Source organism: Bradyrhizobium sp. USDA 3311 (assembly GCF_054062495.1).
This window is the reverse complement of record NZ_JBSSFI010000001.1, coordinates 1873960-2335332: the sequence shown is the minus strand read 5'-3', so window position 1 is coordinate 2335332 and position 461373 is coordinate 1873960. Positions and strand designations below refer to the sequence as shown.

The window sequence follows — 461373 nt, the reverse complement described above, 5'->3', positions numbered from 1 at the left end:
TATCGCGAAGCCACCCTCTCCCACAAGGGGAGAGGGTACAGCGTGCGTGTGGCGCGAACTACTGCATCGACACCAGCGAGAAGTCGATGAACCAGCTCTTCGGCTGCACGACGCCTGTGACCTTCGGGCTGATGGCGCGGGGGCCGACGTCGTGGGCGACGTAGAGGAAGGCCGCGTCGTCGACGGAGGCCGCGTGCAGCTCGGCGAGCGCGGCGTCACGCGCGGCGGGATCGAAGGTCTGGCGCGCCTTCTTCACCAGCTCGTCGAACTTGGGATTGTTGATGAAGCCCCAATTGTTCGAGACCGGCGGCGCCATGCCCGATTGCAGGAAGCGCACCAGTGCGAAGAACGGGTCCATCGCTGCATAAGTGACGTTGGTCGCGTTGGAGCCGTTGGCCGAGGGATCCTTGGCGCCGCGGCGCCAGTTGGTGAACAGCGTGTTCCACTCGATGACGTCGAGCTTCACGTCGAAATAGCATTCGGCGAGCGCCTGCTGGAGATATTCGTTCATCGGCAGCGGCTGCATCTGGCCCGAGCCGGAGGCCGAGGTCTGGATCTTCACCTCGAGCTTCTTGTTCGGGCCGAAGCCGGCCTCCTGCATCAGCTTCTGCGCGGCCGCCTTGTCATACTTGATCTCGAAAGCCGGCTTGCCGCGCCAGGGATGGCCGGGCTCGAAGGTGCCGGTCGCAGGCACCATCAGGCCCGCGAGCAGGCCGTCCTTGAGGCCTTCGCGATCGACGCAGAGGTTCGCGGCCTTGCGCACGCGGATGTCGTTCCAGGGCGAGCCTTCGACGCGCGAGAACTGCCAGGGCCAGACATGCGGCTGCTCGTTCGCATAGAGCTTGAAGCCGCGCTGCTTGAGCTCAGGCAGCGCATCCGGCGCCGGCGCCTCGACCCAATCGACCTGTCCGGAGAGCAGCGCCGCGGTGCGGGCGTTCGCCTCCGGCATCGGCAACAGCACCATCTTGTCGACCTTGGGCACGCGCGCCTTGTCCCAATAGCTCGCGTTCTTGACCAGCTCGAGCCGCTCGCGCGGGGTGAAGCTCGCCATCTTCCAGGGGCCGGTGCCCGCGGCATCCTTCGCAAAGGCAGTCCACGCAGCCTGCGACTTGGCCTTGGCGTCGGCGCCTTCCGCCTTGTCATAGAAATGCTGCCACTTCGCCGGGCTCGCCATGAAGAGGTTGGTGAGATTGATCGGCAGGAAGCTGTCGGGCTCCTTGGTGGTGAGTTCGACCGTCATGTCGTCGATCTTCTTCGCGGAAGCCAGCGTCGGCATGCGGGAGGCGGTGACGCCGACCTGGCTGGCGTCGAACTGCGGCGCATCCTGCTTCAGCACCTTCTCGACGTTCCACACCACGGCGTCCGCATTGAACGGCGAGCCATCATGGAAGGTGACGCCGGGGCGCAGCTTGAAGGTCCATTTGGTCTTGTCGGCATCGTCGACCTTCCACTCGGTGGCAAGGCCGGGGATCACCACGCTCGGCTTATCGGCGGAGGACAGGTCCCAGCCGGTCAGCGCGTCATACATGGTGAGGCCGGTGAAGCGGTTGCCTTCAAAGCCCTGATCGGGCTGGCCCAGCGTGCGCGGAATATCGGCAGCGGTCATGCCGATGCGCAGCACCGTTTCCGCGCTGGCCACACGCGGCCATGCGGCGGCACTGCCGAGCGCCAGCAACGCGATCAGCGCCGCGCGGGTCTTGTTGTTCTTGATCAGCATCGTCTCAGTCCTCTTCCGGCTTTCAATGACTAATTTTGATGCAATCGTATGCAATGGCTGTGCCAATGGGGAAACTTTTTCTGCAAATTGCCCCTGCGACGACAAGTCTTTGTGATCGCACGTCTGCGGAGGCACGTCGCTGCCTATTCTGGCATCAAGATTGCAAGTTTGGTCCCGAAATCTCCTGGGAGCTTTGGGCCATGCGTATCCGACTGACGACCTGTTTCGCCGTGCTTGCGCTGGCGATTTCCGCGATCTCGGCGCGCGCCGAAACGGTGGTGCGCTACGGCATCTCGATGGCGGACATTCCGCTGACGACCGGCCAGCCCGATCGCGGCGCCGGCGCCTATCAGTTCACGGCCTACACGATCTACGATCCGCTCGTCGCCTGGGAGATGGACGTCGCCGATCGTCCCGGCAAGCTGGTGCCGGGCCTCGCGACCGAATGGAAGGTGGACGATGCCGACAAGACCAAATGGCGCTTCACGCTTCGCAAGGGTGTGAAGTTTCACGACGGCAGCGAGTTCAACGCCGATGCCGTGATCTGGAATCTCGACAAGGTGCTCAACGACAAGGCGCCGCAATTCGACAAGCGGCAGAGCGCGCAGGTGAAGACCCGCCTGCCGTCCGTCGCGAGCTACGCCAAGATCGACGATTCCACGGTGGAGATCACCACCAAGACGGTTGATTCCTTCTTTCCCTATCAGATGCTGTGGTTCCTGGTCTCGAGCCCGGCGCAGTACGAGAAGCTCGGCAAGGACTGGGACAAGTTCGCCAGCGAGCCCTCCGGCACCGGCCCGTTCAAGCTGACCAAGCTGGTGCCGCGCGAGCTTGCGGAGCTGACCAAGAATCCGGACTACTGGAACAAGAAGCGCATCCCCAAGGTCGACAAGCTGGTGCTGGTGCCGATGCCCGAAGCGCTGACGCGCACCAACGCGCTGCTCGCCGGGCAAGTCGACCTGATCGAGACGCCGGCGCCGGACGCCGTGCCGCAGTTGAAGGCGGCCGGCATGAAGCTCGTCGACAACGTCACGCCGCATGTCTGGAATTATCATCTGAGCGTGCTGCCGGGCTCGCCCTGGACCGATATCCGCCTGCGCAAGGCGCTGAACCTTGCGATCGATCGTGAGGCGGTCGTGGGCCTGATGAACGGCCTGGCAAAACCCGCCAAGGGCCAGGTCGATCCGTCGAGCCCGTGGTTCGGCAAGCCGACCTTCGAGCTGAAATACGACCTTGCGGCAGCGAAGAAGCTGGTCGAGGAAGCCGGCTACTCCAAGGCCAAGCCGCTGAAGACCACCTTCATCATCGCGCAGGGCGGCACCGGCCAGATGCTGTCGCTGCCGATGAACGAGTTCCTGCAGCAGAGCTTCAAGGAGATCGGCATCGACATCGACTTCAAGGTCGTCGAGCTCGAGACGCTCTACACGCATTGGCGCAAGGGCGCGGCCGACGAGATGAACGCCGGCATCACCGCCAACAACATCGCCTATGTCACCTCCGACCCGCTCTACGCCATCGTCCGCTTCTTCCATTCCGGCCAGATCGCGCCGGTCGGCGTCAACTGGGGCGGCTACAAGAACCCGAAGGTCGACGCGCTGATCGACGAGGCCAAGCAGACCTTCGACAGCGCCAAGCAGGATGAGTTGCTCGCCCAGGCGCATGCGCTGATCGTCGATGACGCCGCGCTGGTCTGGGTCGTCCACGACACCAACCCGCATGCGCTGTCGCCTAAGATCAAGCAGTTCGTGCAGGCGCAGCACTGGTTCCAGGACCTGACGACGATCGGGGTGGAGTGAGGGCAATCTACCGCGTCAAACACCCCTGTCGTCCCGGGCAAGCGTCAGCGCAGACCCGGGACCCATAGCCACAGGGAGATGTTTGGCGAAGACTCGCGGTTGCCGATCTCGCGCCGCAACTCCTCCCTGGGATTATGGGTCCCGGATCGGCGCGCGCTTGAGGCGCGCTTGTCCGGGACGACAGCGAATGTGTGCCCCCTACTTCGTCAGCAGCGCGTATGCCCCGTTCCAGCCTTCCGCCGGCGGATTGAGCTGGAATTCCTTGATGCGGATTTCATAAAGCTTGAACAGCTTTTCCAGCGTGTCGGCGTCCTCGCTGCGACGGCCGCGCTCGATGGCGTCCAGCGCGCCCTGCCAGTCGCGGTTGCGGTAGCAGCCGAGCATCTCGATGGTGACGTTGCGCAGGCGCTGGAAGGAGCCTGAATGCATCACGTCCTCGCGGCCGGCGACGGCGTAGATCACCTCCGGCTCGGTCTTGCCCTTGACCATGATGAAGTCGAGCTCGAGGATCGCGAACTTGTCCTTGGCGGCGAGCGCGGTCCTGGAGCCGACGATGATCGGGAAACCGTATTCCTTCGACTGTCCCTCCAGGCGCGAGGCCAGGTTCACGCTGTCGCCGAGCACCGAATAATTCTTCTTCAGGTCGGAGCCCATGTTGCCGACCACGCCGATGCCGGTGTTGAGGCCGATGCCGACATTGAGCGGGATGTAGACGTGGCCGCCGTCGGCGGCCTCCTCCTCGCGCTCCTTGTTGACCGCGTCGATCCGCTCCAGCATCTGGATCGCAGCCTCGCAGGCGTTGACCTCGTGCTCGGCATCGTCGAGCGGCGCGTTCCAGAACGCCATGATGGCGTCGCCCATGTACTTGTCGATATAGCCCTTCTGATCGATGATCACGTCGGTCAGCGGCGTCAGGAAGCGGTTCATCAGCGTGATGAGACCTTGCGGATCGTGCTTGTAGCTCTCCGAGATCGTGGTGAAGCCGCGCACGTCGGAGAACATGATCGTCATCTCGCGCTCCTCGCCGCCGAGCACGAGCTTTTCCGGCGACTGCGCCAGCTGTTCGACCAGAACCGGCGACATGTACTGCGCGAACATGCCCCGGATCTGCACGCGCTGGCGCTGCTCGCGCACGAAGCTGGCGAAGATCAGCGTCAGGTAGATCGCGGTGGTCGACAGCAGCGGGTAGGTGAAGTCGATGAGGTAGCGGTACTGCGCGTAGAAGAACCAGGACACGCCGACCAGGATGGCGGCGAACATCGCGCCCGCAAGCACGAGGCGTACCGGGCCGAGGTTCGGCGTGAAGATGATGACGAGCAGGCCGATGACAAGCGCGGCGATCAATTCGACGCCGAGCGCGTAGTTCGGCTGGGAGATCACCGCGCCGCTCAGCACGCTCTCCAGCACCTGGGCATGAATCTCGACGCCCGGCATGGTCGAGGACACCGGCGTGGTCTTGATGTCGTTGAGCCCGACCGCGGAGGTGCCGACCAGCACCAGCTTGCCGGCGATCTTGGCGGGCGGCACGGTGTTGTCGAGCACGTCGGCCGCCGAGACGTAGATCGAGGGATCCTGGCGAGCGTAATGCACCCAGAGCTGGCCGTTTCTGTCGGTCGGGATCTCGACGCCCTTGAGGCGCACGCCCCGCACGCCGGTCTTGTCGGTCCGGACCAGCAGCGTCGGCGTTCCCGTGATGACGCGCAGGATCTCGAGGCTGAGCGAGGGCATGACCATGCCCTGCGCGCGCATGATCATCGGCACGCGGCGGATCAATCCGTCGCGCTCGGTCTTGATCGAAAACAGGCCACGGCCCGCCGCAACCTTCTCGATGACGGGCACGTTGCGCAGCAGGCCCGGGAATTCGAACAGAAAGCGTTCGGCACCGTCCTCGCCGACCGTCGCGACGCCGGTGAAGGGGAGCTCCTTGTCGATCTCCGACGAGATCGCCCGCTGCCCGGTCTCGCCCAGCACCACGCGCGAGCGCTTGATCGCATCGGCAAGGATCTGGTCATTGGTCGGCAGCTCGCGCAGCTTGGCGCGGGTGGCATCGTCCAGATAGCGCATCTGGCTCGCGACCAGATCCGGGTTGAGCCGGTCGGCTTCCGAGAACACCACGTCGAAACCGATCGCGACCGCGCCGTTGCTGGTGAGGTTCTGGATCAAATCGGCGATCCGCGTCCGCGGCCACGGCCACTGCCCGAGCCTGGCGAGGCTCTTGTCGTCGATGTCGACGATGGTGACCGGCCGCGCCGTCTTGTGGCGCGGATCGATCAGCTGGAACATGTCGAAGGTGCGCAGCCGCAATTCCTGGATCGGCGGCGGATCCCAGAGCCGGGCGCCGGCGAAGACGACCAGCAGCGCCAGGCACATCAGCCGCGCAAGGCCAAGCTTCCGCGCAAACCACCGCCGGAGGATCTTGAGACGTTTCATATCGCCTGAATTTCCCGCAGCTCTTCTTCGTCCGATGTTCGGGCGACAATACGCAATCAGCTACGTCTTTGATACCGGAATCCGCCGCGAACGAGGCGCCGTAGCCGAACCGGGGGAATGACCGTCAGGCATGGTTCGCGACGATGAAATCGCCGGCGTGCAGGCTGCTCGCCACGAGATTCTTCAGGCGGATCGACTGGTGATCGTCGAGCGTGACCAGCGTGTCGGCTCCCTGTTGCGTGATGCCGAGATCGCTGAAGGAGTGGATGCTCGCAAACTTCTGCAGGTCGATCTTGTCCTGGCCCAGCTCGAAATCGACGATCGTGCTCTGAACCGGAAGCGTCGAATTCGTAAAGGAGAACTGGTCCTGCCCGTCGGTTCCGACCAGGGTGGGTCCCGTGGGCGGATCGACGACCAGCGTGCCGCCGTTGCCGTCGTTTGCGAAATGGAAGCTGTCGATGCTGTAGCTCCCGGCAAACCTGATGGTCGCGGTGTCGGTCCCGTCGGACAGCGTCAGCACGCCGCCCAGATGGTCGGCGTTTTCGGTGTAGGTCACCCCGGTCAGGCTCGCGAAGCCGATGTCCTTGAGGTCGAGGAGATCCGAATTGGCGGTGGTGCCGTCACCCGCAAAGCCGTTGATGACGCCGGTGAAATCGGCGGCGTGTTCGATCGCGAAGGTGCCGGTGGTACCGGTCCCGTTGGCAAAGGTCACGCTCTGTGCGGAAGCCTCGCTGAGGTTCAGCACCGCGCCGGTCTCGATCGTCATGGGCGTGTCGGCGGGCGGATCATAAACGGTGGTGCCGCCATGACCGTCGCTCTGAAGGGTCCAATTCAGGTCCCTGCCGAGAAACTGCAGGGTGACGGTGGTCGCGCCGTTGTAGAAGTCGACGGTCGTGACGTTCGTGTCCGAATTGTACTGGGCCTGCGCCGACATCGAGGATGTCCAGGCGAGATCCTTCATGTCGATCAGATTGCCGGACGAGAGCGGAGCTCCGGCCGGAGAGCCCGAGATGAGCCCGTGGAAATCCTTGGCATGGTCCAGGACAAGGGTGCCCAGGCCGTTGTCGTAGTAGACGACGATCCCCGACACGGAGCCCTCGATCTCCACGACGGCCTTGTTGGAAATCTCGATCGCTCCGGTGCCGCTGACATTGCCCTTGATGTCGATCGTCGAAATGTCATTCCCGGAGAACGGGCCGGCCTCGATCAGGCCATTGTCGACGACGTCGCCCTTCACCGTGAACACGGTGCCGGGCTCGGTCAGCAGCGTCACGCCGGAGGCGACGGTGAGGTCGTGGATCGTGACGTTGGCCGCGCTGTCGACGGTGCAGGGTTCGCCTCCGGCGAGCAGCTTCACGTCGTAGCTGGCCGCCGGCACGCCCAGGCTCCAGTTCGACGCCGTGTTCCAGTCGCCGCCGGCAGGATTGGTCCATTCATCGACCGGGGCGATCTCGACGATGGTGCCGCCGTTGCCGTCGCTGCTCGTGATGAAATGCGTGTCGCTGTAGCTGCCGATGAGCTTGAGCGTGATGCTGTGGTTATGCGTATCGCTCACGACGAGATTGCCGGTGAGGGCGTCATAGGTCGCCGTGGTCCCGCCGTCCCAGGTGATGGTCGACAGGTCGATCTTCTCGTTGGCGGCGAAGCCGGCGATCGAACCGCCGAAGGTCGCCGTGTCGATCTCGAGCTCGCCGCCGGCGCCGGCGAAGGTGACGGTCTGCGACACCAGGTTCTTGATCTCGAGCGTCGCATTGGCGTCGATCGTGACCGAGCCTGCGCCGGTCAGCGAGCCGAACAGCGTCAGCGTTCCGGTGTGGACCTCGATGAGATGGCTGTTGACGATGGTGCCCGTGATCGACGCCGCGCCCCAGCTGTCGATGTCGCCGGAATTGCTGATGCCCGTTCCGTTCACCGAAATCGAGGCGCCATTGAGCAGATCGATTTCGCCGGCGTTGACGATCGAGGACACGTTGCCGAAGACGCTGCTGCCGCCGACGGTCCAGATGCCGCCTGCATTGTTGTTGAAGGTCGCGCTCGCGACCGAGATGTTGCCGTTGATGTGGCCGGTGTTGTTGATGATGACGGCGCCGCCGGTCTCGACGATCGCATAAGTTGCGGAGGTCACGGTGGAGGCGACGGCCGGCCCGATCGTGCCGGAATTGTCGATCGTCGCGAGGCCGTTCGCGTTCTCCTGGATGAAGATCGCCGCATGGCCGGTCGCGCCCACGACCGAGCCGGTGTTGGTGATGTGCGTCGAGCCGGTCGCGGCCGGATCGCCCGGAGCGACGGCGTTCTGATTGACACTGATGCCGACGCTGCTGGTGCCGGCGATATGGCCGTTATTGACAATGGTGACAGCGCCTGCGCCCGCGGCAAAAGCGGACAGGCCGACCGCGCCGGTGGCGAAGCCGTTGTTGGTGACGCTGACGTCACCGCCCCCGTGATCAAAGGCACCGATCGCGGTGCCCGCCGCGGTGATCGAGGAGCCCGCGCCGGTCGTGACCGTGACCTTGCCGACGCCCCAGGTGAACGCCTCGATGCCGTAGCCGGCATCCGCGGTGATGGTCGCATCGCTGGTGACGGTGACGTCGCCGCTGACGGCGTTCGAGAAGACGCCGCTGCCACCCGGCTTGTAGCCCGCGATGATCGCGCCCGGCGTGGTGGTATCGCCATTCAGCGCCGAGCCGGAATGGATGGTGCCGTGCGCCACGACGGAGATCGTGCTGTGTACGCCGCTTGCGATCGCCGCAGCGTAGTTGACCGCCACGATGCCGGAGCTGCCCGAGATGACGCTATCGCCGCTCGCCAGGGTAACGCTGATGTCGCCCTGGTCGATGCTATAGGCGAGAATGCCGTAGCTGGTCGTGCCCTTCACCGAGGCATTGGCAGCGAGCGTGACGGTGACGTTGCCGCTACCGCCGTTCAGCGCCTGGGCGCGGATACCTATCTCGGCACCGATGACGGTGGTGCCGGCGCCGTCGTTCACCGTGACGTCGCCATTGCCGTAATTGTAGGCGTGGATGCCGTAGCCGCCCGCGGCGGCGACATTGCCGTAGTTGTTGACGACGACGTTGCCATAGACGTTGGCATTGGCGCCAAAGCCAGTCGTCGCGCCGAGGTAGCCGGCCTCGAGGCCAGCCGGCGCGTTGCCGCTCAGATTGAGGCTCGCACCGGAGTTGACGGTGCCGTAGTTGGTGACGGTGATCGAGCTGTGATCCGAGGCCAGGAGCGTGCTCGCGCGATTGACTGCGACGACGCCGGAGCTTCCCGACGTGACGCCGCTGCCGGCCTCCGTCCTGACGGTCGTGCTGCCTGAGCCATAGCTGCGCGAGCGGATGCCGTAGATCGAGTTCCCCGTGATGGTGCCGCCGGCGTCGATGGTAATGTCGCCGCCACCCTCGGTGTGCGCATCGATGCCGTAAGCGCCGCCCGCGGCGCCGCCAAGCTGGGTGATCGAAATGTCGCCGCCGTTGGCGGTGTTCAGGTTCTCGACCAGCAAACCGACCGAATTCGCGCCGGAGCCGGTCGCCTTGCCGGTGAGATTGTTGACCGTGATGGCACCGGAGCCCGTTTGGCTGTCGCGCAACGTGATGCCGTTACCGGCACTGCCGGTAATGTTGCCGGTCGCCGTCAGCGAGATGTCGCCTGTGCCATTCTGCGTGACGACGACGCCATTGGCCGCACCGGTCAGTGCACCGGTGGGCGTGAGAATGATGTCACCATGGCTACCGGCCGACCCACCCGAGGCGGTGAAGTCGACCGCATCACCACTTAATGCCTCAATGTCGGCATCACCGGTGATGGTGAAGGTGCCTCCCGTTGACGCCTGACCGCTGATGGTACCGCTGAAATCGTGGCTTGTATCGTCGAGCTTGAGCGTGTTGGAGCCGCCCGCGAAGAGGACCGTCTGCGCGTCCGCACCGCCGAGCTCGAGCATCGCGCCGTTGTCGATGATCACCGCGCCGACGCCGCTGAGGCCACCGGAGAGGTTCAACGTTCCGGCCTGGACCTCGATGGTGCCGGTGTTGGTGACCGCCGCCGAGATCGTGTTGAGACCGGTGACCCCGTAGAGATTGCCAGAATTGCTCAGGCTGCCGCCATTGATCGAAACGTCGGACAGATGGAGTTTTGACGCGGCGTCGATCGAGATCGTTCCGCCGGCGCTGGCCACGGTGGCGGTTATCAGCTTCAGCGTGCCGCCGTTCACCACCTCGATCAGATCGTGATTGGTGATCGCGTGAAGGACGCCGGGATCGATCGTCAGCGTGCCGCCGGTGACGGCGATCGTGCCGGTATTGGTGATATCGGCGTTGTGGATCGCGCTCGTGCCGGTCGATTCCAGCGTCCCCGCGATCGTCAACGTGCCGCCATCGATCACTGCACCGACGAGATCGAGCGTCGAGCCTGATGTGACCGAAACCGCGCCGGTGCCGTTGATCACCGTCATCGCGATCAGCTTCAGCGTGCCGCCATTGATCGCGGCCAGCGTGCCGGTGTTGGTGACGGCCTCGTGGTCGATGTCGAGCTCGGCGCCATTGGCCTGAAGCGTGCCGGCGTTGGCGATGGTGGCCGAGGTCATCGTGGCAAGCGTCAGCAGGCCGCCAACCGCCTCGATCAGGCCGTTGCTGGTGATGGCAGCATCGGTGATCGTGGTCGCCCCGGACGAATCCAGCGTGCCCGAAACGGAGAGTGCGCCGCCGGTCAGGCTCGCACCCGCCAGAGTCAGCTTCTTGCCGGGATCGACCTTGACGGTGCCGCCATTGCCGATCGTGGCTCCCGCAATGGTGGCATCGTCGAGCGTCAGCGTGACGCCGTTTTCGACCGTGACCGTGCCCTTGTTCAGGGTTGCGTTGCCGTCGATCTTGCTGTTGCCGGTGACGTCGATCGCGCCGCCCTGCGCACCGCTATAATTGTCGATGGTGCCGCCGGTGATCTCGGTACCGGACAGCGTCAGCGTCTGGCCATCGTCGATCTTGATGACATGGCTGGTGTTGGTCAGGATATCGTTGAGCAGCGTCGCGGCGCCGGCGATCTCGAGCGTGCCGGTGTTGGCGACCGCTCCGCCCTGGATCCTGGCGCCGTCCTTGAGCTTGACGGTGTTGTCGAGCTCGATGCTGGAATTGTCGGTGATATCAGTCCCGGACACGGTGACGCCATCCAGCGTCAGCGCGGCAGCCGCGGTGACCGCAGTGACGCTGAGTATGGCACCGCCGTCGATCTTGCTGGCACCGGTGACGTCGATGGTGCCGCCGCCCTTGATGGCGCCGCCGCTGAGCGTGGCGTGGTCCAGGGTCAACGCGGCATTGGCATCGACGATAACGTTGCCGCTCGAATTATTGACGGTCGAGCCCTGGTCGATGGCCAGGGCGCCGTTCGTCAGCACCTCGATCGTGCCGGCATTGGTGACGCCCTCATTGCTCAGCGCATTGCCGCTGCCGCTGACGTTGAGGACAGCATTGTTGTTCAGGATGCCGTCGCTCAGGACGGCGTTGCCGGTCAGGTCGATTTCACCGTTGCCGGTGATCACGCCTGTGCCGCGGATGCCGGCGTTGAGGACGGGCCCCCCCTCATCGTCACCGCCGCCGATAACCGGCCCCGCTCCGCTGATCGTCGCGCCGTTGACGGTCAGCTTGCCGCTGGCATCGACGGTAACCGCACCGTTGTTGGTGACGCTGGAGCCCTGGTCGACGGTCAGCCAGCCATTCGCCAGCACCTTGATCGTCCCGGTGGAGGTGTTGGAGACGCTCTCGTGGGCGAACTCGGCCGTACCCTTGACGTTGACCGTGCCGGAATTGTTCAGCGCGCCGTGCTCGATCAGGCTGGTGCCGTCGAGCTCCAGCGTGCCCAGAATGGCGACGGTGCCGCCGTCGACCGTCGCGGCATCGACGATCAGCATCGTGCCGGCATCGGCCTTCAGCGTGCCGCCGGCATTGTGGATCGTGGCCAGTATGTTCAACGTGCCGCCCGACAGCTCGATCGTGCCCGAATTGCTGATCGTGGCGCCGCTGGCGAAATCACCGCCGCCCTGGAGCGTCAGATAGCCGGCATTGGTAAGCACGCTCGTGTCGAGGATCTTGGCCTTGCCGCCGACCGACATCGTGCCGGTCACGGTGTTGGTGAGGATCGAGTCCGCGCCCATGTTGAGCGCGCCCGATATCGTCAGCGAGCTCTGGTTGATCAGTTTCGGCGGCGGGCCGCCGAAATCGTTCATCGTCACCGACCTGGCATAGGCGGCGACGTCGATCGTCACCGGATAGGACGGCGTCAGGCCGTGCAGCTGATCGGTGATGACGATGACGTCGTCATTGATGGTCGGGACGGTGCCGGTTTCCCAGTTCGCCGCGTCCTTCCAGAAACCGCCGGAAGGCGCGCCCGCGTGGTCGGTCGCGATCCACACCACCGCGGGCGCATCGGTGCCCTTGATCGTGACGGTGATGGTCTGCTGCGAGGTGGCGCCCTGCGAATCCTTGAGCGTCACGGTGTAGGTCAGCGTCAGCACCTCGCCCTTCGGAATGAAGTCGGCGAGGTAGACGGGAAGGTCGGCCAGCGACCAGTTGATGGTGCCGGTGCCGTCCCCGGTGCTGTCGGCACCCGCCGCGATCGCGACCGACATCGCGCTCTGGAACGCGGCGAGCGGACCCGGCGGAACGGTGCTGCCATCAGGCAGGGTCGCGCTGGTCAGCGCCACCGACACCGTATGCTTGTCGGTGAGATCGACGTCGTCGAAGCTCAGCGTACCCGACGTCGGCACCTCGCTGGTGAGCGGACCGCCCGGCTTGCTGGTGCCGCCTTCGAAGGTGATGGTCGGAACGCTGGTGGTGATCACCGGCTTGTCGTTGGTGCCGGTGATCGTGATGGTGATGTCGATGAACGAGGCTTCGGGGTTGACCGAGAAATTGTTGTCGACGCGGACCCTGTAGGTGAGCGTCAGCGTTTCGCCGGCCGCGAGGAAGTCGAAGACGTGGTCGGGAATCGTATAGGTCCAGACCGCCGAGCCGTTATTGTTGTTGCCGGCGGCGGCGGCGACCTGGATATCGATCTGCGTCGCCGCGATGTCCTGCTTCTGGAGTGCAGAGAGCGTGCCGGTGACATCCTGCTGGCCGGCGGTCTTGTAGACGTAGTTCGGCGCGTCACCGAGGCTTATGCTCACCGTCGGCTGATCGCCCAGGTTCTGGTCGACGAAGGTGATCCGGCCGGAGATCGTATCGGGCGTCGTATCGCCGGTCGCGTTCGCGTGCTCGGTCAGCGCGAACGCCGTCTTCACATTGCCGTCGAGATCGAGGCTTTGACGCAGGGGCGGCCCGGGGATGCGGGTGCTGCTCGCCGGATTATGGCCCGCCCCCTCCGAACCCGGCTGATTGGGATTCGTGAAGGTCGCGGTCGCGGTGGCACCGGTGTCCGTCTTGATCACGACAATGTTGCCGGTCTGCGTGATCGTGTCGGTGAAGTTCGTGGTCAGCTTGGTGTTGGTGTTGTTGTCGGTGAACTTCAGCGTGAACACGTCCGTGATCAGCTTCTGGATGTCCGGCGACATCAGCGCGTTGGTGATCGAGACGTTGCCGCCGCTGATCTGGATCATCTGGCCGGCCTGATTGACCGTCGCGATCGGCAGCAGCGTGACCTTGTCGAACAGGATGTAGGAGCCCGTCGTGCCGTTCGGCTCGACCAGCACCTGGAAGCTCGCCTGCGGCTGCGGATCGCCGCCGCCGGCGGGAACGACGAAGTTGATCTGGGTCAGCACCGCCGTGCCGCGGATGCCCATGGTGGCGACCGGCGTGTCGATCTTCATGTCGCCGTGCTTGGCGGTCTCGCCGGCGACGAAGGTGATGGTGCCGGCGACCAGGCTGAGCAGCGAGGAGTTGTTCGACCCGTTGGGGTCGTAGACCATCTCGTTCAGCACCATCCGCGCATTGGAGGACAGGCCGAACACGGTGCCGTCGATGAAGGTGATACCGAGCGTCGAATCCGCGCCGGTCGAGACCACGTCGCCCTTCTCGACATTGTCGCCGTTGTTCAGGATGACCGAAACGCCGTTGCGGACCGCGGTCGCGCTGCCGGAGAGTTTGGTAACGTGGCCGATGACCTGGGCTGCGGCAGTACCGGGCGCGGCCTGCGCATATTGCACATGGCCCGTGAGCGCGTTGACGACGTCGCCGGTGAGGTGGGCGCCATCGGGCGAGGCGATCGCGGCGCGCTTGTCGCCCCTGAAATAATCGTGAACGACGAACTCGTGTCCCTCATGGGACAGCACGAGGTCGAGACCGGCGCGCTTGAACTCGCCGTTGAAGATCAGGTTCGGTTCGGGAACCACGAACGCGCCATCAGGCACGTGACCGTGCGCCTTCGCGATGAAGGGCTTGGCGGTAAAGGAATCGACATGGAGATCGGCGGGCGAGTGGGAACCCTGGCCGTCCAAGAAGATCGCGGCGTCAAATTTGCCAGCGTAATTCAACCGGGCACCGTAAAAAGGGTTAAAATTTAAGTAAGTATCAACCGCCTAAGCTTGCATAGCATTACTAAATCCTTAGCGAAACCATCTATTGGAAACCATCTATTGCTTGTGTGATTTCGCGTCACTTGACGATCGGAGCCCTCGAAGAGCAGTGCCCTCATGGTGAGGATAAAGTATTCCTTGCAGTATTCTGAAGTTGAAGTCGGCCTGTTTTCGCACATTCTCAGTCATCCAAAGTAAACTGCCGTATAGATCAAGCGGCAGATACTCATGTCATCTTTTCTTCGTGGAACCCCGGGGCATCCTGCGGGAAATACGGAACTAAATCTGTGACCCAACTAACAGAACCCGTGAAATAGCGGGTCGTTAGCCATAGGCGCCAGAATCAGCCTACCTGCAACTTCTGCCTGCAATTGTTTCCATTTCGCGGCGACCGGACACCTCCTAGTCCCCGATTCGTAAAATTTTACGCAATTTGGGCAGAGCCGTTTCAGCCTGTCCCACGGTTTTGGGGCCCCTGCCGGGCGCATTAAGCAGAACAAAACGGCCCGTCTCGCACTATCTCCGCGAAAGCAACAAAGCCCGGCACGTACAGGTCGAGGGGGACCTGGCGAAGCCGGAAGGGGATGTCAGATGGAGACCGCTGCTCGCTCGCGCGCCTGGCGCGCAATCCTTGTCCTGTGCGGATTGGTCCTGCTCGGATCGGCCGCAGAGCTCCGCGCCGGCACGCTGCTGTCGCCGGGCGCCGGCGTCCTCGTGCGCAAATCCGCCGAACCGTTCGGCGTGTTCGCCTTTGCCATCTCGTCCGGCAGCCTCCAGCAGAAATGGTCCGCGCTGAAATCCAGGCTCGACGACGACATGGTGCAGCTCGCGCTGTGCGACGGCGACCGCGACAATTGCGCATCGCCTGCGGCGCTCAAGCTGCTCGCCATCGTCGACCAGGCCCGCGCCCGCGACGGCCGCGCCCGGCTGGGCGAGACCAATCGCGCCATCAACCTCGCCATCCGCGCTGCCAATGACGGCGCCGACGACGTCTGGAGCTCGCCGCTTGCGACCTTCCAGCGCGGCGCCGGCGACTGCGAAGACTATGCCATCGCCAAGCTGGCCGCGCTGCGGCTCGCCGGCGTTGCCAATGAGGACCTCAGCGTCGTCGTGGTGCGCGACATCCGCGCCGGCGAGGAGCATGCGGTTGCCGCGGCAAAGCTCGACGGACACTGGCTGATGCTGGACAACCGCCGCATGGCGATGGTCGAGGACGACGACTCGCGGGGCTACCAGCCGCTGTTCGTGCTGTACCAGTCGGCCGTGCTGAAATATGTCGACGAGCCGGTGCGGTTCTCGATGGCCACGGCCGAGGCGCACTGAGCTAGCTTGTAGCCGGATAGAGCCAACGGGTCGGCGCAAAGCGCCGCCCCACAAATTCATTCCACCGCGCGATCCGGGGCGCTAGCATGCCTCCGGCAAGGCGGGGGCGACTGGAATGCGGTTCATCGGGTTGATTGTGCTTGCGCTGCTGGCGCCCGCGGCACCCCTGTTCGCGCAATCCGGCCCATCCGACCGCTCCATCGCCGACAAGCTGCCGCTGTTCGCCAGGAACAACTGCCAGCAGATTCGCGACCCCGGCAATCAATTGATCTGCGGTGACGCCGAGCTTGCCGCCGCCGCCGAGAAGCTGGGCACGGCGATCGAAGCGCGGCTCGCCCGCCTGCCCGACCGCCTGCCGGCCATCGAGGAGAACGCCATCTGGGGCCGCCAGCGCAATCTCGGCTGCGGCATCGTCGGCCAGACCCGGATCCGCGCCGACGATTTCGACCGGGTGAAGGCGTGTCTCCTCAAGGTGACCGAGGAGCGCGCCACGATCCTGCGTGATCCCGATTTCGACTGTCTCGCCGCCAATACGGCCGCGGGCGCACTGATCTGCGCGGAGCCCTCGCTGGCGCTCGCCGAAACGGAGCTCAATGGCCAGGTGCTCGGGCTGATCGGCAAGCTGGACCCGACTGCGGCCCGCTTTGCCTTCGCTGAATACGGCCGGTGGACGCGAGAGCGTGACCGCAGATGCAATCTGGTCGGCAAGGAGAACGTGCCGCTGCAAGAGCTCGAATCGGCGGAGAGCTGCCTCGCCGATTACCTCGCACACAAGATCGACGAGATCCGCGCCGCCAAGGGCGATCCCAAAAAGGTGTTCGGCCGGCAGGTCGCGGCCCGCTCGCCCGACACCGACGCCGTCGACTTCTGCGCCGCGCGGATTCACGCGGCCAATTCCTGCGGAAATTTCCTGCGCATCAACCGCGTCTACGCCGTCGACAGCCAGGTGAGCGACCAGGAGGCGCAGGTCACGGGCGAGATCGAAATGGTCGTGCTGGCGCCCTTCGCCACATGCAGCAAGGTCGCCTCCACCTGCACCGGCACCTGCTGGGACGCCAGGACGGGTCGTCCGCAGCCGGGAGCCGCCGGCAACAAGGAGCGCTCCGCGGACGCCTTCAACGTCACGCGCCGCCTCAGGATCCAGCGCACCTTCGCCTTCGTCAAAGCCGGCGACGGCTGGCGCTGCCGTGAAGACGAGCTGGCACCGGTGAATTCGGGGACCGCGGGCGGCGGATCGTAGGTGTTTCTTCTCCCTCTCCCCGCTCTTCGCGGGGCCGCGGCGAGCTCCGCTCGCGCTGAGAGGGTTGGGGTGAGGGGCAGCTTCCGCAAAGACGGTGAAAGATGGACTCGCGGAGACTCCCCCTCACCCGGAATTTGCTCCCGCAAATTCCGGCCTCTCCCCGCACGCGGGGAGAGGCGAAGACGCATCAAAACATCAGATTGTCCTTCACCAGCACCCAGCGGCCGCCCTTGACCTGCTGCACCTGGGTGATGGTGTTGGCGAGGTGGTCGGTCTTGGAGAACTTCGTCGGGGGCGAGTTGAAGATGTCGAGGAACTTCTCGCCCGACTCGAGCGAGTCCAGCATCTTCTGTCCCGTGAGGTCCTTGCCCGCCTTCTGCGCATAGAAGGCGAAGGTCATCACCGCGTTGTAGCCGATGATCGCCTGCGTGTTGGCGTCGGTGTTGAACATCTTCTTGTAGTTGACGAGCCAGTCGTGGACCTTGCCCTTGGCGGTGTCCTCATACGGGATCTCGAAGCCCGACGCGGCATAGAGGCCTTCCACTGCTTCCTTGCCGAGCATGGGCACTTCCATCACGTTGACGGGCGTCGCACCGAGGAAGGTGACGTCCCAGCCGAGCTTCCTGGCCTCGGTCATGGCGCCGATGGGCTCGCGCAGGACCGCGCCGAGCACGACGAGGTCGCAGCCGTCGGACTTCATCTTCGCGACCTGGGCGCTGAAGTCGGAGGCGCCGCGCTTGTAGCTCGTGATCGAGGCCGGCTGCACCTTCATCACAGCCAGTTGCTGGTTGAATCCGTCAAGCACGTTCTTTCCGTACTCGTCGTCCTGGTGCATGATGCAGGGCTTCTGGAAGCTCTTCCACTCCATCATGTATTTGAGCGCGGCGCGCGTGCTCTCCACATAGGGCAGGAGGTTGTTGAACTTCAGCCGCTCCTGCGGCTTGGCCGGATCGAACTTGAAGGTGAACTCCGCCGCCGTCAGCGGGAAGAGCTGAAGCACCCCGGCGTCGAGCAGGATGTCCTGCGCCGCGAGCACGGTCGGCGATCCCATTGGTCCCACCATCGCGAAGATCTTGTCGCGCTCGATCAATTTTTGCGACGCCAGCACGGCCTTCTTCGGATCGTAGCCGCTGTCCTCGACCACCAGCCGGATCTTGCGGCCGTTGACGCCGCCGGCGGCGTTGACCTCCTCGACCGCCATCTTCATGCCGTTGGAGACCGGCACGCCCCAGCCCTTGATCGGCCCCGACAGATCCTGATGGGTGCCGATCACGATCTCGGTCGCCGAGATGCCTTCATTGGTGACCTTGGTCTGTGCTGCGGCCGGCAGATGCGTGAGCACCACCGCGCTCACCGCAAGGCCGAACGCCCTGAACGATTTCGACATTGACGTCTCCTCTCCCTGGCCCTTGTTGCGCGAAGGGTTGGCCATCGCTCCTTCGCTGATTTCAGCGTCTCCTTGCGCACGGCCTTCCGGCCGCGCGCCTCACGCCACCGCACGTTCGCGATACATGGCGTCGATCTCGGCGGCGTAGCGCTTGTTCACGAAGCTGCGCTTCAGCTTCATGGTCGGCGTCAGCTCCTCGTCCTCCGGGGTGAGCTGGCGTTCGATCAGGAAAAACCTCTTGATGGTCTCGACGCGGGCGAAATTGACGTTGACCTGCTCGATCTCGCGCCAGATCAGGTCCTGGATCTCCGTCGCCCGGCACAGGCTCGCATAATTGGTGAAGGGGATGTCGTGGTCCTGGGCGAACTTCTCGACGTTCTCCTGATCGATCATGACGAGGCAGGTGAGGTACGGCCGCTTGTCGCCGATCACCACCGCATCCGAGATGTAGGGCGAGAATTTGAGCTGGTTCTCGATCTCGGACGGCGTGACGTTCTTGCCGCCGGAGGTGATGATGATGTCCTTCATCCGGTCGGTGATGCGAACGAAGCCCTCGTTGTCGATGGTGCCGACGTCGCCGGTGTGCAGCCAGCCGCGCGGATCGATGGCCTCCGCCGTCTTCTCCGGCTGGTTCAGATAACCCATGAACAGGAAGTCGCCCTTGATCAGGATCTCGCCGTCGGGCGACAGCGCGACCTCGCCCCAGGACACGGCGGTGCCGACCGAGCCGAGCTTGATCCGCGTCGCCGGCATCATGGTGGCGACGCCGCAATTCTCGGTCTGGCCGTAGACCTCGTGCATGTCGATGCCGAGCGCGAGATACCAGCGAATCAGCTCCGGCGCGATCGGCGCCGCGCCGGTGAAGGCGATGCGGCAGCGATCGAGCCCGATCATGCGGCGGATGTTGCGGAAGGCGAGCCGGTAAGCGAGCTGGTTAGCGAGGCGCAGCGACAGCGGCGGCGCCCTGCCCTCGATCCGGCAATCGACCATGCGGTAGCCGATCCCGATGGCGCGGCGGTAGACCCATTGCTGGAGCGGCGTCGCATCCTTCAGCGCGATGGTAATGGCGGAATAGAATTTTTCCCAGATGCGCGGCACCGCGAGGAAGATGGTCGGCTGCACCTCGCGCAGATTGTCCGGCACCGTCTCCGTGCTTTCGGCAAAATTCATCACCGAGCCGAGCGCGACCGAGATGTAGTAGCCGCCGATGCGCTCGGCGACATGGCAGAGCGGCAGGAAGATCAGCCGGTCTTCGTTCTCCCGCGCCGGGATGAAGTCGTTGGCATGCCGCATCTGGTGCGTGACGCTGCGGTTGGCGTGCATCGCGCCCTTGGGCGGGCCGGTCGTGCCGGAGGTATAGACGAGCACCGCGAGATCTTCAGGGCCGCGGCTGTCGATCATCTCCTGCCACAGTGCTTCGCGCCCGACCATATGGTTGCGCCCGAGCGCACGAAACTCGTCGAGCGACATCACCATGTCGTCGGAGAAGCCGCTGAGGCCCTCCATGTCGAACACGACGATCCTTTGCAGGGACGGGCAGCGTGTGCGGCAGGTGAGGATCTTGTCGAGCTGCTCCTCGTCCTCGGCGAAGATCACCTTCGTGCCGGAATCGTTGACGAGATACTGGACCTGGGACGAGGCATCGGTCGGATAGATTCCGGACGAGACGCCGCCGGCGCACAGGATGCCCATGTCGGCATGGACCCATTCCGGCACGGCATTGGCGATGATGGAGGCGACGTCGCCGGGCATGAAGCCGATCGCGCGAAGCGCGTAGGCGATCTCCTTCGATATCTCCAGCCACTCGCGCCAGCTCGTCGGCTGCCAGATGCCGAACTTCTTCTCGCGGATCGCCGGCCTGTCGCCCCGCGTTTCCGCGGCGCGCAAGAAGCTTTTCGCGATCGTATCAGCGACCGTCAGCACCGCCGGTCGGGCCATGCGCGTCTCCTCCTTGTCGCTTCCCCTCCGCTGCCTGCCTTGCCGGCGGTCTATGTCTTGCGGACGGGCACCCCATCTAACGCCAAGTCTTGCCTTAACGCCACGTCTTCTTCTTTTTCCAGCGCCGTTCGCCCCGAGCGCCCGCTTCCTTGGCGCCAAGGTAGAATTCCTGGATGTCCTGGGAATGCATCAAGCGGTCGCAGGTGTCGTTCATCACGATACGGCCGATCTCCAGCACATAGCCGTAATGTGCCGTTTCCAGCGCCACCTTGGCGTTCTGCTCGACCAGCAGGATCGACATGCCCTGCTCCTCGTTGACGCGGCGGATGATGGTGAAGATCTCCTTCACCAGCAGCGGCGACAGGCCGAGCGAGGGCTCGTCGAGCAGCAGCAGGGTCGGCCGGTTCATCAGCGCGCGGCCGATCGCGAGCATCTGCTGCTCGCCGCCGGAGAGCTGGCCGGCCGGCTGGTCGATGCGCTCCTTCAGCCGCGGGAAATAGCCGTAGACGCGCTCCAGATCCTCCGCGACGCCGCCACGGTCCTTGCGCGGATAGGCGCCCATCATCAGGTTCTCGCGCACGGACAGGAACGGGAACACCTCCCGCCCCTCCGGCACGTGGCTGAGGCCCAGCCGCACGATCCGGTCGGCCTCCATGCGCTGGATCGGCTTGCCCATGAACTCGATCGCGCCCTTCTGCGGATCGAGAATGCCGGAGATGGTCTTCAGCACCGTGGTCTTGCCGGCGCCGTTGGCCCCGAGCAGCGTGACGATGCGGCCGCGCGGCACCTCCAGCGAGATGCCGCGGATCGCCATGATCGGCCCGTAATAGCTCTCGATGTTGGAAAGCTTCAGGATGATGTCCGGTGTCGCCGCGGCATCCATCGCGTCAGGCTCCCAGATACGCGGCGACGACATCAGGGTGCTGCTGCACCTCGGCGGGCGAGCCCATCGCCAGCACGCGGCCATAGTTCAGCGCGATGACGCGGTCGGAGACGCGGTTGACCAGCGACATGTCGTGCTCGACCATCAGCACGGTGACGCCGAGCTCGTTCTTCATGTCGCGGATCCAGAACGACATGTCGTCGGTCTCCTCGACATTGAGGCCGGAGGACGGCTCGTCGAGCAGGATCAGCTTCGGCTCAGAGCACAGCGCCCGCGCCAGCTCGATCACCTTGCGCACGCCGTAGGGCAGGCCCGAGATCAGCTTGTCGCGATAGGGCTCGAGATCGAGGAACTCGATCACCTGCTCGACCCGGCGGCGATGCAGCTTCTCGTTGGCGCGCACGCTCGGCAGGAACAGCAGCTCCTGCCAGAGCTGCGTGGTGGAATGGCGGTGGCGCCCGACCAGGAGGTTGGACAGCACCGTCGCGTTCTCGAACAGTTCGATGTTCTGGAAGGTGCGGGCGATGCCTAGTCTTGCGATATCGTAAGGCGGCTGCTCGGTGATGTCCTGGTCCTCGAAGAAGATGCGGCCCGAGGTCGGCCGGTAGATGCGCGAGATCAGGTTGAAGATCGAGCTCTTGCCGGCGCCGTTGGGCCCGATGATCGAGAGGATCTCGCCCTTCTCCACCGCGAACGACACCGCATCGACGGCCTTGAGGCCTCCGAAATGCAGCGACAGGTTCTCGGCGCGAAAATAGCTCATCGGTTGCGCTCCGACTTCACGTAGATCTTCTGCCGCTTGAAGGTGGCGCGCTTGTAGAGCGGGAAGAGCTGGAAGAAGAGCTTGATCTTGAGCCAGCGGCCGTAGAGCCCGAGCGGCTCGAACAGCACGAACAGCACGATGATGATGCCGTAGATCGCGCCCTTCAGACCGTTGAGCGAGGCGAAGGCCGCGACCTTGGACTGGACGTTGGCCGCTCCTTGGGTGCCGGCGCCGAAAGCGGCGGCAATGCCGGCGATGATGCCGGGCATGTCGTCCTTCAAATAGGTCAGGAACGGGTCGATCATCACGATGAAGATCGCGCCCAGCACGGCACCGTGCAGGCTGAAGCTGCCGCCGATCAGGATCACGATGATGAACTCGATCGAGAGCTGGAGCGTGAACATCTCCGGCGAGATGAACGAGAGCTTGTGCGCGAACAGCACGCCGGCAAAGCCGGTGATCGCCGCCGAGATCGCAAAGGACTTCACCTTGTAGAGCGCGACGTTGACGCCCATGCTGCGCGCCGCGGTCTCGCTGTCGCGGATCGCGACGAAGGCGCGGCCCGTCGGCGAGCGCAGCAGATTGAGCGTGCCGACGATGGTCAGCACCAGAACGGCGAGACACAGGAAATAGAAGGTCGGGCTGTCGCGCGGCACCGCGACGCCGAGCAGCGACAGCGTCTTGACCCGCATACCCTCGTTGCCGTTGGTGACGCTCTCCCAGCGCGCCAGGATCTCCTCGACGATCAGGGCAAAGGAGATGGTGGCGATGACGAGATAGATGCCCTGGAGCCGCAGCGCGGGAAAGCCGACCATCGCGCCGATGATGCCGGTCAGAAGGCCTGCGGCGAGGAAGTAGACCGGGAACGGCACGTTGTATTTCTGCAAATAGGCCGCCGTGTAGGCGCCGATCGCGAGGAACGCGGCATGCCCGAGCGAGGCCTGCCCCGTAAAGCCGGTCAGGATCAGCAGCGCCACGCCGACGGTTGCATAGATGCAGACGAAGACGAGCTGGCTCATCAGATAGCTGGAGAGCACGTAAGGCGCGACCAGCAGCAGCGCGAGCAGGATGCCGTAGGAGACGAAATAGCCCGAATGCGGGAACAGCTTGATGTCGTCTTCGTAGTCGGTCTTGAACAGGAAGCGCATGGCGTTCAGACCTTCTTGCGGACGTGAAGGCCGAACAGGCCTTCGGGCTTGAGCAGCAGCACGGCGAGCAGCACGACGTACGGCGCGACGTCCTTCCAGCCCTCGGCCAGATAGAAGCCGGCCATGCTCTCGATCACGCCGATCAGGACGCCGCCGACCACCGCGCCGGGGATCGAGCCGAAGCCGCCGAGGACTGCGGCGGGGAATGCCTTGAGGCCGAGCACGAGGCCGACATTGGAGTGAATGAAGGTGATCGGCGCCAGCAGCACGCCGGCGCAGGTCGCGACCGCCGCGCTGATCGCCCAGACGATCGACACCACGCGCTTGACCGGGATGCCCATGTAATAGGCCGCCAGCATGTTCTCGGAACTGGCGCGCATCGCGGTGCCGAGCGTGGTCCTGTTGAAGAAGAGCCAGAGCAGCGTGCACAGGATCATCGTCGCCGCGATCACCGAGAGCTTGTCATAGGCGAGCACCAGCGAGCCGATGCGCAGCACGCCCTGGCTGAACGGCGTCTCGATCTTCAGATCATCGGTGCCCCAGATCATGCCGGCGATAGAGCGCAGGAAGTAGCCGAGCCCGATGGTCGCCATGATGATGGAGAATTGCGGATAGCCGAGGATCGGCCGCACCACCACGCGTTCGGCCAGCATGCCGAACAGCGCCATCGCGGCCACCGCACCGGCAAAGCCGATCCAGTAGTTCAGGCCCATCATGCCGATGAAGGTGAAGGCGAAGAAGCCGCCCAGCATCATCAGGTCGCCCTGGGCGAAGTTGACGACCTCGGTCGCCTTGTAGACCAGCACGAAGCCGAGCGCGATCAGGCCGTAGACGCAGCCGAGCGCAACACCGCTGACCAGCTGCTGAACGAAATCCAGCATCGCCGCGCTTCCTCCTGACGCAACCGGCGGTTCTTCGATCGCCTCGTCGCATCTTGTGTCCAGTCGCTACGCAGTCGTTTCGCTGCGTCAGCGCCATTTGTCCCGGTGCCAATTCAGCCTGAACCGCCAAGCGCTGTCAACAAACGGTGACTTGCCTTTAGTCCAAGACGGATGACGGAATTTGCGGCAGTGCGATTCACCGCGCCGAAACATCTTCGGGTCATGGTCGCGGGCGATGCAAAACCGGATGGTGTGGCCGTCATGAAGCCGGACAGCTCGGCGCTCGAAGTCCGAGGGTTAACGAAGCGTTTTGACCGTCCGGCGGTCGACGGCCTCGACCTCACAGTTCACGCCGGTGAATTCTACGCCCTGGTCGGCCCCAACGGCGCTGGCAAGACCACCACTTTGCGCATGGTTGCGGGCCTCCTGCGGCCCGACGCCGGCGCGGTCTCGATCTTCGGCATCGATGCGCTCCAAAATCCGGTCGCCGCCAAGCAGGTGATGGCGTGGGTCTCCGACGAGCCCATGATCTACGACAAGCTGACGCCGCTGGAGTACCTCGAATTCGTCGCCGGGCTCTGGGGCATCGCGCCTTCCGCCTCGGAACCGGTCGCCGAGGGGCTGCTCAGCTCGCTCGGGCTCGAGCCGCACCGGCACGAGCGCTGCGAGGGCTTTTCCAAGGGCATGCGCCAGAAGGTGGCGCTGGCCGGCGCGCTGGTGCACGATCCCCGCCTCATCATCCTCGACGAGCCGCTGACGGGGCTGGACGCCGTCTCCGCCCGCCATGTGAAGGGGCTGTTGAGCGAGCGCGTCCGCGCCGGCTGCACCGTGATCATGACCACGCACATCCTCGAGGTCGCCGAGCGCATGGCCGACCGCATCGGCGTGATCGCCTCGGGCCGCCTGGTCGCCGAAGGCACGCTCACTGAGCTGCGCCAGCAGAACGGCCATGCCGACACCAGCCTGGAAGATCTCTTCATCGCGCTGGTGACGCTCCAGGAAGCCGCATGAGCTCGGCGACCGCGCTGACCTGGTTTGCCCGCCACGAGCTCCGGCTCGCCTGGCGCGAATGGCTCGCCATGATGACCGGCGGCCGGCGCAAGCGGACGCGCGTCGCCGTCATCGGCCTGCTTCTGTTCGCAGCGCTCCTGCACGTGCCGGCCTGGGCCGTGATCGGCCGCGTCGCCGACCTGCAACTGCCGCTCGACAAATCCTCGCTGATCGTGATCACCGCGACGATCTTTCTGGCCTGGACCTTGATGCTGTCGCAGGCGATCGAATCGGTGACGCGAGTGTTCTACGCCCGCGCCGATCTCGATCTGATCATGTCCTCGCCGGCGACGCTGGCCAACCTGTTCTCGGTGCGCATTGCCGCGATCGCGCTCGCCGTCACGGTGCTGGCGCTGTTGTTCTCGACACCCTTCATCGACGTACTGGTGATCGGCGGCGGACCGCGCTGGCTTGCGGCGTTCGGCGTCGTGGTCGCGATGGGCCTGTCGGCCGCGGCGATCGCGATTGCCGTCACCATCCTGCTGTTCCGCCTGATCGGTCCGGCACGGACGCGCTTCGTGGCCCAGGTCCTCGCCGCCATCATCGGCGCCGGCTTCGTGATCGCGCTCCAGGTCGCCGCGATCATGTCCTACGGCACGCTGTCGCGCATCACCATCCTGACCTCCGGCACCTTTGCCGAACACGCCCCCGACGTCGACAGCATCTGGTGGTGGCCGGCGCGGGCCGCCCTGGGCGACAGAGAGCCGCTGTTGCTGCTTCTCGCGCTCGGGCTGGTGCTGCTCGGCAGCGTCATGGCGATCTTCTCGGGCCGCTTTGCCGACACCGCGATCGACGCCGCGGCGTACGGCACATCCGGCCGCCGAGGCGCGAAGCAGCGGCCGTTCCGCGGCGGATCGCGGCAGCAGGCGCTGCGGCGCAAGGAATTCTCGCTGCTCTGGCGCGATCCCTGGCTGATCTCGCAGACCCTGATGCAGCTGCTCTATCTGGTGCCCCCGGCGCTGCTGCTCTGGCGCAGCTTCGCCGACAGTTCCGCCGCACTGACGCTGATCACACCCGTGATCGTGATGGCGGCGGGACAGCTTGCCGGCGGACTGGCCTGGCTGACGATCTCGGGCGAGGACGCTCCCGACCTCGTCGCGACCGCGCCGCTGACGCCGTCCAGCGTCATCCGCGCCAAGATCGAGGTGGTGCTGATCGCGATCGCGGTCATCTTCTGCCCGCTGGTCGCGGCGCTGGCGTTTGCCTCGCCGATCCAGGCCGCGGTCAGTGCCGGTGCGATCATCATCAGTGCGGCCTCCGCGACCGCAATCCAGCTCTGGTTCCGGGTGCAGGCCCGGCGCAGCCAATTCCGCCGCCGCCAGACCTCTTCCCGGCTTGCGACCTTTGCCGAGGCCTTCTCCTCGATCGGCTGGGCCGCCACCGCCGCGCTGCTGCTCGCTCTCCCCCTCGCCGGCCTCGTCAGCGGCCTGATCACCGCGAGCCTCGTCGCCATTACCTGGAAATTCAGCCCGAGACGCGAATAAGCGGCGCGGATGACAGCTGCGACACTGACGTGCTGTTGATCGAAGCCCATTGGCCCCGCGCTGCATTGCACGCTAGACTTTCCCCTGAAGTCATCGGGGACGGATATGTGGCGACTTGTTTCGGCCGCTCTGGCGCTGTTCGGCGCGCTCCTCTCGCCTGCCCTCGCTCAGCAGCAGCCCCAGCGCAGCGAATGCCTGGCGATGGCCAACACCGCGCCCCGCGCCGTCCCGGTCGCCTTCCGGCAGGCGACAGCCGCGGCCGAGGTCGAGATCACCTATGTCGGCCACTCCACCTATTTCATCGACACGCCCGGCGGCTTGCGCATCGCCACCGACTATAGCGGCGCCTATCAGGTCGGACGGTTGCCCGACGTCGTCACCATGAACCGGGCGCACAGCACGCATTACTCTTTATTCCCCGACAAACGCATTCCCCATGTGCTGCACGGCTGGGGCGAGGACGGCAAGCCGGCCATCGTGTCGGAGCGCATCGGCGACACCTTCATCCGCAACGTCACGACCGACATCCGCCGCTACTTCGGCGACGATGCCGGCACCGACATGATCCGCGACGGCAACTCGATCTTCATCTTCGAGGTCGCCGGCCTCTGCATCGGCCATCTCGGCCACCTTCACCACAAGCTCGACGACAGCCATTTCGCCCAGATCGGGCGGCTCGACATCGTGATGGTGCCGATCGACGGCACCTACACCATGTCGCTGGACGGCATCTCCGAGATCACCAGGCGGCTGCGGGCCTCCGTGGTGCTGCCGATGCACCGCTTCGCCACCCCGCTCGACGATTTCATGCGCCGGATCGGCCAGCAGTTCGAGATCGACCGGCGCATCGAGCGCTCCCTCCGCATGTCGCGCGATGCGCTGCCCTCGAAGCCGACGGTGATCATCCTCGACGGCGTCTGAGGCGCAATTTTCTCCAAGCCGGCTGGCGCCCATTGGTGCTGATCTCTCCGCAACAGGAGATCGACATGACAGACTTTGCGAGACTGCTGCACGCGGATGGACCAAACCCCGAGCACGCGGCAGCGCTCCGGCTTTACGGCCGCTTCGTCGGCGACTGGGATGCCGAGATCACCGCCCGCGGCCCCGATGAAACGAAACACACCGCGCCCGGCGAAATCCATTTCGGCTGGGTGCTGGAAGGCCGCGCCGTCCAGGACGTCTGGATCATTCCCCGTTCCACCGGCAGCCCCGCCTTTCCGGTCGCCGGCAACTGGTACGGCACGACGCTGCGGGTCTACGATCCGACCATCGATGCGTGGCGGATCTCCTGGTTCGATCCCGGCCGCAGCGTGTTCCGGCAGCAGATCGGCCGTCCGCGCGGCGATGACATCGTGCAGGAAGGCACGACCGACGCGGGCGAACTGACCCGCTGGAGCTTTACGGAGATTAGCGACGGCTCCTTCCATTGGCTCGGCGAGGACAAGCCGGCTCCCGCAGCCGATTGGCGACTTGTGGTCGATGTGAGGGCGAGGCGACGCAAGGGTTAAGTCGAATGGATTTTGACTGAATCGATTGGGCCACGGGTTCGCGGCAACCTCTCCCGCTTGCGGGGGAGGTCGCGCCGAAGGCGCGGGTGGGGGCTCTCTCCACACTGGGAATCTCTCTGTGGAGACACCCCCACCCCAACCCTCCCCCGCAAGCGGGAGAGGGAGCGCACCTCCTCCGCCGTTGCTATGGTGCTCTGAGCAACGCGCGCTGCCGGGCGCAAGGACGAGATGCTAGGCTCCCGCCACAAAAAACATAGAGGGAGCGAACGCCGATGGCTGCAAGCGGTCTACCCGCCAACACGAGCGGGCTATTCGTCGAGCCGCGCGAGGACTGGCTCGCGCTGCATCAGGAGGAGATCATCGATCCCTCGCGGCCGATCGTCGATCCCCATCATCACCTGTGGAATCGCGGGCACCGCTACCTGATCGAGGAGATGGCGGCGGATATCGGCTCCGGCCACAACATCGTCGCCACCGTCTATGTCGACTGCCGCTCGATGTATCGCGCGCACGGGCCCGAGGCGTTCCGGCCGGTCGGCGAAGTCGAGTTCGCCAACGGCGTCGCCGCGATGAGCGCAAGCGGTGCTTACGGAACGGCTGCGATCTGCGCCGGCATCGTCAGCCATGTGAACCTGCTGCTGGGCGACGCCGCCAAGCCGGTGCTGGAAGCCGAGATCGCGGCGGGCAACGGCCGTTTCCGCGGCATCCGGCATTCCTCGGCCTGGGACCAAGATCCTGTCGTCGCGGGCATGTACGCCAACCGGCCGAAGGGACTGTTGCAGGATCCGACCTTCCGCAAAGGCTTTGCCTGCCTGGCGCCGCTGAACCTCAGCTTCGATGCCTGGCTGTTCCATCCGCAGATCGGCGAGCTGACCGAGCTCGCGCGCGCCTTCCCCGACACCAGGATCGTGCTCGACCATTGCGGCGGTCCGGCCGGCGTCGGCCGCTTTGCCGGGCGGCGCGAGGAGGTGTTTCCGCAATGGCGCGCCTCGATCCGCGAGATCGCCAAATGCGAGAACGTGGTGGTGAAGCTCGGCGGCCTCGCGATGTGCCTGCTGGGCTACGATTTCCATCTGCGCGAGAGCCCACCGTCCTCCGAGGAGCTTGCCGCGGCCTGGCGGCCCTATATCGAGACCTGCATCGAGGCGTTCGGCGCAAGGCGCGCGATGTTCGAGAGCAATTTCCCGCCGAACAAGGGCCAGTGCAGCTATCAGGTGATCTTCAACGCCTTCAAGCGTATCGCGGCGCCACTGGGCGAGGCCGAGAAGACGGCACTGTTCTCGCAGACCGCGACCGATATCTACCGGCTCCACTTGCCGTCATGACGAGAGAGGGGCCGGGATGTTGGTCCCGACCCCTCTTCCGTCGTAGCCGCTGGGAAGCGTCCTCGAAAAGTCTTGGTCCGGGCGTGCGCTAGCCGGCGCCCATCAGCGAGGCGGGACGGCGCTCGCCGGTGGAGACGAACATCCGCTTGAGCTTGTTGACGACGCGGATCAGGAAACCGATCATCACCGGATTGGTCTTGCGGCAGAAAGCGATCTTCTTGACGTGGCCTTCGACATGCCATTTGGCATGCGCGCCGTCGCGGAAGAAGATGACGTCGCCGGGACCGTAGCGCTTCGGCGGCATGCCGTCGCTTTCGAGCACGATCGATCCTTCCATGATCATGATCGTCTCGTCGATGTCGTAGTACCAGTTGAAGCGCCCTTCGGTGCAGGACCAGATGATGGTCGAGGCGGTACCGTCCGCACTGGTGGACAGGATGTGCGAGCGCGACACCGGATTGCCCTCGATGATCCAGGACGGCTCGATCGGCCGCAGCTCGAGATCCACATTGCAACTACTAATTTCAATCAATGCGCGCGACATCTGTTTCCCCAGGGGATAGAATAGGCTTTTGGCCGGGTCGGGGCCCGGATTGTTTCCAATGATGTACGCAACGCTAGTGATCGGCTTTTAATTCTTTCTTACGCAGGCCTCGACAATCAGCCGCAAGTTGCATGTGCGAAGCAGCTAACGCCGCGATTTCCCTGCAAATTCGCGCACATGAACCCATCTTTTCCGGGGTGCGACAAAATGCGCGAAGTGACCTGAAAGGAGCCGTGCTGATGCCCCTCACGCCCGAGGTTCTGACAGCCAACAGCCAGGTCGTCGCCCGGCTCGGGAGCCTTGATATCTCCTTCACGCCGGATGATGAGTCCTGGTTTACCATCGACGGCATCGAAAGCCCCCGGCAGGTCGGCAGCGACGGCTCCGGCGGCGCGTTCGTGCTGCTGCCGTCGCAGAATGTGCTCTACGTCTCATCGGAGGGCCGCGCAGGAATTATCGCTGGTACGTTCGAGGCCTTTATCCAGCTCGTCGTCGTCCGGCCCTACTGGCTCGACATTCTCAAATTCTCCGCGGGCGGCGACCTCGCGGAAATGCGGCGCGCGGCGGATGCACTGGAGGCGACCCTCGACGAAGAGGATGAGATCAACGAGGCCCGCGAGCAAATCCGCAAGGGCCTCGACCTGCCCGAGCCGGACGATCCGGTCGGTGCGCTCTACGAGGCGGTGGCTGCTTCCGACGCCATCGTGCGGGCCACCGACGGCAGCCCGTTCACGACGCTGTTCAACCGCTTCAGCATCGACAACAACCCGATGCTGCGCAACGCGGCGGCATGAGGGCAGGAGAGACTGTTGCGAGGACGTTCACCTCTCCCCAGCGGGAAGAGGTGAAGCAAACTACTTCGCCCACTCGCCCTTGCGGAACACCGGCACCTTGCTGCCGTCGGCGAGGATGCCGTCGATGTCGGTCTCGGCCGAGCCGATCATCCAGTCGATATGGATCAGGCTCTGGTTGCCGCCTTGCGCGGCGATCTGCTGCGGCGTGAGCTGGGCGCCGTTAACGAAGCATTTCGAATAGCACTGGCCGAGCGCGATGTGCGAGGCCGCGTTCTCGTCGAACAGCGTGTTGTAGAACAACAGCCCGCTCTGCGAGATCGGCGAGGAATGTGGCACCAGCGCCACCTCGCCGAGACGGCGCGCGCCCTCGTCGGTGTCGAGCACCTTGTTCAGCACCTCGGCGCCGCGCGAGGCCTTCGCGTCGACGATCCTGCCGTCCTCGAAGCGCACCGCGATGTTGTCGATCAGCGTGCCCTGGTAGGACAGCGGCTTCGAGCTCACGACATGACCATAGACGCGGCGGCAATGCGGCGTGGTGAAGACCTCTTCGGTCGGGATGTTGGCGTTGCAGCTGATACCGTTCTTGGACAGGGAGGCGCCGCCTTCCCATTCATGGCCGTCGGCAAGGCCGATGGTGAGATCGGTGCCCGGGCCTGAGTACTGCAACGCGCGGAAACGCTGGCCGTTGAGCCAGTTGGTGCGCTCGCGCAGCACCGCATTGTGGCTCGCCCAATTGGCCATCGCGTCCTCGCGATCGACGCGGGAGGCCGCGAAGATCGCATCCGCGAGCTTGCCGATCGCGACGTCCTCGGGATCGTTGGGGAACACCTGCTTGGCCCATGATGGGCTCGGATAGGCGATGATGTTCCAGTTGGTGTCGAAATTGACGATCTTTTCCAGTGCCGGCTGATAGGCCATCGAGTTGGCCTTGCTGGCGCGCGCCACCTTGGAGGGATCCTCGCCCGACAGCAGCATCGGATTGTCGCCGACGATGGCGAGCCGCGCGGTGTTGTCGGAGAATGCCTTGGCCATGCCCTCATAGAGCCAGCCGGCGGCGCGATCGAAACTGTTGTCGTGACCGTGGCGGTAACGCGCCAGCGTCATCTCCTCGTCCGACAGGATCGGCGTCACGATACCGGCGCCGGCCTTGTAGGCATGAACGGCGATCCGGCGCACCAGCGGCAGCGCGATCGCCGGCGCCGTCAGGAGCAGATCCTGTCCCGGCCGCAAGCCCAGGCCCACCTTCACCGCCACCTCGGCCAGCCGGTCGAGTTTCGCAGGATCGATAGGAGTGGAGGTGATGCGTTGATCGGTCATGCCGGGTCCTCTGCCGAAAGTCTCTCGCTCAATCTAAGTCTAGCATCGCGAGACACAAGTATACGAGCGTATTGGGGGCGACGAAAGATACGCAGTTTCACGCATCTTGGTTTTCAACGCGTTGCCGATTTCAGCACCCGGTCGACCATGGCGGGAGCAAGGCCGAGGTAATTTTTCGGTGAAGTGAGCGCATCGATCGTGGCGCGGTCGATCCTGGCAGAGACGCGCGAGTCGGACGCGAGCGCGTCCGCCAGCGTCAAACCTTTCTCGTTGGCGAGCCGGCAGGCGTCATAGACGACGTCATGCGCCTCCTGCCGCCCGATCTGGGGCGCGAGCCCCATCATGACCGCTTCGGCCACAATCAGGCCCCGGCTGATGGCGAGATTGTCGTTCATCTTCGCCTCGTCGACGATGAGGCCCGCGAGCGCGAACTTCGCCTGGTGCAGCGCCCCGGCGGTCAGCACGAAGCTTTCGGGGATCGCCATCCATTCGGCGTGCCAGGGGCCGGTGGCGCGCTCGAAATCCTGCACCATCGCATCCAGCATCAGGCCCGCGTGCTGGCGCACCGCCTTGGACGCCGCCAGCATCAGTTCCGAGGAGATCGGGTTGCGCTTCTGCGGCATGGTCGAGGAGGCGCCGCGGCCTTTGACGAAGGGCTCGTAGACCTCGGCGAACTCGGTCGAGGCCATGATCATGATGTCGAGCGCGATCTTGCCGAGCGAGCCGGTGACGAGCGCGAGGAAGTTCACGGCCTCGGCAAAGCCGTCGCGCGCGACGTGCCAGGTCGAGGCGGGAACGCCGAGCTTCAGCTCGTCGCACAGCGCCTCCTGCACTTCAAAGCCCTTGTCGCCGAGCGAGGCCAGCGTGCCGGCAGCGCCGGCGAACTGGCCCACCAGGACCCGCGGCTTCAATTGCGCCAGACGCTCGGCGTGGCGATCGAACATCGCTAGCCAGATCGCGGTCTTGTAGCCGAAGGTCACCGGCAGCGCCTGCTGGAGATGAGTGCGCCCCGCCATCGGCGTATCGCGATGGCGCCTGGAGAGGTCGGCGAGAATCTTTCGCAGCTCCGCAATGTCGCGCTCGACGATCTCGAGCGCGGCACGCAATTGCAGCACTACGGCGGTATCCATGATGTCCTGCGTGGTCGCGCCCCAATGCACGTAACGGCCGGCATCGCCGCATTGCTTCACCATCTGGTGCACCAAGGGCAGGATCGGATAGCCGACGATGTCGGTCTCCTGCCTGAGCAGGTCGAAATCGAGCGCGGCAACGTCGGTCCGCGCCGCGATCTGGTCGGCGGCATCCTGCGGGATCACGCCGCATTTGGCCTCCGCCTTCGCCAGCGCCACCTCGACCTCGGCATAGCGCGCAACCAGCGCGACATCGGAAAACACCTCGCGCATCTCAGGCGTGCCGAAGGCGTCGCGGAACAGCATGGAGTCGAGCACGGTGGTCGAGGCGTGGAGAGCGGGCATGGGCGTTTCTTTATGGTTGGTGTTTTGTGTGGAAGCAGCTTACGCAGGCCGCGCCGTTCGGCAATGGACAATGCCGGTTCATCACACATTCGAAGTCGTGCATTGGTCTCGCCGCTGCGCGTCAAACCATCGGCTCCGTCATCCCCGCGCAACCGCGAAGCGGTTGTCGCTGGAGGTGCGAACCATGCGACGCGACGCGTCGCGTGGAGAGCCTCGAAGGATGGCAGGCCGGGATGCGGGCCGTCGCCCTTCGAGGGCCGCTGAAGAAGCGGCCACCTCAGGGTGACGGGATGCGCGGTCGGCGATATCAGATTGAGTACGTGGCCTGCGACAGCCGACCCCAGCCGCCACATTCCAGTCGAGGCCGCATTCCTCCCCGCAAATGGCATGGCAGCCATCTTGCGATCGCGATGAACCAAGCGGCCTCCCGGTGGACTCACAGACTTAGGCCGGAATCCGTTTTGCTTTGTCATTGCCCCGATGTCGTCGTGAGGTCTGAGTTTTCGACGTGCAGTTTCTGTTCCGGGATCACCTTCTGGACACCGACCGACGCGAGCTGAGCCGCGAGCAGGTTCCCGTTTCCGTGGAACCGCAGGTTTTCGACCTCGTCGTCCATCTCATGGAAAATCGCGACCGGGTGGTCAGCAAGGACGAGCTGATCGACAAGATCTGGCACGGGCGCAGCGTCTCCGAATCCACCCTGACCAGCCGGATCAATGCGGCACGCAAGGCGGTCGGCGACAACGGCGCGAGCCAGGCGCTGATCCGAACCATCGCGCGCAAGGGTTTTCGTTTCGTCGGCGACGTCGAGACCAAGCTCGCCGCGGCCGCGCCGGAACCCGGCCGGTGGATACAGGCGCCGCAGACGGCACTCGCGCTGCCCGACCGGCCCGCCATCGCCGTGCTGCCCTTCACCAATATGAGCGGTGACCGCGAGCAGGACTATTTCTCCGACGGCATCAGCGAGGACATCATCACCGCGCTGTCGAAGCTGCGCTGGTTCTTCGTCGTCGCGCGCAACTCCTCCTTCGTCTACAAGGGCCGCGCCGTGCACATGCACGAGGTCGCGCGCGAGCTCGGCGTGCGCTACGTGGTCGAAGGCAGCGTGCGGCGAAGCGGCGAGCGCGTGCGCATCTCGGCCCAGCTCAACGACGTCTCGACCGGCAGCCATCTCTGGGCCGAACGCTACGACCGCGAGCTTGCCGACATCTTCGCCGTGCAGGACGACATCACCGAGGCGATCGTCGCCGCGATCGAGCCGCAGCTCTATACGGCCGAGAGCTTTCGCGCCGGGCAGAAGCCGCCGGGCAGCCTGGATGCCTGGGACCTCGTCATGCGCGCATTGTCGCATTACTGGCGCATCACCCGCGAGGACAATGCGGCCGCGCAAGGGCTGCTCGAGAAGGCCGTCGCGATCGATCCCGCCTATGGCAAGGCGCTGGGCCTGCTCGCGACCAGCCATATCTTCGGCGCGCATATGGGCTGGGCCGACATGGCCGCGACCGTGCCGGTCGCCGAACGCGCGGCGCTTGCGGCGGTGGAGGCCGATCGCGAGGACGCCTGGGCCCATCACGGCCTCGCCTACACCTACCTGTTCCGCCGCCGCTTCGACGACGCGCTGGCGGAGTTCGAGCTGACCTTGAGGCTCAATCCGAATTTCGCGATGGCGCACGCCTTCTACGGCGTGACGCTGTGCTACGCGGGACGATGGCAGGACGGCGATGCCGCCGCGCGCCGCGCGCTGCGGCTGAGCCCGCGCGATCCGCTCGCGGCGATCTATTGCGGGGTCGCCGCCTATGCCCAGTTCATCGGCCGCAATTACGAGGCAAGCTTGCAGATGGCGCGGGAATCGATGCGGCAGCGCGCCGATTTCGTCGGCGCACATCGCGTGCTGACGGCGGCCGCCGGCATGCTGGGTGATCCGGCCCTTGCCGCGTCCGCGCTGGAAGGCTTGCGCCGCGCCCAGCCGGGCATCTCGCTCGCCTGGATCACAAGCGAGCTGCCGATGCTGCTGGAGCAGGACCGCGAGCATTATCTGGAAGGATTGCGGCGCGCGGGGATGGAGTAGACTTCTCGCGCAGCATCGAGAGTGCGCCCTCCCCCCACAAGGGGCGAAGGGAGGCGAACAACCTAAGCCACCGCGCGCCGGCCGATGATCGCGAAACGGAGCTTGCCCGAGATGAAATCGATCGCGGCGACCGCGACCAAGATCATCAGGATCAGGAACGACACCTTCTGCCATTCCAGCACACGGATCTGCTCGGCGAGCTGGAGGCCGATGCCGCCGGCGCCGACGATGCCGATGATGGTGGCCGAGCGGGTGTTGGACTCGATGAAATAGAGCACCTGGCCGGCAATCACGGGCAGAACCTGCGGCAACAGACCGAAGCGGATCTCGTGCAGTGCGCTGCCGCCGGAGGCGCGGATGCCCTCGACCTGCTTCTGGTCGGCGCCCTCGATCGCCTCCGAGAACAACTTGCCGAAGGCGCCGAAATCGGACACCGCGATGGCGAGCACGCCGGCGAAGGGGCCCAGGCCGACGACATTGATCCAAACAAGCGCCCAGATCAGCGTATCGACGCCGCGGATCGAATCCAGGAAACGGCGGATCGGGAAGCGCAGGATGTTTGACGGCACCACGTTGCGGGCGGCGAGCAGGCTGACCGGCAGCGCGAACAATGCGGCGAGCGTCGTGCCGAGCAGAGCGATCGACAGCGTCTCGCCGAGCGCCTTCAGATAGATCGGCAGCGAGGAGCCGGGATCGGGGGGGATCATCATCAGGCTGATCCAGCCGAGCTGGCTGAGGCCTGCGACGAAGCGCGACGGCGAGAAGTCGAGATCGACGAGGCCGTACACCAGGACCGCGAACGCCGCGACGATCATCGCCGGCATCGCAAGCCGCGCCGAGGCGGGCCGGTCGAACACGTCAGGATAGCGCGCGCGAAGCTCTCGCGTGTCAACCTCTTGCGGCCGCGTCACGTCCGCGCCTCCTTGCCGAACAGGCGGCCGCGCAGCCAGCCGGTGGTGATGTCTATGATGAAGACCGTAATGATGATGGTGAGCAGGATCGCGCTGACGTCCGAATAATAGAATTTGCGGATGGCGACGACGAGCTCCTGGCCGATGCCGCCGGCACCGACAAAGCCCATCACCGAGGCTTCGCGGACGTTGATCTCGAAGCGCAGCAGCGCGTAGCTGGCATAGCCCGCGGTTACCTGCGGCACGACGGCAAAGCGCATGCAGGAGAGCCAGCTCGCGCCGGTCGAGCGGATGCCCTCGACCGGCTTCATGTCGGCGTTCTCGACGATCTCCGAGAACAATTTTCCGAGCGCGCCGGTGGAATGGATCGCGATCGCAAGCACGCCAGCCATCGGCCCGAGCCCGAAGGCGATCACGAAGATCAGCGCGAAGACGATGCCCGGGACGGTGCGTGCAAATTCGAGCAGACGCCGCACCGTAAAGCGCAGCCAGGGCGCGGGCGAGGTGTTTTCCGCCGCGAAGAAGTTCAGGACAAAGGCGAGGGTCGCGCCGGTCAGCGTGCCGACATAGCTGATCAGCAGCGTCTCACCCAGCATCTTCAACCATTTGCGCCAGCCCCAAAGCCACTCGCCGACATCGGTCCAGACCCGCTGGCCGTTGTCGAGCGTGAGGATGCGATCGAAATAGCTGACGAAGTTGCCGAAATAGGTGAAGAAGGTGCGCAGGTTCACTTCGGCGCCGATCGCGGCGAGAAGCAGCGCGGCGGCGAACACCACAACCCCGAGCAAGAGACGGAGCCGCCTGCGCGCGACCGCCTGATTGTAAGCGGTGTTCAGCGCAGCCAGCTGCTGCTCGGGCAGGATCGAAACCGCGAGGGTCATCTGTTCAGGAAAAGTGGCCGATCAAAGAGAAAGAGCCGGGTCCATCGACCCGGCTCGAGTAGCTCGTCCCGAAACTCAGGACGCCTTCTTCTTACGCAGTGCATCGACGAACTTGATCAGCTCGATCGTGCCATCCCAATCCTTGGTGGTGGCGGGATGAAAACCCTTCTTCTGGCCGTCCTGGAGGCGATCGAAGGCCGCCTTGTCCTTGGCCGGAGCGTCGAAGAACGCCTTCGCGATCGCCGCCTTCGCCTCTTCCGGCAGGTCGGAGTTGTAGGCATAGGGGCCGTTGATGATCGGCGCCGACTTGTGGATGATGCGGAAATCGTCCTTCTTCATCGGCGAGCCGTCGGCATTCTTCAGCATGCCCTTGGTCAGCATCTGCGCCAGAGTCGAATCGTCGTCGCTGGTCCACTGGTTGGCCGCGACATCGACCGTGCCCTGCGCCAGCGCCAGGATCGCGTTCTCATGGCTGCCGGTGAAGACGACCTTGCTGAAATAGGTGTCGGCGTCCGCGATGCCCATCTTGTCGAGCTCGAAGCGCGGCACGTTGTTGCCGGACGTCGAGTTCGGGTCGACGAGGCCGAGGTTCTTGCCCTTGAGCTGGTCGATGCTCTTGTAGGGGCTGCTCGCCTTGACGAAGAACACCGAATAGTAGCCGGTCGAGCCGTCGGCGTTGATATCGTTGGCAAAGGCGTCGGTCTTGACGCCGGTCAGGCGGGCGCGGGCGAACGAGGCCGAGCCGTAGCTGGCGATATGGATATTGCCGGCGCGCTGGCCTTCGATGACGGCGGCGTAGTCATTGGCGATGCGCAGCGTGACCTTCACGCCCAATTCCTTGGAGAGATAGCTCATGAACGGCGCCCAGCGCTCGGTCACGCCCGAGGCGTTTTCCGCCGGAATGACCGCGAAGGTCAGCTCGGGATATTTGGCTTTCCAGTCGTCGGCGGAGGCCGAGGTCGTGAATGCGAGCGCGGCGGCGCCGGCAAGAACTAATCTGCGAGTGATCATGATACCCTCTTCATCGGTTGGGGTCGGTTGACGCAAAAATTGGCAACGACAGAAGCGATGCGGCTCAGGCGGCGGCCGCCGTTCCAAGCGCCGGAATGCCTTCGGGCGCCGGCACGGGCGAGCCGCCCATGACGTCGGTGGCTTCGAGATCGTAGAGCTCGCGCGCGACGTGATCGGTCAGCGCAGACGGTGCGCCGTCGAACACGACACGGCCCTGCGCCATCCCGATCAGGCGGCCGCAATAGCTGCGCGCCAGGTCGAGCGAATGCAAATTGCAGAGCACGGTGATGCCGAAATGCTTGTTGATGCGCAGCAGCGCATCCATCACGATCTTGGTGTTGCGCGGGTCGAGCGAAGCGATCGGCTCGTCGGCGAGAATGATGTCGGGCTGCTGCACCAGCGCGCGGGCGATCGCGACGCGCTGCTGCTGGCCGCCGGAGAGCTGGTCGGCGCGCTGCGCGGCGAGCGCGGCGATATCGAACTGTTCGAGCGCGGACATCGCCAGCGCCTTGTCGTGTTCGGGCCAGGTCTGCGACAGCGAGCGCCAGGCCGGCATCGTCGCGAGGCGCCCCATCAGGATGTTGGTGAGAACATCGAGCCGGCCGACGAGGTTGAACTGCTGGAAGATCATCGCCGAGCGCGCCCGCCACTGCCGCAGCTCCTTGCCGCGCAGCGCTGTGACGTCGGTGCCGTCGAACAGGATGCGGCCCTGCGTCGGCGTCACCAGGCGGTTGATGGTCCGCAGCAGGGTGGACTTGCCGGCGCCGGATCGTCCGATCACGCCGACGAATCCGCCGGGGGAAATTTGAAACGAAGCGTCGTCCACCGCGGCTTTTGCGCCAAAGCGGCACGTCAGACCTTCAACCACCAGCATGCAGGGCTCCAGAGTAGCTGGGATCCACCGCTAACGCCGACGCTTGACACTTGTGTGACATGCACGTTGCGGTGCGGCGATCCAACACACCTCATCCCCTGTCATCGCTGCGTCATGACATTGTCATCGAGCCGCTCGAAGAGGAACGCCCGCCCTCACGCTTCGGATACGACATGGCCGGCAAAGCCCTTTCAGTCCAACCGACCATCGATCCCTCGGCCAAGCTGCACGAGACCCGGCTCGGCGCCTATACCGAGGTCGGCGCGCGCACGATCCTGCATGAAGTGACGATGGGCGATTACTCCTATGTCGTGAACGATTCGCAGATCACCTACACCACGATCGGGAAATTCTGCTCAATTGCGGCGATGACGCGTATCAACCCCGGCAATCATCCGATGCATCGCGCGACGCAGGCGCACTTCACCTATCGTTCCAGCGCCTACTTCCCCGGCGAGAGCGACGACACGGAGTTCTTCGACTGGCGGCGCCAGCATCACGTCCATATCGGCCACGACGTCTGGATCGGCCATGGCGCGATCGTGCTGCCCGGCCGCAACATCGGCACCGGCGCGGTGATCGCGGCCGGCGCCATCGTCACCAAGGACGTGCCCGCCTACACCATCGTCGCCGGCAATCCCGCGCGGATCGTAAGGCGGCGCTTCTCGGAAGAGATCGCCGGACGGCTTGCGCGGCTCGCCTGGTGGGACTGGGATCACGACAAATTGCGTGAAGCCCTGCCCGATTTTCGCAGGCTCGGGGTTGAGGATTTTCTCTCCACGTATGAAGCACGGGCACACTCCCCTGCCAGCAAACGAAGCGCGGTCGCGTGACAGACATTTTCCTTGAGGGCGGCCGGGCCCTGATCGGCACCGAGTTGGTCGAGACGTCACTCAGCGTGGCCGGAACGGACATCGCACGGGTCGATGCCGCCCGTGGCCGGGCTCGGCTCGCGATCGATGCGCGCAATCTGCTGGTGTTGCCGGGAATCGTCGATCTGCATGGCGATGCCTTCGAGCGGCAGATGATGCCGCGCGCCGGCGTGGACTTCCCGATCGACGTCGCGCTCGCGGACAGCGACCGCCAGGCGATCAGCAACGGCATCACCACGGTGTTTCACGCCACGACCTGCTCGTGGGAACCGGGCCTGCGCAGCGCCGACAATGCGCGCGGCCTGATGGAGGCGATCGAGCGGCAGCGTCCGCAATTCGCTGCCGACACCCGCTTCCATCTGCGGCACGAGACCTACAATCTCGATGCCGAGGCCGAGATCAGCCAGTGGCTTGCCGAGGGCCGCGTCGACCTGTTTGCCTTCAACGACCACATGGACGGCACCGTCGCCGACATGGCCAAGCCGCGCAAGCGCAACCGCATGGTGGAGCGCACTGGCTTGTCCAGCGAGGATTTTGACGGGCTGGTCGACCGCGTGATCTCGCGCGCCGCCGACGTGCCGGCCTCCGTGTCGCGGCTCGCTGCTTCTGCCCGCGCGGCAGACGTGCGGATGCTCTCGCATGACGATGCGACACCCGCGATGCGCCGGGAGTTTCGCGAGCTCGGCGCTGACATCGCCGAGTTTCCGATCAACGAGGAGACGGCGCGGGCGGCAGCGAGCCACGGCGATGCCATCGTCTACGGCGCGCCGAACGTCGTGCGCGGCGGCAGCCACACCGGCTGGACCCGGGCATCCGACATGATCGCAAAGGGGCTCTGCTCGGTGCTGGCGTCGGACTATTACTATCCCGCGCAACTGCTCGCCGCGTTCCGCCTCGCCGCCGATGACGTGTTGCCGCTGACGGAGGCCTGGAGCCTGGTCTCCGCGGAGCCTGCGCGCGCGACGGGCCTTGCCGACCGCGGCATCCTCGCCGAAGGACGCCGCGCCGACATCCTGCTCGTCGACGACACCGTGCCGCTGCGGCCGCGGCTCGTCGCGGTGATATCAGGCGGAAAGCTCGTGCATCTCACCGATGCGACGCGACTGCTCAGCGCGGCGGCGGCGCCGCGCGAGGCTGTCGTCGCGGCATAAATTGGCTACGCTGAGGCGATGACAGGTTTTCCCCGCTACGCGATCTATTTTGCCGCCGGCGCCGACAGCGCGCTGACTCGCTTCGGCGCCGCGCTGCTCGGCTACGATGCCTACACCGGCGACGAGGTGCCGTTTCCGCCCGAGGCGCTGCGCGTTGCACCGGACTGGCGTGACGTCTCCGCCGATCCCCGCAAATACGGCTTTCATGCCACGCTGAAGGCGCCGATGGCGCTGACGCCCGGCAGCACCGAGGCGGAGCTTATGGCAGCCTGCGCGACATTCGCCGAAACGGCGCGGCCGATCCCGGCCATCCGCCCGATCGTAGACACCATCAGCGGCTTCATCGCCGTCATCCCGGCCGAGCCGGTCGATGCGCTCCAGCAGCTCGCCGCCGATTGCGCACGCGAGTTCGATTCCTTCCGCGCCGCTCTCTCCGCGGAAGACCGCGCACGCCGGAAGCCCGACAAACTCACCGAGCGGCAGCGCGATTATCTCGACCGCTGGGGTTACCCCTACGTCATGGAAGAATTTCGCTTCCACATGACCCTGACTGGGCGGCTGGATGCAGAGCGCCGCGGACCGATCCTGGAGATGTTGCGGACGCGGTTCGCGTCGCTTCGTCTCGACACGCTGGCGATCGACCGCCTCGCCCTGTTCAGGCAGGACGAGACCAGGGCGCGCTTCCGCATCATCGGCGAGTGGGCTTTGGCGCGATAGACCTCAGCGCCAGCTCGCAAGATTGAAGGCGAGCGCCACCGCGCCGACCAGAACGAGGCTGGTCGCCCAGACTGCATCCAGATTGAACCAGCTGCGCGAGACGAACCTCAATCCCAGATAGCGGTAGACCAGCCACGCCAGAGATCCGCCGGCGCTGACCATGGCGGCAACGTGCACCAGGGACACCAGCACCGCCATCCCGAGACTTGCCTTCATCAGCGCGCCCGCCGCCTCATGGCCGGCATCGAGCTCGAGGGCCTGGCAGAGCCCGAGATAGATCGGCACGAGCATCAAGGCCGCGCCGTGGGCAATGGCAACGGCGAATGACCAGAGCGCCAATTGCGTTGGCGGAATTCGTGCCAGCGCGCGGGGATGGCGCCGCTCGATCAGCCGATAGACACCGAAGCCGATGACGAGAAGGCTCGCACTGATCTGGATCGAACGCTGCCACTCGGCCAGCACGAGCAGGAACGCGAATGGCAGCAGCACGAGAAATGTTGCCAGGAGATGTCCGGCCGCCAGGGCCCACAACGCACGGAACAGCGCGCGTGGGTTCTTGTCCATGAGCCCGGCCGAAACAGCGAGCGGCCATCCCATTCCCGGGTTGACCCCGTGGTAGAGGCCGCTCGCAACAAGAGCGAGCCAAAGCCAGCCAAGCGCCGGGCTCGCGTGCGCCCCATCTAGACCGACGGGTAGCAAAAGGAATCCGTCGAACAATCGCCGCCCTCGAGCCTGATCTGGTGCGCACGATATCCGTCGGGGAAGCTCACGAAATAGTCCTTGTCGAGCTCGAGGCCGCCGTTGCCACCGACATTGGCCATGACTTCCACGCCCGGAACCCCCGTCGGGATAGAACTGATCGTCCCAGGTGGAATAGAGCGAATTGGTCCAGTACACGCGCCTGCCGTCGCGGCTGATCTCGACCATCTGCGGACCGGCCGCAAATGCCTTGCCGTTCGGATGGGGGGTGCGGCGCGCGATGCCGCCGATGTGGACCGAGCCCGCAAGCTTCGGCTTTCGCGGATCACTCACATCGTACTGGCGCATTTCACCCGTGCCCCAGCACGAGACATAGAGGAACCGGTCATCCATCGACAGGTCGATGTCGGTCACCAGCGGCGGCACGGCGCCAAATCCCTGCAGCAGCGGCGGGAGCTTCTCCTTTGGCGCGGGTTCGGGAGGGATCGTCGCCGTCTTCTCGGCATGGAATTTTCCACCTTCGCGCCACCAGGTCCAGATCGATGCTTCGAGGTTGGTGGTGTCGACCACGACGCCAACGAAGCCGTATTCGCGAACCGGATCGTGCGCGGGCCGCACCTCCAGTGCCATCTGATGATTGGCGCCGAGGTCGATGGTTTGCACATTGCGCCGGGCGCGAAGGTCCCAGAAGTGGAGACGATGGCCATATTTGTTCGACAGCAGATCTTCCGGGACGATCCCGTTCTCGAACTGCGGCGGCAACGCCCATTCGCTCGTCACCATGTAATCGCGCGGCAGATTCCACCAGAAGTCATAATGCAGCGTCTGCGGGCCACGGTCGATCTCCCATCGTCCAAGGACCTCGAACGTCTCGCAATCCATGATGAAGACGCCTGGAGGTCCGTTGGTGCCGTCCTTGCCGCCGCCGCCCAGCGTGCTGACATAGATGCCGTCCGGCCCGCAATGGATGGTATGCGGCCGCGAGTAGCCGGTCTTCTTGAAGACTTCCTCCGGTTCGATGATCTTGTGGATCTTGGCTTTGGTCGGATCGGGCTTGGTATCGATGATGTAGATCCGCGACGAGCGCAGCCCGGGGATGATGAGATAGCGCCGCTCGATGAAGGCGTGTCCGGCGAGCGGCGACAAGGCGGAAGAGCAGGCATTCCAGCCGAAGTGATGAAACTCGTCGCCTTTGTTGGGCATCGTCACGGTGTGGACGATCTGGCCATAGGTCGGCGATCCCGGCTTGACGTCGATGACCGCAAGAGCATCCGGCTTTGAGAAATCCGGACTGAGCAGCAACGTATAGGCAAAGTTCTCCGCAGGTGCTTCCATCGCAAGCTTGGGCGATGCGTGAAAGGTGGGATCCGGCCTCATCGTCATGGCACTGCCTCCCTGTTCTGTCGGTTCGCGCCAACCTGGCTCGGGACAGCGGCATAATGAAGAACTGGTGCGCGATGTCTTGAGCTGCTCCGCGGGCTTCGTTGGCGAGCCTACAATATGTCATCGCCGGGCTGCGGGAAACGGCCCGAGCCGCGCCAATTCGACGCCTTCCGCCAAATGGAAGCCGGCGGGATCAGGCCAGGGCCCCTCACACTCGGTGTCGTCCCGGCGAAGGCCGGGACCCATACCCCCAGGGAGGGGTTTGGCGAAGGCTAGTAGTAAAAGTCTTCCCGCGGTACCAACACCTGCGTTCACCGATAGATCACGCGGTATGGGTCCCGGCCTTCGCCGGGACGACGACTGGGGAATTGGCCGCTACTTCCCCCACCGCAGCGCCAGGGCATCCCGCTCCTTCGCCAGCTCCAGCAGCCCCGCGCGCGTCGCGGGATGCAGCGGCTGGAGCGGATGGCGCACGGCGTCCGATTTGATCACGCCGCCGGCCTGCATCATGGCCTTGCAGGCGATCAGGCCGCATTGGCGGTTCTCGTAGTTGATCAGCGGCAGCCAGCGCTCATAGGCGGCTTTCGCTTCCTCGCGCTTGCCGGCGAAATAGGGATCGATGATCTGGCGGATGCCGTCGGGATAGCCGCCGCCGGTCATGGCGCCGGTGGCGCCGGCGTCAAGATCGGCGAGCAGCGTGATCGCCTCCTCGCCGTCCCACGGGCCCTCGATATCCTTGCCGCCCGCCTCGATCAGGCTGCGGAGCTTTGCCGCGGCGCCCGGCACCTCGATCTTGAAATAGCGGATGTTGGAGAAGTCGCGCGACAGCCGGGCGAGCAGCTCGACCGACAGCGGCGTGCCGGCCACAGGCGCGTCCTGGATCATGATGGGAATATTGATCGCGCCGGAGAGCACCTTGAAGAATTCGACGATGCCCTTCTCCGGCACGCGAAACGTCGCGCCGTGATAGGGCGGCATGACCATCACCATGGCGGCACCGGCCGCTTCGGCCTGCTTGCTGCGCGCCGCACAGACGGCCGAGCTGAAATGGGTCGTGGTGACGATGACGGGAACCCGGCCCGCGACATGCTCCAGCACCGCATGCATCACGGTTTCGCGCTCGGCGTCGGTGAGCACGAACTGCTCGGAGAAATTGGCGAGGATGCAGAGGCCATTCGAGCCTGCATCGATCATGAAATCGATGCAGCGGCGCTGGCCCTCGAGGTCGAGCTCGCCGCGCTCGTCGAAGATGGTGGGCGCGACCGGGAACACGCCGCGATAGGGGCGCTGGGCCTTGTGGTGGGGCGTAACCGGCATCGAACTCTCCATCCCTGATATTCCTGCACATCTAGCGCCGCACTCGCGCGGCACGACAGATGTACTCGGGGCGCGGATCGGCGGCAATGCCGATCCGCGTTCCGTTGGAACAGGGATGTGAAAGTTACGCGGTCTTCACCGCGCCGAGGAAACCTTCGACCGCGACGCGGAGGCGATCGGCGTCTGCCGACATCTTCTTCACGGATTCCGACAGCACCGTGCCGGCGTTGCCGGTTTCCTGATTGAGCTTGGCGACGCTGCCGATGGTGTCGGTCACCTCACGGGTGCCTTGCGCGGCCTGCTGGAAGTTGCGCGAGATCTCGGTGGTGGCCGCCCGCTGCTGTTCGACGGCGGCCGCAATCGCGGTCATCTTCTCGTCGATGCCGCTGATGGCGCCGCCGATGGAACGGATGGCGGTTACCGCCTGACCGGTCGCGCCCTGGATCTCCTCGACCTGGCGGGAGATCTCTTCGGTGGCCGTCGCGGTCTGCGCGGCGAGACTCTTGACCTCGCCGGCGACCACGGCAAAGCCGCGGCCGGCCTCGCCCGCGCGTGCGGCCTCGATGGTGGCGTTCAGCGCCAGCAGATTGGTCTGGCCGGCAATGGCGTTGATCATCTTCACGACCTCGCCGATGCGGCTTGCGGTCTGGTCGAGGATCTCGACCGTGGCGTTGGTCCGCTCGGCCTGCGACACGGCTTCGCGGGCCTCGCGCGCGCTCGACTGCACCTGCGCCGAAATCTCGCCGACGGAGGCCGAGAGCTCCTCGGTCGCGGCGGCGATGGTCTCGAGATTGTTGGTGGCCTGCTCGGCAGAGGAGGCGACCGCCGCGGTCTGGCTGCTGGATTCCGAGACCAGCGTACGCACATCGGTCGCCGTCGCATCGAGCTCCCGCGCCGACGCGGCAACGCCGTGAATGACGGCCTGCACGGTGTCGTCGAAGCTGCGGCAGGCGGCATCGACGGTGCCGGAGCGGGCAAGCTGGAGCGCCTGCTGCGATTCGCGTTCCTGACCGAGACGCTCCGCGGTCGCGGCGCTCTCGCGCAGGCTCTCGAGCGCAGCCGCCATGGTGCCGAACTCGTCGGGATACCGGAATTGCGGAACCGGTGTCGCATAATCTCGCGCGCCGATGCGGGCGATGGCATCCAGAATGGCGCGCACCGGACGCATGAGGCGCGTGCGCACCACATAGACGCCGGCCAAGGTCACCGCGAGCGCCACAAGGAAGGCGAGCGACTGCACGACGAGATTGGTGAGGGCCTTGGCCTGAACGGCCTCGGCGCGCGCGATCGACTGGTCCAGCGCCTTGTTCGCGACCGCGACGATCGACGCGAACGGCGACTGGCACAGCGCATTCCATTCCGAGGCGGGCATCGCGGGCTTGCCGCTGCCGTCAAAATTCCTGGTGAGCTCTCCGATCTGCTTCAGGACGCCGTCGGTCTTGGCCTTCGCGTCCGACGCTGCCGTAACCAGCTCCGCCGTCACCTCGGGCGCAGCCAGCAACTCGGCCATCCCCGCCCAGCCAGAGGCGATCGTGCCATCCCATTGCGCCACCGACCGCTTCTGAACGTCGTCGAGCGGCTTGCTGCTGTTGACGTTCGAGCGCAGCGACGAACAATGGACCCCATAACGGTCGCGCACCTGCCAGGCAAAGCGGCGAACCTGAATCATGCGGGCGATGTAGGGATCGTTCATCCAGGCGCGGTTTGACACCGCAGTGGAGGCGAGATTCGCGGTGTCGATGACCTTGGTGACGGCATCGTACCAGACATTGGTACGCTCCATCTTGCGCTCGGCCCGCGGACGCTTGGCTTCGTCGTAGAACAACTCGAACTGCGGCGCGGCTTCGTTCCAGCGCTGCTTCAGCGTATTCGCGAGCTCGTCGCGCCGGTCGAATTCGATCGTGGAGAGCGCCGAAGCGATGGATTCATAGCCGGCCTGCTCGGCCTTCTCCGCGGCTCCCAACTTGGCGCGCGGCTCGTCCTCGCCGAGCAGCGCGCTCTGGGCATCGCCGCGATTGTTGCGCAGCGACAGCACGCCGTGGAAGATGGTCTTGTCGGCGGCGGCAAGCCGCGCGGTTTCGAGACTGTCGCTGTAACGGCCGAAGGCCCCGACCATCTGGATCGCCGTGCTGGCCAGCGCGCCGGCCGCAAGCAGGGCCATCAAGGTCAGAAGAAGCGAGCTTACCGATTTCTTAAACATTGCCATGAGGTCAAGGGGCCTACTCTTCAACGAGTGGCCACCTTGCATCGCAACCTGCCAATGTTTCGTTAAGGTTTTAGTCGATTTGAGCCGGCTCCGCCTGCACCCATTCGGGCGGCCCGCCGCTCCTTACGCGACTTTCGTAAAATCGGGCGCCCGGCGCTCGGCAAACGCCGTGAACGCTTCACGCGCCTCCGCGGTGCGCAGGCGCTGCGCGAACTGCTCGCCCTCCGCCTGCATCTGCGCGACCAGCGCCTCGCCGTTACGCATCAGCTTCTTGGTGGCGGTGAGCGCGCCGGCCGGCTGGAGGGCGAGACGCTGCGCCAGCGCGAGGGTCTCGGCGTCGAGCTTGTCGAGCGGGACAACGCGGTTGGCGAGCCCCCATTCCAGCGCAGCCTTCGCCGGCACCGTCTCACCCAGCGCAAACATCTCGTAGGCGCGGGCATAGCCGATGCGCGCCGGCATCAGCAGGCTGGAGGCGGCTTCCGGCACCAGCGCGAGGCTGACGAAGGGCGTGGACAATTGCGCGTTGTCGGCGAGCACGACGAGATCGCAATGCAGCAGCATCGTGGTGCCGACGCCGACGGCGCGGCCCTGCACGGCCGCAACCAGCGGCCGCGTGCAGCGCGCCAGCGACTGGATGAAGCGTATGACGTTGCGGCTGCCTTCCGACTTTCCGCTCGCAACGGCCGCGAACTCGCCGACGTCGTTGCCGGCGGTGAACATGTCGCCCTCGCCGCGGATCAGGATCACGCGGGCGGACGGATCGAATTCGGCGGATTCGATTGCATCCGCGAGCTTGCCGTACATCGCATCGGTCAGCGCGTTCTTCTTGTCGGGGCGCGCCAGGGTCAGCGTGAGAATTCCACCGTTGTTCTCGATCCGGACGTGCTCGGTCATTGGGCTCTCCTCTTATTCCTCTGGATCTCTTGCAGGGTCTCTTGGAAACTTGTCCTGAATGCTCGACAGCCAGCGCGCGACGATGTCGATCTCGGCGCTGGTAAATCCGTCCGTCAGCGCCGCGTTGATCTCCGCCGCCGAGGTTTTCGCCTGCGCCAGCACGGTACGCCCCTTCGGCGTCAGCCACACGCGCCAGGCGCGTCCGTCCTCGCGATCGGCCCGCCGCTCGATCAGCCTTGCGGCTGCGGTGCGGTCGACGAGGCCGGAAATCCCGGCCGGCCCCATATCCAGCGCCGCGCCTGCCTCTCCCATCAGGACGCCGTCCTGCCTGCCGAGGATGAACAACAGCCCCGCCTGCGCCGGCGTCACCTCGCTCTCGGGCTGCGCGGCCATCCAGCGCTGCAACCGGCGTTGTGCGACGTTGAGCAGGTAGATCAGCCGGTGATGCCTCGCTGCGGCGTCTTTATTTCGCATGCGAAATAGATAGCCGAGGCCGACCGGATTGTCAAAGGGGCGGCTGCCGGGACTAGGCAGCGCGACAGCCGTCCAGAAACAGCGCCGCGCAGATCTTGACGCGCCGCTCGATGTCCTTGCGTGACGGCAGCGCCAACCCGCCATAGATCGCCGCACGCTGCGGCGCCGACGCGACCATGCCGATCAGCATCCCGGCGGCCTCCTCGACGTCATCGAGCGCGATGCGCTTCTTCTTCACCTGGGCACGCAGCCAGCCGGCAAGCGCCGTGACGGTGCGGGAGATGCCGTTCTTGTAGAAATGGGCTGCAAGCTCCGGGAATGCGGCCGATTCCTGCAGCACCATGCGCTGCAACGCCACGACTTCCGGATCGAGCACAAGATCCGCGCAGGCCAGCAGCGCGGCGCGCAGGCCCTTTTCGATGTCGACCTCGTCGGTGGCCTGGAGATCGACCGCGGAGAGCAGCCGCTCGAGCCTGTCGGCGCACATCGCCTCGAACAGCGCGGCCTTGCCGGGAAACAGACGATAGAGCGTCTTGGTCGAGATTCCGGCGCGGCGCGCCAGCTCCTCGGTGCTGGTCGTCGCATAGCCGTCACCGGCAAAGGCCTGCCGTGCGGCGTCGAGGACGATTCCCTTCGTCTCCTCGTCGCTGCGCAGTTGCGGCCGCCCGCGGGGGCGGCATTCGCCTGACGATTTTGCCTGAGCCATGTTTTTAAATGATGCCTGTCATTCCATTGACAATTCCAAAGCTAGTCTCATTTTGGAAATTATCAAGTTTCCTAATTCAGGGGAGCCGGCCATGACCGTCCACACCACCCCGACTGCTGCCGCCCAGACCGCCCTTCCAGCGACCGCCCTGGAGGGCGTCCTGCCCGCCGCGCCGGTCCAGGTAAGCCGGAAAAAGCTCAATTTTCGCAAGCTGTTGCTGATGGGAGCCGCAGCCGTCGCGCTGGCCGGCGCCAGCTGGTACGGCTACGACTACTGGACCGTCGGCCAGTACCTCGTCTCCACCGATGACGCCTATGTGAAGGCCGACAACACCACGATCGCGCCGAAGGTCAGCGGCTATCTCAACCGGGTTCTGGTCGCCGATAACGAGCATGTGAAGGCCGGTCAGGTGCTGGCCCGGATCGACGACCGCGACTTCCGCGTCGCGCTTGACCAGGCCAGGGCCGATGTGCAGGCGGCGAACGCGACGATCACCAGCAAGGAAGCGCAGCTCGAGGTTCAGCAGGCGGTGATCAAGGCCGCGCGCGCCACGCTCGACGTTGACCAGGCCGCCCTCACCTTCGCCGCTCAGGACAACAAGCGCTACACCGATCTCGCCGCGACCGGCTCCGGCAGCGTGCAAAATGCGCAGCAGGCGCAATCGCGCATCGCCTCGGCGCAGGCGACGCTCGAACGCGACACCGCCAACCTCGCCTCCGCTCTCAAGCAGGTCGACCTGCTCAAGGCCGAGATCGTGCAGGCCAAGGCGGCGGCCGCGCGCGCGGAAGCCGTGCAGCACCAGGCCGAGCTGAACCTCGGCTATACCACCGTGATCTCGCCGATCGACGGCGTCGTCGGCAACCGCTCCTTGCGCGTCGGCCAGTTCGTGCAGGCGGGAACGCAGCTGATGTCGATCGTGCCGACTGATGGCGCCTATGTCGTCGCCAATTTCAAGGAGACGCAGCTCACCCACGTGCGGGCGGGACAGGCCGTCGACATCGAGGTCGACATGTTCCCGGGCCAGATCGTGCACGGCCGCGTCGATTCCATCGCACCCGCCAGCGGCCAGGAATTCGCGCTGCTGCCGCCCGACAACGCCACCGGCAATTTCACCAAGGTGGTGCAGCGCATCCCGGTCAAGATCGCGCTCGACGCCGCGCATGGCCCCGCGATTGCGCTCCGGCCCGGCATGTCCGTGATCCCGACCATTGCAACACGTTCGACCGCGCCGGCCGCGAATGCGGCCGCCGCGCCCAAAGCGAAGCTCGTCTCCGGAGGGTCGTGCCATGTCAAACAGCCTTTCAATTTCGACGCAAGCAGCACCGGCCGCGACGCCTGATCGCGCCGTCGCCGATCCCAACCGCGCGAGCGCCGCGACCTGGATCGCCGTGCTCGCCGCCATGATCGGCTCGTTCATGGCAATCCTGAACATCCAGATCACCAACGCCTCGCTGCTCAACATCGAGGGCGGCATCGGCACCGGCGCGGACAACGGCTCCTGGATCTCGACGTCGTATCTGATCGGCGAGATCATCGTGATCCCGCTGACCGACTATTTGAGCCGCGTGTTCTCGTTCCGCCGCTACATGCTGGCGAGCGCGTCGCTGTTCGCCGCCTTCTCGGTCGCCTGCGCCTTCACGCACGACCTGCCGTCGATGATCGCGATGCGCGGACTGCAAGGCTTTGCCGGCGGCGTGCTGATCCCGATGGCGTTCACGCTGGTGCTGACCAAGCTGCCGAAGCCGCAGCAGCCGGTGGGGCTCGCGATCTTTGCGCTGTCCGTGACCTTCGCCCCGGCGATCGGCCCGACCATCGGCGGCTATCTCACCGAAACCTACGGCTGGCGCACCATCTTCTTCGTCAACGTGATCCCGACCGCGGTGATGGTGGCGGCGCTCTATCTGACGCTGGAGAAGCAGAAGATGCAGCTCGGCCTCCTGAAGGAGGGCGACTGGGCCGGCATCTTCACCATGGCGATCGGACTGTCGGCGCTGCAAGCGGTGCTGGAGGAAGGCAACAAGGACGACTGGTTCTCCTCGCCCTTCATCGTCAAGCTCGCGGTGATCGCTACCGTCAGCCTGACGCTGTTCGTCACGATCGAGCTCACGATCGAAAAGCCGCTGATCCGGCTGCGCCTCCTCGCTCAGCGCAATTTCGGCTTCGGCACCGTCGCGATGACCATGGTCGGCTTCGCGCTGTTCGGCTCGGTCTACATCCTGCCGGCCTATCTCGGCCAGGCGCAGGGCTATAACGCCGAGCAGATCGGCAACGTGCTGGCCTGGACCGGCCTGCCGCAGCTCGTGCTGATCCCGCTGATCCCGAAACTGATGCAGCGCTTCGACACGCGCTACATCGCGATCACCGGCCTTCTGATCTTCGCCTATAGCTGCTTCATGAACACGGCGATGTCGCCGGACTATGCCGGCGACCAGCTCTGGATCCCGAACATCGTGCGCGCCGTGGGGCAGGCGATGGTACTGACGCCGCTGACCTCGGTGCTGACGGGCGGCATCGCACCGCAGGATGCGGCCGCAGCCTCCGGCATCAGCAACATGTTCCGCAACCTTGGCGGCGCTATCGGCACGGCGACGCTTGCCACCATCATCACCAAGCGCGAGCAATTCCACTCCAACATCATCGGCCAGTCGGTCACGCTCGGCCGCGAGGAGGTCCGCAGCCGCATCGCGCAGATGACGGACTACTTCATCGCGCACGGCGTGCCCGACCCCCATGCCGCGCGCGAGCAGGCCATCATCGCGCTCGGCAAGACCGTGAAGCGCCAGGCGCTGGTGATGGGCTATTCCGACACCTTTGCGGTGATCGGCGTCGTGCTGGTGCTCGCCGCGATCGCGGTCCTGCTGACGCGGCGGGTGAAGGCGGCGGGTGGGCCGGCGCATTGAGCCGTTCCGTTGACGTCCTCAGTGCTCTGCCGTCAGATGCTGCGCGATCTCGTCGATCGGATGCCTGGTGAGATCCTTGTGGACCTCGGCGATGATGCGCGCCTTGACGTCGGCATGAAGGGCTTCGCGCAGATCGGCCAGCGTTCGCGGGGGGGCCACGACAACAAGCGCCTTCACGTCGCGCTCGCGAACGAGCTGTTCCATTGCGCCTGCCACGCGCCGCGCGAAGCGATGCTGCTCGAGATGGTGCCAGTCGGCGGCCTCGACCGCGGTTCTCTGTCCCATTGGGCTATTCAAGCGGCCCGGACGATCGGTGCCCTGCTCACGCGTGGGCGGATTCTCATCCTCGTGCACTTGCTCCATCTTCAGGCTTGGATGCAACGGATTGCCGTCGTTGCGCAGGAACAGGGCCTTGCGGCCGTCGCCAACAAACACGAGCGCGTTGTGAGGGATGTTCAGCAGCCTCATATCGATGCTCCGGCGTTGCCAGCCGAACATTCAAACTCTCGTTTGCCGACGAGGTTAACTCAAATCAATGCGAGTCAGTCGCCGGAAAACGGTCCGCAATACTTACCGATGTCTGCATGCCCGAGCTCGCATCCTGGCCACTGCGGCCGCGCTTCCGAATTTGAGACAAATCAAGGACAGGCTGTAAGCACCGATGGAGGTTTGGCGCATTGAACGAGCTCTATCTCTGAAGGAGAGAGATCATGGCAAACGAAACCAAGCTCCCCGTCACCAAGAAAACCAACGAACCCGCATTTGGCGGCGAAACGTGGCGACCGTTCGAGGCGCTCCGCAAGGAAGTCGATCGGCTGTTCGAGGATTTCGGCACTGACGATTTCTGGCGCCGCCCGTTCCATTCGCTCGCCGGCTTCGAGCGCAATTTGGCACAGAAGCTCGTGAGCACACCGGCCGTCGATGTCACCGAAAGCGACAAGGCCTATGAGATCACGGCCGAATTGCCCGGAATGGACGAGAAGGACATCGAGGTGAACGTCGCCAATGACGGGCTCATCATCAAGGGCGAGAAGAAATTCGAGAGGGAGGAGAAGCAGAAGGACTATTACGTCTCCGAGCGACGCTATGGTTCCTTTGAACGCCACTTCGGCCTCCCCAAGGATGTCGAAGCCGACAAGATCGAAGCGTCGTTCAGAAACGGCGTGCTTAAAGTGACGCTGCCGAAGACGGCGGAAGCGCAGAAGCCCGCCAAGAAGATCGAGGTCAAGGCGGCCTGACCCCCAGGCATCGGCGCGAGGCCGCCAAGGCGCAGCGGCCTCGCGGGATTTGCGCTGATCTCACTGCGCGCAGAAATAGCTCGACGCCTCCGTCACCGCACCCGCCTTGTAATGCGGCCAGGCCGGCCAGCGGCACAGCGGCAGCGCCCGCGTCACCGCGAACAACGGCCCTTCGACCTTTTGCTCGGTGACCTCCAGGTCGCCGGGCGCCTTGCCGTTCTCGACCCAGTCGACCAGCACGCTCAGCATGTCGACATTGGCCGGCGCGCCGGAACCGACATGGTCGACGCCGGGCGCCGTGTAGAGCCTTGCGAACAACTCCGTCGTCGCCGAGCCCATCAGGCGCTCGACGCTTTCGAAATAGCGGATGCCGGCATAGGGATTCTGCGCATAATCGGCCATGTGCTCGAGCACGATCAGCCGGCCGCCGCGGGCGCGGAAGCGGCTGAGATCGGGGTCGGTCGAGTCCATCAGGCTGGAGACCTCGAGCAGCCGCGCCTTGTGCGCCTCCGGCTTGTAGGTCGTGACGTCGAGATTGGGATCTCGCGCGAACACATACCGGATGCCGCCGGCGCCGTAGATCCAGGCGATGCCGTTGTTGGGCGCGGGCGGCTGCGCCGGCGGCGCCGTGCCGAGCCACCACGCGACCCAGCCGCCGGTCGGACCGGCAGCCGGCGTGTCCTCACCCGACACGCCCCAGCCCGGATAGTCGTCGAGGCCGTTGGCGAGCGCGAACGGGAATTTGTAGGTCGCATGCAGCGTGTTGACCGCCTTGATCTGCGCCTCGGTCAAACACTGATCCCCGCTCTTGCCGGCCTCACAACGCAGCGTCTCGACCTTGAATGCCGCCTTGCAAGATACGGGATCCTGCACCAGCGCATCGACGGAACCGTCGGCCTTGTCGCACGCCGCGCGCACGGCATCGCCGACGAGCTTGACTTGCGCCGGGTTGATCCAGCCCTCGCCCATGGTCACGAGGCCCGAACGCGTGCCGGCATGCTGCAGGCCGACCCAGTTGATGACAGGCACGCGGGCAAAGATCCCGTCGAAATCATCGGGGTAGCGCTGCGCCATGGTGAGGCCTTCGCGACCGCCCTCGGACGAGCCCATGAAGTACATCTTCTCGGGCGTCCTGCCGTAGGCGCGCTGCATCAGCGCGACGGCAACGTCGCGAACCTTTTTGTAGGCACGATGGGCGAAGTTCTCGAAGGCTTCGTCGTTGAGCGCGAACACCTGCGGCGGCTCGCCCGGCCTGGACTCATGGCCGGAATCGGTACCGTAGGTGACGAAGCCGCGCGCGAGCGGCGAGGGCTTGTCGAACGGATAGGCCGGCGGCAGCGAAAGGCCGGTGATCAGCACGCCGTTGAAGCCGCCGCCGCCATATTGCACCGAGCGGCCGTTCCATTCGACCGGCAGGTTGACCTGAAACTTGATCGGCGGCGCCTTGGGATCGACGGGATCGATATGGCCGAGCACCTTGCAGAAGCCGGGATTGGCCGGCGTGATGCGCCCCGATGGTGTCGGGCCGCGCTCCGCAACAGCGAGTTGCGACGGCGCCTGCAACGTCGCAGAATCGATCTTCACGGCATCGACGCCGCCGACGAGCCCCTTGCAGACCGTGTCGGCATCCTCCACCAGCGTCACCGCCGACGCGCTGCTCGCGCCCATCGCCGCCGCCGCGCCCACGAGCCATGCGCACAGCTTCACTCTCTTTCGCGTCATCGTTTCCACCCGGCGTTCGCTGTTTGTTGGATTTGGCCAGTTGGCCGCATTGAATGCAACCTTCAACGTTCCGTCAATCGCTCACGTTCGCATTTTGATCAGAACGATCCGAACGCGCTGCCCAGCGCGATCACGGCGACCAGCGCCAGCAGCGACGTCACGATGCCGACCATGACGATGTCGAAATAGCTGTCACGGTGCGTCAGGCCGCAGATCGCGAGCAGGCTGACCACCGCGCCATTGTGCGGCAGGATGTCCAGCGTCCCCGAGCCGATCACCGCGACTCGATGCATCAGCGAGAGCTCGATCCCGGTGCGTGCGGCGAGTTCGACATAGGTCGGGCCGAGCGCTTCGAGCGCGATGGTCAGCCCGCCCGATGCCGACCCGGTCAGCGCGGCCAGGATGTTGGTCGCGACGGCGAGCGAGACCAGCGGTCCGCCCTCGATCGCCAACACCCAGTCGCGCACGATCGTGAACGCCGGCAGCGAGGCGACGACCGCACCGAATCCGACGAGGCTGGCGACGCTGAACGCAGGCAGCACCGACGCATTGGCCCCGGCGTCCATGGTCCGGCGAAGCGCCGGCAGGCGGGCCCAGTTGAGTGCGATGGTGGTGACGATGGCCGTCGCCAGCGCCACCGCGACCGACCACACGCCCGCGACGGCCGCGAGCGACGTTTCGCCAAAACGCTGCTCGGCGAGATAGCTGACATCGAGCCGCGGCAGCACCACCAGCGACATCACCAGATTCACGGTGACGACGACGACCAGCGGCGCGATGGCGTTCAGCACAGGCGAAGGCCGGTCGCTGCGATGACCGTGTTGTAGTTCAGCCGGATCGAACTCGCGCGCGGTCGTTGCGCGCTCGCGCACGAGTTCGTCGGCGGCGGCCTGCTCGATCAAGCCGTCGGCATCGTCGCCATAGCCTTCTCCGGCGCGGCGGGCTGCTGCCTCGGCGCGATGCAGCCACCACAACCCCGCGCCAAGCATGATGAGGGAGGCGGTGATGCCGAGGCCCGGTGCGGCGAACGGCGTCGTCCCGAAGAACGGCATCGGGATCGCATTCTGGATCGACGGCGTGCCTGGCAGGGCCGACATCGTGAAGGTCGACGTTCCCAGCACGATCGCGGCCGGGATCAGGCGGCGCGGGATCGAAGCCGCGCGAAACAGCGAACGGGCCATGGGAACGATGACGAAGAACGCGACGAACAGGCTGACGCCGCCATAGGTGACCAGCGCGCCGGCGAGAACGACCGCCAGGATCACGCGCCGCTCGCCAAGGCGCTCCGCCATGAAGCCGGCGACCGACGTCACCGCGCCGCTGTCATCCATCAACTTGCCGAAGACGGCACCAAGCAGAAAGATCGGGAAGAACTGCGCCAGAAATCCCGCAGCATTCACCATGAAGACTTGCGTCAGGTTCGCAAGCAACGGTTCGCCGCCGAACAGGGCAGCAACGAGTGCCGCGAACGGCGCGAGCAGAAGCACGCTCCAGCCGCGAAAGGCAAACAGGACAAGCAGGCCGAGCCCGACGAGGAGGCCGAGGAGACCCATGTCTCAGCACTCCGTCAGGAGGACGTCGAGATCGGCGGTCGATTGCCGGCCGATGTCGGCCCCATGCTCGGCGAGAAACGCGTCCGCGGCCATGCGCCCTTCGGCGCGCAGCATCGAGACGAATTCCCATTCCGCGTTGAGTTTCGACGACGCGCCGAACTTCGTCAGCATGTCGCTCTTGATCCGGTGCGTCCGCATCTTCGCCCAGCGCGCGCCTTCGCCGCTGCCGGGGTCGGCCGCCTGGCGCAGCAGCGCGATCATCCGCAGTTCCTTCATCAGCGGCGAGTTGAACGAGATTTCGTTCAGCCTGTTGAGGATTTCCGCCGCTGTCCGCGGTTCCTCCGGCCGCTCGGTCGGATTGATCTGGACGAGGATGGTGTCGTGCGCGTCGCTCTCGCGAACCAGCGGCGTGATTGTCGGATTGCCGGCGAAGCCGCCGTCCCAATACGGCTCGCCGTCGATCTCGATGGCACGGAACATGGTCGGCAGGCAGGCCGATGCCAGCAGCACATCCGCCGTGATCTCCGCGTTGCGGAAGATGCGGCCGCGTCCGGTGCGCACCCGCGTCGCGGTGATGAACAGCTGGATCGGCGAACGCACGAGGCGTTCGAAATCGATGCTCTCGGCCAGCACCGCGCGCAGCGGATTGTAGCCGGTTGGATTGAGGTCGTAGGGCGACAGCACGCGCGACATCAGATCGGTGAGGATGTAGAAGGGCGACGTATCGAGGGTCCAGCGTCCCATCAGCCGGTCGAGCGGCGAGCGTTGCAGCGGACTGAAGGCAGCGGCCCTGGAGACGCGGCGCCAGTATTGTTCGAGCGCCTCGCGCGCGCCCTCGGCGCCGCCGGCCGTCCAGCCATCCGCCAGCACCGCCGCATTCATCGCGCCTGCGGAGGTTCCGGAGATCGCGGCGATCGTGAGCCATCTCTCTTCCAGCAGGCGGTCGAGCACGCCCCAAGCGAAGGCGCCGTGCGAACCGCCGCCCTGAAGCGCGAGATCAATCAGTACGGCGTCCCGTTCCATGGCGGACACTCACGCAACTGAAGCTCAAATTCGACGCGATTCTTGACCACGTCGAATTCGAGCGCAGTGTGAGAGCAGTTGCCAAAAGATGCAACCGGAACGTGGGGCCGTTTAGTGCTCGAATACCAGCCTTGCGCCGACCGTGCCGTCGAGAGCGCGGATCTGCTGGAGCAATTCGCCCGAATCCTGGCCGCCGAGATCGGCATCGAGCACGACGTAGCCGAGGTCGCCGGCGGTCTCCAGATATTGCGCCGCGATGTTGATGTCGCGCTGGAGGAAGACCTCGTTGAGCCGCCGCAGCATGCCCGGCACGTTGCGATGGACATGGCTGAAGCGCGCGCCGGAGGGACGCAGATGCAACTGCACCTCCGGGAAGTTCACCGCACCCATGGTCGAGCCGGTGATGAAATAGTCGACCAGCTTGCGCGCGACCTCGCCGCCGATGCGCTCCTGCGCCTCCTCGGTCGAGCCGCCGATATGCGGGGTAAGGATGACGTTGCCGAGGCCCTGCACCGGGCTCTTGAAACGATCGGAATTCGACGACGGCTCGACCGGAAACACGTCGATGGCGGCACCGGCGATGTGACCGTCGCGCAAGGCGCGCGCCAGCGCATCGAGATCGACCACGGTGCCGCGGCTGTTGTTGATCAGGAAGGAGCCCGGCTTCATCGCCCGCAGCTCCTTCTCGCCGATCATGCCTGATGTCTCCGGCGTCTCCGGCACGTGCAGGCTGACGACGTCGCTCTGCGCCAGCAGCTCCTCGAGCTTCTCGACCGGCTCGGTGTTGCCGTGGCGGAGCTTGTCGGTGCGGTCGTAATAGATCACCCGCATGCCCATGGCCTCGGCCAGGGTCGAGAGCTGCGAGCCGATATTGCCGTAGCCGATGATGCCGAGGGTGCGGCCGCGGACCTCGCGGCTGCCGGTCGCGGACTTGTCCCAGCCGCCGTCATGGGCCGAGACCGAGCGCGGGAAAATCTGCCGCAGCAGCATCACGATCTCGCCGATCACGAGTTCGGCGACGCTGCGCGTGTTGGAGAACGGGGCGTTGAAGACGGGAATACCGCGCTTGCGCGCCGCCAGCAGATCGACCTGGTTGGTGCCGACGCTGAAGCAGCCGACCGCAAGGAGCTGATCGGCGGCCGCCAGCACGTCGTCGGTAATCTGGGTGCGCGAGCGGATGCCGAGCAACGACACGCCCTTGAGCGCCTGGCGCAGCGCCTCGCCGTCCAGCGCCTTGGTCAGCCGCTCGACATTGGCAAAGCCCGCGCTCCGGAACAGGTCCACGGCACTGTCATTGACGCCTTCGAGCAGCAGCGCCTTCGCGCTCCGCTCAGGGCTTTGGCCTGGGGCTGGCATAGAATCTCCTAAAATCGCGGCTTTGCCGCAGCTCATAAACCGCGGACGGTGCACAGCACAATAGGGGTTGGATACGGGGAGAAGATGGCGGGAGCGGGAGAGGCAATTTCGCTACCAGCCCCATCATCCTGAGGTGCGAGGCCTGTGGTGCGGATGCACCGCAGGGCGAGCCTCGAAGGATGAACGGCCCGGATGCAGCCCGGCCGTCGCCCTTCAAGGGCCGCTAAGAAGCGGCCACCTCAGGGTGACGGTGAGAGAGGATCACTCGCGTCGAGAAGCACTTGCGGCCGCTGCGCCTCAAATCACATAAAACCCGTGCGTTCCATCGCGGCGGAGTTGTTCGACGAGGCCATACTCCCAGTCGAGATAGGCCTGCATCGCACCTTCCGCGACATCGGTCCCCTCATAGGGACGGCGATAGCGGTGCGCCGGATCCGGCTTCGGCAGCACGAGCGACGGGCCGACCTCCAGCGCGCCGTCATAGCCGCCTTCGAGCACGTACACCTCCCAGCCCATCTGCGCGAGCCAGGATGCCGTCATGTCAGCGCGGACGCCCTTGTCGTCGGTCAGGAGGATGCGTGCGCCACGCACCGGTGCGGCCATGTCGGTCTCCTGGACAAGCTGGCCGCCGGGATAATGGCGGAAGCCCGGAAGGTGGCCGGCCGCGTATTCCTCCGCATCGCGCACGTCGAAGCGGTAGAGCGTGCGATCGGTCTGCGCCGCGAGCGTCGCCGCCTCGCCTGCGCCGATGTGGCGGACGCCGGCGCGATAGGCGACGTCGCGGGCATTGGCCGGGCCGCCCTCGAACGGCCCGATCGCGCCGCGCCGGTCGGCGCCGTGGTTGAGCGCATGCCGCGCCAGCGTCCAGCCGATGGTGCCGTTGCGCAACGCCCGCACCTTGTTGGGCACGCCCGCATTGATCAGCGACTGGGTGCCGATGATCGAACGGGTGCGGCCGGCACAATTGACGATGATGGTGGTGTCGGGATCGGGCGCGGCCTGGCCTGCCCGCAGCACAAGTTCCGCGCCGGGCACGCTGACCGAGCCCGGAATGTTCATGGTCGCATATTCGTCGAAGCGGCGGACGTCGAGGATCGCGATGTTGGCCTTGTCCGCGATCAGTTTTGCCACTTCGTCGGCACTGAACGACGGCGTGTGACGTCGCGCCTCGACCAGCTCGCCGAACGCTTTCGAATAGGAATTGACGTCCTCGAACACCTGATAGCCCGCATCGCGCCAGGCCCTCAGCCCGCCATCGAGCGCACGGACATTGCTGTAGCCGAGCGCCGCAAGGCGCTCTGCGCCCGCCGCGACCAAACCCTCACCGTCATCATAGAGCACAACCGCAACGTCCTTGCGCGGCAGTCTCACCTCGGCCTCAATCGCGATCCGGTCCGCGGCCATGTTGGCCGCGAACAGCGGATGGCCGGTGGCGAAGGCGGCCTCGTATCTGAGATCGAGCAGCGCGATCTCCTCGCGCAGCAGCAGCGCGCGGCGGATATCGGCGGGAGTGACGGTCGAAAGCTTCATGGCGTGAACCTTGAGAGGACAGGCCATGGGCTTTTGAACGATCGCAGGCGAGTTGGCTAGTCTTTCCGGCGCAGCTCACTCGCCGGGAACGAGGCGCCCGAGCGGCGGCTGTGCAGGACGCCGCAACCTGCGGCGCGACAGGTAGAGCAGGAGACCGGTGATCGCGAACAGCGGCATCAAGGCCGCGGCAATCATGAACGCGAGCTTGCCCGGCCACCCCAGGATCGCACCACGATGGATGTCGTACACGGCCGCGATGATCTTCTCGCCGAAGGTCTTGTCGGCGTAGCGATCCGCGGCGACCAATTGACCGGTAGCGGCCTCAACGCGGAATTCGTCGCGCGTGGCCTCGAGCGTCGAATCCTTGCCCCACGACCGGATCCGTATCGCCGTGCCGGGGCCGGCGGGCAGCGTCAGCAGGGCCCTGGAGAAGCGGTCGCCCTCCTCGCGCTGGAACGTAGTCCATGCCTGGTCGAATCCGATCGGCCGGGCCGGCTCGGAAACGGCCGCCACGCGCGGCGCCTTTGCAGGCATCTTGGGCTGCATCTTCGCGGCTGCCACATGCGGGCGCGACAGCAGCCAGGCGACGCCGTCCTTGTACCAATCGAACGAGTACCAGAGCCCGGTGAGCGTCATCACCAGATAGATCGGAAGAACCCAGGTGCCGATCACCGCATGCAGCGTTCGGTGCAGACCGCGTCCGCTGAGTCCGAGATTGGGCTTCAGCCACATCTTCACGCTGCCGGCACGGCGCGGCCAGCGCAGCACGAGACCCGAAACCAGCATGACGATCAGGCCGAGCGCGGCCACGCCGGTGACCTGGCGCCCCCAGCCCTTGGCATCGCCGGGGATGAGCAGCCAGCGATGCAGCCTGCGCACCGTCGCGAAAAATTCCTCGCCCCGCGGCGAGCCCAGCACGCGCGCGTCATAGGGATCGACATAGAGCGAAGCCGGCCGCCCACCCTGCTCATCGCGGCCGAAGCGGACATGCACCGCCGCGGCCGGATCGCTCGACAGAGTGACGGCCGAGACCTTGCCGAAATCCTGGGCCGCCTTCAGCCGCGCGACCAGTTCGTCCGGCATCAGCGCCGGCGTGGACCGCGGCAAGACCTGCATGATGCCGGCGTTCAGATGGTCGACGATCTCGTCCTCAAAACTCATGATCGCGCCGGTCAGCGCGATCAGGGACAGCAGCAGCGCGAGAGCCAGGCCCGCAATGGAGTGGACCTGGCGCAGGACGGCCTTAATGTTGTGCCCCAACCGCGCTGCCATCGCTAGAACTTCAACGTCGCGGACAGAGAGACACGGCGAGCATCGCCGATGGCGACGTTCAGATTGTTGACGGCGGAAGGATAGTAGACGGTGTCGAACAGGTTCTTGACGTTGAACTGATAGACGACCGGGAACTGCTCGTACTTGGTCTCGTAAGTCGCGAAAATGTCCGCGACGACATAGGACGGCAGGAAGAAGGTGTTGGTCGAATCGCCGGGACGGTCGCCGACATAGCGCGCGCCGCCACCGAGCCGGAGCTGACCCGGCAAGGCTGTGCCAAAATCATAGACCAGATAGAGCGAGGCCGTGTTCAGCGCGACGTTCTGCAGCTTCTTGCCGTAGAGCGTCGGATCTTCGGACGCCGTCACCCGCGCATCGGTGTAGCCATAGCTGCCGATCAAGGCCCAGCTGTCGGTGAGCCTGCCGGTGACGTCCAACTCGATGCCGCGCGAGTGGGCACGGCCGACGGTGTGGAGCTCCACCACGCCCGCGCTGTTCGTCTTCGTCGTCTGCACGTTCTTCTTGTCGAGATCGTAGAGCGCAAGTGTACCGGAGATGCGCTTGTTCAGATCGAACTTCACGCCAGTCTCGTATGACACGCCTTCTTCTGGCGCGACGTTGGAGTCGATCGTGACGCCGATCGGGGCAATGGTCGAGTTCGGCTTCAGTGACTCGGTATAGCTCGCATAAAGCGAGACCTGGTCGGTCAGCTTGAAAATGGCGCCGCCGAGCGGAAGCACCTTGTCCTGGGACACGTTGGTGTTGGTGACGAACGGCTTTCCGCGGCCGGCGATCTGGTCGTAGTCCATGTAGCGCACGCCGCCGACCAGTGCGAACCGTTCGGTCAGATGCAGCGTGTCCTGGAAGAATAACGACCATTGGCCGAGCTTGTCAGTCTGGGCGCTGTCGCTGTTCGAGGCCGTCGTCCCCGGCCCGATCAGCCCGTAGACGGGATTGTAGACATTGAAGGCGGGAGTTGCCTGCCGGATCAGAACGTCGCGGTAGATAGTGCGATACTGGCCGTCGCCGCCGAACACCACGTCATTGCGCATGTTGCCGAGCCAGAAGCCACCGGAGATGTAGGACGTTCCGTAGCTGACATTGCTGAGCGAGCTCCCTGTGCCGTCATTGCTGCGCGTCTCGGCACCCGTCGCGAAGTTGATGCCGGTGATGCGGAGCTGGTTGGCGCTGAAGGTTTCGGTGTTGTAGCTATAGCCTGCGTAGAGCTTCCAATCCTGGTTGAAGCGGTGCTCGACCGACGCCTGCATCAGGTCGGAGGTGCCCCATGTGTTGTTGAAGGGCTCGTCGAGCCGGCGGTCGGCTGGAACTGCCAGCGGCGCTTTCGTCACCGGATTGAATGCGGTGCCGCGATCGAACGGATAGATGAATTCGCGATGCTCGTAGTTGAGCTGGACCGTGGTGTCCTGACCGTACCAGGCCAGCGACGGCGCGACCAGCATCTCGCGGTGACGGCCGAAATTGCGCCAGTAATCCTCGCTGACGCCGTAGCCAATGAAGCGATAGGCAAGGCCCTGGTCGCCGATCGGACCGGTGACGTCGAGCAGGCCGTCGGCGCCGGTCTTGGAGGCACTGAAGGCCGAGCCGAGCAGCGTCACCGAGCCGTGCTGGTAGAGCTCCGGACGCTTGCTGATGGTGTTGACGATGCCGCCGGGATCCATGATGCCGTAGAGCAGCGAAGCCGGTCCTTTCAGCACCTCGACGCTTTCGACCGCGGCGTTCAGGCTGCGGCCCTGCACCAGCGGCATGCCGTTGCGCATGATCGAGCCGTCGCGATTATCGCCGAAGCCGCGGCGGATCACCGCGTCCTGGCTGCCGGCGAGCGTGTTAGTCTGGGTGATGCCGCTGATATTGATCAGCGCGTCGTCGATGTTGCGCGGGAGCTGGTCCTTCAACACCTGCTCGGGAACGATGTTGACGGCCTGCGAGGTATCGAGCGGCGAGGCGCCGCTGCGCAGCGTGGTCGCACTCGGCATCGCACGGTAGCCGAGCTTGGCGGCTTGCTGCGCGGCGGCCTCCGCGGCCGCGCGCTCGGATATTGTCGGCGCTGCCGGCGCGGCATTGCGATTGCGTTGGCGCGCGGCGGTCTGGGTGCGGCGTGAAGTCTCCTCCGATGCACGCGCCGGCTTCGGCCGCTGTGCCGGCGCCTCCACCGTCACCGGCGGCAGGGCCGATTGCGCCTGCGCGCTCGTCGTGTTGGAGGGATATTCGGCGAGCAGCACGGCTGCTCCGATGAGAAGACCTGCACGGCTCTTGCCGGCACGAATTCGATGACCGCTGACGCGGCCACCCAGATGAGCACGCACTCTCGATTCACTTCCAAGTCAGACACAGCATTGAAGCTGGCGCGTCTAACAGCCGTTGCGAATGAAGAGAACCGTAGGCGGGCTTGAATCCCTCTAGTGTTGAATGGTTCTAAGCGCGGATGGACGCGGAACAGCAATCAAGGATTGCTCTCGCGCCGATCGCGACACGCTGCGCGCGAAATCCGCGGCGGCTTGTCGCAACGTTGCGGGATTTCACACGACGGCAGGAGCCATCAGTTCGTCGAGCTTCCGCTTGGACGCAGTGCCGTCCGACAAGGCCCGGAGCGGCGGGCGCACGCGCAGCCACGCTGCATCGCCCGTCTGCGCCGCAAGGATCGCCTTCAGCGTTGCGAGGAAGGATGGCGTCTTCACCACGACGTCGATCGCGGCCTGCATGCGTGCTTCGACATCCTTGCCGTCGATCATCGCCTTGACCAGCTCCGGCGCAACATTCGCCATGCCGCAGATGGTGCCGGCGCCGCCGGCGGCGATGGCGCGGGCGATGTCGGCTTCATTGCCGACGGTGATGGCGAGCTCCGGGCTAGCTGCGCGGAACGCCTGGAACTGCTTGAAGTCGCCGCTAGAGTCTTTCAGGCCTGCAACCAGCTTGCCGTAGCGCTTGCGCAAGCTTGCGGCGACCGTGGTCGGAATCGCAACGCCGGAGATCTGCGGGATGTGATAGAGCGAGGCACGCAGGCGATCGTCGGCAACGCCATCGATGATCGCAGCGAAGGCATCCTCGATACCCTCGGGCGTGACGCTGCGGTCGAAGTAAGGCGGCAACAGCAGCACGTGGCGCAGGCCGAGGCCGAGCACGGCACGCGTCAGCGCGATACTGTCGCTGACGGCGGGGAAGCCGCCGCCGATTCCGATGCGCGCCGGCGCGACGCCGGCCTTGAGCATGGCTTCGATGGTCGCCACGCGTTCGGCGACGTTGAAGGAGGTACCCTCGCCGGTGGTGCCGAACAGCACGACACCGTCGACGCCTTTGCTGAAGAGCTGCTTGGCGTGGGCGGCGAGCCGGGCGTGATCCACGCCACCGTCGGTCGCCAGCGGCGTCGCCGACGCCACCCAGAACCCGCGAATCGCCTCCGTCATCACACCACCCTTTGCTGCGGTCTCGGACTAAGCCTCTGATCCCTAACGATCTTCCGGGCTCAGCGGAGACTTGTTTTTGCTTTACTTTTCACCTTGTACCTTACATACAAGACAGACGCAAATCCCCGTCGCGCAGCAGGCGCGCGACAGACGCGGCCAGATTTTGAGGAGGTCTTGCATGGACATGGTGACCCCTGTGGAGCGTCCCGACCAATTGCTCGCGGCCTTGCGCGACAAGCTCGGCGCGGCCGCCGTGCTGACCGGCACCGATGTGCCTGCGCGCAATTGCAACGACTGGAGCGCGAGCCTGCCGCAAACGCCGCGGGCGGTGATCCGTCCGCTCGATGCCCAAGGCGTTGCCGATGCGATTCTGGCCTGCCGGCAGGCACGTCTGCCCTTCGTGCCGCAGGGCGGATTGACCGGGCTGTGCCGCGGTGCCTCGCCTGAAGCGGGCTGGGTCGCGATTTCGCTGGAGCGCATGACCGGCATCGAGGAGATCGATCGCGCGTCGATGACGATGACGGTGAAGGCGGGCACGCCGCTGGAGACGATCCAGAAGGCCGCGGACGAGGCCGGCTTCTTCTTTCCGCTCGACCTCGGCTCGCGCGGCTCGTGCGCGATCGGCGGCAACCTCTCCACCAATGCCGGCGGCAACCGCGTGATCCGCTACGGCATGACGCGCGAGCTGGTGCTCGGCCTGGAGGTGGTGCTGCCTGATGGCACCATCATCACCAATCTCAACAAGCTGATGAAGAACAATGCGGGCTACGACCTGAAGCATCTGTTCATCGGCTCGGAAGGCACGCTCGGCATCATCACCCGCGTGGTGCTGAAACTGTTCCCGAAGCCGCGCTCGACCATGGCGGCGCTCTGCGCGCTGAAGGATTATGCGGCGGTGATCGCACTGCTGGACGCCGCGCGTTCGGGACTTGGCCCGTTGCTGTCGGCGTTCGAGGTGATGTGGCCGGATTATTGGGACGTGATCACGACGCGCGCCGGCGTGAAGCCGCCGGTCGCCGCGGGTCACGGCCTCTACGTGCTGGTGGAAGCGCAGGGCACCGACGAAAGCCTGGATGCGCCGCGCTTCCAGAGCTGGCTCGAGGAATTGATGGAGCGCGGGCTCTTGGCCGATGCCGCCGTCGCGCAATCGCTGGCGCAGACGCAAGCCTTCTGGCGGGTGCGCGACATCTGCGCCGAGTTCGGCCAGGTGCTGGGCCCGCACATCTCCTACGACATCGGCCTTGCGGTTAAGCGGATGGACGAGTTCGTCACGCGCTGCAAGGCCGCACTCGCCGACGGCATCAAGGGCTGCGAGAGCGTCTATTACGGCCATATCGGCGACGGCAATCTGCACCTCGTGTCCTGGGTCACCGGGCTTTCCGTCGAGCAGCAGCCGAAGGAAGAGATGGACGCCATCATCTATGGTCTCGTGCGCGAGATGGGCGGCAGCGTCTCCGCCGAGCACGGCATCGGCACGCTGAAGAAGAAGTGGCTGGGCCATGCCAGGAGCGAGGCGGAGATCGCGCTGATGCGGACGCTGAAGGCCGCGCTCGATCCCGATCATCTGCTCAATCCCGGCAAGGTGATCTGACCGGCTGCACAGTGATGGGAGCGCCGATGAGATCATTGAAGCTCGATACGCCAAAATCGCTGTCGCAGCGGGTGATGCAGCGGCTGCGGCAGGCGATCATCGACGGCGAGTTCGCGCTCGGCGCTGCGATCTCCGAGGAGATGGTGGCGAATTCCTTCGGCGTCAGCCGGACGCCGGTGCGCGAGGCGATGGGCCAGTTGCAAGCGCAGGGGCTCGTGGTGATCCGCCCGCAGGTCGGCAGTTTTGTCTTCACCCCGAGCGCGGACGACATCGCCGCGCTCTGCACTTTCAGGATCGCGCTGGAGCCCAAGGCCGCAGAACTCGCCTTCCGCCACGATCGCGACGGTGCGGTCGCGACGATGAGCGAGGCGATCGCGGCCATGGAGCCGGCGGTCGCGGCCCGCGACAACATCGCCTATGGCCGCGCCGATGCCGCGTTCCACGAGGCGCTGTTCACCCATTGCGGCAACCGCTACCTCGTCGAATCCTACCAGCTCGTCTCGGGCCGCGTCGCGGCGCTGCGCACCAATCTGACCTCGCCGATCGACGTGCGCACCCCGCACGTCCTTCGACGAGCACCGCAAGCTGCTGGACCTGTTCGCGCGCGGCGCGTTTGCGGCTTTCGAGGCGCTGATGACCACGCACATCACCAATTCGGGCGTGGTCTACGCCAAGGCCCTGAAGGTGGAGGCGCTGAAAGTGGATTGAGCGGTTCTACCGCCCGTCCTTCGGACCAGGCCTGTCCAGGAAATCCAGCGCGGTGTTGATCTGCTCGAGCTGATGCTCGATCCTGTCGCGGTCCTCGATGGTTTGCGCCGTCTCGAGCTCCTCTACGAGCTTCTGCTTCCGCGCCAGCAAGTTCTCTATGACCGTACTCACAAGTCCCCCATCGCCCCGAAGCGAGCATCAAGGCAAAAATCCGGTTGCGGGCACTGGCGCCGGGATCGTCGCGGCGCGCGCGAGCGGAGCTCGCGCCGGTGCCTTCATCAGAATGTTCGCGGGGGCGGTTGGTTCCTGCAAATGAACCGCAACGCGGGGCCGACGGAACTGTCGGCGCAAGCTGACCGCCGTCAGAAGCTTCCTTGCCCATCATATGAGCGATCCGTCGTCCGGGTTCTCACCGCGGCCGGCATCGGATCTGCGATTGCTCCATCACAGTCCGCTGACGCTGCCCGCGCGACTGGCGTTGCCGAATTGCGCGCCACGCGGGAACCGGAATCGTCGAAGACAGCCCAGCGATCGGTTGTATTCGCGCCTCCGGAGTCCTATGCGTATGCGCCATGGACACCCAGATCATCGCCGCCGAAAAGCCTCTGATGGCCCAGGCCCGCCCGCGCAAGCCGGCGCCGTTTCTCCCGATGAGCCGCGCCGAGATGGACGCGCTCGGCTGGGATGCCTGCGACATCGTGCTGGTGACGGGCGATGCCTATGTCGACCATCCGAGTTTCGGCATGGCGATCATCGGCCGGCTGCTGGAGGCGCAAGGCTTCCGGGTCGGCATCATCGCGCAGCCGGACTGGCATTCGGCCGAGCCGTTTAGGGCGTTAGGCAAGCCAAAAGTCTTTTTCGGCGTGACCGGCGGCAACATGGACTCCATGGTGAACCGCTACACCGCGGACCGCCGCCTGCGCCATGACGACGCCTACACGGCGGGCGGCGAAGGCGGCAAGCGGCCGGACCGCTGCACCATCGTCTATGCCCAGCGCTGCCGCGAGGCGTTCAAGGACGTGCCGGTCGTGCTCGGCGGCATCGAGGCCTCGCTGCGCCGGATCGCCCATTACGACTACTGGTCCGACAAGGTGCGCCGCTCGGTGCTGGCCGACGCCAAGGCAGATCTGCTGCTCTACGGCAATGCCGAGCGCGCGGTCGTCGAAGTGGCGAACCGTCTTGCCGCGGGCGAAGCGCCGCGCGAGCTCGACGACATCAGGGGCGTCGCGCTGTTCCGCCGCGTGCCCGAGGATTACAGCGAACTGCACGCCGACGATCTCGACTCCGCCGACGAGGGCGCATCGCGGACGAAAGGCCCGACCGTGATCCGGCTGCCGGCGCTGGAGCAGGTCGAGCAGGACAAGGAAGCCTATGCCCGCGCGTCACGCGTGTTGCACCGGGAGAGCAATCCCGGCAATGCGCGGCCGCTGGTGCAGCGTCATGGCGACCGCGATCTCTGGCTCAACCCGCCGCCGATCCCGCTGACCAGCGACGAGATGGACGCGGTCTACGACCTTCCTTACGCGCGCGCCCCGCATCCGTCCTACGGCGATGCCAAGATCCCGGCGTGGGACATGATCAAGTTCTCCGTGACGATCATGCGCGGCTGTTTCGGTGGCTGCACCTTCTGCTCGATCACCGAGCATGAGGGGCGCATCATCCAGAATCGCTCCGAAGGCTCCATCCTGCGCGAGATCGAGAAGATCCGTGACAAGACGCCGGGCTTCACCGGCGTGATCTCCGACATCGGCGGCCCCACCGCCAACATGTACCGGATGGCGTGCAAGGACCCGAAGGTCGAGGCGGCGTGCCGGCGACCGTCCTGCGTCTTCCCGGAGATCTGCCCGAACCTCAACACGTCGCATGACGATTTGATCCAGCTCTATCGCAAGGTGCGCGAGACCAAGGGCATCAAGAAGGTGATGGTCGCCTCCGGCGTGCGCTACGACCTCGCGGTGGAGAGCCCGGAATACATCAAGGAGCTCGTCACCCATCACGTCGGCGGTTATCTGAAGATCGCGCCGGAGCACACCGAGCGCGGCCCACTCGACAAGATGATGAAGCCGGGCATCGGCGCCTACAACCAGTTCAAGCGGATGTTCGATGCCGCGGCCGAGCGGGCCGGCAAGAAATATTACCTGATCCCGTATTTCATCGCGGCGCATCCGGGCACGACCGACGAGGACATGATGAACCTCGCGCTCTGGCTCAAGAAGAACCGCTATCGCGCCGACCAGGTGCAGACCTTCCTGCCCTCACCGATGGCGACCGCGACCGCGATGTATCACACCGGCGTCAATCCGCTGCGCGGCGTGCGTCACGGCGGCAGCGACAAGGTCGAGGCGATCAAGGGCCTGCGGCAGCGCCGCCTGCACAAGGCGTTCCTGCGCTACCACGACCCCGACAACTGGCCCGTGCTGCGCGAGGCGCTGAAAGCGATGGGCCGCGCCGACCTGATCGGCTCCCGCCCCGACCAGCTCGTCCCCGCGCACCAGCCGCCCGGCACCGGCAAGGCCGCCGGCACACGGCGGCCCGTGCGTCCCGGCGGCAAGACACAGCGGTTCACGACCAAGGGTCTGCGGGTGATGAAGTAGGCAAGAGCCGGATGAGGTCCAGTCCGGCCTGCCTTCAAAATAGAAAATTTGAAAACAACCCCATGCACAGTAGCCTGCATGAGCGGGATCGATGGCTTACGCTCTTTGCGCCGACGTTGACCCGTCGGGCAAGACAGGAGCAGGATGGCATCGTCGGGCGCCTGGGATGAGCAAGCCTCCGGCGCCACTCCGTATCGATATCGTCAAGCTTCACACAGCGTCCCGCGCGCGAGCTTTTTCGCGCCTGTTCGACGCGCTGTGAGGATCATGCTCCAAACGATAGTCGAACCAGTCCATCGATTGGAATCCAATCTACACGCCGGGCGATGAGCGCTCGCTCCGTACCGCACACACCGAGACCCCTTGACCTCGGCGCCATCATGTAACATATGAAGTTACATGAAACGAGACAGCCGTCTATCCGGCGTGCTCCATGTCCTTCTCCACATGGCGCAGCAGCCTGGCCCCTTCACGTCCGAGACCCTGGCGAAGGCGATGGACACCAACCCGGTGGTGATCCGGCGCATCATGGCGGGCCTGCGGGACCTCGGCTACGTCCGCTCCGAGAAGGGGCATGGCGGCGGCTGGACGCTCGCTTGCAATCTTTCAAAGGTGACGCTGCGCGACGTCTACACCGCGCTCGGCAGTCCCTCGCTTCTGGCCATGGGCAACCGGACGGAGGCGCCGGGCTGTCTCGTCGAGCAGGCCGTCAATGCCGCCCTCGATCAGGCCTTTCAAGATGCCGAGGCGCTGCTGCTGTCGCGCCTCGGTGCAGTGACGCTGGCGATGCTGGGCGATGATCTGCGCAAGCGGCTCGGGTCCCGCAAGGTCCGCGACATCAGCGCACATCACGCGTGATCGGCTCCATTCAGCAAGGCAACCTCATGACCGACATTCAAGCCATGTTCTCCGATCCGGAAGCGGTGGCGAAATACACGGAAGGGCCGCCGCGGTTCGTTCCCGGCTACAATTCCATGCTGTCCATGGCGGCGATCCTGCTGGCCGAGCGCGCGCGTGAAGACGCGCGAATCCTCGCCCTCGGCGCTGGTGGCGGCCTGGAGTTGAGAGCCTTTGCGCAGGCGCAGCCGCGCTGGACCTTCGACGGTGTGGACCCCTCGGCGGCGATGCTCGATCTCGCGCGGCAAACGTTGGGCCCGCTCGCTTCGCGCGCGCATCTCCACCGGGGCTATGTCGACGCTACCCCGGAGGGGCCGTTCGACGGCGCCACGTGCCTGTTGACCCTGCACTTCGTCGATGCCGCGGAACGGCGTCGCATTGCCTCCGAAATCCGCCGCCGCCTCAAGCCGGGCGCGCCCTTCGTGATCGCTCATTTCAGCATCCCTGATCGCGACGATGAGCGGCCGCTGTGGCTATCGCGATATTCGGCGTTCCTGGCCGCATCCGGCGTCGAGCCGGACAAGGCGGCTGCCGCGCGCGACGCCGTCACCAACCATCTGGAGATCCTCACGCCCGCGCAGGATGAGGCAATTCTGCGGAACGCTGGCTTCTCCGAGCCGACCCTGTTCTACGCCGGATTCACCTTCCGCGGCTGGGTGGCATACGCCTGAGACGTCACGCTTCGTCGACACGGCGCGCATTCATGCAAAGCCGGGACGTGCAGACATGATCCCTTAGCCCGCAAATGAGGCGGTGTCCGTTCTGCCTTCAAAACCAGACATGGCCAGTACGCTCCTGCGAGTCGGCAAAGGGCCAACAACGGAAGAAGCTCTGCAAGAGGTGATCATCGGACATTGATTGCAACATCAATCCGCATCTACGCGCTAGTCGCGCGCGGGCACCGGCTTCCGCGTGCTGGTCGCCGCCGGAAGCGGCGTGAAATCCGGGTTCTGGTCGTTACCGACCCGTATGCCGGAATAAGCGACGAGCCCGTCAGCGGTGGCGACCGCGTCGCCCGAGCGTAACGAGCCGTCCATCGCGAGATCGACTGATGCAAGACCGGCGGGGCTTTGGCCGTTGCAAGTGCAATCGGCGCGCAGCGCCTTCCGATAGGCAAAGGCGTTTTCGCTATCGGCGTAGCGTTCGCCGGTTGCGGCATAGGCTCTGTCAATGCTGGAGCCGAAGAAAACTTTGGTCGGGCTTGCCGGACAGAAGGCCTTACACATCTGCGCCGGCGAGGCCGCGCCGCGCATCAGCGGAAAATATTTGCCGTCGCAACTGCGCACGCAGAAGGCAGGTCCCGCGCTTACGACGACCGGCCGCGGCGGTGGTGATTGCGGATCAAAAGACGAGGTCTGCTGCTGTTGCTTCTGGCCGCCACCGAAAAAGAAATCAAGCAAGCCTTCGGCCGCACTCATTTCGGGCGTCAGCGCCACGGGGCCAACGATGGCGACAGCAACAAGCATGCGGCGCAGCTTGCGCTGAAAGCACGATTCGGTACGCATCGCTTGCTCCACCGGACGCAACGAACTCTCTTCAGCACAAAGAGCGCTTGCGGCAATCGTGGATACGAAACGCGCTCTAAGCTGGGCGGAGAAGGGGAAAGAAATAGACGAGTGGGCACGGCAAGCGCCACATTTCGGCCGTTATGGGACGCCGTGGGAGCCGTGATCCCCCGGAGTTCGCGCCGCGTTGAAACCGACCGAAGTCCGGTTCGGGTCAAAAGCAGCGGTCGTCCAATCTGTCAGGCGGTGTCCGGCCTCCCTCAAACCGCAGACATGACGATCGCTCATGTGGCGCTCGGCTCGGGGCCACTGACAGACCATTTTCGCGTGACCAAGTACGGTCTGCTCGCGGAAGCCGACGTGAGCGGCGGCATTACCGGCACATGCGGGAGCATCACCGACGTTAACCCTGTCGGCAAATGATTTGTCGCGAGTCGGCAGCCGTCGACAAGTTGCCTCATTGGCGCGGAGAATTTTCAGCGGCACGAATCTGGGTCAGAGGCGCATTATGCTGAGAATGGCGTTGTTGGGCCTCCTCATCCTGTTGAGTGTAGGAATGCTGTCGGCAATGGAGCTGAGAGCGCCACCGCGTCGCGCGGCCGCGATCGTGCAGCCGCTTGCCGAGCAGGACGCGGGCACTTCTGCTTCACACGACGCCCTGGCGAAGGCTGACCGCCTCGACGTTGCCGCTGTGAGCAGCGCGATGCCGACACAGACTGCTTCGGTGGAAGACCGCGTTGCTCCGCCAGAAGACGCCCATATTGGCTCGTCCGAGCCGGAGCCGATCGTCCGTCATCGGCACAATCCGAAAAAGATCGCGACCGCTGAACGTCCCAAGCCGAAGGCAACCGCTGTCAAGCGAACTGCCAACTTCCAGCGCTCAAAGGCCGCAAGCAATGCGGAGCCCTGTCGGCTCAAGGCGTTTGGTGGCTTGCGCAAGGCATTGAATTTGACCGGTTGCGACATCTGAGGACGCTTCTCGGGTGGCCGATTGAAGTTGAGCGATCCGAGTTCGTGGCCCGCTATCGGGCAGCAGTCCAGACCGCGCCTAATCAGTTTCCCCAAAGGGGGCTTACGGGTGCACACCCCGTATTGCCATCTTTCCTCCGATCGACGTCTCGCAAACTCTTCCGATCATCCATATGTTGCCCCCATGAAAAAGATCGGATTTCTGTCCTTCGGACACTGGACGCCCTCGCCGCAGTCGCAGACGCGCTCGGCGGCGGACACGCTGCTGCAATCGATCGAGCTTGCGGTTGCGGCCGAGCAGCTCGGCGCGGACGGCGCCTATTTCCGTGTGCATCACTTCGCGCGCCAGCTGGCCTCGCCCTTTCCGCTGCTTGCCGCGGTCGGCGCCAGGACCAGCACAATCGAGATCGGCACCGCCGTGATCGACATGCGCTACGAGAACCCGCTCTACATGGTGGAGGACGCGGGCTCCGCCGATCTCATCGCCGGCGGCCGGCTGCAGCTCGGCATCAGCCGCGGCTCGCCCGAGCAGGTGATCGACGGCTGGCGCTATTTCGGATACCGGCCGGCCGACGGCCAGAGCGATGCCGACATGGGCCGCCGCCATGCCGAGGTCTTTCTCGACCTGCTCCGCGGCGAAGGCTTTGCCGAGCCCAATCCGCAGCCGATGTTTCCGAACCCGCCGGGGCTGCTGCGCCTCGAGCCGCATACCGCCGGCCTGCGCGAACGGATCTGGTGGGGCGCCGGCTCCAACGCGACCGCCGTGTGGGCGGCGAAGCTCGGCATGAATTTGCAAAGCTCGACGCTGAAGAACGACGAGACCGGCGAGGCCTTCCATGTGCAGCAGGCCACGCAAATCCGCGCCTATCGTGCCGCGTGGAAGGAAGCCGGCCACGCCCGCGAGCCGCGCGTGTCCGTCAGCCGCAGCATCTTCGCGCTGATGAACGATCGCGACCGCGCCTATTTCGGCGGGGAGCGCGGAGGCGAAGACCAGATCGGCTTCATCGACCCGCAGACGCGGGCGATCTTCGGCCGCTCCTATGCGGCGGAGCCGGATGTGCTGATCGAGCAGCTGCGGCAGGATGAGGCGATCGCGGAGGCTGACACCTTGCTGCTGACGATCCCGAACCAGCTGGGCGTGGCCTACTGCGCGCATGCGATTGAGGCGATCCTGACACACGTTGCGCCTGCGCTCGGCTGGCGCTGAGAGATCTGGCGAAAGCCGTGCACCACATGTCGGCCAATTCGCCACCGTTGATCTGTTGACCCAATGCGTCAGGGGCGTGTTGGCTCATTATTAATGGGCAACCGCCACCCGGGCGTTGGAACTTCGTCGCATCGCTCGCAGACCGACGACCGGCGAACGGACGCCATGACACGCGACCTGCCAGGACGCTGCTCCGCCGTCTTCTCGCCCCCATTGTCGTTCAGGGAGCTAGGCGGGGCGGCGCTATGGTGGGCATAGTTCCCAAAGGTTCCGCGTGATCGTCCGACATCTTCTACAACGCGACTCTCATCATTCCCTTTCGCGCCGCGCGCTCCTGCGCGGGCTTGTCTCGGCAGGCAGCACTCTCGCGCTGGGCGGATGCGCAGGCTTGGGCGCGACCGGCGCGCGCTACGACGCGTCGTCCCTTTCCGTTGATCCCACACTGCTCGTCGCCACCACACGAAAGCCCGTGAAGGGCGGCCGCACGAAACCCTGGTTCGGGCCGGAGCGGGCGACCGCAATGACGGTCGCTCGGGCAAGGCTGGTGGCGCCGGACGAGAGCCGACTTTCTCTCGCCTCGGTCGGACTGGGCGATTGGCGCCTAGATCAGGTCGAACCGGTGCAAGCCGAAATTGGCGATCTCCTTGCGCAGGGCGGCGCGGGAGGAGATGTGCTGATCTATGTGCACGGCTTCAAGCAGACATTCGAGACGGCCGCGCTCGACGCCGCCCATCTCTCCGATGGGATCAAGTTCCGCGGCCGGACCATGGTGTTCTCCTGGCCCTCCAAGGCAGGATTGTTCGACTATGCCTATGACCGGGACAGTGCGATGTGGTCCCGCGACGATTTCGAACGCGTGCTCTCTTCCCTCGTGTCGACGTCAGGCGGCGGCCGCGTGCACATCGTTGCGCACAGCATGGGGACCATGCTGACGCTCGAGAGCCTGCGTCAGCTCTATGCGCGATACGGCGACACCGTCACGAGCAGGATCGGGACGGTCGTGTTTGCCGCACCCGACATCGACATGGACGTGTTCACGTCGGCGATCCACCGCATCGGTCCGCTTGCCGGCAAGATCACCGTGATCGCCGCGACGAACGATCGCGCTCTGGCTCTGTCGGGACAAATCGCGGGTGGAATGACCAGGGTCGGCGCCGCCGAGAAGGCTGTCATCCAGCGGCTCGGCGTGCGCGTGGTCGATGCTTCCCAGGAAGGCTGGAGCATCATCAATCACGATCTGTTTCTATCGAGCACGGAAGTGCAGCGGGAGATCCGCCGTTCGATCGACAGTACGGCCGCGTAAGAGCGTGCACTTGCGGCGCATCGTGGACTTCCCGATGGACGCGCCGACTTCTTCGCCGGCTTCACGCGCTCGGCGCAGGGAGACTATCTGCAGGCCTTCATGATCGCGGGCGCAACGCGGATCGTCGCGGCCGTGCTGTCGCCGATGATCGGCCGGCGGCCGGTGCAACCCGCGCTCGCCACGGCCTTGTCAACGCCATCCGCGCCTCGCCACCAGATGACCGGGTAGGACCAGTCGTTGGTGTGATCGGCATCGGCCGCGGCGTTCAGCTGATGTTTAGCAAGATCCGCCCTGACGTGCCGCTGCGCATCAAATCCAGCGCGTCGTTGATGTCATCGAGCGCGAACTCGTGGGTCACGATCCCGCGGTAACTGACCTTGCCGGCTTCGTCGAGCCGGACGAGACGCGGGATGTCGCGCGCCGGCTGGCACTGCCCGCCTTCCGAACCCTTCAGCACCTTCTCGAAGTGCAGCGGCAGCGTGTAGATCTCGACCTTGTCGCGGGGAACACCGACAAGGATACAGCGGCCCTTCTTCGCGGTGACCTCGTAGGCGAGCTCGATCAAGCGGCTGACGCCGGTGGTCTCGACGACCTTGTCGGGCCCGTCAGGCCCCGTGATGGACCGGACCTCGGCGGCCAGATCCTTTACCGCGTCGGAGTTGATGGTGTGGGTGGCGCCGAACTGCCTCGCCATCTCCAGCTTGTTGTCGAGGCGGTCGATCGCAACGACCGGATGGGCGCCGACCATCGCGGCGAATTGCACGATGTTCAGCCCGACGCCGCCGACGCCGAACACGACGACGGCTTCGCCGATGGCGACCTGCGCGTCGTTGTTGACGACGCCGAGCGCGGTCGTCACCGCGCAGCCGAGCAGCGGCGCGCTCGTGCGATCGATCGAGGGGGGAACGGGCGTGACGCGATTTTCCGACACCACGGCATATTCGTTGAAGGTGGTGACCCAGCCCGCGTTGAGGCGCTTGCCGTGCCAGGAATAGACCGGCGTATTGGACTGGATGCCCTTGCCCGGCCGCCAATGCATGACGACGGTGTCGCCCTGCTTGCACGAGACGACGCCGGGTCCGGTTTCGATGATGGTCGCCAGCGCTTCGTGCCCCAAAAGGTGCGGCAGGAACTTGTCGACGCCCTTGACGGCGTCGATCTCGTTGATCTGTGCGCCGCAGATGCTCGAGGTGTGCACGTGCGCGAGCACCTGGCCGTGTTCGAGCGTATCGGGCAAGGTGAACTCGTCGACGATCAGCGGCTTGCCGGACTCGGCGAGAATCGCTGCCTTGGCAGTCTTGATGTCCATGAGCTGAGCCCGGTCACTCGAAATAGATGAATTCGTAATCGCCGGTGTAACCGAGCTTCCCGTAGAGCCAGATCCATTCGGAGGTGTGCAGGATGGACTCCGCCGTCAGCGCCCAGCATTCGAGGTTGTGCAACTCGGCAACGGTCCGGTAGCCCTCGACCATGACGTATTTGTTCTTGCCGACCCGCTCGATCTCCTTGAGCGCCGCATCGAGCTCGTAGAGCCTGAGATTGTGCAGAGTGCCGAGCGAGATGACGAGGTCGAAACTGTCGTCGCCATAGGGATAGACGTCCTGGGCGCGATAGTTGAACAAATACGGCCTCACCTGCTCATGCGAATTTGCAAGACCGTGCTTGGAGATATCGAAGCCGACGACCTTCAAGCCCGGCAGGATCTTTTGCATCTCGTACAGCAGGAAGCCCTTGCCGCAGCCGACGTCGAGCACGCTGGACCCATCCTTCAGGCCATAGGTCTCGATCAGCGCCTTGGCGACCGGAGCCCAGCGCCCGTCGATGAAGCGGTAGCCGCCATAGCCGAAACGGCGGTCGCCATCCCAATAATCGGCCTCGTATTCCCGCGCCTTCAGCGAGCAGCCGATCTTGTCGTCGTTCATGCGCCCCATGTAGTCGCGCTTGGTCGCAGTATGCAGTGGCGTCACGATATTCAGTAGTCGTCCCATCAAGTCCTCGGATTCCATCACGCGCTGAGATTGTCTTGACCGGCCTGGGGAGCCTTGCGACGTGACCTGCGAATCACCCTAGCATCTGTGCTGCAGGTGATCGTTGTTTCAGATCAATGATGGTGCGGCAGCCCCATCCACAACGTGCAGATGCGCACGGCCGGCGTCAGCCGGTCAAGGATCGAGGGATTCCTCCGCTTCACTGAGAGCTTCATCGATCGGACAAGTTCGGACCCGCCTGCTTCTGCAGGCATTCGCGGGTAGCGCGGACCCGATGTCAGGCGGACGCTTCGGCCGGCTCCGACATCGTCACCCGGTTCTTGACGCTGGGGCGCTCCTGCATCCGGGCGTACCAGGCGCGAAGTGCCTCGCACTCCGCAGGCACCGGCAGCTTCAGGAGCTCCGCAAAGATCAAGCCGCCGATGACCGTGATGTCGGCCATCGAGAAGGCCTCGCCGGCGACGAATGGCTGCTGCTTCAGAATGCCGTTGAAGTAATGCATGCCTCTGACGGCCTTGTCGCGCTGACGCAGGCCCCACTCGGCGTTCTGATAGATCTCGACCTCGGGCCCAAGCCCCGGCGTTGCGTGATGAAAGTACACGCTGATCGCGTCGAGCAGCTCCAGCTCGCCGCGCTTGCTCATCATGTGGATCACGCCCTTTTCGCGCGGCGTCCTGCCGGTGAGCACGGGAGCGCCGTCGAGCGCGTCGAGATATTCGGTGATGGCGGTGCATTCGCCGATGAAGGTGCCGTCGTCGAGCTCGAGCACCGGCAGCGTGCCCGAGTAGTTCTTGGCGAGGAACTCGGGTTTCTTGTGCTCGCCCTTCCACAGGTTGACCGACACGAACGTGACGCGCGGCCGCAGATTCTTCTCGGCGATGGCGATGCGAACGCGGGCCGGGTAAGGGCCGGTGGCCCAATCATGAATCTTCATCGATAAACCTCTTTGCTTCTCTCTACCTGCCACTTGGTAGACATTTATAGCCTTCAAAACCCGGCGGTCAAAGCCTATCTGTCACTTGGTAGATAACGAAGCGGTGAGGCGGCGACATGAGTACCAGCGCACGGGAAGCCATCCTGGCGGCCGCCAGACGCACCGCACAGGCGCACGGCTATGGCGGCCTGAACTTCCGCGATCTCGCCGCTGAGGTCGGCATCAAGGCCGCGAGCATCCACTATCATTTCCCGAGCAAGGCCGATCTCGGCGCAGCGGTCGCCAGGCGCTACTGGGAGGACACCGCGGCGGCGCTCGAAGCCATGCTGGCCGAGACCCCGGATCCCCTGCGCTGCCTGCACCGCTATCCCGACGTCTTTCGCAAGGCACTCGAGAACGGCAACCGCATGTGCCTGTGCAGCTTCATGGCTGCCGAGCATGACGACCTGCCGGACGCGGTGAAGCGGGAGGTGCAGGCCTTTGCCGATGTGAATGTCGCCTGGCTGAGCAAGGTCCTGGCCGCTGCGGCTCCGAGCAGTTCCGGGGAGAGCGAACGGCGCGCCCGGGCGATCTTCGCCGCGATCGGCGGCGCCCAGCTCCTGGCGCGGAGCCGCTCGGATCTGTCGCTCTACGACACCTTGATCGACAGCTACCGCGCGGCCGGTCTGCTGCCGGCCTGACGGATGGTTCCCGCGAGCCGGGGCGATGACACCATGAGAGTGGCGGCACCGCAGGATTGCGTGCACCATGGCGGCCGATTCGAACGTCGTGGACGCCTGCGGCGCCCATCTTGGTGCCGCTGTCGATTTCGGTGTCGGGGAGGACCTCATGCGTAAGCCCGAACGCAACTTCGGCTAGCGTTGGCCGAAATGCACCATCATGCGGCTTCTCACGATCCCGTTCTGGTCGCGCTATCGATTCTGATCGCGGCCCTCGCCTCCTATACGGCGCTGGACCTGGCGACCCGAATGCGAGCTGCTTCGGGAAGGGCCCGCCGATCCTGGCTGGTCGCCGCGGCGATCGCCATGGGCGGCGGCATCTGGTCGATGCATTTCGTCGGCATGCTGGCCTTCAGCCTGCCTGGAATCGAAATCTCCTACGATCCATTCCTGACTCTGCTCTCGCTCGTCATTCCGATCGTCGTCGCCGCTGCCGCCTTTGCCGTTGTCGGACGACGCCCGCAGGCGCTGCTCGCATCCGGCTTCGCGATGGGACTTGGCATCTCCGGCATGCACTATACCGGCATGGCCGCGATGCGGATGGCGGCCCTCATCCAATACGATCCCCGATGGGTCGTGCTCTCGATCCTGATCGCGATCAGCGCCTCGATCGTGGCGCTCTGGCTCGCCTTTCGCAACACCAACGCGGTGCAGCGGCTGTTCGCGGGCCTGGTGATGGGCCTTGCGATCTCCGGCATGCACTATGCCGCGATGGAAGGCGCCACGTTCCTGCCGACCAGCGCCATGGCCCGGCCGGCAGGCCATCTCGGCGTCGGTCAGGCGCCGCTCGCGTTCCTGCTCGCCGGCATCACCATCATGATCCTGAGCATCGGCATCGCGGCGGCCGTCTATGACAGGGCATCGGCGGAGCGCGCCCAACGCGAGGCCGCCGCACTGAGGCGCAGCGAAGAACGCTTTCGGCTGCTTGTCGAAGGCATCGCGGACCACGCGATCTTCATGCTCGATCCGGACGGGCGCGTGGGCAACTGGAATCTCGGCGCGCGCCGGCTGATGGGCTATGGCGACGACATCGTCGGGACGAGCTACACCATTTTTCACACCGAGGAAGATTGCGCGGCCGGGGCGCCCGCGCGCGCGCTCGTTGAAGCCGAGCGGGAGGGGAAGTCCGCCATCGAAGGCTGGCGGGTGCGCAAGGACCGCAGCCGCTTCTGGGCGGAGGCAACGATCGTCGCGGTCCGGAACGACAGCGGCGCAATCGCCGGCTTTGCGAAGATCGTGCGCGACGTCAGCGAACGGAGACGGGCGCAGGAAGCGCTGGACCGCGCGCGCGAAGCATTGATGATGTCGCAGAAGATGGAGACGATCGGCCAGCTCACCGGCGGCGTGGCCCACGACTTCAACAACCTGCTCGCGGCCGTTCTCGGCAGCCTCGAACTGCTGAAGAAGCGCCTGCCGACGGACGATCCGAAGATCCTGCGCCTGGTGGAGAACGCGATGCAGGGCGCGGTGCGCGGCGCCTCCCTGACCCAGCGCATGCTCGCTTTCGCGCGCAAGCAGGATCTCAGGCCGGCGGTCGTCGACGTCCGCGAGTTGGTGCGCGGCATGGCGTCATTGCTGAAATTCGAGGCCGGAATTGATGTCGAGACGCGGTTCCCGATGCATCTGCCGAAGGTGAAGGTCGACGCGAACCAGCTCGAACTGGCGATCCTCAACCTGGCGGTCAACGCGCGCGATGCGATGCCGGACGGCGGCCAGATCACCATCGCCGCACGCGAGGAGCAGGGCGAAGGCGGCCTTTCGAGCAGCGGCTATGTCGCGCTCTCGGTCAGCGACACGGGCTGCGGCATGAGCGACGAGATCCTCAAGCACGCCCAGGAGCCGTTCTTCACGACCAAGGGCGTCGGCAAGGGCACCGGGCTCGGCCTGTCGATGGTCCACGGACTTGCCGAGCAGTCCGGCGGCAGGCTCGTCTTGAAGAGCCGTCCCGGAGAGGGCACGACGGCCGACATCTGGCTGCCGATCGCCGAGGGGACCGCGGTGCCGGACCTGCGCATAGCGGCTCCGGCAGCCGTAGCCCGGCCCAGCCGGCAGCTTTCCGTGCTCGTCGTCGACGACGACCTCCTGGTGCTCGAGAACACGGCGGCGATGCTGGAGGATCTCGGGCACGTCGTGGTCGAGGCGCGCTCGGGCGATGAGGCGCTGGCCTTGCTCCGCCGCACCCGCACCGTCGACCTGGTCGTGACCGACTATGCCATGCCCGGCATGACCGGCCTTGCAGCTTGCCAACGCCATCGCTGCGGAGCGCCCGGAGACGGTCATCCTCCTCAGCACGGGATACGCGGACCTCCCGAGCGACACGCGATCCAGCCTGCCGCGCCTGGCAAAGCCGTTCGACCAGGCCGCACTTGCGAAGGCGATCGAGGCGGCGATGGGCGAGGAAGAGCCGGCCGGATCCGTCGTCGCGTTTCGGCCGAAGAGCGCATGATTGCCTGATGATGAACGGCGCGCCATCCAGAATAAAACTGCGAACTCGTATGTTATTGAAGTGACCATACAACTTATGGCGCACCCAAACACGACCCACTGCAGATGGCGCCGGCCTTCTGCAGCACGGAGACTGCTCGGCTGCGGCCACACGAGGTATCAAGGCACGAGCTCAGGGCACCTCCCGCTGTCCGATTCTTCCGCCACTCACAATCCGATCGCTCGGATGCACTACGACCCGATCGCCGACAGCCAGTCCAGAGATCACCTCAGCCACGTGTTTATTGCGGTGACCGATCTGGACCGGCTCGAGCCGGGCATGCCCATTCTCGTCGGCAAAAACGGCCCACTGGTCACCTTTTCGGAACAAGGCACTCACCGGGATGGTCAATGCATCGGTGGCGCTCCAGGTGGTCACATGGACGACCACCCGGTAGTCGTGGCCAAGCTGGGACCACACTTCGGGCGGATCCACGAAATCGATCGTCACCCGTACCCGCTGCTCCTCAATGCCTAGCGCCGACACCTTCAGGAAGCCCGCGGGGTCCACGCGCACGACCTTGCCCTTGATCGGGGCCCCGCCCCAGCCGTCGATCCGGACGGGCGCGCCAACCTTGATCTGCACGGCGTCGGTCGAGAGCAGGTCGGCCACGACCTCCAGATCGAGCGGGTTGCCGATATCGACCAGCGGCGTCCCTGGCAGGACCGTCGCCTCGCTGTCCTGGACGATCTTCAGCACCCGTCCGCTCGCCGGCGCGAGTACCCGGACGCAACAGGTCGGCTCCGCCGACGGGGCAGCGTTGGCTGGATCCATCAACCGGGCAGCCAGGCTGGTGCGTACCGCACGCCGCATGTCGACCTGAGCCTTGGCGCTCGCCAAGGCGGCCTCGTTCGTGGCCACGTCGAACTTCGCCTTATCGAAGGCCTGGGCCGAGGTGGACTGCGTCCGCAACAGCGTCTGCGCCCGCTGGAACTCGGTCCTGGAAAAGTCCAGCGCCGCTCCGATCCGCTGTACCTCGGCTTCCTGTTGCTGGATGGCTGCGTCCGCGGCCGCAACTTCCGCCTGAAGCTGGTCGCGGGAGCGCACGTCGATGAAGCCCGGCAGTGTCGGCTGCATCAAGGCGATGACGGTCTGGTTGGCGACGACCTCGTCGCCGACGTGAAGCGACGGCCCCTGCTCGCCGAACGGATGCGAAATCCTCAGGACCTTGCCTGCGATGGGCGCCGAGACGGTGTAGACGTGGCGGACGCGCGTCTTGCCGTCGTCGTCCGCCGTGACTTCGATCGGGCCTTTCGCGACGGTTGCGAGATCGACCAGAACCGGCCGGAGCCATGCGAACCACGCCAGTCCGCCCGCGATCCCGGCCAGGGCCGCAGCACCGATGATACGTTTGGTCCAGTTTGCCGACATGGCTAGTCTCGCGTCTTGAGGACCGCCACGAGGTCCAGTTTATCGATGCGTTCGCGGATGACCACCGCGGAGGCGACAGCGGCCAGCACCACCACGGACGTGGCGAAGACGTAGGTCGAATGCTCGACGACAAGGCGGACGCGCATCAGTTCTCCGGCCAGGTTCGTCTTCATGACCCACGCGAGCCCGTAACCCATCGCCCATCCGGGCGGTTGTGCGATCAGCGTCAGGATGGCGAGCTCAAGCAGGAGGATGCGCAGAACCTCGCCGCGCGTGAAGCCGAGGACGCGCAGGCTCGCCAATTCCCGCGCCCGCTCCGACAGCGAGATCCGGGCGTTGTTGTAGACGACGCCGAACGCGATCACGGCGGCGAGCCCGGTGTAGATGCTCGCCATCGTGGTGATGAGTAGCGCGACGGTCTTGCGGAAGTTCGCGAGCGAGACGCGCTGCAGCGCCACACCGGCGACCGTCGGCATGGACTTCACGGCCGCGTAGAAGTCCTCCTTCCGGTTCTCGTCGAGGCTGAGGTTGACGCTGGTGACGACGGGGGCCTCGCGCATGACCTGCCGAAGTGCGTCGATATCCATCATGCCCCTGATGCCGAAATAGTCCTCGACGGTCGCCACGACCGGCATCGTGACGGTACGTCGGGCGCCTTCGAGCAGATCGAGCTCGACGGTATCGCCGGCCGCGACCCCAAGGATGTGGCCGAGCATGCCGGAGATCGCGAGGCCGGTCTCCGGAAGCGCGACCGGCCGGAGGTCGACGTCGATGATGCGCCTCAGGTCGGCACCGGCTGGCCGGCCGCTGATCGTGATCCGGCGCTCGACGTTGCCATGGCGGATCCGGACGGGCACCTCGCGGAACGGCTCGGCGGCGAGAACGCCGGGCAGCCGGTTCACCTGCTCCACGACGTTCTCGATCCGCTTCTCGACGAAGCCGATGGTCGCGTCCTGCCGGTCGGCGAGGAAGTAGGTCACGTCGATCAGTTGCTCCATCGTGTCCCGGGTAAACAGCGAGACGACCAGGATCGCGGTGGCCAGCGCCATCCCAAGCGCCGTGAACGCGGCCCGGACCGGGTGTCGCGCGATGTTGCGGATCATCATCAGCGTCGGCTGCGACACGACTTCGTCGAGCTGAATGCTCGCCGGGAGCAGCCGCCGGTACAGCGGAGGGGCCGGCGGTTGCATGGCGACGGCGGGCGCCAGCCTCACGACTTCGCGCAGCGCCCGCAACGCGCCGATTGCCGCGGCGGCCGCGCTGAGCGCGCCGGCGATCACATACAGATCCGGCGCCTTCGCGAACACCAGGAACGGGAAGTGGAAGAAGTCGCCGAACAGCCCCGTGACGCGCAGTCCCAGTAAGGTCCCGACGATGCTGCCCAGGACGATTCCCGCCGCCACGATCATGGCGACGAACTTGAAATAGTGCAGAACGATGCTGCCGTCCGTGTAGCCCAATGCCTTCAGGAGGCCGATCTGCTCGCGCTCCAGAGCGACCAGCCGGCTGAGGGTGAGATTGACCAGGAACGCGGAGACCAGAAGGAAGATCGGCGGCAGCGTGCGGCTCATGTTGTTTAGCATGTCGAGTTCATGATCGAGCCAGGCGTGCGAGGTCTGGTCCTTCCGCCCGTGGGCCGCCTGGCCGCCGTAGGGATCGAGCAAGGCATCCAGCCGCAAGATCACCTCGCGCTCGGCGGCGCCGGGCTGCAGCTTGACCGAAACTGCCGAAAAGGCGCCGTCGAGATCGTAGACGCCTGCGAGCGCCTTCTCCGACATCCAGACGATGGCGAAGCGGCGGTCGTCCGGCATCAGGTCGCCCGGGCCGACCGTGTAGACGAACTCGGGGGACAGGGCCGTGCCGACGATGACGAGCTCACGCTTCTTGCCGTTCAGAATGGCCGAGAACCGCGCCCCTTCGGAGAACCCATGCGCCCGCGCGAACGGCTCGTTGACGACGACCTCCTCTGTCCGTCCCGGCTCCGGAAGCCGTCCGGAACGGATGTACAGCCGATTGAGGTGCGGCTCGGCGTTGTCAGGTAGGGATACGAACTGCCCGCTGGCTGGTTCGGAAAAGCCTGGGATGTCGAGCAGCGCGAGCTTCGCGATGCGCGCGTCGACGGCGGCGACACCGGGGATTTCCGCGATCCTGTCGGCGAGGGCCTTGGGTGCGCGCTTCGCCTGGGCGAACACGTCGCCGAAGCTGTACCGTTCGTAGTACGCGATCCGCGTCTCTTCGAGAGACCGATGCGAGCCGACGGCGAGCACCAGCGTGGCGACGCCGCCTCCGACGACCAGCGCGATGGCGAGGACCTGCGCCCACATTCGCCTGACGTCCCGGAACAGCTTGATGTCGAGCGCCCTCATGCCGTCACCAGCTGAGTTCGGCCGCTTCGCGACGGGTCTCGTTCCTCTGGATCCTGGAGATGCGGCCGTCGGCGAAGAACAGCACCCTGTCGGCGACCTGCTGGATGCTGGCGTTGTGCGTGATGATAATTGTCGTGGTGCCGAGCTGTCGGTTGACGCCGAGCAGCGCTTCGATCACGCGAATGCCGGTCTTCGAATCCAGCGCCCCGGTCGGCTCGTCGCAGAGCAGCACCGCCGGGCGTTTCGCGATCGCGCGGGCTATGGCCACGCGCTGCTGCTCGCCACCGGATAGCTGCGCCGGAAAGTGATGCATCCGCTCCTCGAGCCCGACCAGAGCGAGGGCGTCGGCCGGCCGCATCGGATTTTTGGCCACCTCGGTGACCAACGCCACGTTTTCGTAGGCGGTGAGGCTCGGCACCAGATTGTAGAACTGGAAGACGAAACCGACGTGGTCGCGGCGATACTTCGTGAGCTCGCGGTCTTCGAGATCGGTCAGGTCGATATCCCGGAAGAACAGCCTGCCGCTGCTCGGCCGGTCGAGACCGCCCATGATGTTGAGCAGGGTCGTCTTGCCGCTGCCGGAGGGGCCGAGCAGCACGACAACTTCTCGCTCAGCGATCTCAAGATCGACATTGTTGAGGGCATGGACCGCCACCTCGCCGGAGACGTAGGTCTTGGTCAGAGCCGTGGCTGTGAAGACGGATTGGGTCATTGCGTCTCAAACAGTGTGAGCAGTCACTCTCCGCCTTTGAGGCTCCCCTGGATTGATTTAGATCAGGCAGCTCGCTGAATTCGCTCGGTTTTCTCAAAACAGACGCTCAGTAGACATGAGTTGCTCCGGCGACGAGCTCGCCGACCAGTTCCGGGATCCTGCCAAGGTGATCCGATACAATCTCCGCACCTCGCTCTCTTAGCTCCTCCGGGGGAACGCCGTCCTTCGTCGCCAGCCTGAGATGAACGAGATCCGGCATGGACACCGGCGCACCGATCCGGCTGACGATGAGGCACTGCGCTGCGGAGACCTCCGGAATGGCGCTGACCAATGTCTCAGCTACTCGCTTTGCCAAGATGTTGTAGATCTTGCCGACGTGGCTAACGGGGTTCTTGCCGGCGGCAGCCTCCAAGCTCATCGGCCGCCAAGGTGTGATCAGGCCATTGACGCGATTGCCCCGACCGACCTGCCCGTCGTCGCCAGCCTCCGCTGAGGTGCCGGTCACGGTCAGATAGATGCTATCGGACGCCGCATCATCAGCAGCGTTGACGGCCACCTCGCAATCCCTAAATCCGTGCTCGCTTGCGCGTTCACGGACGTACTCGGCGAGCGCCGCCTTTTGTTGCAGATAGCTGTCCATGTCGTTAAGAAACCGCCCGATCATGGCGCAGGCGATTGTCAGCTTGACGCCCTCTCCGCTTCGGACAGCCATGATTTTGATGTCTTCACCCCAAGCCGGATGGTCACGCGCGCGATCGCGGCCGTGAATTCCCTGTTCGATTGCGAGCACGAGGCGTTCGAGCGCACTGAGCGGTGCGTGACCAACTCCGAAAGACGTATCGTTGGCAAGCGGAATTTGCCTTGCGCTCCCCCGAGAGAACAGCGATTGCAGGTCCTGCGAGCCCTGATGAACCAGGGCCTCGATACGGACGTGACGATCGGCGTCCAGCGCATGGAGATTGGCCTTCAGCCAGGCCCTTGAGCCCTCGATGGCAATGTCCTCGACTGGAATCGCTTCGTTTCCGACGTTGGTAACGGCCCGTCCTGCCAGGAGGATTCTGATCGGATCGGTCACCTTTCCGCCGTTGAAGGTAGGCATTGCCCTGCCGCCGCACAGTAGCGCTTTGTCGACATTGTAGTGCAGCACATGGCCGAATCTGCGCAGGTACTCGCGACAGAGATTGCGGGACAGCGTCTCGGCAAGGGCATCGCAGATCGTGTCCGGGTGACCGGCTCCCTTGCGCTCGACGACCTCCACGTCATCGCGATTGTCAAGCTGCGAAAGGACAAGATCAAACATCGGTGTAACCAATCGAAACAGAGGCGGTCAGCCCTTTTCCGCACCATAAGGACCGGTCTACCGGCGATGGTCGTACTTGAATTGCAGGGCAGCCGGACTCGCGCCGGTGCGCTCGACAGTGAGCTTCACGGTGTAGAGATCAAATCCGGGAAGGTCGAAGAAGCCGCCATAGGTCGTGGTGCCCGAGATCTGCATTGGCTCAAGCTTCTTCTTGGCGCCGGACAAGCCCAATCCTGATACTTCCGCAGTCACGACGGCATCAGAAATACGCGCGCCGCTTGCTGCATCAAAGACGGCGGCAACGACGTGATATTCATGCGGCCCCTTTGGGGTGCGCCCGTGCATCGGTCGTTCGGTGGTGGAGCCCGACGGGAGGCCCTTCACGATCTCGGCCGGCACGATGCCCAGGTAGACCGTCACTCCTCCTGCCGTTTTTGAGAGGTCGGTGTCCGCAGCGGTCGCTATGCCGATCAAGCAACCGGCCAGCCAGAGGCCTCCGAGCAGAGCGCCGACCGCCCGCCGGCTAACCATGCCGATATCCTCCAGTGGACTCAGTGCCAAAGACCCGGCTCAACTTCGGAATGAATCCCGGCACATCGGCCGCATATCTGACATAGGCGTCTCCGAATTCTGCTCGGGCATCCTGCTCCTCCGTGTGAGCCAGCCTGACGTACATCACGGTCAGCACCGGGAACATCGCGAGCGTCAGGATCGTCGGCCATTGCAGCAGGAAGCCGAACATCACCATGATGAAGCCGACGTATTGGGGGTGGCGAACGTAGCTGTAAGGCCCGCTTGTGGCGAGGCTTCGGGTCTGCTGGGCATCGTACAGCACCCTCCAGGCCGCGGAAATCAGGACGAAGCCCGCGCCGATGAAGATGAAGCTCAGGATGTGGAACGGTCCGGCGTGCGGATTGGTCTTCCAGCCGAACATCATCTCGAGCAAGTGCCCGGCGTCATGGGAGAACCAATCGACGTTCGGGTAGTGCGACTGCAGCCATCCCGAAAGGAAGTAAATGGTGAGCGGGAAGCCGTACATCTCCACGAACAGCGCCACCAAAAATGCGCTGAAGGCGCCGAAGGAGCGCCAGTCGCGGGCGGTCTGCGGCTTGAAGAAGCTGTAGGCGAACAGGATGAAGACCACCGAATTGACGATGACGAGGCTCCAGAGACCGTAGGCGGGCGCGGTGTCGTGCATCACGCGCTCCTTGGATCGTTGGGGCGGCCGCCGCCATGGTGGTGACCGTGTCCGCCATGCATGAAGAGGTGCATCAGCGGACAGGCGAGAAGCGGAAGCCAGATCAACAATCCGAGCACGTGGGCCCTGTGCTCGGTGAACAGGAGTGCGCCCGCGATGACCAGAAATCCCACCAGGACCAGGCCGGCCTTGGCCTTGACCGACAAGCCCTCTCGAGGGCGCTCTCGATACCCGGAATGATCCTGCACCGACATCTGCACGCTCCTATGGCGCTTGATAGCTTAGAGGCGCGGCTGCCATCATTGTTGACGCAGATCAACGGCACGAGTCCCGCAGGGCCTCACTGCATCGGCTTGCCGGGCTGCATTCCCATGCCCATCATGCCTCCGCCCCGCATCGCCGGCATCATGCCCATCTGCGGCGCGAGCAGCTCGTCGGCGGTCTTCTTCTGCTCATCGGAAAAGCTGCCGACGAGATTGGTCAACGCGGATTTCATCGCGCGGGTAGCTTCGAGCCGCGCGGACAGCCATTTCTCCTGCCAGGTCAGCCGGTCTACCAAAGGCTCGGAGCCGGCCTGTGACATCATCGAGGTCCGCAGCTCGCCGAGGGCCTTGGCATTCGCGCGCAGCGCGTCTGCAAACGCGTTCCAGGCCGGCGCCTGGGCGTCCGTGATCTTGAGCTCGGTCCGGAGGAAAGCGATCCGCCCCTCCACGCGATCGATCATCTCCATGCCGTCGCCGGACTGTCGCATCATGCCCATCATCCGCATCATGTCCGACATCGGCATGTTGCCGCCCATCATGTTCATCATGCCGCCGCTGGTCATGCCCTGGGACGGTCCGGTGCCGCGCGGCGGCTCCGGAGCCGCGGGCGCCTTGGTTGCCGGCGCCTCCTTCTGGTCAGGATGATGACCCTGGTGCTCGGCAGGCGATTGCGCGAACGAGCGATTGCTGAGGATCGTGAGCAGCAAAGCTGCCGCAAGCGTGGGGCTTCGCATCGTTAATCCTCCTGAGATCTGGCATTTGGATGGATTGTGACGATCGCCGCCTGATGCGAGTTGATTCACGTCAACCAAAGCCGCGGTCGCGACAGGATTACCAAGTGTTCGTTGCTTGCGATCCCTCAAAGCGGAAAGCCCGGCTGCGCCTCATGATGGCGGGTCCACAATCCGGGAGAACGGACATGATCACGAAGAAGCTCTTGGCTGCGATCGGCATCGTTTCCCTGTTGGCGGTGCCGGCGATGGCGCAGACCACCGACAAGGAAAAGAACGGCCATCATTACAGCGGTGGTCCGAAGACCGAGGTCCCCCACCACATGGGCAAGAAGGAGACGGTCGGCGTTTCGAAGGACGGCGCGTCCGGTGGCCATCACTACACGGGCGGCCCCGCTTCGTCGCCGCACCACATGGGCGACAAAAAGTAATAAGGATCGCGCCCGTTCTCGCGGCGGCAACACCGCCGCGGCGGGCTTCTCGGTTTCGGCAGGTCGGCTCCGCCGGCCTGCCGTCAGCCGACCACCCGATCTCCGACGAATCGACGACACCTCGATCGGGATCACGGGCAGTAGAGATTTGCTCGAAAAGGCGGTGTTGGCCAGCCGAAACAGGGCCGGGTTCGCAGATGAGTACTGGGCGACCGCGCCATCCAGAACCAAGCCACGAACTCCTACACAATTGAAACTCCTTGTGATTTTGCAAGCGCTCGCAGCGCAGCGATGCTCGCCGCCGACTTCGGCCTTGAGCACGCCTCATAACTCTGCGCGCCATGGCGGCTTCGGGATGCTAGTATCGCGAAGGCCGCAAGACCGACGCGATTGAAATACGGTCGAGACGATGGCGCGCGAAGAGACGCACTCCAAAAACAACGCCTGACCGCATTTGCGGTTCGTCGGCCGGGATATGGAGGACGCTATGGCATGGCGCGACGACAAGGCCCGGGCAACTCTGATCCACGACGCGGCGGAAAGCGTGCAGCCGGGCAGGGCCCCCCGGACCTTTGCCGAGCTTCTGTTCGGCTACACCAATAGCGAGGATCTCGCCAACTACGATGCCTCCTCGCTTGCCCTCCTGGCGGAGCAAGCCTGGGAGCACGTGCAGCGGCGCACGGCCGGTCGTGCCGATATCCGCATCGTCAATCCGATGATGCCGGATGGGCGCGAGATTTCCGTGCTCGAAATTCTCAACGACAACATGCCCTTCCTGTTCGATTCCACCATGGCGGAAATCGCCGAGCAGGGCATCGAAGTCACCCTCGTCGCTCATCCCATCATCGCGGTGGAGCGCGATGACCAGGGCAAGCTGCTGCACTTCTACGGTGAAGCCCTCCCGGAGGGAGCAAAGGGCGCGCGAGAGAGCCTGATTCACCTCCACATCACCCGCCTGGACGCCGACGCCGACCGCGACAGGCTGATTGACGGCCTCACCAGGACGTTGAGCGACGTGCGCGCCTGCGTCGTCGACTGGCGCGCCATGCGCGACCGGGTCGAGGACGCGATCAAGACTTTCTCGTCCAATCCGCCGCCGCTGCCGATCGACGAGGTCGCCGAGGCCAACCAGTTCCTGCAATGGCTATGCGCCGACAATTTCACCTTTCTCGGCGTGCGCGAATATCGCTTCTCGCCCGACAGCGATGGGTCGGACGACATCACGACCGCCGAGGGCCTCGGCATCCTGCGCGATCCCGATGCGAAGGTCCTGCGCCGCGGCAACGAAATGGTGGTGATGACATCGGAAATTCGCGAGTTCATGCGCGAGCCGACCCTGCTGATCGTCATCAAGGCCAATGTGAACAGCCGGGTTCATCGCCGCATCCGGATGGATTATGTCGGCATCAAGCTCTATGCGCCCGACGGCCGGCTCGAGGGCGAATTGCGTGTCGTCGGCCTGTTCACCTCGGGCGCGTATACGCGCTCGGCACGACAGATCCCCTATATCCGCCACAAGGTGACACGGGTGCTCCAGCGCGCCGGCTTCGACCCGAACAGCCATTCGGGCAAGGCCTTGATGCATATGCTCGAGGAATATCCGCGCGACGAGCTATTCCAGGTCGATGTCGACACCCTCTTCAATTTCGTCATGGAGATTTTGATCCTCTATGAGCGCCCCCGCGTCCGGGCGCTGGCCCGGGTCGACAAGTTCGATCGCTTCGTCTCCATCCTGGTCTTCATTCCACGCGACAAATACGACACCGACGTGCGCACGCGCGTCGCCAACTTCCTGGCGCAGGCCTACCGGGGGACGCTGTCGGCCTCCTACGTATCCTTCCCCGAAGGAGCATTGGCGCGCGTCCACTACATCATCGGACGTTATGAAGGTAAGACTCCCGCCGTCGAGCGCGCCGCGCTGGAAGCCGGGATCAGCGCCATTGCCGCGACCTGGGCCGACAAGCTGAAGGCCGCGCTGGCTGCGTCGACCGATGGCATGCGGGCGCGCATGCTCGCCAATCGCTATGCCCAGGCCTTTACCGGCGGCTATACCGAGGTGTCCACGGCGGAACAGGCGATCGCCGATATCGCCACCATCGAGAAGCTCACCCCGGCCCGCCCGGTGACGATTTCGGTTCACCGCTTCGAGGAGGACGATCCCAGGCGCTTCGGCCTGAAGGTGTTCTCGGATGCCGCGCCGCTGTCGCTGTCCTATCGCGTGCCGGTGATCGAAAATCACGGCCTGCGCGTGGTCGACGAACGCACCTATCAGATCGTGCCCGGCAACAGGCCCGAGCCGGTATGGCTGCACGACATGACGATCGAGACCAGCGACGGCCAGCCGATCGAGATCAACCGGGAATTCAGCCATCGCCTGGAAGCCTCAATCATGGCGGTGGTCACCGATCGCGCCGAATCCGACGGATACAACGCCCTGATCCTGCGCACGGCCCTGGGCTGGCGGGAAGTCTCGACCATCCGGGCGCTGTCGCGCTATTTGCACCAGATCCGCGCTCCGTTCACCCAGGACTATATGTGGGAGACCTTGCGCAAGAACGCCGCGATCACAGCCAACCTCGTCGCGCTGTTCCAGGCCCGCCGCGATCCGCGCCTCGTCCTGACCGATCGCGAGCGTTCGGCGCGCGAGACAACTCTGCTTGCCGAGATCGAGGAGCAGCTCAAATCCGTCGCCTCGCTCGATGAAGACCGCATCCTGCGCCGCTTCACCAATCTGGTGCAGTCGACCATCCGCACCAATTTATGGCAGGTCGGCCGGGACGGACATCCGCGTCCGGTGATCTCCTTCAAGTTCGACGCGCGCAAGATCGAGGACCTGCCCCCTCCCCGACCACTCTATGAGATTTTTGTCTATTCAACCCGCGTCGAAGGCATTCACCTGCGCTTCGGCAAGGTTGCGCGCGGTGGCTTGCGCTGGTCCGATCGGCCGCAGGATTTCCGCACCGAGATCCTCGGCCTGGTGAAAGCGCAGCAGGTCAAGAACGCCGTGATCGTGCCGGTCGGCGCCAAGGGCGGCTTCGTGCCCAAGCGGCTGCCGCCGCCCTCCGATCGCGAGGCGTGGCTCGCGGAGGGCACCGAAGCCTATCGCATCTTCGTTCGCTCGCTGCTCGAACTCACCGACAATCTCGACGGCGACGTCGTCGTGCCGCCCGACTTGACCGTGCGGCATGACGGCGACGACCCCTACCTCGTCGTCGCCGCCGACAAGGGCACCGCCACCTTCTCCGACATCGCCAATGCGATTTCGGCCGAGAAGAACCATTGGCTCGGCGATGCCTTCGCCTCCGGCGGCAGCCAGGGCTACGACCACAAGAAGATGGGGATCACGGCGCGCGGCGCCTGGGAAGCGGTCAAGCGCCACTTCCGCGAGCTCGGCACCGACATTCAGACCATGCCTTTCACCGTGGTCGGCGTCGGCGACATGTCCGGCGACGTTTTCGGCAATGGCATGCTGCTCTCGCCGGCGACAAAGCTGGTGGCGGCATTCGATCACCGCGACATCTTCATCGATCCCTCGCCTGATCCCGCGATCAGCTTCGCCGAACGCAAGCGCCTGTTCGACCTGCCGCGATCGAGCTGGCAGGACTACAACAAGACGCTGATCTCGCAGGGCGGCGGCGTGTTCTCGCGCACGCTCAAGGCGATCCCACTGGCACCGGAAGTGCGCACCCTGCTCGATCTCGACAAGGAGCAGGCCACACCGTTCGAGGTGATGACGGCGATCCTGAAGGCGCGCGCGGACTTGCTGTGGTTCGGCGGCATCGGCACCTACATCCGGGCGTCGGCGGAGAGCGACGATCAGGCCGGCGACCGCGCCAATGATCCGATCCGCATCACCGGGACCGAGGTTCGCGCCAGGGTGATCGGCGAAGGCGCCAATCTCGGCGTCACCCAGCGCGGCCGCATCGAAGCGGCGCAGACGGGCGTCAAGCTCAACACCGACGCGATCGACAATTCCGCCGGCGTGAATACCTCCGACGTCGAGGTCAACATCAAGATTGCATTGGCGCGCCCCGAGCGCGAGGGACGCCTCAGCCCGGCTGACCGCAACACCCTGCTCGCCGCGATGACCGATGAAGTCGGCACGCTGGTGCTGCGCAACAACTACCTCCAGACGCTGGCGCTCTCGCTTGCCGAACGCAAGGGCGTGGCCGAGACCGGCTTCCTCACCCGCCTGATGCAGTCGCTCGAGCAGCGTCACCTGCTCAGCCGTGCCGTGGAATTCCTGCCCGACGATGCAGCGATCGCCGAGCGCACGAGGCGCGGCCAGGCCCTGACACGGCCGGAGCTCGCCGTATTGCTCGCCTACGCCAAGCTGACACTCTACGAAGACCTGCTCCTCACCGGCGTGCCGGATGATCCTTATCTCGCCCGCAGACTGTCCCTGTATTTTCCGCGCGAGGTTCTCGAGAAATTCCCGACCGCGGTCGAGCACCATCGCCTCCGACGCGAGATCATCGCGACCAGTCTCGTCAATGCCGTGATCAACCGCGGGGGCCCGGCCTGCATCGTGCGCCTGACCGACGAGACCGACGCCGATATCTCGACCATCGTCATGGCGCAGGTGGCGGTGGACGCGATCTACGAGCTCAGGCGACTCAACGACGCGATCGACGCGCTCGACACACGTATCGACGGGCAGTTGCAGCTCAGCCTCTACGCGACGATCCAGGATCTCCTGCTCTCCCGCATGGTCTGGTACGTGCGCAATGTCGATTTCAAGGATGGGCTGAGCGCGATCAACGCCCGGTTTGGCCCTGCCGTCCGCGAGATCGCAGCCTCCCTCGACGACGCCCTGCCGCCGGACCTGCAAGCCGCGCGCGGCAAGCGCCGGCAGGAGCTGACCGATGCCGGCGTCCCGACCGGCCTCGCCGGCGAATTGGCGGACCTCGACGCCCTGGTCTCGGCGCCTGACATCGTGACGGTCGCCGAGCGCACCGGCCGCAGCATCCGCGATGCCACTGCGACGTTCTTTGCCACTGAGGCCAATTTCCGTCTCGACCGCATCATCGCCGCCGCGCGCAGCGTGCCGGTCAGCGATCATTTCGAACGCCTGGCCATCGACCGCGCCGTCGAACTGATCGCGGCGGCCGAAAGACGCCTGACCGCGGATATGCTGGCAACCGGCCAATCCGGTCAGCAGGCTGTGGAGACCTGGCTTGCGGCTCATCCCGAGGCGACGCGCATCCGCCGCGCGGTCGAGGAGATTTCTGCCGGCGGCCTGACGCTCGCCAAGCTGATGGTGGCGGCCAACTTGTTGGGGGACCTGGTCAAAGCCTAGAGGGAGGAATCCAATGATTCACGCCACGTGCCATACCGCCGACAATGTCCGCTGTATCGAGTTCGATGCCACACCGTGGTTCAACGAGGCTGATGCTCCGAGCATCATCGATTTGGCTCGACGAGGATGGACCAGCACGGCGATTGCAGAATCCCTCGAGCACCGACGTGGATACGAAGGCTTGCACGACCTCGTTGAGTATGCGGCGAAGCGACTGCAATCGGAATCCCTGGAGGACCCGACCTGGGAAACCTTCGAGTGCGTCGTCGATGGACCCGAGGCCGTCGCCTGGCTCGAGAAAAACCGGCCCAACGTTGTGGCAAGGATCCCGTAGGCCAAGGCAAGCGCAGCAAAGGCCACAATTGATTGGCGGCATTGCAAACGAAGCGGAAATGGCGCGCCACGGCCGATGAAGATGGGCACTATTGTTTCGCTGTGCCACTGTGCGCAGTCTGACGCTCTATCCAGCCGAGCCACGGGCGCGTGCGCCTGCGCTGTCACGCGGCGCCGTTACAGTTTTCCATAGACTCGCCCGGCGACCGCCTTCAGGTGCTCGACCGAGCCGGACTCAGGATGCGGCTTGACCGGCGCGAACAGGATCGAAGCCTGCCTGCCGTTCTTCCAGACATAGATGTTGACGGCGTTGCCGTTGCCCTTGGTGCAGGAATGCTCGCCGAACGCTTCACTGCCGAGCTCGGGTATCGCCACGTGTTTGCACGGGCCCGTGCGCTTCATCATGCTGATGACGGTGTCGCGCGAGATTGCGATCACCGCGACGGTCATGGTGTTGGCCTCGCGATCGAACATCATGCAGCTGCCCGCGCCGGTCCGCTGGACCGTCAGCGTGCCCTTGTCGAGAAAGCCGTCGGCATCCGCGGCCGTGAGCCACTCGCAATTGCCGAACCGCTCGCTGCTCTTGCTTACATTCCCGATGGCAACGCGCGCGGCTTCGGTGATCGGTCCGAGCAGCGCATCGTCGGCACGCCGGCCGATCGGATAGACGCTGATCTGCAGGATGTAGTCGCCGGACAAGGCGACGACCGAGACCTCCTGGCGCTGCGCACCGGCGGCGCTCGTTCCGCCCTGGCCTTCGTCGCCGATCCCGGCGACTGCGTTAAGCGGCATGCGCTCGCCAAGCGTCTTGACGAAGGTCGCGTACAATTCCCTGGCGCGGTCCTTGTCGGGATTGCGGAACACGGTCAACATCATCGTGTCGCCGCGCCCGGCCTGGTAGATGCAGCCGCGACCGTCCTGATTTGAAATCAGCGACCATTTGAGCGCCGGCATCGCACGGGCGAGCTCCTGGGCGCTGATGAACGGGCAGGTCTCGGCCGCGCGCACGGGAAGGACCGGGACGGCTGCGATTGCAAGGAACAGGGCGAGGCAGGAGAACAGACGATCGATAGGACGCATGGGACAACTTACCACCGCAAATGGCGCGCCATTCAGAACAAAACCGCGAGCTCGTATATAATTGAAATTGTTATACAAATTCAATCTTCTGGGAGGATCGACTCACCGAAGGCTACCTACGTCCCCAACGGTTTCCGCCGAGTTTATGATGGACGTAGTTTAGCGATCCGCCGGCGCCCAAGGCCATGCTCGCCGATCTGTCGCGCTACACCCACCGCGTTGCCATCGCCAACAGCCGCCTGATCGCCTTCGACCAGCAGGGTGTCACCGAGGGGGAGCAAAACTGCCCACCAGCAGAAACCTCGTGATGCTCACGCCTTCTCGAATGTCCAAGGGACGGCCGACCGGGGACGAATTGTCGCGAAACGAGCAATCTCGCCAGACTTGATAACTTGCTTATGATATCGCGGAGATAGCTTGTTCGCAGCTGTCCGCTTTTCTGGGAGAAAGCGGGCGCTGTAGCTCTGCCGGTTTACCGTGGGTAGGCTTTATCAATGGACAATGTCACCGCTCGAACGAACGCCGACGCCTTGACCAAGAGAAGCCTCGCTCAAACAAAGACTGGCGAAAGCCCGCCACGCACGGATGTCGGGACGATAACGCTCCATTGGGCGACCGCGCTCGCGTTCGTCGTAAGCCTCGTTACCGGCATACGCATCGCAGCGGACGCGCTGCGCGCCCCCTTCTCGAAATGGCTCGCTCCGGTCCTGCCGCAGGGCGAGATCTTTTCCTGGCACTTCCTCGCGGGACTCGCCGTCTTCTTCTGCGGGTCGGCCTACGTCGCCTACCTCGCGCGCAGCGGCCTCGTCGAGCGCAACAGCCCCAAGAAGACGCGGATCCTCGCGATGCGCGCTCCGGCTCGCCTCAAATGGGGAGCCGTCAACATCATCCTGCACTGGTTCGTCTATGCGCTCGTGATCTTCCTCACGGGGACGGGCGTGATGATGTATCTCGGCTATGGCGGCTGGTGGGCCTATCTCCACTCGACCGCCGCCTTCGTCGCGCTCGTCTATATCTTCGCGCATGTCGTCGCGCATTTTCTCTATGGCGGCTGGCAGCAGATTTTCCGCGTGTTTCGGCCGGCGCCGCTCGCGATCACGAAGGCCGTGCGGCCGAGGCCTCTTCTCGTCGCCGCTGCGATCGGGGTGGCAGTCGCGTGCGGCGTCGCCGGGCTCGACTGGGCAACGCGCGATACGCTCGTCGTCGCGCGGGTGAGCGACGCGCCCAAGCTGGACGGCGCCATGGGCGATCCCGCCTGGTCGCGCGCGCGCCCCGTCTTCATCCGCACGCAGCAGGGTGCCAATCTCGGCGGATCGGGCGAATCGCTCGTGGAGGTGCGCGCCCTGCACGACGGGCAGAAGATCTATTTCGCCTTCCGCTGGGAGGATCCCACGCGCTCCCTGCGCCGCATTCCGATCATCAAGAAAGAGGACGGCTGGCACGTCCTCGACGAGCGTGCGGGCCTGCAAGACGCCGTCGACTTCTACGAGGATAAACTGGCGGTCATTTTCTCGGATAATCCATCGCTCGGCGGCGCAGGCGCGACGGATCTGGGCGCCAATCCGCTGCCCGGCAAGCCGATGCCGATCAACGGCCGGGGCTTCCACTACACGACGGATGCCAGCTACATAGACATGTGGCAGTGGAAGGCGTCGCGCGGGGGCATGCTCGGGCGTGTCGACAGCCAATATATCGGCCCGCCCTACGCCCCGACCTTGGACGAGCAAAATTACGATGCCCGCTACCAAGGCGGCTATTGGAACAAGCCTGGTCGCGCTCTTTATTCGTATAACTTCAAGTTCATCCACAGGAACGACAAGGGGCCCGTCACGGTTCTGCGGCTTCCCAAGGATTGGAAGGCGCAGGTCGCAGCCCTCAGCAAATTCGATCTTAATCCCGACAGCAGCGACGACGAGAACGGCCGCTGGTACATGTTCGACGGGGAGAGCGAACCCTACACTCCAGAGGCCGACGCGAGGATTCCCGTTGGCACGATCCTGCCCGGCGTGATTATTGCCGGCGACAACGAAGGAGAGCGGGCCAATGTCACCGGGGTTTCAAAATGGAGCAACGGACATTGGACGCTCGAGCTGACGCGCAACATGAAAAGCGATGGCAGATATGACAAAGCCTTCGTGCCAGCCCACGATCTCTACATGTGGGTCGCTGTCTTCGACCATGCACAGACGCGGCATGCGAGCCATAACCGCCCGGTGCGTGTCGTCACGCAGAACTAGGCGTCTCATGGGGAGCGACGTGCTCGACCGGAGGCCACTACGGCGCGGCTGCGCTGAAGCATCGCTTCGCCCTCAACCGCGCATCGCATTCCGGCGCGGCGAGCAGCGGCCTGCTCGCAGAAATTCGCGACGCCCAGAGGCCTCGCGATGAAGACTCATTGTCGGCTCGTCCTCAACGGCAAGCTCGTCGAAGCCCGCGCCGGCGAAAGCCTGATCGACGCGGCGCTCGGCGGCTCGATCCTCATTCCACACGACTGCAGATCGGGACAATGTCAGAGCTGCCGGGTGACGGTCGTTTCGGGCTCGGTCGATGACGGCGGCTCGGGCCATGGCCGCACTGTGCTCGCCTGCCAGGCCGCGGTCGCAGGCGATGCGGAGATCGAATTCGAAGAATTGCCGCTACCGATGAAGCGGGCGTGCGCCGTTACCGAGATCAACGAGCTCTCGCCAGAGATCGCCGAAGTCGTGCTGACGACCTCAGCGCCGCTCGAGTTTCGGCCGGGCCAATATGTGCGCGTCAAGTTTTCCGGCTATCCTGCGCGCGAGTTCAGCCCGACCTTCAGACTCGATGGCTCCTTCAAGCAAGTCGAACTCGTCTTCCACATCCGGCGCCTGCCTGACGGCACGGTGTCGGGGCAGATCGGCAAGGCCATCAGGCCCGGCCATGCGGCACATGTGCAAGGCCCCTTCGGACAGGCCTATCTACGACAGGGCCAGGGGCCGCTGGTGCTGGTCGCCGGCGGAGCAGGCTGGGCCCCGATCTGGGCGCTGGCCCGCTCGGCGCGCTCGACCCAGCGCAACCGCGAGATGGCGGTCGTCGCCGGCAGCCGGGATGCCGATAACCTCTATATGCTTCCCTCGTTGCAGTGGCTGATCGACGACGGTGTCCGCGACGTCATTGCGACGACGGAGGTCGGATCTACCCTACCGATCAGGCCTGGGCGCCCATCGCACTACCTGCCCCTGCTCGGGCTGGAGGATACGGTCTACGTCGCCGGCCCCGTTGGTCTCGTCGATATCGTGAAGAACAAGGCACGCTCGGCCAATGCGCAATGCTACGCCGATCCTTTCCTGCCGAGCTCTCAAACCCCATCGCTGATGGACAAGATCACCCGTCTATGGCGAAGCCGCGAGCAGCCTCATCGCCCCGGTCTGTGAGCCGATGCCGAGCTTAGCAGCGCCGGCGGCTCACGGCTTGACGGGCAGACTACCGAGGCTGGTGATGACGTCGGCCGCCTTCTGGGTATCGGCAAAGCGTAGAAAGGCCAAGGCGTCCGGATCCTGCAACGTGCTTAAATAGATCAGCGCCAGCACCGCGCTCGAGGGATAATCCGCGTCGGTCGGGTAGTGGCCGTCCACGCGAAGCACTGTGAGCCCCTGTTCCAACGGCCGCGAGAAGGGGCCGAAGCCGATCGCGCCTTGAACATCGCGAACCGTCTCGATCGCTTCCTGTGTGGTCGTCGCCGTCTTCGATTTCTCGGTGATCTCGAGATCATGCCAGCCGGGCATGCTGGCCCGTAGCACGGTGAGAGTGCTGTCCTGGTCCTCGCGCCGCACGACGCGGATGCGCATATCGGCGCCGCCAAGCTCCTTCCAATTCGCGAGGCGGCCGGAATAGATCGCAACGAGCTGATCGCTTGTGACGGCACTCACTCCACAGCCGGGATGGACGATGAAAGCCGAGGGCAGGCGGGCGATCTCCTTGTAGACGATGCCGGAAGCCGCTTCGGCGTCGGTCAGGCGGCGTGCGACGCGCCCTAAGATCGCCTTGCCGGACCCCACGGCCGCGATGCCTCCGCCAGAACCGATGCTCGGCGGGACCTCGATCTGTGGCGATCCTTCCTGCTGCATGAAGCTCGCGGCGATGACGCGCAGGACATCGATGCCGTCTCCGGTCCCGACGATGTCGAGCCTGCGTGTTTCGGCGCTAGCGGCATTCACCCCCGCAAGGCAGAGGCCCAAAATTGCCGCCGTTATCCTCGAAAATGCCATGGCAAACCCCTTCGAAGCACGAGGTGCGCAATCTGGCAAAGAAACCTAAACCATCTGTTGTCGCAACGCCGTGCCTTTTGGAATCATCCGTGGCGGACAGAAAGTGAAAAGCACAAAATCTGACGGTTTAAAAAAACCATTTGCTAATTAACCGGCCACAAATAGACGATCAAATTGACGATTTTGGGTATTCCACTCGCCTAAGGTTGGTGCCTGGAAGGGGCCTCAATGAGCGACATTGACCGGCCCCCATAAGTTCAGGGTGCTGGCGGTGGTGGCGACTGACCCGGATATGGCAGAGGCATCGAGGGCGCCGCCCCGCTGGCGTCGTTGGGCCGTTCCGTCCGGGATTCCGAGTTTCCCCTCGTCTATCGCCATGCGCCTTGTTGCCGTCGTGCTCGCGACCGGCGTCCTCGGGCTCGGCCTCATCGGCGGCTTGACGGCGCTACGCCTGCAGCAGCAACTGAGGCATCAGGCTGGGGCACTGGGTGAACTCTCAGAAGACCAGCTCGCTCATCGCCTCGACGGCGAGGCGCAGTTGGCGCGAGCGCGAATCGAGGTCCTGGGCGCAGAAACCGCATCTCGCCTGCGTCAGATCGCTCAGCGCGCCGATGTCGCCAAGGCGGTCGCCTCGAACAACGATGTGACTATCCGCGAGCTGCTCAGCATCGTTGCTTCGACCTCCGGCTTCGAAAGGCTGATCGCCTTCGACGAAACCGGTCGCGTGATCGGCGCCAACACGCCCCTCGACCTCCTCGCGCTCAACCGGGCGCTCGAGAGTACCGCTCTCTCTGTCAATCTCAACGCGATCCTCAAGGACAATAGCCGCTCGCACCCGCGGGGTGAGGAAGGCATCAATGAGTTCAAATTGCGTGAATTGTCAGCGCTCGGCCTGCCGCAGCGCCACACCATAGCGCACACCGCGACCGAGCCCGTGTTCGACGACTTCGGCGACCTCATCGGCGCGCTTGCCGCCATCCGACCGCTCGGCCGCACGGAACGGACTCTCGAGAACTTCACTTCGCTAGCCAATGCCGGCGTGGTCATCATCACGGGTGACAACGAGATCGTGTCTTCCGCGGGGCCTGAAGGGGTGAGATTCAGCGGCGCCAGGACGCGTTTGACCGGGCTGCAGCGCTCGGATGACGGCAACTACGTCGCGCGCTGTGTCGATTACGAGGCGACGCTCAAGGTGTGTACGTTCGCGAGCGCATCGCTGGTGACGACGACACGCGATCAGATGTTCCAGATCGGCGCATCCCATACGCGTTCGCTGATGTGGCAGTTCCTGGCATCCGCGGCGCTGGCGCTCGGTGCCTTGGTCGTCGCGCTATTGGCCGCCGTGAGGCACCTCACGAAAGGACTTTCAGCGCTCGCCAAGACCGCCCAGGAAATCGCGGGTGGCAATCTCGACGTTCAATTCCGCGCAACGGGCATCGGAGAGGTCCGCGGCCTCGGCCTCGCATTCGAGCGAATGCTGACGCATTTGCGGGCCAGCACTCAAAGAATTCGCCAGCTCGCTTTCTACGACACGGTGAGCCGCCTTCCCAATCGGGAGAAGATGCGCGTCGATGCGCCGGCGCTCATCGGCGCGGAAGAGGGCGCAGCGCTGTTCTTCCTCGACCTGGATGGCTTCAAATCCATCAACGACACTTTCGGGCACAAGGCTGGCGACGAGCTGCTCAGGATGGTGGCCGAGCGCTTGAGCAATTTGCTGACGTCCAAGGGCGCTGCCGGCAAATGTCTGCTCGCCCGGGTCGGGGGCGACGAGTTCGTCGCCATCATCGCTGGGGTGCAGACGGTCGAGGCCGCGAGCCTCAGTGCCCGCGAGATGATCGAGACGCTGCAGGTTTCCTTCAAGCTCCAGAGCAACCATGCAACGATCGGCGTCAGCATCGGCATCGCGATCTGTCCCACCCATGGCACAACCTATGACGATCTCCTGATCCGCGCCGACCTTGCGATGTACGTCGCGAAGAGCTCGGGACGCAATACCTACGCGTTCTTCACTCCGGATCTCGCAGAGGTCGCGCGTGCCCGCCATGCGCTCGAAACCGATCTCGCCCTGGCGATCCGCAATGAAGAGCTCGTCGTCCACTACCAGCCCAAGGTGTCCTGCGCGAATGGCCGCATCCTAGGGGTGGAGGCGCTGGCGCGCTGGCATCACCCGAAGGAGGGCGACATTCCTCCTCAGCGCTTCATCAAGATCGCGGAAGAGATCGGCCTCATCATGGAGATCGACCGCTTCGTGCTCAGGCGCGCGCTCGCCGAAATCGGGGGCTTGATCCGGGCCGGCTCGAACCTCGTGCTCGCCGTAAATGTCGCGGCGACGGAAATCGAAGACCCGCTGTTCATCAGGGATATCATCACGACCGTTCGCGAGGCCGACTTCCCGCCGCCAAACCTCGAGATCGAGATCACAGAGTCGGTCGCGATGCGCAATCCTGATGTCGTGCGCGAGAGAATAAGCCTGCTCAGGCAATTGGGCATACGCTTCGCAATGGACGATTTCGGAGCCGGCTATTCGAATCTTTCGACGATGGCGAGGCTCCCCTTCGACGCCGTGAAGCTCGATCGCACGCTCGTGGCGGGTGTCGCGGGAGACCGCGAAAAGCAGACGATTCTTCGCCTGGCGCTCGGACTTGCGGACGAATTGGGGTTCGAAACGGTCGTTGAAGGCGTCGAAACGGCCGAAGACCTTCGGTTCGCGGCCGAAAACGGCGCCACCATGGCGCAAGGTTATATTTTTTCTCCGCCGCTACCGCTCGAAGAGTTCGCCGTCCTGCTCCAGCCAACCCTTTTGGCGGTCGAACTGGTGCCCAGGCGAGACGGAGCGGAGCGGAAGACTATGATCCGCTGAGGCGTCGGCGCCAACCTCAGATGCCGATCGGGTATCAAATAGGCACCGATCCATACGAGAGCTCTGCAAGAGTTCGCGGTTCTGTACTGAATGGTGGGAAAATGGCGCGCCCGGAACGATTCGAACGTCCGACCCTCAGATTCGTAGTCTGATGCTCTATCCAGCTGAGCTACGGGCGCGTTTTTCGCGGACAGTGCGGGCTGGGCCCGCAGGCAGCCTCCGGACAGCGCCGGAGGGGTGCGAAAGAGCGCTCTGACTAACCGCTCTTGTCCCGATTGGCAAGGTCCGGGATGGGGAGATTTTGTAGAGAAATGACGACTTCGCCCGGGTCATTCCGGGCTCGCGAAGCGAGAAGTGCGGAATCTCGACCCCAAACCTCCGGATTCCGGGTTCGGCGCTTTGCGCCGCCCCGGAATGACGCCGTTGCTCGGCCGCTGACCGACTCGACTTACGCCCGCGCCCGCTCGTTGCGGATGGAGAGCAGTTCCACGGGACGGTCGGGGATGACGATCCGGAAGGTGGCGCCGATAGTGCCTTCGACCAGGTGGATGTCGCCGCCATGGGCGCGGACGAGCTCGGCGGCGATGGCCAAACCAAGCCCGCTGCCGCCGGGACGGCCCGATGTCTGGAACGCCTCGAACAGATGGTCCCGGGTCTTCTGGGGGACGCCGGGACCCGTGTCGGAGACCTCCAGGATGGCGACGGCGCCCTCGCGCTTGCCCGTGATCCGGATCTGCTGCGCGCCGCCGTCGCCGGAGGAATGACTTTCCAGCGCCTGGGCGGCGTTGCGGACGAGGTTGAGCAGCACGCGGAACAGCTGGTCGGGGTCGGCATCGACCGCGAGCCCGCGCTCGATCGCGGCGACCCAGGCGATCGAGGCATCGCTGGCAAGGCCGGCGGTCTCGCGCACCTCGAGCACGACAGGCTCGATCAGGATCATGCGGCGGTCGGGCGAGGCCTCCTGGGCGCGGCCGTAGGACAACGTCGACTGGCAGAAGGCGATGGCGCGCTCGAGCGAACGCACGAGCTTGGGCGCAAAGCGCTGCACCCGCGGATCCGGCACGCTGGCAAGCTGGTCCGACAAAAGCTGCGCCGACGCCAGCAGATTGCGCAGATCGTGGTTGATCTTGGAGACGGCGAGGCCGAGGGCGGCAAGCCGGCTCTTCTGATGCAGCATCGACATCAAATCGCGCTGCATGTCCGACAATTCGCGTTCGGCGACCCCGATCTCGTCGCTGCGCTGGCTCGGCACGATGATCCGCGCCGAGCTCTCGGGGTTTTCGTGGAAGCCGACCAGGCTCGCGGTGAGCCGCCGCATCGGCCGCACGAAGAGATAGTGGAGCGCGAGATAGACGAGGCCCGCGGTCAAGACCCCGATGATCAGCGCGACCACGACGACATTGCGGGAGAAGCGGTACATCGACTGCCGCAGCGGCAATTCGTCGGTCACGATCTCGACGAACTGGGCGTTGCCGACGCCGGGGCCGACGATGCGGATGGCCTGGTTGCCGGTCTCCAGCATCATCTGGATCGAGCCGGTGATCGCCTCCCATACGGTCATGTCGCGGAGATCAACGTCGTGCTCGATCGCGGCGGGCAGATTGTCGCTGGCGAGCAGCCGGCGCTGCTGGCCCATCTTGATGGCGACGGCGCGGGCATTGATGCTTTTCAGGATCTCGCGCGACAGCGAATCGGGAACCATGCCGAGCGGGGCGGCGTCGAGCACCAGCGCCGCCGTGTTGGCGGCGGCCACGCGGTCGTTCAGCCGGTTGACCCAGAAGTTGGCGATGGCGGGCACGTAGAGCAGGATGGCCGCGATCATCACCAGGGGGACCGTGAGCAGCAGCAGCTTGCCTGACAGCCCCAAGCCGGCAGGCCCACGCGGCCGCATCGCCGGCGGGTCCCGCTGATCCGTATCCTGGATCGGCTGGAGGTCTGTCGCTGCCACGAAATTCGTCCTCACTGACTTGGCCCGACTGAGTTGGCCGGTGAACGATCTGGCGGAGGAAGGATGCGGCCCGCCCCCGGTCCGGTCAAATTACGGATCGCTAATCTCCCAAGGTGGGATGTAGGCGCTGATAAGGCGAGTCGCCACCTCAACGATTAAAAACCCCGCACAATCAGCGATATTCAGCGCAATCCTGCGCTCTCGCGGCGTTGACGAAAAGGGAGCGCTCGCATATAAGCCGCCCGAATTGTCCGCGATGACCCGGTGTGACGCCGGGAGCGGCTCTCTTGGGGCCGAAAAAGGGCCCGTTTTGGGCCGCATCGTTGGGACTTTACCATCAATTCTACAGGCAAATTGCCCGGTCAGCGGAGAAAAACCCGTGAAGCGGACTTATCAACCCAGCAAACTGGTGCGCAAGCGCCGTCACGGTTTCCGTGCCCGTCTCGCCACTGCCGGCGGCCGCAAGGTTCTCGCCGCCCGCCGCGCCCGCGGCCGCAAGCGTCTGAGCGCCTGAGCCAGACCCCCTTTTTGGGATTTCATCATGGATCGGCTGAGGCAGCGGGCGGATTTCCTCGCCGTTGCCAATGGCGCGCGGGTGAATAGTCCCGCGTTCGTCCTGCAAAGCCGCCCCCGCGACGACAGCGGCCCGATCAGAATCGGCTTCACCGTCACCAAAAAGAACGGCAACGCCCCCGAGCGCAATCGCATCCGGCGCCGGCTTCGCGAACTCGTGAAGCGGCTCGAGCCGGTGTTAATGCAGCCCCATCATGATTATGTGCTGGTCGGCCGAAGGGACGCGTTGTCGCGCCCCTTCGCCACCATGCTCAACGATCTGCGCATAGCGTTCTCGAAGCCCGCGCGGCATACGGCCAAGGAACAGTCAAAGGGACGCGGCCAGAGGCCCGGCACCGCTCCTGCTGCCAGCCGCAAAACGGATTGATGACGAGACATTAGATGATGACCGACAATCGCAATACCATCCTCGCCGTCATTCTATCGGGCCTCGTGCTGATCGCCTGGCAGTATTTCTACAACGTGCCGGCGATGGAGAAGCAGCGCGCCCAGCAGCAGGCGCAGGCCGAGCTCCAGAAGACCACGCCGCAGCCGACGGCCTCCGCGACGCCGGGGGCCACGCCGCAATCCGGCGGTGCCGCGCAGCCGTCAACGCCGGCAGCAGGCCAGCAGGCTCAGCCGGTCGTCGCCCGCGACGCCGCGATTGCGGCCAGCCCGCGCGTGAAGATCGACACGCCGCGGATCGCCGGCAGCATCTCGCTGAAGGGCGGCCGCATCGACGATGTCGCGCTGGTGCAGTATCGCGAAACGGTCGATCCGAAGTCGCCGCCGATCGTCCTGTATTCGCCCTCGGGCACCGCTGAGCCCTATTACGCCGAGTTCGGCTGGGTGCCGGCCACGGGCGTGACGGCGAAACTGCCGGACGCGCAGACCCTCTGGCAGCAGGACGGCAGCGGCAGCCTGACGCCGACGACGCCGGCGGTGCTGAAGTGGGACAATGGCGAGGGCCTCACCTTCCGCCGCACCATCTCGGTCGACGACCACTATCTCTTCACCATCAAGGACGAGGTGAGCAATGTCGGCAACGCGCCGGTCACGCTCTATCCGTTCGCGCTGATCTCGCGTCACGGCACGCCGCAGGTTTCCGGCTACTACATCCTGCACGAAGGCCTGATCGGCTATCTCGATGGCTTGCAGGAATACGCCTACAAGAAGATCGACGAAGCCAAGTCGGTGAACTTCAAGGCCACCAATGGCTGGCTCGGCATGACCGACAAGTACTGGGCCTCGGCGCTGCTGCCGGACACCAGTGCCCAGCTCCAGGCGCGCTTCTCGTCGAACCCGGTCGGCAACGTCCACACCTATCAGACCGACTATCTGCTCGATCCCGTCACCGTCGCGATCGGCGGCAGTGCGACGGCGAATGCGCGGCTGTTTGCCGGCGCCAAGGAAGCCGGCGTGGTCGGCATCAACTTCCCGCTCGCCGGCCACGGCGGCTACAACAAGGAACTCAACCTCAACCATTTCGACCTGTTGATCGACTGGGGCTGGTTCTACTTCATCACCAAGCCGATGTTCCTCGGCCTCGACTTCTTCTACCGCTTCTTCGGCAATTTCGGCATCTCGATCCTGCTCGTGACCGTGATCGTGAAGCTCTTGTTCTTCCCGCTGGCGAACAAGTCCTACGCCTCGATGGCGAAGATGAAGTCGATCCAGCCGCAGCTTCAGGCGCTGAAGGAGCGCTACCCTGACGACAAGGTGAAGCAGCAGCAGGAGATGATGGAGATCTACCGCAAGGAGAAGATCAATCCGGTCGCCGGCTGTCTTCCCGTCGTGATCCAGATCCCGGTGTTCTTCTCGCTCTACAAGGTGCTGTTCGTCACCATCGAGATGCGGCAGGCGCCGTTCTACGGCTGGATCAAGGACCTCTCCGCGCCGGATCCGACCAATCTGTTCAACCTGTTCGGGCTGATCCCGCTCGATCCGACCACGATTCCGGTGTTCGGCCACTACCTCGCGCTCGGCATCTGGCCGATCATCATGGGCATCACGATGTGGTTCCAGATGAAGCTGAACCCGACGCCGCCGGATCCGACCCAGCAGATGATCTTCAACTGGATGCCGCTGATCTTCACCTTCATGCTGGCGGGCTTCCCGGCGGGCCTCGTGATCTACTGGGCCTGGAACAACACGCTCTCGGTGCTCCAGCAGAGCTTCATCATGCGCCGCAACGGCGTGAAGGTGGAGCTGTTCGACAATCTCAAGGCGACGTTCGCGAGGAAGGCGACGTAAGTCACCCACTCCGTCATTCCGGGATGGTGCGAAGCACCAGACCCGGAATCTCGAGATTTCGGATTCGACGCTTCGCATCGCTCCGGAATGACCGCGAAACAAAGAGCTTCGCATGACCGACGACAAAGATGCGAAGCTGATCGAGGCCGGGCGAAAGCTGTTCGCGCGCGACTGGCAGTTCATCTGGGCCTCGCCCTCGATCCAGACGCTGCCGCCGATGGACGGGCTGGAGATCGCCTTTGCCGGCCGCTCCAATGTCGGCAAGTCGAGCCTGATCAACGCGCTCACCGGCCGTAACGCGCTGGCGCGCACCTCGCATACGCCGGGCCGCACCCAGGAGCTGATCTTCTTCGAGGTCCCCGGAAAGAAAGACCTGCGCCTCGTCGACATGCCCGGCTATGGCTACGCCAAGGCACCGAAGAGCCAGGTCGCGTCCTGGACCGAGCTGATTCATAAATTCCTGCTGGGCCGCGCCAGCCTCGCGCGCGTCTATGTGCTGATCGACGCGCGGCACGGCCTGAAGGACGTCGATCTCGATATCCTCGGGACGCTCGACCGCTCCGCCGTGAGCTACCAGATCGTGCTGACCAAGGCCGACCAGGTGAAGCCCTCCGAGCTTGCCTCGCGCATTGCCGAGACCGAGGCCGCGCTGGCCAAGCATCCGGCCGCGTTCCCGAACGTGCTCGCGACCTCGTCGCGGAGCGCGACGGGCATGGCCGAGCTGCGCGCCGCGATGGCGAAGCTGCTGGAAGAGCGGAGTTCGTGATGGCCGCGCATCGCCTGTTGATTGGGCTTGCCGGCTTGATGGGCGCCGCCGGCGTCGCGCTGGCCGCCGCCTCCGCCCATGGCGGCGACGCGAGCCGGCTTGCGTCGGCCAGCGCCATGCTGCTGTTTCATGCAACTGCCATACTTGCGACGGTCGCGTTGCTCGCGCGCGGCCTTCTGCACGGCGGAATTGGCCTCATTGCCGCGTCCGGCTTCGTAGGCGGCGCCGCGCTGTTCGCGGGCGATCTCACCTTGCGGCAATTTGCCGGGCACTCGCTGTTTCCCTACGCGGCGCCGACCGGTGGGACGGTGATGATCTTGAGCTGGCTGGCGGTGACGCTGGCGGCCGTGGTGGCGCAGAAATAGCGCTCGATCTTCCCCTCCCCTGGAGGGTAAGAACCAACACCCACTTTGCGCTGCCCCCGCCAATCGGATAGAACGCGGCCCGACAGTCCCGCCAGCGAGATCCGCCTCATGACCGACATCTCCCCGCTCGACCAGGCCCGCATCCTGTCCGAAGCGCTGCCGCACATGCAGCAGTATGACGAGGAAACCATCGTCATCAAATATGGCGGCCATGCCATGGGCGACGAGGAGACCGCGAAGAACTTTGCCCGCGACATCGTGCTGCTGGAGCAGACCGCGATCAACCCGGTGGTCGTGCATGGCGGCGGGCCGCAGATCGCGACCATGCTCAAGCGCCTCGGCATCCAGTCGGAATTCGCCGCCGGCCTGCGCATCACCGATGCCGCGACCATCGAGATCGTGGAGATGGTGCTGGCCGGCTCCGTCAACAAGCAGATCGTCGGCTATATCAACGAGGCCGGCGGCAAGGCCGTGGGACTATCCGGCAAGGACGCCAACATGGTGAAGGCGTCGAAGACGACGCGCACCATCGTCGATCCGGGCTCGAACATCGAGAAGGCGATCGATCTCGGCTTCGTCGGCGACCCCGAGAAGGTCGACCTCACGCTGCTCAACCAGCTGATCGGCTACGAGCTGATTCCGGTGCTGGCGCCGCTCGCAACCTCCAAGGAAGGCCAGACGCTGAACGTCAACGCCGACACCTTTGCCGGTGCCGTCGCGGGCGCGCTGAAGGCCAAGCGCCTGTTGCTGCTCACCGACGTGCCGGGTGTGCTCGACAAGTCGAAGAAGCTGATCCCGCAATTGTCCGTGAAGGACGCGCGAAAACTGATCGCCGACGGCACCATTTCCGGCGGCATGATCCCCAAGGTCGAGACCTGCATCTACGCGCTCGAACAGGGCGTCGAGGGCGTCGTCATCATCGACGGCAAGATGCAGCACGCGGTGCTGCTGGAGCTGTTCACCAACCAGGGCACGGGAACGCTGATACATAAGTGAGGCGCGAGCGAACAAAGAGCGGCGTCATGGCCGGGCAACAGCGCGAAGCGCGTCTTCGCGAAAATGTCCCGGCCATCCACGATCTTTCGCCCCGCGCCAAGAACGTGGATGCCCGGGACAAGCCCGGGCATGACGAGCCGAGAGAGCGACGGCATCGTCGCTCGGTCGTGACCCGTTTCCTGATGACGCTGCCGGCTGCGGCCGTGTCATTCGTCTTCTCCTCCGCCCCCGCCTTCGCCGACCTCAAGATCTGCAACCGCATGTCCTATGTCGTCGAGGCCGCGATCGGCATCGACGACAAGGCGGCGACCGCGACGCGCGGCTGGTTCAGGATTGATCCCGCCACCTGCCGCGTGGTGGTGCAGGGCACGCTGACCGCCGACCGCATCCTGCTCAATGCCCGCGCGCTCGGCGTCTATGGCGCCTCGCCGATCCCGCAGAACGGCAACGACATGCTGTGCGTCGCCCAGGACAATTTCGTCATTGCGGCCGCGCGGCAATGCCGCAGCGGCCAGACGCAAGTCCCCTTCACGCAGGTGACGCCGACGCAAGGCGACGACGGCAACCTGGTGACGTATCTCGCCGAGGATTCCGAATATGACGACGAGCAGGCGCGCCTCGCCGGCATCCAGCGGCTGCTGGTGATCATCGGTTATGACGTCGGGGCGATCGACGGTGTCGACGGACCGAAGACGCAAGCAGCGCTGGCTGCGTTCCTGAAGAGCCGCGGGCTCCCGTCCGACGCCGTGTCGTCGCCAAATTTCTTCAAGACCATGGTCGACGCGACGCAGACGCCGTCGCCGAGCGGCCTGACCTGGTGCAACGACACCCCGCACAAGGTGATGGCGGCGATCGCCACCGACGACGGCAAGTCGGTGACGAGCCGCGGCTGGTACCGCATCGACCCCGGCAAGTGCCTGCACCCCGACGTGAGCGGCCAGCCGAAGCAGATCTTCAGCTTCGCGGAAGCCGTTGACGCCGACAACCGCGCCGTCAAGCTGAAGGACAAGCCACTGAACTGGGGCGGCGAGAAGCAGCTCTGCACGCGCGAGACCAAGTTCGAGACCGTTGAGCAGACCGATTGCGGCGCGCGCGGGTTTGCGGCGACGGGTTTTGGCGCGGTCGACATGTCGAGCGGCGGCAGGACGCTGCGGTTTGCGATGCCGTGATGTGATGATGGCGCTACACATTGCGCCGTCGTCCTGGCGAAACCCAGGACCCATTGCCCCAGGATCGGGTTTGGCGAAGAACGACGACCAGATTGCCCCAATGATCGGTCACGGAGTATGGGTCCTGGCTTTCGTCAGGACGACGATTGAGGGCGGGGCCGCGGCCTCGGTCAACGGATAGAGAGTTGCAATGAACCCACCCCGCGCCTTCACCCATGTCGACACCTGGGTGTTCGACCTCGACAACACGCTGTATCCGCATCACGTCAATCTGTGGCAGCAGGTCGATACGCGGATCGGCGAGTTCGTGTGCAACTGGCTGAACGTCAGCCCTGAGGAAGCGCGCCATATCCAGAAGGACTACTACCGACGCTTCGGCACCACCATGCGCGGCATGATGACCCTGCACGGCGTGCGTGCCGACGACTATCTCGCCTATGTGCACAAGATCGACCATTCGCCGCTGGAGCCGAATCCGGCGCTCGGCGCGGCCATCGCAAAACTGCCGGGACGCAAGCTGATCCTGACCAACGGCTCGGTCGACCATGTCGGTGCGGTGCTGGCGCGGCTCGGCCTCGCCACCCATTTCGACGGCGTGTTCGACATCATCGCGGCCGAGTTCGAGCCCAAGCCGGCCCCGCAGACCTACCGGAAATTCCTCGGCGACCATGCCGTCGATCCCAGCCGCGCCGCGATGTTCGAGGACCTCGCCCGCAACCTCACCGTCCCGCACGAGCTCGGCATGACCACCGTGCTGGTGGTGCCCGACGGCACCAAGGAAGTGGTGCGCGAGGACTGGGAACTGGAGGGCCGCGACGCCGCCCATGTCGACCACGTCACGGATGATCTGGCGGGGTTTTTGGCGGGGTTGTCGCCTCACTGACCGCCGTCGTCCTGGCGAAAGCCAGGACCCACGACCCCAGGGAGAGGTTGCGGCGCGAGACTGACAACCACGAGTCGTCGTTAAACTCCTCCCTGGGGTCATGGGTCCTGGATCGCCGCTCCGCTTCGCTGCGCTGGTCCAGGACGACGGTGGGGGATGGAGGACGACAGCGGAGTATGCCTTGACTCTCCCCTGCCAAATCCCGAAAAAGCGCCCCAATCCGTCAAAATTCCCGTTCCGAAGAGGAAATCCCGATGTCCCTGTCCGCCCTCGAATCCACCATCAACAGCGCCTTCGACGCGCGTGACGGCATCTCGACCTCGACCAAGGGCGAGGTGCGCGAGGCCGTGGACCAGGTGCTGGAGACTCTGGACAAGGGCGAGGCACGCGTTGCCGAGCGCGGGGCCGACGGCAAATGGAAGGTCAATCAGTGGCTGAAGAAGGCCGTGCTGCTGTCCTTCCGCCTCAACGACATGGGCGTCATTCCCGGCGGTCCGGGCCAGGCGACCTGGTGGGACAAGGTGCCCTCGAAGTTCGAAGGCTGGGGCGAGAACCGTTTTCGCGATGCCGGCTTTCGCGCGGTGCCGGGCGCGGTGGTGCGCCGCTCGGCCTTCATCGCCAAGAACGTCGTGCTGATGCCGTCCTTCGTCAATCTCGGCGCCTACGTCGATGAGAGCACGATGGTCGACACCTGGGCCACCGTCGGCTCCTGCGCGCAGATCGGCAAGCGCGTGCACATCTCCGGCGGCGCCGGCATCGGCGGCGTGCTCGAGCCGCTCCAGGCCGAGCCCGTGATCATCGAGGACGATTGCTTCATCGGCGCGCGCTCCGAGGTCGCCGAAGGCGTGATCGTGCGCAAGGGCGCGGTGCTGGCCATGGGCGTGTTCCTGGGCGCCTCGACCAAGATCGTCGACCGCGACACCGGCGAGGTCTTCATCGGCGAAGTGCCTGAATATTCGGTCGTGGTGCCCGGCGCGCTGCCCGGCAAGCCGATGAAGAACGGCCATATCGGCCCGAGCACCGCCTGCGCCGTGATCGTCAAGCGCGTCGACGAGCGCACGCGGTCGAAGACCAGCATCAACGAGCTGCTGCGGGATTAAGACTCTCTCCTCCCCTCTCCCCGTTCTTACGGGGAGAGGGTTGGGGTGAGGGGCCTCTCTCCACGGATGAGATTGCCGTGAGACCTGTACCCCCTCACCCGGATCGCTCCGGACGATGCTTCGCATCGCCGAGGCGATCCGACCTCTCCCCGCAGGCGGGGAGAGGTGAAGAGCCCCTTGCGGCACCTATCGAACCCTCCCTCCCTCCATCGCGACCAATTCCCGGACGGCCTGCGCCGCCCGGAACCTTCGCCATGGACTGGACCTCGTACCTCTTCCGCTTCGACGGCCGCATCAACCGCGCCCTGCTATGGCAGGCGCTGCTGATCGTTGCGCTGCTGGCGGGCTTGCTGGAGATCGTCGGTCAGGTCATCGGGATCCTCGGAGGGACCAGATCCACCTTGAAGCTCGCCATCGACCTCGATTTCGACTTCGGTCTCGACGACCTGTTCAAGCTGGTCGATCCCCGAGCCTCCCGCTCGCTGGCATCCGCCGATCGCGCGACCTCGATCCTCAAGGCGTCCGGCATGGCGCTGTTCTTCTGGATTTATCTCGCGACTACGATCAAGCGACTGCACGATCGCGACAGGAGCGGCTGGTGGATCGTTCCGTTCTTCTTCGTACCCGGCTTGTTCAGTCAGTTCGCGGACCTGCTGCCCAAGACAAACTGGATGCATCCTTTCAGCCTGGCGGTTTCGATCCTGTGGCTGTGGGGCCTCGTCGAAATGTTCTGCCGGCCCGGCACCTCGGGCCACAACCGGTTCGGCCCCGATCCGCTCGCCGACATCGAGGACGGCTCCGCGTCCGCCGCGTCCCCTGCGCAAGGCTGGGACCAGAGCCGCGAGATCGAAATTGTCCCGCCCAGTGCTAGCCCACCCGGCGGCATGCATGTTAAGCGGGGCGCATGACCGATGCCCTCTCGATTGCCCGCGATCTCATCCGCTGCCCCTCGGTAACCCCGGCCGATGCCGGCGCACTCGGGGTGCTTGAAAACGCCCTCAACGCCGCCGGCTTCACCTGCCAGCGCGTGACGTTCAGCGAGCCCGGCACCGCCGACGTCGACAATCTCTATGCGCGGATCGGCAGCGAAGGGCCGCACATCACCTTCGCCGGCCACACCGACGTGGTGCCCGCTGGCGACGAAAGCGCCTGGAGCGTCGGCGCATTCTCCGGCGAGGTAAAGGACGGTTTTCTGCATGGCCGCGGCGCGGTCGACATGAAGGGCGGCATCGCGTGCTCGGTCGCCGCGGTGCTGGAGCATCTCGCCGCCAACGGCGGCAAGCCGCGCACCGACGGCACGGGCTCGATCTCGTTCCTGATCACCGGCGACGAGGAAGACGTCTCCATCAACGGCACCATCAAGCTCTTGAAGTGGGCCGCCGAGCGCGGCGAAACATTCGATCACTGCGTGCTGGGCGAGCCCTCCAATGTCGAGACGCTCGGCGACACCATCAAGGTCGGCCGACGCGGCTCGCAATCCGGCACGCTGTATGTCGACGGCGTGCAAGGCCATGTCGCCTATCCGCACCGCGCCTCCAATCCGGTGCCGGACATTTCGCGATTGATCGTGGCGATCTCCGACGAGCCGCTCGACCACGGCAGCGCGCAGTTCCAGGCGTCCAACCTCGAATTCACCTCGGTCGACGTCGGCAACAAGGCCAACAACGTCATCCCCGGCGAGGCCCGCGCCAAGTTCAACATCCGCTACAACGACAACCATACGCAAGCGAGCCTGCGCGAACTGGTCGAGACGCGGCTGGCAAAGGCCTGCGGCAACCGCATCAAGGCCCGCATCGTCTGGGAGCCGTCGAACTCCAACGTGTTCGTGACCAAGCCGGGTCCGTTCACCGATCTCGCCGTGTCCGCGATCGAGGAGATCACGGGGCGGAAGCCGGAGCTGTCGACGAGCGGCGGCACCTCGGATGCGCGCTTCATCTCCAGCTACTGCCCGGTGATCGAGTTCGGTCTGGTGGGGCAGACGATGCATCAGGTGGACGAGCGGGTGCCGGTGGGGGATCTGGAAAAGCTGACGCAGGTGTATCGGGGGATACTGACGCGGTATTTTGGGTGAGGCGATAGCGCCTCCTGGAATTCCGCTGTCATCGCCCGCGAAAGCGGGCGATCCAGTATTCCAGAGACAGCCGTGATTGAACCGAGAGGCCGCGGCGTACTGGATTCCCCGCCTTCGCGGGGAATGACAGTGGCGGGTGTCGCGAGAGTTTCCCGCCTCCCGTCTCTCTAATAATCTACCTTCACCAGATACAGCCCGTCCGGCGGCGCGACGATGCCGCAGGCGGCGCGGTTGCGGGCCGCCAGCGCTGCGGAAAGGTCGTCCGCGGTCCAGCGGCCTTCGCCGACCCAGACCAGCGATCCCACCATCGAGCGCACCTGGCTGTGCAGGAACGAGCGCGCCGAGGTGAGAATCGTGATCTCGCGGCCGTCGCGCAGCACGTCGAGCTGGTCGAGCGTCTTCTCCGGCGACTTGGCCTGGCACTCGGTGTCGCGGAAGGTGGTGAAATCATGCTTGCCGAGCAGGCGCTGCGCGGCCGCATGCATCGCATCGCTATCGAGCCGGCGCGGCACGCGCCAGGCGTGGCCGACGTCGAGCGCGAGATTGGCGCGGGTGTTGACGATGCGGTAGCGATAATGGCGCTTCACGGCCGAGAAGCGCGCTTCAAAAGTATCGGGCACGATCTCGGCCTCGAGCACCGCGATCGGATGCGGCCGCAGATGCGCATTGAGCCCGTCGCGAAAGCGGCCCGGCGGAAACTGCTTCTCGATATCGACATGCGCGACCTGGCCGCGCGCATGCACGCCGGCATCGGTGCGACCCGCGCCATGCACCCGCAGATCCGCACCGGTCATCGCCTTCACCGCCGCTTCCAGTGCGCCCTGCACCGACGGCAGCGTATCCTGCACCTGCCAGCCGAAGAACGGCGCGCCGTCATATTCGATGGTGAGCTTGTAGCGGGGCATCGTTTCCAATTCTGCCGTCATCGCCCGGCTTGACCGGGCGATCCAGTACGCCGCGGCCTATCCGTTCGACCGAGAAGCCTCGGCGTACTGGATACCCCGCCTTCGCGGGGTATGACAGTGTCAGGTGAATTTGGCGCCCGCCTTCAGCGGCACACCACGCAAGAAGTCCGTGGCCTGCATCCGCGCCTTGCCTTCGCGCTGCAGCTCGATGATGCGGATCGCGCCCTCGCCGCAGGCGATGGTGAGCCGGTCGTCGAGCACCTCGCCCGGCGCGCCCGAGCCCTTGGCGAGCTCGCAGCGCAGGATTTTGACGCGCGCGTTCTCGCTGACGCCTGCGAGCTCGGCCCAGGCGCCGGGGAACGGCGACAGGCCGTGGATGTGGCGCAGCACCGCCCGTGCGGGCTTGGTCCAGTCGATCCGCGCCTCAGCCTTGTCGATCTTGGCCGCATAGGTGACGCCGTCCTCGCTCTGCTTCTTGAGCTGGAGCCCCCCGCGGTCGAGCGCGGCCATGGCGCGGACCATCAGGTCGGCGCCGAGGCGCGAGAGACGATCGTGCAGGTCGGCCGCGGTCATGGTGTCCGTGATCGCCAGCCGCTCGGCCATGGCGACATCGCCGGTGTCGAGGCCGACATCCATCTTCATCACCATCACGCCGCTTTCGGCATCATCAGCCATAATCGCGCGGTTGATCGGCGCGGCGCCGCGCCAGCGCGGCAGGAGCGAGGCGTGCAGATTGTAGCAGCCGAGCTTTGGCGCATCGAGGATGGCCTGCGGCAGGATCATGCCGTAGGCGACGACGACGGCGGCATCGGCGTCAAAGGCGCGAAATTCTTCCAGCGCCTCCTCTGTCTTCAGCGTCTTCGGGGTCAGCACGGGAACGCCGAGTCTTCGCGCGGCTTCCTCGACCGGGGTCGGCTGCAATTGCAGGCCGCGCCGCCCGCCCGGCTTCGGCGCGCGGGTATAGACGGCGACGATCTCATGGCCATGCGCGACGAGCTCGAGCAGCGTCGGCACGGAGAAATCGGGCGTGCCCATGAAGATCAGGCGAAGGGGCATCGGAAAAACCTGCGAGGAACGTGATCCAATTACTGTCATTCCGGGGCGGCTCGAAGAGCCGAACCCGGAATCTCGAGATTCTCAGGTGCGCAATTGCGCACCATAGTTCGATGCTGTGCATCGCCCCGGAATGACGGAGAACCTCACTCCGCGCGCTTGGCGGCTTTCTCGAACTTCTTCAGCACGCGGTCGCGCTTCAGCTTCGACAGATAGTCGACGAACAGGACGCCGTTGAGGTGGTCGATCTCGTGCTGGATGCAGGTGGCGTAGAGGCCTTCGGCGTCCTCCTCGTGCACCTTGCCGTCGAGATCGGTGAAGCGCACGCGCACCTTCGCAGGCCGCTCGACCTCCTCGTAATATTCGGGGATCGACAGGCAGCCTTCCTCGTAGACCGACAATTCCTCGGACGAGGCGATGACTTCCGGATTGATGAAGACGCGCGGCTCCGGCTTAGTCTCGCCGTTCTCGTCGCGCTTGGCGAGGTCCATGGTGATCAGCCGCAGCGGCTGGGCGATCTGGATCGCCGCCAACCCGATGCCGGGCGCGTCGTACATGGTCTCGAACATGTCGTCGGCAAGCTTGCGGATCTCCGTCGTGACCTTCTCGATCGGCTTGGAGACCAGACGCAGCTGCTTGTCGGGCAGGATGATGATTTCTCTGAGGGCCATGGCGGGCGATTTAAGCCGGGCGCGACAAGCGGTCAATGAGGCCCGGAACGCGTTAACGATCCGCTAACCATAAAACTTCAGCTTTCGTTAACCATAAAAATTAACGGGGCATTTACCATAAATGTTCGCTATTCGTTCGTGCCGGCAGCCGAATCGGCTAGAAGGACAGGCATGAACGAGATCATTTTCGTGGCTGGCGACTGGCCGGTGCGCACGATCGACGCGCTGATCGGCTTCGGCGTCCTGGTCCTCATCCTGCTGGTTGTGATCGCCGTGGTCATTGCACGCTCGGGGCGGCGCGGGGCGGAACTCGCGATGGCGAATGCGATCCGCGCCGACGAGCTCGAGGAGCGCATCAGCCAGATGCTGCACGCCCAGAGCGAGGCTTCGGGCCGGGTCGATGCCATGACCCAGGCGCTGGCCGGCCGCCAGGCCGAGATGGCACGGGCGGTCAACGAGCGGCTGGATTCGGTGACCCATCGCGTCGGCCAGTCCATGGAGCACTCGACCCGCAACACCATGGAGAGCCTGCACGCCCTGCACGAGCGACTCGGCATCATCGACAACGCGCACAAGAACCTCACCGACCTCACCACGCAGGTGACGACCTTGCGCGACGTGCTCGCCAACAAGCAGTCGCGCGGCGCCTTCGGCCAGGCCCGGATGGAGGCGATCGTCCAGGACGGCTTGCCGAAGGGCGCCTACGAGTTCCAGTTCACGCTCTCGACCGGCAAGCGGCCGGACTGCGTCGTGTTCCTGCCCGACCAGCGCCCGCTCTGCATCGACGCGAAGTTTCCGCTCGAGGCGATGACCGCGCTGCACGATGCCCGCACCGACGAGGAGAAGCGCATCGCCACGCAGCGGCTGCGCGGCGACGTGATGAAGCATGTCAGCGACATCGCGGAAAAATATCTCGTCACCGGCGAGACCCAGGAGATGGCACTGATGTTCGTGCCGTCGGAATCGGTCTACGCCGAGATCCATGACGGCTTCGACGACGTGATCCAGAAGGCCTATCGCGCCCGCGTTGTGCTGGTGTCGCCCTCGCTGCTGATGCTGGCGATCCAGGTGATGCAGCAGATCATGAAGGACGCGCGCATGCGCGATGCCGCCGACCAGATCCGCACCGAGGTCATCAAGCTCGGCGACGATCTCGGCCGCTTGCGCGACCGCGTGCTGAAGCTCCAGAAGCATTTTGCCGACGTGAACGAGGACGTCCGCCAGGTGCTGATCTCCGCCGACAAGATCGAGAAGCGCGCCGGACGGATCGAGGAGCTGGATTTCAGCAAGGCCGATACGCCCGCGGAGGGCCCGCACCTGGTGGCGACGGGCGCGGCCGAGTTGTTCCCGAGGAAGCTCCAGGCGGGGGAGTAGATTTTTTAGCACACTGTCATGCCCCGCGAAGGCGGGGCATCCAGTACGCCGTGACAGTCGTTGTTGAGCCGAAACGCCGCGGAGTACTGGATCGTCCGCCTTCGCGGACGATGACGCCGAGGATGTTGGAGGCTCTCCCGCCTCACGGCTACCGCGAGAGTCTTTTCCCCCAGAATCTGCTAACACCTCCCCATGACCGCACCCGACGCGACCACCGGAACCGTCCAAACCAGCGCTGATGCCCCCGCCGCCTCCTGGCGCGACAGCCTTGCCGTGTACCTGCAACCGCGCGTGCTGATCGTGCTGTTCCTCGGCTTCTCGTCCGGCCTGCCGCTGGCGCTGTCGGGCTCGACGCTGCTGGTGTGGATGCGCGAGGCCGGGGTCGATCTCGGGACCATCGGGCTGTTTGCGCTGGTCGGCACGCCCTACACGCTGAAATTTTTGTGGGCGCCGCTGGTGGATGCGCTGCATGTGCCGCTGTTCACGCGCGCGTTCGGACGCCGCCGCGGCTGGCTGCTGTTCTCGCAGCTGCTGCTGATCATCGCCATCCTGCTGCTGGCGCTGACCGATCCCGCGCGCTCGCCGTTCTACGTCGCGCTCGGCGCGTTGCTGGTGGCGACGACGTCCTCGACGCAGGACATCGTGGTCGACGCCTTCCGCGTCGAGAGCCTGCCGGAGAGCGAGCAGGCCGCCGGCATGGCGTCCTATGTCGCTGCCTATCGCATCGGCATGCTGGTCTCGACCGCGGGCGCGCTGTTCATCGTCTCCGGTTTCGAGAGCACCGGCATTTCGCGCACATCGGCCTGGATGTGGGGCTATGTGGTGATGGCGGCGATGGTGCTGATCGGCACGATCACCGCGCTGGCCGCGACCGAGCCCGAGCAGTCGGTGCGGGCGGAAGCCGCAACGCAGGCCGATACGGCGTTCGCGCGCGTGCTGCACGCGGCGATCGGCGCGTTCTCGGAATTCCTGGCGCGCAAGGACGCGCTCGCCGCGCTTGCCTTCGTCGTACTGTTCAAGTTCACCGACGCCTTCTCCGGCACCATGACGGCGCCGTTCGTGATCGACCTCGGCTTCTCCCGCAACGACTATGCGGCGATCGTGAAGGGCGTCGGCCTTGCGGCGACGCTAATCGGCGGCTTTGCCGGCGGCTTCCTTGCCCGACGCTACCCGCTGGCGACGTGCTTGTGGATCGGCGGCGTGGTGCAGGCGCTCGCCAACCTCTCCTTCTCCTGGCTGGCCTTCGTCGGCACCAGCCAATGGGCGCTCGCCTTCGCCATCACAGCTGAGAATTTCACCAGCGCCATCGGCACCGTGATCTTCGTCGCCTACCTCTCCGCGCTGTGCCAGAACCCGCTGCACACGGCGACACAATACGCGCTGCTGACCGCGCTCGCCGCAGTGGGACGCACCTATCTCTCGTCGGTGGCCGGCTATGTCGCCAAGGCGACCGGCTGGCCGCTGTTCTTCGTGATCTGCGTGCTGGTGGCGATCCCGAGCCTGGTCCTGCTGACATGGCTGCAGAAGCGCGGGCATTTCGAAGAGCTGGGGCCGGTAAGGGTGTGACCACCACTGCTGTCATGCCCCGCGAAGGCGGAGCATCCAGTATTCCAGAGACAGTTGTGATTGACCGAGAAGCCGCGGGGTACTGGATCGCCCGCCTTCGCGGGCGATGACACCAGAGTTGTGGAGAAGGCGTCGCGAATCACCCCCTATTGCTTCTTGATGATGCTCCACTTCGTGACCACGGCTTCGCTCATCTGGCCGGGATCGCTGGCGCAGGCGACTTCGTCGACCTTGATCGAGATTTCCTTGCCGACGAAGGTCTTCAGCTGCGCGGCCTGCGCATCGCCGTTCGGAACGAGCTGGAAGGTCTCTGGACCGGTTTCGAGATTGCAGAGCCCGTTCGGCGCCGGCAGGCGGCGCGGCTCGGAGGTGATCTGATACATCGCGATCCGCTTGCCGGCGTTCTTGACGTCGCGCACCTTCATTGCGTTCAATTCGCCGGAGAGCACGTCGCCGGTGTTGATCGGCTTGCCGGGCTTGGGCGCCGGCGGCGCCGCGTCGTCCTGCTGCGCGGAGATGGCCGGCGTCACCAGCAGCATCATCGTCGCGGCCAAAGCCAATCGAGTGGCGAAAAGTTTCGTCATGTCGTCCGTTCCGTAAGGTCTGTAGGATAGCTAGAATAGGGTCCGCTGCCGCATCGCGGCCGATAGCGTACCTTCATCGAGATAATCAAGCTCGCCGCCGACCGGCACACCATGGGCGAGCCGGGTTACTTTTACGTTGGCGTCCTGAAGCAGGTCGGTGATGTAGTGCGCCGTGGTCTGGCCGTCGACCGTGGCGTTCAGCGCCAGGATGACTTCGTGGACCTCGGCAGCATGCGCACGCGCGACCAGCGCGTCGATGGTGAGATCCTGCGGGCCGACGCCGTCGAGCGGCGACAATGTCGCACCCAGCACATGATAGCGCCCTTGAGTCGCATTGGCCCGCTCCAGCGCCCAGAGGTCGGCGACATCGGCGACGACCACGATGATCGCGGGATCGCGCTTCGGATCGGTGCAGACCGTGCAGGGATTTTGCGTGTCGATGTTGCCGCAGGTCTTGCAGACCTGGACCTTGTCGAGCGCGACCTGGAGGGCCGAGGACAGCGGCATCATCAGCGCTTCGCGCTTCTTGATCAGATGCAGCGCGGCGCGCCGCGCGGAGCGCGGACCGAGGCCCGGCAGCCGTGCGAGAAGCTGCACCAGCCGCTCGATTTCGGGACCTGCAACCGCGCCCATGTTACTGGCCGAACAGCCCCGGCGGCAGGCCGAGCCCGCCGGTGAGCGACTGCATCTTCTCCTGCACGGCGGCCTCCGCCTTGCGGCGGGCATCGCCGAGCGCGGTCACGAGCAGGTCCTCGAGCACCTCGCGCTCTTCCGCCTTCATCAGCGAGGGATCGATCTTCACGCCCTTGACGTCCATCTTCGCGGTCATACGCACCACGACGAGGCCGCCGCCGGAGATGCCTTCGACCTCCACACTGCCGAGCGCGTCCTGCATCTCCTGCATCTTGGATTGCAGCTGCGCCGCCTGCTTCATCATTCCGAGAAAGTCAGCCATAGTCCCGTGTCCTTGGAAAGATAGGCTCAGAGATCGTCGTCGGTATCGGAACCGTCGGGCGGATCGTCACTGCCATAGTCGGCGTTAATATTGGATTCCGGCGTCTCGGGGGCAAGCCTGCGGACCTCGACGACCTTCGATCCGGGGAAGCGCGACAGTACCTCCTGCACGCGCGGATCGGCCTCCGCGGTGCGCGCATGCTCCTGCTTGGCGGCCTGGTTCACCGAACGCAGCGTCGGCTGGCCCTGCTCGTTGGAGACGATCACGGTCCAGCGCCGGCCGGTCCAGAGTTCGAACTTGCGCGCGAGCTCGGTGATCATGGTCCTGGAGGCATTGGGCTCGAGCGCGACTTCCAGCCGGCCCTCCTCGAAACGGACGAGGCGCATGTCGGCTTCGAGCGCGGCCTTGGTCATGATGTCGCGCTTCTGGCCGGCAAGCGCGACGAGCTGGGTGAAGCTCGTGATGCGCAGCTGGGGTGCCGCGGCTTGCGGATCCGGCGCGGGCGCCGCCATCTGCGGCCGGGCAGCACCGCCGCCGAACGACGACGGCGATGAGGTCGGCGCGCGCATGGGCGCAGCCGAGACGGCAGGCGCAGCAGACGCAACCGGCGCCGCCGGCGCGCTGCGCGCCGCACTGCCGCCGCTCACGACCGGCGAGCCGCCGCCGTTCTGCTCCAGCATCCGGATCGCCTCGTCCGGCGTCGGCAGGTCGGCGACATAGGCGATGCGCACCAGCACCATCTCGGCGGCGGCGGCGGGGCGCGTCGCGGCCTGCACCTCGGTGATGCCCTTGAGCAGCATCTGCCACATCCGCGACAGCACGCGCATCGAGATTTTTGACGCGAAATCCCGCGCGCGCACCCGCTCGGTCTCGCCATAGGCGACATTCTCGGCGGTCGCCGGCACGATCTTCACGCGGGTGACGAAATTGACAAACTCGGCGAGGTCCGAGAGCACAACGATCGGATCGGCGCCGACGTCGTACTGGTCGCGGAACTCCTTGAAGGCGGCGGCGATATCGCCACGCGCCAGCGAATCGAACAGGTCGATCACACGCGTACGGTCGGCGAGGCCCAGCATCTGCCTGACCGCATCGGCTTTCACCGTGCCTGCCGCATGCGCGATCGCCTGGTCGAGCAGCGACAGCGAATCACGCACGGAGCCTTCCGCGGCACGCGCGATGATGCCGAGCGCCTCGGGCTCGATCTCGACGCTTTCCTTCGCCGCGATGCTGGCGAGGTGCTTCATCAGCACGTCGGCCTCGACCCGGCGCAGGTCGAAACGCTGGCAGCGCGACAGCACGGTGACCGGAACCTTGCGGATCTCCGTCGTCGCGAACACGAACTTGGCGTGCTCCGGCGGTTCCTCCAGCGTTTTCAGGAAGGCGTTGAACGCCGCCGTCGACAGCATGTGGACTTCGTCGATGATGTAGACCTTGTAGCGGGCGCTGGCCGGCGCGTAGCGCACGCTGTCATTGATCTGGCGGACGTCGTCGACGCCGGTATGCGAGGCCGCGTCCATCTCCAGCACGTCCATGTGCCGGCTTTCCATGATCGCCTGGCAATGCACGCCCAAGGTCGGCATGTGGATGGTCGGGCCCTTCACCGAGCCGTCCGGCATCTCGTAGTTGAGCGCACGGGCAAGAATTCGCGCGGTGGTGGTCTTGCCGACGCCGCGGACGCCGGTGAGGATCCAGGCCTGCGGGATGCGCCCGGTCTCGAATGCATTGGAGACGGTGCGGACCACGGCCTCCTGGCCGATCAGGTCGTCGAACGAGGAGGGGCGGTATTTGCGCGCCAGCACCCGGTAAGGCGCGTTGCCACCCTGGCTGGCGCTATCGGAGTTAGGAGGGGCGCCAGCGTCGGTCATCGGTCGATCCGCAATGAAATCTCTCTCGGCCGGCTCTTGCGGAAAGGAGCGCGCTGGCGGCAGGGCCGCCGGCGCAATTCGCTCGGAAAAACAGGTAGGAGACTGACGAGCGACCCGATCCGGACCTCGTTAGGGCTGCTTCCTTCCGGACCTGACCCGGTTGGCGAGTGGCTCGTCCACCGCCAATCTCCCGGTCCCTATTTGGGGCCAAAAGGTCGGGAAAGCAAGCGGGTATCAGCTTGAACCGGTTGAGTTTGCCCAGCATCCGGGCAATTCCCGGTCTGCCCAGCCGACAGGCTGTGCTTTCGCTGATGAGACCACCTTGCTAGAACCTTGCCGGAACCCCATCCAACCAGAAAAGCGATTGATCCCAATGGTTACACGTCGTGATGTTGCATCGATTGTCGGACTTGGCGCCGTTGGCGCGATGGCCGCGGGCGCACTGGCGTCCCCGGCCGTGGCCCAGGCCGCCGATCCGAACGAATCGACCTTCGCCCGCATCCGCCGCACCAAGAAGATGCGGATCGGCGCGGTCGGCGGCGGCGCACCCTATTACATGAAGGACCTCGCCAGCGGCCAGTGGAAGGGCTTTTACGTCGACATCGCCAAGGCGCTCGCCGACGACATGGAAGCCGAGCTCGAGATCACCGAGACCACCTGGGGCAATTCGGTGCTCGACCTGCAGTCCAACAAGATCGACATCTTCTTCGGCCTCAACCCGACCCCGAAGCGCGCGCTGGTGGTCGATTTCTCGGTGCCGGTCTTCAACAACGCCTTCGGCATCCTGTGCAAGAAGGACTTCAAGCCGAAGACCTGGGCCGAGCTGAACTCGCCCGACGTCAAGATCGCGGTCGACCAGGGCTCCTCGCACGACCAGGTCGTCAGCCGCCTGATGCCGAAGGCGCAGATCTCGCGGCTGAAGACCGCCGATGACGCCACCGCCGCGCTGCAGACCGGCCGCGTCGACGCGCAATGCCTGATCACCATGCTGTCGCTGACCGTGCTGAAAAAGAATCCCTCGCTCGGCCAGTTCGTGCTGCCGACGCCGATCTTCGCCACCACGTCGAACGCCGGCTTCCGCCGCGAGACCGACAAGACCTGGCGCGACTACGTCAACACCTGGATCGACTTCAACAAGGGCCTCGGCTTCATCCGCAACGCGATCATCACCAACATGGAGCTGGTGGGCGTGACCGAGGCGGACATTCCGCCGGGCGTTTCGTTGTAAGCTCCCACTGTCATTCCGGGGCGATGCGAAGCATCGAACCCGGAATCTCGCACTGCAATCTCTGGATTCCGGGTTCGCGACTTCGTCGCGCCCCGGAATGACGGTGCAAACGGCACCCGCGACGAGTAAACGCACGCATGTATCACTGGGACTTCGGCATTCTCTGGAGCTATCGCTGGCTCTTTCTCAACGGGCTCGGCGTCACCGTCGGCTTCACCGTGGTCATCGTGGTGCTCGGACTGGTGTTCGGCCTGTTCGGCGCGTTCGGCAGCCTGTCGCGCTTCAAGGCGGTGCGCCTCGTCGCCCTCACCTTCATCGAGGCGTTCCGCTGCACGCCGATCCTGGTGCAGCTGATCTGGTTCTATTACGCGCTGCCGATCCTCGCCGGCGTCGAGATGACGCCGATCACGGCCTCCGCGCTGGCACTCTCGCTCTATGGCGGCTCGTTCTATTCGGAGATCATCCGCGGCGGCATCGTCTCGATCGACAAGGGCCAGTCCGAAGCGGGTGCCGCGCTCGGCATGACCCCTGGCCAGGCGATGCGGCGCATCGTGCTGCCGCAGGCGATCAAGCGCATGATCCCGGCGCTGATGAACCAGTCGATCATCCAGTTCAAGAACACCTCGCTGGTCTCAGTGCTGGCGGTGCCTGACCTCGTCTATCAGAGCCAGGTCGCGGCCCATGACAGCTACCGGCCGCTGGAAACCTACACGGCGGTCGCGGTCGCCTATGCCGCGATCCTGATTCCGCTCACCATCATCGTCCGGCGCGGCGAGAAGCGACTGGCGGTCGGCGAATGAGCGACACTTCGAAGATCGAGATCCGCGCCTTACGCAAGAGCTTCGGCAGCAACGAGGTCCTGAAGAACATCAGCCTCGACGTCGCCAAGGGCGGCGTCGTGGCGCTGATCGGCCCGTCGGGCTCGGGCAAGTCGACGCTGCTCCGCTGCGTCAATCTTCTGGTGACGCCTGATGGCGGCAGCGTTCGCGTCGGCGATACACGCTTCCAGTTCGGCGAGGGCGCAAAGCTGCCCGACGTGAAGACACTTGCAAGATTCCGCGCCACCACCGGCATGGTGTTCCAGCACTTCAACCTTTTCCCGCACATGACCACGCTCCAGAACGTGATGGAGGGACCGGTCACGGTGCGCCGCATGGCCAGGGCCGACGCCGAGAAGCTCGCGCGTGCGCAGCTCGCAAAGGTCGGCCTTGCCGAGAAGGCGGACCAGTATCCGGCGACGCTCTCGGGCGGACAGAAGCAGCGCGTCGCGATCGCGCGGGCGCTGGCGATGGAGCCGGACGTGATGCTGTTCGACGAGGCCACCTCGGCGCTCGACCCTGAACTCGTCGGCGAGGTGCTCGCCGTCATGCAGCGGCTGGCCTCGGAGGGCATGACCATGGTGATCGTGACCCATGAGATCGCCTTTGCCCGCGAGGTCGCCGACCGCCTCATCTTCATGCGCGACGGTGTCGTCGTCGAGGAAGGCCCAGCGCGGCAGGTGATCGACAATCCCCAGGAAGCCGCGACGCGTGCCTTCCTCAGCCATTTCCACCGCACCGGCGCGCTGCCGCCGGCCAACGCAACATCCTGATGTCCGATATCAATCGCGTCTATCTCGTCACCGGTGCCGCCAGCGGCATCGGCCGCGCCACCGCAAGACTGCTCGCGGCGCCCGGCACCGCGCTGCTGCTGCACACGCGCTCCAATGCGGCCGGCCTCGATGCCGCTGCGGCGGAAGCCGAAGCGCAAGGCGCTGTGGTCGCAAAATGCCTCGGCGACCTCGCCGGGGAGGCCGCCGCCACCGACGCCGTCGCCGCTGCGCAAACCGCCTTCGGCCGGCTCGATGGGTTGATCCTCGTGGGCGGCCATGCCCGCCGCGGCAGCGCGATCGGCACGCCGGCGGATGAATTCCGCGCGGCGATGGACGAATCCGCGCTGGCCTTCACGCGCCTGGTCGACGCCGCGCTGCCGCTGCTGCGCGCCGGCCGCGACGCTCGGATCGTCGCGGTGTCGTCCTTCGTGGCCCACGCGATCCGCCCCGAGTTTGCGCCGTTCGCGGCAACGGCCGCCAGCCGCTCCGCTCTGGAGGCGCTGGTGCGGCTCACTGCGGTCGAACTCGCGAAAGACGGCATCACCGTCAACGCCGTCTCACCGGGCCTCATCGTCAAGGACAAGCCGAGCGAGAGCCGGCTGTCGCCCGAGCAGATCGCTGCGACCGAAGCGCTGATTCCGATGCGCCGCCGCGGGCGGCCGGAGGAAGTGGCCGAAATCATCGCCTTCCTGGCGTCCCCCAAAGCATCCTACGTCACCGGCCAGGTCTGGCACGTCAATGGAGGCCTGACATGACCGAAGCAACCGTCGAACGCATCAGGCTGTTCCTGATCGAAAGCCCGATCAAGATGGCGCGCCTGCAGGGCGTCGGCAACGTCAAGGGCACGGTGAAGCGCGTGCTGATCGAGCTCACCTCGAGCGACGGCGTGATCGGCTGGGGCGAGGCGGCACCGTGGGAGGTCTTCACGGGCACGCCGGAAGCCGCGTTCTCCGCGCTCGACATCTATCTGCGCCCGATCGTGCTCGGCAAGCCGGTGCGCCGCATCCGGGCGCTAATGGCCGAGCTCGACCGCGCGCTGGTCGGACATGGCGAAGCCAAGGTCGGAATCGAGATGGCGCTGCTCGACATCGTCGGCAAGTCGTCGGGGCTGTCGGTCGCCGACCTGCTCGGAGGCCGCGTGCGCGACACGATCCCGCTGTCGTTCTCGATTGCCGATCCGGACTTTCCCGCCGATCTCGAACGCATGCGAAAAATGGTTCCGGACGGCAATGTCATCTACAAGGTCAAGACCGGCGTGAAGCCGCACCGCGAGGATCTCGATCATCTTGAGGCAATCCGGAAGGAATTCGGCGACAAGGTCGACCTCCGTGTCGACTACAACCAGGCGCTGGCGCCGTTCGGCGCCATCAAGATTTTGCGCGATGTCGAGGAGTTTGCGCCGACCTTCATCGAGCAGCCGGTGCCGCGCAAATATCTCGACGTGATGGCGCAGCTCACCGCGGCGCTGGAAACGCCCGTGCTCGCCGACGAAAGCTGCTTCGACCGCCGCGACATGATGGAGGTGGTGCGACGCGAGGCGGCCGACGCCGTCTCGATCAAGCTGATGAAGGCCGGCGGCCTGTTCGAGGCGCAGGCGATCATGGCGATCGCCGACATTGCCGGCCTGCCCGGCTATGGCGGCACGCTGTGGGAGGGCGGCATCGGCCTTGCCGCAGGTACGCAGCTGATTGCGGCCACGCCGGGCATCTCGCTCGGCTGCGAATTCTACATGCCGCATCATGTGCTCACCGAGGACGTGCTGGAAGAGCGCGTCGCCAACCGCGCGGGTCACGTGGTGGTGCCCGACGGCCCCGGTCTCGGCATCCGCGTCAGCGAAGCCTCGGTCCGCGCCAATGCGCGGGTGCTCGCGGAGGCGTAGTTTCTGTCATTCCGGGGCGCGCAAAGCGCGAGCCCGGAATCCATAACCACAGGAAGAGGTGGTGGCGGGGGCTGGCAACTGCGTGTCCTCACCAAACTACTCCCTGTGGTTATGGGCCCCGGACCAGCGCTCCGCTTCGCTGCGCTTGTCCGGGGCGACGACCGTGTATGCAGTAGCGGCGGAGCCCCGATCCTTCCCCTATCGGAATCGGTATCGTATGGTCGGGCCCAACAAGCCCGTCCCACCGGGCCATCCGGAAAACCTTCATGTCCGAACCCGCCTGGTCGCTGCACTCCCGCCTGAAAGAGGACACCATCGACATCGGCGACCTGCCGTTGTCGAAGGTGCTGGTCATCAAGGACGCGCATTATCCCTGGCTGCTGCTGGTGCCGCGGCGCGTCGATGCGGTCGAGATCATCGATCTCGACGAGGTGCAGCAGGCGCAGCTGATGACCGAGATCTCCCGCGTCTCGCGCGCGCTGAAGGAGATCACCAAATGCGACAAGCTCAATATCGCGGCGCTCGGCAACCTCGTGCCGCAGCTTCACGTCCACATCATCGCCCGCCGCACCGGTGACGCCGCCTGGCCGCGGCCGGTCTGGGGCGTGATGCAGCCCTTGGCGCATGACGCCACAGAGGTGCAGAATTTCATCAGCGCGCTTCGCCGAAAAATCTGGTTGGGTTGAAAGAACAAGAAATGTCAGCATTCGACGCATTTCCGCTGGGGCAGCCGGCCTTCGTCACCAACATCCTCGACCGCGCGGCGCATCTGCGCCGCGATGACGAAAAGCTGTTCGCGCTGGAGCAGAAGCCGACCTCGCGCGCCTATGTCGTCCACCGCGACTCGCTGCTGGTGAAGCGCGAAGGCGAAAAAGTGCGCGCGCTGCTGGGAATCGACGAAGCGCTGAAATGCGGCGCCAATCCCGGCACGATCTTCTTAGGCTTACGCGACGGCGCCGCTGTGTTCGGCATGGGCCTGTCGCAGGCCGCCGCCGAGAAGCTGGTCGGCCGCGAGGACTACAGCCTCACCGAGCTGCGCGGCATGGCCATGCAGGGCGCGATTCCCCCCGACGAGCTTTCGGCGATCGCGATGGCGAAGTCGATGGTGAGCTGGCACCAGCGCCACGGCTATTGCGCCAATTGCGGCACGCGCAGCGCGATGAAGGAAGGCGGCTGGAAGCGCGATTGCCCTGCCTGCAAGGCCGAGCATTTTCCGCGCACCGATCCGGTCGTGATCATGCTGGTCGCCTCCGGAGAAAAATGCCTGCTCGGCCGCCAGAAGCAGTTTCCGCCGGGCATGTTTTCCTGCCTCGCCGGCTTCGTCGAGGCCGCCGAGACCATCGAGGACGCGGTGCGCCGGGAGATCCTCGAAGAATCCGGGATCCGCTGCACCGACGTGCAGTATTACATGACGCAGCCGTGGCCCTACCCGTCGTCGCTGATGATCGGCTGCAGCGCGCGGGCGCTGAACGAGGACATTGTCGTCGATCATTCCGAGCTGGAGGATGCGCGCTGGTTCACGCGCGAGGAGGCGGCACTGATGCTGACGCGGACGCATCCCGACGGGCTCGCCGGCCCGCATCCTTTCGCCATCGCCCATCATCTGCTCGGCCGCTGGGTGCACGACAAGAGCGGCGCTTGAGCTGAGGCCAGCGATGGCCGGGACCGCGCCGCGCATCCTCTGCATCGGCATTCCCGTGCGCGACCTGACCTTTCGCCTGGAGGCCGTGCCTGCGCGCGGCAGCAAGGCGAATGCCACGCATTTCGCCGAGATCTGCGGCGGCAACGCGCTCAATGCCGCGATCGCGATGGCACGGCTTGGCGGCCGCGTCTCGTTCGCGGGTCCCATGGGCGATGCGCGGGAGACGTCGAGCGGCTTCATTCTCGAACGGATGGCGCAGGAAGGCATCGACATCGGCCATATCGTGCGCATGCCAGGCCTGACGACGCCCGTCTCCGCGATCATGATCGAGCCCTCCGGCGAGCGGACACTCACGATCTATCGCGATCCCGGCCTGTGGAGCGTGGAGCTGCCCGATGCCGACGCCCTGCTCGCCGATTGTCGGGCGGTCCTCGTCGAAAGCCGCTGTGCAGGGTTCGCGACCTCCCTCTGCGCCGAGGCACGCCGGCGCGGCATTCCCGCCGTCGTCGGCGTGGACCGCGCGATGTCTTTGCAGGACGGCCTGCTCACGGCGGCCTCGCATCTTCTGTTCGCCAGTGAACAGGTGCAGGAGACTGCCGGCATCGCCGACGACGGCGAAGCATTGCGGCACCTGGCGAGGTTGACGTCGGCCTTCCTCGCCGCCACACGCGGTCCCCTCGGTACGATCTGGCTGAACGATGCAGGCGAGCTTGAGGAGACACCGGCCTTCCCGGTTCAGGCGGTCGATACGCTCGGCGCCGGCGACGTCTTCCATGGCGCCTTCACGCTTCGCCTGGCCGAGGGTGCGGTGGTACGGGAGGCGCTGCGATTCGCCGCGGCTGCCGCAGCGCTGAAATGTACCCGCCATGGTGGCGGCCTGGCTGCCCCGCAACGCGTTGAAGTTGAAAGGCTTTTAGACGGACCGCCAGCGAGGGCGCCGGGCGGGTCGCCAAGATTATAGGCTTGTCGTGGAAAGATTTTCTCTATATCAGGGAAATCGACCCCTATAATGAAACAAAGTTCTTCAAATGACTGACCTCGCCGTCCAGATCCCCGAGACCAGCCGCCGCCTCGACGCCATCGACCGCAAGATCCTGATGGTACTCCAGGAGGATGCCTCCCTGTCCGTCGCCGAGATCGGCGATCGTGTCGGCCTGTCCTCGACCCCCTGCTGGAAACGCATCCAGCGGCTGGAGGCCGACGGGGTGATCCTGAAACGGGTCGCCCTCGTCGACCAGAACAAGATCGGGCTCGGCATCTCCGTGTTCGTCTCGGTCGAGAGCTCCGATCATTCCGACGCCTGGCTCAAGAAGTTCGCCGAGGCCGTCAGCGCCATGCCCGAGGTGATGGAGTTCTACCGGATGGCCGGCGACGTCGACTACATGCTGCGCGTCGTGGTCGCGGACATGCAGGCCTATGACGTGTTCTACAAGAAGCTGATCAGCGCCGTGCCGCTGAAGAACGTCACCTCGCGCTTCGCGATGGAGAAGATCAAGTCGGTCACCGCGCTGCCGATTCCGGCGGTGGTGGCGGCTTAGAGCTCACCACACGAAAAGTGTCATCGCCCGGCTTGACCGGGCGATCCAGTACTCCGAGACGCCTGCGATTGAACCGGGAGGCCGCGGCGTACTGGATGCCCCGCCTGCGCGGGGCATGACGCAGTGCATGTGGTGATACCGGCCCCTCTCAGATCGTCTGATTGTACGCGCCGACTTCGGGATGCGTGCGCAGCACGCTGTTCACCATCTCGAACATGTCGTGCATGCGCTGCTCGGAGACCGGGCTCTCGACCACGACCACGAGCTCGGGCTTGTTGGAGGAGGCGCGCATCAGGCCCCAGCTGCCGTCTTCCACCGTGACGCGCACGCCGTTGACGGTGACGAGATCGCGGATCGCCTGGCCGCCGATCTTGGCACCCTTGGCCTGCAAGCCTTCGAAATGCTTCACCACGGCGTCGATGACGCCGTATTTGACCTCGTCGGCGCAATGCGGCGACATGGTCGGCGACGACCAGGTTTTTGGCAGCGCGTTCTTCAGGTCGGCCATCGACTTGCCGGGGGCACGGTCGAGCATATCGCAGATCGCAATCGCCGAGACCAGGCCGTCGTCATAGCCGCGTCCATACGGCTTGTTGAAGAAGAAGTGGCCCGACTTCTCGAAGCCGGCGAGCGCACCCGTCTCGTGGGTGCGGCGCTTCATGTAGGAATGGCCGGTCTTCCAATAGGTGGTCTTGGCGCCCTGCTTCTGCAACACCGGATCGGTGATGAAGAGGCCGGTCGATTTCACGTCGACGATGAACTGCGCGTCCTTGTGGATCGCCGACATGTCGCGCGCCAGCATCACGCCGACCTTGTCGGCGAAGATTTCCTCGCCGGTGTTGTCGACGACGCCGCAGCGGTCGCCGTCACCGTCGAAGCCGAGGCCGACATCGGCCTTGTGCTGCAGCACCGCGTCGCGGATCGCGTGCAGCATCTCCATGTCTTCAGGATTCGGATTGTATTTCGGGAACGTGTGGTCGAGCTCGGTGTCGAGCGGGATCACCTCGCAGCCGATCGCCTCCAGCACCTGCGGCGCGAATGCGCCCGCGGTGCCGTTGCCGCAGGCCGCGACGACCTTGAGCTTGCGCGTCAGCTTTGGTCGGCTGGTGAGATCGGCGATGTAGCGCACCGGATAATTCTCGTGGAATTGATAGGAGCCGCCGACCTTGTTCTTGAAATCGGCGTTGAGCACGATCTCTTTGAGCCGCGTCATCTCGTCCGGGCCGAAGGTCAGCGGGCGGTTGGCGCCCATCTTCACGCCGGTCCAGCCATTGTCGTTGTGCGAGGCCGTGACCATCGCGCAGCAGGGCACGTCGAGATCGAACTGCGCGAAATAGGCCATCGGCGTCACCGCGAGCCCGATGTCGTGCACCTTGCACCCCGCCGCCATCAGGCCGGAGATCAGCGCATATTTGATCGAGGCCGAATAGCCGCGGAAGTCATGGCCGGTGACGATCTCCTGCTTGACGCCGAGTTCCGCGATCAGTGCGCCCAGCCCCATGCCGAGCGCCTGGATCCCCATCAGGTTGATTTCCTTCTGGAACAGCCAGCGCGCGTCGTATTCGCGAAAACCCGTAGGTTTCACCATCGGCTCGGATTCGAAGGCGTAGGTGTTGGGCAACAAGACGGATTTCGGCTTGGGAAACATTGAGACGGTCTCGTGAAGAAGGGGGGCAGGATTTGATGCAGCCTTAGCGAATGCCAGGCCGCAGCGGAAGGCGGGAATGGCAGCTTGTGGCTTATAATTGCGGCAGTTTAGCAACGGGGGAAATCTGACCGCGAGAGCGGTCGAAACAACGACGCTTTTTGAAATATACGGTCGCAGGAGCCTTTGGGAGGCTCTTACTGCTCCAGCACCATCTGCCCGTTGGCGTACTCAAAACGCTTCAGCCGGGACAGGAAGGAGAGGCCGAGCAGGTTTTCCGACAGCGCCTCGTCCGGCAACACCATGGCGTCGACGTCGCGCACGACGAGGCCGCCGACCTCCAGCATGGCGATGCGGGTGCGCGCGGCCTTGATGGTGCCGTTGGCGGTGGAGACGGTGGCGTTGTACTCGCCGCGCGAGGGACGCAGGCCGAAGCGGGCGGCCGAGGTCTCGTTCAGCGCAACGACGGAGGCGCCGGTGTCGACCATGAAGCCGATGCGCTGGCCCTCGATCCGGCCCTCGGTCTGGAAATGGCCACGGCCGTCGCGGCCAATGGCGAGGCTGCGGCCACCGGCCGGCGCCGTGGTTGCGACCGCGACCGTCGGGCGCGGCGCTGACGTGGCGGAAGCGGAGCTCATCCTGTCCGCCATCTGCGCCATGAAGGTGCCGAGGCCGATCATGATGGCCGCGAGGATCATTATGTTACGCATCACACCACTTCCGAGCCGGAAAGCTCGATTTCACCACGCGACACGACCGTCCGCGAGCGACGCCGCGGCCGGGCCAGTGCCATTTTGACGAAAAGGATGAGCGGACGGTTAATGCGGGTTCGTGATTTCTCAGGTGCCGCGCGGTTTGACCCGCCGGGTCGGCAATGCATTCGCCGGATCTTCCGGCCAGGGATGGCGCGGGTAGCGGCCGCGCAGGTCGGAGCGTACCGCGGCGTAGCTGCCGCGCCAGAAACCGGGGAGATCGCGCGTCACCTGCACCGGGCGCTGCGCCGGCGACAGCAATTCCAGCACCAGCGGCACCTTGCCGGCCGCGATCGACGGATGGGTGTTGAGGCCGAACAACTCCTGGAGCCGCACTGCGATGGTCGGCCCCTGCTCGGCCTCGTAGTCGATCGCGAGCACGGTCCCGGTCGGCGCCTCGAAATGCGTCGGCGCCTCGCGGTCGAGCCGTGCGCGCATCTCCCACGGCAACAGCGCCATCAGCGCATCGGAGAGATCGCCGGCGGAGATATCCTTGAGCGCTATCTTGTCGTAGAGCGCGGGCACCAGCCAGTCGTCGCGCCGCGCGATCAGCCCGTCGTCGGACAGGTCAGGCCAGCTGTCGCCTTCGGCCTTGCGCAGGAACATCACGCGGTCGCGCCATTGCTTGGCCGCCTTCGACCAGGGCAACCGGTCGAGGCCCGCGGCGATCAGACCATCCGCGAAGATGCGCGCGGTCTCCTCCGACGGCGACACAGCCAGCGTAGCTTCAGAGAGCGTGATCGCATGCAGCGCGCGCTTGCGCCGTGCACGCAGCGCCATCGCGCCCCGATCGAACGAGATCTCGTCAACGGTCTCGATATGCTCGGCGAAATGCCGCTCGATGTCGTCCTCGGTGATTTGCGCGGCGAGCAGGATGCGGCCGCTCGCCGCCGTGCCCGTCATTTCGCCGATCGCGATATAGGGCGCGCGGGCGAGCGACGAGGTCTGCTCGACGGCGGCGCCGCGACCGTTGGCGAGCACGAAACTGCCGTTGCCGCGATTGCGCGCGACGCGGTCCGGGAAGGCGTAGGCGAGCATCAGGCCGGTCGAGAGATCTTCCTGCGGCCCCTCCTGTTCTGACGCCGCGACCTGCGAGGCCCAGCGCCGGGCAAGGTCGCGCGCACTCGATGCGCGCGCCGAGCGGTCGCGGCGGAACTGGTCGCGCCGGTGCTCGAGATCGGCGCTGTCGCCGCCGAGCCCGCGCTCGGTGAGGATCGCCGCAATCTCGGCGGCGTCTCCGCCCGCGCCGGCGCGATGCGAATCCACGATCATGCGCGCCAGCCGCGGCGGCAATGCCAGCGCGCGCAGGCTCTTGCCCTCCGCGGTGATGCGGCCGTCGCCATCCAGCGCATTGAGCTCGCTGAGAAGGCTCTTGGCTTCCTTCCAGGCCGGCTGCGGCGGCGGGTCGAGGAACGACAGCGCGGCGGGGTCAGTGACGCCCCATTGCGCCAGATCGAGCACCAGCGAGGACAGATCGGCGCTGAGGATTTCGGGCTGGGTGTAGGGCGCGAGCGACGCCGTCTGCGGCTCGTCCCAGAGCCGGTAGCAGACGCCCGGCTCGGTGCGGCCGGCGCGGCCGCGGCGCTGGTCAACCGCGGCGCGCGAAGCGCGCACGGTCTCGAGCCGGGTCAGGCCGATATCAGGCTCGTAGCGCGGCACGCGGGCAAGACCGGAATCGACCACGATGCGGACGCCTTCGATGGTGAGCGAGGTCTCCGCGATCGAGGTCGCCAGCACCACCTTGCGCGTGCCCTTCGGCGCGGGCGCAATGGCGCGATCCTGCACGGCGGCATCGAGCGCGCCGAACAGCGGCACGATCTCGATACTGGCGTCCTGGACGCGCTCGCCGAGGAAATTCTGGGTGCGGCGGATTTCAGCGGCGCCGGGCAGGAACGCCAGCACCGAACCGCCATCGGCGCGAAGCGCCGAGGCGATCGCATCCGCCATCTGCCGCTCGATCGGCGCGTCCGCCTTGCGGCCGAGATAGCGCGTCTCGACCGGAAAGGCGCGGCCCTCGCTTTCGACGACGGGCGCCTCACCGAGCAGCTTTGCGACGCGGGCGCCGTCGAGCGTTGCCGACATCACGAGAATGCGCAGATCCTCGCGCAGGCCGGTTTGCGCGTCACGCGCCAGCGCAAGGCCCATGTCGGCGTCGAGCGAGCGCTCGTGGAATTCGTCGAACAGGACGGCGGCAACGCCGGAGAGCTCGGGATCGTCCATGATCTGGCGGGTGAAGATGCCTTCGGTCACGACCTCGATGCGCGTCGCGCGCGATATTTTCGAGCCGAAACGGACGCGGTAGCCGACGGTCTCACCTGCCCGCTCGCCGAGCGATTTGGCCATGCGATCGGCGCTGGCGCGCGCCGCGATGCGCCGCGGCTCCAGCACGATGATCTTCTTGCCCTTGGCCCAGGGCGCATCGAGCAGCGCCAGAGGCACGCGCGTGGTCTTGCCGGCGCCGGGCGGGGCCACCAGCACGGCCGCATTGTGTGCCTCGAGCGTGCGCGACAAATCGTCGAGCACGGCATCGATCGGGAGGGGCGTGTCGAAGCTGCGGGGCAAAGGTCTCGGTCCGTCATCACCCGCGAAGGCGGGTGATCCAGTAAACTCAGGTCCCAATCATCACGAAGATCGGGGTTACTGGATACCCCGCCTTCGCGGGGTATGACAATCGTGTGTCGCTATCAGCCCTGCGCCGACGGACGGCCGACGCTCTCGTAGGTGAAGCCGGCGGCGCGCATGTCTTCGGGGCTGTAGATGTTGCGGAGGTCGACGACGACGGGCTGCGCCATGACGCTCTTCAGCCGGTCGAGATCGAGGCCGCGGAACTGCACCCATTCGGTGACGACAACCAGCGCATCGGCGCCTTGCGCACAGGAATAGGCGTCCTCGCAATAGGTGATGCTGGGCAGCTCACCCTTGGCCTGCTCCATGCCGACGGGATCGAAGGCCTTCACCTTGGCGCCCATGTCGATCAGGCCGGTCACCAGCGGGATCGACGGCGCATCGCGCATATCGTCGGTGTCGGGCTTGAAGGTGAGGCCGAGCACGGCGATGGTCTTGCCGCGCAGCGAGCCGCCGAGCGCCTGGCTGACCTTGCGCGCCATCGCGCGCTTGCGGTTCTCGTTGACGGCGAGCACGGATTCGACGATGCGCAAGGACACGTCGTAGTCCTGCGCGATCTTGATCAGCGCCTTGGTGTCCTTCGGGAAGCACGAGCCGCCGAAGCCGGGACCTGCATGCAGGAACTTGGTGCCGATGCGGTTGTCGAGGCCAATGCCGCGCGCGACCTCCTGCACGTTGGCCCCGACCTTTTCGGAGAGATCGGCGATCTCGTTGATGAAGGTGATCTTGGTCGCGAGGAACGCGTTGGCGGCGTATTTGATCATCTCGGCGGTGCGGCGCGCCGTGAACATCAGCGGCGCCTGGTTCAGCGACAGCGGGCGATAGATGTCGCTCATCACCTTGCGGCCGCGCTCGTCGGAGGTGCCGACCACGACGCGATCGGGGAACTTGAAGTCGCGGATCGCCGCGCCCTCGCGCAGGAATTCGGGGTTGGAGGCGACGACGACGTCGGCGTTGGGATTGGTCTCGCGGATGATGCGCTCGACCTCGTCGCCGGTGCCGACCGGCACGGTCGACTTGGTCACCACGACGGTGAAGCCCGACAGCGACTGCGCGATCTCTTTCGCGGCGGCGTAGACGTAGGACAGATCGGCGTGGCCGTCACCGCGGCGCGACGGCGTGCCGACCGCGATGAAGACGGCATCGGCGTCCGCGACCGGCTTCGACAGGTCGGTGGTGAAGTCGAGCCGCTTGGCCTTGACGTTGGTCGCGACCAGCTCGTCGAGCCCGGGCTCGTAGATCGGAATCTCGCCGCGATGGAGCCCCGCGATCTTCTTCTCGTCCTTGTCGACGCAGGTGACGTCGTGACCGAAATCCGCAAAGCAGGCTCCGGACACCAGTCCCACATAGCCCGTTCCGATCATCGCGATTCGCATGAGAAACCCTGTCTTGGCTTGGTTAACGAAACCCCAATGCGGGGCGGTTTAGCATTTTCCCGATGGAAGGGAACAGTCTGCGAGCAAAAACCGGCACGCGAATTGAACCGGTAAAGAAGTCGTAAGCCGCAAGGCCCCACACTGCATCACGCCCGCACAGAGCCGGGTGGAACACGCCTCGAAACGGGACACCATGGCACCATCAGGCACAATCCCTGGGAACGGGGGCGTTAACGCCCCTTCTGCCGCACGTGTCGACTGGGTCGACTATGCCAAGGGCATCTGCATCGTCATGGTCGTGATGATGCATTCGGTGCTGGGGGTCGAGCTCGCCGCGGGCGAGACCGGTTTCATGCATGTCGCCGTGGCCTTCGCAAAGCCGTTCCGGATGCCGGATTTCTTCCTGATTTCGGGCCTGTTCCTGTCATTGGTGATCGACCGCGACTGGCGAACCTATCTCGACCGCAAGGTGGTGCATTTCGCCTATTTCTATGTCGTCTGGGTGACAATCCAGTTCGGCTTCAAGGCGCCCGCCTTCGCGGCGGAGACGAGCTGGCGCGAGGTCGGCCTCTTGTACCTCGAATCCTTCATCGAGCCGTTCGGCACGCTCTGGTTCATCTACCTGCTGCCGGTCTTCTTCGTCGTCACAAAACTGACACGGCGCGTCCCGCCGTTCGCAATCTGGCTGATCGCCGCGGCGCTGGAGACGGCGCGCATCGCGACCGGCTGGACCGCGATCGACGAGTTCTGCGCGCGCTTCGTCTATTTCTATTCGGGCTATCTGTTCGCGCCTTACGTGTTCGCGCTGTCGGATCGCGCGCGCAGCCAGCCTGGGCCTGCACTCGCAGCGCTCGCGACCTGGGCGCTGATGAATGCCGGCCTTGTCGCGTATGGGGCCAGCGAATGGAAGGTCGTCTCGCTCCTGCTCGGCTTTGCAGGCGCCTGCGCCATCATCACGATGGGCACGCTGCTCGCGCGCGCGCAGTGGCTGAACTTCTTCCGCTTCTGCGGTGAGCACTCGATCGTGATCTATCTCGCCTTCTTCCTGCCGATGGCGGCAACGCGCACGCTGCTGCTGCGCACCGGCGTCATTCCTGATATCGGCACGGTGTCGCTGATCGTCACCATCGCCGGCGTGCTTGGATCGCTCGCGATCTGGCAGGCCGCCCTGCGGCTCGGTGCCGATTTCCTGTTCGAACGGCCGGATGCGTTCTGGATCGCGCCGAAGAAGGCGGGTGTGCGGTTGCAGGCGGCGGAGTAGCTGCACTCTCGGTGTCGTCGCCCGGCTCGAACGGGCGACCCAGTACGCCGAGACGCCAGTGATTGAGCCGAGAAGCCGCGGCGTACTGGATTCCCCGCCTTCGCGGGGAATGACTGTGGGGATGCGGCGAATGACAGCGGGGGATAGTCGCGCCGTCAGCCCAAAAATCCCCCTCCCAAGGCTGTCAAAGCCCGCAAAAATTCATACATTGCGGCCATGCCCAAGACATCCCCGAAGACCACCGCCAAAGCTGACACCAAGGCTGCCGCGCCCAAGACGGCCGCCGACAGCAAATCCGCTGCGACAACTGCTGCCAAACCGGTGGCGGCGAAGGCGGCCGGCAAGGGCGACCATGTCTTCCTGGTCGACGGTTCCTCCTACATTTTCCGCGCCTATCACGCGCTGCCGCCGCTGAACCGCAAATCCGACGGTCTTCAGGTCAATGCCGTGCTCGGCTTCTGCAACATGCTGTGGAAGCTTTTGCGCGACATGCCAGCCGACAACCGGCCGACGCATCTGGCCATCGTGTTCGACAAGTCGGAGGTCACCTTCCGCAACAAGATCTACCCCGAGTACAAGGCGCACCGGCCGCCGGCGCCCGACGATCTGATCCCGCAATTCGCGTTGATCCGCGAGGCCGTGCGCGCCTTCGACCTGCCCTGCCTGGAACAAGGCGGCTTCGAGGCCGACGATCTGATCGCGACCTATGCGCGGGAGGCCAGCGACCGCGGCGCCACCACGACCATCGTGTCCTCCGACAAGGATCTGATGCAGCTCGTGAACGACAGGATCACGATGTACGACACCATGAAGGATCGCCGGATCGGCATTCCCGAGGTGATCGAGAAATTTGGCGTTCCACCGGAGAAGGTGGTCGAGGTGCAGGCGCTCGCCGGCGATTCCACCGACAATGTGCCGGGCGTGCCCGGCATCGGCATCAAGACCGCGGCGCAGCTGATCGTCGAATATGGCGACCTCGAGCAGCTCCTGTTCCGCGCGACCGAAATCAAGCAGCCGAAGCGGCGCGAGGCGCTGATCGAGAATGCCGAAAAGGCGCGGATCTCGCGCAAGCTGGTGCTGCTCGACGACAAGGTCGAGCTGGAGGTGCCGCTCGACGACCTCGCCGTCCACGAGCCCGACGCGCGCAAGCTGATCGCCTTCCTGAAGGCGATGGAGTTCTCCACGCTGACGCGCCGCGTCGCCGACTATTCGCAGATCGATCCCGCCAATGTCGATGCCGATGTGGCCAACAGCAGCGAGGCCCGCGGCGGCGACAGCGCGGCCAGGACGACCTCGTCCGCGACGTCCGGCGATCTCTTCGCCGCTCCTGCGGTTACGGCAACGGGCGGCGACAAAGGCGGCAAGTCGGCCAGCATCAAGGGCGCGCCGATCTCGCTCGCCGCCGCGCGCGAAGAGGCGCTGCGCAAGCTTCCGGTCGACCGCGGCAAGTACCAGGCGATCAAGACGCTCGCCGAATTGAACGCCTTCATCGCGCGCATTCACGATGCCGGCCATGTCGCGATCGAGATCAGGGCGAACTCGATCGATCCGATGCAGGCCGATCTCTGTGGCGTCGCGCTGGCGCTCGCGCCGAACGATGCGTGTTACGTGCCGCTGGCGCACAAGCAGTCCGGCGGCGGCGCCGGCCTGTTCGATGCCGGCCTCGCGCCCGATCAGGTCAAGCATGCCGACGCGATCGACGCGTTGCGGCCGGTGCTGGAATCATCGGGCATCCTCAAGATCGGCTTCGACGTCAAATTCACCGCCGTCATGCTGGCGCAGCACGGCATCACCTTGCGCAACACCGACGACGCCCAGCTGATCTCTTATGTGCTCGACGCCGGCCGCGGCTCGCACGGGCTGGAATCGCTCGCCGAGCGCTGGTTCGGCCACGCCATGCTGAAGGCGGGCGAGCTGCTCGGCAGCGGCAAGGGCAAGATCACGTTCGACCAGGTCCCGATCGACAAGGCCGCGCCGCTGTCAGCGGAAGGCGCCGACATGGCCTTGCGGGTCTGGCGCGTGCTGAAGCCGCGCCTTGTCGCCGAGCACATGACGACGGTCTATGAGACATTGGAGCGGCCGCTGGTCGCGGTGCTCGCGCGCATGGAGCGGCGCGGCATCTCGATCGATCGCCAGGTGCTGTCGCGTCTCTCCGGCGACTTCGCCCAGACCGCGGCCCGCGTCGAAGCTGAGATCCAGGAGATCGCGGGCGAGCCGGTCAATGTCGGCAGCCCCAAGCAGATCGGCGACATCCTGTTCGGCAAGATGAGCCTGCCGGGCGGCACCAAGACCAAGACCGGCGCATGGTCGACCACCGCACAGGTGCTCGACGAGCTCGCCGAGCAGGGCCACGACCTTCCGAAGAAGATTCTGGAGTGGCGCCAGGTCTCGAAACTCAAATCGACCTACACCGACGCGCTGCCTGAATACGTCAATCCGCAGACCCATCGCGTGCACACGACTTACGCGCTGGCCGCGACCACGACGGGCCGGCTGTCGTCGAACGAGCCGAACTTGCAGAACATCCCGGTGCGCACCGAGGACGGCCGCAAGATTCGCCGCGCTTTCATCGCGACGCCCGGGCACAAGCTCGTGTCCGCCGACTATTCGCAGATCGAATTGCGGCTGCTGGCCGAGATCGCCGACATCCCCGTGCTGAAGCAGGCGTTCCGCGACGGTCTCGACATTCACGCCATGACCGCCTCGGAAATGTTCGGCGTGCCGATCAAGGGCATGCCGAGCGAAATCCGCCGCCGGGCCAAAGCGATCAATTTCGGCATCATCTACGGCATCTCGGCGTTCGGCCTCGCCAACCAGCTCGGCATCGCGCGCGAGGAGGCGTCGGCCTACATCAAGAAGTATTTCGAGCGCTTCCCCGGCATCCGCGCCTATATGGACGAGACGCGGGACTTCTGCCGGAGCCACGGCTATGTCACGACGCTGTTCGGCCGCAAGTGCCACTATCCTGATATCAAGGCGTCGAATGCCTCGGTGCGCGCCTTCAACGAGCGCGCCGCGATCAACGCGCGTCTTCAGGGCACCGCCGCCGACATCATCCGCCGTGCCATGACGCGGGTGGAGGACGCACTCGCCGAGAAGAAACTCTCGGCGCAGATGCTGCTCCAGGTGCATGACGAATTGATCTTCGAGGTGCCGGACGCCGAGGTCGAGGCGACGCTGCCGGTCGTGCAGCACGTCATGCAGGACGCGCCGTTCCCGGCCGTGCTGCTGTCCGTGCCGCTGCATGTCGATGCACGCGCGGCGAAGAACTGGGACGAGGCGCATTGACGGCTCTTCACCTCGGCTCACTTGCGCTTCGCTGACGCCACAAACACGGTGTCGTCCCGGCGAAGGCCGGGACCCATAACCACAGGATCGAGTTGGGCGAAGATTGCCCACTACGATCCCGCACCACACTTCTCCCTGGGGGTATGGGTCCCGGCCTTCGCCGGGACGACGCCAGAGAGACACGCACTGAATCGAATTGTCCTCCGAGCAATTGCGCGATGGCCCGGCGGCGCGGCGCATATTAGAACCACCGCATCTCCTGCACCGGTTCTCCCATGCCCCACACTTCCGCGCTGCTCGGCTTCGCTCTCGTCTGCCTCGGCCTCGTGCTCACGCCGGGACCGAACATGATCTACCTGATCTCGCGCTCGATCACGCAGGGGCCGGCGGCGGGCATCGTCTCGCTCGGCGGCGTGGCGCTCGGCTTCGTGTTCTACATGCTGTGCGCGGCGTTCGGCATCACGGCGCTGCTGCTCGCCATTCCGTTTGCCTATGACGCGCTGCGCTTCGCCGGTGCCGGTTATCTGCTGTGGCTGGCATGGCAGGCGGTGAAGCCGGGCGGGCGCTCGCCGTTCCATGTGAAGACGCTTTCGATCGACAGCCCGCGCAAATTGTTCGCGATGGGCTTCGTCACCAACCTGCTCAACCCGAAGATCGCGATGCTGTATCTGGCGCTGCTGCCGCAGTTCATCGATCCCGCAGCCGGCAGAGTGCTGACGCAGTCGGTGGTGCTGGGCGCGATCCAGATCGCGATCAGCGTCAGCGTGAATGCGATGATCGCGCTCGCGGCAGGTTCGATCGCGCTGTTCCTGGCGAACCGGCCGAGCTGGATGCTGGTGCAGCGCTGGCTGATGGGCACGGTGCTGGCCGGGCTTGCGGTCAGGATGGCGGTGGAAGCGCGGAAGGTGTGATTGGCTTTCTTCCTTCTCCCCTTGTGGGAGAAGGTGGCGCGAAGCGCCGGATGAGGGGTTGCTTCCCCGAGCACAGATGCGGATGAGTTCGTGGAGACAGACCCCTCGCCCGTCTCGCCGCTACGCGGCGAGCCACCCTCCCCCACAAGGGGGGAGGGAAAAAGGCCCAATCAATCCAGCTTCGCGTCCATGCCCCGCTTCACCGCAGGCCGCGCCATCAGGGCCTCGTACCAGCGCTTGACGTTGGGGAAGTCGGCCAGCTCAACCTTGTGGCGTGGATGGCGCCAGGCCCAGCCCAGGATGGCAAAATCGGCAACCGAGAGGTCGCCGGCGACGAAGTCGCGGTCCGCCAGCCGGCGGTCGAGCACGCCGTAGAGCCGGCGGGTTTCGGCCATGAAGCGCTTCAGGCCGTAGGCGCGGTCCTGCTCGTTCTCGAGCGCGATGAAATGATGCACCTGGCCGGGCATCGGGCCGAAGCCGCCCATCTGCCACATCAGCCATTCGTAGACCGGGATACGACCCGCGAGCGATTTCGGCAGGAATTTGCCGGTCTTTTCGCCCAGGTAGAGCAGGATCGCACCGGATTCGAAGATGCTGACGGGCTTGCCGTCCGGCCCCTCGGGGTCGACGATCGCAGGGATCTTGTTGTTGGGGGAGAGCTTCAGGAACTCCGGGGCCATCTGCTCGCCCTTGGTGATGTTCACCGGGATCACCTTGTAGGGCAGCCCCATTTCCTCCAGCGCAACCGAGATCTTGCGGCCGTTTCGGCGTGTTCCAGGTGTGCAGCTCGATGGTCATGCGTCGTTTCCTTCCCCAAAAGGCATGAGCCCCCACCTACTCCAGAAGGTTGCGACCCCACAACCGGCGGTCCGGGATGGCCGATCGTCGGCCGATCCCTGTTGACTGGACCTGTCCCCTCTGGAATGTCGCGGCCGTCGCGGATAAATTCCGCCACTTCCAAAAACGCTCCCGAGGGACCGCCGTGTCGAAATCAGCCTCCCGCGCCCGCCTGTTCGAAATCATCCGCCGGCGCTCCTTCGGCCGCGGCGAGGTGACGCTCGCGTCGGGCCGCAAGAGCGATTTCTACTTCAACCTCAAGCCGACCATGCTCGACCCGGAGGGCGCGACACTGCTCGCCGAGCTGACCTATGAGGCGCTGAAGGACGACAATCTCGATTTCATCGGCGGGCTCGAGATGGGCGCGGTGCCGCTCGCCGGCGCGCTGGCGCAAATCTCCTGGATCAAGGGCCACCCGATCGCGGCGTTCTTCGTGCGCAAGAAGCCGAAGGAACACGGCGCCAAGCTCGCGATCGAAGGCCTGCCCAGGGGCGAGACGCTCCAGGGCAAGCGCGTCGTGATCGTCGAGGACGTCACCACGACAGGTGGCTCGGCGATGAAGGCGGTGGAATCCGTGCGTGAGACCGGCGCCGAGGTGGTGCTGGTGCTGACCATGGTCGACCGCGAGGAAGGCGCCACCGACACCTTCGGTGCGGCCGGCCTGCCGTTCCGCTCGCTCTACAAGGCGTCGGAATTCTTGAAGGCGTGACGACTCTTCCTCCTCGCCCCGTTCTTACGGGGCCGCGACGAGCTTCGCTCGCGCTGACGGTTGGGGTGAGGGGCCACCCTCCACGGGTAAGATGGCCGCGAGACCTGTCCCCCCTCACCCGGATCGCAAGAGCGATCCGACCTCTCCCCGCAAGCGGGGAGAGGTGACCTCAACCGCTCATTTACCATCCCGCCTTATGGTGAATCCTGTGCTGAGACCTCGCGGGTCGCGGCCGGTTCAGTAGCGTCGGGTGGAGTAAGCGTTGCGTACAGTCATGTCCCATGCGCGCCGGCGGCGTCGCGCGATGCTTGTGGCCGCCATCCTGGCAGCCCCGCTGCTTGCAGCTCCCGCCCCGGTTTCGGCCGAAGGCCTGTTCGACTTCTTCTTCGGCGGCATGCAGCAGCAGCGGCCGCAGCGCGAGGTGCCGCAGCAGGCGAGCTCCTACGCCGATCCCTTCACCGGCCAGCAGAATCCCGCAACCCCGCAATATGTGCCACCGACACGTTCAGCGGCCGCCGGCGGCTCGGGCCCGGCGTTCTGCGTGCGTAGCTGCGATGGCAAATATTTTCCGCTGATGCGCGGCCTCGCCTCGCCGGCGCAGATGTGTCAGGCGTTCTGTCCTGCCAGCGCGACAAAGATTTATTTCGGCTCCTCGATCGACGGCGCCGCGTCGCAGACCGGCGAGCGCTACGCCGACAGCGAGAACGCGTTCGCCTATCGCAAGGCGCTGCGCGCGGACTGCACCTGCAACGGCCGCGAGCCGGTCGGCCTCGCCCCGGTCGATCTCGCGCTGGATTCTTCGCTGAAGGCCGGCGACGTGATTGCCACCTCCGACGGCCTCGTCGCCTATACCGGCATCCGTGTTGGCAACGACCAGACCGCCGACTTCACCCCGGTCGCCTCCTATCCCGGCCTCACCGCACAGGTCCGCGCGCGCCTCGGCGAGATGAAGGTGGCCCCGGTGCGCGCAGAGACGGTGGCAGCAGATGCGCCGGCGGCGGAGACCGTGCGCGAGACGCTGCCTGATGTGACGGTGCCGAAGACGCAGGCGAAGCCGGCGAAGCGGGCAGGACTGGATTAGGACCCAACTATAACCAAGCCGTCGTTGCGAGGAGCACTTGCGACGAAGCAATCCAGAATCCCTCCGCGGAAGGATTCTGGATTGCTTCGCTACCGCTCGCAATGACGGAGGGTGCGGCGTCACCTCCCGATAATCACCCCGATCACATTCGGCGCCGCCAGATATTTCTCCTCGATCGCCGCCCGCGCGGCGGCGCGGTTTTCCTGGGTCAGCAGGCCGCGCTTCTCGGCCAGGATCATCCAGCAGAAACCCCACCAATCGGTCAGCATGCCCTGATCGCCAACGAGGTCATAGCCCTGCTCGGCCGCGAAGATGCGCGCATGCGCTTCGTCCAGCGTGTCGAGAAACAGGTGGTCCTCGACCGAGAACAGGTCGTCGCTGATGTCGTCGATGGTGTAGCCCCAGATCGACTGGCACACCGCGTTGAACTCGCGGTCGAGCTGGTCGTCATCGATCCTCTGGCGCCGCGCCGCCTGATGCAGCCGCGACAGCGAGCGCGCGAAATCGGCGATCCGGGTGAGGGCAAACTGGTCGAAGGCAATGGTGGACATGTAGTCCTCGCAAAGTCTGGCAGACGCTAGATATTGTGTCGGCAACGCGCCGAATCACAATGATATATCAAAGACTTGCTAAAGTGTTCTTAATTTGTTCTGATGCTGAAGGATTGGTTGTTGAGATCGTCGTCCTGGCGAAAGCCAGGACCCATTACCCCGGTCAGCGTTGCCTTTGCGAGCTTGAGCCATGAGCGCAGGCAGCTACTACGTCTACATCCTCGCAAGCCGCCATCACGGGACGATCTATATCGGCGTGACCAACGACATCCGCACGCGGCTTGAACAACATCGCTCGGGCCGCGGCTCCAAGTTCGTGCAGAAGTACAATATCTTCCGTCTCGTTCACGTCGAAGCGTTCGCGACGCCGCAGGAAGCCATCGCGCGCGAGAAGCAGCTCAAGTTCTGGAAACGGGACTGGAAGATCAAGCTGATCGAACAAGAAAATCCTGATTGGAATGACCTGTCGGGCCTTCTCTGACAGTCGGGGTAATGGGTCCTGGCTTTCGCCAGGACGACGTTGTGGTGAAAGCTGGCGCGAAGGCGACACCGAAATCTTCGCCGGGACGACGATGGGGAAGCAGTTTCCGCTTCCCTCCCCTCCCCCTCAATTCACCGCCGACACCAACCTGTCCCCGCACGCATTCGCATAAAACTTGCCGCCGCATTGGCGCTTGATGGCGGCGCAGCGTTGTGCGGGTGTTGCGTTTTGCGGGAGCGAGAAGCCGCAGCTCAGGCCATCAGCGCTACGGCCCTTGCCGGCGGCGAAGGCGGCGCTCGAGGAGGCGATGCAGATGACAAGGAGCGCTGCAGCAGCGATTTCAATCAGCAGCCTCATGGGGCGTCTCCTCCACACTGATGGCTGAATTAACCGCCACACTAGCACCAAATCCACGTTCTCCGTGCTCGTCCGGGTTCCCAAATCGGCCCGTTCCTTGCATAAATTTGCGCCAGCGCAGTGCACGGCCGCACCGGCGATAGTTCCGGTGCAGAGGCAAGACGCGTAGGGTTAGTGGTGTTTCTGTCGACCAGGAAGTGACGGCCTTGCAAGATCAATCGTTCCAGCCAAACTTTCCCGCCCCCGACCAGCCCATCGACGAGCTCGCGCTGGCTGAGATCAAGGGCGCGATTCTGGCGAAGCTGCGCCTTGCCATCGGCAAGGACGCCGGCATGGCGACCAAGCACGACTGGTACCAGGCCGCGGCGCTCGCGCTGCGCGACCGCATCGTGCATCGCTGGCTCACAGCCGAGAAGCACAGCTACGACGCGGGGCGCAAGCGCGTCTATTATCTCTCGCTCGAATTCCTGATCGGCCGCCTCTTCACCGATGCGCTCAACAATATGGGGCTGCTCAAGATCTTCGAGGTCGCGCTCGGCGACCTCGGCGTATCCCTGCCCGAACTGCGCAAATGCGAGCCGGATGCCGCGCTCGGCAATGGCGGTCTCGGGCGGCTTGCCGCCTGCTTCATGGAGAGCATGGCAACGCTCTCGATCCCGGCGATCGGCTACGGCATCCGCTACGATTACGGCCTGTTCCGCCAGATCATCAACCAGGGCTGGCAGCAGGAATATCCGGACGAGTGGCTCGGCTTCGGCAACCCCTGGGAATTGCAGCGGCCGGAAGTGATCTACAACATTCATTTCGGCGGCGGCGTCGAGCATGTCGACGACAAGGGCCGCGACCGCGCGATCTGGCATCCGGGCGAGACCGTGCAGGCGATCGCCTATGACACGCCGATCGTCGGCTGGCGCGGCCAGCACGTCAATGCGCTGCGGCTGTGGTCGGCACGCTCGCCCGATCCGCTGAAGCTCGACGCCTTCAACAAGGGCGACTACGTCAGCGCCAGCGCCGAGCAGTCGCGCGCCGAAGCGATCTGCAAATTCCTCTATCCGAACGACGAGAGCCCGGCGGGCCGCGAGCTGCGGCTGCGCCAGGAATATTTCTTCGTCTCGGCCTCGCTCCAGGATCTGGTCAAGCGGCATCTGTCGTCCGACGGCCAGCTTCGCAGCCTGTCGTCGAAGGTCGCGGTCCAGCTCAACGACACCCATCCGAGCCTCGCCGTCACCGAGCTGATGCGGATCCTGGTCGACCTGCACAATTTCCGCTGGGACGAGGCGTGGAAGATCACGGTCGCAACGCTGTCCTACACCAACCACACGCTGCTGCCCGAGGCGCTCGAGACCTGGCCGGTCGAGCTGTTCGAACGCCTGTTGCCGCGGCATCTGGAGATCATCTACCGCATCAACGTCCAGCATCTGGCGCTCGCCGAGGCGCGCGCGCCCGGCGACATCGACTTCCGCGCCTCGGTCTCGCTGATCGACGAGAAGAGCGGCCGCCGCGTGCGCATGGGCCAGCTCGCCTTTGTCGGCTCGCACCGCATCAACGGCGTCTCCGCGATGCATTCGGACCTGATGCGCGAGACCGTGTTCCACGATCTCAACCATCTCTATCCCGGCCGCATCACCAACAAGACCAACGGCATCACCTTCCGCCGCTGGCTGATGCTGGCAAACCCGAAGCTGACCGACCTGTTGCGCGAGACCTGCGGCGACGCCGTGCTCGACGATCCGACGCAGCTCTCGCTGATCGAGGCGCGCGCCAGCGACGTCGAATTCCAGAAGAAATTCCGCGCCGTCAAGCATCACAACAAGACGGCCCTGGCGCGGCTGATCGGCGAGCGGCTCGGCATCAAGGTCGATCCGGGCGCGCTGTTCGACGTGCAGATCAAGCGCATCCACGAATACAAGCGCCAGCTGCTCAACGTCATCGAGACGGTCGCGCTGTACCAGTCGATGAAGGACGATCCCAACGGCAACTGGGTGCCGCGGGTGAAGATCTTCGCCGGCAAGGCGGCGGCGAGCTACAAATACGCCAAGCTGATCATCAAGCTGATCAACGACGTCGCCGAGGTCGTCAACAACGACCCCGCGATCGGCGGCAAGCTGAAGGTCGTCTTCCTGCCCGACTACAATGTCAGCCTCGCGGAGGTGATCATTCCCGCGGCCGACCTGTCCGAGCAGATCTCGACCGCCGGCATGGAAGCTTCCGGCACCGGCAACATGAAGCTGGCGCTGAACGGCGCCATCACCATCGGCACGCTCGACGGCGCCAATATCGAGATCCGCGACCATGTCGGCAACGAGAACATCGCGATCTTCGGCATGGAGGCCGGCGACGTCATGATCCGGCGCAAGCAGGGGCTGGATGCCTCCGACGTGATCCGCAGTTCGCCAAAGCTCCAGCGCGCCATCAACGCGGTCGGCGCCGGCGAGTTCTCGCCCGGCGATCCCGGCCGTTTCGAATCCATCGCGCATGCGCTGCGCTATCTCGACCATTACATGGTCAGCGCCGATTTCGATTCCTACTACGAGGCGCAGCGCGCGGTCGATGCGCGCTGGCAGGTGGCGCCGGCCTGGACCCGCGCTTCGATCCTCAATGTCGCGCGCATGGCGTGGTTCTCCTCCGACCGCACCATCCGCGAATATGCCGAGGAGATCTGGAACGTGCCGGTCAATCCGACCACGCCGCTGCTGCCGGACCTGCGCGACGCCGCAGGCTGATTTTCCGCAGTGTGAAATCGGCGTTACCTGCGAGGTTATTGCACAGCCAGGCAATGGCTGTGGTATGACGACCGTCATTCCGGGGCGGCTCGCAGAGCCGAACCCGGAATCTCGAGATTCCGGGTTCGATGCTTCGCATCGCCCCGGAATGACAGACGGAAACACCCATGCACGCCAAGCTCCCGCACCCGTTCGACGACGCCACCCGCATCACCGCCGGTGACTCCAGCTGGCAGGGACACACCAGCGACGATTACTGGGCCTTTGTCGGTCCGTTCGGCGGCGCCACCGCCGCGACCATCTTGCGCGCATTGATCGAGCATCCGCAGCGCGCCGGCGATCCACTCGCCGTCACCGTCAATTACTGCGCCCCGATCGCCAAGGGCCCGTTTGACCTGGATGTGCGGCTGGTAAAGGCCAACCGCTCCAGCCAGCACTGGAGCGTCGAACTGTCGCAGGGCGGCGGCGAGGTCGCGACGCTCGCAACCGCGGTGTTCGCCGAGCGGCGGCCGTCCTGGGAGCACAGGGTGGCGACGGTCCCGGACGCCGCGGCGTTCGAGGCAACGCTGCCGTTCCCGAAAATCTCGGCGTCCTGGGCCAACCAATACGAATTCCGCTTCGTCGAGGGCGAGATGCGGATCGGCCCGCCGCAGGCCGAGCTTGCCAGCACCTATTCGAAAATCTGGATCAGCGACCGTACCCCGCGCAGGCTCGACATGCTGTCGCTGATGTCGATGTCGGACGCCTTCTTCGGCCGCATCTTCCACGCGCGGCGCGAGCTGGTGCCGTTCGGCACGGTGTCGCTGACGACCTATTTTCACACCGACAGCGAGGAGCTCGCAGCCGAGGACATCACGCGCGTGCTGGCGACGGCCGATTCGAAGATCATGCACAAGAGCTACGCCGACCAGAACGCCGAGCTGTGGTCGCCGAACGGAAGGCTGCTCGCGACGACGACGCAGATCGCGTATTTCAAGGCTTGAGCTGCCTCCACGTCATTGCGAGGAGCGTAGCGACGAAGCAATCCAGACTGTCTCCGCGGAGGGATTTCTGGATTGCTTCGCTGCGCTCGCAATGACGGTGGAGATATCTCGCCACAAACAAAAAGGGCGGCCTCGCGGCCGCCCTTTTGCATTCTCAAATGATGCGACCTTACTCCGCCGCGAGCTTCACGTCCGGCGCGGCTGCGCGCACTTCGGCGTCGACCTGGGCTTCGAACTTGGCAAAGTTCTTCTGGAACATGCCGACCAGCGCGCGCGCGGTCTTGTCGAACTCGTCCTTGTCCTTCCAGGTGTTGACCGGGTTGAGGATTTCGCTCGGCACGCCCGGCAGCGCGGTCGGGACCGCGAAGCCGAAATACTTGTCGGTGCGGAATTCGACGTTGCGAAGCGAACCGTCGAGCGCCGCGGTGAGCAGCGCGCGCGTCACCTTGATCGGCATGCGCGAGCCCGTGCCATACTTGCCGCCGGTCCAGCCGGTGTTGACCAGCCAGCAGTCGACATTGTGCTGGGCGATCAGGTCGCGCAGCATGTTGCCGTAGACGGATGGATCGAGCGGCAGGAAGGGCGAGCCGAAGCAGGTCGAGAACTCCGGCTGCGGCTCGTTGCCGAGACCGCGCTCGGTGCCCGCGACCTTGGCGGTGTAGCCGGAGAGGAAGTGATACATCGCCTGCGCCGGCGAGAGCTTTGCGATCGGCGGCAGCACGCCGAAGGCGTCGGCGGCGAGCATCACCACGTTCTTCGGCTGCGGCGCGCGGCCGGTGCGCGAAGCGTTCGGGATGAAGTCGAGCGGATAGGCCGAGCGGGTGTTCTCGGTCTTGGAGCCGTCGTCGAAGTCCACCACGCGGGTGTCCTCGTCGAGCACGCAGTTCTCGAGCACCGCGCCGAAGCGCGTGCTTGCGGCATAAATCTGCGGCTCGGCTTCCTGCGAAAGCTTGATGCATTTGGCGTAGCAGCCACCTTCGAAATTGAAGACGCCGTTCGGGCCCCAGCCGTGCTCGTCGTCACCGATCAGGGTGCGGTTCGGGTCGGCCGACAGCGTGGTCTTGCCGGTGCCGGAGAGGCCGAAGAAGATCGCGGCATCGTCCTTGGCGCCGACATTGGCCGAGCAGTGCATCGGCATCACGCCGCGCTCGGGCAGATAGTAGTTCAGCGTGGTGAAGACCGACTTCTTCATCTCGCCGGCATAGTAGGAGCCGCCGATCAGCACGATCTTGCGGGCGAAGTCGATCGCGACGACGTTCTCCGACTTGCAGCCGTGGCGCTTCGGATCGGCGCGGAAGCTCGGCATGTCGATGATGGTGAGCTCGGGCGTGAAGGTCGACAGCTCGATCGCCTCGGGGCGGATCAGCAGCGTGCGGATGAACAGCGAATGCCAGGCGAGCTCGGTGAACACGCGGGTCTTGATCCGGTAGGCCGGATCGGCGCCGCCGTAGAGGTCCTGCGCGAACAGGCTCTTGCCTTCGGCGTGCTTGAGGAAGTCCTGATAGAGCGTCTCGAACTGCTCCGCGGTGATCGACTGGTTGCCGGCCCACCACATCTTCTTGTCGGTGGTGGCGTCACGCACCGTGAACTTGTCCTTGGGGCTGCGGCCCGTGAACTCGCCGGTGTCGGCGCACAGCGCACCGTCGGCAGACAGCACCGCCTCGCCCGCGGAGAGCGAGTATTGATAGAGTTGCGGCGCGCCGAGGTTCCAGTGAACCTGTTTGAGATTCTTTAAGCCGAATTTGTCGGCGCCGAAGGCACCGTTGCGCACGCCCGTCTCTTGCACGAAAAAATCCTCCTAGAACCCGCGACACATAGCGCGACCAAGCTTTGGCGCCATCGCAGTCACCGTGAATAATAGGCCATCCGGCCTAGGTTGGGCGACCTAATACTGATGAACGCTGGCGTTGCCAAGCCGATCCCGCAGGATTTGGTTTATTCAAGGACCGCGCCAAACGTCGCGCATGTCTGCTCTGAGCAGGTGCATCAAAAAATCACGAATGATCGCGCAACCAAATGCGCGTTTCGACGTTATCGGGGGTTATTGCGACGCACAATTCCCTGGGCGCTCTATCGTACGTCTCCCTCGCCGATCAGTGCGAACGGTCCCCACATCGCGGGATAGGCGTTGCGCGGCGACGAGGCGTCGTCGAGATACGTCAACATGGCGCGGCGCAACGCTTGGGCACGACCGATTCCTGGTTCGTTTTTGAGCAGAGCGAATGTCGACGTGGTCAAGCGGGTGGCAGCTTCCGAATCCACTGCCCAATGCGAGACCAGGAGCGCGCGGGCACCGGCATAGAAGAACGAGCGCGCCAATCCCGACAGGGCCTCTGCGCCGGGCTTGTCGCCCGCGATAGTGTTGCAGGCCGACAGCACCACCCAATCCGCGTTGAGCTTGAGCTGGGCGACTTCGCTCGCGGTGAGAAGACCGTCGTCGAGCTCGGAGGGCTGATCGGGAATGGAGAGCGCGAGCGAAGGCTCGCCCAGTCCCTTGACGTCGCCCGCAACGAGTCCGTGGGTGGCAAAGTAGATGATGCTGTATTGAGCAAGCGCTGCACGCTTGAGCGTCGTTTCGCTGGCGTCGCGGCCGAGATGGATATCGACATCGCCTGCGCCGACATCCCTGGCCACCGCGTTCAGTTCGTCGGCAGTGTCAGGCAGCTGCGGCAGCGCTTGCGCAAGCCGCGCACGATCGACGCCGGCGCCGCGCCAGAAGTCGGTATAGGCAATCGTCGCGATGCTGCGCGCGGCGACCTTGCCGCTTGCGGCGCGACGATCGGCCGGCCCTTCGGCTGCAGGGTTGAACACGGGATCGCCAAAGCCGGTCATTGGCTTGACGCCTTGATCCTTGCGCGCAAAGGCCCGCAGCGATTTCAGGCTGATCACCGACGGCAGCACCGAGACGGCCTGACGCCGCAACAGCCAGGCGGCGTTGCGATAGCCTTCGAGCTTGTCCGGGATCGCAGCTTGCGGCTTCTCGGTGACGAGCAGATGAAACGGCAGTGCGGTCAGTGCGGCCGAGGGCACCACCAGCAGGCTGCGCTTGTCTTTCGTCAGCGCTTCGACCGGGCCGAGCAGCGCGACATAGAGCTCATTGGCGAGCGCGAGGTCGAACAGGCCGGATTTGCCGGACGCATCGCGCGCCTTGCCGACGTCGAGCCCTTTGCGGAACGCCGACACTTTCTGCGCCAGCGCGTCCGCGCCAAGCGGAATTTCCTTCCAGTCGACGCCCTCGCGCGTGATCGCGATGACATAGCCCTGCTTGTCCACGACGGAATAGATCGTCATCGCCTCGTCGGCCGACAGCAACGGCTGGATGTCCTTCACGCCGAGCGGCAGCGGATTGGACAGCGAGGCATAGTCGGGAAACTCGACGGCAAGCGTCTTCTGCAAGCCGGCGCGCTCGCTCGCGATCGCCGCGATCCGCGCGCGGCTGCGCTGCTCGGCCGCGACGTCGCGTTGCGCGGCTTGCTTGGACACCGCCGTGATGATCGCCTTGTCGAGCGCCTCGGCCTCGGCCGCGAGATCCTGCTCCTTGCGCACGAGCTCGGCGAGCCGGTCGCTGCCGGCCGCAAGCCGCACGGCGAGCTTGTTCACGGCGGATGCGGCGGACGATTGCGTGCCGCGCTGGATCGCGGCCAGCGCTTCGTCGAGGGCCTTGTCGTCGGGCAGGAGATGCTGCTGCCGCGCGGAAAACAGGATCGGCAGCACCACACGCAGCTGCGCGCGGCCGCTGCGAAGCGTCCTTTCCGCCAGCGGCAAGGCATCGGCAGTGCGCCCGGAGACATAAAGGAAATAGGCGAGATTGCTGGTCGAGGTCACGACGTCAGGATGATCCGGCCCAAGCGCGCGCTCACGGATCGCAAGGGCGCGCCGGTAGAGCGGCTCGGCATCGGCATAACGCTGCTGGTGCTCGTAGAGCCCGGCGAGATTGTTCAGCGAACGCGCGACGTCGGGATGATCCGGACCCAGCACCTTTTCGCGGATCGCGAGCGAGCGCTTGATCGGCGCCTCGGCATCCGCATCGCGGTTGAGGTCGCGATCGACCTGACCGATGTTGTTCAGAACCGTGGCGACCGCGGGATGCTCGGGCCCGGCGGCCTTCTGATAGATCGCGAGCGCTCGCTGGAACAGCGGCCCGGCGTCGGCAAAATGCTCCTGCTTCACGTAGAGCGTGGCGAGATTGTTGAGGGCCTGGCCGACATCGGGATGCTCGCGCGACAGCGCCTTTTCGCGAATGGCCAGCGCACGCTTGAATAGCGGCTCGGCTTCAGTGAAGCGGCCCTGCCGCTGATACAGCGCGGCGAGATTGTTCAGCTCGGGCGCGATCAAGGCGGTGTCGAGGCCGAGCGACTTTTCCATCAGCGCGATCGCGCGCTTGTAGATCGGCTCGGCGAGGTCGTCGCGGCCCTGGCCGGCATAGACCTGGCCGAGATTGTTGAGCGCGGCGGAGAGTTCGCGGCCGTCGTTGCCCTTCTCCAGGCTCGCCACCATGGCCTGCGCCAGGGGCAGCGCCTCCGCATATTTGCCGGCCTGGTTGAGCGCGTTGATCCGCGCGCCCTGTGCGGCGAGATCGGCCTTCTGGGCAAGACCGGGGGTGGCAAGCGACGTGGTGATCGCGAGCGCCAGACCCGCGGCCAACGCCAAACGACGATGCGTCATGAACCCTCTCGCTGCCAATCCCGAACCGCTCACGGTGTTGGGTCGCAGCGATCGGCAGCGGCGTTCAATTCTGGCGCGACTCCTCCGCCTTCGCGCGCGCCTCGCCGGCAAGGCGGACCAGCATCTTGCGCAGCGCCGTGCCGCTGGTCACCCGCTCCGGGAAGTCCAGCCGCAGCGCGGTCTGGCCGTCCTGCATGTCGAGGCCCTCCGGGTCACAGCCGGTGCAGCGCCAGTCGCCGGCGGCGGCGCCGAGCAGCCTGGTGGCGTAGAGGCCCATGGCGTCGCGGTGGTCGGCATTCATGTGCTCCACGGCCCCCTCTTCCGTTGCCAGCAGGTCCTCGGCGCCGCTGAGGTCGGTCAGGAACTGCTCCGGCTTGAGGTCGACGATCCGTCCGAAGCCGGCCACCAGATGGGTTCCCGTGGGCCGGATCCTGAAGAACGAGAAGTCCTTAAACGAAACAAAGGCTTCCGCCGACGGGTGCGCATTCAGATACCGCCGTTCGAGAAGATCCTTCTCGGCGCCGGCCTGCTCCGCCCGGCCGGACAACATGATCCGGGCGCCCTCTAGCGGATCGCCAGCGGCGCGCTCATCCAGCATCAGGGAGACCCGGCTATCGGCCAGGATGTTCCTGGTGTGCACGGCCAATGCGGAGATCAGCAGGATCGGCGAGCCATCCGGGTGGCTCGCCAGATTGACCAGGGAACAATAGGGATCGCCGCTGCCCACCATCAACGTTGCGAGAGCGCCCTGCCGCGACCGCCTGAGCAGCGACTTGGCGAGCTTTCCGGGGTCGAAATCGGGGGTCGGTTGCATGGGCTTTCTCGGCTCAGGTGGTTGCAAGGGGGGTCTTTTTTCGGCTAAACGGGGGTCTGGTTATGGGTCGGGATGCGGCGAATCTGCCGTGTTTCGTGGAACTTGGTCACACTTCAGCCCAGCTTGCATTGCTCGGTGACAAAGTTCGAACGCCAAGTTCGGGACCCATGTATGCGGCGCATCACTGGATTGCTCGCCGTTTCAAGCCACGACCCAAACGGAAAGCAGAAAGCAGAGGCTCATGCCCACAATCGCTTTGGTCGACGACGACCGCAACATTCTCACATCCGTCTCGATCGCGCTGGAAGCCGAAGGCTACCGCATCATGACCTACACCGACGGCGCTTCCGCGCTTGACGGTTTCCGCACCACCCAACCCGACCTCGCCATCCTCGACATCAAGATGCCGCGCATGGACGGCATGGAGACGCTGCGCCGCCTGCGGCAGAAGTCCGACCTGCCGGTGATCTTCCTGACCTCCAAGGACGAAGAGATCGACGAGCTGTTCGGCCTCAAGATGGGCGCCGACGATTTCATTCGCAAACCGTTCTCGCAGCGGCTGCTGGTCGAGCGCGTCAAGGCGGTGCTGCGCCGCTCGGCGCCGAAGGACCCGACCGTAGCGCCGAAGGAGAACGACGCCAAGGCGCTCGACCGCGGTCTTTTGCGCATGGATCCGGAACGCCATACCTGCACCTGGAAGAACGAGCCGGTGACGTTGACCGTCACCGAATTCCTGATCCTGCAGGCGCTCGCGACCCGGCCCGGCGTGGTGAAGAGCCGCAACGCGCTGATGGACGCCGCCTATGACGACCAGGTCTATGTCGACGACCGCACCATCGACAGCCACATCAAGCGGCTGCGCAAGAAGTTCAAGGTGGTCGACAACGAGTTCGAGATGATCGAGACGCTGTACGGCGTCGGCTATCGTTTCAAGGAAGCCTGAGGCGGCAGGGCACCTTCGCGAATGTCCGGAGCATTGCCGGTTCTGGTTCCATCGGAACCGGGATGACTCTAGAATGCGGGGACCGTCGCACGAGCTGTCCTAACGCGGGCGTAAGCATTGCTGGACCGAACGCAGCCTGACCCGAACCAGAGCGCCGAGGATATCGCATCCGACGGCGTTCCAGTGCACGTCGCCGAGGACAAGCCGGCTGCGCAGGGCTGGCGGCCGCTGAACTGGCTCAAGCGCGCCGGGCAATTCTTCTTCGCGCTGTCCTTCTCGAGCCTGACCCGCCGCATCGTCTCGCTCAACCTCGCCGGCCTCGTCGCGCTGGTGGCGAGCATCCTCTATCTGTCGCAATTCCGCGCCGGCCTGATCGACGCGCGCGCGCAGAGCCTGCTGGTGCAGGCCGAGATCATCGCCGGTGCGATCGCGGCCTCCGCGACGGTGCAGACCAACGCCATCACGATCGACCCCGACCGGCTGCTCGACCTCAAGCCGGGCGAGACCTATGGCGGCTCGGACGACTATTCGCCGCTGGATTTTCCGATCAATCCGGAGCGCGTCGCGCCGGTGCTGCGCACGCTGATCTCGCCGACCAAGACGCGCGCCCGCATCTACGATCCGAACGGCAGCCTGCTGCTCGACAGCCGCAACCTCGAGAACGTGCTGCGCTTCCCCCTGCCGCCGCTGTCCGCCGAGAAGCCCGGCGTGGTCGAGCGCGGCATGGTCGCGGTGCGCACCTGGCTGAACCGCGGCGACCTGCCGCTCTATCGCGAGCTCGGGCCCGAGAACGGCAATGGCTATGCTGAAGTGGGCGACGCGCTCCAGGGCCAGAAGCGCTCGATGGTTCGGGTCAATGCGCGCGGCGAGGTGATCGTCTCGGTCGCGGTCCCCGTGCTGCGCTCGCGCGCCATCCACGGCGCGCTGATGCTGTCCACCCAGGGCGACGACATCGACCAGATGGTCACCGCCGAGCGCCTCGCCATCCTGAAAGTCGGCGGCGTCGCCGCCGCGGTCATGATCATGCTGTCGCTGCTGCTGGCCAGCACGATCGCAGGTCCCGTACGCCGGCTCGCGGACAGCGCCGAGCGCGTCCGCCGCCGCATCAAGACCCGCGTCGAGATTCCCGACTTCACCCGCCGTCGCGACGAGATCGGGCATCTGTCCGGCGCGCTGCGCGACATGACCAACGCGCTCTACAGCCGCATCGAGGCGATCGAGATGTTCGCCGCCGACGTCGCGCACGAATTGAAGAACCCGCTGACCTCGCTGCGCTCCGCGGTCGAGACGCTGCCGCTGGCGCGCAACGAGAACAGCCGCGCCCGCCTGCTCGAGGTGATCGAGCACGACGTCAAGCGGCTCGACCGCCTGATCTCTGATATCTCCGACGCCAGCCGGCTCGATGCCGAATTGCAGCGGCAGGACGCGATTCCGGTCGATCTGCGCCGCCTGCTCGGCACGCTGGTCTCGGTCGCCAACGAAACCAAGCTCGGCCACGACGTCGCGGTCGAGGCGCGCTTCGAGGGGCGCGGGCCGACCGACACGTTCGCCGTGACCGGCCACGATTCACGGCTCGGGCAGGTGGTCTCGAACCTGCTCTCCAACGCGCAATCCTTCTCGGAGGCCGGCAGCAAGGTGCGCCTCACCTGCCGCCGCGTGCGCGGTGAAATCGAGATCGTGGTCGACGACGACGGCCCCGGCATCCGTGATGACGCGCTGGAGCGCATCTTCGAGCGCTTCTACACCGACCGTCCGCATCAGGGCTTTGGCCAGAACTCCGGCCTCGGGCTCTCGATCTCCAAGCAGATCGTCGACGCGCATGGCGGGCGCATCTGGGCGGAGAACCGCCCCGGCCCCGCGGACGAGGACGGCGCGCCGACGGTTGCCGGCGCGCGCTTCGTGGTGAGGCTGCCCGCGCTATGAGCGACGGCGGGCCCAGCGTGCACGCCTCCGCGGTCAAGGTCGGGAATCTGGCAGTGCTGATCCGCGGACCGTCGGGCTCCGGCAAGTCGCGCCTTGCCTTCGATTTGATCATGGCGGGGCGCGCCGGCGTGGTCGAAAGGGCCGTTCTGGTCGGTGATGACCGTGTCCATCTGGCGACAGTCGGCGACGAAATTGAAGTCCGCCCCGCGCCGCCGCTCGCCGGCCTGATCGAGATCCGGGGCCTCGGAATCCGCCGCTGCGACTTCGTGGAGCATGCGACCGTCGGCCTCGTGGTCGATCTGGCCGCCGCGGACGCGGAACGCCTGCCGCCGGCCGAATCCCTGAAAACAAGCATTTTAGGTGTCGAAATACCGCGAATCCCTGTTAGCCGCGATTATTCGCCCCTCCCACTGGTTGTTGCGGCCTTGACCACTACCAAGAGTTCATCTTCCGTTAATCCCTCAGGCGATTGTTTGAAGGGAAATGGTAACCATATGAACCCCACTATCGCGACCGAATAGACCGGCGCAGCTCCCCTCATCCATCCGTCTAAGTTCAGGGAGATACGCAACATCCCCTCTTGCGCAGGGGCTCTGGATGGTCAAAGTGGCGCGTTCGTGCGGTGCACCAAAAGCGCCCGCGAGGAGTTTTCCGATGATTGGTCTAGTACTTGTGACCCACGGGCGCCTTGCCGACGAATTCAAGGCAGCGCTTGAACATGTCATGGGCCCACAAAAGCAAATCGAAGCGATTACGATCGGCGCTGAAGATGATTCCGATCTGTGCCGAAGCGACATCATCGAGGCGGTTAACCGCGTCGATTCCGGCGACGGCGTTGCGATCCTCACCGACATGTTCGGCGGCACGCCATCCAACCTGGCAATATCCTGTATGAGCCGGCCGAAGGTCGAGGTGCTCGCGGGCATCAACCTTCCGATGCTGGTGAAGCTCGCCAAGGTGCGTGAGGAACGCGCGCTGCCGGACGCGATCGCGATGGCCCAGGAAGCGGGTCGCAAATACGTCACCATCGCCAGCCGCGTGCTCGCCGGCAAATGAGCGACGACGCGCCGCAAGCCGGGTCGGGCGTGCCCGCGGGCGCGATCTCCAAGGAGCTCCTCATCATCAACAAGCGCGGCCTGCACGCCCGCGCCTCGGCGAAATTCGTCCAGGCGGTCGAGCGCTTCAACGCGCAGGTGTGGGTGACGCGCGGCGGCGAGACCGTCGGCGGCACCTCGATCATGGGCCTGATGATGCTCGCCGCGGGACCCGGCACGACCATCACGGTCGCTGCGGCCGGTGCGGATGCCGATGCCGCGCTCGCGGCGATCACGGAACTCGTTGAAAGCAAGTTCAACGAGGAAGGGATTTAGCGCCCTCCCGCCACGCGCTCAGCGCCGTAGGGTGGGCAAAGGCGCGACGCGCCGTGCCCACCATCTCTCGACAATCGCGACAGAAGTGGTGGGCACGCTTCGCTTTGCCCACCCTACGGCACCTTCGGTCACTTCGCGGGCGGCGCGATGTAGATGTTCCAGCTCATCGACGGGCCGGCCTTGCCGTGGGTGAAGCGGCGCGTCGTCATCACGATGCGCTCGGCGTTCGGCGCAGTCTCCGACACCCATTTCTCGAACGCCGGTAGACGGCCGTCGGTCGGATCGAACACGCCGATGAAACCGTATCGCTTGACGTCATCGCGCGAGGTCAGGCCGGAATCCCAGGCCTCTAACGGCAGCAATGCGGACGGATGGTCCGGGCTGTAGAACACCAGCGGCTGGATCTGTTCCATCGTGCCGGCAACGACGGCCCAGCGCGAGCCGAAGCGGGTGTGCCAGGCCTGGGTCAATTCGCGCGCGAGCTCCGAGCGCGCGCCATAGATCGCTGCGTTGCCGGCATTGGCCGCCATCTCGCGCGCGGCGATCCAGGGCGAGGCGGCAAGCGTCGCAACGCTGAGCACGAGCCAGATCGCGACGATGTTGAACAGGGTCGCGCTCTGCACCCGCAGCGCGGGGATCGCGACCAGCGCCAAGGGCACCAGGAAGAACAGCGAGATGCCCCAATCGGTCTTCATGTAGATGCTGAAAACCAGTGCGCCGAGCGGCGGGCCGACCGCGACGATGATCTGGATGATCCAGACATTCAGCGCCTGCGAGACATTGACACCCGGATTGGCGCCGCGCGCCCAGGCGCGGGTGACGATGCGCGAGGGCGTACGCAGCAGCAGCTTGCGCCACGGCGGCACCCACGCCATGGCGAGCGCGGCCAGCACCACCGGCAGCGCCAGCAGCGCGACATTATGCAGGGCATAGCCGGCCACGAGCTGATGCACGAGACGGCTGTCCTCGAGGCTGTAGGTGTCGCCGGCATAGGTCAGCGGCACGAAATGCACCTCCGCCAGCCAGACGATGTGCGGGATCATCGCCACCACCATCGTCGCGATCGCCACCCACGGCGCCGGCGACAGCAGGAATTTCAAGCGGTCGGGATGGATCAGCGCGGCAAGGCCGATGGCGCCGATCATGGTCAGCACCCAGTACTTGGTCATCAGCGCCAGCGCGCCGGCGAGCCCGAACCAGATCCCGGACTGCCAGCTCCGCTTCTCGAAGGCGTTGAGATAGGCGAGCACCAGCAGCGGCAGCGTGACGAGCTGGAGCAGGTCCGGGTTGTACTTGAAGCCCTTGAAATTGAAGATCGGGTAGAGCGCGACCATCACCACCACCAGGAATGCACCCCGTGCATCCACGACGCGCAAGCTCAGCAACCAGCAGATCACCATGCCGATGCCGACGATCGCCATTGCCAGCGCATAGGTCGCCCAGTCCGCCGCCGGGAACACCTTGAACCAGAGGCCGGCGACCCAGCCCGACAGCGGCGGGTGCTTGCCGTAGCCCCACAGGAATTTCTGGCCCCAGCCCCAGGCTTCTGCGACGTCCATGTGAACGTCTTGCGCTGCCTTGAGATTGATCAGGATGAAGGTCCAGAGCACCGCATGCAGGATCGCGAGCTGGATCACCAGCCACAGGCGGGCCTCCGGCCGGACCGCGCTGGCAACCAGCCAAGCCCGGAAGCGGTTGAAACTCACCCGGGTCTTCGCGCGGGCTCGGGCAGATGGGATTGAGGTCGTCGACATCAGCCGTTGCGTAGCGCGTTTTGGCCCGTCGTGGAATCAGCTTGGCGTGAAGAAAGGCCCTGAAAATACAGCAATATGGTTGCCGCACGGGGATGTGAGTGGTATCCCGCGCCCATGACGACCGTCCCCATTTCCAACATCCGCAATTTCTCCATCGTCGCCCATATCGACCATGGCAAATCGACGCTGGCCGACCGCCTGATCCAGATGACCGGCGGCCTCACCGACCGCGAAATGGCGGGCAAGGAGCAGGTGCTCGATTCCATGGATATCGAGCGCGAGCGCGGCATCACCATCAAGGCGCAGACGGTTCGGCTCGCCTACCGCGCCAAGGACGGCAAGGACTACATCTTCAACCTGATGGACACGCCCGGCCATGTCGACTTCGCCTACGAAGTCTCGCGGTCGCTGGCGGCCTGCGAGGGTTCCCTGCTGGTGGTCGACGCCAGCCAGGGCGTCGAAGCGCAGACGCTCGCCAACGTCTACCAGGCGCTCGACAACAATCACGAGATCGTTCCGGTCCTGAACAAGGTCGACCTGCCGGCCGCCGAACCCGAGAAGGTCAAGCAGCAGATCGAGGACGTCATCGGCATCGACGCCTCGGACGCGGTGATGATCTCGGCCAAGACCGGCCTCGGCGTGCCCGACGTGCTGGAAGCCATCGTCACCCGCCTGCCGCCGCCGAAGGGCGACCGCGATGCGACCTTGAAGGCGCTGCTGGTCGACAGCTGGTACGACGTCTATCTCGGCGTCGTCGTTCTGATCCGCGTCGTCGACGGCGTCATGAAGAAGGGTAGCCGCGTGCGCATGATGGGCACGGGCGCTGCCTACGACGTCGAGCGCGTCGGCTTCTTCACGCCGAAGATGACGCAGGTCGACGAGCTCGGCCCCGGCGAGATCGGCTTCATCACCGCCGCGATCAAGGAAGTCGCCGACACCCGCGTCGGCGACACCATCACCGACGACAGGAAGCCTGTCACCGAAATGCTGCCGGGCTTCAAGCCGGCGATCCCGGTGGTGTTCTGCGGCCTGTTCCCGGTCGACGCCGACGATTTCGAGACGCTGCGCGCCGCGATGGGCAAGCTGCGCCTCAACGACGCCAGCTTCTCGTTCGAGATGGAGACCTCCGCGGCGCTCGGCTTCGGCTTCCGCTGCGGCTTCCTCGGCCTGCTGCACCTCGAGATCATCCAGGAGCGGCTGTCGCGCGAGTTCGACCTCAACCTGATCGCGACCGCGCCGAGCGTCATCTACAAGATGAAGCTGACCGACGGCACCGAGCTCGAGATCCACAATCCCGTCGACATGCCCGACGTGGTCAAGATCGAGGAGATCCAGGAGCCCTGGATCGAGGCGACGATCCTCACGCCCGACGAATATCTCGGCAGCGTGCTGAAGCTGTGCCAGGACCGCCGCGGCGCGCAGAAGGAGCTGACCTATGTCGGCGCCCGCGCGATGGTGAAATACGATCTGCCGCTCAACGAAGTGGTGTTCGACTTCTACGACCGCCTCAAGTCGGTCTCCAAGGGCTACGCCTCGTTCGACTATCATCTCACCGACTACAAGCCGGCCGACCTCGTCAAGATGCAGATCCTGGTCAATGCCGAGCCGGTCGACGCACTCTCGATGCTGGTCCACCGCACCCGCGCCGAGGGGCGCGGCCGCGCCATGGTCGAGAAGATGAAGGAGTTGATCCCGCCGCACATGTTCCAGATCCCGATCCAGGCGGCGATCGGCGGCAAGGTGATCGCCCGCGAGACCGTCCGCGCGCTGCGCAAGGACGTCACCGCGAAGTGCTACGGCGGCGACATCACGCGTAAGCGCAAGCTTCTGGAGAAGCAGAAGGAAGGCAAGAAGAAGATGCGGCAGTTCGGCAAGGTCGACATCCCGCAGGAAGCCTTCATCGCCGCGCTGAAGGTGGATAGCTGAGGCTGCTGCCCGGACCAGTTTTGACGTAACGAGACTGGTCAGGCCCGGCCATCCGTGGCCAGAAAACAAAAAACGCGAAAACAACCCCATGCACAGTAGCCGGCCCCTTGTCGGCATTGCGCTTTTTCGAATTTTCGATTTTACGAAATCGATTTGACCCGTCGGGCAAAACAGGGGCATGATGGCATCATGGCAGCGGGTGCGACGCGGGCGCCCCTCAGGAGGCACCGGAGGCAACATGCCGAAGGCCTGAGTGACTAACATCACAGATCCAAGACTTGCCTTTCGACAGGCTCTGCATACGCTGCGCACGTGATGTTCGGGGCTGTGATGGGCGCATTTCGCTGGTTTTCATTGCTATTCGTCGTCTGGCTAACCTGCGGTTCGGCGCACGCCGAGCGCCGCGTCGCGCTCGTTATTGGCAATTCGGCCTACAAGAGCGTGCCGAGGCTTGCGAACCCGGTGAATGATGCCGCTCTGGTCGGTGGCATGTTCAAGAAGGCCGGATTCGACAGCGTCGACATCAAGCTCGACCTCACCGTGGTCGATATGCGCAAGGCGCTTCGCGAGTTTGCAGGCAAGGCTCGCGAGGCGGAAGTCGCCGTCATCTATTACGCCGGCCACGGGATCGAGTTGGACGGCAACAACTATCTGATCCCGACCGATGCTGCCTTGGAGACGGACAACGACGTGTTCGACGAGGCGTTTCCGCTCGACCGAGTGTTGTTTGCCATCGAACCGGCCAAACAGCTCCGCCTCGTCATTCTCGACGCCTGCCGCGACAATCCCTTTGCCAAGACAATGAAGCGCACGGTTGCCGCCCGCGCTATCGGACGTGGTCTTGCCAAGGTCGAGCCGACCAGTTCGAACACCATGATCGCCTACGCCGCGAAGGCGGGCTCGACCGCCTCCGATGGCGACTCGAAGAACAGCCCGTTCGCGGCCGCGCTCGTCGAGCGTCTGCCCACACCGGGACTCGACCTGCGCAAGGCCTTCGGCTTCGTGCGCGACGATGTCCTCAAGAACACCGGCTACAAGCAGGAGCCGTATGTCTATGGCTCGCTGGGCGGTGACGACGTCCCCCTGGTCCAGGCCAAGCCGGCAGCCGCATCCGGGCCTCAGGCGAGTCCCGATGACGCCGTCCGTCGGGATTATGAGCTCGCGCTGCAGATCGGCACGAGAGAGGTTTGGACGGCTTTCCTCGCGAAGTATGCCGACGGGTTCTACGCCAGCCTGGCCAAGGGGCAATTGAACCGAATCGCAGCAGAGGAGACGCGCGCCGCCGCCGCCGATAAGGCGCGGCAGGCCGAAGACGAGAAAGCGCGGCTTGCGGCGGAGCGGGCCAGGAAGGCGGAGCAAGATAGGGCGGCGGCAGCCGCCAAGGCCGCCGAAGATGCGCGGATTGCGGCTGAGAAGGCCAAGCAGGTCGAAGAGGCCAAGGCCGCCGCGGCCGAGCAGCGCAGGAAAGAGGCCGAGGCCGCAGCAGCCAAAGCGCTCGCCGACAAAGCCGCTGCCGAGAAGGCTCTTGCGGACAAACAGGCCGCCGACAAAGCCGCTGCCGAGAAAGCCGCCGCAGAGCTGGCGGCGAAAAAGGCTGCCGAGAAGCCGGAAGGCGCGGGTGGCGAACAGAAGGTCGCGGCGCTCGCGCCGCCGTCGGCGCAGCCTGCCATGTCACCCCAGGAGGTCGCGAAATCGGTGCAGTCGGAATTGCGCCGGGTCGGGTGCCTGACTGCGTCGGCTGACGGTGACTGGAATGCGACGTCGCAGCGCTCGCTGACGCTGTTCAACAAGTATGCAGGAACGAAACTCGACGCCAGGCTCGCCAGCTTCGACGCGCTGGACGCCATCAAGGCGAAGCCGGGCCGGGTCTGCCCGCTGGTGTGCGACCATGGCTTCAGGGCCGACGGCGATGCCTGCGTCAAGATCACATGCCGCGCCGGCTCCCGCGTCAACGACGACAACGAATGCGAGAAGATCCCGGAGAGGAAACCCACGGCCGCGCGCGAGAATGCAAAGGGACGAGACGAGCAGCGCAAGCAGGTTGAATCGGCACCGACCAAGCCGCAGAGCACCGGCCAGATGGTTTGCAATGCGGCGGGATGCCGCCCAGTACGTCCGGGATGCAAGCTCGGCTATGCAAGGTCCGGGCAGGGCGTGACGGTCGCTGAAGGGACCCGGGAAGTCTGCAATTGAGGCGACGGGGATAGATTTGCGGCGATGAAAGAGATTTTCCCTGGATAGTGAGCGCTTCGTTCCAACTCTCGATGATCGGGCGTAGGGAAAGCCAGTGCCCGCCTTTCCTAAAGCGGTGACACAGCGCCTCGTCGGCTCTTGGCCATCGCGTCGGCGAGCGGAACGCAGCGGCATGTCCAGGGTTCGGCGCAAGCCGGAGGTCGCCGGCTGAGGAGTAAACCGACGCGGTTGCCCCCAAGCCGGCTATTCCCCGACTGTTCAGTTCCTGTCAGGTGCTCCGCCCGGAAAGCCGACGACGCCCGTCAGGGACCTCCATCTCGTGCCCCCGCGCGGCTTCACGACGTCTTCTGCTTCGCTTCGACGTATCGCGCGAAGTTGTCGAGGATCGCCTGCCAGCCGCCTTGCTGCTGCTCGACCGAGTGGGTCGGCTCGCTATCGAAGACAACGCGGACGACAATGCCATTCGAGCCCGGCACGAACTCGACCTCGGCCTTTCGATCGCCGAACGCGTATTCGATCCGCTTGTGTTCAACGATCTTGGTGTAGGTGCCGGCGAAGTCAAAGCCCATGCTGCCGTCCTTGGCCTCCATGCGAGACGAGAAGACGCCGCCTTCGCGCAGGTCGACCGTCGCCTTGGTCGTATGCCAGTCGTCGGACGCCGCGTTCCACTTCACGATGTCGGCAGGCGTCGTATAGGCACGCCAGACCTGGTCGATGGGGGCTGCCACGGTGGTTTCGACGGTGATCCTCATGAATATTGCTCCTGGTTCGATTTTGACGGGTGACGGCATCACTGACGTGTGCGGGGTCCGATCAAGGACGATCGAGACCGGTCCGTGCCGACATGGTCGTGTCGTGAATGTCCAGAAAAAGCAAACCCGTCACACTGAAGGGCGAGCAAATGCGCGGTCATGAGGTCCAAGGCGCTGTCAGATCATTGCCCGAGCTGTTGAAGCACGGCGGACCACAACGCAAGCGGCTCCCTGAGGGCTCCCGGTTCGGACGGCTTCTGGCGAACGGCGGTGTGCACCATGACGAGCTTCGAGGCCGGATCGACCAGGATGACCTGACCGCGGATGCCGAGCAGGGCAAATCTGCGCTGCTCGCCGGGCAGGAGCCACACCTGATAGCCGTAGCCGAAATAGGGCGTGGCCACGCGCGGAGCGAGATGACCGTCGCCTGGCCTGACGGTCGTGGCATCCAGGAGCCATTGCCGGGGGATCAACTGACGACCTTCCCAGGCACCGTCATGTGCGAGCAGCCGGGCGAGGCGCGCATAGTCGCGCAAGGTTGCGTTGAAGCAGCAAAAGGCAATCTCCTGCCCGCTGCCGTCGATCGCCCATGAGGCATCCGCTTCGGTGCCGATGGCATCCCAGATCCGGTCGTGGAGATAGTCGGCAACCGGCGTGCCCGTCGCGGAGCGCAGGACCAGGCCCAAGATCTCGGTTTCCACACTGGCATAGTGCCATCGGGTCCCCGGCGGTGCGGTTCTTGTATTGAATTGTGCGACGACGGCGGCGGGATCTTTCGGCTCTTCAACGAACAGGGCTCGCCCAAGCCGGGCTATGTCATCGTGCCCGTCATAGACCTCGGAGAATTCGACGCCCGACGACATGTTCAGCAGGGCGCGGATGGAGGTGTTTCCATATTCCGTTCCCGCAAGGCCGGAGACGTAGGTCGAGACGGGGTCGTCGATCGACTTGATCCGTCCCTCCGAGACCGCGATCCCGACCAGCATGCCCACCAGCGTCTTGGCCATGGACTGCGAGAGAAAGCGATCGTGGTCGGTCCGCGCATATTGATAGTGCTCGTACAGGATTGTGTCGTCCCTGGCGATCAGGAGTCCCGTCACCGGGTTGCGTTTGAGGTAATCCGCGATGCTCAGCCGTTCCGTACCGAAACTGTAGGCGATCGCTGGCTCCGGCGCGCGCTTGAACTGCCAGGGCGCCGTCGCCCGACCGATCAGGCGCGAGGGATAGATCTCGCCGAAATGGCTGTAGACCCCGACGAGCTTGTCGATCTGGGTGGTGGTCCCCCGCGTGCCGACCGGATAGCCGGACGCCGCGCCGTAGAGCTCGGCATCGGGGCCGCTCTCCGAAAAGACCGGTCCCGCCTCGCCGGGAAAGCTTCGGACGTCCTGTGCGCAGGCCAGGGGCGCCCAGAGCGCGGAGGCGAGAATGACAGGCAAGAAAAGCCCCCGGCAACCGCGGGGCTTGCTGAGTGCTCCCCAATTCATCGTACTTGTCTCCTCACACATCTTTGTTTGTGTGCGTTTATGAGAACAACCTCGCAGACCGGTGACGGAGGCATGCTATCATTACGGGTAGACGGTGTCAGCATGTGGCCCACCGCCGACGTCGGCCGAATTCTGCGCCACCGAGACATCCATCATCCGATCGCGAAATCAGCCGCTGTCTCGGCGTGGATCGCCGTCGTGTCGAAGGTCTCGACTGTCGAGTCGCCCTGCCCGACCAGCATCGTGATCTCGGTGCAGCCGAGGATGATGCACTCGGCACCACGGGCGACCAGCGCCGCCATCACCTCCCGATAGCGGCAACGCGAGGGGGCGGCGACGTTTCCAAGGCACAGCTCGTCGTAGATGATGCGGTTGACGTCGGCCCGCGCCTCGGCGGGAGGAACGAGGACGTCGAGATCATGCGCGCGCAGCCGGTCGATGTAGAAGTCTTCCTCCATCGTGAACTTCGTGCCGAGCAACCCGACGCGCCGGTATCCTTTGGACCGGATGCGCTGTGCCGTTGAGTCGCCGATATGGATGAAGGGAATGGTCAGCTTCGCCACGATCTCGGGCGCCAGCTTGTGCATCGTGTTGGTGCACAATACGATCGCCCGCGCGCCGGCGCTTTCCAGGCGCAGCGCGACCTCGGCGAGGCTGCTTGCGGCCTCCTGCCAGCGGCCGGCGTACTGCATCTCCTTGATCTCCTGAAAATCGTAGGAATACATCAGCAACGGGGCCGAGTGCAGCTTGCCCATGCGGTCGCGGACACGCTCGTTGATCAGCTTGTAATAGAGCGCGGTGCTCTCCCAGCTCATGCCTCCGATCAGGCCAATGGTTCGCATCCCGGCATCTCCCAAAACTCGCTCGATGGATCGTAGACGAAGACGCGGAAGCTCGCCATGACGCGATTGAACCGGCCGCAAGTCCGGCTACACCAAACAAGGTCGTGCCGCTGCAATAGCCGCCGTTTCTCGCAGATGGATGCGCGATACGGATGAAGCGGGTGCCTGTATGCAGTTTTTCCTGTGTGAGATCGTCGCCCGAATCGTCGCGATCTATCTGTGCGTCGATTGCGGGCGCATGCTGCGCTATGGCTATGCCGACCGGAAAATCAGGGCCTTCAGTCCCGATCTCGTGGTCTGGCTGCTGGACTGGTCGCGGCAGGTTTTCCAGAGGGACACCGCGCCGGTCCAGTACTGGATGGAAATGGGCCATCAGGCCATCTGCCTTTTGGCGTGCCTCGTCGTCGCGATCTTCGGGTGGTGGCTGCCGAACGGCTGAGCAGCAGGCGATGGCGTTCCGGGACCGCAACCGACCTCGCCCTGGGGCGAGCGAGCGCGGGCAATCTTGATCCTCCCTGCCAAATAGACCACCATCGCTTGTCTTACCGCTCACGGCAGAATGGGCGAGGAAACGCAGATGAACGCAACTCGCGGGTTTGGCCTGGTTGAGCGGGCGCGGGCCATCGCACCACTGATCGCGGGCGAGGCCGACGAGATCGAGCGGACGCGGAGGCTGACGCCGGCCGTCGTTTCAGCGCTGGTCGAGAACGGGCTCTATCGCGCGCTGCTGCCGCAGAGCCTTGGCGGCGCCGAGGTTCCGATCGAAGGCTTCATGCAGATGCTGGAGGAGATCGCGAAGGCGGACGCCTCCACGGCCTGGTGTCTCGGCCAGTGCTGCGTCTGCGCGATGATCGCGGCCTCGCTCGATCACGACACCGCGCACGAGATCTTCAACACACAGCCGGGCATCCTCGCCTGGGGTGCGATCGCCCATGAGGCGCGCGCGGTCGAGGGCGGCTATCGCGTCACCGCGCGCTGGGATTTTGCCTCGGGCTCGCGGCAGGCGAACTGGCTGGGGGCGCATGTCCGCATCGCCAGCGCGGACGGCGTGTCGCGCAAGAATGCCGACGGCTCGCCGGAGGTGCGCACCATCCTGTTTCCGGCAGAGAGCGCCGTGCTGCACGACGTGTGGCAGGCGATCGGGCTCGCCGGCACCGGCACGGATTCCTATGAGGTGAGCGACCTCTTCATCCCCGAGCGCTTCACCGCGTTCCGTGACGTGCCGTCGGCGCTGCGCGAGAAGGGACCGCTCTACAGGATCGGCACCGGCTCGACCTTCAGCCTCGGCTTTGCCGCGGTGTCGCTCGGCGTCGCGCGCGCCACGCTGGATGCGGCGATCGCACTGGCGCGCGGCAAGCACCAGTCGCTGGCGGCAAGCGCCATGCGCGACAACCAGTCGGTCCAGGGCCTGATCGGCCGCACCGAGGGCGACCTTCGCGCCGCGCGCGCCTATCTCCATGCGACCGCAAACGCGATGTGGCGCGATCTCAGCGCGACCGGTGAATTCAGCGCGACGCATCGCAGCGCGGTTCGCCTCGCCGCGACCTGGACCATCCACCAGTCGGCCAAGGTGGTGGACGCCGCCTACCACATGGCCGGCGCCACGGCCGTGTTCCGCAGCAATCCGTTCGAACGGCGGTTCCGCGACATGCACGCCATCGCGCAGCAGATCCAGGCGCGCGACACGCATTACGAGGATGTGGGGAAGGCACTTTTGGCGAGCAATTGAGGCGGAGAGATAGCCGCAAGGCCGGTGCGCTCCCTCCCCCGCTTGCGGGGGCGCGACGAGCTTCGCTCGCGCTGAGAGGGTTGGGGAGAGGGTGGCTCCAGAATCGAGAACCCCCAAGAGGAGAGAACCCTCACCCGCGCCTTCGGCGCGACCTCTCCCGCAAGCCGGAGAGGTTAACCGAGAGAGTGGCGCGTCCCTTACATTGGGAATTCACGGTGAGCTGCGAAGAATGGCCGGAGGAGCATGACGATCACGCCACCATCGCGGCGTCTTCCTCGTCGGCGGCATCGATGCCGCGCTGCGCGGCGAGCAGGCTGATGATCTCGATATTGGGGCGGGCCTTGCTGAACAGAAAACCCTGGCCTTCGTCGCAGCCTTCGGCCCTGAGGCAGCTCAGCTCGGCCTCGGTCTCGACGCCTTCGGCGGTGATGGTGACGCCAAGACCTTTGCCGAGGCTGACGATGGAGCGGATGATCGCCTGGGCCTCGCGGTTGGCGCCTAAGTCGCGCACGAACGACTGGTCGATCTTGATCTTGTCGAACGGGAAGCTGCGCAGGTAGCTGAGGCTGGAATAGCCGGTGCCGAAATCGTCCATCGAGATGCGCACCCCGAGCGCGCGCAGCGCATGCAGCGTCGCCAGCACCTGGGCGCTCTTCTCCAGCAGCAGCGTCTCGGTGATCTCGAGCTCGAGCCGCCGCGGCGGCAGGCCGGAATGTTTCAGCGCGTCCGTCACCATCGAGAGCAGGTTGCCGCTGCGGAACTGGAGCGGCGACAGATTGACGGCGACGCGGACGTCGTCGGGCCAGGTCGCGGCATCGAGGCAGGCGCGGCGCAGCATCAAGCCGCCGAGCGGATTGATCAGGCCGGTTTCCTCGGCCACCGGAATGAACTCCGCCGGCGAGACCATGCCGCGCTCGGCATGCGGCCAGCGCACCAACGCCTCGAAGCCGGTGATGCGGCCGCTCGAGAGGTCGATCAGCGGCTGGTAGTATGGCCGCAGCACGTCGTTCTGGATCGCGTCGCGCAGCTCGACCTCGATCTTGCGCCGGCTCTGCGCTTTCGCATGCAGCGCCGCCTCGAAGAAGGCGAAGGTGCCGCGCGCGTCCAGCTTGGCGCGCGACAGCGCCATGTCGGCGCTCTTGAGCAGCTTTTCGGAATCGTCGCCGTCGGCCGGCGCCATCGCGATGCCGATGGAGGCGCCGATCACCACGGAATGGCCGTCGAGCAGATAGGGATCGGCGATGGCCTCCAGCAGGCGCTTGGCCAGCATCACCGCGTCCTCGGGACGGGTCAGCCCGCTCTGCACGATCGCGAACTCGTCCGAATTGAGCCGCGCCAGCGCGTCCGCTTCGCGCAAGGTGGAGCGCAGCCGCTTGGCGACACCGCGCAAGAGCTTGTCGCCGACGGCGTGTCCGAGCGTCTCGTTGACCGCCTTGAAATTGTCCAGCCCCAGCATCAGCACCGCGACCTTCTCGGAACTGCGGCGCGTGTGCAGCAGCATCTCGTCGACCTGCTGGCGCAGCAGGTTGCGGTTCGGCAGGCCGGTGAGCCCGTCATGCTGGGCCATGAAGGCCAGCCGCGCCTCGGCGCGCTTGCGCTCCGTGATGTCCATCAGCGCGAGCAGCACCGCGGGCCGCTCGGCATAGGTCAATTCGCGCGAATAGATCGCAAGGTCGATCAGCGCGCCGTCGGCCTTGACGTGCTTCCAGGTGCGCGCGGCCTGCTCGTCGCTGGAGCGGTCGGTGGTCCAGGGCGGCTCGCTGTCGAAGGCCTGCAAGGACCGGATCTTCAGCTTCTCGAACTCGGTGCGGCTATAGCCGTAATGGGCGACCGCGGCGTCGTTGACACCGAGGATGCGCTCGTCGTCGAGCGCGCAGACGATCATGGGGACGGGATTGCCGTCGAACAGCAGGCGGAACGAGGCCTCGCGCTGCTTCAACTCGGTGATGTCGACGCGCAGGCCGACGACGCCGCCGTCGTCGGTGCGGCGCTCCTCGATCAAGATGACACGGCCGTCCGACAGCGTCTGCTCGTGACGTGCGCCCGGCTGATAGAGCTTCTCCAGCCGCCGGGCTATCCACTCTTCCTCGTGGCCTGCGGCTTCCGGATAGTCGCCGCGGGCGACGCCGACGCGCAGCGTGTCTTCGAGGCGCGCGCCCTCCGCGAACAGATCGGCGGTCTTGCTGTAGATCTCGGAATATTGCTTGTTCCAGAGAACGTAGCGGCCTTCGGGGTCGAGAATCACGATGCCCTGCGGTAGCAGGTCGACGGCCTGGCGCAGCCGTTCGTGCGATTTGCGCGCCTCGATGATGGCCGCTTCGGCTTCCGCGCGGCTCTGCACGAGTTCGTCGTGCCTGGCGGGCCGATGCGAGGCGCGCGCGAAACGCGGCTTGCGCGGCCGCTCGCCGGCCGCAGCACGCACGTTGCGCTTTCGCTTTCCTGGTTTTCGAGACCCCAAACTCAACTTCACATGTCCCAGTCGCGCCCTGCGGCCGCAAGTCTTGAGGCAGTCTTGGGGCAAGTGTCTGAAAAAAAAGTAATCTTCGCCGGCCCCGCGGTTCGCATGCACCCGCAGCCGTGCCTGTTTGCGAGGCGTGAAAGCCTCCGCGGGCGCAGCAAACCCGTTTCGTCGTTACAATCGGACGGCGCGCTGGCGCAAAATTGCGCGCGCGCTTGAATCATTTCCGAAATCGCGCGCGATTGCATGCCGACCGCGGTTATTCCGCACGCCGCGCACGAATTTTGGTCAATGCAGGATACGGTTATCGGGCCGTTAAAATCGGCCGGCCGGCATGCGACTTTGTGATGGTCTAATCGGAAATACGGATCGTGGTGTTACGTGCGCCCTCGCGCTGGACCAGCGCGAACAGGGCGGCCGCATGCGCGGGATGCAAGCGGACACAGCCGTGCGAGGCCGGCCCGCCCAGGCGGTAAATGTCGGTCGTGCCATGAATGGCGAATCCGTAATGGAAGAAGATCGCGTGCGGCATCGGCGAATTGTAGTACTTGCGCGAAAAATAGCGCCGCATCGTCGCCTGCGGATGGAAGGTGTCGCTCGGCGTGCCGTAGCCGCTGCGGCCGGTCGACACCGGCCAGCTGTAGCGCGGCGCGCCGTCGACACGCACCGACATGCGCTGTGACGATTTGTCGATATCCACCCTGAGGTCGGCCCGCGCCGGCGTCACGCAATATCCCGCCAGCACAAGCGCCGCAGTCACGCCCCGCATCGCGAGCCGTGCACATTGCCGGTTCATGACCAAAGCCCCGCAGCTTTTTGTCCGGCCAGCATGGTGTCGGGGCCGGACCGCGGCTGTAAAGACACCGTGAGGCGGCGGCCGGTCGAAAGCCTAGTTCTTAACCCTGACGCAGCGTTGGGCTATAAGGTGATCAGCATGAGTCCCCGCCGCCTCGTCCCTCTCCTGCTTTTCGCGACACTCCTGACCGCCGGCGGCGCGCTGGCCCAGGACAAGGGCAGCGTGAACCCAAAGCCGCTGCCGCCGCTCGCCAACCCCAACGATCCCAGCATCGGCGCCAAGGAGCTGTTCGCGCGAAAGCTGCTGCCCTCGAAGGGGCCGGCGCATGTCATCGGCTCCTACACCAAGGGCTGCATCGGCGGCGCCGAACGGATGCCGCTGAACGGCGACAATTGGCAGGTGATGCGGCTGTCGCGCAATCGCAATTTCGGCCACCCCGAGATGATCGCGTTGATCAAGCGGCTCGCGGCCAGGGCGCACAAGGACGCGGGCTGGCCGGGCATCCTGGTCGGCGACATCGCCCAGCCGCGCGGCGGGCCGGCGCTGTCGGGCCATGCCAGCCATCAGATCGGCCTCGATGCCGACATCTGGCTGACGCCGATGCCCGACCATCGGCTCTCGCGCGAGGAGCGCGAGGAAATGTCCGCGGTGATGATGGTGCGGCAGGACCGGCTCGACATCGACCCGAAGGCGTTCACGCCGTCCCACGTGCTGGTGCTGCGCGACGCCGCGCAGGAGCCGGCGGTGCAGCGCATCTTCGTCAATGCCGCGATCAAGAAGGCGCTGTGCCGCGAGGCCAAGGGCGACCGCTCCTGGCTGTCGAAGATCCGGCCATGGTGGGGCCATGACTATCACTTCCACATCCGCATGCGCTGCCCGCCGGGCGCCGGCGAATGCGAGGGCCAGCCGTCGCAGTCCGAGGACGAAGGCTGCAAGGAGGCCGATCTCGCCTACTGGTTCTCTGATGCCGTGCTGCACCCCAAGCCGCCGCCGGAACCGCCAAAACCGAAACCGCCGATGACGCTGGCGCAGATGCCGGCGGCCTGCAAGGCGGTGCTGCACGCGGCGGATGCGAAACCGTAACGCTCTCCGCCGTCGTCCTGGCGAAAGCCAGGACCCATTACCCCAGGGAGGAGTTGTTGGGCGAAGTGGCAACTGCGAGTCTTCGCCAAACACAATCCTGGGGGTATGGGTCCTGGATCAGCGCTCGCTCTGCTCGCTTGTCCAGGACGACGAGCTGATATTGACGCTGCCGCCTCCTCACCGCCGTCGTCCCGGGGCGCGAAGCGAGCACGGGACTCATAACCACAGGGAGTGGTTGTGGCGCGAGCTGGCAACTCAGAACCCCCGTGACCACACCCGCCTGTGGCTATGGATCCCGGATCTGCGCTCCGCTTGTCCGGGACGACAGTGGTGATTGGGGCCCGCGGCCCGGGCTGACGAATGAGTTGATTGGTTCGCACCAGCCAAATGCGCTAGTATCGGCCTGCCGCCGCGCCGTAAGCCCGCGGCATCTCGGGACGCGCATCCCGTTCTTCAACAAGCCTGACCGCAAGCCCCGCGTCTTTCGCGTGGCCAACGATGAGATTTGACATGCGCATCCTCACCTTCCTCGCCGCGCTCACGCTCGGTGCGACCTCCGCTCTGGCCGCCGAAGAGCCGAGCGGCTGCGACAAGTTCAAATGGCCGATCGAGCGCGAGCGCGCCGCGCTGACGGCGCCGGACCGTGCGAAGCTCGTTTCGGGGAGCGAACAGGCCGCGCTGCCGTCATCGGCCATTACGCTGGGGCTGGTCGCCCCGAGCGAAGCAAAGCTGCCCACGCCGCCGGAGCGGGCGCCAAAGGACGGCACCTTTGCCGGCTTCACCGGCATCAAGACAACGAAAGCCGGGCTCTACACGATCAGCCTGTCGGCCGGCGCCTGGGTCGACGTGGTGCAGGACGGGCATGTCCTCAAGCCCATGGCCTTCAGCGGCGCGACCGATTGCGACGGCATCCGCAAGACCATGAAATACGAGCTGTCGGCGCAGCCCTTGGTGCTCCAGGTCAGCGGCGCCAGGGACAATTTTATCTCGATCGCGATCCTGCCGAGCGAGTAGGCAAGGGTCGGACCAAAGGTCGCCTTTGACCTCAAAGGTCGCCTTTGACCTGTTCCGCCAGCCTGTTATGGTCGCGCCCAGCGATATCCCGAGGGACCGTAAGTCCGTCGGGCTCCCCGGAACAGCGCGTCCGCCGATCGCACCCCTGACTCAACCAACGCCGTCTTGCGTGCGCTATTGGCGCGCGCAGGCGCGCATGGAGCGCTCCCGATGTCCCGCCCTTCCGTACTTTTTTCCGCCTTCATCGTTTTGCTCGCGGCTTTGTCGCCCGCCGCCGCCGAGGACAAGACCATCACCGTGTTCGCCGCCGCCTCGATGAAGAACGCGCTCGACGAGATCGACGCGGCCTACACCGCGAAGACCGGCGTCAAGTTCAGCGTCAGCTATGCCGCAAGCTCGGTGCTCGCCAAGCAGATCGAGCAGGGCGCGCCCGCCGACGTGTTCGTCTCCGCCGACACCGACTGGATGGACTACGCGGTCTCCAGGAAGACCATCAACGAGCCTTCCAGAGTCAACCTGCTCGGCAACAGCATCGTGCTGATCGCGCCGAAGGATTCCAAGATCGACAACGTCACCATCGCGCAGGGCTTCGACCTCGCCAAGCTCGCCGGCGACGGCAGGATCGCGACCGGCGACGTCAAGTCGGTGCCAGCAGGCAAATATGCGAAGGCGGCGCTCGAGAAGCTCGGCGCGTGGCAGGCGGCCGAGCCGAAATTCGCCATGGCCGAGAGCGTGCGCGCCGCGCTGACGCTGGTCGCCCGCGGCGAGGCCGATCTCGGCATCGTCTATTCGACCGACGCCAAGGTCGAGCCGGGCGTGAAGATCGTCGGCACCTTCCCGGCGGATTCGCATCCCGCGATCATCTATCCCGTTGCCGCGACCGTGACCGCGAAGGGCGAGACCGGCGACTATCTCGCCTTCCTGCGCTCGACCGCGGCCAAGACGATCCTGGAAAAATACGGCTTCAAGTTCCTGATCAGCCCCACGACGTGATATCTGCGACTTGATGTCCGAGATCTCACCTGCCGAATGGACTGCGATCCTGCTCTCGCTCAGGGTCGCCGTGATCGCAACGCTGGTGGCGACGCCGTTCGGCATTGCGCTGGCATGGCTGCTCGCGCGACGCGATTTCTGGGGCAAGTCGCTGCTCGATGCGCTGGTGCACCTGCCGCTGGTGCTGCCGCCGGTCGTGACCGGCTATCTGCTGCTTCTCACCTTCGGCCGCCGCGGCCTCGTCGGCGGCTTCCTCGCCGACCATCTCGGCATCGTCTTCGCGTTCCGCTGGACCGGCGCGGCGCTCGCCTGCGGCGTGATGTCGTTTCCGCTGCTGGTACGCCCGATGCGGCTGTCGATCGAGGCGATCGACCGCAAGCTGGAGCAGGCCGCGGAGACGCTTGGCGCGGCACCGTGGAAAGTGTTCTTCACCGTGACGCTGCCGCTGGCGCTGCCCGGCGTGCTCGCCGGCATGGTGCTCGGCTTCGCGAAAGCGATCGGCGAGTTCGGCGCGACCATCACCTTCGTCTCCAACATTCCCGGCGAGACCCAGACGATTTCCTCGGCGATCTATTCGTTGATCCAGACGCCCGATGGCGATGCCGCGGCGGGCCGCCTCGTGATCGTCTCGGTCATCCTGGCGCTGGGTGCGCTGATTGCCGCCGAGTGGTTCGCCCGCCGCGCCACCGCGCGATTGCACGGGAATTGACCATGCTGCGGGTCGATGTCGAAAAGCAGCTCGGCGAGTTCTCGCTTCACGCATCGTTCATCGGCGAAGGGCGCGTCATCGGCCTGTTCGGTGCATCAGGCGCCGGCAAGACCTCGCTGGTCAACATGATCGCCGGGCTCTTGCGGCCCGACCGCGGCACCATCGTGATTGACGGCGAGACCGTGGACGACACCGCGGCCGGCATTCATGTGCCGCCCTGGCGCCGCCGCATCGGCTATGTGTTCCAGGACGCGCGGCTGTTCCCGCATCTCAACGTTGCGCAGAATCTCGACTATGGACGACGGATGAACCGCCTTGCACCCGATCCTGCCCAGCACAGGCGCGTCATCGACCTGCTCGACATCGGTGCCTTGCTTGACCGCCGTCCCGGAAAACTCTCCGGCGGCGAGCGCCAGCGCGTCGCGCTCGGCCGCGCGCTGTTGTCCAAACCGCGCCTGCTGCTGCTCGACGAGCCGCTCGGCGCGCTCGACGAAGGCCGCAAGCTCGAGATCCTGCCCTATCTGGTGCGGCTGCGGGATGAGGCCAACGTCCCGATGGTCTATGTCAGCCACGACGTCGCCGAGTTGCGCCAGCTCGCGACGCAAATCGTGATGCTGAAAGAGGGGCGCGTGACGTCGTTCGGCGGGGTGAAGGTGCTGACGTGAGGGGCTTGTGACGTTGCCGCTCTTTTGCTTGTCGTCCTCAGCTCGCGAATAGCGGCCGCGCGGCGTCGGTCAGCATGCCATGCGCCCGCTTGACGTTGTCGAGAAACTGCCGCACGCTTTCCTGCCAAGTGAAGGTCAGGGCATAGGCCCGGCATTTTTCGCGCGGCACCTGCAGGGCGGCGAGCGCCGCGCGGCGCAGGTCGGCATCGAGACAGCCGCATCCGGACTCTCCGATCACATCGAGCGGCCCCATCACCGGGAAGGCCGCAACCGGCAGGCCGCACGCCAACGCTTCGAGGATCACCAACCCGAACGTATCGGTCAGGCTCGGAAAGACGAAGACATCGGCTGACGCGTAGACATCGGCGAGTGCTCGCCCGGTTCGCGTGCCGAGAAAATGGACCTGCGGAAACCGCGCCTGCAGGCTCGCACGCAACGGCCCGTCGCCGACCACGACCTTCGAGCCCGGCAGGTCCAAGGCAAGGAAAGCCTCGAGGTTCTTCTCGACCGCGATGCGGCCGACATACAGGAACACCGGCGCCGGAAAGGCGAGCGGCTGCACGCTGCGCGGACGAAACAGCACGGCATCGACGCCGCGCGACCAAGGCATCAGGTTGCGGAAGCCATGCGCCTTCAGGGCCTGTTCCAGCGTCGGCGAGCCGACCATGATGCCGTCGCCGCCGTTGTGGAAACGGCGCAGTACCGCATAGCTCCACCTCAGCGGCACCGGCAGCCGCTCCGCCAGATATTCAGGAAAGCGGGTGTGATAGCTCGTCGTGAACGGATAGCCGCGGGTCTGGCAGACATGGCGAGTGATCCACCCGATCGGCCCCTCGGTCGCGATGTGCACGGAATCCGGACCCATGCCTTTGATCGCGCGCTCGATTCGCCCCACCGAGGCCAGCGCGAGGCGGATCTCCCGGTAGCCGGGCAGCGGCACGGTGGGGAAATCGCCCGGCGTGAGGAAGCCGATACTGGCGCCGAACGAAGGCGCTTCGCTGGCGAGATATTCGAGCGAGCGCACCACGCCGTTGATCTGTGGGCGCCAGGCGTCGGTCGCCACCAGCACGCGCATCAGGCGACCGCCCGTGCGAACGGCACCACGCTCGACGGCCCCGGCATCTGCTGGGGCCGCGCCTCGACCCAGCGGATGATCTCGAACCGGCCGTCATGGTGCTCGACGACACCGGTGCAGGATTCCACCCAGTCGCCGGTGTTGATGTAGCGAATGCCGAACTCGTCATGCATCGCCGCGTGATGGATGTGGCCGCAGATCACGCCCTGCGCAGCGTGCCGCCTTGCCTCCGACGACAGGATCTCCTCGAAGCGGCCGATGTGATTGACCGCATTCTTGACCCGCAGCTTCGCCCAGGACGAGAACGACCAATAGGCGAGCCCGAACCGACTCCGGATCCAGTTGAGCCAGACGTTGGAGGCAAGCGCCGTGCGGTAGCCGGCATCGCCGAGCAGCGCCAGCCAGCGGGCGTGGCGTACGACGAGATCGAAGTGATCGCCATGGACGACGAGATAAGCGCGGCCGTCGACGCCCCGGTGGATCGCGTGCTCAACCACCTCGACGCTGCCAAAGGTCGAGCCGACATAGTCGCGCACGAACTCGTCGTGATTGCCGGCTACATAGACGATCCGCTTGCCGCGCCGCGCGATATCGACGAGCGTCTGCACCACTGCATTGTGCGTGCCTGGCCAGTACCAGCTCGACCGCAGGTACCAGCCATCGACGATGTCGCCGACCAGGAACACAGTGTCGGCGTCATGGTGATGGAGAAAGTCGATCAGCCGCTCGGCCTGGCATCCCCTCGTCCCAAGATGGACATCGGAGATGAACAAGCTCCTGACCTTGACGACGTCGGACGGCAAAGCCGCATCCCTGTCCGGACTCTGCGCCGGCCGGTCTCCGCGATTGTCATCGCGCAGGAATGCCATCGCGGCAGCTTCCGCCAATCCCGCGACCGCCTTCGTCACATCGCGGTTGGCGCGGCGCCGGAAGATCGAGCGATGCCAATAGACGCCGACGGCAAGAACCAGGAGCGCGAACTGGGCGCCACGATGCCGCCCGTCGGACGCCGCGACACCAAACTGAAGGCCGGCGAGCAGGATCAGCACCGCGGCGGTGAGATGCTCAAGCGTGTGCGAGCCGGACCGAAACCGGGACAACAGGGGTCTCATGCGATCTCCTCCACAGCCTTGGGGGCGGCGATGGCGCGCGACGACGCAAGGCGCGGCCGCGCGATCGCGTGCATGTAAAGGCGAAGGCCGAGAATGATCGCGACCTCCACAGCGACGAGGATGGCGACCACCCAGAAGCCGATGCTGACGGGATCCTGACCGCTGTCGCGCAGCACATAGCCAAGGCTCAGGAACGGCATGTTCCAGATCACGGTGCCGATTGCGGTGGCGGTGACGAAGGCGCGCGGCTCCAGTTGCAGCACGCCGGCCGGCAACGCCAGATAGATCCGCACGGTCGGCAGCGTCTGGCCGATCAGCGTGACCCAGAAATGGTTGCCGCGATAGGCATCGGTGAGCTGCTGATAGAACGAGGGCCGCAGCAGCACGTATTTGCCGTAAGTCCTCACCAGTCGCTCGATCCGCTGCGAGCCGAGCGCGCGGCCAAGCCCGTACCAGCCGAGCGCGCCGACGACCGATCCAACACTTGTCGCCACGATGGTCATGGCCAGCGACGCGCCGTCGGACACGGTGAGACCGAGCAGCATCAACAGAACGTAGGACGGAAACAGCGGAATGAATTTCTCGGCGATCGCCAGGCAACCAATGCCCAGCAGGCCGAAGTGCAGAAACATTGCGATCGTGCTCGACGTGTCCATGGTGCCTCGATCACGCGCAGGGGGGACGGCGGCTGATCCGGTACACCGAGGCCGGAGGCAGGTTGCGATAGGTCTGCCCGATGCAACTTGCCTGCAGATCGAGATGATCGAGGATCGCATCAGGGACGGGACAGCGCGGGCCGTACGTGATCTGGTAAAACGCGCCGCCCGGACGGAGATAGGCAAACGCGCCGTCGAGAATCGCCAGCACTTTTCCTGGCGGCATCGTGAGCAATCCGAGGCCGCTGACGACGGCGCCGACCGGCGCCCCTTCAAACAGTTTTTCTCTCACCAGCCAGGCCGCATCCATCCACAGCACGCGCGCGCCGGGGAAGCGCTGCTGCAGCAACGGGATGAAATCGGAGCCGTATTCGACCAGCGTCAGATTCTGCTGCCGGACGCCGCGATCGAGCAATGCGCGGGTGAACACGCCGGTGCCGGGGCCGAGTTCGATGACGGGGCCAGTCTCGGCCGTAATCTCCTGCGCCATCAGCGACGACGCGGCGGGTCCCGACGGCGCAACCGCTGCGACACGCAAAGGATCGCGAATCCAGGCGCGGAAGAACGGCAGGATGTCAGCAGACGACATGCGAGATCTCCCTCGCGATGCAGTCGGTCTCGCAGGTGCGGTTCAGTACCAAGGTCATTCAAATGTCTTTCCGCTTGCGCGTGTCCGCATCGAACGCGGAGCGTCGCGCAGGTGAGCCATGTCGGGCCTGGCAGGATGATCAAGCCCGACCCAATAGTGGCTTCAGTCTCACGCCTACATTGCGAGAGTCTGTCGCGAATGCGCATCTTGCAAAAAAACATCCGCGACGTTCGCGCTGGATGGAGCCGCAAGGTTGCCGCAATGAATTGGACAAAAAGCCGGCAGCGAGCGCGAAGGAGAGACTCCTCGATGCGGGCACTGTTGGTGGAACCACACCCTCCGCCGTCGTCCCGGCGAAGGCCGGGACCCATTACCCCACGGAGGAGTCGCTGGGACAGATGGTCACCACGTGTCTTCGCAAAACTGCCGCCGGTGGTAATGGGTCCTGGCTTTCGCCAGGACGACGTTGGGGAGGCATATCGCTTCAACAACTCACACCGCCATGACGACGCCGGGACCGCTAAACCCCCGCCACCGAGGTCCATAGCTCCGCCAGCTTGCGGCGCAGCGCCTGCCAGCGCGTCAATGGCGCGGGCGTTTCCTCGTCTTCCGGCAGGCGCAGGCCCACGACGTTGACGCGGCCGCCGGAGATGCTGCGTGCGACCAGCACGATCTCGTCCAGCGCAAGCTCAGCGCCCTCTTTCGGCGCGCGGTCGAGATGGACGTCGAAATAGTCGGCCAAGGTCAGCTTGCCTTCGTCCTCGCTCACCTTCACGCCATAGATCTCGGCGAGCTCGGCGAGCGTGTGCTCGCCGGAGACCATGAAGTCGCCGAGCAGATGCGGGTCCGGCGCGGTGCTCGGCTGCATGTCGACGAAGAAGCGGTCGAGCGACTCGGCCTTTTCCGGCGGCGCCAGCAGATAGATGTAGTCGCCAGGCGCGATCGGATCGGCCTCCGTCGGCGTCAGAATGTTCTCGTTGCGGATCACCAGCGTCGGCTTCGACCAGGACGGGATCAGGCCGCGGCGGAAGTACAGGCTCTTGGATCGCACCGGATAGCCGACGAGCTGCTGCTCGAGCTGGCCGGGCAGATCCAGTTCGACACGCCTCGGGCCGCGCTCGGCGCGCGGCAGCGCGACGTGCAGCTTGCGTGCGGCCGGCGCCAGGGTCCAGCCTTGCAAGAGCAGCGAGATGATGACGACGACGAAGGCGACGTCGAAATAGAGATAGGCCTTGGACAGGCCGACCAGCATCGGGATCGACGCCAGGAAGATCGCGACGGCACCGCGCAGGCCCGTCCAGGCGATGAAGATCCTTTCGCGCCAGTTGAAGCGGAATGGCGCCAGGCAGACGAACACCGCGAGCGGCCGTGCGACCAGCATCAGCACGAGCGCGACGGCGACAGCCGGCAAAACGCTGGCGCCGAGCCGGCTCGGCGAGACCAGGAGACCGAGCAGCACGAACATCACGATCTGCGCCAGCCAGGTCGCGGCATCGAGGAAGGTCACCACCGAATTATGCGCGCGCGTAGGCCGGTTACCGATGATGATGCCGGCGAGATAGACCGCGAGGAAGCCCGAGGCATGCATGATCTGCGAGCCGCCAAAGATCACGAGCGCGCCTGTGGTCACGAACGGCGCATGCAGGCCCTGCGGCAGCGCCACCTGGTTGAGCGCGATGACGACGAGACGTCCGCCGAAGAAGCCGACGACGGCGCCCAGCACCGCCTCCTGCAGGAACTCCATCAGCACGTGCCCCGCCGAGCTCGATCCCAGCGAGATGTATTCGACCAGCATCAGGGTGAGGAAGATCGCGAAGGGGTCGTTGGTGCCGGACTCGGCCTCCAGCGTCGCACCGACGCGCGGACGCAGGCGCAGGCCCTGGGTATGGACCAGCAGGAACACGGCGGCCGCATCGGTCGAGGCCACCACGGCGCCGACCAGCAGCGACTCCGTCCAGTTGAGGTCGAGCGCGTATTTGGCGAACGGCGCCGTGATCAGCGCGGTCAGCAGCACGCCGACGGTCGCGAGCACCACGGATGGCGCAAGCACGGTGCGGATGCTGGCAAAGCGCGTCTTCAGGCCGCCGTCGAACAGGATCAGGGCCAGCGCCACCGAGCCGACCAGATAGGTGGTGCGGACGTCGTCGAACTGGATCTGCCCGGGACCGGAATCGCCCGCGAGCATGCCGATCACAAGGAAGACGAGCAGCAGGGGCGCGCCGAAGCGCAGCGCAAGCAGGCTCGACAGGATACCCGCCATCACCAGGACGGCGCCGAGCAATATGGCGAGGCTGACAGAGTCGAGAGAGGCCATCCACCTTCCGGGTAAAAATAGCTGGATTTGCATCCTTATCGTCGCTGCACCGGCGCGCCAACCCATTTTCTCCCGCTCGCGGCAATCTGCCCGTATTTTGCGGCCTTAACGCGCTTCACATAGCGGTGTATCGATGGCCGGGCCGCACCCTTTGTGGGATTCTGCGGCGCCCTCGAATCAATTCCTCCCCCGCTTCCCGACGAGACCGATGGACATGGACCTCAAAGACTTCATGGAGTTCGTGCAGACGACCGCACGCAGCGTCGGGGCGGAGATTTCCTCACCCTGGTTCTACCTGCAATTTGGTCTCATTCTCGCGGCAGCCGGCATCGCCTATGCCGCGGAAGCCGGCGTTCGCAACCGCGTCGACATGACATCGCTGGCGATGGGCTGGCCGCTGCCGCTCCGGCACTTCTCCCGCGTCATGGTCTCCAGTGCCTCGACGGCGGTGTTCACCCTGCTCGTGATCATCTCCCGCTTCGTGATGTACCATGCGACCTGGCCGAGCCGCAGCTATCTCTTGATGGTCGCCGCCAAGATGGGGTTGGCCTGGCTGGCGATCCGGCTCGTGACCTCGGTGCTACGCAACGCCTTCATCGTCAAGCTGGTGTCGATCACGGCGTGGTTCGTCGCCGCGCTCTCCATCCTCGGCCAGCTCGACGCGACGATCGATCTGCTCGATTCCTTCGCGATCGTGCTCGGCGGCCTGCGGCTGACCCCGCTGCTGGTGATCAAGGCCGGCGCGCTGCTGCTCATCGCGCTGTGGGCCACCAACATCGCCAGCAATTTCGCCGAGAGCCGGATCAATTCGACCACCGATCTGACGCCGTCGGTGCAGGTGCTGCTGGTCAAGATCATCCGCATCGGACTTCTGGCCATCGCAATCGTCATTGCGCTCGGCGCGGTCGGCATCGACCTCTCGGCGCTCGCGGTATTCTCCGGCGCGGTCGGCGTCGGCATCGGTATCGGCCTGCAGAAGATCGTCGCCAATTTCATCTCGGGGATCATCCTGCTCGCCGACAAGTCGGTGAAGCCCGGCGATCTCGTCACCATCGGCGACAACACCGGGCGCATCAGCGCGATGAAGACGCGTTATATTTCCGTCGCCGCCGGCGACGGCCGCGAGTTCCTGGTGCCGAACGAGGACCTGGTGACGCAGAAGGTCGTCAACTGGACCTATACCGACAAGAACACGCTGGTGAAGATCGCCTTCGGCACCAATTACGACGCCGACCCCAGGCTGGTCTGCAAGCTCGCCATCGAGACGGCCATAGCCCATCCCCGCGCGCAGAAAGCCAAGCCGCCGAACTGCATCCTGACCGAGTTCGCGGAGGCCGGGATGAAGTTCTCGCTGACCCTCTGGCTCGCCGACCCCGACGGCATGGACAATGTCAAAAGCGACGTGATGCTGGCGCTATGGGAGGCCTTCAAGCGCGAGGGCATCCGGGTTCCCTATCCGGTCCGCGAAATCCGCGTCCGCGGCGGCGCCCTGCCGGTGGAAACCACCGTAGAAGTCCCGAATTAGGCCCGCTTTCGGGCGCAAGGCCCACGCTCGGCTTGCATGAAGGCCCGCGATCATTAGATTAGGGCCTGAAATCAAGCCCTTTCCACCGCATCGAGCCCCGCAAAGACCATACAAGCATGAGCTACGTCGAAGCCACCGATACCTCCCTGCGCAAGACCGGACAGATCAAGCTGCATGGACCGAGCGCCTTTGCCGGCATGCGCAAGGCGGGCGCGCTGGTAGCCAAGTGCCTCGACGAGCTCACCGACATTGTCGGGCCGGGCGTGCCGACCGAGCGCATCGACCAGTTCGTCCGCGACTTCGCCTTCAGCCATGGCGCCTATCCGGCGACGCTGATGTATCGCGGCTACCGCTACTCGACCTGCACCTCGCTCAACCACGTGGTCTGCCACGGCATGCCCGGCGACCGTCCGCTGAAAGAGGGTGACATCGTCAACATCGACGTCACCTTCATCGTCGACGGCTGGTACGGCGATTCCAGCCGGATGTATGCGATCGGCCCGATTGCGCGCAAGGCCGAGCGGCTGATCGAGGTGACCTATGAAGCCATGATGCGCGGCATCGCGGCGGTGAAGCCCGGCGCCACCACCGGCGACATCGGCCACGCCATCCAGAGCTTCGTGGAGCCGCAGGGCATGAGCGTGGTGCGCGATTTCTGCGGCCATGGCCTCGGCCGCATGTTCCACGACGAGCCGAACATCATCCATATCGGCCGCCCCGGCGAAGGCGTCCAGCTCAAGCCCGGCATGTTCTTCACCATCGAGCCGATGATCAACCTCGGCAAGCCGCATGTGAAGATCCTCTCCGACGGCTGGACCGCGGTGACCCGCGACCGTTCGCTGTCGGCGCAGTTCGAACACTCGGTGGGCGTGACCGCGACCGGCGTCGAGATCTTCACGCTGTCGGAGCGGCACGGCGAGAAACAGATCGGGTGATCCCGGCGCGCGTCCTATCGCCGGCGGCGGAATGACGACGGCGGCCGCCTGTAGGTCGCGGCAAAAGCATCGTTGAAGCGGCGGACGCTGCCGAAGCCCGCCGCAAACGCAATCTCCGCCAACGTCATCTCAGTCTGGTCGATCAGACGCTTGGCTTCCTGCACCCGGCGGGTCGCCGCGATCTCGCTCGGGCTCGCGCCGGCGTGGCGCATGAACAGGCGCAAGAGATGGCGCGGCCCGACCCCAAGCGCCTCTGCAAGCTCCACCATCGACGCGCGATCCAGAAAACCGTCGTTGATCAGGCGCATGCCGCGCGCAACGGTGGTGGCGGTCCCCATCCAGGCCGGCGACCCCGGCGCCGCTTCCGGCCGGCAACGCAGGCATGGGCGGAAGCCGGCGCGCTCCGCAGCCGCAGCGGTCGGATAGAAGGTCACGTTCTCGGAGCGCGCGGGGCGAACCGGACAGACCGGCCGGCAATAGATCCGCGTCGAGCGGACGCCGGAGAAGAACAGGCCGTCGAACGCGCGCGCACGCGCCAGCCGCGCCCGGTCGCATGTGTCCCAGTCGAGATGCGGTGGCAGCGTTTGCCGATGTGCCGAACCTGTCGCCATCGCGGAAGAATAATGGCCGCGCGGCTCGCCGAGTAGCTGAAATCGGACTCGGTCGGGCGATGAGGTCCGAATTCAGCCAGCCCGCGCCGTCGCTCCGGATCATGGTGCCGACACATCGGGAGCACATCGCATGAGCACGCAGGCGCAACAAACGACGTCAGGACAAACCACGCTCGCGTTCGAAATCGGGCTCCTGCTGCTGCTGGCGCTGATCTGGGGCAGCGCGTTCACGCTGATCAAGGTCGCGATCCCCTCGATTCCGCCCGTCACGATGGTCGCGGCGCGGGTGACCATCGCGGCCATTCTCCTGCTCCTGATCGCTCGCGCGCAGGGACATGCCCTTCCCCGCCGGGGATCGGTGTGGGCTGCGTTCCTCGTGCAGGGCCTGCTGCAAAGTGCGCTGCCGTTCACCCTGATCAGCTGGGGCGAGGCGCATATCGCCAGCGGCCTCGCCGGCGTGCTCAATGCGACTCCGCCGATGTTCGTGCTCGCAATCGCGTTGACGACCGGGCGCGGGCGGCAGACCATCAGCGGCCGGAAGATCATCGGCGTCGCTCTTGGCCTTGCGGGCGTTGCCGTGACCATGGGCGCCGACGCGCTCTCGGGGATCGGCACGACCGCTCCGCTGGCGCAAGCGGCCGTGCTGTGCGCGAGCCTCTGCTACGCGGTCGCGCCGATATGGGGACAGCGCTTCTCGGGCCTTCCCGCGATCGTCACGGCCGCCGGAGCCATGAGCTGCGCAGCGGTTCTGATGCTCCCCGCGGCCGCCGTTCTCGAACAGCCATGGACGCTGGCGCCGACGGCGCAGGCGATCGCAGCGGTGATCGCGCTCGCGGTGATCTGCACGGCGTTCGCGATGGTGATCTATTTCCGGCTGATCCACACGCTTGGCCCGCTCGGCACGACCAGCGGCAGCTATCTGCGCGCGGGCTTCGCCGTGGCGCTCGGCACCGCGTGGCTCGGCGAGCGTTTTAGCTGGTCCAGTCTTGCCGGAATGGCGCTCATTCTCGCAGGCGTGGTGGCGGTCACGGTGCCCGCTCCTGCACGGACCGGCAAGACAGCGACCGGCGCACCGTCCCGCAATTGACGGTTGCAAAAGCGCAGGTCCCCGGCGATGCTGGCGGCCGATGCCCGCCAAAGCCGACCACGACAAGAGCAAGCCGGAGGACGCGCCGCACTATCACGGCCATCGCGAGCGGTTGCGCGAGCGCTTCTACAGCGCCGGGGCGGATGCGCTCAGCGACTACGAGCTGTTGGAGATGGCGCTGTTTCCGGCGCTGCCGCGGCGCGACACCAAGCCGCTCGCGAAGACGCTGATCAAGATTTTCGGCTCGTTCGCCGAGGTCGTGCACGCGCCGGTGGCGCGCTTGCGCGAGATCGACGGCATCGGCGAATCCGCGATCCACCAGCTCAAGCTGATCGCAGCCGCCGCGCATCGCGTCGCCAAGGGCGAGGTCAACAGCCGCAACGCGCTGTCGTCCTGGAACGAGGTGATCGACTATTGCCGCACCAGCATGGCCTTTGCCGACAAGGAGCAATTCCGTCTGCTCTTCCTCGACAAGCGCAACCAGCTCATCGCCGACGAGGTGCAGCAGACCGGCACCGTCGACCACACCCCGGTCTATCCGCGCGAGGTGATCAAGCGCGCGCTGGAGCTGTCGGCAACCGCCTTGATCCTGGTGCACAACCACCCTAGCGGCGATCCCTCGCCCTCGCAGGCCGACATCCAGATGACGAAAGCGATCATCGACATCGCCAGGCCGCTCGGCATCGCCGTGCACGACCACATCATCGTCGGCAAGAACGGGCATTCCAGCTTGAAGGGGATGAAGCTGATCTAACGACGTCGGCTCTCGGGGCTAAAGCGGACCTTACCGCGAACTTCGCAAAACGACGCGACTGACCCAAGGCGACATTCAACGCCTGGAGTGATTTCCAGCTTCTGTCTGATCTTCGGAGGCTAGCCGGGGAAGTCGCGGAACTCCTTGACGAGATTAAACGGAATTTTCCACCCGGCGCCTCCCCCGCGCATCAGCATCTTGATGTCTTCCGCCCTGTTTTCTTTTCCGGTTTTCGGATCGGTCTCCAGCGTGTGGCCTTGGCTGTCCCAAGGTTTGCTCGCGCTCTTCGAGTAGTAGCCGAGAAAATGGCCGGATTCATGGGCAGACGTGTTAGGCCCGCGTTGCGAGCTGATGAAGGCAAGGTCCAGCGATCGAGCAAATGAGCCATTGGCGGGGCCGCCATTGGACCAAACCTTATCGACGCAAAAAATGGTTAGATGGGCGCCCTGAACTTTGTGTTTGACGAAGAAGCCCTTCAGTTTTTCGACGTCGATCACATCGGGAAAGGTCGCTAGGCTCGCATCCTTCATGCCAGTCGCAGTGGCGAGGTCCTGTTTGACGGCAGCCTGCGAGTCGTCGATGACCAGCCAGTCGCTTGGCACCCGCTCGAAGCGGATGTTGGCCTGCGGCCTCCATATATTGTTCATCGTCAGCAATTCATCTTGCTCGTTGCAAGGCTTCTTGGCGTGAAACGCCGGAGCGCCGCCACTCCCCGGAACCATGACGTTACGGAACGCCACCTTGATCTTGATTTCCGGCAGCACGACGACATGGAGCTTGGCTTCGATCTTCCGGCCGGCCGACCGGGCCACCACCTCCAGGCCGGGAAAGCCAATCGGCTTAATCCGGCCATTGATTTCGAAAAACCGTGCATCGCCATTGAAGGTGGTGGGAAGTGACGCCGCCCTGAGCTGCGGATCGATATCGGGTTCGGAGAAGGTGTCTCTGGCTTGCATTACGCGTCTAAGGGTATCGGCGCCATCGATCTCCTTGATCCCGAGGGCATGGGGGTTAGGATCGACTTTGAGCTTTCTTCCGGGATCGATCAGCGCCACGATGTTGGAGCCGCCGAACGGCACCACCATGCCCGGCGGGCTGCGGCGCTCATCGATGCCGGAGCGGCGGAAAACCTCTTGAAAAGCGGCCATGTCTGGTTCTCCTGTCTTAGTTCGGTCCGTCAACGCGAAATTTTGCGCGCGGAATGAGAGCCTCCTTCGGCGGCGGGAACACCATCTGGCCGGCCCCCGCGGCGAGATGCAGAAAATTTCGGCGGCGAAGTTTCATGGCAGTCCCTCCGCAACAATTGGGCACGGACGGCAGTAGGCGTAGCCTACTCCGCTTTGCGGAGAACGCGGAAGGCCAATCAATGTCCGCTTCTGGCCCATCAGAGAAGTGGCGGAACGCCTCATTGAGGTCCGTTCAATCAAGCGCCTCGTCGGCCGCGCTCCACGGCCAGAACGAAAGCCGTTCCGAGCGATCCGGCGAATGCGCGCGGTGTCAGGCCGGGTATGTGAATGACCGAGGCCACGGCCGACGGCCCGGACTTCCGGCACCACGCACTTTTCCTTCATCCGCCTTGAGTGGTCGTAGATCTTGCCGGTGGCGATGGGGCGGGCTTGAAAAACGCTCTCAGCGGCGGCAATCTCGGCCTGATTGAGGCCTCGATCTGGAGAATCTCGGCTTATGCCGATCGATGCGAGGATCGACGATGAAGCAGCGGCTTATAATGTGGCTTGCCGTTGTTGCGGGCGTCGCCCTGGTGCTCGCCGTCGCCTGGGCCGCCATCCTGTGGACTCGCCCGGAGCCTATTCGCATCGCCTTCGCCAATTCGCTCTCTGGACCGTCGGCCCCGGCCGGGACGGAAAGCCTGGTCGCGACGCAGCTTGCAATCGACGAGGTGAACGCCAAGGGTGGCGTCAACGGACGGCTAATTGAACTCGTTCTGTTCGACGACGCAAGCGATCCAGCCGTGGCGCGCGCGAACGCGCAGGCGATCGCCGAAAGCCCATGCGTCGCTGTGCTCGGCCATTATCTCAGCTCCGCTTCGCTCGCGGCAGCGCCGGTATATAAGGATGCGCGGATTCCGGCGCTCACGGGAAGCGCGGCTGCCGACGATCTGACATCCACCAATGATTACTATTTTCGTGCGTTGGCGCCGGTCTCCGCGCAGGCGCGCTCGATCGCGGAACATCTGCGCGCCGTGATGAAGGAGCCAAAAGTCCGTCTTGTTCACACGCGCGATTCTTACGGCAAGAATTTTGAGCATGGGTTTGCCGCGGCCTATCCGGCGGAGCAGTTGCACGTGTTCGGACTGGACGTCGCAGCCGGTCAGATCGGATCGATGGATGGGACGCTAGCCGCTGCCGCGCAGGAGCCCGGACCCGGCGTTATCGTCGTCGGCGCGGCACCCGATTTTAGCCCAGACATCGTCAAGGCGCTGCGCCGCCACGGCATCAAGGGAACGATCATCGCATCCCAAGGCGCGGCCCGCGAAAGCTATTTGCAGAATTTCGCCAACGAGCCCGAGGAAAAATCGCATCCGGGTTTCTTCAGCGAGAATCTGTATGCTGCTTCATCGCTGATGTTCGACAGCGCAGGCGTGGCGGCGCAGGCCTTTGCCGTCGACTACAAGGCGAAAGCGGGAACCTCGCCAAGCTGGGTTGCCGGCGGCGCGTATGACGCCGCGCGCCTGATGATCGATGCGCTGAAACGAGCTGCCGTACATCACCGGTTTATGGGGCAGGGGATTCAGAAACGATCCGACAGCAAGGTTGCGGATCGCGACCGGGTGCGCGCCGCACTGGCCGCGATCGACAGTCCGAAATCGGCGGTCGTCGGGCTGACGGGGCGGCTCTATTTCAACGCGAACCGCGACATTCCGCGCCCGATCCGAATGGGTTTCTTCCATTACGGTCGGTTCGTCACGGCGCCGCAGCAACTCGTGCGCATCGATCAGCCTGATGGAATCGATCTCGCCGCGGAACAGGAGAAGGGCCATGTCATCGCGTTCGAGGATCGGCGCTACTGGATTCAGCGCGTCGTCTATACCGGCATCGACATCATTCGCGTCAGCCGGATCGACGTGAAGCAAAATTCGTTCAACGTCGACTTCTATCTCTGGATGCGATTCGCTGGCGACGATGAGGCGCAGACGCACGTCGAATTCCCGGCATTGCTGGATCGCGGGGCGTTCGATCCAGCTCGACCGATTCAGGCTGGACACGAAGACGGCCTGAGTTACCGGCTCTATCGCATCAACGGCGATTTCAAGGCCCATTTCGATCTCCATGATTATCCATTCGACACGCAGCAATTGCATCTACTTTTTCAGAACACGGAACAGCGGCGGGAACTCGTCACCTATGTCATCGATCGGTTCGGCTTGCGCCTCGCCGACGACGGAAGCTCGCGGGCCGAGGACGGGGCCTATTCCGGACTTCCGCTCTGGCGATTTCTCGGGCTGAACTATTTCGTCGAATCCCTGTCCAGCGGATCGACGCTCGGAAAGGCGCCTTTGTTTGGTGCCGAGGCAAGGACGGAATTCGCAGGCTTCGATGCGGCCATCATGCTGCGCCGCAGCTCCGCCATCTACATGCTGAAGAACCTACTGCCGCTGTTTCTGCTCGTGCTCGTCGTATTCGCCACGCTGTTCTTTCCCGAAACCATGTTTCGTGAACGCGTGACGATCCCAGTGACCTCGATCCTGGCGAGCGCGGTGCTGCTCGTAGCGGTGAACAGTCAGATCGGCGATGTCGGATACACGGTGGTGGTCGAAGAGATGTTCTACATCTTCTTCGTACTATGCCTGATGGCGATGTTGGCGGGCTACAGACATGAAAAACTTCGGGACGCGGGCCGAAAGCGCGTCGCTGTTGTTTCGGATCACGTAGCGCAGATCATTTATGCCGGGACGGTGCTCGCTATCATCGTCGTGCTCTACCGGCGTTATGCCGTGTGAGGCAGGCGTGGATACCTCGCCGGCCCGCCACACATCACTAGGTCGCTCGGCATCGCCGTGCACGACCACATCACCGTCGGCAGAAGTGGCCACGCCAGCTTGCGCGGGATGCGGTTGATCCAGGGCTCCAAATCGTGGCGGCGGATTGAGAGGAAGTCCCGCCTATCTTATCAGTGCCTGCCGCTGAATCGGCCGCATGGCTCTCAGGCCATCTCACCGAACCAGTTGCCACCCTTTCGGCGTCCAGCGCAGCAGCGCGGCGGAAAGCGGCTTCGGCGCGTGCGCCATGACGTTCCTGGCGAGCGTCCGCAGCGCGTCGAGCGCGGCGCCGCTGTCTTCGCTTGCATAGAGCACGAGATCGGCCGACGGCGCCGCCACGATCAGGACGCCACCCTGGGCCTGCGCGAGCGGCGCCCAGCTGTCGATCAGCGCAAGCCGGCTGGTCTGATAGTAGTCTCCCTTCAGCGTACCGAATTGTCCTGATGGGACCGCCTTTGCGGCGGTTGCGAGCGGCTTCATGCTGCTGCGCAGATTGGCGATGGCGATGTCGAAGACCTGGTCCGGCGTCAGGCCGAGCGCAGCACGATCCTTGTCATTGAACACCCGTATCGTCCGCGGCGAATCCAGCACCGGGACGATCACCAGCCCCTCTGCCAGAGGCCGCGTCAGGGCCGGACCGCGCGCATCGACCTCCCGAAGCGCCTGCCGCATGTAATCGGCCGAGCGCACGACCACGCGCAGCGCTGCTCTGGTGGGAGGATCATTCCGATTGCTTGTCGTTGCCACGACGCCGCTGACATAGGTGCCGATCTCCTTGCTGCAGGCGCCCGTGTTGGTCTTGCAGAAGGCGTAGATGCGATCGAGGTTGGCTTGCAGAGGGCCAATCGACAGCGTCAGCGGCCCCTTGATCACGACAGGGGTGTCACGAATCTCGGCGCGGATACGCTCGGCCACGAAAGCCGTAAACGCGGGTTCGTCGGCTGGAACCTGTTGTGCACGGGCGGACCCGGCTCCGACGAGCTCGCCCGCTGCGATGACGGCGATCAGAAGCCGGCACATGCGAGATCGGATAGTCATGCGATCCACCACCCCGGGATGGCGGCCCGCGGCCGATGCTCACCCCTCCCCGCCAAGTCAACCGCCGGCCGCCGTCAACCCTGCGACGCCGGAGGCTGAACGATCAATAGCAATATCGGGGATCGACCGGGACGTAGCGGCCGTCGGGGCGCTGCATGTAGCAGCCGCGCTGATAGGCGTAGTAACCAGAGCGGCGGCGCTCGCCCTCGGAGGCGATCGCGGCACCCGTGCCGGCACCGACGACGGCCCCGATTGCGGCACCGCGGCCTCCACCGATCGCGCCGCCGAGGATCGCCCCGCCGACACCGCCGATGATCGCGCCGCCGACGGCGTCCTGGGCCGCCGCCTCATGCACCGGCATTGCCATCGCAACCGTCAGACACGCAGCGATCCCAAAACTTCCAATGCGAAGACCTCGAAGCATGCTCGACCTCCCCTGTGGTGAGCTGTGTCATAGCGCCGGAAGTGGATTCGGGCCAGAAAAATAGCCAGCGCCGCCACCTGGACGCGCCGTGATGGCGCCGGGGGGCTCTGCGAGGCGGCAGCTCAGACCGTGCCGGGTGCGGTGCACATGCCGGCCATCTCCGTGTCAGGGCTCGATCCAGCGCTGCACGGCCTCGGCGGTGTCGGCGGGCGTGGTGTTGAAGCAGATCGCCGCATTGGGCGCCAGGCGGTGGACGAGGTTGAGCACCTTCTCGAACAGCAGCAGGCGCTGCTTCGGCTCGCGCAGGCCCGGCGCCGATCACGATGCAGTCGAAGCTCTCGTCGCGCAACGCCGCCGTCACCGCCGCTTCCGCAGCCGCGTCGAGATCGATCAGGCAGCTCGTGACCTCGTAACCGAGACCGCGCAGGCGCAGCAGCTGGGTCTCGATATAGTTGCGCACGAGCTCCGGCGTGAGCTGCGGGAATGTGCTGTAGTCCGCAACCCCGGGTTCGATGCCGATCGCGAGGACGCGCTTGGCCATGCAAGCCTCCTGAGCAAGCCTCCTGACCGTGTACGCTGCTAACGGGCGGACGCCGCCGCGGGTTCCGGGATTCGCGGTGACCCGCGTTCGCAAGCCGCATCCGGCTTGCGACCTCCGACCGCAGTGCTGCCGCCGATTTCCCGCTCAGGCTGTAACCCATTTCACACACGCCGGGCCGGCGACCTGTCACATTCTCGCAGATTACGCCGGCGCCACGCCCTGATTACGGCGCCCGGCTTACTTTGACATGCACGGAGAGTAGATCGTTCATCCATTTGCGGGAGCGGGAAATGTTGTCATTCGAGAGCTTGAAAGACGAATACGAGCGCAATTGGGCCAGTCTCGAGATCAGGCCCTCACGCCTCGCCGAAGCCAATGCGGTCGCACGCAAGGCCCTCAACGGCAAGGCGACCTATCAGCAGATCGAGCGGTTGACCGGCGTCCCCTGGTATTTTGCCGCGCTCTGCCACTATCGCGAATCCAACTTCGATTTCGACACCTATCTCGGCAACGGCGAAACGATCCATCGCGCGACGACCATCGTTCCGAAAGGGCGCGGCCCGTTTGCCACCTTCGTGGACGGCGCCGTGGACGCGTTCAGAATCGAGAATTTCGTTGGCGCTCACGACTGGGGTGTCGCGCGGATTCTGTTCCGGCTCGAGGCGTTCAACGGCTTCGGCTACCACGCCAAGGGCTGCAATTCGCCCTATCTCTATGGCGGCTCGACACTGTACGGCCCGCCCGAGGCAAGGGCCGGCAAATTCGTCCGCGACCACGTGTTCGATTCGAACCACGTCGATTCCCAGCTCGGCACCGCGGTGATCCTGCATGCGATGATGTCGCTCGATTCCTCGATCGCCATCGACGGCAGCACGCAATTCGTCGGCCGCGCCGAGCCCGAGGACGACATCGCCTCGACGGTCGTTCTGATGCAGCAGGCGCTCAACAAGCTCGGCGCCAACCCGCCGCTCGCAGAGGACGGCATCAGCGGACCGAAGACCAAGGCTGCGGTCTCGCAGTTTCAGCAGCAGAACGGCCTGAGGGATACCGGCCTTCTCGACGGGGCCACGGTCGCTGCCATCACGCGCGCGACGCAGTCGGGCACCGCCGGGCAGACCGGCGATCTGTCCCAGGCCCTGAAGCGGCTGGAGGACCTCGCGCAGTTGCTGCGACCGTCAGCCGGCGGCGTAACGCCGGGGACGACGACACCGGGCAACACGCTGCCCGCCACCAACGACCCGATCAGCCTGTTCGAACGGCTCTTTTCCCTCATCAACAAGACGACGCCCATGCCAGGACCGGTCACCCCGACCAATCCCGCCCCCGTCGATCAGCTGAAGCAGGTCGTCGACCTGCTCAGCACCTTGCTCAACAAGGACGGCAAGCCCGTGCTCGGCCAGGTCAACGGCGCGCTCGGCGAGACCATCGGCAAGCTGCTCGACGGCAAGAAGACCGCGCTCGGCATCGGCGGCTCGGTGCTCACCGCGCTGCTGTCGTCGGTGACGGCAAGCCCCAATGCGGGCGGCATTGCCGGATTGCTCGGAACGATCGTGTCGGCCGTGCCGGGCCTCGGCCAGTTCGCGATGCCGATCTCGCTGGCGCTCACGGCCTGGGGCGTGCTCGGCAAGCTGGAGAAGTGGGCGCAGGGCACCGCGCCGCCGCCCAAGGCTACGACGTAAAGCCGACGACGTAGAGCCGACGACCTAACCACAACCGCGCAGCCGTTTCAGCGCGCCTCAAGCCATGCCGCCGGCATCGGCAATGTCTGCCGCACGTCGTTCCATCAACCCGCGCTCGCGCGCATTGGTTGCAAGACGGGCGGCGGTCTCGAACGATAGCCGTGCCTCGGCGAAGCGGCCGAGCCTGTGCAGAAGGTCGCCGCGCACGGCCTGAAGATGGTGATAGGTCCTGAGCGCCGGCTCGTCGGCGATCAGCTCGACGAGATCGAGCCCGGCCTGCGGCCCTTCGGCCATGCCGAGCGCGACCGCGCGGTTGAGTTCGATCACGGGCGAGCGCACCAGCGTCGCAAGCTGGCCATAGAGCTCCGCGATGCGTCGCCAGTCGGTGCTTGCGGCCGTCTCCGCGGTGGCGTGACACGCGACGATTGCGGCCTGCAGCGTGTAGAACCGGCCGGCTCCGCCGAGCTCGCGCGCGCGGTTCAGCGCCCGAAGGCCGCGCGTGATCTGGAGCCGATCCCACAGCCCGCGATCCTGGTCCATGAGCAGGATGGGCTCGCCATCGCGGTCGGTGCGGGCATGCATCCGCGCGGCAATTCAGGTCCATCAGCGCCATGAGACCGTGCACCTCGGGCTCGAGCGGCGCGAGCCCGACCAGCACCCGTCCCATGCGTAGGGCCTCGTCACAGAGCTGCGGCCGCAGCCACTCCTCGCCGCGAGAGGCCGAATAGCCCTCGTTGAAGATGAGATAGACGACCTCGAGCACCGAGGCCAGACGCTCGGAAAGCGCCTCGCCGCCAGGCGTTTCGTAGGTGAGGCCCGACCGCGAAAGCGTGCGCTTGGCGCGGACGATGCGTTGGGCGATGGTTGCCTCCGTGACCAGGAAGGCGCGCGCGATCTCGTCGGTGGTCAGGCCGCAGATCATGCGCAACGCCAGCGCCGCGCGGGCCTGCCGCGGCAGCAGCGGGTGGCAGGCCGTGAAGATCAGCCGCAGCCATTCGTCACCGATGTCGTCGTCGAGGGCGGTGTCGAAATCGGGCATCGCGTCCTGTTCCTGCATCAGCTCGTGCGTCAGCAGGTCCTGCTTGCGGGTGAGCATTTTCGCCCGGCGCAGATGATCGAGCGCACGGCGCTTGGCTGTCGCAACCAGCCACGCGCCGGGATTATCCGGCACCCCGCTGAGCGGCCAGGCCTCCAGCGCGGCGACCAGTGCGTCCTGGGTCAATTCCTCCGCGAGCGTCACGTCCCGCAGCATGCGCGACAGCGTCGCGATCAGCCGCGGCTGCACGACGCGCCAAGCTGCGTGAATCGCGGCGCGGATCGCGTGATCGACGTCGGCGGCCGTCATCGCCGCCGACCCGAGCCCTTTCCGTTCCGATGGAATCGGAACGGGGCTCTAGATTCTTGTTTTGACGCGTTTTCTTTACGCGAACCGGTATCCACTTCGCTTGAAAACGCACTAAGACGAGCGGTGGTGGTCATCAGGCGTGGGCGGCGACCCTGGAATGCGCGTCGATCTCGCACCCCACGTCGACGCCCGGCGTCGCGAATGCCCGCAATTCGCAGGTACCGTCCCATCCCGGCACGTGATCGAGATGCAACTGCATGAATTCCTTCGCCATGGCCAGGGCTTCCGCCTTGTCGCGCAGCTCGAAAATGGCGTAGCCGCCGATCACTTCCTTGGCCTCGACGAAGGGGCCGTCGATGACGCTGAGCTCGCCGTCGACGATCTTCACCCGTGCGCCGGTCGCAAGCGGCATCAGGCCGCCGGTGTCGAGCATTCGACCGGCCTTGATCTCCCGCTCTGATATTTTCTGCATCGCCTCCATCAGTGCCGGGGTCGGGCCCGCCATCGGCTGGCTGGAGGTGACGATGTACATGAAGCGCATGAAAAACTCCCTTGGCGCGAGCAGCGACCGCTCCGGCCGCAAACCGGCTCGCTATGGATGTGACGATTGAGCCTCGGCTAAATCGACATCCCCGAGAGAAATTATTGGCCGGGAGAAATTATTGCCGCAGCATGATCAGGGGATCAGCGGTATCGGGAACGCGCCGCCACTGCGCGTTGTCGTCGGCCTCGAACTGCCAGACATCGCCTGATTTCGACATCAGGATGATCTGGCCGCGTTCGAGCCGCCATTGCGTCGGATTGAACTGCGCGATGCCCGCATCGCATTTCGGCTTCAGGAAGACCTGGAAATTGTCCGGCCCCGCCTCGGTATTGGTCAGCGTCAGCCCGCAGACCGGCTGGCCGTTGCCGCGCACCATCGACCAGTCGCCGATCATCTGGTCCATCGACTTGGCCATCGAACGGGCGGCGGCGAGGTCCTGCAGGATGTAGACACCTTCGCCCTGCCGCAGCCCCTCGAAGATGCCGGCCTCGACCTCGGTGAAATCGATCACCGCTTCACCGGTCGCATCCTGCAAGCGAACGATGTCGAGACCCCTGACGCTCCAGGCTACGATGTCCTTGGTGAAGGGCAGCGCGGTCTTGCAGGCCGGCTCCAGCTCCAGCTTGAAGCCCTGGCCCGCGGCGTCGCTCTTCATGGTGACCACGCAGGTCTTGCTGCGCTCGGTGGTCGAGAGCTCCCATTGCCCGGGCATCGTCTTCTTCAGGCTCGTCGCATCCTGCGCCAAGGCAGGGCCGACCGCGGCGACACATGCCGCGATGGCCAATGCAGCGACCCGAAGAATGGTCATCAGCGCCCCTTGAACGGCGTTTCCGCAACCGGGGTCAACGGCGCCTTGCCGGCGAACCAGGCCTTGAGGTTGTCGACGACGAGCTGATCCATCGCGTTGCGCGTCACCACCGAGGCCGAGCCGATATGCGGCAGCAGCACGACGTTCTGCATGCTCTTGAGCTCGTCCGGCACGCTCGGCTCCGCTGCGAACACGTCGAGGCCGGCGGCCAGGATGGTGCCCGACTTCAGCGCCTGCACCAGCGCCGGCTCGTCGACCACCGAGCCGCGCGCGACATTGATCAGCACGCCGCGCGGGCCGAGCGCCTTGAGCACCTCGGCATTGATCATCTTGTTGGTGCTGGCGCCGCCGGGCACGATCACCATCAAGGTATCCACCGCCTTCGCCATCTCGATCAAGTCAGGGTAGTGCTTGTAGGAGACGTCCTTGGACGGGTTGCGGGAGTGGTAGACCACCGGCACCAGCGAGGCATCGAGCCGGCGCGCGATGGCCTGGCCGATCCGGCCCATGCCGACGATGCCGACCTTGCGGTCGCGCAAGGAGCCGACGCTGAGCGGATAGTTCTGCGTCTGCCAGAGGCCGGAACGGACGTAGCGGTCGGCCTTGATGAATTCGCGCACGGTGGAGATCAGCAGGCCCATCGCGACGTCGGCGACCTCCTCGGTCAGCACGTCGGGCGTGTTGGTGACGATGATGTTGTGCTCGGCCGCGTATTTGGCGTCGACGTGGTCGTAGCCGACGCCGAAGCTCGCCACCATCTCGATCTTGGGCAATTGCGACAGCGAGTCCCTGTCGGCACGCACCGTGTGATAGGTCACGGCCACGCCGCGGATCTTTTCGCGGATCGCGGGTGTCAGCCGCTCGAGGTCGCCTCGTGTCTCGGCCTTGTGCACGACGAAATGATCGGAAAACCCGTTCTCGAGGATCGGCCGCACCGGCCCATAGATCAGAAGGTCGATCTTTTCGGACGAAATCGAACCGGCGGTCATCAGTTTTCCTTTCCAAGGGCGCTTTCGTGCCAGCGCCGTAAAACGAGGTGGGAAACTAGCGCCAGCACCCCATAGATGACAATCCCGGCCAGCGACAACAGCAGCAGCGCGGCGAACATGCGGGGTATGTTCAATCGGTAGCCTGACTCGGCGATCCTGTAGGCGAGCCCAGAGCCGGCGCCGGCCGTTCCGGCCGCGATCTCGGCCACGACAGCGCCGATCAGCGACAGCCCTCCGGCGATGCGCAGGCCGCCGAGGATATAGGGCAGCGCCGCCGGCAGCTTCAGGAAGCGCAGGGTTTGTGGTGGCGAGGCGCCATAGAGCTGGAACAGGCCGGCCAGATTGCGGTCGACCGAATTGAGCCCGAGCGTGGTGTTGGAGAGCACCGGGAAGAAGGCGACGATGAAGGCGCAGACGACGACCGCGGTCTGCTGCTCCAGATAGATCAGGAGCAGCGGTGCAATCGCGATAACAGGCGTCACCTGGAGGACGACGGCGTAGGGGAATAGCGAATATTCCACCCATTTCGACTGGTTGAACAGCAGCGCCAGCGCGATACCGCCGACGCTCGCTGCCACAAATCCTTCAAGCGTGGTCAGAAGCGTGGTGGCGAGCGATTGTGACAGCACGGCCCAGTCCTTGATCAGCGTCAGGAAGATCACGGAGGGCGCGGGCAGCACGTAAGGCGGGATCTCCCTGATGCGGACCACGAGTTCCCAGGCGAGAAGCCCGGCCGCAAGCACGATGACGGGAAGCACGAAGCGCACCGCGCGGTGCGCGCCGGACGGACTGGCGGTGACGGAGGGCTGCGCGCTCATAGCACCGGTTGCCCCGAATAGGACGGCGCCAGCGCGGCCGACACCTTCCGGCAATAATCCGAATAGGCGGCCGAGGTGCGAAACTCCTCTCCGCGCGGCTCGACCGTCTCGATGCGGATGTCGGCCTGGATCCGGCCGGGCCGCGCCGTCATGACCACCACGCGCTGCGACAGATAGACGGATTCGAACACCGAATGGGTGACGAAGATGACGGTCTTGCGAAGGCTGCGCCACAGCGCGAGCAGGTCGTTGTTGAGGCGGAAGCGCGTGATCTCGTCGAGCGCCGCGAACGGCTCATCCATCAGGAGGATATCCGGATCGGTGACGAGCGCGCGCGCCAGCGAGACCCGCATCTTCATGCCGCCGGACAGCTCGCGCGGATAGGCGTCGGCGAAATCGGCAAGCCCGACGCTCGCCAGCGCTTCGTCGGCGCGCGCGCGCGCCTCCGCCTTTGCCACGCCAGCAAGCTTCAACGGCAGCCGCACGTTCTCGCGCACGCTGGTCCAGGGCATCAGGGTCGGCTCCTGGAATACGAAGCCGATGCCATGGCCCGGCTGTGCAGGTCCCTCGTGACGCGCCATCCGCACGATGCCGGACGACGGCGCGCTGAGCTGCGCGATCAGCCGCAGCGCGGTCGACTTGCCGCAACCCGACGGTCCCAGCAGCGAGATGAACTCGCCCTTGCGCACGGCGAGATCGAGCGGCCCGAGCGCCATGACGCCGTTGTCATAGACCTTCGTCACGCCGCGCAGGCTGACGGCGAGCGCCGTCAGGCTGGCCTCGACCCCGGACGAGGTTTTGACTGGTGACATGGACCTTGCGTTACGGCTTGCTCGGACGCAGCTCGACGCCGACGCCCTTGTTGACGAAGCGCAGCGTGTAGGACTTGCGGAAGTCGAGATCCGGCTTCACCACGCCCGCCTTCACCATCTTGTTGAAGAAGGAGGTGTAGCGCTCGTCGCTCATGGCGCCGATGCCGTTCTTCAACGACTCGCCGGAATCGACGATGCCGTATTCCTTCATCCTGGCGACGGAATAGGCAAGCAGATCGTCGGTCATCTCAGGGTTGAGCTTCTTGATCATGGCATTGCCGGCGGAATTGTCGCCGTAGATATAGTTGTACCAGCCGATCATGGAGGCATCGACGAAGCGCTGCACCAGATCGGGCTTCTTCTCGGCGATGTCGCGGCGGGTCTCGATCAGGGTCGAATAGGTATTGAAGCCGTAATCGGCGAGCAGCAGCACGTTCGGCTTGAAGCCGGCGGCCTTCTCGACCGCGAAGGGCTCGGAGGTGACGTAGCCCTGCATCGCGCTCTTGGGATTGGCGATGAAGGGCTGCGGATTGAAATTGTAGGGCCGGACGTTCTTCTCGTTGAAGCCGTATTCGGACTTCAGCCACTGGAAGTAGCTGCTCATGCCCTCCTTGGAGACGAACAGGGTCAGCGGCTTGAGGTCCTCGATCTTGGCGACCTTGGCGTCCGGCTGCGTCAGCATCACCTGCGGATCCTTCTGGAACACCGCGGCGATGGTCACGACGGGAACGTTGTTGGCGACCGCATCGAACGACATCAACGTGTTCGCGGCCATGAAGAAATCGATCTTGCCGGCGATCAGCAGCATCCGGTTGTTCTCGTTGGGACCGCCGGGGACGATGGTGACGTCGAGCCCGTATTTCTTATAGGTGCCGTCGGCGACCGCCTGGAAGAAGCCGCCATGCTCGGCCTCGGCGACCCAGTTGGTGCCGAAGGTGACTTTGTCCAGGGTCTCCGCGCGCGCCGGGACGACCGAGACAAGAGCGGCCATCAAGCCCGCCGTTAACGCTCGCCGCAGATGAGAGAGGGTCATAATGGCACTCCGTCGATCGCTTCTGGCCCAATCGCTTCTGGCCCGTGTGAAAGCAACGCGATAAAACCGCATGAAGTTCGGGGACGCGAGCCGGCCAGGCCCGCGTCCCCTCATACGCCAAATTACGTGACAAATTCGGGCAAAGAAACCTTGATGATGCCGTCCCGCGACTGGACCGAGATCCGCTGGGCCGACGCCGTCCCTGCGGAGACATCGCGCTGGATCGCGGTGCTGCCGCTGGCGGCGACCGAGCAGCACGGCCCGCACCTGCCGCTTGCAACCGACGTGCTGATCGCGGACGCCTATCTGGCGCGCGTGCGCGAGCTTTTGCCCGCGACCATTCCGGCCAGTTTCCTTCCCGTTGAACCGGTCGGAATTTCCACCGAGCATATCGACTATCCGGGCACGCAGACGCTGCCGACCGACGTGGCGCTGAAAAGGTGGACCGCGATCGGCGAGGAGGTCGCGCGGCGCGGGGTGAAAAAGCTCGTCATCATCACCAGCCATGGTGGCAACAGCGCGGCCATGATGCTGGTCGCGCAGGATCTGCGCGCGCATCACAAGCTGTTCGTGGTGACGACGTCGTGGTCGCGCCTGTCGGGCGCCGACAAGCTGTTCCCGGCCGAGGAGGTGCGCCACGGCATTCATGGCGGCGCGGTCGAGACCTCGATCATGCTGGCGCGCTATCCCGACCAGGTGCGCGCGGATGCGATCGCGGATTTTCCCGCGAGCAGCGTCGCGATGGAGTCGCAGTATCGCTGGCTGTCGACGCAGCGGCCCGCGCCATTCGCCTGGCAGGCGCAGGATCTGAACGCCAGCGGCGCCATCGGCAATGCGACGCTGGCCGTTCCCGAGAAGGGCGCGCAATTGTTGGATCAGGGTGCGCGCGCCTTCTGCGAGCTGCTCACCGAAGTCGATAACTTCGACGTGAACAGGCTCGCCAAGGGCCCTCTCGGCTAGCCAACATCCTCCTGGAATCATTGAGGAAAGGACCTCACCCGGGGGTCGCATCCGCCGTCTTCGAACCGGACGCGCAGAGCCTCCGTCCAACTGGGCACGCGGGCCACAACGGGCCGCCTCAACCCGGATGGAGTTTCACATGTCGATCAAGACCAAGATTGCCGCCGCAGCTCTCGCTGCCCTCGCCGTCACCGGCAGCATCGTGTCCACCACCTCCTCGGCCGAAGCCAAGCAGCCCGGCTGGGTCTGGGGTGTGGGTGCCGGCATCGCCACCGCCGCTGTGGTCGGCTCCGCGATCGCCGCCAGCAACGACCCCTATTACTACGGCTATCACCGCTGCGGCTGGGTCGCCCAGTACAACGCCTTCGGCCAGTACGTTGGCCGCGTTCGCAGCTGCTACTGATTTGAGTACCTGAGGCCGATCTCACGTGGATCCTGCGTCCGACACGGGCGCCTCATCCACCCCGTGTCGTGCCCCGACCCCGCCCGGCTGTCCCCCCGGGCGGGGTCAACTGTCTTGGGCCTGAGAATTTGTTGCAGTCACGTCACACAGCGGTGCGAACCATCACCTGCGGCAATCCGCTTCAGTTGCTATTGCGAATTAATCGCAATAAGGTTTGCAGCAGACACGGGGACTTGGGAAGAAATCGCGTCGGATCAAGATCATCTCGGCCGATCGTGCGAACAACCGGAACCTGGTGACAGGATCGTCGCGAATCGGCAGGGATGTCGGCTGCGGCGGATAGGACACATTCGCGTATTGGGGGCGTGCGTTTTGACGTTGAGAGGTCACCGTTACAGGTATTTGCGGACGGCCGCGGCAATCGCCTCGGGCGTGATGGTTTTGCCCGCCGCGAGCCGCGCGGCCGATCTGCCGCTGAAGGCACCGGCGCTGAAGACCGTCTATGACTGGACCGGCCTCTACATCGGCGCGCATGTCGGCGTCACCCGCGGCACGTCGTCGGCGACACTGATCGATCCGACGCTCGCGACCGACGACCATGTGTTTACCGGCGCGACCGGCGGCGTGCAGGCGGGCTACAACTGGCGCCTCAATTCGGGGCTCCTGCTCGGCGTCGAGGGCGACATCTCGTTTCCGAACTATCTGCCGTCCAACCACGTCGTGTCGTCGGCAGCGACCGTGCTGTCGAGCGCGGAGGAGCGCTGGGACTATGTCGCGAGCCTGCGCGCACGGCTCGGCTACACCACCGGCAACTGGCTGTTCTACGCGACCGGCGGCGCGGCCTTCACCGGCGAGCGTTTCCTGTCGACGCCGACCGGCGGCACTGAGGAGAAGGTGTTGCACACGCGGTTCGGCTGGACCGCCGGCGGCGGCGTCGAATATGCCTTCGCGCCGCACTGGAGCGCGCGGCTCGAATATCTCTACAGCAAGTTCGACAACGCCAACGTCACCTTCCCCTCCGGCGCGCAATATTCGTCGTCGATGGATTTCCAGAGCCTGCGCATCGGCCTCAATCGCAAGATCGACTGGCCGGGCGTGCCGACCTACAATCCGAAGTCGGATGTCACCGACACCGAGTCCAGCCGCTGGGAGATTCACGGCCAGTCGACCGTGCTGGGGCAGGGCTACCCCGCGTTCCACGCGCCCTATACCGGAACCAACAGCCTGCTCCCGTCGCCGGATTTTCAGCAGACCTGGAGCAATTCGCTCTATCTGAATGCGCGGCTGTGGGACGGCGGCGAGGTCTATTTCAATCCCGAGCTGCTGCAAGGCTTCGGCTTCAACAACACGACGGGCGCTGCGGGCTTTCCCAACGGCGAAGCGCAGAAGTCCGGCTTCCCCTATCCGCACTTCAACGCCTCTCGCCTGTTCGTGCGCCAGACCTTCGGCTTCGGCGGCGAGCAGGAGGAGCTTGCCAGCGGGCAGCTTCAGCTCGCGAGCAAAGTTGACGTCTCGCGCCTGACCTTGCAGGTCGGCAAGTTCTCCGTGGTCGACGTGTTCGACGGCAATTCCTATGCGCACGATCCGCGCAAGGACTTCATGAACTGGTCGATCTGGGCGTCCGGCGCTTTCGACTATGCCGCCGACAAGCTCGGCCTCGGCTACGGCGCGACCGCCGAATTGAACCAGAAGCAGTGGGCGCTGCGCGCCGGCTACTTCCTGATCGATGCCGTCTCCAACTCGAACAATTTCGACATGAACGTCGGCCGTCGCGGCGAATATGTCATGGAGCTCGAGACGCGCTACTCGCTGTTCGGCCTGCCCGGCAAGCTGCGCACGCTCGGCTTCGTCAACAGCGCCTTCTCCGGCAGCTATCGCGAGACACTGGACAATCCCGCGTTCGGCGTCGACATCAGCCAGACCCGCCGCGGCCGCCTCAAATACGGCTACGCGTTCAACGTCGAACAGGCCATCACCGACGATATCGGCGTGTTCGGCCGCTGGAGCTGGAACGACGGCCGCAACGAGATCATGGCCTTCACCGACATCGACCGCAGCCTGTCCGGCGGCGTCTCGGTGAAGGGAACGAAATGGGGCCGGCCCGACGACGTCGTCGCCATCGCCGGCGCCGTCAACGGCCTCTCGCAGGACCATCGCGACTTCATCGCCGCTGGCGGACTCGGTCCGCTGATCGGCGACGGCCAACTCAACTACCGCCGCGAACGCGTGCTGGAGACCTATTACGCCTACGCGCTGAACAAGGCGCTGACCTTCACCGCCGACTATCAGCTCATCGTCAATCCCGCCTACAACGCGGATCGTGGCCCGGTGTCGGTGTTCTCCGGGCGGCTGCACGGCGAGTTCTGAGCGCGCGCGCCTCGTCCTTCGAGACGCCCGCTTCGCGGGCTCCTCAGGATGAGGCTAAGCATTGGTGCCCGTCGAAACTGTGGCCGCGCACTCCGTCCTCATCCTGAGGAGCCCGCCAGAGCGGGCGTCTCGAAGGATGGGCCAAAGGGACGTCGCTCTGCAAATACGATTGCGACCCCAGCAGGGAGACGAGTTCGATTCTCTACGCGGCCCGGATCGCGTCCAGGAACTTTCCGACCTCGACCTTGAGGCGGCTGCTCTCGCCCGACAGCGATCTGGCTGCCGCGAGCACATTCGAGGATGCCGATCCGGTCTGGCTCGCGCCGCGCTGCACATCGACGATGCTGGCGGAGACCTGCTGGGTGCCGCGGGCCGCCTGCTGCACGTTGCGGGAAATCTCCCGCGTCGCCGCGCCCTGCTCCTCGACCGCCGAGGCGATCGCGGACGCGATCTCGGACATGCGGGTGATGGTGTCGCCGATCGACTTGATGGCGCCGACGGAATCCTCCGTCGCCGTCTGGATTCCCGCAATCTGCTGGCTGATCTCGCCGGTGGCCTTGGCGGTCTGCTCGGCCAGCGCCTTGACCTCGGAGGCGACGACGGCAAAGCCGCGGCCGGCCTCGCCGGCGCGGGCCGCCTCGATGGTGGCGTTCAGCGCCAGGAGATTGGTCTGGCCCGCGATCTGGCTGATGAGCTCGACGACGTCCCCGATCCGGCCGGCGGCCTTGGCCAGCTCGCCGACGTGATCGTTGGTCCGCCCGGCCTGCTGCACCGCTTCGCCGGCGACGCGCGCGGAGTCCTGGACCTGCCGGCTGATCTCGTCGACCGACGAGGCCATTTCCTCCGCCGCCGCGGCAACGGTCTGCACGTTGGTGGAAGCCTGCTCGGACGCGGCCGCGACGGTCGCAGTGACCTTTTCCGATTGATCGGCCGTGCTCGTCAGCGTTCCCGCCGAGGCCTCCAGCTCCGAGGATGCCGACGCCACGGTGTTGATGACGTCGCCGATCATCGCTTCGAAGTCGCGCGCGATCTGGTCCATCCGCTGGCTGCGACGGAGCTTCGCCTCGGCTTCGACCGCGGCCGCCTCGTCGGCGGCCTTCTTGGCCGCGAGCGAATCCTTGAAGTGCCGCAGCGAGCCCGCCACCTGGCCGATCTCGTCGTTGCGGCCCGTCGCGGGGATCTCGACCTCATGCTGTCCGGCGGCGAGCGTGCCGATCACGTCCGCGAGCCGGCTAAGCGGCGTTACCACGCGGCTGCGCAGCATCATGGTCACGCCACCGAGCGTCCCGAGCAGCGCCAGCACCGCCACGCCCGCAAGCGCGAGCATCGCCAGCGCGCCATCGCGCGCGGCCGCGGCGCGCTCGGCCGCTTCGGCCAGCGCGGCGTCGCGCACGCCGTAGAACATCTGGATGGCCGGCACGATGACACCGGCCAGCTCTTCGGCGTTGACGCCGTACTTGCCGTCGCTACGGGCCGCCGGCATTTCCTTATCCACGACGAGCGCGGCTTTGCCGAAATAGGAGTCCGTCGCCGCCTTCAGCGCGGTGGCGATGCGGGGCGGGCTTCCGAGCTGGTCGATACCGGCCTCGATGCGCTCGCGGTCGGCCTCGACACGCCCCTGCATGCGATCCATCAGCGAGAACTCGGCCGCGGTGAGCGGCCGGCGTACGCTCAGCGCCGGCGACAGCGTGGCGGCGCGGCTGCCGGCCGAGACGCGCAGATCCTGCGCCGTCCGTGCCAGGCTCAGCAGCGCCGCAAGCGAGGAATCGGCATTGACGACCTTCGCCTCGAGCCGGTTCATGACCGGCTCGATATTGCCGAGCACCTCGGCAACACCGGGCAGGAAACCCTTGATCGCGGCGCTGTCGCGCGCCGCCAGCGGAACACTCATCGCGCGATCTGCCGCAGCGTTGATCTCCTTCAGCCGCCGCGCGGCACGGTCGAGATGCTCCGCAATCGCTCCGCCGTCATCCAGCACCATGATGGCCCGCCTTGCGCTCTCGAAGGCGGTCTCGGCGGCTTTCGCGGCCTTCGCGGCAGCGTCGATCTGGGCCTGCGTCGCAGCGGCCTCCTGGAAGATCGGTCCAATGTAGGGGGCACGAAGACCGGCGACCTGCTGGCTGACCATCAGGGTCGCACCAAAAGCGTCAACCGTCTTGATCGCGTCGGAGCGGTTCGTGAAGATGCGCGCCTGGGGTATCAGCACCTCGGCGCCGAGGATGACTGCAAAAACCGTCACCGTCAGCATCGACAGCGCGAAGAGCTTCCCGATCCGCATCCTTGGGTCCCCGAATACATTGCTACAAATGTCGAAAACGTAGCTGGCGGCCACTAAGGGCCCGTTAAGCAACGGCCCGTAGTTCAGCGGAGTGCCCTGGGCCGCGCGGGTCGCCGGAACGCTGTCATCGCCGGTTCCCCGTGGTGCCAGATGCGACAGAATTGCCGGCATTTTCCTCGCAAAACACCTATATCAATGCTTGCGCCGCCATCCGGCCGCACTCGCATACCTCCGGAACATCAATGCTCTCGGTCGAACTCGTCATCGTCGTCGTCCTGATCGTCATCAACGGCCTGCTCTCCATGTCCGAGCTGGCCGTGGTCTCGTCCCGTCCGGCCCGCCTCTCGCTGCTCGCCGCCAAGGGCGTGCGCGGCGCCGACCGCGCGCTGACGCTGGCGGCCGATCCCGGCAAATTCCTCTCGACGGTGCAGATCGGCATCACGCTGGTCGGCGTGCTCTCGGGTGCATTCTCCGGCGCGACGCTCGGGCAGCGGCTGGCGCAATGGCTGGTCGAGCTCGGCCTGTCCGCCGGCATCGCCGACATCGTCGGCGTCGGCATCGTCGTCACGCTCATCACCTACGCCACACTGATCGTCGGCGAGCTGGTGCCGAAGCAGGTGGCGCTGCGCGACCCCGAGAGCATCGCGGTCAAGGTCGCGCCCGCGATGCATGTTCTGGCGCGGATCTCGCTGCCGCTCGTCTTCCTACTCGATCTCTCCGGCAAGCTGATCCTCACGCTGCTCGGCCGCGGCGGCAAGGCCGAGGAGAAGGTCTCGGAGGACGAGATCCATCATCTCGTCAGCGAAGCCGAAAATGCCGGCGTGCTCGAGCCCGGCGAGAAGGAGATGATCGCCGGCGTGATGCGGCTCGGCGACCGGCCGGTCGGCGCCGTCATGACGCCGCGCACGGAGGTCGACGAGATCGACCTGAACGACGCACCGGAAGCCATTCAGCAGATCATCGCCAAGAGCCCGCATTCGCGCTTTCCGGCCTCGGACGGCGAACGCGACAAGCCGATCGGCGTGCTCCAGGCCAAGGACCTGCTGGTCGCGTTCATGAGCGAACGCACGCCCGATCTGCGGGCACTTGTTCGCGAAGCGCCAAGCATTCCCGCCTCGGCGGATGCCCGCGACGTGCTCGCGATCCTGAGGGCCGCTCCGGTCCATGTCGGTTTCGTCTATGACGAGTACGGCGCCTTCGAAGGCGTGGTCACCGCGGCCGACATTCTGGAATCGATCGTCGGCGCGTTCCATTCCGAGGAAGGCCCGCCGGAGCCGGCCTATGTCAAGCGCGCAGACGATTCGCTGCTGGTCGCCGGCTGGATGCCGGTCGACGAATTCTGCGAGCTGCTCGGCATCGAGCTGCCGCCGCACCACCGCTTCTACACCGTGGCGGGCCTCGTGCTGCAACACTTCAACGTGCTGCCCAATGTCGGCGACGCCTTCGACCTCGGCGGCTGGCACATCGAGGTGATCGATCTCGACGGAAGAAGGATCGACAAGATTCTGGCGAGCCGTCGGGGTGAGCAGGCGGCGGCGTGAGTGCGCGCTTGCGTGAAGTGACGCATGCTGTCGCGCCAATCTCCACTCGTCGTCCCGGACAAGCGCGCCTCAAACGCGCGCCGATCCGGGACCCATACTCCCAGGAAGCCGTTTGGCGAAGACTGGGTGTTCGGTACTACCACCAACCGCAATCGATCGATCACGCGGTATGGGTCCCGGATCTGCGCTGACGCTTGTCCGGGACGACAGCTGAGATTGTGGCTCGCGCTCATGCCAGATGCAGGCGCCTACCCGAACCTCACACCGATCCGCTTTTCCTTGCGCCAGACCACGGTGCACGCCAGATGCTTTCCGTCGGCCTGGATGAGCAGGGTGAAGTGTTCGGGAATGCCGACCGGGCTGGTGACGTCGAGGGCTGCGCCGGTGTCCGAGAAATTGCGGACAGTGCAGTCGATCGCGCCGCCACCGAACTCGATCGTTCCGGCCTTCAGCACGCGATGCCTGGCTTTGTTGCGTCGCTCGTCCATGGGATGAACTATACCCAAAGTTGAATCAGACGTTAAGCCCCCGCTCTGCTCGCGACAATTTCATGGCCTCGCGCGGGCCGCATCATGCCGTGGCCCGGCGCCTCACAGCGCCGGCTGGAACGTCTCCGCCCGCGCCATCCGCCAGGCGTCGCGGAAGCGCGGGTCCTCCGTGCCTTCGAGCAATTCTCCCGGACGCAGCGCCGGATAGAGCTGCGCGAAAGATTGCACCTGGGTCGTCGACCTCCGTTGGCTGAAGTGGATCGGGCGCAGCTGCTGGGGATGTTCGAGGCCGGCCGCGGCGATCAGCTCGGTCAACGAATGCAGCGTGGCATGGTGGTAATTGTGCACGCGGTCGATCTTGAGCGGCACGTAGAGCGCGCGCGCCCGCGTCGGGTCCTGCGTCGCGACACCGGTCGGGCAGCGGTCGGTGTGGCAGCTCAGCGACTGGATGCAGCCGAGCGAGAACATGAAGCCACGCGCCGAATTGCACCAGTCGGCGCCGATCGCCATCGCCCGCGCCATGTCGAACGCGGTGGCGATCTTGCCGGAGGCGCCGAGCTTGATGCGGTCGCGCGCATTGATGCCGATCAGCGCGTTGTGCACGAAATTGACGCCCTCGCGCATCGGCATGCCGAGATGGTCCATGAACTCGAGCGGCGCCGCACCGGTGCCGCCTTCGTTGCCGTCGACGACGATGAAATCGGGATAGATGCCGGTCTCCAGCATCGCCTTGCAGATCGCCAGGAATTCCCAGGGATGACCGATGCACAGCTTGAAGCCGGCCGGCTTGCCACCGGAGAGGCGGCGCATCTCAGCGATGAACTGCATCATGCCAACGGGCGTCGAGAAGGCGCGGTGCGAGGCCGGCGAGATGCAGTCCTCGCCCATGGACACGCCGCGGATCTTGGAAATCTCCTCCGAGACCTTTGCCGCCGGCAGCACGCCGCCATGGCCGGGCTTGGCACCCTGGCTGATCTTGAGCTCGACCATCTTGATCTGGTCCTGGCCGGCGACGCGCGCGAACGCTTCGGGATCGAACGAGCCGTCGAGATGGCGGCAGCCGAAATAGCCGGAGCCAATCTCCCAGATGATGTCGCCGCCCATCTCTGCGTGATAGGGGCTGAAGCCGCCCTCGCCGGTGTCATGGGCAAAGCCGCCCTTCTTCGCGCCGGCATTGAGCGCACGCACCGCGTTCGGGCTGAGCGCGCCAAAGCTCATCGCCGAGATGTTGAACACCGAGGCCGAGTAGGGCTTCTTGCAGTCCGGTCCGCCGACGACGACGCGAAACTTCTCCTCGGCATGCGCCTTCGGCGACACCGAGTGATGCATCCACTCATAGCCCTCGCGGTAGACGTCCTCCTGGGTGCCGAACGGACGCTTGTCGAGCTGCATCTTGGCGCGCTGATAGACCACCGCGCGGGTGTCGCGCGAGAACGGCATGCCGTCCTTCTCGCTCTCGAAGAAATACTGCCGCATCTCGGGGCGTATCTCTTCGAGCAGGAAGCGGATATGCGCCGAGATCGGGTAGTTGCGCAGCACCGCATGGCTCTTCTGGAGCAGGTCGCGGACGCCGAGCAGCGTCAGGGCGCCGAAGATCAGGATCGGGATCAGCAGGATGTCGAAGATCTTGCGGTCGGCGATGCCGAAGCCGATCAGGAGCGCGGTGACGACCGCGCAGATCGTCAGCACTATGAAGCGCGGCGAGAATGGCATCAGCAGGGTTTCCATGGCCCCCTCTTCCAACGGCCCACGCTTCGATTTTGGCGCTTTGCTATTTTCGTCGGCCACGATTCCCATCCTCTCGCCAGCTTGAGGCGGTACGATACGCCCGCGCCTGTCATACGGATATGACGCGGCCCTTGTTTCAGGCTAGCGAATTCCGCCGCCGCAGATCAATCCGCCGAGAGGTTAGGCTTTTGCAGTGCAGCAGAGGGAGTGGGGGTGGGAATAGTGGGGCGGCCGGGTAAGGTGCTTTACCCACCGCCGTCGTCCTGGCGAAAGCCAGGACCCATTACCCCTAAACGGGGTTGCGCGAAGACTGACAACGACCAGCCTTCGCCAAACTTGACTCGGTGGGTATGGGTCCTGGCTTTCGCCAGGACGACACCGAGAGGATAAACGAGCGGTGCTTACCGCTCGACGAACGCCTTCTCGATCACGAAATGGCCGGGCTTGTTGCCGCTTCCCTCGATGAAGTCGCGGCCTTCGAACATCACCTTCAGCTCTTCCAGCATCGCCGGGCTGCCGCACATCATGATGCGGTCGGTTGCGATGTCGAGCGGGCCCTGTCCGATGTCGTTGAAGATCTGCTCGGAGCTGATGAGGTCGGTGATGCGGCCCCGATTGCGGAACGGCTCGCGGGTCACGGTCGGATAATAGACCAGCTTGTCCGCGAGCAGCTCGCCGAACAGCTCGTCCTCGCGCAGATTGGCGACGAGCTTCTCGCCATAAGCGAGCTCGGAGACCTGGCGGCAGCCATGCACCAGCACGATGGTCTCGAACTGCTCGTAGACGTCGGGGTCCTTGATCAGGCTCGCGAACGGCGCGAGGCCCGTACCGGTCGAGAGCAGCATCAGCCGCTTGCCCGGGATGAGGTTGTCGGTGATCAGCGTGCCGGTCGCCTTGCGGCCGACCAGGATGGTGTCGCCCTCCTTGATCTTCTGGAGGCGCGAGGTGAGCGGACCGTCCTGAACCTTGATCGAGAAGAACTCGAGCTCTTCCTCGTGGTTGGCGCTCGCCATGCTGTAGGCGCGCAGCAGCGGACGGCCGTCGACCTCGAGGCCGATCATCGCGAACTGGCCGTTCTGGAAGCGGAAGCCGGTATCGCGCGTGGCGCGGAAGCTGAACAGCGTGTCGGTCCAGTGCTGGACGGAAAGAACCTTCTCTCGGTAAAACGCGCTCATGATTTTCGATATTCCGAATAATTGCGGTTTTAGGGCAAAAGCGCTGCCCGGCCCTGAAAGCGGGGCGGACACCATTGCCATGGCGGAGGATTTCGCGTGTGTGATCTACGCCATTGAGACCAATAATCAACCTCGTTTCGGATGCAATTGATGCCGATCAAACCGGCATTTGCGGTGGAATTGGCCGCATCATTAATGAATCTGCTGCGTGGCGCGCACAGAGGGCAATTTCTTTTCCCTTTCGGGCTCGATGGCAGCACTTAATTTCCGTCGCGCTCGCGAGAATTTCATTAAGAATAGCTCTGATCTTCACCCCGGCTTGGCGCCGATGCCCGCATTTTTGCGGCTTTTGGCGACAGGAATGATTGAGACCCATGGCCAGCAGCGAACGCATCTTCGTCCAGGCGATCAGGCGCTATTGCGCCCGACATGGCATTGCCGTCGACATCCGCGCCGGTGGCTGGCTGATCGCGATGCGCCGGGGCAAGGCGCGCCACTTCGCCTTCGGCTACGACATCGGCCTCAACAGCGCCATCGCGCATCGCCTCGCCAATGACAAATCGGCGACCGCCGAGGCGCTGTCGCTTGAAGCCGTGCCCTGCATTCCTCATCATCTCTTCCTCAACCCGAGCATGGGCGCGTATGTCGCCGGCCCTGGTTGGCGTGAAGCGATGCTGGCGCTGCTTGCGCAGCACCCGCAAGGCGTGGTGGTGAAGCCGAACGAGGGCACGTCCGGACGCGCGGTGTTCAAGGTGACGAGCGCTGCCGAGCTCGATCGCGCCGTCTGCGAGGTTTTTTCGTCGGGCCTCGGCCTCGTGATCGCGCCTTATGTCGAGATCGAGGAGGAGGTCCGCGTGATCCTGCTCGATCGCAAGCCGATGATCGTCTACCGCAAGGACCGGCCGTCGGTCGTCGGCGACGGCGAGCATACGTTGCGCGAGCTCGCGATCGCGGCGGGACACGACGGGCAGCTCCGCGAGCTCGAAGCGCGCGACGTGAATGCGGTCATCCCGAACGGCAAACGGCGCATCCTGAACTGGCGGCACAATCTCGACGCCGGCGCGCGGCCGGTGCTGATGGAGAATGGCGAGGTGCGCGCGGCATGCGTGAAGCTCGCCGTCGACGCCGCCAACGCCATCGACATCGCGTTCGCCTCGATCGACGTGGTGCGCGTGGATGGCGCCTGGCGCGTGCTCGAGATCAATTCCGGCGTGATGATGGAGGCGCTGGCGAAGCTCCATCCGGAGCTGGTGCAGGCGACGTATGACGCGGCGCTGGACCGGGTGTTTGGGAAGACAAGCTGAGCGCCAAGCGCACGCTGCCATTCCTTCTCCCCTTGTGGGAGAAGGTGGCGCGGAGCGCCGGATGAGGGGTTCTCTCCACTTGTATGACTGCTCGTGCGGATAGATACCCCTCACCCGTCTCGCCGCTATGCGGCGAGCCACCCCACAAGGGGAGAGGGTGCATCGAGACCGCGGCACGATCACCGCCACTCAAACCGCCTAATTATTCGCGCTCGCCGAATCGTCCATCGCCTTGAAGGCTTCCTCGAGTTGCAGCGAGATCGGCACGTTGAGCCGTTCGCCGGTCGGAAGCCTGGCGGTGAACCATTTGTTGTAGAGCGGGACGAGGTCGCGGTTGGAGCCGAGCTTGCGGAAGGTGCGCTCGACCACAGCCGACAATTGCGGCTCGCCTTTCCTGAACATGATGCCGTAGGGGTCGTAGGACAAATAGTCGCCGGTGACGCGGTACTTGTCCTGCGCCTTGTGGCGCGCGATCAGGCCGGAGAGCAGGATGTCGTCGGTCGCGAACGCATCCGCCTTGCCGTCTGCGAGCATCTGGAACGATTGCTCGTGATCGGCGCCGACGGCGATGGTCAGCCCCAGCGAGGATTTCTTGTCGGCCGCCTGGATCGCCTGCTCATTGGTGGTGCCCTTCGTCACCACGATGGTCTTGCCCTTCAGGTCGGTCAGCGACTGGACGCTGGACGCCTTCGGCACCATCAGCTTGGTACCGGCGACGAACATCAAGGGCGAGAACGCGACGCGTTTGGCGCGCTCGGCATTGGCCGTGGTCGAGCCGCACTCCAGATCGATCTTGTTCTGGAGCACCGCGTCGATACGGTCGTCCGAGGTGACCTTGACGTAGTCGATCTTGAGATTGGGATCGTCGACCTCGACGCCGATCTCCTCGACGATGGCCTCGCAGAGTTCGAGGCTGTAGCCGATCGGGCGGCCCGACTGGTCGAGGAAGGAGAACGGCGGCGAGCTCTCGCGATAGCCGAGCCGCACGACATGCGCCTTCTTGATGGCCGACAGCGTCGGGCTGAGCCCTTCGCTCCCGGTCTGGGCGAGTGCTGTGGTCGCGAGCAACGATGCCGCGAGCCAGAGGCAGCCGCCGATCACTGACCTTGTCAGTGTCTGGCCCATGGTGTGCTCCTAACCATGGCCGGCCATGGCGGGCACTTCGCCCGGCACCATGTCATCAGGAACGGCGTCGCCCGGTCCCATCGCATGCTCGGGCCCAAGCTCGCCTTCCCACTTCGCGACGACCGAGGTCGCGAGCGTGTTGCCGATCACGTTGGTCGCGCTGCGGCCCATGTCGAGGAAGGTGTCGATGCCCATGATCATGAGCAGGCCGGCCTCGGGGATGTTGAACTGCGCCAGCGTCGAGGCGATCACGACGAGGGAGGCGCGCGGCACGCCGGCCACGCCCTTCGAGGTGATCATCAGCGTCGCCAGCATCGCGAGCTGCGTGCCGAGCGGCATGTCGATGTGGTAGCTCTGCGCGATGAAGATGCTCGCGAAGGTGCAGTACATCATCGTGCCGTCGAGGTTGAAGGAATAACCGAGCGGCAGCACGAAGCTCGAGATCCGCGACGAGGCGCCGAAGCGGTTGAGGCCCTCCAGCGTCTTCGGATAAGCCGCTTCCGAGCTCGCGGTCGAGAACGCGATCATCAGCGGCTCGCGGATCAGCTTCAGCAGGTGGCTGTAGCGCGGCCCGATCACGATGAAGCCCACGATCACCAGGATCGTCCACAGGAGCGCCAGCGAGAGATAGAAGCCGCCCATGAACACGACGAGCTTCCAGAGCACCAGCAGGCCGTTCTTGGCCACCGTCGCCGTGATGGCGGCCCACACCGCGAGCGGCGCGAACAGCATCACATAGCTCGTCACCTTGAGCATGATGTGGCCGATATCGTCGATCAGCGCCAGGATCGGCTTGGAGCGCTCCGGCATCGCGCCCATCGCCACCGAGAAGAACACGGCGAAGATCACGATCTGGAGGATCTCGTTCTGCGCCATCGCGTCCGCGATCGAGGTCGGGATCAGATGGGTCAGGAATTTCTCGATCGAGAAGGCCGAGACCGGCAGGCCGGTCGATTGGCCTGCCGCAGGCAGCGTGCCGGGGAAGTTGGCGCCGGGCTGAAGCAGATTGACCATGATCAGGCCGAGCATCAGCGAGACGAAGGAGGCGCTGATGAACCACCCCATGGTCTTGGCGAAGATGCGGCCGAGCTTGGCGCCCGAGCCCATATGGGCGATGCCGCCGACCAGGGTCGCAAACACCAGCGGCGCGATGATCATCTTGATCAGGCGCAGGAACATCATGGCGATCAGGTTGATGGACGAGGCCCAGTCGGCGCGCGTATCGGGCAGGAAGTTGTAGATCGCCGAGCCCATGATGATGCCCAGCACCATCGCGCCCAAGATGTATTGCGTAAACCTGTTCGACATTGCTTACCCCCACGTACACCGGCGCTTCATGATGTCGCAGATATGACGGCTGCGCAACTCGCTTGGCGGGTGGCCGCGTTGGCCGGATGTTCCCGTTGTGAAACGGCCTCCCGCGATCTAGCCTTCATGCAGCGCACAACGAATGCGCCTGCACGTTTTCTTTGCGGCAGCTGCATCAATAATTGTCAAACAAACGGAGAGGGAAACGCCATGAGCGGCAGCATCAATCGCCAGATTCTTCTGGTCGAAAAACCCAGCGGCAAGCTCGGCCCTGAACATTTCAAGATGGTCGACGGCGCGATGCCGGAGCCGAAGGACGGCGAGGCCTTGCTGCGCGTGCGTTACATCTCGCTCGACGCCGCCAACCGCGCCTGGATGCATGGCGCGACCTATCGTTCAGCCGTCGAAGCGAACAGCGTGATGGCCGGCGGCGGCATCGCCGAGGTCGTCAGCTCGAAGGCGCCGGGGTTGGCTGCCGGCGACATCGTGTTCGGCGACACCGGCTGGCAGGAGTTTGCCGCGGTGCCGGCAAAGCATCTCACCAAGATGCCGAAGCTGGAACCGATGACGCATCTGCTCAGCGTGTTCGGCATCGCCGGCCTCACCGCCTATTTCGGCCTGCTGGAGGTCGGCAAGCCCAAAGAGGGCGAGACCGTCGTGGTCTCCGCGGCGGCCGGCTCGGTCGGCTCGATCGTCGGGCAGATCGCCAAGATCAAGGGATGTCGCGTCATCGGCATCGCCGGCGGCGCCGACAAGTGCAACTGGCTGACCTCCGAGCTCGGCTTCGATGCCGCCGTCGACTACAAGGACGGCGCGGTGTTCAAGGCCCTGCGCGCGTCCGCGCCAAAGGGCATCGACGTCTATTTCGACAATGTCGGCGGCGACATTCTGGAAGCCTGCCTGCCGCAGATGAACAATTACGGCCGCATCGCCTGCTGCGGCGCGATCTCGCAATATGACGGTGCGCCTGCCGCGCACGGTCCGCGCGGCGTACCCGGCCTGATCGTGGTGAAGCGGCTCGTCATGCAGGGCTTCATCGTGATGGACTACATGAAGGACAGCCAGCGCGCGCTCGCCGAGCTCCAGGGCTGGGTCAAATCCGGCAAGCTGAAGGTGCAGGAGGACATCATCGACGGATTGGAGAACACGCCGAAAGCGCTGATCGGATTGCTCGCGGGCGAGAACCGCGGCAAGCGCATGGTCAAGCTCTGACGACGTATTGCTTGAGCATGATCTCCGCGCAAACGCGTTCCGCGTCTGTCGCGAGGGAAAACCACTGCACACTTTGCGCTGACGCGGCCCTTCGGGTCCGGATCATGCTCTAGTTACGTCGCAATTGCGCCGGCATTATCCACTTGCGGTAGCGGCCAAAGCATCCAAAGATACCGCGCGCGAGGCATCACTCGCGACGATTGCGCTTGAATCACATTTGAAAATCGTCGGCGCTACCGACAGGGCGGGAATTCACTCAGATGTTCAACACGTTGAAACATGCATCAACGCGCACGGCGTTGCTCGCGGCCGTGCTCTTCGCAACTGCAACAGGCGCGTTCGCGCAAGCGCCGACCGACGCGCAGAAGAGCGCGATCCGGTCCGCATGCCGCTCGGACTTCATGGCGCACTGCTCGAGCGTCACGCCCGGCGGCGTGGAGGCGTATCAATGTCTGGCGAAGAACATGTCGAGCCTGTCACCTGGATGCCAGACCGCGGTTCGCGCGGTCGAGCCCGCTGCGGCTCCGAAGACCGAAGCCGCGCCGGCCGCACCAAAGACCGAAGCTGCGCCCAAGACCGAGTCCAAGACGGAAACGGCGCCTGCGGCGCCGAAGGCTGAATCGGCGCCCGCCGAAAAGCCCGCCGCCGCACCAGCGCCGAAGGCAGCTGCCGCCAAGCAACCGAGCAGCGCGCAGGTTGCTGCGGTCAAGAGCGCGTGCCGCGCCGACTATCCCAAGGTCTGCGCCAGCGTGCCGCCGGGCGGTGCGCCCGCGCTCGAATGCCTTGAGAAGAACAAGGCAAAGGTTTCGCCCGCCTGCGAGAAGGCCCTGAGCGCCGCGGCCGGCGGCGGCGCAGCGGCAACGGCAGCGCCTGCGGGCGCAGCCCCTGCGGCGGCGGCAGCACCGGCGGCCGCGCCAGCCGTGATCGTTCTGCGCCCGCTGCGGCCGCGCGAAGAGCTGTTCATCGTCCGATCGGCCTGCGGCGCCGACATCCGCACGCTGTGCGCCGGCGTCGCGCCCGGCGGCGGCCGCATCGTGCAATGCATCGCCAGCAATGCCGCGTCGCTGTCGCCCGCGTGCAAGGACGTGCTGGCGCCGTTCGCGGCGCGATAAGGCAGCGCACGGCGACGCGCCGGAGTGCACGACACCGATCGGCGGCATGCGCGAATGAATTCACGCACGCCTGCCGCGATCAACCTTTGCGGATATCGATTTCGATCACGACAAGACCGGGAGGACAACATGCGTTCATTGCTGCTGGTTGCTTCTGCACTCCTCGCCTTCGGGGCGACCATGACGTTCGAGGCCACCGACGCCAACGCGGTGGTGTGCGCCCGCGGCGTCTATCGCGCCGGCTGCGCCGGGCCGAACGCGGCCGTCGTGGTCCGCAAGCCGGTTCCGGTGGTCCGCTGTACCAGGGTGCTGGTGGACGGGGTCTACGTGAAACGTTGCGTCTGATCGCCGGGTGGCCAAGAGGGCGCGCTTTGGCTATGGTTCGCGCCTGACGGTTTCGGACGCGCGCAAGACGCGGGTCCGAAAGCGAGCTTTGGCGCGCCGCGCTTGGCCGATAATTCTGCTGGCGCGGGAGGCCGGAGCACATTAGTCTACCCCTAGATAGTAAGTATACTGTCAATTAGGGAGGCAGACGTTGCGGATCGCCGTGATTGGCGGGGGGCCCGGCGGGCTCTACTTCGCCTATCTCTGGAAGAAGCGTCATCCCGAGGATCAAGTCGACCTGTTCGAACAGAACCCGGCCGACGCGACCTGGGGTTTTGGCGTGGTGTTCTCCGACCAGGCCCTGGAGTTCCTGCGCGCCGACGACCCCGAGACGGTCGATGCGATCGCGCCGCATATGGAGAGCTGGGAGAACATCACGCTCAACCTGCAGGGCGGCAGCGTCGCCATCGACGGGGTCGGCTTCTCCTCGATCGGGCGGCTCGAGCTCTTGCAGTTCCTTCAGCAGCGCGCGCTCGATGTCGGGGTCACGCCGCGCTTCGACACGCAAATTCACGGGATCGACCAGCTCAACGGCCACGACCTGATCGTCGCCGCCGATGGCTTGAACTCGCTGGTGCGCCGCGCTTACGAGGGCGATTTCGGCACCTCGCTGTCCTACTCCTCCAACAAGTTCGTCTGGTACGGCACCTCGAAGCGCTTCGACACGCTGTCACAGACCTTTGTGAAGACCGACCGCGGCGCCTTCAACGCCCATCACTACCGCTATTCGCCGACCATGAGCACCTTCCTGGTCGAGTGCGACCACGCCACCTGGCAGGCCTATGGCTTCGCCTACAAGGACGTCGAACAGTCCAAGGGCGTCTGCGAGGAGGTGTTCGCCGACACGCTCGGCGGCCACTGCCTCGTCTCCAACAAATCGGTGTGGCGCAATTTCCCCTGGGTCTGGAACGAGCACTGGTCGTTCAAGAATATGGTGCTGATCGGCGACGCGCTGCACTCGGCGCATTTCTCGATCGGCTCCGGCACGCGGCTCGCGATCGAGGACGCGATCGCGCTGGTCAAGGCGCTGGAATCCGATGCGCATCTGAACACCGCATTGCTTCGCTACCAGGCCGCGCGCAAACCGGTCGTGCAGAAGCTCGTCGACGCCGCACGAACCAGCGCCTCCTGGTACGAGAACTTTGCCCAGCACATGCAGCTCGACCTGATGGATTTTGCCTACAGCTACATCACCCGCTCCGGCCGCATCGACGATTCCCGGCTGCGGGCGATGTCGCCGGCCTTCATGGCGCGTTACGAGGCCGCCAAGAACGGTGGGGATGCGGCCAGTGAGGCTACCGCATGAGCAACGAGATTTGCGACCAGGTGCCCGCGGACAGCGCGGGCGCACGCGAGATCGGCTTTGCCGTTCCGGAAATCTACAACGCCAGCCGCGTGCTGTTCGACAATCTCGGCAAGGGATATGGCGACAAGCTCGCGCTCATTGGTCCGGCGGGCACGCGCACATATGCCGAGCTCTGCGCGGAGGCTTGCCGCTGGGGCAACGGCTTCATCTCGCTCGGCCTGAAACGCGGCGATCGGGTGCTGCTGTTCCTCGACGATACGCCGGCTTATCCCGCCGCCTTCTTCGGCGCGGTGCGCGCCGGCTTCGTGCCGCTCCTGATCAACACGCTGACCCCGCCGGATCTCCTGCAATTCTATCTCGCCGATTCCGGCGCGACCGTCGCGGTGGCCGAGTCCGAATTCTGCGCGCGCTTCAATGCGGAGGCGTGCAAGGACACGAGCCTGCATACGCTGATCGTCGTCAATGGCGAAATGGGCGAGCATGCTGCGCCTGCGGCGGTCGCGGCGGCAAGCTGGCTTGCGCAATTCCCGGCCGAGCTTGCGGAAGCGAATACCCATCGCAACGAGATGGCGTTCTGGATGTACTCGTCCGGCTCGACCGGCCGGCCCAAGGGCATCGTGCACCTCCAGCACGACATGACCTATAGCGAGGTGGCCTTCGCGCAGAATGTGTTGAAGCTGACGCCCGACGACATCTGCTTCTCGGTGCCGAAGATCTTCTTTGCCTACGGGTTCGGCAACTCCGTCACCTTCCCGTTCTCGGTCGGCGCGGCGACGCTGCTGCTGCCGGGACAGCCGAAGCCGGCAACGATCTTCGCGGTGATCGAGCAATACAGGCCGACGGTCTTCTTCGGCCTGCCGACGCTTTACACCTCGCTGACCAAGGCCGAGGGCGCGCAACAGACGAACTTCTCGTCGCTGCGCATGGCGCTCTCCGCAGCCGAAGTGCTCTCGGCCGAAGTCTTCAACGGCTGGAAGACGCTCACGGGGCTCGAAATCGTCGAAGGCCTCGGCTCGACCGAGGTGCTGCACATCTATCTCTCCAACCGTCCCGAACGGAAGAAGCTCGGCGCCGCGGGTCTGCGCGTGCCCGGCTACGAGGTCGCGCTGCGCGACAAGGACGGAAGTGAGGTCGGCGACGGCGAGGAAGGCATCTTGTGGGTGCGCGGCGATTCCAACACGCCGCTGTACTGGAATCGGCCGGACAAGTCCGCCGAGACCATCCGCGAGGGCGGGTGGATCTACACCGGCGACCGCTTCGTCCGCGATGCCGACGGCTTCCACTTCTTCCGCGGCCGCGCCGACGATCTCATCAAGATCTCCGGCCAGTGGGTCTATCCGCTCGAGGTCGAGCTCTGCCTCGCCGATCACCCCGACATCCGCGAATGCGCGGTGTTCGCCGCCGAGCTGCCCGATCGTCGCATGACGCTGAAGGCGGTGGTGGTGATGAACAGCCGTGCCGTAGACCAAAACGAGGCGACGCGGCGGCTACAGGATTACGTGAAGGGCAAGCTCTTGCCCTACAAATATCCGCGCGAGGTGATCTTCATCGACGAACTGCCGAAGACGGGGACGGGGAAGATCGACCGGCAGGCGTTGCTGCGGATGTGAGGCCGACGGCGCTGCCACACATTCGCTGTCGTCCCGGCAAACCCCGCCTCACCCGCCCTTCCCCAGATGCTCCAGCGCGTCCTCGGCCCGCAGCGGCACCCGCGAGACTTCGTTGTTGAGATCGACGAGCTGCACCAGAAGCCCCATCAGCGCCTTGCGGTCGGCGGGTTTCAGCGGCTCCAGCATGCGCGCCTGGGCGCGTTCGACGGCGGGAATGATCTCGCGCAGGATCGCGGCGCCTGATTTCGTCAGGTACAGCAGCTTGATCCGCTTGTCCTCGGGCGCGGGCTTGCGCTCGATATAGTCCTTGGCCTGAAGCCGTTCGATCACGCTGCCGAGGGTGGAGCGGTCGAACGCGATCACCGCCGACAGCCGCGTCGCATCGATGCCGGGATGGGTGTGGATCGCGATCAGCGCCCCATACTGCACCGGCGTGAGATCGAACGCCTTGCACTCCTCCATGAAGATCGAGACCGCGATCTGCTGCATGCGCCGGAACAGATAGCCCGGCGCGGCATAGACCGCGTCCATCGTGATCGGGGGAGGAGGCTTACTCGGCATCGGGCTGCTTCTCCGGTGCGGCATCGGCGAACGCCGGCAGCGCCTTGGCGGCGGCCTCCGCCTTCAGCAGGCGCGAATAGGCCGAGACGTCGACGCCGAAGCGGCGCGCGTTGGCAAGCTGCGGCACGAGGCAGAGATCGGCGAGCGTCGGCGCATCGCCGAAGCAGAACGGGCCCGGCTCGTCCCTGATCAGCGTTTCGCACGCCGACAGTCCCTCGCGGTTGACCCAGGCGGCCCAGTCCTGGACCTTCTCCTCCGCAAGCCCCAGCTCGCGCAGCCGCGCCAGCACCTTCAGGTTCTGCACCGGATGGGTGTCGCAGGCGATCGCCAGCGCAAACGCCCTCACCTTGGCGCGTCGCAGCGGATCCTTCGGCAGCAGCGGTGGATTGGGGTGCGTCTCGTCGAGCCATTCGATGATCGCGACCGATTGGGTCAGCACCGCACCGCCATCGTTCTCCAGCGCCGGCACCAGCCCTTGCGGATTGATGGCAAGATAGGCGGGCGCGCATTGCTCGCCCTTGCGAAGATGATGCGGCAGATGCTCGGCGCCGAGGCCCTTCAGATTCAGCGCGATCCGCACCCGGTAGGCGGCGCTGGAGCGGAAATAGCCGTGCAGCTTCATCGGAACCCTCCCTTTTGTTTTCTGTCATTCCGGGGCTCGCGAAGCGAGAGCCCGGAATCCATACTCCCGATCGTGGTTATGGATTCCGGGCTCGACTCTGGCGCGTCGCCCCGGAATGACGACAACCTTGTATGCCGTCCGTCACATTGACGCTACCTAGATCGTCAGTATACTGTCAATCAACAAAACGACGGGAGCCGCACCATGGAAGCCGTGACCAAGACGCCGGAACGCGAGGCGTTCTACAAGAAGATCGACGGCGAAAATCTCACCGCGCTGTGGACGGTGATGGGCGATCTGATCACGCCGGAGCCGAAGAGCGCCTGCCGGCCGCACCTCTGGAAATTCGACGTCATCCGCGACTACATGCGTGAAGCCGGCAAGCTGATCACGGCCAAGGAGGCCGAGCGCCGCGTGCTGGTGCTGGAGAACCCGGGCTTGCGCGGGCAATCAAAAATCACGACCTCGCTCTATGCCGGCGTACAGATGGTGGTGCCCGGCGACGTCGCTCCCGCGCATCGGCACAGCCAGTCGGCGCTGCGCTTCGTGCTCGAAGGCAAGGGCGCCCACACCGCCGTCGACGGTGAGCGCACCGCGATGGAGCCCGGCGATTTCATCATCACGCCGTCGATGACCTGGCACGATCATTCCAACGAGACCGACGAGCCGATGTTCTGGCTCGACGGCCTCGATATCCCGCTGGTGCAGTTCTTCGACTGCTCCTTTGCGGAAGGCTCGAAGGAGGACCAGCAGAGGATCACGAAGCCCGCCGGCGACAGCTTTGCGCGCTATGGCCACAATCTGCTGCCGGTCGACGTGAAGCGGAGCTCGAAGACCTCGCCGATCTTCAGCTATCCCTATGCCTACACCCGTGAAGCGCTGGAGAAGGCTCGCGCGAGCCAGGAATGGGACGCCTGCCATGGGCTGAAGCTGAAGTTCAGCAATCCCGAGACCGGCGACTTTGCGATGCCGACCATCGGCACCTTCATCCAGTTGCTGCCGAAGGGGTTCAAGACTGCGCGATATCGCTCCACCGATGCGACGGTGTTCTGCCCGATCGAAGGCCGCGGCCGCAGCCGCATCGGCGATGCCGTTTTCGAATGGGGCCCGCGCGACCTGTTCGTGGTGCCGAGCTGGCACTGGGTGACGCACGAGGCCGACGACGACGCCGTGCTGTTCAGCTTCTCGGATCGGCCCGTGCAGCAGAAGCTCGACCTGTTTCGCGAGGATCGGGGGAATGCGTAAGGCGGGGTGCTATAGCCTCACATTCGGTGTCGTCCCGGCGAAGGCCGGGACCCATACCGCGTGATCTATCGACGGCAGGTGGTGTGAGTACCAGCGAAGAGTAACTACCAGTCTTCGCCAAACTTCTCCCTGGGGTTATGGGTCCCGGCCTTCGCCGGGACGACAATGGAGGTTTTGGCGCGCGTCTCCACCCACATCGTCGCTGCGCTCGCAATGACGGAGTATGTCTCACCGCCAGTGCAGCAACCGCGTCTCCAGCAGATTGATCACCTTCCCCACCGCGAGGCCAAACACCGATAGGATCACGACGCCCGCGAGCAGCTGATCCGTCTGCATCAGATTGCCGGCCTGGAGCACGAAGGCGCCGATGCCGTATTGCGCGCCGATCATCTCGGCGCTGACGACGAGCAGCAGCGCCACCGAGGCAGTGATGCGGAAGCCGGCGAGGATCGCCGGCAGCGCGCCCGGCCAGATCACCTTGCACACAATGGTGGCGAAGGGCACGTTGAAGCTCTGCGCCATGCGGATCAGGTTGCGCGGCACCGCATCGACGCCGCTATAGACCGAGATCGCGGTCGAGAAGAACACACCCAAGGCAATGGTCGCGATCTTCGGCTCTTCGCCGATGCCGAGCCAGAGGATCAACAGCGGCAGCAGTGCGATCTTCGGGATCGGGAACAGCGCCGAGATGAAGGTGATGCCGACGCTGCGCGCGAGCCGCGACAGGCCAATGGCGAAGCCGACGGCGACGCCGGCCGCCGTTCCCAGCAGCCAGCCGACACCGATGCGCAGCAGCGAGGCCGAAAGGTGCTGCCAGAGCGCGCCTGACATCGCGAGCTCGTAGATCGCGCGCACGATCGCCAACGGCGCCGGCAGGAACAGCGGATTGACGAGACCGGCGCTCCCGGCCGCCTGCCAGATCGCGATGACGAGGGCGAGCGCGATCCAGCCGCCGAAGCGGCTGCTAGCCGGCACGAAGCCCGCGCCGCGGAAGCGGACGCGACGGGTCGCCTCGCTCTTGACAGGTGTCTCCGCCACCGGCGCGCGATCAAGCATGCTGGACCTCGCGCTCGGCATCGATCGCCTCGTGGCGGATCAGCGACCAGATCTGGTTCTGAAGCAACAGCAGCTTTTCGCGCGCCGCGGTTTCGCCGCGCTCGGCGCGCGTCATCGGCACGGTGACGACCTCGCGGATCCGCCCGGGCCGGCGCGACAGCACCACGATGCGGTCGGCGAGCCGCGCCGCCTCTTCGAGATTGTGCGTGACATAGACTGCCCCCATGCCGCCATCGGCGAGCAGGCGGACGAAGTCCTCCATCAACAGCTCGCGGGTCTGCGAATCCAGCGCCGAGAGCGGCTCGTCCATCAGCAGGATGGCAGGCCTGACCGCCAGCGCCCGCGAAATCCCGACGCGCTGGCGCATGCCGCCGGAGAGCTGCTTTGGATAGGTCTTGCGAAAATCGGTGAGGCCGGTGCGGCGCAGCGCATCCTCGACCAGCGCGCGGCGCTGCGCCGCCGAGAGCTGGGCGTGCAGCAGCGGAAATTCGACGTTCTCCTCGACCGTCGCCCAGGGCAGCAACGCAAAATCCTGGAACACGAAGGTGAGCGGATTGAGACTGTCCGCCGGCGGCGCCCCGCGCAGCTCTGGCGCGCCGGAGGTCGGCTGCAACAGCCCGCCGAGGATCGACAGCAGCGTGCTCTTGCCGCAGCCGGAAGGACCGACGATCGCGACCACCTCACCGGCGCTGACGGTGAAGGAGACGTCGTCGAGCACGGCGAGGTCGCCGAAGCGGTGGGTGATGTGGTTGGCGATCAAGTCCATGCTGTCTCGTCTATCCGGTTCTCCGTCGTTCCGGGATGATCCGAAGAATCAGACCCGGAACCTCGAGATTCCGGGTTCGATGCTTCGCATCGCCCCGGAATGACGGAAGCATCAATCCGCCTTCACATAGTCCTTCGCGATGATCGTATTGGCGTCAAAGCCCTTGTCGGCAAAGCCCTGCTCCTGGAGCCATTTGATCTGGTTGTCGACGTTCTTGACGTCGAGCTTGCCGTCGGGATCGATGTAAGCGCAATTGCCGACCACCTGCTCGACCGGCAGATTGGTGTACTTCGCGATGATCTCCAGCAGCGGCTTGGTCTGCTCGTTGACGGGCGCCACGCCGTCCTTCATCGCGGCGAGGATCACGTCGTGGTATTCGCGGTCAGCCTTTGCCAAAGCGCCGAGCAGCTTGGTTACCAGCGCCTTGTTGGTCAGCGTCTTCGGCGAGGCGAACACCGCGCCCAGCTGCCAGGGCGTCTCGTCCCCGACCCAGCCCAGGAACTTCGCGCCGCCCTCGTCCATCAGCTTGCGCGCGGTGGAGATCGGCAGCAGCGCGGCATCGACGGTCTCGCCCTTGAGCGCGGCCGCCGCATTCGACAGCGACTGCAGCGGGATGATCTTCACGTCGGCGAGCTTGAAGCCGTATTTGTCGGCGAGCAGGCCGAGCGAATAGTGGAAGGATGATCCGACCTGCGTAACCGCGACGCGCTTGCCCGCGAGGTCCTTCGGCGTCTTCAGCCCGGCCGCGTAAGCGTTGTTGCTGGCGAAATAGCCGATCAGGGGATAGCCGGCTTTTTCGCGGCTCATGCCGCCGATCACCTTGAGCACGCCCTTGCCGGCGAGATTGTAGAGACCGGCGGTGAACGCGGTGACGCCGAAATCGACGTCGCCCGAGGTGGTGGCGACCGCGATCGGCTGCGCCGCGTCGAAGAACTTCAGCTCGACGTCGAGCCCGGCCTCGCGGAAATAGCCCTTGTCCTGCGCGATGAAGACCGGCGCGGAGGAGGACAGGCGGAGCACGCCGATCCTGGCCTTCAGCGCGTCCTCAGCCTGCGCCGCGCCCATCGCCATGATCGCCACCAGGCCCGCAAGCGCGAGCCGCGCAATCCCGATCATCCGGTTTCCTCCGTCGTTGTCTTGGTCGTTCTCTTGCAGCCCGTCAAAGCCCTTCGGGCACGGGCTGGTCCCGTCCGATGAAGGCGCCCTGTTGTTTCAACGTTTCCTGCAATTTTTCAATGGGGATGTCACGCGGGGTCCGATTTCCGGAGAGCGCAAGTGCGGCGGCGGAACCTGCGGCCTCCCCCATCACGAAACAGGCACCCGAGACGCGGGCGGCCGACTGGCCCTCATGGGTCATCGAGGCGCAGCGGCCGGCGACCAGCAGATTGTCGACCCCCTCGGGCACCAGCATCCGGTACGGTAGTTCGTTATAGCCGCGCGATTCCGGGATTGGCGGAAAAGTGAAGATCACATCGCCGGGAACGTGAGCCTCGATCGGCCAGCCGTTGACGCCGATGGAATCCTCGAACGAGGCACAGCCGAGCACGTCCTCGCCGCTGAGCTGGTAGCCGCCCTTGATGCGGCGGGTCTCGCGGATGCCGAGCTGCGGCGGCAGGTCCACGATGTAGGACTTCTCAAAACCCGGCACGGTGCGCAGGAATTCGAACGCGGCGAGCGCCTGCCTGCGGCCCTCGATCTCACCGCGGGTGAGATCGTCGGGCTCGATGCCGTTGATGGCGTGGCCATCCTCGCGCGCGACCTGCGTGAAATTCACCCGCCATTCGATGCCGGATTTCTGCGGCCGCACGATGGCACTTTTCCGCGGGAATTTGTGGGTGCCGGCGGCGAGCGCCTTTTCCATCAATTGCGGGATGGTGCGCCAGGCCTCGCCCGCCTTTTCCGGATCGATATTGTTGAGGCGGAGCATCATCGACGGGTAGAGCGGATGGCCGTGTTCGTCGCCGACTTCGAACGGCGCCCCGGCCCAGACCGCGAGATCGCCGTCACCGGAGCAGTCGATGAAGATCTCCGAGCGCACCGCCTGCCGGCCGGCCTTGGTCTCGACCATCAGCGCGTCGATGCGGCTGTTATCGCCCATCACCACGCCGGCGCCGAGCGCGTGGAAGAGGATATTGACCTTGTGGCTTGCAAGGAGTTCGTCGGCCGCGATCTTGTAGGCCGCGGTGTCGTAGGCCTGGGCAAAGACCTTGCCGAGGATCAGATGCGGGGTGTTGAGGCCGTTGAGCAGGTCGATCCGCGCCAACAGCTCGGACGCCAGGCCCTGCACCAGCCGGTGGGCCTGGCCGTAGACGTTGCCATGCAGGCCGCAGAAATTGGTGACGCCGGCCGCGGTGCCCATACCGCCAAGGAAGCCGTAACGCTCGATCAGCAGCGTCTTCCGCCCCGCCCGCGCTGCCGACGCCGCCGCGATAATGCCGGCCGGACCGCCGCCGAGCACGACCACCTCATATTCGCCGTAGAGCGGCACCTGGCGCGCTGGTTCTTCGATCGTCGTGGCCCGCATGGCGCGTCCTATCCCTGAAAATCCTTGCTTGGGACCGACTATGAATTAACGCGAGGCGGGCTACAATCTACCAAATTACGCGATCAGCTTTTTCGAATCGCGAAAGGTCAGAGATGGACATCCTGGTGAACCTTCAGGCGTTCCTCGCCACCGCGGATGCGGCCGGCTTCTCTGCCGCCGCGCGAAAGCTCAACGTCTCGACCTCCGTGGTGGCCAAGCGCGTCACGCAGCTGGAGACGCGGATCGGCACGCCGCTGTTTCACCGCTCGACCCGGCAATTGCGGCTGACCGACGCCGGCCAGCGCTATGTGCATCGCGCGCGCGGCGTCGTCACCGATGCCACCGACCTGCTCTCGCGCATGGGCGAGAAGGGCCACGATCTCGTCGATCACCTCCGCATCAAGGCGCCGACCTCGCTGACGGTGGCGCGCCTCGCCGACGCCTTCAGCGCCTTCCAGACCCAGAACCCGCGACTGAAGCTCGAGATCGTGCTGATCGACCGCCCGGTCGATCCCGTCACCGAAGGCTTTGATATCGCCATCGGCGCCTTCCCGCACTCCTTCGGCGGCGTGGTCGACGAGCCGCTCTGCGCGCTGAAGCGGCTGCTCTGCGCTTCCCCCGCCTACTTGAAGAAGCACGGCACGCCAAAGCATCCGCGCGACCTCGTCGAGCATCGCTGCCTCAGCTTTCTGCCGACGGGACCGGAATGGATTTTTGACGGGCCGCGCGGCCGCATCAGCATCCAGGTCAGCCCGCTGCTCTCCTCCAACGAGGGACACGTGCTGGCGCGCAGCGCCATCGCCGGCAACGGCATCGCGCTGATCTCGCATTATCTCGTCGCCGATGCCTTGCGCGACGGCACGCTCAAGCCGGTGCTGCGCGACTTTCCGATTCCGGAATTGTGGGTGAAGGCCGCGATCCCCGAACGCCGGCGCAACGCGGCGGCGGTGCAGGCGCTGCTCACCCTGCTGAAAACGTCACTCGCGTCGTCGCTGTAAGCCGCGTCGCGCGGCTGTCACAAGATCGCAGTTGCTCTTGATTGTCGGACCTGAGAGAAGGGCCGCCATGGATTCGATAGTCGTGAAATTCGCCCTGCCAGCCCTGATCGCTCTTGCGATCTCCACCACTCCCGCCGCAACCGTGGAGCAGAACTGCCGCTTCATCCAGGCCAAGGCCGATCGCGAGGCCTGCTACATGCGGCAGGAGGAAGAACTGGCCGCAAAGCGCAAGCCTGCTGCGCCCGTGAATGAGGGCAAGACGCTCGAAACGCTGCGCCAGATGCGGCAGGACGACGACGCCGTCTATCGCAGCATCAACAACATCTGCCGCGGCTGCTGAGCCGAGAACGCTCAGCCTTTCCCGCCACCCCAATTCCCTGCCCGCTTTTCGGCGAACGAGGCCAGCCCCTCCGCCGCCTCCGAGCTCTGGCGCTTGACCGAATGCAGGTGCACGAGCCGCGTGTACGCCGCATCGTCCACCGCCATCCCGCCGAACGAGCTCTCCAGCGCGAGCCGCTTGGTCTCGGCCATCGCCTCGGGTCCGTTGGCGAGCAGTTGCTCGACCACCTTGGCACCGGCGGCCTCCAACTCGGCGAGCGGCACGACCTCGTGGACGAGACCGATGCGGCGGGCGTCTTCGGCGCCGAAACGTTCGCCTGTCAGCGCGTAGCGGCGGACTTGCCGTACACTGATGGCATCGCAAAGCTGCGGGATGATGATCGCCGCCGTCAGGCCCCAGCGCACCTCCGTGATCGAGAACAGGGCATTGTCCGCCGCGATCACGACGTCGCAGGCCGCGATCACGCCGGTACCGCCGCCGAAGCAGCCGCCCTGCACCAATGCGACGGTCGGAATCGGCAGCGTGTTGAGCCGCTGCACGGCCTCGAAGGTCGCCCGCGATGCCGCTTCGTTGGCCTCGGCCGATTGCGGCCGCACGCCGTTGATCCATTTGAGGTCGGCGCCGGCCTGGAAATGCTTGCCGTTGCCCCGGAGGACCACGACGCGCAAATTGGGCTTGTTGCCGAGATCGTCCATAGCCGCGAGCACGCCCGCGATCAGCGCACCGTCATAGGCGTTGTTGACCTCCGGCCGGTTTAACGTGACGGTCGCAACCCCACGCTCATCCAAAGTCCACAAAACGGGGTTGGCAGTCATCGGCGATCCTCCGGTCGTTTGTTTGCCCTGCACTATGGCCGAGGCCACGCGCCCTGATCCATATCTTTCCGGCGTGGGGCGGCCGCGTCCATCGCATGGCGGCTTGTGTCATGCTGGCTCGGGGTGGCAGCAAAGGGATCAGGACGGGACATCACATCATGCGCATTTGCATTTTCGGCGCGGGCGCCGTCGGCAGCCACATTGCGGTCCGGCTGGCGCGCGCCGGCCATGAGGTCTCGTGCGTGATGCGGGGGGCGCATCTGGAGGCGGCGCGTGCGGGCGGCCTGAAGCTGCGTGTCGGCGATTCCGAGGTCACCGCCAAGGTGAACGCCTCCGGGGATCCCGCCCAGCTCGGCCCGCAGGACGTGGTGATCTCTACGCTGAAGGCGACCGCGCTTCAGGGACTGGTCTCCAGCATCAAACCGCTGCTGCAAGACGACACGGCGATCGTGTTCGCGCAGAACGGCATTCCCTGGTGGTACGGGATCGGCCTGCCGCCGCGGCACCCGACGCCGCCGGACATTTCCTTCCTCGACCCGGGCGGGCGCCTGCGCGCCTGCATCCCGAAGGAGCGGATCATCGGCGGCGTGATCTTCTCCTCCAACGAGGTGGTCTCGCCCGGCGTGGTGCAGAACCTCACCCCGGACCGCAACCGCCTGCTGATCGGCGAATGCGACGACCGCAATTGCGAGCGCATCACGAAACTCCGCGGCGTCCTCAACGATGCGCGGCTGGAATCGCCGCCGGTGGCCGAGATCCGCGAAGCGATCTGGTCAAAGCTGCTGACCAACATGTCGCTGTCGGTGCTGTGCCTGCTGACCGGCCAGACCGCACGCGGCGTGCGCGACGACCCCGCCTTTGCCGAGGTCATTCCGCGCATGTTGAACGAGGCCAACGACATCGCGCAGCACTTCATTCCCGAGGTCAAGCGCGTCACGCGCAGCGGCCCCGCCCCCAACCACAAGCCGTCGCTGCTGCAGGATTACGAGATCGGCCGCGCCATGGAGATCGACGTGCTGGTGAAGGCGCCCGCCGCCTTCGCGCGCACCTCGGGCCTGCCGACGCCGACCCTCGACCTGATCGCCGCGCTGGCGATCCAGAAGGCGCGCGACAAGGGGCTTTATTCGGCCTGAGTTCAGGCGAGCCCGTCGATCCAGGTCGTGAGCGCGTCGAGCACCTCGGTGAGCGCCTCTTCGTTGCTGCGGCCGGACTTCTTCAGCACCGCGAAAGAGTGATCGCCGCCCTCGACCTCATGCAGCGTCGCCTTCGGGCCAAGCCCTTCGACGACGGGCTTGAGGATGCCGAGGTCGGCAAGCTTGTCGCGCGTGCCTTGCAGGAACAGCATGGGGATAGCGATGCCGGCGAGGTGCTCGGCGCGCTCCGCCGACGGCTTGCTGTCGGCATGCAGGGGAAAGCCGAGGAAGGCGAGCCCTTTGACACCAGGCAATGGAGCCTTGGACTGCGCCTGCGAGGTCATCCGCCCGCCGAAAGACTTGCCGCCGGCGACGAGCGTCACGCCGGGGCACAGCCGCGCCGCCTCCGCGACCGCCGCGCGGATGGCGGCGTGCGCGACCGCCGGCTGGTCGGGACGTCCTTGCTTCTTTTCCATATAGGGGAAATTGAAGCGGAGCGTCGCGATGCCGCGCTCCGCGAGGCCTTCCGCAACCTTGTCCATGAACGCATGCCGCATGTCGGCACCTGCGCCGTGCGCCAGCACGTAACAGGCGCGCGCATTTTCGGGCTGCGTCAGGATCGCGGAGACCGTGCCGATGCGCTCGATGTCGAGCTTGAGCTCTTGAGTTTTGGTCGCCACAATCAGCCATCCCGACAGACGCTGCTCCGGCCGCCTTGGTAGCGTCACCGGCGCAGCCTGAAAACACAATAATTGTCGCCGCCGACCAGCCTACCAAGCCGGAACGACGCATCAACCGAGGTGACCATGTCCTACCGCTCCTCCTGGATGACCGAAGAGCTCGACGTCTTTCGCGACCAGTTCCGGAAATATCTTGCCAAGGATCTGGCACCGCATGCCGAAAAATGGCGCGAGCAGAAGATGGTGGACCGCTTCGCCTGGCGCTGGCTCGGCGAGATGGGCGCGCTCTTGGCGAGCGTACCGGAGGAATATGGCGGGCTGGGCGCAACCTTCGCCTATGACGCCGCCGTGCTGGATGATCTCGAGAGCACGGTGCCGGAGCTGACGACCGGCGTCTCCGTGCACAGCGCCATCGTCGCGCACTACATCCTCAATTACGGCTCGGAGGAGCAGAAGAAGCGCTGGCTGCCGAAGATGGCGAGCGGCGAGATGGTCGGCGCCATCGCCATGACCGAGCCCGGCACCGGCTCCGACCTCCAGGCAGTGAAGACCACGGCGAAGAAGCAGGGCAATTCCTACGTCATCAACGGCCAGAAGACTTTCATCACCAACGGCCAGGCCGCCGATCTCGTCGTCGTGGTCGCGCGCACGGGCGAAGCCGGTGCGAAAGGCATTTCGCTGATCGTGGTCGAGACCGCAGGCGCGGACGGCTACAAGCGCGGGCGCAACCTCGACAAGATCGGCCTGCACGCTTCCGACACGTCGGAGCTGTTCTTCGACAACGTCACGGTGCCGCCGGAAAACCTGCTCGGCAAGGAGGAAGGCCAGGGTTTTGTCCAGCTGATGCAACAATTGCCGCAGGAGCGCCTCGCGCTCGCGGTCGGCGCCGTCGCCTCGATGGAGCGCGCGGTCAAGCTCACCACCGAGTACACCAAGGAACGCAAGGCCTTCGGCAAGCCGCTGATGGATTTCCAGAACACCGCATTCACGCTCGCCGAGCGCAAGACCGAGGCGATGATCGCGCGCGTCTTCGTCGACTGGTGCATCGAGCGCCTGGTTGCCGGGGATCTCGACACCGTCACGGCGTCGATGGCGAAATACTGGTGCTCGGACAAGCAGGTCCAGACCGCCGACGAATGCCTCCAGCTGTTCGGCGGCTACGGCTACATGCAGGAATACCCGATCTCGCGCATCTTCATCGATTCCCGCATCCAGAAGATCTATGGCGGCACCAACGAGATCATGAAGCTGTTGATCGCAAGGTCGCTGTGATCCGGCTGGTCACCTCATCCGCTTGTCGGCCGCGATGAAGTCGATGAAGGTCCTCACCTTCGCGGAGAGGTATTTGCGGCTCGGATAGACCGCGAACAGGCGCCCTTCGAAGATGATGTCGTCGGGCAGGACGTGCACGAGCCGGCCGGCGGCGATGTCGTCCGCGACCAGCCATTTCGGCAGGAAGGCGAAGCCCATGCCTTCCAGCGCGGCCATGTGGAGCAGCGTCTCGTTGCCGCTGCGCAGGACCGGGTTGAGCTTGATGGTCTCGACCGTGCCGTTCCTGTTCACGGAGAAGCTCTCTCCCGGATAGAGCGCGTAGTGCAACAGCGCCTGGCCGGCGAGATCGGCGAACTTCGTCGGGCGTCCGGCGCGTTTGAGGAACGCAGGGGCTGCAACCAACAAGAAGGGGACCTTGGTGATGGGACGCGCGATCAGCGCCTCGTCCGGCGTGCCGGTCGCGCGCAAGGCGAGATCGAATCCCTCCTCGACCAGATTGACCAGCCGCCCGCTGAGGTCGACGTCGAGGCACACCTCCGGATAGCGAGCCTGGTAATCCGCCAGCACGCCCGCGAAGATCGCATTCGCCATCCACACCGGCGCGGTCAGCCGCAGCGTGCCGCGCGGAACGACGGTCGCCTTGCTGACGGCGGCCTCGACCTCGTCGAGCGAATCCAGCATCTGCCGCGCCTGCTCGAAATAGAGCGCGCCGCTCTCGCTCAGGCTGACGCGCCGGCTGGTGCGGTTGAGCAGCCGCGTGCCCAGCCGCTTCTCGAGCTGCATCACGTGCTTGCTCGCCATGGCGGGCGAAATGCGCAGGCGCTGCGCCGCGGTCGCAAAGCTCTTCAGCTCCGCGACCAGGCAAAACACCCTCATGCTGACCAGGGAGTCCATGAGATCATCAACATCCAGGAAAGGAATCAATCATGGAACGCATAATGATCAAATGAGGAGAAATCATCAAATGGTGGCAACCCACAGACCCTGGAGACTCACCATGTCCGCCACCACCTTCGAAACCGCCACCCCGGGCCGCGCCCTTCGCATCGGCCTCTGGGCCGCACAGGGCCTGATCTTCTCCGTCTTCGCCTCGGCCGGGCTGGTCAAGCTGCTCACGCCTATCCCTCAGCTGGCCGCGATGATGCCCTGGGCCGGGCAGTATTCCGAAACCTTCGTCCGAATCATCGGACTGATCGACCTTGCCGGCGGGATCGGCATCCTGCTTCCGGCCCTGACGCGGATCCTGCCGCGGCTGACGGTGCTGGCCGCGCTCGGCTGCACCGTGTTGCAGGTGTTCGCGCTCGTCTTCCACCTCTTGCGTGGCGAGACTGATGTCACGCCGCTCAATGTCGTCCTGCTCGCGCTCAGCCTGTTCGTGCTGTGGGGACGCGGCCGCAAGGCGCCGATTACGCCGCGTCAGCTCTGACCGGCAGGAACGCCGCCGCCATGATCTCAGCCAATGGATGGTCCCGAAGGGGTCTGCTCGCAGGCACCGCGATCCTCACCGCGGGCGGCGCCGCCGCCAGGGAGGACCGTCTCGCCGACGGCGTCGTGATCCTGATCGACAGCAACGAGCCCTATGTCATGGGACATGCGATCAGCTACTCGGCTAACCTCGCAAAGCACTTTGCCGACAAGGGCGCGCGATTGCTGATCGAGGTCGTCGCCAACGGCAAGGGCATCGACGTCTTCCGGGCGGACAAGACTCCGCTGGTCGAGCCGCTCGCGACGCTGCGGCAGTCGCTGCCCAATCTCACCTACAGCATGTGCGCGTCGTCAAAGGCAATCGCCGAGGCCAAGGAGCAGGTCTCGATTCCGTTGATATCGGGCGCGAGCCTTGTGCCGTTCGGGATCGGCCGCGTCGTCGATCTGCAATTGAAGGGCTGGGCCTATATCCATGCGTGAGAAGCCTCGTGCGCCCGGCACGACACTGTCCAGGCGAGCGCTGCTGATGGCCGCGCCGGTGGCCCTTGTCCCTCCGCGCGCAAGCCGCGCGCAGGGCGGTGATCCCGCCTGGCCGCCGGTGTTGGAGGCCGGCCGCAGCCAGTTTACCGTCGTGCGGCCTCGCGCAACGATGCCGCAGCTCAGGCTTCAGGACCTGCACGGAAAAGACGTTGTGCTGACGGCGCGGCCGGGCCGGATCACGCTCGTCAACTTCTGGGCGACGTGGTGCGCGGCCTGCCGGCTCGACCTGCCTGTGCTCGCAAGCCTCGCGGGATCGCGGCCGGATCGGCTCGACGTTGTCGCGATCTGCACCGATACGAAGGACCTGCGCAAGATCCGCGCGTTCCTCGGCGGTCTCGCCGTGCAAAACCTCGCCTGCTACGTCGATGCGTATGACACGACGGCGGAAGCCTCAGCCTCGGCCTTCAAGCTCGTCGGCATGCCTGTGACCTATCTGATCGGCGCGAGCAACCACGTCGAGGGTTACATCACCGGCGCACCCGACTGGCTCTCGCCGGCGGGCGCGCGGTTGCTGCAATTCTATCGCGAGCAAGCCTGATCCGCTCAATTCGGATGCCACCAGCGGCCACCGATGACCACGCCCTCCGAAACGATCTTGCGATCGCCGATCAGGTGCTCGCCGACGACGTCCTCATAGTCGAACTGGCCCTGCCTGACCGAAATCAGCGTGGCGTCGCCGACGCAGCCCGGCTTGAGGCTGCCGAGCTCGGGGCGGCGCAGCGCCATCGCCGCGTTCACCGTCGAAGCGGCGACCACATCGGACAGCTCCATGCCCATGCACAGGAACTTCGACATGGTCGTGACCTGGTCGAAGGCCGGGCCATCGATGCAGAGCTGATGGATGTCGGAGGAGATCGTGTCCGGATAGAAGCCGTTGGCGAGCATCGCGCGCGCGGTCTTGAAGGCAAACGAGCCCTTGCCGTGGCCGATGTCGAACAGCACGCCGCGCTCGCGCGCATCCAGCACCGCCTTCTTCACCGTGCCCTGCGCCGTCGCCGGCGTGTTGGGGAAGGGGCGGAACGCATGGGTCAGCACGTCGCCGGGCCGCAGGCGCGCCAGCACGTCCTCATAGCTCGGCGGCGGATGGTCGATATGCGCCATCAGAGGCATGCCGACCTCGTTCGCGACCTCGAGTGCGATGTCGAGCGGCACGGCCCCTGACGTGCCCGAGGAGTGCAAGCCCACGCGCACCTTGATGCCGACGATGAGATCGCGGTTGGCATCCGCCACCTTGGCCGCCTCGATCGGATTCATCAGCCGCAACTCCTCGCTCTCACCCACCATGATCCGGTGCGAGAAGCCGAAGATGCCGGCATGCGAGACGTGCAAATAAGCGAGGATGCGGACCTGGCTCGGCTCGATCACATGCTTGCGGAAGCCCGCGAAATTGCCGGGCCCCGCGCTGCCGGTGTCCACCGCCGTGGTGACGCCGGAGAGGCGGCAGAATTCCTCGGCGTCGATGCCGAGCGAGGTGCCGCCCCAATAGACATGGGTGTGGAGATCGATCAGCCCCGGCGTCACGATGTAGCGTGACACATCGCGCACCTCCGTGCCCGGATCCGCCTTGAGCCCGCTGCCCACCGCAGCGACCTTGCCGCCGGCAAAGCCGACATCGGTCACGGCGTCGAGCTTCTGGGACGGGTCGACCACACGGCCGCCGCGCAGGATCAAGTCGAAAGGCATTGTCGTCTCCGGATGGGCAGTGAGGCGTGGCTAGCAGGTCAGCCGGGCCAGCAAGGAAGGAAGCCGTTCGCTTCTAGCAATTTTTGCGCCGATGGACCCGCCAAATAGCGGCCAATGCCCATGACAAAATGGCGATCCCGGGATGACTCGAACATCCGACCTACGGTTTAGGAAACCGCCGCTCTATCCGGCTGAGCTACGGGACCGCGGAACCCGCGGGAGGCGGGTTTCGACCCCTCTTAGCAGAGCAGGATTGGGATCGCCAGTCGCCAGACGGGGTCAGCGATGCGCCGCGCCGATGGTCGTCAAACTGCGTTAGGGGTGTACCATGTGTCCCAGCCCAAAACCGGGTCCAGGAGCCGGCACCATGATCGAGGGCATCAGTGCCATCACACTCGGCACCCATGACATGGCGCGCGCCGTGCACTTCTACCGTTCGCTCGGGTTCGAACTCCTGTATGGCGGCGAAGCCGCTGCATTCACCAGCTTTCGCGCCGGGACCGGCTATCTCAACCTGACCGCACAACCGGACGACAAGCACTGGTCCTGGTGGGGGCGCGTCATCTTCTACGTCGCCGATGTCGACGGGACCTACGAGCGCGCCCGCGCAGCCGGTTGGCAGCCATCGAGCACGCCTCGCGATGCGGAATGGGGTGAGCGCTACTTCCATCTCACCGACCCCGACGGCCACGAGCTCAGTTTCGCGCGTCCGTTGTCCTGACCGAATAAGTCACACCCGCTGACGTTCCCAACGCGCAAGTAGCGCTCTCTCAGCCGCCGTGGCAAGCTCGGCGCGGTTGCCTCAAGCGAGAATTGTATCTGGGTTCTAACGAGGGAGGACGACCATGGTAACCTATGTCGTGCTGGGAAACTTCACGGATCAGGGAGTCCGCAACGTCAAGGACTCGCCGAAGCGGGCCGACGCCTTCAAGGAGATGGCCAAGACGTTCGGAGTGACCGTGAAAGAGATCGTCTGGACGCAGGGACGATATGACGTTGTAACCGTTCTCGAGGCTCCAGATGAGGCTGCCGCGATGTCGCTTAGCCTTAGTCTCAGCGCACTCGGCAATGTCCGCACCGAAACGCTGCGCGCGTTTTCGGCGGCAGATATGACAAAGATCGTCGGCAAGATGCTCTGACGCTCAAGCCCGCGCGAGCGCACTGGACCCGGGATGGCAATCCCGGGAATAGGCCTTTCATGCCCTGATATTGTTCTCGCGCACCACCTTGCCCCAATAGGCGACCTGCTTGTCGAAGAAGGTCTTGAAGGCGGCGCCGTCCTCGAGCAGCAGCGTCATGTGCTGGGTCTCCTTGAGCTGGGCTGCGGTCGCGGGTTCGCTCAGGATCTCCCTGGACGCCGTCGCCATGGCGGCGACGATCTCAGGCGGCGTGCCCGCGGGCGCGAAGATGCCCCACCAGGCCAGCGTCTCGAAGTCCGGAAAGCCCGCCTCGATCGCGGTCTGCGTATCGGGCAGCGCCGGCAGCCGCTCGCGGCCGAGCTGCAGGATCGGACGCAGCATGTTGGAGCCGAGCTGGGCTGCGACCAGCGCCGCCGATCCCGCGATCAGATCGACATGGCCGCCGAGCACGTCGTTCATCGCGGGGCCGCCGCCGCGATAGGGCACGTGCATGATCTCGACCCCGGCCTTGTTGCCGAGCACGGTCATGGCGAGATGGCCGAGCGTGCCGATGCCGACGGAGGCGTATTTCACCGCGCCGGGCGTCGCCTTGCAGGCCGCCACCACGTCGGCAAAGCTCTTGTAGGGACGGCCGGCGCCGGCCGCGATCACGTAAGGCGCGGTACCGACCAGCAGCACCGGCATCAGCTCGCGCTCGACGTCCACCGGCGGCTTGTCGAGGATCGACGGGATCACCGCGTGGGAATCGAAGGTGACCAGGAACGTCGCGCCGTCCGCCGGGCTCTTGGCGACCTGCGCGGCGCCGAGCGCGCCGGCGGCGCCCGACTTGTTCTCGACCACGACGATGCGGCCAAGCTTGGTTTGCAGATTGCTCTGGAGTAGCCGCGCCATCGCGTCGGTCGAGCCGCCCGGCGGAAACGGCACGACCAGGGTGATCTTGCCGGCCTGCGCCGCCGCGGGCGCCATCGCCAGGATTGCGGGCGCTGCCAGCAGCGCCCGTCGTGTGATCGTCATGGTCCCCTCCCTTGTGTTTCCGCGCCCGGCTTTTGCTCTTTGGCGCTTAGGTCGTCCCGAAACCCGACCCGGGTTTTCTGTATTCTGGCCGCGGTGGACTGAAGATGTCCAGCACGCGGGCGCCCTCGGGGCCGGCGCGCATGGTGTGCGGCACATTGCCCGGCGTGCGCCAGAAGTCGCCCTTCTTCACGGGGATCTCCTCATCGCCTTGGACGCGGATGGCGGAGCCGTCGAGCAGCACGCCCCATTGCTCCTCGGGATGGTGGTGCAGCGTGCCTTTCGCATGCGGCGCCAGCGTCACCACCGACAGCATCGCCTGCTCGCCGGAGAAGATGCGCGTGGTGACCCCCGCCGCAAGCTCGCGGAACAGCCCGTCGCTGGCGTCGTCGAGATTGTGGAACTCTTCCTTCTGGCTCACGCCATCCTCCCCTTCGTTCGCGCCGATCAGGACTTGCCGTAGGAGCCCTGATAGCGGCCCTCGCGGATCGCCTTCAGCGTCTCCTCCTCGCGCGCGACCTGGGCGCGCACGGCTTCCAGCAACGCGGCCGCACCAGCCGCGGGAAACGACACCACGCCGTCCTCGTCGCCGACCACGATGTCGCCGGGCGAGATCACGCTGCCGCCGACCGTAACAGGCACATTGATCTCGCCGGGGCCGTTCTTGTAGGGGCCGCGATGGATCACCGCGCGGGCATAGCAGGGGAAGTCATCAGCCGCGAACGCCGCGACATCGCGGATCGCGCCGTCGATGACGTAGCCTTCGGCTTTGCGCCACTGCGCGATGTTCTTCATGATCTCGCCGACCAGCGCGCGGGTCTCGTCGCCGCCGCCATCGACCACGATGACGTCGCCGGGACCGACCAGATCGAGCGCGCGGTGGATGGCGAGATTGTCGCCGGGCCGGGTGCGCACCGTGAAGGCCGTGCCCACCAGCTTGCCGCCGCGATGATAGGGTTTCAGCCCCACCGCGCCCGGCAAGCGGGCGAGGTTGTCTGAAATGACGGAGGTCGGCGCACCTCGAAAGCCCTCGATGATGTCGGCCGGCGGCTTCGGCACGCTGTTGGCTACGATCGTGATGATCATGTCCCAAAATCCTTCCGTAGTTTTCTCACTCGGCGTGCGCCCTCGCCTTCGCCGGCCAGATCCGGAAGGCGCGCCCCTCCTTCATCCACGCCGCGCGCTCGTCGCGCAACAGCGTGCGGCGCACTTTTCCGGAATCATCGCGCGGCGGGGCGCTGACGATCTCGAAACTCTCGGGCTGCTTGTAGCGGCTGAGCCTGTCCTTCAAGAATTCCGCCATGCCGTCGGCGATAACCTGGCCGTCCGCATCCAGCTCCGGCTCGATGATGGCATGCACGCGCTGGCCCAATTCCGGATCAGGCAATCCCACCACCACGCAGGAGCGCACGCCGGGGCAGGCGGAGACGGCGGCCTCGACTTCGGCCGGATAGATGTTGGCGCCGCCGCGCAGCACCATGTCGGCGAGGCGGTCGCCGAGATAGAGATAGCCTTCCGCATCCAGCCTGCCGATATCGCCGAGCGATTCCCAGCCGTCGGCGCGCCGCTTCGGCTCGGCGCCGAGATAGTGATAGGTGGCGTCCTTGCCGTCATTGTTGAGGAAATAGATCTCGCCGGTCTCGCCCGGCGCGACGTCGTTGCCGTCCTCGCCGATGATGCGCAAGCGCGCCATCTCGCCGATCTTGCCGACCGAGCCCTTGTGGGTCAGCCATTCCGTGCCTGATATGATGCAGGAGCCTTGCCGCTCGGTGCCGCCATAGAGCTCCCAGACCCGCTCGGGCCCGAGCCAGGCGATCCAGTTCTCCTTCAGCCAGGGCGGCATCGGAGCCGCCATGTGAAACACGGTCTGAAGGCTCGACACATCGTAGGCGTTGCGCACGTTCTCAGGCAGCGCCCAGATCCGGTGCATCATGGTCGGTACGAAATTGACCCACTGCACGCGCTCGCGTTCGATCAGCCGCAGCGTCTCCTCGGCGTCGAACTTGACGAGGCCGGTGAGCTGGCCGCCGGCGAACAGCGCGGTGTGCGACACGATGAACGGCGCATTGTGGTAGAGCGGGCCGGGATTGAGCAGCGAGACCCCGAAGGGGATGTTGAGCGCCGGCGCGGCGACGGTGTCGGTCACCGCCGGGTGATGATCGAGGATCACTTTCGGGCGGCCGGTCGAGCCGCCTGAGGTCATGGCCTTCCAGTAGCGCGCCACCGGCGGCGTCAGCGGCTCGTCCGAAAATCCTTCCGGCACGAAATCCGCAGGCAGACGGTTCGGCGCGTTCCAATCGGCCTCGCCGCCGACCACCAGCGCAGGCTTGAGGATGTCGAGCACCGCGGCGGCTTCGCCGCGCGGCAACCGCCATGACAGCGAGGTCGGTGTCGCCCCGCACTTCCAAATCGCAAACGAGGTCTCGAAGAATGCATTACCGTTGGGAAGACCGATCGCGACGAAATCGCCGGGCTTGACGCCCTTGGCCACAAATGCCCGCGCGCGCCGGTTGGCGCCGCGCTCGAGCTCGTCCCATGTCAGCGTATCCTGCCCGTGGCGGACGGCGATCGCGCCTTGGGGTTTGCGCTCAGCGTACCAGCGCGGCACGTCGGACAGGGGCAGCAGCATCAGGCGTTTCCACTTCGTTTTCTTGGCGGCGCCTCGGGGTGAGACGCTCGCGGTGCGAAGTGTAACAGCCGGAGCCGGAGCTTCAAGGCAGCGGCGTCAGCGCTCGGCACCGCAGCCCGGAATATCGAACAGGGCCGCGAGCCCGCATTTCGAGGTCAGCATCTTGTCGCCGTCATGACCGACGCCGGAAACGTCCCAGACCCGGTGGTTTGGCGTACCGTGATCGCGCTTGGCCATCGCGTCCACGTAAGCGTGGCCGCGGGCGTAACGATAAGGCCCCTGCGCCTCCGCCATGCAGCTCTTGTCCAGCGCGGAATGCTTCGGGTTGGTGTCGAGCGTGCCAAGCAGATAGATCACCTCGCGCTCGACATAGCGCTGCTCGAGCGCCGCCGGCGTCGCGTCGGCGAGATAGGGCGGCCGGTCGCCCATGCCGTATTTCCAGTTGTTGTAGCCCGGACAGGACGCGGCAATTGCGGGCACCGGCCGGTCGGCGCTGAAATAGGCATAGGACGAGGGGTTGGCGACGACATAGCGGACGTCGATGTGCTGGCGCGACAGCGCCGTCTCGCCCTTGCCGGCGATGGCATAGCGTTGCACGACCTGTCCGCCGCCGGAATGGCCGGCAACCACGACCTGCTTCAGGTTCGGGAAGACGCGCCGGTCGGCGAGTCTTGCGAGGATCGCATCGAGCGCCTCGAACGAGGAGACCGGATTGGGCGCAAGCGCGGCATCGCCGCCCTCCCATCCCTCCAGCGACCAGCGCAGCGTGTCCTCCGTCAGCTTGTGCGCTTCGATATCGATCTCGGCGAGAAACTGCGGCACGATCATCAGTGCGGCCTTGCCGTCGTCGCCCGCCGCGGCCTGCGCGTTGTTGGCCGATATGTAATATTCGTCGGCGTTGCGCAGGCGTCCGTGCAGCACGATGACGGCGCGCGAGATCGCGGGCTGCGGCATCGACCAGTCGCGGGAGAGGTAGAGCCGCAGCGTTCCCCGGCCGCCGACCGAGAGCCGTGCATCCCCGATCGCCTTCACCGGCTTGCGGTTGGGCGCATCTTCGTCCGCTGCAAAGGCATGGCCGCAGATCAGCACCAGGACGAGTGCGGCAAGACAGGCCAGCGCTCTCATGACGAACATTCCCCTTCGCCTCCGAATGGATAGAACTCTAAGCGCATGACGTGCCGTACGGCTGTGACTCCCGCGCCACGTCAAGCAAAAAATGTCAGCATTGCAGTCATGAAATTCCCGAGTTCCATGGGTGACAAGCCGGCGATAAAGAGGCAAAAATTGGCCCGACTCAGTTCGGGTTGAGTTTTGCAAGGAATGCTCTCGTAGAATGTGGTCCGTGTTTGCATCGCGTCGTGCGGCGCTTCTCGTTGCTGCAGCAGGATTTTTTCTGCTGACGCACGCGCATGCCCAGGCGCAATGGTGGAAGCGCGCGCCTGTCGACTTCGAGGAATGCGCTGATGCCGCCGAGAAGGCCACGACCAAGGCCGAGAAAACGTCGGCGCTTGCGGATTGCAACGCCAAGTTCGCCGGACGCCGCAAGCCGGGCGGCGGCTACTCCTATTACGACTTCCTCCAGGACCGCACCTTCGATATCGCAGGTCCCAACCCGACGCCGGAAGAGCAGAAGAAGATCGACGAAGCCTACACCGCCTATCTCGCCAGTCAGCGCCGCAGCAATGAAGCGGCCCAGGCCACCGCGCGTCAGCAGCGCGAGCAGCAGGAACAACAGGTGCAGCAGCTCCAGCAGGTCGCGCTGCGGACCGACGTCGAGCGCGTGCCTGTTCCGGTCGAGCGGCCGAAGGTGCAGCAGGCCGTGGGCCCGAGACCAAAGGGCGCGCCCTGCACCAAGGGCTCGTTCTCCTGCGAATGGCCGCGGCTGTCAGAAAGCCTGAACGATCTGAAGAAGCTGTTCAGCCCGACGCCGAGCAAGCCGGCGAAGAAGGGGTGAGCTTCTCGCACTGACCATAGGGTGGGCCAAGGCGCGCGCTTCGCGCCCCGTGCCCACCATTCCGGCAAGAAGGAAGATGGTGGGCACGCTTCGCTTTGCCCACCCTACATCCTCAGTTCGGCTGCTTCTTCTTGCTGCGCTTCGGTTTGACCACCGGCGCATCCGCCGGCGCTGTCGCCGGTGAACTGCCCAACTGCGACCCGCTCTCCTGCAATCGCCTGTCATAACCGGGAGAGTTCATGACCGTCGGCGGCCGGGCTTCCGCAAACGTGGACGCGCCGCAGAGCACGGCCAGTGCGAATCCGATCATCAAGAAACGCCTCATCGTTACTCCTCCGGTCGCGCGGCATGCACTCAGGCGCTACCCGCGAATCTGCTGCGGCGTCAGCCCGGGAGGGCCGTTGCCGGCGACTTCAGCTTCCTTGATCAGCGCAACAATGCGGCGCATCAGCGGCACATTGACATTGCTCTGCTCGGCAAGCGCGATGACCGCGCCCTGGAGATAGTCGATCTCGGTCTTGCGGCCCTGCTTCAGGTCCTGCCACATCGAAGAGCGCGCCTCGGGATCGATCTTCATGGTCCGCCCCAGGATCGCGTTGAAGATCATGTCGGGCAATCTCAGCAATGTCGGCGTCCAGTTCAGCGGGATCGGCGTCGCGGAGACCGGATTGATGCCGGCGGCCTTCATCGCAGCCAACCCCTCTGCCATCTGTTCGGCGAACAGTTTTCGCCAGTTGCGGCTTGCCAGTTGCGCGGCGAGCGGCATGTCCGACAATGCGCTGAGCGCGTTGTTCAGGTTGATGATCAGCTTGCCCCATTGCACGCCGGTGATGTCGCGGCTCGCGCGCATCGACAGACCGGGCACCGAGAGCGCCGCGGCCGTGTTCTCGGCGTCCTCTCCGACATGGATGTCGCCGGAAGTCGAGCGGTGGAAGCGCCCCTCGCCCATCGCGATCACGTTGAACGGCACCATGCCGGCGAGCACGCGCCGGCCGCCGAGGCGCTCGCGCAGCACCGCGACATTGCCGACGCCGTTCTGAAGCGAGACGATGACAGCGTCCTGCGGCGCGTGCTGCGCGATCTGGTCCGCGACATCGGCGGTGTCGGCGCTCTTCACGGTCACCAGCACGATGCCGGCACTATGGAAGATCGCGGGATCCTCCGACAGCGCGAGCTGGCCGGCCCCGAGCTTCTTCTCGGAGCCGTCGAAATCGGTCAGCCGCAGGCCGAACCGCTCGATCTCGGTCTTCACCCGCGGCCGCACCAGCAGCGCGACGCGACGGCCGGCAGCCGCCAGCATGCCGCCGACGAAACAGCCGATGGCGCCCGCGCCGGCCACCACGATCGGTCGATCCGCAACCACCTGACCTCAACTCCCTGAATGACCGGCCTTCGATAGCAGAGCCGGGGGTCTCGCGGCTACGGCGCATCCGCCTTGTAACGGTCATGAGAGCCCCATATGTTTTCGCCCCGGGGGGCTTGTCAGCGGCGAGCGCTCGCCGAACGGGAACGGCAAACTCGCCGAACGAGAACGCCAAAGGAGAGCACCATGGGTCTACTCGACGTCCTCAACGGCATGCAGAACGGCCCGCACGGATCGCGCACGGGCGAGCAACCATCCTCCGGCGGCATGTCGCCGATGACCATGGCGCTGCTCGGCCTGCTCGCCTGGAAGGCATTCAAGCATCTGACAGCAGGCCAGCCGGGCGACGCGCCCGCCCCGCAGCAGCGCTCACCGCTGCCGGCTCCGACGCCTGTCAATACGGGCAACGCCACGCTTCCCGGAGGGAGCGGCGGCGGTCTCGGCGATCTGCTCAAAGGCGGCCTCGGGGGCCTGCTCGCGGGCGGCGCGGCCGGCACCGTGCTGAGCGGCGGGCTCGGCGATCTCCTCAATCAGCTCCAGCAGGGCGGCCACGGTGAGACCGCGAATTCCTGGGTCGGCAAGGGCCAGAACAAGCCGATCGCGCCCGGCGATCTCGCCAGCGCACTCGGCGCGGACCAGATCGAGAGCCTGTCCGCCCAGAGCGGCCTGTCGCGCGAGGAGCTGCTCTCCGGCCTCAGCCAATATCTGCCGCAGGTGATCGACCACCTGACGCCGGATGGACGGCTGCCGACCGAGAACGAACTCTCGGGCAGAATTTAGTCAAGATTGATCTGCGCGTTCTCGGGAAGGGGAGCATTGTCATGAGCATGGGCGGCCTGTTGTGGATCATCGTCGTCGGCTTCATCGCCGGTCTCATCGCGCGCTGGCTCGCGCCGGGGCCGAACAATCCGAGCGGCTTCATCCTCACCACCATCCTCGGCATCGCCGGTGCGTTTCTGGCGACGTTCGTCGGCCAGGCGATCGGGCATTACGGCGCGGACCAGGGCGCCGGCTTCATCATGGCCACGATCGGCGCGGTGGTGGTGCTGTTCATATGGCACCGGCTGGTGGCGAGCGGCGTGATCAAGGGGTAGCCACCGTCATGCCGGGGCGCGCAACGCGCGAACCCGGAATCTCGAGATTCCGGGTTCGATGCTAACGCATCGCCCCGGAATGACGTTGTGCAGAGTCACGTAATCAAATGCATGCCCGCGTCCATGCGCACGACCTCGCCAGTCATGTTGCTGGAGGCCGGCATCGCCAGAAAGCAGACGAGCTGCGCGATGTCCTCGGCGGTTGACGCGACCTTCAGCGGCACCTTCGCCACCACGCTGTCGCGCACCTGCTTTGCGCCGGCCTCGCCGCGGCCCTTGGTGAACCAGGGCGTGTCGATATAGCCGGGGCATACCGTGTTGACGCGGATCAGCGGCGCCAGCGCGCGCGACAGCGACAGCGTCATCGTGTTCAGCGCGCCCTTGCTCGCGGCATAGGCGATCGACGAGCCGACGCCGCTGATGCCGGCGACCGACGACACATTGACGACCGCCGACGGCCGCCCCGACGCCTTCGCGCCGGCTTCCAGCAGGCTGCGCGCCGCGCGCACCATCTGGAACGGGCCGATGGTGTTGACGCCGTAAAGGCGCTGGAAATCTTCCGCCGACAATCCGTCGAGATCGGCATGGGCGACATGCTTGGTGGTGCCGGCATTGTTGACGAGCACGTCGAGCCGGCCCCAGCCGCTGGCTGCCGCAACGATCTTGCGGCAATCCTCATCCTTGGAAACGTCGCCCTGGGCGACCAGGACTTCCGCAGCGCCCGCGTTGCGGCAGAGCTCTGCCGTGGCCTCGGCTTCCTTCTGGCTCGACGAATAGTTGATGACGAGCCGCGCCCCGCTCCGTGCGAGAATTTCCGCGGTCGCTGCGCCAAGTCCGGATGCGGACCCCGTCACGATTGCGCATAAGCTGTCTTTGGCCATCCGGATTTCCTTCCCCTGTATCTGATGCAAGCCTTGGGTCGCTGGCCCTGTTTAGCGAGTTTGCCGCACCCTGCAAATCGAGCAAACTCCGCTAAGCGGAATTAGTCCAGATCGGTTCTCGCGCCCATGCCGGTGCCGCAGATGGGCTTGCGATCAACGCTTGTCAGGGCCATGGCTTTTTCAGATCATCGGGCGCAAGAAGAGACCGCGCGCCGGCTTGACTTGGCGGGACGCGCCAATGGCAAAGCACGGGGAACGCTGTGGCGGAGAGTGACAATATCGTCGTCGAGACCGCGGAAAAAATCTTCGCCGATCTCGCCGACCCGCAGACCATCAACAACGACAAGAAGGATTCCTGGCAGGCGCCGCTATGGCAGGCGCTGAGCGAGGCCGGACTGCCGCTGTCCTGGGTGCCGGACGATCTCGGCGGCTCCGGCGCAAGCCTTGCCGACGGTTTTGCGCTGCTCAACGCGGCCGGCCGCTTCGCGGTCGCGGTTCCCCTCGCCGAGACCATGTTGGCGGGCTGGCTGCTCGCGCAGGCCAGGATCGCCTCGCCCGAAGGCGAGATGACGGTCGTCCCGGCGAGCCCGAAGGATCGCGTCACGCTCGATGCCGACGGCGCGCTCTCCGGCCGGGCCCGCGGCGTGCCCTTTGCCAAGGCCGCGAAACATTTTGCCGTGCTGGCGCATGGCAAGGACGGCGCCGTGATCGCACTGGTCGATGCCAGCAAGGGCCGGATCGAATCCGGCCTTAATGTCGGCTACGACCACAGCGACACCGTCACGCTCGACAAGGCCCAGCCAATCACCATCAAGCCGGCGCCGAAGGGCTTTGACCAGACCGCCCTGATGCTGATGGGCGGCGTCGCGCGCAGCCTCCAGATCGCGGGCGCGCTGGAAGCGATGCTCGACATCTCCGTGCGCTACTCCAACGAGCGCGTCGCCTTCGAGAAGAAGATCTCGAAATTCCAGGCCGTGCAGCACAATCTCGCGCGGCTTGCCGGCGAATCCGCCGCAGCGCTCGCGGCCGCAACGTCCGCGGCCGATGCCATTGCAAACGCAACGTCGTTCAACGACGAGGTCTACCTGGAGGCCGCCTCGGCAAAGATCCGTTGCGCGGAAGCCGCCGAAAAAGGCGGCGCCATCGCGCACCAGGTCCATGGCGCGATCGGCTTCACCATGGAGCACATCCTGCACCGCTATTCGCTGCGGGCGCTGGCCTGGCGCGACGATTTCGGTTCGGAAAGCCACTGGGCCGTCGAGCTCGGCAAGCTGGTCGCAAGGCGCGGCGCCGACGAACTGTGGCCGCTCGTAGCTTCGCGTTGATCGGGAGACGAAACACATGACCGCTGCCCTCCGTTTCGATCCGATCCGCCTGCCCGAGAAGTGCGAGCAATTGCGCAAGGAAGTGCGCGCGTTCCTCGCCGAGGAGATCGCCGCCGGCACTTTCGATCCGCACAAGCCCAACCGCGAAGACACCGACGCGCCGGAATTTTCCCGCCGGGTCGGCGCCAAGGGCTGGCTGGGCATGACCTGGCCGAAGAAATATGGCGGCCAGGAGCGCTCGTTCCTCGAACGCTACGTGGTGACCGAGGAGATGCGCGTGGCGAATGCGCCGACGCGACGCTTCTTCGTCGCCGACCGCCAGAGCGGGCCGGTGCTGCTGAAATACGCCCCTGAACACATCAAGATGGAGATCTTGCCGCGCATCTGCCGCGGCGAGGTCTGCTTTGCGATCGGCATGAGCGAGCCGAATTCCGGCTCGGACCTGTTCGCGGCGAAGACCCGCGCGACCAAGACCGACGGCGGCTATCTCATCAACGGCACCAAGATCTGGACCTCGTCGGCGCATATCGCCGACTACATGATCGCGATCTTCCGGACGTCGCCGCCGACCAAGGAGAACCGTCGTCACGGCCTGACGCAGTTTTTGGTCAAGATGAAGCAGCCGGGCATCCAGGTGAACCCGATCGGCCAGATCACCGGCCAGTACGAGTTCAACGAGGTCGTCTTCACCGACTTCTTCGTCCCTGACGATCACGTGCTCGGCGAGGTCGACGGCGCCTGGAAGCAGGCGACGAGCGAGCTTGCCTACGAACGTTCGGGCCCCGAGCGCTTCCTGGAAACGTACTATGTGCTCACCGAGCTGGTCCGCGCGGTCGGTCCCGATCCGGACACGCGCAGCGCCGAAGGCATCGGCCGGCTGGTGGCACAGCTTCACACCATGCGGCGCATGTCGGTCTCCGTCGCCGGCATGCTGCAAGCCGGCAAGGAGCCGGTGGTGGAAGCCTCCATCGTCAAGGACATCGGCACGGTCTGGGAGCAGCAGCTTCCGCATCGCGTGCGCGATCTCGCCGCCTTCGTCGAGGAGACCGCGACCAACCGCGAGACGCTGGAGCGGCAGCTCGACTTCGCCATCAAGACCGCACCGAAACTCACCATCCAGGGCGGCACCACCGAGGTGCTCCGCGGTATCATCGCGCGCGGACTTGGCTTGCGCTAATTCAATCGAGGACCATCATGAGCACCTATACAGATATCGGCGTCGAGAAGGTCGGGCACGTCGGCACCATCGAGATCCGCCGTCCGCCGCTGAACTTCTTCGACATCTCGCTGATCAACCAGATCGCGGACGCGCTCGACGAGTTCGACCGCGACATCGAGATCCGCGCCTCGGTGCTCTCGGCGCAGGGCAAGGCGTTCTGCGCCGGCGCCAATTTTGGCGACCCTGCGCGACAAGCCCAGGAAGCGCGCGCGGCCGAGAAGAAGGGCGACCCGGCCGACAACCTTGGCCCGATCAGCCATCTCTACATCCAGGCCGTGCGCATCTTCCGCGCTAAGAAGCCGATCGTCGCCGCCGTGCAGGGCGCGGCGATCGGCGGCGGCCTGGGCCTTGCGGTGTCCGCGGACTTCCGCGTCACCTGCCCCGAAGCGCGCTTCTCCGCGAACTTTACAAAACTCGGCTTCCACCCCGGCTTCGGCCTGACCGTGACGCTGCCGGAGCTGATCGGCAAGAACAACGCCGAGCTGATGTTCTACACCAGCCGCCGCGTCACCGGCGAAGAAGCGGTCAAATGGGGCCTCGCCAACGAGCTGGTGCCGCAGGACCAGGTGAAGTCGGCCGCGCTGAAGCTCGCCGGCGAAATCGCCGAGTGCTCTCCGCTCGGCTTGCTGTCGACGCGCGCGACGATGCGCGCCAGCCTCGCCGACCGCGTCATGGCCGCCACCAACCACGAACTCGCCGAGCAGACCCGCCTGCGCGCGACGGAAGATTTCAAGGAAGGCGTCAAGGCGACGGAAGAACGGCGCGCGGCGAATTTCAGGGGACGGTGAGCGGGCTGCCTTTCGCCGTATCATTCACGCGCCTCCACAACTTCCCCTGTCGTCCCGGCGAAGGCCGGGACCCATAACCCCAGGGAGAAGTTGTGGAGCGAAGCAGGAAACCACGAGTCTTCGCCAAACCACTCCCTGTGGTTATGGGTCCCGGATCTGCGCTTCGCTTGTCCGGGACGACAGCGGTGTTTGCGGTTCGCTACTTCCGCCCCACCACCAGCGCGTCCACGATCGTCACGCCCTGCCCTTCGGCGTGCACCAGCACCGGGTTGAGCTCGATCTCCGCGATGTCCCTCGCATGCCGCGCGGCGAGCACGGAGACGTCCGCGATCAATTGCGATAGCGCCGCAACGTCGGCCTTCGCCGCTCCGCGAAAGCCGTTCAAGAGCGGCGCCGCCTTCAAACCCTTGAGCATCGCCCCCGCCTCCTCCGCACTCACGGGCGCCGGGCGATAGACGACGTCACGGAACAGCTCGGTAGTGATCCCACCGAGACCCACCATCACCATCGGGCCAAAGGTCTCGTCCGTCATCGTGCCGACTATGATCTCGACACCCTGCTTCGCCATCGGACCGACCAGCACGCCCTGGATCACAGCCTCCGGCCGATGCTTGCGCGCATTGCCCAGCAGCGCCTCGAACGCCAGAAACACCTCGCCCTTGGCGGCGATGTTGACGCGCACGCCGCCGATCTCGCTCTTGTGCGCGATGTCGGGCGACTGGATCTTCATCACCAGCGGGAAGCCGACGCGGGCGACCGCTTCATCGAGCCCGGCCTTGTCCTTCACCAGCACTTCGTCCGGCAGCGCGATGCCGGCGGCGCGCAGCAACGCCTTGCTGTCGACCTCCGACAGAACCGGCGAGGTCAGATACGCGGAGAGATCGCGCGACGGCAACCGCGCCTCGTCCGCGGGCTTCGGTAGCTCGAAACGGGCGTAATCCACGAGTTGCCGCATCGCGACGCCGGCATGGGACAGGCCGGAGAGCACGACGACGCCGGATTTGGCAAGCTCGCGCCGTGCGAAGTCGGACGGCACCGTGTAGGAATAGAACAGCACCGGCTTGTGCTGCGCCGCCAACACCGGCGTCAGCTCCTCCTCCCTGAAGGGCTTGCGCATCTCGCTCGACAGCGACAGCACGACCAGGATCGCGTCGACCTCGTCCGAGGCCGTGAGCAGATCGACGCTCTTCTGGAGACCGCCCGACGTGACGCCCTGCGCGGTGACGTCGATCGGATTGCGCGCGGTGCCGTAGGACGGCATCAGCGTCTTGATCTCCGCCTGGACCGGTTCGGACAATTCCGGCACCTGCAAGCCCCGCAGCGCCACCGCATCCGCGCCCCAGATGCCGGCGCCGCCGGAGACCGTGACCACCGCAACGCGATCGCCCTTCGGCAACGGGTTGCTCGCCAGCACGGCGGCAATCGTCAGCGCCTCGTCGAGATCGTTGGAGACGATGAAGCCGTATTTCGCGAACACCGCGTCATACGCCGCCGACCAGCCGGCCATGCTCGCGGTATGCGAGGCCGCGGCGCGCTGGCCTGCGCCGGAGCGGCCGACTTTCGTGACGATGACGGGCTTCTTCACCTCCGCGGCGCGGCGCGCCGCCGCGAGAAACTTGTCAACGTCGCGGATGCCTTCGATGAACAGCAGGATCACGTCGGTCGAGGAATCCTGCACCAGGTAATCGAGGAATTCGCCGGCGCCGAGATCGGATTCGTTGCCGGCGCTGACGACGTAGCTCACGGCGACACCGAGCGCCCGGGCGCGGTGATAATAGGCAAAGCCGATGCCGCCGCTCTGCGCGACGATGCCGATCCGTCTTTGCGTGGCGATGAGCGGCACCACACCCGGCTTGACGTCCACGGCCGGGCTGAACGTCGCCGCCACGCGCTGCATCTGGCTGAAGAAGCCCTCCGCGTTGGGGCCGGAGATCCGCATGCCCGTGCGCTTGGCCAGCGCCGCGATCGCATCCTGCATCGCCGCACTGTCGCCGCCCTCCTCCGCAAAGCCGGAGGAGATGATGACGGCGTTCTTGACGCCGGCGACGGCGCATTGCTCGAGCGCAGGCAGCACGGCACGGGCGGGAATGATGACGACGGCGAGATCGATCGGCGCACCGATCTCCGCGATCGACTTGTAGCAGGCGAGCCCGTCGATCTCGGCGCAGTTCGGGTTCACCGGATAGATCTTTCCGGGATACTCGTTCTTGCGCAGCATCGCGAGCAGCCGCCCGGGAATCTTCTCATGATCGCGCGAGGCGCCGATCAGCGCGATGCTGGCAGGCGAAAAGAAGCTGTCGAGCGGATGCGGCATTGGGAGGCGAGTCCTTTTTCGTGGAGCCGTGCACTCTCTCAAACCGTCATCCCCGCGCAACGGCGAAGCCGTTGTCGCTGGAGGCGCGAGATCAGCGGCGCAAACTGCGCCGCTGGGCGAGCCTCGAAGGATGAGCGGCCCGGCCGGTGGCCGTTCATCCTTCGAGGCTCCCTGCACGGCGCTGCGCACCGTACAGCTCGCACCTCAGGATGACGGTTTGAGAGCTACGAAGGCGAGAGCTCACGCATTGAGCCGGAACGTCACTCCGCCCAGCAAGAACTCGTTGCCAGCCACCGCGTGGCCTTTCGCCCTCGCCGCGTGCAGCACACTCGCGACATCAGCGACCCGGAACTCGAGCGCGCTCATGATCTCGCTACGCCCCTTCACGAAACGAAAAGTTGCGTTGGGCAGCCTCAGCTCGGCATCGCTTGGCGCAACCCCGATGATCCCGCCCCAGTGCTCCGCCAGCCCCGCTGGATCCGGGCTCTGCATCTCCACCGCTGTCAGCGCCTGCGTCACATCCTTGCGGATGAATTTCTGCCAGTCCGGTCCCGCCGGCGGATACGGCCCCAGAATGTCGTCGCTGCCTTTGGTGTGGTTGAACTCGATGAAGGCCGCGCGGCAGTCGCGCGGATGGAGCTGCACGCCGTGATACGGCGCGTGGTCGATCACGTTCGCCGTACGCACGCCGAGCGCGTTGGCGTTGCGGCCGCGCTCGTCCGGATCGTTGCAGCAGAAGATCGCCATGTAGCCGCCGCGGCCGCCGGTCTTCTCGATGAAGCGGCCGGCGGTGGTGCCGTCCTTGAAGGGTGCGACCACCTCCAGCAGGATCGTGTCGACCGGGAGCAGGGCGTTCTCCAGGCCGTATTTTGCGACATTGCCGTCGCGGTAGCAGACGGCGAGGCCCATGATCTCCGCGATGTCGGAGATCACGGGCGCGAGCTGCGGCGCGACCAGGCAGATCTGTCGCAAGCGCACATAGGGCGCCATGGTCATGCGCCCTTGAAGGTCGGCTTGCGCTTCTCGACGAAGGCCTTTGCGGCCTCCTTGTGGTCCTCGGTGTCGCCGCAGCGGGTGTGGTGGATCGCCTCGCCGTCGAAGCAGTCCTCCAGCGCCAGATGCTCGGCATTGTTGATGTTGCGCTTGATGAAGCCGAGCGCGATCGAGGGGCCCTGCGCCAGCGACAGCGCGAGCTCGTGGGCCGCAGTGTCGATCTCGGCGTCGGGCACGACCTTCGTCACCATGCCGATGGCCTGCGCCTCCTTCGCGGTGAGCACCGGCGACATCAGATAGAGCTCGCGCGCCCGCGCGCTGCCCAGCAGCTGGGTCAGGAAATAGGTGCCGCCGTAATCGCCGGAGAAGCCGACCTTGGCGAAGGCGGTGGTGATCTTGCAGGATTCAGAGGCGATGCGCAGATCGCAGGACAGCGCCATCGAGAGGCCGGCACCGGCCGCGGCGCCGTCGAGCTGTGCCACCACGGGTTTCGGCATCTGGTGCAGGATGCGCGAGACTTCCATGCCGCGGCGCAGATTCGCAAGCTTCTGCTCGAACGGCAGCGGCGCGCGACCCTCGGCCATCGACTTGACGTCACCGCCGACACAGAACGAGCCCCCGGCGCCCTTGAACAGCACCGCGCGCACCTCCGGATCGTCAGCCGCGCGCCGCGCCGCCTCGACCAGCCCGCGCACCATGTCCGGGTTGAGCGCGTTCTTCCGTTCGGGGCGATTCATCGTGATGGTGAGAAGCCCGCCTTCGAGCTTTTGCAGGACCATGTCGTTGCTCATGGGACGTCTCCCTCTTGTTGTTTGTTGTTTCGTCATTCCGGGGCGCGCCGACCGTTAGATTGTCGTTCCGGGGCTCGCGAAGCGAGAACCCGGAACCTCGAGATCCCGGGTTCGCTTCGCGCCCCGGGATGACGTCATGACTTACGTCACGCCGTCACTTCTTCACCAGCGGGCAGCGCGACTGCTCCAGCGACTGGAACGCTTCGCTGCCGGGCACGGTGGCGAGCAGCTTGTAGTCGTCCCAGCGGCCCTTGGATTCCGACGGCTTCTTCACCTCGAACAGGTACATGTCGTGGATCATGCGGCCGTCCTCGCGGATCTTGCCACCCTTGGCGAAGAAATCGTTGATCGGCGTCTCCTTCATCACCTTGATCACCGCAGCCGCATCCGTCGTGCCCGCCGCCTTCACGGCTTTCAGGTAATGCGTCACGGAGGAGTAGACGCCGGCCTGCGCCGAGGTCGGCGGCCGCTTCATGCGCTCGGTGAAGCGCTTGGAGAATGCACGCGTGTCGTCGTTGAGGTCCCAGTAGAAGGCTTCCGCCAGCAGCAGGCCTTGCGCGGTCTCCAGTCCGATCGAATCGATATCGGTCACGAAGGCCAATAGCGGCGAGACCTTCTGGCCGCCCTTGGTGATGCCGAACTCGGCCGCCTGCTTGATGGCATTGACGGTGTCGCCGCCGGCGTTGGCGAGGCCGATCACCTTGGCCTTGGAAGCCTGCGCCTGGAGCAGGAAGGATGAGAAGTCCGACGTGTTGAGCGGATGGCGCACGCCGCCGAGCACCTTGCCGCCGGTCTTGGTGACGACGGCGCTGGTGTCCTTCTCCAGATCCTGGCCGAAGGCGTAGTCGGCGGTGAGGAAGAACCAGGTGTCGAGGCCCGACTTCACGGCTGCAAGGCCGGTCACGTTGGCCTGGCCGTAGGTGTCGAACACGTAGTGCACGGTGTAGGGACCGCAGGCCTCGTTGGTGAGACGGATCGAGCCCGGGCCGTTGAACATGATGATCTTGTTGCGCGCCTTCGCGATCTCGCCCGCCGCAAGCGCGGTCGCGGAGGCCGCGACGTCGTAGATCATCTCGACGCCCTGGTTGTCGAGCATGTCGCGGGCGATGTTGGCGGAGAGATCCGCCTTGTTGAGATGGTCGGCCGCCAGCACCTGGATCTTGCGTCCCAGCGCCTCGCCGCCAAAATCCTCAGCGGCCATCTTGGCTGCGGTCTCGCTGCCGGGACCGGTGATGTCGGCATAGAGGCTCGACATATCGAGGATGCCGCCGATCTTCAGGGGCGGCTTGTCCTCGGCCTGCACGGCGCTCGCACTCAGGGCCAACGCGGCGGCAAAAATGCCCGGCAAAATTCTCGTCATCGAAAAAGACCTCCCTTATCGCGCCGTACTCTGATGGCGGCTTGGTTATTGCTCTTGGTTATCGCTATTGCCGCAATCATGCCGCATGCGCGAGGGGGCAGCAAGCGCGAGGGGCGTGCAGGTCGCGCGATCGTCACGCGTTTTCCGCAAAGCGGAATGGTGGAATGACGCACGACGTTTCCGCACCGTCATTGCGAGCGCAGCGACGCATGTGAGGCAATGGCTGAGCGTCACACGGCCACTGGATCGGATCGAAGCACTTCGTCGTTGGCCTCGTCTGAGTTAAGAGTGAAGCGTAACGCAATCTCTCCGGGCAACGTGACGCGACTGCTTCACCTCATCGTCGCACTTCTTCTCGTCGCGGGTCGCACTGCGTTCGCGGCGCCGTGCCAGTTCGAGTCGCAGGGCGATGGCCGCGTCGCCGCGATCGTCGATGCGCGCAGCGTGCGTCTGGACGACGGCCGCGAGATCCGCCTTACCGGAATCGAGCCGACCGCAACGACGAAGCAGGCGCTGGCTTCGCTGCTCGTCGGCCGCGACGTGACGCTGCGGAGCGCCGACGACACGCCCGACCGCTATGGGCGCCAGGGCGGGTTGATCTTCATCGGCGAAAGCGACACCCCGGTGCAGGCGATGCTGCTGGCCCAGGGCGACGCCATCGTCTCCGCCGAGATCGCCGACGGGGACTGCGCGGCCGCCCTGATGTCGTCCGAGGCCGAGGCGCGGCGCCAAAAAAAGGGCAACTGGGCTGACCCGTCGGCCATAAAAAACGCGGAAAGTCCGGACGATATTTTGGCCGGGATCGGGCGTTTTGTGGTGGTCGAGGGCAAAGTCCCGTCGGTCCGGCAAGCTGGGGCAATGACCTACCTCAACTTCGGACGGAACTGGACACGCGGCTTTGCCGTGACTATTTCAAGGCGCGCGTTACCGGCGTTCGAAACCGCCGGGCTAGCCCTTAAGTCCCTGGAAAATCGACGTATTCGAGTCCGGGGCTGGGTTGAGGGGAATACGGGGCCGCGTATCGATGTGCGCCTCGTTGGACAGGTCGAGTTGCTGGGTGCAAACGAGCCGGCAGGGGTAAGGCCTTAAACGGGCCGGGCACGGGTTAAGCGACGTGAATGGGGTGCTAGAACAGCACTGGACGGGTGAAGGCCGCCGCCTTCGGGCTGCGCCGGCCGTGCTATGCCTTTTGCTGGGCACGGCGCTCGCCGGTTGTGGCGACATGAACCGGTTCCAGGCCGCGGCGGCCCCGCCGACGGTCGCGATGCCCAAGCCGAAGCCAGCCGTCGCGCAGACCCCCGCCACCGAAAAGGAGCACGAGCGCATCCTGGCGAGCTATGGCGGCACCTATGACGACCCGAGGCTCGAATCGCTGGTCACCAAGACCGTCGACCGGCTCGTCGCCGCCTCCGACCGCCCCGACCAGGGCTACCGGGTCACCATTCTCAATTCCGGCGCGGTCAACGCCTTCGCGCTGCCGAACGGCCAGCTCTATGTCACGCGCGGTCTTCTTGCGCTCGCGAGCGATACGTCGGAGTTGTCCTCCGTGCTCAGCCACGAGATGGCGCATGTGCTGTCCAAGCACGCCGCGATGCGCGAGGACCAGGCGCGCCAGGCCGCGATCGTCACCCGTGTCGTCACCGACATGAGCAACGATCCCGATCTCACCGCGCTCGCGCTGGCCAAGACCAAGCTCACCATGGCGAGCTTTTCGCGCAACCAGGAGTTCGAGGCGGACGGCATCGGCGTCGGCATCTCCGCCAAGGCGCATTTCGATCCCTACGGTGCCGCGCGCTTCCTTTCCGCGATGGAGCGCAATGCCGAGCTCAAGGCCGGCAAGACCTCGCTCGATCCGCGCGCGCAGGACTTCACCTCGTCGCATCCGGCAACCCCGGAGCGTGTGCAGAACGCGCAGACCATCGCGCGGCAATACGTCGCTCCGGAAGGAGGCGAGCGCGACCGCGAGAGCTATCTCGCCGCGATCGACAACCTCGTCTATGGCGAAGACCCGAGCGAGGGTTTTGTCCGCGGCCGGCGTTTCCTGCATCCGAAGCTCGGCTTCACCTTCCAGGCGCCGGACAATTTCACGCTCGACAACACCGCGCAGGCGGTGATCGGCGTGCGCGACGGCGGCTCGCAGGCGATGCGCTTCGACGTGGTGCGGGTGCCGGCCGAGCAGTCGCTCGGCGATTACCTCAATTCGGGCTGGATGGAAGGCGTCGAGAAGGCGTCCACGGAAGACATCACCATCAACGGCTTCCCGGCCGCGTCCGCCACCGCCAAGGGCGACCAGTGGCAGTTCAAGGTCTATGCGCTGCGTTTCGGCAGCGACGTCTACCGCTTCATCTTCGCGGCACGGCAGAAGTCGACCGAGAGCGAGCGCAATGCGCGCGAGACCGTCAACTCGTTCCGCCGCCTGACCCTCGACGAGATCCAGGCCGCCCGCCCGCTGCGCATCAAGGTCATCACCGTGCAGCCCGGCGACACCGTGGAATCGCTCTCCCACCGCATGGCCGGCGTCGATCACCCCGCCGAGCGCTTCCGCGTGCTCAACGGCCTCGATCGCAACGCGCAGGTGAAGGTGAGGGATCGCGTGAAGGTCGTGGCGGATTGACGCTGCGCGAAGCGCGCGTCATCCCGGGGCGCTTGGCGCGAACCCGGGATCTGGAGCCACGAAGACACTGCCGTAGGGTGGGCAAAGCGTAGCGTGCCCACCATTTCCGATCGCAATCGTTGAGAGAGGTGGGCACGGCGCCATGCGCCTTTGCCCACCCTACGAGCTTCGCGCTTGACTAACCGCCCGCGTCCATGTCGCCCGCCTCGCGCTGGCCGCTGAGCCAGAGCGCGAGCAGCGTCCAGAACGCGCCCGAGAGCAGATACGCACCCGAGGCGATGACGCCGAGATTGGTGGCAAGCAACAGCGCGACCAGCGGCGCGAAGCCGGCGCCGAACAGCCAGGCCATGTCAGAGGTCAGCGCCGAGGCCGTGTAGCGATACGCCTGCTTGAAGTTCGAGGCGATCGCGCCCGAGGACTGGCCGAACGACAGGCCGAGCAGGATGAAGCCGATCACCATGTAGATGGTCTCGCCGAACGCGCCGGCGTCGAGCAGCTGCGGAGCGAAGCCGCTGTAGATCGCGATCGCGATCGCCGATCCCATCAGCAGCGACTTGCGGCCGACGCGGTCGGCGATGATGCCGGAGGCCACGATCGCGGCGACGCCGAACACGGCGGCGACGATCTCGATGATCAGGAAGCGCACCGGGCTTTCGCGGGTGAACAGGAACACCCAGGACAGCGGAAACACCGTGACCATGTGGAACAGCGCAAAGCTCGCCAGCGGCGCGAATGCGCCGAGCATGATGTTCTGGCCTTCGCGCGCGACCGTCTCGGAGATGCGCGCGGGCTGCAATTCACGGGTCTCGAACAGCGTCGCGTATTCTTCCGTCGTCACCATGCGCAGGCGCGCGAACAGCGCCACGACGTTGATGGCGAAGGCGACGAAGAACGGATAGCGCCAGCCCCAGTCGAAGAAATCGTCGGCCGAGAGGTTGCCGGCGAAATAGGCGAACAGCGCGCTCGCCACGATCAGCCCGAGCGGGGCCCCGAGCTGCGGCACCATCGCGTACCAGCCGCGCTTGGAGGGCGGAGCGTTCAGCGCCAGCAGCGAGGCCATGCCGTCCCAGGCGCCGCCCCAGGCCAGACCCTGCGCGATACGCGCCAGCGCCAGCAGCCAGATCGCGGCGCTGCCAATCTCGGAATAGCCGGGCAGGAACGCGAGCGCCACGGTGGCGGTGCCGAGCAGGAACAGCGCCGAGACCAGCTTGGCCGTCTTGCCGTACTCACGGTCGACCGTCATGAAAATGACGGTTCCGATCGGCCGGGCCATGAAGGCCAGCGCGAAAATCATGAAGGAATAGAGCGTGCCGGTCAGTTCGCTGGTGAACGGAAACACCAGGCGCGGGAACACGATCACCGAGGCGATCGCGTAGACGAAGAAGTCGAAGAATTCCGAGGTGCGGCCGATGATGACGCCGATGGCGATCTCGCCGGGACTGGCCTGGTCGTGGCCGTGCTCGCCCGAGTGGAGGTCTGCCATTGCAGGGGTCTGTGCCGTCGCCATTCGTGCGCCCTTAACGTCCTGAAAACCAAAGCCGACCGCCCGGCGGGGCGCCAGGCAATCCGGGCCTGTCTGGCCCAACATTCCGCACTGCAACATTGGACAAATTGTCCAATGTCCGGATTGCTGCGCCGCAGCTACCCGTTGGCCCCGCAAAGGAAACTCATTCTCAAAGGCTCGGCCCGTGTCCCGTCTCAAGATCCTGGCGCTGCTACCCTTGGCAGCCGCGCTCAGTGGCTGCAACTACGTCGTGCTGGCGCCAGCCGGCGACATCGCTGCCCAGCAGCGCGACCTCGTCATCATCTCCACCGTCCTGATGCTCCTGATCGTCGTCCCCGTGATGGCACTGACGGTGCTGTTCGCCTGGCGCTACCGCCAGTCCAACACCTCGGCCCGCTACGAGCCGGATTGGGACCACTCGACCAAGCTCGAGCTGGTGATCTGGTCGGCGCCGCTGCTGATCATCATTTGCCTGGGCGCGCTGACCTGGATGGGCACGCATCTGCTCGACCCCTATCGCACGCTCGGCCGCATCCACGCCGACCGCGCCGTGGACCAGTCCAAGGCCCCGCTCGAGGTCGACGTCGTCGCGCTCGACTGGAAGTGGCTCTTCATCTATCCGGACTACGGCATCGCCACCGTCAACGACCTGGCGGCGCCGGTCGATCGCCCGATCAACTTCCGCATCACCGCCTCCTCGGTGATGAACTCGTTCTACATCCCCGCGCTCGCCGGCCAGATCTACGCGATGCCGGGCATGGAGACCAAGCTCCACGCCGTCGTGAACCACACCGGCACCTACAAGGGCTTCTCGGCGAACTACAGCGGCGCCGGCTTCTCCGGCATGCACTTCGACTTCCAGGGCCTCGACGACAAGGGCTTTGACGCCTGGATCGCCAGCGCCAAGTCCGCCGGCGGCTCGCTCGGCCGCGCCGAATATCTCCAGCTCGAAAAGCCGAGCCAGAACGAGCCGGTGCGGCGCTACGGCACCATCGATACCGATCTCTACCGCCTGATCCTCAACATGTGCGTCGAGACCGGCAAGATGTGCCAGAGCGAGATGATGGCGATCGACGCCAAGGGCGGCCGCGGCCATGAGGGCCTGAACAACACCCTGCCGCTCGCCTACGACAAGTACGCCCGCCGCGGCACCGCGCTCGGGCCCGAGCCGACCTTCGTCGCCGGCACCTGCACGCCGGATGCGCCGCAGGGCCAGACCACCGCGTCGATCAAGGCGCCGGCCGACACCGCGCCGCTGCTCGGCGCCGGCCTGAAGCGGCCGACCTTCACGCCGCTCAAGTCCTCGTCCTTCTTCCTCGGACAGCGTCCGAAGTCAGACTCCTAAAGAGAGCTCGCATGTCTCCTGATCTTCTCAAGCTCATCTTCGGCCGGCTCGGCCTCGAGTCACTGCCACTGCACGAGCCGATCGTCGTCGGCACCTTCGTGGTGGTCGCGCTCGGCGGCGCCACGCTGCTCGGCGGCCTCACCTATTTCCGTCTCTGGGGCTACCTCTGGCGCGAATGGTTCACCACGGTGGACCACAAGCGCATCGGCATCATGTACATGATCCTCGGCATCGTGATGCTGCTGCGCGGCTTCGCCGACGCGCTGATGATGCGCGGCCAGCAGATGCTCGCGTTCGGCGGCTCCGAAGGCTATCTCAACGCCCATCACTACGACCAGGTCTTCACCGCCCACGGCGTGATCATGATCTTCTTCGTGGCGATGCCGCTGGTCACGGGCCTGATGAACTACGTCGTTCCGCTCCAGATCGGCGCGCGCGACGTGTCGTTCCCGTTCCTGAACAATTTCAGCTTCTGGATGACGGTCGGCGGCGCGGTGCTGGTGATGGCCTCGCTGTTCATCGGCGAGTTCGCCCGCACCGGCTGGCTCGCCTATCCGCCGCTGTCGAACATCGGCTACAGCCCTGATGTCGGCGTCGACTATTACATCTGGGCGCTGCAGGTCGCCGGCGTCGGAACGACGTTATCCGGCATCAACCTGATCTGCACCATCGTCAAGCTGCGGTGCCCCGGCATGACCATGATGAAGATGCCGGTGTTCACCTGGACCTCGCTCTGCACCAACATCCTGATCGTCGCCTCCTTCCCGGTTCTGACCGTCGTGCTCGCGCTGCTCTCGCTCGATCGCTACGTCGGCACCAACTTCTTCACGAACGATTTCGGCGGCAGCCCGATGATGTACGTGAACCTGATCTGGATCTGGGGCCATCCCGAGGTCTACATCCTGGTTCTCCCCGCCTTCGGCATCTTCTCGGAAGTCACCTCGACCTTCTCCGGCAAGCGCCTGTTCGGCTACACCTCGATGGTCTACGCCACGGTCGTCATCACCATCCTGTCGTATCTCGTGTGGCTGCACCACTTCTTCACGATGGGCTCGGGCGCCAGCGTGAACTCGTTCTTCGGCATCACCACGATGATCATCTCGATCCCGACGGGCGCGAAGATGTTCAACTGGCTGTTCACGATGTATCGCGGCCGCATCCGCTACGAGCTGCCGATGATGTGGACGATCGCCTTCATGCTGACCTTCGTGCTCGGCGGCATGACCGGCGTTCTGCTGGCGGTGCCGCCGGCCGACTTCGTGCTGCACAACAGCCTGTTCCTGATCGCGCACTTCCACAACGTGATCATCGGCGGCGTGGTGTTCGGCGCGTTCGCCGGAATCAATTATTGGTTCCCGAAGGCGTTCGGCTTCAAGCTCGATGTGTTCTGGGGCAAGCTGTCGTTCTGGTTCTGGGTCGTCGGCTTCTACCTCGCCTTCATGCCGCTCTATGTGCTCGGCCTGATGGGCGTGACCCGCCGCCTGCGCGTGTTCGACGATCCGTCCTTGCAGATCTGGTTCGTCATCGCCGCGATCGGCGCCGGCCTCGTCTTCCTCGGCATTCTCAGCATGCTGATGCAGTTCGCGGTCAGCTTCCTCAAGCGCGAGCAGCTCAAGGACGTCACCGGCGATCCCTGGGACGCGCGCACGCTGGAATGGGCGACCTCCTCGCCCCCGCCGGACTACAACTTCGCCTTCACCCCCGTCGTTCACGACAATGACGCGTGGTGGGACATGAAGAAGCACGGCTACCAGCGTCCGCTCATCGGGTTCAAGCCGATCCACATGCCGAGCAGCACCGGCACCGGAATCATCCTCGCCGGCTTGGCAACCGCGATGGGATTCGGCCTGATCTGGTACATCTGGTGGCTGGCCGCCGCGAGCTTCATCGCGATGCTCGCCGTCGGGATCGGTCACACCTTCAACTATCACCGCGACTTCGACATTCCGGCTGACGACGTCATCCGGACCGAGGACGCGCGCACCAAACTGCTCGCCGGAGCCAAGTAAATGACTGTCGCTGTCAATCCCTCGCAAACCGGCGAGCCGGTCTTCTGTCTCGCCGACGAACACCCGCATCCGGAAGGCTACAGCACCTCGCTCGGCTTCTGGATCTACCTGATGAGCGACTGCCTCATCTTCGCGATGCTGTTCGCCGCCTTCGGCGTGCTCGGCGCCAACTTCGCCGCCGGCCCCGCGCCGAAGGACCTGTTCGACCTCGACCTGGTCGCGGTGAACACCTCGATGCTGCTGCTGTCGTCGATCACCTACGGCTTCGCGATGTTGACGATGCAGCAGAACAAGATCGCGCAGACGCAGATGTGGCTGGCGATCACCGGCCTGTTCGGCCTCGCCTTCATCGGCATCGAGCTGACCGAGTTCGCCCACATGATCCATGAAGGCGCAACGCCCCAGCGCAGCGCCTTCCTGTCCGCCTTCTTCACCCTGGTCGGCACCCACGGCCTGCACGTCAGCTGCGGCCTGATCTGGCTGGTCACGTTGATGGTGCAGGTCTGGAAGTTCGGCCTGATCGAAGCCAACCGCCGCCGCCTGATGTGCCTGTCGATGTTCTGGCACTTCCTCGACGTGGTCTGGATCGGCGTCTTCACCTTCGTCTATCTCCTGGGAGTTCTGCGATGAACACCGATACCCACACCGCTCACGCGGGCGACCATCACCACGACGACGGCCACGCCCACAGCACGTTCTCGGGCTACATGCTCGGCTTCGTGCTCTCGGTCGTGCTCACCGCGATCCCGTTCTGGCTGGTGATGAGCGGCACACTGCCGAGCAAGCAGATCACCGCGCTGGTCATCATGGCCTTCGCGGTCGTGCAGATCGTCGTGCACATGATCTACTTCCTGCACATGAACACGAAATCCGAGAACGGCTGGAGCATGATGGCGCTGATCTTCACCATCGTCATGGTGGTGATCGCGCTGTCCGGTTCGCTGTGGGTGATGAACCACCTCAACAGCAACATGATGCCGATCCACCAGATGAGCGGAATGAAGTGAGCGAATTGGGGACCGTGACGAGCAAGGCAGGACGGGCGCGCCGTAAGGCTGCGCGCCCGTCCTTCTGGCTCACGGTCCTCTCGCTCACGGCCTTTGCCGCTCTGATCGCGCTCGGCATCTGGCAGATCGAACGCCGCGCCTGGAAGCTGGCGTTGATCGACCGCGTCGAGCAGCGCGTCCATGCCCCGGCCCAGCCGATCCCCTCGCCCGCTTCGTGGCCTGCGGTCTCCGCCGCAAGCGACGAATACAGGCATGTCACCGTCGCCGGCCGCTTCCTGCATGACCGCGAGACGCTGGTTCAGGCCGTCACCGAGGAAGGCCCCGGCTATTGGGTGCTGACGCCTCTCAAGCGCGACGACGGCACCCAGGTCCTGATCAATCGCGGCTTCGTGCCGCCCGAGCGGCGCGAGGCATCGACGCGCCGGAACGGCAATCCGGACGGCGAGGTCGAGATCACCGGCCTGCTGCGCATGACGGAGCCAAAAGGCGGCTTCCTCCGCAACAACGTGCCCCAGCACAACCGCTGGTACTCGCGGGATGTCGCCGCGATTGCGGCGGCGCGCGGCCTCCACGATGTCGCACCCTTTTTCGTCGATGCCGATGCCGGATCACAAACCGCCCAAGGCCCCATCGAGGGCCCCATCGGCGGATTGACCGTGATCCGCTTTCCCAATAACCACCTGATCTACGCGCTGACGTGGTTTGCCCTGGCGTTCATGCTGGCCGGTAAACTTTTCGTCACATTCGGCGGCGGGCTGTTCCGCCGCGGGCGCTTCGTCCACGAACCGGCCGGCGGCTCCGATGCTGCCGCCCGCAGGACGGGATCAGATGCTGGAACGATCGTCGAACAGACCTGACGACCGAAGAACGCCTCCCCAGGCGTTTGGCGAGCTCGCCGTCACGCTGCAATCGCAGGCGGACGCGCGCAGCGAGCTGATCGGCGCCGCGCCGACCGACGACGAGACCAACCGCAAGAACATGGCGTTGCTGATCCAGCTGCGCTGGACCGCGGTGGTCGGCCAGATCGTGACCATCGGCGGCGTGCATTTCTGGCTCGGCATCCCCCTGCCGCTGGAGCGGATGAGCGCCGTGATCGGCGCGCTGGTGCTGCTCAACGTCTCGAGCCTGGTCTGGGTGCGCCATCGCGCCGCGGTCTCCAGCAACGAGCTGCTGGTCGCCTTGATGCTCGACGTCGCGGCGTTGACCGCGCAGCTCTATCTCAGCGGCGGCGCCACCAATCCGTTCACCTCGCTATTCCTGCTCCAGGTGACGCTGGGCGCGGTGCTGCTCGATGCGCGCTCGACCTGGTCGCTGGTGGCGCTGACCTGCGCCAGCTTTGTCTGGCTGACATTGGCGTACCGGCCGCTCGACCTGCCGCCGAACCCGATCAGCGAGGCCTACAGCCTCACCGTGGCCGGCATGCTGTTGGGCTTCGTCCTCAACGCCGTGCTGCTGGTCGTGTTCGTCACCCGCATCAACAGGAACCTGCGCGAGCGCGACGCGCATCTGGCGGCGCTGCGCCAGCATGCGGCCGAGCAGGACCACATCGTCCGCATGGGCCTGCTAGCATCGGGTGCAGCGCACGAGCTCGGCACCCCGCTGGCCTCGCTCTCGGTGATCCTCAGCGATTGGCGCCGCATGCCGGACCTCGCCGCCGATCAGGAACTCGCCGAGGATCTCGCGGAGATGGAGACCTCGCTGCAACGCTGCAAGTCGATCGTGACGGGCATTCTGGTGTCCGCCGGCGAAGCGCGTGGTGAAGGTTCCTCGCCGACGACGGTGACGGCCTTCGTCACCGCACTGGTCGATGAGTGGCGCAACGCCCGTTCGGCGCGCACGCTCTATTTCGTCAACACGTTCGGCGAGGACGTCGCGATCGCCTCGGACGTCGCGCTGAAGCAGGTGATCTTCAACGTGCTCGACAACGCCTATGAGGTCTCGCGCGACTGGGTCGAGCTTCTGGCCGAGCGCGAGGGCGACAATCTCGTGCTGTCGATCAGCGACCGCGGCCCGGGCTTTGCGCCGGAGATGCTGGCGCAGCTCGGCAAGCCCTATCACTCCAGCAAGGGCCGCGCCGGCGGCGGGCTCGGCCTGTTCCTGGTGGTCAACGTTGTGCGCAAGCTCGGGGGCAGCGTAACCGCCGAGAACCACAGGAAGCGCGGCGCCACCGTCCGCCTGACCCTGCCGCTCGCAACGCTCGCGATCGGAGGCAGCTTTGACGCCTGACCGTTCGCTCATCGTCGTCGAAGACGATGAAGGCTTTGCGCGCACGCTGAAACGCTCGTTCGAGCGCCGCGGCTACGAGGTCGTGCTCGCCGGCTCGATCGAGGAGGTGCGGAAAGTGCTGGAGGAGCGATCCTTCGGCCACGCCGTGGTCGATCTCAAGCTCGGCGGCGCTTCGGGCTTGGCTTGCGTCGAGCTGCTGCACACGCACGACGAGGAGATGCTGATCGTGGTGCTGACCGGCTTTGCCAGCATCTCGACTGCCGTCGAGGCGATCAAGCTCGGCGCCTGCCACTATCTGGCCAAGCCGTCGAACACCGACGACATCGAGGCCGCCTTCAACAAGGCCGAAGGCAATGCCGAAGTCGCGCTCGATGCGCGGCCGACATCGATCAAGACGCTGGAATGGGAACGCATCCACCAGACCCTGATCGAGACGGATTTCAATATTTCGGAGGCGGCGAGGCGGCTCGGCATGCACCGGCGGACGCTGGCGAGGAAGCTGGAAAAGCGGCCGGTGAAATGAGGCAAGGCCTCCTTCTCCTCGTCGTCCTGGACCAGCGAGCAAAGCGAGCGCCGATCCAGGACCCATCACCACAGGCTGCGGTTTGACGAAGGCTGTAACTCCGAGCCGTCGCAGCAACTCAAACCTGGGGTAATGGGTCCTGGCCTTCGCCAGGACGACGCTTGGTATGACCCTGCCCCCAAACAAAAAGCCCGGCCGCAAGGCCGGGCTTTTGATCTGTTGCGATCGACGCGACGTGGCGCTTACGCCGCCTCGTCGGCGACGGTGGTGTCGTCGCCATCGGTATCGTCGGCATCGCCCTCGGCATCCGCCTCGCCCTCGGTGGCTTCCGCCTTGGCGTTGCGGCGCGGGCTCTTGGCGAGCTGGGCCTCGATCTCCTTGACCGCTTCGGTCTCGGTCGAGTGCTGCACCACCGCGATCTCGCGGGACAGACGATCGAGCGCGGCTTCATAGAGCTGGCGTTCAGAGTAGGACTGCTCGGGCTGCGACTCGGAGCGATAGAGGTCGCGCACGACTTCCGCGATCGCGACGATATCGCCCGAATTGATCTTCGCTTCGTATTCCTGGGCGCGGCGCGACCACATGGTGCGCTTGACGCGGGCGCGGCCCTTGAGCGTTTCCAGCGCCTTCTTCACCAGCGCGGGCTCGGACAGCTTGCGCATGCCGACGTTCGCGACCTTGGCGGTCGGAACGCGCAGCGTCATCTTGTCCTTGATGAAGTTGATGACGAACAGCTCGAGCTTCGCACCGGCGATCTCCTGCTCCTCGATGGCCAGGATCTGGCCGACGCCGTGAGCGGGATAGACGACGAATTCGTTGGCCTTGAAGCCCTGACGCTGGGTGACGACCTTCTTTTCCTCGACCTTCGGCGCAGCAGCCGCCGGCTTCACGGCCGGCTTGGCAGCAACAGGAGCCTTGGCAGGAGCAGCAACAGAGGCCTTCGGCGCAGCGGGCTTGGCAGCGGGAACCTTAGCAGCAGCAGGCTTGGCAACGGTCGCTTTCGCGGCCGGTTTGGCAGTCTTGTTAGGCATTGCGCTTCTTTTGTTCTTCGAGGACTTTGCAGCCGGCGCCTTAGTCGCGGTCCGACCCTTGGATGCGCTACGGCTGGCCGCGGCGACTTTTTTGGCCTCCTTATGGGAAGCCCTCGCTGAAGTACTCTTTTTACGCGTTTTCTGTGACACAGCCTGCGCGCGGAAACTGCCACGCCCCTGTTCGACATTTGGTTTCACGGGAACCCAGAGGGGCCAACGGGGCTGACGGGGTTCGGCTTAATGTGCCCAATATAGCACATTTCCCGCAAAAATCAATGATTTAGGGGTCTTTAGGCCTGGTTTTCGGCGCGAACGAAGGTATTAGGGTTAAGTTTGGGTCCGAATTAGTCTCCGGAGCCGGGATTCGGAGAAAAATATTTCTCGAACTTGCCCTCCATACCGTCGAATTCCTTGGCGTCGGCGGGTGATTCTTTCTTTTGGGTGATGTTCGGCCAGCTCTTGGCGTAGTCGGCGTTGACCGAGAGCCACTTTTCCAGGCCCGGTTCCGTGTCCGGCTTGATGGCGTCGGCGGGGCATTCCGGCTCGCACACACCGCAGTCGATGCATTCGTCAGGATGGATGACGAGCATGTTGTCACCCTCGTAGAAACAGTCGACCGGGCAGACCTCGACGCAGTCGGTGTACTTGCACTTGATGCAGTTTTCAGTGACGACGTAAGTCATCCAACGCTCCGAAAAGCTCTTTTAAAAGTCGCGGCTTGCGTAGCGCGGATGGCCCGGCGCCGCAAGGTCGGGGACGGCCGATCATGACGGCTTTGCGCGATTGATCGACCAAGAAATGAATTCAAAGCGCAATTAATTGCGCTTTCCTTCGGCGAGCTCCTCGTAGAGCACGCGCGCCGAGGCGGCATCGCCGCGGCGCTCGTTGAAGGCTATCACTTTCAACACGCGCACGGTGCGGTCGAGCGCGATGGTGAGCACGTCGCCGACCTTGATCGCATGACCGGGCGAGGTCTCGCGCGTGCCGTTGACGCGGACATGGCCGGACTCGACGAGTTCAGCCGCGGAGGTGCGCGCCTTCACCACCCGCGCGTGCCACAGCCATTTGTCGATGCGCTGCCGCTCGGTCGTAGGCTACTCCTTGCGCCCCGCGAGCTGCTCCTTCAGCGCAGCGAGCTTTGCGAAGGGCGAATTGGGATCGACCGGCCGATCGCGCTCGCGCGGGTTCGCGCTCGAGGCGTAGGGACGCAGCGACGGCCCGCCTTGGCGGTCACGGCCCTTGTCGCGGTCGCGGCCACGATTGTCGCGGCCCTTGTCGCGATCGCCGCCGAACTTGCCCTTGTTGCGATCGCGATCCTTGTCGCGATCCTTGCCCTGGAAGCTGCGGTTCTTGTCGTCGCGTCCCTCGGGACGCGGCGCCCCGTCGGCGCCACCTTCGCGGCCCTTGCGGAAATCTTTCCGATGCCCGCCATGGCGATGACGCTCGCCGCGCTTCTCGCCGTCGGCTGCTTGCGCGGCCTCGCCCTCCACGGGCGCAGCACCCGCCTCGGCGCCCGCCTGCGGACGCGGCTGATGGTGGTGACGCTGATGGCGATGGCGCTCGTGGCGCGGCTTGCGATCCTCGTGACGGCCGCCGGGACGCCAGACCTCGACGAGCTCGGGCTCGGCGGGCGCGGCAGCGGCCTCGACAGGCGCGGCGGCATCGGGCGATGCAGCAGCTTCGACAGCGGCAGCTTCAGCGGGCGCGGCTTCGAGGCCGGCAGCCTCGGTGGGCGCGGCGGCCTCTTCGGCCGGCGGCGCGATGCCGGGAGCATCTTCGGGCGTGACGGGCGCCTCTAGCGATGCTTCGAGCGCCGGCTCTTGGTGCGCGGGCTCGTCGTGCTGCTCCATGCCGGGCGCGTCTTCGACGGTGACGGCTTCGGCAGCGACTTCGATCGGTGTGTCTGCGGCGACAGCGTCCTCGACCGGTATTTCGGTCGCGGGCGTCTCGGCGGAAGCCTCTGCGCTGGACGCTTCCACAACAGGCGCAACAGGCTTCGGCGGCAGCGGCGGGCGCTTCTCCATGCGATAGCCGAGCGCGCGCAGCACCGAGGCGAAATCTTCGCCCGCGGAGCCCGTGAGCGAGGTCATCGCCTGGGTCACGATAAAGCTGCGGCCGTCGAACGCGCCGGCGGGCTTTTCGCCGGGCGAGTTCTCGCGCCAGGCCAGCGCCGGACGGATCAGGTCGGCCAGGCGCTCCAGGATGTCGACGCGCACGGCACGCTCGCCGGCCTGCTTGTAGCCGAGCACGCGATAGGCATCGCGCGGCAGCTGCTTGTCGACCGGGAACGAGGTGCGGCCCGAAGATGCCAGATGCTGCGCGCCCGAGAGCGAGGACAGATCGACATTGTCCTGCTTCAGCGCCCACAGCAGCGCGGCCAGCGCACGCGCGGCGGGCTTGAGCAGGCCGGGGAAATAGAGGTGATAGGCGCCGAAGCGGACGCCGTATTTGCGTAAAGTGGCGCGCGAGGGCTGGTCGAGATCCTTCAGCTCGTTGGCGATCCTGGGACGTTCGAGCACGCCGAGCGCCTCGACGAGCTGATAGGCGATGCCGCGGGCAATGCCGGTGACGTCCTCGGCCTTGGAGAGCTCGAACATCGGCCCGAGCAGCTTTTCGATATGCGTCTTGAGCCAGAGGTCGAGCCGCGCCTGCACCTTCTCGCGCGGGCTGCCGGTCAGGCGCTCGTCCGAGATGATGCGGATGCGCGGATGCAGCGCGTCCTCCGCGGCGGACAGTCGCGCCACGGCGTCGCCGGTCCAGCGGATGGTGCCTTCCGAGGTCAGCACGAACTGCTCGTCCGGCGCGTTGCCCAGCTTTTCGGCGCGCGCGTTGATCTCGCCGGCGAGCACCGCTTGGGCCGCAGCCTGCAAGGCTTTCGCATCGGAGCCGGCTTCCGCCGCATCCGGTGCAAAGGTGAAGCCATCGAGACGGCCGATGACATGGCCTTCGACGATGACTTCGCCGGTCTTGCCGATTTCAGTATTCAAGCTCGTGTTCTCCCGCAGGCGGCGCATCAATACACTGGTCCGGCGATCAACGAAACGCTCAGTCAAGCGTTCATGGAGCGCATCCGATAATTTATTTTCGACCTCCCGCGTAATCCCCTGCCAGTGTTCGGGGTCGGCGAGCCAGTCCGGCCGGTTGGCGACGAAGGTCCAGGTGCGAATCTGCGCGATCCGGCCCGACAGCGTGTCGATATCGCCGTCGATGCGGTCGGCCTGGTCGACCTGGGCCGCGAACCAGGCATCTGGAATGCGGCCCTTCTGCATCAGGAAGCCGTACAGCGTGGTCACGAGCTCGCCATGGGCCGCCGGCGACAGTTTTCGGTAATCGGGGACCTGGCAGGCCTCCCACAGCCGCTCCACGGCCAGCTTGCCATGTGCGGAATCGCGCACATCGGCGTCGCGGGCGACGTGGTCGAGCACGCGCATGTCCTCGGCGATCGGCGCGCGCGTCAGCGCCTCATGGCCGGGGGAGAGGTTCAGCGACACCTGGAGCGCGCCGAGCGAGGAGAAATCCAGCTTCGAATTGCGCCATTGCAGCATCTTCACGCTGTCGAAGGTGTGGTTCTGCAGCGCGTTGACGAGCTCGGGCTCGAACGGCGCGCAGCGGCCGGTGGTACCGAACGTTCCATTTCGCGTGGCGCGGCCGGCACGGCCGGCAATCTGCGCGAACTCAGACGGCGTCAGGCGGCGGAACTGGTAGCCGTCGAACTTGCGGTCGGAGGCGAAGGCGACGTGGTCGACGTCGAGATTGAGGCCCATGCCGACCGCGTCGGTGGCGACGAGATAATCGACGTCGCCGTTCTGGAACATCGACACCTGCGCATTTCTGGTGCGCGGCGACAGCGAGCCGAGCACCACGGCGGCGCCGCCGTGCTGGCGGCGGATCAGCTCGGCGATGGCATAGACCTCGTCGGCCGAGAACGCGACGATGGCGGTGCGGCGCGGCTGGCGCGTGATCTTGCGGTCGCCGGCGAATTCGAGCTGCGACAGCCGCGGCCGCGTGATCATGGACACGCCGGGCAGGAGCCGCTCGATGATCGGGCGCATGGTCGCCGCGCCCAGCAGCAGCGTCTCGTCGCGGCCGCGACGGTTGAGGATGCGGTCGGTGAAGACGTGGCCGCGTTCGAGATCGGAGGCGATCTGGACCTCGTCCACAGCGAGGAAGGAGACGTCGAGATCTCTCGGCATCGCCTCGACGGTGGAGACCCAATAGCGCGGGTTCTTCGGCTTGATCTTCTCCTCGCCGGTGATCAGCGCGACGCTCTCCACGCCCTTGCGATCGGCGATCTTGTTATAGACCTCGCGCGCGAGCAGGCGCAGCGGCAAGCCGATCATGCCGGAGGGATGCGCGAGCATCCGCTCGATGGCGAGATGGGTCTTGCCGGTGTTGGTCGGCCCGAGCACCGCAGTGACACCCGCGCCGGGTGCGCGCTCGGAGGCGAAGGGGGAAGGGGGAAAAGCCATTCTGTACGATTAGGTAGTGCCGATTTCGGCGAATGTCAGTGCTGTTTGGGGCGGCGCGGCGGCCGGGCTCGATTAGGGCCAGGCGCGAAGCGCTTGGAAGTCACCTCGCCCCGCTTGCGGGGAGAGGTCGGATCGCGAAGCGATCCGGGTGAGGGGGACTCTCCACGAACCAGCTATCACCTATTCCGTGGAAGCAGCCCCTCACCCCAACCCTCTCCCCGTAAGAACGGGGCGAGGGAGAAGAAGGAGCCGCCCGAACCTCGCGCAACTGTCTCACTTTGCGACGCTTTTCCCTGTGTCCTTAAGCTTCGGAACGACTCTAGAACGAATCGCGGCCGAATCGCTGACTCCCTGTTGAGTCCTGTTACGTTCACGCAACATGTCGCGGCGCCCTGTGTTTGATTGCACTAGATGGAGTTTTGGGCTGCCGCACAAGCGACGTTTCGGTGGCGGGTTCCTTAAAATTGGGGACGGCGCGGAGTCGAATCAGAATCGGGGAGGAGTCAAATGGATTCACGGATCGAGGGCGCCAAAACAAAAACTGCGAGAACAACCCCATGCACAGTAGAAACGGCGCGCGCGGGATTGGCGGGGTGACGGCGGGTAAGGTGTTGGAACTGCGTGCCGAATCGCTCCGCTCGTCATTCCGGGGCGCGACGCTGGTCGCGAACCCGGAATCTATCAGGGCCGCAAGGTTCGCCTCACCATGGATTCCGGGTTCGCGCCAAGTGGCGCGCCCAGGAATGACGGAGGAATGGTAGCCCGTATGGCGCGGCCTTTACTGCGTCTTCGCGACCCGCGGCGGCTGGGCGGATGTGATGAAGCTGGTGGCTTCGAGCATCGCGGGGCCGAGCGGCGTCGGCACTTTCAGCCAGAACGGAACCAGGATGCGCGTGCCGGCGACCGGGGCGAAGGCGATCTCGATGTTGCGCTGGGCGGCGAGGTATTTGATCACGGGGCGGTCGGGGATGTAGCCGGCGACAGGCACGAAATAGAGCGCGCAGACCACGACCGGGCCGCGATAGCCCTTCTCCGCCTTCACGGTCTCCATGCGCTTGAAATCGAGCTTGAGGTCGTAGCGCATGCGGCCGTCGAACACCGGCGCTGCGTTGTGGCAGGCGTCCGGCGTCACGGGGTCGCCGGTGCCGGGCACGCGCAACAGCGAGGCCGTCATCGGATCCCAGACGCCGCGGCGATGCGCCTCGGTGACGACGATACGATCAGGGTCGACCGGCGGCTCCGGCACGATGCCGAACTCCTTCACATTGCCCTTGTCGAGCGTGATGCGGATCTCTTCGGTCTTCTTCGAGGTGGTGGTGGAGGCCTGGTAGCCGGTCGCAACCAGCGCGCCGTTGACGACCCGCCCTTGGCTGGCGCCGGTGCCGGACCCGCCCGCGAACGACTTCAAAAGCCCGGTGGTGCCGCCGGAGGCCGCCGCGGCAAACACGTCGTCCTGGATGTCGATGTTCCAGGCGCCCCTGCCGACCGGAATGCCGGCCAGCGTCGCCTCATACTGCGCCTCGAGCTTGCCTTGCGCGGCGGCCGGCTTCGCCTCCCAGGCAAAGACCAGCCCGCACAGGGCCGCCATGGCCAGCCGGGCGGCAGACCGCGGGCTGGCGTTGCGCGGCTTGGGCGCAAATCGGGAGGAAATGGGCACGAAACGATCCAATCGGGGCGCGACGGTTGTTACTTAAGCCAAAAACCGCGGCAAACAATGTGTTCGGGCGCAACAAGCGCGGAACTCCACCTGATACTTCGGCGGCGAATACGCCCTTTATGTGATGGTAAGGCACTTCAAACATTGCCGTTTTGGTGATCGGGGGTGGTAAGCTCTTGCCGCTTATTCCCCAGTCATGCCCCGGCTTGACCGGGGCATCCAGTACGCCGCGGCCCCTCGACTCCGGCCGCGCCGTCACGGAATACTGGATCGCCCGGCCAAGCCGGGCGATGACACCGATTGTGGGCATGGCGCCGGGCATGAATCCCGCCCCAAAAACTTGACGTCCCGCCGCTTCCCCCCTATACGTCCGCCGCTCCCTGCAAGGACAGAGAATTTGCCCCCGTGGCGCCCCGAATGGCGGCCGCAAATCGTTGGGGGCTTAGATTGAGGATTTGTGACATGTCTCGCCGCTGCGAACTGACGGCCAAGGGCCCCCTCGTCGGCCACAAGGTCAGCCACTCCAACATCAAGACCAAGCGCCGCTTCCTGCCGAACCTCGTCAACGTGACGTTCATCAGCGAAGCCCTGGAGCGCAACGTGCGCCTGCGCGTCTCGACCAACGCGGTCAAGAGCGTCGACCACAATGGCGGCCTGGACGCCTTCCTGCTCAAGGCCAAGGCCGACCTCCTGTCGCCGCGCGCCCTCGAGCTGAAGCGCGCCATCCAGAAGAAGGTCGGCGACGCGCCGGTCAAGAAGGCCAGCTAAGCGAATCTTTTCGAGTTGGGCGGGGGCTAAGTAGCGTCGCGTGGCGTAGGCTTAGCCAGTAGAGTTTTGTGTAGCGGCCGGATCGGAAGATCCGGCCGTTTTTGTTTTTGGTACCAGATCGCTTGGTTATCCTATCTTTTCCATCGAGCAACGAGGGAATCGAGTATAGGGTCGTCTGCAACTTGCATTTGCAACCAAAGATATTCTCTCGTCTAAATGCCAATTGTGCTCACGAATTTTCTGGATGGGGGCCTCTGTCAGGGATGTTCCTGGACAGTGCAGGACGAGACCGAGCTAGCCAAGCGCATTGCTCGTGTTGCTCTGGGTCAGTCCCGTCACGTCGCCAAGATCCTTGCTGGCCTGAACAATGCGCCTCCACCGAGCACGAAAGCCGCACGAACAGCTGCGATCAAGTTGCTTTCGGTGCCTGAAGGGGCAGAGACATGGCACCGCGATGGTTGGATATTTCAAACGATGTCGTGGCTCGTCGCAACGCAGGCGAGTCCGTCAGCACTCACAAGAGCGCCACACATGATCCTCGCTCACAAGGGATTCGACGGCTTACAGCTCGAACTCGATCAGACTACCGGCCGTGTTTCGGCAGCAGTGATCTTCGAAGACAAAGCAACTAGCAATCCGCGCCAAACAATCACGGGCGAAGTATGGCCCGAATTTAGACTGCTAGAATCTGGTGACCGTGAGAATGTATTAACGGCTGACGTAAGTGCATTACTTTGTACGAGGCCAGATGTTGATCCTGACAAGGCGATCGAGAACATCATCTGGAAGCAAGTTCGCCACTATCGTCTCAGTATAACCGTTGGAAACCCAAACTTCACGTCCGACGAGGGACGGAAGCAGCTGTTCAAAGGGTACGATGATATCGCTGCTGGAGACGTGACGCGACGTCGCGGTGAGATCTTTTACGTAGAGGAATTGCGGCCTTGGATGAAGGCGTTAGCAGGCAAAGCCATTTCGTTCTTGAGCTCGCAGGAATTGCAGAGTGTTTGATCCGGACACAGTAGCGGTAATTGCTCAAGCCCCTCCTTTGGAAGGGCTGAACCTTGAGCGCCTACCCCAGACATTTACCGAGGTATACGCCGAAATCGTCGCTGCTCGCATTCGCATCCGCCAAGCCGGCACAGGGCAGCAACTGCCCGAGAGCGTACGCAGCTCTGTTCTTTACATGAAGCGGCTTGCGTCCGCGGAGGAAGCTTTTGTTGCTGTCTCCCCTTTGCGAGAGGACCGCTCAGCCGCCGCCTTTGTAGCTGGGTCAGCCCATCATGCTTGCATGCTGGCAGAACTCGCAGGCTCTCTCGAAATTCCTCGGCCCAGCTATCTTTCGCTCGATTCCATTTCTCCTGACGTCTCCGCCGCACTGTTGTTTTTGGTTGCTGAAGCAAGCACAGATGCTGCCGAAATTGCCAAGCGCATTCGACCTGCGGAAAATGCAAGTCTCATAGAAGCGCGGCTCCTGAGCTCCATTTCTGATCTAGCCACCGGTCGTCTAGGCTCAATTATCAGCCGAACGATACCATCCGTGGCGGCGGTGGGTTCAACCGACGCCGGCACTGTAGGAACTAATGCTCTTTATCTCATGATCTTGAGAGGTGTGTACGCGCTCGCCGGCGAAATGCTCGGCGAGCCAACAGACCTGCTTGGAGCAAGCGCCTCTCAGATATTCGAGAACGTAGTCTCTCTTTCAAGGGAACGCATCGAAGGAATTGGCCCTCCCGACGGTGAGGCTCCCTACAACATTTTCCCCGGGCCTCACCATCTCGCAAAACTACTGCAAGCTGTGGCGCGAGACTTTCCTGCCTCTGCACTCGTCGCTGTTCCCCCGCCTGATGGGATTCTCTCCTATCGCTGGGAGGACCTATTGAAGCAAATGGCGAAGCAACGACCATATGTTTGGCGCAACCATCGCGAAGCTATAGCCCAAGGCTATCTAGAAACGGGCACATCGGCGGCGGTTAGCTTTCCCACCGGTGGAGGAAAATCAAAGCTGGCCGAGCTAAAGATAGCAGCCTCACTACTGCGCGGCGTAAAAGTAATTTTCTTGGTGCCAACGCTCGCGCTGGTAGACCAGACGGCTAGCGCCCTGAGTAAGACCTTCCCTCAAGCTCAAGTTCAGCGCGAATTGGTGGAAGAGCTAATCTTCTCACCAGGAATTGTCGAACCGCTTCCGAGCATCAGCGTTCTGACTCCTGAACGATGCCTTGCAATGCTCAGCTTCAGCCGGGAAGTTTTCGAAGACGTCGGCCTCATCGTCTTCGATGAATGCCATCTACTTCACCCGCGCAACATCGACACGAGTCGTCGCAGTATTGATGCGATGCTCTGCTTTCTCAATCTAAGTACGATTGCGGATACGGCTGACATTCTGCTTCTGTCCGCGATGATGAAAAATACGCACGAAATCGCGGATTGGCTGAATGAAGTCACAGGCCGCCCGTGTTTAGCGTTAGACATAAAGTGGAAACCCACCCGCCAAGTACGCGGGTGCGTGGTTTACGCGTCAGAGACGCTGAATGACCTTCGTGCAAAGCTCGCTGAAACGAGAAGAAGCGTAAGAAACAAAAGCGTACCGGCCGCACTCAAGCGAGACCTCAAAGCGCAACCATTTGGCTTTTTCTGCCTGCGCCAAACGTGGGTATCTAAGGCGCGCAACGACTATGCCTTGCTTCCGCTTCTGCAAGAAGCAGTGACGCTGTCCACCGGCAATCGCTACGATGGAGCTTGGTACCTTACCCCAAACGGGAATCAAGTCAGCGCGGCTATCGGCGCAGCAACGAGCGAAACAGGGCTTAAGACACTTATTTTTGCACAGACAATCCCTCTTTGTAAGAGCACGTGCAATGCGATCAATGAAGCGGCAGGAGATAAAGCAATCCGCCTCACCGAGACGGAACGATCGCACTATCGAGCTGCGGAAGAAGAAGCGGGAGGTGCGGAACACCTTTACATACGTGTAGCACCCGACGGGACACTTCTCGATGCTAGCGCGTGCCATCACGGACTTCTCATCCTGTCCGAGCGACACTTGCACGAAGAATTATTTCGTCGCGCGGATGGAATTAGCGCGCTGGTCGCGACTTCAACGCTAGCCCAGGGAATGAACCTGCCTAGCGAGGTAGTCATAATTGCTGGCGACAGTCGTTTTGATCCAGATGCCAATCGGCTAGCGCAACTGGATGCACATGAGCTTCTGAACGCTGCAGGTCGAGCGGGTCGAGCGGGGGAAGCCTCTCAGGGACTAGTCCTAATAGTTCCCAGCAAGGTCGTTGACTTTCAAAGCAAGACGAATCAAATTCACAGTCACTGGTCAGATCTGCAAGCGATCTTCTCTCAGAGCGATCAGTGTTTGCAGATCGATGATCCTTTCGCTGCGCTACTGGATCAAGTGCACGCGGCCACCGAGCCGATATCCGCGTCGGCAAAGTACTTCCTTGGCCGCCTACCGAAAGGATCCGGGCCTGATCCCGATGAACCAGCTACTCATCTCATCTCGCGCTCATTTGCGGCATTTCGCGCGCGTCGACGCCATGACGCAGAATGGATCAAAACTCGTACAGAGGCAGCGATTCGCTTGCGCAATGCCGATCCCGACATCACAAACACTTGGATTGATGAGATAGCAGCCGCTTCGGGTATACCGGCTCGACTTTTGACGAGTTTGGTCCATTACCTAATCGCCAGCGCGAGCGCGTTGCCTCAAACGACCGCAGCTTGGAGAACCTGGCTCTTCACGTGGCTGCGCAATAACCCCAGCTCAATTCCGCAGTTGATGCGACCGGAGAGCCTCGAGGGAATGTTTGGAGCCCCCTATAAACGCCTCAAGAACGACGATGACCGGGGCATTTTTGCTCTCTCTGTTTTCGAGCGAATGCTCCCCGCATGGATGAGCGGTGATACTCTCGCAACATTAGAGAAAATCGCAGGAACGCCGAACGCTAAGATCGGAAAGTGCGAGCGGGCCCGTGAATTCGTATTGCGTATTGTGCCCGAGCTTTCTTACCTTCATAGCATACTAGCCCAGCTTTATACGGCCCTGTTCCCAAGCGTGCCCATCGTTCCGATAAATTTAGCCACCCTTGGAACAGCGGTTAGAGAGGGGCTTGATAGCCCCGAAAAAGTAGCTCTCCGACAGATACGCTCACGTCGTCCAAATCGAATCGCGATCCACCGTGAGTACCAGGGGCTCGCCAAACTTATGCCGGCGGCTGGCCTCAACGAGACGCTCTCTGACGTCGTCGTTCGCGTTGAAAGTGCCATTAGTGTGCGCGACGTTCTCGGATGATTGGCTCGTTCTTCCATTTCCCGGTATGCTCGTCTCGCGAGCATTGTCGGGCGTGCCGCCACGCACGCACCCAAGCACATCGTGCTCTGCTATCCCGGGTCGGCAGGATAACGGAGGAGACGACGCGGCACCGGCTCAGGGCCAACGCCAATCTGATGCCAGCGCTCGCCACTGGCTACGGACGCGACAACGAAACGTTCGCAGCTCCGTAACGCCCCCCTACCCCCGAAAATCAATGCTCCGCAGCACGATCCCCGGCGGGGTGCCCTTCGAACTCCGTCGCGCGGTACTTGCTCGCGGCGCGCGCTTCGATGCGGTCGCGCAGGCGGGTGAACTGGGCTTCGCGCTGCCCGGGGCGGGCGCGCACGCCCGGCGTTAGTGTCCCCCGCGCGTTAACCATCCATTAACCAACGCACCCTAGCCTGCGGTAATCGTCCAGCCATCACTAGCTCGAAATGCCTTCCCGGTTCGCTCCAGGAGAAGCGCCGATGTGCGTTGCGTTGTTGACGTATGCCGATCTCAGTGCCCGCCTCGATATCTCGCGCGAGGCCGCGCGGTCGCTGGCGAGACGTCGCCGCCTGCCGCGCTCGCGCTCGGAGGACGGCAAGGCCCTGGTGAGCGTTGATCTCTCCGCGCTCCGGTACACGCCCCGCCCACGAAAGGGCCGCCGGGCAGACCCCGTCGATGCCTCCATGGCAAAGATCGAGGCAATGGAGCCATTTCCGTTCCGACGGAGTCGGAACGGGGCTCCAGATTCTTATTCTGACGCGTTTTCTTCACGCGAACCGGTATCCACTTCGCTCGAAAACGCTCTAGAGATCGGGGCCTTCAAGGCGGAGATCGCGCGGCTCGAAGACGTCGCAGCCGCCTACAGGGCCGTGTTCGAGCGCGAGCGTGAGCGTGCCGATCGCCTCGCCGTCGAGCTGACGCAGGCGGCCGCCGAGACGACGGCCGCCAATGCGTGGGCGGCGCGACTGGAAGACGAAGTGACGGCGCTGCGGAACGATCGCCGCCCTGGCGAGGCGATCGCGGGATACGCCGCGCGTCGATTGGGACATCTGGCCGCCTCCATCGTGCAAGCAGACCGCGCGGCTAGAACGCGATGAGATCAGGATGAATCGTCGCTTCAAGTTGTTGTTTGCGCACTCGAGACTTTCTTTAATCCCCGGCTTGCCGGACCAATCGCGAGGGAAAAATGGCAAGCAATACCGATATCCATGAAATGAAGGCCCGCATCGTCGTCTTCGGCGTCGGCGGCGCCGGCGGCAATGCCGTCAACAACATGATCACGGCCGGGCTGCAAGGAGTCGAGTTCGTGGTCGCCAACACCGACGCGCAGGCGCTGGCGATGTCGAAGGCGACGCGCCTCATCCAGCTCGGCACAACGGTCACCGCAGGCCTCGGCGCCGGCTCGCAGCCGGAATTGGGACGCGCCGCAGCCGAGGAGGTCATCGATACGATCCGCGAGCACCTGACCGGCGCGCACATGGTGTTCGTGACGGCCGGCATGGGCGGCGGCACCGGCACCGGGGCTGCACCGATCATCGCCAGGACCGCGCGCGAGCTCGGCATCCTCACCATCGGCGTGGTCACCAAGCCGTTCTACTTCGAGGGCCAGCGCCGCATGCGCTTTGCCGAAGCCGGCGTCGAGGAGCTGCTGAAGACGGTCGACACCCTCTTGATCATCCCGAACCAGAACCTGTTCCGGGTGGCCAGCGAGAAGACCACGTTCGCCGATGCCTTCGCCCTTGCCGACCAGGTGCTCTATTCGGGCGTGGCCTGCATCAGCGACCTCATCGTCAAGGAAGGTCTGATCAATCTCGATTTTGCCGACGTGCTCTCCGTCATGAAGGAGAAGGGCAAGGCGATGATGGGACGGGGCGAGGCTTCCGGCGAGAAGCGCGTGCTCGCCGCCGCCGTGGCCGCGATCTCCAATCCGCTGATCGAGAATCCCTCGATCAAGCGTGCCAGTGGCCTCATCATCTCCATCACCGGCGGCAGGGATCTCATGCTGTACGAGGTCGACGAAGCCGCGACCCGCATTCGCGACGAGGCCGATCCGGACGCCAACATCATCGTCGGCGCGTCGTTTGACGAAAGCCTCGAAGGCATCGTCCGCGTCTCGGTCGTTGCGACCGGAATCGATAATCTCGATCCGGCGCAGCAGGCGCTACCGGTGGAAACCGCCCTCACGCAGCTCGCCGGCAGGCTGCGCAACGACGGCCGTCGCATCGCCGATCGCATCGAGCGCAGTGCTACCCTGCCGCAAGTGGAAAGCCCGCCGCTCCGCCCGCAGCCGCACCACCCCGTGGGGCCACCGGCAAGGCCGGGTCTGGACTATGCGCCGCAGGCGGCGCTTCAGCCGCTCGATCCTTACGGCCGCGCCCCTGCGCGCAATCTGCCCGACGAGGCCGCTCTCGATATCCCGGCCTTCCTGCGCCGCGCCGCCAACTGAGCGGTGGCGAGCGGGGGAGTTACCTGCTCGGCAACCAGCGAGCCCAACAACAGCTCGTCATCCCGGGGCGCGACGAAGTCGCGAGCTAGGATGCGCAATTGCGCACCTGAGGATCCATTTGGCCGCAGTGCGTGTTGAGGGATGGATTCCAGGTTCGCGCCAAGAGGCGCGCCCCGGAATGACGGCGTAGAGCGTGCGCAGCGTGCCGGGGCTTCAAGCCGCCGTGCTGCGCGGGCTCTCGGCGGTGTCCTTCTTGTCCGTCTCCCTGTCGCGGGACAGCCACGCCGGAAAACGAAGCAGGCGCTCGTTGGTGTCCTTTGGCAGCTCGATGGGCGGCGCTTCAATGGCCGAACTCGGCAGGTCCAGCGCTGCCTGTCCGGTTCGCACCGCATCCGCGCGCTGATCCAGTTCGCGGAGCAGGGGATCGAGCACGCTGTCGATCTCGGTCGCCACCGACACCAGGAAACTATTGAGCTCGCGCGCCTCGGGCACAACCGCCGCAGCCTGCTCGATCGCCCTCGAGAGACCATCGACGACAGGCGCAAACGCGCCGGCGGCTTGCTTGATTCGCGTCTTGATCGCTTCGACCTCGCTCAAGACGCGCTCACGCTCACGCCTTTTCTTTTCCTCCGAAAGACGGGCTTCAATTTCGGCGATCTGGGCCGTCAGGGTCGTGGCTTCGGATGCAAGCGCATCTCGTCTTCCGCGCGCGCGATCGAGATCGCGGCTGAGATTGTCCACTAAGTCGTCCTTTCCGAACATGGCTTTGCTCCGTGGGACAGGCGCTTTGCCCTGTAGGACGGCCTTGGCGCGAACCGCCAGCCTCGCCACCAACCGGATGGCCGGATCGGCCGAAACAGGCATCAACCTCGGTCGCGTCACATGGGCCGACATGGTGATCCCCCATCGTCAACATTAGGCAACCGCATGGTTAACAGACGGTTAATGTCAACAGACGATGCGGCCATGGGGCGTGACGGCACCGGCAACGGATCCCGAAGAACATCTCCAACGTCCCGAAGCTCCATCGCTGCCTGCGCAAGACGGACAAGTCGCAGCCGCGGTAGCCCGCCTCCCCTACCCCCGAAAATCAATGCTCCGCAGCACGATCCCCGGCGGCGTGCCCTCGAACTCCGTCGCGCGGTACTTGCTCGCGGCGCGCGCCTCGATGCGGTCGCGCAGGCGGGTGAACTGAGCTTCGCGCTGCTCGGGCCTCGCCTGCGGGCCGCGCTCGAGATAGTCCATCGCGGAGGTCGAGATCGCGCAGGCGATCTCCTTCGATCCGTCCTGCATCAGGAACTGGACGATGCCGCGGTCCTGTTCGTAGCCGACGAAGCGGCTGCTCGTGAGTGTCATGGCTTACTCCCTTACGCGATTGCTTCTACGCGATGGCCGCTTGTGGCGCGCGAACTCGCCCCCCAACGTCGTCCTGGCCTAGTGCGCAATTGCGCACGGGAGCCAGGACCCATTATCCCGGTCAGCGTTGTGGAGGCACGCTGTGGCCAGCTCATTCACAATAACTCGGTTCGGTGGTTATGGGTCCTGGCTTTCGCCAGGACGACGGCTGTGTTCCACGAGCGCGCGGCCGCTGCCGCGCTGCGGCCGGCCTGCCGCAATCGCCACTGACCCTCAGCTGTCGCCACTGAGCCTGGCGAAATCGTCGAACAGCGCCGTCACCAGCGCGCGGTGGCGCGTGTCCTCGGTGGAGAGGCTGGCGGCATAGAGGTTGAGCAGATAGCGCGCCTTCACCGCGGCCTCGGGCCACGAGGTGGCGGGCACGGTCATCAGGCGGTTCTCGAGATCGGCCTCGCGCTCGCGCAGCTCCCGGACATTGTTCTCGACCTCGGCCAGCGCGCGGCGCAGGTCGGTCGCCTTCTGAGCGGCCATGCCGCGATGCCTGTCGAGATCCACCGGGACGTCAGTCATGGGCGACCCTCTGGGCGACGCTCGCCGGCGCGGCCTGCGCATCCGCGGCCTGCGCGTCCGCGAGGTCCACCGAGCCGATCGACAACATTTCCGTCATGCCGGCGCCCCCGCTTTCGGCCGGCACCGTGATCATGGTGGCGACACGCCGCCAGCACGGGAACGACAGGCCCTCGATCATCTCTTCGTCGGTGACGACGTCATAGCTGCCCGCGGGCAGCAACCGGTCGATGCCGTTGATGCGGAACGGATGCCTGAAGGTGACGGTTTCTCGCCGCGAACGGATGGTCATGGACGCCTGCCTTCCTGCGAGCGAAGCCCCAACCGACGCCGGCTGTGACAAGCATGCGCTCCCTGGGCGGATATAGCCAGCACTATCGTCGCCGCGCCGCGCGCGGCCGGGGCCGCGGGCTGCGCGCGGCGTTTTAGTCCTCGCTATTGGCATGGGGCAGGCGTACGCTCTCTCCTATCACCGCACTTCCTGCAACGGCATCGACCGGTGACTGAGGGTCACGTGCGCTCCCGCCGTAGGACCAGTTATCAGAGCTGATCTTCATGCTCTGGCAGGAGCGTGCGATGTCGCGGTTTCGCGTCCCGGAATGGATCGTTCCACAGGTCGACGTCGCGCTGTTCCTTCTGCTCCTGGTCTGCGCGGCGGCCATCCTCAATGGCTAGGACAATGCGCGTGCCCTATCTCGTCAGCGGCACCAACGAATATGGCTGTTCCAATCTCGGCCGCGGCAGCGCCACCGTCGCGCTGCGGCTGGCGCGCAAGCTGCTGCGCGAGGGCTACATGGACGTGCGCGTCTGCACGCCGCGCGGACGCGTGCTGCAATCCGACGAACTGGACGAACTCAAACCCCCACAGGAGACCGACGCCATGGCCAAGGGACAGCAACGCGGCAACCGCGAGACCAAGAAGCCGAAGAAGGACAAGACCAAGGTGATCGCCGCGGCCCCGAGCCGCAAGGACGCGGCATGGCAGCCGGATTTCGGGCCGGCGAAGAAGAAGTAGGGCTTCTTTCGCCTCTCCCCGCTTGCGGGGAGAGGCCGGGATTTGCGCAGCAAATACCGGGTGAGGGGGACTCTCCGCGAGTCCAGCTCTTCCTTGCGGAGACTCCCCCTCACCCCAACCCTCTCCCCGCAAGCGGGGCGAGGGAGCGCACCTTCGCTGCGGCAACCACCACCGTCTCCTCGCCGTCGCGCTTTTTTGCTATACTCGCCCCGGTAGCATTGCCGGGAGGGGCCGACCTGTGGAGCACGAGCGCAGAACCGAACCGAAGACCGAGCCGAAGCACCTCGTCATCTGCTGCGACGGCACCGGCAACGAGATCAGCGAGAACATCTCCAACGTCCTCAAGCTCTATCGCTGCCTGCGCAAGACCGACAAGACGCAGCCGCGGCAGATGGTGTTCTACGATCCCGGCGTCGGCACGGTGACGGAGCCGACGACGTGGCACCGCCTCAAGGCCAACGTCAATCTGGTGCTGGGGCTCGCCACCGGCTACGGGCTCGATGACAACGTGCTGTCGGCCTATTGCTTCCTGGTCGAGCACTATTCGCCCGGCGACAAGATCTACCTGTTCGGCTTTTCGCGCGGCGCCTATACCGTGCGCGTGCTGGCGGGGCTGATCCACAAGGTCGGCCTGATCTCGCCGGAGCAGGCCAACCTCGCAGGTTCGGGCCTCGTCGCCTACAAGCAATATTCCGGCTCGGGGCGCGGCAACGACATCGCGGACCTCAAGGACGTCGGCTCCGACGACGACGGGCCGCTGCCGCAGGACAAGTTCGACCTCGCCGCGCAGTTCGCGCGCATCACCTCCTCGCGCTGGCCGACCATCCATTTCATCGGGGTGTGGGACACCGTGGCGAGCGTGATCGTGCCGCGTCCCGACCGGCTGTACTGGCCGAGCTTCGAGGAGCTCGCCTTCACGCTGCGCAATCCGAGCGTAAAGATCTTCCGGCAGGCGATCGCGATCGACGAGCGGCGCTGCATGTTCCGCCTCAAGCAATGGCGGGAGCCGCAGGAATATTGGAGCAACCGCTTCGTGCCCGACGACAAGAAGGAGCCGCAGGACATCATGCAGGTGTGGTTCGCCGGCGTGCACAGCGACGTCGGCGGCGGCTATCCGGAGGCCCAGAGCGGCGAATCGAAATATCCGCTGATCTGGATGATCGACGAGGCGGGAAAGGCCGGGCTGAACTTCAACCCGCGCACCGTGAACCAGCTCGCCTGGGGCGTCCATCGCAAGAACTCCCCGTTCCAGTACGTGCCGCCCGCCTACACCGGCAAGACCGGCGAATTGCACAATTCGATGACGGCGGCCTGGCGGCTGCTGGAATATTTGCCGAAGAGCGCGAAGTACCGGGAATGGCCGGAGCGAAAAGTGTTTCTCGGCTTCTACATCCCCGATTGCGAGCCGCGCCTGATCCCCGAAGGCGCGCATGTGCACGAGAGCGTCGTGAAGCGGATGGCGGTGGAGCCGGACTACCGGCCGGTGAATCTGCCGAAGACGTATCAAACGGTGCCGATGCCGGTGCCGCCGCATGTGGGGGCCGCGGCGGAGACGGATGAGATGGTGACGGGGTGAGATGGCGCTGGCGCCGACGGCGGAGCTTGAGGCAACGCCGTCGCACCCCGCTACCGCCGCTTTCGCCATTCGCCGCTACTTTTCATTAAAATTCTCCCGCCCACCTTAGTCGGATCGCATCAACTCCCGTCGATCATTGGGAAGAGACCACCCGCGCTATCCGCGGAATTGGAGGAGATGTGCCAATGCATCCGCGAAAGTTCGCCCGTGTAAAACCCGCAGGGCTGGTGTCCCGCCAGGCCAAGATCATCACCGACCCGCGCGCGCCGGTGATCCCCTGCACGCTGATCGACTATTCGCCCGGCGGGGCCTGCGTCGATCTCGGCGGCCAGGTGAGCATCCCCGACAGGTTCGAGCTGCTGCACGTCAACACCAAGAAACGCTGCCGCATCGCCTGGAAGCGCGGCTCGCGAGTCGGCGTGGTGTTTTGAGGGCGCGAGCCGCCTCTTTGGCTCTCTTCCGTAGCCCCTCGCTCGATCGTCGTCCTGGCGAAAGCCAGGACCCATACCGCGGAATCTATCGGTTGTGGATGGTAGGCGTACCGGACAACGAGTCTCCGCCAAACTTCTCCCTGGGGTAATGGGTCCTGGCTTTCGCCAGGACGACACCGGAATTTGGGGCGACGGCTTTGCCTACTTCCGCATCCTGGCCTTCGCGCCGGCGACGATCTGCATGGCGACGCCGCCGATCCAGCCGAACAGGGAGAGCCAGGTCCAGGCCAGGTGCGGATCGAGCCGCAGCACGATGACGGCGACGGAGGCGAGCGCGGTGAGCGTGGCGCAGAGCGTGCCGGCGGAGCTCAAGAATTCCGCGGCGTCGATGGCGCTGTGCGCCTCGTCGAAGGGCAGCTGCGGCGTGTCGATGCCGAGATAGAAGCCGACCGCGCCCAGCGCCATCATCAGCACCAGGAAACCCTGCGTGGTGAGCACGGGGATTGCCGACCCGACATAGGCGCCGACGAACAGTCCGCACGCCGCGCCTGCCATCGCTAGGCCCACGCGCTCGAAGATGTGAGCAGCTTTGCGGACAGGATAACGCATGGCGGGCCTCCGTGAGGCGTTGAACGTGCGGACGTTAGGCCAGTTTTGCGGGGGGTGGAAGCCGAGGGATGTTACGGATGCGTGAGGGAACGGCTGCGATCGCGCAACTTAAACCTATCGAGTTACTCCCTGTGGTTATGCCGCTGTCCTTGCGCCTCGCATGCGCCCCTACCTCGCCCCGAACGTCGTCTTGCCGAACAGCGCCTTCTGCGTCGACGGCTGCGAGCGCCAGTATTGCGGCGGAGCTTCGACCTCGCCGCCGAGCTCGGCGGCGGCGTGCCAGCCCCAGCGCGGGTCGTAGAGCATGCCGCGGCCGAGCGCGACCATGTCGGCCTTGCCGGAGGCGACGATCTCCTCGGCGTGCTTGGCATCGGAGATCATGCCGACGGCGATGGTGGGCAGTCCCGTCTCGCGGCGGATGGCGTCTGCGAACTGCACCTGATAGCCGGGGCCGAGCGGAATCTTCTGCAGCGGCGAGACGCCGCCGGAGGAGGCATCGATCCAGTCGATGCCGCGCGCCTTCAGCGCGCTGGCGAATTCGATGGTCTGCGCCAGATCCCAGCCGCCCTCAACCCAGTCGGTCGACGACACCCGCATGCCGATCGGCTTGTCGTGCGGGAACACGGCGCGCACCGCGTCGTAGACTTCGAGCGGGAAGCGCATGCGGTTTTGCAGGCTGCCGCCATATTCGTCGGTGCGCCGGTTCGAGATCGGCGACAGGAACTGATGCAGCAGATAGCCGTGCGCGCCGTGCAGCTCGATGGCGTCGATGCCGATGCGCTCGGCGCGTTTCGCAGCCTCGACGAAGGCCTCGCGGATGCGCCTGAGGCCCGCGCTATCCAGCGCGAGCGGCGCGGCCTCGCCCTCCTTGTGCGGCAGCGCGCTTGGCGCCACCGTCTGCCAGCCGCCGTCACTGATCGGGATCAGCTGGCCGCCGTCCCAGGGCCGCGCGCTGGAGGCCTTGCGGCCGGCATGGGCGAGCTGCATCGCGACCGCGGTCGTGGAATGCTTGCGCACGGAGGCGAGAATCTGCTTCAGCGCGGCTTCGGCGGCATCGCTGTAGAGCCCGAGGCAGCCCGGCGTGATGCGGCCGATCGCTTCCACATGGGTCGCCTCGATGCAGAACATCGACGCGCCCGAGAGCGAAAGATTGTTGATGTGGGTGAAGTGCCAGTCGGTCGGAACGCCGTCGTCGGCCGAATACTGGCACATCGGCGACACCACGACGCGGTTCTTCAAGGTCAGGCCGCGCAGCTTGATCGGGGAAAACAGGGCGCTCATGCAGGGAGTTCCGGGGGATGGAGGGCAATCATGGAAGTGTAGTGAGCGGATGCCGGATTGCTAGCCGCGCGGCGGACATGCCCGCCCGTGGCGGCATGCATTGCGCGCGTCATATGATCACGGGATCGCGACATCAACTCAGCCGCCGCCCTACTCCAGCTCCTCGAACTGGCCCGCCCTGGGCTTGCCCATGCGGATGCGGCCATCGGGCAGCAGCTCGCCGTCGGTCTCGGCGGAAAACTGGATGGTGGTGCGGCCATCCTTCATCGCCGTCGCCTTGCCGAGCGGCCCGAGCTTGTCCGCGAGCGCGGTGTCGTCGAGGACGAACACGCGGTAGTCGGTGAGATGGAAACGGCGCGGTGCCTGCCATGTCAGCGCGGGTACCGATGTGCGCATATCGCCGTCGGTCTTGCGATCGATGCTGCGGCCGGTCGCGTCGCGGAACAGGTCCGGCGCATCGACGAGGCGCGCGCGGCGGCCGTCGACGGCGTAGAGGTTCAGCGTGACGATGTGGCGCTCGCTGCGGAAGGTGACGGCGACGTAGCGCGAGTCCGCCGACCAGGCGGCGTGGAACGCATCCGGCGCGGTGTCGAGGATGTTGTCGTCGTTGACGTTGTCGAGCGTCATAAGCCGGCGATGGCCCGGCTCCGCCATCAGATAGGCGTGAAATTTATCATGCGCGCCGTCGCCCTCACCATGGACGGCGATGGCGAGCCGCTTGTTCGGCGCCCACCCGCCCGAGATGATGCCGTACTCGCCCTTCGCATAGGTGTGCTCGGCCGTGGCGTGCGCCTGCGGCAGGCCGGCAAGCACGACGAAGAGCGCAGCAGCGATGGCACAGCGGAATTGCATGATGGTTTGTCGCGGCCAAAAGCCACCGCGTTCAACGATGACTTCACTCCACCAGCGTGAACTGGAGCAGCAGCGTGCGCTGGAGCATTGAAAAATTGTCGTCCGAGACCAGCGTCAGCACGGTGTCGCCCTCGGGCGTGACGTGGGCGTCGATGCCTTCCATGTTGTCGATCTCCTGGCCGAGATCGGCCTTGAACAGCGCAGGGCCGTCGACCACCGCGCCCGGCGCGATCGATTTCAGGGGAATCGAGCGGATGCGGATGTCGACGCCGGTGAACCAGGAGAATTTGCGTTCGAGGATGAGCAGCTCGCCCGACGGCAAGAGCAGCGCGTCGCTGATGTCGAACTTCTCGGTGCGGCGGACGCTGAACTGCCCGGGCGTGGGGCCGCCGATCAGGAACGCGACCAGATTGCCGTCGGCGTCCAGCCCGCGCTCGGAGAAGGCGATCAGGGTGCCGGCGAGCGGCTGGCCCTTCGGGACGAAGACCAGCCCCTCGAGCCCCTTGTTGTGCGGCAGCTTGCGCAACGCGGGCGGCACCTGGATCACCTCGCCGCGGGCGCGCGTGCCGCCTTTCGAAAAATCGTAGCGCAGGATCTGGTTGACGCGCTCGAGCCCGACATAGACGACGTTGCCGTCGCGCGTCAGCGACTCCGAATCCCACCAGAGGCGCTTTTCCGTGATCGGCCGTCCCTCCGCATTGAGCAGCGGCGCGGCCTCGACGTCGTCGAGCCCGGCCATCCTGCTGCCGGAATAGCGGATGGACCCGGTGAACCAGCCGCCCTGGTCGGAGACCGCAAGGAAACGTTCGCCTTTCGCATCCAGCCGGATGCCGGACAGGCCGCCGAAGCCGCGATAGGGCGAGGTCAGCACCAGGCCGCTGCGATACTCCAGCGAACCGAAGCGCGTGCGCGAGCGGTCGCGCGGCTCGAAATTCGGGATCGGCCGCGCATTGACCTCGATGCTGACGGGCTCGGCGACGGCGCGCTCGACCTGGAGCGGGCGCGGCGGCGGCTCGGTCGTGACTTGCGCCTGCGCCAGACGGGACAGTGCGAAAGTGGAAAATCCCGCCGCCGCGTGGCCAAGGAAGCTGCGGCGGGATCGAAGCGTGCTCACGAATGCAGTTTGCGGCGCGGACGGCTTGCCGAGGGCTGCGGTGCGGTCGCCGTCTCGCTGAACAGCTCGGCAAGCTTCTCGGTGATGGCGCCGCCGAGCTCCTCGGCGTCCACGATCGTCACTGCGCGGCGATAGTAGCGCGTGACGTCATGGCCGATGCCGATCGCGATCAACTCGACCGGCGAGCGGGTCTCGATCTCCTCGATGATGTGGCGCAGGTGCCGCTCGAGATAGTTGCCGGCGTTGACCGACAGCGTGGAATCGTCGACCGGCGCGCCGTCCGAGATCATCATCAGGATCTTGCGCTGCTCGGGCCGGCCGAGCAGGCGCTTGTGCGCCCAGTCCAGCGCCTCGCCGTCGATATTCTCCTTGAGGAGTCCCTCGCGCATCATCAGGCCGAGGTTCTTCCGCGCACGGCGCCAGGGCGCGTCGGCGGACTTGTAGATGATGTGGCGGAGATCGTTGAGACGGCCGGGATTGGCCGGCTTGCCGGCCGCAAGCCACGCTTCACGCGACTGCCCGCCCTTCCAGGCGCGCGTGGTGAAGCCGAGAATCTCGACCTTGACGCCGCAACGCTCCAGCGTGCGGGCGAGGATGTCGGCGCAGGTCGCCGCCACCGTGATCGGGCGGCCGCGCATCGAGCCGGAGTTGTCGAGCAGCAGCGTCACCACGGTGTCGCGGAACGTCGCCTCCTTCTCGTGCATGAAGGACAGCGGGTGATAGGGATCGGTCACCACGCGCGACAGCCGCGCGGGGTCGAGGATGCCCTCTTCGAGATCGAACTCCCAGGCGCGATTCTGCTGCGCCATCAGCTTGCGCTGCAGCCGGTTGGCGAGGCGGGCGACGATGCCTTGCAGATGCGCCAGCTGCTTGTCGAGATAGGCGCGCAGGCGCTCCAGCTCGTCATGGTCGCAGAGGTCTTCGGCGGCGATGACTTCGTCGAATTTCGGCGCGAAGGCGTGATATTCCGGCCCGCGCGGCTCGTTCTTCCCGTGCGCGTTCGGACGCGTCGCCTCGCCCGGCGTCTCGTCGTCGCCGAGCTCGCCGTCGTCGAACGTGTCTGACGTCGAGGCCTGCGCGCTTTCCATCGCGCTCTCGCTCATCTCCTCGCTCGACGCCTGCGCCTGGTCGGCGCTCATCTCCTGGGCGGCATCGGAATCGGGCGAGCCCTCGGCGCCGGACTGGTCGTTGTCGCCGTCGCGGTTTTCGTCGTCGTCGTCATTCTCTTCGCTGTCGGCGTTGCGCTCGTCGCCGAGCTCGAGCGCCGACAAGAGGTCATGCACGGCGTCGCCGAACCTGGTCTGGTCCTCGACCACGCCGTCGAGCCGGTCGAGGCGCTTGCCGATCTTGTCTTCGAGAATCGGCCGCCAGAGATCGACCATCTTCTTCGCAGCCGTCGGCGGCGCCATGCCGGTGAGGCGCTCGCGCACCAGCATCGCCAGCGCATCGGCCAGCGGCGCGTCGGCGCGGTCGGTGATCTCGTCGAACTTGCCGCGATGGAAATGGTCGTCGAGCATCGCGGTGAGGTTTTTCGCAACGCCCGCCATGCGGCGCGCGCCGATCGCCTCCACCCTCGCCTGCTCGACCGCTTCGAACACACCGCGTGCCTGCGGATTGCCCGGCATCAGCTTGCGATGCAGCTTCGGATCGTGACAGGCGAGCTTCAGCGCGATGGAATCGGCGTGGCCGCGCACGATGGCGGCATCGCGCTTGGTCATCTTGCGCGCCGGCTCGGGCAGCCGCGCCTTGCCGGGCGCAAGGCCCGGCCGCTCGGCGGCAAAGGAGACCTCGAGCTCGGGCGATTTCGCGATCGCCTTCAGGCAGGAAGCCACCGAGCGCTTGAACGGCTCGGTCGGCGCTTCCTTGCTGTTACGGAATTTGGAATTGGATGATGATGTGCTCATAGCGACTTCGTAAACGAATGGCGCGTCACGCCGCCGGGATAGCCCTTGAGAGTGCCGAATTCCTCGTACCCGCAGGAACGATAGAAGCCCGGCGCCTGGAAACTCATCGTGTCGACATAGGCCTGGATCGCGCCATGCCGTCTCGCCTCATCCTCGATCGCCGCGATCAGCTTCGTCCCAAAACCCTTGCCGCGCTGCTTCTGGTCGATCCAGAAGTACTGGATGAACAGAACCGTGGCCCAGAGATGCCCGACGATGCCGCCGACGATCTTGCGGCGGTCCTTCAGTGAGACCGCGATGCTCCTGACCTTCTGCTTCCCAAAGTGCTCGTCGTTATAGGCGCCGAGCCCGGCGAGCACAGCCTTCTTGGTCGTCCCAATGGTGCGCTCGACGGTGATGGTGGCCATGGGTCAGCTGAGCGCCACGTTGACTGCCGATTCCGGCAGCTCCGCATTGAAGCAGCGCTGGTAGAACTCCGCGACCAGGGGACGCTCGAGCTCGTCGCACTTGTTGAGGAAGGTGACGCGGAAGGCGAAGCCGATATCGCCGAAAATGTCGGCGTTTTCCGCCCAGGTGATCACCGTGCGCGGGCTCATCACCGTCGACAGATCGCCATTGGCGAACGCGTTGCGGGTGAGATCGGCGAGGCGCACCATCTTGTTGACGATGTCGCGACCTTCCTGGGTGCGATAGTGCTTGGCCTTCGCCAGGACGATCTCCACTTCCTCGTCGTGGCTGAGATAGTTCAGCGTAGTGACGATCGACCAGCGGTCCATCTGGCCCTGGTTGATCTGCTGGGTGCCGTGATAGAGGCCCGAGGTGTCGCCAAGGCCGACCGTGTTGGCGGTCGCAAACAGCCGGAAGGACGGATGCGGCTTGATCACCTTGTTCTGATCCAGGAGCGTCAGGCGGCCGGAGACTTCCAGCACGCGCTGGATCACGAACATCACGTCCGGACGGCCGGCGTCGTATTCGTCGAACACCAGCGCGACGTTGTGCTGGAGCGCCCAAGGCAGGATGCCGTCGCGGAATTCGGTGACCTGCTTGCCGTCGCGGACCACGATCGAGTCCTTGCCGACGAGGTCGATACGGCTGATGTGGCTGTCGAGGTTGACGCGCACGCAGGGCCAGTTCAGGCGGGCGGCGACCTGCTCGATATGGGTGGATTTGCCGGTACCGTGATAGCCGGTCACCATCACGCGGCGATTGCGGGCGAAGCCGGCGAGAATGGCGAGCGTGGTGGCGCGGTCGAAGCGGTAGTCGGAATCAACTTCAGGCACATGAGGATCGACTTCGGAATAGGCCGGCACTTCGAGATCGCTGTCGATCCCGAACACCTGGCGCACCGACACCTTCATGTCGGGCAAACCGGAAACTTCCTCAACTTTGGACATGGCGGCGGTCGTCATCAATCCTCCGAGGCCCCGGGCGATCCCGAGACCAGTTATTGCACGGTGGCTGCGGCTGGGTGCGTTTGCGAACCTATCAGAGACAACGTGCGGGCAGAAGCCCGCCCTCCAATCAAAGTTCCGTTGTCTTTTCATTTAGATAGGCAAGGAACGCGATTTTTGGAAGGCTGCCCTGCGAATCACGCTCGAATTTCGGGCGGGCCAGCTGGCCTGCCCACGCGAGTGGCACTTTTACCGCCTCTCCTTACTTATGTAGGGTCTGGACCGACGTAACCCCTCCCACCACGAAAGACGACGTGACGTCATTCCTCGATCCCTTCATCGCTTTCGTCTCGGCCCACGCGTGGCTGGCTTATCTGACCCTGTTCCTGGCAGCGCTTCTGGAAGCCGTTCCGGTGGTGGGATCGGTGGTCCCGGGCTCGACCATCATCCTGGCGCTCAGCGCCCTGATCCCGGGCGGCGAGCTGAAACTCGGCTGGGTGCTGCTGGCGGCCGCGCTCGGGGCCGTGCTGGGTGACGGCTCGGCCTACTGGATCGGGCACCGGCAGCAGCGCGAGATCCTCAACACCTGGCCGCTGACCAATTATCCGCGCGTGGTCGAGGAGAGCGAAAGCTTCTTCCACCGCTTCGGCACCTGGGCCGTGTTCTTTGCCCGCTTCGTGCCGCCGATCCGCGCATTTGTCCCGGTCACGGCCGGCGCGCTCGGGATGCCCCCTGCCCGCTTCTACGCGATCAACATCCCGGCGATCCTGGTCTGGGCCCCCGCGCATGTGCTGCCGGGCGTGCTGGCGGTGTCGGCCCTGCACGAATATGCCGGGCTGCCGCACCATGAGCATGTCGGCAAGCATATCTGGATTGTCGCCGTGATCGGCGGTGCGATCGTGCTGAGCGTGACGGTTTGGATCTATCGTCGGCGGAACGGTGGTGGTGTCGCGGCGGCCAAGCCGCGGGTCTGATTAGCTTTGGCTGCCACGGCGGACGGAGGTGCGCTCCCTCCCCCGCTTGCGGGGGAGGGTTGGGGGGGGAGGGTGCATCCACAATCGAGAACCCCCAAGAGGAGGGAGCCCTCACCCGCGCCTCCGGCGCGACCTCTCCCGCAAGCGGGAGAGGTTAGGACCCGCCCGTCCGCCGCCCCGGCGCGGGTCCAACGTACCGCGCGCGCGGGCGGATCAGCTTGCCGAACTGCAATTGCTCGCTGGCGTGCGCAATCCAGCCGACGCTGCGGGCCATCGCAAACAGCGCGAGCTCGCTGCCTGCAGGCAGGCGCAGGGCATGCACGAGGACGGCGAGCGCATAGTCGATATTGACGAATTCGCCGGTCGCCTCGGCGATCCGCTCCGGCACTTCGCGCGTGAATTTGCGCGGCGCGCCGGCGCGCGACAGCGCATTCAGCAGCGATTGCGCGCGGGGATCGCCGCGCTTGTAGACGCCGTGACCGAAGCCGGCGAAGCGCTCGCCGAGCGCGACGCGTTCGCGCACCACGGGAGCGACATCGCGGTCGACCAGCGTTTTCACCAGCTGTGAAGCCAGCACGCCGGCGCCGCCGTGCTTGGGTCCCTTCAGCGCCGCGAGGCCGGCGATGACGGCATCGTAGAGATTGAGGCCGGTCGAGGCCGCGCAGCGCGCGGTGAAGGTCGAGGCGTTCAGTTCATGATCGGCGAGCAGAACGAGCGCGCGGCGGATCAGATCGGGTGCATGCTTGTTGTCCGCCGCCCAGACGCGCGCGACCTGCTGGTGCAGCGGCTCGGCCGAGGCTTCCGCATTGAGCATGGTCGCAACCAGCAGGCGGACGATGCGCGCGCCGACCATGGCGCGGCCATCGGGAGCGCGGGTGAAGGCGCGGGGATCGGCGCTCGCGGCGAGCGCCAGCACGGCGATGGCGCGGTCGATCGGCGCCGCGCGGCGCGCGGCGCCTGCGATCGTGCGCATCTCCTCGGAGATCTCGGGCTGATTGTCAGGCGCAAACGGATCGACGCCGGAGACGTCCCAGAGCAGCGTCGCCGTGTGCTCCAGCGTGTCGTTCTCGGCGAGGTCGACGCAATTGACGCCCCGATAGATCGCGCCCTCCTCGGTGATGGTCGAGATCTCCGTGTCCATGACCGGCAAGTCGGCATCGAAGCTGCGCAGCCCGCGCGGCTCCGGCGACGGCACCCGGCGCTCCTTCAGGGCGCGGACGTCCTCGGCGCGGTAGCGGTTCTTGCGCGAATCCGGCGTCGGCTCGGAGCGGATCAGGCCGCGGCTGACATAGGCGTAGAGCGTGGCCGGCGAGATCGCGAGTTCGGCGGCCGCCTCCCGGGCGGAGAGGTAGAGCTCATCAGAATTTTTCATATTGATTTATGTAATCAAGATTGATCAATCTGTCGAGAGGCCCGACTTTTGACCTGCGTAGAACAGGAGATTTGGGCCATGAACATCCACCTCACCAAAAGTCAGATCGGGCTGGACGGCGTTCCGGCGGCCGAGACCGTGCTGAGTCATGTCGACGGCGAGCGCGGCGAGCTGATCATCGCCGGCGAGCATGTCGGCCGGCTGGCCGCCAAATCGAGCTTTGAGGGCGTCACCGCCCGGCTCTGGAACGGCGCCAGCAAGACCTCGCTGAGCGAGGCCAATGTGCGGGCGAGCCTGGGCGCCGCACGCGAGCGCGCCTTCGCGCGGCTCGCCGAGCTGCTGCCGGCGACGCACGGCATGGGAATCGTCGACGGGTTTCGCGCGGCCGTCGCGGGCCTTCGCGCCGAGCACGGGCTGGAGCATGAGGCGACCATCGTCGGCGCCTTTCCGGTGATATCAGGCGCGCTGGTCCGGCGCGCCAAGGGGCTCGAGCCGGTCGCGCCCGATCCAAGCGCGAGCCACGCCGCCGACACGCTGCGCATGCTGCATGGGCGCGCGCCGGCAACGCGCGAGGTCACGGCGCTGGATGCCTATCTCGTTACCGTCTGCGACCACGGCATGAACGCCTCGACCTTCACCACGCGCGTGGTGGCCTCGACCCAGGCCGATCTGTTCGCAGCCGTCACCGCCGGCTATTGCGCACTGACCGGTCCCTTGCATGGCGGCGCACCGGAGCCGGTGCTGGAAATGCTCGATGCGATCGGCTCGCGCGAGCGGATCCAGCCCTGGGTGGATGCCGCGCTCGCACGCGGCGAGCGGATGATGGGTTTTGGTCATCGCGTCTATCGCGTGCGCGACCCGCGCGCCGACGTGCTGAAGACCGCGATCGAGGCCCTGGCCTCCAACGGCGCCGACCTGCCGTTTGCCGGCGAGGTCGAGGCCTATATCCGCGCAGCGCTGCGCAAGAAGAACCCGGACCGGCCGCTGGAGACGAATGTGGAGTTCTTCACCGCGATCCTGCTCGATGCGCTCGCGATTCCAAGGCAGGCGTTCACGCCGATCTTCGCGGTGGCGCGCGCCGCCGGCTGGACCGCGCATGCGCGCGAGCAGCAGCGCACCGGGCGGCTGATCAGGCCGAGTTCGTCTTATGTCGGGGCGATGCCGGAGGCCTAGGGCCAGTAGCTTTGAACGGAATGATGACGACGGAGTGGTTCACTCCGTCGTCGTCCCGGCGAAGGCCGGGACCCATACCGCGTGATCTATCGATAGTGGGAGGTGGGAGTACCGCGGGAAGACGTCTTCACTGCGAGTCTTCGCCAAACCACTCCCTGGGGTTATGGGTCCCGGCCTTCGCCGGGACGACATCGAGAGTTTGGCTGCGACCGTCAGACTCTCGGAGGACGACGACCGCAAGAGGCCCTACGCCTCCCGCACCACCGTCTTCAGATAATTATACGCCTTGATGATCTCGATCAGGCGGTCTTCGGTCGAGCGGTCGCCGCCGTTGGCGTCGGGGTGGTGCTGCTTCACCAGCGCCTTGTACTTGCTCTTGACGTCGGCGAGCGTGGCACTGGGGCCGAGGCCCATGACCTGGAGCGCCTTGCGCTCGGCGTTCATCACCTTGCGCGTCTCGGCCTTGGGCTGGGCGTCCGGACCCTTCCGCCAGTTGGCGCGGCCATTGATCTCGCTGAACATGCTGAACGGATCGGACGCCATGTCGATATCGGCTTCCGCACCCTTCTTGCCGCCATTGGCGCCCATCTTCCAGGTCGGGCGGTGGCCGGTCAGCGCATCCTTCTGGTAGCGCGCGACGGCGTCGGCATTCATGCCGGAGAAGAAATTGTAGTTCTGGTTGTACTCGCGCACGTGATTGAGGCAGAAGTGCCAGTACTCGCGCTGGTTCTCACGCCCCTTCGGCGCGCGGTGTGCGCCCTTGTTCTGGCATCCGGCCCATTCGCACGCGACCGCGGTGTCGCGCGGCTTCACCTCGGGCTGCTTGCCCCGCGGCTTGACGCGGATGGAGTCGAAGAACTTTGATGAATCGATCGGCATGGCTGACTTTGACTACGCAATGCAAAAACCTTCAAGTCTTGACATTGCAATTAGCTGCGAACCCGGCAAATAACGGAGTGCGACCTCTGCACCTGAATGGCACACACATGGCTATGAGCGACATTATCAGCAACAAGTTGCAGGAAGCTTTCACGCCGGAAAGCCTGCAGGTTGTCGACGAGTCACATCTGCATGAGGGCCATGCCGGCCATCGGCCCAGCGGCGAGACGCACTTTCGCGTTTATATTGTGTCTCAAGCCTTCAAAGGGAAGAGCCGGGTCGATCGCCACCGCATGATAAATGCGGCGCTGGCCGCGGAACTCTCCGGCAGCGTGCACGCGCTCGCCATCCACGCGCAGGCGCCGGGGGAAGGGTAGCCCAGTCATTCCGGGGCGATGCAAAGCATCGAACCCGGAATCTCGAGATTCCGGGTTCGCCCTTCGGGCGCCCCGGAATGACGATGCAAGTCGGCAACGTAAGCAGAACTAGAACGACGTCCCCGCCCTTCTCGGCTTGGCTTCTTCCATCTCGGCCTCGCGCGGCACCGGTGAAATACGGAGCGCGGTGATGCGGTTGCGTTCGCGGCGCAGGACGCGGAAGCGGAAGCCGTGAAACGTGAAGCTCTGGCCGCGATCGGGGATCGAGCGGGCCTCGTGAATGACGAGGCCGGCGACCGTGGTTGCCTCTCCATCGGGCAGATGCCAGTCCATGGCGCGGTTGAGATCGCGGATCGGCACCGAGCCGTCGACCACGACCGAGCCGTCCGGCTGGGCGCGCACGCCGGCGACCACGACGTCGTGCTCGTCGGAGATGTCGCCGACGATCTCTTCCAGAATGTCCTCCAGCGTCACGAGACCTTCGACTTCGCCGTACTCGTCGACGACGAGCGCGAAATGGGTCTTGCGGCGGCGGAACGCCTTGAGCTGCTCGGACACCGGGCGCATCTCCGGCACGAACCAGGGCGGCAGCGCGATGGTGGAGACGTCGATGCGCGAGGTGTCGCCTTCGGAGGCGCGGATCGCGCGCAAGAGATCCTTGGCGTGGAGCACGCCGATGATGTTTTCCGGCTTCTCGCGCCAGAGCGGAATGCGGGTGTATTCGGTCGCCAGCACCTCGCGCAGCAGCTCCTCCGGCGGCAGGTCGGCGTTGATCATCATCATCTCGGTGCGATGGATCATGACGTCGGAGACCTGGAGCTCGCGCAGGTCGAGCAGGCCGCCGAGCATGTCGCGGTCCTGCTTCTCGAACTTGCCCTCGTGATGCAACAGGTCGACCGCGCCGCGCAGGCGCTCGGTCGGCGACAGGATGGCCTGGTGCTCGCCGGCAAGGCCGAACAGGCGCATCAAGAGGCGCACGATGACTTCGACGATCTTGAGCAGCGGCCCCAGCACATACATGGTCAGCCGCATCGGGCGCGCGACCGCAAGCGCCATGCGGTCGGGCGCGTTGATGGCGATGGTCTTGGGCAGCACCTCGGCGAAGATCACCACCAGCGCGGTCATCACGCCGGTGGCGTAGAGCACGCCGACATCGCCGAACCAGGACGTGAAGATGGCGGTGGCGAGCGCGGAGGCGCCGATATTGGCGATGTTGTTGCCGAGCAGCAGCGCGCCGATCAGGCGCTCGCGCATGTCGAGCAATTGGGAGACGACGTCGGCGTCGTGATTACCCTGCTTGGAGAGCCGCAGCATGCTGGCGCGCGAGGCGCCGGTCAGCGCGGTCTCGCTCGCCGCGAAGAACGCCGAGACCAGGAGGCAGAGGACGACGATGGTGAATCCGAGCCAGTCCATGCACCACTCGAGTTTCTTGTCTTGACGCGTTTTCCTTGCGCGAACCGGTCCCCACTTCGCTCGAAAACGCTTTCACGAAATTCAGCCGCGCATCAGGCCTTCTGCGCGAGCTTCTCTTTCAGGAAGTCGCGCACCGGGGCCGGCTCGACGTCCTTTGCGATCACGGCGCGCCCGACCCCCTCCAGCAGAATGAAGGTGAGCTTGCCGCGCTTGACCTTCTTGTCCTGCGCCATCAGGGCCATCAGCGCGTCGGCATCGGCAAGCCCTTCCTGCGAAAAGCCCGCGATGTCCTGCAAGCGGGTCGGCAGGCCGGCCTCGATGAGATGCCGCTCGACGCGCGCCGCGTCGGCCTCGCCGATCATGCCAAGCTTGGCCGAGAACTGCGCCGCCAGCGTCATGCCGATCGCGACGCCCTCGCCGTGGAACAGACGGTCGGAGAAGCCGGTCGCAGCTTCCAGCGCGTGACCAAAGGTGTGGCCGAGATTGAGCAGCGCGCGTTCGCCGGTTTCGCGCTCGTCGCGCGAGACGATTCCGGCCTTGGCACGGCAGGAGGTGGCGATCGCGTGCTCGCGCGCTGATCCGCCCTTGAAGATGTCGGAATGGCTCTTTTCCAGCCAGGTGAAGAAGGCCTCATCGCCGAGCACGCCGTATTTGGCGACCTCGGCATAGCCGGCGTGGAACTGGCGCGGCGACAGCGTGTCGAGCACGGCGGTGTCGGCGATGACCAGCACCGGCTGGTGGAAGGCGCCGAGCAGATTCTTGCCCTGCGGCGAGTTGATGCCGGTCTTGCCGCCGACGCTGGAATCGACCTGCGCCAGCAGCGAGGTCGGCACCTGCACGAAATCGACGCCGCGGCGCAGGATCGCGGCGGCAAAGCCGGCGAGATCGCCGACCACACCGCCGCCGAGCGCGATGACGAGATCGTTGCGCTCGATCTTCGCGGCGATCAGGGCTTCGCTGACCTTTTCCAGGCCGGCATAGGTCTTGGAGATCTCGCCTTCCTCGACGACGATGCGCGACGTCGGGATGCCGGCGGCCGCGAGCGATGCTTCGGCCGGCTCGAGCCAGTGCTTTGCAACGGTACGGTCGGTGACAACAGCCGTGCGCACGCCTGGGCGCAGCGCTGCGACCCGTTCGCCGAGCGAGGCCAGCACGCCGCGGCCGATGACGATGTCATAGGCGCGGTCGCCGAGCGCGACGTCGACGTTGACGGGATCGGAATGTTTCAACGGCGCAGTCATCGTACGGCACTCGCAACGTCGGCAGGTGGTTGGGCGGCCTGTTCGCCGCAGAGATGGGCGCGCAGCGTCTCGATACACTCCTCGACGATCTTGTCGTGCGGCACGTCGCGCGAGGCGATAGTGAGGTCGGCATGGCTGTAGACCGGCTCGCGCTCGGTGAGCAGGCGCGTCACGGTTCCCTCGGGGTCGGCGGTCTGGAGCAACGGGCGGTCGGCGCGGCGGCGGACGCGGCGCATGATGACGTCGTGGTCGGCCTTGAGCCAGATCGAGACCGCCTTGGCCGCGATGCGCGCACGCGTCTCCTCGCGCATGAAGGCGCCACCGCCGGTCGCCAGCACCACCGGGCCGCCGTCGAGCAAGCGCGCGATCACGCGGGCCTCGCCGTCGCGGAAATGGCCCTCGCCATGGCGCTCGAAAATCTCCGGTATGGTCATGCCGGCCGCCGCCTCGATCTCGGTGTCCGCATCGACGAAGGGCAGCTTGAGCCGGGCCGCCATGCGGCGGCCGATGGTGGATTTGCCCACCCCCATCATGCCGACGAGCACGATCGAGCGCGCCCCGAGCGCCGACAGGATGTCGGCCTCAGGCGATGCTTGTATCGGCAACGCGGCGTCGGACATGGGTCTCGCTCTGGATCTCGCTCGATCTGCCGCCAAAAGCGGCCTGCTTTGGCCACCTATACGACCCCAAAGGGGGCCTCGCCAGAGGACTCTTGCCACGAAACGGCGAACATGTTGGATGATTTCATTGGTTAATTTGCCTGCCAAGTCCCCTACAGAGACCCCAGACCGATGCCCAGCCTGTTCCGCTTCCTGACGGTCGTCGCCGTGATCGCCGGCATCGTCTATGGCGTGATTTTCGCGCTGGCGAACTTCGTCAATCCCAAGCCGCGGGAAATGTCGGTGACGATCCCGCCGGATAAGTTTCTCAAGAAATAGGGGTTAGCCTCCAGGGCATGCGTGCAAAGCCCTCAGACGCCAAGCTCACCGGCCTGTTCCTCGACATGCTCGCGGCGGAACAGGGCGCCGGCCCCAATACGCTCGATGCCTACCGCCGCGACCTCACGGACTTCTCCGAGTTTCTGGGCCGCGTCGGCCACAGTTTTGCGGACGCCGAAACCCAAACGCTGCGCGACTATCTCGCCGATCTCGACACGCGTGGCTTCAAATCCACCAGCGTCGCGCGCCGCCTGTCGGCGATGCGGCATCTCTACCGCTTCCTGCTGAACGAGCGGATTCGCGGCGACGATCCCGCCGCGATCCTGTCCGGCCCGAAACGCGGCCGCGGCCTGCCAAAGGTGCTGTCGATCGCGGATGTCGACCGCATGCTCCGCCGCGCCAGGGAATTGAGCGAGGCGGAGGATGCCTCGCCCTCGAAGCGGCTGCGCGCCTTGCGGCTCTATTGCCTGCTCGAGGTGCTGTACGCCACGGGCCTGCGCGTCTCCGAGCTGGTGGCGCTGCCGCGCACGGCGGCCAAGCGCGACGCCCGCATGATCGTGGTGCGCGGCAAGGGCAACAAGGAGCGACTGGTGCCGCTGAACGAGGCCTCGCGGCAGGCGATGGCGGATTATCTCGCCGCGACCGAAGCTGCGAAATCCGACAAGAAGACCAGCGTTGCCGCCTCGAAATGGCTGTTCCCCTCCTTCGGCGAGAGCGGGCACCTGACCCGGCAGCATTTCGCCCGCGACCTCAAGGAGCTCGCGGTCGCCTCCGGGATTCAGGCCCGGCTAGTCTCCCCGCACGTGCTGCGCCACGCCTTTGCCAGCCACCTCCTGCACAACGGCGCTGACTTACGCATCGTGCAGACCCTGCTCGGCCACACCGACATCTCGACCACCCAGATCTACACCCATGTGGTCGAGGAGCGGCTGAAGAGCCTGGTGCGCGACCTGCACCCGCTGGCGGAGAAGTAGGCCTGCCGCAGCCGAAACCGCCTTGACTTCGGCCACATCTCCGCAGAAAGAGCCGTGGCCTCACGATTGAATTGGCGGGCTGCCCAGAAGCCCACAAGCCAACTCATTGAAGAGGCTACACTTCTTTCCCAGGTCCGAAATCGCTTCGCCGCCTCGCCCCGTCCTCCCTATATTGAGTTGATGCAAGACCAGATGCGCAGCTATCTCGACTTCGAAAAGCCCGTCGCCGAGCTCGACTCCAAGGTCGACGAGCTGCGGACGCTCGCGGCCTCCGGGACCGACATCACCGACGAGATCGGGCGGATCGAGGACAAGGCGGCGCAGGCGCTGGCCGACCTCTATACGAACCTGTCGCCGTGGCAGAAGACGCTGGTCGCGCGCCATCCGCAGCGGCCGCATTTCAACGACTTCATCAAGGGCCTGATCACCGAATTCACCCCGCTCGCCGGCGACCGCAAGTTCGGCGAGGACGAGGCCCTGGTCGCAGGCTTCGGCCGCTTCCGCGGTGAGCCGATCTGCGTGATGGGCCAGGAAAAGGGCGATTCCACCGAGAGCCGCATCCGGCACAATTTCGGCATGGCGCGGCCCGAGGGCTATCGCAAATGCGTGCGGCTGATGGAGATGGCCGAGCGATTCGGCCTGCCGGTGCTGTCGCTCGCCGATTCTGCCGGCGCCTATCCCGGCATCGGCGCCGAAGAGCGCGGCCAGGCCGAGGCGATCGCGCGCTCGACCGATGCGTGCCTGTCGCTGGGCGTGCCGAACGTCGCCATCATCACCGGTGAAGGCATGTCGGGCGGCGCCATCGCGATCACCACCGCCAACCGGGTGCTGATGCTGGAGCACGCGATCTACAGCGTGATCTCGCCGGAGGCCGCCTCCTCCATCCTCTGGCGCGACGGCACCAAGGCGCAGGAAGCCGCCAACAACATGAAGATCACCGCCCAGGACATGCTCCGCTTCGGGGTGATCGACAGCATTTTGAAGGAGCCGGTCGGCGGCGCCCACCGCGACCCCGCCGCCATGATCGCCACCACGGGCGAGGCCATCGCCAAGGCGTTTGACGAGCTCCGCGGCCTCGACGGCGACGCCATCCGCAAGCAGCGTCGGCAGAAATTCCTCGATATCGGCCGGAAACTGGGCTGATTCGGGCGGCCTCGACGTCGTCATTCCGGGGCGATGCGAAGCATCGAACCCGGAATCTCGAGATTCCGGGTCCGCCCTTCGGGCGCCCCGGAATGACGGTTGGAGCCCGGTAACCCCGCATTAACCCTTTTTTTGCCCAAATCGGCGATCTGAGTCCCAATTGGGCCGGAAGGCCCAAGTAAGGCCCAAAGTCGCGTCCATTTAGTCTCTGTTGACCATGCTACTGGGCCAACGGGCTCGTGATCCCCGCTCGGGTTGCGACCACATGACCCAGAGGTTAGAATTTTAATCAATGGCTTCAGGGCAAAAGCGCTGGAGCGTGGTTTGAAAAAGCCCGTCACGACGGGTCCGGATCTCCGGTCGGATCATGCTTCAAAGAATTGGGGTTCGCGCTCTCTGCCCGGCACGGTGTGGGGTCCATCTTGATTTCTCGTTCGCTTGCTCGCGCGCTCTTGGCTTCGGTTGCGCTGCTGACGGCCAGTGTCCTGCTGGCCGGCTGCGACACCGACCAAGTTTCGCTCGCGACCAACGCCAAGGCCAACCAGCCGGTGCCGCCAAAGCTTCTCGCCGCGATGGTCGAGAAGGACATGGATCTGCAGTCCCCGATCCTGGTCCGCCTGTTCAAGCAGGAAGCCGAGCTCGAAGTCTGGAAGCAGACCCGCAACGGCCAGTTCGCGCTGCTCAAGACCTATCCGATCTGCCGCTGGTCGGGCGATCTGGGTCCGAAGGTGCGCGAAGGTGACCGCCAGGCGCCGGAAGGATTCTACTCGATCAATCCGGGCCAGATGAATCCGCAGTCGGCCTATTACCTCTCGTTCAACACGGGCTATCCGAACGCGTTCGACAAGGCTTTGGGCCGTACCGGCTCGCAGCTGATGGTGCATGGCGATTGTTCTTCGCGCGGCTGTTACGCCATGACGGACGAGCAGATCGCGGAGATCTATTCGCTCGGCCGCGAGTCCTTCTTCGGCGGGCAGAAGGCGTTCCAGCTGCAGGCCTATCCGTTCAAGATGACGCCGGTGAACATGGCCAAGCACCGGAACAATCCGAACATGCCGTTCTGGAAGATGATCAAGGAAGGCTATGATCATTTCGAGGTGACGCGGCAGGAGCCGAAGGTCGATTTCTGCGAGAAGAAGTACGTCTTCGACGCGGCGAAGACGCCCGATGCCAAGCGCGATCCGGTGTTCGACGCCTCGGCAAAGTGCCCGGCCTATGTGATCCCCGAGGACATCGCGAGCGCCGTGCGCGAGAAGGACGCGCGCGACCAGGCCGAGTACGCCAAGCTCGTCGCCAAGGGCACGCCGGTGGCGCGCATGAACACCGGCATCGACGGCGGCATGAACAAGATCTTCGCCGCCAAGATTCCGGAAGGCTCGACCGGCCTGTCGGAGGGCGCCGAAGGCACCACGCTGCAGATGCTGGCAATGGCGAAGGCGCCGGGCACGATCCCCGGCCACGTCAATCCGCCGAAGCCGAATTTCGACGCGGCCGCTCCCTCGCCGCAGGAAGAGCCGGTCGTCGCCGTCAGCGCGCCCGCGACCAGCACGCGCGTCGCTGCCGCAGCGCCCGCCGAGAAATCCCAAGAGAAATCGCAGAGCGGCGGCTTCTTCTCCAACCTCGGCCGCAAGATGGGCCTTGGCACCGCCGACACCACGGCGACCGCTTCGGCTCCGCCGCAAGCCACGGCGTCCGTGGCCCCGGCTACGACGTCCACGACGCCGCCGACGGCAGCGTCCAGGCTGAAGGCCGCAGTCACCCGGTTCGTGCCGGGCCATGACAAGTCCAAGGATGCAGCGAAGGACGCGCCGAAGCCGGCTGTGGCCGCCGCCAAGCCGGCCGAGCCGGTGAAGCCCGACACGCGCCTCGCCGCAACGCGTCCTGCGCTGAAGCCGTCGGTGTCGGATGGTGCGGGTGACAGCGGCCAGATGGCAAGGCGCGGCACCTGTGGTGTCGTCGAACTCGTTCGACAGCCGGTTTGGGGCGGTGAAGTAAGCGCGCGGCCTCTCCGCGCGTTCTCTCCGGTCCATTCCAGCCTGACGCCGTCATTCCCCGCGAAGGCGGGGAATCCAGCATTCCAGAGGCACCAATTAGCGATCGAGAAGCCGCGGCGTACTGGATGCCCCGCCTTCGCGGGGCATGACAGGGTGGGACGAGAGTACCGCGCCTCACTCGCAGGTGAGCAGCGCTACCTTACGGCGCCAGATACCGCAGCAGTTCCGGATTGCCGCGCACATCATTCGCCTCGCCCTGCAGCGCGACCCTTCCGCGGTCCAGCACGTAGGCGTAGTCGGCGACGCGCAGCGCGAGGTCGAGGTGCTGCTCGACGATGATGACGGCGATCTCTTTCGCGAGCTCGATCAGGCGCTCGGTGATCTCCTCGATGACGCCGATCCAGACGCCTTCGGTGGGCTCGTCGAGCAGCAGCAGTTTTGGATCCCCTAACATGGCACGGCCGATGGCGAGCATCTTGCGCTCGCCGCCGGAGAGCGTGCCGGCGGGCTGGTCGAGGCGCTGGCCGAGCTTCGGGAAGATGGTCAGCACGTGATCGACTGCGTCGGCCTTGCTGCTCGCGAGCGAGCCGACCGCGAGATTGTCGCGCACCGACAGGCGCGCGAACACCGAATGCTCCTGCGGGACGTAGCCGATGCCGGCGCGCACGCGCTCCTGGGTCGCGCGGCGGCTGATGTCGCGGCCGTCGAAGGCAACCTCGCCCTTCCACGCCGGCAGCTCGCCGACGATGGTCTTCATCAGCGTGGTCTTGCCGGCGCCGTTGCGCCCGAGCACGGCGACGCCGCCGCGCCAGGGGATGCCGAGGTTGACGTCGAACAGGACCTGGCTGCGGCCATAGCCGGCGTCGAGATGCTTGATGTCCAAAAATTCAGGCACGGCGCAGATAGATCTCCTGGACGGATTTGTTGGCCTGGATCTCGGACACCGTGCCTGACGCCAGCACCTTGCCCTGGTCGAGCACGGTCAGGCGATCGCAGATGTCGCGAATGAAATCGAGATCGTGCTCGACGATGACGAGCGAGCAATGTTGCTTGATCGGCTGGAGCAATTCGCCGGTGACGCGGCGCTCCTCGAGGCTCATGCCGCCGGTTGGTTCGTCCAGCAGCAGCAGTTTCGGCTTGCCCGCGAGCGCCATCGCGATCTCCAGCCATTGCTGCTGGCCGTGCGACAGCGCCGCCGCCGCGTCGAAGGCGCGATCGGCGAGACGGAACTGCGTCAGCATGGTCATGACCTGGTCGTGCAGCGCGCCGCGCGTGCGCGAGAACACGAGGTCGAGCAGCGAGGACTGCGCCTGGAGCGCGAGCAGGATGTTGTCGTACAGCGTCAGCGTCGGCAGCACGCTCGTGATCTGGAATTTCAGGCTCATGCCGGCGCGAGCGCGCTCGGTCGGCGTAAACGCGGTGATGTCGGTGTTGATGAAGCTCACCTTGCCCTGCGTCGGCACCTCGGCACCTGCGATGCACTTCATCAGCGTGCTCTTGCCGGAGCCGTTTGGGCCGATCAGGCCGTGAAACTCGTTCTCGCCGACGGTGAGGGCCGCGCCATCGAGCGCGGTGAGCTTGCCGAAGATCTTTTTGATGCCGGCGGCCTCAAGGAGCGGCATTGCGCTTCTCCTTTGGTTTCGCACCGAAGCTGCCGACACGCTCGCGCTCACCGGGCACAAAACTGATCAGGCCGAGCGGCCGGAACAGGATCACGAGCAGCAGCAGCAAGCCCAGGATGATCGGCCAGATGTCGCGATAATTGTCAGACAGCCAGAAGCTGACGCCTTCGACGATGACGGCGCCGATGACCGCGCCGATCAGCGTGCCGGAGCCGCCGAACAGCACGTAGAGCACCACCTGTGTCGAGACGACGACGCCGACCATGTTGGGCCAGACGAAACCTTCGTGGAAGGCATAGAGGCTGCCGGCAAGGCCTGCGACGCCGCCGCCGATGGTGAAGATGATCGCCTTGAGATGCTGCGCCTTGTAGCCGAAGAAGGCGATACGCTGCTCGTTCTCGCGCAGCCCCGCGAGCGCGAGGCCAAACTGCGAGCGCACCAGGAAGCGGCAGAGCAGGTAGACCACGACGAGGATGCCGAGCACGAGATAGTAGAAGGCGGGCCCTTCCGAGAATTCGTAACCCCCGAGCGTCATCGGCGCGATCGAGGGAATACCGTTCTGGCCGCCGAGATAGTACCAGCCGCGCGCGAGGCGGTCGGCGGCGTAGGAGCCGGTGAGCGTGCCCAGCGACACGAAGATCACGCTGGAGGGATGCCGTCCCAGCAGCAGAAAGCCGCCGAGCAGCAGCGCGAAGGTGAGGCCGATGATGGTGCCCGCGGGAAGCACCAGGAAGATGTTGGTGATGTCGAGGTCGCGCGCGAGCAGCGCGACGCCATAGCCCGCCGAGCCGAAGAACAGGGCCTGGCCAAAGCTCATGATGCCGGCATAGCCCCAGACCAGATCGAACGACAGTGCGAACAGCGCGAGGATGATCACGCGCGTCGCGAACACCGTGAGATAGTCCTGCAGCACCAGCGGCGCAAGCAGCGCGGCGACGAGCACCACGCCCTCCACGATCGGCAGGACTTTTCGTCCCGCCGCGACCTGTCCCGCCGCTTCGCGTTCAGCCATCGCATCGTCCGCTTCGTCGCCGGCGATGGCTTCTCTTACCACACTCATCGACTTCGGCATTCCGCCTCAGCATTCCTTGGGATCGACGAGCCCGTCGCTGCGTCCGACGATCTCGTAATTTCCGCCCTTGGCGACCGCGGTGTACATCTTCATCTTGCAGTGCCGCTTGCCCGGCACCATCTCGGCGGGTCCGCCCGGACCTTCGGCGATCTTGGCGTGGTCGAGGGCGGCTGCGACCGACTCGCGGTCGAGCTTGCCCGCTTCCTTGACGGCCGCTTCCCACAGCTTGAGACCGCGATAGGTGCCGGTGGCGGCGCTGCCGGCGGCGAACAGGAAGTTGCCCGGAAAATCCTTCTCGTAGGCCGCCTGGATTTTTGCGTCGAACGGGTTCTCCTTGGTCAGAACCTTGAAATAGTCGAGGCAGCTTGCGAGGCCCTCGATCTCGCTCGCCTGATTGATGTTGAGCGTGTTCTCGTCATAGTAGACGCAGGCGAGACGGCCGCCGTTCTTGAGGAAGCCCGCTTCGTAGAGCTGCTTGAAGAACGGGCCGACGCCGGGCGGAATGACGGTGTTGAAGACGACGTCGACCTTGTTGGAGATGATGCGGTTGACGGTCGAGGAGAAGTCGACCTGATCGAGTGGATAGTACTCCTCGAACACGACCTCACCGCCGTTGGATTCGATCACCTTGCGGGCATAGACGTTGAGCGTATGCGGCCAGACATAATTGGCGCTCGGCAGCGCGAATTTCTTGCCGCCGTTCTTGATCAGCCAAGGTATGAACTCGTCGCATTGCTGCGCCGGCGTCGGGCCGGTGCAGAACAGATAGGGCGTGCACTCCTTGCCTTCGTAGAGCTGCGGATAGATGTAGAGCGTCTTGCCGCGCGCCACGATCGGGTCCTTGATCGCGTTGCGCATCGAGGAGGTGATGCCGCCCAGCACCATGTCGACCTTGTCGCGCTGGATCAGCTTGCGCACGTTGCCGACCGCGACGGATTCGTTCGACGCGGTGTCCTCGATATAGAGCTCGAGCGGACGGCCGAGCATGCCGCCGGCGGCGTTGATCTCCTTGATCACCATTTTTGCGACGTTGGCGTCGGCATTGCCGGCGTACGCAATTGGGCCCGTTAGATCTGTGGCGATGCCGACCTTGATCGGGGCTTCGGCCGCATTGGCCCAGGGGGCCGGGATTACCCAGCTGCCGACGCCGGTCGCGACCGCGCCCGACGCAAAGGCGAAATTGGAGAGGAAGCGGCGGCGTGAGAGCTGCGTACGATCGAACATATGACTAAACCCCTTTGCCAGCGATGAGGCCCTGCGGCCGGAATTTGATGAAGATAATGGCGAGCACAAAGACGAGGACGTCGGCGACGACGGGCGCCATCACCCAGGGCAGCGCGGCACTCAGCGTGCCGATGACGCCGGCACCCGCCACCGGCCCGATGAAGGAGCCGACGCCGCCGACCATGACCGCGACAAAGCCCTGGATCAGGAAGCGCAGGCCGAGATCGGCGAACAGGCTGAAGACAGGCACGATCAGCGCGCCGGCAAGGCCGGCGAGCGCCGCGCCGAAGGCAAAGGTGGCGCCATAGATCAGCGGCGTGGAGATGCCGGAGGCGCGCGCCAGCGAGGGATTCTCCAGCGTGGCGCGGACGCGCAGGCCGAAGCTCGTGCGAGAGAGCAGGAGATAGCAGCCACCCATCACCAGCAGCGTGATGACGATGATGGTGAAGCGCCATGCCGAGATGTGCATCGCGCCGATGTCGATCGAGCCGCCGATCGGCTCGGGCACGGTGAGATAGAAGCCGCCGATCAGGCCGCGCACGGATTCGCGGATGATCAGGCCGAGCGCATAGGTGCCGAGCATCGCCACGATCGGCGCGGCGTAGAAGCGGCGGATGATCAGCGCCTCCAGCACAAAGCCGAGCGCGCCGACCACGAAGGGCGCCGCGACCATGCCGGCCCAGATCGGCAGGCCCCCGGCGTAGGCGAGATAGGTGATGTAGGCCCCGAGCAGGACGAACTCTCCTTGCGCGAAGTTGAAGATGCCCATCATGCTGGCGATGATCCCGAGCCCCAGCACGATCAGGACGATGATCGCGCCAAAGCTCAGGATCTCGAACGCCGCGACGAACGCGTTAGCCATTTGGTGCTGTTCCGTCCGTCTGCATCGACGCCTCGCTCACATCTTCTTCCAGTCGCCGATCTGCTCGAAGGCGTGCGCGGCGCGATAGATGGTCGATTCCTCGAACATGCGGCCGACCAGCATCAGGCCGACGGGCAGGCCGTCGACCATGCCGCAGGGCAGCGACATCGCGGGATGATGGGTGATGTCGAACGGCGCGGTGTTGCCGATCATCTCCAGCGCACGGGCGACGTAGTCCTCGCGGCTGGCATTGGGCTCCGGCAGCTTGGTTGCCTTCATCGGCGTCGTCGGCAGCAAAAGCAGATCGTAATCCCCAAACGCCTTGTCGTAGGCGGCGGTCAGCCTGCGGGAGATATTGAGCGCCTTGCCGTAGAAGCGTGGACCGAAATTGTTGTTGATGTAGGTGCCGAGCATCATGAACAGCTTCGTGGTCTCGGACAGCGAGTCGGCCTGCCGGCGCCAGCCGCGATGAAAATCCATCAGCGAGGTCGAATAGAGATCGCCGCGGCTGAGGCCGTAGCCGTCGCCGAACATCATGGTCTGGGTCAGGCCTTCGGTGCCGATCGGGGTCCAGATCGCGCCGCCCAGGAGATGCATCGGGATTGAGACCGTCTCTACGGTGGCGCCAAGATCCTTGAAGCGCTTTGCCGCCTCGCGCACGCTTTCATTCACCGCGGCTTCTGCGACCGGCTGCTCAAAGCCTTCCTTGAGAATGCCGATCTTCATGCCCTTGACGCCCTGGCCGAGCGCCTTGGTGTATTCCTCGACCTTCGGAGCCTTGATGCGCGGATCGTAACCGTCATCGCCGGCGAGCACTTCAAGCAGCAGCGCGTTGTCAGCGACGGTCGCGGTCATCGGACCGGTATGGTCGACATAGATCTCGATCGGCATGATCCCGGTGTAAGGCACGAGGCCCCAGGTCGGCTTCATGCCGTAAATGCCGCAGAACGAGGACGGCATGCGGATCGAGCCGCCCTGATCGCCGCCGATCGCCATGTCGACCTCGCCGAGCGCGACCACGACGCCCGAGCCTGACGACGAGCCGCCGGCCGAGTACCCCATCTTGTGCGGATTATGCACGGGCCCGTAAGAGCCGGTATGGCTGCCGCCGGACAGGCAGAAGTGCTCGCAATGCACCTTGCCCTTGATCTCGGCACCGGCATCCAGCATGCGCGTGACGATGGTGGCGTCGAAATCGGGCACATAGCCCTCCAGCGTCGACGAGCCGTTGGTCATGGGCACGCCGGCCAGCATGATGTTGTCTTTCAGCGCGACGGTCTTGCCCTTGAGCTTGCCGCCGGCGGCGCCCTTCACCGTCGACTTGCGATACCAGGCGTTGCGCGGGTTCTCCTCGGGCGAGGGCCGATAGCCTGGCGTGCGTGGATATTTCACCTCCGGTACCTCGTCCGGCATCGCGGCAACGAGATTGTAGGCTTCGATCGAGCCCTGCATCAGGCCGCGGAACGAGGCGACGTCGTCGTCGGTGAGCGAAAGGCCGCACTGCTCGGCGACGCTGCGAAGTTGGGCGGGCGTGGGAAGGACAACTGTCACGGCGCTCTCCTTGAGGTTTCTTGATCCCTGGCTTTGGATGGAGGCCGCTCGCTCGCGCCTGCACGGCGCGGGCCAGCCGGCTTCGCCTCGATATTACATATGGAAATATTTTCCTTTTCAAGTATTATTTCGCAAGTCGACTGCGCCGCGTCGGCAGATGCCTCTCAGAGCGTCTTGATGATCCTGAAGTCGAGACCGTCGGCTTCAGCGAGATACATCGGCATCTCGGCGCGGCCGTCGCGAAGCGTCACGGGACCGCGGCCCGCCGTATAGACAGTGTTGCGCGCGGCCTTGAGCAGCGGGCGAAAGGCCAGCGAGCCGACGCGATTGGCGACGGATTCCAGGAAGCGGAGGCCCTCATAGTTCGACTGACCGACGGAGCCGACCGGCGGCGCGTTGGCACCGAACATGGAATAATAGGCGCCGAGGAACTCGTCATTGGCGCGCGAAACCATGCCGTTGAAATAGCCGGAGGCGCAGAACAGGTTCTCGGTGTTGTCGGCGCCGATGCCGAGCAGCACGGTTTCGTCCATCGCGCCCGCGAGCCGCAGCGTCGAGGTGGCAAGGCCGGCTTCTGCGAAGGCGCGGTTGAAGGTGATGCTGTCGGTGCCGATCAGCGAGATCAGCACCACGTCCGGCTTGGCGGCGTGGATGCGCGCCAGATGCGCCTCGTGATTGTCCTCGCCGACGGGAACGAACTCCTCGCCGACGACCTGGCCGCCGGCTTCCTTGATGTAGCGCTTCACCGCGCGATGCGACTGCCAGGGCCAGACATAGTCGCTGCCGATCAGATACCAGCGCGCCGCCTTCTTGACGTCGGCGAGCCAGTGGATCGCGGGGCGGCTCTGCCAGCGCGGCGTCTCGCCGATCGCCATCACGCCCGGCGTGCGCTCGCCGCCCTCATAGACCGGCGTGTAGATGTAGGGGATGCGATTGCCGGTGACCTTGCGCAGCGCGACGCGGACCGCGCTGATATGCGAGCCCATGATAAGGTCGACCTCGTCGAAGGCGATCGCCTGCTCGGCGCGCTGCACCACCTCGTCGATCGGGCCGCCGGAATCGTAGATCGACAGCTCCAGCTCGCGGCCCAGAATGCCGCCGCGCTTGTTGATCTCGGCGACCGCCAGCATCGCGCTGTTGGTGGAGGTCGGGCCCCAGATCCCGGGCGAGCCGGTGAAGGTGAGGAAATTGCCGATGCGCAGCTTGTTGCGTGCGCCACGGCGCTTCATGAAATGCGCGTCAACCGGAGACAGGTCGAAGTCGGCCGCCGACGACGACAGATTCCTGAACAGCAAGGACGGCGGCAACGCCGGGCCGCCGTGAGCCGGGAAGTTTACCGTCGCGCGCACGCCAACTCCTGTCTGGCACCAGACCTGAAAGCACATTGAGCAGGCGGCCGCGGCTTCCGCCCTTTTGTTGGGCAATGATCCTATTTTGAAAATATTGAATATTCAAGAATTGAAGTGCATATAGATGCAGCATTGATTGCAAGACATTCACTCATTTGGGTCAAGACGAAGTCTTAGCCGTGGCAAAACCGTCGAAAGAAAACACTCCGATCACCGAACATCTCGCCTACCTGCTCGCGCAAGCCAACCGGGAGATCAACCGGCAGCTGGAACTGCGCTTGAGCAAGGAAGGTGTTCCCGTCGAGCAATGGCGCATCCTGAAAGTGCTGTCGGATGGCAACGGCCATTCGATGGGCGAGCTTGCGGACGCCGTGCTGCTCAACCATCCGACGCTGACCAAGATGATCGACCGCATGGTCTCCGACACGCTGGTCTATCGCGTGCAGGACCCGAACGACCGCCGCAAGGTGCTGATGTTCATCTCCGACCGCGGCAAGGTGCTGTGCAAGAAGCTCAACTCGCTCGCGGTGGACCAGGAGGAGCACATCCTGGAGAGCTACGGCAACAAGTCGACGAGCGAATTGAAGCGGCTGCTGGAGAGCTTGATCGACAGCTCGAATTGAGCTCGTCGTATCGGACGCGATTTCTCAACCCACGTCGTCCTGGACAAGCGCAGCTCGCGACAACGCGCAGCGTTGTCTCGAGCGGAGCGCTGATCCAGGACCCATTACCCCAGGATTGGGTTTGACGAAGACTGCTAGTTGCGCTTCTTCGCGCGGTGCAACGACTGCATGCTCTCGATAGATTCCGCGGTATGGATCCCGGCCTTCGCCGGGATGACGACGGAATGTGCTGCAGCGGTGTCGCGCTTAACTAGCGCCGCGGCGTACTGGATGCCCCGCTTTCGCGGAGCATCACAGCGAGCTAGCGGTTACGCGTACCGCCCGTGGCAGTGCTTGTACTTCTTGCCTGAGCCGCACGGGCAATCCTCGTTGCGGCCGATCTTGCCCCAGGATGCCGGGTTCTTCGGATCGCGCTGGGCGGCGTCGGAGGCCGGCGCGCCGAGCGTGACGCTGGCGAGCGCCATCTCGTCCTCGCCGGTGTTCGGGTCGAACTTGTGCGCTTCCATCGGCGGCAGCACGGGCGCTTCCTGCTCCGGCGGGACGATCTCGACCCGCATCAGCTGCGCGGTGACGGCCTCGCGCAGGTGCGCGCTCATCTCCTGGAAGAGATTGAAGGCCTCGGTCTTGTACTCCTGCAGCGGATCGCGCTGGCCGTAGCCGCGCAGGCCGATGACCTGGCGCAGATGGTCGAGCATGATCAGGTGCTCGCGCCAGAGATGGTCGAGCGTCTGGAGCAGAATGGTCTTCTCGACGTAACGCATCACGTCGGGGCCCCACTGCCCGACCTTGGCGGCCATGTGCTCGTCGGCGCGGTTCTCGATGCGGTTGAGCAGCTCCTCGTCGGCGATGCCCTCTTCCTTGGCCCAGTCGTCGACCGGCAGGTCGAGATCGAGCACGCGCTTCAGCTCTTCCTTCAGGCCGGCAACGTCCCACTGCTCGGCATAGGCATGCTCGGGCACGTGCTTGGCGACGAGGTCGTCGATGAAGGCATGGCGCATGTCGGTAACGGTCTCGGCGACGCTGTCGTCCTTCATCAGCTCGACGCGCTGGTCGAAGATCACCTTGCGCTGGTCGTTCTGGACGTTGTCGAACTTGAGCAGGTTCTTGCGGATGTCGAAGTTGCGGGCCTCGACCTTCTGCTGCGCCTTCTCCAGGGCCTTGTTGATCCAGGGATGGATGATGGCCTCGCCCTCTTGCAGGCCGAGACGCTGGAGCATGCTGTCGAGGCGGTCCGAGCCGAAGATGCGCATCAGATCGTCTTCCAGCGACAGGAAGAACTTCGAGCGGCCGGGGTCGCCCTGGCGGCCGGATCGGCCGCGCAGCTGGTTGTCGATGCGGCGGGATTCGTGACGCTCGGAGCCGATGATGTAGAGGCCGCCCGGCTTCGTCACGGTCTTGGCGGGCTTGGAGCCCTTCGCCGGCTCGATCTCGACGATCTCCTCGGCCTTCAGCACGATCTCGCGGAAGCGCTCGACGTCGGCCTTGATCTGCTCGATCTTCCTGGCCTTCTCGGCCTCGTCCTCGATGCCCGCGGTTTCCTTCGGGACGCGCATCTCGAGCGAGCCGCCGAGCTTGATGTCGGTGCCGCGGCCGGCCATGTTGGTCGCGATCGTGATCGCGCCGGGCACGCCGGCTTCCGCGACGATATAGGCTTCCTGCTCGTGGAAGCGCGCGTTCAGGACCGCGAACAGCTTCGACGGCTTGCCGGCACGGGCCGCCGCATAGAGCTTGTCGAGCGCGTTCTCCTTGCCGAAATCGATCTGCTTGTAGCCGTTCGACTTGAGGAACTCGGCGAGCACCTCCGACTTCTCGATCGACGCCGTGCCGACCAGCACGGGCTGGAGCCGCGCGTTCGCCCGCTCGATCTCGGCGAGAATGGCGGCGTATTTTTCCTTCTGCGTGCGGTAGACCTCGTCGTCCTCGTCGAGACGCGCGACCGACAGGTTGGTCGGGATCTCCACGACCTCAAGCTTGTAGATGTCGAACAGTTCGTCCGCTTCGGTCGCGGCGGTGCCGGTCATGCCCGCAAGCTTCTCGTACATGCGGAAGTAGTTCTGGAAGGTGATCGAGGCCAGCGTCTGGTTCTCGGGCTGGACCTGGACGTGCTCCTTGGCCTCGAGCGCCTGGTGCAGGCCTTCCGAATAGCGCCGGCCCGGCATCATGCGGCCGGTGAACTCGTCGATGATGACGACCTCGTCGTCGCGGACGATGTAGTCCTTGTCGCGGGTGAACAGCGTGTGCGCGCGCAGGGCCTGGTTGATGTGGTGCACGACCGAGACGTTCTCGACGTCGTAGAGCGACTCGCCCTTGAGCTGGCCGGCGTCGCGCAGCAGGGTCTCGATCTTCTCCATGCCGGCTTCGGTGAGCGTCACCGTGCGCTGCTTCTCGTCGACGTCGTAGTCGGTCTTGTCGAGCTTGGGCAGGAAGCCGTCGATGGTGTTGTAGAAGTCGGAGCGGTCGTCGAGCGGGCCGGAGATGATCAGCGGCGTGCGCGCTTCGTCGATCAGGATGGAGTCGACTTCGTCGACGATGGCGAAGAAGTGCGGCCGCTGGACCATGTCCTCGAGCCGGTACTTCATGTTGTCGCGCAGATAGTCGAAGCCGTATTCGTTGTTGGTGCCGTAGGTGATGTCGCAGGCATAGGCCGTCTTGCGCTCGGCATCGTCGAGACCGTGGACGATCACGCCCGTGGTCATGCCGAGGAAGCCGTAGATCTGGCCCATCCAGCCGGAGTCGCGGCGGGCGAGGTAGTCGTTGACGGTGACGACATGGACGCCCTTGCCGGCGAGCGCGTTGAGATAGACCGCAAGCGTCGCCACCAGCGTCTTGCCTTCGCCGGTCTTCATCTCGGCGATGTCGCCCTCGTGCAGCACCATGCCGCCGATCAGCTGGACGTCGAAATGGCGCTGGCCGAGCGTGCGCTTGGCGGCCTCGCGCACGGTCGCGAAGGCCGGCACCAGCAGGTCATCGAGCGTCTTGCCCTCGGCGAGCTGCTTCTTGAAGTCGGCCGTGCGGGCCTTGAGCTCCTCGTCGGAGAGCTTGATGAGCTCGGGCTCCAGCGCGTTGATCGCGTTGACGCGGGACTGATATCCCTTCACCCGCCGGTCGTTGGCGGAGCCGAAAAACTTGCGGGCGAGCGCGCCGATCATGCCTAGTTCCTGTGTTCGCGATTTAACCGCGTTGCAGCCAAGAAGTTGTCCCCCGCCTGCCTATCAACTCACCGTGACGCTGATGGCGCCAGAGCCCGGACTGCGGGGGGTCATCCGCCATATGGGTGGGAATTGGGCAAGTCTGGGTTCAACGGCCAAAAACGCAGCAAAATAAACGCCATCGCCATGGTCGCGACCGGGCAGAGATATGGCCCGGTCAGGGCCTTGTCAACGGCGGGCGCATTGCGGCTAATTCATCATTTTGACAGACTTTTCGCGTTGCCAAGCCCCCCTGAATTGGGCGAGTGTCCGCCCCGCTCGAGCAGCCCCCTGCTTCAACAAAAGGATTTTCCATGACCACCTCGTTCCCGGTAACCAAAACCGGCCTGCGCTTCGGCCTTGCCACCGCCCTCGTGGGCTGCCTTGCGCTGGCGCTGATCGCGGGTCCCGGCCGGGCTGCCGACGATCCGGTCCTGGCGAAGGTCAATGGCGCTGAAATCAAGAAGAGCGACGTCGCCATGGCCGAGGAGGAACTCGGGCCGAGCCTCGCCCAGATGGACCCGGCGACCAAGGACGAGAACGTCCTGTCCTTCCTGATTGACATGAAGATCGTGTCCAAGGCCGCCGAGGACAAGAAGGTCGCCGACAGCGAGGAGTTCAAGAAGCGCCTGGCGTTCGCCCGCAACCGCCTCCTGATGGACAGCCTGCTCGCCAACGAGGGCAAGGCCGCCACCACCCCCGACGCCATGAAGAAGGTCTACGAGGAGGCCTCCAAGCAGATCACCGGCGAGCAGGAGGTGCGCGCCCGCCACATTCTGGTCGAGACCGAGGACGAGGCCAAGGCGGTGAAGGCCGAGCTGGACAAGGGCGCCGATTTCGCCGAACTCGCCAAGAAGAAGTCCAAGGATCCGGGCTCCGCCGACGGCGGCGACCTCGGCTTCTTCACCAAGGAGCAGATGGTGCCGGAATTCTCGGCGGTGGCCTTCGCGCTGGAGCCGGGCAAGATCTCCGACCCCGTGAAGTCGCAGTTCGGCTGGCACATCATCAAGGTCGAGGAAAAGCGCAACCGCAAGGCGCCGGACTTCGAGCAGGTCAAGGCCCAGATCGAGCAATACGTCACCCGCAAGGCCCAGGCCGACTACGTCGCCAAGCTGCGCACGGAAGCCAAGGTCGAGCGGCTGGACCAGCCCGCCGCGGACGCCAAGCCGGCCGACGCGGCCAAGCCTTCCGATGCGAAGCCCTCCGACAGCAAGATGGCGCCCCCTGCGAAGAAGTAAGAATTCGCTGTCACTTCGCAGACGCCAATAGTATCTAACGTCGCAATGGCCGGGCAAATGCCCGGCCATCTGCATATCCAGACCCCACCAAGGCGCCCCGCGATGTCCTCCTCCGTCTCTCCCCTCGCTCCCAAGACTGTTCCCGACATGCCCGTGATCGCGGGCGTCCGCCTTGCGACGGCCGAGGCCGGCATCCGCTACAAGAACCGCACCGACGTGCTTCTGGCGGTGATGGACAAGGGCACTGCGGTCGCCGGCGTCTTCACCAAGTCGAAATGCCCGTCCGCGCCGGTGGAATGGTGCCGCGCCAAGCTGAAGGGCGGCAAGGCGCGCGCCCTCGTCGTCAATTCCGGCAATGCCAACGCCTTCACCGGCAAGACCGGCCGCAGTTCCACCGCGCTGACCGCCAAGATCGCGGCCAAGGCCGTCGGGTGCAGCGAGAGCGAGATTTTCCTGGCCTCGACCGGCGTGATCGGCGAGCCGCTGGACGCGACCAAGTTCGACGGCGTTTTGGGCCGACTGGCCGAGACCGCCGAGCCCGGCGACTATCTCGCCGCGGCCAAGGCGATCATGACCACCGACACCTTCCCCAAGGTCGCGACCGCGACCGTCAAGCTCGGCAAGGCCAAGGTCACCATCAACGGCATGGCCAAGGGCGCCGGCATGATCGCGCCCGATATGGCGACGATGCTGTCGTTCGTCTTCACCGACGCGCCGATCGCGCCGGCCGCCCTGCAAGCGTTGCTCAAGAGCGGCGTCGAGGACACCTTCAACGCGGTGACGATCGACGGCGACACCTCGACCTCGGACACGCTGCTGGCCTTCGCGACGGGCGCGGCCGCCGAGCACGGCGCGCCCAAAATCAGCCGCGCCAGCGACCCCAGGCTAAAGGCCTTCGTCAAGACCTTCAACCAGGTGCTCGCCAACCTCGCCGAGCAGGTCGCCCGCGACGGCGAAGGCGCGCGCAAGCTGGTCGAGATCACCGTCGAAGGCGCCAAGACCAAGGCGTCGGCGCGCAAGATCGCGATGTCGATTGCCAATTCGCCGCTGGTGAAGACCGCGATCGCCGGCGAGGACGCCAATTGGGGCCGCGTGGTGATGGCCGTCGGCAAGGCCGGCGAGCCGGCCGACCGCGACAAGCTCTCGATCTCCTTCAACGGCATCCGCGTCGCCAGGAGCGGCGCGCGCGATCCCGACTACGACGAGGCGCAGGTGTCGGAGGCGATGAAGGCGCCGGAGATCGCTATCAAGGTCTCGCTCGGCCTCGGCAAGGGCCGCGACCGCGTCATGACCTGCGACCTCACCAAGGAATATGTCGCGATCAACGGGGATTACAGGTCGTAGTCTCCATGACCCCTCTCAAGCTCACACTGGTGGTGGCCTGCGCGCTCGTCGACGCCGACAAGCGCGTCCTGATCGCGCAGCGCCCCGAGGGCAAGGCGCTGGCCGGCCTCTGGGAATTTCCCGGCGGCAAACTCGAGCCCGGCGAGCGGCCGGAGCAGAGCCTGATCCGCGAGCTGCATGAAGAGCTCGGAATTACCGTCGCCGAGCCGTGCCTGGCGCCGCTGACCTTTGCGAGCTACGGCTACGAGACCTTCCACCTGTTGATGCCGCTCTACATCTGCCGGCGCTGGGAGGGGATGGTCGCCGCACGCGAAGGCCAGACCCTCGCCTGGGTCCGTGCCAACAAGCTGCGCGACTACCCGATGCCCGCCCGCGGACATTCCGCTGATCCCGCATTTGATTGATTTGCTGATGTGAAGCCGGACCTCATCCTGAGGAGACCGCGAAGCGGTCGTCTCGAAGGATGGCCACACGGCAAGAGCGGGGCCTGCATGGTTCGAGACGGCGCTTACGCGCCTCCTCACCATGAGGATCACTCTTCCCCCGCCTTCTTCACTGCCTCCGCGAGGCTCGCCTTGGCCGACCCCGGCTTGAGCGGCTGCTGCTGGCTCGCATGCGGGGCCCAGCCTGAGAGCCAGATGATGTCGAATGTCGCGCGGATGCGGCCGTCGGAATCGGCAAAGCGTTCGGCATAGATCTCGGCCATGCGCAGCAGCGTCGCGCGCCGGCTCGGCGTGCGGCGGCGTTCGATCAATACATTGGCCGCGCCCATGCGCCTGATATCCTGCATCAGCGCGAAGGCATTGGCGTAGCGCACCACGACACGGTCGACGTCAGTGACCGGCAGCGCAAAGCCCGCGCGCTGCAACAGCGCGCCGATGTCGCGCAGATCGGCGAACGGCGCGACGCGCGGCGACACGCCGCCTTCGCATTCGGCTTCGGCGGCAGCAAAGGCCTGGCGCAGCTCGGTGAGGCTGTCGCCGCCGATCATCGCGGCCAGCAGCAAGCCATCCGGCTTCAACGCGCGCCGGACCTGCGCCAGCACGCCCGGCAGGTCGTTGACGAATTGCAGCGCCAGTGCCGAGACGACGAGATCGAGGCTCTCGGGCGTGAAGGGCAGCTTCTCCTCGCCGGTTTCGCCAAGTGCAATCCGCTGAAGTGACGGCAGCCGTGCGCGCAGGACCGCGAGGCCTTCACCGGGCGTCCAGAGATCGGCCGGAGCGTGAAACTCCCGCATCACCGCGGCGAGCCGGTCGGACATGTCCTCGGTCACCCGATCGAGCAGGAAGCTCACGGCGCCTTGCGCGTGCGCACGGCGTTGCCGCGCGTGCAGCAAGGCCCGATCGAACAGGGCGGGCGGGGTTTGCACGTTCTGAGCCATGCCGCTGGTTACGCCGATCCAAGTCGTTCTGGCAACCGTGTCCCGGACGCGGTGCGGCACCAAGTGACGCGGCGCGCTGCATCTGGAGCACGAGACCGAGCCGCTTGAGCGGATTGTCGCAGAGCGCTAGCCTCCTCCCATGGAAGCCGACGCCGCCCCTTCCCGTTCCATCGCGGCCCCTCTGCGTGCCGCATGGACGGCCGGCCGTCACGCGCTGGCGCGCGCGGCACGGCTCGCACTCGACATTGCGCTGCCGACCTTGTGCGTGTCCTGCCGCGAGCCGGTGGATGGCGAGGGCGTTTGCGCGGCCTGCTGGGCGCGGCTGTCATTCATCGAACGACCCTATTGCCCGCGGCTCGGCATCCCCTTTGTCTACGATCCCGGCCCTGACATGCTGTCGATGGAGGCGATCGCGAGTCCGCCGGCCTACCAGCGGGCGCGCGCAGCGGTGCGCTATGACGACGTCGCACGCACGCTGGTGCATGCGCTGAAATACCAGGACCGCACCGATCTGGCGCCGGCGATGGGCCGCTGGATGGCGCGCGCGGGCGGCGAGCTGCTCGCCGGCGCCGACATGCTGATCCCCGTTCCCCTGCACTGGCGACGGGCCTGGCGCCGCCGCTACAACCAGTCCGGGGCGCTGGCGCGAAGCGTCGAGCGGCAGAGCGGGGTGAAAGTGCGAGGCGAGGTGCTGCGCCGGGTGCGCGCCACCGAGCAGCAGATCGGCCTGTCGCGGGCCCAGCGCGCCACCAATGTGCAGGGCGCATTCCAGGTATCTCCCGACCGTCAGGCCGAGGTGCAGGGCCGCCGCATCGTCCTGATCGACGACGTCCTGACGTCAGGGGCGACGCTGGATGCCTGCGCCCGTGCCTTGCTGCGCGCCAAAGCGGCCCAGGTGGACGTGCTGGTCTTTGCCCGGGTTGTGGAGGTCAGGTGAAGTCCCATATAATTCAATGAATTCATGACATGAGAGCGCCAGACAAGATGACCGCCGCCGTCGAGATCTACACCAGACCAGGCTGCGGCTATTGCTCCGCGGCCAAATCGCTGCTGACCCGCAAGAAGGCGACCTTCACGGAATTCGACGTCGCCAGGAACCCGTCCTGGCGCGACGAGATGTACGACCGCGCCGGCGAGGGCTCGACCTTCCCGCAGATCTGGATCGGCGGCAGCCATGTCGGCGGCTGCGACGACCTCTACGCGCTCGACCGCGAGGGCAAGCTCGACGGCATGCTCGAAAGCGTGAAGGCCGAATCATGAGCGACAACAGGACCTTCACCGCCGCGATGGTGCAGATGCGCACCGGCCTGATGCCCGAGCCCAGCCTCGCGCAGGCTACCAGGCTGATCCGGCAGGCAGCGGCCAACGGCGCCGACTACGTGCAGACGCCCGAAGTCAGCAACATGATGCAGCTCAACCGCAAGGCGCTGTTCGAGCACCTCCAGAGCGAAGAGAACGACGCCTCGCTGAAGGCTTATCGCGCGCTCGCGGCGGAGCTGAAGATCCACATCCATGTCGGCTCGCTGGCATTGCGGTTCTCGGACGAAAAAGCCGTCAATCGCTCGTTCCTGATCGGGCCCGAGGGCAATGTGCTCGCGAGCTACGACAAGATCCACATGTTCGACATCGAGCTGCCGGACGGCGAGAGCTATCGCGAATCCGCCAATTACCAGCCGGGCGAGACCGCCGTGATCTCCGACCTGCCCTGGGGCCGGGTCGGGCTGACGATCTGCTACGACGTGCGCTTCCCCGCCCTCTACCGCGCGCTGGCCGAGAGCGGCGCATATTTCATCACGGTGCCGTCGGCCTTCACGCGCAAGACCGGCGAAGCGCACTGGCACGTGCTGCTGCGTTCGCGCGCGATCGAGACCGGCTGTTTCGTGTTCGCCGCAGCGCAGGCCGGCCTGCACGAGAACAAGCGCGAGACCTATGGCCACTCGTTGATCATCGACCCCTGGGGCGAGATCCTCGCGGAAGGTGACGTCGAGCCCGGCATTATCATGGCCACGATCGATCCCGCCAAGGTCGAGACCGCGCGCCGGGCGATCCCTTCGCTCCAGCACGGCCGCCGCTTCGGCGTCGCCGACCCCAAGGCCGGGCCGGATCATCTGCATCTGGTGCGGGGATCGGCATGATTCGCTACGCGCTTCACTGCGACCGCAACCACGCATTCGAAAGCTGGTTCCAGAGCTCGTCGGCCTACGATTCGCAGGTGAAGCGCAAGCTCGTGACCTGTCCGATCTGCGGCTCGGCCAAGGTCGAGAAGGCGATCATGGCGCCGCGCATCGTCGGCAAGAAGGGCCGCGGGCCGGCCACGCCTCCGCCGGAGCCCGCTTCAACACCCGTGCCCGAGGCTGCGCCGTCAGGACCGACCTCGCTGCTGATGGCGCAGGAGCGCGAGCTGCGCGCCAAGATCAAGGAGCTGCGCGACCACATCGTGAAGAACGCCGACAATGTCGGCGAGCGCTTTGCGAACGAAGCCCGCGCGATGCACTACGGCGACAAGGAGCATCGGCCGATCTACGGCGAGGCCTCGCCCGACGAGGCCAAGTCGCTGATCGACGAAGGCATCGAAGTCTCGCCGCTGCCGACGCTGCCGGAAGACAGGAATTGACGCGCGAAGCGCGTCATCCCGGAATGGTCCGAAGGATCAGACCTCAGATGCGCAATTGCGCATCGGGGGATCTCGAGATTCTCAGGAGCGCAATTGCGCTCCATAGTTCGCCCTTCGGGCGCCCCGGAATGACAGTCAACTACGCCCCCACCAACACCGCCACGCCGACCACGATCAGCGCGATGCCAAAGATCTCGCGTGGCGCGATCGGCTGCTTGAACGAGTAGTACGCCACGCCTTGTGCGAACAGCACCTCGATGAGGGCGAGCGTGCGGACATTCGCGGCCGCGGTCAGCGCGAACGCCAGGAACCAGAACTGCGAGGAGAAGGCGCCCATGAAGCCGGCGAACAGCGACGGCTTCCACAGGCCAAGGATCGCCTGCAGGATCTTGGGCGCGCGCCAGAGCAGGTAGATCGTCAGAATCAGAGTCTGCACGAACAGGCCCAGCACCAGCGTGAAGGACGCCGCCGTTACGAAAGACACGTTCGGCACCGTGATGATGGCGCCGCGGAAGCCGACCGCGGACAGCGCGAATGCCGCGGCCGCCACAAGCCCCAGAATGGTCGGCTTCAGCTCGGCAAAGCTTTTCTCACCGCCGGGCCGCAGCGCCGTGATGACGACGCCGACGGTCGCAACCACGATCGCCAGTACCTTCAGCAAGGTGAGATGATCGCCGAGGAAGACGAAGCCGAAGATCGCGGTCTGGATCGCCTCGGTCTTGAGGTATGCCGTTGTCACCACGAAGGAGCGGTCGTTCATCGCCAGCAGCATCAACCCGGTGCCGACGATCTGGCTGAGCGCCCCCAGCAGCAGCCAGGGCCAGAACACCGACGGCGGCATGCCGAGATGATCGCCGGTCGCGACCAGCACGACGCCAAGAAACAGCAGCGAGAACGGGAAGCCGAACAGGAAGCGGATATTGGTCGCGCCCCACGTCCCCAGCGGCTTCGTCAGCGACCGCTGCATCGCATTGCGCGCGACCTGCCCGAGCGCGGCAATGACGGTGAAGGGAATCCAGAGGCTGGTGATGGTGAGCATGGGGGTGGGTGGGGATGGTGTGGCGGGAGAGGATTTGCGGCCAACCTGCCGCTAGCAGCAAAGCAGGTCAATCACAGGGATGTCATGGGTGCGATGCTCTCGCTACAAACGCCGATGTCGTCCCGGCGAAGGCCGGGACCCATAGCCACTTGATTTGGTTTGGCGAAGATTCGTGGTGACGAGCTTCGCGCTGCAACTTCTCCTGGGGGTATGGGTCCCGGCCTTCGCCGGGACGACACCGTGGGTGTGGATGCAGCTAGGCCGCCACGAACAGCCCCTCACACCATCCCTTCCGCCACCACCATGTAGTTCACGTCCATGTCGGAGGAGAGGGGTCCACTTGTCGGCGAAGGGTGAGTAGACGACGCCGGTCTGCTCGGTGATGACGAGGCGGTTGTCGAGCAGGTATTTCGTCAGCTCGTCGGGGGTGACGAACTTGTTCCATTCGTGGGTGCCGCGCGGCAGCCAGCGCAGGACGTATTCGGCGCCGACGATGGCGAGCGCAAAGCTCTTCCAGTTCCGGTTCAGCGTCGAGACCACCATCAGCCCGTTGGGCTTGAGCATCGCGGCGCAGCGCTTCAGGAAAACGCCGACATCGACGACATGCTCGACCACCTCCATCGCCAGCACGATGTCGAAGCGCTCGCGCGGGTCGATCTCCTCCACCGTGGTGCAGCGGTAGTCGATCGCAAGATGGCTCTTGTCGGCGTGCAGTTTTGCGGCCGCAATATTGCTCTGCGAGGGATCGACGCCGATGACCTGCGCGCCTAACCGCGACAGCGGCTCGCAAAGCAGGCCGGCGCCGCAACCGATGTCGAGCACGCGCAGGCCGCCGAGGCAGTTGAGGCTGCGCACGTTGCGCTCGAACTTGCGGCAGGCGGCGTCGCGGATATAGCCGAGCCGCAACGGGTTGATCCGGTGCAGCGGCGCCATCTTGCCCTTGGGGTCCCACCACTCCGCGGAGAGTTTCGAGAATTTCGCGATCTCGGCGGCGTCGACGGTCGAGCCCGGCTGGGCAGTTGCGGAAGTATTTTGCTGCATGCTCATGGTTACGCGCGGTCCTACCGCGTGGTGATCGAACTACGGAAGGCGAGCGGCGAGGCGATGGTCCTGATCGTCTCGATCCCCTCGCCGACACCGCGAATGGTCACGTCGCCGTAGTTGAGAATACGTCCAAGAATCGTCTGATCGACGTCGACGCTCTCGACCTTGTCCAGCGCCATCTCGAAGGTGCGGCGCTTGATGAACCCGGTCTTGTGCACAACCCTGAGGTTGGTGACGTCGGTCTCGGTGGTGAAGCGATGGAACCAGCCCTTCACGGTCCAGTACAGGGCGGCCAGCGCCACCAGGCCCGAGCCGAACAGGGACAGGATCATCACGCTGTAGATGTCGCTCTGCCGGGACAGGGCGAACAGGGCCAGGGCCACGATCCAGGCCACAATCGCCGGGAAATAGAAGATCCAGTGCGCATTGGTCGAATACAGCACCCGCTCGCCCGGTTGCAGGATCTCGTCGATGTAACGCGCCATGTTCTCGGTTAACCCATTACCCCCAAACCGGACCTCGAGCCTGCCCCCGCAGGAACCCGCTTGCCCCCGGCCCCGCCGCTATGTATACGCGCGGTCGGTGTCCGCGAGGCCCGTCCAGTGCGGGTCACCATACTGATCCTTATGAGGGAATGCACGCGTCGTCATGAGCCGCCTCGTGATGAAATTCGGCGGCACATCCGTCGCCAACATCGAACGCATCCGCAACGTCGCACGCCATGTGAAGCGTGAGGTCGACGCCGGCCACGAAGTGGCCGTGGTCGTCTCGGCGATGTCGGGCAAAACCAACGAGCTGGTGGCCTGGTGCACCGAGGCCTCGCCGATGCACGATGCGCGCGAATACGACGCCGTCGTCGCCTCCGGCGAACAGGTGACCTCCGGCCTCCTCGCCATCGTGCTCCAGAGCATGGGCATCCAGGCCCGCTCCTGGCAGGGCTGGCAGATCCCGATCAAGACCAGCGACGCCCATGCCTCGGCCCGGATCGAGGACATCGACGGCAGCGAGATCATCAAGCGCTTTAGGGATCGCAAGGAAGTCGCCGTCATCGCCGGCTTCCAGGGCATCAACCCCGAGACCAACCGCATCACAACGCTCGGCCGCGGCGGCTCCGACACCTCGGCCGTGGCGGTCGCCGCCGCCGTCAAGGCCGACCGCTGCGACATCTACACCGACGTCGACGGGGTCTACACCACCGACCCGCGAATCGTGCCGAAGGCCAAGAGGCTCGGCAAGATCGCGTTCGAAGACATGCTGGAACTGGCCTCGCAGGGCGCGAAAGTGCTCCAGGTCCGCTCGGTGGAACTCGGCATGGTCCACAACATGCCGATCTTCGTCCGCTCGAGCTTCGACAAGCCCGAGGATATCGACCCGCATGCCAACCAGCCGCCCGGCACGCTGATCTGCAGCGAGGAGGAGATCATGGAAAGCCACGTCGTCACCGGCATCGCCTTTTCGAAGGACGAGGCCCAGATTTCGGTGCGCCAGATCGAGGACAAGCCGGGCGTCGCCGCGTCGATCTTCGGTCCGCTGGCGGATGCCAACATCAACGTCGACATGATCGTGCAGGGCGTCTCCGAGGACGGCAAGACCACCGACCTCACCTTCACGGTGCCGGCCGCGGACTTCACCCGCGCCAGGGATACGATTACCGCCGCCAAGGGCAAGATCGGCTATGCCCGGCTCGATACCGCCACCGACGTCGCCAAGATATCGGTAATCGGCAGCGGGATGCGCAGCCACGCCGGCGTCGCCGCCCAGGCGTTCTCGGCCCTCGCCGGACGGAATATCAACATCCGGGCCATTACAACCTCCGAGATCAAATTCTCGGTATTGATCGACACCGCCTATACCGAGCTTGCGGTGCGGACCCTGCATACGCTCTACGGCCTCGATCAGGCTTAGGCTAATTTTCTCTTAGCGGTCGCAGCAAACGCGAAGGTGTACACACCTTCGCGTCTGGCAGGCGTTTTGCTTGGCAAAACAAGCCCCAATTCGCTATACGGCGAACAGGGTGGGCTGCCACATACTGTGCCCCAGTTGAGGCGGTGCTGATTCGGCTCAGGCGCCAAATCTGAAGAAGATTTGGACCCGGGCCGGCGCCGGATGAGCAAATTCGTTGTTTTTCTGGATTTTCGGGCGAGCCGCCGGGACCCCCTTTCGGGCCCGGCTGACGGAGGAGACTGAGGGTACATGCGGAGCGCGTCGGGAGGTCCCCGCGTCTTGTTGAGACGGCTCCGCGAAACCATGGCGGAGCAGGTCTCGGCCCAGGAGCGGCTGGACAAGATCGTGGTGCTGATCGCCGCCAACATGGTGGCCGAGGTGTGCTCGGTCTATGTGCTGCGCATCGACAACACGCTCGAGCTCTACGCTACCGAAGGTCTGAACCGCGAGGCGGTGCACCACACCGTGCTCAGCGCCCATGAGGGCCTGGTCGGCCTCGTCGCCAGCGAGGCGACGCCGCTCAATCTGAACGACGCGCAGAGCCATCCGGCCTTCTCGTTCCGCCCGGAGACCGGCGAAGAGATCTACCACTCCTTCCTCGGCGTGCCGATCCTGCGCGCCGGCAACACGCTCGGCGTGCTGGTGGTGCAGAACCGCGCCAAGCGCACCTATGTCGAGGAAGAGCTCGAGGCGCTGCAGACCACCGCGATGGTGCTGGCCGAGCTGATCGCCTCCGGCGAACTGTCGGCGCTGGCCCAGCCCGGCCTCGAGCCGGCCGCGCGCCACTCCATGCAGAGGGTCGGCGCGATCCTGTCGGAAGGCATCGCGCTCGGCCATGTCGTGCTGCACGAGCCGCGCGTCGTCATCAAGGACTACATCGCCGAGGACCTGCCGAAGGAAATCAAGCGGCTGGACACCGCGCTCGCCAAGCTGCGCGCCGATCTCGACCGCATGCTGGAGCGCGGCGACGTCGCCGAGGGCGGCGAGCACCGCGAGGTGCTGGAAGCCTATCGCATGTTCGCCAACGACCAGGGCTGGTCGCACAAGCTGCACGAGGCTGTCGCCACCGGCCTCACCGCGGAAGCCGCCGTCGAGCGCGTGCAGTCCGACACCCGCGCGCGCATGCTGCGCTCGACCGATCCATACCTGCGCGACCGGCTGCATGACCTCGAGGATCTCGGCTACCGCCTGATGCGGCAGCTCGTCGGCCAGGACCACGCGCCGTCACGCGAACAATTGCCCGACAATGCCATCGTCATCGCCCGCGCGATGGGCCCGGCGGCGCTGCTCGACTACGACCGCAAGCGCCTGCGCGGCATCGTGCTGGAGGAAGGCACCGCCAACTCCCACGTCTCGATCGTGGCGCGCGCGCTCGGAATCCCTGCGGTCGGCGAAGTGCCGAACGCGCCCGGTATCGCCGATCCCGGCGACGCCATCATCGTCGACGGCACGTCGGGCTCGATCTATGTGCGCCCCTCGCAGGAGATCGAGGCGGCCTTCGCCGAACGCGTGCGCTTCCGTGCCCGCCGCCAGGCGCAGTACCTCGCGCTGCGCGACCGGCCCTGCGTCACCAAGGACGGCCAGAAGGTCGAGCTGATGATCAACGCAGGTCTCGCCATCGACCTGCCGCATATCGAGGACACCGGCAGCGCCGGCATCGGCCTGTTCCGCACCGAGCTGCAATTCATGGTCGGCCAGAGCCTGCCGCGCACCAGCGACCAGCTCGCGCTCTATCGCACCGTGCTGGATGCGGCGGGCACCAAGCCCGTCACCTTCCGCACCCTCGACATCGGCGGCGACAAGGCGCTGCCCTATATGGAAGCGGTGATCGAGGAAAATCCGGCGCTCGGCTGGCGCGCGATCCGGCTCGGGCTCGACCGTCCCGGCCTTTTGCGCGGCCAGATCCGCGCGCTGCTGCGCGCCGGCGGCGGCCGCGCGCTGCGCATCATGTTCCCGATGATCTCGGAGGTCGCCGAATTCGATGCGGCGAAGGCGCTGGTCGAGCGCGAGCTGACATATCTGCGCCAGCACGGCCACACGCTGCCGGAGCGGATCGACATCGGCACCATGGTCGAGGTGCCGGCGCTGCTGTATCAGCTCGACGAGCTCCTGAAGAAGGTCGATTTCATCTCGGTCGGCTCCAACGATCTGTTCCAGTTCCTGTTCGCGGTCGACCGCGGCAATGCCAAGGTCTCCGAGCGCTTCGACACCATGTCGGCGCCGATCCTGCGCGCGCTGCGCGACATTGCCCGCAAGTCCAATGCGGCGCAGAAGTCGCTGTCGCTCTGCGGCGAGATGGCCTCCAAGCCGATCGGCGCGCTGGCGCTGATCGCGATGGGCTATCGCTCGCTGTCGCTGTCGGCAACCGCGCTCGGCCCGGTCAAGGCGATGGTGATCGATCTCGATGCCAAGAAGGCCGAGGCGATGCTCGGCCCGTTGCTGGATGCGCCAAGCGGCAGCGTCTCGATCCGGCAGAAGCTGACGGAATTTGCCGAGGCCGAAGGCCTGGCCTTGTAGCGGGCCTGTCGCCCGCGTCCCGCCGCCTCGCCGCCTTCCGCCATTTGAGACTTACCCGATGTCGTCACTCCCCGAAGCCAAACTGGACGTCCTGCTCGCGCATCACGCTTCGCTCGAGGCCGAATCGCTGGGACAGCTCGCCTCCGAGCGCTACGTGCAGATCACGCGCGAGCTCGCCGAGATCACGCCGCTGATCGAGGCGGTCAAGACTTACCGGTCCGCGGTTAAAGAACTCGCCGACACCGAGGCGCTGATCGCCGATCCCACGACGGATGCGGAGATGCGCGGCATGGCGGAAGCCGAGCGCGACGAGCTGACGCCAAGGATCGAGGATCTCGTCCAGAAAATCCGCGTCGCGCTGCTGCCCAAGGACGCCATGGACGACCGCAACGTGGTGCTGGAAATCCGCGCCGGCACCGGCGGCGACGAGGCTTCGCTGTTCGCCGGCGACCTGTTCCGGATGTACGAGCGCTTCGCCAGCCTGCAGGGCTGGAAGGTCGAGGTCATCTCGGCGAGCGAAGGCACCGTCGGCGGCTACAAGGAAATCATCGCGGAGGTGCAGGGCCGCGGCGCGTTCTCGAAGCTGAAGTTCGAATCCGGCGTGCACCGCGTGCAGCGCGTGCCCGACACCGAGACGCAGGGGCGCATCCACACCTCGGCCGCGACGGTGGCGGTGCTGCCGGAGGTCGAGGATGTCGACGTCGACATCAAGAACGATGATCTGCGCATCGAGACCATGCGCGCGCAGGGCGCCGGCGGCCAGCACGTCAACAAGACCGAATCGGCGATCCGCATCACCCACATCCCGACCGGCATCGTGGTGATGATGCAGGACAGCCGCTCGCAGCACAAGAACCGCGCCTCGGCGATGAACATCCTGCGCTCGCGCATCTACGACGCCGAGCGGCAACGCGTCGATGCGGCGCGCTCGGCCGAGCGCAAGGAAAAGGTCGGCTCCGGCGATCGCAGCGAGCGCATCCGCACCTATAATTTCCCGCAAGGGCGCGTCACCGACCACCGCATCAATCTGACACTCTACAAGCTGCCGCAGGTGATCGCGGGCGAAGCGCTTGGCGAATTGATCGACGCGCTGACCACCGAGCACCAGGCCGCACAGCTCGCCGCGCAAGGCGCGGCGGCGTGACGCCCCGCGTGAGCGATCCCTTCACCGGACAATCGATCGAGAGCGCACGGCGTGCACTGGCGGCGCGGCTGCGATCGGCGCAGCTCGAGGAAGCCGAGCTCGACGCCCGCATCCTGCTTGGTGCTGCGCTCGGCCTCGATCTCACCGGCCTGATCGCGCAGGCTGCGCGGCTCCTCACGGAAGCGGAGGCCTCGCGGCTCGCGCAGCATGCGCAACGCCGGATCGCGGGCGAGCCGGTGGCGCGCATTCTCGGGACGCGCGAATTCTGGGGCCTGCCGTTCCGCCTGTCGGACGCAACCCTGGTCCCACGCCCCGACACAGAGACGGTCGTCGAGCGCGCGCTCGAGCTTTTCCGCGAGCAGAAGGCAATCCAGCAGCCACGCATCGCCGACATCGGCACCGGATCCGGCGCGATCCTGCTGGCGCTGCTGCACGATATTCCCGGCGCCTTCGGCGTCGGCACCGATCTCAGCCTGAACGCGCTCGAGACCGCCAGGGGCAATGCCGTGACCCTTGGCCTTGCCGACCGCTCCGCCTTCGTCGCCTGTTCCTATTTAGCGGCGCTCCGCGGCCCATTCGACCTCATCGTGTCGAATCCGCCCTATATCCCTTCCGCCGAAATTCCGAAATTGAGCATCGAGGTGCGCGAGCACGATCCGCATCTGGCGCTCGACGGCGGCAACGACGGATATGACGCCTACCGCGCCCTGATCCCGCAGGCGGCCGAGCGTCTCGCGCCCGGCGGAGCGCTGATCGTCGAGGCCGGACAGGGCCAGGCCCGAAATATTGAAACCCTTTTGACGGCTGCGGCGTTGGTGGTGGACAGGCCGCCCAAGGCCGATTTGGCGGGTATCCCACGGGCCGTTTCGGCCCGAAAAATGCCCCCATAAAAGCCGGATTGGCCTGTAAAAACCACTTGGAATATCCCTTGGGAACGACTACCTTCTACTCAACACATCGGTGTCGGCCCCGTACACCTACGGGCGAAAGCCGGGCTCTCGGGCGAGAGCTTCACTGATTTTAGGTTCCAAGCCGCAGGTCCTGTTAAGCGCGATAGCCCATTGAGGTGCGCAGCTTTCCGACCGCAAAGTGAACGAAAGCCTGATATTGCGCGCGAAGACTAACGCAAGAAACCAGGGCTTGTTTTGGCAGGCAAAATGAATGGGTTCGCTGGCAATGAATGCTGGCGGGTGGGGAACGCGTCTTTGTTGAACGCGACGGTCGACGAACATTGGCAGGGTTCAAGCCGCCTCTTGCGCGCGGTGCGCGTGAGCGATGTGAACCGCTGTCATCAGGTCACTCCTAGCAATCAGTAATGCGTGCAACCTTTAGGGCTGGAATTAAAGGCAGGACATGAGAAACGGTCAGAACAAGCAGCGGATGCGCAACCGCAACAACAACAATAACAACAACCGGCGCGGCCAGAACCCGATGACCCGGGTCTACGAGTCCAACGGACCCGATATCAAGATCCGCGGCACGGCTTCGCATATCGCCGAAAAATATCTGCAGCTCGCGCGCGACGCGCGCTCCTCCGGCGACCCCGTTGCTGCCGAGAACTACTACCAGCACGCCGAGCATTATTTCCGCCTGATCGCGGCCGCCCAGGAGCAGTTCCGCCAGAACCAGCAGCCGCGCGGCGACGAGCCCATCAGCAGCAATAGCGACGACGGCGAAGACGACGGCGAGAATTTCTCGAATTTCGGCCAGGAGCCGGGCTTCGTCCCGCAGCCGCAACAGCAGCAGCCCTTCATGCGCGACCGCGACGGCCAGCGCGATCATCATCAGCGTGATCACCAGCAGCGTGACAACCAGCCGTCGTACCAGCGCGACAACCAGCAGCCGCGCGAGCACCGCGAACGCGACCATCGTCCGCAGCCGCAGCAATATCAGCCGCAGCCAATGCCGCCGAACCAGCCGCAGCCCGTCATCGCCGATGCCGGCAGCGTCGATCGCCTGCCCTCCTTCATCACCGGCGCACAGCCGCAAGTGAATGTCGGCGCGAACGGCGGCCAGGCTGGCTTCGAGGGCGGTGGTGGCGGCGAGCGCTTTCCGCGCCGGCGGCGCCGGCCGCATGGCCCGCGCCCCGAGCGCGAAGCCGCTCCGGCCGCGTCCAGCGACGATCTGGCGCCCGGCGAGTAAGCTCCTTCGGATTTTCTGATCTGCATCGTCCCGGCCTCGCGCCGCGGACGATTTGTTTTCAGCTGCGCGTCACCGTCGAGGACGGCACCAGCACCGGCTTCAACGAGGGAATCAGCCGCGCCCGCTCGCGCTTGGCGGGGATCGCGCGATAGACCTGCTTGGTGGCCTCGACGATGTGCACGCCGGCGAAGGGTAGCGACAGCGCCGCGCCGGCACGCTCCCACATCTGCGCCGATTTCAGCACCCAGCCGCCGGCATAGGGCGGCATGAACAGCGCCTCGCCCCAGGCGGTCGGCGTGAACCAGGTCTGGCGCAACAGATCGGTGATCTGCGAGCGCGAATAGGGCCGGCCGTGGCCGAACGGCGTATTGTCGCTGCGCGTCCACACGCCGCGCCGGTTCGGGATCACCGCGATCACGCGGCCGGACGGCGACAGCACGCGCCACACCTCGCGCAGCAGCGCAGCCGGATCGTCCGACATCTCCAGCGCGTGGACCAGCAGGATGCGGTCGACCGCGGAATCGGGAAGCGGCAGCGAGAATTCATCCACCAGCGAGGCCAGCGCCGGCCGCCCCGTAGGCCATTTCAGGACGCCCTGGGCCGCCGGCATGAAGGCGAGGCAGCGCTCGGCGTCCTCCCGGAACAGTCCGAGATAGGGCGTGGGATAGCCGATGCCGAGCACGCGCTGGCCCTCGGCGCGCGGCCAGCGCTCCCTGATGCCGCGATTGATCATTTGCCGCGCCACAATCCCGAGGCGACGGGAATAGAACTCGCGGAGGTCGACGACGTCGATGCTCATGACGGCAATGTAACATGCGCAAGGCCGCGGCTGCGCGCTGAATATTGCATTGCCTGCGCAACGTTAACGCCATATTTGTCTGGCGGGGCTGAGCGCGAAGGAGACGTCATGGCTGCCGAAATTCGTACTTTCAGCTGTTTAAACGACAATTTCGGTTACCTGATCCACGATGTGGAAACCAAGGCGACAGCGTCGATCGACGCGCCGGAGGCCGGCCCCATCCTGAAGGCGCTGGAGCGCGAGGGCTGGCAGCTCACCGACATCCTGATCACCCATCACCATGGCGATCATGTCGGCGGGGTCGCCGAACTCAAGCACAAATACAACTGCCGCGTCGTCGCGCCGCACGACAAGACCACTGCGATCGCCAACGTCGACCTGCGCGTCGCCAATGCCGACGTGGTCAAGGTCGGCAACCTGCTGGCGCGCGTCGTGGAGACGCCCGGCCACACGCTCGACCACATCTCCTACGTGTTCGACACCGAGAAGACCGTGTTCGCCGCCGACACGCTGTTTTCGATCGGCTGCGGCCGCGTCTTCGAGGGCACCTACCCGATGATGTGGGATTCGCTGCTGAAGCTGCGGGCCCTGCCTGACGATTTCAAGCTCTATTGCGGCCACGAATACACCGCCTCCAACGTCAAGTTCGCGCTCACCGTCGATCCCGACAATGCGGCGCTTCAGGCGCGCGCGGCGGAGGTGGCCAAGCTTCGCGCCGAGAACAAGCCCACGATCCCCTCACTGCTTGGTGACGAGAAGCAAGCAAACGTGTTCCTGCGTGCCGATGACCCCTCGGTCGCAGCCAGGCTACACATGAAGGGTGCGGATGCCGCCGCGGTGTTCGGCGAGCTGCGCGAGCGCAAGAACAAATCCTAAAGAACAAATCCTGACGGGGATCGATGCCGACCGCAGCCGAGATCATCGCGCGCCTTGAACTCCGACCGCATCCCGAAGGCGGGCACTATCGCGAGACGTTTCGCGACCAGACCACGGACGCCAACGGCCGTTCGCGCTCGACCCTCATTTACTTCCTGCTCGCGCGCGGCGAGCGTTCGCACTGGCACCGCATCGATGCGGTCGAGATCTGGCATTACTACGCCGGCAGCCCGCTGATGCTGCGCATCGCGCATGAGGGCTGCTCCCAGCACGAGGTCCGCCTCGGCACGGATCTCGTGAGCGGCGAACGACCGCAGGCCATCGTACCGGCCGATGCATGGCAGATGGCCGAGACAACAGGTGAGTGGACACTGGTCGGCTGCACCGTGGCACCCGCATTCGAGTTCGCGAAGTTCGAGCTCGCGCCGAAGGGCTGGGAGCCGTAGCTCCACACCGTCATTCCGGGGCGCCCCGCAAGCGGCGAACTCGGAATCTATCTCGCCACCATTGACGCCGATAAATGGATTCCGGGTTCGCACGTCGTGCGCCCCGGAATGACAATCATCGCTTCCGCAACACCATATCTTTCGCCGCGATCAGGCCGCCGCCGGCGATCAGGACTGCGGCGATGGCGATATTGGCACTGGCTTTTGCGAAGCCGGCGGCGATGAGGAAGCCGGTAGAGAGCAACGGCGTCGCATAGGACGCAGCGCCGAGCACGCGGATGTCGCCGCGCTTCATGCCGATGTCCCAGGCGTAGAACGCAGCCCCGACGGGGCCGATGCCGAGCCCAATCACGGAGATCCATTGCAGCGCCGTCTCCGGCCACACGGTGGTTTCGAGCGCGCCATGCATCAGCGCAGCGAGCAACGCCGTGGCGAGACAGAAGCCCGCGACCGCGTCGGTCGGCACCGCCTTCAATCGGCGCGATAGCACCGAATAGGTCGCCCACACGAAGGCGGCGATGAAGGCCGCGATCAATCCCGGCACCGCCCCCGGCGCGAAGCCGGAGGTATTGCCGGCGAACAGCAGCACGGTGCCGACGAGGCCGAGCACGGCACCGACGATGTGATGCACGGCCAGCCGCTCGCCCGGCAGGAAGGACGAGAACAGCACGATCAGCAGCGGCCAGAGATAGTTGAGCAGACCGGCTTCAGCCGGCGGCGCGAAGCGCAGTGCCAAAAAATACAGCGCGTGATAGCCAAACAAGCCGCCGACGCCGACGGTCCACACAGCCAGTGGCTGGCGCAGGCTTTTCGCCGCCTCGCCGCGGCCGATCCAGGTGAGCAGGCCGACGAGGCCGCCGATCGCAAATGTCATCGCGGCGAGCTGGAATGCCGGGATCTTTCCGGTCGCCACCGTCATCACTGACAGCAGCGACCACATCAGGATCGCGGTCAATCCGATCAGCGTCGCGGTGCGGGGAGTCATTTAAATCGCCTCGTCATTCCGGAGCGGCTCAAAGAGCAGAACCCGGAATCTCGAGATTCCGGGTTCGCCGCTATCGCGGGCCCCCGGAATGACAGTGCATGGACAAATGCCCGGGACAAGCCCGGGCATGACGACGTCGTCGATATCAGCCTGCGTGATGCCTACGCATCACACCATGTACTGGCCGCCGTTGACGGTCAGCGTCGAGCCGGTGATGGCGCCGGCTTCGTCGGCGGCGAGGAACACGACTGCGCGTGCGATTTCCTCGGGCTCCCCTAAGCGGCCGATCGGGATCAGCGGCAGGATCGCCTTCTCCAGCACGTCCTTCGGCACCGCCTGCACCATCTCGGTGTTGATGTAGCCGGGGCAGATCGCGTTCACGGTGACGCCGCCCTTGGCGTTCTCCAGCGCTAAAGCCTTGGTGAAGCCGATCTCGCCGGCCTTCGCCGCAGAATAGTTCACCTGGCCGAATTGGCCCTTCTGGCCGTTGATCGAGGAGATGTTGATGATGCGGCCGAACTTGCGCCCGCGCATGCCTTCGATCACCTGGCGCGACATGTTGAACAGCGAGCCGAGATTGGTGCCGATCACGGCGTTCCATTGCTCGAGGCTCATCTTGTGGAAGGCGCCGTCCTTGGTGATGCCGGCATTGTTGACGAGCACGTCGATCGGGCCGACCTCGGCCTCGACCTTCTTCACGCCTTCGGCGCAGGCGTCGAAATTGCTGACGTCCCATTTGTAGACAGCGATGCCGGTCTCCGCCTTGAACTTCTCCGCCGCGGCATCGTTGCCGGCGTAGCTCGCCGCGACCTTGTAGCCGGCCGCCTTCAGCGCCTTGCCGATCGCAGCTCCGATGCCCCGCGTACCACCCGTCACCAATGCAACACGTGCCATATCGTATTCCTTCCCTTGGACTCTTCGGACGTTTCTGAGTGATCGTTTTTAGCTACGGATTATGCGGGACGTTTGACGGACATCAAGAACAAAACGCCCGGCGTGAGCCGGGCGTTTCTCTTTAGTCGAGGCTGACGCGGTTGCGAAGAATATTTGATTTGCAACCGCTGCCTTTTTAGTCGCGTGCAACGCACTCACTTATGTGTGCAGCGCACGCGCATGGTCCACGTAAGCTGCGCGAGAGCTAGATTCAGTCGCGCGCCAGACACATCGCGATACCCATGCCGCCGCCGATGCACAGCGTGGCAAGGCCCTTCTTGGAATCGCGCTTCTGCATCTCGTGCAGCAGCGTCACCAGCACGCGCGCGCCGGAGGCGCCGACCGGGTGGCCGATCGCGATCGCACCGCCATTGACGTTGACCTTGGAGGTGTCCCAGCCGAGGTCCTTGTTGACGGCGCAAGCCTGCGCCGCGAAGGCCTCGTTGGCCTCGATCAGGTCGAGGTCGCCGACGTTCCAGCCGGCCTTCTTCAGCGCGGCGCGCGAGGCCGGGATCGGGCCCGAGCCCATGATCTTCGGATCGACGCCGGCCTGCGCCCACGACACGATGCGCGCGAGCGGCTTCTTGCCTTCCTTGGCAGCCTGCTTGGCGGTCATCAGCACCACGGCGGCAGCGCCGTCATTGATGCCGGAAGCAGAGCCTGCGGTGACCGTGCCGTCCTTCTCGAAGGCGGGACGGAGCTTGGCCATCGCATCGAGCGTTGCGCCATGGCGCGGGTATTCGTCGGCGCTGACGACCACGTCGCCCTTGCGGGTCTTGATGGTGACGGGGACGATCTCGTCGTTGAACTTGCCGGCCTTCTGCGCGGCCTCGGCCTTCTGCTGCGAGGCGACCGCGAACTCGTCCTGCTGGGCGCGGGTGATCTGCCACTGGCGCGCAACGTTCTCGGCGGTGTTGCCCATGTGGTAGCCGTTAAAGGCATCCCACAGGCCGTCCTTGATCATGGTGTCGATGAATTCGAGCGCGCCCATCTTGACGCCGCCACGCAGATACTGGGCGTGCGGAGCCATGCTCATCGATTCCTGGCCGCCGGCGACCACGATCTCGGAATCGCCGTTGAGCAGCGCCTGGTAACCGAGTGCGACCGTGCGCAGACCCGAGCCACAGAGCTGGTTGACGCCCCAGGCCGGGCTCTCCACCGGAATGCCGGCGGCGATCGAGGCCTGGCGGGCCGGGTTCTGGCCCTGAGCGGCGGTCAGAATCTGGCCCATGATGACTTCGGAGACCCGGCCGGGCTCGATGCCACCACGCTCCAGCGCGGCCTTGATGGCGACGGCGCCGAGATCGTGGGCGGGAAGGGTCGCGAACGCTCCGTTGAAGCTTCCGACCGGGGTGCGGGCGGCGCTGACGATGACGACATCGTCTGACATGGGCATCTCCTGGGGTTGAATGGGGGCAGACGGGGCTGGGGAAACGGCTCGCCAGTCTCGGACGGCATCCTGTTAACGTCATTGCGGCATGTCAATCGGCCGGTGGCCGAATTCATGCCGCAACGCATTCCAAATAGCGTTCTTGGCGCTTTCGCAAGCACGTTTTTGCTGCCCGATTAACCGTGGCGCACAAAACGGTAGCGTGACCCCTTTGAAAATGCTTATTTTGTTGCGTTGCGTACTCTTCCCGCCCTGCGGCATCGGCCGCCGGGTTCCCGTTCTCAGCGTCTTGCAAGTGAGAGCCCATGGCGAAATCAGACCAACCCACCACCATCAAGAAATACGCGAACCGCCGGCTCTATAACACCGGAACGAGCACCTATGTGACGCTGGAAGACCTCGCCGCCATGGTCAAGGATGGCGAAGATTTCCTGGTCTACGACGCCAAAACCGGCGACGACATCACCCGCTCGGTGCTGGCCCAGATCATCTTCGAGCAGGAGAACAAGGCCGGCCAGAACCTGCTACCGACCACCTTCCTGCGCCAGCTCATCCGCTTCTACGGCGACAGCATGCAGATGGTGGTGCCGAAATATCTGGAACAGTCGATCGCGACGCTGACCCAGGAACAGGAGAAGTTCCGCAAGCAGATCGCCAATACGCTGTCCGGCACGCCCTTTGCGCCCCTGGAGGAGCAGGTCCGCCGCAACATGGAGCTGTTCCAGCAGACCTTCTCGATGTTCAAGCCGTTCGCCCCGCCGGCGCGCTCCTCCACCACCCCGGAGCCGGAGCCCGATGCGACCGCCGAGGCGCCGAAGGACAGCAACATCGACGATCTGCGCCAGCAGATGAAGGAAATGCAGGAACGCCTCGAGCGGATGTCGAAGAAGGAAGAGTAGGTCCTCTCGTTCGCCTCAGCGCGGCCGCCTGCCGCGGGCGTTTGCTTGGCGATTGTGCGCCCGTCATTCCACAATGTCGTCCTGGCGAAAGCCAGGACCCATACCGCGTGATCTGTCGGTAGAGATCGATAGCAGTACCGAACGACGAATCATCGCCAAACTGCTTCCTGGGGTAATGGGTCCTGGCTTTCGCCAGGACGACGCTGGAGAAGCCGCCATGTCCGACCCAAGCGCGCATTGGAACAACGTCTACGCCACAAAGGGCGAGACCGAGGTCAGCTGGTTTCAGGAGAGCCCGGCGATCTCGCTCGACATGATCCGCTCCGCCAACGTGGATCGCGGCGCAGGCATCATCGATATCGGCGGCGGCGCTTCGCGGCTGGTGGACGCTCTCTTGCAGGACGGATACCGCAATCTCGCCGTGCTGGACCTGTCCGCCAATGCGCTCGACGCTGCAAAGCGGCGGATCGGCCCGGCGGCCGCGTCCGTCGACTGGATCGTCGCCGACGCCACGACGTGGCGGCCGGCGCGCAGCTACGAGGTCTGGCACGATCGTGCGGCGTTTCACTTCCTGACCGATCCGCGCGACAGGGCCGCCTACGTCGAGCGCCTGCGGTCGGCGGTTGCGGCCGGCGGCCACGTCATCATCGCCACCTTTGCGCTCGATGGTCCGGAGAAATGCAGCGGCCTGCCGGTGCAGCGCCACGACAGCAAGAGTCTTTCGACGGAGTTGGGGCCGGATTTCGAGCTGATCGAAACGCGCAGCGAGACTCATCACACGCCGTGGAAATCGACGCAGGCGTTTCAGTTCAGCCGGTTCCGGAGGCGCGGCTCTTGAGGCGTGGCGCATGCCACACCCTCGGTGTCGTCCTGGCGAAAGCCAGGACGACGTCAGGAAGCCTACGCTGCCAGCTTCATCGCATGCGCAAAGTCCCAATAGAGCTTGCGCGCTTTTGTGTAGAGCGGGCCCGGCTTCAGCTCGCGCTCGTCGATGCGAATCACGGGCGCGACCTTGGCGAAATTGCCGGTTGAAAAAATCTCGTCGGCGGCGAGGAAGTCGGCATAGCGCAACGTCTTCTCGACCACGGTGACGCCGTCGGCGCGAAGCAGGCCGATGACGCGCTGGCGCGTGATGCCGTTGAGGAAGGTGCCGTTCGGCACCGGCGTGAACACCACGCCGTCCCTGGCCATGAACACGTTGGAATTGCCGAACTCGGCGACATTGCCGAGCATGTCGAGCATCAGCGCGTTATGGAAGCCGCGGGAGGCGGCCTCCGCCAGCGCGCGCGAATTGTTGGGATAGAGGCAGGCCGCCTTGGCCTCGACCGGCGCGCATTCGGCAGTCGGCCTGCGGAACGGCGACAGCGTGATGGCGTTGCCGACGGGTTTGGGCATCGGCGCCTCGTAGATGCACAGGCACCAGTTGGTGGTCTCGGGGTCGAACAGCACGCCGCCGCCCGACCCGTTCTCCGCCCAGTACATCGGACGGATATACAGCTCGGCATTCGCCGCGAAGCGCGCGATGCCTTCGTTTGCGAGCGTGAGCCAGGTGCCGGGATCGACCACCGGCTTCAGGCCAAAATTGATTGCGGACTGATTGGCACGGGCGATGTGACGGTCGAGATCGGGTGCGACGCCCTCGAACGCGCGCGCGCCGTCGAACACGACCGAGCCGAGCCAGGCCGCATGCGTGCGCGGGCCCATGATCGGCACATTGCCGTCGTGCCATTTGCCCTCGAAGAAGGTCCAACTCGGCGAATATTCGATGGCTTTCTTGATCTCGGCCATGACCGGCCTCCCCTTGGCGTGATGCCGCAATATGGCACGACTATTGGGGGCAATTTCTAAATGATTCCCTGCGGGGAATGCCCCCCTCCCCTGGAGGGGCCCCTGGACGGAGGGTGAGCATCGCGGTGAAATAACATTGGGGAGCAAACCGGATATAATGCCGTCCACGTTACGGAGTCCTCCATGCCGCTCGATCCGCTCGCAAAGCGTTTGTTGACCATGATGGCTGCGGCCGGGCCGCAGGTGCGAAACCGGCCGAGCGTCGAGGCGCGGCGGCAGTCGCTGGCGAAACTGATGCAGTTCGCGCGCACTGACGCGCCTGACGTGACCGTCTCCGACGGCACGCTGCCCGGCCCCGGCGGAGGGCTTCCCTATCGGCTGTATTCGCCCGCAACCGCCGCTGAGCGCGCGCCGGGCTTCGTGTTCTTTTCATGGCGGCGGGCTCGTCGCCGGCAGCGTCGCCACGCACGACCGCATCGCGGCGGCACTTGCGCATGCCACCGGCTGCCGCCTGGTCTCGGTCGATTACCGCCTCGCGCCGGAGCACAAATTTCCCGCCGCGGTGGAGGATGCGATCGCCGCCACCGAATGGGTCGCGCGCGAAGCGTCGTCCCTCGGCATCGACGCCGGACGCCTCGTGGTTGGCGGCGATTCCGCCGGCGCGACGCTCGCCGCGATCGTGTGCCAGGAAGCGCTGCAGAACGCCGGCCTCTCCATCGTCGCGCAATGCCTGATCTGCCCGGTGCTTGATTTCGAGGAGACCTCGCCTTCGCGCGAGGCGTTCGCCGAGGGCCACCTGATCGATCGCATCACGATCGAAGCCGATCTCGCCGATTATCTGCCCGGCGGCATCGATGCCGCCGATCCCCGCATCTCACCCCTGCGCGCCACACGCTTTGCGGGCCTGCCGACCGCAATCATCCATACCGCCGAGTTCGACCCGATGCGCGACGAAGGCAATGCCTATGCGCGCAAGCTTCTCGCCGCAGGCGTCACCGTCGAGCACGTCTGCCATGACGGCATGGTCCACAATTTCCACGCCATGGGCGCGATCCTGCCGCAGGCACAGCTCGTGCTGTCGCAGATCGGCGAACAGGTGCGGCGGGCGGTGGAGAAGTAAAAGCGCGAATCACACGCGCGCGTCCAGCACGGCTCTGGCTGCCACAACATATTCGGGCCAATGCGCATCCGCATAGCGTTCGGCCTGCCGCGCGCAGGTGACATCGGGCGCATGCGCGGCCGCGATCGTGCGCGCGAAGCGCTCCTCGGCGACCGTCACGTCGCCAGGTTCGGCCGACGGAACGGCGGCGGCCACGGCGGTCGGAGCGACAGCGAGGCCTGCCAGACCAGTGAGCAGGATGCGGCGTGACGTGTTCATGACTGTCGTCCCTCCATTGTCCGGCCTGCACTCTGGCCGGCGAGTATATCAACGCGATCACCGCAGGGTACCCGCGCATATCCGCGCAGTCCATCGCTTGCGGACAGCGCTTGACCACAGGAGCAATCACGTTCCATCTAACAACAGTTCCGTCATCAAGTCGCCACGCGTCGGATCGTCACGTGCCCCGGCACAGCCCATCGCGAAGCCGACCGTTCGGACATCTATCTCGACCTGCGCACGACTTGCGCGACGATTCCCGCGGGCACGCTCGGGCTCGGCTTCGGCAACACCTCCCTGTCGGCCGCGTTCGAAGCCCTGGCGGTACGACAGGGCGCGACGCTGCCGAGCGGACTGCCTGCTGCGAAAAACGACAACCGCCTGTTCGGCATCACCGCGCAGATCGCATGGATGCCGAAACCGTCCTACCAGCTGACGCTGCGGACGCCGCTCTACACCGTGCGCAATTAGAGCATGATCCGGAAAAGTGTGCAGCGGTTTTCCGAAAAGATCATGCTCGAACAGAACAAGGCGCTTCTACTCCGGCACCGGCACGTCGAAGGTGTTGAGCGTGACCGAGACCATGCAATAGACGCCGACGAGATAGGACAGCTCGGCCGCGCCATGCTCGCCGAACTCCTTGACCGCGGCGCGCCAGGTCAGTTCCGGCAGCACGCCACCGCTCACCAGCGCCGATGCGACGTCGTAGGCGACCGCCTCCTGCTTGGTCAGATCCACCGGCCGTTGCCCGGCCACGATGGTCGCGAGCTTCTCGTCGGAGAGGCCGCGCTGCTCGGCCACCAGCACATGAGCATAGAGCTCGTAGCCGGAGCGGAAATGCGAGCCGGTGACGAGGATCGCGACCTCGCGCACCGAGGCCGGCAGCAGCGGGTTCGACGCGATCGCCTTGACCAGCTCCCACACCGGCTTGCCGAAGCGCGGCTCGCGAACCCAGGGATTCCAGGGTCCGAGCAGCGCGCCATCGTCGCGCATGTTCACAAAGCCCTTGAAGTGGTCCTTGATGCCGGCCCGCATGTCGTCATAGAGCGGCTTCTGTTCGTCGGTCAGATCTTTCGGATCGAGAATGGGAAGGCGCACGGCGGGATCTCCTCGTTGAGAAGCGGAGACCGTCGCCCGCATGTGCGCGCATCGCAAGTGAAGTTGCCGTGACGATCGTGCAATTTTGCAAATAACAGGGAGACGCCGGTTACGGCGCCTCCGGGCGCGCCAGCGGCTCGCCCAGCGTATGCATCAGCCGGTTGGCCCAGCCGAAGATCGCGGCCGACAGTACCAGGTCGAGCTGCTCGAGCTCGCTCAGCCCGGCCTCGCCGAGTGCACGCGCGTCATCTGCGGTAGCTTCGATCGGCGTCATCGAGAGCTTTGTAGCGAAATTGAACAGTGCCTGCTGGCGCGCCTCCAGCGTGGCATCGCGCTCGTCGGCAAAGATTTCCTCGACGACGTCGTTGCGCCCGGAGTAGCTGATGAAGCGTGAGGCGTGCACGGCGGCGCAATAGATGCAGCGGTTGACGACCGAGGCACTCAGCGCGCCGAGCTCACGCTCGGCCGGGGACAAGCCGTCCTTGCCGTACATGATGAGGTTGAACAGCGGCGAGCGCACCGCGAGCGATTCCGGGTCATGCGCCAGCGTCAGCACGTAAGGCGAGACGCCCTTGTTGGAGGGCGTGACCTTCATCGCCGCGAGCTGCTCTGACGTCGCCGAGGCGAGCTCGACAGGCGTGACATAGGGCGACCAGGTCGGGATCGTGGCGGTGAAGTTGTGGACGACCTCGCTCATCGGGCTTCGACCTCTTTCAGGAGCCTGAGGCCGGCCAGGACCCGCAGCTGGTAGTTCACGAAGGCGGCAAGCTCGGACAGCCGCACGATATCGGCCTCGCTGACGCCGGCCGTCTTCAGCGCCGCAATGTCCTGTCGCGTCGCCTCGCGCGGCGACAGCGTCAGCAGGTCGGCATGGCGGGCCATGGCGTCGTGCAGGGAATCGCCACACAGGCCGCCGGGCCGTGCCAGAGCGGCCAGGTCGAGATCGCTCGCATGCGCCAGATAGGAGTCGTAATGCGCGGTCAGCGCCTCGTCGCCGACGTGCCGGCACATCCGCGCCGCGAGCGCCGCCCGCAAGCCGTGGCTCAGGCCGCCGGGCTCGTGCGGCAGCAGCACCGCGTCATGGGCGGCTTCGCTGAGGCGCAAAATCTCGGCGCGGGCGTTCAGAGCCTGGCCGAGCCGTGACGCCGCGCGCACGCCGGCAATGGTTTCGATCAGCGTGGTCAAGCAACACTCCGCGGGCTCTGTGGATTGACAACATCCTCGACGGCGAGCGCCAGCGGCTGCGCCGTATCCAGGAACGACGACAGGGCAGTCTCGAACGGCGCTGGATCGAGGCCGCGTGCTTTCAGCCATGCGGGGTCATAGTAGGTCTGCCGATAGCGTTCGCCGGAATCGCAGATCAGCGTGACCAGCGATCCGGCTTGGCCAGCGCTACGCATCTCCGAGGCAATGCGGCACAGCGCCAGGAAGTTGGTGCCGGTGGAACCGCCGACGGATCGGCGCAGCCGGCGCGACAGTACATTCATCGCCGCAATCGTTGCGACGTCCGGGATTTTCATCATGCGGTCGACAACGCCAGGCACGAAGGACGGTTCGCAGCGCGGCCGGCCGACGCCCTCGATCAGCGAGGGCCGTTCGCAAACGTGGGAGCGGTCCTGCGTGCGGAAGCAATCGAAGAAGGCGGAATGCTCAACATCGGCGACGCACAGCCGCGTCGGATATTGGCGGTAGCGCAAGTAGCGTCCGATGGTGGCCGAGGTGCCGCCGGTGCCGGCGCCCATCACGATCCAGTCCGGCAGCGGGCGCGGCTCGCCCTGCAATTGCGTGAAGATCGATTCGGCGATATTGTTGTTACCGCGCCAGTCGGTGGCGCGCTCGGCGAAGGTGAACTGGTCCATGTAGTGGCCGTTCAGGCGGGTGGCGAGCGCGGCGGCCTCGGCATACAGCGCGCGGCCGTCGTCGATCAGATGGCAATTGCCGCCATAATGCTCGATCGCAGCGATCTTCTCCGCCGAGGTCGTGCGCGGCATCACGGCGTAGAAGGGCACGCCGATCATCTGCGCGAAATAGGCTTCCGACACCGCGGTCGATCCCGACGAGGCCTCGACCACGGGCGTGCCTTCGCGGATGTGGCCATTGCAGAGCGCGTAGAGAAACAGCGAGCGCGCCAGCCGATGCTTCAGGCTGCCGGTCGGATGCGTGGACTCGTCCTTCAGATAGATGTCGATGCCTGATAGCGCCGGCACGATCAGCCGGATCAGGTGCGTGTCGGCCGTGCGGCATTGGTCGGCCTCGATCGCAGCTACAGCCTCGTCGACCCAGCCGCGCCGGTAGACCGGCCCGGCCGGATTGTGGTGGCGAAAGGGGGTTGGCTCCATCGGCATAACCTCATGCTCTCATAATACCTCTTGCACATCAAGAAATATTGTTCATTCTATATTCACATAATGCGGACATGGCCATGAACCACGACGTTATCGATATCCGCCTTCTCGAGGCCTTCGCCGCCGTGATGTCGGCCGGCAGCATCACCGGCGCGGCGCGGCTGCTCGGCCGATCGCAGCCGGTCGTGACGCGTCAGATCCAGGATCTCGAAGCTGACGTCGGCTATCTCCTGTTCACCCGGAACGGCCCGCGCATCAGCCCGACGCCAAAGGGCGTGCTGTTTCATGCCGAGGTCGAGCGGCTGCTGATGGGCTTGAAGCACATCCGCCAGCGCGCCAACGCGATCGGCGCGGGGGCGCTTCCCGTGCTCAGCCTGGCGGCAATCCCGGCGCTGGCGGCCGGCTTCGTCCCTGCCGCGCTCGCAGCGCTCGAACGCGAGTTGCTGCCAAGCCAGGTCCACGTGCAGGCGCTCTCGGCCGAGAACGTCGTGCAATCGGTGCTGTCGCAGTCGGTCGATTTCGGCCTTGCGAGCCTGCCGATCCAGCATCCCGGGCTCGACATGCAGTGGGTCTGCGAGGTGCCGTGCGTCGCGTGCCTCGCGATGGATCATCCGCTGGCAAAGAAGAAGGTCATTCGCCTCAAGGATCTTGCTGGCGTCCGGCTGCTGACGATGGCCAACCCCTACCGGCTTCGCCGCCGCGTGGAGGAGGCGCTGGAGCGTGAGGGTGTCGTGCCCGCTGAGGTCATCGACACCAACGCTTCGCTGACGGCGATCGCCATGGCCAAGCAGTCGCTCGGCATCGCCGTGGTCGAGCCGGTGCTGACCTCCAGCCTGCCGGTGGAGGGCGTCGTCACCCGGCCCCTGGACGTGTCCATTCCCTTCCTGTTCGCCGCGATTGCGCCGACCGGGCGCGAGCTGACGCCGACGGTTGCCGCGCTCAACGACGCACTGCGCGCCGCGGTCGCGCTGATGCCCGGCGCAAGACTGCATAGCGGCGCCGCCGCGCTGGCCGAGGCCGGCGACGAAACCAGTGAATTCGAGAAAGCTCCCTCATGACGACGATGACACCTGACGCGGCGGGCCTCGCGGCGCTTGAAGCGCGCCTGAAGCAGGATCTGGCCTGGCTCGAACTGCCGGCCAAATCGTGGGTGCCGCGCCGCGTCGTTGACGGCAAGAGCGTCGTCGACGTCGTCATCGTCGGCGCCGGCATGGCCGGCCTCGTCGCCTCCGCCATGCTCAGGCGTCTCGGCGTCGACAACCAGCTCGTGCTCGACCGTGCCCGCGCCGGCGAGGAAGGCCCCTGGGTCACGTTCGCCCGGATGCGGACGCTACGCTCGCCCAAGGAATTGACCGGACCTGCGATGGGCATGCCGGCGCTGACCTTCCGCGCCTTCTACGAGGCGCAATATGGCAGGCAGGCGTGGCAGGCGCTCGACCGCGCGCCGCGCACGATGTGGATGGATTACCTGATCTGGTACCGCAAGGTGCTGGACCTGCCGGTCCGCAACGGGGTTTCGGTCGAGCGAATCCACGCGCGCACCGATGAGTTGTTTGCGCTCGACATCAGCGAGGGCGGCACGTCGCGACAGATTCTCGCGCGCCATGTCGTGCTGGCGACGGGCCGCGACGGCCTCGGCGGTGCTTACGTGCCGTCGCTCTGCGACGGCATCGACCGACGTTTCTGGGCGCATTCGTCCGCCCCTATCGACTTCGAGAGACTTCGCGGCAGGCGTGTTGCCGTCGTCGGCGCGGGCGCATCCGCGATGGACAACGCAGCGATGGCGCTGGAGGCGGGCGCAGCGCGGCTCGACCTCTTCATTCGGCGCGCGGACATCCCGCGCGTCAACAAGTTCACCGGCATCGGCAGCCAGGGCGTCGTCCACGGCTTTGCCGGCCTGTCGGATGACTGGAAATGGCGTTTCCTCGATCACACGCTGAAGGCGCAGACGCCGCCGCCGCGTCAAAGCGTACTGCGGGTCTCCGCCTATCCGCAGGCGCATTTCCATCTCGCAAGCCCGATCGATGATCTCGCCGTCGCGGGAGACCATCTCACGGTAACGACGCCGAAGGGCCGCTACGCGACCGATTTCATCATCTTCGGCACGGGCTTCAAGGTCGACCTCGCGTTGCGCGACGAGCTTGCCGAGTTCGCGCCGCATATCCGGTTCTGGTGCGACCGCTTCCCGGCACCTGACGGCATGGACAATGCCGAGCTGGAGAACTCGCCAGACCTCGGCGACAGCTTCCAGTTCCTGGAGAAAGAGCCCGGCGCCTGCCCCATGTTGGCGCGGCTGCATTGCTTCAACTATCCGGCGACGCTGAGCCACGGAAAGCTCTCCGGCGATATCCCCGCGATCAGCGAAGGCGCCGACCGGCTCGCGCGCGGCATCGTCCGTCGCCTGTTCGTCGAGGATCGCGAGATTCATTTCGCCAACCTCAAGGCCTTCGCCACGCCGGAACTCGCCGGCGACGAATGGCAGGATGCCGACGTCACCCATCAACCCGCCGAATAGGCGCAACCGGACAGGCAAGCGAGAGATGCAGACGAACAGGAAAGCCATCGCAGCCGCGATCGCCGGCAATGCCCTGGAGTGGTACGACTTCACGGTGTTCGCCCTGATGACACCGGTCATCAAGAACCTGTTCTTCCCGGTCGACCCGAAAATTTCGGGCAGTGAGATCAACGCACTGCTGCTGACCACCGCGCTGTTCGGCACCGGCTTCTTCATGCGGCCGATCGGCGGCCTCGTGCTCGGCTATTTCGGCGATCGCAAGGGGCGGAAGGCGGCGATGACGCTCGGCATGGGCATCATGGCTGTGTCGGTCGCGCTGTTGGCGTTGACGCCGACCTACGCCACGGCCGGCATTGCGGCGCCGCTGATCGTGCTGCTGGCGCGGCTGCTGCAGGGCTTTTCGGTCGGCGGCGAGTTCGGCACCTCGACCGCCTATCTGATCGAAGCGGCGCCTCCGGGCCGCACCGGCTTCTATGGCTCGTGGCAGATCGCCGGCCAGCTCATGGCCAACGTGCTCGGCGCAGTGCTGGGCGCCGCCCTGACGCTGGCGTTCACGCAGGAGCAGCTTGCCGCCGGCGCGTGGCGCATTCCCTTCTTCGTCGGCCTCGTGATCGTTCCGATCCTGCTCTATATGCGCGCCAGCGTCATCGAGCCCGAAGCTTCCCGGCGCAGCATGGCGACGGTGCACAAGGACAACTTCATCGCCGCGCTGAAGAATCCCGGCCGCAATTTCCTGATCGGCATGGGCATGGTGGTGGCGAGCGCCGTGTCGTTCTACGTCACCTTCGGCTACACCGTGACCTACGCCAAGGAGGTGCTGAAGCTGCCGCTGATGCAGAGCTTCCTGGTGCAGATGATCGCGGCAATCGTGATGGTGATCGTCGCGCCGATCGCGGGCGCCGTCTCCGACCGCTATCCGCGCCGGCCGCTGTTGCTGGTCTCGCTGATCGGCTATTTCGTCTCGCTCTACCCGCTCTATGCCTGGGTGATCTCCGAGCCGTCGATCGCAAGGCTCCTGGTCGCCCAAATCGTCATCGGCTTCTTCAGCGCCTTCTTCCTCGGCGTCTACTGCACCACGCTGGTCGAGCTGTTCCCAATCCGCGTCCGCTCGACCGCGCTTGCGATCGTCAACAATGTCGCGGTGCTGGTGTTCGGCGGCTTTGCCCAGTTCTTCGTGACCTGGCTGATCGCGCTCACCGGCTCCCCGCTGGCGCCGATCTTCTATGTCATGATCGGCGTCGGCCTCGGGCTGATCGCGGTGATCGCGATGCGGCCGGAGGACGCCGAGCGGGAGCAGGTCCCGGACGGCGTCGTCGAACAGGCATCGTGAAGCCGCTCAAAACTCCAGCGGCGCGTTGTCGACGACCTCTTTCATCACGAAGAAGGTGCGGGTCTGGCGCACCCCCGGCAGCGCGATGAGCTGTTCGCCATGGATGCGGTTGAAATCCTCCATGTCGCCGACGCGGATCTTGAGGAAATAGTCGAAGTCGCCGGCGACGAGGTGGCAGTCGAGCACGAATTTCAGTTTTGCGATCGCCTGCTCGAAGATGGCAAAGCTTTCCGGCGTCGAGCGGTCCAGCACGACGCCGACCATGACCAGCGTCCCCTTCGCCACCTTCTTCGGCGCGATCATGGCGCGCACAGTGGCGATGAAGCCGTCCTCGAACAGGCGCTGGGTGCGGCGATGGCAGGTGGCGGGGCTGATCGCAACGGTTTCGGCCAGCTCGGCATTGCTGAGCCGACCGTTATTTTGAAGCAATCTCAATATCTTAAGGTCGGTTCGATCGAGCCGAAGTGGCATGGAAGAAGCTTCCGATCCTGGATGATTTTCTGAAAGAAACCTTAGCCAAATCGCAAATCTTCGCAAGATATCATGCAGCATCGGTGCAGCATTCGAGAGCACATTCCATACCACATATGCTAGTCGCTGCGGCCAGCTCAACACCAATCGGGATGACCTGACCATGCTGGAAAAATTCGCGCGCTATCCGCTGACCTTCGGCCCGACGCCCATCGAGAAGCTGGAGCGGCTGTCGAAGCATCTCGGCGGCAATGTCGAGATCTATGCCAAGCGCGAGGACTGCAATTCCGGTCTCGCCTATGGCGGCAACAAGCTGCGCAAGCTCGAATACATCATCCCGGATGCGATCGCCTCGAACGCCGACACGCTGGTCTCGATCGGCGGCGTGCAGTCCAACCACACCCGCATGATCGCCGCCGTCGCCGCCAAGATCGGCATGAAGTGCCGCCTGGTGCAGGAAGCCTGGGTGCCGCACGAGGACGCCGTCTATGACCGCGTCGGCAACATCATGCTCTCGCGCATCATGGGCGCCGACGTGCGCCTGGTCGACGACGGCTTCGACATCGGCATCCGCAAGAGCTGGGAGCAGGCGATCGAGGAAGTGAAGGCCGCGGGCGGCAAGCCTTACGCGATTCCCGCCGGCGCCTCCGTGCACAAATATGGCGGGCTCGGCTATGTCGGCTTCGCCGAGGAAGTGCGTAAGCAGGAAGCCGAGCTCGGCTTCAAATTCGACTACATCGTGGTCTGCACCGTCACCGGCTCGACCCATGCCGGCATGCTGGTCGGCTTCGCCGCCGACGGCCGCGCGCGAAAGGTGATCGGCATCGACGGCTCGTTCACCCCGGCGCAGACCAAGGCACAGGTGCTCTCGATCGCCCAGAACACGGCCAAGCTCGTCGAGCTCGGCAAGGACATCGTCGCAGACGACGTCGTGCTGATCGAGGACTACGCCTATCCCGCCTATGGCGTGCCGTCGGAAGAGACCAAGGAGGCGATCCGCCTCACCGCGCGTCTCGAAGCCATGATCACCGACCCCGTCTACGAGGGCAAGTCGATGCAGGGCCTGATCGACCTCACGCAGAAAGGCTATTTCGAGAAGGGCGCGAAGGTCCTCTACGCGCATCTCGGCGGTGCCCCGGCGCTCAACGGCTACGGCTACGCGTTCCGGAACGGCTAGTGCGTCGGTGCCGTAAGACGGCGCGCGCCTCCTCACTGGTCTCGTCCTGGCGAAAGCCAGGACCCATTACCCCGACTGCCAATTGTTGAAACACACTGAGGCTGTCGGCGTGCCGTTTCCCACGGCCTGTGGTTATGGATCCCGGATCTGCGCGCGCTTTGGGCGCGCTTGTCCGGGATGACGGTGGAGATAGTAGCTCACCCCTACCGCGTCCGCACGATCTGCAGCAGCTCGTCGCCATAATGCTCGAGCTTCTTGTCGCCGATGCCGGGCACGTTGCGGAGCTCGTCCAGCGTGGTCGGCCAGGCCCGCACGATGCCGTCAATGGTGGCGTCGTGCAGTACGACATAGGCCGGCACGCCACGTTCGCGCGCGACATCCGAGCGCCAGGAGCGCAGCCGGGCACGCAATTCAGGATCGACATCGCCTTGCGGGGCGCCTGCGGCAGGCGCGAGATCGCCGCGGCGGGATTTCGCGCGGCTGGAACGGACGCGGGTGCCGGGCGCCTCCTCGCGCAGCCATACCTCGGTCTCGCCGCGTAGCACGCCGCGCGCGGCCTCCGTCAGCTTCAGTGCGCCATAAGCTTCGCTGTCGCTCTGCAAATGGCCCATCGCCACGAGCTGCCGCAGCACCGTGCGCCACTGCTTTTCGTTGAGCTCGCGCCCGATGCCGAATACCGACAGCTTGTCGTGGCCGAACTGCGTGACCTTCTCGGTCAGGCGACCGATCAGCACGTCGATCAGGTGCATCGCGCCGAAACGCTGGCCGGTACGATAGACGCAGGACAAGAGCTTTTGCGCCAGCACCTTGCCGTCGCGCATCTTCGGCGGCGTCAGGCAGTTGTCGCAATTACCGCAGGTTTCACCGTGCACGATCTCGCCGAAATAGGCGAGCAGCCGCCTGCGCCGGCACTGCGCGGTCTCGGCGAGCCCGACCAGCGCGTCGAGCTTGCCGATCGACACGCGCTTGAAATCGTCGGAACCGCTGGACTCGTCGATCATGCGGCGTTGCTGCACGATGTCGGAGAGGCCGTAGGCCATCCATGCCGCGGACGGCTTGCCATCGCGGCCGGCGCGTCCCGTCTCCTGGTAATAGGCCTCGATGCTCTTGGGCAGATCGAGATGCGCGACGAAGCGCACGTCGGGCTTGTCGATGCCCATGCCGAAGGCGATGGTCGCCACGATGACGATGCCGTCCTCGTTGAGGAAGCGGTCCTGGTTGCGCGAGCGCACGCTACTGTCGAGCCCGGCGTGATAGGGCAGCGCGGCGATGCCGGCATCATCGAGCGCGGCGGCGACCTCCTCGACCCGGTTGCGCGACAGGCAGTAGACCACGCCGGCGTCACCCGCATGGCGCTCCCGGATGAACTCCTTGAGCTGCGACACCGCATTGCGCTTGTCGACGATCTCGTAACGGATATTGGGGCGGTCGAAGCTCGAGACGAATTGCGGACTGCCCCCAAGCTTGAGCCGTTCAACGATCTCCTTCCGCGTCAATTCGTCGGCGGTCGCGGTCAGCGCGATGCGCGGCACCTCGGGAAAGCGCTCGGCGATGATGGAGAGGCCGACATATTCGGGGCGGAAGTCGTGGCCCCATTGCGAGACGCAGTGCGCCTCGTCGATCGCGAACAGCGCCACCTTGGCCTGCGCCAGCATCGACAGGCAGCGCGGCGTCACCAGTCGTTCCGGCGCGACATAGAGCAGGTCGAGATCGCCCGCGATCAGGCGGCGCTCGATGTCGGAGGCCTCCTGCGGCGTCAGCGACGAGTTCAGCGCGGCGGCGTTGACCCCGGCCTCGAGCAGGCCGGCAACCTGGTCGCGCATCAGCGCAATCAAGGGCGAGACCACGATGCCGCAGCCTTCGCGCAGCAACGACGGCAGCTGGTAGCACAGCGACTTGCCGCCGCCGGTCGGCATCAACACGAGGCAATTGCCGCCATCGGTGACATGCCGGATGATCTCGCCCTGCGCGCCGCGGAACCCCGGCAGGCCGAACACCGAATGCAGCACCGACAGCGCGTCGCGGCCGTTGGCCGGCGCGGGCAGCGGAGCAGTGGAAGGGACGTTCATGGGTGTGTCGGAGGCCGTGGGATTCGTCACAAGGCCAGTCGCATGGCTGCGCGGGCGTGGCAAGACGATTTGACGCTTGCGCCGCTGCTTCTTCTCCCTCTCCCCGCTCTTACGGGGAGAGAGTTGGGGTGAGGGGCCTCTTTCCACGGATGAGACTGTTGCGGGACCTGTACCCCTCACCCGGATCGCAAGAGCGATCCGACCTCTCCCCGCAAGCGGGGCGAGGTAAGAGAGCTACGCCCCGATTCGTCGCAGCGCCTCCGCGACGGTTACGATCGGCATGTCGCGCTTGCCGGCCGCCTCCAGCGCATGGCGCATCAGGTGCGGCGTGCAGCCATAGGGGCTCGGCGCGTTCACGACGTCATGGCCGTAGAAGATGAGCCATCCGCCGCTTGCGACCGCCTCGTCGAAATAGCGATCGACGCCCGCCCTATCGATCTCGCAATCGACCAACGGCGAGGCGCGCAGGAACTGGAGGTCGATGACATCGCGATTGACGCCGGGCAGAATGCCGCGCGCCGAGCGGAAGGTTCTCGCGAGCTGCGGCTTGCGCCAGACCGAGGCGAGGCCGTACGGATAGGCGAAATTCTCCAGCGCGATCGAGGAATCGATTTCGCGGAGATGGCTGCGGTTTCGTTCGATCTCGCGGGTCATGGCGGCCTCGCCGAGATTGACCGCGCTCTGATGCGAAAAGGTATGGCAGGCGATCTCGTGGCCGGCATGGTGAAGCCGCACGATCGCGTCGTTCGACAGCCCATGCCAATGATCCGACGGCCGGCCAATCAGGCTGCCAGCGATGTAGTAGGTGCCGCGGCCACCATGCGCTTCGAGAAGCGAAGCACCCTCGCCGGCGGCACTATCGGGGGCATCGTCGAAGGTGAAGCTCACCATCGGCGCGTGCGCGGGCAGCCGGTGCGGCGCGGCACGGAAATGCCGGGCCAGCCGATTGCTCACGCGTCCCTGGAGTGCCGACCACACGACCGCATTTCCTGTTTGCCCCGCCCCCTTCAGTGAAGCATTCGTACGCTGCCGGAAGCAAGCTTCACACTTCGTTAGTCCTAACGTGAAGCGTCCCGACCTAGCGCGCAAGGACCGACGCATCGGCGTCCGCGCCGAGATATTGCAGCCAGTTACGGAATAGCGCCGCCGCCGCGCTGCCGGCGGCGATATCGGCGCGCAAATTCAGCGCGGGAAGCTCGTTGCTGAGCGCTGGATGGCGCTGGTGCCTCGCCTGCTTCTCGAAGCGCACAAGCTTCTCTTCCGTCGCTGCGTCAAAATAGCTCACCGGCAGGTGCGGATAATTGTCACGCTCGCGCACGAGGTAGCGGCCGACGTCGCGCAGATATTCGCGCTGGAGCGACAATGCGTCATATTCGGGGTGGCCCTGGAAGAACACGAAGCGGCTGGCATATTGGCGGACGAAGACGTCGACACCAGCCAGTGCCGAGCGGGTCAAGACCTGATAACCGGCCTGCTCGAGGTCGCTCTCGACGATCTCGTTCAGGCGCGAATGCGAAACCTTGAGCGGCGCAGGCAGGGCATGCGTCAGCGGATCACCCGTAACGGCCTCGCAGTCGAAGATGCCGTGACACTTGGCCGGTAGCCGTCGCCGCGCGATGCCGTCGAGGTGCAGCACCGCGGCGTGCGCGGCGAGGCATGACCAGATCGTCGAGCGCGTGTTGGTCCTCGCCCAGTCGACCAGATCGGTGAGGTCGCGCCAGTACGGCTCCTGGTCGAGCTCGGGCGCGACCGGCTCGGCGCCGGTCACGATCAGCCCGTCGAATCGCTGACGCTTGAGATCCGCGAGATCGGAATATTCGCTCTCGACGTGCCATTTCGCTTCGGGCGAGCGCTTGACCGAGGGCAGCGAGAAGCAGTGGAAGTGGATGCGGCGCGGGCCGGCGGCGGCCTGGAGCAGCTTCATGAACTGCCGCTCAGTCGCCTTCAGCGCCGGATCAGGCATGTTGTTGATCAGCCCGATGGTGAGCTCGGCGCCGGCATGATCGCGCGCCAGATCGCCCTCAGCCGGCACCAGCGCCGGGCTCGACATACCGTGATCCCTGTCGATCAGGATCGTCATCGGGGCCGTCGCCTACTCCGCGGCCTGGAGACGCGACGACGGACAGGCTTTTTCCAACGCCTGATCGATGTCCTCGATGATATCGGCAGCATGCTCGATGCCGATGGACAGGCGGATCGTCTCCGGCAGAACGCCGGCGAGGCGCTGCTGCTCCGCCGACATCTGCCGGTGCGTGGTCGAAGCCGGATGGCAGGCCAGCGACTTCGCGTCGCCGATATTGACGAGGCGCGTGATCAGCTTCAGCGCATCGTAGAAGGTCTTGCCGGCTTCCATGCCGCCCTTGATGCCGAAGGTGAACAGCGAGGAGGCATTGCCGTCGAGATATTTCTGGACCAGCGGATAGTAGGGGCTGTCCGGGAAACCCGTGTAATTGACCCAGGCGACGCGCGGGTCAGTACGCAGGAATTCGGCGACCTTGCGCGCGTTCTCGACGTGGCGCTCCATGCGCAGCGCCACGGTCTCGATGCCCTGGAGCAGCAGGAAGGCGTTGAACGGCGAGAGCACCGAGCCCATGGTGCGCTGATAGACGCTGCGCGCGCGCTCGATATAGGCGGTCTTGCCGAAGCGCTCGGCATAGACAAGGCCGTGATAGGACGCGTCCGGCTTGTTGTAGGCGGGGAAGCGGTCGGCGTATTTCGCCCACGGAAAATTTCCGGAATCGACGATGGCGCCGCCCAGCGTGGTGCCGTGGCCACCCAGGAACTTGGTCAGCGAATGCACGGCGATGTCGGCGCCGTAGTCGAACGGCTTGAGCAGGATCGGGGTTGCGACCGTGTTGTCGACGATCAGCGGCACGCCATGGGCATGCGCGATCTTCGCCAATGCCTCGATGTCGCAGACATTGCCGGCAGGATTGCCGATGGTCTCGGCGAACACCGCACGGGTGTTCTCGTCGATCAGCTTCTCGATCGCATCCGGCTTGTCGCTCTCGGCGAAGCGGCCCGTGATGCCCTGGCGCGGCAGAATGTGCGAGAGCAGCGTGTGCGTGGTGCCGTAGAGCTGCGGCACGGACACGATGTTGCCGCCGTGATCGGCGACGTTGACGAAGGCGAAATGCAGCGCCGCCTGGCCGGTCGCGACCGCAAGCGCGCCGACGCCGCCTTCGAGCTGGCTGATACGCTTCTCCAGCACCGCGCTGGTCGGATTGGCGATGCGGCTGTAACGGAAACCCTCGGCCTCGAGATTGAAGAGCGCCGCGCCGTGATCGGCGCTGTCGAAGGCGTAGGCCGCGGTCTGGTAGATCGGCACGGCAACCGCATGCGTGGTGGCTTCGGGCTCATAGCCGGCGTGAATAGCGATCGTCTCGTTGCGCATCGTGCCACCTCCGCGTGGAGCGGGCCGCACTTATTGGCCTGTATGAGGCACGTGCGTTGTCCGCCGTCCTCGTGTTAGAGGCGGGTGGTAAAGCGAGCAATAATTCGCCTAGAGATCGAGGAAGTAACCCTAACGGTTATTGGTGAATTGGCTAAAATTCGAATCAAATTGGATTAACGAATTCGTACGCCTAGGCGCGACTCGCTTCCCATCGCGGATGCAAAGCATCGGCGTTCTCAAGGGACGGCGGCCGAAGGCCGCCAGTGCCACCCTCTCCCACAGGGAGCGAGGGCGGCACTGTCAACGCGGCGGCAACTCGCGAGCGCTCAGTCCATCGTCTCCCATAGGCGATGGGCGAGCACGCCGGCACGCTTCTCGATCGCCGCCGCGGCATCGAGCGCGAGATCCTCGCGGTAGCGCCCGGTGATGAGCTGCACGCCGATCGGCTTGCCCTCGTGCAAGGCCACCGGCACCACCGCGCCGGGCAGGCCCAGCACGTTGATCGCGGAGATGAAGCGTATCCCGCCCCAGAACACCTCCTGCACGCGCTCGGCGCTGATGGTGTCGTCGCGCGGGCCCGGCGTCGGACTGACCGTGGTCGGCGCCAGCACGACCGGATAGTCCTCGAAGAACAGCTGCCAGGCGCGGATGTGGCCGTTGCGCGCGGCCGTCGCCTGCATCCAGGCCTTGAGATCGAGCACATTGGCCTTGGCCTTCATGCCGTTCCACGCCTTGTGGAAATCCTCGGACGTGACCTTCAGCATCGCGGCCTCCTGCATCACCATCGTCTCGTTGGTGATGATGTCGCACCAGGTCTGCCAGACGCCGTTGATGTCGGGCACCTCGACCTCGCTGACGCGATAGCCGGAACGCTCGAGGTGATCGGCGGCCCGGCGCAGCGCCGCGGCGACCGCCGGATCGACGTCCATGTCGTCGGGGATCTTCGCCAGCGCGACCTTGATCGGTCCCTTCGGCTTCGGCCCCACAAGCGGCGCCGGCACCCACCAGGGATCGCGCGGATCGCGCTGGCTCATCACCTCCAGCGCAAGGCGAACGTCGGCGACGTGGCGGGCGAGCGGCCCCTGCGCCGACATCAGATGCGCCAGCATCGGCCGCTCGGCCGTTGCGCTTCCGTTGAAGGCGGGGATGCGGCCCTGCGTCGGCTTGATGGTGGCAACGCCGTTGCAATGCGCCGGCCAGCGCAGCGAGCCGCCGATGTCGTTGCCATGGGCGATCGTGCCGATACCGGCGGCAACCGCCGACCCCGCGCCACCCGAGGAGCCGCCGCAGGTGATATCAGGGTCCCAGGGGTTCAGCGTCAGCCCATGCAGGGGATTGTCGGTGAAGCCGCGGAAGGAGAATTCCGGCGTGTTGGTGAGACCGATGACGATCGCGCCGGCCTTCTTCAGGTTACGGACAACAGGCGCATCCGACGGCGCGATGTAATCCTTGTTGGCGGGCACGCCGTTGAAGTTCGGCCGGCCTTCGTAATCGACGTTTTCCTTGATGGTGATGGGCACGCCGTGCAGGAGGCCGAGCTCCCCGCCTTTGGCGCGCTGCTTGTCGGCCGCATGCGCAGCCTTCAGCGCTTCCTTGCTGAGATCGACAACGACCGCATTCAGCCTGGGATTGACCGCGCGCATCCGATCCAGATGCGCCTCGACAGTCTCGACCGCGGAGATTGCGCCGCTGCGGATCGCGGCCGCGGTATCGACAGCAGACCATTGCCAGACCGGCCCCCTGGGACGGCGCGCCGTGGCCGATTTGCGCGGGGCGGCCTTCTTGACTGATTTCTTCGCATCTTTCGCGACGGCACCCTTGCGGGCGGTGGCTTTCTTGCTCGAGGTCTTCGTTACTTTCCTTGAAACACTTTTCTTCTTGCTCGCCGTCTTCTTCGCCACGCCGCATCTCCTGAAATTGCGCCGCGGAGGTTATGGAGATCACGCGACCGTGTACAGGCGCGTTTCTGCATGGCGCGTTGTCGCGACGCTCTGTCACGGCCCCGGAGCCAGGGACGCCCATGAACCTTTGCGCCCGCTGTCTTGACCCATATATTGGTTGAATGGTTGAACAAGCTACCGCTGAGATTGCGGCATAACGACCAGGTTTTTTGACGCAGCTATTTTGACATCGGCAGATTGGAGCATTTTCCATGCTCACAGAATTCGACGCCGGATACGGCGAGCAACCCTTTCGCGATCTGTGCACCAGCTACCCTGGTCCTGAAGCCTACGATCCCCACGACTTCCGCATCGAATGGGGGCCCATCTTTCACCGCGGCCGGCTGGACGGATCGGCGCGTGTGCTCATCGTCGGCCAGGATCCCGCCCAGCACGAGACCATCGTGCGCCGAATCCTGGTCGGCACCGCGGGCCGCCGGACCCAGGGCTTTCTGGCCAAGCTCGGCATCGTGCAGAGCTATGTGATGGTGAACACCTTCCTGTACAGCGTTTACGGCCAGAGCAGCGGCTCAAAGCACAAGAACGAGCCGGGCATCGTCGACTATCGCAACAAATGGTTCAAGGCCGTGCTGGGCCCCGGCAACATCGAGGCTGTCGTCTCGCTCGGCGGCCTCGCGGACGAGGCCTGGAAAGCCTGGCTCAAGAGCTCCGACGGCGCGGCCTACAAGACCCTCGCGTATCAGCACATCACGCACCCGACCTGGCCGGAAAGCTCCGCGCATGATTCCGCGACGCAGGCGGCGAATACCAAGATCATGCTGGCCAAATGGAATGCCGCCCTCGCGGCGCTGGCGCCTGAGGTCAAGCATCCCGACGTGCCGACGACACTCGTGCCATACGGCGACGCCTTCAAGCCGTCCGAGCTTGTCGATATCATCGCAAAAGATCTTCCGGCGGGACTGCCGGCCTGGATGCGTGGAGATACGCCGTGGGCCGTGCGCCAGGGCGTTGACGCGGCGGCCAAGCGGCGCACCATCATGATCACCATTCCCGATGGGGTGATTCCATGAGCCCGGCCGCAAACCCGAAGCGATGGGCGCTGACCGGCCGGATCGTGACGATGGCCACTGAGGGCGACGTCATCAAGAACGGGACGATCTTCATCGAGGACAATCGGATCGCCGCGATCCTGCCCAAGGGACAGCCGGCCCCGGTGGGCTTCGAGGCCGTCGCCGCGGTGACCACCGGCGGCACCATCTATCCCGGCCTGATCGAGCTGCATAATCACCTCAGCTACAACGTCCTGCCGCTCTGGCGCGTGCCGCAGCTCTTTGGCAATCGCGACCAGTGGCAGAATGCCAAATCGTACAAGACGTCCGTGACCGGTCCGATGAGCGCGATCGCCCTTGCCGACGACGGCTCGCTGCTGCCGGCCCTGGTTCGCTATGTCGAAGCCAAATGCCTGGTCGCGGGAACGACGACGAGCCAGGGGATCACGCTGTCGAACTGGAGCGGCACGATCCACAAATATTACAAGGGCGCGCTGCGCGCCGCCGAGATCGGGAGCCCGCCCGATCTTCCGCGGGCACACTCCAAGATTCCCGACATCGATGCCGAGGATTGGGCGAAGTTCGACAACGAGCTGAAATCGTCGGCGTGTTTCCTGCTCCACTTAAGCGAGGGCATCGATCCCAAGGCGCATAGCCACTTCCTGGCGCTGCGCAATTCCGCGGGAGATTGGGCGATCGAGCCGTCGCTGGCCGGCATTCATTGCACGGCGCTCGATGCGACCGACTTCGGAACGATGGCCCAGCACCAGGCCAAGGTCGTCTGGTCGCCCCTGAGCAACCTGCTGCTCTATGGCAAGACGACCGATGTCGCCGCAGCGCGCGCCGCAGGCCTCACCATCGCGCTGGGCTCGGATTGGTCGCCGTCCGGCAGCAAGAACCTGCTGGGCGAGCTGAAGGCGGCGAAGGTCGTATCCGCGCATTTCAATCTCGGCTTCAGCGATTACGATATCGTCGCGATGGCAACGCGCAATCCGGCCGCGATCCTGAAGTGGGACTCAAAGCTGGGAACCATCGCCAAGGGCAAGTTCGCCGATCTCCTCGTCGTGAAGGGTGTCACCGGCGATCCTTACGCCCACCTGATCAAATCGCGCGAGCAGGATATCGTCCTGGTCACGATCGGCGGGCGAGCGCGCTATGGGACCAAGAAGGCCATGCAGCAGGCAGGCGGAAGCGGCGAGGCCCTCAAAGTCGGCAGGAGTGCGCGGGTGATCGATTTCACCTCGCCCGACCAGGATCCGGGGATCGAGAAGATCACGCTGGCGGAAGCAACGACCCGATTGAGTGCCGCGCTCGGCAATCTCGGCACGTTGCAGCCGCACAGCATCGCAATGTCGGCCGCGATCGCGAGCGGAACGGTGTCACGAACCGGATGGCGTCTCGCGCTGGACGAGCAGTTCGGCAACAATGTCCAATTGCGCCCGCGGCTGGCATATAACGGCATCCGGACCGGTCCGGATTTGGCAGCTGTCGCAGCAGCCGCCGAGCCGCTGCATCCGATCAAGCTGGATGGCCTCACGGTGGCCGACGATCCCGTCTTCATCGACACGCTGAAGAGCGAACCCAACCTTCCGCAGGGGCTAGGCGCAGCGATCGCCGCCTTCTATTAGCTATCCGTCACACCAGCGGTGGATTGAGCCGCGCAAAACCCTCCTGGATGCGATAGGGGTAATAGGGATAGGGCGGCATCACAGCGCTCGCCTCGTCGAGACGCTTGATCTGATCCGCGCCCAGCGACCAGCCGACCGCACCGAGATTGTCGCGCAGCTGCGCCTCGTCACGGGAACCGATGATCACGGAAGAGACGGTGGGGCGCGACAGCAACCAGGCGATCGCGACCTGCGGCACGGTGCGGCCGGTCTCGGCGGCAATCGCATCCAGCACGTCGACGATCGCGTAAAGCCGCTGCTCGTCCACGGGCGGACCGAATTGCGCGGTGGCGTGCAGGCGGCTCTGTTGCGGCAGCGGTTGGCCGCGCCGGATCTTTCCGGTCAGCCGCCCCCAACCGAGCGGGCTCCAGACCAGCGCGCCGACGCCCTGATCGCGCGCGAGCGGCATCAGCTCCCACTCATAGTCGCGGCCGAGCAGCGAGTAATAGACCTGGTGCGCGACATAGCGCGGCCAGCCGTGCCGGTCCGCGATGGCGAGCGACTTCATCAGCTGCCAGCCCGCGAAATTGGAAACGCCGACATAGCGCAGCTTGCCGGCACGCACGAGCGTATCGAGGGTGGACAGCACCTCCTCGATCGGTGTGAACGCGTCGAACGCGTGAAGCTGAAGGAGGTCGATGGTGTCGGTGCCGAGCCGTTGCAGCGCTGCGTCGACCGCAGTCAGCAACCGCTGCCGCGATGAGCCGGCATCGAGCGGGCCATCGCCCATCGGCAGGCTCATCTTGGTCGAGATCAGCACCTTGTCGCGGCGGCCCTTGATCGCAGCGCCGAGAATCTCCTCGGAGGCACCGTTCGAATAGACGTCGGCACTGTCGAACAAATTGACGCCGGCATCGAGGCAGATGTCGACCAGCCTGCGCGCTTCCTCCGTGCCGCTGCGGCCCCAGGCAGAGAATAACGGGCCTTGGCCGCCGAAAGTGCCGGTGCCGAAGCTGAGGACGGGAACCTTCAGTCCGGAAGCGCCGAGATTGCGGTATTCCATGATCGCGCTCCTATTCCGCCGGGCACGCTGCGACGGCGACCGCGGTACGGTCGAGCCGGAGGCTCCACAACGCCAGCACGAGGCCGATCGCGGTGATTCCGGCCGCCACCAGCGGCAACGCGGAGAGGTCGAGCCCGCGATCGATGGTGACACCGCCGGCCCAGGCCCCCAGCGCGTTGCCGAGATTGAACGCAGCGATGTTGAGGCTGGAGGCGAGCGTGCGGCCGCTCGGGCCGGCGGCTTCCAGCACGCGAAGCTGGAGCGGCGCGACGGTTGCGAAGGCGGCGATGCCGAGCAGCAGGATCAACGCGACAGCGGGGATCTTGACCGACAGCACCGCGGCAAGGCCGAGCAGCACGATGGCGAGCGCGGCGAGAGTGCCGATCAGGGCCCGCGCCAGGCCGCGGTCGGCGAGCTTGCCGCCCGCGACGTTGCCGATCGCAAGACCCGCGCCGAACACCAGCAGGATCGGCGACACCGCTTCCTCCGAAAAACCGGTGAAGCGCGTCAGGATAGGCTGGATATAGGTGAAGACGACGAACAGGCCGGCAAAGCCGAACACGGTCATGGCGAGGCCGAGCAGCACCTGCGGACGGCCGAGCACCGCGAGCTCTTCAGCCAGCGAGATCGGCTTGTCGCCATTGCCGACATGGCCGGGCACGAACGCGGCGACCACGGCGAAGGCAATCACGCCGATCACCGTCACCGCCCAGAACGCCGCGCGCCAGCCGAGCATCAGGCCGAACCAGGCGCCGAAGGGCACCCCTAGCAGGGTTGCGACCGTGAGGCCGATGAACATGGTCGCGATCGCCGAGGCGCGCTTGTCCTCGGCGACGAGGCCGGTGGCCACGACCGAGCCCACGCCGAAGAACGTACCGTGGGCCAGCGAGGTCAGCACCCGCGCCGCCATCAGCAATTCGTAGTTCGGCGCCAGCGCGCAGGCGGCATTGCCGAGCGTGAAGATCGCCATCAGCGCCAGCAATACGGTTTTGCGCGGCATCCGCCGCGTCGCCAGCGTCAGAACCGGCGCGCCGACGAACACACCCAGCGCATAGCCGGAGATGAGGAGGCCCGCGATCGGCACGGAGACATGCATGTCGGCGGCGACCTGGAGCAGCAGGCCCATGATGATGAATTCGGTGGTGCCGATGCCGAAGGCACCGGCGGTGAGCGCAAGGACGGCGGGAGGCATGCGGGACTCCAATGGATGGCACGAGCCACGCAGATAGCCGCGCTGCAGCAAAAGCATTAGGATGTCCGCAATCCAATCATTTGTGACGTGAATTCAACATGGCCCGTTTCGACACCAACCGCTCCGCCGAGATGGAGGTTTTCGTCCGCGTCGTCGACCTGGGCGGGTTCACCCAGGCCGCGCGAAAACTGCGCCTGACGCCGTCGGGCGTCAGCAAGCTGATCTCGCGGCTGGAGGTACGGCTCGGCTCGCGGCTGATCAACCGCACCACGCGCAAGCTCACGCTGACGGAGGAAGGCCAGGCCTTCTACCAGCGCGCCGTGCGCATTCTCGCCGAGATGGAGGAGGCCGAGCGCGAGGCAGCTTCAGGCGCGGCACCGCGCGGCCGCCTCACCGTCAACAGCAACATCCCCTTCGGCATGCTGCATGTGATGCCGCTGATCCCGCGCTTCCTGGAACAGCATCCCGACGTCACGCTCGATCTGGTGCTGACCGACACACTGATCGACCTGATGCAGGAGCGCGCTGACGTCGCGATCCGCGTCGGACCGTTGCGGGCCTCACGCCTCGTCGCGCGAAAACTCGGCACCAGCCGCATGGTTGTGGTCGGCGCGCCGAATTATCTCGCGCGCTTCGGTACGCCGAAGATTCCGGCGGATCTTGCCGATCACCGCGGCATCGGCTGGACCTTTCCGCGCTCGATCCGCGGCTGGCCATTCAAGCGCGGCGACCGCACCGAGGAAGCCGTCCCGCCGCCGGCCGCCCGCGCCAGCGACGGCGAAGCCGCCCGCCGCCTCGCGCTCGGCGGCGTGGGCCTCGCCCGCCTCGCCCTCTTCCACATCGGCCCCGACATCGAATCAGGCCGCCTCGTCCCGGTCTTGCAGAACTACAATCCCGGCGACCGCGAAGACATCCACGCTGTCTATGTCGGCCACACCGCGCCGCTCCCGGCGCGCGTCCGCGCGTTCATCGATTTTCTGGCGGAGCACGTGCGGGTGAGCGACCCCGCGCTGAAGCGCGCGGGGGACGGGAAATGGAGGGTGATGGAAATCCAGCGGACGCGCCCTATTCCTTGAGCCAACCAACAAGCCTCAAGTCAGCGTCGCATCGGAGCTCGACCTGGGCCGGCTCATTGCTCCACTGTCCTTTCCGCATTGATGCTAGGGAGTGGCTGGTATGTTCTGCATTCGCGCTCTCGTCGCAAGGATCCCGTGATGATAACTGTCCGGAACCGGCTGCAACGTGAAGCAGGCTCCAGTGTCCGCGGCATGTTTCCGAAACCCGCCGACGCGGCCTTTCGCTAGAACCTTTCGATTGAACCAGACTCCCCGAGGACCTCAGATGCATCCCACCGACTTGCCCGGCCAACCCGGCATCGTTCCTCCCGGAGCGATCGGCCACAATCGCGGCGTTGTCGGTCGCAACTTCGCGTTCATGCCGCCGGAAGGCGTGTTGAAGAGCCGGCTTCCGGCGTGGAAATCCACAACCGTGCGCTTTCTGGCGGCGCCTTCGCTCGGCGCCGGTTTTGCCCAATATATGCTGGAAATCGAGCCCGCGGGCGGTACGGCCCAGCCGATCTGTGTGGACCTGCAGCACTTCTTCTATGTTGTGGCAGGAGGCGTGGACGTGACCATCGGCTCCGACCCGCCAGTGGAGCTTGCTGTCGGCGCCTTTGTCTATGTACCGCCCGGCGTATCCTTCACGATGTCCTGTCATCCCACCACGCCTGCCCGCATCATCGCCGTCAAGAAGCGCTATGAGAAGGCCGAGGGCATCGCCACCCCGACGGCGATCATCGGTCAACAACAATCCATGCCGATGACGAACCATACCGGGCTGCAGGGCCGCGGGTTCAAGCACCTGCTGCCAATGGGCGACCTGCGGTTCGACTTTGAGATGAACCTGATGTTTTTCCAGCCCGGCGTCTGCTTCCCGGCTGTCGAAACGCACATCATGGAGCACGGATTGTTCATGCTGGAGGGGCAAGGCCTGTATTATCTCGGCAATAGCTGGCACGAAATCTGGGTTGATGATTTCATCTGGATGGGATCGTTCTGTCCGCAGCAATTCTATCCCACCGGCCTGAACCACTCGGTTTATCTGCTGTACAAGAACGTCAACCGGGACGTCGTCCTCTGACGATGGCCGATGAGCGCCGGCAAGACGGGGCAAAGCGAACAAGCTTCGGGGATCTTCAGCCTGACGCCTGAGACGTGTCGCGCGCGCCCGCCGGCAGAGCCGCAGTGATGATGATCTCGATCATATCGCCATCGGGCATGACCGACTGCACGAACGAGCGCACCGGCCCATAACCCGCCGGCATCCAGCTCGCCCAGGCCTCGTCGAAGGCTGGCTTGTTGTCGTGGTCGGTCACCACGATCTCAGCCTTGACGATGCGCGTACGGTCCAGACCCGCATCCTTCAGATAAGTATCGATGACGCCCAAGGCGCTCAGCGTCTGTATGCGAATGTCCTGGGTGCGATCAGGTGAAACCGCCACCGCCCACAGCAACCCGCCGCCGCCCGGCATATGATATGTTGTTACCGCTGACTTGCTGGGCAGATTCCTGTTCGCGATGCGCGTGATGTCGTTTGCATTCATTCTGGGCTCTTGGGCTTGGAGGAGATTCTCGCGATGACGCCTGAGGCCTAACAGCTATCGCGCTCGAAATAGTTCGGAATCGTTGCTTGCCGCACAAAATCGTGGGATGGCGGAGGGTGTCAGTCAATCCCAGTTGAAAGGTACAGCATTCTCGACATTCCGAGACTGGCTCCGTCTCCTTCAGCTTTGCGTGGCCGTTTCTTCGATCGACGGCTCCATCAAGGCATAGTGCGCGATGCCGGCGGCAATGAGCCTGCAGAAGTTTATGGTAACGCGACCGTAGAAGGCGCCCGCCCCGGGTTCCGAGGATGCGAACCGATAGGAGGCGCCGAGACCGCGAGCGATCTCCAACAATCCCATGATCTCATGGTGCACCAGCGCCGAATGAATGCCGACCAGCTGCAGCAGCAGGGCCTGAATGCCAGGGTTGCTCATGACGGTCTTGCTCCGACGGGCGGCAGCGGCAGGAATTGCGCGAGATAGGCGCTCCTCCATTGATACGGCGTGTCGCCCGCGAAGCGCTTGAACACCGTCGTGAAATGAGCCTGCGTCTGGAACCCGACGGTCAAGGCGATGTCGACGAGCGAGACGTCAGCTTGTTGCAGCAATTCCTGGGCCCGCTCGATCCGCCGCTTCAGCAAATACTCGTGCGGCCTGATGCCGACGGCCGCCCGGAACTGCGCCGCGAAGTGCATCCGGCTAAGGCCGGCAACGGCGGCCAGATGCTCCAAGGTCACCTTCGCGGCCAGATTGTCGTCGACATACTGCATGACGCGCTTGAGGCGCCATTTCTGCAACGACCGCACCGCCCGGCAAACCCGGCCTTCATGATCACCCTCGGCCGACTCGGGCTGGCCTTGTCCGGCCACCGTCCGCCGGCTTGCCTTGCGGGTCAGAATGGCCAGACGCAGCGCATCGACAAGGATGGCAGAATGGGGATGGTGCATGGCTTTGGTGGCCGCGAGTGCATCCGAGAGGCGCTGCATCACCGGATCCGTGAATCCTTCCGCGCCCGTCTCCCGATCGACCTCCGAGGAGGCGCATGCAAGCCGTTTCGCGGACACCCTGAAGCTCGGCTCGCTATCGGCAGATCCCCGCACGTCCGGCGCAGGCGGCTCGATGGCCAGCGCAACATCCAGATGAACGAGGGAGAGCGTCATGGCCTCCTCGCCGGAGCGCCGTGAACGTCTCGATGACCGCAGCCGCCCACGTTCGATTGACGAGACGTCGATTGCGGCGGCGACATGGTCCTTGGCATTTTGCGGGTGTGACATCTGCAGCGACATCGTCGAACTCCTTGTTCCATTTCGCATCGGCAATGTCTGACGACTTGTCCGAATGCGATGGGAGCAGAGTAGTTCGGCGATCCGCGCGCTCCATTCTACGCGCGGGTGTATGGATAAGGTCTCGGGTTAACTGCGTCATACCTAGGTATGATCGCGGTACAGCCACCGGGCGAGAGTGCGAGCGGAACACCTCGTCCGCAGCTACGGACGCACGAGGCCGGCGGCTCGGCGCGCCTGCGGTAAGTTGACGCGGCCGTGATCGGCGATATCACCGAGAAGCCTCGTTCCGCCGGAGAATCTCCCGGTCGCGCCCGCGCCGGATTCAACTGTCCAGGAGGACTTCCACGAGAGCACGAAAATCGGCCGGCTGGATATTGTGGACGCGATCAAATCGCGGCATCAACGTGGCTGCTATGAGAAGAAGCACAGCCTGCGACGATGACGAACCTTGATCGGCCCACGGGTTCATCCATGAGCCGCGCCGGCTTGCGGTTCTGGTCCGCCGCCCTCGCCTTCGCGGTCTTCATGGTTGACGTGCTGACGCCGCTCGAGGGCGCGGTCGCAGTCCTCTATGTCATCGCGATCCTCCTTGCGGCGAGGACGAACCGGCGCAACGACATCATCGTCGCCGCGACCGGCTGTGTCGTCCTGACCATAACCGCCTATCTGCTGTCGCACGATCTGCATGAAATCGCCTCGCCCGCCCTTCGCGCGCTGGTGAGCCTCGCGGCGATCGGGATCACCACCCTGCTGGTGCTGCAGAATCACGCGGCGACGACGCGCCTCGCGGCGCAAGCGCGGCTGCTCAATCTCTCGCATGACATGATCTTCGTCAGGGATCGCGGCGGCGTGATCACGTTCTGGAACAAAACCGCGGAACAGACTTACGGCTGGTCGGCCGACGAGGCGCTCGGGCAGCTCGCCGACAAGCTTCTGCGGACCAGCTATTCCGACCGGCGGGAAGCCATCGAGGCCAGCCTGCTCGATACCGGGCGATGGGAAGGCAGGGTTGAGCAACGGACGAAGGCCGGCACCGCGCTCACCGTCGACGCCCGATGGGCCCTTCAGCACGACCATCTCGGCAAACCCGTCGGGGTGCTCGAAACGCACACCGACGTTACGGACCGCGTGGCGGCGCACAGCGCGCTGGTGCAGAGCGAGCAACGATACCGCCGGATGTTCGACGCAAGCCGGATCGGCGTCGTCGAGGAGGACTGGAGCGGACTGCGGACCGCGCTGGATTTGCTGCAGACCGGAGGGGCGGACCTGCGCGACTATCTGGCACGCAACCCCGATTTCGTCAGGCATGCCCGCCGCCTCGCCAGAATCACCGACGTCAATCCGGCCCTGCAGAAGATGGCGGGGGCAAGCGGCTCACCGGCCTTCATCGAGAACGCGGACAAGCTGCTGGGCGAGAATGATCGCAGTTTCCTCGACGCCCTGGTCGCATTCGCGAACGGAGAGCGGTTTCACGAAGGGGAGACCCAGCTCGTGAGCTTCGACGGGCGTAAGGTCCCCGTGCTGTTCACGATCACCTTTCCGCCCGAACCCGACGGAGATCAAAACGTGCTCGTCTTCGTCGTCGACATCACCGAGCGCAAGCAGGCTCAGGATGCACTGCTCGCGGCGCAAGCCGAGCTCGCCCATGCTGCGCGCGTTGCCACCCTCGGCGAGCTCAGCGCGTCCATAGCGCACGAGGTGAACCAGCCGCTGGCGGCAATCGTCACCAGCGGCGAAGCCGGCTTGCGATGGCTGCGGCGCGACGTACCCGATCTCAAGGAGGTCGCCACCACGATCGGCCATGTTGTTGCTCAGGGCCGCCGCGCCAGCGAGATCGTGACCAGGATCCGGACCTTCCTGAAGAAGGCTGCACCCCAGCAGGATCTGCTGCAAATCGGCGAGGTCATCGAGGAGGCGACTGCGCTGGTCGCGCGCGAGCTCGCCAAGGACGACGTCGCCCTCATCGTCGAGCCGCAGCACGGCCTGCCGCCGGTTCGCGGCGACCGGATTCAGCTGCAGCAGGTCCTGGTCAATCTTCTGATCAATGCCAGCCAGGCGATGTCAGGCCGGCCCGGTTCCCGCGTCATCACGCTGCGTGCAGGCACCGTGGACAGCGAGACCCTCGCCATCACGGTGCAGGACAGCGGCCCGGGCATCCCGCCTGATGACATGGCACGCCTGTTCGATCCGTTCTTCACGACGAAGGACGGCGGGATGGGCATGGGGCTTGCGATCTGCCGAACGACGGTGGAAGCTCACGGCGGCCGATTGTCGGTGGTGAGCACCCCGGGCTCGGGAGCGACATTCCACCTGACATTGCCATATAGCCAAGAACACGCCTCGCCATGACACGACCAAACCAGGCTCAGCCGCCGACGCAACCCTCAAGCGCGACTGTCATCATCGTCGATGACGATGCGGGCATCCGCGCCTCGCTCGACAGCCTGTTCCGATCCGTCGGCCTCGAGACGCGCCTGTTCGGCTCGCCGGCGGAACTGCTCGGCGGCTCGCTGCCCGGCGGCCCCGGCTGCATCGTGCTGGACGTCCGCCTTCCCGGCGTGAGCGGGCTCGATCTGCAGAGCCAGCTCGTCCGGCAGGGCATCAGCTATCCGATCATCTTCATGACGGGCCATGGGGACATTCCGATGTCGGTGCGTGCCATGAAGGCCGGTGCCGTCGATTTCCTCTCCAAGCCGTTTCGCGACCAGGACATGCTCGATGCGGTGACGGCGGCGCTCGAACGTGATGCGCAGCACCGTGCCGAAGCCGCGACCAAGGAGGACATCCGCGCCCAGTACGAGACCCTGACGGCGCGCGAGCGCGAGGTGATGGGCCATGTCACCGCCGGCCTGATGAACAAGCAGGTCGCGGCCCTGATCGGCCTCAGCGAGATCACGGTCAAGATCCACCGCGGGAACGTCATGCGCAAGATGGGGGTTCGGTCGCTGGCCGACCTCGTCCGCAAGGCCGAGGCGCTGGGGGTATCCCAAACCCGCGGGACTACGGATCACACCTGAGTATAATTCCTGCGGGACTGCCCCGGGTGCATAAGGCGCCATCGGCCGCGCAAAGGGAGATGCCCTCCTTGCGGAACACCGCGGTCAGGATTGTGTGCCAATGGCCAAAACCCCGGTGATTGCGATCGTAGACGACGACGAAGGCGTTCGCACGTCGCTGGCGAGCCTGGTGCGCTCGATCGGCTACGAGGCCCAGGCCTACGAATCCGGCATGGATTTCCTGCGGCAGGCACCGGGAGACGATCCGGCATGCATGATCGCCGACGTCCAGATGCCTGTCATCACCGGCGATGAGCTGCAGGCACAGTTGATCGCGTCCGGCCGACGCTTCCCGATCATCTTCATGACGGCATTTCCAAGCGAATCCGTGCGCCGGCGCGTGATGGCGGCTGGCGCGCATTGCTATCTCGGCAAGCCCTCCAGCGGTGACGAGATCATCCGCTACCTCGAAGAGGCGCTGGCAGGCCACGCGCCGTAGTCCGCAAGACGGCCCCTGCCCCCAACCGGACGTGCATTCCGGCAAGCGGGTTGGTGGACCGGAAATACCGGCAAGCCCCGCAAACCTCATATTCGGCGCTGATTTTGCGAGATCGGCAGGCCCGCACGCTCTGCCGGAAACGGATGGGGCACGATGCCAGTGAACACCACAAGTGCCGCCGCGCCGCGTCCGCTGGTCTTTGCCGGCTTTCCGGCAAGTTCCTGGGCGTTCGCGCTTCGGGTCTGGCTGGCGATGCTGCTCGCGTTGTATGTGGGCTTCTGGCTCGAGCTCGAATCCCCGTCGTCGGCCGCCCTCACCGTGGCCGTCTTGGCGCTGCCGACACGCGGTCAGGGTATGGAAAAAGCCGGCTACCGGCTGCTCGCAACCGTCATCGGCGTCATCGCCTCGATCGCAATCGCCGGCCTATTTTCCCAGACCGGCGGCCTCCTGCTGGTGGTGTTGGGCATCTGGGTCGGGCTTTGCACCTATGTGGCCGGCCTGCTGGATGGCAATCGCGCCTATGCGGCGGCACTCTGCTGCATCACCGTCGCCCTGATCGCCGTCGAGCAGATCGACACGCCGCTACAGGTGTTCCCGACCGGCGTCGCGCGTGGCGCCGCCATCGGCATCGGCGTCCTTGCGGTGGCGCTTGTGAACGAGGTTCTGGCCGCGCCGAGCTATCATCCGGTTCTGGCAAGCCGCATCGAAGCGCTGCACCGCCGGGTCACGGATCTCGCGCGAGATGCCGAGCGCGGCGAGACTCCATCCGCGGCCGTTGGGGCTGGACTGCTGCATGACATCGCGGCGGTGCGTCCGGAGATCGCCAGCCTGACGACGGAATCGAGCATCGGCACGGCAAGGACCGTGGCCGCGCGTTCCGCGCTGGTCGATCTCGTCGGCGCGTTCTCGCTCGGTCGCATGCTCGCAGCGCTCCCTGCCGCGGCCGCGCTGGCGCCAGATGCAGCCGGGCTGGTCGCGATATCCCGATCCTGGCTCCGGGCCGAAATCGGCCGAAACAACGCGCTAGTCCGCGGCAGCCTCGATGCGCTGCGCGAAGGGACAAGCCCGTATCGTGCATGGCGCGCGCCGCTCTATCGCTCGCGCCGCATCGCGGCCGAGACTGGCGCACGGGCTGCGATCTCGTTCACGCTGATTGCAATTGTCTTCGTCCTGACGGGCTGGCCGACCACCGAGCTCTGCCTCTCGCTCGTTGCGGTGATCATCGGCCTCGGCTCGACGTCGCCCTCGCCGCGCAACTTCACGATGGTGGCGGTGATGGCGACGCCGATCGCCTGCGCGCTGGCCGGCATCCTGAAATATTTCGTCTTCAACGGTGTGTCCGAGTTTCAGCTGCTCGCGATCGGTCTTGCGCCTGTTGTCATCGGCCTCGCACTGCTGATCACGTTGCCGAGCCCCATGCTGTCTTCAATCGGCCGCCTCGTGCTGGTGTTCACCCTCGTCGTGCTCGCGCCGACCAATCCGCAGAGCTACGACCCCGAGGTGTTTCTCGTGACGAGCCTCTTCGTCTGCCTGTCGTCGACGCTCGTCTTCGCGGCGCAGCTGCTGCTGCCTCCCTTGTCGGGCGACCGGCGAGTTCGCCTGCTACTGGGAGAGGCCCGGCGCGAACTGAGCCGCGCCGACGGTGGACGAGCCCGCCACCTCGCGCCGGAGGAAGCCGCCTTTCGCGACGCGGCGCGGATCGAGCAGATTTTGACCGCAAACGGCCCCTCCGCGATCGACGATCGGATCGCCGGCACAGCGATGCGCTGTTTCGACCAGGCCGCAGCCCTGCGGCGTTGCCGCGCCGAACTGGACCGGGTCGGACAGGGGCCGCTGGCCGTAGCGGCGCAGGCCGCGCGAGAGGCCCTCACCCGTCGGAACAGCGGCGTGATCCTCGCTGCAGCCGAGGCGCTGCACCAGTCGGCAGCACGAAGCGACCTGTCGGCCAGCGCGGCCATTGCCGCGCTGATTGCGGCAAGCGTGGCCTTCGCGCCGTCACAATCTCCGGCCGACTCCAGCCAAGGGAAACGGTCATGACGAACACCTATCGGGAACTGGTCATCGGCGGCGTGCTCATTGCCCCCATCGTTTCCTATGCGGCAACCGCGCTGCTCGCGTTCCTGTTACTGCGCCCGCTGCTGCGCTTCATCGGATTCGCGAGAGTCTTCAGCAACCCGTCGCTGGCCGAGCTTTGCCTCTACGTGGCGATGTTCGGCATGCTCGCACTGTTCTTCTAGGGAGAAGAGTCATGGAAGCTACCCTGCCCCGCGACGCCGCCCCACTTCGCAGCGACCCACCAGCCGAAGCACCGGGCGATGCCTCAAGTACCGCGGAGGGCTCAGCCGCACCGGAGACCGTGGCACGCGACACCAGCGATCGCACGGCGGACACCGTCAGACCTCCGACACAGGCAACGCCCTCCGCGAGGCCGCTGCACAAGGCTGTCGGCCGATTCATGCTCGGCGCCGGCAAGCATCTCGCGACCCTCGGCATCGCATTGGTCGCCGTCTTGATATCGGTTGCGACCTGGCAGCACTACGTCACTGCTCCCTGGACGCGGAACGGCAGCGTGCGTGTCCAGGTCGCCAATGTCGCGCCGCAGGTTGCAGGCAAGATCGTGGCGCTGCGGGTTGGCGACAACCAGTTCGTCCACAAGGGCGACGTCCTTTACGTCATCGACCCCTTCGACTTCGAAGTGGCCGTCCGAATCGGCAAGGCGCTGGTCGACCAGCGGGCCGCGGATCTGGAGGTGAAGCAGGCCGAGTTCGACCGGCGTCGGCATCTGTCCAACCTCGCGACGACGCCCGAAGAGCAGCAGATCTATGCAGGCAACGCAGCGCAGGCGAAGGCCGCCTACGAGGCGGCGGCACACCAGCTCGCACAGGCGGAGCTGAATTTGAAACGGACCAGCGTGACCAGTCCCGTCGATGGTTACGTCACGAATCTCCTGCTACGCGCAGGCGACTATGCCGTCACCGGCGTCAGCAACATCTCGGTGATCGATTCCAACAGTTTCTGGATCGACGGTTATTTCGAGGAAACCAAGATGGCTCGCGTCTGCGTCGGGGATCGCGCGGAAGCGCAATTGATTGGTTACGCCAAGCCGATCCTGGGGCATGTGAAGACCGTGACGCGAGGCGTCAGCGTGTCGAACGCCGCTGCGGGCACGCAGGGCTTGCCCAATGTCGACCCGATCTACACCTGGGTGCGGCTTGCCCAGCGCGTACCGGTTCGCGTCGCCATCGACACGGTGCCGCCGGATGTGCCACTGGTCTCGGGCATGACGGCGACGGTGACAATCCGACAGCCCTCCGCGGGCGATCACCAGACCCGGTTCGACCGGTTCCGCGCGAGCTTCGTGGATCCCGTCACTGATCTGTTCGGCGCAGGACAACCGCCGCGTGCGAACTGCCTGCAGGCCACATCCCAGCAACGCCCCGAGGTGGAAGCGATCCCGTATTCGCGCGAACCCGCGGTTCCCCCGGCACAGTCGATCGCGCCCGGCCTTACACCCGGCATCGACGCCTCGCCACGTCTGCCCTGAACACGCCTGCTCTGAATTAGACGAACACGCCCGACCGGACGAGACGGCACCGCGTCAAACCTCTGGTCCGGCCGGTGCTGCGCTCTAACATCAGACCTCACTGCACATGTGCTTGATCCCTTTGGTTCAATTGAACTCTTTGCGACATGCGGTCGCACCTCTCGCATTTGCAAAATCTAATACCGCTTAAGCATCCTTAACGAGCCTTTCGACGAGGCCGCACCTATCGTTCGAGCATGGACCAGTTGCATTCGGCAGCCGTCACGACGGCGGCAGAATCCAGGACACGGGGACGAACGATGCTCACCGATATCCAAGCGGCCGGCGCCCGGTCGACGTATCAACCCAGCCGCCACGAACCGGCCTCCCCGCAGGAGACTCGCGCATTTCCCCTCGAACGGAGGTGGCGCCAGCCCGCGGCCACGCCTGACGACATCACGATCTCGCGCTGGACCTGCACGCAAACGGGCATAAGGCACGAAGAGGCGACGACGCCTGCCGACCGATACTTCTTCGCCATCGCCTTGAAGACGTCCCGCGCCAAACTGACCAGAGGCCGTCACACCATCTTCGACGGCATCATGCCGGCAGGCACGCTGTATATCGGCGCACCGTTGCAGCAGCTCAGTGCGCAGTTCTCGGCGCCGTGCGACTTCCTGCACTTCCACGTCTCGGCCAGCACTTATTTTCCGTTCCTAAGGCCTGGAGCAGGAACAGCCTCGGCCGAAGGCCTCAACGACCTCGTGCTGCTCCGCGACCCCTTTGCCGAACAGCTGGCGAAGGCGCTGACCGAACGCGGCCATTCGGCTGACCGGGAATTCGCGCGTTGCATCGGTCAGACGCTGGCAATGCACCTCGCCCGGCGCGAGCTGCCACACTCGAAAGTCAATGCCTTGCCGAAATGGCGACTGCGGCGCGTGGAGGAATACGTCGGGACGCACTTCGACCACTGCATCAGCTTGTCCGAGCTTGCCAAGGTGGCGGGACTGTCCCGGATGCACTTCGCGGCCCAGTTTCGCGCCGCGACGGGATACCGGCCGCGCGAGTACCTGCTGCATCAGCGCATCGAGCGTGCGAAATCGCTGCTGTCGAATTCCGAGACGGCCTTGGCCGAGGTGGCGCTGACCGTCGGCTTCTGCACCCAAGCGCATTTCTCGACCGTCTTCAAACGGATCACGGGTGACACGCCTGCGCGCTGGCGTTGCGCCAGCCGGAACGCATCGGCTTCGTCCAGGCTCTCCGGCGGCGATCCGGCTTCGACATACAAGGCCGTGTCTCACGTGCTGCCCGCGGACTTCTCGTGAATCATGCGAAATGAGAAACACAAGGGGTTCGTGAAATACTTTGGCCGCGGGATCGGCGATGATGTGCGTGTTAGGTGACTGAGACCCCAAGTCACCGCTCGAGCCTCCCTCCTCCCTGGGCATACGAGCGTTTTAGGGCCGTCCTCCCCCAAAGGACGGCCCCTTTTTTTGACCGGGCAGCGCGATCGACGGCATCGTCTCTTCGGAATTTGGCGAGGCTAGTCGTTCAGGTGACGCGCAGCCCAGGCGCGGACGCCCTGAAGACTCCTGAAATCATCCAGCGAGCGAGCCGGAAGTCCGGCCCCGATTTCCGCAACCATGCTGCTGAGCGCATGTCGCGGCCCGAGCTCGAGAAACCCCGTCGCGCCCGCTTCGACACAGGCCTGCAGGCAATCCGCCCATTGCACGGTTTGCGAGATCTGCGCGGCAAGTTTGTCGCGACCGCTCTCGAGCGAGACGACCGGAGCGGCATCGATTCCGCTCAGAATGCGCGCACCGGTCCTCGGGGGAAATACCGCCGGTGCCAGGCGCAAGGTCTCACGAAATGCGGCAGACGCCGCGGCGAGCCGCTTGGTGTGGGAGGCAACCTCGACCGGCAACGCGACGATCCTTGCGCCGTGCATCGCCCGCGCGTCGTCGGCAATCCCGCCCAGCGCCTCGCGGCCGCCGCCGATGACAAAGGCATCGCCCGGATTGACGATGGCGATCGCTGCGCCGTGACGTTCGCAAAGGCGACCGACCTCCTCGCGCGAAAGACCGCGGACGAAGATCAGCCCGTCACCGGCGCGCGTGGCCGCATCCATGGCCTCTGCGCGGCGTGCCACGAGATCGAGCGTGGCGGTCGCATCGAGCACACCGCCGACACCCCAGGCCGCGACCTCGCCGACACTGTAGCCGGCAATGATGACGCCGCGTGGAATGACATCTGCGAGCGCGCGCGCCGCGGCGAGCGGCTGCAAGGTGCAGAGAATCTGGCCCGTACGGTTGCGGTGCAGGGCCTCATCGGGTTCGCCGCGGACGAAATCGCGCGGATCGCTGCCACCGAGCAATGTCGCCGCGTGCGCAAACAGGTCCGCGGCCTCAGGCGCGCCGCCCGTGAGGGCGAACATGTCCCGATGCTGTCCGCCTTGTCCCGAGCAGAGGATCGCAAGCGTCACGGTCGCGACCTAACCGGGAAAGAGCATGGCGATCGCAATCGCCAGGGTCACGACGCTGAATCCGGTGCTGGCGATGACCATGGATCCCGCCGTCGCGGAATCCAGCCGGTAGTTGACGGCAAACAGGATGCCGAAAAAGCCCGAGGGCACCGCGGCAAGCAGAATGGCAGTCTTCGCGGGATCAGGCGCAATCGGAATGAAGTGAATGACCGCAATGGCCAGCAGCGGCCGAACGACATCCGAGGCCGCCGTTGCGGCCACGATCCGCCAATCCAGCCGGAACGATTGTGCCGACAGAATCGCCCCCGTGAGAAACAGGGCGACACCCGCGGCGGCGCTCCCGATCAACGCCAGGCATGCATGGGCGAGTGCATCGAGGCTCACGTCCGACAGCGAAAGCAGGATGCCTGCCGCAGGCGCCAGTACGACCGGCTTGGTGATCGCGCGCCTGACTGCCGTCAGAATCTGCCGCATCGACAATTCGGCGCCCTGCGCCCTGCTCGCACCCATTTCCACCATGATCAGGGTCAGCGGGCTGATCAGAATCGAGCCCGTTGCCAACGCGACCGCAACCGGGACGGTGCCGGCGGGGCCCAACACGGACGACAGGATCGGAAGTCCGACGCCGGCAAGGTTCGGAAAGCCGATCGTCAAGGCCTGCAGCGACGCATCGGACCGGGACGCCTTCGAGAACCTGCGCGCGGCGCAATACCAGGCGACATAGAGCAACAGCATCGTCACGCCGAGCACCATGGAGAGCGGAACCTGTTCGATCATATCGCGGCGCGAGGCCGAAGCGGTCGCGGCGAACAGGGACGCCGGCAGCGCAAAATCCATCACCAGCGCGTTGAGGGCGTCGACGTGAAGATTGTCGACGATATGAAATTTTCCGGCGGCGTATCCCAGCAACAGGACGAAGAAGACCGGCACCAGCGCCATCAGGATCGCGTTGGACATCATGGAATCGGCCTTTCATGGACATCGACGAAGAGCGTCATAGCGAGCAGGTCGGCCGATCCACCCGGGCTGAGACGGCGGGCGACGAAACTTTCGTGGATCGATTGTGCCCGCGCACGCCAGCCGGACGCGCAGACGCCGCCGGCATCGACGAAGCGACGCGCCGCGTCATGCGCAAACCGAAGGCCGTCGAGCCCGCCGCGATGCAGGAGGTTGGTGTCTTCGACGGAAGCGATCAGAGCAAAGCACGCCTCGACCCGGGCGGCTTCCGTATCCTCCACAACGACAGTTGCTCTCCGCAAGGCCGGCAAGCCGATTCCGTAGATGCTGGGAAATCCCCTCGCGGCCTCGATACGCGCACCGCCCGCGCGAAAGCGGCGGCGGGCCACGCTGCCATGGCTGTGCAGCAGCACCGGTCCATCGAGGATGCTGTCGCCCCACAGGCGCGCCACGACGTCGCCAAGCGGAAGCTCGGGATCGACCAACCCGCCGGCTCTCGCGCCGGCGGCCGCGCACAGCAGGCCGAGCCCGAAGATCGCGCCACGGTGCGTGTTGACCCCCGACGTCGCCGCGAACATGGCGCGCTCCGCCTCGAGGCCAATGATCCGCAGCCGCCCCATGCCGCAGCCAAACGCACCCGCATCGGCCAGGCGCTGCAGATAGGGCCTGATGGCCGCGGCGCTGCGACGAAACGTGCCCGCATCCATGTCATCGTGACTGCCATTATCGACATGGCTCACCAGCCCCGGTTTCGGCCAGGTTTCGAGCTCCTTGACGAGGCAATCGGCGGCGACAGCCCCGATGGCAGAGACATCGGGCATCATCCGCGCGCGGCGCAGAAGCGGCCGTTCCATGCCTCTTGCGGCCATGGTGATCATGATCCCGTCGCTCCCGAAATGAATTGATGCCTGTCGAGCAGGACCACGCGCTCAATGCTCTTGACCAGAAGCTCGCTCGCGCCGCCGTGGACTTCACGCCAGTTCACCGCTGCGCCGTCGGCGCTCATCAGCTCGCCATCAAGCCGCATCGGCGCGCTGGTCTCGATCGCGGCGACATCGGCGACGAAGCGATCGATGTCGGTTTCGCTTCGAAACTCGAACAGGACATCGAGATCGGAACGGCCGGTCACGTAGTCGAGCCCGGTCAACGACTGCCAGGCCAGGCTGCCGTAGACGCGCGCGTCCACCGAATGGCGAAGCGCCAGCCCGTCGAGCCGGTCGAGCGTCGGCCACCAGTTGCGCGGCGCGTAAGCCCGCGCCTGTTGCAGCGACGGCGGCCGCGCGACCAAGGCGACGTGGTCGATTTCGACCAGGAGGGCAACCCGTTTCTTGCCGGCAGAAGGCGGCAGGGGCAGGCCCAGCGCGACGCCGGTTGCCTCGTGTGGCAAGGCGCGCCGCCTGATCGTCGGCCACCGCATTTTGGGCCAGCGCGCGAGAAGGGAATCGGCGGCGAGATCGTCGCGCGCGTCCAACATCGCGCGCCACCCCGCGGGGCTGACGAAGACGAGGTCGTGACGACCAGGTGCTCGATCACCGTGCTTGCAGGGCGAGGTCACGAACGCGCTCCGCGATCTCGGCGGCCTTCAGCCGGCCGCCACGCTCCTTGCCGAGCGCATCCCGCCGGTCCTGCGCGGCCGGCATGTCGGCGAGCAACGCCTCCAGCTGGTCGGCGAGCGAAGCGGCATTGCTCCATGTCATGTGGACGGCACCCATTTGCGCGAGATTGGACAGGCCCGGTGCGAACACCGGCGTCGACTTCGCCTTTTCCTGCAGCGCCTCCATCGACAGCTTGGTCACCTTCGCCATCGAAGGCAGGTCCATCACCGCGGGATCGGCTCCGGGCAGCCCGACCAGCACACGCGTTGCAAGGCCCGTCGCAAGCAGCGCGCCCGCAGCCGAGTGGCCGTACAGAACGCCGATGGTCGGGCGGCCATTCATGTCCGCGTGGATCAGCACCTTCGCCAGATGTGCGAGGAACTCGTTCAGCCCGAGCAGCTCGTCGCGCTTACTCATGCGCTGGCTGTCGCTGTCGACGAGCACCAGGGCCGGCCCGGAGTCACGGCCGATCGACTCCAGGAGATGTGCGGAAAGCCTGATGGCCTCGTCGACGCCCAGCGCGGTGCGGTTCGCAACGCCGATCACCAGCATCGTGCCACCGGATCGCAGCGTCGCCGAGCCGTGAAGGACGCCGTTGTCGTTGCTTACCTCATGGCCGTCAGGAAAGAGCGAGGCGATGATGTCATCGAGCGTCACGGCTGGTCCTCCCGATCCTGTTGGCGAGCGCAATGAACTGATCTGCCGGCAGCTCCGGAACCGTCTCAGCGTGCTCGATGCCTTCCGCGGTCCAGATGTCGACGGCATCCGCGCAGGCGCCGAAGCGGCGCAACCGTCCGGCGAGCCGTTCCTGCTCGGCCTTCAGCCTGTCGAGACCGAAAGGTCCGACCAGGCCGATCAGCTCCAGCGCGGCCTCGCGAAAATCCTGCACATTGTCGTCGGCAAAGACATCGGCGGCGCCGAGCAGGCGGCGGTGCTTGCCGCCCATCGTCCGCCAGACCAGGGCACGATCGCGCGAGTCGAACTCCTCGACGCCGCGATTGGTCTCGATGACTTCGGGACCTGACACAGCGATGCGCCCCGGCTCCGAGACGGCGAGCGCGGAGCAACAGCCCGCGATCAAGCCGCCGCCGCCGTAGCATCCGGACCTCCCGCCGATCAGGCCGATGACCTTCACGCCGGCGGCGCGCGCTTCCATCACGGCGCGCATGATCTCGGCGATGGCAAGCTCGCCGGCATTGGCTTCCTGCAACCGGACGCCGCCGGTATCGAACAGGATCAAGACGGGGATCGAGCCGATCTCGCGCGCGGCGCGGAGCAGCCCGGTCAGCTTGGCGCCGTGCACTTCGCCGAAGGCGCCGCCCATGAAGCGGCCCTCCTGCGCGGCAACGAACACCGGCGAGCCGTCGAGGCGACCGTGACCGACGACGATGCCGTCGTCGAACTGCTCGGGAAGATCGAATATCTTCAGATGCGGGCTGACCTCGCGCTGCTCCGGCCCGATGAACTCGACGAAGCTGCCGGCATCGAGCAGCAGTTCCAGCCGCACGCGGGCCGACGCCTCGTAGAAGCTGGTGCTGTGCGCCCGTTCGGCGGGGGTGATGTGCTTGATCGGCGCGGTCATTGGCCGTTCTCCGCGATCGATCGCACCGCCTGCGCCAGCCGGAGCGAGACCGTATCGGGACGCGCGCCGCCGTCATTGATCGAGAACTTCAGCCCGCCGGGCGAATAGCGCTCGACGAAATCGCCGATCACGGCTCTCCAGACCTCGCCGAAGCCGACGGCGGCGGTCTTGATGTCGATGGCACATTCCGCATCCGGCAGCACGCGCTCCACCAGCACTTCGAGATTGCCCGAGGCAACTATGCCGACAATCGCGCTCCGCCTGGCGCCGTCGGCGCGGGCGCGAACCGGATGTCGAAAGCTGAGATCTTCCATGGCGCGTTCCTCACCAGTTCCTGAATTTCGAAGGGGGTGCGTACAAGCCACCCGACCAGCGCACGAGATCCTTGATCGAGCGCGCCGCCAGCAGGCTGCGATCCGCATCGAGCGGATTGATGCCGAGATCTTCCGGCCGGCGGATCACGCCGCGCTCGCGCAGGCGCGCGACCATGCCGTGGTCCCGCCGACGGCCGACATCGGTGTAGCCGGCAACGCCACGGATGGCCTGCTCGCGCTCCTGCGCGGTGCGGCACAGCAAGAGGTTCGCCACGCCCTCCTCGGTGACGATGTGCGTGACGTCGTCGCCATAGATCATGACCGGCGCCAGTTCGAGCTTCAGCTTCTCCGCGAGCTCGATGGCATCGAGCTTCTCGACGAAGAGCGGCACGTTCTTGTCCCCGAACGTCTCGCCGATCTGCACGACCAGCTTGCGGCCGCGGCGCATCAGTGCCGAGCCGTCCGGATCGGCCTCCGCTCCGGCCTTCAGCCAGGGCTCGCTCGGATGACGCCGCCCGCGGGCATCCGCCCCCATGTTCGGGGCGCCGCCAAAGCCTGCGATGCGCGAGGTGGTGACAGTCGACGAATTTCCCTGCAGATCGATCTGCAGCGTGGAGCCAATGAACATGTCGCAGGCATAGAGCCCAGCGGCCTGACAGAAGGCGCGGTTGGAACGCAACGAGCCGTCGGGACCGGTGAAGTAGACGTCGGATCTGGCGCGGATGTAGTCATCCATGCCGACCTCCGATCCGAACGAGTGGATCTGCCGCACCCAGCCGGATTCGATCGCGGGAATGAGTGCGGGATGCGGATTCAGCGCGAAGTGGGTCGCGATCCTGCCCTTCAGCCCCAGCCGCTCGCCGAATGTCGGGAGCAGGAGTTCGATCGCGGCCGTGCTGAAGCCGATGCCGTGATTGAGCCGCTGCACGCCATAGGGTGCATAGACCCCCTTGATCGCCAGCATCGCGGTCAGGATCTGGCCTTCCGTGATCGCGGCCGGATCGCGCGTGAACAATGGCTCGACGAAGAACGGCTTGTCAGCCTTGACGATGAAATGGACACGGTCCGCCGGGATATCGACCCGCGGAACCGTCTCCACGATCTCGTTGACCTGGGCGATCACGACGCCGTCCTTGAACGCCGTCGCCTCGACCACGGTCGGTGTGTCCTCGGTGTTCGGGCCGGTGTAGAGATTTCCCTCACGATCGGCGCTGACGGCGGCGATCAGCGCGACGTGCGGCGTGAGGTCGATGAAGTAGCGGGCGAACAGTTCGAGATAGGTATGAACCGCGCCCAGCTCGATCTTGCCGCCGAACAGCATGCGCGCAATCCGCGCCGATTGCGGCCCGGAATAGGCATAGTCGAGCCGCTTCGCGACGCCGCGGTCGAACAGGTCCAGATGTTCGGGCAGAACGACGCCCGACTGCACCATGTGCAGATCGTTGACCCTGGAGGGATCGACCGCCAGCAGCGCGCGGCTCAAGAGATCCGCCTGCTTCTGGTTGTCGCCCTCCAGGCAAACCCGGTCGCCCGGCCGGATCACGGCCTCCAGCAGGCGCGTGACGTCGTGTGCTTCGACGACCTTGCCGCGGGCAAGGACTGCGCCCGCCGCAATGCGGGCATCACGCGCGACACGGTTGTCCTGCCAGCTCGTCATGACTTCGGCCCCTTTGCGGCGTTGGCCCCGCTCCAGAGCGATCCCGGATTGGCACGGTCGGGATGGAGCTCGAGCATCGCCTCGTAGAGCTCGCGCGGCGATGTCGTCGCCTTGTCGAGGCGGTTGAAATCGAGCAGGTATTGCCGGGTCGCCGCGATGTTGCGCGGATCGTCGTCGTTATCCGGCTTTTTGTGTCCGGCGACGACGAAGCGCGGCTTCAGCGCCGCAAGCCGGTCGAGCGCGGCGATCCATTCCAGCCGGCTCTGCGTGTCGGTTTCGGCCAGATAGGGATGAATGCCGTTGTACACGGTGTCGCCGGCGACGATCAGATCGAGAGACGGGACATGAAGGGCGGTTGAGCGCGCCGTATCGGTTCGTCCCATGTCGATGACGACGAGCTTGTGTCCCTCGAGCGTGAGCTCGCCTTCGAGGGGTGCAGCCGCCACCAGGCGCTCTGCGATCTCGCCCGGAAAGCGCTTGCGCCAGAAACCGTCGAGCGAGGCCGGCGAGAGCTGCGCCTTCATCTCGTCGACGACCTCGGGAACGGCAACGGCTTTTGCCTGCGGAAAACGGTCGAGCAGCGGTGCCAGCCCGAAGAAATGATCCCCGTGCCCGTGTGTGACATAGATCGTCGTCAGATTTCGCTCGCAAGACGCGACCCAGTCCAGCAGCGTTTTCGACTGCCCGGCGGTGAGGAACGTGTCGACGAGGACCGCGTCCCGCTCGCCGTAGATCAACGTCGACGAATTCGCGACCCACATCAGGTCCGGATTGCCGGACGGCAAGTCGCGGCTCAGTCCGGCCCGCTTCACCGTCGTCACCTTCCAGTTCAGGGCGGCGCCGGTCGTCTCGATCACGTTCATGGGAGTTCTCCTGATGGCACAGTCGGGCCGGCGGGAGTGCTGTCGCTCCCGCCGTCCTTCCTTCTGCCGGTCGTGCGTCAGGACCGGCGAAGCGTGATCAGCGCGTAACCGGCTGCTGGATGCTGCGCGCGGCGCGGGTGATGACCGCAGCCACTTCCTTCGGATGCGACTCGTAGACCGAGTGGCTGGCGCCCGGGATCACGGTGGTCTGGCTCTTGGCGCGCTCGTAGTACCAGCGCTCCAGATCCGGATTGATGATCTGGTCATTGCCGGCGACGATGCCCCAGCTCGGCTTGGTCTTCCACGCCGCCGCCGTCAGCGGCGTGCTGAACACCTGGGCCGCGGCCGGGACCTGGGAGCGCGCGACGAACTCGGCGCGCTCGCGCGGCAGATCGGGTGCGAACAGTTTCGGGAATTGCACGGGATCGAGATAGGTGAACTTGTCCGGCGTCACCTTGATGACGCCCTCGGTCTTCCCGAGCACGCTCGGCGTCTTCTTGCCCAACGCCGATTCGTCCTCTCCGACGTCGGGCGCGTGTGCGGCGACGTAGACGAGACCGACGACGCTCGGATGAACGCCGGCCTCGGTGATGATCGAGCCGCCGTAGCTATGGCCGACGAGAAGCGTCGGGCCATCCTGCAGATCGAGAATGCGCTTCGCCGCCGTGACGTCGTCGGCGAACGAGGTCTCGGGCTCCTGCACCATGGTGACGCGGAAACCTTCCTTGGTCAGGATCTCGTAGACCGGTTTCCAGCCGGACCCATCCACCCAGGCGCCGTGCACCAGGACGATGTTCTTCAGGGGCTCCGCGTTCGCAGGGACGACGGTCGAGAGCAAGGAGAGAGCGGCGGCAAAGGCGAGACCAGCGTTGAGGTGTTTCATGTCGGGATCACTCCGGGTTGGAATGACGCGACACTAGTTTCGATGCTTGCCCGCGTATTTCGGCAAGCAACGGCCCTTGCCACTTCGCACGCCGGGACACGCGAGCGGCGACGATCGCTGCTCGAACATCCTCCGGACGCGGCCCGGTTGAGAGACGCACTTCTAACGGAGGGCCCACGTCATGCACACTGACATTCATGACAATGATCTCTCGCAAGCGTGAACGGCCGGCGTTCATACGCGAAAGACGATCGATACGCGCTCTGTCATTCACGACAACGTTCCCGACGTCACTCGAAATCCAAGCATAGGATTGAACAATGACATCCATCGCAAAGTGCAGCGTCGCTCTCTTCGCCCTGCTGTGCGCGACCATGCCGGCTCATGCCGGAAGCTGCGCGGATGACATCGCGCAAACCCAGGCCCAGCTCGATCTGGCCATTGAAAAGGATGCGGGCTCCCACGGCTGGAAGCCGGAGAGCCTCAGCGCGCTGCGCAGCCATCAACCGACGCCCCGCTCGCTCGCGGAAGCAGAAGGTGGCAACGGCGTCGATTTCACCGACGCGCTCGACTCGCTCGATCGCGCGCGCACCGCCAATCGCGCCGGCGACATCGCCGCGTGCAGCCGGGAGATCGCACACGCACGGGCCATCCTGAGATAGCGAAGGCGCCTCAGGGCCTATGGCGAGGCGACGCCTCCTCGCCGTCGTGCAGCCGGGGAGCAGGACGTGCGTTCTGGAAATACCCGCGCGAGCGCATCTTTCTAATGTCCATGCATAGAGCCGGAGCCCTCTTCCATGCGAGATCAGCATTCACCGAACGACGCCGGCGCACGGAGTTCCGAAGCGCGCCGGTTCGCCTTGATGCACCCTGCCGCGATGCTTGCGACCAGCGTCCTGTGGCTGGTCTCGACTGCGGCCATCGCCCAAACAACAATGCCGGGAACGCAGCCGCCTGCCGGCATGCTTGCGACCTCGCCGCTCAACCCGCAATCCACGCGACCCGTGGGCATTCCGTTGGGATCGACCGAGATCGCAACGCCCGGCATCTCCCCGATCAACCCCGCGCAAAACACGACCGCCTGCGCCGAATCCGGCAATGCTTCATCCTCCGGAGCATTGTTCGACGGCGGCGGGCTGTCCGGCACCTCATCGACCAATTGCCCCGGCAGCACGGCAGCAGTCTCGTCCCTGCCCTCGACATCGACGGTCGGCCGCGTCGGGATTCCGCTGGGCTCCACCGAAATCGGCGGCGCCGGAATCAGTCCGTCCGTGCCGGTGCCCGGCCCCACGTCCACGGGCGGCACGACTTCGATCGACGGCTCCGGCAATCCCTGAGATCAGAAGGACCATCACCGTGAAACGCAACCTCACCATTGCATTCGTTGCTCTCGCCGCGATCCTGATCGGCGCGGGTCTCTGGTTCTTCGGCACCGACCGGAAGCCGGCCGTGGCAGCCGCACCCGTGCCCACCGCCGTGCCGGTGGTCGCCGCCAGCGTCACCGGCAAGGACGTTCCGATCTATCTGCGCGGCATCGGCACGGTGATCGCCTACAACACCGACGTCGTGCGCAGCCAGATTCAGGGACAGATCGTCAAGATCGCCTTCACCGAGGGACAGACCGTCAAGGCCGGCGACCTGCTCGCGCAGATCGATCCGCGTCCCTACGAGGCGCAGATCGAACAGCTGACGGCCAATCGCGACAGGGACCAGGCGCAGCTCGCGAATGCCGAGGCCAACCTCTCCCGCTACAATCAGCTCGGCGACAAGGGCTATGCGACCCCGCAACTGATCGAGACGCAGACGGCGCAGGTGGCGCAGCTCAAGGCCGCCGTGAAGGCGGACCAGGCCCAGATCGACGAGGCCAATGTCCAGCTCAGCTATACGCGCCTGTCGTCGGCCGTCCCCGGCATCACCGGCGTTCGCCAGATCGATGTCGGCAACGTCATTCATCCGACCGATCCCAACGGCCTCGTCATCGTCACCCAGATCGAGCCGATCTCGCTGCTGTTCACCCTGCCGCAGGCCGATCTGCCGGTGATCCAGGAGCATGCCGCGAAGGGCGAACTGAAGGTCATCGCCTACAGCCAGGACAACAAGACGAAGCTCGACGAGGGCACGCTGCTGCTGGTCAACAACGAGATCGCGGGAACGACCGGCACGGTCCAACTCAAGGCCGTGTTCCCAAACCATGAGCACAAGCTGTGGCCGGGCCAGCTGGTCAACGCGCGCCTGCTGCTCGAGGTCCAGAAGGGTGCGCTCACTGTCGCCGGCTCGGCCGTGCAGCAGGGACCGAACGGCAGCTATGTCTATGTCGTGACCGACGGCCAGACGGCCACCTTGCGTCCCGTTCACGTCGTGCAGATCAGCGATGGCCAGGCCCTGATCGACCAGGGACTGAAATCAGGCGACGTCGTCGTGATCGACGGCCAGTACCGACTCACGGAAGGCAGCCGCGTTCGCGAGCTGCACGGCAAGGCCGCGCGTGAAGCCGACCTGCAGAGCGCCGTGCAGGATGCGATCCCATGAACCTTTCCGCGCCCTTCATCCTGCGGCCAATTGCAACCGCCCTGCTGATGGCCGGCCTGCTGCTGTGCGGCCTCGCGGCCTATCCGCTGCTGCCGGTCGGTGCGCTGCCGAACGTCAATTACCCGACCATCCAGATCTCGGCGCAACTGCCCGGCGCCGATCCGGGTACCATTGCCTCGTCGCTGGCGACGCCGCTCGAGCAGCAGCTCAGCCAGATCCCCGGCGTCACGCAGCTCACCTCGTCCAGTGCGCTCGGCGTCGCCCAGCTCACGGTGCAATTCGAGCTGTCGCGCACCGTGGACAGCGCGGCGGTGGACGTGCTGGCCGCGATCAATGCCGCAAGCCCTTTCCTGCCGCCGAACATCCCCTACCCGCCGACGATCAGGAAGGTGAATCCGGCGGAGACGCCGATCATGCTGATCGCGCTGACGTCGGACTCGCTGCCGCTGACCACGGTCGACGCCTATGCGGAAAACATCCTGCTGCCGAAGATCTCGCAGGTGCCGGGTGTGGGTCTCGTCGGCATCGGCGGCCAGCAGAAGCCCGCGATCCGTGTTCGCGTCAATCCGCAGGCGCTTGCCGCCCGCGGCATCGGCCTCGAAGACGTCCGCAACGTGATCGCCGGCGCCAACGTCGACCTGCCCAAGGGCACGCTCAACAGCCCGCGCGTCACCTATACGCTGAACACCAACGATCAATTGCTCAAGCCCTCCGCCTATGAAGACCTCATCATCGCCTATCGCAACGGCTCGCCGGTGCGGATACGCGACATCGGCACGGCGATCGAGGGGCCCGAGAACGACCTCCTGGCCGGCTGGTACGGCAAGGAGCCCGCCATCATCCTGGCAGTCCAGCGCGTTCCCGGCGCCAACGTGATCGAGACGGTCGACCGCATCAAGAAGCTGCTGCCGCAATTGCAGGCCTCCGTTCCACCGGCGATCAAGGTGACGATCGCCGCCGACCGGACCGCCACCATTCGCGCCGCGGTCTCCGACGTTCAATTCACGCTGATGCTGACGGTCGCACTGGTGGTAATGGTCATATTCCTGTTCCTGCGGAATTTCTGGGCCACCATCATCCCGGCGATCACGGTTCCCCTGTCGCTGATCGGCACGTTCGCGGTCCTCTACGTGCTCGGCTACAGCCTGGACAACCTCTCGCTGATGGCGCTGTCGATCGCGGTGGGCTTCGTCGTCGACGATGCCGTCGTCGTCATCGAGAACATCGTGCGCCATCTCGAGCAGGGCATGACGCCGATGGAGGCCGCGCTCAAGGGTTCCAGCGAAATCGGCTTCACGATCGTCTCCATCACCCTGTCGCTGATCGCTGTGTTCATCCCGCTTTTCCTGATGGGAGGCTACGTCGGCAAGCTGTTCCAGGAATTCGCCGCCACGATCACGGCTTCGCTGCTGCTGTCGCTGGTCATCTCGCTCACGCTGACGCCGATGATGTGCGCGCGGCTGCTGAAGGACGACTCGCGGAAGAAGCACGGCCGAATCTATCTCGCCTTCGAACGCGGTTTCGACGCCCTGCTTGCGCTTTATGCGAGCGGCCTGCGAATCGTGCTGCGCCATCGCTTCGTGACGCTGCTCGTGATGCTCTCGACGATCGCGCTGACCGGCTATCTCTACGTGATCATTCCGAAGGGTTTCTTCCCGCAACAGGATACCGGGCAGATTGTCGGCATCACCGAAGCCGCACAGGACATTTCCTTCCCCGCCATGTCCGAACGCCAGCAGGCGATCGTCGACATCCTGTCGAAGGATCCGGCAATTCAGTCGGTGGCGAGCTATATCGGTCCGGGAGGTCCCACGGCGACGCTCAACCAGGGACGGATATTCATCGTCCTGAAGCCGAAGCCCGGGCGCAAGGCCAGCGCCGACCAGATCATCGAACGCCTGGGACCCCAACTCGCCCATATCCAGGGCATCAGGCTTTACATGCAGGCCGCGCAGGACATCACCATCGGCGCACGCCTGTCGAAAACGCAATACCAGTACACGCTGACGGACGCCGATTCCAACGAGCTCACCAACTGGTCGGCGATCTTCCTCAAGAAGCTCCGCGAGCTCGACCTCATCACCGACGTCGCGAGCGACCAGGCCAATGCCGGTCCGCGGCTGGAGGTCACCGTCAATCGCGAGGTCGCATCGAGCTTCGGCATCCTGCCTACGACGATCGACAATGCCCTCGACGACGCATTCGGCCAGCGCATCGTCTCCACGATGTTCACCTCGCTGAACCAGTACCATGTCGTGATGGAGGTCGATCCGCGTTTCCAGTACGGGCCGGAAGCGCTCAAGGACATCTACCTGAACTCGGCCACCGGCCAGCAGGTCCCCCTGAGCACGCTGGTTCACAGCGTCATCAAGCCCGCGCCCATCCTGATCAACCACCAGAGCCTGTTTCCGTCGGTCACGATCTCGTTCAACCTGCGGCCCGGCGTCGCGCTCGGCGATGCGGTGACGGCGATCCAGAACATCGAGAAGAGCACGGGCAAGCCCGCCTCGCTGTCGACCTCGTTCCAGGGCAACGCCCAGGCCTTCCAGTCATCCCTGCGAGGCACACCGCTGCTGATCGGGGCGGCGCTGATCGTGATCTACATCATCCTCGGCGTGCTCTATGAGAGCCTGATCCATCCGATCACGATCCTGTCGACGCTGCCGTCGGCCGGCATCGGCGCGCTGTTGCTGCTGCTGGCGGTCCACATGGATCTCAGCGTCATCGCCATCATCGGCATCATCCTGCTGATCGGCATCGTCAAGAAGAACGGCATCATGCTGGTCGATTTCGCTCTCGAGGTGGAGCGCCAACACGGGCTCAGCCCGGAAGAGGCGATCTACCAGGCCTGCACGCTGCGCTTCCGTCCGATCCTGATGACGACGATGGCGGCGCTGCTCGGCGGCGTGCCGCTGATGATCGGTTCCGGTACCGGCGCGGAGCTGCGCCAGCCGCTCGGCTACACGATCGTCGGCGGCCTGATGCTCTCGCAGATCCTGACGCTCTACACCACGCCCGTCGTCTATCTCTATCTCGACCAGCTCAGCAACTGGCTGACCGGGCGCAAGCCGCGGGCGGCCGCGACACCCACTTCATCCACGACCAAGGCAGATGCGGAATTGAGCCATGAATCCGCTTGAGAGGCTGACCGCCGGCATGACGGCAGAGAAGCTGGTGACCGTCACGTCCGAGATGACGGTTGGCCATGTGGTGCCGGGAATGCCAGCCGTCTACGGCACGCCGATGATGATCCTGCACATGGAGATGGCCGCGGGATCGGCCGTTCAACCATTCCTGCCGACGGGCCATGTCAGCGTCGGGATGATGGTCAATATCCGCCATCTGGCGGCAACCCCGGTCGGCCGCAAGGTGCGCGCGATCGCGCGGGTCGTCGCGGTCGACGCCAGGAGTGTGCTGTTCGAGGTCGAGGCCTGGGACGGCGATCGCAAGATCGGCGACGGCAGCCACCGGCGCGGTGTTGTCGATGTCGCCGAATTCGAGCGGCGGTTCGGCGTGACGAAGCCCGCCGCTGAGATGGCCTAGGATCGCTGGCGGCAGGCAGCCCGATCGCGGCTTCGTGCGTTTTGACAAAGCGCCTGCGAAAACACAAAAGACCGCTCTTCGGCGGCGCGGTAGACCTCCCGCATGACGCTCGAACGCCTGGATGGCCCTAACTCCGTACGGCTCCCGCGATGGTGGCGCCGTCTGCTCCAAGACTGGGCCAAACAGGATCGCACTCCATTGTGGGCGTGGAGCAGCGTTGCCCTTTGCCTGCTGTCCTTCGCCTGGTCACTGCTCGGCTTCAATTCCACCACGATCGCTCTCGCCGCCTTTGTCGCGACTTCGCTCGCGGCGATCAGTCTGACCAGGTGGTCAGGCGAGCATGGCCACCTGGCCGCTTATCTCGCCGAGGCACAGAAGCTCAGCCAGACCGGCAGCTTCGGCTGGAACGTCGTGACCGGAGAGCTTTTCTGGTCGGATGAAACGTTCAGGATCTTCGATCTCGCACAGACATCGCGCCCGTCGCTCGCCGTCGTCCTGAAGCGCACACATCCCGATGACGTCAATGCCGTACGCGAGGCCATCGACCGGGCGGTGAACGAGAGGGGCGACTTTTCCCACGAAAACCGGCTGGTGCTGGACGACGGTTCGATCCGGACCATACGCGTGGTCGCCCGCGGAATGACGAACGGCCGGGGCCAGTTCGAGTTTGTCGGCGCGGTCATGGACATCACCGCCCAGAAGAAGGCCCATACCGAGCTGGAGCGGAGCGAACAGCGTTACCGCCATCTGTTCAGCCGCATGCCGATCGCATTCCGGCAGCTCGACGCCAGCAGGCTGGTCGTGCTGTTCCGAAAATTGCGTGCCGAGGGCGTCAAGGACCTTGGCGCCTATTTCGACAGCCATCCCGAGTTTCTGCGGACCTGCATGGACGCGCTCTCGTTTCAGGAGGCCAATGAACGAGCCATCCAGATGTTCGGAGGAGGCGTCGAGGGCTATGTCGGACGCTCCATGGCCGAGAGCTGGAAGGAGCGGCCCGACACGTTCCGGCGGGCGATGGAATCCCGCTATCGCGGCGAGACGAATTTCGAGGAAGAGACCAAGATGGTCACGTGGGACGGCCGCGTCGTCGACGTTCTCTTCACCACGGCGCGGGTCGGCCCCATCAATGATCTCGAAGTCAGCCTGGTCGGCACCATCGACATTTCACAGCGTGTTCGCGCTCAGCAGAAGCTCCAGCAGGTTCAGGCTGAGTTCGCGCATGCCGCGCGCGTCTCGATGCTCGGAGAACTCACCGCATCGATCGCCCACGAGGTCAACCAGCCCCTCGCGGCCATCGCCACCAACGGCGCCGCCGGGCTGCGGTGGCTGAACAGGCCCACTCCCGATATCGTCGAGATCCGCAAGACCATCGAGAACATCATCGTGGATACCCAGCGCGCCGCGAACATCGTGGCGCGCGTTCACGGGATGGCTTCCCGGAAAGTCCCCGAACAGGCATCCTTGTCATTTGACGAGATCGTCCGCGAAGCGCTTCTCTTTCTGCGACACGAGCTCGAATCCCGCGGCGTAACGATCCTGCACCAGCCCGATCCGACCACACCGCAGGTGCTCGGTGACCGCACCCAGCTCCAGCAGGTGATCGTCAATCTGGCCATCAACGCTGTGCAGGCGATGACGCAGGCGGGATATGACGATCGCAGGATCGTCATCAGCACGGTCACGCAGGACGCGGCCACGTTGTGCTGCGCCGTGGAGGACAACGGCCCCGGCATCGCAGTTGAACATGTCGACCGGCTCTTCGAGAGCTTTTTCACGACCAAGGACAGCGGGATGGGCATGGGACTGCCGATCTGCCGGTCGATCGTGGAAGCGCATGGAGGCCGGATCGGCGCCGGGGGTAACGGTGCGAGTGGCGGCGCCCGCTTCTGGTTCACGCTGCCGGTCTCCGTGCCGGCGGATTCGCTGCGCTGCGACCTCAACGCCGATACGTGACCGCGACGTTTCCGGCGTGGCCGCTATTCCCCGGTAGCGGCCGAACGCACCAGGCGGATCGGGACGCCCTTGTATGACGGCGTGAAGCTGAGCGGATCGCGGGCGTAGAGCGGCACCAGCGGATTGGTCTCCGGATAGTACGCAGCACAGCAGCCCGTCGGAAAGGAATAGGCCACGACGCGGAAGTTGCGCACGATCCGCTCGGCGCCATCGGTCGAGGCGGTTATCAGGTCGACGCGATCGCCGTCGACAAGTCCCCGCCTCTTCAGCTCGTATTCATTGAGGAACACCACGTCGCGCTGACCGAACACGCCGCGATAGCGGTCCGACATCGAGTAGAGGGTCGTGTTGTACTGATCGTGGCTGCGTATGGTGGTGAGCCACAGGAAATCGGGATCGCCCTGCGGCGGGTCCTCGCCGCAACCCGCGAAGACCAGGAAGTTCGCCTTGCCCGACGGCGTCGCCCAGATGCGTTCGCGCGCCGTCGAGGTGAGATGGAAGCCGCCGGGGACGCGGATGCGGGCATTGTAGCCTTGGAAGATCGGGAACACCGCCTCGATCGCATCCCGGATGCGATCGTAGTCGGCAACGAAGCCATCCCAGTCGACCACCGTGCGCTCGCCCAGCGTCGCCCTGGCAACGCCGGCGATGATCGCGACCTCGCTGAGGAGATGCTCCGATGCCGGCTTGTTGCGGCCGCCGGACGCATGCACCATCGACATCGAGTCTTCCACCGTGATCGACTGCGGCCCCGACGCCTGGACGTCGATCTCGGTACGGCCGAGACATGGCAGGATCAAGGCTGCACGACCATGAACGAGATGGCTGCGGTTGAGCTTGGTGGCGACGTAGGCGGTCAGATCGAGATTGCGCAACGCAGCCTGCGTCGCCTGCCAGTCCGGTATGGCCGCGGCAAAATTGCCACCCATTGCGAAGAAGGCCTTCACCTCGCCGCGGATCATGGCTTCCAGCGCGGTTACCACGTTGTGTCCCGGCGCGGTCGGAGGCTTGAAGCCGAAGCGCTGCTCCAGCCGCCCGAGGAAGTCCGCCTTGGGGAATTCCGTGATCCCCACGGTCCGATCGCCCTGCACGTTGGAATGACCGCGAACCGGGCAGACGCCGGCGCCTTCGCGCCCCACATTGCCGCGCAACAGCGCGAGATTGGCGATCTGCTGCACGTTATTCGCGCCGCGCCAGTGCTGGGTGATGCCCATGCCGTACACGAGGATGGCACGCTCGGCCTTCATATAAGCGCCGGCGGCATATTCCATGTCCTCGCGCGTCAGGCCGGACTGACGTTCGATGTCCGGCCATTGCGTGCGCTTGAGATCGTCGATCAACGCCTCGACGCCGACGGTGTGACCGCGGATGAAATCCCAGTCCAGGATCTCCGGCCGCTCGGCGGCGCGGGCTGCTTCGTCGGCCTCCACAAGGATCTTCATGATTCCCTTGAGGACGGCGACGTCGCCGCCGACCCGTACCTGGAAGAGTTTTGAGCTGATCGCCGTCGACGACAGTGTCATCATCTCGATCGGGCTCTGCGGCGCCTGGAAACGCTCCAGCGCTCGCTCGCGGAACGGATTGAAGGAGATGATGGAGGCGCCGCGGCGTGCCGCATTGCGCAGGCTGGTCATCATCCGCGGGCTGTTGGTGCCGGGATTCTGACCGAAGATGAAGATGCAATCGGCCTTGTCGAAATCCTCCAGCAGCACGGTGCCCTTGCCGACGCCGAGCGAGTAAGGCAGGCCGACGCTGGTCGCCTCGTGGCACATGTTCGAGCAGTCGGGAAAATTGTTGGTGCCGTACTCGCGCACGAAGAGCTGATAGAGGAAGGCGGCCTCGTTCGAGGTCCGCCCGGACGTGTAGAACTCCGCCATGTTCGGATCCGGCAAGGCCCGAAGCTCGCGACCGATCATGTCGAATGCATCGCTCCACTCGACCGGGAGATAGCGGTCGGATGCGGCATCATAGGCCATCGGATGGGTGAGCCGCCCGACCATTTCGAGATCGTAATCGTTCCAGCTCGTAAGCTCGGTGACCGTGTGCTCGGCGAAGAATTCGGGCGTGCAGCGCTTCGACGTTGCCTCCCAAGCGACCGCCTTGCCGCCGTTCTCGCAGAATTCGAAGGACGAGGTGTGCTTCGGATCGGGCCACGCACAGCCGGGACAATCAAAACCCTCAGGCTGGTTCATCCGGCTCAGCGTCGCCGCGCCCTTCAGCGGCACCCGCTGCACCAGGAGTGCTTCGCTAAGCGCCTTGAGTGCGCCCCAGCCGCCGGCGGGTTCACGATAGGGACGAACCGATTTCGTGGTCATCTCGATATCTCTCGGTATGGCAATTCTCCGAACCAGTTAAGGATCGCGCGGGCAGAGCCGTCTTTTCAAAACGACGCCGAATTTCTCAATTGCACACGTTCGAACCCGGCCGGGCGGCTGAAGCAGCCAGTGCATTCCGGAAAAAGGAAAGCCGTTCGCGGAAGCTGTGCCCGCAGCAAGGAACTAGGCTGGGCATCTTGAGCCCCCGCGCGACAGAGGGCTTTCGATGATTTTTAGGAGAGGCCCCCCATGTTTTCACGACGTGATTTGCTGGCCATGTCCGCGGCAGGCGCCGCCATGGTCGGTTCCAGTGCGCAGGCGGCAACCTTCGGCAATCCGGACGAGCCGCCGCAAGGCGCCGTCAACGCCAAGAGCCCCGGGAGCCTGAGCGATCCCGGTCCGCAAAATCCCGAACTGGCCAAGCAATTCCCTTCCGCACAAACGCCGCCAGCGACGGACGTCGGCGGCCTGCCGATGGATTGGGCCTCGTTCAACAACGCGCCGCGACGCATCCAAAACGGTGGCTGGGCTCGTCAGGTCACCGTCGAGGACTTCGCCATCTCGAAGGAAATCTCCGGCGTCAACATGCGCCTGTCCGCCGGCGGTATCCGCGAGCTGCATTGGCATCAAGCGGCCGAATGGGCGATCATGACCTACGGCTCCTGCCGCATCACCGTGCTCGACACGCAGGGGCGCCCCTATGTCGGCGATCTCAAGGCCGGCGACCTCTGGTATTTCCCGCCGGGCGCGCCGCATTCGCTGCAGGGCTTGGGCCCCGACGGCTGTGAGTTCGTGATCTGCTTCGACGACGGCCACGCCAACGAATTCAACACGCTGCTGGTGACGGACTGGCTGGCCCATACGCCGCCCGAGGTGCTGGCGAAGAATTTCGGCGTGCCGGCCGACGCCTTCGCGAAGATCCCGCTGCACAATCGCTGGATCTTCCAGGGTACGGTGCCCGGCGATCTCGCCGACGATCGCGCGGCGGTCTCCAGGCACGCCGAAGCGCCGCCCTATCCCTTCATCCATTCGCTCGGCAGCTCGCCTCCCGTCAAGGAGAGCGCCGCCGGCAGCATCCGCGTCGCCGACAGCAGCAACTTCAAGGTCGCCACCACCGTCGCCGCGGCGCTGGTGACGATGCCGCCGGGCGCGGTCCGGGAGATGCACTGGCATCCGAATGCCGACGAGTGGCAGTACTACATCAAGGGCAAGGCGCGGATGACGGTGTTCGACACCGGCCCCAACGCGCTGACGACGGATTTCTCGGCCGGCGACATCGGCTATGTCCGGCGCAATCTCGGCCATTATGTCGAGAACGTCGGCGACACCGAGCTGCAGTTCGTCGGCGTGTTCCGCGCGCCGCGCTACGAGGAGGTGTCGCTCTCCAACTGGCTGACGCACACGCCGCCCAAGCTGGTGGCCCAGCATTTCAACATCGACGAGAAGCTGATCGCGCAATGGCCGGACAACGGCCCGGGTGTCATGCCCAAGTCCTGAAGCAAGGCCTTAGACGGTCCTGAACGAGAAAGGCGCCGAAACCGGCGCCTTTCTTTTATTCGCGGTTCGGGCCTGTAGCCGTCAGTAGTGGTCCGCCGTCGCAGCCGTCTTGCCGCGAAAGACGCGATAACCCACCGCGACATAGAGCAGCATCAGCGGGAACACGAACAGGCCGGCGCCCCAGAACATGAAGGCGAGGCTCGCATGAGGCGCCGCCGCCTCCTCGATCGTGATGACGAACGGGATCATATAGGGCCAGAAAGACAGGGCAAGCGTGCCGAAGGCCGATGCGAAGATCAGCGCCACCATGTGGAACGGCCAATAATCGTCGTGGCGCAGGATACTCGTCGCAAGCACTGCGGCGGCGCCCGCGCCGATGAGGGGAAACACGAACAGATAGGGCCGCTCGATCCATCGGCGCAGGATTGGCAGATGTTCGACAAGCGCGTGCGTGAAGACGACGACGAGAAAGGCCAGCACGGCGACCGCGAGCAAGGGAATCTGACGCCGCGTGGCGTCGCGGATCGGGCCCTCGCACTTCCCCACCAGCCAGCAGGCACCGAGCAGCGCGTAGCCGAAGCACAGGCCGATCCCGCACAAGACCGAAAAGCCGGTCAGCCAGCCGAAGGTTCCGCCGACATATTCGCCGTTCGAAAACTGCAGTCCCTCGACGAGCGCCCCGACCATCGCGCCCTGCATGAAGCTTGCGGCAAACGATCCCACGGTGAAGCTGACGTCCCAGACCCGGCGCGAGCGCGAGGCCTTGCCGCGAAATTCGAACGCAACGCCGCGCAGGATCAATCCCAGCAGCATGACCACGACCGGGATGTAGAAGGCGGGCATCAGCATGGCATAGACCACGGGGAACGCCCCCCACATGATCACGCCGGTGACGACCAGCCAGGTCTCGTTGCCATCCCAGACCGGAGCGATCGTGCGCAGCATCTCGTCACGCCTCGCCTCGCCATCGGCGAGGCCAAACAGCATGCCGACGCCGAGATCGAACCCGTCCAGCAGAGGATAGATCAGGATGCTGATGGCGAGCAGCGCAACCCAGAACATCACCATGTCTATTCTCCCGCTTCGAGGTAGCTGTGCGAGGCCGGCACCTGGTCGGCGAGCGACATCGGCCGATTGGGGACGGGAACGTGCAGGGGCTTGCCGCCCAGTCCCGCCGGGCCGGCGCGCAGCAGCCGATAGATGTAGTAAGTCCCGAACGAGAAGATGAAGGCATAGACAGCAACGAACAGGATCAGCGAAGCCGTCGCGGCGGCCGCAGTCAGAGACGGCGTCACGGCATCGGCGGTCCGCAATACGCCGTAGACCGTCCACGGCTGGCGGCCGACCTCCGCGGTGTACCAGCCGGTGAGAATCGCGATCCACGGCAGCGGGAAGCTGAGGAAGATGCCCCACAGCAGCAGGCGGCTCCGATCGAGCCGATGCTTGAGGCCGAGCCAGGTCCCGAACCACGCGAGCCCCAGCATCACGAAGCCGCAGCCGACCATGACGCGGAAGGCGAAGAACGGGATCGCCACCGGCGGCCGGTCCTGCGGCGCGAAGCTGGTGAGGCCGACCTCTTTCGACGTCAGGCTCATGCTGCCGATGATGCTCCCGAGCACGGGAATCGATATCGCATACTTGTTGGACTCGGTGCTCGAATCGGGAATTGCGATCAGCACCTCCGAGGCCGGCTGCTCGTCATGCCAGCGCGCCTCGATCGCGGCGAATTTGGCCGGCTGGTAGTCGTGGACATAGTCGCCGACGAGATGCCCGATGAAGAGCTGGACCGGGAGCAGCACCGCCGCAAGCGCAAGGCCCATCCGCAGCATCACATGGGCCTCGGCGCGATAGGTCCGCCGCAGCAGATACCATGCGCCGGTTGCAGCCACGCAGAACGCGCCGGTCAGATAGGACGCGAGCAGCATGTGCGGAAACCGGACCCAGACCACGCGATTGAAGATGATCTGCGCCCAATCGTTCGGTACGAACTGGCCGTTCTGCAGGACGTAGCCGGTCGGCACCTGCATCCAGCTGTTGTTGACCATGATCCAGAACGCCGAAAGCGTGGTTCCGAGCGCGACCATCGTCGTCGAGAACAGGTAGAACCACGGCGGCACCCGGGGCCGGCCGAAGATGAGGATGCCGAAGAAGCCTGCCTCCAGCATGAAGGCGGTGAATGTCTCGTAGGAGAGCAGCGGGCCCTGGATCGGCCCCGACATCTTCGACAGCACGCTCCAGTTCGTTCCGAACTGGAACGCCATCACCACGCCCGAGACGACGCCCATGCCGAAGGCGACGCCGAAGATCTTGAGCCAGAACTCGAACAGTGTCCGGTAGACGGGCTTGCCGCTGTACTGGTGCATTGCCTCGAGCACGGTGAGCCAGGCGGCAAGCCCGATCGTGAACGCCGGAAAGATGATGTGGAATGAGATCGTGAAGGCAAATTGCAGCCGCGACAGGAGGAGTGCCGTCGGATCCATCGGACATTCTCCCGTTCGTTCACGCCCGCTTCGCGGCCGCCGGCGCGCGTGCGGCCGGCTGCGGAATGTTGTCGACCTTGAGGACCTCCGCCGTCGTCGCTCGAATCTGACGACAGAAATCCGCGTCGTCGATTAACGACACACCATAGGACGGGACGATCTGCTTCAGCTTCGGCAGCCAGGCGCTCGCCGTCAGCTCTCCGGCAAAGCACTTTTCGAGCACGCTGATGGCGATGAACGCCGCAGTGGAGGCGCCCGGCGAGGCGCCGAGAAGCGCGACCAGCGAATGATCGTCCGCGCCGACGAGCTCGGTCCCGAATTCGAGCAGACCGCCGCGCTTGACATCGGGCTTGATGATCTGGACGCGCTGGCCTGCGACCTGCAGCCTCCAGTCCTTCGCGTCGGCCTTCGGGAAATATTCGTCGAGCGCCGCAAGCCGGTGGCTCTCGGATTGCAGCACCTGCCCGACCAGATATTCGGTGAGATCGAAATTGTCGCGCGCCACCGAGAGCAGCGGCTTGACGTTGGCAGGACGAATGGACTCGAACAGATCCAGCAGCGAGCCGTGCTTGAGGAACTTGCTCGAGAAGCCCGCATAAGGGCCGAACAGCAACGAGTGCTTGCCGCCGATCACGCGCGTATCGAGATGCGGCACGGACATCGGCGGGGAGCCGACCGCGGCCTTGCCGTAGACCTTGGCATGATGACGCTTGTTGATCTCCGGATCGTCGCAGCGCAGCCAGATCCCGCTGACCGGAAAACCGCCATAACCGCGTGCTTCCGGAAGGCCGGATTTCTCCAGCAGCGGCAGCGCACCGCCGCCGGCACCGATGAAGACGAATTTTGCGCGGACCGACCGCGTTTCGCCGCTCGCGGTGTCCCGCACCTCGATCCGCCAGCGGCCGCCCTGCTCGCGGACGAGACCGGTGACGCAGCTGTTGTAGTGGACCGCGCAACCCGGCTGGCTGACGAGATGACCAACCAGCAGATGCGTCAACGCGCCGTAATCGACGTCGGTGCCGGTGATGATCCGCGTTGCGGCGACCGGCTCGTCGCCGCTCCGTCCGTCCATCACCAGCGGCGCCCATTCGGCAATCTTCCTGGGATCCTCGGTATGCTCCATGCCCTCATAGCAATGATGGGCCGACATCGCCTTGAACCGCTTCCGGAGAAATTCGACGTTCTCCGTGCCGTGCACGAAGCTCATATGCGGCACCGGATGGATGAAGGACCGGGGGTCGGCGATCGCGCCCCGCCCGATGAGATAAGACCAGAATTGCCGGGACAGATCGAACTCGACGTTGACCTGGAGCGCCTTGGAGATGTCGATGCTGCCGTCGGGCCGCTGCGGCGTGTAGTTCATCTCGCAGTTCGCCGCGTGGCCGGTACCGGCGTTGTTCCAGGAGTCCGAGCTCTCCTGCGCGCAATCATCGAGAGTCTCGAGCATCTGAATCGTCAGGGAGGGCTCGAGCTCCTTGAGGAACGCGCCGAGGGTGGCGCTCATGATGCCTGCGCCAATGAGAACGACGTCAGTTTCGCGGTCGGAAGCTGCTGGCATGGTTTTTTCCTTCGTTGGGTGTTGCTGTTCCGGATAGCTCGATCAGGCCTGCACCGATTGCCGCGTCTTGGCGCGGAACGGCACATCTGCTCCCGGCCGCAGGATCACGTAGGCACGGCGCCAGGACGAATCGTCGGTCAATTTCCAGCTGTGCCCCGAGCCGGCGGTGTCTTCGGCAAGCAGGACGTTGCCGGGGTGAATCAGGAAGTGGTGGCCGTCACGCGTCTGGAAATCGAGCGTTCCGCTCAGCGTGATCACGAGCTGCCGGATCGGCGCGGTGTGCCAGGCAAAAGCCCCGCCTGATTCCGTCTCCTGGAAGGAGACGCTGACGGCATCGATCTTGCCGGTCAGAAAATCGCCACGCTGGCCCGGCTCCAGCTCGAGGAAACCTTCCTCGAAATGCGAGTTGTTATCCTCTCCGGTCCATAGACGCACACAGCGGATCATCGTGTCTCTCCTTGCATGGTTGCTGCGTTGCCCGCGCGGTGTGGTGCGGGCCGCATCATGGCCCTTGCTCCCTTCAACCGGTTTTCGCACCGATTGCGAGCGGCACCTTGATCTCGGCAACGTAGGGCTTGACCATCTTGGCGGGATCCACGATGCGGTCGAACTCCGGCTCGGTCACGAAGCCGAGCTTCAGCGCCGCCGACTTCAGCGTGAGATCGTTGTCCATCGCGTAATGCGCGATCCGCGATGCCTTGTCGTAGCCGATCACCGGCGCCAGGGCGGTCACGAGCATCAGCGACCGCTCGACATACTCCTTGATTTTCTTGCGGTTCGGCTCGGTACCCTCGACCAGAAAGGTGCGGAAATTCGTGCAGCCGTCGGTGAGGATGGTGACGGATTGCGCGATGTTGTGGATGATCAGCGGCTTGTAGACGTTCATCTCCAGGTAGCCGCCGGCGCCACCGAACCCGACGGCGACGTCGTTCGCCATCACCTGCACGGCGATCATCGTCAGCGCCTCAACCTGCGTCGGATTGACCTTGCCCGGCATGATCGACGAGCCCGGCTCGTTCTCGGGAATCCGCAACTCGGCAAAACCCGCGCGCGGACCGCAGGACAAAAGGCGGATGTCGTTTGCGATCTTGTAGAGCGAGCCGGCGAGCGTGCGCAGTGTGCCGGAGAGCTGCACCAGCGCGTCGTGTGCGCCCTGCACGGCGAACTTGTTCGGCGCACTGACGAAGGGCAGGCCCGTCAACCGCGCGATCTCGGCTGCGACGGCTTCTGCAAAGCCCGGCGCCCGTTAATCCCGGTGCCCACGGCGGTGCCGCCCAGCGCGAGGCGGAAGACGCCCTTGAGCGCGTCGTCGATGCGCGCCAGACCGTCGGCGAGCATCGCGGCATAACCGGACCACTCCTGCCCGAGCGTCAGGGGTGTGGCATCCTGCATGTGGGTTCGGCCGATCTTGACGATGTCGTCCCACTGGTTCGATTTCGCCGCGATCGCATCGTGCAGAGCTTCGACCGCAGGAACCAGCCGTTGCGCCACGTTCATCGCGGCCGCGATGTACATGGCCGACGGGAAGCTGTCGTTCGACGACTGCGACATGTTGACGTGATCGTTTGGATGAACCGGCAGCTTGCTGCCGAGCGCCGTGCCAGCAAGCTGGCAGCATCGGTTCGAGATCACCTCGTTCACGTTCATGTTGAACTGCGTTCCGCTACCCGTCATCCAGACGTGAAGGGGAAACATGTCGTGATGCTGGCCGGCGAGAATCTCGTCGCAGGTGTGGACGATCAGTTTGTGAATCTTGCCGTCGAGACGGCCGCCGGCGTAATTCGCATTCGCGGCCGCTTTCTTCAGGATCGCGTAGGACTGGATCATCTCGCGCGGCATCAGGTCCCGGCCGATGCTGAAATGCTCGAGCGAGCGCTGCGTCTGCGCGCCCCAGAGCTTGTCCGCGGGAACGTTCACTTCACCCAGGCTGTCTGTCTCTTTGCGGAGGTCGTTCATCCTTTGCCTCTCGTGGCAGTTGATGTCGGGAGCACTCTTGCGGCGCCGACCTAAAGTGTACGGACGGCACAGCGCACACGCTTCCGCGAACGAACGCCCTTTTTCCGAATGGCATGGTGGGCGCCTCGGCTTGCAGCGAGCGAACGCGCGTCGCGAGTGCGGAACACTCAGACAATGGCACTGCTTCAATGCTGGTGGCTTCGATGCCGGCAGAGCCAGAGAACGCACACCGACAATGCGATCGGCAGAGCGAGGCTCCAGGTTCCCAGCCACTTCGTCACGCAGCCACCGACGGCGGCTCCCAGCAGGAACATCAGGCAGATCGCAACCATCGCTCCGCCGCCGCGTACCGCATCGCGATCGGACGCGGCAACGAACTGATCGATGGCGCGGAGCATGTTTCCACTGGCAGTGACCGAGAGATACTTCCAGCGTCCAACCTGCCTGAAACTCGCCGACTGCAACGCGACGCCGAAGGAGATGACAAGAATCACGATCTGATCGGGAACGCGATGAAGCAGCAGCATCGCCGTGGCAAGGCAGACGATTTCTCCGACGAGACAGCGCAGCGCCGCCCGGGTGCGGGCCGCCACCACCGCCCCGAGGACGAACGCCACGATCGGAAGGAGATGGTGAAGCGCGCGCAGCCATTGCCCGGACTGGGCATCGATCCCGAGGAAGACGACATTGCCGGTCTGCGAACTCGCGAAGACGCCCAGCGACAGCCACGTGAAGGCGTCGAGGAAGCCCCCCGACATGCTCAGGAGAGAGGCAACCAGCAGCGATCGTTCCGGAGCGTAGGCCTTGACGCGTGTCTCGGCCAAGGCCTCCGTTGATGCGGCTTGCATCGCCATGTTCGCGGGTCCGCGAGGTCAGCAGCCGGCGGGCGGCGCGGCCTCTTCAGGCAGCAGAACGCGGCGCGAATGCGTGAATACGCCGTATCCGTCATCGCGGGCGACGGCGAGCAACGTGATTCCCGCCTCGTTCGCTGTCTGGATGGCGAGCGCGGTCGGCGCGGAAACGGCAACGACGACCGGCGCGCCGATCATCGCCGCCTTCTGCACCATCTCTACCGAAACGCGGCTCGTCAGCAGCACAGCGCCGTCACGAGCCGAGTTGCCATCGCGAACGATTGCACCGGCGAGCTTGTCGAGCGCATTGTGCCGGCCGACATCCTCCCTGACCACGGCAATGCCGGCGCGAGGCTGCCAGAAGGCCGCCGCGTGAACGGATCTCGTCTGTTGGTTCAATGTCTGGAGAGGAGACAGCGCCTGCATGGCGCTCAGCAGGTCCCCTGCGTGAAAGGCAACGCCGGGGCCCTCGACCGGCGACGGCGCACGACGTGCCTGTTCGAGGCTTTCGATGCCGCATAGCCCGCACCCGACGGGACCGCTGATGGCGCGGCGGCGCGAGGCCAGGGACGCAGCGCGGTCACCATCGAGCCACATCCGCACCTCCACGCCAAGCTCGTTCGAGGTCAGCTCGATGCTCCTGATCTCGCTTGCGCGGCCGATGATTCCTTCGGTGAGGCTGAAGCCGACACCGAAATCCTCCAGATCGGCCGGGGTCCCCATCATCACCGCATAGGTCGACCCGTTGTAGGTCAGCGCGATGGCGCTCTCCTCGGCGACCAATCGCGACGTCGACCTCGTGCGGCCGCCGCGCCAGGCGATCTCCCGGTGCCGCGTGAATGTCGAACCCGTCATCATGGCTCACACCGTCGCCGGCTCGGCCGAATGTCGCGAGGCCCGGTTTCTGAGGGCGAGCCCGAACGCAATGAAGCCCCATCCCTGGAAGATCAGATCGACGACCAGCATCGCACCGAGCAGCCACAGGCCAATGGTCGGCCAGGCTGCAACCAGCATCACGCCGACGCAGAACGTCACGACGCCGGCGGCCACGATCCAGCGCCAGCCTGCGGCCGGCCGCATATGGAAGCCTACCCAGATCCGCGTCACCCCGGCGACGACCAGGAAAGCGCACATTGCGAGCGACAGTGTGAACGAAGCCAGTAGCGGATCGTAGAGGATGACGGCTCCGGCGGCGCCATAGATGATCCCGGCGAACAGCCAGAACAGGAAACCCCGCAGGCCGTGCACGGAGAAGGCATGCACGATCTGGAAGATCCCGGCGACTGCCATGGTCGCTCCAATGACGAGCACGGAGGCCAAGCTCGCCGCCATCAGATTGGCCGACGCAATGCCGCCGAGGATCAGTTCGCCAACCCCCAGTGCAACGAACCAGCCCCATTTTCCGGCAATCGCGTGAATGGCCCTTCCGAGCGACGCCTTCGAGTTCGACATGTCCGTCATGGCTTGACCCTTGTACGTGCGACCGGCCTAGCGGTCATGGATGGGAGCAAGCGTACAGAGTTTCGCTCGGGGTCATCTTTCGAGGATGCCGCGATATTGTTTCATCCGCACGATGCGGGTCTTTTCGGTGGGCTCACGATCAAACGGCGAGCGTTCAAGGCAGGTCTGCAGCCATCTTTGGCAGATGCAACGGCAGTGAGATGGTAAAGTCGCGCATGGACTTCCAACCACCCCTGCGCGGAAGCGAGGGTCGCCCTCGCTTCCGCGGCGTCGCAGCGATCGGCCGCCTTCGACACCAGGTCGATCACCAAGGCAAGCTCGTCATCGACCGGGCATCCTGTGCCTACGAATTCGGGCCGCTTCGTCCGGTCTCGTACAGGAACCAGATCCGCCGCTCCGTCTCGTCGATCCAGTTTTCCAGCAGGCTTGCGGTGGCGACGTCGCCATACTCGTCGCAAAGCTCGTGGACCCGGCGCATTTCCCTCGTCAGCTGCTGGTTGTCGCTGCGCAGCTCGGCGAGCATGTCCTGGGGTTCGACATAATCCGCGTCGTTATCGAGAATGCGCTGCTCGCGCGCGATCTGGCCGATCGAGCGCAGCGTCGTGCCGCCGATCTTGCGCGCCCGCTCGGCAATGTCGTCGGTCATGGCAAAGATCTGCTCGGCCTGCTCGTCGAGCAGCAGGTGATAGTCGCGGAAGTGCCTGCCGGATACGTGCCAGTGGAAGTTCTTGGTCTTCAGGTACAGCGCGAAGACATCGGCCAGCAGCGCTCTCAGCGCGGCTGGAATGTCCCGGTTCGCGTTGGCCCCGAGATCCGTCGGGCTCTGGAGATCCGCCTTGCTCATTGTCGTCATCCTTGTTGGAGGTTGAAAAACTTTAACCGCATGCTTCGCCGGCGCACGAGGGCTTCATTCCGCCGGCGTCGTCCTGTTCCGCAACGGCAGGAGCGCGATCGTTCCGAATACGCCATCGCGGCGGATCAACGCGTGGAACAGCCCTGCCGCGAGATGCAGCAGCACGAGGGCAAAGAACGCAAAGCCCAGATAGACATGGGCATTCCACAACAGCGTGTGCAGGCGGTCGCTCTGCGGCAGCAACGCCGGAATTCGAATGTCGCCATACAGAACGACTGGATAGGCCGCAGCCCAAAGCATGCCGAGCCCCAGCAACGGCATCACGATCATGAAGCCATACAGGAGCTGGTGCGACAAACGTGCTGCCAGCTTCATCGCCGGCGGAAGATCAGCCGGCAACGGTGGCGCGCTGTAGTGGCGCCGCAGAGCCAACCTGATCACGACGAGAGCCAGAAGAGTGACGCCGAGCGTCTTGTGGATCAGGATCAGCGGCAGATATGTCGGCGCCACGGTGGACACCATGCCGACGCCGATGAAGAGCATGGCGATAATACAGACTGCCATCAACCAGTGCAGGAGCCGCTGAAGCAGGGCGAAACGATGAGGAGCATTGCTCATGGCCTGGCGGTCTCGGTTCGAGGATAATCCCGGGCTTCGGCCGCACGCAAATCGTAGGACTTGCGGTAGACCGACGAGCGCGCGGCCGGGAAAGGATCGTCCGACACCCGGATTCCCTGCGGCAGCACGGTCGGATCGAAGTTGATGTCGCGGCAGGACCCATCCCGCTCCGGTTCGATCCGCTGCACGATGAGCGTTCCGACCTGCACCGTACGGCGGCCCTCAGGCCAGGGCTTGCTCGGGTCCGCGGTCGGATCACCGGGATCGGCGACGGTCGTGACCATGGTCCAGCGTTGCGGGCCGGCGATCCGGACCCGTTCCGCTATCTCCTGCTCGAGAAAATCGGGACCGCGCTTTTCCAGCTCGGCTTGTGACAGTGAAACGACCTCCGCCGTCGGCAGCAGCGACCATCGCACCGCATGCTCTGCGCCCTTCGCATCCGTGAAGATGAAACTGTTGAGCCCGTGGTAAGGCTCCTCCGCATAGCTGGCGGTCCAGGGCGCCGTTTTGGCCCAGGCCGCGAAGGCGGCGAATTCCGGATTTGCCTGGATGAACGCCTTCATCGCCTCCGGATCCTTCTTGCCGGATGCAATCAACAGGTCGTGAAACGCCTGCGGCGTGGAGACTGCAAAGAACGGCGGATTGATCATCGCCATCCGCCACTCTTCGCCATCCGCCGTTGCGATCTGCAATCCCAAACCGCGCACGCGCGCGGTTGCGTCCACGGCGTTCGGATCGGCAGTGCCAAGATTGAAGCGGCCCAGAGCCGGATACGTGCCTCGCTCGAAGACCCTGGCTTTCGAGAGTTCCACGCCGTTCCCGTTCGCCTCGAAGGCGCCGGTGAAGCAGATTCCCTTGGCATGATTTCGCCGGTGCCCGAGCGGCGGGCCACTCGGGGGCGTGAGCGCCGCGATCATCAGATCCGGCGTCAGGCGCCCGGGCGAGAACCACCCAGCAGTGTAGGCAAACGCGGCAGCACCGCCCCCGAGGACGGCCACAATCAGCACCAGCGAGCCGAGCCTCGAGCGCGGCAGGTTGCCTGACTGATTCATCGCTTCTCCTTGCAATACGCAAGCCGCCCCGCAGACCGGCCCCACGGCCCGTTCTGTCGAGCGGCTCGGGTTCCGTTGTAGCTGGCGACCACGGCCGCGATCTTCTGAAACCGGATCGCCAATTTCGCGAAGGCACGTTCGTGCTTGCCCAGTATGCGGGGCTCGTCCTCACCGGATTTCGGGCTTTCTCGAAATATTTCGTGCGATCTGAAAATCACTCACCGGGCTCGAAAGACCCGCTTTGCGCCGGGGCCTAGTTCAAAGGCTCTTCGCACAAGGCCAGCGGTCGATCGACGAACGATGAACGTGTCGCGACGACGCTGGCGTCTTTGCGGAAGCTGGAGTGCGATTGGGGTTCGAATGAGCAAAGTGATCATCGTCACAGGAGCTGCAAACAGCATCGGACGAAGCACCTGCAAGACATTGGCGCAAGCCGGCCACACGGTCTACGTTTCAATGCAGGAAACGAAGGGCCACGATGATCACGGCGTCGAGGACGCCGGCAAGCACGGCGCGGAACTCCGAACCATCGCGTTCGACGTCGCCTCGGAAGCCTCCGTGAATTCGGCCATCGATACCATCGTCGCCGAGAACAACCGCCTCGACGTGATCGTGCACAATGCCCGACAGGTCATCTACGGACCGGCGGAGGCCTTTACGCCGGACCAGCTTGCCGAGCTCTACGACACCAACGTGCTGAATGCGCAACGGGTCAATCGGGCCGCATTGCCCCAGTTGCGCAAGCAGGGCGAGGGCCTGCTGATTTGGGTCTCATCGAGCAGCGCACGTGGCGCCTCGGTTCCTTTCCTGGGAGCCTATGCTTCGTCAAAGGCCGCCCTCGATGCACTGGCGCTCGGCTATGCGGGCGAGCTCGCGCGCTGGGGCGTCGAGACGACGATCGTGGTCCCCAGTGCGCTCGGACCCGGCCACTACATTCGCTCCGGCCGACCGCTCGACACGGCGCGGGCCGAGGAATACGCGGATGGTCCGACGGCCGACGTGAGCGAGATCGCGCAATCGGCACTTGCGCAGCTTCCGGCGAAGGATCGAACTCCGCAAGACGTCGCGACCGCCATAGCCGATGTCGTCGGCATGCCATTCGGACAACGGCCGCTGAGAGTTCATTTCGGTCCTGACGACGACGGAGCCGCAACCGTCAACGCCGTCGCCGACAGCGTCCGCATGGAACTTCTCCGCCGGATCGGGTTGGACGACATTCTCAAGCCCGCGTCCATCGGATAGGGCTGGGTGTCGTGGCGTCGCACATTCGTGATCAGGCGAGACCGAAGACCAGCCGCGGCGCCCGTTTCGACGCTTCGAGCGACAAGCTCCCGGTCATTTCCGTGATCAGGGGTCGATCCCTGAAAATCCGGGAGCCTCTTCGGAGCCCCAGACGAAAGTGATACGCCCCAATCCTTTACCCAGTTACTGTCGAATGTTAGGTTTCAAAGGCCACTACGTTCACGCGTCTTGGTGTCTTCCAAGTCATAGAACATGACGAGTCGTGCGCCGGGTTGAAATTCCCAATGGCCCCCCGCTGGCAAGCAACAACACGCAAAGCAGCAACACGATGGCCGCTGCCGGCCGCTCCGCCCAAGACGAAGCCGCCCGGGAGATCTTGATCTTCGGGCCGTTTCGGCTCGACCCCTCGCAGCGGCGGGTTGAGAGAGACGGGAGCCCCCTGCAGCTGTCGGGTCGAGCATTCGACATTCTGCTCGCACTGGTCCGGCAGGCCGGCAACGTCGTCAGCAAGACAGATCTTATGGCCACGACGTGGCCGGGCGCCGCTGTCGAGGAAAACAGCCTGCGTGTCCATATCGCCGCACTCCGCAAGGCACTCGGAGACGGCAACGACGGCGTCAGATATCTGAGCACGGTCTCCGGGCAAGGCTACTGCTTCGTCGCGGCGGTATCGCGCCCGGAACAGAGGCAACCTGCACCGACCAATCCGACTTACGTCCATAACCTGCCGGCGCATCCCCGGCAGATGGTCGGGCGTGAGCAAGCCATACAGGACATCTCGGAAAGACTGAGAGCCCAACGTTTCGTCACGGTCGTCGGCCCGGGCGGCATCGGCAAGACCACAGTCGCCATTTCCGCAGGCCACGCCCTGCTCGCGGAATTCGCCGGCAATGTCCACTTTGTCGGTCTCGGCGAGACGGGCAGCGCCGCTCCAGTGCCGGCGATCGTCGCATCTTCACTTGGGCTGCGAGCTCGATCGAATGATCCCACGAATAGCCTCGCGACATTCCTGCGCGACATGCGGATGCTGCTCATTCTGGACTGCTGCGAGCATGTCATCGAAGCCGCGGCGGCGCTGGCCGAACGGCTCTACCAGGCAGCACCGGAGCTGCACATCCTGGCGACCAGCCGGGAGCTGCTGCGCGTCGAAGGCGAGTTCACATACCGGCTCCCACCGCTGCCGAGCCCGCCGGAGAAGATCGTTCTGACGGCCGCGAACGCTCTCGCCTACCCTTCGGTGAAACTCTTCGTCGAGCGTGCGACCGCGGGGGGCGGCGAGTTCGCGCTGACGGATGCGAACGCCTCTGATGTCGGCAACCTCTGCCGTCGGCTCGACGGTATCCCGCTTGCCATCGAGCTCACCGCCGGCCATGTGGGCGCATATGGCGCAAGAGCGATGGTCCAACTCCTCGACCAGCACCTCAATTTGCTGTGGGAGGGACGACGCACCGCGCTGCCTCGGCACCGGACACTGCGCGCAACCATCGAATGGAGCTACAATCTTCTATCCGACGCGGAACGCGTGATTCTCGGCCGGCTGTCAGTGTTCGTCGGCAGCATGACCCTGGACGCCGTGCGGTCGATTGCCGCGGGCTCGGAGGATGACGACACGATCCTGGCGATCATCGACAGCCTCGTCGCCAAGTCGATGCTTGCACTGAACACCGGCTCGCAACCGACCCGCTACCGCCTTGCCGACTCGACCCGGGCATACGCGCAAGAGAAACTTGCCGCCAGCGGGGACTCCGAGGCGGTCGCGCGACGTCACGCCTGCTACTTTCTCGACCTCCTTGAGATGATCGGCGACGAAGCGAACCGAGACCTTTCGACGGTTGCGGAGGAATTCGGCAACGTCCGCGCCGCACTGACGTGGTGCTTCTCGGATCAGGGAGACCGCAGAGCCGGCGTGGCGCTCGCTGCAGCATCGATACCGCTCTTCTTCAAGCTGTCGCTCCTGGCGGAATGCGAGCTCTGGGTCACCCGCGCCATCGAAGCACTCGATGAAACCAATGGAGGCATCAGGCAGGGCCTCGTCCTTCACACGGCGCTGGGGGCTGCGCGCATGCTCACCGGACAGCTGGATGAATTGGGCGCAAATCACCTCCGCCGGGCGCTCGAGCTGACGGAAAGGATCGGCGATATACCGGGGCAGATCCGTTTGATCGACCAGTTGCATTTGCTGCAATTGTTCGTCGGCAAGTATGATGACGCATTTGGCATCGCCAAACGCGGCGAAGCCATTGCCCTTGCCAACAACGATTCCAATGCGTTCGCGCGCATGCGCGTATTGCTCAGCATCTCCTGCCAGTATCTCGGCAAGTTCGTTGCCTCTCGCTCATACGTCGAAGCGGCATTGCGACATACGGGCCTGGACAAGGACGTCCTTAGCGGCCTCACCCTCGAATATCCCAAACGCGCTCAAATCACCCTTGCGCGCGTCCTCTGGCTTCAGGGATATCCCGATCAGGCGACAGGAATGGTGCGCCGCGCCATCTCGGACGTCATCGCGGCGAACCATCCGGTCATGTTCTGCAGAGCGCTGCCATGGGCATTCGGCGTCTTCTTCTGGAATGGCGATCTGGAGGATTGCGAAGAACACATCGACAGGTTCGTCGTGGAGGCTCGCAGGCACAACCTCGCCATCCTCCAGTTGGTCGGCGAGGCCATGAAGGGGATTACACTGCTGGCCAGGAACGAGACCGGTGTCGGACTCGCCATGCTGAAAGGCTCGATCGAGAAGCTGCAGAGCCTGTGCTTCGGTGCGGTGGCTGGGTTTCGCATGCCTCTCGCCGATGCCCTGGCGGCGACAGGTCACGGCGACGAAGCCCTGGAGATCATTGATCAGGCGATTGCCCAGGCCCAACACTGCAACTTCATGATGGACATGCCCGACATGTTGTGCACAAGAGCGAAAGCGCTGATGAGGAAGAGCAATCCGGATCTTTCGCAAGCGGAGCTGAGCCTCATCCGAGCACTCGACCTCGCCCGCCATCAGGGGGCGCTGGGTTATGAGCTTCGCGCGGCGATCGCGCTTGCGAGACTATGGCAGCGAGGCGATCGCCGCCGGGAGGCGTACGATATGCTCGCCCCCGTCTATCAGCAGTTTACCGAGGGATTCCAGACGCGCAGCCTCGTGGCGGCAAGAGGCTTGCTTGCCGAGCTGAACCCGCCACGCTCGCGCTCGTTTGCGGCCAAATGATCCTCTCCGGATCGCGTAAGCGCGCATCGCCTCGATCGCCGTGCAATCGCAATAGAGGGGTGCAGTCTCGAACGACGCGTGCGGGCGGCCGGTCCATGCTGAGTTGGCAATGAGACGTCGGCGCCGGCCATCGCCATCCATGGCACAGGCGGCGCCACTGGCGGCTTGCGGAACGTTCCAGAGCACGGGGATGCGGCGCTCGCCGAGGCCGCACAGGCATCCGATCGATCGGATCTGATGCCGCTCCCCGGGGCCTCCATCGCTTACGATCCCAGCTTCACCATCATTGCGCGCGCGTCGCTGAGGTCCGCAGTCTCGAAGCCTTCGGTGAATTTGCCATACACGGAAGCGAGAACATCGCGTGCATCGGCCGGATGCCCCTCACTCATCCTCATTCGTGCCACGCTGATCGCCGTCCTCAGCTCCCAGAACAATGCACCCTGGCTCCGCGCCACCTCGAACGCCTTGTCGAAGACCTGCTCGGCACCGCCCGTCGAGCGGCGCGCGCCGGGGCGCAGCAACAATTCGCCCTTGATGCGCAAGAGCTCGGCGACATACCACCCTTCGTCTCTAGCCTCGCATCGTGCGAGCGCCTCGTCGGCGGTCGCGAGCCCTTGCGCCACCTCGCCGGCCTCTCCGAGACACACGGCGAGTTCGCCGAGGGGAAGCAGGAAACGCGGCAGGAAGCGTGCCTCGCCCGCGAGCTCGAGCGCCTTGCGCAGCAGCGGCAATCCGGTCGCTACGTCGCCCCGGCGCGAGATCAGCACGCCCCTGAAAGCGCGCGCCCATACGTTCCACAAGCGGATCGGATGGCGTTCGGTGTGCTCGATCAGCATCGTACAATAGCGCTCCGCCGCGTCGAGATCGCCGGCCAGGAAGGCAATCGGGCAAGCCCCCTGCCCGAGGACGCTGCAGAATGTAAGTGCGTGGCCGCTCGTCCGGCCTTCCTCGACGTTGCGCTCGACGACGCTCAAGGCCTGATCCGCGAGGCCAAGCAGCCACAGGATCCGCGCCTGGAAGTAGTGTGCCGAGGCCCGCAGGTCGAACCGGAAACGGATGACCTGCGGCTTGGCCGCCAGATCCGAGAGGCGAGACAGGGTTCGCCCGATGTGATGACACGCCTGCCGCTGGTCGCCGAGATAGTGCAGCGTGGTTGCAAGAAGTCGGTCGGCCATCATCCGGTCGACAGGATTGCCGGAATCGTCCACGGCGTCTGCGAAACGATGCGCAAATTCGAGGGCCCTGCGGAATTCGCCGTTGTTGAACTGATCGATGCAGAGTCCCCAAAGCGCGCGCAACAGGTAGTCCCTGTCACCGAGCTGCTCGGCCAGCTGAAGGGTCGCGGCCCAGGCGGGACCGGCCTCCCGGGCTCTTCCGACACCGTACATCAGCGACCAGCCGCGCGCGGCCGACAGCTGCATGCGAAGCCGCGGCGCGTTCGCGGCCGTCGGGTCGAGGCGCGCCAGAGCGAGTTCGGTCCGCTCGCGGCATTCGCTGAGGAGCGACAATTGCACCCAGAGCGGGACTGCGGCCGCCGTCAAGGCCGCTCCGACTTGCGCGTCTCCGCCGGACGAGAAGGCCCAATCAAGGCTCGTTCGCACGTTGTCGATGTGCCGGCCATAGATGGTGAGCCACTCCGCCTGCGGCTTCACTTCGCTGTCGGCCTCGGCGTTGGCAAAGAATCCGCAATAGTATTTCGCCTCGCGGCGGGCGGCGTCGGGATATTCTCCGCCCGCGTGCAGCTTCTCCAATGCATAGGCACGCGTCGTATCCAGCAAGCGATAATGAGGACTGTCGCGGCGAATATCGGCGACAACGAGCGACTTTGCCACCAGCCTGGCAAGCTGGCCGGTCACGTCGCCGATGTGCTCGCCGGCGAGCGCGATCACTGCATCGAGCTGGAATTCGCCGGCGAATATGCCGAGCTGCCGGAGCAGCCACGCCTCGTCGTCCGGCAGCAGGTCATAGCTCCAGTCGAGCGTTGCACGCAGCGTTTGCTGCCTCGGCAACGCGGTACGGCGGCCCGTCGTCAGAAATTTGAACCTGTCATCGAGAAGTGCCGCGATCCTCGGCGGGCTGAGCATGACTGCGCGCGCCGCTGCAAACTCGATCGCAAGCGGAATGCCGTCGAGCCGCCGGCAGATGGCTGCGATGGCGCCGATGTTCTCCTCGTCCGACGCGAAGCTTGAACCCAACGCCTTCGCTCTGCTCGTGAACAGCTCGACTGCGCTGTACGCGGAGGCGCCGGCGGGCTCGAGCCTGGCTTCAGGCGGCACGCCCAGAGGGAGCACGCGGTAGACGTGCTCCCCCTCGATGCGCAGCGCTTCTCGACTTGTCGCAACAATGAACGTCCCGGGGCAGCGGCTGACAACGAGCTCGGCCACCTGGGCCACGGCATCAATGACGTGTTCGCAATTGTCGAGGATGAGCAACAATGGCCGAGGGCCGATCGCGCGTGCGATGGATTCAGGCGAAATCTCCTCGCCCTCGAGCTTGGTGCCGAGCACGCCGGCGATGACCGAGCAGACGAGCTTGGGATCGGACAGCGAGGCCAGTTCGACCAGCAACCGGTCAGCCGCCAAGCCGGTCGGCGGCGTTCTGGCTGCCTCCAGCGCCAACGCCGTCTTTCCGATCCCGCCGGGCCCGACCAGGCTCACCACGCGATAGGCCGACAGAAGCCGCCACAGATGTGCGATCGCGGCGGTGCGGCCGATGAGATCGAACGACGCGCTGGGAATGTTGGTCGACGGCAGCAACCCGGTTGCGGCAGATTGTAGCGGGGCGTCCATATGCCGGATCCGCCACGCTCCCAGCAAACGATAACCGCGGCCAACAGTGGTTGACAGCATGTCGCGGTCAGGACCAAGGGCTTTTCGGATCGCCGCGATATGTACGCGAAGTGCGCTCTCCTCGACAAAGACGCCCCGCCAGACGCGCTCCGTCAGGTCGTTCTTGGTGACGAGTTGGCCCTCCGCCTGAACCAATTCCGCAAGAATCTCAAAGGCACGCCCCCCCAAAGGAACGAGCTCTCCTGCCGAACGCAACTCGCGTCTGACAAGATCGATCTCCCATTGCGCACAAATGTAGACGGGACGCTGGCCTGGCTCAGCCATCATTGGGACAGCCCAAGCGGTTTCATCATTTTCAGTCCAGCTTACCATCAACCCTTTCGAAAGACACAGGTTGCCGGACGGCGCCGCCGCCGGCCCCCGTCTCGGAATGCGCGCTCTTCAGCAGCCGCGGCAGATCGATCCTTCCAGCATCTTCTCGAGCCGGGCGTCGTCCTTGTCGATGGTCGGGTCCGTGCCGAGCAACGGCCCCTTCGTCGCGCGACCACCACTGTCGGACGACGGAAGCGCGGTGCCCAGCGAGTTCGTTCCAGGCGCGGCGGCGCTCGTCCCGAGCGCACCGCCGCTTGCCATCGACATATGCGATCCCATGTCACCGCGGGCAGACGCAATGCCCGAGAGCGCTACGCAGGCGACGACACAAACAACAGGGATTAATCTCATTGCTCACACTCCAAATGTTCAAACGACCCGCCTCCCAGAAACGGGCATCAGACGCGTTTGACCACGCACAATCGCGCGAGGATTCTGACAACGCTGACAGAATCTTCCCGCAGGAGTGATGCACGTCCTCCGGGACTTCTCGACCGGACGACCTACATAGGATTCATCAAAAGAATTTTCGGAAACGCCACCAGCCGAGCAGCGATCATCGCCAAGCGACTCTCCGCACAGAGCAAGCAATGGAGAATCGCTATGAGTGTATTCAAAATCCTAATCGCTGCGGCGCTACTCTCAACGGCAACGATATCGTCCGCATCCGCAGCCTGGTCCTTCGCCGATCAGGAGCCGGCAGCCTTTGCATCGATGTACCCCGATCGCGACGTGCTGAATGGCGGCGCGCTGACGCCGGCCGGACGAATGGGCCTCGAGCGGCCGGGTGGTGCCGCGCCCGTATTCGCCGCGGGCCACTACCACGTCCGCAACTGGCATCGATGATGAGGCACCACAATCGAGCGTCATGCAGATGATGGCGTCCAAAATCCGGGAGTGCGGCCGCGCCATGCGGCGCACCCTGCCGGCTTCGAAACAAGGCCAATCATGTCGATCCGGATAGCCGGTCCGGCAGTTGCGAAACTTAACAGTTCTTCAGCATCTTAAGCCGGGCTCGCGGCAGCACCCGCGCTATATTCGGGACCCGACTTCTGCACGTGCACGCCCAGCGACCGCAATACGCGTCTCTCCCGGGCCGGCGCGGCCGAACGACACGTCGTCGGGTTTGGTATGTTCGAAACCCGGCAGCGCCATGGAGGCACCGCTTGATCACAGGCAGAACTGGCTACTCGATTTCGGGCAACGCGTGGCGCCTGGGAAAGCTCGTCATCTCCTGCGCCGTGCTCGCAGTCGGCAGCGCTTCCGCGGAGCCGCAGTACGACCCCGGCGCAAGCGATACCGAGATCCGGATCGGCAACATCATGCCCTACAGCGGTCCGGCGTCGGCTTACGGCATCATCGGCAAGACGATGAGTGCATACTTTCGCATGATCAACGACAACGGCGGAATCAACGGCCGGAAGATCAATTTCATCTCATATGACGACGCCTACAGTCCATCCAAGGCGGTCGAGCAAGCACGACGGCTCGTCGAGGACGACGAGGTGCTCGCGATCTTCGCGCCGTTCGGCACGGCCAGCAATGCCGCCATTCAGAAGTACACGAACCACCGGCATGTGCCGCAATTGTTCGTCATCACTGGAGCGTCGCACTGGGCCGATCCCGAACACTTTCCGTGGACCATCGGCTGGCTACCGAGCTACCGAACCGAGGCCCGCATCTATGCGGACTACATTCTGAGGCATCATCCAGGTGCCAGGATCGGCATTCTCCACCAGAACGACGACTTCGGGCGCGACTATCTGCTCGGGCTGAAGGACGTGCTCCAGGACAAGTACGCGCAAATGGTGGTTGCCAGCCTGCCATACGAGGTCAGCGAACCGACAATCGATTCACAGGTCGTCGCGATCAAGTCCGCCGCGCCCGACATATTCATCGACATAGCCACGCCCAAATTCGCCGCTCAGGCGATCAGGAAGCTCGCTGAGCTGGACTGGCATCCCATCCACATCGTGACGAACGTCTCGGTCTCGGTCGGCGCGGTGCTGAAGCCGGCCGGGGGTATCAGATGGACGTGACGGATCCACAGTGGGACAGCCATCCGGGCATGCAGCACTTTCGCGCGTTCATGGCGAAATACTTTCCGGAAGCCGATCGATCGGAGAGCGGGCCTCTGGTGGCCTTCAACATGTCGAGCGCGCTCGTGGAGGTGATCAGACGCTGCGGCGATGATCTGACGCACGAGAGAATCATGCAAGTGGCCGCGGATCTCGATTTCGAACTCGAAGCCTACATCCCCGGCATTCGAATAAAGACATCGCCAACGGACTTTCATCCGATCGAGCAGCTCCAGATGATGCGCTTCACCGGCGAGAGCTGGGAATGGTTTGGTCCGCTGCTCGATGGACGCGCTGACCAGGCGACGTCCTTGCCCGACTAGGACGCGAACCTCCCTGTGGGATGAGCCGTCGATGTCCGAAGTCAACGCACCGCGACGACTTCGTGCAAAGACGAAAATGTTCGTTCGATCAACACTGCGGATCCGACGCGCGCATGAACATGTCTCGCGTGCGGGCCGAGGCGTTCGGCGTCGCTTTCTCAAGGAGATGTTCGATGACTACACTGAAGCTCTTGTCGGCCGGATTCGTGGTCGCAGCCATGATTGCCTCCCCCGCGATGGCTCGCGAAGGCAACGCGAAGCGTACCAATGCCGAGGCTTATGCGTCGGCTCAGCGCGTTCCGGCCTCCTCCAAGCGCGGCTGCGCCCGTGCTCCCGACGTCGGTGCGTACGCAACCGCCCCCTGGCGGCGGCCGCCCTGCGAGCCCACCTCGGGCTATTGAGTTCGCGAACCGGATCAAGTCCGGTTGACGCCGACTGGAAGTTGATCGTCTCAACGTTCCGGATTTTGACCTCTCGGCGGAAGGAAGGACGGCGGCTCACGATCAGGCCGCCGTTCTTGCGACCGGTGCACGTCTCTCGGACGCATTTCTGCTCCGGAGGTCTTGCGCTGACGATCCTCGGCGAAGTGAGTAAATGATGCTTCCGTTGCAGACATCAGGCTTCTTCCGACCGCCTCTCCCATTGTGACACACGCCCGGCTGCTGTCACGAATTCGTGTATCGAACACGAGCGCGTCGAGTGCCAGCATTGACGATGAACGAAGCGTCGGACTGAGCGGGTCTTCTTGCCGACGATCTCCCCTCTAGGAGACCTAGGCGCATTGACGCTTTCAAATTCTTGCCACGGGTCGGTGATCTCAAGGGCGGGCTCGTGATCTCCCCTCGGATCACGGCAGCGAAGTTGATGCACGGACCCCTTATGTCATCTCCGGTTGATCGCACGTACTCTTTCGGACATTGGCTGATCGATTGCCAACGGAGGGAGCTGAGACACAACAACGTCACGGTGCCGATCGGCAGCCGTGCATTCGAGATTCTCGAGAAGTTGGTGGGCTCCGCCGGCCTCCTGGTCACCAAGGACGATTTGATCGGAAGCGTCTGGTCGGGCCTGACCGTCGAAGACAACACACTCCAGGTTCATATTTCGGCCGTCCGGAAGGCGCTGGGCGAGGATCGCAATCTCCTCAAGACGGTTTCAGGTCGCGGATACACGCTCGCTGGAACTTGGCGAAGCGGGCATTTGGATCATCCGGCGGCCGCACCGGTAACGATTCCGGCCGATGCGCTCTTTTCCAGCAACCTGCCGAGTATCCGCGCGCCTCTCATCGGTCGCGAGGATAGTCTGAGCGAATTGAGCGACGTGTTGTCCGCATATCGGGCCGTGACTCTTGTCGGCCCCGGCGGCATCGGAAAGACGAAGCTGGCGATCGAGCTCGCACGCAGTGTCGCGCCTTCGTTCAACGATTCCGTAGCGCTGGTCGAGCTCGCGGCCCTGCAGGGTGCGGCTCTTGCGGCATCTGCGACCGCCCGTGCGCTCAGGCTCGCCTCGAATGACAAGGAAGTAACGCCCGCAAGCATCGCGCAGGCCATCGGGACCCGCCGCCTGCTTCTTGTCCTGGACAATTGTGAGCATGTGATCGGAGCGGCCGCGCAGATCGCCAGTGCCGTGCTCCACTATTGTCCGAACGTCACGGTTCTCGCGACCAGCCGCGAAGGCCTCCGCATCGACGGCGAATACGTTGCGGCCGTTCCGGCGCTGTCGGTCCCTGATCCCGATATGCACGCTCCCGATCTGCTGCTCCGGGCAAGCGCAGTGCAGCTGTTCGTCGCCCGAACGCGGGCGCTGCGTGCGAGCTTCGTTGCCGGCGCCGAGGAGCTTCAGAAGATCGCCGCCATCTGTCGCCGCCTCGACGGCATTCCGCTCGCACTGGAGTTTGCCGCAGCCCGGGCCGCTAATCTCGGAGTAGACGCCGTACTGCTCCGCCTGGACAAGCGCTTCGAGCTCCTGAATGGCGGCCGCCGCGACCAGCTGCCGCGACACCAGACCCTGCGGGCGACCCTGGACTGGAGCTACGATCTCTTGCCGCCGGCAGAGCAGTACCTGCTTTGCCAACTCGCGGTGTTTCCGGCCGGTTTCACGCTCGATGCGGCCAGTGCGATGATGGACGACACTCTGTCGCGGTCGGACGTCATCGAAACCCTGTTCAATCTGGTCGCGAAATCGCTGGTGTCGCTGGATCCCTCCTTCGAGGGACGATGGCGCCTCCTGGAGAGCACCCGCGCTTATGCGCTGGAGAAGCTCGCAGACGCAGGCCTCGTCGAGCAGGCTGCCAGACGGCAGGCCTGCTTTCTCAGGCAGATCATCGCGCCGCTCGGCGATGCCTCTCCCGCTCCCGACGACATCTCCCGTTTCGCCCAGGAGATCGGAAACGTGCATGCGGCGCTCGATTGGGCCTTCTCGCCCGGTGGAGATACGGCGCTTGGAATCGAGCTGACGTCCGGCTTCGTTCCGGTATGGATGCAGTTGCTGTCCTTCGTGGAATGCTCAACGCGGATCGAGCACGCTCTCGCGCATTTCAGCCCCGGGTTCACCTGCGTTCCGAAGCTCAAGGCGCAGCTCTATGTCGCGCTGGGATTCGCACTCCTCAACACGACGGGGTCGGCGGATCGCATGAAGGCGGCGCTGAGCATCGGTCTCGCACTCGCCGAGGAATTGTCCGATCTCGAGCTTCAGCTCAAGGCGGTCTGGACCTTGTGGAGCTATAACCTCAACTCGGGCCAATATGCCGCGGCCAAGGACGTCGGCGAACGCTACCTCGAGATCGCGCTGCGCACCGGAAATCCCGCCAACGAGGCGGTAGGTCGTCGCCTGATTGGCGCTGCCGCGCATTTCTTCGGCGCGCAGGAGGATGCGCGGCGCGAGCTGACCTTGTCCCTGGACGATTCGGCCCACGGATTGAGCGGCGGCACGAATCTGATGTGGTTCCTGCTGAATCAGAGCGTTCTTGCCAAGGCGATGTTGGCTCGCGTGCTGCTGTTGCGGGGAAAGATCGCCCAGAGCAGATCGCTGGCCGCCGAGTGCCTCCAGGACGCCGAGCGTGAGAAGGACAAGCTTGCGATCGCCTACGCGCTCCGGAACGCCGTCTGCCCGATCGCGCTGATGACACATGATCTCGCCGCCGCCGATCAGGCAATATCCTCCCTTCTCGAGCTCGTCACACGCGAAGGAATAGCTTTCTGGACGAGCTGGACGTCCTGCCTGAAGGGGCAGCTGTTGGTTTTGCAAGGCAACCATGACGACGGAATAGCGCTGCTGCGTAGTGGCCTGAAAGCGCGGACCGAGAACGGATGGCTGATGCGCAATCCCGAGTTTCTCGGATCGCTCGCCGAAGGCCTGCTCGCGGGCGGCGAGGCTGCGCAGGCCCTGGCCGCGGTGGAAGAGGCCTTGTCCATCTCGCGGCAAGGCCGGCAATTGTGGTGCCTTGCGGACCTGTTGAGGATCAAGGCTGAAGTTCTTCTGGCCAATGGCCCATCCGATCTCTCGCGATCCGAATTGCTGTTCGCCGAGGGACTATCCGTGGCCAGAGAGCAGCAATGCCGCTTCTACGAGCTGAAGGTTGCGGCGGCCTGGGCAAGGATCATGGCGAAGTCGAACCGTCAGCAGACGGCACTTGATCTCGTTGGTCCGGTCAGCGCTCTGTTCGATCAGGAGATCGATCTTCCCGCACTCACGTTTGCTCGCGCTCTGGCTGAAATACCGGGCATCTCGCTTTCGACATACGACGGCGAGCGGCCCGCGTCTTGCACCTGCCACTAGGTTGCGACGACGCACGAGGCCAGCAATTTCGCCTCAGCATCCGGGCGGCAGGATCGGCGACACGCCCGGCGTTGGCGCTGCGCCCGAGGCGTTGGCCGGCAACACCGTTGCAGGCTGCGCCAGATTCATCGAAACCCCTTCCGCGCAAGCCGAGCTGTTCGGGCTGGGTACGACGGCGGCGTTCGGATCGATGCCCGTGCCGCCGGCGCCGCTGGTATCCGCCAGGATCGTGCCGGGCGCGGGGCTTGCAGGCACCTGCGGAATCGAAAGCGGCAGAGATGCCGCGCTCGTCACCTGCCCTCCGGGCGTTGAGCTGCATGCCACTGTCGCACCTGTTCCCGCCGGCGCGGCCGTGGAGATCGTCCCGATGGAGCTGCCATTCTGTCCCGTGACCGGCAGGATCGGGGCCGCGATGCCCGATGTCGAAAGGCCAGTGCTCGATACGGTCGGTGTCGCCGGCAACGGCGTTGGCGAGGTCGCCGGCGGAGCGCAGACGACCACCGTCCCGGGCGTCGTCGGATCCGAGGCGAGCGGAACGGGCGCCAGCGTCGTATCCGGAGCGCCCGGCACGGTCGTTGCCGAAAACGGCCCCGGACTGTTGAGCGGCGAGATCACGATCGCGCCCGGCACTGTCGGCAGATCCATTGCCGTGCTGCCGGTCGTCGCGATCTGTGCCTGGCCCGGAGAGATGCCGAGCAGCAGAGCCATTGCCGTTGCGAACGCGAGCCGCATCATCTTTGGTGCCCTAACTCACTTCGCTCTTGCGAACCGTGACCTTGCTACCCTCTACCAGATTGACCGCAGGATTGAGCACGACCTGATCGCCGGGCTGCACGCCGTCGCGCACTTCCACCGTGGTGCCGAAATCCCTGGAGATCGAGACCTGCTGAAAATGAACCGTACCATTCCGCACGACCGCGACATGGAGGCCGTTCTGATCGAAGACGAGCGCATCGGACGGGATCGTCGTCGAGGGCGTCCTGCGCGGGATCGATAATTCGACCGTGCAATAGATGCCGGGACTGAGCAGGCCATCGGGGTTGGGCACGTCGATCTCGGTCAGCAACGTCCGGCTCCCCGGTTGCAGCGCGGTCGCGATCCGCGTGACCTTGCCCGCAAACGTTCGCCCCGGAATCTCGGGGACGCGGATATCCGCATCGACGCCCGGAGCAACGCCGAAAGCCTCGTCCTGTGGCACGAAGACCTGGGTTCGGATGACATTGGAATGCATCATCGTGAACATGAAGGTGGACCCGGCCTGCACCAGGCTGCCATTGTCCACGTTGCGCTGCGTAACCACGCCGTCGAACGGCGCCACCACGCGCTGGTAGGACTTCTCCTGCTGGAGGACACGAATCTGCGCCTCCTGCGCCGTGATGTTCGACTGCGCGACGCCCACCGCGCCCTGCTGTGCGCGCAGGGTGAGACGATCGTTATCGCCCTGTTGTGCCGTCAACCAGCCTTGCTTGACAAGATTGCTGTCGCGCGAATTGGTGACGTCGGCCAGTTCTCGGCTCGCTTGCGCCTGCTGAAGTGCGGCCTGGTCCTGCGCGAGCGTCGCCTGCGCCTGCGCGATCTGCTGGTCCAGCTCGGGAGCGGTGATTTCCACGAGGAGATCGCCCTTCTTCACTCGATCGCCGATGTCGACGTAGCGCTTCTCGATATAGCCGCTGGTCCGCGCGAAGATGTTGGCAGCCTCGAACGCGGTCGTCGTCGCCGGCAAGGTGACCTTCATGAGGTCGCCGCTGGCCTGGACCGTCGCCACGCGAACTTCCGGAACGTTGGTCCGAACCTGCTCTGCCACTGCGGCGACCTCACGCGCAGCCTCATAGTGCCGCCAGCCGCCGATGCCCAGACCGCCCGCAAGTAGCAGGAGCACGCCTCCCCCGAGCAGCGGACCACCGTAACGGCGCTTGGATCGCGCGCCCTTGCCCGGCAGCTCCACGATCCTGAGGCTCTCCGCTCCGGGGCGGTCTGCTGCCTCGTCGTCATCGGACCGTTCGCGGACATCACTCATTCCGGTTGCTCCTCGAATACGCCGTGGCGGGGCTTGCCGTCGTTGCCCTTGCGCAGCATGGCGAAGAGATAAGGCACGATCAGCAAGGTGGTCGGAGTTGCGAACAGCAGGCCGCCGATGACCGCCCGCGCGAGCGCTGCATTTTGTTCCTCACCCGGCCCGCCGATCGCCATCGGGATCATGCCCACGATCATCGCCGCCGCGGTCATCAGCACCGGCCGGATCCTCGTCCGGCCCGCGCTCAGCGCCGCCTGGAAGGCGGAATGTCCCTTCAACTGCTCGTCCCGCGCGAACGTCACGAGCAGGATGGAATTAGCGGAGGCAACGCCGACCGCCATGATGGCGCCCATCAGCGAGGGCACGTTCAGCGTGGTCCCGGTGACGAACAGCATCGTCACGATGCCGCAGAATGTCGCCGGCAGCGCCATGATGACGACGAAGGGATCGCCGAAATTCTGGTAGTTCACGACCATCAGCAGGTAGACGAGAATCGCCGCGAACAGCAGTCCAATCCCGAGATCGCGGAACGACTGATGCATGCTCTGGATCTGTCCCAGAACCTGGATCGAATTGCCGGGCTGCAGTTGCCTCTGAAGGGTGGACGTCACCTTGTCGATATCGGACGCGACGCTGCCGAGATCGCGGCCCTGGACGCTCGCATAGACGTCGAACACCGGCTGGACATTGGCCTGGTTCAAATTGGTCGGAACGGTGCCCCGCTTGAAGGTGGCGACATTGCTGAGGAGGCCAGGCACCGTCTGCCCGCTTGCGGCGAGCGATGCCGACACCGGCGTGTTGCCCAGGGCGTTCAGCGAGTTGGCCCTGTATTCGGGTGTCTGCACGGCCAGGTAATAGGGGATGCCTGACGTCGGATCAGTCCAGAAATTCGGCGAGACCTGCGCGGACGAACTGAGGCTGACATTGATATTGGTCGCCACCGTGCTCGCGTTGAGACCCAATTGCGCGGCGCGAGTGCGGTCAATGTCGGCGTAGAACGCGGGAGCATCGACCTCCTGCTGCAGATGCGCGTCGACGACACCGGGGATCGCCGCAAGACTCTTCTGCAGCTCCTTGGCCACGGCCAGGTTGTTGCTGCCGTAACCGACGGTGCGGACATCGATCTGCGCCGGGAGACCGAAGTTCAGGATTTGCGTGACGATATCGGCCGCCTGGAAATAGAACGTGTCCTCCGGAAATGCCGACGGCAGCACCTGCCGCAGCTTCCTGATGTAATCCGCAGTCGGCTTGTGCCCGTCCTTCAGCGATACGAGAATGGTGCCGTCATTCACGCCGATCGTGGAGCCGTCGGTGAATGCGAGATTGTAGGGCCGCGCCGGGAGGCCGATATTGTCGACGATCAGCGCCCGGTCGCGCTCCGGAATAACTTCGCGGATCTTGTCCTCGACCGCCTGGAAAATCGCTTCCGTCCGCTCGATTCGCGTACCCGCGGGCGCACGAACATGGAGCTGGATCTGGCCGCCGTCGATCAGGGGATAGAAATCCCTGCCGACATAGACGAACATGGTGGCTCCGAGCGCCAGCACCAGCACGGCGACGACGGGCACGATGACGCGACGACGCAACAATGTCAGCAGGAGATTGGAATAGCCGTCGCGCAGGTGCTCGAACCCGCGCTCGAACGCGGCGGAGGCGCGCGCGAATATGTTCGACGATCGCCCGCCTTCGCCATGACGCCGCTCGCCCTTCAGCAGCAGGCCGATAGTGATCGGCGTGAGCGTCCGCGACAATCCGTACGACGCCAGCATCGCGAACACCACGGCGAGGCCAAGCGGCGTGAACAAATATTTGGCCGGGCCTTCCAGAAATACGACCGAGGTGAACACGCAACTGATCGCGAGCGTGGAGACCAGCGTCGGAATAGCGATCTCGGCGGCTCCGTGCAGGGTCGCTTCCGACAACGGCATGCCCTCTTCGGTCCAGAGCCGGTGCGTGTTCTCGATCGTCACCGTCGAATCGTCCACAAGGATACCGACCGCGAGGGCAAGCCCGCCGAGCGTCATCGTGTTGAGGGTCTCGCCGAGAAAATACAGGACGACCAGCGAGGACAGCATCGCCAGCGGGATCGAGATCAGGACAACCAGCGTCGATCGCCAAGACCCCAGAAACACCAGGATCATCAGCGCCGTCAGGCCCGCCGCAATCGCTCCTTCGCGCAGCACGCCGTTGACCGAATGGGTGACGAATATCGACTGATCGAACAACTCGTTGATCTTCAGCCCCGCCGGAGCCGACGCGCGGATCGACGTCAAGGCCGCCTTCACGCCGTTGACGACGGCGAGGGTAGAGGCGTTCCCGTTCTTGATGACGCTGAGCAAAACGGCCCGGTGGCCGTCCTCGCGGACGATATTCTGCTGGACCTGGGCACCGTCGCGGACCTGGGCGACGTCCTTCAGGAAGATCGTGGCCCCGTTGGCGAACTTGACCGGGATCATGTTGAGATCCTGGATTGTGGCCGGCGTTGCATTGGTTCGAACGGTGTACTGGGTGTCCCCGATCTTCGTCGTGCCGGTCGGCAGCGTCAGATTCTGGGTGTTGACCGCATTGACGATGTCGAGCGGCGTCAATCCGCGCGACAGGAGCTTGTTCGGATCGATATCGACCATGATCTGCCGGTATTTGCCGCCGGCAGGCGTGGGAAGGGTCACGCCCGGAACGGGAGCCAGTTGCTGGCGGACCCGGTAGATGCCGAAATCGTAGAGTTGCTGCTCGTTCAGGCTGTTTGACTCGAGGCTGAGCTGGAGCACCGGGACGCTCGAGGCATTGAACTGCACGATGATCGGCGGCTGGATGCCCGGCGGCATCAGAGCGCGGATGGCATTGGTCGCCGAGACGATCTGCGAGATCGCGAGATCGAGATTGACGTCCGGCTGGAAGTAGATCTTCTGAACCGAAAGGCCGTTGAGGGTCTGTGCTTCGATATTCTTGATTCCGGTGACGTTGGCGCTGATCGAATATTGGCTGTAGGTGCTGACGCGCTGCTCCATCTCCGGCGTCGAGAGGCCGGTGTAGCTCCAGATGACCGTGACAACGGGGATCCGAATCTCTGGGAAAATATCCGTCGGCATCGACCGGATCGCGATCCCGCCGAGAAACAGGATCAGCGCGGCAAGCACATAAAATGTGTGCGGAAGCCGTAGTGCGAAGCGAACAATTCCCATGGTGGTCTGCCTGGAGCGAGGGACGCGGGATCTTCGGACAGGTGAGGACGGTCGGAGCTCCGTTCAAATGAAAACGAATTCAGACGTTGCATACGGCGGCGCGTGGCGCATCCTGCGCGGCGAGCATCACGGCCCGCTTGACCTTGGCAAAGGCACGAATCTCGATCTGTCGAACCCGTTCGCTGGAGATGGACAATTCGCGGGCCAACTGATCGAGCGTCGCGGGGCATTCCGTCAGCCGCCGCGCCTCGAAGACATGACGCTCCCGCGCCGCAAGCCTGCCCAGCGCAACCCGCAAGGCTTTGGCACGCCGCTCCGTCTGCTCGTGATCGGCGAGCATCGTCTCGGCGTCGACCGCCCCATCGACCAGCAAGGCTTCCAGCTCGGTTCCGCTTTCCTCGCCACCGACGCGCGCGTTCAGCGACATGTCGCCATTGAGCCGCGCATCCATCTCGATCACCTCACGCGCGGTCACATCGAGCTTCCCGGCGATCAATTCGGCGACGTCAGGCGTGAGCCCTGACATCACGCTGCCGGTGGCTTTCCTGATCTCGCTGCGGAGCCTGAAGAACAGCTTCTTCTGCGCAGCCGTCGTCCCGATCTTGACCAGGGACCAGGAGCGCAGGATGTACTCGTGAATGGCGGCCTTGATCCACCAGATCGCATAGGTGGAGAAACGCGCGCCGCGGCCGGGCTCGAAGCGTGACGCTGCGATGACGAGGCCGAGATTCGCTTCCGCGATCAGGTCGACCATCGGAAGTCCGTATCCCTTGTAGCCGCGCGCCAGCTTGGCGGCGAGCCGGAGATGGCTGGTGACGAGCGCGTCGGCTGCGCCGCGGTCTCGTGTCTCGTGCCAGCGACGTGCCAGCTGCTGCTCCTGACCTGGCTCGAGCAGTTCGTAGCGTCTGATGGCCGCGGAATACGCGCTGAGGAACGGTGCCGATACCGCTGCGCCCGCAGCGGCGACGGAAGCACTCCTCGCAACTTCGTGGCTAATTTGCATCTGTCACTCCCACACTCCAGGCCGGCTGATCGATCTCGAAGGCATTGCGCATCATTCGGCTCATCCCATCAGGTCGGCGTCTGCGTGCCGCAATGTCCGGGACCGGCAGGTGGCGGCCTTGTCCGCCCGTCTGGTCCAGGCGAGGATCTCGATCCGCCCTCCGGGCGCGGGACCGACGATCAGCCGGAAGCCGTGCAGCTTGACGATGGCGGCCACTAGGCTTAGCCCCAGCCCGACGCCCGGCGTGTTGCGCATCTTGTCGGAGCGATAGAACCGCCGCAGCACCGCCTCGCGCTCCTGCTCGCTGATGCCGGGGCCTGTGTCGCTGACACGCACGAGCGCCGCGCCGTCCTCCGCTTCCAGCGCGAGCTCCACCCGTCCGCCCGATGGCGTGAACTTGACGGCATTGTCCACGAGATTGGCGACCGCCTCGAACAGCAGGTCCCGGTCGCCCCACACCTGCACATTGCGCTCGATGACGACACCGAGGGCGATGCGCTTGTCCTCGGCGATGGGCTCGTAGACGTCGCACACTTCCCGCAGGATCTCGTCGAGCGCGACCTCGCCAAAGCCGGCCATGCGACGGCTGTTCTCAATCTCGGTCAGACGCAGCAGGGCGGTGACGATCGCGAGCGACTGGTCGATACCGGCGATCGCCTTGTCGGTAATCTCCTGGAGGTCCTCCAGCGTTGCCGCATGCGTGCGCCCGCGCTCCAGCGCCAGGCGGACGCGCGTGAGCGGCGTCCTGAGATCATGGGCGATGTCATTGCCGACGCCGGCGAGCGCGTTGATCATCGTCTCCATCTCGTCGAGCATGCCGTTGACGATCCCGGCCAGCCGCGCGAATGGATCGTCCGTTCCGCCCTCCGGGAGCCGCTCGCGCAGCTCGCCGGCCACGATGCGCTGGACCCGTTGGTTCACCTCCTCCACGCGTCTCTGGGCGCGGATGCTCAGCCAGGCGCCAGCCAGCAGACAGAGGCTGAAGGCCGGCAGCAAGCCCAGGGCCAGCGCCTGCCCCACCACGCTCGATATCTCGCGCGTCTCATCGACGTTCCGTCCCATCACCAAGACATCGCCGCCATCGAGACGTCTGCCGACCGCCCTGACGACCGGAACGTGGGCTGCCGGCTTTTCGAACAGATCGAGCCGCACGCCCTGCACCGCGCCATCAAGCCCCAGCTCGCGCGGCAAATGGTCGATGTTGCCGGCCAGCCTCGTGCCAGCAGCATCGAACAGTCCCGCGTATTGCACGCCCCTGGAATCCTGCTCGAGATGATCCGCGATCGCGCTTATGCGGCGGGCCGGCGGCAGGTCTGCGATGAAGTGAATCCGTGTGGTGATCATGCGATCGGATCGCGCGACCAGATAGTCGTCGAGCTTCCAGTAGATGAACGCGAACAGGCCGACCACGAACAGCGCGAAGGCGGCCGCCACGGCCAGGGCCCAGAGGAACGTGCTGGAGCGGATCAGCTGGCTCTGGTGCATCTTGCGCCCCTATAGCCGCGAACGCAGAACGAAGCCGGAGCCTCGGACGTTGTGGATCAGCTGCACCTCTCCGGGACCGTCGACCTTGTGACGGAGCCGGCCCATATGCACATCGATCAGGTTCGTGGTCGCCGGGACGAACTTGTAATTCCAGACCTCCTCGAGCAGCATCGCGCGCGTCAGCAACTGATCGTTCCGGCGCATCATGTATTCGAGCAGGCGGAATTCGCGCGGCAACAGTTCGAGCTCGCGCTCGCCGCGTCGCGCGGTCCGCTCGATCAGGTCGATCTCGAGCGGCCCGACATGCAGGATGGTTTCGCGGCTGTCGGTCGGACGGCGCAGCAGCGCCTCGATCCGCGCGACCAGCTCGATGATCGCGAACGGCTTTGTGAGATAATCATCTCCGCCCATGCGTAATCCGCGCACCCGGTCGTCAACCGCGCCGAGCGCGCTCAGGACCAGCACGGGCGTCCTGACCTGGTCCTTGCGTAGCGCCTCGATGACGGCCAGCCCGTCCATTCCCGGCAGCATGCGATCGACGATCATGGCATCGGGGCTCGATGTGCGCGCGCGGTCGAGACCGTCGACGCCATCGCCGGCCCATTGCACCTCGAACCCGCGATCGACGAGCTCGGCGACAATTGCCTCGGCGGTCTCGGCGTCGTCCTCGATCAGGAGAATCCGGTTCATGATCCTCGTTCCGCGTTCCGCACGCCGTTTCGGCGCGCGGTGAGGAAGCGAGGGTTCAGCGGCACGCGGTGTCATGCTCAATGCCCGCCCGCGTCGAACGCGCGGCCCTGATGCCGCCTGACGCCGGCCACTCGCTGCGGTACAGGATAGGCTCGCGTCGCATGGGGCACCATTGAATTGCAATTCATGGTGCGGACCGCGCGCCTCGCGAGCAGCGCCAGTGCAAGGGCGATGCGTGTTGCCAATGTCGTGATCATCTTCCGGGCTCCGCTGCCAACTGCGCTGGATCGAACATATGCCGTCAACGCACGCGCTGTAGTTTCAGGGGCCACGGATGTTATGCATTCGCACGATCGTGGTTGCGACGCCGCTTCGGGTCACGGGCGGTTGAACTGCGGTGAGCAAATCGTGCGTTTGAATCGCGACTGATCGTTCACACGTCGATGACGAGCCGGCTTGGTTCGGCCTGATGTCATCAATGGAGAGAGCGAATGACCACGTCCAAACTGTTGTCGATGGGATTGATCGCAGCCGCCATGCTGGGCGGCCCCGTCATGGCGCGCGAGCACCATCGCGTCGTACAGCAGCCCGCGGTGGAAGCCGATACGGTCGCGACGAGCGCGCCATTCTATCCGGGCGAACGCGCCTGCATTCCGGCACCGCGCGTCGGCGCCTTTGCCACCGCGCCGTGGACCGGCAACAACGTGCCTTGCGAGCCGGGCACGGGCAGCTTCTGATTGCACCAACGCGGCCGGCCGGATGGCTCCGCCGGGCGCTTCACATCGAATGACAGGGAGCGGGCTGTTCGATTCAGCCCGCTCTCTTGCGTGCGCCGCCACCACGCGCGGCGCGTTCACCTTCGCGCGCGGCGCCCGATGTCTGACGCCGAATTCAGTTGGATTGCCGCGCGGCGCACCTACCTCTCCTGCATCACACGCCCGGTCATCAGCAGCCTCGCGCGCACAGCACGATCCGGCAGCGGGCCTCAGGGATGACCGGGCAGCCCAACACGAGAGGAGTTTTCCATGAAACGAGCCATCATGATTCTGGCAACAGCAGCGCTCGCCTCGACGCTCGCGATCGGCGCGGCCGACGCGCACGGTGGAGGAGGTGGCGGCCACGGCGGCTTTGGCGGTGGCGGCTTCGGCGGTGGACATGCGGGCTTTGGCGGCGGCGCGCATTTCGGCGGCATGGGGCATGAGGGCGGCTTCGGCGGCGAGCACCTCGGCTTCGGCGGTCATGCCGACGGTCTCCGCCAGCACGCGTTTCACCACTTCGGCCGCTACCGGCCCGGATATGGATTCTACGGCGCCTATCCGGATTGCTATGATTGGTACGAGTTGCATCCCAACCAGCCGTTGCCGCTGAGCTGCAGCTAGCCCCAACCGCTCAACAGCCATCGGCCCGGACCGACCAAGGCGTATTGCCGTCGTCGTCAAAGATAAAGGCGACGAAACGCGTCGTACCCTTGCGAAGCCAAGATGCTCTCTCGAGAGCATCTTGGCTACCGAACGACTAACAGACTCAATGTTTTCCATGCCGTTCCAACACGAGCCCACTGTTACAGGCTTGAGTTCTACCGGCTCGCTCCAAAATGACGACCGCTCTGATCGCGCAGATTGTCCGATTTGCTCGTCCCGACATCCAAATCTACGACGCGCACGTTTGAGCAAGGGCCCGAGCCTGCGCTGAGAGCGTCAGCAGCGCAACAGTTGGCATGTGCCGGCAGTGCCCTTCAGTCGCCGAGCGGCCCATTTGAATTTCCGTCCGTCCCTTTCAGCAACTCGTATTTGATCCGTCGCATCCGTGTCTGGGCTTCGAGCGGCTTGCAATAGGCCGTCGACGCGGCGAGCAGATCGATGGCCGCGAGAAGGGCATAGCGCGACGCGGTCGGCTTGAGCGCATCGGGCGCTTCGGGCACGTGCACCCCGAGCGCAATATCGGCGATTGAGGCCAGCCTGCTTTGCGGCCTGGTAATCGCGACGACCAGGGCGCCGTATTGCTTGGCGATACCGGCTGCCTCGATCACCTCGCTCGCTGCACCCGTGGTCGAGATGGCGACGACGACATCCTCCTCGCCAAGGGTCGCCGCGATCATGCGCATCAAGCTCGGGTCGGAGGTGTGAGAGACGGCGATCCCGAGACGAAAGAAGCGATTCTGGACCTCCATCGCCGCAAGGGTCGAGCCGCCGCCCACGCCGAAGGCTGCAAGTTTCGAACAGCGCGAGATGGCTTCGGCAGCCCTCTCGATGTCCTCCTTCCGTAGTCCCTCTTCGGCAGCAGCGATTGCGCGACGAATTTCCTGGAACACCGACCGCCAGAGAGCGGGGCGCGCCAGATCCGTGCCGACATGCGGGGGCAGCTCAACGTAAATCCGCCCAACCGCCATGGCTTGAGCCAGCCTCACCTTGAGGTCACGGACGCCGCGACAGCCGACGGAGCGGCTGAACCTGGTCACTGTCGGCTCACTGACACGCGCGCTGCGAGCCAGCTCCGCATTGCTCGCGTGAATGGCAAACTCGACGTCGGCCAGCAGCGCCATGGCAACACGCTGCTCCGAGGGGCTGAGACTCGGAGCACTCTGTCTGATGACAGAGATGATGTCGCCGGCCACGAACGCGTCGCGACGCGACGGGGTCGAGACTGCCGTCCCCGCGGCTTTCGCCGGGTGAATTCGCTTCGCACGCGGCATGCGCGCCCTTCCTCAAGTCGGATTAACCTGCGCCCTTGACCAGGAGATCGTCGTAAGAAACCTTCAGCCTCGATCAATCCACGTATCGACAGATCGGCAGTCTACCGCAATTTTCTACTTGAAACTTAGCATATTCTGTATGTAACTTTCAAACAAACGATAACGCGCCGCCGGGTCAACGCCTGAGGGCGCATCCCCTGCAGGTGAAGGCAGGCGGCTGAAACAAGGTGGGAGGGGCGATCATGAGATGCGACCTCAGTGTCTTGATGCGTGGCGCTGTTGGGATCGCCGCCGCATTGTTTCTCAATGCACACGCCAGCGCGGCCACCCTGCTTCGCGAAGCCACCATCGGCGAACCGCCGCCACTTGACGTCATGCTGACGACTGCCGACGTCGCCTCGGTCATCGGCCGCCACATCTTCGAAACACTGTATGCGCTGGACTCGACCTATACGCCGCGCCCGATGCTGGCCGAGAGCGACCGCGAGGAAGACGGCGGCAAGACCATCGTCATCAAGCTCCGCGAAGGCGTTCCCTTCCACAACGGCAAGGAGATGACCGCCAAGGACGTGGCCGCCTCGCTGACGCGGTGGGGCAACTTCGGTGCGCGCGGCAAGCTCCTGATGGCCGCAGCCACGTCGGTCGAAGCGACGGGAAAGTACGAAGTCACGCTGAAATTGTCCGCGCCGAACGGCGCCTGGAAGAACCTCATTGCGGACGTCAATGGTGGCCTTGCGATCTATCCGGAAGAAATCGCCGCCAATGCCGGCAACCGGCCGATCGAGCAGAAGGACTATATCGGTACCGGGCCTTACAAGTTCGTGGAGTGGAGGCCGAACCGCTATGTCGAGGTGGAGAAATTCGATGGCTACAAGCCGGTGAAGGAAAAGGGCGACGGGTTCGCCGGCGCCCGCATCGCCATCTTCGACAAGATCCGGTTCATTCCGGTCCCGGACGTCGGCACCCGCGTGAGCGGCGTGCAAGCCGGCGACTACGACTATGCGGAAATGATCTCTGGCGATCTGTACGAGTCCCTGAGCAAGGACCAATCGGTCCAGGTGCAGCGTACGAACGCGCCGATCTTCGGCCTTTTCTTCATGAACTCGAAGCAGGGAATCCTGAAGGACAACTACAAGCTCCGCCGCGCCATCCAGACCGCGCTGGACAAGTCGCAGGCCCTGCGCGTCGCCTTCGGCTCCAAGGACCTGTGGAACGCCGAGGGATCGATCTTTCCCAAGGGCACGCCCTGGTACTCGGCGGAAGGCGTTTCCGGCTACAGCCCGCACGATCCAAAGAAGGCCAAGGAGCTCGCCAAGGAGGCGGACTACACGGGGGCTCCGATCCGCCTTCTGGTCTCGACAAACTATCAGGCGCACTACGACGAAGCCTCCGTCTTCACTCGCCAACTGGCCGACGCCGGGATCAATGTTCAGATGATGGTCGTCGATTGGGCGACGCTTCTGAAGATGCGAGGCCAGCCGGAGCAGTGGGACATCTTTGTCACCCACCATTCGTTCTCGCCCGATCCGCTGCTCCTCACGTTCCTGAATGCGAGTTATCCCGGGTGGTGGGACAGTCCCGAGATCAGTTCGCTTCGGGCCGAGCTGATCAAATCGACCGATCCGACCGCACGCAAGGCGACATGGGACAAGATCCAATCGCTGATCTACGACCAGGTGCCGGTCATGAAAGTGGGCGATGCCTACACCTATGACATCGCTTCTCCGAAGTTGAAGGGACTGAACCCGAACGGTCCCGTGTTCTGGAATGTGTCCACGAAGTAAGGACGGGCAATGAGACCGCTGGGAATGTCGAGCGCCGTCACCGGCGCGCATCATCGCCGCTGATCAGCCGCACAATCACATGTGGTCTTACGCACTCAAGCGCGCGGGAACGACGGCGGTGACGCTTCTGGCGGCGTCCGTTATCATCTTTGCCTTCATCCATATCGTTCCGGGCGATCCCATCTACGTCCTGCTCGGTGACACCGCGACCCCCGATCAGATCGACGCTCTGCGACACCAGCTCGGTCTCGATCAACCGATCATCCTGCAATATCTGACCTGGATCGGCCATGTGCTCGAGGGCAACCTCGGACGGTCGATCTTCTTCCAGGCGCCGGTGCTGTCGGTGATTGCCGACGGTGCCGAGACCAGCGCCTTGCTCGCCACCATGACGATGATCTGGGTTACGCTCATCGGCGTGCCGATCGGCATGATCGCGGCGGTTCGGCACGGCACCTGGCTCGACCAGGGGCTATCCGGCGCGGCGATGCTGATGGCCTCGATTCCCACGTTCTGGGTCGGGCTCTATTTGATCCTGATCTTTGCCGCGTGGCTTGGCTGGTTTCCGAGCTCCGGTTATCCATCGATCTTCGAAGGCGGGCTCGTCAATCTCCGCTATCTCGTCCTCCCGAGCCTGGCGCTTGCAGCGCCGAATGCCGCGCTTATTCTGCGGCTGACGCGCGCCAGCATGCTCGACGTCTCCCGCGAGGATTACGTGCGCACGGCGCGTGCAAAGGGCATCCGACCCTGGCAGGTCGTGGTTCGGCACATCCTGCGCAACGCGCTCCTGGCGGTGGTCTCGGCATTCGGCTTCACCTTCGCGGCGCTGCTGTCCGAAGCGGTGGTGACCGAAACCGTATTTGCCCTGCCGGGTATCGGCCGCCTCGTCGTACAGTCGATCCTCCGCCGGGACTATCCGGTGATCCAGGGCGTCATTCTGGTCATCGTCGTCGTGTATCTCCTGATCAACCTGATCGTCGATCTGAGTTATCGCCTGCTCGATCCGCGGGTCGAACTCCAATGAGCCGCGCCGGCGCGACCCTTTGGCTGAAGCCGTTCGTCGCGCGCCCGATCGCGCTGGTGGGGCTCGGCATCCTGCTGGGGACCGTGCTCGCCGCGTCTTTCGCGCCCTGGCTCGCACCTTACGATCCCTACGCCATCGACCCATCGATCCGTCTGACACCTCCGAACGCGCTTCATTGGTTCGGTACCGACCAATTTGGCCGGGACACCTTGTCACGCGTCATCCACTCGGCGCGCATGGCGCTCCTGATCGGTTCGGGCGTGGTCGTGTTCGCGCTTGCGACGGGCGTGCCGATCGGCGTTCTGTCCGCCCTGTTCCCCCGGCTCGGTCACCTGCTGATGCGCCTGGTCGATGTGCTCATGGCATTCCCGAGTCTGCTGCTCGCACTTGGGCTGATCGTCGTCCTCGGCCCGAGCGTGGCCAATGCCATTCTGGCGATCGGGCTCGGCTACATGACGACGACGACGCGCATCGTTTACGGTCTGACGCTGCGCTTGCGCGTGGAGACCTATGTCGAGGCATCCCGCAGCATGGGCGCCGGAACGGCATGGCTCATCGGCAAGCACATCTTGCCGAACCTGATCTCACCGCTTCTTGTGCAGGCCAGCTTCGTCTTCGCGTTCGCGCAGCTTGGCGCGGCATCGCTCGATTTCCTGGGCCTGGGCGCTCCGCCGGAGATTCCGAGCTGGGGCAACATGCTGGCGGAATCGCGCACCTTCATCACCCGAGCCCCGTGGCTGCTGTTCTTTCCGGGCATGATGATCGTGGCGACTGCATTTTCGCTCAACCTGGTCGGCGATGCACTGCGCGATCGTCTCGATCCCCGGTTCCGTCAGGTCTTTAGCGAGAAGGGCTAGATCGTGCTGTCCGTTCGCGACCTTACGGTGTCATTGGGCTCGGAGACCACACCGGTCGACATCGTCGCCGGCGTGTCCTTCGAACTTGGCAAGGGCGAAATCCTCGGCCTCGTCGGCGAATCCGGCTGCGGCAAGAGCATGACCTCGCTTGCGGTGATGGGATTGCTGCCGCAGCCCGGCCCGCGGATCCGGGCCGGCCGGGTCCTGTTGGAGGGCTGCGACGTGACGCAGCTGCAGCCCTGGCAGCGCGTCGAAGCGGGCCACGGCCGGATGGCAATGATCTTTCAGGAGCCGATGACCTCGCTTAACCCGGTTCGTCGGATCGGCGATCAGATCGCCGAAGCCGTGCGCGTGCATGATCGATCTTCCGGTCCCCCGGCGATCGCCCGGGCGCGCGAACTGCTCGAGCTGGTGCGCATGCCCGATCCCGCAATGCAGCTGTCGGCGTATCCGCATCAATTGTCCGGCGGCCAGCGCCAGCGGGTCATGATCGCGATCGCGCTGGCCTGCAGGCCTCAGGTTCTAATCGCCGATGAACCGACCACGGCACTGGATGTCACCATCCAGGTGCAGGTTCTCGGGCTGCTGCGCGAGCTCTGCAACCGCCTCGACATGGCGATGTTGTTCATCACCCACGACATGGGGGTGATCGCGCAGCTCGCCGATCGCGTGTCGGTCATGTATGCGGGCCGGATCGTGGAGACCGCCGGCGTCGAGGCGTTGTTCGGCAGACCGCGCCACCACTACACGCGCGGACTGATGGACTGCATGCCGTCGCGGAATTCCGGCGCGCGCCGCCTGCCAACCATAGCGGGCCAGCCGCCGGCGCCCGGCACGGTCGGCGCTGGCTGCGTCTTTGCCTCACGGTGCGCAGCGGTGCGTGCGTCGTGCCGCACGGCGGCCCCACCGCGCGCGGAAGTTTCTCGCGGACACGAGGTGCTCTGCGCCTTTCCCCTGGACGGCGGGGGACCGCGATGAACGGAAACACCGTCCTCGACATTCGGGATCTTGAGGTCTCCTTCAGCGTCAAGCGCGCCGGCCGAAAATATCAGGTGCGGGCGGTGGATGGTGTGTCGCTGTCGCTGGCAGAGGGTGAGGTGCTCGGGATCGTCGGCGAGTCAGGCTGTGGCAAGACCACGCTGGGCCGGTCCATCGTGGGGCTGGCCCGGCCCGACAGCGGCACCATCAGCTTCAAGGGAACGGACATGACGGGCGCCAGCCTTCGCAACATGCGCCTGAACATCCGGATGGTCTTCCAGGATCCCTATGCATCGCTCAACCCGCGGCGGTCGATCGGAGACTCGGTCGCGGAGGCTGGCGATATCAATGGTTTCTTCACCAGTCGCGCCGAGCGCAGCGCGGCGATCGCCGCCACGCTGACGGCGGTCGGCCTGGATCCGTCTTTCGCCGCGCGCTATCCGTACGAACTGAGCGGCGGGCAGCGGCAACGGGCCGGCATCGCACGAACAATTCTTCCCTCACCGTCCATCGTGATCGCCGACGAGCCGGTCTCAGCCCTCGACGTGTCCGTGCAGGCCCAGGTGCTCAATCTGATGATGGATCTGCGTGAGCAGCTGAGACTGTCGATGCTGTTCATCTCCCACGACCTCGGCGTCATCGGACAAATCAGCAATCGCGTTGCGGTGATGTATATGGGGCGGATCGTGGAGCAGGCCGCAACGCGGACGGTTTTGGACGATCCGCGCCATCCCTATACACGTTCGCTGGTGGCGGCAATTCCGAAGCCGGACCCATCCAAGCGGATTCTCGGCGCGATCGAAACGGGTGAACCGCCAAGCCTCTTCAAGCGGCCAAGCGGCTGCGCCTACGCCCCACGTTGCCCGATAGCCAGCCATCGCTGCCTGGTCGACGTTCCCGAGCTTCGGTCTGCCGGCGCGGACGGTAGAGCAATTGCCTGCCATAACGCGTAGCCGGATTCGTGGGCCTGTCGGATCGACTTCGCGCGACCAGGAAACCGATGGCGTACGGCCAGGACCGGGCACGGAGACGAACGACGTCGCATTCAACCTTCACGCCACCGTCAACGAGCGCAACCACGCTAAGCGAGCGATGGCCCCTTCCGCCAATTCTTGTAGCAGCACGACCTGGGTTTGATCGCTGGCGCTTTCGGCGCTCTCCAGGTAGCCGTCGGCCAGCGCTTCCGAGATCGTCTCCGCGTCGCGCTGTTCGAGTGACACCGGGAATTTCCCGATGCCCTCGGCTTTCTCGGACATCTGCATCGTCTCTTCAACAAGCTCCCGTGTGCGGACCGCTGCAGCCCCGGCGAGACCGCGTTCCAAGTCGGCAAGCTGCGCTGCGAGACGGAGCTCCAGTGCGCGCGCATCGATCTGCATCACGGCCGAATCGTCGCGCCCCCTCCGTTCGGTTTGCTCATGCTCCTTATGGTAGGCGCGACGCCGTTCCTTCCTCAGTGTCGAGATATGTCCGAGTTCCTCACGCGCCATGGCTTCGGCGGCCTGCTTGATCTCCAAATCCCGGGAATAGGCGGCGACGTAGGACCAGAATGCGAAGGCGCGTTCCTCGTTGCGAACCGCCATGGCCAAAGCGCGGTAGGGGGTCGTCAGCCGGGAGGTTTCGATCTCCCTTGCCGTCTCGGCGTCGAAGGTTTCGGGCGCCTCCCATCGAACCAGCGCCGGATCCGGCGCCTTGCCGCGGCGCGATTGTGACCATCTTGCGACGCTGTCGACATGTTCGCGCTCAGCGGCGGCGAGGTTAGCGAAGACCTCGGCCAGGGCATCCTTGTTCTGCCGTCGCATCTCCTCCGCCAACGCGGAGTATCTTTTCGCAGCCTCCTCTTCCATGGCGTTGGCGAGAGCGAACAACTCGTCGAGCGACTCGAGCGTTCCGGCCGGCTCGCTCATCAGCAGCGAAGTTCGTAGCAACGGCATGACGAGATCCTCACGGAACAATTGGCGAGCTTGATCCAGCGCAAACACTCTTTCGGTTGACAGCGTAGCATCTATCCGATCAAGTTCCTGCGTCAACGGCGACTTCGGAAGAAATAGGAGCGCGCGGCCCGGTCGGTCGCGGCGTTCACGTTCGAGGTCCCATGCTCCAAAGAACGCATGTTGTTCCGGATTTTCTAACCCAAGCGGCGCGCGCACTCTTCGCGTTGGCGTTGCTTTGCGTGTCGTCCTTCGGCACCGCGTCCGCTGCCGACCTGAACGGTTACCTGTCGAAGATTGCCCCTGCCGACTTCTTCCCGGGCGCCGACCGTTTCGGTCCCCCGCAGGGCGAGCCGCCTATCATACCGGCCTATCGCGGCGATCAATTGCAGGGCTTCGTGTACCTGAATTCCGATTTCGCCAATGCGGTCGGCTATTCCGGAAAACCGATCCAGATGCTCGTTGGCATCGATCCGAAAGGTGTGCTGACCGGCCTCAAGCTGGTCGAGCACAAGGAGCCCATCGTGCTGGTGGGCATCCCCGAAAAGCGCATTCTGGAGGCCGTCAACAAGCTGATCGGCGCCGACCTGGGGAGCGTCGCCCGCGGGGCTGCGCCGGCGCCCCAAGTCGACATCGTCAGCGGCGCAACCGTAACCGTTCTGGTGATCGGCGACAGCATCGTTCGATCCGCCACCAAGCTGATCCGGAGCGGCCGCCTCGGCGCTCAGGGCAGCCCGGTTGCGGCGGCCGGGCCGCGAGCTACGAAGGCCATCGACGCGGCCAAGAGCGAAGTCCGCGATTGGCAGACCCTGGTCGGCGACGGCTCGGTCCGGCGGCTAACCCTCTCCGTCGCCGATATCAACCAGGCCTTCGAGAAATCGGGCAATGCGGTCGCCGCAGCGCGCCCGGAGGAAGGCGCTCCGGACGACAGCTTCATCGATCTCTATGTCGCGGACGTCGCGGTGCCGACCATCGGCCGCAGCCTGCTGGGCGACGAGAGCTACGGTCGGCTGGCCGGCAGGTTGAAGCCAGGCCAGCAGGCGCTCGTCGTCGCCGGTGCCGGCCGTTATTCCTTCAAAGGGGCCGCCTACGTTCGGGGTGGAATCTTCGACCGGATCGAGCTGATCCAGGAAACCAACAGCATCCGTTTCCGCGATCGGGACCATACCCGACTGGGTAGCCTGGCGGCCGACGGCGCGCCGGATTTTCCCGAAATTGCGCTGTTCATCGTGCCGGCCGACTTCGCGTTCGATCCGACCGAGCCGTGGGCGCTGCAGCTCCTGGTGCAGCGCGTCGTCGGCGCACGGGACAAGGCCTGGGTCACCTTCGATCTTGGATACACACTTCCCGAAATCTATCTCAAGCGCGAAGCGCCGGTTCGGCCGGCCGCAGCGGCAGCGGCGCCGACCGCAAAGTCGTCGCCGGCCGCCGCCCCCGAAGCCCGCGTGCCGACGACCGACGAGGATCCGTTGTGGATGCGGATATGGCGCGCGGACGCCCTCAAGATCGGCACAGCGATGCTGGCGCTCGGCGCGCTGACGCTGATCTTCTTCTTCCAGAATTTTCTGGTCCGTCGTCCGGCGGTGTACACGTGGGTCCGCCGCTTCTATCTGCTGTTCATTCTCGTCTGGCTGGGATGGTATGCGAACGCTCAGCTTTCAGTGGTCAACGTCCTGACCTTCACGAACTCCCTGCTGACCGGGTTCAGTTGGGAGTATTTCCTCTCCGCGCCGCTGATTTTCCTTCTCTGGGCCTCCATCGCGGCGGGACTTCTCTTCTGGGGGCGCGGACCGTTCTGCGGTTGGCTCTGCCCGTTCGGCGCCCTGCAGGAATTGCTCAACAACGCTGCCAAGGCGCTCAAGGTCCCGCAGTACCGCGTTCCCTGGGGCCTTCACGAACGGCTGTGGCCGATCAAGTACATCATCTTCCTCGGCCTGTTCGGCATGTCGCTCTACTCGACGGCGTTTGCCGAGCAACTTGCCGAGGTCGAACCTTTCAAGACTTCGATCGTTCTGAAGTTCGCGCGGGAATGGCCGTTCGTCGTCTACGCCCTGACCCTCCTCGCGGCGGGGTTGTTCGTCGAGCGCTTCTTCTGCCGCTACATGTGCCCGCTCGGCGCGGCGCTGGCGATTCCCGGCCGCATCCGGATGTTCGAATGGCTGCGACGCTGGCCGGAATGCGGCTCGCCCTGCCAGCGCTGCGCCAATGAATGCCCCGTGCAAGCGATCCATCCGGAAGGTCACATCAACGTCAACGAGTGCATCTACTGCATGCACTGCCAGGAACTCTATTTCGATGACCACCGCTGCCCGCACATGATCCAGGTGCGGCTGAAGCGCGAGAAGCGGATGGCCATGTCGTCGCCTTCGATGCGATCAGGCGGCAAAGGACCGAACACAATCATCACAGCCGGGGGAAAACCCGTCGGCGCGTCGCCAGTCGACGCCATCACGCCATCTGCAACCTGAACCGAAAGCCGAGGAGGCAATCATGAGCGACAGCGACAACATCAAGGGCGTCAGCCGGCGAACGCTGCTGGGGACCACGGCGGCCGCTGCGGGCGTGGGACTTGCCGGCGGGGCGGTGGTGACGAAGGACGGCGCGGGCTTCGTCTCGACCGCCGACGCGCAGACCAAATCTGCCGCACCCAAGGCACCGCCGGCACGTCCGGCCGTGCAGAAGACCGAAGTCGCGCCGGGCGAGCTCGACGAATATTACGTCTTCTTTTCGAGTGGCCAATCCGGCGAGATGCGGATCATCGGGCTCCCCTCGATGCGCGAACTGATGCGCGTTCCGGTCTTCAACCGCTGCAGCGCGACCGGCTGGGGCCAGACCAACGAAAGCCTGAAGGTTTTGACAGAAGGGATGCAGCCGGCAACCCGCGAATTCCTCAAGAACCGTGGCGGCACGTTCATGAACGGCGACCTCCACCATCCGCACGTCTCCTTCACGGATGGCACCTACGACGGCCGCTACGCCTTCATGAACGACAAGGCCAACAGCCGCGTGGCGCGGGTGCGGCTCGACGTCATGAAGTGCGACAAGATTATCGAACTGCCGAATCAGCACACCGTCCACGGCCTTCGGCTACAGAAGTATCCACGAACCGGATATGTGTTCTGCAACGGGGAAGACGGCGTTCCGCTGCCGAACGACGGCAAGGTTCTCGACAACCCGAAGGAATATCACTCCATCTTCACGGCGCTCGACGGCGATACCATGAAAGTGGCCTGGCAGGTGATGGTTAGCGGCAATCTCGACAACGTCGATTCCGACTACCAAGGCAAATACTGCTTCTCGACCTGTTACAACGCCGAAGAAGGCGTCACTCTGGCCGAGATGACCGCCAACGAGCAGGACTGGGTCGTCATCTTCAACCTCAAGCGGATCGAGGAGGCAGTGAAGAAGGGTGATTTCAAGGAAATGAACGGCGTGCCCGTGATCGACGGTCGCAAGGGCTCGCCCTACACGCGCTACGTTCCGGTGTCGAACAATCCGCATGGCATGAATACCGCGCCCGACGGCATCCACATCGTCGCGGCAGGCAAGCTGTCGCCGACGGTGACGGTGATGGACGTTCGGCTGTTCGACCAACTGTTCGACGACAAGATCAAACCGCGCGACGTCGTGGTCGCCGAGCCCGAACTCGGCCTCGGGCCGCTGCATACGGCCTACGACGGCAAGGGCAACGCCTACACGACGTTGTTCCTCGACAGCCAGGTCGTCAAATGGAACATCGATCTCGCCAAACGAGCCTTTAAGGGCGAGAAGGTCGATCCCATCATCCAGAAGCTCGACGTCCACTATCAGCCTGGCCACAATCACTCCTCGATGGGTCAGACCAAGGAGGCCGACGGAAAATGGCTGATCTCGCTGAACAAGTTTTCGAAGGACCGCTTTCTCAACGTCGGCCCGCTGAAGCCGGAGAACGATCAGTTGATCGACATCTCGGGCGACCAGATGAAACTGGTCCATGACGGTCCTAGCTTCGCCGAGCCGCATGACGCCACCATCGTGCACCGTTCCAAGATCAACCCGATCTCGATCTGGGACCGCGCCGATCCGATGTTTGCCGATGCGGTCAAGCAAGCCAAGGCCGACGGGATCAACCTGGAGGCGGATTCCAAGATCATCCGCGACGGCAACAAGGTGCGGGTCTATATGACCTCGACCGCTCCGGCGTTCGGGCTCGAGCAGTTCCAGGTCAAGCAGGGCGATCAGGTCACCGTCTACATCACCAACATCGATGCGGTCGAAGACCTGACGCACGGCTTCTGCATCGTGAACTACGGTATCCAGATGGAGGTCGCGCCGATGGCGACCGCGTCGGTGTCGTTCAGCGCCGACAAGGCGGGCGTCTACTGGTACTACTGCTCCTGGTTCTGCCACGCCATGCACATGGAGATGAAGGGCCGCATGTTCGTCGAGCCGAAATCGGTCTGATCGGGAGCGACACCGTGCGTCTTCCGTCACGCATGCTTCCGGCGGCGCTCGTCGCCGCCGGATTGTCCGGCTTCGCCAGCGCGGAGACGCTGACTGCTGTGCCGGGGCAACCGCTGCAGGCGTTGCTGGATCGTGCCCGCGACGGTGACGTCGTCGAACTCGCTCCAGGGGACTACAACGGCTCGATCCGCATCGATCGCCCTCTTGCCCTGACCGGACGTCCCGGCGCCGTGCTGGACGGCGGGGGCTCCGGCAACGTCGTCACGGTGACCGCGCCCGATGTAACGGTCCGCGGCGTGACCATCCGGGGGTCGGGGCGCGACCTGCAGGCGATGAATTCCGGGGTCTTTCTCCAGAAGACCGCCGAACGCGCGACCATCGAGAACAACCGCCTGGTGGGAAACCTGTTCGGCGTCTACGTGCACGGAGCGACCGGATCGCGGGTGGCCAACAACTTGATCGAAGGGCTTCGCGGCCATCGCCTCAGCGAGGCCGGCAACGGCGTCTCGCTCTGGAACGCTCCCGAAGTCACCATTGCGGACAACACCTTCCGCTATGGCCGCGACGGTATCTTTACCATTTCCAGCCGCAAGGACCGCTTCGTCGGCAACCGCTTCGAACAGGTCCGCTTCGCGGTCCACTACATGTACACCAACGACAGCGAAGTCAGCGGCAACGTCTCGATCGGAAATCATGTCGGCTACGCCATCATGTACTCGAACCGGCTGATCATCCGCGACAACATCTCCGATCGCGATCGCGATCACGGCCTCCTGTTCAACTACGCCAACTACGCCGAGATCGACGGAAACAGGGTGACGGGCGGACTATTGGATACGGTGTCCGTCGGGAGCGAAGAGGGGCCGGACGACGAGCGAGGCATGATCCCGGACACGAAGCGCGAGCAGAGCTTGCGAAGCGGCCCGGAGAAGTGCGTGTTCATCTACAACACGAACCACAACCGGTTCCGGAACAACTGGTTCGAACGCTGCGCCATCGGCGTTCATTTCACGGCCGGATCCGAAGGCAACGAGATCACCGGAAACGCCTTCGTCGGCAATCGGAACCAGGTCAAATATGTCGGTACGCGCAACCTCGACTGGTCCAAGGGCGGCCGGGGCAATTATTGGAGCGACAATCCCGCCTTCGATCTCGACGGTGACGGCATCGCCGACACCGCCTACCGACCCAACGATCTCGTCGATCGGGTGCTGTGGACGGCACCCTCCGCCAAGGTGCTGATCAACAGCCCTGCGGTGCAAGTGCTGCGGTGGGCCCAGGCTCAGTTTCCGGCGCTCTACCCGGGCGGCGTCATCGACAGCCACCCCTTGATCGCTCCACCCCCGCGGCCGTCGGGCAAGGAGGGCGGAAGATGAGCGCTACCGTTTCCGTTACTCGTGTCGTGAAGAACTACCGCACGGTGCGCGCACTGCGCGACGTCTCGTTCGATCTCGCCCCGGGGCGGCTCAGCGCGCTGGTCGGCCACAACGGCGCCGGCAAGACCACACTGATCAAGCTGATGCTGGGATTGATCCGTCCGGATCAGGGCTCCATCCGCGTGCTCGACGAGGATCCGGCCGCCGGTGAATTTTCGGCACGACGGCAGCTTGGATATCTTCCGGAAAATGTTGCCTTCAACGCAGCACTCACCGGGCGAGAAACGCTGACATTTTACGCGCGGCTGAAACACGTCAAACCGTCGAAAGCGTGGGCCTTTCTCGATCGCGTCGGACTGACCGATGCGGCCGACCGCCGGGTCGGGACCTATTCGAAGGGCATGCGCCAGCGCCTCGGATTGGCGCAGGCGCTGCTCGGCCGGCCCCGGGTGCTCCTGCTCGACGAGCCGACGACGGGACTGGATCCCGCGCTACGGCAGACCTTCTATGAGATCCTGAACGAACTCCGCGACGACGGCGCCACTGTGCTGATCTCGTCCCACGCGCTGAACGAACTCGAGGATCGCGCCGAGCATGTCCTCATCATGAACCGCGGGCTCCTCGCCGCGCAGGGCACCCTGTCGGAACTGCGCTCGATCTCGCAACTCCCGATCCGCGTTTCGGTCGACTTTGCGCCCGGCGCCGGCGTTCCCGCAGCGTGGATGAACGGTGCAAGTGTCGCGACCCCGCGCGGACGCATGCTGCTGGTGCCCGACGAGGCGCGCAAAATGGACGTGCTGCGCGCTGCGGCCAGTGATCCCGGCGTCATCAACATCGAGATCGCGGCGCCGACCCTCGATGAGCTCTATGCGCATTTCCTAAATTCGCAGGAGAGTGCTGCGTGAGAACGATCGTCATCATAGCCGCCAAGGAGATCCAGGAAGGGTTGCGGAACCGCTGGGTCCTGGCAACCACGCTCCTTTTGGCCGCGCTGGCCTTGTCGCTGACGTTCCTGGGAAGCGCACCCACCGGCAATGTCGGCGCGGGGGCGCTCGACGTCGTCGTCGTCAGCCTGTCGAGCCTGACGATCTTCCTGCTTCCGCTGATCGCCCTCTTGATCTCGCACGACGCCGTGGTCGGCGAGATGGAACGCGGCACCATGACGCTGCTCCTGAGTTATCCGGTGGGCCGAGGCCAGGTGATCCTCGGCAAATTCTGCGGCCACGTCCTGATCCTCGCCTTCGCGACCGTGATCGGTTACGGCGCCGCGGCCGCCGCCCTCGCGACGACGGGCGCCTCCGTGCTCGCCGCGAGCTGGTATGCCTTCGCCTCGATGCTCGGAACCTCGGTCATGCTCGGGGCGGTCTTTGTCGCGGTCGGATATCTGATCAGCAGTCTGGTCCGGGACCGCGGCACCGCCGCCGGCATCTCGGTGGGAGTCTGGCTGCTGATGGTGCTGGTATTCGACATGGCACTGCTCGGCGTGCTGGTCGTCGATCAGGGGAACATCGTCTCCGCACCCGTTCTCGAAGCGCTGCTGTTCCTCAATCCGACGGACCTGTACCGGATGACGAACCTGACCGGCTTTAACGTCAGCCAGTTTTCCGGGATGGCAGGGCTCGCCGGCACCGCGACGACCAGCGTCGGCGCGCTGTTGACGGGACTGACCGCCTGGGTCGTCGCGCCGCTCGGGCTTGCGGCCGCCTTCTTCGCTCGGAGGGAGCTATGATCCTGCGGATTCTGTGCATGATCGTCGCGCTGGTCCTCGCCGGCTGCAATCGGGACGGAAGCGATGCCGTCATGCCGCCGCCCGCGGCGCTCAACAGCGATGCAATGGGGGTCTTCTGCGGCATGAACGTGCTCGAACACCCTGGCCCCAAAGGGCAGATCATCACGGCGAGCCGCATCGACCCGTACTGGTTCACCTCGGTGCGCGACACCGTGGCCTTCACTCTGATGCCGGATCAGCCCCGTGACATCCGCGCGATCTACGTGTCCGACATGGCGCGCGCGCCCAGTTGGGAGGAGCCGGGAGCGACCAACTGGATCGACGCCAAAAAGGCGTTCTTCGTCATCGAGAGCCGCAAGCAGGGCGGAATGGGGGCCGCCGAGGCTGTGCCTTTCGGCAATCGTGCCGCGGCGGACGCCTTCACCGCCGCCAATGGCGGCAAGGTCGTCACGTTTGCGGACGTTCCGAGCGGCTACGTGCTCGGCAGCGACAGCGCCGCCGTCGATCAAACCGGGCATGAACGCCCCAGCGCCCGGACCAACTGACGAGGCTTCCGATGGCACCAGCAAATCTCACGCGCCGGCGCATGATCACCATCGCAGCCGCGACCGCAAGCTCGGCGTTTCTTTCCGGCGGCGGACACGCGTCCTCGACCGGGGCAGTGCGTTGGCGCGGATCGGCGCTCGGCGCGCAGGTGTCGATCGATATCTTCCATCCCGATCGGGAGGAGGCGGAAAGGATCATCCAGGATTGCCTGGCTGAGGTAAGACGACTCGAAGGGCAGTTCAGCCTGTACCGGGCGGATTCCGCCATTTGTGCCCTGAACCGGAGTGGCATCCTTGTCGCACCGGAGCCCGACATGGTCGCGCTGCTCAAGGCCTCGCTGCAATTCTCCGACCTTACCGGCGGCACCTTCGATCCCACCGTCCAGCCGCTCTGGCAGCTCTATGCCGCACACTTTTCGTCGGAGAATCCGGATCCCGGCGGTCCGCCGGCCGGGAAGCTGGCGGAGGCGCTCGCGAAGGTGGGCAGCAGCGGCCTGCGCGTAAGCGAAAAGCTTGTGGCGCTCCTCAGACATGGCGCTGCGATCACCCTGAACGGCATCGCCCAAGGATACGCCACCGACCGTGTCGTGGATGTCTTGCGCGCCCGCGGGTTGTCGACGACCCTCGTCAACATGGGAGAGATACGCGCGCTCGGAGCGCGCGCGGACGGGACGCCGTGGCGCGTCGGCCTTTCCGATCCGGACCGAGCCGGCGCGCTCACGGAAACCATCGACCTCATTGATCGGGCGGTCGCGACCACCGCGGGCGCGGGCTTCCGCTTCGATCCGGCGGGCCGGTTCACGCATCTATTCGATCCCCGGACGGGACGGAGCCCTGCGCTCTATCGGACCGTCAGCGTCATTGCGCCGACCGCCACCGAGGCGGATGCGCTTTCGACCGCCTTTAGCCTGATGCCTGCGTCGCAGATTGGCGACATAGCGGCCACGCGGCCAGATGTGCAGGTCCGGCTGATCACCAATGATGGAAATTTGCGCCTTTACGGCGCCTGAGAGGACGAGTCGCCATGCTTGCCATTTCGGGAGCTGGGCAATCGCGGCATGCCCTCTTTAGGCTGCAGGCCGTTCCCCAAGAAAACCGTCGACAGCAGCGAAGACCTGCCAGCGATTTTTCTCCATGAATACCGAGTGCGTGCCCTCGCCGATCTCGATCCAGCGGCGATATGGCGCCGCCGAGAGCTTGCTGAACACCGTTTGCGCCATATCCATTGGGCAGTCGCGATCCAGGTCGGCATGGACGATCAGGACCGGCACCGTGAGCGAGGAAGGATCATAAAGCGGCTTGCCAGATGCCCAATATTCTCGGCTGTCCTGAACCGTTCCGTTCGGCGCCCGCAGCTTGTCCGGCCCGAGTCCTGTTTTAGCAAAAGTTGCCTCCGCCCACGCATCGAACCAGGCCGGCGGCAATATCGCGTCCTTCTTGTCATCGGGAACGCCGTTCAGCCAACGGCTCTTGGCCGCCGAGCGCTCGACGACGCGATAGGCGCCGAGGGCGCCGCCGGAATCAGCCGCGCTCGGGGTCGTCCGGAGCCACTGCGGTGCGATCAGAACAAGCTTGTTGACGTGCGCCAGGTTCTCCGAGGCGTAGCGTGACATCAGCGTCGTCCCCCACGACCACCCGATCAGGTTGATCTTGTCGACCCCTCGCCGCGACCGGATAAACGTAGCAGCACTGCCGACGTCACGCACAGCGACGGGTGTGCGCACGATTGGCTGATTGTTGGACGCCGGTTCTTCCATTTCAGGGGGACGGGTCGACCCACCATAGCCGCGGACATCGACGAGATAGACGTCATAGCCCTCCTGGGCCAGATGATCCATCCAGGACAAGCCGTCCAGGCGAAGGTCGAACGAAGTCGACGCCGGATAGGTCGATCCCGCGACGAACAAGACCGTCTTGTCGGCAGAGAACCGGACCAAGTCGGACCGTCGCTTGTTGCGAACGAAGAGTTCGATCCCTGCGGTGTCGCTCGGGATCATCATCTCTTCGCTGATGATGGCGTCGGTAATCGATTTATGCATCTCGGTATCCCCTCAGGTTACACGAACCGCCAGTCGAACCTGTCGCCGCTACGTGTGACGTGTCCGGCTGACGTGTTGGCGAAATGAGCCGTGAAAACGGTCGAGCGATCTTCCGCAGCCCGTTCGAGAAGCCAGCGGCGCGATGCGCGTGCGCGCTCCGCGTCCTCACAAAACGCGCTGTTCCAGTCCGGACGATAGATCTGAAGCGGCTGATGCATGATGTCGCCGCTGAAGAGCGCCTTCTGTCCCTGGTCAGAAAGCTGGATAGCGACGTGACCAGGGCTGTGCCCCGGGGTCGGATGGAACGTAAGACCGTCCCCGATCGCAGCCTCGCCATCGACGATCTCGGCCTGTCCGCTCTGGATAACAGGAAGAACGCTGTCCTCGAATACGCCGGCGCTGAAGCCTTCCTTGCCAGCCGGGCCGGACCAATGATCGTATTCGGCCTTGGAGAAGACGTACTTGGCATTCGGGAATGTCGGCACCCAGCAGCCGTTGAGGAGTCGCGTGTTCCAGCCGCAATGATCCGCGTGCAGGTGGGTACAGCAGACATAGTCGACCTGTTCAGGTGAGACGCCGGCTTCCGCCAGCCGGGCGAGGAAAGGCAGATTCAACTGATGAAAGCGCGGCAGCATCGGACGGTTCTTGTCGTTGCCTGCGCAGCTGTCGATCAGGATCGTATGGTGCTGCGTCTTCAGAATCCAGGTGTGGATGCTCGCGATGAAGCGCCCCTCCGCCTCGTCGAAGCAATCCGGGATCATCAGCGCTCGGTGCTTCGCCAGAACCGACTGATCCCAATCCGGGAAGAGGAAGTCCGGGGTGAAACCCGGACCTCGGATCTCGACAACCTGACGAATGGCAACGTTGCCGATCGCGTGCATTGCGGTCATGTGAACCAGACTTTCTTGCTTGTGCAGATTGAAGCGTGACCGCTAGGCCGTGGCAGTCGCGACTGACTCGACCTTGGCCGCTGCCGGCGCCGATTGCAGCCAGAACAAGCCGAGAAAGAACGAGATCGCCGAAATGACCATCACGTAGTACAGACCGGCGTATATATCGCCGCTGGAGATCTGGAGTGCCGCGGCGATCGCCGGCAAGAGGCCGCCGAAATAGCCGTTGCCCACGTGATAGCTGAACGAGACCGACGTGTAACGCACCTGGGGCGGAAACAGATCGGTCATCGCCGATGCCAGCGGACCGAAGATCATGCCGGCAACCGTGCTCAGCGCCGCCAACACGAGTATGATCATTCCGAAATTCATCGCACTTGGATCGGCACGGCTCGGATATCCGGCCTCCTCAAGCGCATGCTTCAACTTGGCGGTGAACGCCGCAACATCCGGAGCCTGCCCTGCGGCGCCAACCGGGATTGGCTTGCTGCCAACGAAAACCGTCGCGACCGCCCCTTTTGCTTCGGACCTGGTCAAATAGGGAGCGCCGAACCGGATCAAGGCGTTCTTGGCCATATCGCACCCTGTGGTGAACTTCGCCGTTCCGATCGGATTGAATTGGAAGGTGCACTCCGATGAATCCACCGCGACGGTTACGGGTACGGCGGCCTGCGCGGCATGGAGCGCAGGGTTGGCATAGAAGATGAGTGCCTTGTAGAGCGGGAGGTAGGTGAACGTGCCAATGACGCAGGCAGCCAGGATGAATATCTTGGTGCCGTAGCGGTCGCTCAACCAGCCGAAGAGGATCATCACCGGCAGCGTCAGCATCAGGGCCGCACCGACCAGGAGACTAGCGATCTGCGGATCGACCTTGGCCGTGCCCGTGAGAAACACCAGAGAATAGATCTGAGCACCGACCAGCAGCACGCTCTGGGGGACGACCATCGCAAACATCGCGATCAGCACGCGTTTCAGGTTCGGCAGCGCCCGGAGCGTGTCGTAGATCGGAGACTTCGAGAGCGTCCCCTCATTCTTCATTTTGAGGAAGAGCGGCGATTCCTGCAGCTTCAACCGAATCCAGACCGAGATCGCGAGCGGCAACACCGAACTGATGAACAAGATCCGCCAGCCCCAGTCATTGAATGCCTCGGGCGTCATGCTGGAGCGCATGAGATACACGGATAGCATCGAGAGAGCGAAGCCGATCGGTGCAGAGGTTTGCAGCCAGGACGTTAACCAGCCGCGGCGGCCTTGCGGTGCATGCTCTGCGATGTAGGTCGCAGCACCGCCATACTCGCCGCCAAGAGCCAATCCCTGGATCATTCGCAGCAAGATCAAGATCGAAGGCGCCCACAGGCCGATCGACGCATAGCTCGGCACCAGACCGACGGCGACCGTTGAAGATCCCATCATCAGGATCGTGGTGAGAAAGGTTTGCTTGCGTCCGATCATGTCGCCGATGCGACCGAACACCAGCGCTCCAAACGGCCGAACGAGATAGCCCGTGCCGAAGGTGAGAAGCGCGAAGACATTGGCCCAAACGGGATTGTCGGCCGAGAAGAAATTAACCGAGATGGCCGAAGCCACCGAGATATACATGAAGAAATCGTACCACTCGATGACCGTACCGACGGTCGCTGCGATCATGACCCTTCGCTGCAACTCGATGGTGGGCTCCGCCGCAGCAGGACCGGCGTTTGGCAGCTTCCTCATCTGTCCCCCAACTATCTTGTCCGCTTTCGCGGCCCATATGATCCGGCTTGCCTTGATGTCCTCCGTCATGGGATATTTGAAATCGATAGATGAGATATGTGGTATAATTCGGATGAATATCAGGGCTCATGACATGCCTCTGCTCGCATCGCTCAAGGTGATGCTCGATGAGAGGAACATCACCCGTGCGGCAGCGCGGCTTGGCATTAGCCAACCGGCACTTTCCGCCCAACTGGCCAGGCTTCGCGATATCTTCAAGGATCAGTTGCTGACACCTGCCGCCTCGGGGAAAGGCATGGTCCTCACCCCACGGGGAAACGAGCTCAAGGAACCTCTGCGACTGGCACTGCAGAATCTGCAAGATGTTATCGGTGCACCAGCTGGCTTCGACCCGAAGAAATCGGATCGAACTTTCACAATCGGTGCGAACGACAACGCGACCGCTATTGTTGGATCGCGGCTGGTCGCGTTCTCGCGACGGGATGGCTTATCGGGAATCCGGTTCGCCTTCCGCTCGATCGATTTGATGAAATTGGCTGGCCAGCTCGAGGCGGGAGATCTCGACGTTGCGCTGGTTTCGAAAGATGCGGTCCCAAGCGGAATGCCGTCCCAGCCGCTGCTCGATGAACGGTTCATGATGGCCCAGCGTAAGGATCATCCGCGCGGATTGCGGCGGCCCACGATGAGAGAGTATTCGCGCCTGGAGCATATTATCGTTTCGGGAGAAGGCGGCGGCTTTCGCGGCTTCATCGACGATGTCCTGGCGAGGGACGGGCTGACGCGTTGCGTCGCCGTGTCAGTTCAGCACTACAGCGTCGTGCCGCTCTTGCTACAGTCGACCGACCTCGTTTGCACTCTTCCGCAGCGTTTCCTCAACCGCTACCGTGATGTCCTGCAATCCCTGCCGCTGCCGTTCAATACGAGGCCCTTTACGCTGCACGCCACTTGGCACGCCCGATTCGATAACGATCGCGGTCATCAATGGCTTCGACAGCAACTCAAGGACTGCGCCACCGGCTAGCAACGCGAGCTGAAGTGAAACCACTTGCTCACTGTCGCGGTCTGGCCGTAACCGACGAGTTGGAAGAGAGGCCCTCATCCTTGTCGATGGCGACAATGATATTGGACTCCGTCAGGCCAGCCATTTCGTACATTCGGCCAAGCTAACGAATTCAAACGAGCCAAATCGTGGTTTGGCGTAGAAAATGGCGAAAATGGCGGAGAGAGTGGGATTCGAACCCACGGTACGGTTTCCCGCACACACGCTTTCCAAGCGTGCGCCTTAAGCCACTCGGCCATCTCTCCGGAGCGCCCTCTCTTGAAGGGGCGCCGGCGATTTTGCAAGAGACCGCGGGAAAATCGGGTGAATTTTCCGTAAGCTGTTGTATTTAAACGACAATATCTGGCGCCGGCGGCTGCTTCGGAACCGCCTGCAGGCTGAACCCATGACGGGTTTGGCGCGACGATTCACTTGAGAATGCCAAACACGACCGGGGGCGCCATGACCATCCGCAAGACCATCGCCGCGCTGGGCCTGATTTCGGCCCTTGGCTCCGCCTTTGCCGGGCCGGCCCTGGCTCAGGTCTGCACCCGCCAAGGGGTTGACGTCAGCTGCGACGACGGGCGGCGCGGGGTGCTTTCGGGCGATGCCATCATCTGGCCGGACGGGACGCGCTCGAGTTCGTCGCCGCATCCGAGCGTGATCATCGGCAACAAGAGCTCGGTGCATGTCGGGCCCGGCGTGTTCGTCGGCCAGGGCAAGGGCATGGTGCCGCTGGACGATCCCAACGCGCCGAACAAGCGGCAGTGCGCGATTCTGGATGGCATGTCGTATTGCTATTGACGATCTCTTCCTTCCCCCCTCGTGGGAGGGGGGAAGATCAGAAGCTAAATCAACCGCACGCCCGAGATCGCCGACTTCAACCAGCGCAGCGCTTGCGGGGGCTGGGCTGCGAGCGGGGCGACGGCGGCCTTCTCGATCCGGCACTTTTCGAGCTCGGCGACGAAATCGGCGGACCATTGCTGGATGGTGTGGCCGCGCAGCTTCTTCATCATCGCGTCCCAGCGCATCTTGCGCTCGGTGAGCGGCATCGCGGCGGCGATCGCGATCGCGCGCGCCATGGCGTCGATGTCGTGCGGATTGACCAGCAGCGCCGTGTCGAGCTCATTCGCCGCGCCGGCGAATTTCGACAGCACCAGCACGCCGGGGTCGGCCGGGTTCTGCGCGGCGACATACTCCTTTGCGACGAGGTTCATGCCGTCATGCAGCGGCGTCACCACACCGATCTGCGCGGTGCGATAGAGGCCCGCGAGCACGGCCTGGCTGAAGCCCTTGTTGAGATAGCGGATCGGCGTCCAGTCCACCTCGCCGTGGCGGCCGTTCACGTCGGTGACGAGACGCGCGACCTCGTTCTGAAGATTGCCATAGGCCTCGATGGCACCGCGCGAAGGGTTGGCGATCTGGAGCAGCGAGATGCTGCGCAAGAATTGCGGCTGCTCGGTCCAGAGCCGGTCGAACGCGCTGATGCGGTTGACGAGGCCCTTGGAATAGTCGAGCCGGTCGACACCGATCGCCAGACGCTCGCCGTTGAGGCTGCGGCGCAGCCGCGACACATCCGGATGCGAGGCGGACTTGGCGGCATACTGCGCGAACTTCTCCGCATCGATGCCGATGGGGAAGACTTCACAGCGGGTGCGGCCGTGCTGCGACAGCACAACACCATCATCGATGACGAGACCGAGCTCGCCGGCAACATAACCGAGGAAATTCTGGCGATCCTCCTCGGTCTGGAAGCCAATGAGATCGTAGGCGAGCATCGCCGTGATCAGTTCGCGATGATTGGGTACGCCCTGCGTCACCGCGGCCACCGGCCACGGCGTGTGCAGGAAGAAGCCGATCGGATCGTCGACGCCGAGATCGCGCAGCTCCGCACCGAGTGCGAGGAAATGATAGTCCTGCACCCAGAATGCGGTCCGGGGTTTACGGAAGCGCATCAAGGCGCGCGCCATGAAGGCGTTGACCTCGCGATAGCTGACATAGTCTTCGCGCGAAACGCGGATCAGATCGCTGCGCGAATGCAGCGCCGGCCACAACGCCGAATTGGCAAAACCTTCGTAATAGCCGCCGTAATGCGCCGCCGGCAGATCCAGCGTCGCAATCGCGCCCGAACCCAGCGCCTCGATCTCGGCAAACGGCTCCTTCTGATGGCCGTCACGCACGCGGCCGGAAGACCCCACCCAGATGGCACCCGAATGTTCCACAACGGGAAGCAATGCCGCAGCCAAGCCGCCCGTCATGGGCTCGTTGGGTTTGCCGCGCGCAA

General features: G+C 64.9%; 391 protein-coding genes, 3 tRNA genes, 1 other RNA gene and 16 pseudogenes (1 of these 411 only partly in view). 199 read left to right on the top strand and 212 right to left on the bottom strand.

Translation table 11 applies throughout. From position 1 onward, the window contains the following. Nucleotides 1–58: 58 nt before the first annotated feature. The gene (locus ACVWW6_RS10900) at nucleotides 59–1717 is read right to left on the bottom strand and encodes an ABC transporter substrate-binding protein (protein WP_304548965.1); all 1659 of its coding nucleotides are present in this window, start codon (nucleotides 1715–1717) and stop codon (nucleotides 59–61) included. 200 nt (nucleotides 1718–1917) lie between these two features. On the opposite strand from ACVWW6_RS10900, the gene ACVWW6_RS10895 reads away from it, so the two are divergent. Beyond that, nucleotides 1918–3513 (top strand): ABC transporter substrate-binding protein, encoded by a 1596-nt coding sequence (locus tag ACVWW6_RS10895; RefSeq protein ID WP_028173725.1) that lies wholly within the window; start codon nucleotides 1918–1920, stop codon nucleotides 3511–3513. 198 nt (nucleotides 3514–3711) lie between these two features. On the opposite strand, the gene ACVWW6_RS10890 is transcribed toward ACVWW6_RS10895, so the two are convergent. Together ACVWW6_RS10890 and ACVWW6_RS10885 are read right to left on the bottom strand one after the other, a co-directional pair. Then, on the bottom strand, nucleotides 3712–5943 hold the full coding sequence (locus ACVWW6_RS10890; protein ID WP_011090647.1) for a CHASE2 domain-containing protein: 2232 nt from the start codon (nucleotides 5941–5943) through the stop codon (nucleotides 3712–3714). 124 nt (nucleotides 5944–6067) lie between these two features. Next, nucleotides 6068–14395 (bottom strand): FecR domain-containing protein, encoded by an 8328-nt coding sequence (locus ACVWW6_RS10885; protein ID WP_456680708.1) that lies wholly within the window; start codon nucleotides 14393–14395, stop codon nucleotides 6068–6070. Between the two features lie 633 nt (nucleotides 14396–15028). On the opposite strand from ACVWW6_RS10885, the gene ACVWW6_RS10880 reads away from it, so the two are divergent. Further along, a complete protein-coding gene (locus tag ACVWW6_RS10880) occupies nucleotides 15029–15760 on the top strand; it encodes a transglutaminase-like cysteine peptidase (RefSeq protein ID WP_456680707.1) in 732 nt (243 codons plus the stop codon). 115 nt (nucleotides 15761–15875) lie between these two features. Continuing rightward, nucleotides 15876–17000 (top strand): lysozyme inhibitor LprI family protein, encoded by a 1125-nt coding sequence (locus ACVWW6_RS10875; protein WP_456680706.1) that lies wholly within the window; start codon nucleotides 15876–15878, stop codon nucleotides 16998–17000. 187 nt (nucleotides 17001–17187) lie between these two features. Here ACVWW6_RS10875 and ACVWW6_RS10870 read toward each other — a convergent pair whose 3' ends face one another. From ACVWW6_RS10870 to ACVWW6_RS10845, 6 genes are all read right to left on the bottom strand, one after another. Beyond that, the gene (locus tag ACVWW6_RS10870; protein WP_038966119.1) at nucleotides 17188–18387 is read right to left on the bottom strand and encodes an ABC transporter substrate-binding protein; all 1200 of its coding nucleotides are present in this window, start codon (nucleotides 18385–18387) and stop codon (nucleotides 17188–17190) included. A 99-nt stretch (nucleotides 18388–18486) separates the two neighbouring features. Next, nucleotides 18487–20325, bottom strand: a complete 1839-nt coding sequence (locus ACVWW6_RS10865) for an AMP-dependent synthetase/ligase (RefSeq protein WP_011090652.1) — start codon at nucleotides 20323–20325, stop codon at nucleotides 18487–18489. A 94-nt stretch (nucleotides 20326–20419) separates the two neighbouring features. Further along, nucleotides 20420–21208 carry an ABC transporter ATP-binding protein gene (locus tag ACVWW6_RS10860; protein WP_011090653.1) on the bottom strand — a complete coding sequence of 263 codons (789 nt, stop codon included), beginning with the start codon at nucleotides 21206–21208 and terminating at the stop codon, nucleotides 20420–20422. Between the two features lie 4 nt (nucleotides 21209–21212). Beyond that, nucleotides 21213–21971, bottom strand: a complete 759-nt coding sequence (locus tag ACVWW6_RS10855) for an ABC transporter ATP-binding protein (RefSeq protein WP_011090654.1) — start codon at nucleotides 21969–21971, stop codon at nucleotides 21213–21215. Beyond that, complete coding sequence (locus tag ACVWW6_RS10850; protein WP_011090655.1) at nucleotides 21968–23119, bottom strand: branched-chain amino acid ABC transporter permease; 1152 nt, start codon at nucleotides 23117–23119, stop codon at nucleotides 21968–21970. The genes ACVWW6_RS10855 and ACVWW6_RS10850 overlap by 4 nt, the downstream gene beginning before the upstream one ends. Nucleotides 23120–23124: 5 nt before the next feature. Then, on the bottom strand, nucleotides 23125–24000 hold the full coding sequence (locus ACVWW6_RS10845; RefSeq protein ID WP_011090656.1) for a branched-chain amino acid ABC transporter permease: 876 nt from the start codon (nucleotides 23998–24000) through the stop codon (nucleotides 23125–23127). 261 nt (nucleotides 24001–24261) lie between these two features. On the opposite strand from ACVWW6_RS10845, the gene ACVWW6_RS10840 reads away from it, so the two are divergent. From ACVWW6_RS10840 to ACVWW6_RS10820, 5 genes are all read left to right on the top strand, one after another. Continuing rightward, nucleotides 24262–25011, top strand: coding sequence for an ABC transporter ATP-binding protein (locus ACVWW6_RS10840; RefSeq protein WP_456680705.1), 750 nt, complete (start codon nucleotides 24262–24264; stop codon nucleotides 25009–25011). Further along, nucleotides 25008–26534 (top strand): permease, encoded by a 1527-nt coding sequence (locus ACVWW6_RS10835; RefSeq protein WP_456680704.1) that lies wholly within the window; start codon nucleotides 25008–25010, stop codon nucleotides 26532–26534. Before ACVWW6_RS10840 ends, ACVWW6_RS10835 begins: the two co-directional genes overlap by 4 nt. Before the next feature lie 105 nt (nucleotides 26535–26639). Beyond that, on the top strand, nucleotides 26640–27455 hold the full coding sequence (locus ACVWW6_RS10830; protein WP_456680703.1) for an MBL fold metallo-hydrolase: 816 nt from the start codon (nucleotides 26640–26642) through the stop codon (nucleotides 27453–27455). A 65-nt stretch (nucleotides 27456–27520) separates the two neighbouring features. Then, a complete protein-coding gene (locus tag ACVWW6_RS10825; RefSeq protein WP_456680702.1) occupies nucleotides 27521–28042 on the top strand; it encodes a hypothetical protein in 522 nt (173 codons plus the stop codon). A gap of 272 nt (nucleotides 28043–28314) precedes the next feature. Further along, nucleotides 28315–29367, top strand: coding sequence for an amidohydrolase family protein (locus tag ACVWW6_RS10820; RefSeq protein WP_456680701.1), 1053 nt, complete (start codon nucleotides 28315–28317; stop codon nucleotides 29365–29367). 88 nt (nucleotides 29368–29455) lie between these two features. Here the strand turns inward: ACVWW6_RS10820 and ACVWW6_RS10815 are convergent, their stop codons facing one another. Beyond that, complete coding sequence (locus ACVWW6_RS10815; protein ID WP_038966115.1) at nucleotides 29456–29911, bottom strand: cupin domain-containing protein; 456 nt, start codon at nucleotides 29909–29911, stop codon at nucleotides 29456–29458. A 239-nt stretch (nucleotides 29912–30150) separates the two neighbouring features. Here ACVWW6_RS10815 and ACVWW6_RS10810 point away from each other — a divergent pair, with 239 nt between their 5' ends. After that, nucleotides 30151–30705, top strand: a complete 555-nt coding sequence (locus tag ACVWW6_RS10810; RefSeq protein ID WP_304548992.1) for a Sec-independent protein translocase family protein — start codon at nucleotides 30151–30153, stop codon at nucleotides 30703–30705. Nucleotides 30706–30765: 60 nt separating this feature from the next. Here the strand turns inward: ACVWW6_RS10810 and ACVWW6_RS10805 are convergent, their stop codons facing one another. Further along, complete coding sequence (locus ACVWW6_RS10805; protein ID WP_011090664.1) at nucleotides 30766–32022, bottom strand: aminopeptidase; 1257 nt, start codon at nucleotides 32020–32022, stop codon at nucleotides 30766–30768. Nucleotides 32023–32135: 113 nt separating this feature from the next. After that, nucleotides 32136–33497: a 3-carboxy-cis,cis-muconate cycloisomerase gene (pcaB, locus tag ACVWW6_RS10800; protein ID WP_456680700.1), complete on the bottom strand. Its 1362-nt coding sequence runs from the start codon at nucleotides 33495–33497 to the stop codon at nucleotides 32136–32138. Nucleotides 33498–34005: 508 nt separating this feature from the next. On the opposite strand from pcaB, the gene ACVWW6_RS10795 reads away from it, so the two are divergent. Then, nucleotides 34006–35565: a winged helix-turn-helix domain-containing tetratricopeptide repeat protein gene (locus ACVWW6_RS10795; protein WP_271552714.1), complete on the top strand. Its 1560-nt coding sequence runs from the start codon at nucleotides 34006–34008 to the stop codon at nucleotides 35563–35565. Nucleotides 35566–35627: 62 nt separating this feature from the next. Here ACVWW6_RS10795 and phnE (ACVWW6_RS10790) read toward each other — a convergent pair whose 3' ends face one another. The 4 genes from phnE (ACVWW6_RS10790) to phnC all read right to left on the bottom strand — a co-directional run bounded on the left by phnE (ACVWW6_RS10790) (nucleotide 35628) and on the right by phnC (nucleotide 39242). Next, complete coding sequence (phnE, locus tag ACVWW6_RS10790) at nucleotides 35628–36476, bottom strand: phosphonate ABC transporter, permease protein PhnE (RefSeq protein ID WP_011090667.1); 849 nt, start codon at nucleotides 36474–36476, stop codon at nucleotides 35628–35630. Further along, nucleotides 36473–37357 (bottom strand): phosphonate ABC transporter, permease protein PhnE, encoded by an 885-nt coding sequence (gene phnE, locus ACVWW6_RS10785; protein WP_028175526.1) that lies wholly within the window; start codon nucleotides 37355–37357, stop codon nucleotides 36473–36475. Before phnE (ACVWW6_RS10785) ends, phnE (ACVWW6_RS10790) begins: the two co-directional genes overlap by 4 nt. Before the next feature lie 75 nt (nucleotides 37358–37432). Further along, entirely contained in the window at nucleotides 37433–38368 is a 936-nt protein-coding gene (gene phnD / locus ACVWW6_RS10780; RefSeq protein ID WP_161532393.1) for a phosphonate ABC transporter substrate-binding protein, read from the bottom strand. Nucleotides 38369–38432: 64 nt separating this feature from the next. Continuing rightward, nucleotides 38433–39242 (bottom strand): phosphonate ABC transporter ATP-binding protein, encoded by an 810-nt coding sequence (phnC, locus tag ACVWW6_RS10775; RefSeq protein WP_456680699.1) that lies wholly within the window; start codon nucleotides 39240–39242, stop codon nucleotides 38433–38435. A gap of 173 nt (nucleotides 39243–39415) precedes the next feature. Between phnC and ACVWW6_RS10770 the strand changes: the two genes are divergently transcribed. From ACVWW6_RS10770 to ACVWW6_RS10760, 3 genes are read left to right on the top strand one after another with little or no spacing between them, the layout of a single operon-like run. Beyond that, the gene (locus ACVWW6_RS10770; protein ID WP_456680698.1) at nucleotides 39416–40075 is read left to right on the top strand and encodes a chloramphenicol acetyltransferase; all 660 of its coding nucleotides are present in this window, start codon (nucleotides 39416–39418) and stop codon (nucleotides 40073–40075) included. Then, entirely contained in the window at nucleotides 40072–41265 is a 1194-nt protein-coding gene (locus ACVWW6_RS10765) for an alpha-D-ribose 1-methylphosphonate 5-triphosphate diphosphatase (protein WP_456680697.1), read from the top strand. Before ACVWW6_RS10770 ends, ACVWW6_RS10765 begins: the two co-directional genes overlap by 4 nt. A gap of 18 nt (nucleotides 41266–41283) precedes the next feature. Further along, a complete protein-coding gene (locus ACVWW6_RS10760) occupies nucleotides 41284–41982 on the top strand; it encodes a DUF1045 domain-containing protein (RefSeq protein WP_456680696.1) in 699 nt (232 codons plus the stop codon). Nucleotides 41983–41985: 3 nt separating this feature from the next. Here the strand turns inward: ACVWW6_RS10760 and ACVWW6_RS10755 are convergent, their stop codons facing one another. From ACVWW6_RS10755 to ACVWW6_RS10725, 7 genes and pseudogenes are all read right to left on the bottom strand, one after another. Beyond that, on the bottom strand, nucleotides 41986–42579 hold the full coding sequence (locus tag ACVWW6_RS10755) for a hypothetical protein (protein ID WP_456680695.1): 594 nt from the start codon (nucleotides 42577–42579) through the stop codon (nucleotides 41986–41988). Nucleotides 42580–42662: 83 nt separating this feature from the next. Further along, nucleotides 42663–44064: pseudogene (locus ACVWW6_RS10750) on the bottom strand (selenium-binding protein SBP56-related protein). Nucleotides 44065–44439: 375 nt separating this feature from the next. After that, a complete protein-coding gene (locus ACVWW6_RS10745; protein WP_211433668.1) occupies nucleotides 44440–45381 on the bottom strand; it encodes a dihydrodipicolinate synthase family protein in 942 nt (313 codons plus the stop codon). 124 nt (nucleotides 45382–45505) lie between these two features. Then, complete coding sequence (locus tag ACVWW6_RS10740; RefSeq protein ID WP_456680694.1) at nucleotides 45506–47587, bottom strand: methyl-accepting chemotaxis protein; 2082 nt, start codon at nucleotides 47585–47587, stop codon at nucleotides 45506–45508. A 123-nt stretch (nucleotides 47588–47710) separates the two neighbouring features. Further along, nucleotides 47711–48481, bottom strand: coding sequence for an enoyl-CoA hydratase (locus ACVWW6_RS10735; protein WP_456680693.1), 771 nt, complete (start codon nucleotides 48479–48481; stop codon nucleotides 47711–47713). Nucleotides 48482–48493: 12 nt separating this feature from the next. Further along, on the bottom strand, nucleotides 48494–48955 hold the full coding sequence (locus ACVWW6_RS10730) for a MarR family winged helix-turn-helix transcriptional regulator (protein ID WP_456680692.1): 462 nt from the start codon (nucleotides 48953–48955) through the stop codon (nucleotides 48494–48496). A gap of 52 nt (nucleotides 48956–49007) precedes the next feature. Next, the gene (locus ACVWW6_RS10725) at nucleotides 49008–49661 is read right to left on the bottom strand and encodes a TetR/AcrR family transcriptional regulator (protein ID WP_456680691.1); all 654 of its coding nucleotides are present in this window, start codon (nucleotides 49659–49661) and stop codon (nucleotides 49008–49010) included. Between the two features lie 91 nt (nucleotides 49662–49752). Between ACVWW6_RS10725 and ACVWW6_RS10720 the strand changes: the two genes are divergently transcribed. Both ACVWW6_RS10720 and ACVWW6_RS10715 read left to right on the top strand, forming a co-directional pair. Next, nucleotides 49753–51000, top strand: a complete 1248-nt coding sequence (locus ACVWW6_RS10720) for an HlyD family secretion protein (RefSeq protein WP_456680690.1) — start codon at nucleotides 49753–49755, stop codon at nucleotides 50998–51000. Then, a complete protein-coding gene (locus ACVWW6_RS10715; protein WP_456680689.1) occupies nucleotides 50948–52561 on the top strand; it encodes an MDR family MFS transporter in 1614 nt (537 codons plus the stop codon). The genes ACVWW6_RS10720 and ACVWW6_RS10715 overlap by 53 nt, the downstream gene beginning before the upstream one ends. An 18-nt stretch (nucleotides 52562–52579) precedes the next feature. Here the strand turns inward: ACVWW6_RS10715 and ACVWW6_RS10710 are convergent, their stop codons facing one another. Continuing rightward, on the bottom strand, nucleotides 52580–53059 hold the full coding sequence (locus ACVWW6_RS10710) for a baeRF12 domain-containing protein (RefSeq protein WP_074077605.1): 480 nt from the start codon (nucleotides 53057–53059) through the stop codon (nucleotides 52580–52582). Nucleotides 53060–53271: 212 nt separating this feature from the next. On the opposite strand from ACVWW6_RS10710, the gene ACVWW6_RS10705 reads away from it, so the two are divergent. Continuing rightward, nucleotides 53272–53799, top strand: a complete 528-nt coding sequence (locus tag ACVWW6_RS10705; protein ID WP_456680688.1) for an Hsp20/alpha crystallin family protein — start codon at nucleotides 53272–53274, stop codon at nucleotides 53797–53799. Between the two features lie 60 nt (nucleotides 53800–53859). On the opposite strand, the gene ACVWW6_RS10700 is transcribed toward ACVWW6_RS10705, so the two are convergent. The 8 genes from ACVWW6_RS10700 to ACVWW6_RS10665 all read right to left on the bottom strand — a co-directional run bounded on the left by ACVWW6_RS10700 (nucleotide 53860) and on the right by ACVWW6_RS10665 (nucleotide 65677). Beyond that, nucleotides 53860–55521: a tannase/feruloyl esterase family alpha/beta hydrolase gene (locus tag ACVWW6_RS10700; protein ID WP_456680687.1), complete on the bottom strand. Its 1662-nt coding sequence runs from the start codon at nucleotides 55519–55521 to the stop codon at nucleotides 53860–53862. 98 nt (nucleotides 55522–55619) lie between these two features. After that, entirely contained in the window at nucleotides 55620–57074 is a 1455-nt protein-coding gene (locus tag ACVWW6_RS10695) for a GntP family permease (RefSeq protein ID WP_456680686.1), read from the bottom strand. Between the two features lie 3 nt (nucleotides 57075–57077). Next, nucleotides 57078–58097, bottom strand: a complete 1020-nt coding sequence (locus ACVWW6_RS10690) for a patatin-like phospholipase family protein (RefSeq protein ID WP_038966094.1) — start codon at nucleotides 58095–58097, stop codon at nucleotides 57078–57080. Between the two features lie 111 nt (nucleotides 58098–58208). Further along, nucleotides 58209–59453 (bottom strand): phosphoglycerate dehydrogenase, encoded by a 1245-nt coding sequence (gene serA, locus ACVWW6_RS10685; protein WP_028175507.1) that lies wholly within the window; start codon nucleotides 59451–59453, stop codon nucleotides 58209–58211. 297 nt (nucleotides 59454–59750) lie between these two features. Next, entirely contained in the window at nucleotides 59751–60983 is a 1233-nt protein-coding gene (locus tag ACVWW6_RS10680) for a rhodanese-like domain-containing protein (RefSeq protein ID WP_456680685.1), read from the bottom strand. Nucleotides 60984–61058: 75 nt separating this feature from the next. Further along, a complete protein-coding gene (locus ACVWW6_RS10675) occupies nucleotides 61059–62255 on the bottom strand; it encodes a PepSY-associated TM helix domain-containing protein (RefSeq protein WP_456680684.1) in 1197 nt (398 codons plus the stop codon). 2 nt (nucleotides 62256–62257) lie between these two features. Then, nucleotides 62258–64579, bottom strand: coding sequence for a TonB-dependent siderophore receptor (locus ACVWW6_RS10670; RefSeq protein WP_456680683.1), 2322 nt, complete (start codon nucleotides 64577–64579; stop codon nucleotides 62258–62260). Nucleotides 64580–64792: 213 nt separating this feature from the next. Beyond that, nucleotides 64793–65677 carry a dihydrodipicolinate synthase family protein gene (locus ACVWW6_RS10665; protein ID WP_456680682.1) on the bottom strand — a complete coding sequence of 295 codons (885 nt, stop codon included), beginning with the start codon at nucleotides 65675–65677 and terminating at the stop codon, nucleotides 64793–64795. 178 nt (nucleotides 65678–65855) lie between these two features. Here ACVWW6_RS10665 and ACVWW6_RS10660 point away from each other — a divergent pair, with 178 nt between their 5' ends. Next, complete coding sequence (locus ACVWW6_RS10660) at nucleotides 65856–67268, top strand: FAD-binding oxidoreductase (RefSeq protein WP_456680681.1); 1413 nt, start codon at nucleotides 65856–65858, stop codon at nucleotides 67266–67268. A 26-nt stretch (nucleotides 67269–67294) separates the two neighbouring features. Continuing rightward, a pseudogene (locus tag ACVWW6_RS10655) lies at nucleotides 67295–67976 on the top strand (GntR family transcriptional regulator). 6 nt (nucleotides 67977–67982) lie between these two features. Here the strand turns inward: ACVWW6_RS10655 and ACVWW6_RS10650 are convergent. Further along, nucleotides 67983–68147 carry a hypothetical protein gene (locus ACVWW6_RS10650; RefSeq protein ID WP_165448180.1) on the bottom strand — a complete coding sequence of 55 codons (165 nt, stop codon included), beginning with the start codon at nucleotides 68145–68147 and terminating at the stop codon, nucleotides 67983–67985. A 401-nt stretch (nucleotides 68148–68548) separates the two neighbouring features. Here ACVWW6_RS10650 and ACVWW6_RS10645 point away from each other — a divergent pair, with 401 nt between their 5' ends. From ACVWW6_RS10645 to ACVWW6_RS10635, 3 genes are all read left to right on the top strand, one after another. Further along, nucleotides 68549–70570 carry a YgiQ family radical SAM protein gene (locus tag ACVWW6_RS10645; RefSeq protein WP_456680680.1) on the top strand — a complete coding sequence of 674 codons (2022 nt, stop codon included), beginning with the start codon at nucleotides 68549–68551 and terminating at the stop codon, nucleotides 70568–70570. A 399-nt stretch (nucleotides 70571–70969) separates the two neighbouring features. Beyond that, nucleotides 70970–71428, top strand: a complete 459-nt coding sequence (locus tag ACVWW6_RS10640; protein WP_456680679.1) for an Rrf2 family transcriptional regulator — start codon at nucleotides 70970–70972, stop codon at nucleotides 71426–71428. Next, complete coding sequence (locus ACVWW6_RS10635) at nucleotides 71425–72138, top strand: class I SAM-dependent methyltransferase (protein ID WP_456680678.1); 714 nt, start codon at nucleotides 71425–71427, stop codon at nucleotides 72136–72138. Before ACVWW6_RS10640 ends, ACVWW6_RS10635 begins: the two co-directional genes overlap by 4 nt. Before the next feature lie 213 nt (nucleotides 72139–72351). On the opposite strand, the gene ACVWW6_RS10630 is transcribed toward ACVWW6_RS10635, so the two are convergent. After that, on the bottom strand, nucleotides 72352–72984 hold the full coding sequence (locus ACVWW6_RS10630) for a DUF2865 domain-containing protein (RefSeq protein ID WP_456683148.1): 633 nt from the start codon (nucleotides 72982–72984) through the stop codon (nucleotides 72352–72354). A 261-nt stretch (nucleotides 72985–73245) separates the two neighbouring features. Here ACVWW6_RS10630 and ACVWW6_RS10625 point away from each other — a divergent pair, with 261 nt between their 5' ends. The 4 genes from ACVWW6_RS10625 to ACVWW6_RS10610 all read left to right on the top strand — a co-directional run bounded on the left by ACVWW6_RS10625 (nucleotide 73246) and on the right by ACVWW6_RS10610 (nucleotide 76451). Further along, complete coding sequence (locus tag ACVWW6_RS10625) at nucleotides 73246–73395, top strand: hypothetical protein (RefSeq protein WP_162494168.1); 150 nt, start codon at nucleotides 73246–73248, stop codon at nucleotides 73393–73395. Between the two features lie 85 nt (nucleotides 73396–73480). Then, the gene (locus ACVWW6_RS10620) at nucleotides 73481–73942 is read left to right on the top strand and encodes a hypothetical protein (protein ID WP_011090701.1); all 462 of its coding nucleotides are present in this window, start codon (nucleotides 73481–73483) and stop codon (nucleotides 73940–73942) included. Between the two features lie 183 nt (nucleotides 73943–74125). Next, a complete protein-coding gene (locus ACVWW6_RS10615) occupies nucleotides 74126–75148 on the top strand; it encodes an LLM class flavin-dependent oxidoreductase (RefSeq protein WP_404525515.1) in 1023 nt (340 codons plus the stop codon). 274 nt (nucleotides 75149–75422) lie between these two features. Next, complete coding sequence (locus tag ACVWW6_RS10610) at nucleotides 75423–76451, top strand: alpha/beta hydrolase (RefSeq protein WP_456680677.1); 1029 nt, start codon at nucleotides 75423–75425, stop codon at nucleotides 76449–76451. 265 nt (nucleotides 76452–76716) lie between these two features. Here the strand turns inward: ACVWW6_RS10610 and ACVWW6_RS10605 are convergent, their stop codons facing one another. The 3 genes from ACVWW6_RS10605 to ACVWW6_RS10595 form a co-directional block, all read right to left on the bottom strand. Continuing rightward, nucleotides 76717–77760 (bottom strand): zinc-binding dehydrogenase, encoded by a 1044-nt coding sequence (locus tag ACVWW6_RS10605; RefSeq protein ID WP_456680676.1) that lies wholly within the window; start codon nucleotides 77758–77760, stop codon nucleotides 76717–76719. Nucleotides 77761–77773: 13 nt separating this feature from the next. After that, entirely contained in the window at nucleotides 77774–78439 is a 666-nt protein-coding gene (locus ACVWW6_RS10600) for a class I SAM-dependent methyltransferase (protein ID WP_028175493.1), read from the bottom strand. 277 nt (nucleotides 78440–78716) lie between these two features. Beyond that, complete coding sequence (locus tag ACVWW6_RS10595; protein WP_038966091.1) at nucleotides 78717–79373, bottom strand: glutathione S-transferase; 657 nt, start codon at nucleotides 79371–79373, stop codon at nucleotides 78717–78719. A gap of 116 nt (nucleotides 79374–79489) precedes the next feature. On the opposite strand from ACVWW6_RS10595, the gene ACVWW6_RS10590 reads away from it, so the two are divergent. Both ACVWW6_RS10590 and ACVWW6_RS10585 read left to right on the top strand, forming a co-directional pair. Beyond that, nucleotides 79490–80053 (top strand): TetR/AcrR family transcriptional regulator, encoded by a 564-nt coding sequence (locus ACVWW6_RS10590; RefSeq protein WP_011090707.1) that lies wholly within the window; start codon nucleotides 79490–79492, stop codon nucleotides 80051–80053. A 189-nt stretch (nucleotides 80054–80242) separates the two neighbouring features. Then, nucleotides 80243–82538, top strand: a pseudogene (locus tag ACVWW6_RS10585) (MHYT domain-containing protein). A 171-nt stretch (nucleotides 82539–82709) separates the two neighbouring features. Here the strand turns inward: ACVWW6_RS10585 and ACVWW6_RS10580 are convergent. The 8 genes from ACVWW6_RS10580 to ACVWW6_RS10545 all read right to left on the bottom strand — a co-directional run bounded on the left by ACVWW6_RS10580 (nucleotide 82710) and on the right by ACVWW6_RS10545 (nucleotide 90521). Beyond that, on the bottom strand, nucleotides 82710–83948 hold the full coding sequence (locus ACVWW6_RS10580) for an efflux RND transporter periplasmic adaptor subunit (protein ID WP_456680675.1): 1239 nt from the start codon (nucleotides 83946–83948) through the stop codon (nucleotides 82710–82712). A 2-nt stretch (nucleotides 83949–83950) separates the two neighbouring features. Further along, the gene (locus tag ACVWW6_RS10575) at nucleotides 83951–86314 is read right to left on the bottom strand and encodes an ABC transporter permease (protein WP_456680674.1); all 2364 of its coding nucleotides are present in this window, start codon (nucleotides 86312–86314) and stop codon (nucleotides 83951–83953) included. A gap of 4 nt (nucleotides 86315–86318) precedes the next feature. Beyond that, on the bottom strand, nucleotides 86319–87026 hold the full coding sequence (locus ACVWW6_RS10570; RefSeq protein WP_456680673.1) for an ABC transporter ATP-binding protein: 708 nt from the start codon (nucleotides 87024–87026) through the stop codon (nucleotides 86319–86321). A 106-nt stretch (nucleotides 87027–87132) separates the two neighbouring features. Further along, nucleotides 87133–88326, bottom strand: a complete 1194-nt coding sequence (locus ACVWW6_RS10565; RefSeq protein WP_011090712.1) for a methionine adenosyltransferase — start codon at nucleotides 88324–88326, stop codon at nucleotides 87133–87135. A 57-nt stretch (nucleotides 88327–88383) separates the two neighbouring features. Beyond that, nucleotides 88384–88746 (bottom strand): hypothetical protein, encoded by a 363-nt coding sequence (locus tag ACVWW6_RS10560; protein ID WP_244660559.1) that lies wholly within the window; start codon nucleotides 88744–88746, stop codon nucleotides 88384–88386. 103 nt (nucleotides 88747–88849) lie between these two features. Then, a complete protein-coding gene (locus ACVWW6_RS10555; RefSeq protein ID WP_060908968.1) occupies nucleotides 88850–89524 on the bottom strand; it encodes a methyltransferase family protein in 675 nt (224 codons plus the stop codon). After that, nucleotides 89524–89778, bottom strand: a complete 255-nt coding sequence (locus ACVWW6_RS10550) for a DUF2933 domain-containing protein (protein WP_060908969.1) — start codon at nucleotides 89776–89778, stop codon at nucleotides 89524–89526. The genes ACVWW6_RS10555 and ACVWW6_RS10550 overlap by 1 nt, the downstream gene beginning before the upstream one ends. Nucleotides 89779–89864: 86 nt before the next feature. Beyond that, a complete protein-coding gene (locus ACVWW6_RS10545; RefSeq protein ID WP_456680672.1) occupies nucleotides 89865–90521 on the bottom strand; it encodes a Spy/CpxP family protein refolding chaperone in 657 nt (218 codons plus the stop codon). A 185-nt stretch (nucleotides 90522–90706) separates the two neighbouring features. Between ACVWW6_RS10545 and ACVWW6_RS10540 the strand changes: the two genes are divergently transcribed. The 3 genes from ACVWW6_RS10540 to ACVWW6_RS10530 all read left to right on the top strand — a co-directional run bounded on the left by ACVWW6_RS10540 (nucleotide 90707) and on the right by ACVWW6_RS10530 (nucleotide 96582). After that, nucleotides 90707–90949 (top strand): hypothetical protein, encoded by a 243-nt coding sequence (locus ACVWW6_RS10540; protein WP_028175482.1) that lies wholly within the window; start codon nucleotides 90707–90709, stop codon nucleotides 90947–90949. A 475-nt stretch (nucleotides 90950–91424) separates the two neighbouring features. Then, a complete protein-coding gene (locus ACVWW6_RS10535; protein ID WP_456680671.1) occupies nucleotides 91425–96248 on the top strand; it encodes an NAD-glutamate dehydrogenase in 4824 nt (1607 codons plus the stop codon). Between the two features lie 13 nt (nucleotides 96249–96261). After that, nucleotides 96262–96582, top strand: coding sequence for a hypothetical protein (locus tag ACVWW6_RS10530; protein ID WP_038966087.1), 321 nt, complete (start codon nucleotides 96262–96264; stop codon nucleotides 96580–96582). A 176-nt stretch (nucleotides 96583–96758) separates the two neighbouring features. On the opposite strand, the gene ACVWW6_RS10525 is transcribed toward ACVWW6_RS10530, so the two are convergent. Beyond that, complete coding sequence (locus ACVWW6_RS10525) at nucleotides 96759–97661, bottom strand: hypothetical protein (RefSeq protein ID WP_456680670.1); 903 nt, start codon at nucleotides 97659–97661, stop codon at nucleotides 96759–96761. 176 nt (nucleotides 97662–97837) lie between these two features. Here ACVWW6_RS10525 and ACVWW6_RS10520 point away from each other — a divergent pair. The 3 genes and pseudogenes from ACVWW6_RS10520 to ACVWW6_RS10510 form a co-directional block, all read left to right on the top strand. Then, nucleotides 97838–97930, top strand: a pseudogene (locus ACVWW6_RS10520) (transposase); the annotation flags it as partial. Between the two features lie 261 nt (nucleotides 97931–98191). Continuing rightward, on the top strand, nucleotides 98192–99898 hold the full coding sequence (locus ACVWW6_RS10515) for an ethylbenzene dehydrogenase-related protein (protein WP_456680669.1): 1707 nt from the start codon (nucleotides 98192–98194) through the stop codon (nucleotides 99896–99898). Nucleotides 99899–100045: 147 nt separating this feature from the next. Beyond that, nucleotides 100046–101056: a 2Fe-2S iron-sulfur cluster-binding protein gene (locus ACVWW6_RS10510; RefSeq protein ID WP_028175477.1), complete on the top strand. Its 1011-nt coding sequence runs from the start codon at nucleotides 100046–100048 to the stop codon at nucleotides 101054–101056. Nucleotides 101057–101086: 30 nt separating this feature from the next. Here ACVWW6_RS10510 and ACVWW6_RS10505 read toward each other — a convergent pair whose 3' ends face one another. Further along, nucleotides 101087–101890 (bottom strand): PstS family phosphate ABC transporter substrate-binding protein, encoded by an 804-nt coding sequence (locus ACVWW6_RS10505; RefSeq protein ID WP_028175476.1) that lies wholly within the window; start codon nucleotides 101888–101890, stop codon nucleotides 101087–101089. Between the two features lie 262 nt (nucleotides 101891–102152). Here ACVWW6_RS10505 and ACVWW6_RS10500 point away from each other — a divergent pair, with 262 nt between their 5' ends. Beyond that, nucleotides 102153–104750, top strand: coding sequence for a bifunctional diguanylate cyclase/phosphodiesterase (locus tag ACVWW6_RS10500; RefSeq protein ID WP_271552753.1), 2598 nt, complete (start codon nucleotides 102153–102155; stop codon nucleotides 104748–104750). 102 nt (nucleotides 104751–104852) lie between these two features. Here the strand turns inward: ACVWW6_RS10500 and ACVWW6_RS10495 are convergent. Together ACVWW6_RS10495 and ACVWW6_RS10490 are read right to left on the bottom strand one after the other, a co-directional pair. Further along, a tRNA-Arg gene (locus tag ACVWW6_RS10495) sits at nucleotides 104853–104929 on the bottom strand. A gap of 269 nt (nucleotides 104930–105198) precedes the next feature. After that, nucleotides 105199–106698 (bottom strand): sensor histidine kinase, encoded by a 1500-nt coding sequence (locus ACVWW6_RS10490; protein ID WP_028175987.1) that lies wholly within the window; start codon nucleotides 106696–106698, stop codon nucleotides 105199–105201. Between the two features lie 379 nt (nucleotides 106699–107077). Between ACVWW6_RS10490 and rpmH the strand changes: the two genes are divergently transcribed. The 11 genes from rpmH (at nucleotide 107078) to dapE (ending at nucleotide 116853) form a co-directional block, all read left to right on the top strand. After that, on the top strand, nucleotides 107078–107212 hold the full coding sequence (gene rpmH / locus ACVWW6_RS10485) for a 50S ribosomal protein L34 (protein WP_008542748.1): 135 nt from the start codon (nucleotides 107078–107080) through the stop codon (nucleotides 107210–107212). A gap of 27 nt (nucleotides 107213–107239) precedes the next feature. Next, on the top strand, nucleotides 107240–107638 hold the full coding sequence (rnpA, locus tag ACVWW6_RS10480) for a ribonuclease P protein component (RefSeq protein WP_271553970.1): 399 nt from the start codon (nucleotides 107240–107242) through the stop codon (nucleotides 107636–107638). Nucleotides 107639–107655: 17 nt separating this feature from the next. Continuing rightward, nucleotides 107656–109503 (top strand): membrane protein insertase YidC, encoded by a 1848-nt coding sequence (gene yidC, locus ACVWW6_RS10475; RefSeq protein WP_038966085.1) that lies wholly within the window; start codon nucleotides 107656–107658, stop codon nucleotides 109501–109503. A gap of 112 nt (nucleotides 109504–109615) precedes the next feature. Continuing rightward, nucleotides 109616–110269 carry a ribosome biogenesis GTP-binding protein YihA/YsxC gene (gene yihA / locus ACVWW6_RS10470; RefSeq protein WP_028175985.1) on the top strand — a complete coding sequence of 218 codons (654 nt, stop codon included), beginning with the start codon at nucleotides 109616–109618 and terminating at the stop codon, nucleotides 110267–110269. Further along, the gene (locus ACVWW6_RS10465; protein WP_028175984.1) at nucleotides 110269–110634 is read left to right on the top strand and encodes a DUF423 domain-containing protein; all 366 of its coding nucleotides are present in this window, start codon (nucleotides 110269–110271) and stop codon (nucleotides 110632–110634) included. The genes yihA and ACVWW6_RS10465 overlap by 1 nt, the downstream gene beginning before the upstream one ends. 108 nt (nucleotides 110635–110742) lie before the next feature. After that, entirely contained in the window at nucleotides 110743–111630 is an 888-nt protein-coding gene (gene argB, locus ACVWW6_RS10460; protein WP_011090823.1) for an acetylglutamate kinase, read from the top strand. A 182-nt stretch (nucleotides 111631–111812) separates the two neighbouring features. Then, nucleotides 111813–112799, top strand: coding sequence for a DUF1036 domain-containing protein (locus ACVWW6_RS10455; protein WP_028175983.1), 987 nt, complete (start codon nucleotides 111813–111815; stop codon nucleotides 112797–112799). Nucleotides 112800–112989: 190 nt separating this feature from the next. Further along, nucleotides 112990–113682 (top strand): pyrimidine 5'-nucleotidase, encoded by a 693-nt coding sequence (locus ACVWW6_RS10450; RefSeq protein ID WP_271553969.1) that lies wholly within the window; start codon nucleotides 112990–112992, stop codon nucleotides 113680–113682. A gap of 254 nt (nucleotides 113683–113936) precedes the next feature. Then, the gene (gene dapD / locus ACVWW6_RS10445) at nucleotides 113937–114782 is read left to right on the top strand and encodes a 2,3,4,5-tetrahydropyridine-2,6-dicarboxylate N-succinyltransferase (protein ID WP_011090826.1); all 846 of its coding nucleotides are present in this window, start codon (nucleotides 113937–113939) and stop codon (nucleotides 114780–114782) included. Between the two features lie 254 nt (nucleotides 114783–115036). Then, nucleotides 115037–115690, top strand: coding sequence for a DUF805 domain-containing protein (locus ACVWW6_RS10440; RefSeq protein ID WP_456680668.1), 654 nt, complete (start codon nucleotides 115037–115039; stop codon nucleotides 115688–115690). After that, nucleotides 115687–116853, top strand: coding sequence for a succinyl-diaminopimelate desuccinylase (dapE, locus tag ACVWW6_RS10435; protein ID WP_456680667.1), 1167 nt, complete (start codon nucleotides 115687–115689; stop codon nucleotides 116851–116853). The genes ACVWW6_RS10440 and dapE overlap by 4 nt, the downstream gene beginning before the upstream one ends. 167 nt (nucleotides 116854–117020) lie before the next feature. Here dapE and truA read toward each other — a convergent pair whose 3' ends face one another. The 3 genes from truA to def all read right to left on the bottom strand — a co-directional run bounded on the left by truA (nucleotide 117021) and on the right by def (nucleotide 119482). Further along, nucleotides 117021–117758 (bottom strand): tRNA pseudouridine(38-40) synthase TruA, encoded by a 738-nt coding sequence (truA, locus tag ACVWW6_RS10430; RefSeq protein ID WP_456680666.1) that lies wholly within the window; start codon nucleotides 117756–117758, stop codon nucleotides 117021–117023. Nucleotides 117759–117878: 120 nt separating this feature from the next. Beyond that, complete coding sequence (gene fmt, locus ACVWW6_RS10425; RefSeq protein ID WP_028175977.1) at nucleotides 117879–118814, bottom strand: methionyl-tRNA formyltransferase; 936 nt, start codon at nucleotides 118812–118814, stop codon at nucleotides 117879–117881. A 143-nt stretch (nucleotides 118815–118957) separates the two neighbouring features. Further along, on the bottom strand, nucleotides 118958–119482 hold the full coding sequence (def, locus tag ACVWW6_RS10420) for a peptide deformylase (protein WP_011090831.1): 525 nt from the start codon (nucleotides 119480–119482) through the stop codon (nucleotides 118958–118960). A 171-nt stretch (nucleotides 119483–119653) separates the two neighbouring features. Between def and ACVWW6_RS10415 the strand changes: the two genes are divergently transcribed. Both ACVWW6_RS10415 and ACVWW6_RS10410 read left to right on the top strand, forming a co-directional pair. Beyond that, complete coding sequence (locus ACVWW6_RS10415) at nucleotides 119654–120856, top strand: DNA recombination protein RmuC (RefSeq protein WP_161532431.1); 1203 nt, start codon at nucleotides 119654–119656, stop codon at nucleotides 120854–120856. 192 nt (nucleotides 120857–121048) lie between these two features. After that, nucleotides 121049–122422 (top strand): AmpG family muropeptide MFS transporter, encoded by a 1374-nt coding sequence (locus tag ACVWW6_RS10410; protein ID WP_011090834.1) that lies wholly within the window; start codon nucleotides 121049–121051, stop codon nucleotides 122420–122422. A gap of 146 nt (nucleotides 122423–122568) precedes the next feature. On the opposite strand, the gene ACVWW6_RS10405 is transcribed toward ACVWW6_RS10410, so the two are convergent. The 5 genes from ACVWW6_RS10405 to ffs all read right to left on the bottom strand — a co-directional run bounded on the left by ACVWW6_RS10405 (nucleotide 122569) and on the right by ffs (nucleotide 126020). Continuing rightward, nucleotides 122569–123006 carry a hypothetical protein gene (locus ACVWW6_RS10405; protein ID WP_456680665.1) on the bottom strand — a complete coding sequence of 146 codons (438 nt, stop codon included), beginning with the start codon at nucleotides 123004–123006 and terminating at the stop codon, nucleotides 122569–122571. A gap of 30 nt (nucleotides 123007–123036) precedes the next feature. Further along, entirely contained in the window at nucleotides 123037–123639 is a 603-nt protein-coding gene (gene recR / locus ACVWW6_RS10400) for a recombination mediator RecR (RefSeq protein WP_011090836.1), read from the bottom strand. Nucleotide 123640: 1 nt separating this feature from the next. After that, entirely contained in the window at nucleotides 123641–123961 is a 321-nt protein-coding gene (locus ACVWW6_RS10395) for a YbaB/EbfC family nucleoid-associated protein (RefSeq protein ID WP_304549103.1), read from the bottom strand. 26 nt (nucleotides 123962–123987) lie between these two features. Next, the gene (locus tag ACVWW6_RS10390; protein WP_456680664.1) at nucleotides 123988–125829 is read right to left on the bottom strand and encodes a DNA polymerase III subunit gamma/tau; all 1842 of its coding nucleotides are present in this window, start codon (nucleotides 125827–125829) and stop codon (nucleotides 123988–123990) included. 94 nt (nucleotides 125830–125923) lie between these two features. Beyond that, nucleotides 125924–126020: signal recognition particle sRNA small type (gene ffs / locus ACVWW6_RS10385), an RNA gene on the bottom strand. Nucleotides 126021–126202: 182 nt separating this feature from the next. On the opposite strand from ffs, the gene ACVWW6_RS10380 reads away from it, so the two are divergent. The 9 genes from ACVWW6_RS10380 (at nucleotide 126203) to ACVWW6_RS10340 (ending at nucleotide 133707) form a co-directional block, all read left to right on the top strand. Then, nucleotides 126203–127057: a transporter substrate-binding domain-containing protein gene (locus ACVWW6_RS10380; RefSeq protein ID WP_456680663.1), complete on the top strand. Its 855-nt coding sequence runs from the start codon at nucleotides 126203–126205 to the stop codon at nucleotides 127055–127057. A 137-nt stretch (nucleotides 127058–127194) separates the two neighbouring features. Continuing rightward, a complete protein-coding gene (locus ACVWW6_RS10375; protein ID WP_027547482.1) occupies nucleotides 127195–127857 on the top strand; it encodes an amino acid ABC transporter permease in 663 nt (220 codons plus the stop codon). After that, on the top strand, nucleotides 127854–128648 hold the full coding sequence (locus tag ACVWW6_RS10370; protein ID WP_011090841.1) for an amino acid ABC transporter ATP-binding protein: 795 nt from the start codon (nucleotides 127854–127856) through the stop codon (nucleotides 128646–128648). The genes ACVWW6_RS10375 and ACVWW6_RS10370 overlap by 4 nt, the downstream gene beginning before the upstream one ends. Beyond that, nucleotides 128648–129403 carry an SDR family NAD(P)-dependent oxidoreductase gene (locus tag ACVWW6_RS10365; protein WP_456680662.1) on the top strand — a complete coding sequence of 252 codons (756 nt, stop codon included), beginning with the start codon at nucleotides 128648–128650 and terminating at the stop codon, nucleotides 129401–129403. The genes ACVWW6_RS10370 and ACVWW6_RS10365 overlap by 1 nt, the downstream gene beginning before the upstream one ends. Further along, nucleotides 129400–130527, top strand: a complete 1128-nt coding sequence (locus tag ACVWW6_RS10360; RefSeq protein WP_304549114.1) for a muconate cycloisomerase family protein — start codon at nucleotides 129400–129402, stop codon at nucleotides 130525–130527. The genes ACVWW6_RS10365 and ACVWW6_RS10360 overlap by 4 nt, the downstream gene beginning before the upstream one ends. Nucleotides 130528–130793: 266 nt before the next feature. Beyond that, nucleotides 130794–131213: an HIT domain-containing protein gene (locus ACVWW6_RS10355; RefSeq protein ID WP_304549115.1), complete on the top strand. Its 420-nt coding sequence runs from the start codon at nucleotides 130794–130796 to the stop codon at nucleotides 131211–131213. An 11-nt stretch (nucleotides 131214–131224) separates the two neighbouring features. Next, nucleotides 131225–132169: an NAD(+) diphosphatase gene (nudC, locus tag ACVWW6_RS10350; RefSeq protein ID WP_304549116.1), complete on the top strand. Its 945-nt coding sequence runs from the start codon at nucleotides 131225–131227 to the stop codon at nucleotides 132167–132169. A 13-nt stretch (nucleotides 132170–132182) separates the two neighbouring features. Beyond that, nucleotides 132183–133130 carry a sugar kinase gene (locus tag ACVWW6_RS10345; RefSeq protein WP_304549117.1) on the top strand — a complete coding sequence of 316 codons (948 nt, stop codon included), beginning with the start codon at nucleotides 132183–132185 and terminating at the stop codon, nucleotides 133128–133130. 67 nt (nucleotides 133131–133197) lie between these two features. Then, on the top strand, nucleotides 133198–133707 hold the full coding sequence (locus ACVWW6_RS10340) for an Lrp/AsnC family transcriptional regulator (protein ID WP_011090847.1): 510 nt from the start codon (nucleotides 133198–133200) through the stop codon (nucleotides 133705–133707). Nucleotides 133708–133855: 148 nt separating this feature from the next. Here ACVWW6_RS10340 and ACVWW6_RS10335 read toward each other — a convergent pair whose 3' ends face one another. The 4 genes from ACVWW6_RS10335 to ACVWW6_RS10320 form a co-directional block, all read right to left on the bottom strand. After that, entirely contained in the window at nucleotides 133856–135355 is a 1500-nt protein-coding gene (locus ACVWW6_RS10335; RefSeq protein WP_304549121.1) for a phosphomannomutase/phosphoglucomutase, read from the bottom strand. A 194-nt stretch (nucleotides 135356–135549) separates the two neighbouring features. Beyond that, nucleotides 135550–136062: a TIGR02281 family clan AA aspartic protease gene (locus ACVWW6_RS10330; protein WP_304549123.1), complete on the bottom strand. Its 513-nt coding sequence runs from the start codon at nucleotides 136060–136062 to the stop codon at nucleotides 135550–135552. A 129-nt stretch (nucleotides 136063–136191) separates the two neighbouring features. Next, complete coding sequence (gene hrpB, locus ACVWW6_RS10325; protein ID WP_456680661.1) at nucleotides 136192–138666, bottom strand: ATP-dependent helicase HrpB; 2475 nt, start codon at nucleotides 138664–138666, stop codon at nucleotides 136192–136194. 122 nt (nucleotides 138667–138788) lie between these two features. Further along, nucleotides 138789–140105 carry a UDP-glucose dehydrogenase family protein gene (locus tag ACVWW6_RS10320; RefSeq protein WP_456680660.1) on the bottom strand — a complete coding sequence of 439 codons (1317 nt, stop codon included), beginning with the start codon at nucleotides 140103–140105 and terminating at the stop codon, nucleotides 138789–138791. A gap of 193 nt (nucleotides 140106–140298) precedes the next feature. On the opposite strand from ACVWW6_RS10320, the gene ACVWW6_RS10315 reads away from it, so the two are divergent. The 3 genes from ACVWW6_RS10315 to ACVWW6_RS10305 all read left to right on the top strand — a co-directional run bounded on the left by ACVWW6_RS10315 (nucleotide 140299) and on the right by ACVWW6_RS10305 (nucleotide 145565). Further along, nucleotides 140299–141366, top strand: a complete 1068-nt coding sequence (locus ACVWW6_RS10315) for an acyltransferase family protein (RefSeq protein ID WP_456680659.1) — start codon at nucleotides 140299–140301, stop codon at nucleotides 141364–141366. 216 nt (nucleotides 141367–141582) lie between these two features. Continuing rightward, complete coding sequence (polA, locus tag ACVWW6_RS10310; protein WP_456680658.1) at nucleotides 141583–144654, top strand: DNA polymerase I; 3072 nt, start codon at nucleotides 141583–141585, stop codon at nucleotides 144652–144654. A gap of 275 nt (nucleotides 144655–144929) precedes the next feature. Continuing rightward, a complete protein-coding gene (locus ACVWW6_RS10305) occupies nucleotides 144930–145565 on the top strand; it encodes a LysE family translocator (protein ID WP_456680657.1) in 636 nt (211 codons plus the stop codon). Between the two features lie 170 nt (nucleotides 145566–145735). On the opposite strand, the pseudogene ACVWW6_RS10300 reads toward ACVWW6_RS10305, so the two are convergent. Next, a pseudogene (locus tag ACVWW6_RS10300) lies at nucleotides 145736–146363 on the bottom strand (glutathione S-transferase family protein). A gap of 184 nt (nucleotides 146364–146547) precedes the next feature. Between ACVWW6_RS10300 and pyrE the strand changes: the two are divergent. After that, a complete protein-coding gene (pyrE, locus tag ACVWW6_RS10295; RefSeq protein ID WP_027547500.1) occupies nucleotides 146548–147111 on the top strand; it encodes an orotate phosphoribosyltransferase in 564 nt (187 codons plus the stop codon). Between the two features lie 304 nt (nucleotides 147112–147415). Continuing rightward, nucleotides 147416–148192: a DUF2865 domain-containing protein gene (locus ACVWW6_RS10290; RefSeq protein WP_456683147.1), complete on the top strand. Its 777-nt coding sequence runs from the start codon at nucleotides 147416–147418 to the stop codon at nucleotides 148190–148192. Nucleotides 148193–148311: 119 nt separating this feature from the next. Here ACVWW6_RS10290 and ACVWW6_RS10285 read toward each other — a convergent pair whose 3' ends face one another. Next, nucleotides 148312–148743 carry a hypothetical protein gene (locus ACVWW6_RS10285; RefSeq protein WP_011090858.1) on the bottom strand — a complete coding sequence of 144 codons (432 nt, stop codon included), beginning with the start codon at nucleotides 148741–148743 and terminating at the stop codon, nucleotides 148312–148314. A gap of 190 nt (nucleotides 148744–148933) precedes the next feature. On the opposite strand from ACVWW6_RS10285, the gene ACVWW6_RS10280 reads away from it, so the two are divergent. Further along, entirely contained in the window at nucleotides 148934–149224 is a 291-nt protein-coding gene (locus tag ACVWW6_RS10280; protein WP_028176047.1) for a GIY-YIG nuclease family protein, read from the top strand. Between the two features lie 126 nt (nucleotides 149225–149350). Here ACVWW6_RS10280 and ACVWW6_RS10275 read toward each other — a convergent pair whose 3' ends face one another. Further along, complete coding sequence (locus tag ACVWW6_RS10275) at nucleotides 149351–149581, bottom strand: hypothetical protein (protein WP_060910020.1); 231 nt, start codon at nucleotides 149579–149581, stop codon at nucleotides 149351–149353. A gap of 206 nt (nucleotides 149582–149787) precedes the next feature. Here ACVWW6_RS10275 and ACVWW6_RS10270 point away from each other — a divergent pair, with 206 nt between their 5' ends. Together ACVWW6_RS10270 and ACVWW6_RS10265 are read left to right on the top strand one after the other, a co-directional pair. Then, nucleotides 149788–152304, top strand: a complete 2517-nt coding sequence (locus ACVWW6_RS10270; protein WP_038967714.1) for a glycogen/starch/alpha-glucan phosphorylase — start codon at nucleotides 149788–149790, stop codon at nucleotides 152302–152304. Nucleotides 152305–152471: 167 nt separating this feature from the next. Further along, the gene (locus tag ACVWW6_RS10265) at nucleotides 152472–153287 is read left to right on the top strand and encodes an acyl-CoA thioesterase (RefSeq protein WP_404525449.1); all 816 of its coding nucleotides are present in this window, start codon (nucleotides 152472–152474) and stop codon (nucleotides 153285–153287) included. Between the two features lie 169 nt (nucleotides 153288–153456). On the opposite strand, the gene ACVWW6_RS10260 is transcribed toward ACVWW6_RS10265, so the two are convergent. The 3 genes from ACVWW6_RS10260 to ACVWW6_RS10250 form a co-directional block, all read right to left on the bottom strand. Continuing rightward, the gene (locus ACVWW6_RS10260; RefSeq protein ID WP_011090863.1) at nucleotides 153457–155073 is read right to left on the bottom strand and encodes a phosphoenolpyruvate carboxykinase; all 1617 of its coding nucleotides are present in this window, start codon (nucleotides 155071–155073) and stop codon (nucleotides 153457–153459) included. 284 nt (nucleotides 155074–155357) lie between these two features. Then, the gene (locus ACVWW6_RS10255; protein ID WP_456680656.1) at nucleotides 155358–157952 is read right to left on the bottom strand and encodes a CHAT domain-containing tetratricopeptide repeat protein; all 2595 of its coding nucleotides are present in this window, start codon (nucleotides 157950–157952) and stop codon (nucleotides 155358–155360) included. A gap of 64 nt (nucleotides 157953–158016) precedes the next feature. After that, nucleotides 158017–158766 carry a HugZ family pyridoxamine 5'-phosphate oxidase gene (locus ACVWW6_RS10250; RefSeq protein WP_456680655.1) on the bottom strand — a complete coding sequence of 250 codons (750 nt, stop codon included), beginning with the start codon at nucleotides 158764–158766 and terminating at the stop codon, nucleotides 158017–158019. A gap of 241 nt (nucleotides 158767–159007) precedes the next feature. Between ACVWW6_RS10250 and ACVWW6_RS10245 the strand changes: the two genes are divergently transcribed. From ACVWW6_RS10245 to ACVWW6_RS10225, 5 genes are all read left to right on the top strand, one after another. Beyond that, nucleotides 159008–159709 (top strand): response regulator transcription factor, encoded by a 702-nt coding sequence (locus ACVWW6_RS10245; RefSeq protein WP_008542552.1) that lies wholly within the window; start codon nucleotides 159008–159010, stop codon nucleotides 159707–159709. A gap of 117 nt (nucleotides 159710–159826) precedes the next feature. After that, nucleotides 159827–161632 (top strand): sensor histidine kinase, encoded by a 1806-nt coding sequence (locus ACVWW6_RS10240; RefSeq protein WP_028175918.1) that lies wholly within the window; start codon nucleotides 159827–159829, stop codon nucleotides 161630–161632. Next, nucleotides 161629–162153 carry an HPr kinase/phosphorylase gene (locus ACVWW6_RS10235; protein ID WP_011090867.1) on the top strand — a complete coding sequence of 175 codons (525 nt, stop codon included), beginning with the start codon at nucleotides 161629–161631 and terminating at the stop codon, nucleotides 162151–162153. The genes ACVWW6_RS10240 and ACVWW6_RS10235 overlap by 4 nt, the downstream gene beginning before the upstream one ends. A gap of 133 nt (nucleotides 162154–162286) precedes the next feature. Next, nucleotides 162287–162688 (top strand): PTS sugar transporter subunit IIA, encoded by a 402-nt coding sequence (locus ACVWW6_RS10230; RefSeq protein ID WP_011090868.1) that lies wholly within the window; start codon nucleotides 162287–162289, stop codon nucleotides 162686–162688. Then, on the top strand, nucleotides 162685–163002 hold the full coding sequence (locus tag ACVWW6_RS10225; protein WP_011090869.1) for an HPr family phosphocarrier protein: 318 nt from the start codon (nucleotides 162685–162687) through the stop codon (nucleotides 163000–163002). The genes ACVWW6_RS10230 and ACVWW6_RS10225 overlap by 4 nt, the downstream gene beginning before the upstream one ends. Nucleotides 163003–163130: 128 nt before the next feature. Here ACVWW6_RS10225 and ACVWW6_RS10220 read toward each other — a convergent pair whose 3' ends face one another. Further along, nucleotides 163131–164756 (bottom strand): glycosyltransferase family 39 protein, encoded by a 1626-nt coding sequence (locus tag ACVWW6_RS10220; protein ID WP_456680654.1) that lies wholly within the window; start codon nucleotides 164754–164756, stop codon nucleotides 163131–163133. A gap of 114 nt (nucleotides 164757–164870) precedes the next feature. Between ACVWW6_RS10220 and lepA the strand changes: the two genes are divergently transcribed. After that, on the top strand, nucleotides 164871–166682 hold the full coding sequence (lepA, locus tag ACVWW6_RS10215) for a translation elongation factor 4 (protein WP_028175920.1): 1812 nt from the start codon (nucleotides 164871–164873) through the stop codon (nucleotides 166680–166682). Nucleotides 166683–167012: 330 nt separating this feature from the next. After that, nucleotides 167013–168875, top strand: a complete 1863-nt coding sequence (locus tag ACVWW6_RS10210; protein ID WP_456680653.1) for a caspase family protein — start codon at nucleotides 167013–167015, stop codon at nucleotides 168873–168875. Between the two features lie 335 nt (nucleotides 168876–169210). On the opposite strand, the gene ACVWW6_RS10205 is transcribed toward ACVWW6_RS10210, so the two are convergent. The 3 genes from ACVWW6_RS10205 to ACVWW6_RS10195 all read right to left on the bottom strand — a co-directional run bounded on the left by ACVWW6_RS10205 (nucleotide 169211) and on the right by ACVWW6_RS10195 (nucleotide 171953). After that, a complete protein-coding gene (locus tag ACVWW6_RS10205) occupies nucleotides 169211–169627 on the bottom strand; it encodes an SRPBCC family protein (RefSeq protein WP_304549171.1) in 417 nt (138 codons plus the stop codon). A 182-nt stretch (nucleotides 169628–169809) separates the two neighbouring features. Continuing rightward, nucleotides 169810–171063, bottom strand: coding sequence for a serine hydrolase domain-containing protein (locus ACVWW6_RS10200; RefSeq protein ID WP_456680652.1), 1254 nt, complete (start codon nucleotides 171061–171063; stop codon nucleotides 169810–169812). 200 nt (nucleotides 171064–171263) lie between these two features. Next, on the bottom strand, nucleotides 171264–171953 hold the full coding sequence (locus tag ACVWW6_RS10195) for an aspartate/glutamate racemase family protein (RefSeq protein ID WP_304549176.1): 690 nt from the start codon (nucleotides 171951–171953) through the stop codon (nucleotides 171264–171266). Nucleotides 171954–172092: 139 nt separating this feature from the next. On the opposite strand from ACVWW6_RS10195, the gene ACVWW6_RS10190 reads away from it, so the two are divergent. Beyond that, complete coding sequence (locus ACVWW6_RS10190; RefSeq protein WP_456680651.1) at nucleotides 172093–172392, top strand: hypothetical protein; 300 nt, start codon at nucleotides 172093–172095, stop codon at nucleotides 172390–172392. Between the two features lie 138 nt (nucleotides 172393–172530). After that, complete coding sequence (locus ACVWW6_RS10185; RefSeq protein WP_304549177.1) at nucleotides 172531–173682, top strand: acyl-CoA dehydrogenase family protein; 1152 nt, start codon at nucleotides 172531–172533, stop codon at nucleotides 173680–173682. Nucleotides 173683–173932: 250 nt separating this feature from the next. On the opposite strand, the gene ACVWW6_RS10180 is transcribed toward ACVWW6_RS10185, so the two are convergent. After that, on the bottom strand, nucleotides 173933–176104 hold the full coding sequence (locus ACVWW6_RS10180; RefSeq protein WP_456680650.1) for a putative bifunctional diguanylate cyclase/phosphodiesterase: 2172 nt from the start codon (nucleotides 176102–176104) through the stop codon (nucleotides 173933–173935). A 388-nt stretch (nucleotides 176105–176492) separates the two neighbouring features. Further along, nucleotides 176493–176909 (bottom strand): L,D-transpeptidase, encoded by a 417-nt coding sequence (locus ACVWW6_RS10175; RefSeq protein WP_456683146.1) that lies wholly within the window; start codon nucleotides 176907–176909, stop codon nucleotides 176493–176495. A 165-nt stretch (nucleotides 176910–177074) separates the two neighbouring features. Here ACVWW6_RS10175 and mepA point away from each other — a divergent pair, with 165 nt between their 5' ends. The 5 genes from mepA (at nucleotide 177075) to modC (ending at nucleotide 181400) form a co-directional block, all read left to right on the top strand. After that, complete coding sequence (mepA, locus tag ACVWW6_RS10170) at nucleotides 177075–178019, top strand: penicillin-insensitive murein endopeptidase (RefSeq protein WP_161532456.1); 945 nt, start codon at nucleotides 177075–177077, stop codon at nucleotides 178017–178019. Nucleotides 178020–178529: 510 nt separating this feature from the next. After that, nucleotides 178530–179033 (top strand): hypothetical protein, encoded by a 504-nt coding sequence (locus ACVWW6_RS10165; protein ID WP_456680649.1) that lies wholly within the window; start codon nucleotides 178530–178532, stop codon nucleotides 179031–179033. 210 nt (nucleotides 179034–179243) lie between these two features. Further along, nucleotides 179244–180026: a molybdate ABC transporter substrate-binding protein gene (gene modA, locus ACVWW6_RS10160; RefSeq protein WP_456680648.1), complete on the top strand. Its 783-nt coding sequence runs from the start codon at nucleotides 179244–179246 to the stop codon at nucleotides 180024–180026. A 13-nt stretch (nucleotides 180027–180039) separates the two neighbouring features. After that, complete coding sequence (gene modB, locus ACVWW6_RS10155) at nucleotides 180040–180735, top strand: molybdate ABC transporter permease subunit (protein ID WP_011090882.1); 696 nt, start codon at nucleotides 180040–180042, stop codon at nucleotides 180733–180735. Nucleotides 180736–180737: 2 nt separating this feature from the next. Continuing rightward, nucleotides 180738–181400, top strand: coding sequence for a molybdenum ABC transporter ATP-binding protein (gene modC / locus ACVWW6_RS10150; RefSeq protein ID WP_028175932.1), 663 nt, complete (start codon nucleotides 180738–180740; stop codon nucleotides 181398–181400). 37 nt (nucleotides 181401–181437) lie between these two features. Here modC and ACVWW6_RS10145 read toward each other — a convergent pair whose 3' ends face one another. From ACVWW6_RS10145 to ACVWW6_RS10125, 5 genes are all read right to left on the bottom strand, one after another. After that, a complete protein-coding gene (locus tag ACVWW6_RS10145) occupies nucleotides 181438–182475 on the bottom strand; it encodes a glycosyltransferase family 4 protein (RefSeq protein ID WP_028175933.1) in 1038 nt (345 codons plus the stop codon). Then, nucleotides 182475–183344 carry a UDP-2,3-diacylglucosamine diphosphatase gene (locus tag ACVWW6_RS10140; protein ID WP_456683145.1) on the bottom strand — a complete coding sequence of 290 codons (870 nt, stop codon included), beginning with the start codon at nucleotides 183342–183344 and terminating at the stop codon, nucleotides 182475–182477. Before ACVWW6_RS10140 ends, ACVWW6_RS10145 begins: the two co-directional genes overlap by 1 nt. 239 nt (nucleotides 183345–183583) lie before the next feature. Further along, entirely contained in the window at nucleotides 183584–184243 is a 660-nt protein-coding gene (locus ACVWW6_RS10135) for a DedA family protein (RefSeq protein WP_456680647.1), read from the bottom strand. 10 nt (nucleotides 184244–184253) lie between these two features. Then, the gene (locus tag ACVWW6_RS10130) at nucleotides 184254–184832 is read right to left on the bottom strand and encodes a class I SAM-dependent methyltransferase (RefSeq protein ID WP_456680646.1); all 579 of its coding nucleotides are present in this window, start codon (nucleotides 184830–184832) and stop codon (nucleotides 184254–184256) included. A gap of 520 nt (nucleotides 184833–185352) precedes the next feature. Further along, on the bottom strand, nucleotides 185353–187146 hold the full coding sequence (locus ACVWW6_RS10125) for a potassium/proton antiporter (protein ID WP_028175936.1): 1794 nt from the start codon (nucleotides 187144–187146) through the stop codon (nucleotides 185353–185355). 208 nt (nucleotides 187147–187354) lie between these two features. On the opposite strand from ACVWW6_RS10125, the gene ACVWW6_RS10120 reads away from it, so the two are divergent. After that, entirely contained in the window at nucleotides 187355–188671 is a 1317-nt protein-coding gene (locus ACVWW6_RS10120; protein ID WP_028175937.1) for a mechanosensitive ion channel family protein, read from the top strand. Between the two features lie 116 nt (nucleotides 188672–188787). Beyond that, the gene (gene map / locus ACVWW6_RS10115; protein ID WP_011090891.1) at nucleotides 188788–189606 is read left to right on the top strand and encodes a type I methionyl aminopeptidase; all 819 of its coding nucleotides are present in this window, start codon (nucleotides 188788–188790) and stop codon (nucleotides 189604–189606) included. 14 nt (nucleotides 189607–189620) lie between these two features. On the opposite strand, the gene ACVWW6_RS10110 is transcribed toward map, so the two are convergent. Continuing rightward, nucleotides 189621–190217, bottom strand: coding sequence for a bifunctional transcriptional activator/DNA repair enzyme AdaA (locus ACVWW6_RS10110; protein WP_456680645.1), 597 nt, complete (start codon nucleotides 190215–190217; stop codon nucleotides 189621–189623). Nucleotides 190218–190347: 130 nt separating this feature from the next. On the opposite strand from ACVWW6_RS10110, the gene ACVWW6_RS10105 reads away from it, so the two are divergent. Beyond that, the gene (locus ACVWW6_RS10105) at nucleotides 190348–191304 is read left to right on the top strand and encodes a DMT family transporter (protein WP_456680644.1); all 957 of its coding nucleotides are present in this window, start codon (nucleotides 190348–190350) and stop codon (nucleotides 191302–191304) included. Nucleotides 191305–191344: 40 nt separating this feature from the next. Beyond that, nucleotides 191345–192058, top strand: coding sequence for a RadC family protein (radC, locus tag ACVWW6_RS10100; RefSeq protein WP_456680643.1), 714 nt, complete (start codon nucleotides 191345–191347; stop codon nucleotides 192056–192058). A 119-nt stretch (nucleotides 192059–192177) separates the two neighbouring features. Here radC and ACVWW6_RS10095 read toward each other — a convergent pair whose 3' ends face one another. Then, entirely contained in the window at nucleotides 192178–193206 is a 1029-nt protein-coding gene (locus ACVWW6_RS10095; protein WP_011082911.1) for a hypothetical protein, read from the bottom strand. Between the two features lie 560 nt (nucleotides 193207–193766). Here ACVWW6_RS10095 and ACVWW6_RS10090 point away from each other — a divergent pair. Beyond that, entirely contained in the window at nucleotides 193767–196016 is a 2250-nt protein-coding gene (locus ACVWW6_RS10090) for an ABC transporter substrate-binding protein (protein WP_456680642.1), read from the top strand. A 33-nt stretch (nucleotides 196017–196049) separates the two neighbouring features. Further along, nucleotides 196050–196136, top strand: a pseudogene (locus ACVWW6_RS10085) (RadC family protein); the annotation flags it as partial. 93 nt (nucleotides 196137–196229) lie between these two features. Here ACVWW6_RS10085 and ACVWW6_RS10080 read toward each other — a convergent pair. The 3 genes and pseudogenes from ACVWW6_RS10080 to ACVWW6_RS10070 all read right to left on the bottom strand — a co-directional run bounded on the left by ACVWW6_RS10080 (nucleotide 196230) and on the right by ACVWW6_RS10070 (nucleotide 198058). Beyond that, nucleotides 196230–197093, bottom strand: a complete 864-nt coding sequence (locus ACVWW6_RS10080; protein WP_456680641.1) for a hypothetical protein — start codon at nucleotides 197091–197093, stop codon at nucleotides 196230–196232. Nucleotides 197094–197196: 103 nt separating this feature from the next. Next, entirely contained in the window at nucleotides 197197–197517 is a 321-nt protein-coding gene (locus ACVWW6_RS10075) for a YMGG-like glycine zipper-containing protein (protein ID WP_011082914.1), read from the bottom strand. A gap of 165 nt (nucleotides 197518–197682) precedes the next feature. After that, a pseudogene (locus ACVWW6_RS10070) lies at nucleotides 197683–198058 on the bottom strand (hypothetical protein). A gap of 290 nt (nucleotides 198059–198348) precedes the next feature. On the opposite strand from ACVWW6_RS10070, the gene ACVWW6_RS10065 reads away from it, so the two are divergent. Further along, a complete protein-coding gene (locus ACVWW6_RS10065) occupies nucleotides 198349–199737 on the top strand; it encodes a peptidoglycan-binding protein (protein ID WP_456680640.1) in 1389 nt (462 codons plus the stop codon). Nucleotides 199738–199794: 57 nt separating this feature from the next. Here the strand turns inward: ACVWW6_RS10065 and ACVWW6_RS10060 are convergent. The 7 genes and pseudogenes from ACVWW6_RS10060 to ACVWW6_RS10030 form a co-directional block, all read right to left on the bottom strand. Beyond that, nucleotides 199795–201082 (bottom strand): annotated as a pseudogene (locus ACVWW6_RS10060) (RNA polymerase sigma factor). Between the two features lie 133 nt (nucleotides 201083–201215). Continuing rightward, nucleotides 201216–201623 carry a YciI family protein gene (locus tag ACVWW6_RS10055; protein ID WP_456680639.1) on the bottom strand — a complete coding sequence of 136 codons (408 nt, stop codon included), beginning with the start codon at nucleotides 201621–201623 and terminating at the stop codon, nucleotides 201216–201218. A 118-nt stretch (nucleotides 201624–201741) separates the two neighbouring features. Further along, a complete protein-coding gene (locus tag ACVWW6_RS10050; RefSeq protein WP_011082919.1) occupies nucleotides 201742–202434 on the bottom strand; it encodes an AprI/Inh family metalloprotease inhibitor in 693 nt (230 codons plus the stop codon). Then, nucleotides 202434–203423 (bottom strand): 2-hydroxyacid dehydrogenase, encoded by a 990-nt coding sequence (locus ACVWW6_RS10045; protein WP_011082920.1) that lies wholly within the window; start codon nucleotides 203421–203423, stop codon nucleotides 202434–202436. Before ACVWW6_RS10045 ends, ACVWW6_RS10050 begins: the two co-directional genes overlap by 1 nt. Next, on the bottom strand, nucleotides 203423–204241 hold the full coding sequence (locus ACVWW6_RS10040; RefSeq protein WP_011082921.1) for an ABC transporter permease: 819 nt from the start codon (nucleotides 204239–204241) through the stop codon (nucleotides 203423–203425). Before ACVWW6_RS10040 ends, ACVWW6_RS10045 begins: the two co-directional genes overlap by 1 nt. Further along, entirely contained in the window at nucleotides 204238–205053 is an 816-nt protein-coding gene (locus ACVWW6_RS10035; RefSeq protein ID WP_456680638.1) for an ABC transporter ATP-binding protein, read from the bottom strand. Before ACVWW6_RS10035 ends, ACVWW6_RS10040 begins: the two co-directional genes overlap by 4 nt. 10 nt (nucleotides 205054–205063) lie before the next feature. Continuing rightward, nucleotides 205064–206086, bottom strand: coding sequence for an ABC transporter substrate-binding protein (locus ACVWW6_RS10030; RefSeq protein WP_011082923.1), 1023 nt, complete (start codon nucleotides 206084–206086; stop codon nucleotides 205064–205066). Between the two features lie 153 nt (nucleotides 206087–206239). Here ACVWW6_RS10030 and ACVWW6_RS10025 point away from each other — a divergent pair, with 153 nt between their 5' ends. From ACVWW6_RS10025 to ACVWW6_RS10015, 3 genes are all read left to right on the top strand, one after another. Next, nucleotides 206240–207046: a creatininase family protein gene (locus ACVWW6_RS10025; RefSeq protein WP_456680637.1), complete on the top strand. Its 807-nt coding sequence runs from the start codon at nucleotides 206240–206242 to the stop codon at nucleotides 207044–207046. A 139-nt stretch (nucleotides 207047–207185) separates the two neighbouring features. Further along, nucleotides 207186–207449, top strand: a complete 264-nt coding sequence (locus ACVWW6_RS10020) for a hypothetical protein (RefSeq protein WP_028175107.1) — start codon at nucleotides 207186–207188, stop codon at nucleotides 207447–207449. 435 nt (nucleotides 207450–207884) lie between these two features. After that, entirely contained in the window at nucleotides 207885–209816 is a 1932-nt protein-coding gene (locus tag ACVWW6_RS10015) for a carbohydrate porin (protein WP_456683144.1), read from the top strand. Nucleotides 209817–210018: 202 nt separating this feature from the next. Here the strand turns inward: ACVWW6_RS10015 and ACVWW6_RS10010 are convergent, their stop codons facing one another. Beyond that, nucleotides 210019–212094, bottom strand: coding sequence for a methyl-accepting chemotaxis protein (locus ACVWW6_RS10010; RefSeq protein WP_011082928.1), 2076 nt, complete (start codon nucleotides 212092–212094; stop codon nucleotides 210019–210021). 242 nt (nucleotides 212095–212336) lie between these two features. Between ACVWW6_RS10010 and ACVWW6_RS10005 the strand changes: the two genes are divergently transcribed. Beyond that, complete coding sequence (locus ACVWW6_RS10005) at nucleotides 212337–213635, top strand: hemolysin family protein (RefSeq protein WP_456680636.1); 1299 nt, start codon at nucleotides 212337–212339, stop codon at nucleotides 213633–213635. A 248-nt stretch (nucleotides 213636–213883) separates the two neighbouring features. Here ACVWW6_RS10005 and ACVWW6_RS10000 read toward each other — a convergent pair whose 3' ends face one another. From ACVWW6_RS10000 to ACVWW6_RS09990, 3 genes are all read right to left on the bottom strand, one after another. After that, nucleotides 213884–214123, bottom strand: coding sequence for a PilZ domain-containing protein (locus tag ACVWW6_RS10000; RefSeq protein WP_011082930.1), 240 nt, complete (start codon nucleotides 214121–214123; stop codon nucleotides 213884–213886). A 102-nt stretch (nucleotides 214124–214225) separates the two neighbouring features. Then, entirely contained in the window at nucleotides 214226–215851 is a 1626-nt protein-coding gene (locus tag ACVWW6_RS09995) for an FMN-binding glutamate synthase family protein (protein ID WP_011082931.1), read from the bottom strand. A 401-nt stretch (nucleotides 215852–216252) separates the two neighbouring features. Then, complete coding sequence (locus ACVWW6_RS09990) at nucleotides 216253–217026, bottom strand: ferredoxin--NADP reductase (RefSeq protein ID WP_028175111.1); 774 nt, start codon at nucleotides 217024–217026, stop codon at nucleotides 216253–216255. Between ACVWW6_RS09990 and ACVWW6_RS09985 the strand changes: the two genes are divergently transcribed. Continuing rightward, entirely contained in the window at nucleotides 217025–217177 is a 153-nt protein-coding gene (locus ACVWW6_RS09985; RefSeq protein ID WP_156149860.1) for a hypothetical protein, read from the top strand. The two genes, ACVWW6_RS09990 and ACVWW6_RS09985, sit on opposite strands and share 2 nt — an antisense overlap. A 223-nt stretch (nucleotides 217178–217400) precedes the next feature. Then, nucleotides 217401–218330: an ATP-grasp domain-containing protein gene (locus ACVWW6_RS09980; RefSeq protein WP_456680635.1), complete on the top strand. Its 930-nt coding sequence runs from the start codon at nucleotides 217401–217403 to the stop codon at nucleotides 218328–218330. A gap of 198 nt (nucleotides 218331–218528) precedes the next feature. Here the strand turns inward: ACVWW6_RS09980 and ACVWW6_RS09975 are convergent, their stop codons facing one another. Continuing rightward, nucleotides 218529–219455, bottom strand: coding sequence for an amino acid ABC transporter substrate-binding protein (locus ACVWW6_RS09975; protein WP_011082934.1), 927 nt, complete (start codon nucleotides 219453–219455; stop codon nucleotides 218529–218531). Nucleotides 219456–219464: 9 nt separating this feature from the next. Further along, on the bottom strand, nucleotides 219465–220763 hold the full coding sequence (locus tag ACVWW6_RS09970) for a dicarboxylate/amino acid:cation symporter (protein ID WP_011082935.1): 1299 nt from the start codon (nucleotides 220761–220763) through the stop codon (nucleotides 219465–219467). Between the two features lie 210 nt (nucleotides 220764–220973). Here ACVWW6_RS09970 and ACVWW6_RS09965 point away from each other — a divergent pair, with 210 nt between their 5' ends. The 5 genes from ACVWW6_RS09965 (at nucleotide 220974) to ACVWW6_RS09945 (ending at nucleotide 226387) form a co-directional block, all read left to right on the top strand. Next, complete coding sequence (locus ACVWW6_RS09965) at nucleotides 220974–221975, top strand: NADP-dependent oxidoreductase (RefSeq protein WP_456680634.1); 1002 nt, start codon at nucleotides 220974–220976, stop codon at nucleotides 221973–221975. A 260-nt stretch (nucleotides 221976–222235) separates the two neighbouring features. Further along, a complete protein-coding gene (locus tag ACVWW6_RS09960) occupies nucleotides 222236–223087 on the top strand; it encodes a cysteine rich repeat-containing protein (RefSeq protein ID WP_456680633.1) in 852 nt (283 codons plus the stop codon). A gap of 129 nt (nucleotides 223088–223216) precedes the next feature. Next, a complete protein-coding gene (locus ACVWW6_RS09955; protein ID WP_038966627.1) occupies nucleotides 223217–223432 on the top strand; it encodes a hypothetical protein in 216 nt (71 codons plus the stop codon). A 190-nt stretch (nucleotides 223433–223622) separates the two neighbouring features. Then, nucleotides 223623–224777, top strand: coding sequence for an FAD-dependent monooxygenase (locus ACVWW6_RS09950; RefSeq protein ID WP_028175116.1), 1155 nt, complete (start codon nucleotides 223623–223625; stop codon nucleotides 224775–224777). Then, complete coding sequence (locus ACVWW6_RS09945) at nucleotides 224774–226387, top strand: benzoate-CoA ligase family protein (RefSeq protein ID WP_456680632.1); 1614 nt, start codon at nucleotides 224774–224776, stop codon at nucleotides 226385–226387. The genes ACVWW6_RS09950 and ACVWW6_RS09945 overlap by 4 nt, the downstream gene beginning before the upstream one ends. 48 nt (nucleotides 226388–226435) lie before the next feature. Here ACVWW6_RS09945 and ACVWW6_RS09940 read toward each other — a convergent pair whose 3' ends face one another. Further along, on the bottom strand, nucleotides 226436–226948 hold the full coding sequence (locus tag ACVWW6_RS09940; protein ID WP_028175118.1) for a MarR family winged helix-turn-helix transcriptional regulator: 513 nt from the start codon (nucleotides 226946–226948) through the stop codon (nucleotides 226436–226438). Continuing rightward, complete coding sequence (gene maiA, locus ACVWW6_RS09935) at nucleotides 226938–227570, bottom strand: maleylacetoacetate isomerase (RefSeq protein ID WP_456680631.1); 633 nt, start codon at nucleotides 227568–227570, stop codon at nucleotides 226938–226940. The genes ACVWW6_RS09940 and maiA overlap by 11 nt, the downstream gene beginning before the upstream one ends. A 204-nt stretch (nucleotides 227571–227774) precedes the next feature. Between maiA and gtdA the strand changes: the two genes are divergently transcribed. Further along, nucleotides 227775–228815: a gentisate 1,2-dioxygenase gene (gene gtdA, locus ACVWW6_RS09930; protein WP_011082942.1), complete on the top strand. Its 1041-nt coding sequence runs from the start codon at nucleotides 227775–227777 to the stop codon at nucleotides 228813–228815. A 228-nt stretch (nucleotides 228816–229043) separates the two neighbouring features. Here gtdA and ACVWW6_RS09925 read toward each other — a convergent pair whose 3' ends face one another. From ACVWW6_RS09925 to ACVWW6_RS09910, 4 genes are all read right to left on the bottom strand, one after another. Then, nucleotides 229044–229871: an ABC transporter permease gene (locus ACVWW6_RS09925; RefSeq protein WP_456680630.1), complete on the bottom strand. Its 828-nt coding sequence runs from the start codon at nucleotides 229869–229871 to the stop codon at nucleotides 229044–229046. After that, complete coding sequence (locus tag ACVWW6_RS09920) at nucleotides 229864–230637, bottom strand: ABC transporter ATP-binding protein (protein WP_011082944.1); 774 nt, start codon at nucleotides 230635–230637, stop codon at nucleotides 229864–229866. Before ACVWW6_RS09920 ends, ACVWW6_RS09925 begins: the two co-directional genes overlap by 8 nt. A gap of 111 nt (nucleotides 230638–230748) precedes the next feature. Then, nucleotides 230749–231753, bottom strand: coding sequence for an ABC transporter substrate-binding protein (locus ACVWW6_RS09915; RefSeq protein WP_011082945.1), 1005 nt, complete (start codon nucleotides 231751–231753; stop codon nucleotides 230749–230751). Nucleotides 231754–231796: 43 nt separating this feature from the next. Then, nucleotides 231797–233161 carry an FAD-dependent oxidoreductase gene (locus ACVWW6_RS09910; RefSeq protein WP_456680629.1) on the bottom strand — a complete coding sequence of 455 codons (1365 nt, stop codon included), beginning with the start codon at nucleotides 233159–233161 and terminating at the stop codon, nucleotides 231797–231799. 113 nt (nucleotides 233162–233274) lie between these two features. On the opposite strand from ACVWW6_RS09910, the gene ACVWW6_RS09905 reads away from it, so the two are divergent. Both ACVWW6_RS09905 and ACVWW6_RS09900 read left to right on the top strand, forming a co-directional pair. Further along, nucleotides 233275–234159: a LysR family transcriptional regulator gene (locus ACVWW6_RS09905; protein ID WP_011082947.1), complete on the top strand. Its 885-nt coding sequence runs from the start codon at nucleotides 233275–233277 to the stop codon at nucleotides 234157–234159. Between the two features lie 67 nt (nucleotides 234160–234226). Continuing rightward, complete coding sequence (locus ACVWW6_RS09900; protein ID WP_161532564.1) at nucleotides 234227–234499, top strand: hypothetical protein; 273 nt, start codon at nucleotides 234227–234229, stop codon at nucleotides 234497–234499. 11 nt (nucleotides 234500–234510) lie between these two features. Here ACVWW6_RS09900 and ACVWW6_RS09895 read toward each other — a convergent pair whose 3' ends face one another. Beyond that, complete coding sequence (locus tag ACVWW6_RS09895) at nucleotides 234511–235314, bottom strand: enoyl-CoA hydratase-related protein (RefSeq protein ID WP_456680628.1); 804 nt, start codon at nucleotides 235312–235314, stop codon at nucleotides 234511–234513. A 158-nt stretch (nucleotides 235315–235472) separates the two neighbouring features. On the opposite strand from ACVWW6_RS09895, the gene ACVWW6_RS09890 reads away from it, so the two are divergent. Next, nucleotides 235473–236447, top strand: coding sequence for a ketopantoate reductase family protein (locus ACVWW6_RS09890; RefSeq protein ID WP_456680627.1), 975 nt, complete (start codon nucleotides 235473–235475; stop codon nucleotides 236445–236447). A 2-nt stretch (nucleotides 236448–236449) separates the two neighbouring features. Here the strand turns inward: ACVWW6_RS09890 and ACVWW6_RS09885 are convergent, their stop codons facing one another. Beyond that, nucleotides 236450–237127, bottom strand: a complete 678-nt coding sequence (locus ACVWW6_RS09885; protein ID WP_456680626.1) for an alpha/beta hydrolase family protein — start codon at nucleotides 237125–237127, stop codon at nucleotides 236450–236452. Nucleotides 237128–237253: 126 nt separating this feature from the next. Here ACVWW6_RS09885 and ACVWW6_RS09880 point away from each other — a divergent pair, with 126 nt between their 5' ends. Next, on the top strand, nucleotides 237254–238399 hold the full coding sequence (locus ACVWW6_RS09880; protein ID WP_456680625.1) for an acyl-CoA dehydrogenase family protein: 1146 nt from the start codon (nucleotides 237254–237256) through the stop codon (nucleotides 238397–238399). A gap of 9 nt (nucleotides 238400–238408) precedes the next feature. Here ACVWW6_RS09880 and ACVWW6_RS09875 read toward each other — a convergent pair whose 3' ends face one another. Continuing rightward, complete coding sequence (locus ACVWW6_RS09875; RefSeq protein ID WP_456680624.1) at nucleotides 238409–239293, bottom strand: LysR family transcriptional regulator; 885 nt, start codon at nucleotides 239291–239293, stop codon at nucleotides 238409–238411. Between the two features lie 103 nt (nucleotides 239294–239396). Between ACVWW6_RS09875 and ACVWW6_RS09870 the strand changes: the two genes are divergently transcribed. From ACVWW6_RS09870 to ACVWW6_RS09860, 3 genes are read left to right on the top strand one after another with little or no spacing between them, the layout of a single operon-like run. Further along, on the top strand, nucleotides 239397–239825 hold the full coding sequence (locus tag ACVWW6_RS09870; RefSeq protein WP_456680623.1) for a DoxX family protein: 429 nt from the start codon (nucleotides 239397–239399) through the stop codon (nucleotides 239823–239825). Nucleotides 239826–239845: 20 nt separating this feature from the next. Continuing rightward, nucleotides 239846–240304, top strand: a complete 459-nt coding sequence (locus ACVWW6_RS09865) for a DsrE family protein (RefSeq protein WP_028175130.1) — start codon at nucleotides 239846–239848, stop codon at nucleotides 240302–240304. After that, nucleotides 240297–240902 carry a TlpA disulfide reductase family protein gene (locus tag ACVWW6_RS09860; RefSeq protein ID WP_456680622.1) on the top strand — a complete coding sequence of 202 codons (606 nt, stop codon included), beginning with the start codon at nucleotides 240297–240299 and terminating at the stop codon, nucleotides 240900–240902. Before ACVWW6_RS09865 ends, ACVWW6_RS09860 begins: the two co-directional genes overlap by 8 nt. 5 nt (nucleotides 240903–240907) lie before the next feature. Here the strand turns inward: ACVWW6_RS09860 and ACVWW6_RS09855 are convergent, their stop codons facing one another. Together ACVWW6_RS09855 and ACVWW6_RS09850 are read right to left on the bottom strand one after the other, a co-directional pair. Then, nucleotides 240908–242047 (bottom strand): amidohydrolase/deacetylase family metallohydrolase, encoded by a 1140-nt coding sequence (locus ACVWW6_RS09855; RefSeq protein ID WP_011082957.1) that lies wholly within the window; start codon nucleotides 242045–242047, stop codon nucleotides 240908–240910. A 129-nt stretch (nucleotides 242048–242176) separates the two neighbouring features. Continuing rightward, nucleotides 242177–242253, bottom strand: a tRNA-Arg gene (locus ACVWW6_RS09850). A gap of 161 nt (nucleotides 242254–242414) precedes the next feature. Between ACVWW6_RS09850 and ACVWW6_RS09845 the strand changes: the two genes are divergently transcribed. Both ACVWW6_RS09845 and ACVWW6_RS09840 read left to right on the top strand, forming a co-directional pair. Then, on the top strand, nucleotides 242415–242768 hold the full coding sequence (locus ACVWW6_RS09845) for a VOC family protein (protein WP_038966633.1): 354 nt from the start codon (nucleotides 242415–242417) through the stop codon (nucleotides 242766–242768). Nucleotides 242769–242892: 124 nt separating this feature from the next. Beyond that, nucleotides 242893–243186 (top strand): GYD domain-containing protein, encoded by a 294-nt coding sequence (locus tag ACVWW6_RS09840; protein ID WP_011082959.1) that lies wholly within the window; start codon nucleotides 242893–242895, stop codon nucleotides 243184–243186. A gap of 57 nt (nucleotides 243187–243243) precedes the next feature. Here ACVWW6_RS09840 and ACVWW6_RS09835 read toward each other — a convergent pair whose 3' ends face one another. From ACVWW6_RS09835 to ACVWW6_RS09815, 5 genes are all read right to left on the bottom strand, one after another. Continuing rightward, entirely contained in the window at nucleotides 243244–244200 is a 957-nt protein-coding gene (locus tag ACVWW6_RS09835; protein ID WP_404525339.1) for a tripartite tricarboxylate transporter substrate-binding protein, read from the bottom strand. 46 nt (nucleotides 244201–244246) lie between these two features. Further along, on the bottom strand, nucleotides 244247–244618 hold the full coding sequence (locus ACVWW6_RS09830; RefSeq protein WP_304549261.1) for a cupin domain-containing protein: 372 nt from the start codon (nucleotides 244616–244618) through the stop codon (nucleotides 244247–244249). 26 nt (nucleotides 244619–244644) lie between these two features. After that, nucleotides 244645–245283 (bottom strand): RraA family protein, encoded by a 639-nt coding sequence (locus tag ACVWW6_RS09825; protein WP_404525336.1) that lies wholly within the window; start codon nucleotides 245281–245283, stop codon nucleotides 244645–244647. Between the two features lie 25 nt (nucleotides 245284–245308). Then, nucleotides 245309–246826, bottom strand: coding sequence for an AMP-binding protein (locus tag ACVWW6_RS09820; protein WP_456680621.1), 1518 nt, complete (start codon nucleotides 246824–246826; stop codon nucleotides 245309–245311). 96 nt (nucleotides 246827–246922) lie between these two features. Then, nucleotides 246923–247951, bottom strand: a complete 1029-nt coding sequence (locus ACVWW6_RS09815) for an alpha/beta hydrolase (RefSeq protein ID WP_456683143.1) — start codon at nucleotides 247949–247951, stop codon at nucleotides 246923–246925. A gap of 208 nt (nucleotides 247952–248159) precedes the next feature. On the opposite strand from ACVWW6_RS09815, the gene ACVWW6_RS09810 reads away from it, so the two are divergent. Continuing rightward, nucleotides 248160–248780: a hypothetical protein gene (locus ACVWW6_RS09810; RefSeq protein ID WP_028175137.1), complete on the top strand. Its 621-nt coding sequence runs from the start codon at nucleotides 248160–248162 to the stop codon at nucleotides 248778–248780. Nucleotides 248781–248892: 112 nt separating this feature from the next. On the opposite strand, the gene ACVWW6_RS09805 is transcribed toward ACVWW6_RS09810, so the two are convergent. Both ACVWW6_RS09805 and ACVWW6_RS09800 read right to left on the bottom strand, forming a co-directional pair. Further along, the gene (locus tag ACVWW6_RS09805; protein ID WP_456680620.1) at nucleotides 248893–249105 is read right to left on the bottom strand and encodes a hypothetical protein; all 213 of its coding nucleotides are present in this window, start codon (nucleotides 249103–249105) and stop codon (nucleotides 248893–248895) included. Between the two features lie 36 nt (nucleotides 249106–249141). Beyond that, complete coding sequence (locus ACVWW6_RS09800; RefSeq protein WP_011082966.1) at nucleotides 249142–250143, bottom strand: 2-dehydropantoate 2-reductase; 1002 nt, start codon at nucleotides 250141–250143, stop codon at nucleotides 249142–249144. Nucleotides 250144–250329: 186 nt separating this feature from the next. Between ACVWW6_RS09800 and ACVWW6_RS09795 the strand changes: the two genes are divergently transcribed. Together ACVWW6_RS09795 and ACVWW6_RS09790 are read left to right on the top strand one after the other, a co-directional pair. Then, nucleotides 250330–250923, top strand: a complete 594-nt coding sequence (locus tag ACVWW6_RS09795; protein WP_271556228.1) for a YidB family protein — start codon at nucleotides 250330–250332, stop codon at nucleotides 250921–250923. A 41-nt stretch (nucleotides 250924–250964) separates the two neighbouring features. After that, nucleotides 250965–251237, top strand: coding sequence for a GlsB/YeaQ/YmgE family stress response membrane protein (locus tag ACVWW6_RS09790; RefSeq protein ID WP_161532573.1), 273 nt, complete (start codon nucleotides 250965–250967; stop codon nucleotides 251235–251237). A 95-nt stretch (nucleotides 251238–251332) separates the two neighbouring features. Here ACVWW6_RS09790 and ACVWW6_RS09785 read toward each other — a convergent pair whose 3' ends face one another. Next, nucleotides 251333–252118, bottom strand: a complete 786-nt coding sequence (locus tag ACVWW6_RS09785) for an SDR family NAD(P)-dependent oxidoreductase (protein ID WP_456680619.1) — start codon at nucleotides 252116–252118, stop codon at nucleotides 251333–251335. Between the two features lie 260 nt (nucleotides 252119–252378). On the opposite strand from ACVWW6_RS09785, the gene ACVWW6_RS09780 reads away from it, so the two are divergent. From ACVWW6_RS09780 to ACVWW6_RS09770, 3 genes are read left to right on the top strand one after another with little or no spacing between them, the layout of a single operon-like run. Further along, nucleotides 252379–253443 (top strand): acyl-CoA dehydrogenase family protein, encoded by a 1065-nt coding sequence (locus ACVWW6_RS09780; RefSeq protein WP_028175141.1) that lies wholly within the window; start codon nucleotides 252379–252381, stop codon nucleotides 253441–253443. A 16-nt stretch (nucleotides 253444–253459) separates the two neighbouring features. Continuing rightward, on the top strand, nucleotides 253460–254620 hold the full coding sequence (locus tag ACVWW6_RS09775; RefSeq protein ID WP_456680618.1) for an acyl-CoA dehydrogenase family protein: 1161 nt from the start codon (nucleotides 253460–253462) through the stop codon (nucleotides 254618–254620). Between the two features lie 17 nt (nucleotides 254621–254637). Further along, entirely contained in the window at nucleotides 254638–255450 is an 813-nt protein-coding gene (locus tag ACVWW6_RS09770) for an enoyl-CoA hydratase/isomerase family protein (protein WP_456680617.1), read from the top strand. Between the two features lie 199 nt (nucleotides 255451–255649). Here ACVWW6_RS09770 and ACVWW6_RS09765 read toward each other — a convergent pair whose 3' ends face one another. From ACVWW6_RS09765 to ACVWW6_RS09750, 4 genes are all read right to left on the bottom strand, one after another. Further along, nucleotides 255650–257764 carry an acetate--CoA ligase family protein gene (locus tag ACVWW6_RS09765; RefSeq protein ID WP_456680616.1) on the bottom strand — a complete coding sequence of 705 codons (2115 nt, stop codon included), beginning with the start codon at nucleotides 257762–257764 and terminating at the stop codon, nucleotides 255650–255652. A gap of 240 nt (nucleotides 257765–258004) precedes the next feature. Beyond that, nucleotides 258005–258754 (bottom strand): hypothetical protein, encoded by a 750-nt coding sequence (locus ACVWW6_RS09760; protein ID WP_456683142.1) that lies wholly within the window; start codon nucleotides 258752–258754, stop codon nucleotides 258005–258007. A gap of 2 nt (nucleotides 258755–258756) precedes the next feature. Further along, nucleotides 258757–259548, bottom strand: coding sequence for an enoyl-CoA hydratase (locus ACVWW6_RS09755; protein ID WP_011082975.1), 792 nt, complete (start codon nucleotides 259546–259548; stop codon nucleotides 258757–258759). A gap of 154 nt (nucleotides 259549–259702) precedes the next feature. Continuing rightward, the gene (locus tag ACVWW6_RS09750) at nucleotides 259703–260908 is read right to left on the bottom strand and encodes an ABC transporter substrate-binding protein (protein ID WP_456680615.1); all 1206 of its coding nucleotides are present in this window, start codon (nucleotides 260906–260908) and stop codon (nucleotides 259703–259705) included. A 288-nt stretch (nucleotides 260909–261196) separates the two neighbouring features. Between ACVWW6_RS09750 and ACVWW6_RS09745 the strand changes: the two genes are divergently transcribed. Then, the gene (locus ACVWW6_RS09745) at nucleotides 261197–261997 is read left to right on the top strand and encodes a thermonuclease family protein (RefSeq protein WP_456680614.1); all 801 of its coding nucleotides are present in this window, start codon (nucleotides 261197–261199) and stop codon (nucleotides 261995–261997) included. Nucleotides 261998–262130: 133 nt separating this feature from the next. Further along, entirely contained in the window at nucleotides 262131–263522 is a 1392-nt protein-coding gene (locus tag ACVWW6_RS09740) for a M48 family metalloprotease (protein ID WP_271556234.1), read from the top strand. 178 nt (nucleotides 263523–263700) lie between these two features. Here the strand turns inward: ACVWW6_RS09740 and ACVWW6_RS09735 are convergent, their stop codons facing one another. Beyond that, nucleotides 263701–265029, bottom strand: coding sequence for an MFS transporter (locus tag ACVWW6_RS09735; protein WP_161532579.1), 1329 nt, complete (start codon nucleotides 265027–265029; stop codon nucleotides 263701–263703). 181 nt (nucleotides 265030–265210) lie between these two features. Between ACVWW6_RS09735 and cyoA the strand changes: the two genes are divergently transcribed. The 7 genes from cyoA to ACVWW6_RS09700 are packed head-to-tail and all read left to right on the top strand — an operon-like array spanning nucleotide 265211 to nucleotide 272136. Further along, nucleotides 265211–266371: a ubiquinol oxidase subunit II gene (gene cyoA, locus ACVWW6_RS09730; protein ID WP_011082981.1), complete on the top strand. Its 1161-nt coding sequence runs from the start codon at nucleotides 265211–265213 to the stop codon at nucleotides 266369–266371. An 11-nt stretch (nucleotides 266372–266382) separates the two neighbouring features. Further along, complete coding sequence (gene cyoB / locus ACVWW6_RS09725) at nucleotides 266383–268380, top strand: cytochrome o ubiquinol oxidase subunit I (RefSeq protein WP_456680613.1); 1998 nt, start codon at nucleotides 266383–266385, stop codon at nucleotides 268378–268380. Further along, the gene (gene cyoC / locus ACVWW6_RS09720; RefSeq protein ID WP_456680612.1) at nucleotides 268381–269010 is read left to right on the top strand and encodes a cytochrome o ubiquinol oxidase subunit III; all 630 of its coding nucleotides are present in this window, start codon (nucleotides 268381–268383) and stop codon (nucleotides 269008–269010) included. Further along, nucleotides 269007–269387, top strand: coding sequence for a cytochrome o ubiquinol oxidase subunit IV (cyoD, locus tag ACVWW6_RS09715; protein WP_456680611.1), 381 nt, complete (start codon nucleotides 269007–269009; stop codon nucleotides 269385–269387). Before cyoC ends, cyoD begins: the two co-directional genes overlap by 4 nt. Beyond that, nucleotides 269384–270244, top strand: coding sequence for an SURF1 family protein (locus tag ACVWW6_RS09710; RefSeq protein ID WP_060909872.1), 861 nt, complete (start codon nucleotides 269384–269386; stop codon nucleotides 270242–270244). Before cyoD ends, ACVWW6_RS09710 begins: the two co-directional genes overlap by 4 nt. Beyond that, a complete protein-coding gene (locus tag ACVWW6_RS09705) occupies nucleotides 270216–271613 on the top strand; it encodes an ATP-binding protein (protein WP_456680610.1) in 1398 nt (465 codons plus the stop codon). Before ACVWW6_RS09710 ends, ACVWW6_RS09705 begins: the two co-directional genes overlap by 29 nt. After that, nucleotides 271603–272136 (top strand): response regulator transcription factor, encoded by a 534-nt coding sequence (locus ACVWW6_RS09700; RefSeq protein WP_027545216.1) that lies wholly within the window; start codon nucleotides 271603–271605, stop codon nucleotides 272134–272136. Before ACVWW6_RS09705 ends, ACVWW6_RS09700 begins: the two co-directional genes overlap by 11 nt. A 242-nt stretch (nucleotides 272137–272378) precedes the next feature. Here ACVWW6_RS09700 and ACVWW6_RS09695 read toward each other — a convergent pair whose 3' ends face one another. From ACVWW6_RS09695 to ACVWW6_RS09675, 5 genes are all read right to left on the bottom strand, one after another. Next, on the bottom strand, nucleotides 272379–273167 hold the full coding sequence (locus ACVWW6_RS09695) for a CarD family transcriptional regulator (RefSeq protein ID WP_161532582.1): 789 nt from the start codon (nucleotides 273165–273167) through the stop codon (nucleotides 272379–272381). A gap of 344 nt (nucleotides 273168–273511) precedes the next feature. Continuing rightward, nucleotides 273512–273850, bottom strand: coding sequence for a ferredoxin FdxA (gene fdxA / locus ACVWW6_RS09690; RefSeq protein ID WP_011082989.1), 339 nt, complete (start codon nucleotides 273848–273850; stop codon nucleotides 273512–273514). 132 nt (nucleotides 273851–273982) lie between these two features. Continuing rightward, nucleotides 273983–274240 (bottom strand): RNA-binding S4 domain-containing protein, encoded by a 258-nt coding sequence (locus tag ACVWW6_RS09685; protein WP_456683141.1) that lies wholly within the window; start codon nucleotides 274238–274240, stop codon nucleotides 273983–273985. A gap of 21 nt (nucleotides 274241–274261) precedes the next feature. After that, a complete protein-coding gene (locus ACVWW6_RS09680) occupies nucleotides 274262–277636 on the bottom strand; it encodes a helicase-related protein (protein ID WP_456680609.1) in 3375 nt (1124 codons plus the stop codon). Between the two features lie 778 nt (nucleotides 277637–278414). Beyond that, on the bottom strand, nucleotides 278415–279224 hold the full coding sequence (locus tag ACVWW6_RS09675; protein ID WP_271556358.1) for a DUF3108 domain-containing protein: 810 nt from the start codon (nucleotides 279222–279224) through the stop codon (nucleotides 278415–278417). Nucleotides 279225–279755: 531 nt separating this feature from the next. On the opposite strand from ACVWW6_RS09675, the gene rpmB reads away from it, so the two are divergent. The 3 genes from rpmB (at nucleotide 279756) to ACVWW6_RS09660 (ending at nucleotide 284361) form a co-directional block, all read left to right on the top strand. Further along, on the top strand, nucleotides 279756–280061 hold the full coding sequence (gene rpmB, locus ACVWW6_RS09670) for a 50S ribosomal protein L28 (protein ID WP_456680608.1): 306 nt from the start codon (nucleotides 279756–279758) through the stop codon (nucleotides 280059–280061). A 276-nt stretch (nucleotides 280062–280337) separates the two neighbouring features. Beyond that, the gene (locus ACVWW6_RS09665) at nucleotides 280338–281072 is read left to right on the top strand and encodes a hypothetical protein (RefSeq protein WP_456680607.1); all 735 of its coding nucleotides are present in this window, start codon (nucleotides 280338–280340) and stop codon (nucleotides 281070–281072) included. Beyond that, on the top strand, nucleotides 281065–284361 hold the full coding sequence (locus ACVWW6_RS09660) for a DEAD/DEAH box helicase (protein WP_456680606.1): 3297 nt from the start codon (nucleotides 281065–281067) through the stop codon (nucleotides 284359–284361). The genes ACVWW6_RS09665 and ACVWW6_RS09660 overlap by 8 nt, the downstream gene beginning before the upstream one ends. A gap of 219 nt (nucleotides 284362–284580) precedes the next feature. On the opposite strand, the pseudogene ACVWW6_RS09655 reads toward ACVWW6_RS09660, so the two are convergent. Next, nucleotides 284581–284725: pseudogene (locus ACVWW6_RS09655) on the bottom strand (DUF1488 domain-containing protein); the annotation flags it as partial. Nucleotides 284726–284849: 124 nt separating this feature from the next. Between ACVWW6_RS09655 and ACVWW6_RS09650 the strand changes: the two are divergent. Together ACVWW6_RS09650 and ftsZ are read left to right on the top strand one after the other, a co-directional pair. After that, nucleotides 284850–285467 carry a hypothetical protein gene (locus ACVWW6_RS09650; RefSeq protein ID WP_456680605.1) on the top strand — a complete coding sequence of 206 codons (618 nt, stop codon included), beginning with the start codon at nucleotides 284850–284852 and terminating at the stop codon, nucleotides 285465–285467. Nucleotides 285468–285556: 89 nt separating this feature from the next. Further along, a complete protein-coding gene (gene ftsZ / locus ACVWW6_RS09645) occupies nucleotides 285557–286816 on the top strand; it encodes a cell division protein FtsZ (RefSeq protein ID WP_456680604.1) in 1260 nt (419 codons plus the stop codon). 213 nt (nucleotides 286817–287029) lie between these two features. On the opposite strand, the gene ACVWW6_RS09640 is transcribed toward ftsZ, so the two are convergent. The 4 genes from ACVWW6_RS09640 to ACVWW6_RS09625 all read right to left on the bottom strand — a co-directional run bounded on the left by ACVWW6_RS09640 (nucleotide 287030) and on the right by ACVWW6_RS09625 (nucleotide 289031). Further along, nucleotides 287030–287710 (bottom strand): hypothetical protein, encoded by a 681-nt coding sequence (locus tag ACVWW6_RS09640; protein ID WP_456680603.1) that lies wholly within the window; start codon nucleotides 287708–287710, stop codon nucleotides 287030–287032. A gap of 183 nt (nucleotides 287711–287893) precedes the next feature. Further along, nucleotides 287894–288172 carry a DUF1488 family protein gene (locus tag ACVWW6_RS09635; RefSeq protein ID WP_011083000.1) on the bottom strand — a complete coding sequence of 93 codons (279 nt, stop codon included), beginning with the start codon at nucleotides 288170–288172 and terminating at the stop codon, nucleotides 287894–287896. Nucleotides 288173–288445: 273 nt separating this feature from the next. Further along, nucleotides 288446–288742 (bottom strand): hypothetical protein, encoded by a 297-nt coding sequence (locus ACVWW6_RS09630; RefSeq protein WP_027545228.1) that lies wholly within the window; start codon nucleotides 288740–288742, stop codon nucleotides 288446–288448. Continuing rightward, nucleotides 288735–289031: a hypothetical protein gene (locus tag ACVWW6_RS09625; protein WP_304549300.1), complete on the bottom strand. Its 297-nt coding sequence runs from the start codon at nucleotides 289029–289031 to the stop codon at nucleotides 288735–288737. Before ACVWW6_RS09625 ends, ACVWW6_RS09630 begins: the two co-directional genes overlap by 8 nt. A 387-nt stretch (nucleotides 289032–289418) precedes the next feature. Here ACVWW6_RS09625 and ACVWW6_RS09620 point away from each other — a divergent pair, with 387 nt between their 5' ends. From ACVWW6_RS09620 to ACVWW6_RS09610, 3 genes are all read left to right on the top strand, one after another. Then, the gene (locus ACVWW6_RS09620) at nucleotides 289419–289754 is read left to right on the top strand and encodes a hypothetical protein (RefSeq protein ID WP_038966647.1); all 336 of its coding nucleotides are present in this window, start codon (nucleotides 289419–289421) and stop codon (nucleotides 289752–289754) included. Nucleotides 289755–289992: 238 nt separating this feature from the next. Continuing rightward, nucleotides 289993–291330 carry a T6SS phospholipase effector Tle1-like catalytic domain-containing protein gene (locus ACVWW6_RS09615; RefSeq protein ID WP_456680602.1) on the top strand — a complete coding sequence of 446 codons (1338 nt, stop codon included), beginning with the start codon at nucleotides 289993–289995 and terminating at the stop codon, nucleotides 291328–291330. A gap of 185 nt (nucleotides 291331–291515) precedes the next feature. Beyond that, entirely contained in the window at nucleotides 291516–291761 is a 246-nt protein-coding gene (locus ACVWW6_RS09610) for a PilZ domain-containing protein (RefSeq protein ID WP_028175824.1), read from the top strand. A gap of 201 nt (nucleotides 291762–291962) precedes the next feature. On the opposite strand, the gene ACVWW6_RS09605 is transcribed toward ACVWW6_RS09610, so the two are convergent. The 7 genes from ACVWW6_RS09605 to cobS all read right to left on the bottom strand — a co-directional run bounded on the left by ACVWW6_RS09605 (nucleotide 291963) and on the right by cobS (nucleotide 298915). Beyond that, nucleotides 291963–292370 (bottom strand): hypothetical protein, encoded by a 408-nt coding sequence (locus ACVWW6_RS09605; protein ID WP_271556241.1) that lies wholly within the window; start codon nucleotides 292368–292370, stop codon nucleotides 291963–291965. Nucleotides 292371–292538: 168 nt separating this feature from the next. Next, nucleotides 292539–293651: an NADH:flavin oxidoreductase/NADH oxidase gene (locus tag ACVWW6_RS09600; RefSeq protein ID WP_456680601.1), complete on the bottom strand. Its 1113-nt coding sequence runs from the start codon at nucleotides 293649–293651 to the stop codon at nucleotides 292539–292541. A 150-nt stretch (nucleotides 293652–293801) separates the two neighbouring features. Beyond that, nucleotides 293802–294503: a hypothetical protein gene (locus ACVWW6_RS09595; protein WP_060909859.1), complete on the bottom strand. Its 702-nt coding sequence runs from the start codon at nucleotides 294501–294503 to the stop codon at nucleotides 293802–293804. A gap of 43 nt (nucleotides 294504–294546) precedes the next feature. Continuing rightward, complete coding sequence (locus ACVWW6_RS09590; protein ID WP_404525296.1) at nucleotides 294547–295617, bottom strand: esterase-like activity of phytase family protein; 1071 nt, start codon at nucleotides 295615–295617, stop codon at nucleotides 294547–294549. Beyond that, nucleotides 295614–297521: a cobaltochelatase subunit CobT gene (cobT, locus tag ACVWW6_RS09585; protein WP_011083010.1), complete on the bottom strand. Its 1908-nt coding sequence runs from the start codon at nucleotides 297519–297521 to the stop codon at nucleotides 295614–295616. Before cobT ends, ACVWW6_RS09590 begins: the two co-directional genes overlap by 4 nt. Continuing rightward, on the bottom strand, nucleotides 297518–297928 hold the full coding sequence (locus tag ACVWW6_RS09580; RefSeq protein WP_011083011.1) for a GNAT family N-acetyltransferase: 411 nt from the start codon (nucleotides 297926–297928) through the stop codon (nucleotides 297518–297520). The genes cobT and ACVWW6_RS09580 overlap by 4 nt, the downstream gene beginning before the upstream one ends. A gap of 3 nt (nucleotides 297929–297931) precedes the next feature. Continuing rightward, nucleotides 297932–298915, bottom strand: a complete 984-nt coding sequence (gene cobS, locus ACVWW6_RS09575) for a cobaltochelatase subunit CobS (protein WP_370139181.1) — start codon at nucleotides 298913–298915, stop codon at nucleotides 297932–297934. Between the two features lie 311 nt (nucleotides 298916–299226). On the opposite strand from cobS, the gene ACVWW6_RS09570 reads away from it, so the two are divergent. After that, nucleotides 299227–299886, top strand: coding sequence for a DedA family protein (locus tag ACVWW6_RS09570; protein ID WP_456680600.1), 660 nt, complete (start codon nucleotides 299227–299229; stop codon nucleotides 299884–299886). Between the two features lie 154 nt (nucleotides 299887–300040). Here ACVWW6_RS09570 and ACVWW6_RS09565 read toward each other — a convergent pair whose 3' ends face one another. Next, complete coding sequence (locus ACVWW6_RS09565) at nucleotides 300041–301258, bottom strand: citrate synthase family protein (RefSeq protein ID WP_011083014.1); 1218 nt, start codon at nucleotides 301256–301258, stop codon at nucleotides 300041–300043. Nucleotides 301259–301336: 78 nt separating this feature from the next. On the opposite strand from ACVWW6_RS09565, the gene ACVWW6_RS09560 reads away from it, so the two are divergent. Continuing rightward, the gene (locus ACVWW6_RS09560; protein ID WP_456680599.1) at nucleotides 301337–302431 is read left to right on the top strand and encodes a citrate synthase/methylcitrate synthase; all 1095 of its coding nucleotides are present in this window, start codon (nucleotides 301337–301339) and stop codon (nucleotides 302429–302431) included. Nucleotides 302432–302677: 246 nt separating this feature from the next. Here ACVWW6_RS09560 and ACVWW6_RS09555 read toward each other — a convergent pair whose 3' ends face one another. Next, the gene (locus ACVWW6_RS09555; RefSeq protein ID WP_011083016.1) at nucleotides 302678–303310 is read right to left on the bottom strand and encodes a J domain-containing protein; all 633 of its coding nucleotides are present in this window, start codon (nucleotides 303308–303310) and stop codon (nucleotides 302678–302680) included. 107 nt (nucleotides 303311–303417) lie between these two features. Here ACVWW6_RS09555 and ACVWW6_RS09550 point away from each other — a divergent pair, with 107 nt between their 5' ends. Continuing rightward, nucleotides 303418–303687 carry a BolA family protein gene (locus ACVWW6_RS09550; protein ID WP_304549316.1) on the top strand — a complete coding sequence of 90 codons (270 nt, stop codon included), beginning with the start codon at nucleotides 303418–303420 and terminating at the stop codon, nucleotides 303685–303687. A gap of 108 nt (nucleotides 303688–303795) precedes the next feature. Here the strand turns inward: ACVWW6_RS09550 and ACVWW6_RS09545 are convergent, their stop codons facing one another. From ACVWW6_RS09545 to ACVWW6_RS09535, 3 genes are all read right to left on the bottom strand, one after another. After that, a complete protein-coding gene (locus ACVWW6_RS09545; protein WP_011083018.1) occupies nucleotides 303796–305100 on the bottom strand; it encodes an HlyC/CorC family transporter in 1305 nt (434 codons plus the stop codon). 92 nt (nucleotides 305101–305192) lie between these two features. Then, nucleotides 305193–306341: a 3-dehydroquinate synthase gene (aroB, locus tag ACVWW6_RS09540; protein WP_456680598.1), complete on the bottom strand. Its 1149-nt coding sequence runs from the start codon at nucleotides 306339–306341 to the stop codon at nucleotides 305193–305195. Further along, nucleotides 306338–306961 (bottom strand): shikimate kinase, encoded by a 624-nt coding sequence (locus ACVWW6_RS09535; protein WP_028175815.1) that lies wholly within the window; start codon nucleotides 306959–306961, stop codon nucleotides 306338–306340. The genes aroB and ACVWW6_RS09535 overlap by 4 nt, the downstream gene beginning before the upstream one ends. Nucleotides 306962–307132: 171 nt before the next feature. Between ACVWW6_RS09535 and ACVWW6_RS09530 the strand changes: the two genes are divergently transcribed. The 4 genes and pseudogenes from ACVWW6_RS09530 to ACVWW6_RS09515 all read left to right on the top strand — a co-directional run bounded on the left by ACVWW6_RS09530 (nucleotide 307133) and on the right by ACVWW6_RS09515 (nucleotide 311391). Next, complete coding sequence (locus tag ACVWW6_RS09530) at nucleotides 307133–307279, top strand: hypothetical protein (RefSeq protein ID WP_011083021.1); 147 nt, start codon at nucleotides 307133–307135, stop codon at nucleotides 307277–307279. 17 nt (nucleotides 307280–307296) lie between these two features. Next, on the top strand, nucleotides 307297–308253 hold the full coding sequence (xerD, locus tag ACVWW6_RS09525; protein WP_456680597.1) for a site-specific tyrosine recombinase XerD: 957 nt from the start codon (nucleotides 307297–307299) through the stop codon (nucleotides 308251–308253). A 180-nt stretch (nucleotides 308254–308433) separates the two neighbouring features. Continuing rightward, nucleotides 308434–309396, top strand: a complete 963-nt coding sequence (locus ACVWW6_RS09520; protein WP_011083023.1) for an acetyl-CoA carboxylase carboxyltransferase subunit alpha — start codon at nucleotides 308434–308436, stop codon at nucleotides 309394–309396. A gap of 410 nt (nucleotides 309397–309806) precedes the next feature. Then, nucleotides 309807–311391: pseudogene (locus tag ACVWW6_RS09515) on the top strand (L,D-transpeptidase family protein). Nucleotides 311392–311589: 198 nt separating this feature from the next. Here the strand turns inward: ACVWW6_RS09515 and ACVWW6_RS09510 are convergent. The 7 genes from ACVWW6_RS09510 to ACVWW6_RS09480 all read right to left on the bottom strand — a co-directional run bounded on the left by ACVWW6_RS09510 (nucleotide 311590) and on the right by ACVWW6_RS09480 (nucleotide 319070). Next, entirely contained in the window at nucleotides 311590–312285 is a 696-nt protein-coding gene (locus ACVWW6_RS09510; protein WP_060909852.1) for a branched-chain amino acid ABC transporter ATP-binding protein, read from the bottom strand. Continuing rightward, nucleotides 312278–313012, bottom strand: a complete 735-nt coding sequence (locus tag ACVWW6_RS09505; protein ID WP_456680596.1) for an ABC transporter ATP-binding protein — start codon at nucleotides 313010–313012, stop codon at nucleotides 312278–312280. Before ACVWW6_RS09505 ends, ACVWW6_RS09510 begins: the two co-directional genes overlap by 8 nt. Further along, nucleotides 312999–314084, bottom strand: a complete 1086-nt coding sequence (locus tag ACVWW6_RS09500; protein ID WP_456680595.1) for a branched-chain amino acid ABC transporter permease — start codon at nucleotides 314082–314084, stop codon at nucleotides 312999–313001. Before ACVWW6_RS09500 ends, ACVWW6_RS09505 begins: the two co-directional genes overlap by 14 nt. A 6-nt stretch (nucleotides 314085–314090) precedes the next feature. Then, nucleotides 314091–315308, bottom strand: a complete 1218-nt coding sequence (locus tag ACVWW6_RS09495) for a substrate-binding protein (protein WP_011083028.1) — start codon at nucleotides 315306–315308, stop codon at nucleotides 314091–314093. A 4-nt stretch (nucleotides 315309–315312) separates the two neighbouring features. After that, a complete protein-coding gene (locus ACVWW6_RS09490; protein ID WP_011083029.1) occupies nucleotides 315313–316170 on the bottom strand; it encodes a branched-chain amino acid ABC transporter permease in 858 nt (285 codons plus the stop codon). 36 nt (nucleotides 316171–316206) lie between these two features. Continuing rightward, a complete protein-coding gene (locus ACVWW6_RS09485; protein ID WP_304549324.1) occupies nucleotides 316207–317721 on the bottom strand; it encodes an amidase in 1515 nt (504 codons plus the stop codon). A 164-nt stretch (nucleotides 317722–317885) separates the two neighbouring features. Beyond that, entirely contained in the window at nucleotides 317886–319070 is a 1185-nt protein-coding gene (locus tag ACVWW6_RS09480; protein ID WP_456680594.1) for a substrate-binding domain-containing protein, read from the bottom strand. A gap of 179 nt (nucleotides 319071–319249) precedes the next feature. Here ACVWW6_RS09480 and ACVWW6_RS09475 point away from each other — a divergent pair, with 179 nt between their 5' ends. Beyond that, nucleotides 319250–319693: a MarR family winged helix-turn-helix transcriptional regulator gene (locus ACVWW6_RS09475; protein ID WP_011083032.1), complete on the top strand. Its 444-nt coding sequence runs from the start codon at nucleotides 319250–319252 to the stop codon at nucleotides 319691–319693. A 308-nt stretch (nucleotides 319694–320001) separates the two neighbouring features. Here the strand turns inward: ACVWW6_RS09475 and secA are convergent, their stop codons facing one another. Next, entirely contained in the window at nucleotides 320002–322842 is a 2841-nt protein-coding gene (gene secA / locus ACVWW6_RS09470) for a preprotein translocase subunit SecA (RefSeq protein ID WP_456680593.1), read from the bottom strand. A gap of 353 nt (nucleotides 322843–323195) precedes the next feature. On the opposite strand from secA, the gene ACVWW6_RS09465 reads away from it, so the two are divergent. The 3 genes and pseudogenes from ACVWW6_RS09465 (at nucleotide 323196) to ACVWW6_RS09455 (ending at nucleotide 325880) form a co-directional block, all read left to right on the top strand. Continuing rightward, nucleotides 323196–324119 (top strand): peptidylprolyl isomerase, encoded by a 924-nt coding sequence (locus ACVWW6_RS09465; RefSeq protein ID WP_028175805.1) that lies wholly within the window; start codon nucleotides 323196–323198, stop codon nucleotides 324117–324119. A 102-nt stretch (nucleotides 324120–324221) separates the two neighbouring features. After that, nucleotides 324222–325463: a bifunctional glutamate N-acetyltransferase/amino-acid acetyltransferase ArgJ gene (argJ, locus tag ACVWW6_RS09460; protein WP_456680592.1), complete on the top strand. Its 1242-nt coding sequence runs from the start codon at nucleotides 324222–324224 to the stop codon at nucleotides 325461–325463. A gap of 5 nt (nucleotides 325464–325468) precedes the next feature. Next, nucleotides 325469–325880, top strand: a pseudogene (locus ACVWW6_RS09455) ((deoxy)nucleoside triphosphate pyrophosphohydrolase). 115 nt (nucleotides 325881–325995) lie between these two features. On the opposite strand, the gene ACVWW6_RS09450 reads toward ACVWW6_RS09455, so the two are convergent. Then, nucleotides 325996–326844: a methyltransferase domain-containing protein gene (locus ACVWW6_RS09450; protein ID WP_028175802.1), complete on the bottom strand. Its 849-nt coding sequence runs from the start codon at nucleotides 326842–326844 to the stop codon at nucleotides 325996–325998. 139 nt (nucleotides 326845–326983) lie between these two features. Here ACVWW6_RS09450 and ACVWW6_RS09445 point away from each other — a divergent pair, with 139 nt between their 5' ends. The 4 genes from ACVWW6_RS09445 to ACVWW6_RS09430 are packed head-to-tail and all read left to right on the top strand — an operon-like array spanning nucleotide 326984 to nucleotide 329458. After that, on the top strand, nucleotides 326984–327781 hold the full coding sequence (locus ACVWW6_RS09445) for a ComF family protein (protein WP_456680591.1): 798 nt from the start codon (nucleotides 326984–326986) through the stop codon (nucleotides 327779–327781). Between the two features lie 47 nt (nucleotides 327782–327828). After that, complete coding sequence (grxC, locus tag ACVWW6_RS09440; protein WP_028175800.1) at nucleotides 327829–328104, top strand: glutaredoxin 3; 276 nt, start codon at nucleotides 327829–327831, stop codon at nucleotides 328102–328104. After that, nucleotides 328101–328979: a carbon-nitrogen hydrolase family protein gene (locus ACVWW6_RS09435; protein WP_060909843.1), complete on the top strand. Its 879-nt coding sequence runs from the start codon at nucleotides 328101–328103 to the stop codon at nucleotides 328977–328979. Before grxC ends, ACVWW6_RS09435 begins: the two co-directional genes overlap by 4 nt. Beyond that, a complete protein-coding gene (locus ACVWW6_RS09430; RefSeq protein WP_304549340.1) occupies nucleotides 328976–329458 on the top strand; it encodes a DUF1178 family protein in 483 nt (160 codons plus the stop codon). Before ACVWW6_RS09435 ends, ACVWW6_RS09430 begins: the two co-directional genes overlap by 4 nt. A gap of 139 nt (nucleotides 329459–329597) precedes the next feature. Here the strand turns inward: ACVWW6_RS09430 and ACVWW6_RS09425 are convergent, their stop codons facing one another. From ACVWW6_RS09425 to ACVWW6_RS09415, 3 genes and pseudogenes are all read right to left on the bottom strand, one after another. Beyond that, the gene (locus ACVWW6_RS09425; RefSeq protein ID WP_304549342.1) at nucleotides 329598–330497 is read right to left on the bottom strand and encodes an EamA family transporter; all 900 of its coding nucleotides are present in this window, start codon (nucleotides 330495–330497) and stop codon (nucleotides 329598–329600) included. Between the two features lie 278 nt (nucleotides 330498–330775). Beyond that, nucleotides 330776–331544 (bottom strand): annotated as a pseudogene (gene ubiG / locus ACVWW6_RS09420) (bifunctional 2-polyprenyl-6-hydroxyphenol methylase/3-demethylubiquinol 3-O-methyltransferase UbiG). A gap of 14 nt (nucleotides 331545–331558) precedes the next feature. Beyond that, nucleotides 331559–332026: a PH domain-containing protein gene (locus ACVWW6_RS09415; protein WP_011083047.1), complete on the bottom strand. Its 468-nt coding sequence runs from the start codon at nucleotides 332024–332026 to the stop codon at nucleotides 331559–331561. A gap of 163 nt (nucleotides 332027–332189) precedes the next feature. Here ACVWW6_RS09415 and ACVWW6_RS09410 point away from each other — a divergent pair, with 163 nt between their 5' ends. The 5 genes from ACVWW6_RS09410 (at nucleotide 332190) to ACVWW6_RS09390 (ending at nucleotide 339288) form a co-directional block, all read left to right on the top strand. Then, nucleotides 332190–333446, top strand: a complete 1257-nt coding sequence (locus ACVWW6_RS09410; protein WP_011083048.1) for an aspartate kinase — start codon at nucleotides 332190–332192, stop codon at nucleotides 333444–333446. Between the two features lie 288 nt (nucleotides 333447–333734). Continuing rightward, entirely contained in the window at nucleotides 333735–336002 is a 2268-nt protein-coding gene (gene ptsP, locus ACVWW6_RS09405) for a phosphoenolpyruvate--protein phosphotransferase (RefSeq protein ID WP_456680590.1), read from the top strand. 58 nt (nucleotides 336003–336060) lie between these two features. After that, on the top strand, nucleotides 336061–337146 hold the full coding sequence (prfA, locus tag ACVWW6_RS09400) for a peptide chain release factor 1 (protein ID WP_060909839.1): 1086 nt from the start codon (nucleotides 336061–336063) through the stop codon (nucleotides 337144–337146). Then, complete coding sequence (gene prmC / locus ACVWW6_RS09395; protein ID WP_456680589.1) at nucleotides 337143–338036, top strand: peptide chain release factor N(5)-glutamine methyltransferase; 894 nt, start codon at nucleotides 337143–337145, stop codon at nucleotides 338034–338036. The genes prfA and prmC overlap by 4 nt, the downstream gene beginning before the upstream one ends. Nucleotides 338037–338499: 463 nt before the next feature. Beyond that, on the top strand, nucleotides 338500–339288 hold the full coding sequence (locus ACVWW6_RS09390; protein WP_011083052.1) for a DUF4167 domain-containing protein: 789 nt from the start codon (nucleotides 338500–338502) through the stop codon (nucleotides 339286–339288). Nucleotides 339289–339346: 58 nt separating this feature from the next. Here ACVWW6_RS09390 and ACVWW6_RS09385 read toward each other — a convergent pair whose 3' ends face one another. After that, nucleotides 339347–340087: a methyltransferase domain-containing protein gene (locus tag ACVWW6_RS09385; RefSeq protein WP_011083053.1), complete on the bottom strand. Its 741-nt coding sequence runs from the start codon at nucleotides 340085–340087 to the stop codon at nucleotides 339347–339349. A 108-nt stretch (nucleotides 340088–340195) separates the two neighbouring features. Here ACVWW6_RS09385 and gloB point away from each other — a divergent pair, with 108 nt between their 5' ends. Then, nucleotides 340196–340963: a hydroxyacylglutathione hydrolase gene (gene gloB / locus ACVWW6_RS09380; RefSeq protein ID WP_456680588.1), complete on the top strand. Its 768-nt coding sequence runs from the start codon at nucleotides 340196–340198 to the stop codon at nucleotides 340961–340963. 23 nt (nucleotides 340964–340986) lie between these two features. Beyond that, the gene (locus tag ACVWW6_RS09375; protein WP_011083055.1) at nucleotides 340987–341409 is read left to right on the top strand and encodes a cupin domain-containing protein; all 423 of its coding nucleotides are present in this window, start codon (nucleotides 340987–340989) and stop codon (nucleotides 341407–341409) included. 115 nt (nucleotides 341410–341524) lie between these two features. On the opposite strand, the gene yddG is transcribed toward ACVWW6_RS09375, so the two are convergent. From yddG to ACVWW6_RS09360, 3 genes are all read right to left on the bottom strand, one after another. Further along, nucleotides 341525–342394 carry an aromatic amino acid exporter YddG gene (gene yddG / locus ACVWW6_RS09370; RefSeq protein ID WP_011083056.1) on the bottom strand — a complete coding sequence of 290 codons (870 nt, stop codon included), beginning with the start codon at nucleotides 342392–342394 and terminating at the stop codon, nucleotides 341525–341527. 168 nt (nucleotides 342395–342562) lie between these two features. Continuing rightward, a complete protein-coding gene (gene phbB / locus ACVWW6_RS09365) occupies nucleotides 342563–343288 on the bottom strand; it encodes an acetoacetyl-CoA reductase (RefSeq protein WP_028175789.1) in 726 nt (241 codons plus the stop codon). A gap of 250 nt (nucleotides 343289–343538) precedes the next feature. Continuing rightward, nucleotides 343539–344717: an acetyl-CoA C-acetyltransferase gene (locus tag ACVWW6_RS09360; RefSeq protein WP_028175239.1), complete on the bottom strand. Its 1179-nt coding sequence runs from the start codon at nucleotides 344715–344717 to the stop codon at nucleotides 343539–343541. Nucleotides 344718–345022: 305 nt separating this feature from the next. Here ACVWW6_RS09360 and phaR point away from each other — a divergent pair, with 305 nt between their 5' ends. Then, nucleotides 345023–345616 carry a polyhydroxyalkanoate synthesis repressor PhaR gene (gene phaR, locus ACVWW6_RS09355; RefSeq protein WP_011083059.1) on the top strand — a complete coding sequence of 198 codons (594 nt, stop codon included), beginning with the start codon at nucleotides 345023–345025 and terminating at the stop codon, nucleotides 345614–345616. A gap of 217 nt (nucleotides 345617–345833) precedes the next feature. Continuing rightward, nucleotides 345834–346454: a class I SAM-dependent methyltransferase gene (locus ACVWW6_RS09350; protein WP_038966671.1), complete on the top strand. Its 621-nt coding sequence runs from the start codon at nucleotides 345834–345836 to the stop codon at nucleotides 346452–346454. A 62-nt stretch (nucleotides 346455–346516) separates the two neighbouring features. Here the strand turns inward: ACVWW6_RS09350 and ACVWW6_RS09345 are convergent, their stop codons facing one another. Then, on the bottom strand, nucleotides 346517–347404 hold the full coding sequence (locus tag ACVWW6_RS09345; RefSeq protein WP_456680587.1) for a branched-chain amino acid aminotransferase: 888 nt from the start codon (nucleotides 347402–347404) through the stop codon (nucleotides 346517–346519). Between the two features lie 183 nt (nucleotides 347405–347587). Between ACVWW6_RS09345 and ACVWW6_RS09340 the strand changes: the two are divergent. Further along, nucleotides 347588–348524: pseudogene (locus tag ACVWW6_RS09340) on the top strand (alpha/beta hydrolase). A gap of 9 nt (nucleotides 348525–348533) precedes the next feature. Here the strand turns inward: ACVWW6_RS09340 and ACVWW6_RS09335 are convergent. The 5 genes from ACVWW6_RS09335 to ACVWW6_RS09315 form a co-directional block, all read right to left on the bottom strand. After that, on the bottom strand, nucleotides 348534–348782 hold the full coding sequence (locus ACVWW6_RS09335; protein ID WP_456680586.1) for a hypothetical protein: 249 nt from the start codon (nucleotides 348780–348782) through the stop codon (nucleotides 348534–348536). A gap of 537 nt (nucleotides 348783–349319) precedes the next feature. After that, the gene (locus ACVWW6_RS09330; protein ID WP_028175243.1) at nucleotides 349320–349880 is read right to left on the bottom strand and encodes a carboxymuconolactone decarboxylase family protein; all 561 of its coding nucleotides are present in this window, start codon (nucleotides 349878–349880) and stop codon (nucleotides 349320–349322) included. Between the two features lie 109 nt (nucleotides 349881–349989). Further along, on the bottom strand, nucleotides 349990–350577 hold the full coding sequence (locus ACVWW6_RS09325) for a peroxidase-related enzyme (protein ID WP_456680585.1): 588 nt from the start codon (nucleotides 350575–350577) through the stop codon (nucleotides 349990–349992). Next, on the bottom strand, nucleotides 350574–351065 hold the full coding sequence (locus tag ACVWW6_RS09320; protein WP_161532611.1) for a CMD domain-containing protein: 492 nt from the start codon (nucleotides 351063–351065) through the stop codon (nucleotides 350574–350576). Before ACVWW6_RS09320 ends, ACVWW6_RS09325 begins: the two co-directional genes overlap by 4 nt. After that, a complete protein-coding gene (locus ACVWW6_RS09315; protein WP_039186708.1) occupies nucleotides 351062–352219 on the bottom strand; it encodes a PLP-dependent cysteine synthase family protein in 1158 nt (385 codons plus the stop codon). The genes ACVWW6_RS09320 and ACVWW6_RS09315 overlap by 4 nt, the downstream gene beginning before the upstream one ends. Before the next feature lie 83 nt (nucleotides 352220–352302). On the opposite strand from ACVWW6_RS09315, the gene ACVWW6_RS09310 reads away from it, so the two are divergent. The 3 genes from ACVWW6_RS09310 to ACVWW6_RS09300 are packed head-to-tail and all read left to right on the top strand — an operon-like array spanning nucleotide 352303 to nucleotide 356070. Continuing rightward, complete coding sequence (locus ACVWW6_RS09310; protein WP_456680584.1) at nucleotides 352303–353283, top strand: LysR family transcriptional regulator; 981 nt, start codon at nucleotides 352303–352305, stop codon at nucleotides 353281–353283. Then, complete coding sequence (locus ACVWW6_RS09305) at nucleotides 353280–354740, top strand: NAD(P)-binding domain-containing protein (protein ID WP_011083070.1); 1461 nt, start codon at nucleotides 353280–353282, stop codon at nucleotides 354738–354740. The genes ACVWW6_RS09310 and ACVWW6_RS09305 overlap by 4 nt, the downstream gene beginning before the upstream one ends. A 25-nt stretch (nucleotides 354741–354765) precedes the next feature. Then, a complete protein-coding gene (locus tag ACVWW6_RS09300; protein WP_456680583.1) occupies nucleotides 354766–356070 on the top strand; it encodes a citrate-proton symporter in 1305 nt (434 codons plus the stop codon). A gap of 6 nt (nucleotides 356071–356076) precedes the next feature. Here ACVWW6_RS09300 and ACVWW6_RS09295 read toward each other — a convergent pair whose 3' ends face one another. Then, nucleotides 356077–356541: an Lrp/AsnC family transcriptional regulator gene (locus ACVWW6_RS09295; RefSeq protein WP_456680582.1), complete on the bottom strand. Its 465-nt coding sequence runs from the start codon at nucleotides 356539–356541 to the stop codon at nucleotides 356077–356079. A 163-nt stretch (nucleotides 356542–356704) separates the two neighbouring features. Between ACVWW6_RS09295 and ACVWW6_RS09290 the strand changes: the two genes are divergently transcribed. Continuing rightward, the gene (locus tag ACVWW6_RS09290; RefSeq protein ID WP_011083073.1) at nucleotides 356705–357718 is read left to right on the top strand and encodes a 1-aminocyclopropane-1-carboxylate deaminase; all 1014 of its coding nucleotides are present in this window, start codon (nucleotides 356705–356707) and stop codon (nucleotides 357716–357718) included. Between the two features lie 203 nt (nucleotides 357719–357921). Here the strand turns inward: ACVWW6_RS09290 and recQ are convergent, their stop codons facing one another. From recQ to ACVWW6_RS09265, 5 genes are all read right to left on the bottom strand, one after another. Next, on the bottom strand, nucleotides 357922–359787 hold the full coding sequence (recQ, locus tag ACVWW6_RS09285) for a DNA helicase RecQ (protein ID WP_404525241.1): 1866 nt from the start codon (nucleotides 359785–359787) through the stop codon (nucleotides 357922–357924). 234 nt (nucleotides 359788–360021) lie between these two features. Then, a complete protein-coding gene (locus tag ACVWW6_RS09280; protein WP_038966663.1) occupies nucleotides 360022–360765 on the bottom strand; it encodes a polysaccharide deacetylase family protein in 744 nt (247 codons plus the stop codon). A gap of 100 nt (nucleotides 360766–360865) precedes the next feature. Further along, a complete protein-coding gene (metA, locus tag ACVWW6_RS09275) occupies nucleotides 360866–361867 on the bottom strand; it encodes a homoserine O-succinyltransferase MetA (protein ID WP_456680581.1) in 1002 nt (333 codons plus the stop codon). 12 nt (nucleotides 361868–361879) lie between these two features. Further along, nucleotides 361880–363181, bottom strand: coding sequence for an O-acetylhomoserine aminocarboxypropyltransferase/cysteine synthase family protein (locus tag ACVWW6_RS09270; protein ID WP_011083077.1), 1302 nt, complete (start codon nucleotides 363179–363181; stop codon nucleotides 361880–361882). Between the two features lie 326 nt (nucleotides 363182–363507). Continuing rightward, nucleotides 363508–365082 (bottom strand): amidase family protein, encoded by a 1575-nt coding sequence (locus ACVWW6_RS09265; protein WP_456680580.1) that lies wholly within the window; start codon nucleotides 365080–365082, stop codon nucleotides 363508–363510. A 251-nt stretch (nucleotides 365083–365333) separates the two neighbouring features. Between ACVWW6_RS09265 and ACVWW6_RS09260 the strand changes: the two genes are divergently transcribed. After that, nucleotides 365334–366152, top strand: coding sequence for a uracil-DNA glycosylase (locus ACVWW6_RS09260; protein ID WP_456680579.1), 819 nt, complete (start codon nucleotides 365334–365336; stop codon nucleotides 366150–366152). Beyond that, nucleotides 366149–367759 (top strand): amidohydrolase family protein, encoded by a 1611-nt coding sequence (locus ACVWW6_RS09255; RefSeq protein WP_456680578.1) that lies wholly within the window; start codon nucleotides 366149–366151, stop codon nucleotides 367757–367759. Before ACVWW6_RS09260 ends, ACVWW6_RS09255 begins: the two co-directional genes overlap by 4 nt. Before the next feature lie 7 nt (nucleotides 367760–367766). Here ACVWW6_RS09255 and ACVWW6_RS09250 read toward each other — a convergent pair whose 3' ends face one another. After that, nucleotides 367767–368801 (bottom strand): aldo/keto reductase, encoded by a 1035-nt coding sequence (locus ACVWW6_RS09250; RefSeq protein ID WP_060909825.1) that lies wholly within the window; start codon nucleotides 368799–368801, stop codon nucleotides 367767–367769. Between the two features lie 10 nt (nucleotides 368802–368811). Further along, the gene (locus ACVWW6_RS09245) at nucleotides 368812–369993 is read right to left on the bottom strand and encodes an MFS transporter (RefSeq protein WP_028175258.1); all 1182 of its coding nucleotides are present in this window, start codon (nucleotides 369991–369993) and stop codon (nucleotides 368812–368814) included. Between the two features lie 98 nt (nucleotides 369994–370091). Between ACVWW6_RS09245 and ACVWW6_RS09240 the strand changes: the two genes are divergently transcribed. Together ACVWW6_RS09240 and allE are read left to right on the top strand one after the other, a co-directional pair. Beyond that, nucleotides 370092–371069, top strand: a complete 978-nt coding sequence (locus tag ACVWW6_RS09240; RefSeq protein ID WP_011083084.1) for a LysR family transcriptional regulator — start codon at nucleotides 370092–370094, stop codon at nucleotides 371067–371069. Nucleotides 371070–371334: 265 nt separating this feature from the next. After that, the gene (allE, locus tag ACVWW6_RS09235; protein WP_028175260.1) at nucleotides 371335–372132 is read left to right on the top strand and encodes a (S)-ureidoglycine aminohydrolase; all 798 of its coding nucleotides are present in this window, start codon (nucleotides 371335–371337) and stop codon (nucleotides 372130–372132) included. Between the two features lie 55 nt (nucleotides 372133–372187). Here allE and ACVWW6_RS09230 read toward each other — a convergent pair whose 3' ends face one another. The 3 genes from ACVWW6_RS09230 to ACVWW6_RS09220 form a co-directional block, all read right to left on the bottom strand. Then, nucleotides 372188–372595 carry a RidA family protein gene (locus tag ACVWW6_RS09230; RefSeq protein ID WP_304549390.1) on the bottom strand — a complete coding sequence of 136 codons (408 nt, stop codon included), beginning with the start codon at nucleotides 372593–372595 and terminating at the stop codon, nucleotides 372188–372190. Nucleotides 372596–372775: 180 nt separating this feature from the next. Then, nucleotides 372776–373030 carry a hypothetical protein gene (locus ACVWW6_RS09225; RefSeq protein WP_011083087.1) on the bottom strand — a complete coding sequence of 85 codons (255 nt, stop codon included), beginning with the start codon at nucleotides 373028–373030 and terminating at the stop codon, nucleotides 372776–372778. Beyond that, entirely contained in the window at nucleotides 373027–373581 is a 555-nt protein-coding gene (locus tag ACVWW6_RS09220) for a helix-turn-helix domain-containing protein (RefSeq protein WP_249163000.1), read from the bottom strand. The genes ACVWW6_RS09225 and ACVWW6_RS09220 overlap by 4 nt, the downstream gene beginning before the upstream one ends. A gap of 172 nt (nucleotides 373582–373753) precedes the next feature. On the opposite strand from ACVWW6_RS09220, the gene ACVWW6_RS09215 reads away from it, so the two are divergent. The 8 genes from ACVWW6_RS09215 to ACVWW6_RS09180 all read left to right on the top strand — a co-directional run bounded on the left by ACVWW6_RS09215 (nucleotide 373754) and on the right by ACVWW6_RS09180 (nucleotide 382224). Continuing rightward, nucleotides 373754–373921 (top strand): hypothetical protein, encoded by a 168-nt coding sequence (locus ACVWW6_RS09215; protein WP_249162998.1) that lies wholly within the window; start codon nucleotides 373754–373756, stop codon nucleotides 373919–373921. A 431-nt stretch (nucleotides 373922–374352) separates the two neighbouring features. Continuing rightward, complete coding sequence (locus ACVWW6_RS09210) at nucleotides 374353–376230, top strand: PAS domain-containing sensor histidine kinase (protein ID WP_456680577.1); 1878 nt, start codon at nucleotides 374353–374355, stop codon at nucleotides 376228–376230. Beyond that, nucleotides 376227–376898, top strand: a complete 672-nt coding sequence (locus tag ACVWW6_RS09205) for a response regulator transcription factor (RefSeq protein ID WP_028175264.1) — start codon at nucleotides 376227–376229, stop codon at nucleotides 376896–376898. Before ACVWW6_RS09210 ends, ACVWW6_RS09205 begins: the two co-directional genes overlap by 4 nt. A gap of 100 nt (nucleotides 376899–376998) precedes the next feature. Continuing rightward, complete coding sequence (locus ACVWW6_RS09200; protein ID WP_028175265.1) at nucleotides 376999–377376, top strand: response regulator transcription factor; 378 nt, start codon at nucleotides 376999–377001, stop codon at nucleotides 377374–377376. Nucleotides 377377–377529: 153 nt separating this feature from the next. After that, a complete protein-coding gene (locus tag ACVWW6_RS09195) occupies nucleotides 377530–379413 on the top strand; it encodes an FUSC family protein (protein WP_456680576.1) in 1884 nt (627 codons plus the stop codon). Next, complete coding sequence (locus tag ACVWW6_RS09190; protein ID WP_038966667.1) at nucleotides 379410–379613, top strand: DUF1656 domain-containing protein; 204 nt, start codon at nucleotides 379410–379412, stop codon at nucleotides 379611–379613. Before ACVWW6_RS09195 ends, ACVWW6_RS09190 begins: the two co-directional genes overlap by 4 nt. An 11-nt stretch (nucleotides 379614–379624) precedes the next feature. Continuing rightward, nucleotides 379625–380920: a biotin/lipoyl-binding protein gene (locus ACVWW6_RS09185; protein WP_456680575.1), complete on the top strand. Its 1296-nt coding sequence runs from the start codon at nucleotides 379625–379627 to the stop codon at nucleotides 380918–380920. A 299-nt stretch (nucleotides 380921–381219) separates the two neighbouring features. After that, nucleotides 381220–382224: an AraC family transcriptional regulator gene (locus ACVWW6_RS09180; protein WP_039186323.1), complete on the top strand. Its 1005-nt coding sequence runs from the start codon at nucleotides 381220–381222 to the stop codon at nucleotides 382222–382224. Between the two features lie 218 nt (nucleotides 382225–382442). Here ACVWW6_RS09180 and ACVWW6_RS09175 read toward each other — a convergent pair whose 3' ends face one another. The 10 genes from ACVWW6_RS09175 to ACVWW6_RS09130 all read right to left on the bottom strand — a co-directional run bounded on the left by ACVWW6_RS09175 (nucleotide 382443) and on the right by ACVWW6_RS09130 (nucleotide 391232). Further along, on the bottom strand, nucleotides 382443–383381 hold the full coding sequence (locus ACVWW6_RS09175) for an acyltransferase domain-containing protein (RefSeq protein WP_011083095.1): 939 nt from the start codon (nucleotides 383379–383381) through the stop codon (nucleotides 382443–382445). Between the two features lie 9 nt (nucleotides 383382–383390). Beyond that, nucleotides 383391–384341, bottom strand: coding sequence for an AEC family transporter (locus ACVWW6_RS09170; RefSeq protein WP_011083096.1), 951 nt, complete (start codon nucleotides 384339–384341; stop codon nucleotides 383391–383393). Further along, a complete protein-coding gene (gene mdcB, locus ACVWW6_RS09165) occupies nucleotides 384338–385216 on the bottom strand; it encodes a triphosphoribosyl-dephospho-CoA synthase MdcB (protein ID WP_011083097.1) in 879 nt (292 codons plus the stop codon). Before mdcB ends, ACVWW6_RS09170 begins: the two co-directional genes overlap by 4 nt. Continuing rightward, nucleotides 385213–385893 carry a malonate decarboxylase holo-[acyl-carrier-protein] synthase gene (gene mdcG / locus ACVWW6_RS09160; RefSeq protein ID WP_304549408.1) on the bottom strand — a complete coding sequence of 227 codons (681 nt, stop codon included), beginning with the start codon at nucleotides 385891–385893 and terminating at the stop codon, nucleotides 385213–385215. Before mdcG ends, mdcB begins: the two co-directional genes overlap by 4 nt. Then, nucleotides 385868–386590, bottom strand: coding sequence for a biotin-independent malonate decarboxylase subunit gamma (gene mdcE, locus ACVWW6_RS09155; RefSeq protein WP_456680574.1), 723 nt, complete (start codon nucleotides 386588–386590; stop codon nucleotides 385868–385870). Before mdcE ends, mdcG begins: the two co-directional genes overlap by 26 nt. Continuing rightward, entirely contained in the window at nucleotides 386577–387515 is a 939-nt protein-coding gene (locus ACVWW6_RS09150; protein WP_038966669.1) for a biotin-independent malonate decarboxylase subunit beta, read from the bottom strand. The genes mdcE and ACVWW6_RS09150 overlap by 14 nt, the downstream gene beginning before the upstream one ends. After that, nucleotides 387512–387829: a malonate decarboxylase acyl carrier protein gene (gene mdcC, locus ACVWW6_RS09145; protein WP_011083101.1), complete on the bottom strand. Its 318-nt coding sequence runs from the start codon at nucleotides 387827–387829 to the stop codon at nucleotides 387512–387514. Before mdcC ends, ACVWW6_RS09150 begins: the two co-directional genes overlap by 4 nt. Nucleotides 387830–387839: 10 nt before the next feature. Further along, nucleotides 387840–389486, bottom strand: a complete 1647-nt coding sequence (mdcA, locus tag ACVWW6_RS09140) for a malonate decarboxylase subunit alpha (protein ID WP_456680573.1) — start codon at nucleotides 389484–389486, stop codon at nucleotides 387840–387842. After that, the gene (locus ACVWW6_RS09135) at nucleotides 389483–390349 is read right to left on the bottom strand and encodes an MBL fold metallo-hydrolase (RefSeq protein ID WP_456680572.1); all 867 of its coding nucleotides are present in this window, start codon (nucleotides 390347–390349) and stop codon (nucleotides 389483–389485) included. The genes mdcA and ACVWW6_RS09135 overlap by 4 nt, the downstream gene beginning before the upstream one ends. Before the next feature lie 97 nt (nucleotides 390350–390446). Further along, nucleotides 390447–391232 (bottom strand): alpha/beta hydrolase, encoded by a 786-nt coding sequence (locus ACVWW6_RS09130; RefSeq protein ID WP_060909808.1) that lies wholly within the window; start codon nucleotides 391230–391232, stop codon nucleotides 390447–390449. Between the two features lie 320 nt (nucleotides 391233–391552). Here ACVWW6_RS09130 and ACVWW6_RS09125 point away from each other — a divergent pair, with 320 nt between their 5' ends. From ACVWW6_RS09125 to ACVWW6_RS09100, 6 genes are all read left to right on the top strand, one after another. Next, on the top strand, nucleotides 391553–391894 hold the full coding sequence (locus tag ACVWW6_RS09125; RefSeq protein WP_161532633.1) for a hypothetical protein: 342 nt from the start codon (nucleotides 391553–391555) through the stop codon (nucleotides 391892–391894). 135 nt (nucleotides 391895–392029) lie between these two features. Next, entirely contained in the window at nucleotides 392030–392569 is a 540-nt protein-coding gene (locus tag ACVWW6_RS09120; RefSeq protein ID WP_456680571.1) for a hypothetical protein, read from the top strand. A gap of 19 nt (nucleotides 392570–392588) precedes the next feature. Next, on the top strand, nucleotides 392589–393761 hold the full coding sequence (locus ACVWW6_RS09115) for an efflux RND transporter periplasmic adaptor subunit (protein ID WP_011083108.1): 1173 nt from the start codon (nucleotides 392589–392591) through the stop codon (nucleotides 393759–393761). After that, nucleotides 393758–396901, top strand: coding sequence for an efflux RND transporter permease subunit (locus ACVWW6_RS09110; protein WP_456680570.1), 3144 nt, complete (start codon nucleotides 393758–393760; stop codon nucleotides 396899–396901). The genes ACVWW6_RS09115 and ACVWW6_RS09110 overlap by 4 nt, the downstream gene beginning before the upstream one ends. Next, nucleotides 396888–397304 carry a thioesterase family protein gene (locus ACVWW6_RS09105; protein ID WP_456680569.1) on the top strand — a complete coding sequence of 139 codons (417 nt, stop codon included), beginning with the start codon at nucleotides 396888–396890 and terminating at the stop codon, nucleotides 397302–397304. Before ACVWW6_RS09110 ends, ACVWW6_RS09105 begins: the two co-directional genes overlap by 14 nt. A 198-nt stretch (nucleotides 397305–397502) precedes the next feature. Next, the gene (locus tag ACVWW6_RS09100; RefSeq protein ID WP_456680568.1) at nucleotides 397503–399257 is read left to right on the top strand and encodes an ATP-binding protein; all 1755 of its coding nucleotides are present in this window, start codon (nucleotides 397503–397505) and stop codon (nucleotides 399255–399257) included. A 23-nt stretch (nucleotides 399258–399280) separates the two neighbouring features. Here ACVWW6_RS09100 and ACVWW6_RS09095 read toward each other — a convergent pair whose 3' ends face one another. Further along, on the bottom strand, nucleotides 399281–401572 hold the full coding sequence (locus ACVWW6_RS09095) for an FdhF/YdeP family oxidoreductase (protein WP_456680567.1): 2292 nt from the start codon (nucleotides 401570–401572) through the stop codon (nucleotides 399281–399283). A 249-nt stretch (nucleotides 401573–401821) separates the two neighbouring features. Between ACVWW6_RS09095 and ACVWW6_RS09090 the strand changes: the two genes are divergently transcribed. Next, nucleotides 401822–403069: an oxalate decarboxylase family bicupin gene (locus ACVWW6_RS09090; RefSeq protein WP_011083113.1), complete on the top strand. Its 1248-nt coding sequence runs from the start codon at nucleotides 401822–401824 to the stop codon at nucleotides 403067–403069. Nucleotides 403070–403150: 81 nt separating this feature from the next. On the opposite strand, the gene cydB is transcribed toward ACVWW6_RS09090, so the two are convergent. The 11 genes and pseudogenes from cydB to ACVWW6_RS09035 form a co-directional block, all read right to left on the bottom strand. Beyond that, nucleotides 403151–404137 (bottom strand): cytochrome d ubiquinol oxidase subunit II, encoded by a 987-nt coding sequence (gene cydB / locus ACVWW6_RS09085; protein ID WP_456680566.1) that lies wholly within the window; start codon nucleotides 404135–404137, stop codon nucleotides 403151–403153. A gap of 2 nt (nucleotides 404138–404139) precedes the next feature. Beyond that, nucleotides 404140–405549 carry a cytochrome ubiquinol oxidase subunit I gene (locus ACVWW6_RS09080; protein WP_456680565.1) on the bottom strand — a complete coding sequence of 470 codons (1410 nt, stop codon included), beginning with the start codon at nucleotides 405547–405549 and terminating at the stop codon, nucleotides 404140–404142. Nucleotides 405550–405568: 19 nt separating this feature from the next. Further along, nucleotides 405569–407107, bottom strand: coding sequence for a malate dehydrogenase (quinone) (mqo, locus tag ACVWW6_RS09075; protein ID WP_456680564.1), 1539 nt, complete (start codon nucleotides 407105–407107; stop codon nucleotides 405569–405571). Between the two features lie 42 nt (nucleotides 407108–407149). Further along, nucleotides 407150–407554: a hypothetical protein gene (locus tag ACVWW6_RS09070; protein WP_456680563.1), complete on the bottom strand. Its 405-nt coding sequence runs from the start codon at nucleotides 407552–407554 to the stop codon at nucleotides 407150–407152. Nucleotides 407555–407627: 73 nt separating this feature from the next. Continuing rightward, a pseudogene (gene fumC / locus ACVWW6_RS09065) lies at nucleotides 407628–409063 on the bottom strand (class II fumarate hydratase). Nucleotides 409064–409248: 185 nt separating this feature from the next. Further along, nucleotides 409249–409917 (bottom strand): YoaK family protein, encoded by a 669-nt coding sequence (locus ACVWW6_RS09060; protein ID WP_456680562.1) that lies wholly within the window; start codon nucleotides 409915–409917, stop codon nucleotides 409249–409251. Nucleotides 409918–409935: 18 nt separating this feature from the next. Continuing rightward, entirely contained in the window at nucleotides 409936–410772 is an 837-nt protein-coding gene (gene fdhD, locus ACVWW6_RS09055; RefSeq protein ID WP_456680561.1) for a formate dehydrogenase accessory sulfurtransferase FdhD, read from the bottom strand. Nucleotides 410773–410775: 3 nt separating this feature from the next. Further along, nucleotides 410776–411375: an HdeD family acid-resistance protein gene (locus ACVWW6_RS09050; protein ID WP_456680560.1), complete on the bottom strand. Its 600-nt coding sequence runs from the start codon at nucleotides 411373–411375 to the stop codon at nucleotides 410776–410778. A 343-nt stretch (nucleotides 411376–411718) separates the two neighbouring features. Next, nucleotides 411719–412219, bottom strand: a complete 501-nt coding sequence (locus ACVWW6_RS09045) for a Dps family protein (RefSeq protein ID WP_028175294.1) — start codon at nucleotides 412217–412219, stop codon at nucleotides 411719–411721. 63 nt (nucleotides 412220–412282) lie between these two features. Beyond that, complete coding sequence (locus ACVWW6_RS09040; RefSeq protein WP_011083123.1) at nucleotides 412283–412846, bottom strand: cytochrome b; 564 nt, start codon at nucleotides 412844–412846, stop codon at nucleotides 412283–412285. Further along, nucleotides 412843–413898: a catalase family peroxidase gene (locus tag ACVWW6_RS09035; RefSeq protein ID WP_456683140.1), complete on the bottom strand. Its 1056-nt coding sequence runs from the start codon at nucleotides 413896–413898 to the stop codon at nucleotides 412843–412845. Before ACVWW6_RS09035 ends, ACVWW6_RS09040 begins: the two co-directional genes overlap by 4 nt. A 360-nt stretch (nucleotides 413899–414258) precedes the next feature. Between ACVWW6_RS09035 and ACVWW6_RS09030 the strand changes: the two genes are divergently transcribed. Together ACVWW6_RS09030 and ACVWW6_RS09025 are read left to right on the top strand one after the other, a co-directional pair. After that, nucleotides 414259–415140: an SDR family NAD(P)-dependent oxidoreductase gene (locus ACVWW6_RS09030; RefSeq protein WP_456680559.1), complete on the top strand. Its 882-nt coding sequence runs from the start codon at nucleotides 414259–414261 to the stop codon at nucleotides 415138–415140. A gap of 262 nt (nucleotides 415141–415402) precedes the next feature. Continuing rightward, on the top strand, nucleotides 415403–418339 hold the full coding sequence (locus tag ACVWW6_RS09025; RefSeq protein ID WP_456680558.1) for an ATP-binding protein: 2937 nt from the start codon (nucleotides 415403–415405) through the stop codon (nucleotides 418337–418339). 263 nt (nucleotides 418340–418602) lie between these two features. On the opposite strand, the gene ACVWW6_RS09020 is transcribed toward ACVWW6_RS09025, so the two are convergent. Beyond that, the gene (locus tag ACVWW6_RS09020; RefSeq protein WP_456683139.1) at nucleotides 418603–421452 is read right to left on the bottom strand and encodes an ATP-binding protein; all 2850 of its coding nucleotides are present in this window, start codon (nucleotides 421450–421452) and stop codon (nucleotides 418603–418605) included. A gap of 117 nt (nucleotides 421453–421569) precedes the next feature. Further along, a complete protein-coding gene (locus ACVWW6_RS09015; protein WP_231166614.1) occupies nucleotides 421570–421767 on the bottom strand; it encodes a hypothetical protein in 198 nt (65 codons plus the stop codon). A gap of 336 nt (nucleotides 421768–422103) precedes the next feature. Between ACVWW6_RS09015 and ACVWW6_RS09010 the strand changes: the two genes are divergently transcribed. The 4 genes and pseudogenes from ACVWW6_RS09010 to ACVWW6_RS08995 all read left to right on the top strand — a co-directional run. Continuing rightward, nucleotides 422104–422346: a hypothetical protein gene (locus ACVWW6_RS09010; protein WP_028175300.1), complete on the top strand. Its 243-nt coding sequence runs from the start codon at nucleotides 422104–422106 to the stop codon at nucleotides 422344–422346. A 347-nt stretch (nucleotides 422347–422693) separates the two neighbouring features. Further along, a pseudogene (locus ACVWW6_RS09005) lies at nucleotides 422694–423901 on the top strand (ABC transporter substrate-binding protein). Nucleotides 423902–424074: 173 nt separating this feature from the next. Next, nucleotides 424075–424302: a hypothetical protein gene (locus ACVWW6_RS09000; RefSeq protein WP_074076402.1), complete on the top strand. Its 228-nt coding sequence runs from the start codon at nucleotides 424075–424077 to the stop codon at nucleotides 424300–424302. Nucleotides 424303–424765: 463 nt separating this feature from the next. Continuing rightward, nucleotides 424766–425065: pseudogene (locus ACVWW6_RS08995) on the top strand (winged helix-turn-helix domain-containing protein); the annotation flags it as partial. Nucleotides 425066–427711: 2646 nt separating this feature from the next. On the opposite strand, the gene ACVWW6_RS08990 reads toward ACVWW6_RS08995, so the two are convergent. From ACVWW6_RS08990 to ACVWW6_RS08965, 6 genes are all read right to left on the bottom strand, one after another. After that, on the bottom strand, nucleotides 427712–428413 hold the full coding sequence (locus ACVWW6_RS08990) for a hypothetical protein (protein WP_456680557.1): 702 nt from the start codon (nucleotides 428411–428413) through the stop codon (nucleotides 427712–427714). Between the two features lie 10 nt (nucleotides 428414–428423). Next, complete coding sequence (locus ACVWW6_RS08985) at nucleotides 428424–429695, bottom strand: efflux RND transporter periplasmic adaptor subunit (protein WP_456680556.1); 1272 nt, start codon at nucleotides 429693–429695, stop codon at nucleotides 428424–428426. After that, on the bottom strand, nucleotides 429692–432874 hold the full coding sequence (locus ACVWW6_RS08980) for an efflux RND transporter permease subunit (protein ID WP_456680555.1): 3183 nt from the start codon (nucleotides 432872–432874) through the stop codon (nucleotides 429692–429694). Before ACVWW6_RS08980 ends, ACVWW6_RS08985 begins: the two co-directional genes overlap by 4 nt. Before the next feature lie 79 nt (nucleotides 432875–432953). Next, on the bottom strand, nucleotides 432954–433877 hold the full coding sequence (gene rpoH / locus ACVWW6_RS08975) for an RNA polymerase sigma factor RpoH (RefSeq protein WP_456680554.1): 924 nt from the start codon (nucleotides 433875–433877) through the stop codon (nucleotides 432954–432956). Between the two features lie 60 nt (nucleotides 433878–433937). Continuing rightward, nucleotides 433938–435362: an ATP-binding protein gene (locus tag ACVWW6_RS08970; RefSeq protein WP_456680553.1), complete on the bottom strand. Its 1425-nt coding sequence runs from the start codon at nucleotides 435360–435362 to the stop codon at nucleotides 433938–433940. Between the two features lie 9 nt (nucleotides 435363–435371). Next, on the bottom strand, nucleotides 435372–436052 hold the full coding sequence (locus ACVWW6_RS08965; protein WP_304549461.1) for a response regulator transcription factor: 681 nt from the start codon (nucleotides 436050–436052) through the stop codon (nucleotides 435372–435374). A 491-nt stretch (nucleotides 436053–436543) separates the two neighbouring features. Here ACVWW6_RS08965 and ACVWW6_RS08960 point away from each other — a divergent pair, with 491 nt between their 5' ends. Then, nucleotides 436544–436789: a hypothetical protein gene (locus ACVWW6_RS08960; protein WP_028175308.1), complete on the top strand. Its 246-nt coding sequence runs from the start codon at nucleotides 436544–436546 to the stop codon at nucleotides 436787–436789. A 288-nt stretch (nucleotides 436790–437077) separates the two neighbouring features. Beyond that, the gene (locus tag ACVWW6_RS08955) at nucleotides 437078–437431 is read left to right on the top strand and encodes a hypothetical protein (protein WP_456680552.1); all 354 of its coding nucleotides are present in this window, start codon (nucleotides 437078–437080) and stop codon (nucleotides 437429–437431) included. Nucleotides 437432–437787: 356 nt separating this feature from the next. Here ACVWW6_RS08955 and ACVWW6_RS08950 read toward each other — a convergent pair whose 3' ends face one another. Beyond that, nucleotides 437788–438744, bottom strand: coding sequence for a MurR/RpiR family transcriptional regulator (locus ACVWW6_RS08950; RefSeq protein ID WP_011083139.1), 957 nt, complete (start codon nucleotides 438742–438744; stop codon nucleotides 437788–437790). Between the two features lie 242 nt (nucleotides 438745–438986). Here ACVWW6_RS08950 and ACVWW6_RS08945 point away from each other — a divergent pair, with 242 nt between their 5' ends. The 5 genes from ACVWW6_RS08945 to ACVWW6_RS08925 all read left to right on the top strand — a co-directional run bounded on the left by ACVWW6_RS08945 (nucleotide 438987) and on the right by ACVWW6_RS08925 (nucleotide 444340). Further along, nucleotides 438987–440528, top strand: coding sequence for an ABC transporter substrate-binding protein (locus ACVWW6_RS08945; RefSeq protein ID WP_456680551.1), 1542 nt, complete (start codon nucleotides 438987–438989; stop codon nucleotides 440526–440528). A gap of 79 nt (nucleotides 440529–440607) precedes the next feature. Continuing rightward, on the top strand, nucleotides 440608–441552 hold the full coding sequence (locus ACVWW6_RS08940; RefSeq protein WP_161532657.1) for an ABC transporter permease: 945 nt from the start codon (nucleotides 440608–440610) through the stop codon (nucleotides 441550–441552). Further along, complete coding sequence (locus ACVWW6_RS08935; protein WP_456680550.1) at nucleotides 441549–442409, top strand: ABC transporter permease; 861 nt, start codon at nucleotides 441549–441551, stop codon at nucleotides 442407–442409. Before ACVWW6_RS08940 ends, ACVWW6_RS08935 begins: the two co-directional genes overlap by 4 nt. Before the next feature lie 3 nt (nucleotides 442410–442412). Next, complete coding sequence (locus ACVWW6_RS08930) at nucleotides 442413–443387, top strand: ABC transporter ATP-binding protein (protein WP_028175312.1); 975 nt, start codon at nucleotides 442413–442415, stop codon at nucleotides 443385–443387. Next, complete coding sequence (locus tag ACVWW6_RS08925) at nucleotides 443384–444340, top strand: ABC transporter ATP-binding protein (protein ID WP_456680549.1); 957 nt, start codon at nucleotides 443384–443386, stop codon at nucleotides 444338–444340. The genes ACVWW6_RS08930 and ACVWW6_RS08925 overlap by 4 nt, the downstream gene beginning before the upstream one ends. 99 nt (nucleotides 444341–444439) lie before the next feature. On the opposite strand, the gene ACVWW6_RS08920 is transcribed toward ACVWW6_RS08925, so the two are convergent. Further along, nucleotides 444440–445318 (bottom strand): ferritin-like domain-containing protein, encoded by an 879-nt coding sequence (locus ACVWW6_RS08920; RefSeq protein ID WP_028175314.1) that lies wholly within the window; start codon nucleotides 445316–445318, stop codon nucleotides 444440–444442. A 161-nt stretch (nucleotides 445319–445479) separates the two neighbouring features. Here ACVWW6_RS08920 and ACVWW6_RS08915 point away from each other — a divergent pair, with 161 nt between their 5' ends. From ACVWW6_RS08915 to ACVWW6_RS08885, 7 genes are read left to right on the top strand one after another with little or no spacing between them, the layout of a single operon-like run. After that, complete coding sequence (locus ACVWW6_RS08915; RefSeq protein WP_271556295.1) at nucleotides 445480–447783, top strand: NosR/NirI family protein; 2304 nt, start codon at nucleotides 445480–445482, stop codon at nucleotides 447781–447783. Nucleotides 447784–447805: 22 nt separating this feature from the next. Beyond that, complete coding sequence (gene nosZ, locus ACVWW6_RS08910; RefSeq protein ID WP_011083147.1) at nucleotides 447806–449758, top strand: TAT-dependent nitrous-oxide reductase; 1953 nt, start codon at nucleotides 447806–447808, stop codon at nucleotides 449756–449758. A gap of 32 nt (nucleotides 449759–449790) precedes the next feature. Next, a complete protein-coding gene (locus ACVWW6_RS08905; protein ID WP_039186341.1) occupies nucleotides 449791–451134 on the top strand; it encodes a nitrous oxide reductase family maturation protein NosD in 1344 nt (447 codons plus the stop codon). Continuing rightward, a complete protein-coding gene (locus ACVWW6_RS08900) occupies nucleotides 451131–452039 on the top strand; it encodes an ABC transporter ATP-binding protein (protein ID WP_456680548.1) in 909 nt (302 codons plus the stop codon). Before ACVWW6_RS08905 ends, ACVWW6_RS08900 begins: the two co-directional genes overlap by 4 nt. Further along, entirely contained in the window at nucleotides 452036–452863 is an 828-nt protein-coding gene (locus ACVWW6_RS08895; protein ID WP_011083150.1) for an ABC transporter permease subunit, read from the top strand. The genes ACVWW6_RS08900 and ACVWW6_RS08895 overlap by 4 nt, the downstream gene beginning before the upstream one ends. Beyond that, nucleotides 452860–453408 (top strand): nitrous oxide reductase accessory protein NosL, encoded by a 549-nt coding sequence (locus ACVWW6_RS08890; RefSeq protein ID WP_011083151.1) that lies wholly within the window; start codon nucleotides 452860–452862, stop codon nucleotides 453406–453408. Before ACVWW6_RS08895 ends, ACVWW6_RS08890 begins: the two co-directional genes overlap by 4 nt. An 11-nt stretch (nucleotides 453409–453419) precedes the next feature. Continuing rightward, nucleotides 453420–454418: an FAD:protein FMN transferase gene (locus ACVWW6_RS08885; RefSeq protein WP_456680547.1), complete on the top strand. Its 999-nt coding sequence runs from the start codon at nucleotides 453420–453422 to the stop codon at nucleotides 454416–454418. Nucleotides 454419–454475: 57 nt separating this feature from the next. Here ACVWW6_RS08885 and ACVWW6_RS08880 read toward each other — a convergent pair whose 3' ends face one another. The 3 genes from ACVWW6_RS08880 to ACVWW6_RS08870 are packed head-to-tail and all read right to left on the bottom strand — an operon-like array spanning nucleotide 454476 to nucleotide 457984. Continuing rightward, nucleotides 454476–455447, bottom strand: a complete 972-nt coding sequence (locus ACVWW6_RS08880) for an alpha/beta hydrolase (RefSeq protein WP_304549485.1) — start codon at nucleotides 455445–455447, stop codon at nucleotides 454476–454478. 17 nt (nucleotides 455448–455464) lie between these two features. Then, nucleotides 455465–456337 (bottom strand): MBL fold metallo-hydrolase, encoded by an 873-nt coding sequence (locus ACVWW6_RS08875; RefSeq protein WP_456680546.1) that lies wholly within the window; start codon nucleotides 456335–456337, stop codon nucleotides 455465–455467. A 42-nt stretch (nucleotides 456338–456379) separates the two neighbouring features. Continuing rightward, nucleotides 456380–457984, bottom strand: coding sequence for an MFS transporter (locus ACVWW6_RS08870; protein WP_456680545.1), 1605 nt, complete (start codon nucleotides 457982–457984; stop codon nucleotides 456380–456382). On the opposite strand from ACVWW6_RS08870, the gene ACVWW6_RS08865 reads away from it, so the two are divergent. Next, a complete protein-coding gene (locus ACVWW6_RS08865; RefSeq protein ID WP_456680544.1) occupies nucleotides 457935–459071 on the top strand; it encodes a LysR family transcriptional regulator in 1137 nt (378 codons plus the stop codon). The two genes, ACVWW6_RS08870 and ACVWW6_RS08865, sit on opposite strands and share 50 nt — an antisense overlap. A gap of 194 nt (nucleotides 459072–459265) precedes the next feature. Here the strand turns inward: ACVWW6_RS08865 and ACVWW6_RS08860 are convergent. Further along, nucleotides 459266–459355 (bottom strand) — tRNA-Ser (locus tag ACVWW6_RS08860). A 196-nt stretch (nucleotides 459356–459551) separates the two neighbouring features. Here ACVWW6_RS08860 and ACVWW6_RS08855 point away from each other — a divergent pair. Beyond that, nucleotides 459552–459893: a hypothetical protein gene (locus ACVWW6_RS08855; protein ID WP_456680543.1), complete on the top strand. Its 342-nt coding sequence runs from the start codon at nucleotides 459552–459554 to the stop codon at nucleotides 459891–459893. Between the two features lie 44 nt (nucleotides 459894–459937). Here ACVWW6_RS08855 and ACVWW6_RS08850 read toward each other — a convergent pair whose 3' ends face one another. Beyond that, nucleotides 459938–461373: the 3' portion of a trehalose-6-phosphate synthase gene (locus ACVWW6_RS08850; protein WP_028175323.1), read on the bottom strand. Its footprint extends 28 nt past the window's final position; the window shows 1436 of its 1464 coding nt (coding positions 29–1464); its start codon lies beyond the right edge, outside the window — the gene reads right to left on this strand; the stop codon is at nucleotides 459938–459940.

Coding starts and splice junctions, on each gene's coding strand:
- ACVWW6_RS10900 (WP_304548965.1), bottom strand. CDS start 1,717: ATGCTGATCAAGAACAACAAGACCCGCGCGGCGCTGATCGCGTTGCTG.
- ACVWW6_RS10895 (WP_028173725.1), top strand. CDS start 1,918: ATGCGTATCCGACTGACGACCTGTTTCGCCGTGCTTGCGCTGGCGATT.
- ACVWW6_RS10890 (WP_011090647.1), bottom strand. CDS start 5,943: ATGAAACGTCTCAAGATCCTCCGGCGGTGGTTTGCGCGGAAGCTTGGC.
- ACVWW6_RS10880 (WP_456680707.1), top strand. CDS start 15,029: ATGGAGACCGCTGCTCGCTCGCGCGCCTGGCGCGCAATCCTTGTCCTG.
- ACVWW6_RS10875 (WP_456680706.1), top strand. CDS start 15,876: ATGCGGTTCATCGGGTTGATTGTGCTTGCGCTGCTGGCGCCCGCGGCA.
- ACVWW6_RS10870 (WP_038966119.1), bottom strand. CDS start 18,387: ATGTCGAAATCGTTCAGGGCGTTCGGCCTTGCGGTGAGCGCGGTGGTG.
- ACVWW6_RS10865 (WP_011090652.1), bottom strand. CDS start 20,325: ATGGCCCGACCGGCGGTGCTGACGGTCGCTGATACGATCGCGAAAAGC.
- ACVWW6_RS10860 (WP_011090653.1), bottom strand. CDS start 21,208: ATGGATGCCGCGGCGACACCGGACATCATCCTGAAGCTTTCCAACATC.
- ACVWW6_RS10855 (WP_011090654.1), bottom strand. CDS start 21,971: ATGAGCTATTTTCGCGCCGAGAACCTGTCGCTGCATTTCGGAGGCCTC.
- ACVWW6_RS10850 (WP_011090655.1), bottom strand. CDS start 23,119: ATGCGCTTCCTGTTCAAGACCGACTACGAAGACGACATCAAGCTGTTC.
- ACVWW6_RS10845 (WP_011090656.1), bottom strand. CDS start 24,000: ATGCTGGATTTCGTTCAGCAGCTGGTCAGCGGTGTTGCGCTCGGCTGC.
- ACVWW6_RS10840 (WP_456680705.1), top strand. CDS start 24,262: ATGAAGCCGGACAGCTCGGCGCTCGAAGTCCGAGGGTTAACGAAGCGT.
- ACVWW6_RS10835 (WP_456680704.1), top strand. CDS start 25,008: ATGAGCTCGGCGACCGCGCTGACCTGGTTTGCCCGCCACGAGCTCCGG.
- ACVWW6_RS10830 (WP_456680703.1), top strand. CDS start 26,640: ATGTGGCGACTTGTTTCGGCCGCTCTGGCGCTGTTCGGCGCGCTCCTC.
- ACVWW6_RS10825 (WP_456680702.1), top strand. CDS start 27,521: ATGACAGACTTTGCGAGACTGCTGCACGCGGATGGACCAAACCCCGAG.
- ACVWW6_RS10820 (WP_456680701.1), top strand. CDS start 28,315: ATGGCTGCAAGCGGTCTACCCGCCAACACGAGCGGGCTATTCGTCGAG.
- ACVWW6_RS10815 (WP_038966115.1), bottom strand. CDS start 29,911: ATGTCGCGCGCATTGATTGAAATTAGTAGTTGCAATGTGGATCTCGAG.
- ACVWW6_RS10810 (WP_304548992.1), top strand. CDS start 30,151: ATGCCCCTCACGCCCGAGGTTCTGACAGCCAACAGCCAGGTCGTCGCC.
- ACVWW6_RS10805 (WP_011090664.1), bottom strand. CDS start 32,022: ATGACCGATCAACGCATCACCTCCACTCCTATCGATCCTGCGAAACTC.
- pcaB (WP_456680700.1), bottom strand. CDS start 33,497: ATGCCCGCTCTCCACGCCTCGACCACCGTGCTCGACTCCATGCTGTTC.
- phnE (WP_028175526.1), bottom strand. CDS start 37,357: ATGACCCTCGCGGTTTCGATCCTGCCCGAGCAGCAGCTGGCTGCGCTG.
- phnD (WP_161532393.1), bottom strand. CDS start 38,368: ATGATCACTCGCAGATTAGTTCTTGCCGGCGCCGCCGCGCTCGCATTC.
- phnC (WP_456680699.1), bottom strand. CDS start 39,242: ATGCTGGTGGTTGAAGGTCTGACGTGCCGCTTTGGCGCAAAAGCCGCG.
- ACVWW6_RS10770 (WP_456680698.1), top strand. CDS start 39,416: ATGGCCGGCAAAGCCCTTTCAGTCCAACCGACCATCGATCCCTCGGCC.
- ACVWW6_RS10760 (WP_456680696.1), top strand. CDS start 41,284: ATGACAGGTTTTCCCCGCTACGCGATCTATTTTGCCGCCGGCGCCGAC.
- ACVWW6_RS10755 (WP_456680695.1), bottom strand. CDS start 42,579: ATGGGATGGCCGCTCGCTGTTTCGGCCGGGCTCATGGACAAGAACCCA.
- ACVWW6_RS10745 (WP_211433668.1), bottom strand. CDS start 45,381: ATGCCGGTTACGCCCCACCACAAGGCCCAGCGCCCCTATCGCGGCGTG.
- ACVWW6_RS10740 (WP_456680694.1), bottom strand. CDS start 47,587: ATGGCAATGTTTAAGAAATCGGTAAGCTCGCTTCTTCTGACCTTGATG.
- ACVWW6_RS10735 (WP_456680693.1), bottom strand. CDS start 48,481: ATGACCGAGCACGTCCGGATCGAGAACAACGGTGGAATTCTCACGCTG.
- ACVWW6_RS10730 (WP_456680692.1), bottom strand. CDS start 48,955: ATGCGAAATAAAGACGCCGCAGCGAGGCATCACCGGCTGATCTACCTG.
- ACVWW6_RS10725 (WP_456680691.1), bottom strand. CDS start 49,661: ATGGCTCAGGCAAAATCGTCAGGCGAATGCCGCCCCCGCGGGCGGCCG.
- ACVWW6_RS10720 (WP_456680690.1), top strand. CDS start 49,753: ATGACCGTCCACACCACCCCGACTGCTGCCGCCCAGACCGCCCTTCCA.
- ACVWW6_RS10715 (WP_456680689.1), top strand. CDS start 50,948: ATGTCAAACAGCCTTTCAATTTCGACGCAAGCAGCACCGGCCGCGACG.
- ACVWW6_RS10710 (WP_074077605.1), bottom strand. CDS start 53,059: ATGTTCGGCTGGCAACGCCGGAGCATCGATATGAGGCTGCTGAACATC.
- ACVWW6_RS10705 (WP_456680688.1), top strand. CDS start 53,272: ATGGCAAACGAAACCAAGCTCCCCGTCACCAAGAAAACCAACGAACCC.
- ACVWW6_RS10700 (WP_456680687.1), bottom strand. CDS start 55,521: ATGACGCGAAAGAGAGTGAAGCTGTGCGCATGGCTCGTGGGCGCGGCG.
- ACVWW6_RS10695 (WP_456680686.1), bottom strand. CDS start 57,074: ATGGGTCTCCTCGGCCTCCTCGTCGGGCTCGGCCTGCTTGTCCTGTTT.
- ACVWW6_RS10690 (WP_038966094.1), bottom strand. CDS start 58,097: ATGGAACGGGACGCCGTACTGATTGATCTCGCGCTTCAGGGCGGCGGT.
- serA (WP_028175507.1), bottom strand. CDS start 59,453: ATGCCAGCCCCAGGCCAAAGCCCTGAGCGGAGCGCGAAGGCGCTGCTG.
- ACVWW6_RS10680 (WP_456680685.1), bottom strand. CDS start 60,983: ATGAAGCTTTCGACCGTCACTCCCGCCGATATCCGCCGCGCGCTGCTG.
- ACVWW6_RS10675 (WP_456680684.1), bottom strand. CDS start 62,255: ATGGCAGCGCGGTTGGGGCACAACATTAAGGCCGTCCTGCGCCAGGTC.
- ACVWW6_RS10665 (WP_456680682.1), bottom strand. CDS start 65,677: ATGACGGAGGCGATTCGCGGGTTCTGGGTGGCGTCGGCGACGCCGCTG.
- ACVWW6_RS10660 (WP_456680681.1), top strand. CDS start 65,856: ATGGACATGGTGACCCCTGTGGAGCGTCCCGACCAATTGCTCGCGGCC.
- ACVWW6_RS10645 (WP_456680680.1), top strand. CDS start 68,549: ATGGACACCCAGATCATCGCCGCCGAAAAGCCTCTGATGGCCCAGGCC.
- ACVWW6_RS10640 (WP_456680679.1), top strand. CDS start 70,970: ATGAAACGAGACAGCCGTCTATCCGGCGTGCTCCATGTCCTTCTCCAC.
- ACVWW6_RS10625 (WP_162494168.1), top strand. CDS start 73,246: ATGACGATCGCTCATGTGGCGCTCGGCTCGGGGCCACTGACAGACCAT.
- ACVWW6_RS10620 (WP_011090701.1), top strand. CDS start 73,481: ATGCTGAGAATGGCGTTGTTGGGCCTCCTCATCCTGTTGAGTGTAGGA.
- ACVWW6_RS10615 (WP_404525515.1), top strand. CDS start 74,126: ATGAAAAAGATCGGATTTCTGTCCTTCGGACACTGGACGCCCTCGCCG.
- ACVWW6_RS10605 (WP_456680676.1), bottom strand. CDS start 77,760: ATGGACATCAAGACTGCCAAGGCAGCGATTCTCGCCGAGTCCGGCAAG.
- ACVWW6_RS10600 (WP_028175493.1), bottom strand. CDS start 78,439: ATGGGACGACTACTGAATATCGTGACGCCACTGCATACTGCGACCAAG.
- ACVWW6_RS10595 (WP_038966091.1), bottom strand. CDS start 79,373: ATGAAGATTCATGATTGGGCCACCGGCCCTTACCCGGCCCGCGTTCGC.
- ACVWW6_RS10590 (WP_011090707.1), top strand. CDS start 79,490: ATGAGTACCAGCGCACGGGAAGCCATCCTGGCGGCCGCCAGACGCACC.
- ACVWW6_RS10580 (WP_456680675.1), bottom strand. CDS start 83,948: ATGTCGGCAAACTGGACCAAACGTATCATCGGTGCTGCGGCCCTGGCC.
- ACVWW6_RS10575 (WP_456680674.1), bottom strand. CDS start 86,314: ATGAGGGCGCTCGACATCAAGCTGTTCCGGGACGTCAGGCGAATGTGG.
- ACVWW6_RS10570 (WP_456680673.1), bottom strand. CDS start 87,026: ATGACCCAATCCGTCTTCACAGCCACGGCTCTGACCAAGACCTACGTC.
- ACVWW6_RS10565 (WP_011090712.1), bottom strand. CDS start 88,326: ATGTTTGATCTTGTCCTTTCGCAGCTTGACAATCGCGATGACGTGGAG.
- ACVWW6_RS10555 (WP_060908968.1), bottom strand. CDS start 89,524: ATGCACGACACCGCGCCCGCCTACGGTCTCTGGAGCCTCGTCATCGTC.
- ACVWW6_RS10550 (WP_060908969.1), bottom strand. CDS start 89,778: ATGTCGGTGCAGGATCATTCCGGGTATCGAGAGCGCCCTCGAGAGGGC.
- ACVWW6_RS10545 (WP_456680672.1), bottom strand. CDS start 90,521: ATGCGAAGCCCCACGCTTGCGGCAGCTTTGCTGCTCACGATCCTCAGC.
- ACVWW6_RS10540 (WP_028175482.1), top strand. CDS start 90,707: ATGATCACGAAGAAGCTCTTGGCTGCGATCGGCATCGTTTCCCTGTTG.
- ACVWW6_RS10535 (WP_456680671.1), top strand. CDS start 91,425: ATGGAGGACGCTATGGCATGGCGCGACGACAAGGCCCGGGCAACTCTG.
- ACVWW6_RS10530 (WP_038966087.1), top strand. CDS start 96,262: ATGATTCACGCCACGTGCCATACCGCCGACAATGTCCGCTGTATCGAG.
- ACVWW6_RS10525 (WP_456680670.1), bottom strand. CDS start 97,661: ATGCGTCCTATCGATCGTCTGTTCTCCTGCCTCGCCCTGTTCCTTGCA.
- ACVWW6_RS10510 (WP_028175477.1), top strand. CDS start 100,046: ATGAAGACTCATTGTCGGCTCGTCCTCAACGGCAAGCTCGTCGAAGCC.
- ACVWW6_RS10505 (WP_028175476.1), bottom strand. CDS start 101,890: ATGGCATTTTCGAGGATAACGGCGGCAATTTTGGGCCTCTGCCTTGCG.
- rnpA (WP_271553970.1), top strand. CDS start 107,240: ATGGATCGGCTGAGGCAGCGGGCGGATTTCCTCGCCGTTGCCAATGGC.
- yidC (WP_038966085.1), top strand. CDS start 107,656: ATGACCGACAATCGCAATACCATCCTCGCCGTCATTCTATCGGGCCTC.
- yihA (WP_028175985.1), top strand. CDS start 109,616: ATGACCGACGACAAAGATGCGAAGCTGATCGAGGCCGGGCGAAAGCTG.
- ACVWW6_RS10465 (WP_028175984.1), top strand. CDS start 110,269: ATGGCCGCGCATCGCCTGTTGATTGGGCTTGCCGGCTTGATGGGCGCC.
- argB (WP_011090823.1), top strand. CDS start 110,743: ATGACCGACATCTCCCCGCTCGACCAGGCCCGCATCCTGTCCGAAGCG.
- ACVWW6_RS10455 (WP_028175983.1), top strand. CDS start 111,813: ATGACGCTGCCGGCTGCGGCCGTGTCATTCGTCTTCTCCTCCGCCCCC.
- ACVWW6_RS10450 (WP_271553969.1), top strand. CDS start 112,990: ATGAACCCACCCCGCGCCTTCACCCATGTCGACACCTGGGTGTTCGAC.
- dapD (WP_011090826.1), top strand. CDS start 113,937: ATGTCCCTGTCCGCCCTCGAATCCACCATCAACAGCGCCTTCGACGCG.
- ACVWW6_RS10440 (WP_456680668.1), top strand. CDS start 115,037: ATGGACTGGACCTCGTACCTCTTCCGCTTCGACGGCCGCATCAACCGC.
- dapE (WP_456680667.1), top strand. CDS start 115,687: ATGACCGATGCCCTCTCGATTGCCCGCGATCTCATCCGCTGCCCCTCG.
- truA (WP_456680666.1), bottom strand. CDS start 117,758: ATGCCCCGCTACAAGCTCACCATCGAATATGACGGCGCGCCGTTCTTC.
- fmt (WP_028175977.1), bottom strand. CDS start 118,814: ATGCCCCTTCGCCTGATCTTCATGGGCACGCCCGATTTCTCCGTGCCG.
- def (WP_011090831.1), bottom strand. CDS start 119,482: ATGGCCCTCAGAGAAATCATCATCCTGCCCGACAAGCAGCTGCGTCTG.
- ACVWW6_RS10415 (WP_161532431.1), top strand. CDS start 119,654: ATGAACGAGATCATTTTCGTGGCTGGCGACTGGCCGGTGCGCACGATC.
- ACVWW6_RS10410 (WP_011090834.1), top strand. CDS start 121,049: ATGACCGCACCCGACGCGACCACCGGAACCGTCCAAACCAGCGCTGAT.
- ACVWW6_RS10405 (WP_456680665.1), bottom strand. CDS start 123,006: ATGACGAAACTTTTCGCCACTCGATTGGCTTTGGCCGCGACGATGATG.
- recR (WP_011090836.1), bottom strand. CDS start 123,639: ATGGGCGCGGTTGCAGGTCCCGAAATCGAGCGGCTGGTGCAGCTTCTC.
- ACVWW6_RS10395 (WP_304549103.1), bottom strand. CDS start 123,961: ATGGCTGACTTTCTCGGAATGATGAAGCAGGCGGCGCAGCTGCAATCC.
- ACVWW6_RS10390 (WP_456680664.1), bottom strand. CDS start 125,829: ATGACCGACGCTGGCGCCCCTCCTAACTCCGATAGCGCCAGCCAGGGT.
- ACVWW6_RS10380 (WP_456680663.1), top strand. CDS start 126,203: ATGGTTACACGTCGTGATGTTGCATCGATTGTCGGACTTGGCGCCGTT.
- ACVWW6_RS10375 (WP_027547482.1), top strand. CDS start 127,195: ATGTATCACTGGGACTTCGGCATTCTCTGGAGCTATCGCTGGCTCTTT.
- ACVWW6_RS10370 (WP_011090841.1), top strand. CDS start 127,854: ATGAGCGACACTTCGAAGATCGAGATCCGCGCCTTACGCAAGAGCTTC.
- ACVWW6_RS10365 (WP_456680662.1), top strand. CDS start 128,648: ATGTCCGATATCAATCGCGTCTATCTCGTCACCGGTGCCGCCAGCGGC.
- ACVWW6_RS10360 (WP_304549114.1), top strand. CDS start 129,400: ATGACCGAAGCAACCGTCGAACGCATCAGGCTGTTCCTGATCGAAAGC.
- ACVWW6_RS10355 (WP_304549115.1), top strand. CDS start 130,794: ATGTCCGAACCCGCCTGGTCGCTGCACTCCCGCCTGAAAGAGGACACC.
- nudC (WP_304549116.1), top strand. CDS start 131,225: ATGTCAGCATTCGACGCATTTCCGCTGGGGCAGCCGGCCTTCGTCACC.
- ACVWW6_RS10345 (WP_304549117.1), top strand. CDS start 132,183: ATGGCCGGGACCGCGCCGCGCATCCTCTGCATCGGCATTCCCGTGCGC.
- ACVWW6_RS10340 (WP_011090847.1), top strand. CDS start 133,198: ATGACTGACCTCGCCGTCCAGATCCCCGAGACCAGCCGCCGCCTCGAC.
- ACVWW6_RS10335 (WP_304549121.1), bottom strand. CDS start 135,355: ATGTTTCCCAAGCCGAAATCCGTCTTGTTGCCCAACACCTACGCCTTC.
- ACVWW6_RS10330 (WP_304549123.1), bottom strand. CDS start 136,062: ATGCGTAACATAATGATCCTCGCGGCCATCATGATCGGCCTCGGCACC.
- ACVWW6_RS10320 (WP_456680660.1), bottom strand. CDS start 140,105: ATGCGAATCGCGATGATCGGAACGGGCTATGTGGGACTGGTGTCCGGA.
- ACVWW6_RS10315 (WP_456680659.1), top strand. CDS start 140,299: ATGGCACCATCAGGCACAATCCCTGGGAACGGGGGCGTTAACGCCCCT.
- polA (WP_456680658.1), top strand. CDS start 141,583: ATGCCCAAGACATCCCCGAAGACCACCGCCAAAGCTGACACCAAGGCT.
- ACVWW6_RS10305 (WP_456680657.1), top strand. CDS start 144,930: ATGCCCCACACTTCCGCGCTGCTCGGCTTCGCTCTCGTCTGCCTCGGC.
- ACVWW6_RS10290 (WP_456683147.1), top strand. CDS start 147,416: ATGCTTGTGGCCGCCATCCTGGCAGCCCCGCTGCTTGCAGCTCCCGCC.
- ACVWW6_RS10285 (WP_011090858.1), bottom strand. CDS start 148,743: ATGTCCACCATTGCCTTCGACCAGTTTGCCCTCACCCGGATCGCCGAT.
- ACVWW6_RS10280 (WP_028176047.1), top strand. CDS start 148,934: ATGAGCGCAGGCAGCTACTACGTCTACATCCTCGCAAGCCGCCATCAC.
- ACVWW6_RS10275 (WP_060910020.1), bottom strand. CDS start 149,581: ATGAGGCTGCTGATTGAAATCGCTGCTGCAGCGCTCCTTGTCATCTGC.
- ACVWW6_RS10265 (WP_404525449.1), top strand. CDS start 152,472: ATGCACGCCAAGCTCCCGCACCCGTTCGACGACGCCACCCGCATCACC.
- ACVWW6_RS10255 (WP_456680656.1), bottom strand. CDS start 157,952: ATGACGCATCGTCGTTTGGCGTTGGCCGCGGGTCTGGCGCTCGCGATC.
- ACVWW6_RS10250 (WP_456680655.1), bottom strand. CDS start 158,766: ATGCAACCGACCCCCGATTTCGACCCCGGAAAGCTCGCCAAGTCGCTG.
- ACVWW6_RS10245 (WP_008542552.1), top strand. CDS start 159,008: ATGCCCACAATCGCTTTGGTCGACGACGACCGCAACATTCTCACATCC.
- ACVWW6_RS10235 (WP_011090867.1), top strand. CDS start 161,629: ATGAGCGACGGCGGGCCCAGCGTGCACGCCTCCGCGGTCAAGGTCGGG.
- ACVWW6_RS10230 (WP_011090868.1), top strand. CDS start 162,287: ATGATTGGTCTAGTACTTGTGACCCACGGGCGCCTTGCCGACGAATTC.
- ACVWW6_RS10225 (WP_011090869.1), top strand. CDS start 162,685: ATGAGCGACGACGCGCCGCAAGCCGGGTCGGGCGTGCCCGCGGGCGCG.
- ACVWW6_RS10220 (WP_456680654.1), bottom strand. CDS start 164,756: ATGTCGACGACCTCAATCCCATCTGCCCGAGCCCGCGCGAAGACCCGG.
- lepA (WP_028175920.1), top strand. CDS start 164,871: ATGACGACCGTCCCCATTTCCAACATCCGCAATTTCTCCATCGTCGCC.
- ACVWW6_RS10210 (WP_456680653.1), top strand. CDS start 167,013: ATGGGCGCATTTCGCTGGTTTTCATTGCTATTCGTCGTCTGGCTAACC.
- ACVWW6_RS10205 (WP_304549171.1), bottom strand. CDS start 169,627: ATGAGGATCACCGTCGAAACCACCGTGGCAGCCCCCATCGACCAGGTC.
- ACVWW6_RS10195 (WP_304549176.1), bottom strand. CDS start 171,953: ATGCGAACCATTGGCCTGATCGGAGGCATGAGCTGGGAGAGCACCGCG.
- ACVWW6_RS10190 (WP_456680651.1), top strand. CDS start 172,093: ATGCGCGATACGGATGAAGCGGGTGCCTGTATGCAGTTTTTCCTGTGT.
- ACVWW6_RS10185 (WP_304549177.1), top strand. CDS start 172,531: ATGAACGCAACTCGCGGGTTTGGCCTGGTTGAGCGGGCGCGGGCCATC.
- ACVWW6_RS10175 (WP_456683146.1), bottom strand. CDS start 176,909: ATGCGGGGCGTGACTGCGGCGCTTGTGCTGGCGGGATATTGCGTGACG.
- mepA (WP_161532456.1), top strand. CDS start 177,075: ATGAGTCCCCGCCGCCTCGTCCCTCTCCTGCTTTTCGCGACACTCCTG.
- ACVWW6_RS10165 (WP_456680649.1), top strand. CDS start 178,530: ATGCGCATCCTCACCTTCCTCGCCGCGCTCACGCTCGGTGCGACCTCC.
- modA (WP_456680648.1), top strand. CDS start 179,244: ATGTCCCGCCCTTCCGTACTTTTTTCCGCCTTCATCGTTTTGCTCGCG.
- modB (WP_011090882.1), top strand. CDS start 180,040: ATGTCCGAGATCTCACCTGCCGAATGGACTGCGATCCTGCTCTCGCTC.
- modC (WP_028175932.1), top strand. CDS start 180,738: ATGCTGCGGGTCGATGTCGAAAAGCAGCTCGGCGAGTTCTCGCTTCAC.
- ACVWW6_RS10145 (WP_028175933.1), bottom strand. CDS start 182,475: ATGCGCGTGCTGGTGGCGACCGACGCCTGGCGCCCACAGATCAACGGC.
- ACVWW6_RS10140 (WP_456683145.1), bottom strand. CDS start 183,344: ATGGCATTCCTGCGCGATGACAATCGCGGAGACCGGCCGGCGCAGAGT.
- ACVWW6_RS10135 (WP_456680647.1), bottom strand. CDS start 184,243: ATGGACACGTCGAGCACGATCGCAATGTTTCTGCACTTCGGCCTGCTG.
- ACVWW6_RS10130 (WP_456680646.1), bottom strand. CDS start 184,832: ATGTCGTCTGCTGACATCCTGCCGTTCTTCCGCGCCTGGATTCGCGAT.
- ACVWW6_RS10125 (WP_028175936.1), bottom strand. CDS start 187,146: ATGGCCTCTCTCGACTCTGTCAGCCTCGCCATATTGCTCGGCGCCGTC.
- ACVWW6_RS10120 (WP_028175937.1), top strand. CDS start 187,355: ATGGACATGGACCTCAAAGACTTCATGGAGTTCGTGCAGACGACCGCA.
- map (WP_011090891.1), top strand. CDS start 188,788: ATGAGCTACGTCGAAGCCACCGATACCTCCCTGCGCAAGACCGGACAG.
- ACVWW6_RS10110 (WP_456680645.1), bottom strand. CDS start 190,217: ATGGCGACAGGTTCGGCACATCGGCAAACGCTGCCACCGCATCTCGAC.
- ACVWW6_RS10105 (WP_456680644.1), top strand. CDS start 190,348: ATGAGCACGCAGGCGCAACAAACGACGTCAGGACAAACCACGCTCGCG.
- radC (WP_456680643.1), top strand. CDS start 191,345: ATGCCCGCCAAAGCCGACCACGACAAGAGCAAGCCGGAGGACGCGCCG.
- ACVWW6_RS10095 (WP_011082911.1), bottom strand. CDS start 193,206: ATGGCCGCTTTTCAAGAGGTTTTCCGCCGCTCCGGCATCGATGAGCGC.
- ACVWW6_RS10090 (WP_456680642.1), top strand. CDS start 193,767: ATGAAGCAGCGGCTTATAATGTGGCTTGCCGTTGTTGCGGGCGTCGCC.
- ACVWW6_RS10080 (WP_456680641.1), bottom strand. CDS start 197,093: ATGACTATCCGATCTCGCATGTGCCGGCTTCTGATCGCCGTCATCGCA.
- ACVWW6_RS10075 (WP_011082914.1), bottom strand. CDS start 197,517: ATGCTTCGAGGTCTTCGCATTGGAAGTTTTGGGATCGCTGCGTGTCTG.
- ACVWW6_RS10065 (WP_456680640.1), top strand. CDS start 198,349: ATGTTGTCATTCGAGAGCTTGAAAGACGAATACGAGCGCAATTGGGCC.
- ACVWW6_RS10055 (WP_456680639.1), bottom strand. CDS start 201,623: ATGCGCTTCATGTACATCGTCACCTCCAGCCAGCCGATGGCGGGCCCG.
- ACVWW6_RS10050 (WP_011082919.1), bottom strand. CDS start 202,434: ATGACCATTCTTCGGGTCGCTGCATTGGCCATCGCGGCATGTGTCGCC.
- ACVWW6_RS10045 (WP_011082920.1), bottom strand. CDS start 203,423: ATGACCGCCGGTTCGATTTCGTCCGAAAAGATCGACCTTCTGATCTAT.
- ACVWW6_RS10040 (WP_011082921.1), bottom strand. CDS start 204,241: ATGAGCGCGCAGCCCTCCGTCACCGCCAGTCCGTCCGGCGCGCACCGC.
- ACVWW6_RS10035 (WP_456680638.1), bottom strand. CDS start 205,053: ATGTCACCAGTCAAAACCTCGTCCGGGGTCGAGGCCAGCCTGACGGCG.
- ACVWW6_RS10030 (WP_011082923.1), bottom strand. CDS start 206,086: ATGACCCTCTCTCATCTGCGGCGAGCGTTAACGGCGGGCTTGATGGCC.
- ACVWW6_RS10025 (WP_456680637.1), top strand. CDS start 206,240: ATGATGCCGTCCCGCGACTGGACCGAGATCCGCTGGGCCGACGCCGTC.
- ACVWW6_RS10020 (WP_028175107.1), top strand. CDS start 207,186: ATGTCGATCAAGACCAAGATTGCCGCCGCAGCTCTCGCTGCCCTCGCC.
- ACVWW6_RS10015 (WP_456683144.1), top strand. CDS start 207,885: ATGGTTTTGCCCGCCGCGAGCCGCGCGGCCGATCTGCCGCTGAAGGCA.
- ACVWW6_RS10010 (WP_011082928.1), bottom strand. CDS start 212,094: ATGCGGATCGGGAAGCTCTTCGCGCTGTCGATGCTGACGGTGACGGTT.
- ACVWW6_RS10005 (WP_456680636.1), top strand. CDS start 212,337: ATGCTCTCGGTCGAACTCGTCATCGTCGTCGTCCTGATCGTCATCAAC.
- ACVWW6_RS10000 (WP_011082930.1), bottom strand. CDS start 214,123: ATGGACGAGCGACGCAACAAAGCCAGGCATCGCGTGCTGAAGGCCGGA.
- ACVWW6_RS09995 (WP_011082931.1), bottom strand. CDS start 215,851: ATGGAAACCCTGCTGATGCCATTCTCGCCGCGCTTCATAGTGCTGACG.
- ACVWW6_RS09985 (WP_156149860.1), top strand. CDS start 217,025: ATGATTTTCGATATTCCGAATAATTGCGGTTTTAGGGCAAAAGCGCTG.
- ACVWW6_RS09990 (WP_028175111.1), bottom strand. CDS start 217,026: ATGAGCGCGTTTTACCGAGAGAAGGTTCTTTCCGTCCAGCACTGGACC.
- ACVWW6_RS09980 (WP_456680635.1), top strand. CDS start 217,401: ATGGCCAGCAGCGAACGCATCTTCGTCCAGGCGATCAGGCGCTATTGC.
- ACVWW6_RS09975 (WP_011082934.1), bottom strand. CDS start 219,455: ATGGGCCAGACACTGACAAGGTCAGTGATCGGCGGCTGCCTCTGGCTC.
- ACVWW6_RS09970 (WP_011082935.1), bottom strand. CDS start 220,763: ATGTCGAACAGGTTTACGCAATACATCTTGGGCGCGATGGTGCTGGGC.
- ACVWW6_RS09965 (WP_456680634.1), top strand. CDS start 220,974: ATGAGCGGCAGCATCAATCGCCAGATTCTTCTGGTCGAAAAACCCAGC.
- ACVWW6_RS09960 (WP_456680633.1), top strand. CDS start 222,236: ATGTTCAACACGTTGAAACATGCATCAACGCGCACGGCGTTGCTCGCG.
- ACVWW6_RS09955 (WP_038966627.1), top strand. CDS start 223,217: ATGCGTTCATTGCTGCTGGTTGCTTCTGCACTCCTCGCCTTCGGGGCG.
- ACVWW6_RS09945 (WP_456680632.1), top strand. CDS start 224,774: ATGAGCAACGAGATTTGCGACCAGGTGCCCGCGGACAGCGCGGGCGCA.
- ACVWW6_RS09940 (WP_028175118.1), bottom strand. CDS start 226,948: ATGCCGAGTAAGCCTCCTCCCCCGATCACGATGGACGCGGTCTATGCC.
- maiA (WP_456680631.1), bottom strand. CDS start 227,570: ATGAAGCTGCACGGCTATTTCCGCTCCAGCGCCGCCTACCGGGTGCGG.
- gtdA (WP_011082942.1), top strand. CDS start 227,775: ATGGAAGCCGTGACCAAGACGCCGGAACGCGAGGCGTTCTACAAGAAG.
- ACVWW6_RS09925 (WP_456680630.1), bottom strand. CDS start 229,871: ATGCTTGATCGCGCGCCGGTGGCGGAGACACCTGTCAAGAGCGAGGCG.
- ACVWW6_RS09920 (WP_011082944.1), bottom strand. CDS start 230,637: ATGGACTTGATCGCCAACCACATCACCCACCGCTTCGGCGACCTCGCC.
- ACVWW6_RS09915 (WP_011082945.1), bottom strand. CDS start 231,753: ATGATCGGGATTGCGCGGCTCGCGCTTGCGGGCCTGGTGGCGATCATG.
- ACVWW6_RS09910 (WP_456680629.1), bottom strand. CDS start 233,161: ATGCGGGCCACGACGATCGAAGAACCAGCGCGCCAGGTGCCGCTCTAC.
- ACVWW6_RS09905 (WP_011082947.1), top strand. CDS start 233,275: ATGGACATCCTGGTGAACCTTCAGGCGTTCCTCGCCACCGCGGATGCG.
- ACVWW6_RS09900 (WP_161532564.1), top strand. CDS start 234,227: ATGGATTCGATAGTCGTGAAATTCGCCCTGCCAGCCCTGATCGCTCTT.
- ACVWW6_RS09895 (WP_456680628.1), bottom strand. CDS start 235,314: ATGACTGCCAACCCCGTTTTGTGGACTTTGGATGAGCGTGGGGTTGCG.
- ACVWW6_RS09890 (WP_456680627.1), top strand. CDS start 235,473: ATGCGCATTTGCATTTTCGGCGCGGGCGCCGTCGGCAGCCACATTGCG.
- ACVWW6_RS09880 (WP_456680625.1), top strand. CDS start 237,254: ATGTCCTACCGCTCCTCCTGGATGACCGAAGAGCTCGACGTCTTTCGC.
- ACVWW6_RS09875 (WP_456680624.1), bottom strand. CDS start 239,293: ATGGACTCCCTGGTCAGCATGAGGGTGTTTTGCCTGGTCGCGGAGCTG.
- ACVWW6_RS09870 (WP_456680623.1), top strand. CDS start 239,397: ATGTCCGCCACCACCTTCGAAACCGCCACCCCGGGCCGCGCCCTTCGC.
- ACVWW6_RS09865 (WP_028175130.1), top strand. CDS start 239,846: ATGATCTCAGCCAATGGATGGTCCCGAAGGGGTCTGCTCGCAGGCACC.
- ACVWW6_RS09860 (WP_456680622.1), top strand. CDS start 240,297: ATGCGTGAGAAGCCTCGTGCGCCCGGCACGACACTGTCCAGGCGAGCG.
- ACVWW6_RS09855 (WP_011082957.1), bottom strand. CDS start 242,047: ATGCCTTTCGACTTGATCCTGCGCGGCGGCCGTGTGGTCGACCCGTCC.
- ACVWW6_RS09845 (WP_038966633.1), top strand. CDS start 242,415: ATGATCGAGGGCATCAGTGCCATCACACTCGGCACCCATGACATGGCG.
- ACVWW6_RS09840 (WP_011082959.1), top strand. CDS start 242,893: ATGGTAACCTATGTCGTGCTGGGAAACTTCACGGATCAGGGAGTCCGC.
- ACVWW6_RS09835 (WP_404525339.1), bottom strand. CDS start 244,200: ATGACGATCACACGACGGGCGCTGCTGGCAGCGCCCGCAATCCTGGCG.
- ACVWW6_RS09825 (WP_404525336.1), bottom strand. CDS start 245,283: ATGATCATCACGATCGTAGCCAACAGCGTGCCGAAGCCGCCGGCCGAC.
- ACVWW6_RS09820 (WP_456680621.1), bottom strand. CDS start 246,826: ATGCTGCTGCCCCTGTCCGACGTGCCGCGCTGGTACGCTGAGCGCAAA.
- ACVWW6_RS09815 (WP_456683143.1), bottom strand. CDS start 247,951: ATGAGAGCGCTGGCCTGTCTTGCCGCACTCGTCCTGGTGCTGATCTGC.
- ACVWW6_RS09810 (WP_028175137.1), top strand. CDS start 248,160: ATGTGGTCCGTGTTTGCATCGCGTCGTGCGGCGCTTCTCGTTGCTGCA.
- ACVWW6_RS09805 (WP_456680620.1), bottom strand. CDS start 249,105: ATGAGGCGTTTCTTGATGATCGGATTCGCACTGGCCGTGCTCTGCGGC.
- ACVWW6_RS09795 (WP_271556228.1), top strand. CDS start 250,330: ATGGGTCTACTCGACGTCCTCAACGGCATGCAGAACGGCCCGCACGGA.
- ACVWW6_RS09790 (WP_161532573.1), top strand. CDS start 250,965: ATGAGCATGGGCGGCCTGTTGTGGATCATCGTCGTCGGCTTCATCGCC.
- ACVWW6_RS09785 (WP_456680619.1), bottom strand. CDS start 252,118: ATGGCCAAAGACAGCTTATGCGCAATCGTGACGGGGTCCGCATCCGGA.
- ACVWW6_RS09775 (WP_456680618.1), top strand. CDS start 253,460: ATGACCGCTGCCCTCCGTTTCGATCCGATCCGCCTGCCCGAGAAGTGC.
- ACVWW6_RS09770 (WP_456680617.1), top strand. CDS start 254,638: ATGAGCACCTATACAGATATCGGCGTCGAGAAGGTCGGGCACGTCGGC.
- ACVWW6_RS09765 (WP_456680616.1), bottom strand. CDS start 257,764: ATGCCGCATCCGCTCGACAGCTTCTTTTCGCCTGCCAGCATCGCGCTG.
- ACVWW6_RS09760 (WP_456683142.1), bottom strand. CDS start 258,754: ATGGCGCCCTATGTGCGCTTGCGACAGATCTGCCTGGTCGCGCCGCAG.
- ACVWW6_RS09755 (WP_011082975.1), bottom strand. CDS start 259,548: ATGAGCAACGACATGGTCCTGCAAAAGCTCGAAGGCGGGCTTCTCACC.
- ACVWW6_RS09750 (WP_456680615.1), bottom strand. CDS start 260,908: ATGACGAGAATTTTGCCGGGCATTTTTGCCGCCGCGTTGGCCCTGAGT.
- ACVWW6_RS09740 (WP_271556234.1), top strand. CDS start 262,131: ATGAACCGGTTCCAGGCCGCGGCGGCCCCGCCGACGGTCGCGATGCCC.
- ACVWW6_RS09735 (WP_161532579.1), bottom strand. CDS start 265,029: ATGGCGACGGCACAGACCCCTGCAATGGCAGACCTCCACTCGGGCGAG.
- cyoB (WP_456680613.1), top strand. CDS start 266,383: ATGTCTCCTGATCTTCTCAAGCTCATCTTCGGCCGGCTCGGCCTCGAG.
- cyoC (WP_456680612.1), top strand. CDS start 268,381: ATGACTGTCGCTGTCAATCCCTCGCAAACCGGCGAGCCGGTCTTCTGT.
- cyoD (WP_456680611.1), top strand. CDS start 269,007: ATGAACACCGATACCCACACCGCTCACGCGGGCGACCATCACCACGAC.
- ACVWW6_RS09705 (WP_456680610.1), top strand. CDS start 270,216: ATGCTGGAACGATCGTCGAACAGACCTGACGACCGAAGAACGCCTCCC.
- ACVWW6_RS09695 (WP_161532582.1), bottom strand. CDS start 273,167: ATGCCTAACAAGACTGCCAAACCGGCCGCGAAAGCGACCGTTGCCAAG.
- fdxA (WP_011082989.1), bottom strand. CDS start 273,850: ATGACTTACGTCGTCACTGAAAACTGCATCAAGTGCAAGTACACCGAC.
- ACVWW6_RS09680 (WP_456680609.1), bottom strand. CDS start 277,636: ATGGCTTTTCCCCCTTCCCCCTTCGCCTCCGAGCGCGCACCCGGCGCG.
- ACVWW6_RS09675 (WP_271556358.1), bottom strand. CDS start 279,224: ATGGCGGCCCTGTGCGGGCTGGTCTTTGCCTGGGAGGCGAAGCCGGCC.
- rpmB (WP_456680608.1), top strand. CDS start 279,756: ATGTCTCGCCGCTGCGAACTGACGGCCAAGGGCCCCCTCGTCGGCCAC.
- ACVWW6_RS09650 (WP_456680605.1), top strand. CDS start 284,850: ATGTGCGTTGCGTTGTTGACGTATGCCGATCTCAGTGCCCGCCTCGAT.
- ftsZ (WP_456680604.1), top strand. CDS start 285,557: ATGGCAAGCAATACCGATATCCATGAAATGAAGGCCCGCATCGTCGTC.
- ACVWW6_RS09640 (WP_456680603.1), bottom strand. CDS start 287,710: ATGTCGGCCCATGTGACGCGACCGAGGTTGATGCCTGTTTCGGCCGAT.
- ACVWW6_RS09635 (WP_011083000.1), bottom strand. CDS start 288,172: ATGACACTCACGAGCAGCCGCTTCGTCGGCTACGAACAGGACCGCGGC.
- ACVWW6_RS09630 (WP_027545228.1), bottom strand. CDS start 288,742: ATGACTGACGTCCCGGTGGATCTCGACAGGCATCGCGGCATGGCCGCT.
- ACVWW6_RS09625 (WP_304549300.1), bottom strand. CDS start 289,031: ATGACCATCCGTTCGCGGCGAGAAACCGTCACCTTCAGGCATCCGTTC.
- ACVWW6_RS09620 (WP_038966647.1), top strand. CDS start 289,419: ATGCGCGTGCCCTATCTCGTCAGCGGCACCAACGAATATGGCTGTTCC.
- ACVWW6_RS09610 (WP_028175824.1), top strand. CDS start 291,516: ATGCATCCGCGAAAGTTCGCCCGTGTAAAACCCGCAGGGCTGGTGTCC.
- ACVWW6_RS09605 (WP_271556241.1), bottom strand. CDS start 292,370: ATGCGTTATCCTGTCCGCAAAGCTGCTCACATCTTCGAGCGCGTGGGC.
- ACVWW6_RS09600 (WP_456680601.1), bottom strand. CDS start 293,651: ATGAGCGCCCTGTTTTCCCCGATCAAGCTGCGCGGCCTGACCTTGAAG.
- ACVWW6_RS09595 (WP_060909859.1), bottom strand. CDS start 294,503: ATGCAATTCCGCTGTGCCATCGCTGCTGCGCTCTTCGTCGTGCTTGCC.
- cobT (WP_011083010.1), bottom strand. CDS start 297,521: ATGAGCACATCATCATCCAATTCCAAATTCCGTAACAGCAAGGAAGCG.
- ACVWW6_RS09580 (WP_011083011.1), bottom strand. CDS start 297,928: ATGGCCACCATCACCGTCGAGCGCACCATTGGGACGACCAAGAAGGCT.
- cobS (WP_370139181.1), bottom strand. CDS start 298,915: ATGTCCAAAGTTGAGGAAGTTTCCGGTTTGCCCGACATGAAGGTGTCG.
- ACVWW6_RS09565 (WP_011083014.1), bottom strand. CDS start 301,258: ATGAAAAATTCTGATGAGCTCTACCTCTCCGCCCGGGAGGCGGCCGCC.
- ACVWW6_RS09560 (WP_456680599.1), top strand. CDS start 301,337: ATGAACATCCACCTCACCAAAAGTCAGATCGGGCTGGACGGCGTTCCG.
- ACVWW6_RS09555 (WP_011083016.1), bottom strand. CDS start 303,310: ATGCCGATCGATTCATCAAAGTTCTTCGACTCCATCCGCGTCAAGCCG.
- ACVWW6_RS09550 (WP_304549316.1), top strand. CDS start 303,418: ATGGCTATGAGCGACATTATCAGCAACAAGTTGCAGGAAGCTTTCACG.
- ACVWW6_RS09545 (WP_011083018.1), bottom strand. CDS start 305,100: ATGGACTGGCTCGGATTCACCATCGTCGTCCTCTGCCTCCTGGTCTCG.
- aroB (WP_456680598.1), bottom strand. CDS start 306,341: ATGACTGCGCCGTTGAAACATTCCGATCCCGTCAACGTCGACGTCGCG.
- ACVWW6_RS09535 (WP_028175815.1), bottom strand. CDS start 306,961: ATGTCCGACGCCGCGTTGCCGATACAAGCATCGCCTGAGGCCGACATC.
- ACVWW6_RS09530 (WP_011083021.1), top strand. CDS start 307,133: ATGCCCAGCCTGTTCCGCTTCCTGACGGTCGTCGCCGTGATCGCCGGC.
- xerD (WP_456680597.1), top strand. CDS start 307,297: ATGCGTGCAAAGCCCTCAGACGCCAAGCTCACCGGCCTGTTCCTCGAC.
- ACVWW6_RS09520 (WP_011083023.1), top strand. CDS start 308,434: ATGCAAGACCAGATGCGCAGCTATCTCGACTTCGAAAAGCCCGTCGCC.
- ACVWW6_RS09505 (WP_456680596.1), bottom strand. CDS start 313,012: ATGCCGCTCCTTGAGGCCGCCGGCATCAAAAAGATCTTCGGCAAGCTC.
- ACVWW6_RS09500 (WP_456680595.1), bottom strand. CDS start 314,084: ATGCCGAAGTCGATGAGTGTGGTAAGAGAAGCCATCGCCGGCGACGAA.
- ACVWW6_RS09495 (WP_011083028.1), bottom strand. CDS start 315,308: ATGTTCGATCGTACGCAGCTCTCACGCCGCCGCTTCCTCTCCAATTTC.
- ACVWW6_RS09490 (WP_011083029.1), bottom strand. CDS start 316,170: ATGGCTAACGCGTTCGTCGCGGCGTTCGAGATCCTGAGCTTTGGCGCG.
- secA (WP_456680593.1), bottom strand. CDS start 322,842: ATGATCGGCGCGCTCGCCCGCAAGTTTTTCGGCTCCGCCAACGACCGG.
- ACVWW6_RS09465 (WP_028175805.1), top strand. CDS start 323,196: ATGACCACCTCGTTCCCGGTAACCAAAACCGGCCTGCGCTTCGGCCTT.
- argJ (WP_456680592.1), top strand. CDS start 324,222: ATGTCCTCCTCCGTCTCTCCCCTCGCTCCCAAGACTGTTCCCGACATG.
- ACVWW6_RS09450 (WP_028175802.1), bottom strand. CDS start 326,844: ATGGCTCAGAACGTGCAAACCCCGCCCGCCCTGTTCGATCGGGCCTTG.
- ACVWW6_RS09445 (WP_456680591.1), top strand. CDS start 326,984: ATGGAAGCCGACGCCGCCCCTTCCCGTTCCATCGCGGCCCCTCTGCGT.
- grxC (WP_028175800.1), top strand. CDS start 327,829: ATGACCGCCGCCGTCGAGATCTACACCAGACCAGGCTGCGGCTATTGC.
- ACVWW6_RS09435 (WP_060909843.1), top strand. CDS start 328,101: ATGAGCGACAACAGGACCTTCACCGCCGCGATGGTGCAGATGCGCACC.
- ACVWW6_RS09430 (WP_304549340.1), top strand. CDS start 328,976: ATGATTCGCTACGCGCTTCACTGCGACCGCAACCACGCATTCGAAAGC.
- ACVWW6_RS09425 (WP_304549342.1), bottom strand. CDS start 330,497: ATGCTCACCATCACCAGCCTCTGGATTCCCTTCACCGTCATTGCCGCG.
- ACVWW6_RS09415 (WP_011083047.1), bottom strand. CDS start 332,026: ATGGCGCGTTACATCGACGAGATCCTGCAACCGGGCGAGCGGGTGCTG.
- ACVWW6_RS09410 (WP_011083048.1), top strand. CDS start 332,190: ATGAGCCGCCTCGTGATGAAATTCGGCGGCACATCCGTCGCCAACATC.
- ptsP (WP_456680590.1), top strand. CDS start 333,735: ATGCGGAGCGCGTCGGGAGGTCCCCGCGTCTTGTTGAGACGGCTCCGC.
- prfA (WP_060909839.1), top strand. CDS start 336,061: ATGTCGTCACTCCCCGAAGCCAAACTGGACGTCCTGCTCGCGCATCAC.
- ACVWW6_RS09390 (WP_011083052.1), top strand. CDS start 338,500: ATGAGAAACGGTCAGAACAAGCAGCGGATGCGCAACCGCAACAACAAC.
- ACVWW6_RS09385 (WP_011083053.1), bottom strand. CDS start 340,087: ATGAGCATCGACGTCGTCGACCTCCGCGAGTTCTATTCCCGTCGCCTC.
- gloB (WP_456680588.1), top strand. CDS start 340,196: ATGGCTGCCGAAATTCGTACTTTCAGCTGTTTAAACGACAATTTCGGT.
- ACVWW6_RS09375 (WP_011083055.1), top strand. CDS start 340,987: ATGCCGACCGCAGCCGAGATCATCGCGCGCCTTGAACTCCGACCGCAT.
- yddG (WP_011083056.1), bottom strand. CDS start 342,394: ATGACTCCCCGCACCGCGACGCTGATCGGATTGACCGCGATCCTGATG.
- phbB (WP_028175789.1), bottom strand. CDS start 343,288: ATGGCACGTGTTGCATTGGTGACGGGTGGTACGCGGGGCATCGGAGCT.
- ACVWW6_RS09360 (WP_028175239.1), bottom strand. CDS start 344,717: ATGTCAGACGATGTCGTCATCGTCAGCGCCGCCCGCACCCCGGTCGGA.
- phaR (WP_011083059.1), top strand. CDS start 345,023: ATGGCGAAATCAGACCAACCCACCACCATCAAGAAATACGCGAACCGC.
- ACVWW6_RS09350 (WP_038966671.1), top strand. CDS start 345,834: ATGTCCGACCCAAGCGCGCATTGGAACAACGTCTACGCCACAAAGGGC.
- ACVWW6_RS09345 (WP_456680587.1), bottom strand. CDS start 347,404: ATGGCCGAGATCAAGAAAGCCATCGAATATTCGCCGAGTTGGACCTTC.
- ACVWW6_RS09335 (WP_456680586.1), bottom strand. CDS start 348,782: ATGAACACGTCACGCCGCATCCTGCTCACTGGTCTGGCAGGCCTCGCT.
- ACVWW6_RS09325 (WP_456680585.1), bottom strand. CDS start 350,577: ATGAGCGAGGTCGTCCACAACTTCACCGCCACGATCCCGACCTGGTCG.
- ACVWW6_RS09315 (WP_039186708.1), bottom strand. CDS start 352,219: ATGGAGCCAACCCCCTTTCGCCACCACAATCCGGCCGGGCCGGTCTAC.
- ACVWW6_RS09310 (WP_456680584.1), top strand. CDS start 352,303: ATGAACCACGACGTTATCGATATCCGCCTTCTCGAGGCCTTCGCCGCC.
- ACVWW6_RS09305 (WP_011083070.1), top strand. CDS start 353,280: ATGACGACGATGACACCTGACGCGGCGGGCCTCGCGGCGCTTGAAGCG.
- ACVWW6_RS09300 (WP_456680583.1), top strand. CDS start 354,766: ATGCAGACGAACAGGAAAGCCATCGCAGCCGCGATCGCCGGCAATGCC.
- ACVWW6_RS09295 (WP_456680582.1), bottom strand. CDS start 356,541: ATGCCACTTCGGCTCGATCGAACCGACCTTAAGATATTGAGATTGCTT.
- ACVWW6_RS09290 (WP_011083073.1), top strand. CDS start 356,705: ATGCTGGAAAAATTCGCGCGCTATCCGCTGACCTTCGGCCCGACGCCC.
- recQ (WP_404525241.1), bottom strand. CDS start 359,787: ATGAACGTCCCTTCCACTGCTCCGCTGCCCGCGCCGGCCAACGGCCGC.
- metA (WP_456680581.1), bottom strand. CDS start 361,867: ATGACGATCCTGATCGACAGGGATCACGGTATGTCGAGCCCGGCGCTG.
- ACVWW6_RS09270 (WP_011083077.1), bottom strand. CDS start 363,181: ATGCGCAACGAGACGATCGCTATTCACGCCGGCTATGAGCCCGAAGCC.
- ACVWW6_RS09260 (WP_456680579.1), top strand. CDS start 365,334: ATGCTCACAGAATTCGACGCCGGATACGGCGAGCAACCCTTTCGCGAT.
- ACVWW6_RS09255 (WP_456680578.1), top strand. CDS start 366,149: ATGAGCCCGGCCGCAAACCCGAAGCGATGGGCGCTGACCGGCCGGATC.
- ACVWW6_RS09250 (WP_060909825.1), bottom strand. CDS start 368,801: ATGGAATACCGCAATCTCGGCGCTTCCGGACTGAAGGTTCCCGTCCTC.
- ACVWW6_RS09245 (WP_028175258.1), bottom strand. CDS start 369,993: ATGCCTCCCGCCGTCCTTGCGCTCACCGCCGGTGCCTTCGGCATCGGC.
- ACVWW6_RS09240 (WP_011083084.1), top strand. CDS start 370,092: ATGGCCCGTTTCGACACCAACCGCTCCGCCGAGATGGAGGTTTTCGTC.
- allE (WP_028175260.1), top strand. CDS start 371,335: ATGCATCCCACCGACTTGCCCGGCCAACCCGGCATCGTTCCTCCCGGA.
- ACVWW6_RS09230 (WP_304549390.1), bottom strand. CDS start 372,595: ATGAATGCAAACGACATCACGCGCATCGCGAACAGGAATCTGCCCAGC.
- ACVWW6_RS09225 (WP_011083087.1), bottom strand. CDS start 373,030: ATGAGCAACCCTGGCATTCAGGCCCTGCTGCTGCAGCTGGTCGGCATT.
- ACVWW6_RS09220 (WP_249163000.1), bottom strand. CDS start 373,581: ATGCAGCGCCTCTCGGATGCACTCGCGGCCACCAAAGCCATGCACCAT.
- ACVWW6_RS09215 (WP_249162998.1), top strand. CDS start 373,754: ATGGCCTCCTCGCCGGAGCGCCGTGAACGTCTCGATGACCGCAGCCGC.
- ACVWW6_RS09210 (WP_456680577.1), top strand. CDS start 374,353: ATGAGCCGCGCCGGCTTGCGGTTCTGGTCCGCCGCCCTCGCCTTCGCG.
- ACVWW6_RS09205 (WP_028175264.1), top strand. CDS start 376,227: ATGACACGACCAAACCAGGCTCAGCCGCCGACGCAACCCTCAAGCGCG.
- ACVWW6_RS09200 (WP_028175265.1), top strand. CDS start 376,999: ATGGCCAAAACCCCGGTGATTGCGATCGTAGACGACGACGAAGGCGTT.
- ACVWW6_RS09195 (WP_456680576.1), top strand. CDS start 377,530: ATGCCAGTGAACACCACAAGTGCCGCCGCGCCGCGTCCGCTGGTCTTT.
- ACVWW6_RS09190 (WP_038966667.1), top strand. CDS start 379,410: ATGACGAACACCTATCGGGAACTGGTCATCGGCGGCGTGCTCATTGCC.
- ACVWW6_RS09185 (WP_456680575.1), top strand. CDS start 379,625: ATGGAAGCTACCCTGCCCCGCGACGCCGCCCCACTTCGCAGCGACCCA.
- ACVWW6_RS09180 (WP_039186323.1), top strand. CDS start 381,220: ATGCTCACCGATATCCAAGCGGCCGGCGCCCGGTCGACGTATCAACCC.
- ACVWW6_RS09170 (WP_011083096.1), bottom strand. CDS start 384,341: ATGATGTCCAACGCGATCCTGATGGCGCTGGTGCCGGTCTTCTTCGTC.
- mdcB (WP_011083097.1), bottom strand. CDS start 385,216: ATGATCACCATGGCCGCAAGAGGCATGGAACGGCCGCTTCTGCGCCGC.
- ACVWW6_RS09150 (WP_038966669.1), bottom strand. CDS start 387,515: ATGACCGCGCCGATCAAGCACATCACCCCCGCCGAACGGGCGCACAGC.
- mdcC (WP_011083101.1), bottom strand. CDS start 387,829: ATGGAAGATCTCAGCTTTCGACATCCGGTTCGCGCCCGCGCCGACGGC.
- mdcA (WP_456680573.1), bottom strand. CDS start 389,486: ATGACGAGCTGGCAGGACAACCGTGTCGCGCGTGATGCCCGCATTGCG.
- ACVWW6_RS09135 (WP_456680572.1), bottom strand. CDS start 390,349: ATGAACGTGATCGAGACGACCGGCGCCGCCCTGAACTGGAAGGTGACG.
- ACVWW6_RS09130 (WP_060909808.1), bottom strand. CDS start 391,232: ATGAAACACCTCAACGCTGGTCTCGCCTTTGCCGCCGCTCTCTCCTTG.
- ACVWW6_RS09125 (WP_161532633.1), top strand. CDS start 391,553: ATGACATCCATCGCAAAGTGCAGCGTCGCTCTCTTCGCCCTGCTGTGC.
- ACVWW6_RS09120 (WP_456680571.1), top strand. CDS start 392,030: ATGCGAGATCAGCATTCACCGAACGACGCCGGCGCACGGAGTTCCGAA.
- ACVWW6_RS09110 (WP_456680570.1), top strand. CDS start 393,758: ATGAACCTTTCCGCGCCCTTCATCCTGCGGCCAATTGCAACCGCCCTG.
- ACVWW6_RS09105 (WP_456680569.1), top strand. CDS start 396,888: ATGAATCCGCTTGAGAGGCTGACCGCCGGCATGACGGCAGAGAAGCTG.
- ACVWW6_RS09095 (WP_456680567.1), bottom strand. CDS start 401,572: ATGACCACGAAATCGGTTCGTCCCTATCGTGAACCCGCCGGCGGCTGG.
- ACVWW6_RS09090 (WP_011083113.1), top strand. CDS start 401,822: ATGTTTTCACGACGTGATTTGCTGGCCATGTCCGCGGCAGGCGCCGCC.
- cydB (WP_456680566.1), bottom strand. CDS start 404,137: ATGGTGATGTTCTGGGTTGCGCTGCTCGCCATCAGCATCCTGATCTAT.
- ACVWW6_RS09080 (WP_456680565.1), bottom strand. CDS start 405,549: ATGGATCCGACGGCACTCCTCCTGTCGCGGCTGCAATTTGCCTTCACG.
- mqo (WP_456680564.1), bottom strand. CDS start 407,107: ATGCCAGCAGCTTCCGACCGCGAAACTGACGTCGTTCTCATTGGCGCA.
- ACVWW6_RS09070 (WP_456680563.1), bottom strand. CDS start 407,554: ATGATCCGCTGTGTGCGTCTATGGACCGGAGAGGATAACAACTCGCAT.
- ACVWW6_RS09060 (WP_456680562.1), bottom strand. CDS start 409,917: ATGGCGATGCAAGCCGCATCAACGGAGGCCTTGGCCGAGACACGCGTC.
- fdhD (WP_456680561.1), bottom strand. CDS start 410,772: ATGATGACGGGTTCGACATTCACGCGGCACCGGGAGATCGCCTGGCGC.
- ACVWW6_RS09050 (WP_456680560.1), bottom strand. CDS start 411,375: ATGACGGACATGTCGAACTCGAAGGCGTCGCTCGGAAGGGCCATTCAC.
- ACVWW6_RS09045 (WP_028175294.1), bottom strand. CDS start 412,219: ATGAGCAAGGCGGATCTCCAGAGCCCGACGGATCTCGGGGCCAACGCG.
- ACVWW6_RS09040 (WP_011083123.1), bottom strand. CDS start 412,846: ATGAGCAATGCTCCTCATCGTTTCGCCCTGCTTCAGCGGCTCCTGCAC.
- ACVWW6_RS09035 (WP_456683140.1), bottom strand. CDS start 413,898: ATGAATCAGTCAGGCAACCTGCCGCGCTCGAGGCTCGGCTCGCTGGTG.
- ACVWW6_RS09030 (WP_456680559.1), top strand. CDS start 414,259: ATGAGCAAAGTGATCATCGTCACAGGAGCTGCAAACAGCATCGGACGA.
- ACVWW6_RS09020 (WP_456683139.1), bottom strand. CDS start 421,452: ATGGCTGAGCCAGGCCAGCGTCCCGTCTACATTTGTGCGCAATGGGAG.
- ACVWW6_RS09015 (WP_231166614.1), bottom strand. CDS start 421,767: ATGTCGATGGCAAGCGGCGGTGCGCTCGGGACGAGCGCCGCCGCGCCT.
- ACVWW6_RS09010 (WP_028175300.1), top strand. CDS start 422,104: ATGAGTGTATTCAAAATCCTAATCGCTGCGGCGCTACTCTCAACGGCA.
- ACVWW6_RS09000 (WP_074076402.1), top strand. CDS start 424,075: ATGACTACACTGAAGCTCTTGTCGGCCGGATTCGTGGTCGCAGCCATG.
- ACVWW6_RS08990 (WP_456680557.1), bottom strand. CDS start 428,413: ATGATGCGGCTCGCGTTCGCAACGGCAATGGCTCTGCTGCTCGGCATC.
- ACVWW6_RS08985 (WP_456680556.1), bottom strand. CDS start 429,695: ATGAGTGATGTCCGCGAACGGTCCGATGACGACGAGGCAGCAGACCGC.
- ACVWW6_RS08980 (WP_456680555.1), bottom strand. CDS start 432,874: ATGGGAATTGTTCGCTTCGCACTACGGCTTCCGCACACATTTTATGTG.
- rpoH (WP_456680554.1), bottom strand. CDS start 433,877: ATGCAAATTAGCCACGAAGTTGCGAGGAGTGCTTCCGTCGCCGCTGCG.
- ACVWW6_RS08970 (WP_456680553.1), bottom strand. CDS start 435,362: ATGCACCAGAGCCAGCTGATCCGCTCCAGCACGTTCCTCTGGGCCCTG.
- ACVWW6_RS08965 (WP_304549461.1), bottom strand. CDS start 436,052: ATGAACCGGATTCTCCTGATCGAGGACGACGCCGAGACCGCCGAGGCA.
- ACVWW6_RS08960 (WP_028175308.1), top strand. CDS start 436,544: ATGACCACGTCCAAACTGTTGTCGATGGGATTGATCGCAGCCGCCATG.
- ACVWW6_RS08955 (WP_456680552.1), top strand. CDS start 437,078: ATGAAACGAGCCATCATGATTCTGGCAACAGCAGCGCTCGCCTCGACG.
- ACVWW6_RS08950 (WP_011083139.1), bottom strand. CDS start 438,744: ATGCCGCGTGCGAAGCGAATTCACCCGGCGAAAGCCGCGGGGACGGCA.
- ACVWW6_RS08945 (WP_456680551.1), top strand. CDS start 438,987: ATGAGATGCGACCTCAGTGTCTTGATGCGTGGCGCTGTTGGGATCGCC.
- ACVWW6_RS08940 (WP_161532657.1), top strand. CDS start 440,608: ATGTGGTCTTACGCACTCAAGCGCGCGGGAACGACGGCGGTGACGCTT.
- ACVWW6_RS08935 (WP_456680550.1), top strand. CDS start 441,549: ATGAGCCGCGCCGGCGCGACCCTTTGGCTGAAGCCGTTCGTCGCGCGC.
- ACVWW6_RS08925 (WP_456680549.1), top strand. CDS start 443,384: ATGAACGGAAACACCGTCCTCGACATTCGGGATCTTGAGGTCTCCTTC.
- ACVWW6_RS08920 (WP_028175314.1), bottom strand. CDS start 445,318: ATGCCGTTGCTACGAACTTCGCTGCTGATGAGCGAGCCGGCCGGAACG.
- ACVWW6_RS08915 (WP_271556295.1), top strand. CDS start 445,480: ATGCTCCAAAGAACGCATGTTGTTCCGGATTTTCTAACCCAAGCGGCG.
- nosZ (WP_011083147.1), top strand. CDS start 447,806: ATGAGCGACAGCGACAACATCAAGGGCGTCAGCCGGCGAACGCTGCTG.
- ACVWW6_RS08905 (WP_039186341.1), top strand. CDS start 449,791: ATGCTTCCGGCGGCGCTCGTCGCCGCCGGATTGTCCGGCTTCGCCAGC.
- ACVWW6_RS08900 (WP_456680548.1), top strand. CDS start 451,131: ATGAGCGCTACCGTTTCCGTTACTCGTGTCGTGAAGAACTACCGCACG.
- ACVWW6_RS08890 (WP_011083151.1), top strand. CDS start 452,860: ATGATCCTGCGGATTCTGTGCATGATCGTCGCGCTGGTCCTCGCCGGC.
- ACVWW6_RS08885 (WP_456680547.1), top strand. CDS start 453,420: ATGGCACCAGCAAATCTCACGCGCCGGCGCATGATCACCATCGCAGCC.
- ACVWW6_RS08880 (WP_304549485.1), bottom strand. CDS start 455,447: ATGCATAAATCGATTACCGACGCCATCATCAGCGAAGAGATGATGATC.
- ACVWW6_RS08875 (WP_456680546.1), bottom strand. CDS start 456,337: ATGACCGCAATGCACGCGATCGGCAACGTTGCCATTCGTCAGGTTGTC.
- ACVWW6_RS08865 (WP_456680544.1), top strand. CDS start 457,935: ATGAAGAAATCGTACCACTCGATGACCGTACCGACGGTCGCTGCGATC.
- ACVWW6_RS08870 (WP_456680545.1), bottom strand. CDS start 457,984: ATGATCGCAGCGACCGTCGGTACGGTCATCGAGTGGTACGATTTCTTC.
- ACVWW6_RS08855 (WP_456680543.1), top strand. CDS start 459,552: ATGACCATCCGCAAGACCATCGCCGCGCTGGGCCTGATTTCGGCCCTT.